At 71.5% G+C, this 375,013-nt stretch carries 347 protein-coding genes, 4 tRNA genes and 2 pseudogenes; 144 read left to right on the top strand and 209 right to left on the bottom strand.

Features of this window, described 5'->3' with window-relative positions:
* Nucleotides 1–511: 511 nt before the first annotated feature.
* Nucleotides 512–928: a hypothetical protein gene (locus ACIA8R_RS14820; protein WP_397038665.1), complete on the top strand. Its 417-nt coding sequence runs from the start codon at nt 512–514 to the stop codon at nt 926–928.
* Nucleotides 929–1,045: 117 nt separating this feature from the next.
* Nucleotides 1,046–1,240: a hypothetical protein gene (locus ACIA8R_RS14815; RefSeq protein WP_364104446.1), complete on the top strand. Its 195-nt coding sequence runs from the start codon at nt 1,046–1,048 to the stop codon at nt 1,238–1,240.
* Here the strand turns inward: ACIA8R_RS14815 and ACIA8R_RS14810 are convergent.
* The 4 genes from ACIA8R_RS14810 to ACIA8R_RS14795 all read right to left on the bottom strand — a co-directional run bounded on the left by ACIA8R_RS14810 (nt 1,228) and on the right by ACIA8R_RS14795 (nt 5,074).
* Entirely contained in the window at nt 1,228–1,899 is a 672-nt protein-coding gene (locus ACIA8R_RS14810) for a response regulator (protein ID WP_357708280.1), read from the bottom strand. The genes ACIA8R_RS14815 and ACIA8R_RS14810 overlap by 13 nt on opposite strands.
* Nucleotides 1,896–4,415 (bottom strand): DUF4118 domain-containing protein, encoded by a 2,520-nt coding sequence (locus tag ACIA8R_RS14805; RefSeq protein ID WP_397038662.1) that lies wholly within the window; start codon nt 4,413–4,415, stop codon nt 1,896–1,898. The genes ACIA8R_RS14810 and ACIA8R_RS14805 overlap by 4 nt, the downstream gene beginning before the upstream one ends.
* Before the next feature lie 9 nt (nt 4,416–4,424).
* Nucleotides 4,425–4,892, bottom strand: a complete 468-nt coding sequence (locus tag ACIA8R_RS14800; RefSeq protein ID WP_364104452.1) for a group II truncated hemoglobin — start codon at nt 4,890–4,892, stop codon at nt 4,425–4,427.
* Nucleotides 4,893–4,997: 105 nt separating this feature from the next.
* Nucleotides 4,998–5,074 (bottom strand) — tRNA-Met (locus ACIA8R_RS14795).
* Between the two features lie 337 nt (nt 5,075–5,411).
* Between ACIA8R_RS14795 and ACIA8R_RS14790 the strand changes: the two genes are divergently transcribed.
* Nucleotides 5,412–5,558 (top strand): hypothetical protein, encoded by a 147-nt coding sequence (locus ACIA8R_RS14790; RefSeq protein WP_397038660.1) that lies wholly within the window; start codon nt 5,412–5,414, stop codon nt 5,556–5,558.
* A gap of 42 nt (nt 5,559–5,600) precedes the next feature.
* On the opposite strand, the gene ACIA8R_RS14785 is transcribed toward ACIA8R_RS14790, so the two are convergent.
* The 5 genes from ACIA8R_RS14785 to ACIA8R_RS14765 all read right to left on the bottom strand — a co-directional run bounded on the left by ACIA8R_RS14785 (nt 5,601) and on the right by ACIA8R_RS14765 (nt 11,398).
* A tRNA-Met gene (locus tag ACIA8R_RS14785) sits at nt 5,601–5,677 on the bottom strand.
* A 57-nt stretch (nt 5,678–5,734) separates the two neighbouring features.
* A complete protein-coding gene (locus tag ACIA8R_RS14780) occupies nt 5,735–8,689 on the bottom strand; it encodes a UPF0182 family protein (protein ID WP_364104458.1) in 2,955 nt (984 codons plus the stop codon).
* A 129-nt stretch (nt 8,690–8,818) separates the two neighbouring features.
* Entirely contained in the window at nt 8,819–9,865 is a 1,047-nt protein-coding gene (locus ACIA8R_RS14775; protein WP_357708287.1) for a PDZ domain-containing protein, read from the bottom strand.
* A gap of 10 nt (nt 9,866–9,875) precedes the next feature.
* Nucleotides 9,876–10,301: a molybdenum cofactor biosynthesis protein MoaE gene (locus ACIA8R_RS14770; protein ID WP_357708288.1), complete on the bottom strand. Its 426-nt coding sequence runs from the start codon at nt 10,299–10,301 to the stop codon at nt 9,876–9,878.
* 23 nt (nt 10,302–10,324) lie between these two features.
* Nucleotides 10,325–11,398, bottom strand: coding sequence for an NAD-dependent epimerase/dehydratase family protein (locus tag ACIA8R_RS14765; protein ID WP_364104480.1), 1,074 nt, complete (start codon nt 11,396–11,398; stop codon nt 10,325–10,327).
* Between the two features lie 130 nt (nt 11,399–11,528).
* On the opposite strand from ACIA8R_RS14765, the gene ACIA8R_RS14760 reads away from it, so the two are divergent.
* The 3 genes from ACIA8R_RS14760 to ACIA8R_RS14750 are packed head-to-tail and all read left to right on the top strand — an operon-like array spanning nt 11,529 to nt 14,332.
* On the top strand, nt 11,529–12,758 hold the full coding sequence (locus tag ACIA8R_RS14760; protein ID WP_397038658.1) for a zinc-dependent metalloprotease: 1,230 nt from the start codon (nt 11,529–11,531) through the stop codon (nt 12,756–12,758).
* Nucleotides 12,755–13,315: an NUDIX hydrolase gene (locus ACIA8R_RS14755; RefSeq protein WP_364104466.1), complete on the top strand. Its 561-nt coding sequence runs from the start codon at nt 12,755–12,757 to the stop codon at nt 13,313–13,315. The genes ACIA8R_RS14760 and ACIA8R_RS14755 overlap by 4 nt, the downstream gene beginning before the upstream one ends.
* Before the next feature lie 30 nt (nt 13,316–13,345).
* The gene (locus tag ACIA8R_RS14750; RefSeq protein WP_364104469.1) at nt 13,346–14,332 is read left to right on the top strand and encodes an endonuclease/exonuclease/phosphatase family protein; all 987 of its coding nucleotides are present in this window, start codon (nt 13,346–13,348) and stop codon (nt 14,330–14,332) included.
* Nucleotides 14,333–14,339: 7 nt separating this feature from the next.
* Here the strand turns inward: ACIA8R_RS14750 and ACIA8R_RS14745 are convergent, their stop codons facing one another.
* The 3 genes from ACIA8R_RS14745 to ACIA8R_RS14735 form a co-directional block, all read right to left on the bottom strand.
* Nucleotides 14,340–14,924, bottom strand: a complete 585-nt coding sequence (locus ACIA8R_RS14745; RefSeq protein WP_364104472.1) for a hypothetical protein — start codon at nt 14,922–14,924, stop codon at nt 14,340–14,342.
* Nucleotides 14,921–15,436 carry a M48 family metallopeptidase gene (locus ACIA8R_RS14740; protein ID WP_357708293.1) on the bottom strand — a complete coding sequence of 172 codons (516 nt, stop codon included), beginning with the start codon at nt 15,434–15,436 and terminating at the stop codon, nt 14,921–14,923. Before ACIA8R_RS14740 ends, ACIA8R_RS14745 begins: the two co-directional genes overlap by 4 nt.
* Before the next feature lie 67 nt (nt 15,437–15,503).
* Nucleotides 15,504–16,286 carry an enoyl-CoA hydratase-related protein gene (locus ACIA8R_RS14735; RefSeq protein ID WP_357708295.1) on the bottom strand — a complete coding sequence of 261 codons (783 nt, stop codon included), beginning with the start codon at nt 16,284–16,286 and terminating at the stop codon, nt 15,504–15,506.
* A 386-nt stretch (nt 16,287–16,672) separates the two neighbouring features.
* On the opposite strand from ACIA8R_RS14735, the gene ACIA8R_RS14730 reads away from it, so the two are divergent.
* From ACIA8R_RS14730 to ACIA8R_RS14720, 3 genes are all read left to right on the top strand, one after another.
* Nucleotides 16,673–18,142, top strand: a complete 1,470-nt coding sequence (locus ACIA8R_RS14730; RefSeq protein ID WP_397038654.1) for a thiamine biosynthesis protein ThiF — start codon at nt 16,673–16,675, stop codon at nt 18,140–18,142.
* Nucleotides 18,143–18,205: 63 nt separating this feature from the next.
* Nucleotides 18,206–19,540 carry an AarF/UbiB family protein gene (locus ACIA8R_RS14725; protein ID WP_364102816.1) on the top strand — a complete coding sequence of 445 codons (1,335 nt, stop codon included), beginning with the start codon at nt 18,206–18,208 and terminating at the stop codon, nt 19,538–19,540.
* Nucleotides 19,541–19,808: 268 nt separating this feature from the next.
* Nucleotides 19,809–20,705: an aminoglycoside phosphotransferase family protein gene (locus ACIA8R_RS14720; RefSeq protein ID WP_357708297.1), complete on the top strand. Its 897-nt coding sequence runs from the start codon at nt 19,809–19,811 to the stop codon at nt 20,703–20,705.
* Between the two features lie 637 nt (nt 20,706–21,342).
* Here ACIA8R_RS14720 and ACIA8R_RS14715 read toward each other — a convergent pair.
* From ACIA8R_RS14715 to ACIA8R_RS14695, 5 genes are all read right to left on the bottom strand, one after another.
* On the bottom strand, nt 21,343–21,759 hold the full coding sequence (locus ACIA8R_RS14715) for a VOC family protein (RefSeq protein ID WP_357708299.1): 417 nt from the start codon (nt 21,757–21,759) through the stop codon (nt 21,343–21,345).
* 20 nt (nt 21,760–21,779) lie between these two features.
* Complete coding sequence (locus tag ACIA8R_RS14710; protein ID WP_352352820.1) at nt 21,780–22,223, bottom strand: helix-turn-helix transcriptional regulator; 444 nt, start codon at nt 22,221–22,223, stop codon at nt 21,780–21,782.
* A gap of 658 nt (nt 22,224–22,881) precedes the next feature.
* The gene (locus ACIA8R_RS14705; RefSeq protein WP_125636897.1) at nt 22,882–23,151 is read right to left on the bottom strand and encodes a WhiB family transcriptional regulator; all 270 of its coding nucleotides are present in this window, start codon (nt 23,149–23,151) and stop codon (nt 22,882–22,884) included.
* A gap of 547 nt (nt 23,152–23,698) precedes the next feature.
* Nucleotides 23,699–24,568, bottom strand: coding sequence for an acyl-CoA thioesterase II (locus tag ACIA8R_RS14700; protein WP_189652464.1), 870 nt, complete (start codon nt 24,566–24,568; stop codon nt 23,699–23,701).
* A 158-nt stretch (nt 24,569–24,726) separates the two neighbouring features.
* The gene (locus ACIA8R_RS14695) at nt 24,727–26,760 is read right to left on the bottom strand and encodes an ATP-dependent DNA helicase UvrD2 (RefSeq protein ID WP_397038685.1); all 2,034 of its coding nucleotides are present in this window, start codon (nt 26,758–26,760) and stop codon (nt 24,727–24,729) included.
* A 154-nt stretch (nt 26,761–26,914) separates the two neighbouring features.
* On the opposite strand from ACIA8R_RS14695, the gene ACIA8R_RS14690 reads away from it, so the two are divergent.
* Both ACIA8R_RS14690 and ACIA8R_RS14685 read left to right on the top strand, forming a co-directional pair.
* Nucleotides 26,915–27,811, top strand: a complete 897-nt coding sequence (locus ACIA8R_RS14690; protein WP_357708301.1) for an alpha/beta hydrolase — start codon at nt 26,915–26,917, stop codon at nt 27,809–27,811.
* A gap of 84 nt (nt 27,812–27,895) precedes the next feature.
* Nucleotides 27,896–28,144, top strand: a complete 249-nt coding sequence (locus tag ACIA8R_RS14685) for a mycoredoxin (protein WP_357708302.1) — start codon at nt 27,896–27,898, stop codon at nt 28,142–28,144.
* Here the strand turns inward: ACIA8R_RS14685 and nudC are convergent, their stop codons facing one another.
* Nucleotides 28,145–29,119 (bottom strand): NAD(+) diphosphatase, encoded by a 975-nt coding sequence (gene nudC / locus ACIA8R_RS14680; RefSeq protein WP_357708303.1) that lies wholly within the window; start codon nt 29,117–29,119, stop codon nt 28,145–28,147.
* A 146-nt stretch (nt 29,120–29,265) separates the two neighbouring features.
* On the opposite strand from nudC, the gene ACIA8R_RS14675 reads away from it, so the two are divergent.
* From ACIA8R_RS14675 to ACIA8R_RS14660, 4 genes are read left to right on the top strand one after another with little or no spacing between them, the layout of a single operon-like run.
* On the top strand, nt 29,266–30,399 hold the full coding sequence (locus tag ACIA8R_RS14675) for a siderophore biosynthesis protein (RefSeq protein WP_364102759.1): 1,134 nt from the start codon (nt 29,266–29,268) through the stop codon (nt 30,397–30,399).
* Nucleotides 30,396–31,859, top strand: a complete 1,464-nt coding sequence (locus ACIA8R_RS14670) for an IucA/IucC family protein (RefSeq protein ID WP_397038650.1) — start codon at nt 30,396–30,398, stop codon at nt 31,857–31,859. Before ACIA8R_RS14675 ends, ACIA8R_RS14670 begins: the two co-directional genes overlap by 4 nt.
* Nucleotides 31,860–33,434, top strand: coding sequence for an IucA/IucC family protein (locus tag ACIA8R_RS14665; RefSeq protein ID WP_397038649.1), 1,575 nt, complete (start codon nt 31,860–31,862; stop codon nt 33,432–33,434). It begins immediately after the preceding gene.
* Nucleotides 33,431–34,528, top strand: a complete 1,098-nt coding sequence (locus tag ACIA8R_RS14660; protein ID WP_397038647.1) for a type III PLP-dependent enzyme — start codon at nt 33,431–33,433, stop codon at nt 34,526–34,528. Before ACIA8R_RS14665 ends, ACIA8R_RS14660 begins: the two co-directional genes overlap by 4 nt.
* Here ACIA8R_RS14660 and ACIA8R_RS14655 read toward each other — a convergent pair.
* Nucleotides 34,517–37,789: an ATP-dependent DNA helicase gene (locus ACIA8R_RS14655; protein WP_364102771.1), complete on the bottom strand. Its 3,273-nt coding sequence runs from the start codon at nt 37,787–37,789 to the stop codon at nt 34,517–34,519. The genes ACIA8R_RS14660 and ACIA8R_RS14655 overlap by 12 nt on opposite strands.
* Nucleotides 37,783–40,950, bottom strand: coding sequence for an ATP-dependent helicase (locus tag ACIA8R_RS14650; RefSeq protein WP_397038683.1), 3,168 nt, complete (start codon nt 40,948–40,950; stop codon nt 37,783–37,785). The genes ACIA8R_RS14655 and ACIA8R_RS14650 overlap by 7 nt, the downstream gene beginning before the upstream one ends.
* Before the next feature lie 264 nt (nt 40,951–41,214).
* Between ACIA8R_RS14650 and ACIA8R_RS14645 the strand changes: the two genes are divergently transcribed.
* Nucleotides 41,215–41,814, top strand: coding sequence for an NUDIX hydrolase (locus tag ACIA8R_RS14645; RefSeq protein WP_397038645.1), 600 nt, complete (start codon nt 41,215–41,217; stop codon nt 41,812–41,814).
* Between the two features lie 7 nt (nt 41,815–41,821).
* On the opposite strand, the gene ACIA8R_RS14640 is transcribed toward ACIA8R_RS14645, so the two are convergent.
* The 9 genes from ACIA8R_RS14640 to ACIA8R_RS14600 form a co-directional block, all read right to left on the bottom strand.
* Nucleotides 41,822–44,674: a CDP-glycerol glycerophosphotransferase family protein gene (locus ACIA8R_RS14640; protein ID WP_397038643.1), complete on the bottom strand. Its 2,853-nt coding sequence runs from the start codon at nt 44,672–44,674 to the stop codon at nt 41,822–41,824.
* A 101-nt stretch (nt 44,675–44,775) separates the two neighbouring features.
* Nucleotides 44,776–45,090, bottom strand: coding sequence for an MGMT family protein (locus tag ACIA8R_RS14635; protein ID WP_357708314.1), 315 nt, complete (start codon nt 45,088–45,090; stop codon nt 44,776–44,778).
* The gene (locus ACIA8R_RS14630) at nt 45,078–45,437 is read right to left on the bottom strand and encodes a hypothetical protein (RefSeq protein WP_357708315.1); all 360 of its coding nucleotides are present in this window, start codon (nt 45,435–45,437) and stop codon (nt 45,078–45,080) included. Before ACIA8R_RS14630 ends, ACIA8R_RS14635 begins: the two co-directional genes overlap by 13 nt.
* Nucleotides 45,438–45,493: 56 nt before the next feature.
* Nucleotides 45,494–46,663: a S8 family serine peptidase gene (locus ACIA8R_RS14625; RefSeq protein ID WP_397038640.1), complete on the bottom strand. Its 1,170-nt coding sequence runs from the start codon at nt 46,661–46,663 to the stop codon at nt 45,494–45,496.
* Complete coding sequence (locus ACIA8R_RS14620; protein ID WP_357708317.1) at nt 46,639–47,439, bottom strand: hypothetical protein; 801 nt, start codon at nt 47,437–47,439, stop codon at nt 46,639–46,641. The genes ACIA8R_RS14625 and ACIA8R_RS14620 overlap by 25 nt, the downstream gene beginning before the upstream one ends.
* Before the next feature lie 158 nt (nt 47,440–47,597).
* Nucleotides 47,598–48,818 (bottom strand): S8 family serine peptidase, encoded by a 1,221-nt coding sequence (locus ACIA8R_RS14615; RefSeq protein WP_364102783.1) that lies wholly within the window; start codon nt 48,816–48,818, stop codon nt 47,598–47,600.
* Nucleotides 48,812–49,534 (bottom strand): hypothetical protein, encoded by a 723-nt coding sequence (locus ACIA8R_RS14610; protein ID WP_397038638.1) that lies wholly within the window; start codon nt 49,532–49,534, stop codon nt 48,812–48,814. The genes ACIA8R_RS14615 and ACIA8R_RS14610 overlap by 7 nt, the downstream gene beginning before the upstream one ends.
* 46 nt (nt 49,535–49,580) lie before the next feature.
* Complete coding sequence (gene moeZ, locus ACIA8R_RS14605; RefSeq protein ID WP_397038636.1) at nt 49,581–50,762, bottom strand: adenylyltransferase/sulfurtransferase MoeZ; 1,182 nt, start codon at nt 50,760–50,762, stop codon at nt 49,581–49,583.
* Between the two features lie 43 nt (nt 50,763–50,805).
* Nucleotides 50,806–51,711 carry an alpha/beta hydrolase gene (locus ACIA8R_RS14600; RefSeq protein ID WP_357708322.1) on the bottom strand — a complete coding sequence of 302 codons (906 nt, stop codon included), beginning with the start codon at nt 51,709–51,711 and terminating at the stop codon, nt 50,806–50,808.
* A 776-nt stretch (nt 51,712–52,487) separates the two neighbouring features.
* Between ACIA8R_RS14600 and ACIA8R_RS14595 the strand changes: the two genes are divergently transcribed.
* Nucleotides 52,488–52,889, top strand: coding sequence for a hypothetical protein (locus ACIA8R_RS14595; protein WP_397038634.1), 402 nt, complete (start codon nt 52,488–52,490; stop codon nt 52,887–52,889).
* 446 nt (nt 52,890–53,335) lie between these two features.
* The gene (locus ACIA8R_RS14590; RefSeq protein WP_357708324.1) at nt 53,336–53,746 is read left to right on the top strand and encodes a hypothetical protein; all 411 of its coding nucleotides are present in this window, start codon (nt 53,336–53,338) and stop codon (nt 53,744–53,746) included.
* A 359-nt stretch (nt 53,747–54,105) separates the two neighbouring features.
* Here ACIA8R_RS14590 and ACIA8R_RS14585 read toward each other — a convergent pair whose 3' ends face one another.
* The 3 genes from ACIA8R_RS14585 to ACIA8R_RS14575 all read right to left on the bottom strand — a co-directional run bounded on the left by ACIA8R_RS14585 (nt 54,106) and on the right by ACIA8R_RS14575 (nt 57,579).
* Entirely contained in the window at nt 54,106–54,432 is a 327-nt protein-coding gene (locus ACIA8R_RS14585; RefSeq protein WP_357708325.1) for a hypothetical protein, read from the bottom strand.
* Between the two features lie 369 nt (nt 54,433–54,801).
* Nucleotides 54,802–55,185: a hypothetical protein gene (locus ACIA8R_RS14580; protein WP_397038632.1), complete on the bottom strand. Its 384-nt coding sequence runs from the start codon at nt 55,183–55,185 to the stop codon at nt 54,802–54,804.
* 1,467 nt (nt 55,186–56,652) lie between these two features.
* Nucleotides 56,653–57,579 carry a Ku protein gene (locus ACIA8R_RS14575; protein WP_397038630.1) on the bottom strand — a complete coding sequence of 309 codons (927 nt, stop codon included), beginning with the start codon at nt 57,577–57,579 and terminating at the stop codon, nt 56,653–56,655.
* Between the two features lie 81 nt (nt 57,580–57,660).
* On the opposite strand from ACIA8R_RS14575, the gene ligD (ACIA8R_RS14570) reads away from it, so the two are divergent.
* The 5 genes from ligD (ACIA8R_RS14570) to ACIA8R_RS14550 all read left to right on the top strand — a co-directional run bounded on the left by ligD (ACIA8R_RS14570) (nt 57,661) and on the right by ACIA8R_RS14550 (nt 60,721).
* On the top strand, nt 57,661–58,542 hold the full coding sequence (ligD, locus tag ACIA8R_RS14570) for a non-homologous end-joining DNA ligase (RefSeq protein ID WP_397038628.1): 882 nt from the start codon (nt 57,661–57,663) through the stop codon (nt 58,540–58,542).
* Nucleotides 58,539–59,414, top strand: a complete 876-nt coding sequence (gene ligD, locus ACIA8R_RS14565; protein WP_397038626.1) for a non-homologous end-joining DNA ligase — start codon at nt 58,539–58,541, stop codon at nt 59,412–59,414. The genes ligD (ACIA8R_RS14570) and ligD (ACIA8R_RS14565) overlap by 4 nt, the downstream gene beginning before the upstream one ends.
* A gap of 33 nt (nt 59,415–59,447) precedes the next feature.
* Nucleotides 59,448–59,669: a hypothetical protein gene (locus tag ACIA8R_RS14560; RefSeq protein ID WP_364102808.1), complete on the top strand. Its 222-nt coding sequence runs from the start codon at nt 59,448–59,450 to the stop codon at nt 59,667–59,669.
* 109 nt (nt 59,670–59,778) lie between these two features.
* Nucleotides 59,779–60,399, top strand: a complete 621-nt coding sequence (locus ACIA8R_RS14555; protein WP_352319259.1) for a TetR/AcrR family transcriptional regulator — start codon at nt 59,779–59,781, stop codon at nt 60,397–60,399.
* Nucleotides 60,400–60,490: 91 nt separating this feature from the next.
* Nucleotides 60,491–60,721 (top strand): DUF3107 domain-containing protein, encoded by a 231-nt coding sequence (locus tag ACIA8R_RS14550; protein ID WP_357708335.1) that lies wholly within the window; start codon nt 60,491–60,493, stop codon nt 60,719–60,721.
* 770 nt (nt 60,722–61,491) lie between these two features.
* On the opposite strand, the gene ACIA8R_RS14545 is transcribed toward ACIA8R_RS14550, so the two are convergent.
* Nucleotides 61,492–62,145 carry a ferritin-like fold-containing protein gene (locus ACIA8R_RS14545; RefSeq protein WP_397038623.1) on the bottom strand — a complete coding sequence of 218 codons (654 nt, stop codon included), beginning with the start codon at nt 62,143–62,145 and terminating at the stop codon, nt 61,492–61,494.
* Between the two features lie 350 nt (nt 62,146–62,495).
* Here ACIA8R_RS14545 and ACIA8R_RS14540 point away from each other — a divergent pair, with 350 nt between their 5' ends.
* Nucleotides 62,496–64,343, top strand: coding sequence for a DEAD/DEAH box helicase (locus ACIA8R_RS14540; RefSeq protein ID WP_397038621.1), 1,848 nt, complete (start codon nt 62,496–62,498; stop codon nt 64,341–64,343).
* 74 nt (nt 64,344–64,417) lie between these two features.
* On the opposite strand, the gene ACIA8R_RS14535 is transcribed toward ACIA8R_RS14540, so the two are convergent.
* A complete protein-coding gene (locus ACIA8R_RS14535) occupies nt 64,418–64,984 on the bottom strand; it encodes a GNAT family N-acetyltransferase (protein ID WP_364098791.1) in 567 nt (188 codons plus the stop codon).
* An 82-nt stretch (nt 64,985–65,066) separates the two neighbouring features.
* On the opposite strand from ACIA8R_RS14535, the gene ACIA8R_RS14530 reads away from it, so the two are divergent.
* A complete protein-coding gene (locus ACIA8R_RS14530) occupies nt 65,067–65,957 on the top strand; it encodes an alpha/beta hydrolase (RefSeq protein WP_364098788.1) in 891 nt (296 codons plus the stop codon).
* Between the two features lie 13 nt (nt 65,958–65,970).
* The gene (locus tag ACIA8R_RS14525) at nt 65,971–66,933 is read left to right on the top strand and encodes an oxygenase MpaB family protein (RefSeq protein WP_397038618.1); all 963 of its coding nucleotides are present in this window, start codon (nt 65,971–65,973) and stop codon (nt 66,931–66,933) included.
* On the opposite strand, the gene ACIA8R_RS14520 is transcribed toward ACIA8R_RS14525, so the two are convergent.
* From ACIA8R_RS14520 to ACIA8R_RS14505, 4 genes are all read right to left on the bottom strand, one after another.
* The gene (locus ACIA8R_RS14520) at nt 66,885–67,808 is read right to left on the bottom strand and encodes a RecB family exonuclease (protein WP_397038616.1); all 924 of its coding nucleotides are present in this window, start codon (nt 67,806–67,808) and stop codon (nt 66,885–66,887) included. The two genes, ACIA8R_RS14525 and ACIA8R_RS14520, sit on opposite strands and share 49 nt — an antisense overlap.
* Nucleotides 67,809–68,528 carry an MBL fold metallo-hydrolase gene (locus ACIA8R_RS14515; RefSeq protein WP_397038614.1) on the bottom strand — a complete coding sequence of 240 codons (720 nt, stop codon included), beginning with the start codon at nt 68,526–68,528 and terminating at the stop codon, nt 67,809–67,811. It lies immediately after the preceding gene.
* An 11-nt stretch (nt 68,529–68,539) separates the two neighbouring features.
* A complete protein-coding gene (locus ACIA8R_RS14510; RefSeq protein WP_357704315.1) occupies nt 68,540–69,154 on the bottom strand; it encodes a MarC family protein in 615 nt (204 codons plus the stop codon).
* 110 nt (nt 69,155–69,264) lie between these two features.
* Nucleotides 69,265–69,891 carry a DUF6758 family protein gene (locus ACIA8R_RS14505; RefSeq protein ID WP_357704313.1) on the bottom strand — a complete coding sequence of 209 codons (627 nt, stop codon included), beginning with the start codon at nt 69,889–69,891 and terminating at the stop codon, nt 69,265–69,267.
* A 74-nt stretch (nt 69,892–69,965) separates the two neighbouring features.
* On the opposite strand from ACIA8R_RS14505, the gene ACIA8R_RS14500 reads away from it, so the two are divergent.
* Entirely contained in the window at nt 69,966–70,367 is a 402-nt protein-coding gene (locus tag ACIA8R_RS14500) for an NUDIX hydrolase (RefSeq protein WP_357704311.1), read from the top strand.
* Here ACIA8R_RS14500 and ACIA8R_RS14495 read toward each other — a convergent pair.
* Both ACIA8R_RS14495 and ACIA8R_RS14490 read right to left on the bottom strand, forming a co-directional pair.
* Nucleotides 70,351–73,140, bottom strand: a complete 2,790-nt coding sequence (locus ACIA8R_RS14495) for a hypothetical protein (protein ID WP_397038611.1) — start codon at nt 73,138–73,140, stop codon at nt 70,351–70,353. The genes ACIA8R_RS14500 and ACIA8R_RS14495 overlap by 17 nt on opposite strands.
* Before the next feature lie 443 nt (nt 73,141–73,583).
* A complete protein-coding gene (locus ACIA8R_RS14490) occupies nt 73,584–74,510 on the bottom strand; it encodes a lysostaphin resistance A-like protein (protein ID WP_397038609.1) in 927 nt (308 codons plus the stop codon).
* 181 nt (nt 74,511–74,691) lie between these two features.
* Between ACIA8R_RS14490 and ACIA8R_RS14485 the strand changes: the two genes are divergently transcribed.
* Nucleotides 74,692–75,378, top strand: a complete 687-nt coding sequence (locus tag ACIA8R_RS14485; protein WP_397038607.1) for a hypothetical protein — start codon at nt 74,692–74,694, stop codon at nt 75,376–75,378.
* The gene (locus tag ACIA8R_RS14480) at nt 75,375–75,920 is read left to right on the top strand and encodes a DUF6529 family protein (protein ID WP_364098764.1); all 546 of its coding nucleotides are present in this window, start codon (nt 75,375–75,377) and stop codon (nt 75,918–75,920) included. The genes ACIA8R_RS14485 and ACIA8R_RS14480 overlap by 4 nt, the downstream gene beginning before the upstream one ends.
* Here ACIA8R_RS14480 and ACIA8R_RS14475 read toward each other — a convergent pair.
* From ACIA8R_RS14475 to ACIA8R_RS14455, 5 genes are read right to left on the bottom strand one after another with little or no spacing between them, the layout of a single operon-like run.
* Nucleotides 75,910–76,842 (bottom strand): CoA ester lyase, encoded by a 933-nt coding sequence (locus ACIA8R_RS14475; protein ID WP_357704301.1) that lies wholly within the window; start codon nt 76,840–76,842, stop codon nt 75,910–75,912. The genes ACIA8R_RS14480 and ACIA8R_RS14475 overlap by 11 nt on opposite strands.
* Before the next feature lie 60 nt (nt 76,843–76,902).
* Complete coding sequence (locus ACIA8R_RS14470) at nt 76,903–77,499, bottom strand: sulfite oxidase-like oxidoreductase (RefSeq protein WP_357704334.1); 597 nt, start codon at nt 77,497–77,499, stop codon at nt 76,903–76,905.
* 2 nt (nt 77,500–77,501) lie between these two features.
* Nucleotides 77,502–77,771, bottom strand: a complete 270-nt coding sequence (locus ACIA8R_RS14465) for a DUF6510 family protein (protein ID WP_364098760.1) — start codon at nt 77,769–77,771, stop codon at nt 77,502–77,504.
* Between the two features lie 10 nt (nt 77,772–77,781).
* A complete protein-coding gene (locus ACIA8R_RS14460; RefSeq protein ID WP_357704297.1) occupies nt 77,782–78,507 on the bottom strand; it encodes a ferredoxin reductase in 726 nt (241 codons plus the stop codon).
* Nucleotides 78,477–79,088 (bottom strand): molybdopterin-dependent oxidoreductase, encoded by a 612-nt coding sequence (locus ACIA8R_RS14455; RefSeq protein WP_397038604.1) that lies wholly within the window; start codon nt 79,086–79,088, stop codon nt 78,477–78,479. The genes ACIA8R_RS14460 and ACIA8R_RS14455 overlap by 31 nt, the downstream gene beginning before the upstream one ends.
* Before the next feature lie 160 nt (nt 79,089–79,248).
* Between ACIA8R_RS14455 and ACIA8R_RS14450 the strand changes: the two genes are divergently transcribed.
* The 4 genes from ACIA8R_RS14450 to ACIA8R_RS14435 all read left to right on the top strand — a co-directional run bounded on the left by ACIA8R_RS14450 (nt 79,249) and on the right by ACIA8R_RS14435 (nt 83,752).
* Nucleotides 79,249–80,523 (top strand): DUF3696 domain-containing protein, encoded by a 1,275-nt coding sequence (locus ACIA8R_RS14450; RefSeq protein WP_364098754.1) that lies wholly within the window; start codon nt 79,249–79,251, stop codon nt 80,521–80,523.
* Nucleotides 80,513–81,478, top strand: a complete 966-nt coding sequence (locus tag ACIA8R_RS14445) for a hypothetical protein (RefSeq protein ID WP_364098751.1) — start codon at nt 80,513–80,515, stop codon at nt 81,476–81,478. The genes ACIA8R_RS14450 and ACIA8R_RS14445 overlap by 11 nt, the downstream gene beginning before the upstream one ends.
* Nucleotides 81,479–81,487: 9 nt before the next feature.
* On the top strand, nt 81,488–83,221 hold the full coding sequence (locus ACIA8R_RS14440; protein ID WP_397038601.1) for a DUF262 domain-containing protein: 1,734 nt from the start codon (nt 81,488–81,490) through the stop codon (nt 83,219–83,221).
* Between the two features lie 162 nt (nt 83,222–83,383).
* Nucleotides 83,384–83,752, top strand: a complete 369-nt coding sequence (locus ACIA8R_RS14435) for a hypothetical protein (protein ID WP_357704288.1) — start codon at nt 83,384–83,386, stop codon at nt 83,750–83,752.
* Nucleotides 83,753–83,768: 16 nt separating this feature from the next.
* Here the strand turns inward: ACIA8R_RS14435 and ACIA8R_RS14430 are convergent, their stop codons facing one another.
* Nucleotides 83,769–84,719 carry an EamA family transporter gene (locus ACIA8R_RS14430; RefSeq protein WP_397038599.1) on the bottom strand — a complete coding sequence of 317 codons (951 nt, stop codon included), beginning with the start codon at nt 84,717–84,719 and terminating at the stop codon, nt 83,769–83,771.
* A gap of 98 nt (nt 84,720–84,817) precedes the next feature.
* Here ACIA8R_RS14430 and ACIA8R_RS14425 point away from each other — a divergent pair, with 98 nt between their 5' ends.
* Both ACIA8R_RS14425 and ACIA8R_RS14420 read left to right on the top strand, forming a co-directional pair.
* The gene (locus ACIA8R_RS14425; protein WP_397038597.1) at nt 84,818–86,026 is read left to right on the top strand and encodes a magnesium transporter MgtE N-terminal domain-containing protein; all 1,209 of its coding nucleotides are present in this window, start codon (nt 84,818–84,820) and stop codon (nt 86,024–86,026) included.
* The gene (locus ACIA8R_RS14420) at nt 86,016–86,483 is read left to right on the top strand and encodes a DUF1003 domain-containing protein (RefSeq protein WP_397038595.1); all 468 of its coding nucleotides are present in this window, start codon (nt 86,016–86,018) and stop codon (nt 86,481–86,483) included. The genes ACIA8R_RS14425 and ACIA8R_RS14420 overlap by 11 nt, the downstream gene beginning before the upstream one ends.
* On the opposite strand, the gene ACIA8R_RS14415 is transcribed toward ACIA8R_RS14420, so the two are convergent.
* A complete protein-coding gene (locus ACIA8R_RS14415; RefSeq protein WP_397038593.1) occupies nt 86,467–86,928 on the bottom strand; it encodes a MarR family winged helix-turn-helix transcriptional regulator in 462 nt (153 codons plus the stop codon). The two genes, ACIA8R_RS14420 and ACIA8R_RS14415, sit on opposite strands and share 17 nt — an antisense overlap.
* A 171-nt stretch (nt 86,929–87,099) precedes the next feature.
* On the opposite strand from ACIA8R_RS14415, the gene ACIA8R_RS14410 reads away from it, so the two are divergent.
* Nucleotides 87,100–88,239, top strand: coding sequence for an Mrp/NBP35 family ATP-binding protein (locus ACIA8R_RS14410; RefSeq protein WP_357704280.1), 1,140 nt, complete (start codon nt 87,100–87,102; stop codon nt 88,237–88,239).
* A gap of 65 nt (nt 88,240–88,304) precedes the next feature.
* On the opposite strand, the gene ACIA8R_RS14405 is transcribed toward ACIA8R_RS14410, so the two are convergent.
* The 4 genes from ACIA8R_RS14405 to sigE all read right to left on the bottom strand — a co-directional run bounded on the left by ACIA8R_RS14405 (nt 88,305) and on the right by sigE (nt 91,746).
* Nucleotides 88,305–88,670: a sec-independent translocase gene (locus ACIA8R_RS14405; RefSeq protein ID WP_357704278.1), complete on the bottom strand. Its 366-nt coding sequence runs from the start codon at nt 88,668–88,670 to the stop codon at nt 88,305–88,307.
* 87 nt (nt 88,671–88,757) lie between these two features.
* A complete protein-coding gene (locus tag ACIA8R_RS14400; RefSeq protein WP_397038590.1) occupies nt 88,758–90,431 on the bottom strand; it encodes a trypsin-like peptidase domain-containing protein in 1,674 nt (557 codons plus the stop codon).
* 156 nt (nt 90,432–90,587) lie between these two features.
* Nucleotides 90,588–91,112 carry an anti-sigma factor gene (locus ACIA8R_RS14395; protein WP_364098731.1) on the bottom strand — a complete coding sequence of 175 codons (525 nt, stop codon included), beginning with the start codon at nt 91,110–91,112 and terminating at the stop codon, nt 90,588–90,590.
* 1 nt (nt 91,113) lies between these two features.
* Entirely contained in the window at nt 91,114–91,746 is a 633-nt protein-coding gene (gene sigE / locus ACIA8R_RS14390) for an RNA polymerase sigma factor SigE (protein ID WP_352325382.1), read from the bottom strand.
* Between the two features lie 161 nt (nt 91,747–91,907).
* Here sigE and ACIA8R_RS14385 point away from each other — a divergent pair, with 161 nt between their 5' ends.
* Nucleotides 91,908–92,546 carry an O-methyltransferase gene (locus ACIA8R_RS14385; protein WP_357704270.1) on the top strand — a complete coding sequence of 213 codons (639 nt, stop codon included), beginning with the start codon at nt 91,908–91,910 and terminating at the stop codon, nt 92,544–92,546.
* On the opposite strand, the gene ACIA8R_RS14380 is transcribed toward ACIA8R_RS14385, so the two are convergent.
* The gene (locus ACIA8R_RS14380) at nt 92,540–93,958 is read right to left on the bottom strand and encodes a leucyl aminopeptidase (protein ID WP_357704268.1); all 1,419 of its coding nucleotides are present in this window, start codon (nt 93,956–93,958) and stop codon (nt 92,540–92,542) included. The two genes, ACIA8R_RS14385 and ACIA8R_RS14380, sit on opposite strands and share 7 nt — an antisense overlap.
* A gap of 75 nt (nt 93,959–94,033) precedes the next feature.
* Complete coding sequence (locus ACIA8R_RS14375) at nt 94,034–94,201, bottom strand: DUF3117 domain-containing protein (RefSeq protein WP_020545024.1); 168 nt, start codon at nt 94,199–94,201, stop codon at nt 94,034–94,036.
* Between the two features lie 159 nt (nt 94,202–94,360).
* Between ACIA8R_RS14375 and ACIA8R_RS14370 the strand changes: the two genes are divergently transcribed.
* Nucleotides 94,361–95,158 (top strand): PaaX family transcriptional regulator C-terminal domain-containing protein, encoded by a 798-nt coding sequence (locus ACIA8R_RS14370; RefSeq protein ID WP_364098726.1) that lies wholly within the window; start codon nt 94,361–94,363, stop codon nt 95,156–95,158.
* Between the two features lie 11 nt (nt 95,159–95,169).
* Complete coding sequence (locus ACIA8R_RS14365) at nt 95,170–95,931, top strand: enoyl-CoA hydratase-related protein (RefSeq protein ID WP_397038681.1); 762 nt, start codon at nt 95,170–95,172, stop codon at nt 95,929–95,931.
* A gap of 67 nt (nt 95,932–95,998) precedes the next feature.
* Here ACIA8R_RS14365 and ACIA8R_RS14360 read toward each other — a convergent pair whose 3' ends face one another.
* The 6 genes from ACIA8R_RS14360 to ACIA8R_RS14335 form a co-directional block, all read right to left on the bottom strand.
* Nucleotides 95,999–96,544: a DNA-3-methyladenine glycosylase I gene (locus ACIA8R_RS14360; protein WP_357704264.1), complete on the bottom strand. Its 546-nt coding sequence runs from the start codon at nt 96,542–96,544 to the stop codon at nt 95,999–96,001.
* A complete protein-coding gene (locus ACIA8R_RS14355) occupies nt 96,541–97,176 on the bottom strand; it encodes a hypothetical protein (protein ID WP_397038586.1) in 636 nt (211 codons plus the stop codon). Before ACIA8R_RS14355 ends, ACIA8R_RS14360 begins: the two co-directional genes overlap by 4 nt.
* A gap of 72 nt (nt 97,177–97,248) precedes the next feature.
* Nucleotides 97,249–97,833, bottom strand: a complete 585-nt coding sequence (locus ACIA8R_RS14350; RefSeq protein ID WP_364098720.1) for a TIGR00730 family Rossman fold protein — start codon at nt 97,831–97,833, stop codon at nt 97,249–97,251.
* 11 nt (nt 97,834–97,844) lie between these two features.
* Nucleotides 97,845–98,645 carry a TIGR00730 family Rossman fold protein gene (locus tag ACIA8R_RS14345; protein WP_364098717.1) on the bottom strand — a complete coding sequence of 267 codons (801 nt, stop codon included), beginning with the start codon at nt 98,643–98,645 and terminating at the stop codon, nt 97,845–97,847.
* A 238-nt stretch (nt 98,646–98,883) separates the two neighbouring features.
* Nucleotides 98,884–99,939 (bottom strand): succinyl-diaminopimelate desuccinylase, encoded by a 1,056-nt coding sequence (dapE, locus tag ACIA8R_RS14340; RefSeq protein WP_397038583.1) that lies wholly within the window; start codon nt 99,937–99,939, stop codon nt 98,884–98,886.
* Nucleotides 99,939–100,757, bottom strand: coding sequence for a 2,3,4,5-tetrahydropyridine-2,6-dicarboxylate N-succinyltransferase (locus tag ACIA8R_RS14335; RefSeq protein WP_357704255.1), 819 nt, complete (start codon nt 100,755–100,757; stop codon nt 99,939–99,941). Before ACIA8R_RS14335 ends, dapE begins: the two co-directional genes overlap by 1 nt.
* Here ACIA8R_RS14335 and ACIA8R_RS14330 point away from each other — a divergent pair.
* The gene (locus ACIA8R_RS14330) at nt 100,756–101,613 is read left to right on the top strand and encodes a hypothetical protein (RefSeq protein ID WP_364098711.1); all 858 of its coding nucleotides are present in this window, start codon (nt 100,756–100,758) and stop codon (nt 101,611–101,613) included. The two genes, ACIA8R_RS14335 and ACIA8R_RS14330, sit on opposite strands and share 2 nt — an antisense overlap.
* A gap of 18 nt (nt 101,614–101,631) precedes the next feature.
* Here ACIA8R_RS14330 and ACIA8R_RS14325 read toward each other — a convergent pair whose 3' ends face one another.
* From ACIA8R_RS14325 to fdxA, 3 genes are all read right to left on the bottom strand, one after another.
* Nucleotides 101,632–102,303 (bottom strand): DUF4178 domain-containing protein, encoded by a 672-nt coding sequence (locus tag ACIA8R_RS14325; protein ID WP_357704251.1) that lies wholly within the window; start codon nt 102,301–102,303, stop codon nt 101,632–101,634.
* A 76-nt stretch (nt 102,304–102,379) separates the two neighbouring features.
* Complete coding sequence (dapC, locus tag ACIA8R_RS14320) at nt 102,380–103,450, bottom strand: succinyldiaminopimelate transaminase (RefSeq protein WP_397038580.1); 1,071 nt, start codon at nt 103,448–103,450, stop codon at nt 102,380–102,382.
* A 94-nt stretch (nt 103,451–103,544) separates the two neighbouring features.
* Nucleotides 103,545–103,871, bottom strand: coding sequence for a ferredoxin (gene fdxA, locus ACIA8R_RS14315; RefSeq protein ID WP_106240826.1), 327 nt, complete (start codon nt 103,869–103,871; stop codon nt 103,545–103,547).
* Nucleotides 103,872–103,977: 106 nt separating this feature from the next.
* On the opposite strand from fdxA, the gene ACIA8R_RS14310 reads away from it, so the two are divergent.
* From ACIA8R_RS14310 to ACIA8R_RS14270, 9 genes are all read left to right on the top strand, one after another.
* On the top strand, nt 103,978–104,208 hold the full coding sequence (locus ACIA8R_RS14310; RefSeq protein WP_364098706.1) for a hypothetical protein: 231 nt from the start codon (nt 103,978–103,980) through the stop codon (nt 104,206–104,208).
* Between the two features lie 17 nt (nt 104,209–104,225).
* Nucleotides 104,226–105,299: an ABC transporter substrate-binding protein gene (locus tag ACIA8R_RS14305; protein ID WP_357704245.1), complete on the top strand. Its 1,074-nt coding sequence runs from the start codon at nt 104,226–104,228 to the stop codon at nt 105,297–105,299.
* Between the two features lie 101 nt (nt 105,300–105,400).
* A complete protein-coding gene (locus ACIA8R_RS14300) occupies nt 105,401–106,177 on the top strand; it encodes a methyltransferase domain-containing protein (RefSeq protein ID WP_357704243.1) in 777 nt (258 codons plus the stop codon).
* Between the two features lie 226 nt (nt 106,178–106,403).
* Nucleotides 106,404–108,542, top strand: coding sequence for a hypothetical protein (locus ACIA8R_RS14295; RefSeq protein WP_397038577.1), 2,139 nt, complete (start codon nt 106,404–106,406; stop codon nt 108,540–108,542).
* Nucleotides 108,543–108,548: 6 nt separating this feature from the next.
* Nucleotides 108,549–110,369 carry a UvrD-helicase domain-containing protein gene (locus ACIA8R_RS14290; RefSeq protein ID WP_357704239.1) on the top strand — a complete coding sequence of 607 codons (1,821 nt, stop codon included), beginning with the start codon at nt 108,549–108,551 and terminating at the stop codon, nt 110,367–110,369.
* A gap of 48 nt (nt 110,370–110,417) precedes the next feature.
* Entirely contained in the window at nt 110,418–112,262 is a 1,845-nt protein-coding gene (locus ACIA8R_RS14285; RefSeq protein ID WP_397038574.1) for a sigma factor-like helix-turn-helix DNA-binding protein, read from the top strand.
* 16 nt (nt 112,263–112,278) lie between these two features.
* Nucleotides 112,279–113,565, top strand: a complete 1,287-nt coding sequence (locus ACIA8R_RS14280) for a cysteine--tRNA ligase (RefSeq protein ID WP_364098693.1) — start codon at nt 112,279–112,281, stop codon at nt 113,563–113,565.
* Nucleotides 113,566–113,684: 119 nt separating this feature from the next.
* Nucleotides 113,685–116,171 carry a penicillin acylase family protein gene (locus ACIA8R_RS14275; RefSeq protein ID WP_364098690.1) on the top strand — a complete coding sequence of 829 codons (2,487 nt, stop codon included), beginning with the start codon at nt 113,685–113,687 and terminating at the stop codon, nt 116,169–116,171.
* Between the two features lie 249 nt (nt 116,172–116,420).
* Nucleotides 116,421–117,272, top strand: a complete 852-nt coding sequence (locus tag ACIA8R_RS14270; RefSeq protein ID WP_397038571.1) for a hypothetical protein — start codon at nt 116,421–116,423, stop codon at nt 117,270–117,272.
* Between the two features lie 15 nt (nt 117,273–117,287).
* Here ACIA8R_RS14270 and ACIA8R_RS14265 read toward each other — a convergent pair whose 3' ends face one another.
* Nucleotides 117,288–117,713: a hypothetical protein gene (locus ACIA8R_RS14265; protein WP_364098684.1), complete on the bottom strand. Its 426-nt coding sequence runs from the start codon at nt 117,711–117,713 to the stop codon at nt 117,288–117,290.
* A 321-nt stretch (nt 117,714–118,034) separates the two neighbouring features.
* Between ACIA8R_RS14265 and ACIA8R_RS14260 the strand changes: the two genes are divergently transcribed.
* Nucleotides 118,035–118,772, top strand: a complete 738-nt coding sequence (locus tag ACIA8R_RS14260; RefSeq protein ID WP_397038569.1) for a hypothetical protein — start codon at nt 118,035–118,037, stop codon at nt 118,770–118,772.
* Between the two features lie 422 nt (nt 118,773–119,194).
* Nucleotides 119,195–119,647 carry a hypothetical protein gene (locus ACIA8R_RS14255; protein ID WP_364098679.1) on the top strand — a complete coding sequence of 151 codons (453 nt, stop codon included), beginning with the start codon at nt 119,195–119,197 and terminating at the stop codon, nt 119,645–119,647.
* Between the two features lie 221 nt (nt 119,648–119,868).
* On the opposite strand, the gene ACIA8R_RS14250 is transcribed toward ACIA8R_RS14255, so the two are convergent.
* The 3 genes from ACIA8R_RS14250 to mshB are packed head-to-tail and all read right to left on the bottom strand — an operon-like array spanning nt 119,869 to nt 121,741.
* The gene (locus tag ACIA8R_RS14250) at nt 119,869–120,363 is read right to left on the bottom strand and encodes a flavin reductase family protein (RefSeq protein ID WP_397038567.1); all 495 of its coding nucleotides are present in this window, start codon (nt 120,361–120,363) and stop codon (nt 119,869–119,871) included.
* 17 nt (nt 120,364–120,380) lie between these two features.
* The gene (locus ACIA8R_RS14245) at nt 120,381–120,800 is read right to left on the bottom strand and encodes a DUF6113 family protein (RefSeq protein ID WP_357704219.1); all 420 of its coding nucleotides are present in this window, start codon (nt 120,798–120,800) and stop codon (nt 120,381–120,383) included.
* 11 nt (nt 120,801–120,811) lie between these two features.
* The gene (gene mshB, locus ACIA8R_RS14240; RefSeq protein WP_357704217.1) at nt 120,812–121,741 is read right to left on the bottom strand and encodes an N-acetyl-1-D-myo-inositol-2-amino-2-deoxy-alpha-D-glucopyranoside deacetylase; all 930 of its coding nucleotides are present in this window, start codon (nt 121,739–121,741) and stop codon (nt 120,812–120,814) included.
* A gap of 44 nt (nt 121,742–121,785) precedes the next feature.
* On the opposite strand from mshB, the gene ACIA8R_RS14235 reads away from it, so the two are divergent.
* On the top strand, nt 121,786–123,852 hold the full coding sequence (locus tag ACIA8R_RS14235) for a DPP IV N-terminal domain-containing protein (RefSeq protein WP_397038564.1): 2,067 nt from the start codon (nt 121,786–121,788) through the stop codon (nt 123,850–123,852).
* On the opposite strand, the gene ACIA8R_RS14230 is transcribed toward ACIA8R_RS14235, so the two are convergent.
* Genes ACIA8R_RS14230 through ACIA8R_RS14215 form a run of 4 tightly spaced genes read right to left on the bottom strand, consistent with a single transcriptional unit; the run spans nt 123,849 to nt 129,437 of the window.
* Nucleotides 123,849–124,712 (bottom strand): hypothetical protein, encoded by an 864-nt coding sequence (locus tag ACIA8R_RS14230; RefSeq protein WP_364098670.1) that lies wholly within the window; start codon nt 124,710–124,712, stop codon nt 123,849–123,851. The genes ACIA8R_RS14235 and ACIA8R_RS14230 overlap by 4 nt on opposite strands.
* Nucleotides 124,713–124,739: 27 nt before the next feature.
* On the bottom strand, nt 124,740–126,515 hold the full coding sequence (locus ACIA8R_RS14225) for an ABC transporter ATP-binding protein (protein WP_397038561.1): 1,776 nt from the start codon (nt 126,513–126,515) through the stop codon (nt 124,740–124,742).
* A gap of 2 nt (nt 126,516–126,517) precedes the next feature.
* On the bottom strand, nt 126,518–128,206 hold the full coding sequence (locus tag ACIA8R_RS14220) for an ABC transporter ATP-binding protein (RefSeq protein ID WP_397038559.1): 1,689 nt from the start codon (nt 128,204–128,206) through the stop codon (nt 126,518–126,520).
* Nucleotides 128,207–128,261: 55 nt separating this feature from the next.
* A complete protein-coding gene (locus tag ACIA8R_RS14215) occupies nt 128,262–129,437 on the bottom strand; it encodes an MFS transporter (protein WP_357704207.1) in 1,176 nt (391 codons plus the stop codon).
* 45 nt (nt 129,438–129,482) lie between these two features.
* Between ACIA8R_RS14215 and ACIA8R_RS14210 the strand changes: the two genes are divergently transcribed.
* The 5 genes from ACIA8R_RS14210 to ACIA8R_RS14190 are packed head-to-tail and all read left to right on the top strand — an operon-like array spanning nt 129,483 to nt 136,493.
* Nucleotides 129,483–132,995 (top strand): nitrate reductase subunit alpha, encoded by a 3,513-nt coding sequence (locus ACIA8R_RS14210; protein WP_397038556.1) that lies wholly within the window; start codon nt 129,483–129,485, stop codon nt 132,993–132,995.
* Nucleotides 132,995–134,596: a nitrate reductase subunit beta gene (narH, locus tag ACIA8R_RS14205; protein WP_364098655.1), complete on the top strand. Its 1,602-nt coding sequence runs from the start codon at nt 132,995–132,997 to the stop codon at nt 134,594–134,596. Before ACIA8R_RS14210 ends, narH begins: the two co-directional genes overlap by 1 nt.
* Nucleotides 134,593–135,147 (top strand): nitrate reductase molybdenum cofactor assembly chaperone, encoded by a 555-nt coding sequence (gene narJ / locus ACIA8R_RS14200; protein ID WP_357704201.1) that lies wholly within the window; start codon nt 134,593–134,595, stop codon nt 135,145–135,147. The genes narH and narJ overlap by 4 nt, the downstream gene beginning before the upstream one ends.
* A complete protein-coding gene (gene narI, locus ACIA8R_RS14195) occupies nt 135,144–135,824 on the top strand; it encodes a respiratory nitrate reductase subunit gamma (RefSeq protein WP_364098650.1) in 681 nt (226 codons plus the stop codon). Before narJ ends, narI begins: the two co-directional genes overlap by 4 nt.
* 48 nt (nt 135,825–135,872) lie before the next feature.
* Nucleotides 135,873–136,493 carry a phosphotransferase gene (locus tag ACIA8R_RS14190; protein ID WP_357704197.1) on the top strand — a complete coding sequence of 207 codons (621 nt, stop codon included), beginning with the start codon at nt 135,873–135,875 and terminating at the stop codon, nt 136,491–136,493.
* 53 nt (nt 136,494–136,546) lie between these two features.
* On the opposite strand, the gene ACIA8R_RS14185 is transcribed toward ACIA8R_RS14190, so the two are convergent.
* Both ACIA8R_RS14185 and ACIA8R_RS14180 read right to left on the bottom strand, forming a co-directional pair.
* A complete protein-coding gene (locus ACIA8R_RS14185) occupies nt 136,547–136,966 on the bottom strand; it encodes a spore-associated protein A (RefSeq protein WP_364098644.1) in 420 nt (139 codons plus the stop codon).
* Nucleotides 136,967–137,125: 159 nt separating this feature from the next.
* Nucleotides 137,126–137,806, bottom strand: coding sequence for a phosphotransferase (locus tag ACIA8R_RS14180; RefSeq protein ID WP_397038553.1), 681 nt, complete (start codon nt 137,804–137,806; stop codon nt 137,126–137,128).
* Between the two features lie 69 nt (nt 137,807–137,875).
* Between ACIA8R_RS14180 and ACIA8R_RS14175 the strand changes: the two genes are divergently transcribed.
* The 6 genes from ACIA8R_RS14175 (at nt 137,876) to ACIA8R_RS14150 (ending at nt 142,596) form a co-directional block, all read left to right on the top strand.
* A complete protein-coding gene (locus tag ACIA8R_RS14175; protein WP_357704192.1) occupies nt 137,876–138,262 on the top strand; it encodes a VOC family protein in 387 nt (128 codons plus the stop codon).
* 114 nt (nt 138,263–138,376) lie between these two features.
* A complete protein-coding gene (locus ACIA8R_RS14170; RefSeq protein WP_397038551.1) occupies nt 138,377–139,531 on the top strand; it encodes an RtcB family protein in 1,155 nt (384 codons plus the stop codon).
* 169 nt (nt 139,532–139,700) lie between these two features.
* The gene (locus tag ACIA8R_RS14165) at nt 139,701–140,006 is read left to right on the top strand and encodes a hypothetical protein (RefSeq protein WP_397038549.1); all 306 of its coding nucleotides are present in this window, start codon (nt 139,701–139,703) and stop codon (nt 140,004–140,006) included.
* A gap of 22 nt (nt 140,007–140,028) precedes the next feature.
* Nucleotides 140,029–140,748 (top strand): Crp/Fnr family transcriptional regulator, encoded by a 720-nt coding sequence (locus tag ACIA8R_RS14160; protein ID WP_397038547.1) that lies wholly within the window; start codon nt 140,029–140,031, stop codon nt 140,746–140,748.
* A gap of 31 nt (nt 140,749–140,779) precedes the next feature.
* A complete protein-coding gene (locus tag ACIA8R_RS14155) occupies nt 140,780–141,505 on the top strand; it encodes a Crp/Fnr family transcriptional regulator (protein ID WP_357704184.1) in 726 nt (241 codons plus the stop codon).
* Between the two features lie 146 nt (nt 141,506–141,651).
* Nucleotides 141,652–142,596, top strand: coding sequence for an anti-sigma factor RsbA family regulatory protein (locus tag ACIA8R_RS14150; protein WP_397038545.1), 945 nt, complete (start codon nt 141,652–141,654; stop codon nt 142,594–142,596).
* 11 nt (nt 142,597–142,607) lie between these two features.
* On the opposite strand, the gene ACIA8R_RS14145 is transcribed toward ACIA8R_RS14150, so the two are convergent.
* From ACIA8R_RS14145 to ACIA8R_RS14125, 5 genes are all read right to left on the bottom strand, one after another.
* Nucleotides 142,608–143,768, bottom strand: coding sequence for a CU044_5270 family protein (locus ACIA8R_RS14145; protein ID WP_364098627.1), 1,161 nt, complete (start codon nt 143,766–143,768; stop codon nt 142,608–142,610).
* Nucleotides 143,765–144,295: an RNA polymerase sigma factor gene (locus ACIA8R_RS14140; protein WP_364098624.1), complete on the bottom strand. Its 531-nt coding sequence runs from the start codon at nt 144,293–144,295 to the stop codon at nt 143,765–143,767. Before ACIA8R_RS14140 ends, ACIA8R_RS14145 begins: the two co-directional genes overlap by 4 nt.
* 138 nt (nt 144,296–144,433) lie before the next feature.
* Nucleotides 144,434–145,174 (bottom strand): succinate dehydrogenase/fumarate reductase iron-sulfur subunit, encoded by a 741-nt coding sequence (locus tag ACIA8R_RS14135; RefSeq protein WP_357704176.1) that lies wholly within the window; start codon nt 145,172–145,174, stop codon nt 144,434–144,436.
* The gene (locus tag ACIA8R_RS14130) at nt 145,171–147,096 is read right to left on the bottom strand and encodes a fumarate reductase/succinate dehydrogenase flavoprotein subunit (RefSeq protein ID WP_364098620.1); all 1,926 of its coding nucleotides are present in this window, start codon (nt 147,094–147,096) and stop codon (nt 145,171–145,173) included. The genes ACIA8R_RS14135 and ACIA8R_RS14130 overlap by 4 nt, the downstream gene beginning before the upstream one ends.
* A complete protein-coding gene (locus tag ACIA8R_RS14125) occupies nt 147,093–147,851 on the bottom strand; it encodes a succinate dehydrogenase cytochrome b subunit (protein WP_357704173.1) in 759 nt (252 codons plus the stop codon). Before ACIA8R_RS14125 ends, ACIA8R_RS14130 begins: the two co-directional genes overlap by 4 nt.
* 132 nt (nt 147,852–147,983) lie before the next feature.
* Between ACIA8R_RS14125 and ACIA8R_RS14120 the strand changes: the two genes are divergently transcribed.
* The 7 genes from ACIA8R_RS14120 to ACIA8R_RS14090 all read left to right on the top strand — a co-directional run bounded on the left by ACIA8R_RS14120 (nt 147,984) and on the right by ACIA8R_RS14090 (nt 155,299).
* Nucleotides 147,984–148,913, top strand: a complete 930-nt coding sequence (locus ACIA8R_RS14120; RefSeq protein WP_357704171.1) for a LysR family transcriptional regulator — start codon at nt 147,984–147,986, stop codon at nt 148,911–148,913.
* 35 nt (nt 148,914–148,948) lie between these two features.
* Nucleotides 148,949–150,085, top strand: a complete 1,137-nt coding sequence (locus ACIA8R_RS14115; protein ID WP_357704169.1) for a fused response regulator/phosphatase — start codon at nt 148,949–148,951, stop codon at nt 150,083–150,085.
* Nucleotides 150,082–151,224: an ATP-binding protein gene (locus tag ACIA8R_RS14110; RefSeq protein ID WP_397038541.1), complete on the top strand. Its 1,143-nt coding sequence runs from the start codon at nt 150,082–150,084 to the stop codon at nt 151,222–151,224. The genes ACIA8R_RS14115 and ACIA8R_RS14110 overlap by 4 nt, the downstream gene beginning before the upstream one ends.
* Nucleotides 151,221–151,670, top strand: a complete 450-nt coding sequence (locus ACIA8R_RS14105) for a response regulator (protein ID WP_364098612.1) — start codon at nt 151,221–151,223, stop codon at nt 151,668–151,670. Before ACIA8R_RS14110 ends, ACIA8R_RS14105 begins: the two co-directional genes overlap by 4 nt.
* 194 nt (nt 151,671–151,864) lie before the next feature.
* Nucleotides 151,865–152,650 carry a hypothetical protein gene (locus ACIA8R_RS14100; protein WP_364098609.1) on the top strand — a complete coding sequence of 262 codons (786 nt, stop codon included), beginning with the start codon at nt 151,865–151,867 and terminating at the stop codon, nt 152,648–152,650.
* Between the two features lie 13 nt (nt 152,651–152,663).
* Nucleotides 152,664–154,550 carry a fumarate reductase/succinate dehydrogenase flavoprotein subunit gene (locus ACIA8R_RS14095; RefSeq protein WP_357704161.1) on the top strand — a complete coding sequence of 629 codons (1,887 nt, stop codon included), beginning with the start codon at nt 152,664–152,666 and terminating at the stop codon, nt 154,548–154,550.
* Nucleotides 154,547–155,299, top strand: coding sequence for a succinate dehydrogenase/fumarate reductase iron-sulfur subunit (locus tag ACIA8R_RS14090; protein WP_352324162.1), 753 nt, complete (start codon nt 154,547–154,549; stop codon nt 155,297–155,299). The genes ACIA8R_RS14095 and ACIA8R_RS14090 overlap by 4 nt, the downstream gene beginning before the upstream one ends.
* 57 nt (nt 155,300–155,356) lie before the next feature.
* Here the strand turns inward: ACIA8R_RS14090 and ACIA8R_RS14085 are convergent, their stop codons facing one another.
* The 11 genes from ACIA8R_RS14085 to ACIA8R_RS14035 form a co-directional block, all read right to left on the bottom strand.
* The gene (locus tag ACIA8R_RS14085) at nt 155,357–156,748 is read right to left on the bottom strand and encodes a hypothetical protein (RefSeq protein ID WP_397038538.1); all 1,392 of its coding nucleotides are present in this window, start codon (nt 156,746–156,748) and stop codon (nt 155,357–155,359) included.
* Between the two features lie 74 nt (nt 156,749–156,822).
* A complete protein-coding gene (locus ACIA8R_RS14080) occupies nt 156,823–159,042 on the bottom strand; it encodes a hypothetical protein (RefSeq protein ID WP_397038536.1) in 2,220 nt (739 codons plus the stop codon).
* A gap of 63 nt (nt 159,043–159,105) precedes the next feature.
* Nucleotides 159,106–159,498 carry a (deoxy)nucleoside triphosphate pyrophosphohydrolase gene (locus tag ACIA8R_RS14075; protein ID WP_357704155.1) on the bottom strand — a complete coding sequence of 131 codons (393 nt, stop codon included), beginning with the start codon at nt 159,496–159,498 and terminating at the stop codon, nt 159,106–159,108.
* A 13-nt stretch (nt 159,499–159,511) separates the two neighbouring features.
* Nucleotides 159,512–160,609: a bifunctional lytic transglycosylase/C40 family peptidase gene (locus tag ACIA8R_RS14070; protein WP_357704153.1), complete on the bottom strand. Its 1,098-nt coding sequence runs from the start codon at nt 160,607–160,609 to the stop codon at nt 159,512–159,514.
* A gap of 2 nt (nt 160,610–160,611) precedes the next feature.
* Entirely contained in the window at nt 160,612–161,235 is a 624-nt protein-coding gene (locus tag ACIA8R_RS14065; RefSeq protein ID WP_357704151.1) for a hypothetical protein, read from the bottom strand.
* 2 nt (nt 161,236–161,237) lie between these two features.
* Nucleotides 161,238–163,592, bottom strand: coding sequence for a type IV secretion system protein (locus ACIA8R_RS14060; protein WP_397038533.1), 2,355 nt, complete (start codon nt 163,590–163,592; stop codon nt 161,238–161,240).
* Nucleotides 163,589–166,066, bottom strand: coding sequence for an ATP-binding protein (locus ACIA8R_RS14055; protein ID WP_364098597.1), 2,478 nt, complete (start codon nt 166,064–166,066; stop codon nt 163,589–163,591). The genes ACIA8R_RS14060 and ACIA8R_RS14055 overlap by 4 nt, the downstream gene beginning before the upstream one ends.
* A gap of 47 nt (nt 166,067–166,113) precedes the next feature.
* Nucleotides 166,114–169,056, bottom strand: a complete 2,943-nt coding sequence (locus tag ACIA8R_RS14050) for a TcpE family conjugal transfer membrane protein (protein WP_397038531.1) — start codon at nt 169,054–169,056, stop codon at nt 166,114–166,116.
* A 55-nt stretch (nt 169,057–169,111) separates the two neighbouring features.
* On the bottom strand, nt 169,112–169,357 hold the full coding sequence (locus ACIA8R_RS14045; protein ID WP_352325464.1) for a hypothetical protein: 246 nt from the start codon (nt 169,355–169,357) through the stop codon (nt 169,112–169,114).
* An 81-nt stretch (nt 169,358–169,438) separates the two neighbouring features.
* Nucleotides 169,439–170,191: a conjugal transfer protein gene (locus tag ACIA8R_RS14040; protein WP_357704143.1), complete on the bottom strand. Its 753-nt coding sequence runs from the start codon at nt 170,189–170,191 to the stop codon at nt 169,439–169,441.
* A 623-nt stretch (nt 170,192–170,814) separates the two neighbouring features.
* Complete coding sequence (locus tag ACIA8R_RS14035; protein ID WP_364098588.1) at nt 170,815–171,114, bottom strand: hypothetical protein; 300 nt, start codon at nt 171,112–171,114, stop codon at nt 170,815–170,817.
* A 197-nt stretch (nt 171,115–171,311) separates the two neighbouring features.
* Between ACIA8R_RS14035 and ACIA8R_RS14030 the strand changes: the two genes are divergently transcribed.
* The gene (locus ACIA8R_RS14030; protein WP_364098585.1) at nt 171,312–171,608 is read left to right on the top strand and encodes a hypothetical protein; all 297 of its coding nucleotides are present in this window, start codon (nt 171,312–171,314) and stop codon (nt 171,606–171,608) included.
* A 6-nt stretch (nt 171,609–171,614) separates the two neighbouring features.
* On the opposite strand, the gene ychF is transcribed toward ACIA8R_RS14030, so the two are convergent.
* Together ychF and ACIA8R_RS14020 are read right to left on the bottom strand one after the other, a co-directional pair.
* Entirely contained in the window at nt 171,615–172,691 is a 1,077-nt protein-coding gene (ychF, locus tag ACIA8R_RS14025; protein ID WP_364098582.1) for a redox-regulated ATPase YchF, read from the bottom strand.
* An 11-nt stretch (nt 172,692–172,702) separates the two neighbouring features.
* On the bottom strand, nt 172,703–173,428 hold the full coding sequence (locus ACIA8R_RS14020; RefSeq protein WP_397038528.1) for a hypothetical protein: 726 nt from the start codon (nt 173,426–173,428) through the stop codon (nt 172,703–172,705).
* Between the two features lie 95 nt (nt 173,429–173,523).
* Between ACIA8R_RS14020 and ACIA8R_RS14015 the strand changes: the two genes are divergently transcribed.
* A complete protein-coding gene (locus ACIA8R_RS14015; protein ID WP_397038526.1) occupies nt 173,524–174,780 on the top strand; it encodes a DNA recombination protein RmuC in 1,257 nt (418 codons plus the stop codon).
* Nucleotides 174,781–174,794: 14 nt separating this feature from the next.
* Complete coding sequence (locus ACIA8R_RS14010; RefSeq protein ID WP_357704133.1) at nt 174,795–175,304, top strand: DUF6542 domain-containing protein; 510 nt, start codon at nt 174,795–174,797, stop codon at nt 175,302–175,304.
* Here ACIA8R_RS14010 and ACIA8R_RS14005 read toward each other — a convergent pair.
* On the bottom strand, nt 175,301–176,266 hold the full coding sequence (locus tag ACIA8R_RS14005) for a 4-hydroxy-3-methylbut-2-enyl diphosphate reductase (RefSeq protein ID WP_357704131.1): 966 nt from the start codon (nt 176,264–176,266) through the stop codon (nt 175,301–175,303). The two genes, ACIA8R_RS14010 and ACIA8R_RS14005, sit on opposite strands and share 4 nt — an antisense overlap.
* Before the next feature lie 100 nt (nt 176,267–176,366).
* Between ACIA8R_RS14005 and ACIA8R_RS14000 the strand changes: the two genes are divergently transcribed.
* Complete coding sequence (locus ACIA8R_RS14000) at nt 176,367–177,479, top strand: hypothetical protein (RefSeq protein ID WP_397038523.1); 1,113 nt, start codon at nt 176,367–176,369, stop codon at nt 177,477–177,479.
* Between the two features lie 26 nt (nt 177,480–177,505).
* Complete coding sequence (gene xseA, locus ACIA8R_RS13995; protein WP_397038521.1) at nt 177,506–178,708, top strand: exodeoxyribonuclease VII large subunit; 1,203 nt, start codon at nt 177,506–177,508, stop codon at nt 178,706–178,708.
* Here xseA and ACIA8R_RS13990 read toward each other — a convergent pair.
* On the bottom strand, nt 178,705–179,310 hold the full coding sequence (locus ACIA8R_RS13990; RefSeq protein ID WP_357704123.1) for a helix-turn-helix domain-containing protein: 606 nt from the start codon (nt 179,308–179,310) through the stop codon (nt 178,705–178,707). The genes xseA and ACIA8R_RS13990 overlap by 4 nt on opposite strands.
* An 83-nt stretch (nt 179,311–179,393) precedes the next feature.
* On the opposite strand from ACIA8R_RS13990, the gene ACIA8R_RS13985 reads away from it, so the two are divergent.
* A complete protein-coding gene (locus tag ACIA8R_RS13985; protein ID WP_397038518.1) occupies nt 179,394–179,807 on the top strand; it encodes a nitroreductase family deazaflavin-dependent oxidoreductase in 414 nt (137 codons plus the stop codon).
* Nucleotides 179,808–179,824: 17 nt separating this feature from the next.
* On the opposite strand, the gene ACIA8R_RS13980 is transcribed toward ACIA8R_RS13985, so the two are convergent.
* The 3 genes from ACIA8R_RS13980 to ACIA8R_RS13970 are packed head-to-tail and all read right to left on the bottom strand — an operon-like array spanning nt 179,825 to nt 181,239.
* Nucleotides 179,825–180,052 carry an exodeoxyribonuclease VII small subunit gene (locus tag ACIA8R_RS13980; RefSeq protein WP_125636712.1) on the bottom strand — a complete coding sequence of 76 codons (228 nt, stop codon included), beginning with the start codon at nt 180,050–180,052 and terminating at the stop codon, nt 179,825–179,827.
* A gap of 36 nt (nt 180,053–180,088) precedes the next feature.
* Nucleotides 180,089–180,619 carry a DUF4245 domain-containing protein gene (locus ACIA8R_RS13975; RefSeq protein WP_357704119.1) on the bottom strand — a complete coding sequence of 177 codons (531 nt, stop codon included), beginning with the start codon at nt 180,617–180,619 and terminating at the stop codon, nt 180,089–180,091.
* Nucleotides 180,620–180,630: 11 nt separating this feature from the next.
* A complete protein-coding gene (locus tag ACIA8R_RS13970) occupies nt 180,631–181,239 on the bottom strand; it encodes a TetR/AcrR family transcriptional regulator (protein WP_357704117.1) in 609 nt (202 codons plus the stop codon).
* Nucleotides 181,240–181,486: 247 nt separating this feature from the next.
* Between ACIA8R_RS13970 and glpX the strand changes: the two genes are divergently transcribed.
* Nucleotides 181,487–182,521, top strand: coding sequence for a class II fructose-bisphosphatase (glpX, locus tag ACIA8R_RS13965; RefSeq protein WP_364098562.1), 1,035 nt, complete (start codon nt 181,487–181,489; stop codon nt 182,519–182,521).
* Between the two features lie 6 nt (nt 182,522–182,527).
* On the opposite strand, the gene ACIA8R_RS13960 is transcribed toward glpX, so the two are convergent.
* The gene (locus ACIA8R_RS13960; protein ID WP_357704113.1) at nt 182,528–183,178 is read right to left on the bottom strand and encodes a DUF1707 domain-containing protein; all 651 of its coding nucleotides are present in this window, start codon (nt 183,176–183,178) and stop codon (nt 182,528–182,530) included.
* Nucleotides 183,179–183,447: 269 nt separating this feature from the next.
* Here ACIA8R_RS13960 and ACIA8R_RS13955 point away from each other — a divergent pair, with 269 nt between their 5' ends.
* Nucleotides 183,448–184,110, top strand: coding sequence for a DUF998 domain-containing protein (locus tag ACIA8R_RS13955; RefSeq protein ID WP_357704111.1), 663 nt, complete (start codon nt 183,448–183,450; stop codon nt 184,108–184,110).
* On the opposite strand, the gene ACIA8R_RS13950 is transcribed toward ACIA8R_RS13955, so the two are convergent.
* Nucleotides 184,085–184,678, bottom strand: coding sequence for a TetR/AcrR family transcriptional regulator (locus ACIA8R_RS13950; protein ID WP_357704109.1), 594 nt, complete (start codon nt 184,676–184,678; stop codon nt 184,085–184,087). The two genes, ACIA8R_RS13955 and ACIA8R_RS13950, sit on opposite strands and share 26 nt — an antisense overlap.
* Nucleotides 184,679–184,771: 93 nt before the next feature.
* On the opposite strand from ACIA8R_RS13950, the gene ACIA8R_RS13945 reads away from it, so the two are divergent.
* Nucleotides 184,772–185,938, top strand: a complete 1,167-nt coding sequence (locus ACIA8R_RS13945) for an MFS transporter (RefSeq protein ID WP_397038514.1) — start codon at nt 184,772–184,774, stop codon at nt 185,936–185,938.
* Nucleotides 185,939–185,948: 10 nt separating this feature from the next.
* Here the strand turns inward: ACIA8R_RS13945 and ACIA8R_RS13940 are convergent, their stop codons facing one another.
* Together ACIA8R_RS13940 and ACIA8R_RS13935 are read right to left on the bottom strand one after the other, a co-directional pair.
* Nucleotides 185,949–186,887 (bottom strand): Gfo/Idh/MocA family oxidoreductase, encoded by a 939-nt coding sequence (locus ACIA8R_RS13940; RefSeq protein WP_397038512.1) that lies wholly within the window; start codon nt 186,885–186,887, stop codon nt 185,949–185,951.
* Between the two features lie 26 nt (nt 186,888–186,913).
* Nucleotides 186,914–188,290 (bottom strand): PLP-dependent aminotransferase family protein, encoded by a 1,377-nt coding sequence (locus tag ACIA8R_RS13935; RefSeq protein WP_397038510.1) that lies wholly within the window; start codon nt 188,288–188,290, stop codon nt 186,914–186,916.
* A gap of 68 nt (nt 188,291–188,358) precedes the next feature.
* Here ACIA8R_RS13935 and ACIA8R_RS13930 point away from each other — a divergent pair, with 68 nt between their 5' ends.
* Together ACIA8R_RS13930 and ACIA8R_RS13925 are read left to right on the top strand one after the other, a co-directional pair.
* On the top strand, nt 188,359–189,225 hold the full coding sequence (locus ACIA8R_RS13930; RefSeq protein WP_357704101.1) for a DMT family transporter: 867 nt from the start codon (nt 188,359–188,361) through the stop codon (nt 189,223–189,225).
* A 31-nt stretch (nt 189,226–189,256) separates the two neighbouring features.
* A complete protein-coding gene (locus ACIA8R_RS13925; protein ID WP_397038508.1) occupies nt 189,257–190,906 on the top strand; it encodes a fumarate hydratase in 1,650 nt (549 codons plus the stop codon).
* Between the two features lie 94 nt (nt 190,907–191,000).
* Here the strand turns inward: ACIA8R_RS13925 and ACIA8R_RS13920 are convergent, their stop codons facing one another.
* A complete protein-coding gene (locus ACIA8R_RS13920) occupies nt 191,001–191,189 on the bottom strand; it encodes a DUF5999 family protein (RefSeq protein ID WP_352327892.1) in 189 nt (62 codons plus the stop codon).
* A gap of 465 nt (nt 191,190–191,654) precedes the next feature.
* On the bottom strand, nt 191,655–192,323 hold the full coding sequence (locus tag ACIA8R_RS13915) for a CHAP domain-containing protein (protein ID WP_397038506.1): 669 nt from the start codon (nt 192,321–192,323) through the stop codon (nt 191,655–191,657).
* A 341-nt stretch (nt 192,324–192,664) separates the two neighbouring features.
* Here ACIA8R_RS13915 and ACIA8R_RS13910 point away from each other — a divergent pair, with 341 nt between their 5' ends.
* The 9 genes from ACIA8R_RS13910 to ACIA8R_RS13870 all read left to right on the top strand — a co-directional run bounded on the left by ACIA8R_RS13910 (nt 192,665) and on the right by ACIA8R_RS13870 (nt 203,778).
* A complete protein-coding gene (locus ACIA8R_RS13910) occupies nt 192,665–193,273 on the top strand; it encodes a superoxide dismutase (protein WP_364097511.1) in 609 nt (202 codons plus the stop codon).
* A gap of 70 nt (nt 193,274–193,343) precedes the next feature.
* Complete coding sequence (locus ACIA8R_RS13905) at nt 193,344–194,453, top strand: protein kinase (RefSeq protein WP_397038504.1); 1,110 nt, start codon at nt 193,344–193,346, stop codon at nt 194,451–194,453.
* Nucleotides 194,454–194,488: 35 nt separating this feature from the next.
* Nucleotides 194,489–196,087 (top strand): protein kinase, encoded by a 1,599-nt coding sequence (locus tag ACIA8R_RS13900; protein ID WP_397038502.1) that lies wholly within the window; start codon nt 194,489–194,491, stop codon nt 196,085–196,087.
* Between the two features lie 97 nt (nt 196,088–196,184).
* Nucleotides 196,185–197,582, top strand: a complete 1,398-nt coding sequence (locus ACIA8R_RS13895) for a class II fumarate hydratase (RefSeq protein WP_364097520.1) — start codon at nt 196,185–196,187, stop codon at nt 197,580–197,582.
* A 75-nt stretch (nt 197,583–197,657) separates the two neighbouring features.
* On the top strand, nt 197,658–198,410 hold the full coding sequence (locus ACIA8R_RS13890) for a 3-hydroxybutyrate dehydrogenase (RefSeq protein ID WP_364097523.1): 753 nt from the start codon (nt 197,658–197,660) through the stop codon (nt 198,408–198,410).
* On the top strand, nt 198,410–200,323 hold the full coding sequence (locus ACIA8R_RS13885) for a GAF domain-containing protein (protein WP_357704085.1): 1,914 nt from the start codon (nt 198,410–198,412) through the stop codon (nt 200,321–200,323). The genes ACIA8R_RS13890 and ACIA8R_RS13885 overlap by 1 nt, the downstream gene beginning before the upstream one ends.
* A gap of 31 nt (nt 200,324–200,354) precedes the next feature.
* Entirely contained in the window at nt 200,355–201,629 is a 1,275-nt protein-coding gene (locus ACIA8R_RS13880; RefSeq protein WP_364097529.1) for an MFS transporter, read from the top strand.
* The gene (locus ACIA8R_RS13875; protein ID WP_364097532.1) at nt 201,626–202,627 is read left to right on the top strand and encodes an alpha/beta hydrolase; all 1,002 of its coding nucleotides are present in this window, start codon (nt 201,626–201,628) and stop codon (nt 202,625–202,627) included. The genes ACIA8R_RS13880 and ACIA8R_RS13875 overlap by 4 nt, the downstream gene beginning before the upstream one ends.
* Nucleotides 202,627–203,778, top strand: a complete 1,152-nt coding sequence (locus tag ACIA8R_RS13870) for a tannase/feruloyl esterase family alpha/beta hydrolase (RefSeq protein WP_364097535.1) — start codon at nt 202,627–202,629, stop codon at nt 203,776–203,778. Before ACIA8R_RS13875 ends, ACIA8R_RS13870 begins: the two co-directional genes overlap by 1 nt.
* Here ACIA8R_RS13870 and ACIA8R_RS13865 read toward each other — a convergent pair.
* Nucleotides 203,768–205,768, bottom strand: a complete 2,001-nt coding sequence (locus ACIA8R_RS13865; RefSeq protein ID WP_397038499.1) for a glycosyltransferase family 2 protein — start codon at nt 205,766–205,768, stop codon at nt 203,768–203,770. The two genes, ACIA8R_RS13870 and ACIA8R_RS13865, sit on opposite strands and share 11 nt — an antisense overlap.
* A 71-nt stretch (nt 205,769–205,839) precedes the next feature.
* Nucleotides 205,840–206,439, bottom strand: coding sequence for a lytic transglycosylase domain-containing protein (locus ACIA8R_RS13860; RefSeq protein WP_357704326.1), 600 nt, complete (start codon nt 206,437–206,439; stop codon nt 205,840–205,842).
* Between the two features lie 377 nt (nt 206,440–206,816).
* Here ACIA8R_RS13860 and ACIA8R_RS13855 point away from each other — a divergent pair, with 377 nt between their 5' ends.
* The 3 genes from ACIA8R_RS13855 to ACIA8R_RS13845 are packed head-to-tail and all read left to right on the top strand — an operon-like array spanning nt 206,817 to nt 209,424.
* A complete protein-coding gene (locus ACIA8R_RS13855) occupies nt 206,817–207,491 on the top strand; it encodes a response regulator transcription factor (protein ID WP_125636689.1) in 675 nt (224 codons plus the stop codon).
* Nucleotides 207,488–208,903, top strand: a complete 1,416-nt coding sequence (locus tag ACIA8R_RS13850; protein WP_364097542.1) for a HAMP domain-containing sensor histidine kinase — start codon at nt 207,488–207,490, stop codon at nt 208,901–208,903. Before ACIA8R_RS13855 ends, ACIA8R_RS13850 begins: the two co-directional genes overlap by 4 nt.
* Nucleotides 208,900–209,424 (top strand): hypothetical protein, encoded by a 525-nt coding sequence (locus ACIA8R_RS13845; protein WP_364097545.1) that lies wholly within the window; start codon nt 208,900–208,902, stop codon nt 209,422–209,424. Before ACIA8R_RS13850 ends, ACIA8R_RS13845 begins: the two co-directional genes overlap by 4 nt.
* 12 nt (nt 209,425–209,436) lie before the next feature.
* Here the strand turns inward: ACIA8R_RS13845 and ACIA8R_RS13840 are convergent, their stop codons facing one another.
* From ACIA8R_RS13840 to ACIA8R_RS13780, 13 genes are all read right to left on the bottom strand, one after another.
* On the bottom strand, nt 209,437–210,756 hold the full coding sequence (locus ACIA8R_RS13840; RefSeq protein ID WP_357704071.1) for a PhoH family protein: 1,320 nt from the start codon (nt 210,754–210,756) through the stop codon (nt 209,437–209,439).
* Between the two features lie 207 nt (nt 210,757–210,963).
* Entirely contained in the window at nt 210,964–211,725 is a 762-nt protein-coding gene (locus tag ACIA8R_RS13835) for an isoprenyl transferase (protein WP_357704070.1), read from the bottom strand.
* A gap of 55 nt (nt 211,726–211,780) precedes the next feature.
* A complete protein-coding gene (locus tag ACIA8R_RS13830; protein WP_357704068.1) occupies nt 211,781–212,329 on the bottom strand; it encodes a hypothetical protein in 549 nt (182 codons plus the stop codon).
* 25 nt (nt 212,330–212,354) lie between these two features.
* Nucleotides 212,355–213,182 (bottom strand): amidohydrolase family protein, encoded by an 828-nt coding sequence (locus tag ACIA8R_RS13825; protein ID WP_397038496.1) that lies wholly within the window; start codon nt 213,180–213,182, stop codon nt 212,355–212,357.
* A gap of 27 nt (nt 213,183–213,209) precedes the next feature.
* Entirely contained in the window at nt 213,210–214,088 is an 879-nt protein-coding gene (locus tag ACIA8R_RS13820; RefSeq protein ID WP_397038494.1) for a hypothetical protein, read from the bottom strand.
* A gap of 35 nt (nt 214,089–214,123) precedes the next feature.
* On the bottom strand, nt 214,124–214,477 hold the full coding sequence (locus ACIA8R_RS13815; RefSeq protein ID WP_397038492.1) for a hypothetical protein: 354 nt from the start codon (nt 214,475–214,477) through the stop codon (nt 214,124–214,126).
* Entirely contained in the window at nt 214,470–215,315 is an 846-nt protein-coding gene (locus ACIA8R_RS13810) for a DUF692 domain-containing protein (RefSeq protein ID WP_397038490.1), read from the bottom strand. The genes ACIA8R_RS13815 and ACIA8R_RS13810 overlap by 8 nt, the downstream gene beginning before the upstream one ends.
* A gap of 1 nt (nt 215,316) precedes the next feature.
* The gene (locus ACIA8R_RS13805; RefSeq protein WP_397038489.1) at nt 215,317–216,261 is read right to left on the bottom strand and encodes a TIGR04222 domain-containing membrane protein; all 945 of its coding nucleotides are present in this window, start codon (nt 216,259–216,261) and stop codon (nt 215,317–215,319) included.
* A 130-nt stretch (nt 216,262–216,391) separates the two neighbouring features.
* On the bottom strand, nt 216,392–218,185 hold the full coding sequence (locus ACIA8R_RS13800) for a phosphoenolpyruvate carboxykinase (GTP) (RefSeq protein ID WP_397038487.1): 1,794 nt from the start codon (nt 218,183–218,185) through the stop codon (nt 216,392–216,394).
* Between the two features lie 249 nt (nt 218,186–218,434).
* Nucleotides 218,435–218,956, bottom strand: a complete 522-nt coding sequence (locus ACIA8R_RS13795) for a hypothetical protein (protein ID WP_357704054.1) — start codon at nt 218,954–218,956, stop codon at nt 218,435–218,437.
* Nucleotides 218,957–219,024: 68 nt separating this feature from the next.
* Entirely contained in the window at nt 219,025–220,191 is a 1,167-nt protein-coding gene (locus ACIA8R_RS13790) for a C40 family peptidase (protein WP_357704052.1), read from the bottom strand.
* 86 nt (nt 220,192–220,277) lie between these two features.
* The gene (gene greA, locus ACIA8R_RS13785) at nt 220,278–220,778 is read right to left on the bottom strand and encodes a transcription elongation factor GreA (RefSeq protein WP_352323258.1); all 501 of its coding nucleotides are present in this window, start codon (nt 220,776–220,778) and stop codon (nt 220,278–220,280) included.
* A 108-nt stretch (nt 220,779–220,886) separates the two neighbouring features.
* Nucleotides 220,887–221,309 carry a DUF4307 domain-containing protein gene (locus ACIA8R_RS13780; protein WP_357704049.1) on the bottom strand — a complete coding sequence of 141 codons (423 nt, stop codon included), beginning with the start codon at nt 221,307–221,309 and terminating at the stop codon, nt 220,887–220,889.
* Between the two features lie 147 nt (nt 221,310–221,456).
* Between ACIA8R_RS13780 and mca the strand changes: the two genes are divergently transcribed.
* From mca to ACIA8R_RS13765, 3 genes are read left to right on the top strand one after another with little or no spacing between them, the layout of a single operon-like run.
* Nucleotides 221,457–222,341, top strand: coding sequence for a mycothiol conjugate amidase Mca (gene mca / locus ACIA8R_RS13775; RefSeq protein ID WP_364097568.1), 885 nt, complete (start codon nt 221,457–221,459; stop codon nt 222,339–222,341).
* 34 nt (nt 222,342–222,375) lie between these two features.
* The gene (locus tag ACIA8R_RS13770) at nt 222,376–222,537 is read left to right on the top strand and encodes a hypothetical protein (protein ID WP_352323255.1); all 162 of its coding nucleotides are present in this window, start codon (nt 222,376–222,378) and stop codon (nt 222,535–222,537) included.
* Complete coding sequence (locus tag ACIA8R_RS13765; protein ID WP_357704045.1) at nt 222,538–222,831, top strand: GNAT family N-acetyltransferase; 294 nt, start codon at nt 222,538–222,540, stop codon at nt 222,829–222,831.
* On the opposite strand, the gene ACIA8R_RS13760 is transcribed toward ACIA8R_RS13765, so the two are convergent.
* Nucleotides 222,817–223,968: a hypothetical protein gene (locus ACIA8R_RS13760; protein WP_357704043.1), complete on the bottom strand. Its 1,152-nt coding sequence runs from the start codon at nt 223,966–223,968 to the stop codon at nt 222,817–222,819. The two genes, ACIA8R_RS13765 and ACIA8R_RS13760, sit on opposite strands and share 15 nt — an antisense overlap.
* A 92-nt stretch (nt 223,969–224,060) precedes the next feature.
* Between ACIA8R_RS13760 and ACIA8R_RS13755 the strand changes: the two genes are divergently transcribed.
* On the top strand, nt 224,061–226,028 hold the full coding sequence (locus ACIA8R_RS13755) for a thioredoxin domain-containing protein (protein WP_397038483.1): 1,968 nt from the start codon (nt 224,061–224,063) through the stop codon (nt 226,026–226,028).
* On the opposite strand, the gene ACIA8R_RS13750 is transcribed toward ACIA8R_RS13755, so the two are convergent.
* Entirely contained in the window at nt 226,014–228,083 is a 2,070-nt protein-coding gene (locus ACIA8R_RS13750) for a transglycosylase domain-containing protein (RefSeq protein ID WP_397038481.1), read from the bottom strand. The two genes, ACIA8R_RS13755 and ACIA8R_RS13750, sit on opposite strands and share 15 nt — an antisense overlap.
* 217 nt (nt 228,084–228,300) lie before the next feature.
* Complete coding sequence (locus tag ACIA8R_RS13745) at nt 228,301–228,780, bottom strand: Lrp/AsnC family transcriptional regulator (RefSeq protein ID WP_357704037.1); 480 nt, start codon at nt 228,778–228,780, stop codon at nt 228,301–228,303.
* Nucleotides 228,781–228,910: 130 nt separating this feature from the next.
* On the opposite strand from ACIA8R_RS13745, the gene hppD reads away from it, so the two are divergent.
* The 4 genes from hppD (at nt 228,911) to ACIA8R_RS13725 (ending at nt 232,834) form a co-directional block, all read left to right on the top strand.
* Nucleotides 228,911–229,993 carry a 4-hydroxyphenylpyruvate dioxygenase gene (gene hppD, locus ACIA8R_RS13740; RefSeq protein ID WP_357704035.1) on the top strand — a complete coding sequence of 361 codons (1,083 nt, stop codon included), beginning with the start codon at nt 228,911–228,913 and terminating at the stop codon, nt 229,991–229,993.
* Nucleotides 229,994–230,179: 186 nt separating this feature from the next.
* Nucleotides 230,180–231,586: a M1 family metallopeptidase gene (locus tag ACIA8R_RS13735; RefSeq protein ID WP_364097581.1), complete on the top strand. Its 1,407-nt coding sequence runs from the start codon at nt 230,180–230,182 to the stop codon at nt 231,584–231,586.
* Between the two features lie 73 nt (nt 231,587–231,659).
* Complete coding sequence (locus ACIA8R_RS13730; protein WP_357704031.1) at nt 231,660–232,205, top strand: sigma-70 family RNA polymerase sigma factor; 546 nt, start codon at nt 231,660–231,662, stop codon at nt 232,203–232,205.
* On the top strand, nt 232,202–232,834 hold the full coding sequence (locus ACIA8R_RS13725) for a hypothetical protein (RefSeq protein ID WP_397038477.1): 633 nt from the start codon (nt 232,202–232,204) through the stop codon (nt 232,832–232,834). Before ACIA8R_RS13730 ends, ACIA8R_RS13725 begins: the two co-directional genes overlap by 4 nt.
* A gap of 167 nt (nt 232,835–233,001) precedes the next feature.
* Here the strand turns inward: ACIA8R_RS13725 and ACIA8R_RS13720 are convergent, their stop codons facing one another.
* Nucleotides 233,002–233,976: an ROK family protein gene (locus ACIA8R_RS13720; protein WP_397038475.1), complete on the bottom strand. Its 975-nt coding sequence runs from the start codon at nt 233,974–233,976 to the stop codon at nt 233,002–233,004.
* On the bottom strand, nt 233,973–235,154 hold the full coding sequence (locus tag ACIA8R_RS13715; protein WP_397038679.1) for an FIST N-terminal domain-containing protein: 1,182 nt from the start codon (nt 235,152–235,154) through the stop codon (nt 233,973–233,975). The genes ACIA8R_RS13720 and ACIA8R_RS13715 overlap by 4 nt, the downstream gene beginning before the upstream one ends.
* A 172-nt stretch (nt 235,155–235,326) precedes the next feature.
* Between ACIA8R_RS13715 and ACIA8R_RS13710 the strand changes: the two genes are divergently transcribed.
* From ACIA8R_RS13710 to ACIA8R_RS13700, 3 genes are all read left to right on the top strand, one after another.
* A complete protein-coding gene (locus tag ACIA8R_RS13710) occupies nt 235,327–236,718 on the top strand; it encodes a sigma 54-interacting transcriptional regulator (RefSeq protein WP_364097586.1) in 1,392 nt (463 codons plus the stop codon).
* A 62-nt stretch (nt 236,719–236,780) separates the two neighbouring features.
* Nucleotides 236,781–237,539 (top strand): hypothetical protein, encoded by a 759-nt coding sequence (locus ACIA8R_RS13705; protein WP_364097589.1) that lies wholly within the window; start codon nt 236,781–236,783, stop codon nt 237,537–237,539.
* Between the two features lie 37 nt (nt 237,540–237,576).
* The gene (locus ACIA8R_RS13700; protein WP_397038678.1) at nt 237,577–239,544 is read left to right on the top strand and encodes a VWA domain-containing protein; all 1,968 of its coding nucleotides are present in this window, start codon (nt 237,577–237,579) and stop codon (nt 239,542–239,544) included.
* On the opposite strand, the gene ACIA8R_RS13695 is transcribed toward ACIA8R_RS13700, so the two are convergent.
* Both ACIA8R_RS13695 and ACIA8R_RS13690 read right to left on the bottom strand, forming a co-directional pair.
* Nucleotides 239,476–240,147, bottom strand: a complete 672-nt coding sequence (locus ACIA8R_RS13695) for a hypothetical protein (RefSeq protein ID WP_397038472.1) — start codon at nt 240,145–240,147, stop codon at nt 239,476–239,478. The genes ACIA8R_RS13700 and ACIA8R_RS13695 overlap by 69 nt on opposite strands.
* A gap of 192 nt (nt 240,148–240,339) precedes the next feature.
* Nucleotides 240,340–240,762, bottom strand: a complete 423-nt coding sequence (locus tag ACIA8R_RS13690; RefSeq protein ID WP_357708773.1) for a DUF6292 family protein — start codon at nt 240,760–240,762, stop codon at nt 240,340–240,342.
* 139 nt (nt 240,763–240,901) lie between these two features.
* Between ACIA8R_RS13690 and ACIA8R_RS13685 the strand changes: the two genes are divergently transcribed.
* Together ACIA8R_RS13685 and ACIA8R_RS13680 are read left to right on the top strand one after the other, a co-directional pair.
* The gene (locus ACIA8R_RS13685; RefSeq protein WP_357708775.1) at nt 240,902–241,027 is read left to right on the top strand and encodes a hypothetical protein; all 126 of its coding nucleotides are present in this window, start codon (nt 240,902–240,904) and stop codon (nt 241,025–241,027) included.
* A gap of 10 nt (nt 241,028–241,037) precedes the next feature.
* Nucleotides 241,038–241,469 (top strand): DUF2269 family protein, encoded by a 432-nt coding sequence (locus ACIA8R_RS13680; RefSeq protein ID WP_357708777.1) that lies wholly within the window; start codon nt 241,038–241,040, stop codon nt 241,467–241,469.
* Between the two features lie 19 nt (nt 241,470–241,488).
* Here the strand turns inward: ACIA8R_RS13680 and ACIA8R_RS13675 are convergent, their stop codons facing one another.
* Together ACIA8R_RS13675 and ACIA8R_RS13670 are read right to left on the bottom strand one after the other, a co-directional pair.
* The gene (locus tag ACIA8R_RS13675) at nt 241,489–242,628 is read right to left on the bottom strand and encodes a cystathionine gamma-synthase (RefSeq protein WP_397038469.1); all 1,140 of its coding nucleotides are present in this window, start codon (nt 242,626–242,628) and stop codon (nt 241,489–241,491) included.
* A 121-nt stretch (nt 242,629–242,749) separates the two neighbouring features.
* Nucleotides 242,750–242,959, bottom strand: a complete 210-nt coding sequence (locus ACIA8R_RS13670) for a hypothetical protein (protein WP_357708783.1) — start codon at nt 242,957–242,959, stop codon at nt 242,750–242,752.
* Between the two features lie 193 nt (nt 242,960–243,152).
* Between ACIA8R_RS13670 and ACIA8R_RS13665 the strand changes: the two are divergent.
* Nucleotides 243,153–243,815 (top strand): annotated as a pseudogene (locus ACIA8R_RS13665) (histidine kinase dimerization/phosphoacceptor domain-containing protein); the annotation flags it as partial.
* 276 nt (nt 243,816–244,091) lie between these two features.
* On the opposite strand, the gene ACIA8R_RS13660 reads toward ACIA8R_RS13665, so the two are convergent.
* A complete protein-coding gene (locus ACIA8R_RS13660) occupies nt 244,092–247,307 on the bottom strand; it encodes a BTAD domain-containing putative transcriptional regulator (protein ID WP_397038467.1) in 3,216 nt (1,071 codons plus the stop codon).
* Nucleotides 247,308–247,379: 72 nt separating this feature from the next.
* Here ACIA8R_RS13660 and ACIA8R_RS13655 point away from each other — a divergent pair, with 72 nt between their 5' ends.
* Nucleotides 247,380–248,228, top strand: coding sequence for an NAD(P)-dependent oxidoreductase (locus tag ACIA8R_RS13655; protein WP_397038465.1), 849 nt, complete (start codon nt 247,380–247,382; stop codon nt 248,226–248,228).
* Here the strand turns inward: ACIA8R_RS13655 and ACIA8R_RS13650 are convergent, their stop codons facing one another.
* Nucleotides 248,229–249,599, bottom strand: a complete 1,371-nt coding sequence (locus ACIA8R_RS13650; protein ID WP_357708791.1) for a cystathionine beta-synthase — start codon at nt 249,597–249,599, stop codon at nt 248,229–248,231. It lies immediately after the preceding gene.
* 126 nt (nt 249,600–249,725) lie between these two features.
* Here ACIA8R_RS13650 and ACIA8R_RS13645 point away from each other — a divergent pair, with 126 nt between their 5' ends.
* From ACIA8R_RS13645 to ACIA8R_RS13635, 3 genes are all read left to right on the top strand, one after another.
* Nucleotides 249,726–250,709, top strand: a complete 984-nt coding sequence (locus ACIA8R_RS13645) for an SGNH/GDSL hydrolase family protein (RefSeq protein WP_357708793.1) — start codon at nt 249,726–249,728, stop codon at nt 250,707–250,709.
* 147 nt (nt 250,710–250,856) lie between these two features.
* The gene (locus ACIA8R_RS13640; protein ID WP_364097610.1) at nt 250,857–252,185 is read left to right on the top strand and encodes a PQQ-binding-like beta-propeller repeat protein; all 1,329 of its coding nucleotides are present in this window, start codon (nt 250,857–250,859) and stop codon (nt 252,183–252,185) included.
* A gap of 74 nt (nt 252,186–252,259) precedes the next feature.
* Nucleotides 252,260–253,477: an acetyl-CoA C-acetyltransferase gene (locus ACIA8R_RS13635; protein WP_357708798.1), complete on the top strand. Its 1,218-nt coding sequence runs from the start codon at nt 252,260–252,262 to the stop codon at nt 253,475–253,477.
* A 63-nt stretch (nt 253,478–253,540) separates the two neighbouring features.
* On the opposite strand, the gene ACIA8R_RS13630 is transcribed toward ACIA8R_RS13635, so the two are convergent.
* The 20 genes and pseudogenes from ACIA8R_RS13630 to ACIA8R_RS13535 form a co-directional block, all read right to left on the bottom strand.
* Complete coding sequence (locus ACIA8R_RS13630; RefSeq protein ID WP_357708800.1) at nt 253,541–253,948, bottom strand: PPOX class F420-dependent oxidoreductase; 408 nt, start codon at nt 253,946–253,948, stop codon at nt 253,541–253,543.
* A 55-nt stretch (nt 253,949–254,003) separates the two neighbouring features.
* Nucleotides 254,004–254,237, bottom strand: a complete 234-nt coding sequence (locus ACIA8R_RS13625; RefSeq protein ID WP_357708803.1) for a DUF4287 domain-containing protein — start codon at nt 254,235–254,237, stop codon at nt 254,004–254,006.
* Nucleotides 254,238–254,395: 158 nt separating this feature from the next.
* Nucleotides 254,396–255,187 carry a Bax inhibitor-1/YccA family protein gene (locus ACIA8R_RS13620; protein ID WP_397038462.1) on the bottom strand — a complete coding sequence of 264 codons (792 nt, stop codon included), beginning with the start codon at nt 255,185–255,187 and terminating at the stop codon, nt 254,396–254,398.
* Nucleotides 255,188–255,553: 366 nt separating this feature from the next.
* Nucleotides 255,554–255,629, bottom strand: a tRNA-Leu gene (locus tag ACIA8R_RS13615).
* 49 nt (nt 255,630–255,678) lie between these two features.
* Complete coding sequence (locus tag ACIA8R_RS13610; protein WP_397038460.1) at nt 255,679–256,203, bottom strand: peptide deformylase; 525 nt, start codon at nt 256,201–256,203, stop codon at nt 255,679–255,681.
* Complete coding sequence (locus tag ACIA8R_RS13605; RefSeq protein WP_357708812.1) at nt 256,200–256,712, bottom strand: ACT domain-containing protein; 513 nt, start codon at nt 256,710–256,712, stop codon at nt 256,200–256,202. The genes ACIA8R_RS13610 and ACIA8R_RS13605 overlap by 4 nt, the downstream gene beginning before the upstream one ends.
* Nucleotides 256,713–256,792: 80 nt before the next feature.
* Nucleotides 256,793–258,109, bottom strand: a complete 1,317-nt coding sequence (locus ACIA8R_RS13600) for an NAD(P)/FAD-dependent oxidoreductase (RefSeq protein WP_357708814.1) — start codon at nt 258,107–258,109, stop codon at nt 256,793–256,795.
* A 95-nt stretch (nt 258,110–258,204) separates the two neighbouring features.
* Nucleotides 258,205–258,999, bottom strand: coding sequence for a uracil-DNA glycosylase (locus ACIA8R_RS13595; protein ID WP_357708817.1), 795 nt, complete (start codon nt 258,997–258,999; stop codon nt 258,205–258,207).
* An 18-nt stretch (nt 259,000–259,017) separates the two neighbouring features.
* A complete protein-coding gene (locus ACIA8R_RS13590) occupies nt 259,018–259,944 on the bottom strand; it encodes a hypothetical protein (protein WP_397038457.1) in 927 nt (308 codons plus the stop codon).
* The gene (locus ACIA8R_RS13585) at nt 259,941–260,267 is read right to left on the bottom strand and encodes a PadR family transcriptional regulator (RefSeq protein WP_357708822.1); all 327 of its coding nucleotides are present in this window, start codon (nt 260,265–260,267) and stop codon (nt 259,941–259,943) included. The genes ACIA8R_RS13590 and ACIA8R_RS13585 overlap by 4 nt, the downstream gene beginning before the upstream one ends.
* A gap of 88 nt (nt 260,268–260,355) precedes the next feature.
* Nucleotides 260,356–261,777, bottom strand: a complete 1,422-nt coding sequence (locus ACIA8R_RS13580) for a hypothetical protein (RefSeq protein WP_364097623.1) — start codon at nt 261,775–261,777, stop codon at nt 260,356–260,358.
* A gap of 187 nt (nt 261,778–261,964) precedes the next feature.
* Nucleotides 261,965–262,912, bottom strand: coding sequence for an exopolyphosphatase (locus tag ACIA8R_RS13575; RefSeq protein ID WP_397038455.1), 948 nt, complete (start codon nt 262,910–262,912; stop codon nt 261,965–261,967).
* Nucleotides 262,903–263,391, bottom strand: coding sequence for a DUF501 domain-containing protein (locus ACIA8R_RS13570; RefSeq protein WP_364097629.1), 489 nt, complete (start codon nt 263,389–263,391; stop codon nt 262,903–262,905). Before ACIA8R_RS13570 ends, ACIA8R_RS13575 begins: the two co-directional genes overlap by 10 nt.
* The gene (locus ACIA8R_RS13565; protein WP_357708832.1) at nt 263,381–263,791 is read right to left on the bottom strand and encodes a septum formation initiator family protein; all 411 of its coding nucleotides are present in this window, start codon (nt 263,789–263,791) and stop codon (nt 263,381–263,383) included. The genes ACIA8R_RS13570 and ACIA8R_RS13565 overlap by 11 nt, the downstream gene beginning before the upstream one ends.
* A 71-nt stretch (nt 263,792–263,862) precedes the next feature.
* Nucleotides 263,863–265,140 (bottom strand): phosphopyruvate hydratase, encoded by a 1,278-nt coding sequence (gene eno / locus ACIA8R_RS13560; RefSeq protein WP_357708834.1) that lies wholly within the window; start codon nt 265,138–265,140, stop codon nt 263,863–263,865.
* 206 nt (nt 265,141–265,346) lie between these two features.
* Nucleotides 265,347–267,221 carry a WD40 repeat domain-containing serine/threonine protein kinase gene (locus ACIA8R_RS13555; RefSeq protein WP_397038452.1) on the bottom strand — a complete coding sequence of 625 codons (1,875 nt, stop codon included), beginning with the start codon at nt 267,219–267,221 and terminating at the stop codon, nt 265,347–265,349.
* A 75-nt stretch (nt 267,222–267,296) separates the two neighbouring features.
* Entirely contained in the window at nt 267,297–268,232 is a 936-nt protein-coding gene (locus tag ACIA8R_RS13550; RefSeq protein WP_357708840.1) for a MazG family protein, read from the bottom strand.
* A gap of 4 nt (nt 268,233–268,236) precedes the next feature.
* A pseudogene (locus ACIA8R_RS13545) lies at nt 268,237–268,836 on the bottom strand (SurA N-terminal domain-containing protein); the annotation flags it as partial.
* A 23-nt stretch (nt 268,837–268,859) separates the two neighbouring features.
* A complete protein-coding gene (gene mfd, locus ACIA8R_RS13540; RefSeq protein ID WP_397038450.1) occupies nt 268,860–272,360 on the bottom strand; it encodes a transcription-repair coupling factor in 3,501 nt (1,166 codons plus the stop codon).
* Nucleotides 272,361–272,435: 75 nt separating this feature from the next.
* Entirely contained in the window at nt 272,436–272,807 is a 372-nt protein-coding gene (locus ACIA8R_RS13535; RefSeq protein ID WP_357708844.1) for a signal peptidase I, read from the bottom strand.
* A 62-nt stretch (nt 272,808–272,869) separates the two neighbouring features.
* Here ACIA8R_RS13535 and ACIA8R_RS13530 point away from each other — a divergent pair, with 62 nt between their 5' ends.
* From ACIA8R_RS13530 to ACIA8R_RS13520, 3 genes are read left to right on the top strand one after another with little or no spacing between them, the layout of a single operon-like run.
* Nucleotides 272,870–273,589: a methyltransferase domain-containing protein gene (locus ACIA8R_RS13530; RefSeq protein WP_357708846.1), complete on the top strand. Its 720-nt coding sequence runs from the start codon at nt 272,870–272,872 to the stop codon at nt 273,587–273,589.
* Between the two features lie 59 nt (nt 273,590–273,648).
* Nucleotides 273,649–274,875 (top strand): adenylyl-sulfate kinase, encoded by a 1,227-nt coding sequence (gene cysC / locus ACIA8R_RS13525; RefSeq protein WP_397038448.1) that lies wholly within the window; start codon nt 273,649–273,651, stop codon nt 274,873–274,875.
* Nucleotides 274,863–275,765, top strand: a complete 903-nt coding sequence (locus tag ACIA8R_RS13520) for a sulfite exporter TauE/SafE family protein (RefSeq protein ID WP_397038446.1) — start codon at nt 274,863–274,865, stop codon at nt 275,763–275,765. The genes cysC and ACIA8R_RS13520 overlap by 13 nt, the downstream gene beginning before the upstream one ends.
* Before the next feature lie 11 nt (nt 275,766–275,776).
* Here ACIA8R_RS13520 and ACIA8R_RS13515 read toward each other — a convergent pair whose 3' ends face one another.
* Nucleotides 275,777–276,796 (bottom strand): hypothetical protein, encoded by a 1,020-nt coding sequence (locus ACIA8R_RS13515; RefSeq protein WP_357708853.1) that lies wholly within the window; start codon nt 276,794–276,796, stop codon nt 275,777–275,779.
* 356 nt (nt 276,797–277,152) lie between these two features.
* Between ACIA8R_RS13515 and ACIA8R_RS13510 the strand changes: the two genes are divergently transcribed.
* The 6 genes from ACIA8R_RS13510 to ACIA8R_RS13485 are packed head-to-tail and all read left to right on the top strand — an operon-like array spanning nt 277,153 to nt 283,603.
* On the top strand, nt 277,153–278,469 hold the full coding sequence (locus ACIA8R_RS13510; protein ID WP_397038444.1) for a Wzz/FepE/Etk N-terminal domain-containing protein: 1,317 nt from the start codon (nt 277,153–277,155) through the stop codon (nt 278,467–278,469).
* The gene (locus ACIA8R_RS13505; protein WP_397038442.1) at nt 278,466–279,731 is read left to right on the top strand and encodes a hypothetical protein; all 1,266 of its coding nucleotides are present in this window, start codon (nt 278,466–278,468) and stop codon (nt 279,729–279,731) included. The genes ACIA8R_RS13510 and ACIA8R_RS13505 overlap by 4 nt, the downstream gene beginning before the upstream one ends.
* Entirely contained in the window at nt 279,728–280,624 is an 897-nt protein-coding gene (locus ACIA8R_RS13500; protein ID WP_364097651.1) for a hypothetical protein, read from the top strand. Before ACIA8R_RS13505 ends, ACIA8R_RS13500 begins: the two co-directional genes overlap by 4 nt.
* Entirely contained in the window at nt 280,621–281,475 is an 855-nt protein-coding gene (locus ACIA8R_RS13495) for a sulfotransferase domain-containing protein (protein WP_397038440.1), read from the top strand. Before ACIA8R_RS13500 ends, ACIA8R_RS13495 begins: the two co-directional genes overlap by 4 nt.
* Nucleotides 281,463–282,716, top strand: coding sequence for a lipopolysaccharide biosynthesis protein (locus ACIA8R_RS13490; protein ID WP_397038438.1), 1,254 nt, complete (start codon nt 281,463–281,465; stop codon nt 282,714–282,716). Before ACIA8R_RS13495 ends, ACIA8R_RS13490 begins: the two co-directional genes overlap by 13 nt.
* On the top strand, nt 282,713–283,603 hold the full coding sequence (locus tag ACIA8R_RS13485) for a sulfotransferase (protein WP_397038436.1): 891 nt from the start codon (nt 282,713–282,715) through the stop codon (nt 283,601–283,603). The genes ACIA8R_RS13490 and ACIA8R_RS13485 overlap by 4 nt, the downstream gene beginning before the upstream one ends.
* Here the strand turns inward: ACIA8R_RS13485 and ACIA8R_RS13480 are convergent.
* From ACIA8R_RS13480 to ACIA8R_RS13425, 12 genes are all read right to left on the bottom strand, one after another.
* The gene (locus ACIA8R_RS13480; protein ID WP_397038434.1) at nt 283,593–284,639 is read right to left on the bottom strand and encodes a WecB/TagA/CpsF family glycosyltransferase; all 1,047 of its coding nucleotides are present in this window, start codon (nt 284,637–284,639) and stop codon (nt 283,593–283,595) included. The genes ACIA8R_RS13485 and ACIA8R_RS13480 overlap by 11 nt on opposite strands.
* Nucleotides 284,636–285,541 carry a glycosyltransferase family 2 protein gene (locus ACIA8R_RS13475; protein ID WP_397038432.1) on the bottom strand — a complete coding sequence of 302 codons (906 nt, stop codon included), beginning with the start codon at nt 285,539–285,541 and terminating at the stop codon, nt 284,636–284,638. Before ACIA8R_RS13475 ends, ACIA8R_RS13480 begins: the two co-directional genes overlap by 4 nt.
* Nucleotides 285,538–286,437 carry a sulfotransferase gene (locus ACIA8R_RS13470; protein ID WP_364097668.1) on the bottom strand — a complete coding sequence of 300 codons (900 nt, stop codon included), beginning with the start codon at nt 286,435–286,437 and terminating at the stop codon, nt 285,538–285,540. Before ACIA8R_RS13470 ends, ACIA8R_RS13475 begins: the two co-directional genes overlap by 4 nt.
* Before the next feature lie 141 nt (nt 286,438–286,578).
* Complete coding sequence (cysN, locus tag ACIA8R_RS13465) at nt 286,579–287,841, bottom strand: sulfate adenylyltransferase subunit CysN (protein ID WP_357710106.1); 1,263 nt, start codon at nt 287,839–287,841, stop codon at nt 286,579–286,581.
* Entirely contained in the window at nt 287,841–288,755 is a 915-nt protein-coding gene (gene cysD, locus ACIA8R_RS13460; protein ID WP_357710103.1) for a sulfate adenylyltransferase subunit CysD, read from the bottom strand. The genes cysN and cysD overlap by 1 nt, the downstream gene beginning before the upstream one ends.
* A gap of 18 nt (nt 288,756–288,773) precedes the next feature.
* Nucleotides 288,774–289,538, bottom strand: a complete 765-nt coding sequence (locus tag ACIA8R_RS13455; RefSeq protein WP_357710100.1) for a 3'(2'),5'-bisphosphate nucleotidase CysQ — start codon at nt 289,536–289,538, stop codon at nt 288,774–288,776.
* On the bottom strand, nt 289,538–290,914 hold the full coding sequence (locus ACIA8R_RS13450) for a sugar transferase (RefSeq protein WP_364097730.1): 1,377 nt from the start codon (nt 290,912–290,914) through the stop codon (nt 289,538–289,540). The genes ACIA8R_RS13455 and ACIA8R_RS13450 overlap by 1 nt, the downstream gene beginning before the upstream one ends.
* Before the next feature lie 227 nt (nt 290,915–291,141).
* A complete protein-coding gene (gene pth, locus ACIA8R_RS13445; protein ID WP_352321980.1) occupies nt 291,142–291,726 on the bottom strand; it encodes an aminoacyl-tRNA hydrolase in 585 nt (194 codons plus the stop codon).
* 59 nt (nt 291,727–291,785) lie between these two features.
* On the bottom strand, nt 291,786–292,415 hold the full coding sequence (locus ACIA8R_RS13440) for a 50S ribosomal protein L25/general stress protein Ctc (RefSeq protein ID WP_357710094.1): 630 nt from the start codon (nt 292,413–292,415) through the stop codon (nt 291,786–291,788).
* Between the two features lie 97 nt (nt 292,416–292,512).
* Nucleotides 292,513–293,490 carry a ribose-phosphate diphosphokinase gene (locus ACIA8R_RS13435; RefSeq protein WP_125636621.1) on the bottom strand — a complete coding sequence of 326 codons (978 nt, stop codon included), beginning with the start codon at nt 293,488–293,490 and terminating at the stop codon, nt 292,513–292,515.
* Nucleotides 293,487–294,938, bottom strand: a complete 1,452-nt coding sequence (gene glmU, locus ACIA8R_RS13430; RefSeq protein WP_357710091.1) for a bifunctional UDP-N-acetylglucosamine diphosphorylase/glucosamine-1-phosphate N-acetyltransferase GlmU — start codon at nt 294,936–294,938, stop codon at nt 293,487–293,489. The genes ACIA8R_RS13435 and glmU overlap by 4 nt, the downstream gene beginning before the upstream one ends.
* 136 nt (nt 294,939–295,074) lie before the next feature.
* Nucleotides 295,075–295,146: transfer RNA gene (locus tag ACIA8R_RS13425), tRNA-Gln, on the bottom strand.
* A gap of 305 nt (nt 295,147–295,451) precedes the next feature.
* Here ACIA8R_RS13425 and ACIA8R_RS13420 point away from each other — a divergent pair.
* The 4 genes from ACIA8R_RS13420 to ACIA8R_RS13405 are packed head-to-tail and all read left to right on the top strand — an operon-like array spanning nt 295,452 to nt 300,274.
* Nucleotides 295,452–296,390, top strand: a complete 939-nt coding sequence (locus ACIA8R_RS13420; protein WP_364097680.1) for an acyl-CoA desaturase — start codon at nt 295,452–295,454, stop codon at nt 296,388–296,390.
* A 52-nt stretch (nt 296,391–296,442) separates the two neighbouring features.
* The gene (locus ACIA8R_RS13415) at nt 296,443–297,336 is read left to right on the top strand and encodes a TetR family transcriptional regulator (protein WP_397038428.1); all 894 of its coding nucleotides are present in this window, start codon (nt 296,443–296,445) and stop codon (nt 297,334–297,336) included.
* Nucleotides 297,337–297,390: 54 nt separating this feature from the next.
* On the top strand, nt 297,391–299,451 hold the full coding sequence (locus ACIA8R_RS13410; protein WP_397038426.1) for an RNA degradosome polyphosphate kinase: 2,061 nt from the start codon (nt 297,391–297,393) through the stop codon (nt 299,449–299,451).
* Nucleotides 299,444–300,274 carry an NUDIX domain-containing protein gene (locus ACIA8R_RS13405; RefSeq protein WP_397038424.1) on the top strand — a complete coding sequence of 277 codons (831 nt, stop codon included), beginning with the start codon at nt 299,444–299,446 and terminating at the stop codon, nt 300,272–300,274. Before ACIA8R_RS13410 ends, ACIA8R_RS13405 begins: the two co-directional genes overlap by 8 nt.
* 4 nt (nt 300,275–300,278) lie before the next feature.
* Here ACIA8R_RS13405 and ACIA8R_RS13400 read toward each other — a convergent pair whose 3' ends face one another.
* From ACIA8R_RS13400 to ACIA8R_RS13385, 4 genes are read right to left on the bottom strand one after another with little or no spacing between them, the layout of a single operon-like run.
* The gene (locus ACIA8R_RS13400; protein WP_397038422.1) at nt 300,279–301,454 is read right to left on the bottom strand and encodes a cytochrome P450; all 1,176 of its coding nucleotides are present in this window, start codon (nt 301,452–301,454) and stop codon (nt 300,279–300,281) included.
* Complete coding sequence (locus ACIA8R_RS13395; RefSeq protein ID WP_397038420.1) at nt 301,451–302,926, bottom strand: CHAD domain-containing protein; 1,476 nt, start codon at nt 302,924–302,926, stop codon at nt 301,451–301,453. The genes ACIA8R_RS13400 and ACIA8R_RS13395 overlap by 4 nt, the downstream gene beginning before the upstream one ends.
* A 52-nt stretch (nt 302,927–302,978) precedes the next feature.
* Nucleotides 302,979–303,329 (bottom strand): VOC family protein, encoded by a 351-nt coding sequence (locus ACIA8R_RS13390; protein ID WP_397038418.1) that lies wholly within the window; start codon nt 303,327–303,329, stop codon nt 302,979–302,981.
* A complete protein-coding gene (locus tag ACIA8R_RS13385) occupies nt 303,326–304,096 on the bottom strand; it encodes a trans-aconitate 2-methyltransferase (protein ID WP_364097695.1) in 771 nt (256 codons plus the stop codon). The genes ACIA8R_RS13390 and ACIA8R_RS13385 overlap by 4 nt, the downstream gene beginning before the upstream one ends.
* A 56-nt stretch (nt 304,097–304,152) precedes the next feature.
* Here ACIA8R_RS13385 and ACIA8R_RS13380 point away from each other — a divergent pair, with 56 nt between their 5' ends.
* A complete protein-coding gene (locus ACIA8R_RS13380; protein ID WP_357710067.1) occupies nt 304,153–304,656 on the top strand; it encodes a MarR family transcriptional regulator in 504 nt (167 codons plus the stop codon).
* A 37-nt stretch (nt 304,657–304,693) separates the two neighbouring features.
* On the opposite strand, the gene ACIA8R_RS13375 is transcribed toward ACIA8R_RS13380, so the two are convergent.
* The 4 genes from ACIA8R_RS13375 to rsmA form a co-directional block, all read right to left on the bottom strand.
* Nucleotides 304,694–306,511 (bottom strand): ABC-F family ATP-binding cassette domain-containing protein, encoded by a 1,818-nt coding sequence (locus tag ACIA8R_RS13375; protein WP_364097698.1) that lies wholly within the window; start codon nt 306,509–306,511, stop codon nt 304,694–304,696.
* A 151-nt stretch (nt 306,512–306,662) separates the two neighbouring features.
* Nucleotides 306,663–307,565 (bottom strand): 4-(cytidine 5'-diphospho)-2-C-methyl-D-erythritol kinase, encoded by a 903-nt coding sequence (locus ACIA8R_RS13370; RefSeq protein ID WP_357710061.1) that lies wholly within the window; start codon nt 307,563–307,565, stop codon nt 306,663–306,665.
* 352 nt (nt 307,566–307,917) lie between these two features.
* Nucleotides 307,918–308,550, bottom strand: coding sequence for an NlpC/P60 family protein (locus ACIA8R_RS13365; RefSeq protein WP_397038415.1), 633 nt, complete (start codon nt 308,548–308,550; stop codon nt 307,918–307,920).
* 210 nt (nt 308,551–308,760) lie between these two features.
* Nucleotides 308,761–309,621: a 16S rRNA (adenine(1518)-N(6)/adenine(1519)-N(6))-dimethyltransferase RsmA gene (rsmA, locus tag ACIA8R_RS13360; RefSeq protein WP_364097704.1), complete on the bottom strand. Its 861-nt coding sequence runs from the start codon at nt 309,619–309,621 to the stop codon at nt 308,761–308,763.
* A gap of 47 nt (nt 309,622–309,668) precedes the next feature.
* On the opposite strand from rsmA, the gene ACIA8R_RS13355 reads away from it, so the two are divergent.
* Together ACIA8R_RS13355 and ACIA8R_RS13350 are read left to right on the top strand one after the other, a co-directional pair.
* Entirely contained in the window at nt 309,669–311,735 is a 2,067-nt protein-coding gene (locus ACIA8R_RS13355; protein ID WP_397038413.1) for a protein kinase, read from the top strand.
* Nucleotides 311,732–312,943 carry an FG-GAP-like repeat-containing protein gene (locus ACIA8R_RS13350; RefSeq protein ID WP_397038411.1) on the top strand — a complete coding sequence of 404 codons (1,212 nt, stop codon included), beginning with the start codon at nt 311,732–311,734 and terminating at the stop codon, nt 312,941–312,943. The genes ACIA8R_RS13355 and ACIA8R_RS13350 overlap by 4 nt, the downstream gene beginning before the upstream one ends.
* 20 nt (nt 312,944–312,963) lie before the next feature.
* On the opposite strand, the gene ACIA8R_RS13345 is transcribed toward ACIA8R_RS13350, so the two are convergent.
* Together ACIA8R_RS13345 and ACIA8R_RS13340 are read right to left on the bottom strand one after the other, a co-directional pair.
* Nucleotides 312,964–313,809 (bottom strand): ubiquitin-like domain-containing protein, encoded by an 846-nt coding sequence (locus ACIA8R_RS13345; protein ID WP_397038409.1) that lies wholly within the window; start codon nt 313,807–313,809, stop codon nt 312,964–312,966.
* A 146-nt stretch (nt 313,810–313,955) separates the two neighbouring features.
* A complete protein-coding gene (locus ACIA8R_RS13340) occupies nt 313,956–314,810 on the bottom strand; it encodes a TatD family hydrolase (RefSeq protein ID WP_364097713.1) in 855 nt (284 codons plus the stop codon).
* A gap of 18 nt (nt 314,811–314,828) precedes the next feature.
* On the opposite strand from ACIA8R_RS13340, the gene ACIA8R_RS13335 reads away from it, so the two are divergent.
* Both ACIA8R_RS13335 and ACIA8R_RS13330 read left to right on the top strand, forming a co-directional pair.
* On the top strand, nt 314,829–318,020 hold the full coding sequence (locus ACIA8R_RS13335) for an ATP-binding protein (protein ID WP_397038407.1): 3,192 nt from the start codon (nt 314,829–314,831) through the stop codon (nt 318,018–318,020).
* A 68-nt stretch (nt 318,021–318,088) separates the two neighbouring features.
* Nucleotides 318,089–319,318: an FAD-dependent monooxygenase gene (locus ACIA8R_RS13330; protein ID WP_397038405.1), complete on the top strand. Its 1,230-nt coding sequence runs from the start codon at nt 318,089–318,091 to the stop codon at nt 319,316–319,318.
* Here the strand turns inward: ACIA8R_RS13330 and metG are convergent.
* Nucleotides 319,263–321,044, bottom strand: coding sequence for a methionine--tRNA ligase (metG, locus tag ACIA8R_RS13325; protein ID WP_357710035.1), 1,782 nt, complete (start codon nt 321,042–321,044; stop codon nt 319,263–319,265). The genes ACIA8R_RS13330 and metG overlap by 56 nt on opposite strands.
* A 119-nt stretch (nt 321,045–321,163) precedes the next feature.
* On the bottom strand, nt 321,164–322,384 hold the full coding sequence (locus ACIA8R_RS13320) for a glycosyltransferase (RefSeq protein WP_357710032.1): 1,221 nt from the start codon (nt 322,382–322,384) through the stop codon (nt 321,164–321,166).
* A gap of 172 nt (nt 322,385–322,556) precedes the next feature.
* Here ACIA8R_RS13320 and ACIA8R_RS13315 point away from each other — a divergent pair, with 172 nt between their 5' ends.
* Nucleotides 322,557–324,032, top strand: coding sequence for a hypothetical protein (locus ACIA8R_RS13315; protein ID WP_364097723.1), 1,476 nt, complete (start codon nt 322,557–322,559; stop codon nt 324,030–324,032).
* Here ACIA8R_RS13315 and ACIA8R_RS13310 read toward each other — a convergent pair.
* Nucleotides 323,968–325,545, bottom strand: a complete 1,578-nt coding sequence (locus tag ACIA8R_RS13310) for a dolichyl-phosphate-mannose--protein mannosyltransferase (RefSeq protein WP_397038402.1) — start codon at nt 325,543–325,545, stop codon at nt 323,968–323,970. The genes ACIA8R_RS13315 and ACIA8R_RS13310 overlap by 65 nt on opposite strands.
* A 5-nt stretch (nt 325,546–325,550) precedes the next feature.
* Entirely contained in the window at nt 325,551–326,414 is an 864-nt protein-coding gene (gene rsmI, locus ACIA8R_RS13305; protein WP_364104818.1) for a 16S rRNA (cytidine(1402)-2'-O)-methyltransferase, read from the bottom strand.
* Nucleotides 326,415–326,472: 58 nt separating this feature from the next.
* Here rsmI and ACIA8R_RS13300 point away from each other — a divergent pair, with 58 nt between their 5' ends.
* Together ACIA8R_RS13300 and ACIA8R_RS13295 are read left to right on the top strand one after the other, a co-directional pair.
* Nucleotides 326,473–328,104 (top strand): dolichyl-phosphate-mannose--protein mannosyltransferase, encoded by a 1,632-nt coding sequence (locus tag ACIA8R_RS13300; RefSeq protein WP_397038400.1) that lies wholly within the window; start codon nt 326,473–326,475, stop codon nt 328,102–328,104.
* A 112-nt stretch (nt 328,105–328,216) separates the two neighbouring features.
* Complete coding sequence (locus ACIA8R_RS13295) at nt 328,217–329,416, top strand: hypothetical protein (RefSeq protein ID WP_357696085.1); 1,200 nt, start codon at nt 328,217–328,219, stop codon at nt 329,414–329,416.
* On the opposite strand, the gene ACIA8R_RS13290 is transcribed toward ACIA8R_RS13295, so the two are convergent.
* Nucleotides 329,403–329,801, bottom strand: a complete 399-nt coding sequence (locus ACIA8R_RS13290; RefSeq protein ID WP_357696087.1) for a MerR family transcriptional regulator — start codon at nt 329,799–329,801, stop codon at nt 329,403–329,405. The two genes, ACIA8R_RS13295 and ACIA8R_RS13290, sit on opposite strands and share 14 nt — an antisense overlap.
* 92 nt (nt 329,802–329,893) lie before the next feature.
* Here ACIA8R_RS13290 and ACIA8R_RS13285 point away from each other — a divergent pair, with 92 nt between their 5' ends.
* Nucleotides 329,894–330,835 carry a DUF5996 family protein gene (locus tag ACIA8R_RS13285; protein ID WP_397038397.1) on the top strand — a complete coding sequence of 314 codons (942 nt, stop codon included), beginning with the start codon at nt 329,894–329,896 and terminating at the stop codon, nt 330,833–330,835.
* A 214-nt stretch (nt 330,836–331,049) separates the two neighbouring features.
* On the opposite strand, the gene ACIA8R_RS13280 is transcribed toward ACIA8R_RS13285, so the two are convergent.
* Together ACIA8R_RS13280 and ACIA8R_RS13275 are read right to left on the bottom strand one after the other, a co-directional pair.
* Nucleotides 331,050–332,462 carry an MDR family MFS transporter gene (locus ACIA8R_RS13280; RefSeq protein ID WP_397038395.1) on the bottom strand — a complete coding sequence of 471 codons (1,413 nt, stop codon included), beginning with the start codon at nt 332,460–332,462 and terminating at the stop codon, nt 331,050–331,052.
* Nucleotides 332,459–333,154: a TetR/AcrR family transcriptional regulator gene (locus ACIA8R_RS13275; protein WP_397038393.1), complete on the bottom strand. Its 696-nt coding sequence runs from the start codon at nt 333,152–333,154 to the stop codon at nt 332,459–332,461. Before ACIA8R_RS13275 ends, ACIA8R_RS13280 begins: the two co-directional genes overlap by 4 nt.
* Before the next feature lie 70 nt (nt 333,155–333,224).
* Between ACIA8R_RS13275 and ACIA8R_RS13270 the strand changes: the two genes are divergently transcribed.
* Nucleotides 333,225–334,010 (top strand): alpha/beta fold hydrolase, encoded by a 786-nt coding sequence (locus ACIA8R_RS13270; protein WP_364101706.1) that lies wholly within the window; start codon nt 333,225–333,227, stop codon nt 334,008–334,010.
* On the opposite strand, the gene ACIA8R_RS13265 is transcribed toward ACIA8R_RS13270, so the two are convergent.
* Complete coding sequence (locus ACIA8R_RS13265; RefSeq protein WP_357696097.1) at nt 333,919–334,926, bottom strand: YafY family protein; 1,008 nt, start codon at nt 334,924–334,926, stop codon at nt 333,919–333,921. The genes ACIA8R_RS13270 and ACIA8R_RS13265 overlap by 92 nt on opposite strands.
* A gap of 87 nt (nt 334,927–335,013) precedes the next feature.
* On the opposite strand from ACIA8R_RS13265, the gene ACIA8R_RS13260 reads away from it, so the two are divergent.
* Entirely contained in the window at nt 335,014–335,496 is a 483-nt protein-coding gene (locus tag ACIA8R_RS13260; RefSeq protein WP_397038391.1) for a VOC family protein, read from the top strand.
* Here ACIA8R_RS13260 and ACIA8R_RS13255 read toward each other — a convergent pair.
* Nucleotides 335,447–335,866 carry a DUF5360 family protein gene (locus ACIA8R_RS13255; RefSeq protein ID WP_357696101.1) on the bottom strand — a complete coding sequence of 140 codons (420 nt, stop codon included), beginning with the start codon at nt 335,864–335,866 and terminating at the stop codon, nt 335,447–335,449. The two genes, ACIA8R_RS13260 and ACIA8R_RS13255, sit on opposite strands and share 50 nt — an antisense overlap.
* Nucleotides 335,850–336,398 (bottom strand): TetR/AcrR family transcriptional regulator, encoded by a 549-nt coding sequence (locus ACIA8R_RS13250; protein ID WP_397038389.1) that lies wholly within the window; start codon nt 336,396–336,398, stop codon nt 335,850–335,852. Before ACIA8R_RS13250 ends, ACIA8R_RS13255 begins: the two co-directional genes overlap by 17 nt.
* A 96-nt stretch (nt 336,399–336,494) precedes the next feature.
* Between ACIA8R_RS13250 and ACIA8R_RS13245 the strand changes: the two genes are divergently transcribed.
* On the top strand, nt 336,495–337,136 hold the full coding sequence (locus tag ACIA8R_RS13245) for a maleylpyruvate isomerase N-terminal domain-containing protein (RefSeq protein ID WP_397038387.1): 642 nt from the start codon (nt 336,495–336,497) through the stop codon (nt 337,134–337,136).
* A 12-nt stretch (nt 337,137–337,148) separates the two neighbouring features.
* Here ACIA8R_RS13245 and ACIA8R_RS13240 read toward each other — a convergent pair whose 3' ends face one another.
* Both ACIA8R_RS13240 and ACIA8R_RS13235 read right to left on the bottom strand, forming a co-directional pair.
* Entirely contained in the window at nt 337,149–337,595 is a 447-nt protein-coding gene (locus ACIA8R_RS13240; RefSeq protein ID WP_357696107.1) for a pyridoxamine 5'-phosphate oxidase family protein, read from the bottom strand.
* 13 nt (nt 337,596–337,608) lie between these two features.
* Complete coding sequence (locus ACIA8R_RS13235) at nt 337,609–337,992, bottom strand: MerR family transcriptional regulator (protein WP_364101691.1); 384 nt, start codon at nt 337,990–337,992, stop codon at nt 337,609–337,611.
* A 72-nt stretch (nt 337,993–338,064) separates the two neighbouring features.
* On the opposite strand from ACIA8R_RS13235, the gene ACIA8R_RS13230 reads away from it, so the two are divergent.
* Complete coding sequence (locus tag ACIA8R_RS13230; protein ID WP_364101688.1) at nt 338,065–338,724, top strand: SDR family NAD(P)-dependent oxidoreductase; 660 nt, start codon at nt 338,065–338,067, stop codon at nt 338,722–338,724.
* 4 nt (nt 338,725–338,728) lie between these two features.
* On the opposite strand, the gene ACIA8R_RS13225 is transcribed toward ACIA8R_RS13230, so the two are convergent.
* The 18 genes from ACIA8R_RS13225 to ACIA8R_RS13140 form a co-directional block, all read right to left on the bottom strand.
* Nucleotides 338,729–339,898, bottom strand: a complete 1,170-nt coding sequence (locus ACIA8R_RS13225; protein ID WP_397038384.1) for a WD40 repeat domain-containing protein — start codon at nt 339,896–339,898, stop codon at nt 338,729–338,731.
* Nucleotides 339,899–339,922: 24 nt separating this feature from the next.
* Nucleotides 339,923–340,351, bottom strand: coding sequence for a carboxymuconolactone decarboxylase family protein (locus ACIA8R_RS13220; RefSeq protein WP_357696656.1), 429 nt, complete (start codon nt 340,349–340,351; stop codon nt 339,923–339,925).
* A complete protein-coding gene (locus tag ACIA8R_RS13215) occupies nt 340,351–341,148 on the bottom strand; it encodes a methyltransferase domain-containing protein (RefSeq protein WP_364101683.1) in 798 nt (265 codons plus the stop codon). Before ACIA8R_RS13215 ends, ACIA8R_RS13220 begins: the two co-directional genes overlap by 1 nt.
* Entirely contained in the window at nt 341,145–342,806 is a 1,662-nt protein-coding gene (locus ACIA8R_RS13210; RefSeq protein WP_397038382.1) for a class I adenylate-forming enzyme family protein, read from the bottom strand. The genes ACIA8R_RS13215 and ACIA8R_RS13210 overlap by 4 nt, the downstream gene beginning before the upstream one ends.
* Nucleotides 342,807–344,534, bottom strand: coding sequence for a CoA transferase (locus ACIA8R_RS13205; RefSeq protein WP_397038380.1), 1,728 nt, complete (start codon nt 344,532–344,534; stop codon nt 342,807–342,809).
* Nucleotides 344,531–346,138, bottom strand: coding sequence for a class I adenylate-forming enzyme family protein (locus ACIA8R_RS13200; RefSeq protein ID WP_364101674.1), 1,608 nt, complete (start codon nt 346,136–346,138; stop codon nt 344,531–344,533). Before ACIA8R_RS13200 ends, ACIA8R_RS13205 begins: the two co-directional genes overlap by 4 nt.
* A 172-nt stretch (nt 346,139–346,310) precedes the next feature.
* Nucleotides 346,311–347,588, bottom strand: a complete 1,278-nt coding sequence (locus tag ACIA8R_RS13195; protein ID WP_397038378.1) for a protoporphyrinogen/coproporphyrinogen oxidase — start codon at nt 347,586–347,588, stop codon at nt 346,311–346,313.
* Nucleotides 347,585–348,511 (bottom strand): UbiA family prenyltransferase, encoded by a 927-nt coding sequence (locus ACIA8R_RS13190; protein ID WP_397038376.1) that lies wholly within the window; start codon nt 348,509–348,511, stop codon nt 347,585–347,587. The genes ACIA8R_RS13195 and ACIA8R_RS13190 overlap by 4 nt, the downstream gene beginning before the upstream one ends.
* Nucleotides 348,508–349,647: a DegT/DnrJ/EryC1/StrS family aminotransferase gene (locus ACIA8R_RS13185; RefSeq protein ID WP_397038374.1), complete on the bottom strand. Its 1,140-nt coding sequence runs from the start codon at nt 349,645–349,647 to the stop codon at nt 348,508–348,510. Before ACIA8R_RS13185 ends, ACIA8R_RS13190 begins: the two co-directional genes overlap by 4 nt.
* The gene (locus ACIA8R_RS13180; protein ID WP_397038372.1) at nt 349,644–350,846 is read right to left on the bottom strand and encodes a DegT/DnrJ/EryC1/StrS family aminotransferase; all 1,203 of its coding nucleotides are present in this window, start codon (nt 350,844–350,846) and stop codon (nt 349,644–349,646) included. The genes ACIA8R_RS13185 and ACIA8R_RS13180 overlap by 4 nt, the downstream gene beginning before the upstream one ends.
* A 168-nt stretch (nt 350,847–351,014) precedes the next feature.
* A complete protein-coding gene (locus tag ACIA8R_RS13175) occupies nt 351,015–351,542 on the bottom strand; it encodes an EF-hand domain-containing protein (RefSeq protein WP_357696130.1) in 528 nt (175 codons plus the stop codon).
* A 172-nt stretch (nt 351,543–351,714) separates the two neighbouring features.
* A complete protein-coding gene (locus tag ACIA8R_RS13170; protein WP_357696132.1) occupies nt 351,715–352,173 on the bottom strand; it encodes a DUF6917 domain-containing protein in 459 nt (152 codons plus the stop codon).
* Nucleotides 352,170–353,090, bottom strand: coding sequence for a Gfo/Idh/MocA family oxidoreductase (locus tag ACIA8R_RS13165; RefSeq protein ID WP_364101659.1), 921 nt, complete (start codon nt 353,088–353,090; stop codon nt 352,170–352,172). Before ACIA8R_RS13165 ends, ACIA8R_RS13170 begins: the two co-directional genes overlap by 4 nt.
* Nucleotides 353,087–354,265, bottom strand: a complete 1,179-nt coding sequence (locus tag ACIA8R_RS13160) for an Ldh family oxidoreductase (protein ID WP_397038369.1) — start codon at nt 354,263–354,265, stop codon at nt 353,087–353,089. Before ACIA8R_RS13160 ends, ACIA8R_RS13165 begins: the two co-directional genes overlap by 4 nt.
* Entirely contained in the window at nt 354,262–355,548 is a 1,287-nt protein-coding gene (locus ACIA8R_RS13155; protein WP_364101655.1) for a M20/M25/M40 family metallo-hydrolase, read from the bottom strand. Before ACIA8R_RS13155 ends, ACIA8R_RS13160 begins: the two co-directional genes overlap by 4 nt.
* Nucleotides 355,538–356,383 (bottom strand): sugar phosphate isomerase/epimerase family protein, encoded by an 846-nt coding sequence (locus tag ACIA8R_RS13150; protein ID WP_397038367.1) that lies wholly within the window; start codon nt 356,381–356,383, stop codon nt 355,538–355,540. The genes ACIA8R_RS13155 and ACIA8R_RS13150 overlap by 11 nt, the downstream gene beginning before the upstream one ends.
* Nucleotides 356,367–357,386: an oxidoreductase gene (locus ACIA8R_RS13145; protein WP_357696141.1), complete on the bottom strand. Its 1,020-nt coding sequence runs from the start codon at nt 357,384–357,386 to the stop codon at nt 356,367–356,369. Before ACIA8R_RS13145 ends, ACIA8R_RS13150 begins: the two co-directional genes overlap by 17 nt.
* A 158-nt stretch (nt 357,387–357,544) precedes the next feature.
* A complete protein-coding gene (locus ACIA8R_RS13140; RefSeq protein WP_364101651.1) occupies nt 357,545–358,417 on the bottom strand; it encodes an alpha/beta hydrolase in 873 nt (290 codons plus the stop codon).
* A gap of 78 nt (nt 358,418–358,495) precedes the next feature.
* Between ACIA8R_RS13140 and ACIA8R_RS13135 the strand changes: the two genes are divergently transcribed.
* Together ACIA8R_RS13135 and ACIA8R_RS13130 are read left to right on the top strand one after the other, a co-directional pair.
* Nucleotides 358,496–360,430 carry a BTAD domain-containing putative transcriptional regulator gene (locus ACIA8R_RS13135; RefSeq protein WP_397038364.1) on the top strand — a complete coding sequence of 645 codons (1,935 nt, stop codon included), beginning with the start codon at nt 358,496–358,498 and terminating at the stop codon, nt 360,428–360,430.
* 61 nt (nt 360,431–360,491) lie between these two features.
* A complete protein-coding gene (locus ACIA8R_RS13130; RefSeq protein WP_364101645.1) occupies nt 360,492–360,929 on the top strand; it encodes a PaaI family thioesterase in 438 nt (145 codons plus the stop codon).
* A 25-nt stretch (nt 360,930–360,954) separates the two neighbouring features.
* Here the strand turns inward: ACIA8R_RS13130 and ACIA8R_RS13125 are convergent, their stop codons facing one another.
* The 6 genes from ACIA8R_RS13125 to ACIA8R_RS13100 form a co-directional block, all read right to left on the bottom strand.
* Complete coding sequence (locus ACIA8R_RS13125) at nt 360,955–361,449, bottom strand: hypothetical protein (RefSeq protein ID WP_397038362.1); 495 nt, start codon at nt 361,447–361,449, stop codon at nt 360,955–360,957.
* 52 nt (nt 361,450–361,501) lie between these two features.
* Nucleotides 361,502–362,836, bottom strand: coding sequence for an SMI1/KNR4 family protein (locus ACIA8R_RS13120; RefSeq protein ID WP_397038360.1), 1,335 nt, complete (start codon nt 362,834–362,836; stop codon nt 361,502–361,504).
* A gap of 144 nt (nt 362,837–362,980) precedes the next feature.
* Nucleotides 362,981–363,949: a hypothetical protein gene (locus ACIA8R_RS13115; protein WP_397038358.1), complete on the bottom strand. Its 969-nt coding sequence runs from the start codon at nt 363,947–363,949 to the stop codon at nt 362,981–362,983.
* A complete protein-coding gene (locus tag ACIA8R_RS13110) occupies nt 363,946–364,923 on the bottom strand; it encodes an MvdC/MvdD family ATP grasp protein (protein WP_397038356.1) in 978 nt (325 codons plus the stop codon). Before ACIA8R_RS13110 ends, ACIA8R_RS13115 begins: the two co-directional genes overlap by 4 nt.
* Nucleotides 364,924–364,986: 63 nt before the next feature.
* A complete protein-coding gene (locus tag ACIA8R_RS13105) occupies nt 364,987–365,139 on the bottom strand; it encodes a hypothetical protein (RefSeq protein ID WP_357696154.1) in 153 nt (50 codons plus the stop codon).
* Between the two features lie 140 nt (nt 365,140–365,279).
* Entirely contained in the window at nt 365,280–365,999 is a 720-nt protein-coding gene (locus ACIA8R_RS13100) for an aspartate/glutamate racemase family protein (RefSeq protein WP_397038354.1), read from the bottom strand.
* A 111-nt stretch (nt 366,000–366,110) separates the two neighbouring features.
* Here ACIA8R_RS13100 and ACIA8R_RS13095 point away from each other — a divergent pair, with 111 nt between their 5' ends.
* Complete coding sequence (locus ACIA8R_RS13095; RefSeq protein WP_364101628.1) at nt 366,111–367,151, top strand: AsnC family transcriptional regulator; 1,041 nt, start codon at nt 366,111–366,113, stop codon at nt 367,149–367,151.
* Here the strand turns inward: ACIA8R_RS13095 and ACIA8R_RS13090 are convergent, their stop codons facing one another.
* Nucleotides 367,152–368,327 carry an amidase gene (locus tag ACIA8R_RS13090; protein WP_397038352.1) on the bottom strand — a complete coding sequence of 392 codons (1,176 nt, stop codon included), beginning with the start codon at nt 368,325–368,327 and terminating at the stop codon, nt 367,152–367,154.
* 110 nt (nt 368,328–368,437) lie between these two features.
* Entirely contained in the window at nt 368,438–369,313 is an 876-nt protein-coding gene (locus ACIA8R_RS13085; RefSeq protein ID WP_357696162.1) for a LysR family transcriptional regulator, read from the bottom strand.
* A gap of 117 nt (nt 369,314–369,430) precedes the next feature.
* On the opposite strand from ACIA8R_RS13085, the gene ACIA8R_RS13080 reads away from it, so the two are divergent.
* Genes ACIA8R_RS13080 through ACIA8R_RS13065 form a run of 4 tightly spaced genes read left to right on the top strand, consistent with a single transcriptional unit; the run spans nt 369,431 to nt 373,654 of the window.
* Nucleotides 369,431–370,993 (top strand): amidohydrolase, encoded by a 1,563-nt coding sequence (locus tag ACIA8R_RS13080; RefSeq protein WP_397038350.1) that lies wholly within the window; start codon nt 369,431–369,433, stop codon nt 370,991–370,993.
* Between the two features lie 14 nt (nt 370,994–371,007).
* Entirely contained in the window at nt 371,008–371,967 is a 960-nt protein-coding gene (locus ACIA8R_RS13075) for an ABC transporter substrate-binding protein (protein ID WP_364101622.1), read from the top strand.
* 2 nt (nt 371,968–371,969) lie between these two features.
* The gene (locus ACIA8R_RS13070; protein ID WP_364101619.1) at nt 371,970–372,878 is read left to right on the top strand and encodes an amino acid ABC transporter permease; all 909 of its coding nucleotides are present in this window, start codon (nt 371,970–371,972) and stop codon (nt 372,876–372,878) included.
* A 29-nt stretch (nt 372,879–372,907) separates the two neighbouring features.
* Nucleotides 372,908–373,654 (top strand): amino acid ABC transporter ATP-binding protein, encoded by a 747-nt coding sequence (locus tag ACIA8R_RS13065; RefSeq protein ID WP_397038675.1) that lies wholly within the window; start codon nt 372,908–372,910, stop codon nt 373,652–373,654.
* A gap of 40 nt (nt 373,655–373,694) precedes the next feature.
* On the opposite strand, the gene ACIA8R_RS13060 is transcribed toward ACIA8R_RS13065, so the two are convergent.
* Nucleotides 373,695–374,963 carry a hypothetical protein gene (locus ACIA8R_RS13060; RefSeq protein WP_397038348.1) on the bottom strand — a complete coding sequence of 423 codons (1,269 nt, stop codon included), beginning with the start codon at nt 374,961–374,963 and terminating at the stop codon, nt 373,695–373,697.
* Between the last annotated feature and the right edge of the window lie 50 nt (nt 374,964–375,013).

Genomic DNA, 375,013 nt, shown 5'->3' with positions numbered 1-375,013 from the left:
TTGAGTTCTCAAGAAACGGACGCGTACTTCCTCACCAGAACCCGTTCCCGGATCCTCGTTCAGAGGCGTTCATTTCGTCTTGCGTTCTTTCGTTGTGTCTTAATTCTTTCAGCCGTTCAAGTCTCTGTCAAATTGACCGGACTTGCTCGACCTGCGGTAATTAAGTCGCGCCCCGCTTCCGGGACAACCCCTCTAACTTACCAGCTCATTCAGACCGCTCTGAACCGTCTTGAATGAACCAGAGGAAGTGGGATTTGCCGGGCTTCTCTTGAGGCTCTTGCGAGCCCCTCGGCCGCCCTGCGCGAAGCAACTCTAGCAGTCTCCCGCGCCTACTTCGCGCCACACAGGTAATCGTAGGGTCCTTCCCTGGCCACAAGATCGTCAAACCTAGGTCATCCGGGGGCATGTCCGCCCGTACGACACCCGGAGTCAAGCCGTCAGCAAGTCATCCGCAATCGCCCCTCGGTACGAAGGTATCCACGAGCAGACTGCGCTCTCGGAGGTGCCCGCCATGACCCGCTCGGAGTTCGACGACATCCGTGCCTTCCTCGCCGACCCGGCGACTCATGCGGGAGACCTCCTGCGAATCGCCCGAACCCTGATCGAAGACCTCGAACACGCACGTGTGCGCGAGGCCGTCCTGCGTACCCATTACCTGCGGCTGCTCACGGCGGCGCAGGCGACGGTGGCGGCCGACATGGTCGGCGCGCCCGACCCGCTCGCCTTCCTCACCCGCGAGCTGGCCGAACGCGGCCAGCTGCCCGCGGACGAGGAGGACGTTCAGCGCATCCTGGCCGACGCGCGTACGGCCGAGGCGCTGCTCGCCTGCCTGCACGAGGAGCAGCAGCCGCAACAGCCGCCGGTCGTGCGGGTGCGCGGGATGCGACTGCGGCGGTGCGTCGGGGCGCACCGGACGCTCCCCCGCTGAGCCGGCGGTCCCCCACAACCGATCGTTCTGGGCTGTTCCACCCGGTACGGCAGGCTTCGACCGGATGAGGACTGTGGCCATACCCGGCCTTGGCTACCCGGCTGTAACACTGCACTTATGTGGCAACGGGGGCTGAACTGGTCGGCAATCATCCTGGTCGGGATATTTGGTCTGATGTGGATCGGTGTTGTGATCTATGCAGATCAGACGTCTTCGGTGTGGGTGCGTGCCGCTCAGGTGCTGTTCGGAATCCTGTTGTTCGGGTGGGCTGTGCTCAAGGCGATCGTCATGGTCAGGGATCAGGAGGGCTGAAACCGGTACCCCATGCCGGGTTCGGTCAGCAGGTGCACCGGGTGGGCGGGGTCGCGTTCGAGCTTGCGGCGCAGTTGGGCCATGTACTGACGCAGGTAGTGCGTCTCTTTCAGGTAGTTGGCGCCCCACACCTCGGTCAGCAGCTGCCGCTGGCTGATCAGTTTGCCGGGATTGCGGAGCAGGATCTCCAGGAAGTGCCATTCCGTCGGAGTCAGCCGTACGCCGCCTGAGATCGTCTTGTCGGCGAGGTCGATCACGTGGTCGCCGAGCCGCACCGTCGCGGGTTCCTCTTCGTGCTGGTTCGTGCGGCGGGTCACCGCGCGGATGCGGGCCAGCAGCTCGTCGATGCCGAACGGTTTGGTGACGTAGTCGTCGGCGCCGGCGTCGAGTGCGTCCACCTTGTCCGTGCTGTCGGTACGTCCCGACAACACGATGATCGGGACCTTGGTCCAGCCCCGCAGCCCCTCGATGACCTCGACCCCGTCGAGGTCGGGCAGTCCGAGGTCGAGGACGACCAGGTCGGGATGCCAGTCGGCGGCCTGGCGCAGCGCCGACGCGCCGTCGGGGGCGACCGCGACCTCATAGTGCCTGGCCGCCAGGTTGATGCGCAGGGCACGCAGGATCTGGGGCTCATCATCGACGACGAGCACACGGGTCACGGGGCCCTCCTCAGTGAGACGGTCATGGTGAGCCCTCCTCCGGGGGTGTCCTCAAGGAGGAGCGTGCCGCCCATCGCCTCGGTGAGGCCGCGCGAGAGTGCGAGACCGAGGCCCACGCCGGTGTGGTTGTCGCGGTCGCCGAGTCGTTGGAAGGGCAGGAACACCCTTTCATGTGCTTCTGGGGGGATTCCTGGCCCCCTGTCGATGATGCGCATCTCGACGTGTTCGCCGTGCCAGCTCGCGGTGACGAGCACGGGCTCGCCTTCGGGGCTGTAGCGGACGGCGTTGGCCATCAGGTTGACCAGGACGCGTTCGAGCAGGGCCGGGTCGGCCTGGAACTCCGGCAGGTCGACCGGAAGGTCCCCTTTGACGCGGTCGCGCAGCGGGCCGAGGTCGTCGATGGCGCGGGGCAGCACGTCCTCGACGGCGACGGGTCGCAGGGTGACGCCCAGGACGCCGGCCTGGAGGCGGCTCATGTCGAGCAGGTTCGAGACGAGCCGGTTCAGTTTGATCAGGGACTCGTGGGCGGTGGCCAGCAGTTCGGCGCGGTCTCCGTCGGACCAGGCGATGTCGGTGTTGCGCAGGCTCTCCACGGAGGCCATGGCGGAGGCGAGCGGGGTGCGCAGGTCGTGGCCGACGGCGGCGAGCAGCGCGGTGCGCATGCGGTCGGCCTCGGCCAGCGGTTCGGCGCGCTCGGCCGCCTCGCGCAGCCGTTCCTGGCGCAGGGCGACGGCGGCCTCGGCGGCGAACGCCTCCAGGACGCGGCGGTCGCTGGCGTCGAGCAGCCGGCCGCGGGTCGCGAGCACCAGCCGGTCGTCAATGGTGACGACGCCGCGCCCGCCGTCCGCAGCAGTGGCGGGCGGGGCGGTGATCGGGGGGCCGCCGGACGTGGCGACGATGCGCCAGTCCCCCGGCGGGTCGTCCCGTTCGAGCAGGGTGACCGCGGTCAGTCCGAACGTCTCGCGCAACCGTCCGAGCAACGAAGCGAGCGCCGACTCCCCGCGCAGGACGTGTCCGGCCAGCGTGGAGAGCACCTCGGCGTCCGCTCTCGAACGGACCGCCTCCCTGCGGCGCCGGGCGGCCACGTCCACGACCGTGCTGACCATGGCGGCGACCAGGACGAAGATGGCCAAGGAGAGCACGTTCTCCGGCTCGGAGATGGTCAGGGTGTGCACCGGCGGCGTGAAGAACCAGTTGAGCAGGCCGAACGCGAGCACCGCCGCCGTGAGCGCCGGCCACATCCCGCCCACCAGCGCGACGCCGACGACCAGCAGCAGGAAGAGCAGGATCTCGCTGGGCAGGCTCAGGTCCAGCGGCGCGATCACGCCGGTGAGCGACGGCATCGCGACCAGGGTCAGCGCCCAGCCGGACAACCTTCGCGTACGCGTCAACGCGCCCCTGGACGGCGGCCGGCCGGAGCCCTTCCTGATGGCTTCGTGCGGGACCATGTGCACGTCGATCGAGCCGGACAGCGTGGTCGTCGTCATGCCCACGCCTCGGGTGAACAGCTGCGCGAGCCGTCCCCGCCGGGAGGCGCCGAGGACGAGCTGCGAGGCGTTCACGCCGTCGGCGAACTCGATCAGCGCACGCGGGATGTCGTCGCCGACCACCTGGTGGTAGGTGCCGCCGAGGTCCTCGACGAGTTTGCGCTGGCGTACCAGGTTGGCGGGATCGCTCCCGGTGGACAGGGTGTCGGCCCGGGTCACGTGCACGGCGAGGAGGTCGGCGCCCTTGGTCCTGGCCGTGATGCGGGCGGCGCGGCGGACGAGGGTGTCGCCCTCGGGGCCGCCGGTGAGGGCGACGACCACGCGTTCGCGGGCCTCCCAGGTACCCGCGATGTCGTGGTCGGCCCGGTACGCGGTGAGTTGCCGGTCTACCCGGTCCGCCACCCAGAGCAGGGCGAGCTCCCGCAGGGCGGACAGGTTGCCGACGCGGAAGTAGTTGGCGAGGGCGGCGTCGACGCGTTCGGGCGGGTAGACGTTGCCGTGCGCGAGCCGTCGGCGCAGGGCCTCGGGTGACATGTCGACGAGTTCGAGCCGTTCGGCCCGCCGTACGAGGTCGTCGGGGACCGTCTCGCGCTGCGGCAGGCCGGTGATCTGCTCGACCACGTCGCGCAGGGACTCCAGGTGCTGGATGTTGAGCGTGGAGACGACGTCGATGCCGGCGTCCAGGATGTCCTGGACGTCCTGCCAGCGTTTGGCGTGTCGGGAGCCGGGCGCGTTGGTGTGGGCCAGCTCGTCGACCAGCACGACCTTGGGGCGGCGGGCGATGACCGCGTCGGCGTCGAGCTCGGTGAACGTGGCGCCGCGATGGGGAAGGGTGCGTCCCGGCACGATCTCCAGGCCGTCGAGCAGGCGGGCGACCTGGTCGCGGCCGTAGGTCTCGACATGGCCCACGACCACGTCACGGCCACGCTCCTTGGCCCGTCGCGCCTCGCCGAGCATGGCGTACGTCTTGCCGACGCCGGGCGCCGCGCCCAGGTAGACCCGCAGTCGCCCGCGCGACGTGCTTCCCATTCCTCCAGGTTACGGCTGGTATGGCGGAGCGACTCCCCAACCCCAGTGCGGAACCGGGGCCTCCGGTGGCGGGGTCGCGCCGGGCTGGGAGTTGTGCACGGCCAGCCGGGTGCCCCACTCGATGTAGCCGGCGAACGCGGCCCTGAACTCGGGGTCGTCGGGCAGGCCGACCTCGTCGGCGGCGTCCATGAGGAGGTTCACCCAGCGGCGGCGCTGCGGCTCGGTGATCGCCCGGCCCAGGTGGTGGGCGAGCATGTGGGAGTATCCGCCGCGTTCGTGGGTGTACCGGTCGGGGCCGCCGAAGACCTCGCTGAGCCACATGGCAACGTATTTGGGATGGTCGGCGTCCATGTGGGCGAACAGCGGACCGATGAGGTCGTCCTTCAGGACGGTCCGGTAGAACGTCACGGTCAGCCGTTCGAACGCCTCGGTTCCGCCCGCCCACTCGTAGATGGTCGGAACGTCTTTTTCCGTCATGTAATCATGTAATCAGGACAGAGGTCGTACGACAAGCCTGAGCACGATCTAGGGTCGAAAACGACGAAGTCCCTGGTCGCCGTGTGGCGACCAGGGACTTCGGCTTGGTAGCGGGGACAGGATTTGAACCTGCGACCTCTGGGTTATGAGCCCAGCGAGCTACCGAACTGCTCCACCCCGCGTCGGTGTGTTGTTATCAACTATACCGCCCTTTCGGAGTCCCTCGACCCGGTCGGCCTTGTCCGGGCGCGTCGGCGGCGTGATCATGGGCCTCATGCTGCTGAAACCTCTCCCGGCACGCCGCTCTCTTCCGCGTCGCAGGATTCCCCTCGTGGCGGTGCCCGTGGCGGTGGCTCTGCTCGTCATGGTGCCGATGTGGGGCAACGACCTCCGCTTGGCGGACATGGAGAATCGGGTTCTCGCCCATCCGCTACCGCCTGGCACCTCCTTCAACGCCTCCGGGGCGCAGGGGTCGGTGGGGGTGCAGGTGACCACTGTGACTTCCTCGTCAGGTTCTCGTTGCTCACCAGCCTGCCCGAGGCCGAGCTCACGAGCTACTACGACAAGGCGGGCGGCCGGGTGTACTTCAGCGACGGCGATCCCGCGGCCGCCGTGGTCGAGTTCCTGGAGACGGACGACGCCGGATGGGATCTGCGGTGCCGGTGAAAAAGCAACGAGGTCCTGGCCGTCGGCCAGGACCTCGAATCTTGGTAGCGGGGGCAGGATTTGAACCTGCGACCTCTGGGTTATGAGCCCAGCGAGCTACCGAACTGCTCCACCCCGCGTCGTTGTCTTGCTTCTCAAGCCTATCGGTGACGCGGGGTGGGCGCAAACCGAATGGGCTAGGTCGCGCCTCCGGCCTGTGTGCCCGACGGTGTAGGCGTCGGCGTGGACGTTGCCGGCGGTGAGGCCGACGGTGACGCCGAGGGAGAGGCCGACGGGGAGGCCGAGGGCGACGGGGTCGCCGCCGGCTGGACGTTGGCGCTCTCGATCTGCTTCAGCGCCTCCTGCAGCCGCTTCTGCGCCTTGCCGTACTCGTCCCAGTTCGGGGGGTTGGCCTGGAGGGCCTTCTGGGCGTCCTCGTAGGCCTTCTGGGCGTTGGAGATGGCGGTGTTCATCGCCGACGTGTTCGTCTGGTTGGGCGTGTTCTGCTGCGGCTGGGTGTTCTGCTGTTGCTGCTCGCCGCCGAACACCTGCTCCAGCGCCTGGTCGAGAGTGTCACCCGAGCCGACCTTGTTGCCGAACGCCACCAGCACCCGCCGCAGGATCGGGTACGGCTCCTGGCCGGTGCCCGCCTTGGTCTGCACGTAGACGGGCTCGATGTAGATCAGCCCGTTCGCGTACGGCAGGGTCAGCAGGTTGCCGTACCTGACGTTGGCCTGGCCGAGGCCGAGGGGGCCCAGCTCGCCCGAGAACTTGTTCTGGAAGTTGTTCTGGGCCTGACCGGGGCCGGGGACCGTGGTGTTGGACGGCATGCGCAGGATGCGCAGCTTGCCGTAGTCCTTGCCGACCGTGGAGCCCGCCGCCATGAACGCCGCCAGGTTGGGGCCTTCTCTGGGGACGAAGGTCGTGGTCAGCGAGAACGACGGCTCGGACTCGTCAGGCATCGTCGCCGTCAGGTAATACGGCGGCTGCTTGACCGACTGGTTGCCCTGCGACGGGTCGCTGGGGATGTTCCAGAAGTCCTGGGCGCTGTAGAAGGCGGCCGCGTTGGTGACGTGGTAGCGCGACAGCATGTAGCGCTGGACCTTGAACAGGTCTTCCGGGTAGCGGACGTGCGCCTGGAGTTCGGGGCTCATCTGCGAGGCGGGCTTGATCGTGCCGGGGAAGGCGTTGGACCACGTCTTCAGCACCGGGTCGTTGCCGTCCCAGGCGTAGAGCGTGACCGTGCCGTCGTAGGCGTCGACCGTGGCCTTGACCGAGTTGCGGATGTAGTTGATCTCGTCCTGCGGCTGCTGGGCGACCACGCGACGGTCGGTGGCCAGGTCGCGGGTCATGTCGCCGAGGCTCTCGCTCTGCGAGTACGGGTACGCGTTGGACGTGGTGTACCCGTCGATGATCCAGGTGATCCGGCCGTCGACGATCGCCGGGTAGGCGTTCCCGTCGAGGGTCAGGAACGGCGCGACCTTCTCCACCCGCTCCCGCGGGTTGCGCACGTAGAGGATCTTGGAGTTCTCGTTGATGTCACCCGACAGCAGGATGTTCATCTCGCCGTACTTGGCGGCGTAGACCAGCCGGCTGAGTGCCGAGCCGATCGGCACGCCGCCCTTGCCGGTGTAGGTCGTGTTCTGCTGGCCCGTCTGGCCGCCGGAGACCGGGTAGTCGAGCTCCTGTGGCTTGCCGGGGTTGCCGCCGGCGATGACGTACTCGGTGGAGCCGGGATTCTCACCGAAGTAGACGCGCGACTCCTTGAGCCCGGTCGCGGCGGCGAGGTCGCCGGTGACCGGCATGTCCTTGCTGTCGTAGGCGGGCAGGCCGCCCGCGTCGACCTGGTTGCCCGGCGCGGAGACGAAGCCGTAGCCGTGGGTGTAGACCAGCGCGCGGTTGATCCAGTTGTTCTGGGGCGCGGGCGGGCCGAGCAGCTCGCGGACGCCGACCACGTGGTCGACCAGCTTGCCGTCCTTGCCCGGGTAGCGGTCGACGTCGAGCTGGTCGGGGAAGCCGTAGAAGCCGCGGATGCGCTGGGTCTGCTCGAACGTGGACGACACCAGCGCCGGGTCGAGCAGGCGTACGCCGGTCACCGACTCGTCGCCGCCGGCGCTGACCTTGGTCGGGTCGGCCTGGGCGTTGTAGTCGATCACTTCGGCGTTCTGCACGTCGTAGGCTGATCGGGTGGCTTGGATGTTCCGGTCGATGTAGAGGGCTTCCTTGCCCTGCTGGTTGGGCTTGACCTGGAACTGCTCGACCAGCGCCGGGTAGACGCCGCCGATCAGGATCGCCGAGAGCACGAGCAGGCCGAACGAGACGCCGGGCAGCATGCCGCCGGGGCGCACGACACCGGCGAAGAACAGCACGGCACAGATCAGCGCGATGATCGCGAGGATGTTCTTGGCCGGGAGCACGGCGTTGACGTCGGTGTAGGACGCGCCGTGCACGTAGCCCCGGTCGGAGAAGACCAGACCGAACCGGTCGATGTAGTAGGCGACGGCCTTGAGCAGGACGAACACGCCGAGCAGCACGGAAAGGTGGATCCGCGCGGCCTTGGAGGCGTGCACGCCCGGCGACTGCAGCCGGAAGCCGCCGTAGAGGTAGTGGGTGATCGTGGCCAGGACGATCGAGATGATCACGGCGGTGAACAGGAAGTTCAGCACCATCCTGATGAACGGGTAATCGAACATGAAGAAGGAGATGTCCATGCCGAACATCTCGTCCTTCTTGTCGAACGTGGCCCCGTTCACGAACTGCAGCCACGTCTTCCACTGCCCCGCGAACGAGGAGCCGGAGAAGAGCGCGAGCAGGCCCATGCCGACGATGAAGATCAGCTTGCGGTGGGGGTCGAGCGCCATGCGATAGCGGTCGGCTCCGCTGCCGCCGCCGAACACGGCGGGGCCGAACATCGGCCGGGTGCGGAAGGCCAGCAGCATGTTGCCGCCCACGATGCCGACCATGAGCACCGCTCCGACGAGGAACAGCACGATCTCGGTCAGCAGCACCCCGGAGAAGACCGACGTGTAGTTGGTCGCGTCAAACCACAGGTAGTCGGTATAAATCCCAGAAAAAAGAAAAAACAGGGCCACGATCGCGACCAGCGCGATGGCCACAGGCAGAAGCAGCCGCGGCCGGCGTGGCAAGCGCATCGCCCTGCCGGCCCCTGGGGTCCGGAAGCTCAAGGCCAACCCCTCGTCGTGATGAAGAAACGGTCCGTGTCTGGCAACTTACACCGCAGCGCCAGCCGTACGGCTAACGCACGGCGCTCGCCGGAAGTTTCATCCGGCCTCACAAGCGGGCACATTGCCCTTTCCGGTGCGCAGCGCGTCGAGCGCGAGCACCGCGTCGTGCAACGTGTCGGCCTTGACCAGGCGCAAGCCGTCGGGGACGGCCTTCATGGCCTCGGCGCAGTTGTCGGCGGGGGTGAGGAAGACGGTCGCGCCCGAGTCGCGGGCCCCCACCATCTTCTGGGCGATGCCGCCGATGGGCCCCACCTGGCCCTCGGTGTCGATGGTGCCGGTGCCGGCGATGCGCTTGCCCCCGGTGATCTCGCCCGGGGTCAGCTTGTCGAGTATGCCGAGCGAGAACATCAGCCCGGCGCTCGGCCCGCCGACGTCGCCCACGTTGATCTCGACGTCGAAGGGGAACTTGAACTTCTCCTGCATGAGCACGCCGACGAGGGGCTTGCCGTCCTTGCTGGCGATCGGCTGGAGGGAGACGTCGAGCTTCTGGCTACCCCGGGTCACGTTGAAGGTCACGGTCTCGCCCGGCTTGTGGGCCTTGACGGTGTCTCCGACGAGCTGGGAGTCGGTGGCCGGCTTGCCGTCGACCGAGTTGATCTGGTCGCCCTTCTGCAGCTTGCCGTCGGCGGGCTTGCCCTTCTCGGTGGACAGGACCGTGACGACCCGCTCGTAGGGGATCTTGAGCTCGTTGAGCGCGGCGGCCTTGGCCGAGTCTTGGGAGTTGGTCATCTCGACCGCGTTCTCCTCGTCGACCTTCTTCGCGTCGCGGCCGGGCGGGAAGATGGTCTCCTGCGGGACCACCGCGACGGTCGGGTCGATCCAGCCGCGCAACGCGGTCAGCAGGTCGATCTGGGCGGCCGGGCCACCCTGGTAGGCCACCGTGACCAGGCTCAGCGCGCCGCTGGTCGGATAGGTCTGCCGACCGCTGATCGAGATCACCGGCTTCTTGTCGATCTCGCCGATGGTGTTCTCTGTGGGGCCGGGACTCAGCACGACGTACGGCACCGGCCGGAACGCGCCCACGACGCCCAGCGCGAGCACGAAGAAGCCCGCGAGCAGCAGGGTGAGGACGCGTCGTGACATGGTGATGAGCTTATTCGCAGGCGCCGACCCACTCGGTCTCGCCATCGGCGAACACCTGATGTTTCCAGATGGGGACCTCTGACTTGAGGTCGTCGATGAGCCTGCGCGAGGCCTTGAACGCCTCGTCACGGTGTGGCGAGGCCACGGCGACGATCACCGCCGTGTCGCCGAGCCCCAGGTCGCCGACCCGGTGGACGGCGGCGATCGCGGTGACGGGGAAGTCGGCCGCGACCTTCTCGGCGACCCGGCGCAGCTCGTCGGGCGCCGAGGGGTGGGCCGAGTAGGAGAGCCGGGTCACGGGCTTGCCATGGTCCTGTTCGCGCACCGTGCCGATGAAGATCGCGGTGCCGCCGGCCGCGTGGTCTTCCACCGCGGCCAGCACCTCGTCCACGGACAACGGGGTGTCACGAATGCCGAGCAACCGGATGACGTCCACGGAAAGAGCCTAACCTCACGCTCCTACTGGCGACGCTTTTTGCGCACCTGTCGGACGATCGCCGCGGTGCCGATGACGGCGACCGTGGCGCCGGCCGCGGTGAGCGTGGCCTCCTTGACCGGCAGCCGCCTGCCGACCACGGTGGTCCTGTTCTCGCGGAGTTCGAGGAGCTGCCGGAAGGCGGCGTCGTTGGTCCACGTGGGTTTCCAGCCCGCCTCGCGCAGCGCCGAGCAGTCGACGACCCACGGATAGACGACGTAGTGCAGGTCGGTGGCGGGGGCCGGGGTGATGCCGAGCCGGTGCAGGCGCTGCGCGGTGCCGAACGTGAGCCCCGCCGGCAGCTCGAACCGCCGGATTCCGGACAGCTCCTCGACCTGCTCCTGCTCCAGCCAGCCGTCGGAGCCCACGGCCACCACGCCGGTGACGACCCCCTTGGCGGCCAGTTCCAGCGCCGAGATCAGGTCGTCGATGTGGCAGAACTGCCAATGCGGGTTGCAGCCCTTGACCGTGAGCAGCCTCGGCGACTCGAAGTGCCGGGTGATGACCGTGTCGACACCCGGGCCGACGACCGCCGCCGGGCGCAGCACCGTGACGTCCAGGCCCGGGTGGCTGCGCAGCGACCTGCGGACCAGCGACTCGATCTCCAGGTAGTCGCCCACGACGCCGGTGTCGGGCTCGGCGGCCACCGGGGAGTCCTCCGGCAGGGGGACCTCGTTGTCGGGCGCGGCGCCGTAGACCATGGCACTGGTGACCAGGATCACCCGCCGCACGCGGGCGGCGGCGCAGGCGGTGAGCACCGTTTGCGCCGCTCTGAGGTTGTACGCGCGCCGCGCCCCGGGCTCGGAGTCGACGGCGTAGTCACCGGCCAGATGGACCAGGACGTCGATGTCGGAGATCCGGTTCGCCAAGAGCGGATCCCGTACGTCGATCACTCTCCACGTGGCTTCCTGAACGTCGCCGCGCTCCTCGTCGATGGCCACCACTCTGCGGAAATCCGCGGAGGATACGAGCCTCACGAGCAACTCGCGGCCGATGCCGGAGGCCGCGCCGGTGACGGCGACGACGGGTTGGCGCGGGCGTTTCGAGGTAGGCACCAGGTCCTCACTTTGCACTGATCCGCCGTAGGACGACTAACGTGGCGGATGTGGACTCCTCCATCCTGCACGAGGTAGAGCGGTGACTGACCTGCCAGGTCGCGAAAACGACCCTAACGAGAACCCGTTCGCCATGTTCGGCAACCCTGAGCAAATGGCTCAGGCGATGCGCCAGTTCGCCGACATGTTGTCGGCGCCTCAGGGTTCAGGCCCTGTCAACTGGGACATGGCCAAGAACATCGCACGACACGCCGTGGTCGCCCAAGGCGATCCGAGCGTCATGGAAGGCGAGCGCCGCCAGATCGTCGAGGCGCTGAGCCTGGCCGACCTGTGGCTGAACGAGGCGACGACACTGCCGAGCGGCGTGTCCAACCCGCAGGCCTGGAGCCGGTCCGAGTGGATCGAGAACACGGTCCCGGTCTGGCGGAAGCTTTGCGAGCCCGTTGCCGAACGCATGGTCGAGACCATGGGCGGCGCGCTCGGCGGCTCCGGGCTGCCGCCCGAGGCCCAGCAGATGGCCGGGCCGCTGATGGGCATGCTCAAGCAGATGGGCGGCATGATGGTCGGTCAGCAGATCGGCCAGGCGCTCGGCTCGCTGGCGCGCGAGGTCATCGGCACGACCGACATCGGGCTGCCGCTGTCCGGCACGGCGGCGCTGCTGCCCGGCGGCATCGCCTCCTTCAGCGAGGGCCTTGAGATCCCCGCCGACGAGATCAGGCTCTATCTGGCGTTGCGCGAGGCCGCGCATCACCGGCTGTTCCAGCACGTCCCGTGGCTGCGCTCGCACCTGCTCGGGGCCGTCGAGGAATACGCCAAGGGCATCACCGTGGACACCTCCGCGCTGGAGGAGCAGATCCGCGGGCTCGACATCAACAATCCCGAGGCGATCCAGGAGGCGCTGAGCGGCGGCGGCCTGCTCAAGCCCGAGGAGACCGAGCGGCAGAAGGCCGCCCTGGCCCGTCTGGAGACGATGCTCGCCCTGGTCGAGGGGTGGGTGGCCACGGTGGTCGACCGCGCCGCCGACGGCAAGCTGCCCTCGGCCGTCGCGCTGGCCGAGACCGTACGCAGACGCCGGGCGACCGGCGGGCCCGCGGAGCTGACGTTCGGCACGCTGGTCGGGCTGGAGCTGCGGCCCCGGCGGCTGCGCGAGGCGGCGGCGCTGTGGCGCGCGCTGGAGACCGAGCGCGGCGTCGACGGCCGCGACGCCCTGTGGGGCCACCCCGACCTCATGCCGACGGCCGAGGACCTCGACGACCCCGACGCGTTCGTCCGCGGCGAGGCGGCCTGGGACATCTCCCAGCTGGAGGCCAAGCCCGACAACGAGAACGGCGGCGAGGACGGCGACCAGGACGGCGGCCGGTGACCCTGCACGACGACGCGGTGGCGGTGCTGTCCTCGTGGACCGCGCCGACCTCCGGGGAGGAGGCGCTGCGCGCCGAGTTCCTCGGCCATCTGCGGACGTACGACGACGCCATGTGGCGCGCGTGCGCGCCCGGCCACCTGACGGCCACGACCGCCGTGCTCAGTCACGACGGCGCCCAGGTGCTGCTCACGCTGCACCCGAAGGCCGGGCGCTGGCTGCCCATGGGCGGCCACTGCGAGGACTTCGACGCCACGCTTGAGGCGGTGGCGCTGCGCGAGGCCACCGAAGAGTCGGGAATCTCCGGACTTGAGCTGCTGCCCGGGCCGCTGGCCGTGGACAAGCACGAGGTCTGGTGCCACCCGCCGCGCAGCTGGCACCTCGACGTCGAGTACGCGGCCGTGGCCCCTCCCGGCGCCGAGGCCGTCATGAGCGACGAATCGCTCGACCTGCGCTGGTTCCCCGTCGACGAGATCCCCGAACCGACCGACGAGGCCACGCGCCGGCTGGCCGCACGCGGACGCGCCGCTCTCGGCTCGCGCTCCCGTTCGCTGGGCTAGAGTCCTTCGCATCGTTCCAAGGGGGACCGCGTGGAGACTTCCGCCGTTGGCGGCACGATCGTGACGCCTGGCCGCAAGCCGCGCAAGCTGCCCGGCAACGTCCTGACCTGGCTGGCCGTGACACCCTTCGCGGCCTGGGCCGTGGCCCGGGTGGCCGGGCTGGAACGAGGTTCGCTGCCCACGCAGCTCATGACCGCGACGCCGTACGCGGCGGCCGGGTCCCTGGTCCCCCTCCTGATCGCCGCGGTCGGGCGCAAGCGGGCCGCGACGGCCGTCGCGCTGCTCACCACGACCGCGCTCGGGTTCAGCGTCCTGCCCCGCGCGCTGGGCACGGCCGAGGCCACGACCGGCAGGCCGTTCAAGGTCATGACCATCAACATGCTGTTCGGCAGGGCCGACGCGCAGGTGATCGTGAATCTGGTCCGCGAGTTCCGGCCCGACGTGCTGAGCACGCAGGAGCTGACGCCGGCCGCCGTGGCCGACATGGACGCGGCGGGCCTTAAGGGGCTCATGCCTCACCGCGTACTTGAGGACGAATGGGACGCCGGCGGAAGCGGCCTCTACTCCAGGCATCCGCTCCAGCCGCTCCCGGACCTGGTCCCACCCGTGGGGCACAAGATGCCCGCCGCCATGGTGTCGCTGCCGGGCGGGAAGCCGATCGAGTTCGTGGACGTCCACCCCTACCCGCCGCTCGGCCCCAACGTGGTCAACTGGAACGAGGCGCTCTCCAAGCTGCCTTCCGCCAGCCGCGAAACCGTGCGGATCCTCGCCGGCGACTTCAACGCCTCGCTCGATCACGCCTCACTGCGCAGGCTGCTGGCCCGGGGGTACAAGGACGCGGCCGATCAGGTGGGCGCGGGGCTGATCCCCACGTGGCCGGCCAACAAGCGGGTGCCGCCGATCATCACCATCGACCACGTGCTGGTGGACGAGCGGGTGGGGGTCAGGGAGGTCAGCGTGCGCGACGTGCCGGGCACCGATCACCGGGCCGTGCTGGCCGAGCTCACCGTGCCCTGAGGCGTGGTCAGCGGCTCGTGATCAGGGCGCGGGTGTTGTCCCAGCCTTCGAGACCGGGGTCGAGGCGTTCGACGTCGTCGAGGGTGCGCAGCCGATGCCAGCCCGAGATGGTGGCGACCCTGCGCGGGCCCGGCGCCTGGGCGCGGAGGGTGGCGACGACGTCGGGATCGTCGAGGTCGGGGTCGGCCCAGCCGGGAAGCGGGAGCGAGCAGGCCAGCGCCACCGCGCCGCCGCCCGCCGCCGGGCAGACCGTGATCTCGGCCCGGCCCAGCTCCCTGAACAGCTTGCCGACCAGCAGCGAAGGCAGGTCGGGCGCGTCGGCGTTGATCACGGCGGCCTGGTCGCCGGACAGCCGGCCGAGAACCGCGCGCAGCGGCTCGTCCTCCGCGATCGTGACGATCTCCGTGCCGGGCCAGACGATGTCGTCGAGGCCGGGGACTGCGGTGATCAGGACCGGGGTCACGAACTCCAGGCCGGCGACCATCTCGTAGGTGTCCTCGGCCACGGCCTCCAGGAACTGCCGTGGATCGACGCCGGGGGGCGCCGCTTCGGCCATGTGGCCGCGTACCAGGACGGCGACGATGCGCGTCAACACTCCTCCGGTGCCGTGGGGGCCGCCGCGGAGAATCCTTCGAGGAAGCCGCGTGCCCGCTCCGCCTTCGGATACTGTTCTACCAGCGCCCAGAACCTGGGGCCATGGCTCGGCACGATCAGGTGCGCGAGCTCATGGATGATGACGTAGTTGATGACCCACTCGGGCAGGCCCTTGAGCCGGGTCGAGATCCTGATCGTCCCGTTCTCCGGGGTGCAGGAGCCCCAGCGGTGCTGCTGGTTGTCGACCCATCGGACGCTCACGGGGTCGGGCCGGCCGTCGAGGTACTTCACCGACAGTTCCCTCGCCCGTTCGAGCAGGGCCTCGTCGGTCGGCCTTCTTCGTTCTTCCTTGGCGGCCAGCCGGTCGAGCATCCGGCTCACCCATTCATCCGCGTCTTCGCCGCTCAGCCAGGCTGGCAGGAGCACGATCGTCTTGTCGCCGTCGCGGTAGGCGGAGACCGTACGCCGGCGACGAGAACTGCGACGGACCTCGACTGTCTCGGGGGGCACATAAGCACGTTAGCCGAGACTGACGAAATTCCACAGAGGGTGGACGTTGTTTCTGCTGGTCAGATGATTAAGAGCCGGTGAATTTGGGCATGCGCCTTTCCCGATGCGCCGACAGGCCCTCCAGCAGGTCCGATGATGCCATGGTCACGGGCTGGGCCAAGGATTCCCACCTCAGGGCGGCTTCCAGGTCTTGATGGTCTTGGTTCAGCGCGACCTTTGTGAGGCGGGTGGCAACTGGAGCCATCTCTGCGATCTTCTTGGCGATGACCGAAACCTCGTCGAGAAGGTCATTCTTCGGGAAAGATTGATTTACCAAGCCTTTATCTGCCGCTTCCGTACCCGTAAGCGCGCGGCCGGTCAGGAGCATCTCCCGGGCCAGTCCGGCGCCGCCTCTTCTGGGCAGCAGATAGGTGGCGGCCATGCCCGGATGCAGGCCGAGCCGGGTGAAGGGGGCCAGCAGTTTCGCGTCGTCGGCGGCGTAGACGAGGTCGCAGGCCAGGGCCACGCACAGGCCCGCGCCGACGGCCGGGCCGTTGACGGCGGCGACGGTCGGGACCTCCAGACCGGCGATCATGAGCCAGGTGCGGTAGAAGGCCAGCATGCGGTCGCGCAGCGGCGGCACGGCCTCGGCGCCCCGCTCGCCGATCCACGACAGATCGCCGCCGGAGGAGAACGCGCTGCCCGCGCCGGTGACGACGACACAGCGCAGGTCACGATCGGCGGCCAGGGTGGTCATGGTTTCGCGCCATTCGGCCGTCATCGTGTCGGTCATGGCGTTGCGCAGGTCTGGGCGGTTGAGGGTGAGGAAGACGACTCCGTCGTCTTGGCGGTCGACCAAGAGCTCGCTCATGCGGCGAAGCGTAACGCCCTGCGGCGGCCGGATGCGGTTCGCGGCCGCCGCAGGGCGTTGGATGCGGTCCCCCGGCCACCCCGGGGCGTTGGATGCGGAGCCCGGCCGCCGCAGGGCATTGGATCCGGTCCCCCGGCCACCGCAAGGCGCTGGATGCGGAGCCCGGCCGCCGCAGGGCATTGGATCCGGTCCCCCGGCCACCGCAAGGCGCTGGATGCGGAGCCTGGCCGTCGGCGGCCGGGTGCGGTTTCGGGCGGGCGCTGCGTTCTACGGGGTGGCGGGTTTTCCACAGGGCAGGCGGCGCGGTCGGAGGTTGTCCACAGGCCGCGCGGAAGCGGCTCGGGATCTTGGTCGGACGTGCGAACCTTCCGGCCATGAGGCCACGTGTGAAGCCGGCCCTCCGGCGCATCCTCCGCGACGAGCACACCTTGCAGTACGGCGTGCATCCCCTCCGGGCCATCACGCTGACCGGCCTGACGAGATCGGTGCGTCAATGGATCGAGGGGCTCGACGGCACCCGCGACCTGCGGCGGGTGCTGCGCGACGCGGCGGCGGCCGGTCTCGACGAGCCGTGTGCTCAGGCTTTGCTCGACTACCTTGCCACGCGGGGCGCCCTTCACGACGCCGGTCCGTTCCCTGAGCCGCTGCGGGAGCTCTCCCTCGCCGAGAGAGATCGGCTGAAACCGGACCTCGACGCGCTCGACCTCGCCTCCAACGGCCCCGAGGGCGGCGTCGAGCTGCTGCGACGCCGCCGGGAGGCCAAGGTCCGGGTCTACGGGGCCGGGCGCGTGGGGGCGCAGATCGTTGCCCTGCTGGCGGCGGGTGGGGTGGGCGACATCCGGGTGATCGATCCCGGGCCGGTCCGTCCGGGTGACATCACGCCGGGGGGCCTGACGTGGGCCGAGGTAGGGCTGTCACGGGAGGAGGGCGCGGCGGCGGTCGCCAGACGGCTCCTCGCTCCCCCGCCGAAGAACGCCGCTGCCACTGCCGCTCCCGGTCCCGGGGCCGGGTCTGGGGCCGGGGTCGGGGCCGGGGCCGGGGCCGGGGCCGGGGCCGGGGCCGGGGGCCGGGCACGAAGTCGCACCTCGTCCTCACAGCCAACGGTTCGGAGCGCGGCGCCGTCCGGTGGGGGCCGACCTGTGCGCAAGGTTCCTGCGCCGTCCGGGGATGTCGGCGGCCAGCCCAGGCGGCCGGGTATCGCGGCGGCCGGCACCGCCGCTGCTCGGCCGATGCGTTCGGACGGCGCGTCACCTCGTACCGGCGGCGCGCGTGTCTCTCCTGCTGGGCCGCCCTCGCCGGGGGTGGAGGAGCGCGGCGTGCCTGAGGTGGGTCAGGATGTCGTCCCGTCCTCGAACGTCCTGGCCGGCGCTCCTCATCTGGGGGACGGGACCGCGCGTCCCGATCTCGTCGTCCTGGCGCCCGTCGGGCCTCTTGACGGGGTGCTGGTCAACGAGCTGGCCGACTTCGGCATCCCGCATCTGCTGGCGTCGGCCTTCGAGGGGCACGGGTCCGTCGGCCCGCTGGTGCTTCCGGGGGAGACGACGTGCCTGCACTGTCTCGACCTGACGCGCCGGGATCACGACCCCGCCTGGCCGATCGTCACCGCCCGGCTGGGGGGCTATCCACCCGGGGAGATCGCCTGCGGCACGGCTCTCGCCACGCTCGTCGCGGCCGCGGCGACCGGCCATGCGCTTGCTCATCTCGAAGGCCGCGCGTCCTCTGTGACGAACGGCACAATGGACGTAATGCCTGATTGGTGCTGGAAAACGCGGTCGTGGAGCAGTCATCCGCAATGTCGTTGTATGCGAAACAATCCTTATTCGCTAACAATGGACATGTCACCTACCAGCGACTGACGTGCTCAGGGGACGACCACGAAGGGGGGAAGCGGCATCTCGGGAGAGGTTCCGCGCATGAGTGTGAGCGATCTTCCGCGCCGGGCAGTCACCCGCTCTGCCAAGTTGGCCACCCTTCCGCTCGGGTTCGCCGGGCGGGCCGCCCTAGGCCTGGGCAAGCGCATCGGCGGCAAATCAGCAGAAATCGTGGCCCAGGAGGTTCAGCAGCGTACTGCCGAACAGATCTTCAAGGTGCTCGGCGAGCTCAAGGGCGGGGCGATGAAGCTCGGGCAGGCATTGTCGATCTTCGAGGCGGCGCTTCCGCCGGAGATCGTCGGCCCCTACCGGGCGACCTTGACGAAACTCCAGGACGCCGCCCCTCCGCTTCCGGTCGCCACCGTCCACAAGGTGCTCACCGAGCAGCTGGGGGACGATTGGCGCAAGCACTTCCTCTCGTTCGACGACCGGCCCACGGCCGCCGCCTCGATCGGCCAGGTGCACAAGGCCGTCTGGAACGACGGGCGCGAGGTGGCCGTCAAGATCCAGTACCCGGGGGCGGGCAAGGCGCTGCTCGGCGACTTCACCCAGCTGGCCCGGCTGGGCAAGATGTTCGGGGCGCTGCTGCCGGGCCTTGACATGAAGGCGCTGCTGGCCGAGCTGCGCGAGCGGATCGCCGAGGAGCTCGACTACCTTCGCGAGGCCGAGGCCCAGCACGCCTTCGCGCTGGAGTTCAACGGCGATCCCGACTTCCACGTCCCTGACGTGGTGGCGGCCAACGAGATGGTGCTGGTCAGCGAGTGGATGGACGGCACTCCCCTGTCGCGGGTGATCTCCGAGGGCAGCAAGGAGGAGCGTGATCATGCGGGGCTGCTGTTCGTCCGGTTCCTGTTCTGCTCCCCCGCCCGGGTCGGCATGCTGCACGCCGATCCTCATCCGGGTAACTTCCGCGTCCTGGCCAACGGCAAGCTCGGCGTCCTCGACTTCGGCGCGGTCAACCGTCTGCCTGAGGGGTATCCGAAGGTCTTCGGGCAGCTCACGCGCATCTTCAACCAGGGCGACATGGGCACGGTGATGACGGGTCTGCGCGAGGAGGGCTTCATCCGCGAGGACATCGACATCGATGCCGACGCCCTGCGTGGTTTCCTGGCACCGTACGTGGAGCCGACGGCGGTGGAGGAGTTCACCTTCAGCCGGGAGTGGCTGCAGGCCCAGGCCGCCAGCGTCGCGGATCTCCGGCCGACGAACGTGGTCCGCCAGCTCAACCTGCCGCCGTCGTACGTGCTCATCCACCGGGTGCATGCGGCCGGCGTCGGCGTCCTCTGCCAGCTGGGCACGACGGCCCGCTTCCGTGACGAGGTGATCCGCTGGGTCCCGGGCTTCGCCGACGACCCGAACGACGAGGCTCTGGCGATCGGCTGACCTGGACGGCGCTCTCGGTCTGGGGAGAGTGGGGTGCTCTGTTGGGTGGAGTGTGCTTCGAAGGACTCCGACCGGCCGTCTTGCTGGGGCCTGTTGGGGATTCGTCAACGAACCGACGCACCGCCGGGCAGGAGTTCGTGGAGCACTTCGACGGTCGTCGGGGCGAGCCCGGCTCCTGCGGCATGCACGTGACCCTTGCCGACTTGCACATGTCTGCTTCTCCTGAGCGAGAGCCGGTCCGCCTGACGCCTCGGTACTGTGACTTCGCATGACCGACACCGAGATCGAGATCACCGCAGATCTGGTCCGCGACTTGCTGCAGGAGCAACATCCAGACCTTGCGGGGCTGGCCATCCGCGAGGTGGTGGGCGGTTGGGGCAACCAGATGTGGCGCCTCGGCGACGAGTTGGTCGTGCGCATGCAGCGCATGGACCCCACCCCGGAGCTCCAGCTCAACGAGCGGCGGTGGTTGCCCGTACTGGCCCCGCGCCTGCCGCTCCCGGTGCCGAACCCGGTACGGTTCGGCGAACCGTCCGAGCGCTTCCCCAAGCACTGGACCGTGATGACGTGGGTTCCCGGCGAGCCGCTGGACCACGGCTCGATCAGCCGCGGCGCCCACGCGGCCGACACACTGGCGGACTTCCTCAAGGCACTCCATGTGGAGGCGCCCGCCGAGGCGCCGATCAGTACGGACCTCGGCGCCCATCCCAGGGACTGCACGGACGGCTTCGAGAACTTCCTCCAGGCCGTTGCCCTCGACGACATCGCTGCCGACGTCCGGGCCGTCTGGGCCGACGCCGTTGCGGCCCACGCGTGGGAGGGGCCGCCGGTGTGGGTGCATGGCGACCTTCATCCCGCGAACGTCGTCGTCTCGGACGGAACGCTCTCGGGCGTCATCGACTTCGGTGCCATGTTCGCCGGTGATCCGGCGTGGGATCTCGCCGCCGCATGGGTGCTGCTGCCCGCGGGCACGGCCTCACGGTTCTTCGACAGGTACGGGCGTGCGGACGAGGCGGCGATCCGGCGCGCCCGCGGGCTGGCCGCCATGAAGAGCCTCTTCCTGGTGCTCATGGGACAGAACGGAGATCGGGGTCTTCCCGGCGGCAAGCCGCACTGGGGACCTGCGGGCCGGGCGGCACTTGATCGTGTTCTGAAGGGCGTTTGACACGCACACTTCTGGGACTTGTCCGAGATCTTGGTCGAGGGCCATGCGGCAGCCCATCTTCGTGGGGTTCGCCGGTCACCGCGCGTGGCGGCATGCCCAGGTCCACGGCAGACCGTCTGTGATCGGCCGTTCAGGTCTGTTCGTGCGGCCTCCGTCACCACCAGGCACCCAAATGCCGCTCTGCGCGGAAGCAGCAACCGCGCAGGAACTCGTCATGACGCTCAGGCGCCCGGGTGGTCGACGGGGGCCATCGCCTCCGGACGTCCTCGCTCCGGGACCAGTGGCGTCAAGGTGGCCGCCGGGCTTCGGAGCCTGAGCCCCTGGACGATGCATGGCGCGCACGACGCCTGGTGACCTACGCGGCATCGTCCCTTCGGATAAGGATCATGTCGCCATCGTGTCATGGGCAGGGAGAGGGTGGCCGTTCGTCTGGGCTCGGCTGGTCCTTGTGAGGTCCGTACGGGTTGGGGCGCGGAGGTGGCGGATCCCCTTGAGACGCCGTCTCTGGATGCTTGGTCTCAGGCGGAGCCTCGGAAGGGTGTTGCGCGCGGCGAGGCCATCGCTGGGGTGACGTTCCTGCACGTGGGTCAGGGGACGACCCCAAGGAAGCGACCGGGGCGACGGCGACGAGTGCGGGTCAGGGGTGGCGTTCCTGGATGCGGATCAGGTTGCCGGAAGGATCGCGTACGGCGCAGTCGCGAACGCCGTACGGCTGGTCCATCGGTTCCTGGACGATCTCGGCGCCGTTGGCCTTCAGTCGTTGGAACGTGGCGTCGAGGTCGGTGGTGGCGAGGTTCACGCCGGCGAAGGTGCCTTTGGCCATCATCTCGGTGATGGTGCGGCGTTCGTCGTCGGTGATGCCGTAGCCGTTCGCGACCGGTGGTTGCAGGACGATGGAGGTGTCCGGCTGCCCGGCCGGGCCGACCGTGAGCCAGCGCATCCCCTTGTAGCCGACGTCGTTGCGGACCTCGAAGCCGAGGACGTCGCGGTAGAAGGTCAGGGAGGCTTCCGGGTCGGTCTGTGGGAGGAAGCTGGAGTGGATGGTGATGTCCATGGAAGTCACGCTAATTGGGGTCAGGTAAGCGCGGTCTCTCGGTTCCTGATGGGTCTGGTCACCTGTTTGGCCACGCACGACGGCATGCCCGCGGTCGCGCTCGCCGCGCGGCGGCGGTAGACGCTGGGGGGTACGCCGACCAGTTCGGCGAAGCGGGTGCTGAAGCTGCCCAGCGAGGAACAGCCGACCGCGAAACAGACCTCGGTGACGCTCATGTCACCGCGGCGCAGGAGCGCCATCGCGCGTTCGATGCGGCGGGTCATCAGGTAGCCGTACGGGGCCTCGCCGTACGCGCGGCGGAACTCGCGGCTCAGGTGGCCGGCCGACATGTTCACGCCGCGGGCCAGGGCCTCGACGTCGAGCGGTTGGGCGTAGTCGCGGTCGATGCGGTCGCGGACGCGGCGCAGCAGGGCGAGGTCACGCAGGTGCTGCGCTTCGGCGGGTCTGCTGGTCACATGCGCCATCGTACGTCGCTCGGAGGGCGGGACGCGCCGCAGGACTCCCAGCTCACAGCGGGCCCGTGCCCCTTCAGCTCCGCACAAGGGCAATGGGGCCCCCAAAGCCGGAAGGCCCGGTTGCCGCCCCTCAAGAAGGCCGCCCAACGGGATCACAAACGCGCCAAGGCCCTGGGTTGCGGATCGGGGTGAAGCCCGGCGGCCAGACGGCGCGTGACGGAGGCCGGTACAGAGAGGCGCTCGGAAGAACCACCCCCGACCTCATGGCGCGTGACAGAGGCGGAGGTCTTGAAGGAATCGCCCTGCACCGGCGCGTGACGGAGGTCGGTGCAGAAGCAGTCACATGGAAAGAGCCGGGCGCTGGGTGCGCCCGGCTCTTCTGGTGCAGGTGAAGATCAGGAGATCCTGCGCCGGCGGCAGGACCTCCGCGATCACATCTGCTGACCCAGCGCCCTTCGCAAGCGGTCGTTGGCCCGCTTGACCTCGCGTCGCGCCCGCTGTACGCGGCTTACGCGCAGGATGAGACGCTGCTCCTCCGCCTCTCGGTGGAGAGTTTGTATTCGGTCGTTCACCAAGTCATGAAACAGATACGGCACGGCCAGGCTCCTGGTGGAAGAAGTGTTCATCGGTGTTCTGGTTCTTTCTTGTTCGTAGGGCCGGAAGGTGGTCAGGCAGCGACCGGGTGCTTGCGGGGACGCCCGCGCGGACGCTTGCGGGGAACAACCGTTCCCCTGAGGATCAGTTCGCCGCCCCAGACTCCCCAGGGCTCCTCGCGCTCCAGCGCGCGGGCCAGGCAGGCCTGCTGGATCGGGCAGCCGCCACAGAGAGCCTTGGCGAACTCGACGTCCTCGGGTGACTCTGCGAACCACAGGTCAGGGTCGGTACGACAGGGGATCTTGGCTTCGTCGATCAGGTCCATGATCGTCTTCGCCCCCATCTGCTTCTCCTTTTGATCGAGCTTTTTGATCTTGGTCGGGCACCTCGGAGGTGGTCGGGGATCGCGGAAAAACAAAGAGGCCGCGGATCCTGTGTGCGGATCCGCGGCCTGGGGGCTGCTATGTGCCGGTCAGGTTATGACCGGAGCATCCCTCCAGGGTTGCGGACCGCACAGTCCACCCTTGGTGAGCTGGTTGGTCGGGGCAGCGATACCTGCGCCATAGACAGGAACGCCTTGCGGAGCGGCGACACCCGCGTGAGCCCTCGCGCGGAAGGCGGGGGCCTGGATACGGGCAGACTTCTCCTGCCGCAGCTTGGCCGGCCCATCGGCGAGCCTCACCGAGTCACGGCGTGCGGAAGCGAGCCACTGCGTGGCCGACATCTTGATGCTCATCACCGGGGCTCACCTCCACTCATTTGATCGTCGGAAACAGGAGTGTCCGACTCGCTTGTCCATGACCCTAAACCGGGAAGCCGGGAAGGGGCAACATATTTTCTACCTGCGATTTTGTGACACAACCACGGTGTCACAACCCGCTGTGACGCGACTACTTCGCCACGCGGATCATCGCCTCCTGGACGACGGAGACCACCAGCTCGCCCGACGCGGTGAACATCTCGCCGCGCGCCAGGCCCCGGGCGCCCGCCGACCAGGGGGCCTCCTGGGCGTACAGGAGCCAGTCGTCGGCCCGGAACGGGCGGTGGAACCACATCGCGTGGTCGAGGGACGCGCCGATGACGTTCGAGGCTCCCCAGGCCATCCCGTGGGCCAGCAGGATCGTGTCCACGAGGGTGAAGTCGGAGGCGTAGGCGGCCAGGACGACGTGCAGCAGCGGGTCGTCCGGCAGATCGGCGTCGTAGCGGAACCACACGTTGGTCTGGGCGCTGCGCAGCTCAGGGTTCAGGTGCGCCTCCCACGTCAGCGGCGAGACGTAGCGGGCGTCCACGGGCCGCGGGCGCGAGAGCCATTCCCGCAGCTCGGGGTGGTCGCCCAGCACCTCCGACATCCTGTTCTGGAACGTCGGCAACGTCTCGGGGGCGGGCACGACCGGCGCCACCGAAGCCTGGTGCTCCACGCCCTCCTCGAAGATGTGGAACGAGGCCGACATCGTGAAGATCGCCTTGCCGTGCTGGACGGCGACGATCCGGCGGGTGGTGAACGACCGGCCGTCGCGCAGGCGCTCGACGTTGTAGACGATGGGGATGGACGGGTCGCCCGGCCTGATGAAGTAGGCGTGCAGCGAGTGGACGTGCCGGTCCTTGGGGACGGTGCGGCCGGCCGCCACGAGGGCCTGCGCGGCCACCTGACCGCCGAAGACGCGCTGGATGCGCTCCTCCGGGCTTCTGCCCCGGAAGATGTCCAGCTCGATCTGCTCAAGGTCGAGCAGGTCGAGCAGCTCCTTCAGCGCCTCGTTCACAGGGCCCCCTCACAGACGAACATTCCACGGACAAGTCTGACGTGCCCCGCCTGTTCCCCCAAACCCGCCCTGCCTTGCCGGAAAACCGCCTGGCCATCGTTTCGGCCGGTGGCGAAGGACGTCACACGCGTGAGGGGCCCGGCCGTACGTGAGGGATCTCACCCGCAACACAGGCCGAGGACGGCCTCGCCGTAGCGGTCGACCTTGACCCGGCCGATGCCGGCGATCGACAGCAGCTCCTGCTCGGTGGCCGGCGCGCGTTCGGCGATGGCCTGGAGGGTGACGTCGGTGAAGACGACGTACGGCGGGATCTTGGCCTCCTTGGCGGTGGCCGTGCGCCAGACCTTGAGGCGTTCGAGCAGGGCCTCGTCGTAGTCGGCCGGGCAGGTCGCGCAGCGGCCGAGCTTCTGCTCGGCGGCGGCCACCAGCGTCTTGGCGCAGACCCGGCAGCTCACCGGCGCGGCGACCTGGCGGCGTTCGCCGGCCGGGGTGCTCATGCGGGGCGGCGTCGAGGCGCGGCCGGTGAGCCCGTCGAGGAAGCGGGAAGGGCGGCGGCTCTTGCGCCCGCCGGGCGCGCGGGCCAGCGCCCAGGACAGCGACAGGTGCTCGCGGGCGCGGGTGACGCCGACGTAGAGCAGGCGGCGCTCCTCCTCGATCTGCTCGGGGGTCTCGGCGTAGATGATCGGCAGCATGCCGTCGGTGACGCCGACGAGGAAGACCGCGTCCCACTCCAGGCCCTTGGCGGCGTGCAGCGAGGCGAGCGTGACGCCCTCCACCGGCGGCGCGTGCTGCTCGGAGGCGCGGCGTTCCAGCTCGGCGACGAAAGCGGGCAGGTCGGCGCCGTCGGCGGCCATGTCCTCGGCCAGGTCGGCCAGCGCCTTCAGCGACTCCCACTTCTCCCTGGCCTTGCCGCCGCCGGGAGGGGAGGGGGTCAGTCCGACCCCGGCCAGGATGTGGTGCACCTCCGAGGCCAGCGGCTCGCCCGCGGCCGACCGGGCGGCGCCGCGCAGCAGCACGACCGCCTGCCGCACCTCCGGACGCTCGAAGAAACGCTCGGCGCCGCGCAGCACGTACGGGATCTCGGCCTTGGACAGGGCCTCCTCGTAGGACTCCGACTGGGAGTTGACCCGGAACAGCACGGCGATCTCGCGCGAGGGCACGCCCTTGTCCATCAGCTTCCTGATCGCCCGCGCGACGCCCGCGGCCTCGGCCGGCTCGTCGTCGTAGTCGGAGAAGACCGGTTTGGGGCCGTCGGGGCGCTGGGCGATGAGTTCGAGGCGGTTGGGGGTCTTCGACTTGGCGATCACCAGGTTGGCCAGGTTCACCACCTGCGGGGTGGAACGGTAGTCGCGGACCAGCCTGATGACGGCGGCCCCCGGGTGCTCGACGGCGAAGTTGGTGAGGTAGCGGGGGCTGGCGCCGGTGAACGAATAGATGGTCTGGTTGGGGTCGCCGACCACGCAGATGTCGTCGCGGCCGCCGAGCCAGGTGTCGAGCAGGAGCTTCTGGAGCGGGTTGACGTCCTGGAACTCGTCCACGACGAAGTAGCGGTACTGCTGGCGGATCTGGGCCGCGACCTCCTGGTGCTCGGTCATCACGGCCGCGGTCAGTTCGAGGATGGTCTCGAAGTCGACCAGGTGGCGTTCGCGGCGGATGCGTTCGTACGCCTCGTAGAGCCGGGCCACCTCCTCCGGGGAGCCGGGCGGCGTGCGGTGGTGCTTGGCGGCGGCGGCCACGTAGTCTTCCGGGCCGACCTGGGAGACCTTGGCCCATTCGACTTCGGCCGCGATGTCCCGCAGCTCGGACCGGTCGGGATTTTTCCGGATCTGGCGGCAGGCTTCGACCAGCACCGGCAACTTCGACTCGATGACCGAAGGGGCCTCGCCGCCGATCACCCGGGGCCAGAAGTAGGTGAGCTGGCGCAACGCGGCCGCGTGGAACGTCCGGGCCTGGACGCCCGGCGCCCCCAACGCCCGCAGCCGCTGCCGCAACTCCCCCGCCGCCCGGGTGGTGAACGTCACCGCGAGCACGCTCGGCGCGTCGACCACTCCGGTGCGCACCGCGTGGGCGATGCGATGGGTGATCGCCCTCGTCTTGCCCGTGCCGGCGCCGGCCAGCACGCACACGGGGCCGCGCACGGCCTCGGCGACCTCCCGCTGCTCCGGGTCGAGGCCGCTCAGGACGTCATCCACGCTGTTCACCCGATCTTCCTCCCCGCAAGTGGCGCCGAAGCACTTTATTCTGGCAACATGCGGCCCGACGTATGTTCATAGTCACCGAGATGCAAAGGAATGGTCTCTTCCCCCACAATGGGGCCGACCATGCTGCATGGGGGAAAGGAAGGCCGTGCGAACAGCGGTTACGGTGAGCGCGCTCGCGCTCGCTGCGGTGGCGCTCACACCTGCCGTCGCGTTCGCGACCGAGCCGCCCGTGCCCGTGGTGACCAACCCCACAGACCCCGACGGTCTCGGCGGGCTGGCCACGGAGACCCTTTCCTACGGCTCCCAGCGTCATCAGGACATGGACGTCTGGTGGACGCCCGACGGCCAGAAGCGCCCCGGCGTCTTCCTGATCCACGGCGGCTGGTGGTCGAGCGGCGACAAGAAGTACATGAAGGAGATCACCCGCAGCTACGCCGACCTCGGGTACACGGTCTTCAACCTCAACTACCGCCTCTCCGGCGAGGCCGCCTGGCCGGCGCAGCGCACCGACGCGCTGGCCGCCATCGCCCTGGCACGCAAGCAGGCCGACCGCTGGGCCTTCGACGCGAGCAAGTACGTCGTCGTCGGCTTCTCGGCGGGCGGGCACATCGCCGCCTCGGTCGGCACGTACGGCAACGGCATCGCCGGGCTGAAGGGCGTGGTCGGGCTGTCGCCGATCATCTCGCCGCTGCGCGCGTACGCCGACGGCGAGAAGACCGCCGACCACGACAAGCGCAAGCTGCGCGAGGCCGCGATCCGGCTGGCCGGCGGCTGCGAGCCCAAGGGCAAGTGCTCGCGCGTGTGGGCGAGCATGGAGGTGGCCTGGCACGCCAGCGCCAAGGACGCCCCGATCCTCACCGTGCACTCCGAGGACGAGTTCGTGCCGCCGACGCAGAGCCAGCTGCTCAAGCAGATGCTCGGTCAGGTGGGCGTGCCGATGACGATCATCACGGCGCCGGGCACCAATCACAGCGCTCCTCTCTACCGGGAACCGGGCGTGGCCGAGCGGGTGCAGGCGTGGATCGCCGAGCGCATCGGCTAGAGCGCCTCGGGTAGGGATTAAGCGGACGCCTCCACGTTGTTGCACGGAGCGCCTGATTTCCTGACCTTGGAGGGACAACCCGACATGGCGCTCACGGTCTACAGCACTACCTGGTGCGGCCCCTGCAAGCGGCTCAAATCGCAACTCGCCCGCGAGGGCATCGCGTTCGACGAGGTCGACATCGAGCGCGACCCGGCCGCCGCCGAATTCGTCATGAGCGTCAACAACGGCAACCAGACCGTTCCGACCGTGGTGATCGAGACCGCCCACGGCCGGGTCGTCCGGACCAACCCCTCCGCTCGGGAGGTCAAGGCCCTGCTCGGCGCGGCCTGATCACCAGTCGCCGATGAGCTCGCCGCCGTACCACGTCTCGATCAGGCGGCGGGCTATCGACACCGGGGGCGGCAGGCGCACCTCGCCCGACCGCAGGGCGGCCACCAGCTCCTCCCGGCTGAACCAGCGCGCCTCGGCGATCTCGTCGGCGTCGGGGATCAGCGCGGTCGTGGTGGCGTCGGCGAAGAAGCCGAGCATGAGGCTGCGTGGGAACGGCCACGGCTGGCTGCCCAGGTAGCGCGGGTTGACGACGTTGACGCCGACCTCTTCGGCGACCTCGCGGACCACCGCGTACTCCAGGGACTCGCCCGGCTCCACGAAGCCCGCCAGGATCGACAGCCGCCCCTCGGGCCACTGCGGGCCGCGGGCCAGCAGGCAGCGGTCGTCCTCGTCCCTGATCAGCATGATGACCGCCGGGTCGACGCGCGGGAAGTGCTGGCTGGCGTCTTCCGGGCACACCCGGACGTGGCCGCCGGCCTGCACCGCCGTGCGGGCGCCGCAGCGCGGGCAGAACTGGTGGGTGGCGTGCCAGGCCTCCAGCGCCACCGCGTGGACCAGCAGGCCCGCGTCGCGGTCGCCGAGCAGGCCGCCCACCTGGCGCAGCCCCGCCGGCACCGGACGGCCCTCGGGCGTGTCGGACAGGCTCATCGGCATCGTCACCCGGCCGTTGAGGTCGCCGGCCGGCGTGCCGGGCAGCGGCGCGGACACCGCGAAGTAGACCGTGCCGCCCTCGACGCCGAGCAGGTAACGCTCGCCCGGCGGCGCGTCGGCGGGGGTGTAGAGCACCGCGTGCACCTCGTCCCCGGACCGCCGCACCAGAGTGTGGCCGTTGTCGATCACCAGCACCCTGGTCCCGGGGTCAGCCCACGCCTTCTCCAGCCATCGATCGTCGGCGCGCAGCGCCGACGATCTGTCGATGGTCCCCCGTGCCAGGAGCAGTGGGCCGATGAGTTGCTCTTCCGCGGTCTTTTCCACTGGCCGCCCCTCCCCAAGTTCCTTGTCATCCTATGACCTCGCGGTTAGCCGCCGATTAGGCTGTGCGGGCCCCGGAACGATCATCGACAGGCTAGGATCGTCGAGTTAGGTTAGCCTTACCTGATTCTTCCTCGGGGGTGCCTTAGTTGCGGCTCTACCTGACCGCCCTCAAGCCGACGGACTCGGTGACGTACGGCTTCCTGCCCGCCGCGCGGGCCCTCGGGTGCGAGGTGATCGTGCTGACCGACCGGCCCGAGCGGCATCCCGGCTCCGTACGCTGCGACGTCCGCGACCCGCGGGCCCTGATCGACGCGGTCGAGCACCTGGGCAGACCCGACGCGATCTTCTCCAACTCCGATCACCTCCAGGCGGAGACCGCTCTCGCGGCGTCGTACTTCGGGCTTCCGGGCAAGGACTGGCGGGCCTGCCTGGCCGCCAAGAACAAGTTCCTGATGCGACGGGGGCTGCTGGAGGCCGGCGTCGAGGCCGTGCGTACCGTGCGGCTCGCGCCCGCCGACCCGGCGCCCGAGCGCCTGCCCTGTCCCGTGGTGCTGAAACCGCGCGAAGGGGTGGCCAGCGAGGACGTCGTACTGGTCGAGGACGACCTCCCCCGCGCCGTGGCCGAGGCCAGACGGCGGCGTCCGGGCGAGACGCTGGTCGTGGAGGAGTACCTCGAAGGTCCGCTGCGGACCCTGGAGACCCTCGGGGACGGCTCCGCGACGCGGGTGCTGGGCGGGTTCGCGACCACGCTGGGCGCGCTGCCGCACTTCGTGGAGGAGCGGCTCGACTGGGCGCCCGACGCCGACGCGCACGTGCTCGCCGCGCTGCGGGCCCTCGGCGTGGGCTTCGGCGCCTGCCACACCGAGTACGTCCTGACGGCCGCCGGGCCCCGGATCGTCGAGGTGAACTACCGGGCGATCGGCGACCACTGCGACTTCCTGCTGGCCGACGTGCTGGGCGTGCCGCTGTTCGAGTGGATCCTGCGCACCCATCTCGGGGAGCCGGTGCCCGGGCCGCCGCCTTCGTCCCGGCACGGCTGCGCGGTCAGCGTGGTCGCCGACCGGCCGGGCGTCGTCCGGGAGGCGCCGCCGCAGGAGGACGTCGAGGACGGCGGCGTACGGCTGTGGCACCGGCCGCTGCGGGCGATCGGGGACGTCGTTGAGCTGACCCACACGAACCGGGACTACCTGGGCGTCATCCGGGCCGTGGGACCGGACCGGGCCCGCGTGGACGCCGCCGTCGAGCGGTACCGGGCGGCCCGGCCGTGGGTGGTCGGGTGAGGTCGCGGGAGGCGTACCTGGCCGCCCGGGTGCTGGACGCGCTGGTCCGCGAGGACTACGGCGGGCTGGCCGCCCGTCTCGACCGGACCAGGGCCGGGGCCGGGCTGCTGCTGGCCGACGGGCGGTGGGTCCGGCTGGTCCCGGGATCGCCGTTCCAGGACTTCGTGGTGGCGCCGGACGAGCGGCTGGGGCTGGAGCAGGTGCTGGAGACGCTCGTGGAGGTGGCCGACCCGGCCGACGCCGAGGGGGTGGCGGCCTTCTTCGACGAGTGCCTGACCGCCCTGTCCGCGCTGGAGCTGCACGACGCGCACGCCGAGGAGGTGCTGCGGCGCGGGCCGTCGTACGAGTCGCTGGCGGCGTTCGCCGACCATCCCGTCTATCCCACCTCGCGGGCCAGGATCGGCGCCTCGGACCGGGACCTGCTGGCGTACGCGCCGGAGTTCGCGCCCTCGTTCGCGTTGCGGTGGGCGGTCGTCCCGCACGCGGCGACGGGCCTGCCGGCGGACGTGCCGCGGCCGACGGGCGAGGGCGTGCTGTTCCCGGTGCACCCGATGGCCGTCGAGGAGGTGGCGAAGATCGACGGGGTACGGGTGCTGGCCGAGGAGGCGGTCACCGTACGGCCCACCCTGTCCATGCGGACCGTCGAGGTGGGGCCGCGTACGCACCTCAAGCTGCCGCTGCCGGTGAGCACGCTCGGCGTGCGCAACCGGCGCTCGATCAGGCCGGGCACGCTGGAGGACGGCGCCAGGGCCGAGCTGCTGCTGCGCCGGCTGGCCGATCCCGGCGTGCTGCTGGCCGACGAGCAGACCCACGCGCACGCGGGCCACGAGTATCTGGCGTGGATGGTCAGGCGGCTGCCGGCGGGCACGATCGTGCCGGTCGCGGCGCTGTCGGTGCCCGGCGTGCTGGACGGGCTCGGGCCGGACGTGCTGCCCCGCTACCTGCGCCTGCTGCTGCGCTGGAACGTGCGGCTGTTCGTCCGGTACGGCGTCGCGCTGGAGGCCCACCAGCAGAACCTGGCCCTCGTCCTGCGGGACGGCGACCTGCGGCTGCTGGTCAAGGACAACGACGGCCTGCTGGCCTCGCCGGCCAGGCTGGCGGCGGCCGGGATCGAGGTGCCCGACTTCTCCGACGGTCGCATGCTCACCGACGACCCGCATGCGCTGGCCGACGTGTTCGTCACGATCACGCTGCACCTGGCCGCGGCGGCGGTGGCGTTCGCGGTGCTGCCGCCGGCGCGGGCGGCGGCCCTGGTGCGCGACACGCTCGCCGCGGCGCTGGACGAGCACGGCGACCACCCCATGGCCCGGCTCCTGCGCGCCAGGACGCTCGGCGCGGCCAGGCTCACCGGCAAGTCCATGGTCACCGCCGGGACGCTCGTGGCCAAGGAGCGGTCCGGGGCGCGGGACGTGAACAAGTTCTACGGCATCAGCGGGCCCAACTACCTGAGGAGAGCGTGAATGGACGTCCTGGCCATCGGGACGCCGGCCGAGGAGGCGACGCTGGCGGCCCTGCTGCGGTGCTGCGTGCGCGAGGTGGCCGGGCCCAGGGGGCTGGTCTGGCCGGCGCCGCCGTACGTGCTGCTGCGGGTGGCCGGGACGCTGCTGCGCGCCCGTACCCACGGCGGGGCCGCGCTGCGCCTGGACGGCCCGCCCGAACGCCTGGAGGGCGGCTCCTGGCGGCCGCTGACGGTCACCGAGCTCGTCCGGCTGGCCGAAGCCGACCTGGCCGACCGGCAGGACGAGCACGCGCGCCAAGGGCTGGGAGCCGGTCCGGCGCACCTCCCCGTCGAACCCAACGGCGAGTTCGCCGGCCAGGTGGCCGCCAGCCGGGACGCCATCGCGGCGATCCTGGCGGCCAGGCCGGCGGCCGAGCCGCCCGCGGATCCCTGGCTGGCCTCGGAGCAGGCGCTCGTGTACGGCCACCCCTTCCATCCCACCCCCAAGGCCCGCGACGGCGCCGACTGGCTGCGCTACGCGCCCGAGGCCCACGCCGCCTTCCCCCTCCGGCTCCTCGCGGTACGCCACGACGCGCTCGCTGAGGAAGGCGACCTGACGGCCCTCGACGCGCTGGGACCGGCGGCCGGGGGCTACCGGCTGCTGCCCGCCCATCCGTGGCAGCTCGCCCTGCTGCGTCCCGCGTACGGCCCCGAGCTGGTCGATCTGGGGCCGGGGCCGGTCGCGGTGCCGACCTCGTCGGTCCGGACGGTGTACGTCCCGGACGCGGAGGTGTGCCTGAAGTTCTCCCTGGACGTGCGGATCACGAACTGCGTACGCAAGAACGCCTGGTACGAGCTGGCCGGAGCCGTCGAGCTCACCTCCCGGCTGGCCCCGGTCCTGGCCGAGGTGGCCACGCGTCACCCGGCCGCCCGCTGGCTCCCCGAGCCCGGCTACCGCACGGCACTCGGGCAGCGCGAGGGCCTGGGCGTGATCGTCAGGGCGAGCCCGTGGACCGTCTGCGACCCCGGCGTCACCCCGGTGCTCGCCGCCGCCCTCGCCCTGGACGCCGCCCCCGCGGACCCCCTGGCCTGGTGGACGGCGTACGTGTCGGCGGTCGCGCTCCCGGTCCTGGACCTGTACTTCACCCACGGCGTCGTCCTGGAGCCTCACCTTCAGAACGTGCTCGTCGGCCTGGACGCCGCCGGGACGCCCGTCCAGGCGATCTTCCGCGACCTGGAGGGCGTCAAGCTCGTCGCGGGCCGCCACGACCTCGGCGGACTGCACCCGGCCGTGGCCTCCGCCCTCACCCACGACCCGGCGCGCGGCTGGGCCCGCGTCGTCTACTGCCTGTTCGTCAACCACCTCACCGAGATCGCCGCCACCCTGGCGGGCCACGACGACGGGCTGCTGCGGGCGTTGTGGCGGGCCGCCCGCGACCTGCTCGACCGGCAGGCCGCCGAGCTCGGTCGGCCGCTCCCGCTGCGCGACCTGCTGGCCGGGGCGCCGCTGCCCGCCAAGGCGAACCTGCGGGTGCGGTGGGCCAGGGCGGCCGACCGCGGTGCCGGTTACGTCCCGATCGCGAACCCGCTCGCGTGAACGGCGTCCTGGAGCGCGAGCCCGCTCGCCCGGACCGCGTCCTGGAGGCCGCGGCCCGGCTGCCCGCGCTGCCCGCCTACCTCTACGACCTGCCCGCGCTCGACGAACACGCCGCGTCGGTGCGCGCGGCGCTGGGCGAGGTCGAGCTGTTCTACGCGGTCAAGGCCAATCCCGACGCCGAGCTGCTGCGGGTGCTGTCAGCGCACGTGGACGGGTTCGAGGTGTCGTCGGCGGGCGAGCACGCGCATGTCTCGGCGCTGTTCCCGGGCGCGCGGCTGGCGCTCGGCGGGCCCGGCAAGACCGACGCCGAGCTGCGGCTGCCGCACCACCGGCTGCACGTGGAGTCGCCGTACGAGCTGCGCCGTCTGCTGGCGACCGGGCTGGAGGCGGACGTGCTGCTGCGGGCCAACCCGGACCTGCCGGTCGAGGGGGCCGCGCTGACGATGAGCGGGCCGTTCGGCATGGACGAGGCGGGCCTGGCCGAGTGCCTGCCGCTGTTCACCGACCGGGTACGGCTGCGCGGCCTGCACGCCCACCTGGCCAGCGGACTGGCCGCCGCCCAGCTCCTCCGGCTGGCCGAGGCCCTGCTGGAGACCGGGCATCCAGAGGTGAACCTGGGCGGGGGGATGGCGGTGTCGTACACGTCGGGCGAGCGGTTCGACTGGGCGGCGTACGGCGAGGGGCTGGCCGCGCTGCGGGCCGGGCGGCGGCTGCGCGTCGAGCCGGGCCGGTCGCTCACCGCCTACTGCGGCCACTACGTCACCGAGGTCGTGGACGTGAAGCGGGTGCGCGGGCGGGCGTACGCGATCGTCCTGGGCGGGACGCACCACCTGCGCACGCCGGTGACCAAGGGCCACGACCAGCCGTTCACGATCCTGCCCACGGGCGGCCGCGGGCCGGGGGTCGCCGACGAGCCCGTGACGTTCGTGGGCCAGCTCTGCACCCCCAAGGACGTCTTCGCCCGGGACGTCGTGACCTCGGTGCGGGTGGGGGACAGGGTGGTGTTCGGCATGGCCGGGGCCTACGCCTGGAACATCTCCCACCACGACTTCCTCATGCACCCCGAGCCCGCCTTCCACCACCTAGGACTCTGAGACCGGCTCCGCCGCCGGGACCGCCTCGATGAGCGCGACCAGCCCGGCGGCGTCGAGCAGGTTCACCGGCCGCACGGTCGTGTTGGCCCGGACGTAGTGGAAGGCCGCGCCCACCTTCTCCAGCGGCACCCCGGCCAGGTGCGACCACGCCAGCCGGTACGCGGCCAGCTGCACCGACGCCGTCCGGGCCGCCTTGCCCCTGGGCGGGACGCCGGTCTTCCAGTCGACCACCTCGTAACCGCCGTCGGGCAGCTCGAACACGGCGTCCATCCGCCCGCGCACCAGCCGGTCGGCGATCATGGTCTCGAACGGCACCTCCAGGTCGACCGGCCGCCGGTCGGCCCACTCGCTCTCCTCGAACCGCTCCTGCAGCTCGGCCAGCCGCACGTCGGCCTCCTCCAGCTCGTCCAGCGGGTCGAGGTCGAAGTCGTCGATCAGCCGCTGCTGGTCCCAGCGGCCCTCCAGCCACTTGTGGAACGACGTGCCCCGGCGGGCCAGCGGCGCCGGCTTGCGCGGCACCGGGCGGCGGATCCTGCGGGCCAGCTCGCGGGGGTCGGTGGCCAGCGTGACCAGCGACGACACCGTCAGCTTGGCCGGCAGCTCGACGGTGGTGGCCGGTCTGCGCCGGTTCAGCTCGCGCTCGCGCAGCAGCAGGTCGGTGTCGCGCTCCCAGGCGCGCAGGCGTTCCTCCTCGAACGGGCGCAGCGGCTCGTCGTCGTCCTCGCCCAGGTTGCCGGCCAGGGCGTCCTCGACCAGCCGGGCCCCGTCGAGCACCGACTCGTAGCGCAGGCCCTCGGGGGTGACCGGCCAGACGGCCTCGGCGGGCTCGGCGAGCAGCGGGTTCGTGGCGCCCTCGGCGAGGTCGCCCGCCCAGTAGGACACCCGGTCGGCCGTGTCGCGGATCTCCAGCAGGAACTCCGACGGCTCCAGCGGCTTGGTGGCGGTGCCCCAGCGGTAGCCGGAGGCGATGAGGTGGTAGTGGGCCCGGGTGACGGCCACGTACGCCAGCCGCCGCTCCTCCATCAGGTCGCGCTCGCGGCACTGCTCGTCGAACGCGGCCAGCTCCTCCTTGCTCAGCCCGCCCAGCCGGGGCAGGTCGGCGGCGTCGCCGCGCAGCGGGTAGGGCAGTTTGCGCGGGTTGTCGGTCCAGCGGCTGTTCATCACCGGCGTGGCCGGGAACACGCTGCCCGTCGCGATCGTGCCCTTCGAGCTGACGAGCTGCGACAGGCCGGGCACGACCACGATCGGCCACTCCAGCCCCTTGGACGCGTGGACGGTCATCAGCTTGACGCTGTTGCTCTCACCCACCCGGCCGGCCTCCAGCCCGAACTCCTCGCTCTCGGCCGCCTGGAGATAGGCCAGGAACGCGCCCAGCGTCGGGTCCTCGGCGTCGCCGGCGAACCTGGCGGCCGCGTCGATGAAGGCGTCGAGGTCGGCCCGCGCGGCGAACGCCGAGACCGTGCCGCTGCGGGCGGCCACCTCGATGTCCAGGCCGAGCCTGCGTTCGACCTCGGTGACCAGGTCGGGCAGCGGCTGGGCGGTGTGGCCGCGCAGCTGGCGCAACTCCTGGGCGAGCGCGACCAGCCGCGTACGGGCCAGCGGAGAGAACGACTCCAGCCACTCGGGCCGGTCGGGCAGCTCGTCGAGCGCGTCGACCAGGCTGCCGCGCTCCTCGGCCAGGTCGGCCACCACCTGGTCGAGCGGGTCGTCGGCGCGGTGGCTCTCGCTCAGCTCGCGGGCCAGCTCCCTGGCGTGCTCCCCCAGCACCCGCAGGTCGGCCGGGCCCACCCGCCAACGCGGCCCGGCCATCAGTCTGGCCAGCGCGTCGCCGGCGGTCGCGTCGTAGAGCACCCGCAGGGTCGCCACGATGTCGTTGACCTCGGGCACGGTCAGCAGGCCGCCGAGCCCGACCACCTCGACCGGGATGTCGCGGTCTTCGAGCGCCTTGCGCAGCGCGGGGAACTGCGAGCGCTTGCGGGCCAGGATCGCGACGTCCTGGGGCTGGACGGCGAGCGTCTTCTTGCGCTCCCGTTCGCCCCAGGGCAGGCCGTCGGGCGCGGTCTCCTGGCCGAGGATCCTGGCCACGCCGTCGGCGATCCACTTCGCCTCGTCCTCGGCGGTCTCGTGGAAGGCGCAGGTGACGCGGCCCCGATCGACCCGGTTGGGCCCCGGCACCAGCACGGGGACCTCGCGGGCCTCCATGCGCAGCGGGAGCTGGACGCGGGCGGCGACGTCGAGCACCCGGTCGCCATTGCGGAAGCTGACGCTGAGCTGGCGGACCGGCGCCTGCTCACCGGCGCCGGTGCGGAAGTCGCGGGGGAAGCGGCGCAGGTTGCCCGCCGAGGCGCCGCGCCAGCCGTAGATGGACTGGCAGGGGTCGCCGACGGCGGTGACCGGATGGCCGCCGCCGTAGAGCGAGCGCAGCAGGACGAGCTGGGCGTGGCTGGTGTCCTGGTACTCGTCGAGCAGGACCACGGAGTAGCGGGACCGTTCGATCTCGCCCACTTCCTTGTGGTTGGCGGCGATCCGGGCGGCCAGCGACATCTGGTCGCCGTAGTCGATGACCTCGCGGCGGCGCTTGAGCCGTTCGTACGCCTCCACCAGCGGCAGCAGCTGCTCCCTGGCCGCCTGCACGCCGACCGGCTTGCGCTGGGCCAGGGTCGTACGGCCCGGCAGCGCGCCCAGCCGGGCCTCCAGCCACTCCCCCATCCGCCGTACGTCGGCCGCGGTGCGCAGGTGCTCCGACAGCTCGCCGGCGAGTTCGAGCAGGGCGGCGGTGACCGAGGGCGGGCCCAGCTCGATCTTGTCCATCGGCCCGTCGTACAGGGCCACCACCCGCGAGGCGAGCTGCCACGACACCGCCGGGGTGACCAGGCGCATGGTGGGTTCGAGCGCCTCGCGCAGGGCGTGGTCGGTGACCAGCCGGGCGGCGTAGGCGTGGTAGGTGGAGACGGTCGGCTCGTTGTCGAGCGCGCCGGGCGCGACCAGGCCCGCCTCGGCGAGCCCGGTCAGGCGCTCCCTGACCCGGACGGCCAGCTCGGCCGCCGCCTTGCGGGTGAACGTCAGCCCCAGCACGTTCTCCGGTTTGACCAGGCCGTTGGCCACCAGCCAGACCACCCGCCCGGCCATCGTCTCGCTCTTGCCCGAGCCCGCGCCGGCCATGACGACCATCGGTTCGAGCGGCGCCTCGATGACCGCGGCCTGCTCGCTCGTCGGCGGCAGGATGCCGAGCTTGTCGGCCAGTTCGACCGGGTTCAGCACACCTGGCCCCCGTTGTCGTTGACCGGGCAGCTCGCCCGCGCCGCGCACGTGCGGCAGCCGTCGTTCACCTTGGCCTGGAAGAACGGGCCCGACATGCCCGTGGCGACCGTGTCGACCAGGTCGGCGGCCCAGCCGGGGTTCCTGTCGTCGGCCAGCGCGCCCTGCCGCTGCTCGGTGGCGGCGTTCTTGCCGGCCGCCTTGCCGAGCTGGACCAGCGCGGCACCGCCGGGCTCGGTCATGCCGTGCCGGGCGAACGCGCCGAGCAGCGCGGCGAGCTGGTAGACGCCGAGCTGCGGATGACGGTCGAGCTCGCCGGCCTTGGGCTTCGAGCCGCCCGTCTTCAGGTCGATGATCACCGCCCGGCCGTCGTCGTCGCGCTCGACCCGGTCGACCCGGCCCTTGATCTGCACGCCCTCGGAGACCATCGCGACGAACGACTCCTCGATGGCGACCAGCTCGCGCGGGTTGTCCTTCTGCCAGCGCAGGAACTTGCCGATCATCTGCTCGGCGACCTGGCGCTGCTTGCGGTTGTACCAGACGCCGCCGAAGTCGAGCTCGTTCCAGACCTGGTCGAGCCGCTCGCTCAGCACGTCCTCGCCGGGCAGGTCGGTGGCGGCCAGCATGGCCAGCGCGTGGATGACGTTGCCGAGGCCCTGGGCGGTGCTGGTGCCCGCGGCGCCGACCGCCGTCTCCAGCAGCCAGCGCAGGCCGCACTTGGTGAAGCTCTCGACCGCGGACGGGGAGATGTTGACGATGTCGTCCGGCCAGCTCAGCGGGCGGTCGTCGGTGATGGGGGTGAGGGCGTACCAGTCGTTGGGGTGGGCGCCCTGGACCCCGGCTGCGGCCAGGCGGGCGAGCTGCCGCGCGGCGCGCCGCCGGACCTTGGCCGGTCTGGTGGGGTCGGTCACCGCGCTGCGCAGGTCGGCCACCAGCGCCGACATGGTCAGCCAGCGCGCCCGGTCGTCGACCGTCGCCGACTCGACCTCGCCCGGCATCAGCTCCGACAGGAACCGGGAGGGCCGCTCGTCGGTGTCCTCGCCGCCGACCGCCGTGACCACCAGCCGCCGCCTGGCCCGCGTGGCGGCGACGTAGAACAGCCGGCGCTCCTCGGCCAGCAGCTTGGAGGCCAGCGACGCGGCGCTCGGCTCGGCCCCCTCGACCACCTCCACCAGGTCGTCGGCGCCCAGCAGCGACCCGCGCAGCCGCAGGTCGGGCCAGACCCCCTCCTGGACGCCCGCCACGACCACGATGTCCCATTCGAGGCCCTTGGACCGGTGGGCCGTCAGCACCCGTACGGCGTCGCCGTCGGGCGCGCGGTCGGCCAGCGTGTCGCCCGGGATCTCCTGGGCGGCCAGGTTGTCGAGGAACACCTCGGGGCCCGCCTTGGGCATGCGGTCGACGAACTTGGCGGCGTGGTCGAACAGCGCCACCACCGCGTCGAGGTCGCGGTCGGCCTGCGCGCCGCGGGAGCCGCCGGACAGGCTCTGCTCGGACCAGCGCCGGCCCAGGCCGCTGGCGTGCCACACGGCCCACAGGAGGTCTTCCGCGGTGCCCTCCTCCGCGGCGGCCTCGCGGGCGGCGGCGAGCAGCTTGGCGACGCGTTCGGCGGGGACGGCGACGTGCGGCTCGACCCGGGTGAGCTCCCGGACGTCCTGGAGGGCCGCCACCAGCAGCTCGCCGGACGATCGAGCCTCGGCAGGCTCCTCGCCGGTCTCCTCGGCGGCCACGGCCTCGTTCTCGGCTATCTTGAGCGCCCGGCGCAGGCGGCGTACGCCGATCATGTCCGTGCCGCCGAGCGGGCCCGTCAGCAGCTCCTCGGCCACCCCCTCGTCGAGCTGCGCCGGGTCGAGCGCCACCCGCAACATCGTGAGCAGCGGCCGCACCCCCGGCTCCTGGGCGATCGGCACCTCGTCACCGGCGATCATCGTCGGCACCCCGGCGTTGACCAGCGCCCGCCGCAGCAGCGGCACCTGGCGCTTGGCCGAACGCACCAGCACCGCCATGCGCTTCCAGGGCACCCCCTCGATCAGGTGCGCCCGCCGCAGCGTGTCGGCGACGATCGCGGCCTCCTGGCTGGTGCTGTCGGCCAGCAGGACGCGCACGTCGCCGAGGTCGGCGTCGGCAGTCGGGACCAGGTCACGGTGGCCGTGCCGCTGGTCGTGGTCGGGAGCCGGGGCGATCGGCAGGCGGGCGGCGACCCGGCGGGACGCCTCCAGCAGGTCGGCCCCGCTCCGGCGGCAGACGCGCAGCGCCAGCACCGGCGCCTCGCGCCCGTCGAGCGTCCTGAACCGCTCGGGGAACTTCATGATCCCGTGGACGTCGGCGCCCCGGAACCCGTAGATCGACTGGTCGGGGTCGCCCACCGCGACGAGGTCGCGCCCGTCGCCGGCGAGCTGGCCGAGCAGGTGCTCCTGTGCCGGGTCGGTGTCCTGGTACTCGTCCACGAACAGCACGTCGTGGGCGGCCCGCTCGCGCTCGCGCACCTCGGGCCTGGTCAGCAGCGCCGAGGCGGCCCCGATCAGCTCGGCGTAGTCGTAGGTCTCCTCGGGGTCGAGGTCGAAGCGGTCCTGGTAGCGCCCGTAGAAGCGGCCGGTGGCGATCCAGTCGCTCCTGCCGTGCCGCCGGCCGAGCGCGACCAGCCGCTCGGCGTCGAGGCCGCGCTCGGCGGCCCTGGACAGGAAGTCGCGCACCTCCTCGGCGAAGCCGCGCGTCTTGAGCGCCTCGCGCAGCGACGGCGGCCAGTCGAGCGCGCCGGTCTCCAGCTCGCCGTGGAGCAGCCGCCGGATCTCCAGAAGCTGCTCGGGGCCGGTCAGCAGGCGCGGCGGCGCCTTGCCCTCCAGCACGGACTCGCGGCGCAGGAGCGCGTAGGCGTAGGAGTGGAAGGTCAGCGCCAGGGGCGAGCGGGTGGTGCGCCGCAGCCGGCCGGTGACGCGCTGGCGCAGCTCCTCGGCGGCCTTGCGGCTGAAGGTCAGGATGAGCACCCGCTCGGGGTCGACCCCGCGCCGTTCGATACGCTCGACCACGCTCTCGACGATCGTCGTCGTCTTGCCCGTGCCGGGCCCCGCGAGGACGAGGAGCGGGCCGCTCCGGTGCTCGACCACGGCACGCTGGTGTTCATCCAGCGCAGGAGGCCCAACAGGGCTCCCGCTGCCACGCCGCACCAACCGCCAGGTCTGACCACTCACAGCACTAGATTCCACCAGACCACAGGGACAGATCGTGCCGTCTTGCCCGGCCTCCCCCGCGATCCGCCCACCGTATCGAGGCAAATATCCGAATATCGTGCGACACGCCGGGGCCGGGGTTTCGCCGTGAGCGTCCCGCCGCCTCGGACGATGCAACGATCAGCACGATTGCCCCACACACGCAGCGTTGTCTCTTGTAACGTTGGGTTGATACCCGTGCCTCTGCTGGGGGTTGGTCACATGCGCTGGCAGGTCCACTCCGAAACGTCGCTCTACGCCGACCAGTGGCTGGACATCCGGATCGCGGATGTGGAGCTGCCCGACGGGCGGCACCTCGATCACCGGCTCGTCCGCACCGCACCGGGCGCGGGCGCGGTCGTCACCGACGAGCAGGACCGGGTGCTGCTGATCTGGCGCCACCGCTTCATCACCGACAGCTGGGGCTGGGAGGTCCCGCTCGGCCAGGTCGACGAGGGCGAGATGCCGATGGTGGCCGCCGCCCGCGAGGTCGAGGAGGAGACCGGCTGGCGTCCGGGGCCGCTGCGCCCGCTGATGTCCGTCCAGCCCACCAACGGCTTCACCGACAGCCTCAACCACATCTACCGGGCCGACTCGGCCACCCACATCGGCCCGCCCAGCGACCCGTGGGAGGCCGAGCGGATCGAGTGGGTGCACCTGTCGGGCATCCGCCGCCTGGTCGAGGCCGGCGAGATCGTGTGCGCCACGACCCTGTCAGCGCTGCTCTACCTGCTCGTTGAGCACCTTCCCGCCCCGCCGCCCCCCTTCGGGTACGACGCCGGCAAGCCCTTCATGCTCTCGGACCTGCCGATCGACCTCTGAGCCGCCCTCAGGAGAACAGGTGGTCGACCACGCGGGCCGTCGCCTTGCCGTCGTCCTTGGGCGCGAACGTGGCCCGGAAGGCGTCGTAGCGGTCGGCGTGCGCGGCGGCCACCTCGTCGATGGAGCGCAGCGCGTCGATCACCTCGGCCGACGTCGGCAGCACCGGGCCGGGCGCCTGTTCGGGCAGGTCGAGGTAGAGCCCCCGCTTGGAGGAGTACTTCGCCAGGTCGTAGCCGTAGAAGACGATCGGCCGACCGGTGGCGGCGAAGTCGAACATGACCGAGGAGTAGTCGGTCACGAGGACGTCGGTCACCAGCAGCAGATCCGCCATGTCCGGATAAGTCGTGACGTCGTGAGCGATGTCGGGGACGGCGGGCATGGCCTGCATCGGGTGGGCGCGTACCAGGATCTCGTGGTCGGCGCCCAGGGCCTCGCGGGCCTTGGCCAGGTCGAGCTTGACCATGGCGTTCTTGCGGTCGTAGTCGCGCCAGGTCGGCGCGTAGAGCACCACCCGCTTGCCCTCGACCAGCCCGAGCCGCTCGCGGACGGCGGCGGCCCTGGCCTCGCGCTCGGGCGAGTTGAGCACGTCGTTCCTGGGCAGGCCGCTCTCCAGGATCTCGCCCTTGTAGCCGAAGGCCCTGCGCAGCACGGTGGTGGCCCACGGCGACTGCGACAGCAGCACGTCCCAGCCGCGCACCTCGGCCGCCTGCCGGTGCCAGATCGGCGGCCGGGGGTCGCGGGCCATGTGCGGCTGGTCGTTGCCGATGCGCTTGGCCGGGGTGCCGTGCCAGGTCTGCAGCACGACCTGGTCCTCGCGGGCGCGGAACCAGGCGGGCAGGAACGAGTTGGTGACGATGTGGCTGGAGCGGGCCAGCGCGGCGTGGTGCTCGCGGCTGCCCGCCCGCACGGCCCGCGCGCCGCCCGGCGGCACGAACGCGGCGTCCTTGACGATCCAGATGTGCTCGCGGTCGTCGCCCCTGCGCAGCCGCTCCTCGTAGATGGCGCGCACGCTGTCGGCGTAGAGCCGGCCGTCGTTGACGACGTAGACGGTCGCGTCGTGCAGCGGCTCGGTGCGCTGGGCCGGGTAGAAGACGCGGCGCAGCACGTGGGTGCCGGCCACGCCCCGCTCGTCGTTGGGACGCTCCTCCTCGACCGTGATCACCGGCACGTCGAACCGGGTGGAGATCATCCGGTACGCCCGGCCGTCGGCCGTACGCGGCTCCTCGTCGAGCCCCGGCAGGGCGGCGTGGTCCATCCGGAACGGCACGATCTCGCCCGACGGGTGCCGGAAGGACATGTTCCAGCTGCCCGCCGCCAGCGGCACGGACTCGCCGAAGCGGTCCATGGACGAGGGCGTCACGCGTACGGAGAAGTCGTCGCCCGACCGCTCCATGGGCAGCGAGTACATCAGCCCCGACCGGTGGCGCAGCGTCAGCACCCGGGGGCCGGGCGCGTCGGGGTAGTTGCCGCGCAGGACCAGCGTGGAGCCCTCCCAGACCGCGGAGGTGATCACGGGCCGGATGCGGTGGGCGGAGACCACGACACGGTCGCGCCGGTCGCCGAGCACGGTGATCTCCCGGTCGCCCACCGGGGTGCGCGTCTCGACCAGGTCGGCGAGCATGACGGAGGCCGCCGGATCGCCCTTGGGCTCGACCCAGAGACGCCGCCCGTCCTTCTCCTGGAGCAGGGCGGGCACGGCCAGCCCGATCAGCACCTCGGTGCCGCCGCCGGACGGCGTGAAGTCGGCCGCGATGCGGTGGCCGCCCAGCCTGGCGTGGCCCTTGGTCACGCTGCGGCCGGGCAGGAAGATCTTGAGTTCGAGGCGTTCGTCCTGGACGGACACGCCGGTGAGCTCGGCCCTGTTGGGCTGGAGCACGACCTGGAGCGCGCGGTCGGACGTCCAGACCGGACGGACCCACCAGCCGGGCCGCAGCTTGAGCCCGGCCGGGCGCTCGGGCCTGCCGATGGCCGAGCCGCGCAGCAGGCCGATCGCCCGCGCGCCACGGCTCCAGAAGACGATCTCGGCCCGCCAGGTCGTCGCGTCGGGCACCCCCGGACGGTGGCGCAACCGCCGCCGCACCGCGTGCACCATGCCGCGCACGGCCCCGCGCCAGCGCAGCGGCCAGGGGCTCAGCTCGGCGGTGAAGCCGGACCAGTCGTAGTTGCAGCCGGGCTCGCGGGCCCCGTGGGTGGCCTCGGGCGCGAGCACCCGCTTGGTGCGCATGCGGATCGGCGGCAGCCAGCGCGGCCCGCGCAGCACCACGGTCGCCCAGTTGAACCTGCGGCTCCGGACGGACAGCCCGGCCAGGTAGGCGAAACCGGTGACGCGCAGTTTGCCGTCGACCCACACGATGTCGTCGATGTGGGTCACCGGCACCATGTCGGCGCGGCGCAGCCGGTAGAGGTCGGGCGGCAGCTCGTCGCGGAGGGGCAGGTCGGCGTACCAGCTCAGGCCCTTGCGGATGCGCTTGGACGGCTCGGCGGCCGCGGTGACGACCTTGACCAGCGTCTCGCCGTCGATCAGCTCGTCGTCGGGACGGTGCTCGATCAGGTGGCAGATGACGCGGCGGGCGACGGGCAGGTCGCGCTTGACCTCCGCGGACACGCCGGCCAGGTAGGGGCGGATCAGGGTGAGCAGCTCGCGGCGCCGCGCCGGGCCGCGCTTGACCGCGAGGTCGATGCGCGACCCCAGGGGCCCGCTGAGCAGCTCGGTGTCGAACGCCGCGTCGCGGCCGCCGGGCCCGGCGGCACGCATGACCGCCTCAAGAGGCTCGCCACGATCGCAGAGATCCTGGACAGCCTTGAGGCGGTCGGCGAGCGTGTCGCCGCTGTGGCGCTGGGCTGTGACGCCGGTGGCCATCGTGGAGGCACCGCCTTTCGGGCCTGTCAGTGTTCAGCCCATGGTAATGGGAGTCACATGTCACAGAATCGCCTCAACAGCGAAACCGCAGGTCAGACCCCTTACTGAAAATCCGCTGAACGCCCGTCCCAGCGGGCCCGCCTCATGTCGACGCGTTCGCCGCGCAGCGGGGTGCCCTCCTCCTGCCAGTGGGCCAGGCATCGTCGCAGGTGGTCGGGGGCGGCGCCGCTGCCGTCGGCGTGCACGACCCGCCACCACGGGACGCCGCCGCCCAAGGTGGACATCACCTTGCCCACCTGGCGGGGGCCGCCCTCGCCCAGGTATTCGGCGATGTCGCCGTAGGCCATGACCTTGCCGGGCGGGATGCGCTCGACCAGGTCGAGCACCCGCTCGGCGAAGGGGTTCAGGGGGTCCATGCGGCCGGGCCCGCGTCGATGATCTCCTCGAACTTGCCGATCTCCATCACCGTCCCGCCGGACAGTACCTCGATCACGCCGTCGCGCAGCGCGTAGACCTCGCCGTCCTCGCCCACCAGGCGGGCGCCGAGTGCGGCCGACAGCCGCAGGAGCTGGGCCACCTGCCAGTCGGAGCCGGGCTCGCCCACGACCTGGCCCTGCCAGCGCGCCACCGCGTGCCGGCCGCCGTCGTGGCCGGCCACGATCTCCTCAGATCCGCGCAGCTCGAAACCGGCCGGCGCGATGGCCTTCGCGAGCTCCGCGAAGGCGAGTGGCGACTCGCGCACCACCCGCAGCTCGTATCCCATGACGCGCGACCATAGCGGATCTTTACCCTCCACGCGGACGAAGTACGAGCGGTTCATCACTCCTTGCGCTGATTGAGAACGATGATCGCCCCGCAGAACGTCACCAGCGCGACCAGGACACCGCCTCCGTACAGCCACAACCGCCACGGATCGGCCCCGGGACGGCTGGGCACCGGGGAGTCCTCGCCCCGGCCGAAATGGTCCTTGCCGGAGGCCGCGACGCTGCGCTGCTGCCCGGCCAGGCGCTCGGCGGCGTTGAGCGCGGCCCCCGCGTCCACCACGCCGAACCCGGTGTTGTCGTCGTAGCCCGCGGCCGGACGGCCCCGCGCGCTGGAGGCCAGCGCCTGGGCCACCTGCTCGGGCGGCAGGGCGGGGTAGCGCGACTTGATCAGCGCGGCCACGCCGGCCACGAGCGCGGCGGCCGAGCTGGTGCCGTCGGACAGCTCGTAGCCGCTGGGCCGCTTGACCACGGGCACCTGCACGCCCGGCGCGCCGACGAGGACCGACAGGTTGTCGCTGCTGAACGTGGCCTTCCTGCCCTGCCTGTCGGTCGCGGCGACGCCGATCACGCCCGAGTAGCCGGCCGGGAAGCTCCAGAACGAGGTGCCCTTCTCCTTGGCGTACGGCGTCTGGCCGTCGTTGCCCACGGCGGCCACCAGCACGACGCCCTTGCTCAGCGCGTACGACACCGCCTCCCGCTCGGACCTGACCGGGCCGTAGGAGCCGATCGACATGCTGACCACCTGGACGCCGTGGTTGGCCGCGTACCGCAGGGCGCGGGCCAGCGAGCTCTCGGGCGACAGGGCGTCCGTGGGCGGGAGCAGGTCGAAGTCCGGCTCGTCGTCGGTGACCAGGGGCAGCGACAGGATGCGCGACTCGGGCGCGACGCCGATCAGCCCGTCGTCGGCGCCGGAACCGGCGATCAGCGCGGCCATGGCGGTGCCGTGCCGCCCCGGGCGCACCTCGCGGGCCACCGCGCCCGAGCTCATGTCGGGCCCGGTCGTCACCCGGTCCTTCAGCTCCTTGATCCCGGTGTCCACCGCGCTGTCCACGACGGCGACCGTGACGCCCTTGCCCTTGGTCACGTTCCACGCCTGCTCGACGTTGAGCGCGTCCAGCACCCATTGCTGCTGGTCCCTGACCGGGGCGGCCGTGGGCCCGAGGAGGACGAGCAGCGTGGCCGTGAGCGCCCGTACGGCGGTCAGCACACGTTCCCCTGGGTGCACGGCGGGACCTTGGGGGGATCCGCCAGGAAGTAGGCGATCTGGTTGCCGACGGACTTGGCCGCCGGCCAGAGCTCACTGTGCAGGATCTCCTCCGGGGGGATGGCGGCCCTGGTGCGCCCGTCGGCGTACCCGGCGGTGGAGAAGACGATGTACGGCCCGGCGCCCACCCAGCCGGTGCGCTGGCGCTGCTCGGTGCCGAAACGTTCGGTCACGGTGCCGGGGAAGGCCACGGGCAGCACGCCCACCCGGTCGTCCTGGCCCAGTTGCTCGCTCGCCGACACCCTGGACTCCTCGTCCTTCAGCACGGCCACGCCGACGGTGATGACGAAGGTGGAGGTCTGGTCGACGTACGTGGCGCGCAGCATCGTGACGCACCCGTGGCTGTCGAGGACCCCGGCGACGGAAGCGTCCACGCCCTTGCCGCACTCGGTCTCGGGGGCGATGCCGACCCGTCTGGCGTACTGCTGGGCGCGGTCGAGCCCGAGGTACTTGACCTCCTCGGGGAAGACGCCCGTGGCCGGCCACGCCTGCCAGCGCCTGGCGATCTCCTCCTGCTTGTACTGGTTCTGCTCGGCCGGGGTCAGCGGGCGCGAGCGCGTCTCGTTGAGCAGGCCGATCGTGCCCAGCAGCACCACGACGGCAGACACGGCCACGATGGCGCCGACCAGCACGACGAAGATGCGCCGAAAGCGCATGCCCTGCTGGAGGGCCGCCAGCTCGGCGCGTTCCTTGGCCGCGGTGCGCGTACGGGAGTTCGCCGCCGGCCAGGCACGCACACGTGACCGGCGGCCGGTCGACGCCCCGAGCGGGTTGCTCCCTCCCGGTGTGGCCTCGCCGGCGCGCGGTAGCCCTGAGGTCGACCTACGTGCCTTCACCACCCTGGCCTCGCTCCCGCGTTCGGTCGGTGTCTATTTCGTCCCCGTTAGGCGGCGGATCATGCGTCGTGTGCGTCGTGGTCGCGTCGTACGCGTCTGACCAGGAAGAATATGACTCCCAGCGACGCGAGCGCCCCGGCCGCGGCCCCGGCGGAGACGGCCGCGTAGATCGTCACGCGGCGGCGGTCCCTGGTGGTGACCTTGATGGGCCCGGCGGGGCCGCCCGCCAGAGGCTTGGCCGGGTCCTGGGCCTGCGGGCCGGTCGCGGTCTCGGTGTGCGTGGCCAGGCGGGCGGCCTCGGCCAGGGCTCTGCGGGCGTTGACGACGCCGAAGCCGGTGCCGGTGTCGTAACCGCCGGGCGGCCGGTCGTCGGCGCTGTCGGCGAGCGCTTGGACGACCAGCGGCGACGACATCTGCGGAAACTTCGCCTTGATGAGGGCGGCCACCCCCGAGACGAGCGCGGTCGCCTGCGAGGTGCCCCGGCCCACCCAGTACTCGTCGCCGGGCCCCGCGCCCATGATGTCCACGCCCGGCGCGGCCACCAGCACCGAGGAGTTCCAGTTGGAGAACGTCGCCCGGCGCAGCCGCCGGTCGGTGGCCCCCACCGACACCACGCCGGGGAAGGACGCCGGGTAGGAGTAGGGCGCGAAGTCCCCGCCGGTCTTCCTGTCGCCGTCGTTGCCGGCCGCGGCCACCAGCACGACGCCCCGGGAGATGGCGTACCGGATGGCGGACCGTTCCTCCTTGGTCGCGAGCTCCTTGGAGATCGACATGTTGATGACGTCCGCGCCCTCGTCGACCGCGTAGCGGATGCCCCTGGCCACGACGTCCTCGAAGCGCTCGGCCGAGTTGAACTCCCTGAACCCCGGCTCCTCGTCCTCCAGGATGACGCGTACCGACAGGATTCCGGCCTCCGGCGCGACGCCGATGACGCCCTGCCTTCCGCCGGGCCCGTGGCCGTGCCCGGCGATCAGGGAGGCCATGTACGTGCCGTGCAGCCGCCGTGGCGCGACCCCCGGCGGGTTCGCGCCCTCGGTGAGGTCGCGGCCCACGGTCACCGAGCCGGCCAGGTCGCGGTGGGCCGGATCGACCCCGGAGTCGAGCACGGCCACGGTGACCCCCGCGCCCTTGCTGGTCCGCCAGGCCGCGGGCAGGTCGAGCGTCTCGATGACCGCCCGCTGGCCCCCGCGCACGTCGTCGTCGGCGAAGGCGGGCAGGACGGCGGGGGTTGCGGAGACCACCACCCCGGCCAGCGCCGTCGCCGCGCCGCGCCTCAGCACCGCCACTCCTCGGCCGCGCAGTCGGGCATCCTGGGGGTGCTCAGGTCGAGCAGCACGCGTTCGGACAGCTCGGTGGCGAAGGCGAAGATGGCCGGTCGTGACTCGCCGGCCGTGCTCGCGGGCCGGCCGTCCACCTGGCCCGCCGTGGTCAGCACCACGTACGGCCCCGCCTGCCGCACCGACCCGGCCTGCCGCATGGACGACGTGAACCGTTCGGCGACCGTGCCCCTGAAGGCCAGCGGCCGCACCCCTGGCACGGGCTTGCCGTTGTCGGCGAACACGCTCCTGGCCCGGACGGCGCGCGACTCGTCGGGCAGCGCGACCACGCCGACGGTGACGAGCACCCCGCGCAGCGCGTCGATGTAGGTGGCCCGCAGCACGCCTCTGCATCCCGCCTCGCGCAACGTCCTGACCGCCTTCACGTCGAGGGACTCCGCGCCGCAGCCGGTGTGCGGCGAGATGCCGATGCGCTCGGCCCGTTCCTGCCCGCCCTGCTCGGCCGCGTACGGCAGGGCCGCAGGGAAGACGCGCCCGGCGGGCCAGGCGCGCCAGCGTTCGGCGACCTCCCGCGTGGCGGCGGCCCGCAGCTCGGACGCGCTCGGCCCGCGGGTCAGCTCGGTGCCCGCCGCGCTCCCGGCCACCCCGGCGGCCACCGCGCAGACCAGGGTCAGCGCGGAGGACACCACCAGAGTGGGCCAGGGGCGGGCGTGGTTCACGACACCGACCTTAAGCGCCTCGGCGGACGGTTCCCCGGAAAACGCCTCAGTAGCTGGGCAGGCTGGGGTCGACGGTCTTGACCCAGCTCAGCACCCCGCCGCCGACGTGCACCGCGTCGGAGAAGCCCGCGTTCTTGACGATCGCGAGCGCCTCGGCCGAGCGGGCGCCCGACTTGCAGTGGAGCACGATGCGCTTGTCCTGGGGCAGCTTCTCCAGGGCAGAGCCGTTGAGGAACTCGCCCTTGGGGATCAGCGTGGCGCCCGGGATGGAGACGATCTCGTACTCGTTGATCTCGCGGACGTCGACCACGTAGATGTTGTCGCCCTTGTCCATCATGGACTTGAGCTCCTGCGCGGTGATCGTGGAGCCGCTGGCGGCCTGCGCGGCCTCGTCGGAGATCGCGCCGCAGAACGCCTCGTAGTCCTCGAGCAGCTCGGTGACCGTCGGGTTCTTGCCGCACAGCACGCACTCGGGGTCCTTGCGGACCTTGACGTCCCGGTACTTCATCTCCAGGGCGTCGTAGATCATCAGCCGGCCGACCAGCGAGTCGCCGATGCCCGTCAGCAGCTTGATGGCCTCGTTGACCTGGATCGAGCCGATCGACGCGCACAGCACGCCGAGCACGCCGCCCTCGGCGCACGACGGCACCATGCCGGGAGGCGGGGGCTCGGGGTAGAGGCAGCGGTAGCAGGGCCCGTGCTCGGCCCAGAACACGCTGGCCTGACCGTCGAAGCGGTAGATCGAACCCCACACGTACGGCTTGCCGAGCAGCACGGCGGCGTCGTTCACCATGTAGCGGGTGGCGAAGTTGTCCGTGCCGTCGACGATGAGGTCGTAGGCGGAGAAGATCTCCATGACGTTCTCGGTGGTCAGGGCCGCGTTGTGGACGACGACCTCGACCAGCGGGTTGATCTCGCGGACCGACGCCGCGGCGCTCTCGGCCTTCGGCCTGCCCACGTCGGACTGGCCGTGGATGATCTGGCGCTGCAGGTTGGACTCATCGACGACGTCGAAGTCGATGATGCCGAGGGTGCCGACACCCGCCGCCGCCAGGTACATCAGGGCGGGCGAGCCCAGGCCGCCGGCGCCCACGCACAGCACCTTGGCGTTCTTCAGCCGCTTCTGCCCGGCCATCCCGACATCGGGGATGATCAGGTGGCGCGAGTAGCGGCGCACTTCGTCTACGGTCAGCTCTGTGGCCGGCTCGACCAGCGGTGGCAACGACACGTTCTACGCTCCCGTTTCAGGGGGTCACATCTCTAGCTGAAACCTACTCGGCGAGTGGGGCATTCCCCAATCTCGTCTCACCGATCAGACGGCGTGCCTCCGCGGCCACCACTCGCGGCATCTCCATCATCGCCACGTGGCCCGCCGTCGGCAACAGCACGAGCCTGACCTGCCGGAACGTACGGGCCGCCTTCGCCGCCATGGCCGGGCGCACCAGACGGTCGTGCCGGCCGTGGACGATGAGGGTCGGCGCCTCGACCTTGGCCGCCTGACGCCACAGGGTGTCCTCGCCCCGCCGGAAGTACTCGGCCACGATGCCCCTCGCCGAACCGATCATGGCCTCGCCCGCGTACGGGACGTCGTCGCGCCGGCGCAGCTCCTCGACGGCGTCGGCCAGGCGGACGGGGTGCACGGCGTTCATGTTCGCCCAGACCATGGCGAAGGAGGCGTTGATGCGCTGCTCGGCGGGGAGCAGGCGCAGCTTGCCCGCGACCCACTCGCCCACCCTGGGCACGGCGGCGGCGGCCACGCGGACCGGGCCGTACCTGGGGAGCAGGTCGGGCAGGGCGGGCGAGACCAGCGTGAGCGAGCGGACCAGGTCGGGCCGGGACGCGGCGACCCGTACCGCGACCGCGCCGCCCAGCGAGTTGCCGAACAGGTGGGCCGGGCCGGTGTGCTCCAGCAGTCCGATCACCGCGGCGGCATGGCCGGCCACGGTGTAGTCGCCGTCCTCCGGCGCCGGTGAGAAGCCCGCGCCGGGCAGGTCGAGGGCGTGGCCGGTGACGGTGTCCTTGAGCTCGTCCATGAGGTCGGTCCAGTTGGTGGCCGAGCCCGCCAGCCCGTGGACGAACACCGCCTGCTCGGCGGGGCCGTCTTCGGGGGTGGATCGCACGTACACCGAGCCGATCATGCGTCCCGGCCAGTGAGGGATCGGCTCCGCCGCTGTCATTACGTCCTCCTCGTCGCTCTTCCACGATAACCAGCGCGCTCAGGCGGGCTCTGCATTCCGTGACTATCAGAGCATCGATGGACATACAGGACGCAAGGGGGTGTCATGCCCCTCCAGCCGCATCGGTGGGCACGTCCGCGCGGGCGGACATGTGGGACCAGCCCCGAAATTTCCGCTCATAGAGATCTAATGGATCTCTTGGCAGCTTAAGTGTGCGGCAAAAGCTGTCTGTCACCGTTTACCGGGGTCAGTACGGGTAAGCATCAGAAGCGGATACAGTGCGCGACTCACCGGACACTCTCCGTCAGCTATCGGAAGGTCGCGGCCACTGGAATTCCATCGGGGAAGCGTCACAGCGTTCCCCGAACGATCCCGACGACAGCATCGTCCCGCTTTTCTCATGTCCGGCGCATCGGTGTGCCGCGGCGAGCATTTTCAGCGAGCCGTCAATACACGCATGGCCGCCGCCTTCCGGCGCGCATGGCCATGCCGTCATTCCATGAGAAAAGCGCGGGCGGTGCTGCCGGAACCCGATGTGATGGGCACTCCGTCATATGTACATAATCGGACATATCATGGCATTTCATTCGATAGAGCTGTAATGCAAGCAATAAGATTGCTAATGCATAGCAAAATAGGGCCACTCCTGTTTGTTGTAGCTCTGTCCCGGAAATGACATTTCACGGATGGCTCATCAGCTAGTCGTTCAAGACCTGTTTCCGGGTCTCTCGGGAACGTCGAGAACGGGGCAACCAATCCTTTAGGGGGAAAACGCAATGCCCAAGCTCAAAAGTGTTATCGCAGGTCTCGCCGTCAGCACCGCGCTGACCGGCGGCGTGGTCAGCCTGGGCGCGACGACCACCGCCAACGCGAGCACCGCCAACAACGTCACCAGCCCGACGACCCTCAGCTGGGGCGATGGGGACGGCCACGGCTGGTGGCACCGTCGCCACCACCGCTGCAACAGGAACCGCCACGGCTGGGGCGGCGGCTGGGGCGGCGGCGGCTGGGGCTGGGGCGGCGGCGGCTGGGGTGGCGGCTGGCGCCGGCACCGCGGCGGCGGCGTCTGCGTCAAGATCTTCAACGAGAACACGAACGACAACGTCGAGACGAGAACCAACAACGAGCTGCGTGAGAACCGCGAGAACCGCGAGAACCGCTGGAACCGCGAGAACTGATCGCTCGGAGATGGCGCCCGTGATCCATGGATGGTCGCTCTTCACGGCGAAGTGAATTCGACCGGCGAGTACTGGGCTCCCAGGAAGTGACCGCACCCGGACATTGCGGGGCCGCCTGAGATCCCTTTCTCTTCTGTCACCGCGGCAATTCCCGGTGAGGGCTCCACTGGCATTCTGCCGGTGGAGCCCTCACTGCGTTTTCCCTCAAATGCGCGCTCCGCCCACCCCCTCGCCCTACCGGGTCCGAAATGTCCGATTATGCACCATGATGCGCCATAGTGTCGGACAAGAGAGGGCAATGTCCGTTTGTGGGGTATTCGGTGGGATATATCCCTAACATGGATGTTCGCTAGCGGGCATCCACGCCGCTCCAACAGAAATCCAGAAGGCTCGGATTTCGCGGAGCGACGAGTACGGGGCAATCAATCCTTTTAGGGGGAAACACAATGCCCAAGCTCAAAAGTGTTATCGCAGGGCTCGCCATGGGCACCGCGCTGACCGGCGGTGTGGTCAGCGTAGGCGCGGCGACCACCGCCACCGGGGCCAACGCCGCCAGCGTCACCGGCTCGGCCACCGCGGCCACCCTCGCCGGCTGCTTCCGGGAGACCCGGTGCGGCTGGGGCGGCTGGGGCCGCAGCTGGGGCAACCGCTGGGGTGGCGGCTGCCACCGCCGCTGCGGCGGCGGCTGGGGCTGGGGACGCGGCGGCGGCTGGGGCTGGGGACGCGGCGCCGGCTGGGGCTGGCGTCGTAACAACACCCCCCGGGTCCGCGTCGTCATCCACAACACGAACCACAACAGCAACCACAACAACAACAACGTGCAGCGGCACGACGACCGCGAGCACAACGACAACTAGGCGGGAGGTCTCACCCGGTGAGAGCCCGCTCAGCGAGAGCCTCGCCTGAGAAGTGAGACCACGCCGACACGGAGGAGTGCCCGCATCCGGCCGATCCCGCTCTCGACGGAGAGCGGGGATCACCCCCCGGATGCGGGCACTCACCTTGTCTCCCGCCCTCCCCCGCCCTCCAGACGCCCCCAAGGGCCTGCCCTACAGGATGCGTCACCCGGTCCCGAGACCGTACGGACAAGAAGGTGAGACGAGTGAGTGCCCGCACTCCCTGCCGAGAGCTCGTTCTCAAGAGGAACGAGGGTTCGGCGGAATGCGGGCACTCAGTTGCGCGATCGTGGTTCGCGCCCCGGATTCAGAGCCTCTGGTCAGCGCCAGTCACGCTCGACGTCGTCGTCAGCGCGAACCTGCTGACGAGCGTCACGCGCGAGCACGTCGTGGTTCCGGTTCCGGTTGACGATGATGATGCGGATCCGAGGGAGCCGGTGGCGACGCCAGTTGTTGCGCCAGCCCCAGCCGCCGCCGCACCAGGAGCGACGGAAGCAGCCGGACAGAGTGGTGGTGGTCGCCGCGGCGGTGACGTTGGTGGCGGCTTCGGCGCTGGTGGCCGTGGTCGCCGCACCGAGGGCGATCATTCCGCCGCTCAGCGCCGTGCTCATGGCGAGGCCTGCGATAACACTTTTGAACTTGGGCATTGCGTTTCCCCCTAATGGTTTGGATGCCCCGTTGATCGACGCTTCCGGATTCCCAGGAAACGACGTGGACGGTATGGCTTGCCTTGCCTGCCATCCATGACCTTGATATATCCCCATGTATGGCCAGCAAACCGCAATTGTCCACTTTTGCCGGTAGGCACAGATTTGCATGGTAAGTCGCGCTGGAAATGCAGGTGAGGGCTTCCCGGCCGATGCCGATGAAGCCCTCACCAGAATTTCCGAAGGGACGGAGAGAACGATTCCTCCAGCGCGCCGGCCGCGATTCAGACCGTTGTCCGAGCCCGGTACCCGGTGGTCGAATTCAGCGCGGCGCCGCCTTCATGAGGACGACGGTTCCCTCCCCGTTCGTCAGCCCCAGTCGTCGCGGTCGTGGTCGTGGTCGTGGTCGCGGTGGCGGACGAGAGGCCTCACGTCCTCCCGCTCCGTCACCCGGTTACGGTTGAAGTTGCGGTTGTGGATGCTGACCTTCACCTTGCCGACGCGGTTGCCGTTGCGGCGCCAGCCCCAGCCGCCACCGCCCCAGTTACCCCAGCCACCGCCGCCGCCCCAGCCCCAGCCGCCGCACCGCGACCTGCGGAAGCAGCCGGCCTGGAAGCTGGTGGACGTGACGACACCGGCGCTGGTGGCGGCGTCGGCACTGGTCATGGTGGTCGCCGCACCCAGCGCGACGACACCGCCGCTCATGGCCGTGCTGACGGCGAGGCCTGCGAGAATACTCTTGAGCTTGGGCATTGCGTTTCCCCCTAAAGGATTGGTTGCCCCGTTCTCAACGCTCCCCGGTTGTCAGGGAACTGCCCTTGGACGACCTGTGATGAGCCATCCGTGAAATGTCATTTCCTGGACGCGGGCATGGCAACACAGAACCGCCGCCTTTTTGCTATGCATTAACAGCCTTATTGCTTGCATTAAACAATTATTGACTGATATGCCATGATATGTCCGAATCTATCATGATCACTGGAGACGGGTCGGCCGAGCGGAGTCTGAGGGGATCCGGAAAACCGACACCCCTCTCCAGCGGCGAGGCCCGGCCGATTCGCGGCGGGCAATTGGTGCCACTTATTGCGATATGAAGATAATGTCCGCTTTATGGCTAATGAGCGTTATGTGAGCCCGAGACGCTGTGCCCACCTCCCCACCAACACGCCCGCAAGCCGTAGAACCCCAAGACCGTAGAACCCGCAGGGCCGTAGATGCGGGAGCCCAGAACCCGCAGGGGCGTAGAACCCGCAAGGCCGCAGAACCCGCAGGGGCGTAGAACCCGCTGGGTCGTAGAAGCTTCAAGGCCGCAGAACCCGCTGGGTCGTAGAAGCTTCAAGGCCGCAGAACCCGCTGGGTCGTAGAAGCTTCAAGGCCGTAGAACCCGCTGGGTTGTAGAAGCTACAGAGGCGTAGAAGCTGGGAAGCCGTAGAGCCCGCAGGCCGTAGATGCCAGGGGGCGGTGGGGGCAGCCGAGGTCAGGAACTCGTCAGCACGTCAGCCCTGGAGCACTCGGCCCCCTTCCAGCGGCGCAGGTCGTCGCCGCGCCGGTGGTGGCCGCTTCCTTCGCTGTCGCGATCTCCGTCGCCCTCCGCAACCCCACGGACAGGCGGGCGTCCACCACAGCGCGAGCTGACGCTGCACACGAAGGTGGGAATCGCGCGCGAGGGCGGGATCGCACACGAGGGCGGGGATCGCCATCGGTCCGCCCTACTCCCCGCCTCCTCTCCCAACCAGGCCGACAGGCCCCCTCGTCGGCCGGCACCTCAACTGGCGGGTGACCCTCGCCGCCGTCGCCGTGCTCACCGCCACCACCGCCCGGGTTCTATATGCCGCTTCTGACGCCGCACACGGCCTCCGGCCGGCTCGCCTCGGCCGTTGCCGGCTCCCCCAGCGGGCAAGCGCCATGTGTTCGCCGGATGGGCCCCCTGCTTGCCAGCCGCTCTGCCGCTCATTGAGGGTGATCTCCGTCTTCGGCTCCCGAGGCCACCGAGCAGACGACGTCGGCGGGTTCACCCATGAGACGGTGCCGCCCGTACCCATGAGACGGTGCCGCCCTTACGGAATTGGGCAGCCGGTCACCCGACGCGGCCCCACGCCCTCGCCGACGGGTCTGCCGACCGCGCCGATCCTCACGGTGGTCGGGCGGATGTGCCCATGGTGAGTCGGGGGCGTACTGGCAAGGGGCCTGCAGGCGTACTCGCGGTGGGCCGACGGCTGGTCAGGCGGACTTGCGGGCCTTGCGCTTGGGTGGGGCCTTCTCCTCTTCCTTGGCCTCCTTGGACTCCTTGGACTCTTTGGCCTCTTTGGTCTCTTTGGCCTCCTTGGAGGACTTGCCGCCCGCCGCCTTCTTCGGTTTGGCCGGTTCCCCGGTCCGCTCCCGCTTCGCCGCCTCGACGCTGGCGCGCAGGGCCGCCATGAGGTCCACCGCCGGCCCCGCCTCTTCCTCCTCAGGCGCCGCCACGACCTCCTTGCCCGCCACCTTCGCCTCGATCACCTGCTGCAACGCCTCGCGGTACGTGTCGTGGTACTCGCTCGGGTCGAAGTCCGACTCCATCGTGGTGATCAGCGACTCGGCCATCTTGAGCTCCTGCGCCCGGACCTCGATGTCCTCCTCCAGGAACTCGAAGTCGGGGGCGCGGATCTCGTCCGGCCACAACATGGTCTCCAGGACGAACACCCCGTCCCGTACGCGCAGGGTGGCCAGCGACTCCCGCTGCCGCAGCGCCACCTTGACCACGGCCACCTGCCCCGAGCTCTCCAGGGCGTTCCGCAACAGCACGTACGGCTTCGCGCCCTGGGCGTCGGGCTCCAGGTAGTACGACTTGGCGAAGTAGATGGGGTCGATCTGCTCGGCCGGGGTGAACTGGAGGACGTCGATCCTGCGCGACGTGCTCAGCGGCAGGTCCTCGAAGTCCTCGTCGGTGAGCACCACCATCTCGCCCGAGGCCAGCTCGTACCCTTTGGCGATGTCCGCGTACGGGACCTCCTCGCCGTCGACGGTGCACACGCGCTTGTAGCGGATCCTGCCGCCGTCCTCCCGGTGGACCTGGTGGAAGCTGACGTCTTTCTGCTCGGTCGCCGAGTACAGCTTCACCGGGATGGTGACCAGCCCGAAGGAGATCGCGCCCTTCCAGATGCTGCGCATGGGCACTCCTCAGCAGTAGCGGGCTCACCATATGGGCACATACCCGTCATGGGGCAAGGAATGCCATACCCGGTTGAACCAATGCTGGCCGTACCTGGGGAACTACCCTCCGATCGTGACCGGTACGGCCTGGAGGTCAAGTGGGACGGCATCCGCGCGCTCGTACACCTCACCGACGGACTGAGGGTGACCGGACGGCACGGCGTGGAGTACACCCGGCGATACCCCGAAATTTCGGGGTTCGGGGTTAAGAACGCCGTCATCGACGGCGAAGTCGTGGCCCTGGACCAGCGAGGCAGGCCCAGTTTCGTCCGGCTCCAGCATCGTATGCACCTGACCGATCCCGAATCGGCCGTGCTGGAGCTCTACCCCGTCACGTACATGCCCTTCGACCTGCTCTGCCTGGACGGCAGGCCGCTGTTCGACCTGCCGTACCGCGACCGGCGCGCGCTCCTCGACGAGCTGGACATCGGGGCGCCGCCATATTTCCCGGGGGACTCCGACCTGCTCACCGCCACGCGGGAGCAGGGCCTTGAGGGCGTGGTGGCCAAGCGTCTCGACTCGCCGTACCGGCCGGGCGTGCGCTCGCCGTGGTGGATCAAGGTCAAGCACCTCAGCACGAGGGACGTCGTGATCGGCGGCTGGAAACCCGGCAAAGGCCGCAGGGCGAACGGGATCGGCTCGCTCGTCATGGGCGTCTTCACCGGTGAAGGGCTGACGTACGTCGGCCACGTGGGAACCGGGTTCACCGACGCCATCCTGGACGACCTCCACCAGGCGCTCCAACCTCTGGAGATCCCGCGCAGCCCCTTCACGAACGCGGTCCCGTGGAGAAATCGGTGGGTTAGGCCCGATCTCGTCGGGGAGGTGGGCTACACGATGTGGACCGACGAGCTGCGGCTGAGACATCCGGTCTGGCGCGGACTGCGTGCCGACAAGGTCCCCGCGGAGGTGACGTTGTGAAGAAGGTGCCGGTCAGGGTCGACGGGCGCGAGCTGACGCTGAGCAACCTGGACAAGGTGCTCTACCCGGAGATCGGCTTCACCAAGGCCGAGGTCATCGACTACTACAGCCGCGTGGCCCCCGTCCTGCTGCCGCACCTCGCGGGCCGGCCCCTGACCGTCAAGCGTTACCCGAACGGCGTCACCGGACAGTTCTTCTTCGAGAAGAACGCGCCCGAGCACACCCCCGACTGGGTCAGGAAGGTCAACCTGCCCGCCCCCGGCAGCACCAAGAACCGCGGGACCATCGACTTCGCCGTGGTCGAGGACCTGCCGACGCTCGCCTACTACGCCAACCTGGCCGCGCTGGAGCTGCACGTGCCGCAGTGGCGCGTGGACGATGACGGCACGGCGCTGCCGCCCGACACGCTCGTGTTCGACCTGGACCCGGGCGCGCCGGCGACCATCGTGGAGTGCTGCCGCGTGGCGCTCATGCTGCGCGAGCTGCTGAAGGACGAAGGGCTCACCGCCAGGCCCAAGACCAGCGGCAACAAGGGCATGCAGCTCTACGCCGACTGGGACTGCCGCGAGGAGCCCTCCGCGTACGCCAAGAGGCTGGCCCAGACCCTGGAGAAGGAGCACCCGAAGGAGATCGTCAGCGTCATGGCCAAGAAGGCCAGGCCGGGCAAGGTGTTCATCGACTGGAGCCAGAACAATCCGTCCAAGACCACCGTGGCGCCGTACTCGCTGCGGGCCAGGGAGCGGCCGACGGTCTCGACGCCGCTGCTGTGGAAGGAGGTCGAGGGCTGTGAACACCCCGATGACCTGGTGTTCACCGCGCCTGACGTACTCGCCAGAGTGGAGAAGCACGGCGACCTTTTCGGCCGGGCGTAGTCTGGACCCGTCCACACCAAGAGGGGGACCGAGATGTCGGAAATGGACACCCGCGGGGACGAGAATGTCTACGACGAGGAGGAAGAAGAAGAGGAATTGTCGCCGGAGACGCCCGAGGCCGACGCCGCCGAGCAGCATCGCGAGGTCCGGCAGGAGGCCGGCGGGGCGCGCCGCGAGGTCCCGCTCGACGCCGACCCCGCCGACGCCGCCGACCAGGACCGCGTCGTCGACTATGACGACGACGACTACCGCTGAGCCACGGGCCACCCGCCAGACCGAGCGTGTATGACGATGACCACCGAGGTGTCGACCGGCCGCACGTAGGATGTCGGCACAGTTCGCTGAGAGACCAATGGAGACCCGCGTGACCGCAACCCCGGACGCGAAGCCCCGGGGCACCCGGCTGCCCCGACTGGCCCGACGCCGGCAACTGCTGAGCGCCGCGCAGGAAGTTTTCGTGGAGAACGGCTACCACGCGGCCGCCATGGACGAGATCGCCGATCGGGCCGGTGTCAGCAAGCCGGTGCTCTACCAGCACTTCCCCGGCAAGCTGGAGCTCTACCTCGCGCTGCTCGACCTGCACGTCGACGACATGGTCAACCGGTGCCGCGAGGCCCTGGCCTCCACCCACGAGAACAAGCTGCGGGTGCAGGCCACGTTCAGCGCGTTCTTCGACTTCGTCTCCACGCAGGGGGAGGCGTTCCGGCTCGTCTTCGAGTCCGACCTGCGCAACGTCGCGCCCGTGCGCCAGCGGGTGGAGCGGTCCCTCCAGGAGTGCGCCGAGATGGTCAGCGCGGTCATCCAGGAGGACACCGGCTGCACCAGCGACGAGGCCCACCTGCTCGGCGTCGGCCTGGTCGGCATGGCCGAGGTGAGCGCCCGCTACTGGGTCACCGCGCAGGGCTCGATCCCCAAGGACGCGGCCGAGCAGCTCATGGCGCGGCTTGCCTGGCGGGGGATCAGCGGTTTTCCGCGTACGGCATAACCCGTTCGCTGGGCGCGATCATTCACCGTCTCCGGGCTTCGGAGCGGCGACGATGGGACTGAGCGCTAGCCCAGTCGACTAGGGAGCCACGATGGAAGTCAAGATCGGCGTACGCTCCGTACACCGCGAACTCGTTGTCGAGACCGACCTCTCCGCCGAGCAGGTCGAAGAAGAGATCAGGAACGCGCTGTCGGTCGATCGCGGCGTGTTCGCCATCACCGACGTCAAGGGCCGGCGCGTGGTCGTGCCGGTGGCCTCGTTGGGGTTCATCGAGATCGGTGAGGACGAGTCCAGGCCGGTCGGCTTCGGCGGCACCCTCTAACCCACCCACCAGGGGTACGGCCAACCGCCGTACCCCTCACGAGGCCCACGGCACACCTCACCACGCCCCACCAGGCCCAGGGCTCCCGCGCACCACAGCGCAGGGGGCCCATCCCCTCACGAAGGCCCAGGGCTCCCGCATCCCAGGGAACCCAGCGACCTCACGAGCCACACCCCCTGCCCTGCGTATGGGCACCACTCCGGCGCCACGGTCAGGCGTGCCGGGCTCCGACGGGCCGGAGGTCTGACGTGGCGGCGGTCTGATGTGACGGGTCAGGGGCGCCGAGGCCAGGTGAGCCGAGGTCAGGGGTGGCCGGGGTGGTCGCGTGGGTCCGTGAGCCGGCAGCCTCGGGCGGGACGGCGCCGGTCGGCGTCATCCCGTTTCGGCTCGCCCGTCGGACACTCAGCGCTCCCCCTCCGCAACACAGCGCGCGAGGTCCAGCGATTCGGCCCACATCTCGTCAAGGAACTGCCGTAGCGGCGCGAGGCCCTCATGTCTGGCACGTTACATCCCTTTTGTACCCTCGCCCCCCTCCACGACCAGACCGGCATCTTCAACATCTGCAAGCCGTACCGAAATGCTCGACGCCCCGGCCCGCGAGCAGCTCCCGCCGGGTGACCAGCTTGAGCATCGCCCGCCCCCTCGATCCCGTACGGCGGGCGGTCCGGCCCCCGAACTCCTCGCCCCCGCGCCAAGCACGTCATCGACCTCCACCATCGCGGCGGCTCCCTCCCCGGACGCCACAAGCTCTCGTGAGCGTCGATGGGGAGCTAGATGCCGAGTGCGGCCATCCGCTTGTTGTGCGCCTCCGTCAGGGTCGCGAAGAGGCGTGAGATGTCGGCCGCCTCCCCGCCGGCCGCCTTGGCCGACTCCACCAGCAGCATCGCCAGCTCCGGCCGCGCCGCCGCCACCTGCTGCCCCTGGCTGAGCGCCTCGCCGACGAGCCGCCGGGCCCACAGCGCCAGCCGTCCGCCCGCCGTGGGATCGGCCTCGATCCCCGCCCTGACCCGCTCGACGGCGAACTGCGACCGCGCCTCGTCGACCAGCACCTCGTCCACCAGCTTGCCGATCGACGGTTCCAGGTGCCGGGCGGCCTCGCGGTAGAAGTCGAGCGCGATCCCGTCCCCCACGTACGTCTTGACCAGGGCCTGCAGCCAATCGGCCGGCCGGGTCTGGGCGTGCCAGGCGTCCAGGGCCGTCACGAAGGGCGTCATCGCCTGCTCCGGACCGGCCCCCAGCTCGGCCAGGCGGTCGCGCAGCAGGCGGAAGTGGGCGTACTCGGCCGCGGCCAGCTCGCTGAGCGCGGCACGGTCGGCGAGCGAGGGCGCCAGGGTGGTGGCGTCCTCGGTCATCCGGGCGTACGCGCTGAGTTCCGCGTAAGCTAGAACACCGAGCAGGTCGACGACTCCAGGAGACTCCTTCATGGGGGCAGCGTACTTCGCTGAATCTTCGGGAACATAAGCGAGCTCGGCCAGCGTTGTGGTATCGAGTACACTGCTCTGTGAAAGTGCGACCGCACTGTGTTAGTTCGGGGGATTCCCCCGATAACCCCCGATTCCCCGGGTGCGCGGTCGCGATGACGCGAGAGGGCTGGCTCTACCGCGAGGACCCACGTAACGGGGGCTGTTTTTCCGCCCGTCGGTCCCGGCAGGCCCGCCTTCATTTGAGACTGAGGCAGGCCACGCTGACGACTTTCCGAGACCTCGGAGTCACACCAGAAATCGCCGATGCCCTCGAGACCGAGGGTATCGTCACACCGTTCCCCATCCAGGAGATGGCGCTACCGCTCGCCCTGAGCGGCCAGGACCTCATCGGCCAGGCGCGCACGGGTACGGGCAAGACCTACGCGTTCGGCATCGCGATGCTCCAGAGCATCGGCAAGCCGCGCAAGAACCGCAAGAAGCCCCGCGGGCTGGTCGTCGTGCCGACCCGTGAGCTGGCCGTCCAGGTCAGCGAAGACCTGGTCACCGCGGCCGGCAAGCTCGGCTCGCGGGTCCTGACCGTCTACGGCGGCCGGGCGTACGAGCCGCAGATCGAGGCGCTCAAGGCCGGGGTCGACGTCATCGTCGGCACCCCGGGCCGTCTGCTCGACCTGGTCAAGCAGAAGCACCTCGACCTCAGCCAGGTCACGTCCCTCGTGCTCGACGAGGCCGACCGGATGATGGACCTGGGCTTCATGCCCGACATCGAGCGGATCTTCAAGCTGATCCCCGCGGAGCGGCAGACGATGTTGTTCTCGGCCACCATGCCGGGCGAGATCGTCTCGCTGTCCCGCAAATACCTCAACCGTCCCACCCACGTACGCGCGGAGATGGAGAGCGGCGAGGGCGAGGCCACCCCGCAGGTGCGTCAGATCGTCTGGCGCGCCCACCGGATGGACAAGATCGAGATCGTCGCCCGGCTGCTCCAGGCCGAGGGCCGCGGGCTCACCATGGTCTTCTGCGAGACCAAGCGGGCCTGCGACATGGTCGCCGAGCAGCTCGACACGCGTGGTTTCGCGGTCGCGGCCGTCCACGGCGACCTCGGTCAGGGCCAGCGCGAGCAGGCGCTGCGGGCCTTCCGGGCGGGCAAGATCGACGTGCTGGTGGCCACCGACGTGGCGGCCCGCGGCATCGACATCGACGACGTCACCCACGTGGTCAACTACGACTGCCCCTCCGACGACAAGACCTACGTGCACCGCATCGGCCGTACCGGCCGGGCCGGGCGCACGGGCATCTCGGTCACCTTCGTGGAGTGGGAGGAGCTGACCCGCTGGAAGATGATCAACCAGATGCTCGGCCTCGACTTCGCCGAGCCGGAGGAGACCTACTCCACCTCACCGCACGTCTACACCGAGCTGAACATCCCCGCGGGCACCAAGGGCGTCCTGCCGCACGCCAGCCGTTCGCGCGCGGGGCTGTCGGCCGAGCGCATCGAGGACCTCGGTGAGACCGGCCGGGCCCGGACCCGCGGCGGCAACCGCCGTCGCGAGGAGCGGGAAGAGCGCGAGGAGCGCCCGGCCCGCGCCACGCGCCAGCGTCGCCGCACCCGCGGCGGCAGAGAGCTGGCCGAAACCGCACCCGAGACGCCGGAGGTCGAGATCGTGGCCGCCAAGACGGAGGAGACTCCCGCCATCTTCACGCCCGACGAGGTCCAGGCCGCAGAGCCGAAGCGCACGCGCGTCCGCAGCAGGGGGGCCGCGTCGTCGGCCATCGAGCAGGCGCTGACCGAGACGCCGGAGACCCCGGCGAAGCGGACCCGCTCCCGCAGGGCCGACCAGGCCGAGGCCCCCGACACGCGTTCCCGCGAGAAGGCCGCCGAGGCGCCCTCCAGGCGCCGTGCGGCCGAGGCCGCGCCCGAGCCGGTCGCCGAGCCGGTCGTGGAGCCGGTCGTGGAGCCGGTGAGGGCGCCGGTCGTGGAGTCCGTGCCGGAGCCCAGCTTCCTGGCCACGCCTCCGCCGCCGGTCCGCCAGGAGCCGGAGCGGATCATCCCGCCGAGCCCGTTCGCGGTGATCTTCCAGTCGCCCGACCTGGCCACGGACGACGACGACATCGCGCCGTCCGCGGCGACCGAGCGCAAGCAGCAGCGCCGCCAGTCCCGTGGCGGTGGCGGCGGCGGCAACCGCCGCCGCGCCGGCTAGCGACAACATCGAGAAGGCGCGCGTCCCGTTCGCGGGGCGCGCGCCTTCTCGTCTGTACGGATGGTTGTACGGGCCTATGCCAGGCCCAGCCGCATGACCGGACGCGTCGGCGACCGGCGTCCGGTCTCCTTGAAGCCGGCGTCCTCGAAGAGCGAGAGCCAGCCGTGGTAGAGCTCACTGGCCTGGAGGCTCCTGCCGGAGTCCGTGGGGTATCCCTCGACCGCCCGCGCCCCCTGCTCGGCCGCGTACGAGACCGCGCCGGCCAGCAGGGCGGCGGTGACCCCCTGGCCGCGTCCGGCGCGGGTCACGTAGAAGCAGGTCACCGACCACACACCGGTCTCCTCCGGGTCGGCGGGCTTGGTGACGGGCGAGCGGACGAGCCGTACGTGCTCCTCACGCGGCCCCACGGCGCACCAGCCGACAGGTGTGCCCTCCAGGTAGGCCAGGACCCCTGGAGCCGCCCCAGGGCCCTCCACGAGCCCCTGGAGGCGGTCACGGCGCTCAGCGGCCTCCATGGCCCGGAATTGCGCCCCGCCCACCCTGAACCACATGCACCAGCAGTCGGCGCAGGCACCACGCGGCCCGAAGACGGTGAGCACGTCCGCCCACGAGGTCGCCGGGCGGACATCGAGATCACGCATAGCTCACAACTCCCCAGAACTCGCATCAGCGTAGTCCGTTTGCCGGTGTCGAGGCGCTGACCTCTGGGTATTGTTGCCCCACGTGAGTACGCCGCGATTCCTCGACCTGCCGCCCGGTGTGACGCCGCAGAAGCTCGAAACGCCCCAGGGTGCGTTCGCGGCTCTGGAGGCGCTTCCGGTCAGCGGAGTGGTCGAGCGCTGGCCCGCCCTCCTGGTCCCCGGCCTGACCGGCAGCAAGGAGGACTTCATCGCGGTCCTGATGACCCTGGCGCAGTCCGGCCGCCGGGTGGTGGCCGTCGACCTGCGCGGCCAGTACGAGACCCCGGGCCCCGACGACCCCGCCGCCTACACCTGCGCCGCCCTGGGGGCCGACGTCGACCTGCTCGCCCAGGCCATCGGCGGCGGCGACCCCGTCCACCTGGTGGGCCACTCCTTCGGCGGACTGGTCGCGCGCGAGGCCGTGATCGACGGGCGCACCCGGTTCGCCTCGTTCACGCTGATGAGCTCCGGCCCCGCGGCCATCGAGGGCAGGCGGGCGCGCAACGGCCGGGAGATCATGGAGGAGATCCCGTCCCAGGGGCTCGAACACCTCTGGCACCACCGGATGGAGCCCGAGGCGCTGGCCGCCGACGTCTCCGACGAGATCATGGCGTTCCTGCGCAAGCGGCTGCTGACCAACTCCCCCACGGGCCTGGCCCAGATGGCCGAGCAGGTCCTGCACATGCACGACCGCACCGACGAGCTGCGTCAGATCGAGATCCCCACCCTGGTCCTCTACGGCGAGCACGACGACGGCTGGTCGCCCGAGACCCAGTCGGAGACGGCCGCCCGGCTCGGCGCCGAGTGCGTGGTCGTACCCGGCGCGGTCCACTCCCCCGCCGTCGAGGCGCCGGAGACGACGGCCGCGGCGCTGGTCAGGTTCTGGAACGCGGCCGAGAAGCACTATTTGGACACAAGGTCCAATGTGATGTAATCATGCACCTGCTATGACGGACGAACTCGTCGTCCAGGCGCCTCGGAGCGCGACCTGGCAGGTGCATCTCGACCGCTCGATGTGGGTGGGCGGCGTACGCGGCCTCATGTTGCAGGCGTTGCATCCCCTGGCCATGCTCGGCGTCTGGCAGAACTCCAACTTCCAGGACGACCCGTTCGGCCGCCTGCGACGCACCGCCGACTTCGTGGGCCGGGTGACGTTCGGCAGCCCGGCGGAGGCCGACGAGATCGGCCGGCGGGTGCGCGGCATCCACAGGGCGCTGCGCATCACCGATCCGCTCACCGGGCGCACGCACCGGGTCGACGATCCCGAGCTGCTGCTGTGGGTCCACTGCGCGGAGGTGTCGTCGTACCTGGAGGTGGCCAGGCGCGGCGGGCTCGGGCTGAACGAGCGGCAGGCCGACCGCTACCTGCGCGAGCAGCGCAGGAGCGCCTCCTACGTCGGGCTGCACCCGGAGGACGTCCCCGGCTCGTGCGCCGAGATGGACGCCTACTTCAAGCAGGTCCGGCCCGCCCTGCGGGTCACCGAGGAGGCGGCGGCGACCGTGCGGTTCCTGCTGTGGCCCCGGCTGCCGAAGGAGCTGCGCAGGTTGTCGCCGGGCAAACCGGCCTACTTCCCCTTCGGCGCGCTCTGCTACTACACGCTCCCCGAATGGGCCCGCCGCATGTACGGCGTCCTGCCCGAGGTGCCCCCGGCGGCGGTCAGCGCGGCGCTGAGGGCCTTCCGGCTGGGCATGAACGCGCTGCCCGAGCCGGTGCACGACCGGGCGTTCATGCCGTCCACGCGGGCGATGCTGGCCGGCGCGCGGGCCCGGCTCGGCGCGGCCGGCTACGACGTGAGCAAGGGGCTCAAGGGCCTGACCGACCCCCGCCGCTGGCCGGCGACGGGGACGGACGTTCCCGGGGGTCAGTCGGCGAGGCCGTCCCAGGGATTGCGGTCGGATCCGGCGGTCTGACCCTCGGGGCAGTGGCGGCGGAAGTCGCACCACGAGCAGATCGGGCCAGGGCTGGGCGCGAACACCGTGTCGAGCTCGGCGGGAACCCGGGCCGGGCCGACGACGGGACGCTCTCCAGCCCCCCGCCCGGCCGCCGAGGCGGGCCGCTTGGCCGAGGTGGGGGCGCCCATGACGGCGCGGTAGCGGTCGTCGGCGGCGGCGGCCTCGACCCCGATCTCCTCGGCGCGGCGCAGGTGCCGGCCCAGCGACTCGTCGGTGTGGCGCCACTCGACGACCTCGCCGGTGGGCAGGTGGTGCAGCTCGACCGCCCGGCACGGCGTGCGCATCATCGTGGAGGCCGCGATCGCGTACGTGGCCAGGGCGAGGGACGAGCGGGCGTCGTCCTGGGTCAGCGGGCGGCGGCCGGTCTTGTAGTCGACCACGACCAGCTCGTCGCCGCGCCGGTCGAGCCGGTCGATGCGCCCGGACAGCGCGATCACCTTGGTACGGGTGGCGACCGTGCGCTCGACGCCGACCGGGTCGTCGGCCGGATCTAAGGTCGTGACATATCCGGACACGAGGTCGCGGGCCCGGCTCAGCCACTCCCCCGACTGCTCGGCGTCCCTGAAGCCCTCGGTGATCCACCCGTTCGTGAGCAGGACGGCGGCCGTCAGCGGCGTGCGCCGCTCGTACGGCTCACGCCACCACGCCGCCAGCGCGTTGTGCACGCTGGCGCCGACGCTGTTGTGCGCCCAGGCGGGCCCCTTGGAGGGCTGCGGCCGGTCCAGGTAGGTGAACCGGTAGCGGCGGCGGCAGTCGAGCCAGGTGTTCAACCGCGACGGCGTGCACGCGTAGAGCCGCCGCGGCATCCCGTCCAGCGGAAGCTGGTCGTACACCTATTCGTCGCCGGGGCCGAGCTTGATGCCGGAGATCCTGGTGCCGTCGGTCAGCGGGCCCTCGTCGTCGCGGGCGGCGGCCGGGTCGCGGGTCAGCGAGCCCGACACCCAGTCGTCGAAGTGCGGCTCAAGGTCGCCGACGGTGACCTCGTCGCCGTGGTTGGCCAGCACCCGCGTGTCGGCCGGGAGCGTGAACAGCCGGCCGCCGATCGAGGTGAGCTGGTCGGCCAGCGCCGGGTATTCTCCGCCGAGCTTGCCCGGCCCGTCGGCCTGCAGGGCCTTGCCGGTGAAGACGGCCCCGAGCGCCTCGCAGTAGAGCGAGATGCCGCCGGGCGAGACCCCGGGCGTCTCCATGACGTCGAGCTGGACGTCGGCGACGCCGAAGACGCCGTCGTCCTCCATGTCGATGTCGGGCCAGGTCTCCCGCCAGGTCTCCCGCCACAGCGGCTTGTCCTTGGGGTGCAGGGCGACGACCGCCTCGTCTCTGCTGGCCACCTCGATGGCCGCGCCGACGTGGTCGGGCAGGCCCGCGGTGCAGATGACGGCCAGCACCTCACGCTCGCCCACCTGCTCGAGGATCTTCTCGGCGTCACGCGCCGCGTCGATGACGATGACTTCGTCGTCGTCACCGATGATCCAGGTGTTGTTCTCGACCTTGTGCTCGGTGCCGTCGATGTCGACGACGCCCTCGGTCACCACTCGCTCGATACGCGCTGTCACGCTTCCGAACTTTAGCCCGTCTGCATGAGAGCGCGAATCGCGTTGATGATGAGTTGCACCGCGAGCGCCGAGAGCAGCAGGCCGGCGATCCTGGTGACCAGCTCCACGCCGTTCTCCTTGATGACCCGGATGATGCTGACCGAGAAGCGCATGAACAGCCACAGCAGGATGTGCACGGCCGCGATGGCCAGCATCAGCGCGGCCAGCCCGTCGGCGCGTCCCTCGGCCTGCTGGGCGAAGACGATGGTCGCCACGATCGCGCCTGGCCCGGCCAGCAGCGGCGTGCCGAGCGGGACCAGGGCCACGTTCACGTTCGAGCGCACGGTGTCGGTACGCGGCTCGGCCGCGCCGCGCAGCAGTTCCAGGGCCACCAGCAGGAGCAGCAGCCCGCCCGCGATCTGCATGGCGGGCACCTCGACGTGCAGGTACGACAGGATGGCCCGTCCGAACACCGCGAACACCACCACCAGGCAGAACGCCGTCACCGCGGCCTGCCAGGCGATGCGCCTGCGCTCGGCGGGGGTGCGGCCGAAGGTATAGGCGAGGAAGAGCGGGATCACGCCCGGCGGGTCCATGATCACGAACATCGTCACGAACGCCTCGACGAAGAACCTGACCCCGGACACCGCTCCCCCAACCGGCCGCCCGGGGGAGGCGATCCTTGTGCTCAGCCCTGCACTCAGCCCTGCGCTCGACTCTGTGCTCCAGACCGTGCTCAGCCCTGCACTGCGCCCGCTCAGTCTTCCAGCCGCGGCGAGAAGCCGCCGAACGGCACCTCGAAGTCGCGGTCGCGGGCGTCCTGGAGGGACAGCTCGGCCATCGCGATCATGCAGCCGGCCTCGGCGGGCCAGGCGATGGTCCACAACCAGTTGCCGAGCGCCTCACCGGCGTAGACGGCGCGGTCGTCGATGCCGCCCAGGCACCACATCGCCGTGGGATGCCCCATCACCTCGATCTTGGCGTTGGGCGGCCCGGAGTCGAACCCCTCACCGGGATCGGGCCCGTCGAGCCCCGCGAACGTCGCGCCGAGCCCCACGCCCGGCTCCTCGGCGATGACCAGCAGGTCGGCCGGCCCCTCGATCGGCGAGGGCCCGCTGAGCGCGACGACGCTGGCCCGCGAGCCGGTACGTTCGTCGCCGGCCTCACCGAACCCGGTCACCGTCCAGCCGGGCGGCAATGGCCAGGGCAGCCACACGGGCACCACCGAGCGTTTCCGCATGGCCTCCAGCGATTCGCCCGTAGGCGCTCTCGGAGGCTGGTACGGCAGGACATCGCCGTGTGTGTCGCAATGGAACACACCGGACAGGCCGCTCGACCCGTGAAGCGGGCCGAAGCACCTTGGACAGGTAGGAGCCGCTCTCACAGCTACCCACGGTGCTTCCTCCGGCACGGCCGCGTCAAGACCGGCATCTGTTATCCCGTCGTAATCTTGGCCATGTGCGCGTAAATTGTGTCGGCGCGATCATTTTCGACGCCTCTGACCGGCTTCTTCTCGTCCGGCGCGGCCGTCCGCCGGGCAAGGGCCTGTGGTCGCTGCCCGGCGGGCGGCTGGAGCCCGGCGAGACCGACGCGGAGGGCGTGCGCCGCGAGGTCATGGAGGAGACCGGGCTGCGCGTCGCGGTGGGCCGCCTGGCGGGCGCGGTGGAGCGTCCCGGGCCGGGCGGCGTCACGTACGTGATCCGCGACTACCTGGCCACCTCGGACGGCGGCGTGCCCGTCGCCGGTGACGACGCCGCCGACGTGCGGTGGTGCGCCCCCGGTGAGCTGGCGCTGCTCCCGCTCACCGAAGGGCTGCTCGGCTGCCTGACCGACTGGGACGTGCTCACCGGTCCACGGTGAGGCTGGAGGTCCACAGGATCAGGTGGTCGGTGTCGTACGTCGTGGACCTGCCGAGCGCCACCACCTCCGTGCCGCTGACCGCCACCGCCGTCAGGGCCTGCATGCCGGGGCCGGCGAGCCGGTCCCTGGTCAGGGACATGCGGTTCCACGACAGGCCGTCCTGGGACACCCAGGCCGCGCTGTCGCCCTCACCAGGCGTGCCGTGCCAGCCGACCGCCACCAGGCCCTGGTCGGCCGCGGCCAGGTCGTGCACCGCCGCCGCCTGGTCGGCGGGCAGCCACGCCGTCGTCCAGCTCTCGCCGTCGTCGTCGGACACGGCGGAGAAGGCGCGGCGTGAGCCGTTCGTCACGGCCGTACCGATGGCGACGAGCTTGTCGTGGTACGTCGTGACCTGCCGCAGCCCGGCCGACGTGGCGTCCGGCGGGGTGAGGCGCTTGCGGGCGGTCCAGTTCACGCCGTCGTCGGAGAACCAGACCACGCTGCTCTCCCGGTCGCCGGATCCGGACCCGCCGACCGCGACGTACCCGCCCTGGGTCGCGATCACGTCGTGGACGCGTACGCCCGAGCCGCCCTGGGGCAGCTTCTTGGACCGGGTGAACTTGCGCAGGTCGGGCGTGAACCACATGGCGGCGGCCGCCGAGCCCGCCTGGTCGTGGGACTCGCCGGCCAGCACGTAGCCCTTCTTGCCCGCCGCGACGGCGTGGGTGTCCAGGTAGGGCTGGTCGCGGTCGCGGGCCAGGTCGCCGGAGACCGGCACGCGCCGCCAGGTCTCGCCGTCCTCGGAGGTGACGAGCAGGGGATCGGTGACGGCCAGGTTCGTCTGGGTGCTGCCGGCCGCCAGCCAGCCGCGCCCGCCGTGGGCGACGTCCTCCAGGATCTGCCTGCCGGGGCCGCCGAGGCTCATCGACTTCCAGCGCTGCCAGTTCCTGATCGTCCACAGGCCGGCGTCGCCCGAGGCGGAGCCGACCGCGACGTACCGGCCGCCGGCGGCGGCCAGCCTGGTGGTCTCGCGCGAGACCCTGGTCAGCCCCTCCACCTGGCCGAGCTGGACGCGGGAGGCGGCGCCGCGCGGCGGCGCGGTCATCAGCACGAGCTGGTTGTCGACATCGGAGGCGGCCTGGTCGCCGCCGGCGAACAGGGTTCCGCCGTCGGAGATCGTGAACCCGCGCAGCGTGGCGCCCGACAGGTCGCCGAGGTCGGCCCGCTTGGCCCAACCGCGCCCGTCGGCGCTGGTCAGGACCGAGTACTTGCCCAAGGTGGCCTGGTAGATCGCGGCCACGCCGGACCGGTAGGAGACCAGCGACTCCACCCCCGGGCTCTCGCCGCTCAGGCCGCCGATGGAACCGCATTGCGACCACTGGGCGCCGGTGGGCGAGCAGTAGACGCGGACGTCGCCGTCGACCGTACGCTGCCTGGTCGGCACCAGGACGAACCGTTCGGGCAGCACGGCCACCGTGCCCGTACGCGGCTCGGCCTCGGGGAGCTGGAAGCCGGTCGCCTGCCACCGGCCGCCGCCGTCGGAGGAGCGCAGCACCCGCGAGCCGCCCCCGTCGGCCGGGCGGCCGACGGCCACGACCGTGTCGCCCTTGGCGACGACCGCCCTGAGCTCCTGGACGTCCAGCCCCCTGGTCTCCACACGCTCCCAGGACCGGCCGTCGGACGAGCGCCAGGCCGCCGGGCCGGGGCCGCCCTCGCCCGCCGTGGCGCCGACGGCGACGAAGCCCGAGGCCGTCCTGGCGATGTCGTGGACCTGGTCGCCGGGCCGGAACGCGGCCATGCCGGCCGGGTCGACGGTCGTCCAGCTGAAGCCGTCGGTGCTGGTCCACAGGCCGCGCTCGCCGGACGGGCCGTCGCCGCCGCTGGCCAGCCACCGTCCGTCGCCGCCGACCACGCGCTGGACGGTGGGCGTGGAGGCGCCGCTCACCTGGCCGAGCTGCCAGTGCCGGCCCGCGTCGGGCGAGAACAGGAAGAGCGGGCGCGGGGTCGGGCTGGTGGTGTCGCTGCCGACCGCGACCACCGCGCGGCCGACGGAGACCAGGTCGTTGAGCTTCTGGTCGGTGCCGACGCCGGCGGCGGGGACGGTGAAGAGGTCGTCCCCCGAACGGCCGGTGCCGGCCTCCAGGCGCAGCCCTGTGGGGTCGGTGTCGCTCCAGCGCCATACGAGCACCCCGGCGGCCACCAGGAGCGCCAGGGCCATGGTGAGGGCGATCGGGGCCGCTCTGCTGCCCCGGTGCACGGGGCTGGACCTGCGTACGGCGGCGGGGGCAGGGCCTCTGTGGTGCCTGCCGCCGGCCCCGCCGGGACGCGGCGGGCCGGTGGCGACCAGGAGGTCGGGTCTGGTGGGACGCCCGCCGGGAGGGCGGCCGACCCGCCTGACCTCGGGATCGTCCTGCCCGGCCACGTCGGATGCGGGTTCGGGGACCTCGGACTGCGGAGCTGGCTCTTCCGCAGCGGGTTCGGGGGCCTCGTCGGCGGGGAGCGGCAGGTGGTACGGCGGCTCGCGGTGGGGTCTGACGGGGGCGGTGCTCTCCCCCGGCTCCTCGGCGGGCGGCTCCTCGGCGGGCGGCTCCTCGGCGGGCGGGGACGGCGGCTCGGCGGGCGGCTCCTGGCGCGGCGGACCGCCGGCGACGAGCTTGTCCGGGCGGTTGACCACGCGCCGAGGACGGCGGCGCGGCTCGACCTCGGGCTCGGCCGTCGGCGAGCTGTAGGGCCTGCGCCCCTTGGGCGGCTCCTGCGGGGATTCCTCCGGGATCGGGGACGCGAACGGCGGCATGCCCCAAGGGGAGGTCAGGGGTAAGCCCCGGGCCCGATCGTCGGTGGGACCGGGCGGGGAGTGGCGGATCCTGGGCTCCTCGGCAGAGGGGGGCTCCGAGGCGTCCTCAGGACGCGGGTCGTCGTCGTCCGGCGGTCGCCGTGGCGGATCGCTGGGGCCGGAGGCCACGCGCCGCACCTCCTAGTCGAACTCGTCGTACAGGTGGAACCCGTCTAATCGGACCTGGTCAACCGGGTTGCGCGGGAGAAACGGTGAGTGGACGGGCCGTTTGTGGCGGACCGTTCCACAAATCCTGTCCCACCTTATGCGCCTATTTTCTACCCAGTCCCACCAAAACGATCACCTCCGTGACACCCTCGCCTGGCCCACAGGAACCAGACCAGCATGCCTGAGCCGGATTGGCGAGACCTCTCTAGCGAGATTTCCCGCACCTCTCGCCTGATTTATCCAGAAATAGCACTGACTGACCGCTTTTTGGATATATACAACACACCAATCGCATACACCCCGAGCTGCACCACCGTTCCCGACAACGCCTGCCACGGGATCGCCGTCTTGCCCTGGTCCAGCGCGTCCTGGAGGCTGCCCGAGGCGGCGCTGAGCCCGAAGGCCAGCATGTTGTTGATCACGTGCAGGGCGATCGGCGCCTCCAGCCCCCCGGTCCGTACGGCCAGCCAGCCCATCACCGCCCCGAAGGCGAACACGTCGAGCAGCCCCACCCACGAATAACCGTGCAGGGACGCGAACAACAACGACCCGAGAACGATCGCCCACACCGGATTCCGCACGTGCACCCCGACCGCCTGGACGAACCAGCCGCGGAAGATGTACTCCTCGGTCGCCGCCTGGAACGGCACCAGCAGCACGATCACCACGAGGGCAGGCAGGAACCGCCCCCAGCCGACCCAGCCGAACAGGTCGGAGTACTCCTCGCCGGACAACGACAGGGCCGTGACCTGCGCGATCTGCCCCAGCACCAGGGCGAGCACGGCCAGGCCGAGACAGCGCAGCAGCCACGACCAGCGCAGCCGTCCCGCGACCGACGACAACGTGCCCGGCCGGCGGCGCTGGACGAGCGCGGCCGTACCGAAGACGAGGGGCAGCACGGCCGCGATCGACAGCAGCACCATGACCAGCCCGAACACCGGATCGCCGAAGATCTGCCCGGGGTCGGTCGGCACGGGCAGGCCGAGGATCCACTCGATCGCCTTGCCCACGAGCAGCACGCCGGTGCCGATGACGAAGAACCCGAGGCCGACGACGATCGTGCCGACGACGGCCCGCCACGGCTCGTTCGCCGGAGTGCGGGCGAGATGGTCGTAACGCGCACCCTGCGGCGTCGGCAGGAACCAGGACCGCTGGTGCGGCACGGGCGGCGGCGCATAAGGATAGACGGGCGGCCCAGGCGGCTGACTGCCATATGGCGAATTCGGTCCAGGGTTCTCCTGCATCCATACATTCTGTCTGCCGGGTGAGCATTAGTTCACAGACGGCTCACCTCTTTGGGCGGATGCTCGGATTCATACGGCATTCCGACCCTGGGAGCAGTCCATGTCAAGGCTGGGACCTTTCATCACCCTGGCGGCGGGCGCAGTCCTCGCCGCGGGGCTGGGTGTCGCCAGCATCACCGCGACACCGGCGCCCGACACCGCAGCCGCCGCCGCGCCGACCCCGCCCCCGCCCCCGCCCCTCAGCTCGTCCCCGACTTCGTCGCCGTCGCCCTCGCGGACGGAGGCCGAGAAGATCCCCAAGGCCGACTACGGCGGGTACGTCAAGGGCAACGGCGGCCTGATAGCGATCTCCGTCCGCGACGGCACGGCCGTCGGCTACTTCTGCGACGGCAAGGCCGAAGCCTGGTTCAAGGGCGGCGAGGCCGGCGGCAGGGTCGTGCTGAAGGGCCCGGGCACGGCCCGCGTGACGGCCACGCTCGGCGGCGGACGGGCCAGGGGCAGCCTGACCGTCGGCGGCGCCAGGTGGAGCTTCAGCGCGCCCGCGGTGGTCCGGCCGTCCGGGCTGTACCGGGCGACCGCGCAGGTCAGAGGTGCCAGGCTGCGGGCCGGCTGGATCCGCGTCCCGCGTCCGGGCGGCGGCTACGACCAGGTCGGCGCCGCGTTCGTGGGCCAGGACCAGGTGCGGATCCCCCCGCTGGACGCCGGGCGGCCGACCACCCCCGTGACCGTCGCCGGCGCCACGGTCCGTCCGCAGGACGTCGACGACTTCATCGAGGAGATGCAATGACCGCCATCCAGCAGCCGTCGCACCGCACGGCCGCCGTGCTCCTGGTCCCGCTGCTGGCCGGCGGCCTGGTGGCGGTGGCGCTCGGCGTCTACGGCCGGGCGCACACGCCCACCGGGTTCGCGGTCGGCCCGGCCGGGTTCTCCGGCGCGCTGCCGATGAAGGCGTGGCTGACGACGGGGGCGTTCGCGCTGGCGGTCGTCCAGGTGGTCTCGGCGCTGTCGATGTGGGGCAGGCTCGGCGTCGAGATCCCGGCCGGCGTCCACCGCTGGTCGGGGCGGCTCGCGTTCCTCCTGACGATCCCCGTCGCCTTCCACTGCCTGTACGCCCTGGGCCTCCAGTACGACGTGCCGCGCGTGCTGGCCCACTCGCTGCTCGGCTGCTTCTTCTACGGCCTGTTCACGGCGAAGATGCTGGCGCTGCCCAGGCGCGGCGCACCGGGCTGGACGCTGCCCGTGCTCGGCGGCCTGGCGTTCACGGCGCTGATCGGGCTCTGGCTGACCTCGTCGTTCTGGTTCTTCACGGCGGTCGGCGTCAAGGTGTGAACGACTTCGTCCTGCTCAGACCGGCCGCCCGGCCCTTGGCGGCCACGACGAGCGCCATCTTGCGGGACGCCTCGTCGATCATCTCGTCGCCCAGCATGACCGCGCCGCGCCGCTCCACGGTGGTGTAGTGCTCGTACGCCTCCAGGATCAGCTCGGCGTGGTCGTAGTCCTCCTGGCTGGGCGAGAACACCTCGTTGGCCGCCTCCACCTGCAAGGGGTGCAGCACCCACTTGCCGTCGAACCCGAGGGCGGCGGCCCGGCGGGCGACCCTCCGGTAGCCCTCGACGTCCTTGATCTGGAGGTAGGGGCCGTCGATCACCTGGAGGTCGTGCATCCTGGCGGCCATCAGCAGGCGCATGAGGATGTAGTGGTAGGCGTCGCCCTCGTCGTAGCCGGGCGGCTGCTCGCCGACCACGAGGGTGCGCATGTTGATCGAGGCCATGAAGTCGGCCGGCCCGAACACCAGAGCCTCCAGCCTTCTGGACGACCCGGCGATGGCGTCGACGTTGACCAGGCCGCGGGCGTTCTCGATCTGGGCCTCGATGCCGATGCGGCCGACCTCGTAGCCCATCGACCGCTCGATCTGGGTCAGCAGGGTGTCGAGCCAGACGACCTCGGTCGGGTCCTGGACCTTGGGCAGGATCAGGCAGTCGAGGAACTCCCCCGCGCCCTCCACGACCTCGATGACGTCCCGGTACGTCCACATCGTGGTGAGGTCGTTGACCCTGACCACGCGGGTCTTGCCGGTCCAGTCGCCCTCGCGCAGCGCGGTCACGACGTTCTTGCGGGCCTCGTCCTTGGCCAGGGGCGCGACGGAGTCCTCAAGGTCGAGGAAGACCTCGTCGGCGGGCAGGGTCTGGGCCTTCTCCAGGAAGCGGGGGTTGCTGCCCGGCACGGAGAGCACGGAACGACGTGAGCGCATGCGCCCACGCTAACGGCTGCGGGGGCGCCTCCGGCAGGCGTCCCCCGTCTATGGGGACGATCAGCTGTTCCAGTAGCGCTGCTCGCGCCACGGGTCGCCGTAGTTGTGGTAGCCGGCCCGTTCCCAGAAGCCGGGCCGGTCGCGGTCGAGCAGGCGCAGGCCCTTCACCCACTTGGCGGACTTCCAGAAGTACAGGTGCGGGACCAGCAGGCGGGCCGGGCCGCCGTGCTCGGCGGGCAGCGGGTCGCCGTCGAAGGTGTGGGCGATCCACGCCTTTCCGTCGCGCAGGTCCGCCAGCGGCAGGTTGGTGGTGTAGCCGCCGTGGCAGTACGCCTCCGCGAATTCCGCCCCGGTGTCCACGTCGTCGAGCAGGACGTCGAGCGACACGCCCTGCCAGTCGGTGTCGAACTTCGACCAGCCGGTGACGCAGTGGATGTCGGTGTGCGGGGCGCTCTGGGGCAGGTCCAGCAGCTCGTCCCAGGTCCAGGTGCGTTCCCGGCCGGCCTCGGTGACCAGGGTGAACGTCCAGTCCGCGGTGTCGAGGCGGGGCGTCGGGCCCGCCGACAGGACGGGGAAGCCGGTCGTGAGGTACTGGCCGGGCGGCAGCCGGTCGTCGTGCCCGCCACGCCCCTTGAAGCCCTTGGAGACGACGGCCACGGTCACCGCCCTCCCTGCACGGACGTCTCCAGCATGCTCAGGCCCGGCATCGCGGCCATCATCCGGCCCGGCGCCTCCACCAGGGTCATGAGCACGTTGTCGCAGTTCGGGCAGCGCAGCACGGTGCCGGGGGCGGGGCCGTACACGGTGGCCTCCCCCAGCGGGCCGTTCATGCCGCACTGCGCGCAGACGCCCTGGGCCGCCGTCATGTCCCGGCCGAAGAACTGGGCCAGCGGGCCTGCCGCCGCGTTGCCGTCCACGGGTTGTTGCATGGTGTCTCTCCTAGCCGTACCGCTCGGTGCGGACGTCGGTGGGCGGGTAGCCCAGGGCGGTGAGGATCTCGGCGACGTGCTCGACGAACGCGGTCGGGCCGCAGACGTAGGCCAGCGGCTCGTGCGCGGGCGGCCAGGCCAGCCGGGCCAGTTGCGAGCGGTCCACGCGGCCCACGGGCTCGGGCCAGTCCGTCGGGGCCGAGCGGGTGTAGACGAAGCTCACCTCGCCGTCGGCGGACTCCAGCTCGTCGCGGTAGATCACCTGGCCGGGGTCGCGCACGGAGTAGATCAGCCGTACCGGGGTGCCGTCGCCCAGCCGGGCGCGGTGACGCAGCATCGAGCGCAGCGGCACCACGCCGGACCCGCCCGCGACCAGCAGCAGCGGCCGCCGGTCCGGCGCCGGCTCCCACACGAAGTAGCCGCCGATCGGGCCGCGCACCTCCACCTGGTCACCGGCCTCGGCCACGTCCACCAGGTACGGCGACACCTCGCCGCCCGCCACCCTGGCCACGGTGAGCGCGGGCCGCTCGCCAGGCGCGCCGGCCAGCGAGTACGCCCGGGTCGCCTGGTAGCCGTCGTCGGCCGTCAGCCGCACGTCCACGTGCTGACCGGCGCGGTGTCCCGGCCAGCCGGGCACGTCGAGCAGCAGCGTACGCGTCTGGTCGGTCTCCGGGACGACCTCGGCGATCGTGGCCGGCTGCCAGGTCAGTCGTCGTAGTACCGCTGTTCCCGCCATGGATCCCCGAAGTTGTGATAGCCGGACCGCTCCCAGAAGCCGGGGCGGTCCTCGTCCATGAGCCACAGCTCGTGGATCCACTTGGCGCTCTTCCACAGGTAGTGGGCGGGCACCAGCATCCGTACCGGGCCGCCGTGCTCGGGCGGGATCGGCGCGCCCTCGTAGGCGTAGACCAGCCACGCCCTGCCGTCCACGATCTCCTCGACCGGCAGGTTGGTCGCGTAGCCGCCGTAGCTGACGGCCAGCGCGTACCCCGCCGCCCGGTCGGCCCCGGTCAGCAGCCGGTCGAGGGACACGCCCGTCCAGGTGGTGTCGAGCTTGCTCCAGTGGGTGACGCAGTGGATGTCCACGGTGAACTGCTCGGCGGGCAGCGACAGCAGGTCCGTCCACGTCCAGGTGGGCTCGCCCGCGCCGCCCCTGACGGTGAACGACCACCGCTCGGTCCGGATGTGCTGCGTCGCCCCCGCCGTGAGCACCGGGAACCCCTCCGCCAGATACTGCCCCGGCGGCACCCGCCCGGCCAGCTCCGGCCGCGGCCGCCGGAAGTGCTTTCCGGCGAAGCCGCGCGAGACGATCCCCATGAATATGGTTCTCCCCGTCCCGGCGTCCACCGGAGACCATGAAAAGGCAGCGAGTATGCCAAGGGTCGACTACGGAAGGCGCCGATCGCACTGTCAGCACAGAAGGGCGGACTCGTGAAGAATGCCGCGTCCGCAACTCTGTTCAGGCTAAGGTTGCGCCATGGCCCTGCTGCGCATGGCGGTCGAGAACTATCGTTGCTTCAAGGAGCGGCAGGAAATCGACCTCGCTCCCATCACGGTGGTACTTGGCAAAAACAATTCCGGCAAAAGCGCGATAACACGTCTCCCACTCCTGCTTCAGACCGGAATTCACACCACCTCGTCTCTCCCTCTTGACCTTGACGCCCTCGGCGACGATCCGCCCGACTATCTGGACCTGGTCCATGGCCGTAACGTGCACCGCGCTCTACGTCTGGAGTTCGTGGCCGGTCGGGCGAAGAGGTCGGTCGAGGTGAAGGCGAAGATCCAGAACATTGCGGAGCGGCAGATCCAGTTCGTCAGCGAACTGGACGTCGTCGACGGACGCCATCACCTGCGGTTGGAGTGGCTCGCCAGCGACCCTGGCCAGTCCTACGTGATGACCCTGGACAACGAGCCGTCGGTGGAGGTGGCGGTGGAATGGCGTGGCCTCGTCCCGGTCCTGACAAGTGCCCCCGACCCGAACCGTCCCTCAGGACACTGGTTCAACGACCTCAGGTACGACGTTCCTCGGTGTTTCGACGGCATCCGGTATCTGAGCGCCTACAGGCAGCGTCCCTCCCGGTTGACGCGCCTGCCGTCACGACACGCCGACGATGTCGGCTCAGCGGGTGAGCACGCGGCCGGCATGCTGGTGAACGACCACGTTCGCGGCGACCGCGTACTCCTTGATCAGGTCAATCGTCTGATCGGGGACAACCTGGAGGGCTGGCGGCTGGAGATCGAGCCACAGGGGCGCCTCTACTCGATCAATCTCCGCTCCCTGGCCACTCCGGATCTCAGTGTCAATCTTCTCGACTCAGGCACCGGGGTCGCACAGGTCTTGCCGCTGCTCGTACAGCGGGCGTACGAGATGGTCCACAAGGAAGCAGGCCAGCGGCGGACTCTTCATGTGATCGAGGAGCCCGAACTCCACCTGCACCCAGCCTTCCACGCACTCCTGGCGGACCTTTTCATCGCGGGCGCCCGGCAGGGCACGGGCGGTCTTCTCATCGAGACCCACAGCGAGACCATGTTGCTCAGGCTGCGTCGCCGCATCGCGGAAGGACAGATATCGCCACGCGACGTGGCGGTGTACTTCGTGCACCACGGGGCGGGGTCCTCTAGGGTGCGGCGCATTGAGATCGATGACTTCGGCAATCTGGACTATTGGCCTGCGGGAGTCTTCTCCGAGGATTTCGAGGAGACGAAGAAGCTGGCCGAGGCGCAGTTCACCCGCGGGAACAATGAAGATTGAGCTGACCAGCGAGGCGTTCACGGACGAGGCCTTCGAGCTGATCATCGAGCTGATGCGGCATTTCATCGAGAGCCGCCATGACTGGGTGGTCGCGCCGGAGCAGCTCGGCCACGTCAATGCCTATTTCCGGCAGTACGCGCCGAAGAAGGCCCAGGCATACGCGCTCATGGCAGAGAAGGGCATGGTCAGCCAGGCCTGGGCCGGCAGTACGGCCAGCCCCTCCCGAACCGTGCGCATCAGCGGTGAGAGTCTTTCCGATCACGTTTCGGACCTCGGTAGACCGGCACGGTTCGTCGTGGAGAACCAAGAGGGTGACAGGGCGTTCATTCTGGCCCTCGCCTACGTCTTCGGCACCGATGAGATCGTCAAGGCTTGGACGAAGAACTGGTTGGAGTTCGTCCAAGGGGGCGGCAGCGGCGAGGTGCCCAAGGTCGTCAAGACCGAAGGCGAAGCCTTTCGCCGCGTCAAGCGCGTGGCTTTCCTGCTGGACAGCGACCGGTTGACGCCCGAAGAGCCTTCCAGGCATCAGGGCGCGCTGGCGAGGCTGGCCGAGTTAGGGGTGACGGGGCACATTCTGCGCTTCCGCGAGGCCGAGAACTACCTGCCCAACGGAGTCTTAGCCGCTGTTCGCGCCTCCCAGCCGGAACTCACAGCCAAGATCGACTGTTTGAAGGCCCTGTCCGTCGAGCAGCGAGGATACTTCGACTTCAAGAACGGCTTCTGGGACCGGAGGCTGGAATGTGCGCGCGTGCCCGAGGTTCAGGCGGAACTCTTCCACTCACTGCCCGACCGCGTGCGGGTGGGCCTGCGACACGGCTTCGGCGAAGGACTTACGCTGATCCTCGAGCAGGAGGCCAAGGCGGGCAAGCTCAAGAGGTCTGATTTCGACGCCCTCGGCCCCGACGTGTGCGAGGAACTGCAATCGCTGCTCGCACTGGTACGGGACATCATCTAGGAACGAGACATGGTTGGCAGGCAAGACGAACACGGACTGGACGGCCCCCCGGAGTACCCGGCGGCCACCGACGAGATCGGCGTACGCCCCGACGTCAATCTGCTGGAGACCCTCCTCGACCACGTCCGCAAGGGCGAACTACGCATTCCCAAATTCCAGCGCCCCTTCGTCTGGCGGCCCGACCAGATGCTCGACCTGTTCGACAGCATCGAACGTGGCTATCCCATCGGCAGCATGTTGCTCTGGGAAACGTCGGCGGAACTGGAGAGCCTCAGCATAGTCGGCGACTTGATGATTCCTGATGTGTCACCGGGCAGGAGCGTCACGTACATCCTCGACGGCCACCAGCGCCTGTCCACGCTGTACGCGACTCTTTACAGGCATGACACGGCGTACTCGAGCGATTCGGGCGACTGGATCTGGCACGTCTATCGGGTGCTCGGTCAGGGCGACAGCCGGATCAACCGGTACGTGCATTGGAAGAAGCCGGGGCCGCCGCCGGCGAACTACCTCCCTGTTCGTTCGGTGCTCAGAACCCTTGACTTTCTCGCCTACGCTCGCGACCTGGCCAAGAGCATCGGCGACGGCGCCTATTTCGACGAGTTGATCGAGGAAGCCGAGCAGGTCGCCCAGCGCATCAAGTCGTACAAGGTGTCGGTGGTGACGCTTCTGGGTGGAAGCCTCGCTCAGGCAGTCGAGGTCTTCTCACGGGTCAACAGCAAGGGCCAGTCCATGAGCCCTGACCAAATGGTGTCGGCTCTGACCTACAAGGGGCAAGGCGAGGAGAGTCTGGCCAACAGCATCGCAGCCATCCTCGACGGCGTCGCGGCCGAAGGTTTCGGCGAGATCAACTCGACCATCGGCTTCCGTGCGCTGCTGGCCGTCGCCGGCGAGGAAGAGGTGACCGGCGCGCATTGGGATGTCCTGGCGAGGCGCATGGAAGGAAAGGTCTCGCAGGCGGTCCAGGACACCGACGTGGCGTTGTCCCGGGCGGTGGAATTTCTTCGCGGCGACATCGGGGTTCCGCTCGCTCGGCTGATTCCGTACAACAACCAGCTGATGTTGCTCACTCTCTTTTTCCATCTGCGCCCCGATCCGTCCGACGAACAGATCGAGGTGCTCATCAGGTGGTTCTGGATCACCTCGTGGGCGGGGCACTTCGCGAGCGTGAACTCGACGACCAGCAGACAGTCCATCCAGGACATGCGCGCGTTCGCCACCGGACGAAAAAGGCTCCGTGACTTCGAGGGCGGGCAGGGCATGTTCGACTTCGCCGATCAAAGGGCCCGGCCGTATCCGGAGAGATTCGACCTACGCAGTGCGCGAGTGCGCGCCTATCTCCTCTGGGAGCTGAAGGAGTTCCCTCTGCGGAAGTCCACGGACGGGCAGTCCTATCAAGTTGTGGACACGATCCGTCGCCTCGACACGGCGGCATTTCGCAGGGTCTCCGGCAAGACCGGATTGGCCAACGGCTCGAATCCGGCGAACCGTGTGATCCTCGAGGTCGACTCCGGTGTCACGGCACGGGCCTATCTTCTGAGCATGCTCGATGTGTCATCGTCCGAGCACGGCGACCTCGGCGTGTCGCAGGAGGCGTACGCACGGCTGTCGGCCGGCGACGACGACGCCTTCATCGACCTTCGTGCGGCCGAGCTGGCCCGTCGCGAACGGTCGTTCATCGATTCCATCGGCGCCGTGCCACCGCCCGCGTTCGCGGCCGACGCCGAGATCGACACCGAATGACGGGCGTGTCGGCCCGACGGTTCCAGCCGTGAATGCCTGAACGTTTCGGGTCCGGCCCAGCAGGCTCGCGAAACCCCAAGGTCGCGGGCTGACGATGGGCCGGTCCCGACCGTCAACGCATGCACTTCCGCCACGTACGCCTGCGAGGGTTACAGTCTGAGCGTGAGCGACGACATCGCGGCCATTGAGGAGGGCGCCAAGAAGTCCGGCATCCTCTGGCTCACCCTCGACCGCCCGCGCCTGGCCTGGCACGCCTGGCACGACGGCGCCATCTACCTCGTGACCGGCGGCGGCGAGCAGGACCTGCCGGGGCTCGGCGCGCTGGACCGGGTGCGCGTGACGCTGCGCAGCAAGGACAACGGCGCGCGGCTGGTGGAGTTCGACGCGGCGGTCTCGGTGGTCGATCAGGCCGCGGCGGCCGACGCCGTGGCGGTGCTGGCCAAGGAGCGGCTCAACGCCCCCGACAGCGAGCACCTGCCCGAGCGCTGGGCCCGCGACTCCACCGTCCTGCGCCTCACCCCGGAACGCTGACCCGGGAACGCCGGGTTCAGACCTGGGCGGTGACCTCGACGGGCCGGTCCGGGACGGGGTCGGGCTGGGCGCCCGCGGTGGCCGTCTGGGCCAGCAGCGCGCCACTGAGCACGATCAGCCCGCCGACGATCTGGAACACCCCCAGCGTCTCGCCGACCAGCGCCCACGCGACCACCGCGCCGCCGATGACCTCCAGCGAGGCGACCGTCGCGCCCACCGCCGCCGACAGCCGCTTCACCATGTTCATGCTCAGGATGTACGCCAGCGCCGTCGCCACCAGCACCAGCCACAGGTACGCCCCCAGCACCGGCAGCGTCGTGCCGCCCTGCGGGGCGACGGAGAGGGTGAAGGCCTCCCAGGGGATGTTCCAGGGCTGCGCGAACGGGACCAGCACGACGGCCGAGCCGATCATGCCCCAGGTGACCAGGCCGAGCAGGTCGATGTCGGGGCCCATGCTGTCGCCCATCAGGAAGTACCCGGCGCAGCACGCCCCGGCCAGCAGCCCGAGGAGCAGGCCGAACGCGTCCAGCCGCATGCCCTGCCACGCCTCGACGACGATCGCCAGGCCGGCGAACGCGATCACCGCGCCCACGTACGCGGCCTTGGCCAGGCGGACCTTGCGGACGAGCCTGACCCAGGCCACCACCATCACCGGGGCCATGAACTCCAGCAGCAGCGCGATCCCCACCGGCAGCCGGGTGATCGCGACGAAGTAGAGCGACTGCACGCCCGCCACGGCCATCACGATGTACAGCCCGAGGAACGGCAGCCGGGCGCGCGGGATGCGCAGCGCCCGCGGCTTGACCACCACGAGCACCGCGACCAGCAGCAGCCCGGCGCCCGCCATCCGCGTCCAGACGGCCTCGACCGGCGCCAGCCCGGCGGTGATGAGGTACTTGGCCATCGGCCCGGAGAACGCGAAACAACACGACGACACGAATGCCAGTGCGAGCCCCGTCAGCCTCATGGTTCACCTCTACGTGCAGTAATCAGCGTTAAATGCGTTTGATACTGACATGCCAGGCAACCGGGGCGCAACGGCGTCTCACTGTTAGCCTGGCCCACGTGAAGATCTTCGTGGCCCGGCTGGCGGGGACCCCCGTCTTCGACCCCACGGGCGATCAGATCGGCCGGGTGCGCGACGTCGTGGTGGGCCTGCGCCTCACCGGGAATCCCCAGGTCCACGGGATGGTCGTCGAGGTGCAGCCGCGCCGCCGGGTGTTCCTGCCGATCACCCGCGTGCGCCGCATCGAGGCGGGCGCGGTCGTCTTCACCGGACGGCTGAACATGCGCAGGTTCGAGCAGCGCGCCACCGAGACCCTGGTCATCGGCGAGATGCTCGACCTGTCCGTGAGCGTCGGCGACGAGCCCATGACCGTCTACGACGTCGCCATGGAGGAGCCTCTGCCCTCCCGCTGGGAGATCACCAAGGTCGCGCTCTTCAAGGGCCGCCGGCGCGAGCCCAGGACGGTCGACTGGAACGAGGTGTCCGGCTTCGACACCCTGCAGAAGGACCAGGGCGCGGCCGGCCTGATCGCCGCGTTCGAGTCGCTGCGCGCCGCCGACATGGCCAGCGCCCTGCACGAGCTGCCCAGCAAGCGGCGCATCGAGATCGCCCGCGAGCTCGCCGACGACCGCCTGGCCGACGTGCTGGAGGAGCTGCCGCCCGACGACCAGATCGGCATCCTCGGCACCCTCGAACCCGAGCGGGCCGCCGACATCCTGGAGGAGATGAGCCCCGACGACGCCGCCGACCTGCTGCACGACCTGCCCGAGGACCAGGCGGCCAGGCTGCTGGCGCTCATGGAGCCCGGCGAGGCGGCCCCGGTGCGGCGGCTGCTGACCTACGCCGACGACACCGCGGGCGGCGTGATGACCAGCGAACCGGTCATCCTGCCGCCCAACGCGACGGTGGCCGAGGCGCTGGCCCACATCCGCCAGCAGGACCTGCCGCCCGCCGTCGCCGCCCAGGTCTACGTGACCAGGCCGCCCACCGAGACGCCGACCGGCACGTACCTGGGGGTCTCGCACTTCCAGCGGCTGCTGCGCGAGCCGCCCTCGACGCTGCTCGGCCGCGTGCTCGACCCCTCGCTCGACCCGATCAGGCCCGACTTCACCCTGCGCCAGGTCCACGCCTTCCTCGCCAACTACAACCTGGTCGCCGCGCCGGTCGTGGACGAGCTGGGCAGGCTGGTCGGCGCGGTGACCGTCGACGACGTCCTCGACCACCTGCTTCCCGACGACTGGCGCGAGGGGGACCACCGTGACCATTGACCGGCTCGACCAGCCTCGGGCGCTGCGCCGATCGCTGCGCCCGCACTACGACCCCGAGGCGTTCGGCCGCCTGTCCGAGCGCATCGCCCGCTTCCTCGGCACGGCCCGGTTCATCGTCTACATGACGGTGTTCGTGGCGATCTGGGTGATCTGGAACGTCGCCGCCCCTCCGGCGCTCAAGTGGGACCCGTACCCGTTCATCTTCCTCACGCTGATGTTGTCGCTCCAGGCCAGCTACGCCGCGCCGCTCATCCTGCTCGCCCAGAACCGCCAGGACGACCGCGACCGCATCCAGTACGAGCAGGACCGCGAGTCCGCCGACCGCAACCAGGCCGAGATCGAGTACCTCACCCGCGAGATCGCCGGCCTGCGCCTGGCCCTGAACGAGGTCGCCACCCGCGACTACCTGCGCGCCGAGCTCGGCCGGCTGCTGGAGGAGCTCAACAAGCGTCACTGACGTCGAGCCGGGCCAGCAGCGCCCGCACCTCGCCGACGTCGCCCCCGCCCAGCAGGTCGAGGAACTGGCTCTTGACCCCGCGCAGGTAGGTGGGCGTGGCCTCGGCCAGCCGCGCGGCCCCCGGCTCGGTCAGCACCGCGAACAGCCCGCGGGCGTCGTCGGAGCACGCCTCCCGGCCGACCAGCCCGTGCCGCTGCAACCGGTCGATCAGCCGGGTCAGCCCGCTGCGCGTGAGCAGGACGCGGTCGGCCAGGTCGTTCATCCGCAGCCGCCGCCCCGGCGCCTCGGCGAGCTGCGCCAGCACCTCGTACGACGCCAGCGGCAACCCGTGGGCCACGAGCAGCTCGGACTCCAGGCGGCGGGCGATGCGCACCTGGGCCCGCTGCAACATCCGCCAGACCGCCAGTTCCTCGGCGGTGAGCCCCTCGTCGCGCAGAAGAGTCACGCAGTAACCTTAGACGTTGTTGCACAGACATCTAACAGCCACCCAAACAGCGCGGATTAACTCAGCGGCTCCCCGGGTTCATACCATGGAGGGGCATTTCCGCTGGCTCCCAGCGCCTGTCACACATAGACCGACTAAGGAGGGACGGCACTCCCTCGTGCCGAGACTTCGATGGCACCAACCCAGGAACAGGTGACGGCCGCCCTCGCCACCGTCATCGACCCCGAGATCCGTCGCCCGATCACGGACCTAGACATGGTCAAGAACATCGAGATCGCCCCCGACGGCGCGGTCCGGGTGGGCGTCTACCTCACCGTGTCAGGCTGTCCGATGAAGGACACCATCACCCGCGACGTGAAGACGGCGGTCGGCAAGGTCGGCGGCGTGACGGACGTCCAGATCGAGCTCGACGTCATGAGCACCGAGCAGCGCAAGACCCTCCAGACCAAGCTGAGGGGCGACCGGGGGCCGGAGAAGGAGATCCCCTTCAACCAGCCCGGCTCGCTGACCCGCGTCTTCGCCGTCGCGAGCGGCAAGGGCGGCGTGGGCAAGTCGTCGGTCACCGTCAACCTGGCCGCCGCGATGGCCTCCAGCGGCCTCAAGGTCGGCATCGTCGACGCCGACATCTACGGTCACAGCATCCCTCGCATGCTGGGCGCCGCCGAGCGGCCCACCAAGGTCGAGGACATGATCATGCCGCCGTCGGCGCATGACATCAAGGTCATCTCGGTCGGCATGTTCAAGCCCGAGGGCAACACGCCGGTCGTGTGGCGCGGGCCGATGCTCGACCGGGCGCTCCACCAGTTCCTGGCCGACGTCTACTGGGGCGACCTCGACGTCCTGCTGCTCGACCTGCCGCCGGGCACCGGCGACATCGCCATCTCGGTGGCGCAGCGGCTGCCGTCGGCGGAGATCCTGGTGGTGACCACGCCGCAGCAGGCCGCCGCCGAGGTGGCCGAGCGGGCCGGTTCGATCGCCGCCCAGACCCACCAGCAGATCGCCGGCGTCATCGAGAACATGTCGTGGCTGCCCTGCCCCCACTGCGACGAGCGGGTGGCCGTGTTCGGCGAGGGCGGCGGCCAGACCGTCGCCGACGCCCTGACCCGTACGCTGGGCGCCCGCGTCCCGCTGCTCGGCCAGGTGCCGATCGACCTGCGCCTGCGCGAGGGCGGCGACGAGGGCAAGCCGCTGGTGCTGACCGACCCCGACTCGCCCGCCGCCGCGGAGCTGCGGAAGATCGCCGCCGGTCTGAGCAAGCGCTCCTCCAGCATCAAGGGCATGCAGCTCGGCCTCTCGCCCAACCGCTCCTGACCCAGAACGCCGGCGGGCCCGCTCAGCGAAAGCTGAACGGGCCCGTCCCGCGTCTGCAGGGTGTGTCAGGTGGCCTCGGAGTCGTAGGGGGGCAACTCGCCAACGGCGAGCTCCGACGGCGGCTCAGGCGCGTCGTAGGCCCCCACACCGGCCGGCTCCAGGTCTTTGGACCGGCCGTTCCAGTCGTCCTCAAGGTCGTCGAGAAGGTGCTTGCGGACGAAGTTCTTCGGGTTGAGGTCGGCGGGGTCGAAGTTCTGGAACTCCGGCCCGAGACCCGCCCTCAGGTCGTCGCGCGCGTTGTTGGCCATGCGCCGCAGGTTGCGCAGTGTCTTGCCCGCCTGCGAGGCGGCCTGCGGCAACTTGTCAGGACCGAAGACCAGGAGCGCGATGACGATCAGCGCTCCGACCTCCATCCACCCGAGTCCGAACACCGTACGCTCCTACCCGCAGTCCACAATCCTCTCCACAGACTAAGGGCTCCAGCCCGTGGCCGGACCGTCCCCCCTGGGTCATATCACTCAGGACGGGGTGGGGGCCGGCAGGTCGTCGGCGACGATGGTGAGGGTGGCGGTGCGCTCCTGGCCGGCACGCTGGTACTTGACGGTGAGCTTGGCGCCCGGCGCCTTGCTGCGGATCAGGGCGATCAGCTCGTTGCCGTCCTGCAACGCCAGCCCGTCGACCTCCAGGATGACGTCGCCCGCCTTCAGCCCGGCCTTGTCGGCGGGACCGTTGGCGTCGACCGGCTGGCGGCCCTCGGCGGGCTCGGAGGCGATGCGCACGCCCTGGCCCTTGTAGTCCTTGTCCAGCACGATCCCGATCTTCGGACGCTTGGCCTTGCCCGTGGTGATCAGTTCCTCGGCCACGCGCCGCGTCTGGTTCACCGGGATCGCGAAGCCCAGGCCGATGCTGCCGCTCTGGCTGTTCACCGAACGGCTGAGGGTGGCGATGGCGGAGTTCACCCCGACCACCTCGCCCCGGCCGTTCACCAGCGGGCCGCCGGAGTTGCCGGGGTTGATGGCGGCGTCGGTCTGGATGGCGCTGATGTAGGCGGGCTCCTCGGTGGCGGCGCCCGTCTCGTCGCCGGCGATGACCGGACGGTTGAGCGAGCTGACGATGCCCGTGGTGACCGTGCCGCTGAGGCCGAGCGGCGAGCCGATGGCGATCACCGGGTCGCCCACCACGACCTGGTCGGAGTTGCCGAGGGTGATCTCCGGCGTGCCAAAGGTCTCCTCGGGCTTGACCACGGCCAGGTCGGAGCCGGGGTCGCGGCCGACGATGCGGCCCGCGGTGGTCTTGCGGTTATTGAACATGATCTTGATCTCGCCGCCCTTGGCGGCCATGGCGACCACGTGGTTGTTGGTCACCACGTAGCCGTTCTTGATCAGGAACCCGGAGCCGGAGGCGCCCTCGGTGTTGGCACCGTTGCCCACCTCCAGCGAGACGACGCTCGGCAGCACCCGCGCGGCCACGCCGGCCACCGAGTCGGGCGCCCTGTTGGTCGCGCCCGTCGGGGCGGGGCCGAGGCTGTAGGAGGGGTCGGTGCCGCTGCTGCCCGACCTGGTCAGCAGGTACGTTCCAAGGCTGCCGAGCACGGAGGCGACCAGGGCGATGGCCACGGCGATCGCGATCAGCGCGCCGGGGTTGAGCCCGCGCCTGGGCAGCGCGCCCGCGCCGGGCCCGGCCGGCGGCGGCGCCCATCCCGGGCCCATGCCCAGGGCCTGACGAGGCGGCGGCGGCTGGTGACCGCCGTACGCGCCCATGAAGGGTGGCGGTTGCATCGGCCGCGGCCCGGTTTCGGCCGGCCCGAAGGACGGGTTCTCGTAGACCCGCGTGCCGCCGGGGCTCTCGAACCCGCGCGGCCCGCCGGGACTCTCGAAGGACGGCCCCTCGTAGGCCCGCGTGCCCCCCTCATAGGGCGGCACACCCTCGGAGCGACCCGACGGCTCGTACGGCGGCACGCCCTCGGAGCGGCCCGACGGCTCGTACGGCGGCACGCCCGCGCTCTCGGAGCGGCCCGACGGGTCGCCCCAGGACGCGCCGAACGAGGCGGGCGGGTCCGACCGCGGCTCGGTCGGCTCGGCCTGCTCGGCCCGCTCGCCCGGCTCGTCGGCGGGCAGGAACTCCGGCCGCCCCTGTGGTTCGGGGAAGTCCGACGTCGTGCGTCCTTCGCCCGAACGCGTCTCGTCGGTCATCTACGTCTCACCACTCCTTGCTCGGCCGCCGCAATCTTCGCTCTTGCGGCATACGAGGGTCATAAAAGGCTTTGTTTGCGACAAATCCCGAACCCAGATCGTATGCCCCAAGCATCGTCGACTACGCCACCCGAGTATTCCAGGCGAGCCCCCGGTTCAGGGCGTGGCGGTGGGCGGCGCGCTGGTGGCCGGCGACTGCTGGACCCGCCAGAGCTCGACCGGCGGCGACGGGGTGTGGCTCCCCGTGCCCGAGACCGCGAAGAACGTGCCGAGCGCCACGGCGGCGGACACCATGCCCACCGCGACGTAGGCCCCGCGCCGCCTACCGCCCCGACCAGGGCCCGAGGCCCCACCGGTGGCGTCCCTGCGCGGGCGGTTGTCCAGGGGCGCGATGCTGTGGGGCCCAGGAATGGGCACTCCCCCGAACGTACGGGTAGGGAAAGGGCGCTCCCTCGGCGGCAGCGGCCCACCGGGCTCCGCCATGCGCAGCAGCGACATGGTCAGATCGGCCGGCATCGCCGGGCCGTCGAGCGACCGCAGGCGCGACTTCAGCGCCCGCATCGACTCGACCTCGCGCCGGCAGTCAGCACAGAAGGTCAGGTGGGCGAGCGCGCGATCGCGCTCGGTGTGGTTCAGCTCTCCGTCCACGAGCGCGGAAACGCGCTCTCCAAGATGAGCCATATCAGACTTCCTCCCCACTGATCACGGTCGGGGGGAGTTGGGTAGTACGGGGGGCCCGATGGTCGAGCGCCTCCCGCAACTGCGCCCGGCCACGGTGAATACGGCTTCGGACCGTCCCCAGCTTGACGCCGAGCGTGGCCGCGATCTCCTCGTAGGACAGACCCTCGATGTCACACAGCACGATCGCGGCCCGGAACTCGGGGGCGAGCGCGTCGAGGGCGGCTTGGATATCGGGCTCCAGGTGGGCGTCGTCGAACGCCTGCGCCGGCGACGGCTCACGGCCGCGCAGCCGCTCGGCGGCGTCGTCGGCCAGCCCCTCGAACCGGATGCGCTGCTTGCGCCGCGCCATGTCGAGGAACAGGTTCGTCGTGATCCGGTGCAGCCATCCCTCGAACGTGCCGGGGGTGTAGCTCGACAGCGACCTGAAGACCCTGACGAAGACCTCCTGCGTGAGGTCCTCGGCATCGTGGACATTGCCGGTAAGCCGGTACGCCAGCCGGTACACACGTGCGGAGTGAGTCCGCACCACTTCCTCCCATGTGGGAGGCGTCCAATCAGACGACACGGGAGTATCCGCCTGGTGGTCGCTTTCGTCCACCAGCACTCCTCTCTCTGGGACCACCGCTACCGTCATAGTGCCTGGTTTCGTCCCTTCGTGCGCACTGCCTGCCTTCCGGACCGGCAAAGCCCGTTTAAACCTGCAACGCCTTCGGACCGTCCTGAGTTCCCGTCCCGGCGTGACTCCCCTAGGCTGCGATCGGTGACCAATCGCACGAAAGCGGGGGGAGGAGGCCGATGACCAGTCCAGCGGAGGCCACTCTGGCCTATGCGGAGCAGTTCCATCACGAGGACGAGCTCCTGCACGCGGCGCGTCAGCGCGGGCTGGAGATGGGTGCGGTGCCCATCCTTCCCGGGGGCGGGGCCGCGCTCTGCTTCCTCGCCACCGTCGTCAACGCCAAGTCGGTCGTCGAGATCGGCACCGGCTGCGGCGTCTCGGGGCTGTGGCTGCTGCGCGGCATGCGTGGCGACGGCACGCTGACCAGCGTCGACGTCGAGCCCGAGCACCAGCGGCTGGCCCGGCAGGCGTTCGCGGAGGCGGGCTTCTCCGGCGGGCGGGTGCGGCTGATCTCGGGCCGGGCGCTCGACGTGCTGCCCCGGCTGTCCGACGGCGGCTACGACATGGTCTTCGCCGACGGCGCCAAGCAGGAGTACGTCGACTACCTCGCCGAGGCGGTCCGCCTGCTGCGCGTGGGCGGCGTGGTGGCCTTCGACAACGCGCTGTGGCACGACCGGGTCGCCGACCCCACGCGGCGCGACCCCGACACGGTCTCGCTGCGCGAGCTCGGCAAACTGGTGCAGGGCGACGACCGGCTGCGCTCGGTGCTGATGCCTCTGGGCGACGGCCTGCTGGCCGCCGTCAAGATCGCTCAGTAGCCCCGGGTCAGCCACTCCAGCAACACGCGCACGCCGAACCCGGTCGCGCCCTTGGTCAGGACGCCCTCGTCGACCGTGCTGCGGCCGACCCCGGCGATGTCGAGGTGCGCCCACGGACGCTTGCCCGCGAACTCCCGCAGGAACAGCGCCGCCGTGATCGAACCCGCGCCGTAGCGGGACCCGCTCTCGACGTTGGCCAGGTCGGCGATCGACGAGTCGAGGGCCGGGGCGTAGTCGTCGATCAGCGGCATGCGCCAGAGCCGGTCGTCGCTGGCCTGCCCGGCCGCCACGAGCTGGGCGGCCAGGTCTTCGTCGGAGGCGTAGACGGCGCCGACGTTCCGGCCGAGGGCCACCGAGATGGCCCCGGTCAGGGTGGCGATGTCCACGACCGCGTCGGGGTCGAGCTCGGCGTCGGCGTAGGCCAGGGCGTCGGCCAGCACGAGCCGGCCCTCGGCGTCGGTGTTCAGCACCTCGACCGTGCGGCCGCCGTAGTGCCTGATGACGTCGCTGGGACGCTGGGCGGTGCCGGACGGCATGTTCTCGGCGGCGGCGATCAGGCCCGTCACGCGTACGGGGGCGCCCAGCCTGGCCAGCGCGGCGAGCACGGCGATCACCACCGCGCCGCCCGCCATGTCGGTCTTCTGGGTCTTCATGTTCTCGGTCGGCTTGAGCGACAGGCCGCCCGAGTCGAACGTGATGCCCTTGCCCACCAGCACGACGTGCCGCTCGGCCGGCTGCTCGGGGACGTAGGAGAGCTGGATGAGCCGGGGCGGCCGGACCGAGCCGCGCCCGACGGCCAGGATGCCGCCGAACCCCTCGGCCTGGAGCTGCTCCTCGTCCCACACCCGCACCGGCAGGCCCTGCTCGGCGGCGCGCTCGGCGAGCCAGGCGGGATGCTTGACCGAGGAGGGCATGTTGGCCAGGTCGCGGGCCAGCGCGACGGCCTCCGCCACGACCCCGGCCCGCCGGACCTGCTCCTCGTCGGCGCCGGCGAGCTCGATCGCCCGCACGCCCTTCCTGCCCTCTTTGCCGATCTTGAAGGTGTACCCGGCCAGCAGCGCGGCCTCGGCGAACGCCGCGACATCGCCCTCGGGCGGCACCACGGTCAGCGTGTCGCGGCCCTTGACCTTGCGCGCCAGCGCGGCACCCGCCCTGCGCAGTGCCCGTGGCGAGCCGTCGCCCACGCCGTAGAGCAGGACGCGCCCGACCCCGCCGGCCCGTGCCACCGGCACCTCGACGATCTCGCCCGCCTCTCCCTTGGCCTCGTAGTGGGCCAGCAGGCCGGCGACCGGCAGGTGCAGCTCGGCGTGGGGCTCGACCGCGGGGCGCAGGTCGGAGGCGTAGGGCACGGCCAGCAGCTCGGCACCCTCAGGGACCTCGGCGACCGCGGCGGCGGTGGTCTCGATGGGCACGGAACCCTCCAAACGTCGGCGACCCTGGCGCCGGACTTACGCCAGGGTCGGAGGATCAGGTTGTCTCGGGAGCTCTCAGCCGACGACGTTCTTCAACGCCTCGCCGAGCGCCTTTGCCTCGTCGGCGGAGATCTCCACGACGAGCCGGCCGCCACCTTCGAGAGGGACCCGCATGACTATGCCGCGCCCTTCCTTGGTGACCTCGAGCGGACCATCGCCGGTCCGCGGCTTCATCGCCGCCATGCGTGCATCCCTTCCTGCCTTGGGCTCCCGCGGCCCGCGATTTCCGACCGCCCGAGGGGGTGGTCGGCGCATTCACGTCTTCTGTGATGTCCTATTCTCCCGCATCGAGAGCCCTCATGGGTAACGATCTCCTCCCAGAATGCGTTGTCGAGGCTGGCGATGGCGTCCAAACTGGACTTCGTGCACGCTCGCGCCGCTCTCTTCGACCTGTACGGAGACCACCTGCGCTCGCGCGGCGGACAGGCGACCGTGGCCGCGCTCGTACGGCTCATGAAGCCCCTGGAAATAGCGGCTCCGGCCGTCCGGACGGCGGTCTCGCGGATGGTCCGGCAGGGCTGGCTGCGGCCTCTGCGGCTGCCTCAGGGAGCCGGGTACGGCCTCACCCCGAAGTGTGTCAGGCGCCTGGACGAGGCAGCGCTGAGAATTTACCGATCAGGGACACTCGTCTGGCACGGCCGCTGGCACGTGATCGTCTTGGAGCCGGTCAGGGAGCGCCAGCGCCGCGAGCGGATCAGGGCCGACCTCACCTTCCTCGGCTACGCCTGCCTGTCGGAGACGACGTGGATCGGGCCGCGCTCCTCCATCGAGCTGGACAACCTGCTGGAGGGCGAGGGCGTGCGGGCCGACCGGTTCGACGCGGCGCTGGAGGGCGACCCGCGCGAGCTGGTGGCGCGGGCCTGGGATCTGCGGGCCATCGGCGAGGCGTACGAGCACTGGCATGCCGAAGCTGTCACGCTGATCAGCGCGCTGCCCGGGGACGCCCCTCCCGACCGGGTGTTCGCCACCAGGAGCAGACTCGTGCACGGTTGGCGTAACTTCCTGTTCCAGGACCCCGGGCTGCCGGCCGAGCTGTTGCCTCCGGGCTGGCCGGGCGAGAAGGCCCGCACGTTCTTCGAGCAGGAGGCCACCAGGCTGCTGCCCGCAGCCGCCGCGTTCGTCGACAGGGAGCTCATGTGATCCGTTACGACATGGCCGACGCCGTCGCCACCGTCACCCTCGACCGGCCGGAGTCGATGAACTCACTCACGGCCGAGACCAAGGCCGCGCTGCTGGAGGCGGTGCGCAGGGCGGCGGCCGACCCCGAGGTCAGGGCGGTGCTGCTCACCGGCTCGGGCCGGGCCTTCTGCGCCGGCCAGGACCTGCGCGAGCACGCCGACAACCTGGCCGCCGGCCGCGGCCTGGCCGACACCGTGCGCGAGCACTACAACCCGATCGTCGAGCTGATCGCGACCATGCCCAAACCGGTCGTGGCGGCGGTCAACGGCGTCGCGGCAGGCGCGGGCGCGGCCCTGGCCTTCGCCTGCGACCTGCGGATCGCCTCCGACAAGGCCAAGTTCGCGCTGGCGTTCGCGGGCATCGGGCTGGCCCCCGACTCCGGCGCGTCCTGGACGTTGCAGCGCCTGGTCGGCCGGGGCCGCGCGGCCGAGCTGCTGCTGCTCGGCGAGCCGATCGACGCGGCCACCGCGCTCGGCCTGGGCCTGGTCACCCGCGTGGTCCCCGCCGACGACCTGCCGAAGACCGCCCACGAGCTGGCCGTACGCCTGGCCGCCGGGCCGACCGCGGCCTACGCCGCCACGAAGCGCGCGCTGGCCCACTCCGCCACGCACGCGCTGGCCGACTCCCTGGCGCTGGAGGCCGATCTCCAGGACGCGTGCGTGGCCACCCAGGACCACCAGGACGCCACCCGCGCCTTCCTGGCCAAGGAGCGGCCGGTGTTCAGGGGCCGCTGAGACTCCCTGAGAGGCGCGCGGGCAGGCGGCCGGTCAGCCGGGGCGTCATGGGACGGTCTGGTGCTGCTCAGCGGGCCAGGCAGCCCTCGATGTGGTCGTTGACCAACCCGATCGCCTGCATCAGCGCGTACGCGGTGGTCGGGCCGACGAACTTGAACCCGTGCCTGCGCAGTTCCTTGGCCAGGGCCTTGGAGCCAGGGGTGATCGCGGGCACGTCGGCCATCGTCCGGGGCACCGGCGAGTCGGGGTCGGCGAAGCGCCACACCAGCTCCGACAGGCCCTCGGGCAGGTCGAGCGCGGCCCTGGCGTTGCCGATCACGGCCTCGATCTTGGCCCGGTTGCGGACGATGCCGGGGTCGCCGAGCAGCCGTTCGACGTCGTGCTCGGTGTAGGCGGCCACCTTCACGGTGGAGAAGCCGTCGAAGGCGGCGCGGAAGTTCTCCCGTTTGCGCAGGATCGTCAGCCACGACAGGCCCGACTGGAACGCCTCCAGCGCCACACGTTCGAAGACCTCGTCGTCGCCCTTGACCGGGCGGCCCCACTCCTCGTCGTGGTAGGTGATGTACAGCGGGTCGGCCATGCCCGGCCAGGTGCAGCGGATGAGCTCGGTCACGGGCGCTCGTCCTTGTCTTCGTCCTTGCTCAGCGTGGCGGGCACGGACTTGTCGTCGTCCTGCTCGGACTCGTCCTTCTCGGACTCGTCCTTCTCGGACTCGTCCTTCTCGGGCTCGTCGTGCTCGGGCTCGTCCTTCTTCTCCGGGACGCGCCACTCCGGCTCCTCGGACGGGTCGCGCAGCTCCGGCTCGCCCTCCCACTCCACCGACGCGCCGCTCGACGTGACCGGGTCGCCGGACTCCGGCAGCTCCCTGGGCATGGTCGGCGCCTCCGGCTCGTGGTCGGTGCGCAGCCCGGCCCCCGGCGCGGCGTAGATCTCCTGGCGCGCGTGCAGCCGACTGGACAGCAGCTCCGACACCCGCTGCTCCAGCACGGCGATCCTGGTGTCGCGGGCGCTGATGGCCTGGGCGGCCCGGCGCAGGGTCTCGTCGACGCTCTGCGTGTGGTAGCCGACCAGGTTGACCGGCAGTTGGAGCGCCATGAAGTCGACCGCCGTGAGCTGTCCGGCCTCGGGCAGGTCGAGCGGCGGGACGTCCGGCGGGAACTCGGTCAGCTCCCCGCCTCTGCCGAGGGAGACCAGGACCACGCAGGCCAGGATGGCGATCGCGGCGATGGCGAGTATGACCAGCACATTGGCATCGTACTCATATGGTGGAGCGCGTTCAGCGATCTACCACAAGTGTGGGTAATCGGGGCACGCTGGTCAGCCGGTGGCCTCCCCCAGCTCGGCGATGCTCGGACGGACCGGCTGGGGACGCGCTTCGAGGTGCGCGAACGCCTCCTCGACCGTGGTGGTCCAGGAGATCGCGTCGAAGACGTCGGCCCGGGTGAAGCCCTCGGCGTGCATGCCGGAGACGAGCTGCCGCAGCGGCTCGTACAGGCCCCAGGGGTCGAGGATGACCAGGGGACGGTCGTGGATGCCGAGCACCCGCGCCGTCCAGATCTCGAACAGCTCCTCCAGGGTGCCGATGCCGCCGGGCAGCACGAGGAAGGCGTCGGAGCGGGCGTCCATGACGCCCTTGCGCTCGCGCATCCCGGCGGTGACGATCAGCTCGTCGGAGTCGGTGTCGGCCACCTCGACGTCCACCAGCACCTGCGGGATCACGCCGACCGTGACCCCGCCTGCGGCACGGGCGGCGGAGGTGACCGCGCCCATGCACGAGACCGTGGCGCCGCCGCTCACCAGCGTGTGGCCACGCCTGGCGAGCTCGGCGCCCACCTCCGCGGCCAGGTCGACGTACTTCCTGTCGATGCGGAGGCTGGAGGCGCAGAAGACGCAGATGTTCACGGGCCGACAGCCTATTGCGGCTCCGCGGTCTGGGCGGCGGCGGCCTCCAGCTCCTCCTCCCGGTGGCGGGAGCGGGCCCTGTCGGAGTCGGCGATGATCCGCACGGCCTCGTCGGGGTCGTCGGTGACGGAGATCAGGTCGAGGTCCTGGGCGGCGATCTTGCCGGTGCCGAGCAGGGTGCTCTTGATCCAGTCGAGCAGGCCGCCCCAGAACTCCGAGCCCATCAGCACGACCGGGAACGAGGTGACCTTGTGGGTCTGGACCAGCGTCAGCGCCTCGAAGAGCTCGTCGAGCGTGCCGAAGCCGCCGGGCAGGGCGATGAAGCCGCGCGAGTACTTGACGAACATCGTCTTGCGCACGAAGAAGTAGCGGAACTCGATGCCGAGGTCGACGTAGTCGTTCATGCTCTGCTCGAACGGCAGCTCGATGCCGAGCCCGACCGAGACCGCGCCCTCGACCTCGGAGGCGCCCCGGTTGGCCGCCTCCATGACGCCCGGCCCGCCGCCCGTGATCACCGCGTAGCCGGACTCGGCCAGCGCCCGGCCGAGCCGCCGGCCCATCTGGTATTCGGGGGTGCCCTCGGGGGTGCGGGCCGAGCCGAAGACCGTGATCGCCGCGGGCAGCTCGGCGAGCTGGCCGAACCCCTCCACGAACTCGGCCTGGATGCGCAGCACCCGCCACGGGTCCATGTGCACCCAGTCGGACGGGCCCTGCCGGTCGAGCAGCCGCTGGTCGTGGGTGGAGCTGGGGACGAGACTCCCGCGCACGACCGCCTGCCCCTGACGGCGTTCGGCTCGTTGCTTGTGTTCCATGCTGGTCACGCTAGTCCTCTCCGTACCGGCCCGCGGCGTCGTTCTCGCCTCCGGCCGCGCCCCCCGAAGAGCGCACTTCGAGGATGAACGCCCAGGTCGAAGGCCAGATGAAGGCGCCGAAAAAAACTTGGGAAAAGCAGGGAACCGAATTTCGACCCCCCTGCGTCTAACTGCCGAGGGTGCTGCTCGGGACTGAAAGTGGCTTTCCCCGCCAAATGGCCGGCGAGGAAAGCCACTTTCATTTGGTCAGCCAGTTCAGCAGGGCCCGCTCGCTCTCGACGATCTTCGGCAGCGACACGTACTCGCCCTGCTGGTGTGCCAGGTTGGGGTCGCCGGGACCGTAGTTCACGGCCGGGACGCCGAGCGCGGAGAAGCGGGAGACGTCCGTCCAGCCCAGTTTGGCGCGCGGCGTGCCGCCGACGGCGGCGGTGAAGGCGGCGGCCACGGGATGCGTCAGGCCCGGCCTGGCCCCGGGCGCCGCGTCGAGGAAGCTGACCCGGTAGCCCTCGAACACCTCGCGCACGTGCTGCTCGGCCTGCTCGATCGTCAGGTCGGGGGCGAAGCGGTAGTTGACCGTGACCACGCACTCGTCGGGGATGACGTTGCCCGCCACGCCGCCGCGCACCGCGACCGCGTTGAGCCCCTCGTGGTATTCCAGCCCGTCGACCGTCGGCAGCCGCGCCTCGTAGGCGTTGAGCCTGGCCAGCACCGGCTCGATGCCGTGGACGGCGTTGACGCCGAACCACGACCGCGCGCTGTGGGCGCGCTTGCCGGTGACGGTGACGTCGGCGCGCAGGGTGCCCTGGCAGCCGCCCTCGATCACGCCGTCGGTCGGCTCCATCAGCACCGCGAAGTCGGCCGCCAGCCACTCGGGGTGATCCCTGGCGACCCTGGTCAGGCCGTTGCGCTCGGCCTCGATCTCCTCGCAGTCGTAGAAGACGTACGTCACGTCGCGGTTGGGGGCCGGGACGGTGGCCGCCAGCCGCAGCGCGACCGCCACGCCCGCCTTCATGTCGGAGGTGCCGCAGCCGTAGAGCAGGTCGCCCTCCACCCGGCTGGGCAGGTTGGCCGCGACCGGGACCGTGTCGAGGTGGCCCGCGATCAGCACCCGCTCGGCCCGGCCCAGGTTCGTGCGGGCGACGACGGTCTCGCCGGAGCGGTCGACCGTCAGGTGCGGCAGCGCGGTGAGCGCCTGCTCGACCGCGTCGGCCAGGGCCTTCTCGCCGCCGCTCACCGACTCGATGTCCACGATCGCGGCGGTCAGCGCGCGTACGTCCTGTGTCAGGTCCAGCATCAGGTGTTCACTCCATGTTCGCGCAGCACCTCGTTGAGTGCCGCCTTGTCGTGCCGCTGCTCGGGCTCCAGACGCTTGATCACCAGCACGCACGGCAGCCCGAACGTGCCGCCGGGGAACTCCTTCTGCCGGGTGCCGCCGACCGCCACGCACCAGTCGGGCACCCTGCCCCGGGCCAGCTCCTCGCCCGTCTGCACGTCGATCACGGGGATCGTGCCGGACAGGATCGTGCCCGCGCCGATCACCGCGCCGCGGCCCACCCGCGCGCCTTCGACGATCATCGAGCGGCTGCCGATGAACGCGTCGTCCTCCACGACGACCGGCACCGCGCCGGGCGGCTCCAGGACGCCGCCGATGCCCACTCCGCCCGACAGGTGCACGTTCTTGCCGATCTGGGCGCATGAGCCCACCGTGGCCCACGTGTCGACCATGGTCCCCGAGTCCACGTACGCGCCGATGTTCGTGAACGACGGCATCAGCACCACCCCCGGCGCCAGGTACGAGCCCCAGCGCGCGATGGCTCCCGGCACCACCCGCACACCCTCGAAGGACGTCTTGAGCGGCACCCTGTCGTGGTGCTGGAAGTCGCCCACCTGGGAACGTGCCATGCCCAGCAGCCGGAAGCTGAGCAGGATGGCGCGCTTGGCCCGCTCGTCGACCACCACCTCGCCGCCCACCAGGCGCGCGACCCTCGCCTCGCCCTTGTCCAGCAGGTCGACGGCGCCGACCACCTCGATGCGCGCCTCCACGTCGGCCGGGGACAGCTCCGCGCGTCGTTCCCACAGCTCGTCCACCACCGGGGACATCACGTGACTCATGGCCACGGAGCTTATCCGGCCAGGTAGGTTCTTCAGGGTGCGCCTGCGCTTCTCCCGTGGAGTCCTGACCATAGCGATCATCGTCGTGATCCTCGCCGTCGGCGTCTCCGTGGGGCTCTACCTCCTGCTCAGGCGGGCCACGCCGCTGGTCCTCCCGGAGGCGTACTGCATGGTGCGCACCCCCGAGGGCGTTCTGACCCTCGATCCGGAGCAGGCGCAGGTCTCGGCCACCATCGCCGCCGTCGCGGCCCGCCGCCGCCTGCCCGAGCGGGCCGTCGTGATCGCGTACGGCACCGCGCTGCAGGAGTCGAAGCTGCGCAACCTCAACTGGGGCGACCGCGACTCGGTGGGCGTGTTCCAGCAGCGCGAGTCGCAGGGCTGGGGGCGCAAGAAGCAGCTCATGGACCCCGTCTACGCCAGCAACAAGTTCTTCGCCGCGCTGGTCAAGGTCAAGAACTACCGCAAGCTGCCGCTGGCCGAGGCGGCCCAGGAGGTGCAGCGCTCGGCGGGCGGCTACGCGTACGCGCAGCACGAGCAGGACGCCAAGCTCCTGGCCGCCGCCTTCACCGGCCGGGTGCCCAAGGCCGTCCACTGCTGGTACCCGCCGGCCAAGAAGACGCCCGCGCCGCAGGCCAGGACGGCCGAGGCGCGCAAGCAGCTCGCCAGGGCGCTCGGCGACACGGCGATCACGACGAAGAAGCGGGGCTGGCTGGTGGCGTCCTGGTCGGTGGCCTACGCGGAGAAGTACCAGTTGCGGCGCGTCGGCTACAGCGGCGCGACCTGGGTCAACGACGTCGACGCGGACGGCTGGAAGCAGGGCGGCAAGGCCGGCGACGGGGAGGTCGAGCTGTCGTGACCTCCCGTCACGGGGACGTCAGGTGGCGCGGGTGACGATGGTGATCGAGCCCGGCGGCAGGGGCTGGGCGTAGCTGGCGCTCCAGGGGTGGCCCTGGATGCGCTCGAAGGAGAGCAGGCGGCCGTCGGAGGCGTGGTAGTCGGCGAAGTCGAGCAGGCCGCGTTCGGGGTTGCCGGTCTCGCCCTCGCCCCTGAAGGCCGCGGTGCCGCGCTGCACCGGGAAGAACTCGACGCCCTCCATGATCAGCATGCTCTTCGCCGGGACCATGCCCTGCGTGGGCACCTCGGTCCAGAGCAGCACCTCAAGGTGGGACGCCTCGCCCGCGGTCTTGCCCTCGCGCACCTCGACCGAGAGCCACAGGCGGCGGCGGGCGACGTCGCGCAGCAGGTACTCGATCCACTGGTGGCCCTGCCAGGAGACGTACATCGCGCCGAGCACGCGGTAGGGGGTGCCGTGCACCTCGATCCGGTCGGCGACCTGAATGGTGCGAGGGTCGGCGTAGTCGGTGCCGGCATGCCCGGGGGCCTCGACCGGCGCCGGCAGCGGGGTCTCGACCGGGGCGACCTCGACCGGCGGCGGCGCGCTCGCCCGGCCCCTCCTGTCCTGCCGCATGGTGGCCAGGAACGCCCCCAGCAGCAACAGGACGGTGGCGATGCTCAGCCCGAGTACGACCATGGAGGTCATGCTCATCGAATAGCTCGCTCCACTCGCGGTCTGTCTCGGCAGACGCCTTTTTCAATTTGTCCGTGCGCTACGACGGGCGATCCTACTGGAGGCGGCGCACGGCCGCACTGATGCGTTCGTCGGTCGCGGTGACCGCGACGCGGATGTGCCGTTCACCAGCCGATCCGTAGAAGTCTCCCGGCGCGACCAAAATCCCGATTTCGGAAAGCTTACTCACTTGATCCCAGGCGTTCTGCCCATTCGACGCCCATAGGTACAGACCGGCGGTCGAATGGTCGATCGTCCACCCCGCCCGCTCCAGCGCGGGACGCAACGCGGCGCGCCGGGCCGCGTACAGCTCGCGCTGGCGTTCGGCGTGCGTGTCGTCGCCGAGCGCGACCGTCATCGCGTCCTGGACGGGCTTCGGCATGAGCATGCCGGCGTGCTTGCGGGTCTCCAGCAGCCGCTTGACCAGGACGGGGTCGCCCGTCACGAACCCCGCCCGGTAGCCGGCCAGGTTGGAGCGCTTGGAGAGCGAGTGGACGGCGAGCAGCCCCTCGTGGGAGCCCCCGCAGACGTCGGGATGGAGGATGGAGACCGGCCGCTCTTCCCAGCCGAGCTCGATGTAGCACTCGTCGGAGGCCACGACCGTGCCGCGCTCGCGCGCCCAGGAGACCACCTTGCGCAGGTGCTCGGCGGGCAGCACGCGCCCGGTCGGGTTGCCCGGGGAGTTGATCCACAGCAGGTCGACGTGTTCGGGGCCGACCGACAGGGTGCTGTCGGAGGCGGTGGCGGTCGCGCCGGCGAGCCGGGCGCCCACGTCGTAGGTGGGGTAGGCCAGCTCGGGGAAGACCACCCGCCGGGCGCCCAGATAGGTGGGCAGCCAGGCGACGAACTCCTTGGAGCCGATCAGCGGGAGCACGTCCTGCTGGTCGACGGTGACGCCGTGGCGGCGACGCAGCCAGCCCGCGGCGGCCTCGCGCAGGGCCGGCGTGCCGTGGGTCAGCGGGTAGCCGGGGCTGTTCGCCGACTCGCGCAGAGCCTGCTGGACGGCCTCGGGCACCGGGTCGACGGGCGTGCCGACCGAGAGGTCGACGATGCCGTCGGAGTGCGCGAGGGCGCGTTCCTTGTACGGTTCGAGCCGGTCCCAGGGGAAGTCGGGCAGCTTGTTCACGGTTCTCCAGGGTCGCTCGTGGCCGTACACGCCTGTCGCGCACGCGGGCGCACGGGGCCCGCCCGATGTGGACGGCCCCGGCGCACGCGACTCGCTAGTGGTCCTCGCCCTGCGGCGGCAGCGCGGCCACCACCGGGTGGTCCTTCTCGATCTTGCCGACCTTCGAGGCGCCTCCGGGCGAGCCGAGGTCCTCGAAGAAGTCCACGTTCGCCTTGTAGAAGTCCTTCCACTGCTCGGGAAGGTCGTCCTCGTAGAAGATGGCCTCGACGGGGCACACAGGCTCGCACGCGCCGCAGTCCACGCACTCGTCGGGGTGGATGTAAAGCATGCGCTCGCCCTCGTAGATGCAATCGACGGGGCACTCCTCGATGCACGCCTTGTCCAGGACGTCCACGCAAGGCTGCGCGATGACGTAGGTCACCTCGAGCTCCTTTTTCTCCGCACCATGGCACCGACTCTGACCGCGGTTTGCTACGCCCTAGTATTGCCGTGCTTGCCAGCTGGCCGAAACGGAGGGTGGCAAACTCATGGCCGCACGCCTCGTCGTCGCGATCACAACTCAGGACATAGGCGCACGGATCACCACGCGCAGACGGGTTCCCGGAGGCTTCCGGGACGCTGTGGGCGTACTCGAATCGTGGACCGGCGGCGTGTTGCGCGTTCGCAAGCGGGACGGCACTTTGGTGGACATCGACGAGGAATCGCTGGTCGCGGCCAAGGTCGTTCCGGTCGCGCCTCCTCGACCTCAGGCGAAGTAACGGTAAGTATTCATTGTGTGACCGTTCGTATCTGCGCCGCCGTAGCAGCCATTCTCGCCAGCGCCGGATGCGGCGCGTCAACGTCCCAGTCCACGTCCGCGGGGGCCAAGGACCTGCCGCCGCTCAACGTCCGGGCCGTCTCGCTGAAGCAGGGCTTCGGCACGATGGAACGCCTGGCCGAGGCCGCCAAGCACGAGGGCCAGCTCACCGTGATCGCCCTGCCGCACGACTGGGTGAACTACGGCGAGATCCTCGACACCTTCTCCGACAAGTACGGCATCAAGGTCAACGAGCTGGAGCCGGGCGCGAGCAGCAAGCGTGAGCTCGACGCCGCCGCCCAGCTCAAGCCGGACGTGTTCGATCTCACCCTGGACATGGCCGTCTACGGGGCCGACCAGTTCGCGCCGTACAAGGTGACGGGCTGGCAGGACCTGCCCGACCACGTCAAGGACCCCAAGGGCGCCTGGTACGGCGCCTACGGCAGCTACATGTCCATCGGCTACGACCCGCGCGAGGTCAAGGCCCCGGCCTCCTTCGCCGACCTGCTCAAGCCCGGCTACCGCGTCGCGCTCGACGGCGACCCGCTGCGTTCGGCGGCGGCGTTCGGCGGCGTGATGGCCGCGTCCATGAAGGCCGGGTCCGCGCCGGACGCCCGGCAGGGGGTGGACCTGTTCGCCAAGCTCAAGCAGGCCGGGCAGCTCGTCGAACCGGCCAAGGCGAACGTGATCATCGACTGGGACCACCTCAACGCGACCCGCAGCGCCGACCACGCCGACTCCTGGGAGGTGACGATCCCGCGGGACGCGCCGTTCGGCGGGTACCACGTCCAGGCGATCAGCAAGACCGCTCCGCATCCGGCCGCCGCGCGGCTTTGGCAGGAGTTCCTGTTCTCCGACGAGGGCCAGAACCTGCTCCAGAAGGGCTACGCCCGTCCGGCGCGCGGCGAGGCCATGCTCATGAAGGGCAAGCTCGACGCCGAGCAGGCCGCCCGGCTGCCCAAGGCCGCCGGGCCTCCCGTGCTCATGACGATCCCGCAGACGGACGCGGCAAAGGCGTACCTCAAGCGGGAATGGAGCAAGAGCGTGGGATGAGTCCGTTGTGACTTGATATGTCGTAGAGGCGATCAGGCTCTAAAGTGAACGGACAGCACGGCCACGGGGGCCCGATGTCTGACGAATGTGAGCTGATCGTCTTGCGATACGACGCACCGAGCTTGGAGCGGTGGAACAGTCGCGCCTACGACAGCAGCTTCGGGTACGTCTCCACCCAGGGCGCGCCGCTGGTCGACCTGCTCGACCCGCAGCCCGGGGAGCGCGTGCTCGACCTCGGGTGCGGCACCGGGGTGCTGACCGCGCAGATCGCCTTCAGGGGCGCGGACGTCCTGGGCATCGACGGTTCCGCCGCGATGATCGAGAAGGCGCTGGCCCAGTACCCGGGGATCGACTTCATCATCGGCGACGGCCACGACTTCACCGTGGTCGACCCGTACGACGCCGTCTTCTCCAACGCGGCGCTCCACTGGATGAGCCGCGACCCCGCCACCGTGATCGCCAACGTCCGCGAGGCGCTGAAGCCGGGCGGCCGGTTCGTCGCGGAGATGGGCGGCGCGGGCAACTGCGCGGAGCTGACCGCCGCGATGCTGACCGCCTGGCGCGAGTACGGCCTACGCGAGCCCGATTTGCCCTGGTATTTCCCCACGCCCGCCGAGTACGCGCGACGGCTGGAGCAGGAGGGCTTCGTGGTCCGGCTGCTGGAGTACTTCGACCGGCCGACCCCGCTCGACGAGTGCCCCGGCGGGGCCGCCGACTGGGTGCGCATGTTCGCCTCGTCCGTGCTCGAAGGGCTGCCGCCGGAGATCGTGGAGCCCCTGCTGGGGCGGGTCAACGAGCTGGCCGCGCCCGCGCTGCGCAGGGAGACGGGCTGGATGGCCGACTACGTGCGTCTACGCTTTGCCGCTGTTCGGCGCTGATGCGTAGTGCATGATGCGTAGGGCTGTTTTGCCGGACTATGGTCTGTTCCGTGGGCGGCGAGATGTTGGCTGCGCCGCTCCGGCGGCGTGAGGGGCTGGTGAACGGAACGGGATGAACTTCTGCCTGAGCGACCTCGTTCCACCTTTGAGGTGGAGCGACGCGTCGACGATCACGCTACTGACCGGGCAACCGGATCTGCCGGACGCGTGGTGGCGAAGCCTGCCCATGCCGCTGGTGCTCACGGCCATCGGCCCGGAGTCGCTGGGCGAGCTGCTGACGGAGATCGCGCTGGAGCACTGGCCGGCCGCCGCCGTCGGTGACGTCCTGCCGGCTCTGCACGTCCTGGACCCGGACGAGGCCGACGAACCCGCCGTCGCCATCGCGCTCGACCGCGCCGGGTCGTGGGTGGGGCTGCTCTCGCTGACCGGGCGGGAGCTGGTGGACCAGCCGTTCATCCAGGCTCGGCCGGTGCTCAACACGCTGTTCGGGGCGGTGCTCGTACGGCTCGCGCATCCGTACGCGGGTGGGCGACAGGTGGAGGCGCACGTACCGGCGGGGCTGGTGGCTCCGGCCTCCGCGGAGGCGGACCTTCCCCGGACGCCCGCGCCGCACGGCGCCGAGCACCCCGCCCCGGAGCCTGCGATTGCCGAGGCCGCGCTTCATGAGGGCCCGTTCGGCGAGGACGCGCCCGAGGAGGGCGTGGCTGCCGCGGGCCTGGCTGACGAGGGGGCCGCTGACGAGGGTGCGGGGCGCGACGGTGAGCCGGTGCTCGACGCCGACTCCGAGCCGGTCGTCGAGGAGGGGCTTCGGCCCGTACCAGAGCCCGTGCTCGACGCCGCCGATGAGCCCGCGCCCGAGCCCGCCGCCGAGGAGGCGTCCGCGCTGGAGGCGGCGCTGGAGGCCGAGGGCGTCGGCGGCGAGCCGGAGTCCGCGCCCGAGCCGGTGGAGGTGACCGCGCCGGACGATCACGACGAACGGCCCGAGCCCGCCGACCGCCCTGAGGTCCTTGAGGCTTCGGTGGGAGAGGAGCCGGCCCAGGCCGCGGCGCCCGCCGACCACCTGGAGGTCCCTGAGGCTTCGGTGGAGGAGGGGCCCGCCGAGGCCGCGGAGCCCGAGGTCCCCGCCGACCACCCGGAGGTCCCTGAAGCCCTGGTGGAGGAGGAGCCGGCCCAGGCCGCGACGCCCGCCGACCACCTGGAGGTCCCTGAGGCCCTGGTGGAAGTGGAGCCCGCCGAGGTCGCGGAGCCTGAGGCTCACGGCGAGGACGCCGTGGCGGACTCCCAGGGTGAGGCCGATGGGTCGGATGGGCAGGAGCTGCCCGAGCTGATCGAGGCCGCGTTCGCCGGGCTCGATGACAAGAGCTGGGCCGTGGCGCAGAACCGGGTCTTCACCGACGAGCCCTCGGCGGTCGACCAGCTCGCCAAGCTGTTCGCCGTCCCCCCGGCCGACATCTCCGCCACCGAGCAGGAACTGCGCGTCCGCCTCGACCACTGGCTGGCCAGCGAGGAGGCCGCGCCGTACCGCGCCCACCTGGACGAGCTGCGCAGGACGCTGGGCCCGGCCGCCCCCAAGGAGCAGCTGATCGGCGCGGCCGACTGGCACGCCAGGGAGATCCGCGCGCTGGAGGTCCCGGCCTGGCAGTTCGTGCTGGCGACGCTGCCCGCGCAGACCGCCCAGCCCCGCCCGCCGGCGGAGTTCCAGCAACCGCACTCGGCGTTCGGCTCGATGCAGCCGCCACCTCCCCTGCCGCCGCCCCCGCCCCCGCCCGGCCCGCCGCAGTTCCAGGCGTTCACGCCGGCCCCGCCGCCGCCCGTGGAGGCCAACGGCGGGGAGCAGAACAAGCCGTACCAGCCGCTCAAGGACGTCTCCCAGACCAGGCGCTGCTTCCGCCAGCCGGACGGACGCTGGTGGCTGCGGATCGACGTGACCGCCGAGCAGCTCGCCGGCGGCGAGTGTGCCCTCCCGACGGGCTTCGCGGCCTACCTGGGCCTGTCCCCCGGCGAGAGCAGGGCGGTCAGGAGCGCGGCAGGCGAGCTGACCATGACCTGGCACGGCAGGCCGGTGCTGGAGTCCATCGAGCGCCTGCTCGTGGACGTCGGCGCCAAGGAGGGCGGGCACCTGTTCCTCACGCTGTCGGACGAGGGCGTGCTGCGGGCCCGTCACCTGCCGGTCGCCGCCCAGAACGCCGAGAACATCACCAAGGCGCTGCGCCTGGTCGGCTACACGGCGCCGGGCGGCACCCGGGACCAGGCGGCCAGGGTGATCGCGACGAGGATCGGCCTGACCGGCCCCGTCGGGCTGCCGGACCTGCTCACCAGGCTCCGCGAACGCGGCGACCGCGACCTGCTCGCCCTCTTGGACTGACCGCCCGTGCCGCGGCTCGCGATCGGCCCTGACTTCCCAGGGGAGCTCGGCGCACTGGCTCAGCCGGTGCGCAGGGACGCCGTGGTCGCGCTGCGCCGTTTCCTGCTGAACGTGTCCGGAGCCCCGCATCCCGAGCGGGTGCGGGGCTGCCGGGACGCGAAGGTCGCGACGCTGCGCCTGGCCGACGGGCATCGCGGCGTGGTGGTCCGGCAGCGTGACGTCTACTGGCTGCTGTCCGTACGTCCCGACCCCGAGGCCTGGTCGTACGCCCAGCGGCACCGGTACGGCGTCAACCCGGTGATCGGCGTCGTCGAGGAGTGGGACGCCGAGACCCTGGAACGGGTCGAGCCCGCCTTACGCAGGTCGGCCCGCCCGTCGCGGCTGTTCGAGCAGATATGCGACGGCGACCTGCTCGCGCTCGGCATCGACGTGCACGCGCTGCCCCTGGTCAGGCTGATCTCCACCGAGGCCGACGTGGCCGCGCTCGAACCGCTGCTGCCGCCCACGCAGCACGCGCCGCTGGCCGTGCTGGCCCGGGGCGGCACGCTGTCGGAGGCGTGGCGGGAGCTGGACAACTGGCGCGCCCGGGACGAGGAGCCCGGCGCGATCGACCCCGACGACCTGCACGCGGCGCTGCTGCGCAGCCCGGACCGCGCGGTGTTCGCGGCCGACAAGGTGGAGCTCGACCGGGTGCTCGGGGCCCCGGACTGGTGCACGTTCCTGCATCCGACGCAGCACCGGCTGGCCAGGACCGGACGGTACGAGCAGCCGGTGCTGGTCGTGGGCGGCGCGGGCACCGGCAAGACGATCATCGCCCTGCACCGGGCGGCCTATCTGGCGGCGCGCGGCAGCGGGCCGGTGCTGCTGGTGACGTTCTCGCAGGGGCTGGCCGAGGAGCTGTCCGGCCGGCTGGACGTGCTGATCGACGACGAGAGCGTGCGCAAGCGCGTCGAGGTGGACAACGCCGAGCGCCTGGCCATGCGGATCGTCACCGACGCGGAGGGACGCCGTCCTCCCCTGGTCGGCCCGGGGGCCCGGTCGCTGGCCCAGCTCACCGACGAGGCGATCAGGCTGCTGTCGATCACGACCGGCGACCTGCTGGACGACGTGGAACCGGGGCGCAAGCCGTACCGGCACATCGTGGTGGACGAGGCGCAGGACATCAGCCCGGCGCAGTGGCGGCTGCTGCGGGCGGCGGCGCCGCACGCGCACGACGACCTCTTCGTGGTGGGCGACCCGCACCAGCGGGTGACCGACACGCGGGTGGCGCTCGGCGCGGTGGGCATCCCGGCCGTCCAGCACGACCTGCGCATCTCCTACCGGCTGCCGCAGGAGATCCTGTCCTACGTGGTCCGGCTGCGCGGCGGCGGCCCGGCGAACGGCCTGGTCAAGGGCGTGGCCGAGCTGTACGGCTACCGCGCCACGCACAACGGCCGGCGGCCGGTGATCCGGTCCTACGACACGCCCGAGTCCGAACTGGCCGGGCTGCGCACCACGGTCGGCGGCTGGCTGGCGGACGGCGTGCCGGAGGGCGAGATCGCCGTCGGCGCGCGCACCCCCACGCTGGCCCGCGCCGCCCGCGAGGCCCTGGACGGGCTGGACGTGCGTGTGGCGACCTTCCAGCATCTCAAGGGGCTGGAGTTCGACCGGGTGGCACTCGTCGGCGTGGCGGAGGGCGTGGTGCCCGGGTCGCTGCCCGAGGAGCCCGCCGCGCGGGCCCGAGCGCTGCAACGCGAGCGGAGCATACTGTTCGTCGCCTGCACACGGGCCCGAACGATGCTCTATATCTCGCATTCCGGAAGGGGGAGCCCATTTCTGTCCCCCTGATCACATAGTCTGAACTGCGGATATCTTCCCTTTGCCGGTTGGACCTCAATGAACCTCAGCCTGAGCGACCTCGCGCCACCCCTGCGCTGGACCTCCCCTGGTCAGATCGCGCCGATCGTGGAGGAGCCCCAGCTGCCCGAGGCCTGGTGGCAGGCGATCCCCCTCGACCGCGCGTGCGCGATCGTCGGGACGCAGGCCGTGGCGGGTCACCTGGCCGATCTGGCCGTGGCCTGCTGGGGGCACCTGCTGCTCGGCGACATCCTGCCGCTGCTGCGTTTCAGCGACCCCGCCGAGGCCGAGCGCACGCCGGAGTCGCTGGGCAAGGACGTGGTGCAGAAGCTGTTCAGCGGTGTGTTCGAGCGGCTGCTCGAACCCGCGCCCGCCGCCGTGCCCGCCCCGTCCGGGCCCGACAAGCCCCTGCCCGAGCTGATCGACGCGGTGTTCGCGGCCCTCGACGAGCGGCAGCGCGCCATCGCCCGCGACCGGCTCTACGCGGCGCAGCGCGCCACGCTCGACGAGCTGGCGCAGCGCTTCTCGGTCACGCGCGAGCGGATCAGGCAGATCGAGCGTGACCTGCGCGACCATGTGGAGGCGTGGCTGGGCTCGCCGGAGGCGGCGGCGCTGGTGGCGCACGTGGCGTGGCTGAGGGGCAGGCTGGGGTCCGCGGTCCCGGCCGACGACCTCGCGGCCGCCGTCCCGTGGCACCGCGGCGACCTGCGCACGCTGGGCATCCCCGCGTGGCGGTTCGTCCGTACGCTGCTGACCGGCTACGAGCAGGCCGACGGATGGCTGGTCTCCGGCGGGGCCGACGAGCTGCGGGAGAAGACGCGGCAGCTCTTCGCCGACGGGCCGCGTCCGCTCGGCGAGGCGGTGTCCATGGTGGCCCAGCTCGGCGTCCGTGAAGACGTCGCCGAGCGGTGGATCCTGGCCGTGCCGCAGCTTCGCGTGCTGGGCCGGCACGTGGTGCCCTGGCCGCGCAGCATCAACGAGAAGGCCGAGGCGGTGCTGGCGGTGGCGGGCACGCCGCTGGCGCCCGAGGAGATCCAGGAACGCATCGGCGAGGACTACAGCCTGGTCGGCATCCGCAACCAGCTCACCGCCGACGAGCGCTTCCGCCGGGTGGACCGGAACAAGTACGGGCTGACCAGGTGGGGCGGCGACGAGTACCTGGGCATCAGGGAGATGATCGCCAGGGAGATCGAGCGGGCCGGCGGCGAGGCCTCGGTGAGCACGATCGTGACGAACCTGACCTCCCGCTACGACGTGAGCGAGAGCTCGGTGCGCGCCTACTCGGGCGGCCCGGGGTTCGAGCGCACGCAGCGGGGCTGGATCAGGGTGGCCGGCACGTCGCCCACCGGGGAGTCGGAGCCGTACCAGCCGCGCAAGGACGTCTCCGAGACGCGGCGCAGCTTCCGCTCCCGCGACGGCCGCTGGTGGCACCGCGTGGACGTCAACGCCGAGCACCTGCGCGGTTCGGGCTCGCCCCTGCCGACGGGGTTCGCCGCCTACCTGGGCATGGCTCCCGGCGGTTCGCTGACCGCCTCGACGCCGTCGGGCGACGTGGTGATCAGCTGGCACAACCAGCCGACCATGGGGTCGATCCGCAACGTGCTGGCCGACTTCAAGGCGAGCGAGGGCGACCACGTGTTCCTGACCGTCTCCGACGGCGGCGAGCTGCTGACCCGCTACCTGCCCGCGGCCGCCGTGGCGATGCCGCCGCTGAACCGGGCGCTCTACCTCATCGGCTACACCGCTCCGGTGCACTCGGAGATGGAGGGCCTGCGGCTGATCGGGGCCCGCATCGGCATGCCCGACACGGCCACCCGCGAGGAGGTGCTGGCCAGGCTCCGCGAGCGCGGGGACAGGGACATCCTCGGCTTCCTCGGCGGGTGAGGGCTAGGCTCGGGTGATGTTGCGGATCCACGACACCCGGGCCAGGCAGGTCGAGGAGCTCGCGGGCGGGCGGGCGGTGCGCATGTACACGTGCGGGCCGGCGCCCGGCCGCCGCGCCCATCTGGGCGACCTGCGCACGTACGTGCTGTCCGACCTGGTCAGGAGGGTGCTGGAGCGGCGGCGTACGCGGGTCGTGGCGTGCCGCAACGTCACCGACCTCTGGCCGCTCGCCGGGGAAGGTCCTGGGCCTGACCTGGTCCGCCGCCACGAGGACGACTTCAGGAGCGACACGGCCGCGCTCAACCTCCGGCCGCCGGAGCACAGCCCGCGTTCCAGCGAGACCGTCGACGCGATGATCGAGCTGATCGTCAGGCTCGTCGAGCGGGGGCACGCGTACGCGGCGCCGGACGGCTCGGTGAACTTCGACGTACGGACGTTCCCGACGTACGGGGAGATCTCTGGCAAGCGTCTGGACGACGTCAAGCCCGGCGAGCCGTCCGGCTGGGCCCTGTGGCTACCCGCAGACGACGACCAGGGCCGGGACGCACCCTGGGGGCGTGGCCTGCCCGGCCCGCACGTGGAGTGCTCGGCCATGTCGCTGCGCCACCTCGGCGAACGGATCGACCTCCACCTCGGCGACGCCGGCCTGCGCTTCCCGCACCACGAGGACGTACGCGCCCAGTCGGACGCGGCGACCGGCCACGAGGTGGTGCGCCACTGGGTGCACGGCGGGAGCCTGCTGTTCGACGGGCGCGAGCCGGCCGGGTCCACGGGGAACGTGGTGCTGCTGCCGGACGTGGTGGCGGCCGGGCTCGACCCGCTGGCGGCGCGCCTGGCGTTCCTGGAGCACCACTACCGGCAGCGGCTCGACCTCACCTGGGACGTCCTACGGGCCGCCGACCGCACGGTCCGGCGGTGGCGGGCGCGGGTGGCCGAGTGGTCGGAGTCGCCCAGCGCGCCCATGGCCTCCTCGTACGCCGAGCGCGTCGAGTCCGCCTTCGACGACGACCTGGACACCCCGGCGGCGCTGCGGATCCTGCGGGAGCTGGAGCGGGACGAGTCGGTGGCGCCCGGGTCGAAGTTCGAGACGTTCCTGCACCTGGACCAGGTGCTGGCGCTCGACCTGTCCACGGAGATCGGCAAGCCCCGGGGGCTGCCCGCCGGGGCCGGTGAGCTGCTGGAGCGGCGCGACCGCGCGCTGGAGGCGAACGACTGGGCGGCGGCCGACCTGCTGCGGGACGAGCTGGCCGAGCTGGGGGTCCGCGTCACCGACACGCCCGAGGGGCAGAGCTGGGCCCTCTGATCGGGAGCAACTCCGCCCAAGGCGCTCCGACCACCTGAATCGGCCGGAGCAGTGAGCCGGTACTGCCAGACTTGTTCCAGTTCGGCAAGATGGAGGTATCGGTGAGACCCTTTGCGTGGATGCCGTGGCCTTTGCGGTGGTTCGCCCGGGTGTTGACCGTGCTTCTCGCGCTGGCGATCGTGCTGGCCGGGGTCCTGGTGTACACCGTACGGAAATCATTCCCACAGCTGGACGGGACGCTGCGGTTGCCCGGCCTAACCGGCAAAGTAGAGATTTATCGCGATAAATCGGGGATTCCGCACATCTACGCCGACACTTCGGCGGACCTGTTCATGGCGCAGGGTTTCGTCCACGCCCAGGACCGGTTCTTCGAGATGGACTTCCGCCGCCACACCACCGCCGGACGCCTCTCCGAGCTGTTCGGCAAGGCCACGCTCGGCAACGACAAGGCGCTGCGGACCATGGGCTGGCGCAGGGTGGCCGAGCAGGAGCTGCCCGGCCTCGACCGGCAGACCCAGGACTTCCTGGCCGCGTACGCCAAGGGCGTGAACGCCTGGCTGGACGCCAACCCCAACGCCTCCGACCGCAGCCTCGAATACTCGGTGCTCAAGCTGCAGAACGGCGACTACCGGCCGGAGAAGTGGACCGCGGTCGACTCCGTCGCCTGGCTCAAGGCCATGGCCTGGGACCTGCGTTCCAACATGGAGGACGAGATCGACCGCGCCCTGGCGCTGACCAAGCTGCCCAAGGAGCGCGTCGACCAGCTCTACCCCGGCTACCCGTACGACCGGCACGCCCCGATCGTCGGCGAGGGCGCGCTCTCCCAGGGCCGCTACGACCAGCGGGCCGAGCCGCAGACCGGCGGCGTGCGCGCGCTCTCCCAGGCCGCCGCGACGCTGGACGCCGTGCCGAGCACGATGAGCAGCGAGGAGCGCGAGGGCATCGGGTCCAACTCCTGGGTGGTCTCCGGCCGGCACACCACCGGCGGCAAGCCGCTGCTGGCCAACGACCCGCACCTGTCGCCGCAGATGCCGTCCGTCTGGTACCAGGCCGGGCTGCACTGCAGGACGCTGTCCGCGAAGTGCCCGTACGACGTCACCGGGTTCACCTTCTCCGGCGTGCCCGGCGTGATCATCGGGCACAACGACAAGATCTCGTGGGGGTTCACGAACCTCGGTCCCGACGTGGCCGACCTCTTCCTGGAGAAGGTGGACGGCGACACGTACCTGTACAAGGGCGAGCAGGTCAAGCTGGAGACCAGGCAGGAGCAGATCAAGGTGGCGGGCGGCGACCCCGTCACGATCACCGTGAAGAGCACCCGGCACGGTCCGCTGATCAACGAGGTGATGGAGGACGCCCGGCCCAGCGGCGAGGCGAACGCCGTGGCGCTCCAATGGACCGCGCTCACCCCCGGCAGGACCGTGGACGCGATCTTCGCGCTCAACAAGGCGGGCGACTGGCCCGAGTTCCGGTCGGCGGCGGCGCTGTTCGAGGTGCCGTCCCAGAACCTGATCTACGCCGACACCAGCGGCAAGATCGGCTACCAGGCGCCCGGGCGCATCCCCGTACGGGAGAAGGGCGACGGCACCTGGCCGGTGCCCGGCTGGACGGGCGAGTACGACTGGAAGGCCGAGCCCATCCCCTACGACCAGCTCCCCACGCTGGAGGACCCGGCCGACGGGTTCATCGTCACGGCCAACAACGCCGTCATCGACCCCCGCCGCTACAAGCCGCTGCTGACCAAGGACTGGTCCTACGGCTACCGCTCCCAGCGCATCCGCGAGCTCGTCGAGAACGCGATCGCGAAGGGCAAGATCGACGCCGGGACGATGTCGGACATCCAGCAGGACACCTCCAACGAGTTCGCCGAGACGCTGGTGCCCGCGCTGCTGCAGGTGGACCTGGCCGGGTCCGCCCGCCAGGCCCGCGAGCTGCTCCGGAACTGGGACCACTCCCAGGGGCTCGACTCCGCGCCCGCCGCCTACTACAACGCGGTGTGGCGGCACCTGCTCATGCTCACGTTCGACGACGACCTTCCCGAGCAGGTGTGGCCCGCCGGCGGCGACCGCTGGTACGACGTCGTCGCCAACCTCCTCACCGCCCCCGAGGACCCCTTCTGGGACGACGTGACCACCAAGAACCTCACCGAGACCCGCGACGACATGCTGCGGCAGGCGATGGCCTCGGCGTACCAGGAGCTGTCCGAGCTGTTCGGCACGGACGTCAAGTCCTGGAAGTGGGGCGATCTGCACCAGCTCGAACTGGTCAACGGCACGCTCGGCACCTCGGGCCTCGCGCCGGTGGAGGCGCTGTTCAACCGCGGCCCGTTCGCCGTCCCGGGCAACAAGGACGCGGTGAACGCGACCGGGTGGAACGTGCAGAAGGGGTACGGGGTCACCGCGGTGCCGTCGATGCGCATGGTCGTGGACCTGTCGGACCTGGACAAGTCCCGCTGGATCAACCTGACGGGCGCCTCGGGACACGCCTTCCACGACAACTACTGGGACCAGGCCGAATCCTGGGCCCGAGGCGACCTCCTCCCGATGTACTCCAAGCCCGAGTCCGTCAAGAACGCCGCCACCCACACCCTCACCCTCACCCCCTGACCCACCGCGCCGGCCCCCGCCCCGGGGCCGGCACCCATTTCCCGCCCGAGTTCCGCGAGCCGCGCCTCCCGACCGCGACTTCCGGGCGGCGGGACCGAAACCCTGGGCCGCGCCTGAGTGTCGGCACCCCGCTCGTGCGTCCGGGGGCGCGCGTTCCGGTCGGCGCGTCCGATGTACGACCGTGGTTGTAGTCGAAGGCCAGACCGTGGTCCGACGCGCAGGCGAACCCGCCGCTGTCAGCATGGCCGCATGACTCGCCTCCGGTACTCCGATCGCCTCTGGTACTCCGTCGGGGTCTTCCTCCTGCTCGTGGGCCTGGCACACCTGGGCGTGCTCGTCGTGGCGGGCGGTCCGTGGGAGGGGGCCGTGTCGTGGCGCAAGCCGTTCACGTTCGGGGTGTCGTTCGGGTTGAGCGTGCTGACCCTGACCTGGGTGTCCCAGTGGTTACGGCTGCGCGCCCGTCCCCTCGTCCTCGGGGCGTTCGCGGTGGCCTCCACGGTCGAGGTGGCCCTGATCACCCTTCAGGCGTGGCGCGGGGTGCCGTCCCACTTCAACATGGAGACCCCCCTCGACACGGCCATCGCCCGCACGCTGGCCGCGTTCGGCGTCACGCTCATCGTCATCGCGATCACCATGACGATCGCCGCCTTCCGCCCGGCTCCGGCGGTCGCCCCGAGCACCCGGCTGGCCGTGCGGGCCGGTTTCGCCACGCTGCTGGCGTCCATGGTGTTCGGCGGAATCATGATCGCCCGTGGCGTGGTCGAGGTGGTGACGGGCAACCAGCAGCTCGCCTACACGGTGGCCACCGCGCTCAAACCGGCCCACGCCGTGCTCATGCACGGGGTGCTCCTCCTGCCGGCCCTGTCCTGGCTGCTGTCCCGCACGCTCCCGTCCGAGGGCGCGCGGCTGAGGGCCGTACGCCTGGCCACCTGGGCGTACGTCGCGGTGGCCGCGCTGGTGTCCGGCCTGGCCGTGGCCGGGGTCGCGGTCGTGGGGCCGTCCACGGCGTCGGTGTCGTCCGCCGGCGCGATCTCGGGTCTCGCCATCGTCGCGATCGCCCTGGGCCGGCTCAGACCCGGCCTCCCCCAGGAGAAGCTTTGAGGACGCGGGAATGGGTCAGCCGTTATGCCGTCGCGCCCTCCGCCACCACACGGGGGCACGCGGGTATCCACCGTCGTCGAGGTCGGCCAGCCGCTCGAACACGTTGTACGACGCCTGATGCCCGCACACGACGACCGACATCAGCATGGCCAGCATGTAGAGCGGGAGCATCGGCAGCCCGACGCAGCAGGCCCACTGGGTGGCGTGCCGTCCTTCGTGCCGGATGAGCCGGTCGTCCAGCCAGTTGTGCCTGGTCAGGACGACGTTCCCCACCGTGAACGCGCCCGCGACGGGGAAGCGGTAGCGGTAGCCGAAGGCGAGGATGAGCCCGTCGGGGCCGGGTTGGCGGGCCGCGCCGCCGACGATCGAGATCAGTAGGCCGAGCGGGGTGGCGAGGTTCAGATAGTTCACCACCCGCCGGAACCGATAGCGCCTGTTCATGCGTCTCAGTCTTGACCAATCTTGACAAGTCGGAATAATGATCTGCGTCCTGAAATCTCCCACAAGAGCAGGATTATGAGATTTTCCATCCTGGGCGCGCTGCTCGGCACCGTTGCACTGGCCGGAGCCGGCGGAGTCGCGATCACCCAGACATCAGCCACCGATCCCCTACGATCCACCGATTCTCCCTCCGGCGCGCAGGTGGCGTTACCCGTCGCCGCGACCCCGACGGCAACACCGACGGCGACACCCACGGCGACGCCCACGGTCGGGGATTACACCGCCACGACGAAGGTGGTCAAGAAGAAGGGCGTCTCGTACTTGAATGTATCCGTCAAGTACGAGGGTGCGGCCCGCTTCACCGTGAAGCAGAAGGTGTGCAGGAGCAAGTCCTGCAAGAGCGCCACCGCCCAGGTCCCCGTCACCACCGGGGCCGGGGCGACCACGAAGAAGCTGGGCAAGGGCACGTACAAGGCGAGGGGCAAGCCGGCCGTCAAGGTCCAGCCGCTGCCCTGGCCGACCCGCACCGTGACGGTCTCACCGACCGCCACGGCCGCGCCGAGCGCGACGGCGACCGTGACGTCCACGGTGACCGAGCAGGCGACGGTGACCGCCACGGTCACCCAGCCCGGTCCCACCGTGACCGTGCCCGGCCCGACGGTGACCGTGCCGGGGCCGACCGAGACGGTGACGTTCACCTGTCAGCCTGCCCCGCCGACGGACACCCTCCCGCCCCCCGAACCGCCGACCGCCACGCCGTCGACCTCGGTCTCGGAGACCCCGGAGATGCCGGAGGCGCAGGCCCAGGCCGCCCCACCGGCGACCGACACCCCGACCCCGACCCCCACCCCGACGCCGACGCCGACGCCGGACGTCCCGACCGACAACCCGACAAACGTGCCGACCGACGTACCGACGGACGTCCCCACGGGCGCACCGACGGACTTCCCGACGTGCGCGCCGCCGACGGACCTCCCCTCCGAGACCCCGACCGCGACCTCGTCGGACACCGGCTCTCCCACCGACACCCCCACGCCGCCGGAGACCCCCGCCCAGTAACCGACCGACACCACGCTTCACCCCGGGCCAGGCACAAACGCCTGGCCCGGCCCCATGTCCACCCCCGGACCGTGACCAGGAAGCCCGCCCGTGCGCCAGCCCGTCGCCCCGGCAGGTCCCGCCCACGGTGGCGGACCGGTGATGACGTGCCGGGCACGGGCCACCGACGGTGACGGCGACCTCGGTGTCAGGCGGGTGCCGGTGGCGTCCGGACCGGTGCAGTTACGGTGACGCCCGGGCCGGTGCGGATACGGTGGCGTCCGGGCCGGTGCGGATACGGTGGCGTCCGGGCCGACGACAGTGGCGGACAGTGACGGCTCCCTGGGCGGCCCGCCTTGGCGGGGTGTGTCTCACAGATCAGGGCCGAGCGGCGCTCCTGCGGGGACGTCGCCCGCCCTTTCCTTGAGCTCGACGAAGATCGCGTGGGTCTCGGTGTCGCCGATGTTCCGCCCGGCGTGCTCCTGGGCGCCGAGCCACCGGGCCTGCCCCGCCTCCAGGGCCAGCTCGACCTGCTGCCCGACCCCGTGGCCCGGCTGGACCTGGTGATGGCCGCCTTCACGCAGCTCACCCTCGACTGGGAACCGCAGTTGCGCACCTCGCTGCGGCTGTCCCTGCAACCCGGTGCCGCCCAGCCGCACCTGCGCGGCGGCCGCGCCATCGGCTGGATCGAGGACGCCCTGGCCCCGCTCCGCGACACCCACCCCGGCCTGGACGTCCACCGCCTGGCCGTGGCGATCCGCTCGGCCACCGGCATCGAGTCGCTGGTCTGGCTCACCGACATCGCCGGGCTCACCCACCGGCAGGCGGCCGACACCATGCGCCGGTCGGCGCGGGCCCTCCTGTCCGCCGCCCTCGACGAGCACACCCACCCTTGACGGGACAGACGCGTTGACCGCGACGCCCCGCCCTGACCGAAGCGACCCGCCCTTGCCCGGCACGGGCCTCCGCACCACGCGAGCCTCCGCACCACGCGCGCCGCCGCCCGCGGGATCAGGCGCCGCGGGATCACGCGGGGCCGTGGGGTCAGACGGGGGCCGTGGGGGCAGGCGGGGCCGTGGGGTCAGGCGGGGCCGTGGGGTCAGGCGGGGCCGTGGGGTCAGAGGTTCTTGTAGCGGCCGTCGTGGTACAGCAGCGGAGGCCCGTCCGCCGGGGTGCCGAGGGCCGTCACCCGGCCGAGCACGATCGAGTGGTCCCCGCCGTCGTACACCGCCGTCGTGGCGACCTCCACCGTGGCCAGGGCGCCCGTGAACAGTGCCACCCCCGAGTCCCCGCGATGGTGCTCCCACCGGGACAGTTGCCCGTTCAGCGGACGGCCGCGATGGGCGAAGAAGCGGGAGACGTCCTCCATGGAGGCGTGCAGCACCGACACCCCCCACACCCCGGCCTCGACCACCGCGTCGTGGAAACGGGCCACCTTCTCGGCGCAGAACAGCACGAGCAGGGGATCGAGGGACACCGACGTGAAGGAGTTGACGGTCATCGCGTGGTCCACGCCGTCGAGCCGGGTCGTGACGATCGCGACTCCCGTGGCGAAGCGGCCGACGACCTTACGGTAGTTTCCCGGGTCCACATGCCGCTCTATGGAATGCACGACGTTACTTTATGCCTCTACGTCGGATTCTTTGGAGGTGGGTATCCCCGCAACAACCACGATCCCCCACCCGATGAGGGCGAGAACATGAACGCCACCACGAGAGCCAGCAATCCGCCATACAGGTAGACATACCCCGCAGCCCCCTGGGAGATCACCAGATCCCCGGCGCTGAGCTGGAGCGTGAACGGCATCGTGACCAGCAGCCAGCCGAGCCCGGTCGCGAACGCCGCCAGCTTCGTCCGCATGAGCCTGCCCGCCCCCAGCGGGATCAGGAACAGCGCCAGCACCCACCCGATCGCCGCCCACGGCACGGCGCCGTGCTGGTCCTGGGCGTGCGTAAACCCGCCCACGACCCCGAGCACGACACCCAGCACGAACAGCATGCCGTACGCCGCCCCGCCCAGCGCCGACTCCGTCTGGCTGCGATGCTCCATGGGCAACGAGGTTAGTGGATGCCCGCGAAGAGATCGTTCTCGCGGTTGTGCGGCTCGCCGAGCCCCCCGGCGTCGACGGGCGGTCCTGGCACCGGCCGACCGGGCACGCCGATGGCCAGGACGAAGTGCTCCACGCCGAGCACCTCCTGCCCGATGTTGTTGGACAGGGCGTACCACGGGCCGTCCACGGTGATCTGGGTGGCGTGGGCGCGCATGGCCTCCCGCTTGTTGCCGACCCAGGGGCGGGCGTCGATCTCGGTGGTGATGTCCTCGTCGGGGCTGCCGAAGGGCACGTCGTCGACGTCCTCGACGAGGAAGCCGTTGCCCGAGTCGCGCATCGCCTCGGCCGTGCGCCGCATGACGGACCTGGGCACGGCCGTGTGGTAGAACTTCGCGATCTGCCACGGCTCGTCCTGGCGCGGGGCCGGACGGCCACCCGGGACGTAGTCGGGCTTGGCGGCCAGCTCGAAGGCGCGGCGGGCCACCCGGTGGGCCTGGATGTGGTCGGGATGGCCGTAGAAGCCGTTGGCGTCGTACGTCACCAGCACCTGCGGGCGCACCTCGCGGATGACCTTGACCAGCTCGCCGGCCGCGTCGTCGAGGTCGGCCTGCCAGAAGGCGTTCGGCCGGTCGTTGGAGGCGACGCCCATCATGCCGGAGTCGCGCCAGCGGCCCGGCGTGCCGAGGAAGCGATGGTCCTCGACGCCGAGCGCCTGGCAGGCGGCCGCCAGCTCGCCGATCCGGTACGGCCCGAGCAGGTCGTCGCGGTCGGCCGCCAGGTGGGCGAGGTCGGCGGGAATGACCTCGCCCTCCTCTCCGAGCGTGCAGGTCACCAGCGTGACGTGGGCGCCTTCCGCGACGTATTTGGCCATGGTCGCGCCGGTGCCGATCGACTCGTCATCCGGATGGGCGTGCACGAGCAGCAGGCGTCGATCAGTCATAGTCATGAGCGTAACAATGGCTGGATACTGGCAGGATTGAGCCCATGAGTGAGAGCTTCCCGCGACTGTCGGCAAGGACCCGCCGGTTCACCCTGGGAGTGCCCAGGGGGTTCACGATCTCGCCCGACGGCGGACGAGTGGTCTTCCTGCGCACGAAATCCGGCACCGACCCGGTCACCTGCCTGTGGGAGCTCGACACCGAAACCCACGTCGAACGCCTGGTGGTCGACCCCCGTACCCTCCACGCCGACGACGAGGACCTGCCGCCGGAGGAGCGCGCGCGGCGCGAGCGCAGCCGTGAGGCCGCGGGCGGCGTGGTGGCCTACGGCCCCGACACGGCGCTGACCAGGGCGGCCTTCGCCCTGTCCGGCGGGCTCTACGTCGTCGAGCTGGCGAGCGGCGAGACCCGCAGGCTGGAGACGCCGGGCGCGGTCGTCGACCCCCGGCTGTCCCCCGACGGGCGGCAGGTCGCCTACGTCACCGGCGGCGCGCTGTACGTCCAGGACCTCGCCTCGGGGCGCGGCCAGGTGCTCGCCACGCCGGAGTCGCCGACCGTCACCTACGGCCTGGCCGAGTTCATCGCCGCCGAGGAGATGGACCGGATGCGCGGCTACTGGTGGTCCCCGTCGGGCGACGCGCTGCTGGTCGAGCGGGCCGACGAGGAGCCGGTCGACACCTGGTACATCGCCGACCCGGCCAACCCCTCGCGTCCGGCCGTCGCCCAGCGCTACCCGGCGGCGGGCACACCCAACGCCCGCACCGAGCTGTTCGTGCTCGGGCTCGACGGGTCGCGGGTGGCGGTGCCGTACGAGGAGGAGTACCTGACGACGGCCGCCTGGGACGACCACGCGCTGTCGATCGTGACGATGACGCGCGACCAGAAGACGTTGCGGCTGTTCTCCGTCGACCCGGCGACCGGCCGGTCCACGCCGGTCCGCGAGGACACCGACCCGGCCTGGGTCGACATCGTGACCGGCGTGCCCGCCCACCTCGACGACGGCTCGCTGGTCTGGGTGGCCACGTCCGAGGGCGGGCACCGGCTGTTCGTCGGCGACCGCGCGGTCACGCCGCCCACTCTCCAGGTGCGCTCGGTGCTCGACGTCGACCACGACAGCGTGCTGTTCAGCGCGAGCGGCGGCGACCCGACCGACGTCCATCTGTGGACCTGGGACGGTCACTCGCTGCTGCCGGTCTCGACCCGTTCCGGGGTGTTCTCGGGGCGGATGTCCGGCGGCGTCGGCGTGCTGTCGGAGCAGAGCCTCGACGCCGAGGGCGTCTCGACCACGGTGGTGCGGCGCGACGGCATGGCGGTCCCGATCCCGTCGTACGCCGAGCGTCCCGGGCTCGACCTGCGGGTGTCGCTGGGGCGTTCGGGCCGCCGGGAGCTGGCCACGGCCGTGGTGCTGCCGTCCTGGTACGAGCAGGGCTCGGGCAGGCTGCCGGTCCTGATGGACCCCTACGGCGGCCCGCACGCCCAGCGGGTGCTCAACCGGCGCGGCGCGTTCCTGGAGAGCCAGTGGTTCGCCGAGCAGGGCTTCGCCGTGATCGTGGCCGACGGGCGCGGCACGCCGGGCCGCGGTCCCGCGTTCGAGCGGGCGGTGCTGGGCGACCTGGCGACCCCGGCCCTTGAGGACCAGATCGACGCCCTGCAGGGCGTGGCCGAGCAGTACCCCGACGACCTCGACCTGTCGAGGGTGGCCATCCGCGGCTGGTCGTTCGGCGGCTTCCTGGCCGCGCTCGCCGTGCTGCGGCGTCCCGACGTGTTCCACGCGGCGGTGGCCGGCGCGCCGGTGACCGACTGGCGGCTCTACGACACCTGCTACACCGAGCGCTACCTGGGCCACCCCGACGAGCAGCCCGAGGTCTACGACAACTCCTCGCTGTTCGCCGACGCGCCCAAGCTCGAACGCCCGCTGCTGCTGGTCCACGGCCTGGCCGACGACAACGTGGTGGCCGCCCACACGCTGCGCCTGTCCTCGGCCCTGCTCGCGGCCGGTCGCCAGCACAGCGTGCTGCCGCTCTCGGGCGTGACGCACATGACGCCCCAGGAGGTCGTCGCCGAGAACCTGCTCCTGCTCCAGGTCGACTTCCTGAAGAAGGCGCTGGGCTAGGCGGCCCGGAGGGCGTCGAGCAGCCTCGACGCCCCCAGGCCGATCAGCACGACCATCCCCATGACCAGCATGAACACCCACACAGGGGCGCCGAGGTAGGCGAGCAGGCCCTGCGCGACGGCCAGGATCAGCACGCCGAGCACGGTGCCCGCGACGCCGGCGCGCTCGCCGTACGGGCTGGTGCCTCCGAGGAGGACGGCGGCGAGCGCGAACACGGTGCTGTAGAGCCCCTGGCTGCCGGGGGTCGCCGCGCCGAGGCGCAGCAGCAGCGCGATGCCGCCCGCGGCGGCGAGCATGCTCGACCCGGCGAGCCCGAGCACCGCGCCGGGCCAGCCGGCGCCCAGGTCCTTGCGCACCTCCTGCCGGGTCCACAGCAGGCCGCCGGCGATCGAGACGACCGCGAACACGGCGAACCCGAGCGGGCCGGGATAGAGCGCGGCGGTCTCCAGGGGGATCGTCCCGCCGCCGAGCAGCGCGACGACCAGGGCCTCGCACACGACGGCGGCCCCGAGCGTGACGGCCCAGGCCGGGGCGGACAACACCATCGTGAACACGCTCATGGCGACCCCCGCGAGCCCGGCGAGCACGAGCGCAAGCAGCATCGCCAGCGGCAGCGGCACCCCGGCGGTCGCCGTGGACGCCACGAAGGCGCCGCTCGCGGCGGCGACCGCGCCCACGGCGAGGTTGGGCGTGCCGGTGCGCAGCGACAGGCCGAACCCCATGACGATCAGTCCGAGCTGCCCGGTCTGGGCGAGGACGTCGAGGACGAGCTCACTGCGCGTGGTGATCAGGACCAGCGCCAGGCCCAGGACGGCGAGGAGTCCGAGCACGCCTTCCCAGGCGCGCTGCCAGGTGCTCACTCCGACGATGCTGACAGCGCCGGACGATCACCGCAACCCCCCGGGCGTCGCCTGAGGGGCGGCGGGGGTGCCGTGCCAGCTCGCCCACAGGGCCGCGTACGAGCCGCCCTCGGCGACCAGCTCGTCGTGCGGGCCCAGCTCGATGATCCGGCCGTCCTCCACGACGGCCACCCGGTCGGCGTCGTGCGCGGTGTACAGCCGGTGGGCGATGGCGATCACCGTACGGCCCTCCAGGACGGCCGCCAGCGAGCGTTCCAGGTTCCGCGCGGCCCGCGGGTCGATCAGCGAGGTGGCCTCGTCGAGCACCAGCGTGTGCGGGTCGGCGAGGACCAGCCGCGCCAGGGCGAGCTGCTGGGCCTGGGCGGGCGGCACGGCCGTGCCGCCGGACCCGACCTCGGTCTCCAGCCCTTCGGGCAGGCCGTCCACCCAGTCGAGCGCGTCGACCGCGGCCAGCGCCGCGCGCACCGCCGCGTCGTCCGCGTCGGGGCGGGCGATCAGCAGGTTGTCGCGGACGGTGCCCTTGAAGACGTGGTGCTCCTGGGTGACCAGCGCGACGTGCCCGCGCAGGTCGTCGAGCGGCAGGTCGACCAGCGGCACGCCGCCCACGCTGACCTCGCCGGTACGCGGCCCGTGGATGCCGGCCAGCAGCCGTCCGAGGGTGGACTTGCCCGCCCCGGACGGGCCGACCATGGCCAGCCGCTCGCCCTGCTCGACGGTCAGCGACACGCCGTGCAGCACGTCGCGGCCCTCGCGGTAGGCGTACCGGACGTCGTCGGCCTTCAGCAGCTCGCCGGCCGGGCGGGCGGCGGAGGGCTCGCGGTCGTCGGGCACGTTGGCCACGCCGAGCAGCCGGGCCATGGCCGCGCCGCCCACCTGGAGCTCGTCGATCCACATGAGGAACCGGTCGAGCGGGTCGATGAGCTGCTGGGCGTAGACGACGGCGGCGGTGACCTGCTGGAGCGTCACCCAGCCGTTGGTGTAGAACAGGCCGCCGACCAGCAGCGTCGAGACCACCGGGATCACGTAGCCCAGCTCGACGGCGGGGAACCAGATCGTCCGCAGGCCGAGGGTGTACCGCTCGGCGGCGTAGGAGCGGCCGATGTCGCCGTCGGTGCGCCGGCGACGGCGTTCCTGCAGGCCCAGCGCCTCCACGGCCCTGGCGCCCTCGACGGTCTCGGCCAGCCCTTCGGTCATGTCGGCGTACGCGGCGTTCTCGCGCAGGTAGCCGTCGCGCGCCCGCTTCAGGTACCAGCGGGTCGCGAACCAGATCAGCGGGCCGGCGACGAGCATCGGCAGCATGAGCAGCGGGCTGACCAGCACCAGCGCGCCCACGGTGATCACGAAGGTGACCAGCGCGATGAGCGTCTCGGGCACGGCGTGCCGGACGGTCCTGGACAGGGAGTCGACGTCGCGGGACGTGCGGGTGATCAGGTCGCCCGCGCCGGCCCGCTCGACCGTGGACAGCGGCAGGCCGAGCACCCGGTCGACGAACTCCTCGCGCAGCTCGGCCAGCACCTTCTCGCCCAGCCTGGCCGAGGCCAGCACGGCGAAGCGGATCAGCAGGCCCTGGAGGAAGAGGAACGCGCCGATGACGACGGCCACGAGCAGCCCGTTGACCTCGCCGCCGTCCTGGACGGTCTGGACCAGGCTGCCGAGCTGCCACGGCACGACGAGCCCGGCGACGGCGGCCAGGCCGTGCAGGGCCAGCGCGACGGTGAGCTGGCGCGGGTACTTCAGCGTCAGCCTGCGCGCGTAGGCGCGTACCTGTTTCCGGTCGGCGACCGGCAGGATCTCGCGGGCCATGGTCAGCCCTCCCCTCGGGTCACGGTCGCGGCGTATTCGGGTGAGGCGTCCAGCAGGTGCCGGTGTGTGCCCTCGGCCAGCACCCGGCCGTCGGCCACGTAGATCACGTGGTCGGCCCGGTCGAGCACCAGCGGGCTGGTCGTGCAGATCATGGTGGTGCGGCCCGCGCGCGCCTTGGCCAGCCGCTCGGCGATGCGGGCCTCGCTGTGGGCGTCGACGGCGCTGGTGGGCTCGACCAGGATGAGCACCTCGGGGTCGGCGACCAGGGCCCGCACCAGGCGCAGCCGCTGCTGCTGTCCGCCGGAGAACTCGCGGCCGGCCTCGGACACCAGGGCGTCGAGGCCGTCGGGCAGCGCCTCGACGATGTCCTCGGCGCAGGCGGCGTACAGGGCCTGGCGCACGTCGTCGTCGGAGGCGGCGTCGCGGACGTCGAGCTCGGCCCTGAGCCTGCCGGTGAACAGGCGGGCGTCGTTGCCGGCGACCAGGATGCGCGAGCGGATCTCGGCCATGGGCAGCGTGGCCAGCTCGACGGCGCCGAAGGTCACGTCGCCGGGCGCGTACCGGCCGAGCCGGTCGGCGATGGCGGCGGCCTCCTCGGGGGCGGCGGCCGCGACGGCGGTGAGCATGCCGGGCTGGAGGGTGACGCCGCTGTAGGAGTCGCGCAGCACGCCGCCGGCGCTGGTCTCGGTGCCGCCGGCGACCTCGGGCTCGATCGACAGGATGCGGATGACGCGGCGGGCCGCGACGTGGCCCTTGGTGAGCTTGTCAGCGGCCTCGGTCAAGGTGCGTAGCGGCCCGATCAGGAAGGCGGCGTAGCCGTAGAGCGCGACGAGGTCGCCGGTGCTGATCTCGCCGCCGACCGCGAACGTGGCGCCGATGCCGGTGACGACCGCGACGAGCAGGCCGGGCAGCAGGATCTGGGCGCCTTCGAGCAGCGACTCGACCCGGGCCACGCCGACCCCGGCGTGGCGCACGCGCTGGGACTCCTCGCCGTAGCGGCCGGCGAACACCTGCTCGCCGCCGATGCCGCGGAGCACCCGCAGGCCGGCCACGATGTCGGCGGCCCTGGTGGACAGGTCGCCGGTCAGCTCGCGCTGCCGCTTCTGCCGCCGGTGCAGCGGCTTGAGCAGCGGCGAGACGGCGACCGCCATGAGCGGCACGCCGAACAGCACGAGCAGCCCGAGCGGCACGGAGGTCGTGAGCAGGATCACGGTGACCGCGACGATGGCCACGACCGAGCCGGTGCCGCGCAGCAGGATGTCCATGGAGCTGCCGATGTGGGCGATGTCGGAGTTGCCGACGCTGACGACCTCGCCGGTCGAGACCTTCTTGGGCAGCGTCGCCCCGAGCCTGGCGGCCTGCCGCGCGGTCACCTGGACGGTGCGGTAGGCCGCCGACAACCAGTTGAACACCGCCATCCGGTGCCGCATGATCCCGGTGAACGCCTGGAGCAGGCCGAGCCCGAGCAGGATCGACGCCCAGGTCAGCAGCGCCCTCGTGTCCTTGGCCGTGACCGCGTCGATGCCCTTGCCGAGCACCGCGGGCACGAGCGCCTGCACCAGCCACCACAGGGTGGCGAAGCCGATGCCCGTCAGCAGGGCACGCGCCTGGCGCCGCGCGTTCCACCACAGGTAGCGGAGTGGGCTGCGGATGTCGGGCACGCCGGGATCGGCCTCAGGAAGGGAGCGCATAGCCTGACAAGGTTGACAAGCCATTGCCCGGCCCGGCAAACGGTTTTTCGCCAGGCTAACGCTCGGGCACGTGCCTGAAGGCGCGCACGGTGTAGAGCAGCGCGACCAGGGCGGTCAGCGCGAGCAGCAGGTAGCCGACCGTGTACGACCCGGATGCGCCGTAGACGGCCCCCATCACCAGCGGCGGGAAGTAGCCGCCGAGCCCGCCGGCCGCGCCCACCAGGCCGGTCACCGTCCCCACCTTCGACGCCTCGACCAGCTTGGCCACGAGGGCGAAGACGCCGCCCGTGCCGAGGCCGAGGAAGCCGGCGATGAGCACGAAGCACGCCCCGGCGGGCACCTCGGCGGGCGGCCGGAACGACAGCGCGACCGCCATCACGACGGTCCCGGCCAGCGAGATGAGCAGCACCTTGACCGGCCCGATCCGGTCGGACAGGGTGCCGCCGGCGGGCCGGGCGGCGACGGCGGCGATCGAGAACCCGGCCGCGCGCAGCCCGGCGCCGGTCTGGGCGAAGTGGTAGACGTTCTGGAGCAGGGTGGGCAGGTAGGTCGAGAACGCCACGAAGCCGCCGAAGGTGACGGCGTACAGGAAGGCGCACTGCCAGGTGGCCCTGATCTTCGTGGCCTCGCGCATCCGGGGCAGGGCCGGGGCGGTGGCGGGCGACCAGGCGGGGGAGTCGCGGCTGCCGCCGATCATGATCACGCCCATCAGGGCGAGCACCGCGGCCATGAGCAGGTGCGTCGGGAACCGGCCGAAGTCCTCGACCAGGCGAGGGGTGAAGAACGACGACAGCGCGGTCCCGCCCATGCCGGCGCCGAACACGCCGGTGGCGAAGCCTCTGCGCGCGGGCTCGTACCAGGCGTTGACGAACGGGATACCGATGGCGAACGACGTGCCGGGGATGCCCAGGAGGAACCCCCAGAACAGCAGCCACCCGTACGAACTGGACAGGCCCACGAGAAGGACGGGCACGATCGACACGAAGCAGATGATCGCGAACATCCGCCGCCCGCCGAGCCGGTCGGCCAGCACGCCCACGGGGATGCGGCCGAGCGAGCCGACCAGCACCGGGATCGCGACCAGCAGCGAGGTCTGTGTCGGGGAAAGGTGCAGTTGCCTGCTGTAACTGCCGGACAGGGGACCGATGAGGTTCCAGGCCCAGAACGTCACGGCGAAGGCCGCCGTGGCCAGCGCCAGGTTCCGCACCTGACCTTTACGAAGCACAGCCATATACCCTGTGTAACAGAGAGTCACTTTCTGTGATGAAGTGGGGGTATGAGTGCCGAGGATCTCCTGCTGAAGACCGGCCGGTTCCTCCGCAGATCGGCCACCAGCGGCGACCTGCGGACCCTCTACCTGAAGGGGGGCACGGAAGGCGACGCCTTCTACCGCGACCGGTGGAGCCACGACAAGGTGGTCCGCTCGACGCACGGCGTGAACTGCACGGGCTCGTGCTCGTGGAAGGTGTTCGTCAAGGACGGCATCATCACCTGGGAGACGCAGGAGACCGACTACCCCGGCGTGGGCCCCGACCGGCCCGAGTACGAGCCGCGCGGCTGCCCGCGAGGGGCGGCCTTCTCCTGGTACACCTACTCGCCGACCCGGATCCGCTACCCGTACGCGCGGGGCGTGCTGGTCCAGCTCTACCTGGAGGCCAGGGAGCGGCTGGGCGACCCGGTCGCCGCCTGGGCCGAGGTCACCACCGACCCGGACAAGAGGGCGGCCTACCAGGGCGCCCGGGGCAAGGGCGGTCTCGTCCGCGTCACCTGGGACCTGGCCGTCGAGATGGTGGCGGCGGCGCACGTGCACACCATCCAGGCGTACGGGCCCGACCGGGTGGCGGGGTTCTCCCCCATTCCGGCGATGTCGATGGTCTCGCACGCCGTCGGGTCCCGGTTCGTGTCGCTGATCGGCGGCACGATGCTCTCCTTCTACGACTGGTACGCCGACCTGCCGGTGGCCTCCCCGCAGGTGTTCGGCGACCAGACCGACGTCCCGGAGTCGGCCGACTGGTGGGATGCCGCGTACCTGATGATGTGGGGCTCCAACGTCCCGGTCACCCGCACGCCGGACGCCCACTGGATGGCCGAGGCGCGCTACCGGGGCCAGAAGGTCGTGGTGGTCTCCCCCGACTACAGCGACGCGGCCAAGTTCGCCGACGAGTTCCTGAGCGTGCGTCCCGGCACGGACGGCGCCCTGGCCATGGCCATGGGGCACGTGCTGCTGAAGGAGTTCTTCGTCGACCGCCAGGTCCCCTACTTCACCGACTACGTCAAGCGCTTCACCGACCTGCCCTTCCTCGTCACGCTGCGCGAGCACGAGGACGCGTACGTGCCGGACAAGTTCCTCACGGCCAAGGACCTGGGCTCGGCGGAGGAGGCGGCCGAGTGGAAGACCGTGCTCATGGGCGGGTCCGGCGAGCCGGTGGTCCCCAACGGCTCGGTCGGCTTCCGCTGGACCGACTCCGGCGAGGGCCGCTGGAACCTCGACCTGGACACCGACCCGAAGCTCACCCTGTACGGCGGCGAGTCGGCCCAGCTCCTGCTGCCGCGCTTCGACGGCGAGGGCGCCCTGCGCAGGGGCGTGCCGGTCGCCCGCGTCGCCGGACGGCTGGTGACGACGGTGTTCGACCTGCTCCTGGCCCAGTACGGCGTCCCCAGGCCCGGCCTGCCCGGCCTCTGGCCCGGCGGGTACGACGACGCGGAGCAGCCGTGCACGCCCGGCTGGCAGGAGCCGGTCACCGGCGTCCCGGCCGAGCGGGTGGTCAAGATCACCCGTGAGTTCGCCAGGACGGCCGAGACCACCCGCGGCCGATGCATGATCATCATGGGTGCGGGCGCCACGCAGTGGTTCCACGGCGACACGATCTACCGGGCGTTCCTGTCGCTGTTGCTGCTGACCGGCTGCCAGGGGCGCAACGGCGGCGGCTGGGCCCACTACGTCGGCCAGGAGAAGTGCCGCCCGCAGAGCGGCTGGGCGGTGCTGGCCGGCGCGCTCGACTGGTCGCGGCCGCCCCGGCAGGCGCCCGGCACGCCGTACTGGTACCTGCACACCGACCAGTGGCGTTACGACCGGTTCGACGCGGGCGCCCTGACCTCGCCGCTCGGGCCCGGCGCCTTCCGCGGCAGGCACACGGCCGACCTGGTGGCCGAGGCCGTGCGCAACGGCTGGATGCCCATGTCGCCCGCCTTCGACCGCAACCCGCTGGAGCTGGGCGAGCACGAGGACCCCGTCGCGTACACGCTGGAGGAGCTGCGGCAGGGCAGACTCAGGCACGCCGCCGACGACCCGGACGACCCGGCCAACTGGCCGCGGGTGCTGACCCTGTGGCGGTCGAACCTGCTCGGCTCGTCGGCCAAGGGCAACGAGTACTTCCTGCACCACCTGCTGGGCGCCACGTCCAACCTGGAGCACCCGGACGAGGAGGCGCCGAGGGGCAAGCTGGACCTGCTGCTCACGCTCGACTTCCGGATGACCTCCTCGACGATCTACTCCGACGTCGTGCTGCCCGCCGCCACCTGGTACGAGAAGTACGACCTGTCCTCCACGGACATGCACCCGTTCGTGCACGCCTTCAACCCGGCCATCTCGCCACCCTGGGAGACCAGGACGGACTTCGCGGCCTTCCACGCCATCGCCAGGGCCTTCAGCGCGCTGGCCAAGGAGCGGCTGGGGGTGCGCAAGGACGTCGTGGTGGTCCCGTACCAGCACGACACGCCGGGCGAGACCGCGCAGCCCGGCGGGCGCGCGTCCGGCACGCCGGAGCCGACGCTGAAGGTGGTCGAGCGCGACTACGGCGCGGTCGCGGAGAAGCTGGCCGCGCTCGGCCCGCTCACCGAGAAGCTGGGCCTCCAGGTCAAGGGCGTCACGTTCACGCCGGACGAGGAGGTCGCCTGGCTCGGCCAGCGCTGCGGCCTGGTGCCGCGCGGCGTCGCCAAGGGCCGGCCGGAGCTGGACACCGACGCCAAGGCGTGCGAGACGATCCTCGCGCTGTCGGGCGTGAGCAACGGCAGGCTGGCCGCCCAGGGCTTCCGCCAGCTCGCCCGGCGCACCGGCGGCAACTTCGACGACCTCGTGGACGAGGGCCACCGCATCGTCTTCGCCGACACCCAGGCGCGGCCCACGCACGTCGCGGCCAGCCCGGAGTGGTCCGGCAAGGAGGCGCACGACCGCCGCTACTCGCCGTTCACGATCAACGTCGAGAACGGCAAGCCCTGGCACACGCTCACCGGCCGCATGCACTTCTTCCTCGACCACGACTGGATGCACGAGTACGGCGAGGCCCTGCCGATCTACCGCCCGCCGCTGGACATGGCCGAGCTCTTCGGCGAGAGCGCCACCCTGCGCTACCTGACCCCGCACTCCAAGTGGTCGATCCACTCCGAGTACCAGGACAACCTGCTCATGCTGTCGCTGTCGCGCGGCGGCCCGACCATCTGGATGTCCACCGAGGACGCGACCCGGCTCGGCATCGCCGACAACGACTGGATCGAGGCGGTCAACCGCAACGGCGTCGTCGTGGCCAGGGCCATCGTGTCCCACCGGATGCCGAAGGGCACGGTGTACATGTTCCACGCCCAGGACCGGCTGATCGACGTGCCGAAGTCGGAGGAGACCGGCCGCCGCGGCGGCATCCACAACGCGCTGACCAGGGTCCTGATCAAGCCCACGCACATGATCGGCGGCTACGCCCAGCTCTCGTACGCCTTCAACTACTTCGGCCCCACGGGCAACCAGCGGGACGAGGTCACCACCATTCGCCGCAGGTCGCAGGAGGTGCGCTACTGATGAAGATCATGGCTCAGATCGCCATGGTGATGAACCTGGACAAGTGCATCGGGTGTCACACCTGTTCCGTCACCTGCAAACAGACCTGGACCAACCGTCCCGGCGTCGAGTACGTCTGGTTCAACAACGTCGAGACCCGCCCCGGCCAGGGTTACCCCCGCCGGTACGAGGACCAGGAACGCTGGCGGGGCGGCTGGAAGCTCGACCGCAGGGGCCGGCTGACGCTCCGCGCCGGAGGACGGTTCCGCAAGCTGGCGAACATCTTCGCCAACCCGCTCATGCCCTCCATCCAGGACTACTACGAGCCCTGGACCTACGACTACGAGAACCTGACCCGCTCCCCGCTCTCCGACGACGTCCCGGTCGCGCCGCCGAGGTCGCTGATCAGCAACGAGCCCATGAAGATCCGCTGGAGCGCGAACTGGGACGACAACCTGGGCGGCGACCCGTCCCCCGACCCGGTGCTGGGGAAGCTGTCGGAGCAGGTCAGGCTGGAGTTCGAGCAGGCGTACATGTTCTACCTGCCGCGCATCTGCGAGCACTGCCTGAACCCGTCGTGCGTGGCCTCCTGCCCGTCGGGGGCCATGTACAAACGGGCCGAGGACGGGATCGTCCTGGTGGACCAGGACAGCTGCCGGGGCTGGCGGATGTGCGTGACGGGGTGCCCGTACAAGAAGGTGTACTTCAACCACCGGACCGGCAAGGCCGAGAAGTGCACGTTCTGCTACCCGCGGGTCGAGGTGGGGCTGCCGACGGTGTGCTCGGAGACCTGCGTGGGCCGCCTGCGCTACCTCGGGGTCCTGCTGTACGACGCCGACCGGGTGAGCGAGGCCGCCTCGGTGCCGGACGAGCGCGACCTGTACGAGGCCCAGCTCGGCGTCTTCGTGGACCCCGACGACCCGGCCGTGGCCACGTCGGGGCTGCCCGCCGACTGGATCGAGGCGGCCCGCAGGTCCCCCGTGTACGACCTGATCACGAAATATCGCATAGCGCTCCCCCTGCACCCGGAGTACCGGACGCTGCCGATGGTCTGGTACGTCCCGCCGCTCTCCCCCGTCGTGGACGCCCTGGCGAACACCGGGCACGACGGCGAGGACGCCGACAACCTGTTCGCCGCCATCGAGTCGCTGCGCATCCCCGTGGCGTACCTGGCCGAGCTGTTCTCGGCGGGCGATCCCGTACCGGTGACGGCCTCGCTGCGCCGTCTGGCCGCGATGCGCTCGTACATGCGCGGGGTCAACCTGGGCCAGGAGCCGGTCCTGCCGGACACCGGCCTGACCGAGGACGACATCAAGGCCATGTACCGCCTGCTGGCCCTGGCCAAGTACGACGAGCGGTACGTCATCCCGACCGCGTACGGCAACGTGCCCGGCGTGGTCGAGGAGGCCGGATGCAGCCTCGACTACTACGGCGGCCCCGGCATGCAGGCCCCCTTCGGGGAGGCGTCGGGCAAGCCGCTCCCGGTCTCCGTCGAGTCCTTCCACGGCCTCAAGGACCGCCAGACCAGCGACGAGATCACCCACGACCGGGTGAACCTCCTCAACTGGGACGGCCGGGGCAGGCCGGCAGGGCTCTTCCCGCCGAAAAAGGGAAAATCATGAACAAGGCCGTGATCTGGCAGGCCGCCGCCCACCTGCTCGCCTATCCCGACGAACGTTTCCACCGCCGCCTCCCGCTGATCAGGGAGGCCGCCGAACCGCACTTCGCGGCGTTCCTGGCGCGGATCGCGGACATGGAGGCGGGCGACCTGGCCGCCCACTACGTCGAGACGTTCGACCTGCACCGGCGCTGCTGCCTTTACCTGACCTACTACACCGACGGTGACACCCGCCGCCGCGGCGCGTCTCTGGCCGCGCTCAAGCAGCGTTACCGCGTGGCCGGGTGGGAGCTGATGGAGGACGAGCTGCCCGACTTCCTGCCGGTCGTGCTGGAGTTCGCGGCGCTCGACCCGTCCGGCGTGGCGGTGCTGAGGGAGCATCGCATCGGGCTTGAGCTGCTGCTGTCCGCCCTGACCGGGCTGGGCTCGCCGTACACGGAGGTGATCGGGGTGGTCTGCGCGGCGCTGCCGCCGCTCACGTCCGCCGAACGCGCCGCCGCGCAACGCCTGGCCGCAGGGGGGCCGCCGGCCGAGACCGTGGGAGGCTACCGGTGAGCTGGGGCGAGAGCATGCTCTGGACGGTCACGCCGTACGTCACCCTGGTCATCTTCATCGGCGGGCTGATCTGGCGGTACAAGTACGACAAGTTCGGCTGGACCACCCGGTCGTCGCAGCTCTACGAGAGCCCGCTGCTCCGCGTGGCCAGCCCGGTGTTCCACTACGGCCTGATCTTCGTGATCATCGGGCACGTCACCGGCCTGCTCGTCCCGATCTCCTGGACGGACGCGGTCGGCGTGTCGAACGAGGCGTACCACGCCAACGCCCTGATCTGGGGCGGCCTGGCCGGGCTGGCCACGCTGGTGGCGCTGGTCCTGCTGGTCTACCGCCGCCGTACGAACGGGCCCGTCTTCCTGGCCACGACGAAGAACGACAAGACCATGTACGTGGTGCTCGCCGCGGCCATCATCGCGGGCGTGGTGACGACGGTGGCGGGGTTCGTGCCGAGCGAGGTGAGCTACCGGACGACGGTCGCCCCCTGGTTCCGCGGCATCTTCGCCCTCAACCCGGACACCGCGGCGATGGGGCACGCGAGCATCCTTTACAAGGTGCACACCGTGATCGGGATGGCGTTGTTCGTGCTTTTCCCGTTCAGCCGCCTCGTGCACGCCCTTTCGGCGCCGATCACCTATTTGTTCCGCCCTTACATCGTGTATCGGGCCCGGTCCCGATAGCGCGCCGCACCGCCCGGAACGGGGGCGGGTGCGCCAGAATCGTTGGCTGTGGAGCACGGGTACACCAACAGCACGGTCGGCGACGGCGCTCTGGTCGTCAAGTGTTACCAGGGCCCGGAGGCCGCCTTCAGGCTGGGCACGGAGAGCAGGTACCTGCGCCGCCTGCGCGGCCGGCTGCCGGTCCCGCGGGTCCACCAGATCACCGCCACGAGCCTGACCACGCGCTTCGTGGCCGGCGTCCACGGCCAGGACCTCCTGGACGAGGGCCGCGCCGCCGAGGTGCTGGCCGAGTGCGGCCGGGTCCTCGCCCGCATCCACCGCCTCGGCATCGTGCACGGCGACTACGGGCCCCAGAACCTGCTGTTCGACCCCGCCACGTTCGAGACCACCGCGATCCTCGACTGGGAGTGGGCCCATCCGGGACGGCCGGTGGAGGACCTCGCGTGGTGCGAGTGGATCGTCCGCAGCCACCACCCCGAGCACGTGTCCCTGCTGCCGCGCTTCTTCGACGCCTACGGCGGCCCGGTGCCGGCGTGGACCGAGCGGCAGGCGTCGATGGTGGCGCGCTGCCGCGACCTGCTGGAGTTCTGCGGGCGGTGGGAGCCGGGCGGGGGCGGCGAGAAGCTGTGGAGGGAACGCCTCGACCTCACGGCCGCCTGGAGCGCCTGACGCCCCCCCCGGTGCCCGAGCCCCGGGGGCCGAGGCTCGGACGTCCTGACGGATCAGCCGCAGTGGCTCCAGCCGCTGGTCCACACGTACGGCGACTCGTCCCAGGCGCCGCCCCACTTGACGCAGGTGTTGCTGGCGGACAGGATCACCGGTCCCGCGTACGACTTGAACTCACCGGCGTCGGACTTGGTCGCGCCGCCCTGCACGCTCAGCGTCGCCCGCATCCACCGCGTGTACGGCGTCTTGTTGACCGTCACGACGCAGTTCTTGCCGGTGCCGGAGTTGTAGGACAGGTAGATCGTGCCCAGCGCCGTGCTGCCGGACTTGAACGGGTGCGAGTCGATGACGCGGAACCCGGACCCGCACACGCCGGCCGGGTCCACGGCGGCGGTGGCGGCCTGGGCGGGCAGGACGCTCGCCAGCCCGCAGGCGAGCACACCCGCGGTGAGGAGCGTCTTGGTGATCGTGCGCATGTTCATCCTTACTGTCGCTCTTGATCGTCCGTCAGCTTCGCGCAGCAAGTGATCAACAAAGCGAACAGCAGGCGAACAACACACAAATGCGATTTCGGCTCCCCCGTAATCCACGGCCTTCCCGGCCCGGCCAGGGACGACCGCGCAGGTACGGCGGGGTCACCCCAGAGCGGCGGCGAGCCGCGTGATCTCGCCCACAGCCGCGCCGAGCCCGGCGATCTCCGCCGCGCTGAGCGTCGGGTTGGCCTCCCGCCTGGCCCTGGCCGCCGCCAGATGCTCCTCCCCCGGCAGGGCGTCGCCGAGCCCGGCCAGCAACCCGCCCAGGACGGCGTGCGCCACGTCCGCGATCCCGGTCTCCGGCCGCACCGCGACCTCGGCCAGGATCACCGCGGACATCGCGCGGTCGAGCGCGGGCGGCCCCTCCTCGGCGTTGGCCCAGTCGATCACCATCGGCCCCCGGGACGTCAGCATGACGTTGTCGGGATGCAGGTCGAGATGGAGCACCCGGTGCCCGGGATCGGCCGCCGTCCGCGCCGGGATCTCGTGCAGCCCGCGCAGCAGCCGCGCGAGGATCGTCCCCGCCTCCCGGGGCTCCATCCGGCCGGCCAGCACGGCGTGCAGCATCGTGGGCCCGGCCAGGCGTTCCATCACCAGGTCGGCCGGCCCGTGACCGCCCGGGTACACCCGCGGGACGGGATAGCCGCGGGCCGCCACGTGGGCCATGACCTCCGCCTCCCGGCGGCTGTCCACCGGGAACCGGTTGCGCCGCAGCACCCGGCCGTCCCCGAGTGCGTACACGTCCGCGGTGCGGCCCGTTCCCAGCAGCTCGCCGATCTCCATCAGGCCCCTTCTTGTGGTGTCGGAGAAGTGTCGCGCGACATGCGCCCCGCATTGGGGCAGGATCCCACCATGGTGTCGGTATTGCAGAACGTCGCGATCGACTGCGCGGATCCGTACGAGCTGGCCAGGTTCTGGAGCGAGGTGACCGGCTGCCCCGTGCACCCGGAGGACCGTCCGGGGGACGAGGAGACCCGGGTGATGCTGCGGGAGGGCCCGATCCTGCACTTCAACAAGGTGCCGGAGCCGAAGGCGGTCAAGAACCGGCTGCACCTGTGCCTGCGTCCCGACTCCACGCGTGACGAGGAGGTGGCACGCCTGGTGCACCGGGGGGCCACCCTGATCGCCGACCTCCGCGAGCCGGACGGCACGGGCTGGGCGGTGCTCGCCGACCCCGAGGGCAACGAGTTCTGCGTCCTGCGCAGCGCCGCCGACCGCGCCGCCGCCGCCCACCCATAGGCGGATCCCGCGCACGGGGGCAGGCGCCCATAAATGCCGCATTAGATAAAATGAGTGGGAATTCCTCCCTGGTCCAGTCAAACTGATCACCAACCAGCGAGGAGATCTGAATTCATGCCGAACCAGCCCGCACCGAATTTGCTGTCGTGGGCCAGCGAGATCGACGAAGGCGCGATCATGCAGGCCGCACGTACCGCCCGCCTGCCATTCGTCTCCGGCCACGTCGCTCTCATGCCTGACGCACATGTCGGTATCGGCGCGACGGTCGGCTCGGTGATTCCCACGGAGAATGCCATCATTCCCGCCGCCGTCGGCGTGGACATCGGCTGCGGCATGGTGGCCACGGAAACGACGCTCACGGCCTCGGACCTTCCCGACACCCTGGCCGCCCTGATGCCGATGGTGGAGCGCCGCATCCCCGCCGGGGTCGGCAAGGGCCACGAGGACCCGTCGATCGACCGTACGCTGAGCGACCTCGGCGTCCCCTACACCGACCTCAACCCGAAGCAGACCAGGAAGGTGGCCGAGCAGTTCGGCACCCTCGGCTCCGGCAACCACTTCGTGGAGGTCTGCCTCGACGAGCGCGACCACGTCTGGACGGTCCTGCACTCGGGTTCGCGCGGCATCGGCAACCAGCTCGCCCAGATGCACATCACGGGCGCCAAGAAGCTGATGAGGAAGCAGGCCGTCGGCCTGGAGGACCCGGACCTCGCGTACCTCGTCCAGAGCACGCCGGAGTTCACCGCGTACATCGAGGACATGCTGTGGGCCCAGCACTACGCCATGGCCTCGCGTGCCCGCATGGACAAGGTGCTGATCGACGCCCTGTTCAGGGTCGTCGGGACGGGCCGGCGCGTCCGCACGATCAACTGCCACCACAACTTCACCCAGCAGGAGACCCACTACGGCAAGTCCCTGTGGATCACCCGCAAGGGGGCCATCAAGGCCGACACCGGCGACGAGGGCGTGATCCCTGGCTCGATGGGCACCCGCTCCTACATCGTGCGCGGCCGGGGGAACACGGAGTCGTACAACTCCTGCTCCCACGGTGCGGGACGCCGCATGTCGCGCACGAAGGCGAAGCGGGAGTTGTCGGCCCGCTCGCTGACCGAGGCGATGAAGGGCCGCACCTGGAACGCGGACCGCGCCGCCGCCCTGGTGGACGAGCACCCTGAGGCGTACAAGCCGATCGACCAGGTGATGGCCGACCAGAAGGACCTGGTCGAGGTTCAGCACACCTTGCGCCAGATCTTCAACTACAAGGGCTGACCGGGGATGTCCCGCCCGCGGGGCATCCCCTGCGTCACCGCTGTTCTCCCAGCTCCCGGAGCGACACTGACAGCATGTCGAATTGCACTCACGGTGAGTCGCCTGAAGGGCAACGTCGTCCCCCGAGGGAGGCGATGGTTGGGGTGGACCCCGACAGAGGAGCAGCGACATGGTCAGGCGAAGAGCGGACCGGGAGCCACCGACCGAACTGACCGCCGGCGCGGTCGGCATCATCGTGGTGGGTTTCGCCACCCAAACAGGCCCATTGCACGCCACCTGGGTCGCACAAGGAGCTGCCGGGACGATCTCCCTGATCCTCCTCCTTCTCACCGCCCTCGCCCTGCTGGGAACGCTGGCCGCCTGGACGACGGCTAAGTACAGTTCCGTTGCGAGGGCGATGTATCCGCGGCTCGCCATGACGGGAATCCTCCTGTTCGTGGCCTGGCTGTTCGCGGCGACCGCGTTGCCGGGCTGATCCACGACCGCTAGGAATGGTGATGCAGCCACCTCCAGACGCAGGCGGCCCCTCCGCCTCCTCCTTCGCCTTCTGGGAATCCCTGCAGCCGGAGGATCGGGATCACCTTGAGGCCGTCGGCCACCTCCGGCGTTTCCAGGCGGGCAGCATCCTCATGCGCAGCGGCGATCCCGCCGAGGAGGTGCTGGTCGTGCGGAAGGGCGTCGTGCGGATCTACATCGCCGACGCCGAGGGGCACGAGGTGATGATCAACGTCCTGGGAGTCGGCGCGGTCGTCGGCTCGTTCGAGGCCGTGGAGCAGGACGGCCGGATCGCGACGGCACAGGCGATCAACGACGTCGTCGCGCTGTCGCTGACCATTGAGCAGTTCGTCGGATTCCTGAACTCCCACACAGAGGGCTGGGCCCTCATGTGCAAGATCCTGGTCGGGCACATTCGACAGTCGAACCGCGCGCGACTGGCCTATCGCGTGCTCGACGCGCGCCAGCGACTGGCGCTTTCCATTCTCGACAACCTCGACGCCCTACAGAATTACTACGACGAGAGCCCCGAGGAGAAGAACACCCTCCCCTTCAGCCAGAACGAGTTGGCGGGCATCATCGGAGCAAGCCTTTCCACCGTCGCCCACATACTCGCCGGCTGGCGCAAGCGCGGGATAGTCAGGACTCGCAAGAACTCCTTGGTCGTCGACGACACGCTTGCCCTCCGCAAGATAGCCGGGAATCCCAAGTGGATGGGATGACCCGCGCGGCATTCGATCAGCGGGAGCGGACGTGAACCGATACGACTATCTGGCCCACATCCTCGACTCGGACCGAACAGATCCGGGAGCCGTCTTCTGGACCGCGCTCACCCCGGACGAGCAGCAAGCCCTCGCCGACCTCAGCCAGGAGCAGCTCTTCCACCGCGACGAGCCGCTCATGAGAATCGGGGAGCCCCCGATCTGCGTGATGGTCATCCAGTCCGGCTTCGCGAAGGTGCTGTATTCCGACGCCGAACGCACCGACTGCCTGGTCACCGTCATCGGACCGGGAAACCTGGTGGGAGAGTTCGAGGCCATCGACGGAGGGCGGCGCAGGGCCACCATCGTCGCGCTCGACGAGACCCGGGTCTACCGGCTGAGCACCAGGAAGTTCCTGGACTTCATCGAGGAGCACCGGCACGCCGACCTGATACTCAAGCAGTCGCTCATCTCCAGGTTCAGGGAGGTCAACCGGATGCCGCTGTCCATGGCGTCGCGCAAGCCCTCCCAGCGGCTCGCGCTGCTCCTGCTCGACCTGCTCTCGCGCTACGGCACCGACGGCCCCGAAGGGCGCTGCGTGACGGTGCCGCTGACCCAGGAGGAGATCGCCAACTGGGTCGGGGTCAACCGCCAGATCGTCAACAAGCTCCTCGGCTCGTGGCGAAGCGAGGGCATCCTCCGTGTGGCCCTACGTCAGGTGACGGTGCTCGATGCCGATCGCCTGCTTCAGCAGGCGTACCGGCGGTCCATTGGCTAGGGTGACCGACATACGCCCTGTATGCGCGCACCCGGGAGATATACCGTTGAGTACGGCCCGACCCCTCCGACTGCTTGTGGCGGCCTCGTGCGGCAGGCCGAAGGCGTGTCCATGAGCGGTCCCGTCGCCGAGAGAACGGGTCGCACATGATCGCCGTCGCCGACCAGCCGGACGAGCACCCGCTGGTCCACCAGGCGCTCGTCTACTCCAGCGACGCCGGTTTCCTGGCGGTGGCCGTCCCCTTCTGCCGCGACGGGCTGGCCGCGCGGGAGAAGGTGCTCGCGGTGACCACCGCCGCCAACATCGCCCTGCTCACGCGGGCCCTCGGCGACGACGCCGGCGGGGTCGAGTTCGTCGAGACCGGCGGCTGGTACGACGCCCCGGGCCGCACCCTGGCCGCCTACGGCCGCTACCTGGACGGCAACCCCCGGGTCAGGGTCATCGGCGAGCCTGTCTGGCACGGCCGCACGCCGCTGGAGGAGACCGAGTGGACCCGGTACGAGTCCGCGGTCAACGCCGCGTTCGCCGCCCGGTCCGCCTGGATGGTCTGCGCCTTCGACGAGCGCGCGGTGCCGGACCGGGTCGTCGCCGGCGCCCGGCGTACCCACCCTGGGCTGCTGACCGGCGACGGCCCCCGTGCCAGCCCGGACTACGTCGAGCCCGGGTCCTTCACCTGCGCCGCCGATCACGACCCGCTCCCGCCGCCGCCTCCCGGGGCGGCCGCGCTGCGCTTCGACGGCGACCTGCACCGCGTGCGCCGGCACGTACGGGCGACCGCCGAACGGCTCGGCCTGTCCCGCGCCCTGACCGACCGCCTGCTGCTGACCGTCAACGAGGTCGCCGCCAACGCCGTCGAGCACGGCGGCGGACACGGCGACCTCGCGATCTGGACCGACGGGAACGCCGTCGTGTGCGACGTGACCGACCCGGGGAAGCTGACGGCCGTCCTGCCCGGCTACCTGCCGCCCGCCCCGACCGCCCTGCGCGGGCACGGCCTGTGGGTGGTCCGCCAGCTCTGCGACCTGCTGGAGGTGCGTTCCGGCCCCTCCGGGACCCGGTTCCGCCTGCACCTGAACCTGCTTCCCGGCTGAGCGGGCCCTTCTCAGCGCTTGGGGCCGGCGTCCGTCCAGCCGGACTCCAGGACGGCCTCGGAGCTCGACACCGTGCCCGGCTCCAGGACCGCCATCGCGCCGCGCGGCTCGACCACGATGCTCTCGGTGCCCAGTGCCCGCCCGGTGGCCTCGTCGAAGATCAGGCGGCTCTCCCGCACGCCGGTCCTCTTGTCGTTCGCCCGCAGGGCCGCGGCCGTCCCGGTACGTCCCTCGGCGTCGGTGACGTTCTCGATGACCTTCACCGAGTCCAGCCCGGCCAGCATGCGGAAGGCGGCGCCGCGCACCTGCGGGGTCACCGGCATGTCGACGATCAGCCCGACGCTGACCGCGAACAGCCAGTCGTCGGAGGACATCTTCACGCTGGACGACTCGGTCGAGTGCCCGGTGTAGGAGTCGAGCAGCCACTTCTTCAGCTTCGCCGGCTCGTCCGGCAGGCCGCGCAGGTCCTTCATCGTGACGTTGCGGCCCAGCCAGAAGACCTTGTCGCCGTCCACCAGGGAGCTGTGCGAGGTCGCGGGCTTGCCGGAGGCGGTCGACAGGCGCATCGGGGCCACCTTCTTCATCGGCACGACCACGTCGATCTCGCCGGGTGACCCGGCCTGCTCCCAGGCCAGCCGGTCGGCCTCGCCGGCGGGCTCCGCGCCGAGCCGCTGCTGACGGCTCCACTGGTCGCCGCCGGTCGCACGCGGCGTCCACTCGTCGTTGCGCTGCCGGTCCACGACCAGGTAGCCGCCCTTGACGGCGGGGTAGACGTACCTGCTCACCGACGAGGTGTACCACCAGTCGCCGGTGCCGTCGGGCTGCCGGTCGGCCTTCTCCGCGGCGGCCAGCAGCACCTCCCTGGCCGACAGCGTGACCTTGCGCGGCGTCGCGGACGCGCTCTCCCCGGCCTGCGGAACCTGGCCGTCGGCCTGCGGAGCCTGCCCGCCGGGCTGCGGCGCCGCGTTCCCCGCCACCACGACGGCTACCGCCGTCGCCCCCGCCGCGAGGGCCGCGAGCCCCCACACCGGACGCACGACCGCGCGCCGCCGCCGGGGCCGCCGGGCGCCCGACATGGCGCGCGAGAGCTCGGCGGCCCTGGTGCGCTCGTCCACCGGCCGGTCGCCGAGGTGCGCGGGCCGGGCGGCCCGGAGTTCGTCCATCGGGTTCATGACCACTCCTCGCTGAGGTTGCGCACGTAGGGACGGGACGGTTCGGACGATTCCATGGCCCGGGCGAGGCGCTTGCGGGCCCGGTGCAGCCGTACGCGGAAGGCCGCCGAGGAACAGCCGACGACCCGGGCGCCCTCCTTGGGCGTCAGCCCGTGCCAGGCGACCAGCATGAGCACCTCCCGGTCGTCCTCGTGCAGCTCGGCCAGCGCCCGCAGCACGCCCAGGCGCTCGGTCACCTGCTCGGCCACGTCCGGACGGCCGTCCTCGGTCCAGGTGCCCAGCTCGGCGGCCAGCGCGTCCCTGCGCGCCTGTGAGCGGGCGTCGTCGCGCAGGAGGTTGCGCGCCACGCCGAGCAGCCACGGCAGCGGCGGCTCGGGCACGTCGTCCAGCCGCCGCCAGGCGATGGCGAACGTCTCGCTCACCACCTCGTCGGCCACCTGTCGGCCCGCACGACTGACCACGTAGGCCCACACCCGTTGTCGGCATTCGTCGTACATGCCGGTGAAACGGTGGGAATCATCCGTCACCGCGCAGCCCCTTCGTCCCTGGTGCGTTCTTCTGACACCGGGAAGTGGTGCGAGCACCCCTGTTGTTACAGCTCGCCTAGAAATCGCAGAAGCCCCGCCCCGGTGCGTACCGGGACGGGGCCTGCTCGACGACCTGGCCTACTTGGCGTTGGCCTTGAGGTAGTCGCTGTTCATCTGGGCGATCGTGTCCAGCGGGATGCCCTTGGGGCACACCGCCGTGCACTCGCCGGTGTTCGTGCAGCCGCCGAAGCCCTCGGCGTCCATCTGGTCCACCATGGCCTTGGCGCGGACCAGGCGCTCGGGCTGGCCCTGGGGCAGCAGGCTGAGGTGAGTGATCTTGGCGGCGGTGAACAGGGAGGCCGAGCCGTTCGGGCAGGCGGCCACACAGGCGCCGCAGCCGATGCAGGTCGCGGCGTCGAACGCGGCGTCGGCGTCCTCCTTGCGCACCGGGACGCTGTGCGCGTCCGGGGCCGAGCCGGCCGGGACCGAGACGAAGCCGCCCGCCTGGATGATGCGGTCGAACGCGCTGCGGTCCACGACCAGGTCCTTCACCACCGGGAACGGCGCGGCGCGCCACGGCTCGATGGTGATCTCGGCGCCGTCCTCGAAGTGACGCATGTGGAGCTGGCACGTCGTCGTGGCACGCTGCTCGCCGTGCGCCACGCCGTTGATGACCATGCCGCACATGCCGCAGATGCCCTCGCGGCAGTCGTGGTCGAAGGCGATCGGGTCGTCGCCCTCCACGATCAGCCGCTCGTTCAGCACGTCCAGCATCTCCAGGAAGGACATGTCCGGGGACACGTCCTCCACCCGGTACGTCACCATGCGTCCGGCGTCCGAGGCGCCGTTCTGACGCCAGACCTTGAGGGTCAGGTTCACTTGTAGCTCCGCTGGGTCATCTTGACGTACTCGTATTCGAGCGCTTCCTTGTGCAGCACCGTCTCGCCGGAGGGCGTGCGCTCCCAGGCCGAGACGTGCGCGAAGTGCTCGTCGTCGCGCAGGGCCTCGCCGTCGGGGTCCTGCGACTCGGCGCGGAAGTGGCCGCCGCAGGACTCGGTGCGGACGAGGGCGTCCAGGCACATCAGCTCGGCCAGGTCGAAGAAGTCGGCGACGCGGCCGGCCTTCTCCAGCACCTGGTTCAGCTCCTCGGCGGTGCCGGACACCTTGACGTTCTTCCAGAACTCCTCGCGCAGCTCGGGGATGCGCTCCAGGGCCTTGCGCAGCGACTCCTCGGTGCGCTCCATGCCGCAGTAGTCCCACATGAGCTTGCCCAGCTCGCGGTGGAAGGAGTCGGGGGTGCGGGTGCCGTTCACCGACATCAGGCGGTCGATCCTGGTCCGGACCTTGATCTCCGCCTCGGCCACGGCCTCCTCGTCCACCTCGCCGTACGGGCCGTTGGCCAGGTAGTCGCCGATCGTGGTCGGGAGCACGAAGTAGCCGTCGGCCAGGCCCTGCATCAGCGCCGAGGCGCCGAGCCGGTTGGCGCCGTGGTCGGAGAAGTTGGCCTCGCCGATCACGAACAGGCCGGGGATCGTGGACTGCAGGTCGTAGTCCACCCACAGGCCGCCCATCGTGTAGTGGACCGCGGGGTAGATGCGCATCGGCACGTCGTACGGGTTCTCGCCGGTGATGCGCTCGTACATCTCGAAGAGGTTGCCGTACTTCTTCTCCACCGCGTCGCGGCCGAGCCGGTTGATGGCGTCGCGGAAGTCGAGGTAGACGCCGAGCCCGCCGGGGCCGACGCCGCGGCCCTCGTCGCAGACGTTCTTGGCGGCGCGGGAGGCGATGTCACGCGGGACGAGGTTGCCGAAGGCGGGGTAGATGCGCTCCAGGTAGTAGTCGCGCTCCTCCTCCGGGATGTCGCCGGGGGCCCGGTCGTCGTCCTTGCGCAGCGGCACCCACACGCGGCCGTCGTTGCGCAGCGACTCCGACATCAGCGTCAGCTTCGACTGGTACTCGCCGGAGACCGGGATGCAGGTCGGGTGGATCTGCGTGTAGCACGGGTTCGCGAAGTACGCGCCGCGCTCGTGCGCCCGCCAGATGGCCGTCGTGTTGCAGCCCTTGGCGTTCGTGGACAGGAAGAAGACGTTGCCGTAACCGCCGGTGGCCAGCACCACGGCGTCGGCGAGGTGCCGTTCGATCTCGCCGGTCACCATGTCGCGCACGATGACGCCGCGCGCCCGGCCGTCGGAGACGATCAGGTCGAGCATCTCGTGGCGGGTGTGCATCTCCACGGTCCCGGCCGCGATCTGCCGCTCCAGCGCCTGGTACGCGCCCAGCAGGAGCTGCTGACCCGTCTGGCCGCGGGCGTAGAAGGTACGGGAGACCTGGGCGCCGCCGAAGGAGCGCGTGTCCAGCAGGCCGCCGTACTCGCGGGCGAACGGCACGCCCTGGGCCACGGCCTGGTCGATGATGTTCACCGAGACCTGGGCCAGGCGGTAGACGTTCGACTCGCGGGCGCGGAAGTCGCCGCCCTTGACCGTGTCGTAGAAGAGCCGGTAGATCGAGTCGCCGTCGCCGCGGTAGTTCTTGGCGGCGTTGATGCCGCCCTGGGCGGCGATGGAGTGGGCGCGCCGGGGCGTGTCCTGGTAGCAGAACGACTTGACGTTGTAGCCCAGCTCGCCCAGGGTCGCCGCGGCCGAGCCGCCCGCCAGGCCGGTGCCGACGACGATCACGTTGAGCTTGCGCTTGTTGGCCGGGTTGACCAGCTTGGCGCTGAACTTCCGCTTCTCCCACCGCTCCTCGATGGGACCGGCGGGAGCCTTGGCGTCCCGGATCTCCGAGCCTTCGGTGTACTTCACTTCACAACTCCGAACGTGATGGCGAGGGGCGGGGCCAGGAAGCCGACCACCAGGACCGCCGAGACCAGGGCGGCCGTCAGGCGCAGGCCGCGGTAGCGGTTGCGGTTGGCCCAGCCCAGCGTCTGGAAGGCGCTCCAGATGCCGTGCCGCAGGTGCAGGCCGACCATGACGACGGCCACGAGGTAGATGAGGGTCACCCACCAGCGGGAGGCGTCGAAGCCGGCGATCATGCGGTCGGCGGGCGCGGAGTCGAAGCCCTTGGGGTTCACGACGCCGAAGGTGAGGTCGAGCAGGTGCCAGACCAGGAACAGCAGGATCGTCAGGCCGCCGAACCGCATGATGTGCGTGGCGTAGCCGTTGGCCTGCGACTTCTTGGCCACGTACTTGACCGGCCGGGCCTTGGCCGCCTTGCGCGACAGCGAGATCGCGGCCCACATGTGCAGCACGACCGAGACGACGAGCCCGATCTCCAGGATCGTCAGCACCGTCCGGTACGGCGCGATGGGCTCGAAGAGCGTGCGCAGCGCGTCGGCGTACTCGTTGAACGAGTCCTTGCCGAGGAAGATCTTGAGGTTGCCGAGCATGTGCAGGACGAGGAAGGACACCATCACGGCGCCCGTGACGGCCATGACGACTTTCTTGCCGTTCGACGAGCTCAGGAACCGGCTCGGCTTCTTGGACGTCGGTGCGGGTGAGGCACCCTTGGGGGCGTTAACAGGCGCGGTGGCGGCGCCGCGCTCTATCGTGGCAGTCACGTTTGAACGCTAGGTATCCAGCAATGATCCGTCCAAGTCATCGCGGATCTGGTTTCCATAGCTTCCGGCTATGATGCTTGGTTTATACGGTCGGCATAAGGAAAAATGCTCGGCCGGTGCGAGGAAAATCACATGCAGTTGCAGCAGCTCGCCTACTTCGTCGCGGTCGCGGAGACCAGGCACTTCACCCAGGCGGCCGAGCGCATGCGGGTCGCCCAGCCCTCGCTCAGCAAGCAGATCAAGGCTCTGGAGAGCGAGCTCGGCGCGCCGCTGTTCTCCCGCGCGCGCGGGAACGTCACGCTGACGGCCGCGGGCGAGGCGCTGCTGCCCCTGGCCCGCCGCATGCTGGCCGACGCCGACACCGCCCGGCAGGAGGTGGCCGAGCTGGCGGGGCTGCGCCGCGGCCGGGTACGGCTGGGGGCCACGCCGTCGTTGTGCGCGGGCCTGCTGGCCGACGCGCTGGCGCGTTTCCACCAGGCGTACCCGGGGGTGGAGCTGCTGGTGGAGGAGGGCGGGTCGCGTGACCTGGTCAGGGCGCTGGCCAGGGGGCAGCTCGACCTGTCGCTGATCATCATGCCGCTGCAGAGCGACGACCCCTCGCTGGTGACCGAGGAGATCCTGCGGGAGAACCTGGTCGTGGTCGCGCCCTCGCACGAGCGGGCCCGGGGGCCGTACCTGCGGATAGAGGACCTGCGCGGCCGGCAGATGGTGATGTTCAGGCGTGGCTACGACCTGCGCGAGGCCACCCTCGCCGCCTGCCGCCAGGCCGGGTTCGAGCCCAGGTTCTCGGTGCAGGGCGGCGAGATGGACGCGGTGCTGCGGTTCGTCGAGGCGGGGCTCGGCGTGGCCGTGGTGCCGTCGATGGTGCTCGACGGGCGTCCTGGGCTGTCCGGCACGCCGCTCGCGCCGCCCGGCCTGAGCCGGACGATCGCCCTGGCCCACCGCAAGGACGTCGAGCCGACCAGGGCGGCGCAGGCGTTCCGGGAGACCCTGCTCTCCTTCGTGGTCGAGGCCGGCCAGGAAGGCACGCTTCCGCAAGGGGTCGAACTCATCGCAGAATGAGCAGCAACAGCCCGACTCCCCCGGGAAAGGCGTGTGTGACGGCAAACCTCGACGAGCCGCTGACACTGCTCCTCATCGAAGACGACGACGGCGACGCCTTCCTGGTCGAAGAGCTGCTCAACCAGGCCGTGGCGCCACCGACGATCTTCTGGGCGCGCAGCCTCCAGGAGGCCAGGGCCAAGCTCGACCCGACGATCCAGTGCGTGCTCGTCGACCTCACGCTGCCCGACGCCAGCAGGCTCGAAGCGCTGGAGGAGGTGCTCGCGCTGGCCCCGCACGCGGCCGTGCTGGTCCTCACCGGCCTGCGGGACGTGCACGTCGGCGTGGCCGCCGTCCAGGCGGGCGCCCAGGACTACCTGGTCAAGCAGGACATCGACGCCCGCCTGCTGGCCAGGGCGATCAGGTACGCGATGGAGCGCAAGCGCGCCGACCTGACCCAGCTCAGGCTGTTCGAGGCCGAGCTGACCGCCAAGGAGAACGCCCGCCTGGAGAGCGGCCTGCTGCCCGTGCCCCTGCTGCGCACCGACGCCATCACCCACCAGATCCGCTACCTGCCGGGCGACCGGGGCACGCTGCTGGCCGGCGACTTCCTCGACATGGTCCAGACGCCCGACGGCGCGGTGCACGTCGTCGTGGGCGACGTCTGCGGACACGGGCCCGACGAGGCCGCGCTCGGCGTGGCGCTGCGCATCGCCTGGCGCACGCTGGTGCTGGCCGGGCAGACCGGCGACACGCTGCTGCGCACGATGGACGCCCTCCTGCGCGCCGAGCGCAAGGCGCCCGAGATCTTCACCACGCTGTGCATGGCGACGCTCACGCCCGACCTGCGCGACGCCCGGATGCGCGTGGTCGGGCACCCGCCGCCGGTGCTGGTCCGCGGGGGCGTGCCCGCGGCGGTGGACGGCACGCCCTCGGGTCCGCCGCTCGGCATCTTCCCCGACGCCGAGTGGGCGGTCATCGACGTGCCGCTGGGCGAGGAGTGGTCGATGCTGCTCTACACCGACGGCCTGATCGAGGCGGCCGTCGGCGAGCGCAAGGAGGCGCTCGGCGTCGAGGGCCTGGTCGGGCTGGTGCGCGAGCACGGCGCGATCGACCTCGACCGGCTGATCGCGCACGTCGGGAAGCCGAGCGACGACCTCGCGGTGGTCATGGTGTCGAGGAGACCGGGATGAGCATCCATCCGCTGCCGCCCCCGAAGCCGCCGACCGGGCTCGGCAGGCTGCCCGTGGCCCGCTGGTTCCTGGCCATCGGCGCGGTGGCCGGGTTCGCGTTCGCGTCCGGCGTGGTGGTCACCATGACGATGATCGCGCACGCGCGGGCCCTGAACCCGAGGCCCGAGGTGGCCGCCCAGCTCGACCGGCTCAACGTGGCGCTGATCGTGATGTTCGCGGTGCTGGCGGCGTGCGGGGCGGGCCTGGCGTTCGTCGTCCGGCACGCCGTGCTCAAGCCCGTCGCCCGGCTCACCGAGCAGGTCCGCACGGTCGCCGCCGGCGATTTCGACCACCGGCTCGGCGTCGACCGGCCGGCCGAGCTGAGCGAGCTGTCCAGCCACGTCGACTCCATGCGCCGCCGCATCGTCTCGGCCTGGCGCGAGGCCGCCGACCAGGCCGACGAGCTGCGCAGGTCCAACGGCGACCTGGAGCAGTTCGCCTACGTCGCCAGCCACGACCTCCAGGAGCCGCTGCGCAAGGTCGCCAGCTTCACCCAGATGCTGGAGCAGCGGTACGGCCCGCAACTGGACGACCGCGCCCGGCAGTACATCCACTACGCGGTCGACGGCGCCAAGCGCATGCAGCTCCTGATCAACGACCTGCTCGACTTCTCCCGGGTGGGCCGGGTGAACGGCGGGCGCGCGCCGACCGACTCGGGCCAGGCCCTGGGCCGAGCCCTGGAGAACCTGTCGGCCATGATCGAGGACACCGGCGCCACCGTCGTCCACGACGACCTGCCCATGGTCGAGGGCAACCGGCCGCAGCTCACCCAGCTCTTCCAGAACCTCGTCGAGAACGCGGTCAAGTTCCGCTCGCAGGAGCCGCCACGCGTGATCCTCACGGCCGAGCGGAAGGGCGACATGTGGGAGTTCAGCTGCTCCGACAACGGCATCGGCGTCGACCCCAAGTACGCCGACCGCATCTTCCTGATCTTCCAGCGGCTGCACCCTCGCGACGTGTACCCGGGGACCGGCATCGGCCTGGCGCTCTGCCGGAAGATCGTCGAGTACCACGGCGGGCAGCTCCGGCTCGACGACACACCGGCGGACCAGGGCGCGACGTTCCGCTGGACGCTTCCGGCGGCAGGAGACGACGCATGACCGACTGGCACCCGATCGACGTGCTCCTCGTGGAGGACGACCAGGGGGACATCCTGCTCACCAGGGAGGCGTTCGCCCTCAACAAGGTGCGCAACCGGCTCGACGTGGTCAACGACGGCGAGCAGGCGATGGCGTACCTGCGGCGGGAGGGCGCCTACGCCGGCGCGCCCCGGCCCGACCTGATCCTGCTCGACCTCAACCTGCCCCGGATGAACGGCCTGGAGGTGCTGCGCGAGATCAAGGCCGACGCCGCGCTGCGGACGATCCCGGTGGTGATCCTGACGACCTCGGAGGCGGAGGAGGACATCCTGCACAGCTACCGGTTGCACGCCAATGCTTATGTGTCGAAGCCGGTGGATTTCGAGCAATTTATCCGTGTTGTCCGGCAAATAGATGATTTTTTCGTGACCGTGGCGAAGCTCCCGACACCCGGCCGGCGGCCCTGACGCGCCTACGTGACAGGAATCACAGTGGGTCATCGAAAAAGTGAGTGACCCCGCTCACAAAATCCTATGCGGTCGTCGTAACGTATCCCCCACCAATACGCGCCCAGAGCGGTACCGCACCCGCCGTACGCGCGCCCAGTGAAACGACCCGGACCCCCTGTGTGCAGGGTCCGCGGGAGGTGGAGAGGTCCGCGATGACCCAGACGACGCCCGAAGCCCCGGTCAGAAGGCAACGCGCCCAGGTCAAGGTGCGCACGCTGCGCACCGACAGGTGGTGGCTGGTCCCGCTGCTGACTTTCCTCGGGCTCAGCTCGTTCCTTGTCTACGGCGTGTGGGCGATCATCGACGGCAGTTATTTCGTCGATCCGTACATCGCCCCGTTCGCCTCGCCCTGTCTGACCACGGCGTGCCCCGAGGGCGCGCGGCTGTTCGGGTGGGCGCCGATCGGCGACTGGTTCACCCTGCCGCCAGGGCTGCTCATCCTCGGCCTGCCGGGCGGGTTCCGGCTCACGTGCTACTACTACCGCAAGTCGTACTACCGGTCGTTCTGGCTGTCGCCGGCCGCGTGCGCCGTCCAGGAGCCGCACGGCAAGTACACCGGTGAGACCCGGTTCCCGCTGATCCTGCAGAACATCCACCGGTACTTCTTCTACGCCGCCATCGTGATCGGCCTCGTCCTGGCCTACGACGCCGTCCTGGCGCTCGTGCACAAGCCGCAGGGGCTCGGCACCTGGATCCTGGTCGTCAACGCCGTGCTGATCAACACGTACACGCTGTCGTGCCACTCGTGCCGGCACATCACCGCGGGCAGGCTCAACCACTTCTCCCGTCACCCGCTGCGCTACCGGGCCTGGACGTTCGTCTCCAAGCTCAACGCCAAGCACCAGCAGCTCGCCTGGGCCTCGATGTTCTCGGTCATGATCGCTGACTTCTACGTCCGCATGGTCGCCAAGGGCGTCATCGCCTTCCCGTTCGCATAAAGGACTTCTTCCAGTGGAAATCGAGCGTCACGAATACGACGTCGTCGTCATCGGTGCGGGCGGCGCCGGGCTACGGGCCGCCATCGAGGCCCGCCAGCAGGGCAAGCGCACGGCTATCGTCTGCAAGTCGCTGTTCGGCAAGGCCCACACCGTCATGGCCGAGGGCGGCGCGGCCGCCGCCATGGGGAACGTCAACTCCGACGACAACTGGATGGTGCACTTCCGTGACACCATGCGGGGCGGCAAGTTCCTCAACAACTGGCGCATGGCCGAGCTGCACGCCAAGGAGGCCCCCGACCGCGTCTGGGAGCTGGAGGCGTGGGGCGCGCTGTTCGACCGCACCAAGGACGGCAAGATCAGCCAGCGGAACTTCGGCGGTCACGAGTACCCGCGGCTCGCACACGTGGGCGACCGTACCGGCCTGGAGCTGATCCGCACCCTCCAGCAGCGGGTCGTCGCGCTGCAGCAGGAGGACTTCGAGACGCACGGCGACCACGAGGCCTACATCAAGGTCTTCGCCGAGTGCACGGTCACCCGCCTGCTCAAGGACGGCGACCGCATCTCCGGCGCGTTCGGCTACTGGCGCGAGACCGGCAACTTCCTGCTCTTCGACGCCCCCGCCGTGGTCCTGGCCACCGGCGGCATCGGCAAGTCGTACGTCGTCACCTCCAACTCCTGGGAGTACACCGGCGACGGCCACGCCCTGGCCCTGCTCGCCGGCGCCAACCTGATCAACATGGAGTTCATCCAGTTCCACCCCACCGGGATGGTCTGGCCGCCGTCCGTGCGCGGCATCCTCGTCACCGAGTCCGTCCGGGGCGACGGCGGCGTGCTGCGCAACTCCGAGGGCAAGCGCTTCATGTTCGACTACATCCCCGAGGTGTTCAAGGACAAGTACGCCACCACCGAGGAGGAGGGCGACCGCTGGTACAACGACCAGGCCAACAACCGGCGCCCGCCGGAGCTGCTGCCGCGTGACGAGGTGGCCCGCGCGATCAACTCCGAGGTCAAGGCCGGTCGCGGATCGCCCCAGGGCGGCGTCTTCCTCGACGTCTCGACCCGACTGCCGGCCGAGGAGATCAAGAAGCGGCTGCCGTCGATGCACCACCAGTTCAAGGAGCTGGCCGACGTCGACATCACCGCCGAGCCCATGCAGGTGGGCCCGACCTGCCACTACATCATGGGCGGCGTCGAGGTGGACGCCGACACCGGCGCGGCGGCCGTACCCGGGCTGTTCGCGGCGGGCGAGGTGTCCGGCGGCATGCACGGCTCCAACCGGCTGGGCGGCAACTCGCTGTCCGACCTGCTGGTGTTCGGGCGGCGCGCGGGCGCGGGCGCGTCGGCGTACGTCGACGGGCTCAAGGCCCGTCCCAAGGTCGCCCAGGAGCTCGTGGACGCGGCCCGCGAGGAGGCCCTGGCGCCCCTCCAGCGCGACGGCGAGAACCCGTACGAGGTGCACCACGAGCTCCAGCGGACCATGAACGAGCTGGTCGGCATCATCCGCAAGGCCGAAGAGGTCTCCGAGGCCATGGAGGTCGTGGAGAAGCTCAAGGAGCGCGTGCGCCAGGTCGGCGCGGCCGGCTCGCGGATCTACAACCCCGGCTGGCACCTGGCGATCGACCTGCGCAACATGGTGCTGGTCTCCGAGTGCGTGGCCCGCGCCGCCCTGCTGCGCGAGGAGAGCCGCGGCGGCCACACGCGCGACGACTTCCCCGGGATGAATCCGGAATGGCGCCGCAAGCTGCTCGTCTGCTCCACGGCGGACGGCGGCGACGTCCAGGTCGTGGAGAAGACCCAGCCGTCCATGCGCGACGACCTGATCACCCTGTTCGACCGGGACGAGCTGAAGAAGTACCTCACCGACGAAGAGATGGCCGAGTTCGACGGGATTGCCAAATGAGTTACAAGGCGAAGTTCAAGGTCTGGCGTGGTGAGGGCGGCGAGGGCAAGCTTGAGGACTTCACCGTCGAGGTGAACGAGGGCGAGGTCGTCCTCGACATCATCCACAGGCTCCAGGCGACGCAGGCCCCCGACCTGGCCGTGCGCTGGAACTGCAAGGCCGGCAAGTGCGGCTCGTGCAGCATGGAGATCAACGGCAAGCCGCGCCTGGGCTGCATGACCCGGATGTCCACCTTCTCCGAGGACGAGACCATCACGGTCACCCCGATGCGGACCTTCCCCGTCATCAAGGACCTGGTCACCGACGTGTCCTTCAACTACCAGAAGGCCCGCGAGATCCCCTCGTTCACGCCGCCCGCGGGCGTGCGTCCGGGCGAGTACCGCATGCAGCAGGTCGACGTCGAGCGCTCGCAGGAGTTCCGCAAGTGCATCGAGTGCTTCATGTGCAACAACGTCTGCCACGTGATCCGCGACCATGAGGAGAACAAGCCGGCCTTCGCCGGTCCGCGCTTCCTCATGCGGATCGCCGAGCTGGACATGCACCCGTACGACGTGGCCGACCGGCAGGAGTCCGCCCAGGAGGAGCACGGGCTCGGCTACTGCAACATCACCAAGTGCTGCACCGAGGTCTGCCCCGAGCACATCAAGATCACTGACAACGCGCTGATCCCGATGAAGGAGCGCGTGGCCGACCGGAAGTACGACCCGCTGGTCTGGCTGGGCAACAAGATCTTCAAGCGCGCCAAGTAGGCGAGCAAGCGGAAGCGGGGGCCGGATCCGTCCGGCCCCCGCTTCCGTCGTTCTCCGCTACTTGCGGCCCCAGCGCTTCTTCTTGTGCTTCGGGTCCGGAATCTCCTTGGTGGTGTCCTCCGGCTGCTGCGGCGGCAACGGCTGGACGACCGTCGCGGCGTCCCCCTCCGGCGGCAGGTACGGCGGCGGCTGGTACCCCTCGGACGGCCCCGGCTGCCGGGGCTGCACGGGCTGCTTCGGCTCGAACAGCGACGGGCCCTGCTGCCAGGGCTCGGAGTCGCCGCTCTCGGCCGCCGCGGCCGGGGCCAGCGGGAACTCGCGCTCATCCTCGTACGGCTTCCCGCCGCCCGGCGGGATGTCGGCCGGCGGCTGCTCGGCCGGGATCAGCGGCTCGAACGGGTCACGGTAGTCCTGGGTGGCCTGCGGCGGCTCGCTGTAGGAGTCGAACTCGTCCGGGTGCAGCACGACGGGCTCGGGGGCTGTCGCGGGCATGGTTGCGGGCATGGTTGCGGGCATGGTGGCGGGCACTGTCGGCTCCGGCTCGGGCGGGTAGCCGCCCTGGTGCCCGTACGGGTCGTGGTAGGCCGCCGGGTCGTGGTACGCCGGGCCGTAACCGGGCTGGCCGGTCGGGTAGGTCTGGATCGGGACGAAGCTGATGATCGGCGCGTACGCCGTGCCGCCCGGGTAGCCGGGGGCAGGGAAGGAGGCCGTGGCGTAACCGGGGCCCGCCGGGTAGCCGGGCGGCGGCGCGTCCGGACGGCCCATCGGGGAGCCCGCCGGAGGGCCCGCCTTGCGCACGGCCGCCGCGTGGGCCATGCGGCGCAGCCGTCCCTCGAAGATGAGCACCGCGAACAGCGCGAGCAGGACGAGCACCAGCGCCGGGATGCTGAGCTTCTGCGTCAGCGACTTCTGGTCGAACTCCGGCGCGGCCGCGCGCAACTCCAGCTGGCCCGAGTCCGTGGCCGGGGCGGTGTCGCTCGGCGGCGGCGGGACGGCCGCGGTGGGCGAGTCCGTCGGCGCGACGGACGGCATCTCGACGGTCGGCTCCGTCGACTGCTCCGTGGGCAGCGGCCCGGCCGTGGTCTGCGCGGTGGGCAGGGGCGCCAGCGGCTGCTGCGTCGTCTCCTGGACGGGCGGAGGTGTGGGCGCGGTGGTGGTCTTGGGCGGTTTCGGTGCCTTCGTGGTCTTCGTCGGGCCCGCGGTGACGGTGTGGGTGATCGTCGTCTCCGGAGCCTCCTCCGGGGTGGGCGTGCCCAACGTCGTCGTGACGGTGACCGTGGTCTGCGGATCGCAGGTCTCGCCCGCGTCGCACGGCTCCACCGCCGGGTCGAAGGCCGCGCGGCTGACGGAGGCGCTCGCGCTCTGACCGACGAACGGGGCCACACCGACACCCGTCAGCCCGAGCGCCAGGACGATCGCGGACACGGCCGTCGCTCGCGTGCGTGCCACCGGAGCCCTCCGCATAGTCCCGGAACCTTGGTCAAGGGAATACTAGTCGGGTCAAAGCAACAGTAAAGACGGAATTACCATACGTTTCGCGGCTTACGCCTGCGTTGGAGTCTCGGGACCAGCCACAGGGCTCCCAGCAGCACGCCGATCCCCCCGATGACCAGCGAGAAACCGCGAGGGCCGTCCAGAGGGCTGGCGTAGGCGACGGGACGAACAGGTTTCCGCGCCTCCACGACCTGCACCGGCCACGGCGCCCCGGCCGCCGACTCCGGCGCCAGGCTCACCACCCCCGGGCTCCCCCCACCGGCAACCGCCCCCGCCGGCACGCCCCCCGGCACCCCGCCGGCGGCCACACCCCCCGGCAGCGCCCCACCGGGCAGGCCCCCTGACACTCCACCGGCCACACCCCCGGGCATCACGCCACCGGGCAGGCTCTGATGCAGCGCCCCCGGCACCCCACCCGGCGCCAACCCCGCCGCCCCGGACAACCCTCCGTGCGCAGCCCCTCCGGCCAGACTCCCCAACGCCCCGGGCACACTCCCCGCCACACCACCGGACAGGCTCCCCGCCGCGCCACCTGGCAGGCTTCCCGCAACACCGCCAGGCGCGCTCCCCGCCGCGCCACCTGGCAGGCTGCGCGCCACGCCGCCGGGCAGGTTGCGCGCCATCAGGCCACCGGGGAGGGCTTGTTGCCCCGCCGTGCCGCTGCGCGTCTGGCCGGCCGCGCCGGGCACCTGCCCCACACCCCCCGCCCGCGGGAACGCCCCCAACGTCCCGCCCGTACCTCCGACTCGGGGAACCTGCGCTCCGGGCAACGCCCCTCGGACCCCGCCCACGCCACCTGCGCGCGGGGCCTGCATCGCACCCCCGGCTCTCACCCTGGGGAGCGCCCCCTGAGCTCCACCGACGGCTCCCAAGCCGGTGGCCCCTCCGGAAAGGCCGGGCCACCCCGCCGCCGCACCACCCGTGCCACCCGTGCCACCCACACCGAGCGCACCACCGGTGCCACCCGCGCCGGCGCCACCCGCACCCAGGAGGCCGCCTCGCGTCTTCCCTCCGGAACCTGCGAGCAACCCCGCAGCGCCACCCTGCTGCCCCCGTACGCCCGCCCACGGCCCGCCCTGCGCGCCGCCCGGCCGCCGCCCGTTGTGAGGGGCCGGAACGGGCACCGCCTGGCCGCTGATCGTGGCGGCCTCGCGCGGCATCTCCTCCCCCACCTGCATGGACGCGCTCCTGCTCATGGTGGTCAGCCCACCGGAGGGCGTCCGCATCCTGGCCACCGCCGCGAGCACCACCTCCTTGGCCCCCGCAGGCGCCTGGAAGATCACATCCAGCGCCCGTTCCCCGGAGACCGCCCCGAGGGCGCAGACCCGCGCGCCGGGCAGTGCACCGCCATCGGCAGTCGAACCCTCCCCACCGGCCAGGGCCCGCGCGGCCAGCATCCCAGCCGCCTCCCGCCCGCCGACCTGGGCCCCGCCCCGACCACCTTCAGCCCGTGCCCCCTCCTGACCACCTTCAGCCCGTGCCCCCTCCTGGCCACCTTCGGCCCGGGACACCCCCGAACCCCGCTCAGCCCAAGAGGCGCCCTGCCTGTCCTGAGCCCGAGGCGCTCCCTGACCGCCCTGGACCTGATGCGCTCCCAGCCCGCCCTGGGCGCGGGACGCGTCCTCAGGGCGGGGGACGCCCCGACCGTCCTCGGCGTGCGGCACCCCCTGCGCACCGCCGACCTGCGGCATCCCCTGCCCGGCCCCGACCGGCGGCGCGCCCTGAACCCCTGGCGCTCCCGGCCCCCACTGCGCCGCCTCCCGGTCGGCCCCCGTCTGCGGCGCGCTGTAACCGGCCTCCGCCCGCGTCAGGCGTCGGCCCGGCGCGGCCCGCCGCGCCTCCCGTCCGTCCGGGTACGCACCGGCCTCCGGGTCCGCCCCGTCTCCGGCGGCCCACGGCGCGGGCTCGCCGCCCGGAACCGGGAACGGCAGCGGATGAGCCCCCTCCCCACTGGAATCCTCGGCCCTGTCCACCCCACCGGCCGCCATCCGGGAAGCGCCGGAGGACGTCGGGCAGGACACCCCCGCCAGCGCCTCGACCGGGCTGGTGGCCACCGCGACCTTGGCCCCCTTGGCCATCCCGTTGAGCCGGACCCTGAAACGCTGGACGTCACCCGTCCTGATCCACTTCCCCATGCCCTCGGGGCCGCTCACGCGTTCGAGCACGAGCGTCACCCCCGCAGCCGCCACGGGCACGGAGGGCAGCGCCACCAGGATCAACGCTCCAGAAAGGATCCAGCCACGCCGCATCACTCCACTCCCCCACTGCGACAAATCACGTGTAGTAATCGTTATGTCACAGAGAGAGACGGTCTAATCCTGCCGCAGCAGACTCTCCACGGTCTTCATGATCGGCAGGTCGGCCCCGAGCCACTCCACGTCGTAGTACTCCCCCGGCCCCAGCCAGCGCAACGCCAGGTGCTCACGGGCCTCGGGCGTGCCGGAGGTGAGCGTGGCCAGCCAGACGCGCAGGACGTACCCCTCCGACAGCGCCCAGTCCTCGCCCACGCGCGCGCCCACCGTGATCTCCACGCCGAGCTCCTCCCGGCACTCCCGGACCAGCGCGTCGACCTCGCTCTCACCCGGGTCCACCTTGCCGCCGGGGAACTCCCAGCCCCCGGCCAGCGCGGCGGGCGCGGCCCGCTGCGCGGCCAGCACCTTGCCGCCCGGGGCGACGATCACCGCCGCCACCACGATCGTGCTCATGCGTTCGTCATCCTCACAGTGCGGGATTCTGCAGCTTCTTGAGCTGGTCGAGCACATCGGGGTTCTGCAGGGGGCGGGTGAAGCCCATCTTGTTGTCGCGCGCCTGGTAGCTCGTCACCTTGATCGGCCCGCACAGCGTGCACCGGGCCTCCAGCATCTTGCCCTCGGACACGACCAGCCCCACGTGACCGGGGTTGTCGGCCGACGAGCCCGGACCGGCGTTGAAGAACACCAGGTCCCCGGGCTGCTCGTCCCCCGCCGGCACCTTCACCCCGAACGGCCACTGCGTGAACGTCGTGCGCGGGATGCTCAGCCCGGCGGCCCGGTAGGCCGCGTAGATGACGCCCGAGCAGTCGAACGCGTCCGGCCCGGTGCCGCCCCACAGGTACGGCTTGCCGCGCTGCGCCAGCGCGAACTGGAGGATCTTGGCCACGATGTCGCTGGGCGCGGCCGCCACCAGGGGGTCGTCGCACTCCTCGGAGGCCTGCGGCGGCACCTCCACCGCACCCGACTTGGCGTACTTCCTGGCGATCTCCTCGACCTGGTCGACGTACCACCAGGCGCGGTTGTAGGTGAACAGGGCCCGCCGGACGTTCTCGGGCGCGCCGTTGCGCTTGAGCATCTTGGCGGCCCCGAGGATGGCGTCGGCGGGGTTGTAGACGTCGCCCACGCCGTCGCCGTCGCCGTCGGAGGCGTAGCCGTTGAACGTCGAGGACATCGGCACCTGCGCCTTGCCGCCCCACGTCGAGATCAGGAACTGCATCGGGCCGGCCGCGCCCGCGTAGTTGGTGCCGCTCTTGACGCCGGGCAGGTCGCTGCGGCCGTGGTCGGTCTCGCGCTTGCCCACGGCGGCCAGGATCGTCCACTGGACGCCGATCTTCTTGCCCCACTTCTTGTACAGGTCGAGGTAGTCACCCGGGATGTCGGCGGCGCCCGAGTCGGACACCTCCTGCACCTGGGTGCCGCCCTCGCAGTCGACCGAGCCCTCGCCACCGCCGTTCAGGAAGGACGGCATCGTGACCAGCAACATCGGCGAGATGATGATCGCAGCCAGGAGGAGGACCCCGGCGAGACCGAGCAGCAGCGCCAGGCGGGTGGGGGAGGACTTCACCGCTAGCTGTCCCCGTCCTGGCCTTCGGTGGCGGGCAGCACGTCGAAGATCCGCCAGTCGGCGCCGAGCTGGCTCACCGTGACCGCCAGGTCCTCGACGTCCTGCCTGCTGCCGCTCTTCGCGGTGACCTGCCTGGTCTCGGTCACGACGAAGACGATGGAGGTCTTCTCGATCTGCCTGATCTCCTTCAGTCGGGCCGTGGCCTGGGAGACGACCTGGTCGTCGCGGTTCTGCTGGACGGTGCCCGCCGAGGTGAGCGTCCGGGTGAGGATGTTGCCCAGCTCGGCGGTGGTGAACGTCTTGACCCTCGCCGCGTACGCGGCCGGCTCCTCGTCGTACCTGAAGGTGCCGTAGACGGCGGTGAAGCGCTCGGCGAGGTCCGCCGCCGCGGCGAGCTGCTCCTTCTTCATCGGCAGGTAGGAGTAGACGTCGAACGGCGCGTCGCTGGCCGTGGCCAGCGGCTTGCTGGGCGCCGAGGGCGCGGCCGCGGACGTCCTGCCCGTGGACGGGGCCTGCTCGGGCGGATCGTCCGAGCTCGGCCACATCGTGAGGTAGACGCCGACCGCGGCGATGACCACGACGATGGCGGCGAAGGCCAGCCCGCGCTTGTCACCGGACTGAGCCATGGTCAGTCCTTGCCGCTGTTGGGCTTGAGCCAGAACGGCACCGACGGATCGTCACCCGAGCCGCCGTTGCCGCCGCTGCGCAACCACAGCGGCGGCGCCTCGGACGAGCGGGACGACGACTCGTCCGACCCGAAGATCCTGGGCCCCGACGACGCGCCGGACGGCCGGGACGCCGACCCTCCGGACCTGGACCCGCCACCGTTCCTGGACCCGCCGCCGCCGCCGAAGAACCCGCCCCCGGACCCACCGGAACCGGACCCCGAACCGCCACCGCCGCCGAACAGCCCGCCACCGGAGCCACGCGTACGCGACCCCGAGGACCGCGAGCCGCCGCCCCCGCCGCCCCCGCCGGACCCGCCGAACCGGGAGCCGCGCGAACCGCCCGAGGAGCCGTTGCGCGAACCACCGGACGCGCCGCCCCGCGAGGCCCATCCGCCACCCGACCGGCCGCCGAACCAGCCACCGCCACCAGCGCCACCGCCGCCACCGCCGGAACCTCCGGCGGAGCCGCCACCTGCGGCCATGCCCCCGGACGGCGTGCCACCCGCGGCCGCCGCACCGGAGCCCGCTCCGCGGGCGCCGCTCGGCGCCGGGCCGCGCGTCCTGCCGGCCTGGCCGCCGAGGTTGAGCGGGGGCGCGGTGCCCCTGCGGGGTTCGAGCGGAGGCCGGGCCCCCGCCTTACCGCCCTGCTGGTCGGTGTCCAGCGGCGCGGCCGACACCGGCATCCGGGTGCCCGCCGAGACGCCCTCGCCCTCCTCGCCGCGCATGCGCGCCTGGGCGACCGCGGCGCCGGCCGCCGCGCCCGCGCCGCTGCCCGCGGCCGCCGCCCTGATGAGCGGCTCGGCCTTGCGCAGGCCCCACCGGCCGAGCTTGGCGCCGGCGACCGGCGGCAGCACGTTCGCGGCCCGCTCCAGCACGGGCGAGCTCGCGGCGTCGCCGAGCATGCGGGTGGCGACCGTGTGGCCGCTCAGGGACGCGAACAGATGCTGGAACGGACGCCGGTAGAAGAACACCGCGATCGTCAGCAGCGCCATGAACAGCACCTGCAGCCCCCAGGGCATGGCCGTGGAGATGATCAGGGCGTACCCGTAGACCAGGACGCTGAGGACGAGCGTCAGCACCGCCTGCCTGAGCAGCGTGCCGACGAGCATCTCCACCCAGCGCATGGCGATGATGCGCCCGCTGCCCGGATGGACGCCGACCAGCAGGAACACCGGCCCGAGTATCAGCAGCAGCAGGAAGCCCACCTTGAGCACCAGCAGCGAGACCGCCACCAGGAAGATCAGCAGCCCGGCCACCACCGCCGCGATGAGCGCGCCGACGGACACGCCGAGCCTGCTCGACCAGTCGCGGCCGGAGAAGACCGTGTAGCGGGAGTCGTTCTTGAGCAGCTCGGCGACCTTGGCGTACTCGGCCTGATGGGCGGCGATGTCGGGGGCGGGCTGGCCGGCCACGGCGGGGGCGATCGACTGGGTCTCCAGCATCTTGCGCCCGAAGTCGCGCACGATCGGCTGCTGCGGGTCGGCGGTGCCGAACATGCCCACCAGCCACGGCTTGCAGACCAGGGTGGACCACAGGGCGTCGGCGTTCTGATCGACGCCGGCGGTGCCGACCTGGCCGTAGCCGCCCGGTTTGATCTGCGGGTTCGTCTGGCCGGGTGGTGGCAGGCAGGACGCGCCGCCCGCGCCCGGCAGGCCGGAGAAGGCGGAGTTGACCACCTCGCCCGTCTTGTCCGTCACGACCTTGCCGAGCCCGGTGAAGTCGCCCGGCCGGCTGAAGAACCACACGGCCACGGTGACCGCGAGGACCATCCAGATCACGCCCTCGGCGGTGGTGGTGGCCCGCTTGCGGATCAGGCCGTACCAGGCGAGCCAGATCGCGCCGAGGATCACGATCGGCCGCAGGAACGGCCAGTACATGGCCTCGGACAGGTTCTGGACGATGTCGTCGACGACGTCCTTGATCGACTGGAGCGGCCCTTCCGTCGCGGCCGCCTGGTACGTCGTGATCGTCAGCCGGTCGATGGCCTTGGCCGCGGTGAAGACGCCGTTGGCCCACATGTTGCCCAGCACGGCGACGTAGTCGGAGCAGCCGAGCCCGTGGGTCTGCCAGAACTGGCCGGCCATGCCGAACTGGCCGTAGTTCGTCGTCGGGGCCTGGGCGCCGCCCGTGGGAGGCGGCGGCTGGATCATTCCGTCGGTGCCACCGCCGATCATCTCGGGGTTGAGGGGCCCCGACAGGTCACAGGGCGCCGCCGCGACGGGCGTGGAGAAACCGCCCACCACCAGCGGAACCACGAGAACGGCACTGACCAGCGCGAGAACCAGCGCCAGTCGTCGGGATAGTCGGATCTTCATGACCGCACCTCCTGCGCCCTGCCCACGCCCCCTCGAAGATCATCATGCCCGCCACCGTCTGGTTTGTCGTGTGTCGGGTTCGTGTCGAGCCAGCGGAGCAGTTCTTCGGAGATCAGGTCTACTCCGATGCGCCCGGCTCTGCCATCCAGATCACGGAATACGCATTCGCCGTTGCCGAGCGAGCGGAGCACGGCCTTGTGCTCCTCCGACGGCTCCACGCCGAGCAGCGACATGACGTGGTCCACCTCCACCCTTTCGGTGGAACGGAACGCGAACACCGAGGACAGACAGTTGGTCACCTGCTCGTTCAGCAGGTCTCCGGCGTTCTGGGACACCAGGACGAGCGCCGTGTTCCGGGACCGTCCCATGCGGCTGACCTCGGGCACGAGCTTGGCGCCCTCGGGCGTGGAGGTGATCGCCCACGCCTCGTCCAGGAAGATGGCCTTGGGAGCGCGGCGGTCGAGGCCGTTCATCAGCCTGCGGGCGAACTGCGAGACCAGGTAGAGCAGGGCCACCGAGAGCCGCTGCTCGTAGGAGTAGTCGTCCCTGGTCGTGGCCACGTCGGGGAGCGTCAGCCCGCCCAGGGTGAACACGGTGGTCCAGCCCTCGCTGTCGATCTGGTCGCCGCCCGAGGGGTCGAAGCAGAGCCGGGCCAGGTGCATCTCCGACATCGAACGCAGCACCGCGCCCAGGTTCTTGGACGCCGGGTCGTCGGCCCGCTCCAGGTAGTCGACCACCTTGCCCAGCGACGGGTCGGCCCCGTTGGAGACCGCGGCCACCGCCTGGATCATGGCCGACTCGCGCTCCTCCGACATGCGGGGCAGCAGCAGCCGCAGCGTCTCGGTCGCCATGGTCTTCTTCGCCGCGATGTCGTCGCCGAACGAGAACGGGTCGAGCAGCCCCGGCGCGGCCGAGCCCAGCGGGATCACCCTGGCCTTGCGCCCGCGCTTCTCCAGGAGCTGGACCAGCGACTCGGCGTCGCCCTTCGGGTCGATCACCGCGACCGTGACCCCGCGCAGCGCCATCTGGTAGATCATCAGCAGCGCGAGCGTGGTCTTGCCGCCGCCCGGCTCGCCGGTGATCGCGATGGCGGTCGGCCGGTTGCGGCTCGCGGCCAGCAGCGGGTCGAAGTGCACGATGCTGCGCGCCCGGCCGACCGTCTCCCCGATGTACGGCCCGAGCCAGCCCTCGCTGCCGTCGTCGAGCCGGTCGCCGAGGTCGACGGTGGCCGTGGCCATGCCGCCCGCGATCGTCCGCAGCGGCTGGCGCTGGGCGTAGGCGTTGACGCGCACCTTCTCGCCCGGCAGCGCCTCGCAGAACAGCGAGAACTGGTCGCCGGTCGAGTTCACCACGTCGATGCCCATGTCGCGGTAGTGCTCGACGACCGCCTCGACCCGCTGCACGCAGATGTCCTCCGTGGGGGCCGAGACGATCAGGCGGTGCCAGCCGTACACGAAGGGCAGTCGTTCCTTGGTGATGCCGTGTTCGAGCATGCGGGCCGCGTCGATCTGCTCGGCCAGCGCGATCGGCGCCTCCGCGCCCGCCTCGCGGATGTGGTGGTCCATGTCGCGGGCGTGGGCCAGCTTGCGCGCGACGTCCTTGGACGCCTTGACCGGCGGGATCAGCCGCATCCTGGACGAGATCTCCACCGGGAAGGGCAGCTGGTCGGCGAAGTGCATCCACGGCTCGCCGTCGGGGAACGGCATGAGGTCGGGGAAGCGGGCGAAGGACAGATGGGCCACGTACGAGTCGCCCTGCGGCTGCACGATCCGCAGCAACGACCTGCCGTTGTGGATCTCGCCCTCGACCAGCGACTCGATCTCGCCCTTGCCCCAGCGCCGCTTCGGGCTGGCCGAGGGCGGCGGGTCGCCGAGCGCTCCGGCGGCGGCGTGCTGGAACAGCCAGGCCACCTCGACGGACGTGGCGTGCCTGGCGTACAGGGCACTGGACGCCAGCGCCCTGCCTAGCCGTTCGGCCGACTCCGTCCAGCGGCCGATCTCGCTGTCCGGGACGTGGTCGTCCTCCATGCCGAGCGCCTTCTCGGTCTTCTGGTAGAAGCCGAGAAGCTGGGCCAGCACGCCGCTGCCGAGCTGCTTGCCGCGCGGCCCGAGGCGTACGCCCAGGAAGACCTCCTTCGACCAGAAATCCTTCGCCCAGACGTGCCGGTACATCTCCTCCAGGTAGTCGCGCCAGCCGGGCCCCTCGTCGGACGTGGCGTTGAGCGCCATCGCCCACTCGGCCGCCGGGTAGGTGCGGTGCGCGACCCGCAGGTGGACCTCGGCGTCGGGCATCCTGATCGCGGCCAGCGCGATCGTGACGTTGGTGGCCAGCGCCTCGCGTTCCTCCGGCGTGACGAACTCGTAGCTGACCGTCGGAAGCCGGAAGTACGCCCACGCGCAGGTGTCCGTGAGCAGGATGCGGTCGTCGAAGTACCGGACCGCGAGGCGCTGGTGCGCTCGGGACGCCCTGCTCATGCCGCCCCCTCGGCGCATGAACGGGCCAGACCTGCTCGCATGTTCACTTAACGCTCACCGATTCTCGTGCCCGGGGGGTCACTCGCCAACTCCTCTTCGCTCGGTCGGACGGCCTGTCCGTGTGCCTGTACCGCGAAGCCTGCGATCACGACGCCGGCGAGGGCGAGGTAGGCCCGCCGTCCGGCCGCGCGCAACTGACCGGGGTCGACGATCTCGGCGCCGCCGGGCGCCAGGCCGTCCTCCCACGGGACCCGGACGATGGCCCGGCACCTGCCTCTGGCCACCGCCTCCGCCTGCTCGACGTCGGCCATCGAACGCCTGCTGACGCCGTTGACGACCATCACCGCACGCCTGCGCAGCTCGCCGCACCCGTGCCCGTCCAGCCATTCGTACGTCATCGCCACCGCTTCCGCCGCCTCCTCGCTCGCCGGGACCACCAGCACGAGCTGGTCGGCGTACGGCAGGATGCGGGCCGCGAGCGCGGCGGCCGGGTCGATGACCGACAGCTTGTAGTGGCGGTCGAGCAACCGCATCGACTCGCCGAGACGGTGGTCGGAGAAGAAGCTGCGGTCGGCGAGGCGCTGCTCGGCGCCCGCGTCGGTGTCGGCCGAGATCACCTCCAGGCCGGAGGCGGTGCGGGTGGTGAAGCCGCGCATCTTCAGGTAGCCGCTGACCTGGTCGAGCCCGGACAGCAACGACGTCAGGGTCTCGGGCGTCTCCGGCTCGATCCTGCTGGTCAGGGTGGTGCCGCCGGTGTTGGCGTCGACGGCGACGATCCGGTCGTCGCGGTAGGTGGCGAAGGTGTGGCCGAGCATGAGCGCCGTCGTGGACTGGCCCGCACCGCCGGTGCAGCCGAGCACCACGATCCGCCGGCTCCCGCCGAACACGGCCCTGGCCCTGGCCTCGTCGATCTCGGACGCGTCGGTTCGTACGCCGCCTCCGCCCACCACGACCTGGGCGATCCTGCGCCATCCGCCGGAGTCCCGGCCGACGACGGACTCGACCCTGCGCACCCGTCCCTCGGCGGGCCTGCTCTCACCGGGCCTGGGAACCGGCACAGGCGCCACGAACTTTCCAGCCCTGTCCCCTGACCTCCCGCCGACGGGCCGCTGCCGCGCCGCCACCTCCCGCACAGGCTCGTCCCGGACGGGCTCGTCCTCGACCCGCTCGTCGCGGACCGGCTCGGCATGCACTCGCTCGACGGGCGCGGGCTCCTCGTCCAGGGCAGGCGCATCACCGACGTGGCCTACAGGGGCCTCCGCGCCGACGGCATCGTCCTCCCGAGCGGGGGCGTCGTCCGGCGCAAAGGCGTCGACCGGGGCGAGGGCGTCCACGTGAGAGGGGGCGTCCATGTGGGAGGGGGCGTCCGCCCGGGTGGTGCCGGGCTCTCCGTGGGATGCGTCCGCTTCGGCGGCGGTCTGCCCGGCGGGGGCATCGCCGCCGTCGCCGGCGGTACCGCCATCAGCGGGGGTGCCGCCTTCGGTGCCCGAAGGCCGTTCAGCGGGGGCGGCGTCGGACGCCGCGACGTCCGCGCCGGCGGCGGGACCGGTCTCCCCCGCGGGAGCGCCGTCGGAGGTGGCGGGGCGCTCGGCCTTGGGGATCTGGTCCTCAAGGCGGAGGGTCGGACCGGAGAGGGGCTTGGCGTCGGGGTCGACCGGCGGCCAGGAACGCTGCGCGCCCAGGATCACCGTGCCGGGCCCGCCTCGCGGCGGCTGCCCCTTCCTGTGCTGGTCGCGCGCGATCGCGTTCTCGTCCTCACGGCCCTCGCCCTCACGGTCCGCGCCTTCGGGACGCTCACCGGCACCCTGGCGGCGCTCGCCCGTGGCCGCACGGCGCTCGCTCACGTCGTCACGGCGCTCGTCCGTGGCAGCACGACGATCGCTCACGTCGTCACGGCGCTCGGCAACGCCGTGTCCGGATGTCTCCGGAGGGGCGTCGGCGCTGGCGGCGAGCCGGCGCAGCCGCCGCAGTGCCTCGGTGTCGATCGGCTTGCCGGACACGGGCCTGCGCCCTTCCGCCGCCCGGATCGGCACGACCGCCCCGTGACCGCCCTGTGCCTCGGCCGACGCCCTGTCCGCCTCGGCGTCCGTACGCTCGCCCGCCTGCGCCGCTTCGAGCCGCTCCTCGCGGACGGCGGCCGGCCCGTCACCGCGCCCGTCGCCATGCCCGTCACCGCGCCCATCACCGCGCCCGTCACCGCGCCCTGCGGCGTCGCGCTCAGGGGCCTCGCGTCCGCCCGCGTCGCGTTCGGAGCGGGCGTGACGGGGGCGGGCGGGGAGGGCGCCGCCGGTGAGCTCGCGGCTGGCCAGCTCTCCGGCGGCGACGTCGTGCTCGACCGGCGACGACGCCGGTCCGTTCTCATCCCCGGGCACCAGGACCAGCGGCACGTCCTGCCCGAAGGCGGGCGCGGCACGGCGGGCCTGCGGCGCCAGCGCGGGAGCCGTGCCCCGCCTGGTACGCGACCCCCACCCGGTACGGGCTTCCGCCACCGGCGCCTGCTGGGCGGCCGCCGCCGCGGCGGCCACGGCGGGACGCACCTGCCGCGGCCCGGTGATCCGCTGCCCCTCGCGCTTGCGCTGCGGCTGGCGGGCCTTGCGCGCCGCCTTCGCCTTGACCCGCACCGGAGTGGTACGCCACACGCGCCCGGAGAACGTGACCCCCTCGGGCTCGGACGTGGGCGCGAGCCGGTACCAGGCCTTGGGCTGGCCCAGGTAGCGGAGCTGGGACTCGAGAAGCTCGGTGAGCCGCTTCCCCTCGATGACGGGACGCGTGGACAACCACGTCACGATCCCCGGCGGGACCAGGAACAACACGTGCCACGGCATGGCCACCGGCACGCCCACCAGGATCAGCAGGAGGGACCACGGCACGAACACCCCGACGAACACGCCGATCCAGACGATGGGGAGCGGCATCGGGAGGCGAAGGTCGTAGAGCTTGTAGAGCCGCTTCTCGATGCGCCAGATGTTCGTATACGTGGGCAGGTCCACGCAGTCCTCCTCTCCACCCGCTCGTACATGACCGCCCTGGAGCGGTCTCAACCCTTTACTTGATGCCCAGCGCGCCCGCGATCGCCTTCGCGGTCACCTCGATGATGTTCGGAACGTAGAAGATCACTCCGATGGCCACAGCCAGGATGAGGAACTGGACGAAACGCGTGATCTCACGGGTGAAGAGGAAGAAGAGCGCGACCACGGAGACGACGACCAGGAACAACGGGGCGAAGAAGGCCCGCAGGAAGTTGGCGAGCCCTCCGGTGTCAATGCCGGTCGGCGACGGCGACGGCGACATTTCGATCAAGGTGAGCACTACGGTCTTCAACGTCACTTCTTGTCCTCCCGGGGGGTACCGAACAACAGCGCGGTCGTGCGTCTATCCAACGGCCCGACCAGCGCCGCGGATGTCGGCGACGTACCACTTGTCGCCCTGCTTCTCCACGGTGAGGCGGTAGGCCTGCTCCAGCCGCCCGCCGACGGCGGCCGGGTCGGTGGCACTGGGTGTGGCCGGAGCGTCGCCGTTGGGCACGATCCACACCACGACCGCCTGGATCTCTCGGGTGGCACCCCCCACAGGCACCACGATGTCCTTCAACTCCGCGAAGGTGAACGCGCTGCCGAAGCTCGGCAGCGTCTTCCCGGCGGCCACGTAACGCTGCAGCCCGGCGGTGTCGCCGGAGGCGTAGTCCTTGAAGAAGCCCTCCAGTTGCGGCTTGAGCTCGGCCGCCGCCGCGTCGTCGGCCTCCGGCTTCGCGACCTGCGGGAGGTCGGCGGGAGCCGGCGCGGGCAGGATCGCCGGGCGGCCCGAGATGACGAACCGCCTGCCGTTGTCGTCGCCGGAGTAGTAGATCGGGACCGACAGCATGAGCCGGCGCGGCCCGGACTGGAAGGCCACGCTCACCACGGCGTTCTGGGCGTCGGACGCCTCGATGTCGTACGGCTGGATCGCGACGGCGGCCATCTTGCCGAAGCCGTCCCACCACATCTGGGCGTCCATGCCCTCGGCCAGGAAGGCGGCCAGCTTCCTGGTCCTGCTGGCCGCGTCTTCCGGACTGAAATTCAGATAGACCCCCGCGAACTGGGCGGCGAAAGCCATGCCCTGGTCAGCGGGGAATCCCTTGTGCGCCACGACGGCGCCATTGGTCGTCGTGGGCTCTTGCTGGGTAAACCGCTCAAATGGGGCACGAATCCCATTCACCACGATAACCACAATAAGCGCCCAGAGAATGATGCGGCCGGCCCAAACCAGCCACCGTCCGCCGCCACCGGACCAGCCGCCCCGACGAGGCCTGCGCGAGGGCGGCGCGTCGAAGTCAGCCATGTCCGGGCGCGCGGAAAGCTCAGGCTCGCCAGCGATCCGAGGATCGTGCTGGACGGTAGACCTACGAGCCATCACGCCTCCGCTCGCGCCGATCCCCCCGGTTGGCGCGGTGTCGTCCGTTGCCGATCCCCATCATCCGCGGTGAAGTAGTCACCCTATCCGGTCCCGCCATTCTTCCAGGAAAGCCACGCCCATGCTGCAGGCATGACCGCCTTGACGGCAAACCGGATCCGTATGGCAGGACTCAGTGCCGCTTCCTGTCAGTTACCGGTGGAATCACCATTTGACCAGGCCAGACGCCTATTTCCGCCTAGCGTGGCGGACATGGATTGCTGTCCAAAACAGGCATAGATGCTCACGACCTGCGCATTTGGCATGAGAGGAGGACAGAGGGTGTTATGTGCCACTTCCGGGGGTACGACTCTCTCGACTCAGGCGGGCTCGGGGTCCTGGCCGGTGCGTGCCCGGCGACGGCTGTGCAGGTCGACGACCGTGGGCGACACCGCACGCTCCAGCGACCCCCGGAGGTCGGCCAGCATCGAGGCGGCGTCGCGCTCGCGCATGCGGCTGGCCAGCTCGTTGCGCTCGTCGACCTTCCTGCGCAGGTACGCCTCACGGTTGACGCGTAGCCCGTACATGAGCTCGACCCTGATCAGGGCCAGCTCCTCCTCCAGGCTGATGCCCGCGAGCGTGGGCGCCGGACGTCGCTTCCGGATGATGCGTCGGATCATGAGGGCCTCCCGAGTCAGCGTGAACGCCGTGACGATTCGACGCGTAGAGACCCAAAGTGGTTGACGCCTCAGTTGTCCCGGAATCACATAATCCCGGAAGGGCCTGCGAGTTCGTCATCCGGACGATGGGCTTTCGACGGCGATCCGCCGGTAACCTAGCGTAGCGAAAGTTAGCCCACCGTGATTGGACTGATGTGATGCGTCGCCTCGCCGCCGCCCTCCTGCCCGCCGCCGCACTCGCCGCGTTCGCCCTCACCGCCCCCTCCCCCGCCGCCGCCGCGCCCTCCTGGGTCACCGACAGCGAGTGCACGGGCGCGGGCGGCAAGGTCACCCCCGTCGGCCGCGGCAAGGCCGTGTGCCAGGGGGGCACGTACGCGAACGAGCTCATCCACTTCGACAACAAGAAGCCCGCCGGCAACAGCAACAGCGGCGGCGGGGGCGGCCTCCCGCTCAGCGGCGGCCCCGCGGCCCTGCTCGGCGGGCTTCTCGGATAGCGCGGATCAGACGTTGAAGCGGAACTCCACCACGTCGCCGTCGCGCATGACGTAGTCCTTGCCCTCGATGCGGGCCTTGCCCGCGGATCGGGCGCTGGCGATGGAGCCCACCTCGACGAGGTCGTCGAAGGAGACCACCTCGGCCTTGATGAAGCCGCGCTGGAAGTCGGTGTGGATCACGCCGGCCGCCTCGGGCGCCGTGGCGCCCTTGCGGATCGTCCAGGCCCTGGTCTCCTTCGGGCCGGCGGTCAGGTAGGTCTGCAGGCCCAGCGTCTCGAAGCCGACCCGGGCGAGCTGGCGCAGGCCCGACTCCTCCTGGCCGACCGACTGGAGCAGCTCCAGGGCCTCCTCCTCGTCGAGCTCGACCAGCTCGGACTCGATCTTGGCGTCGAGGAAGACGGCCTCGGCGGGGGCGACGAGGGCCGACAGCTGCTCCTTGAGCGCGGTGTCGGTCAGCTCGTCGGCGTCGAGGTTGAAGACGTAGAGGAAGGGCTTGGCGGTGAGCAGGTGGAGCTCGCGCAGCTCCTCCCGGTCGAGGCCGCTCTCGAAGACGGTCTTGCCGGTCTCCAGGACGGCCAGCGCGGCCTCGGCGGCCTCCAGCGCGGCCTTCTTGTCCTTGTTGTTGCGCGCCTCCTTCTGCAGGCGCGGGACGGCCTTCTCGACCGTCTGCAGGTCGGCCATGATCAACTCGGTGTTGATGGTCTCGATGTCCCGCTTGGGGGAGATCTCACCGTCGACGTGCGTGACGTCGGGGTCGCCGAAGACGCGGATGACCTGGCAGATCGCGTCGGTGTCGCGGATGTTGGCAAGGAACTGGTTGCCCCGGCCCTGCCCCTCGGATGCGCCCTTGACCAGGCCCGCGATGTCGACGAACTCGACCTTGGCGGGCAGGATGCGGGCCGAGCCGAAGATCTCGGCCAGCTTGGGCAGGCGGTCGTCGGGCACGCCCACGATCCCGACGTTGGGCTCGATGGTGGCGAACGGGTAGTTCGCGGCGAGTGCGTTGCCGGTCTTGGTCAGCGCGTTGAAAAGCGTGGACTTACCGACGTTGGGCAGGCCGACGATGCCGATGGAGAGGCTCACGGACAGCGAGTTTACTTGCTGAGCAGGTGCAGGCAGGTCACCGGACGGTACGTGCCGGGCGCCGCGCGCAGGTAACGCTGGGCGTCGGCCGGGCAGGCCGAGGGCGTGGTCTCGAAGGAGACGACCCGGGCCCAGGCGGCGGACGAGCCGCAGGCGGCCCTGGTCACCGCCGACCTGGCGACCACGTCGGCGGCCGGTCTGGCCACGCACGCGCCCTCGGCGAGCACCTGGCCACCGGGCCCCAGGCAGACGACGTCCGCTCCGCTTTCGAGCGTGTCGAGGGTGGTCGCGGGGCATTCGTGCGCGGACGAGGCGATCGCGACGGACCTGCCGTACCAGCCGGAGCCCGCGCACGGGCGCTCCCGGCCGTCGAGCGCCACGCAGTCGCCGGACCTGAGCACGCCGCCGCCACCGCCGGGTGCGCCGGCGTGCGGGGCCAGGAAGGACCGCACGCAGGCCGTGCGGCCCAGGCCGATGCGGAGCACGTCGTCGGTGTCGTCGGGGCAGTCGGCGGGCAGCGGCGGGTCGTGCGCGATGGCCAGCACCTCGATGTCGCCGCCGTTGCAGGCGATGAGCGCGTACCGCTCGGTCACGCAGGCGCCGGGCGTCCAGCGCAGGGTCGGACGGGAGGCCGCGGGCGCCTCGGGGCCGGGACCGGTGAACACGGCTCCGGCCAGGGCGATCAGGGCCACCGACACCGCGGACACGGCGACTGCGAGCCGCAGATCGGTAGCCATCTCAATACTGTGCGTGACGGATGAGTCGGCGCACAAGCGGATTCCGCAAGCGTGTCGGGAAGATCCAGACGCGATGTGCTGCAATCATCGTTGGAGTGGATGTCGTCTCGCTGCTCATCGGGCTCGCCCTCGGACTCCTCGTCGGCTTCCTGGTCGCCAGGACCCGCGCGGCGGTGCGGGTCGCCGAGGCCGACGCGCGGGCCAGGTCGGCCGCCGAGAAGCTGGTCTACGTCGAGGAACAGCTCGCCGAACGTTTCCAGGCCCTGTCCACGCGCGCCCTCGACGTCAACAACGTGCGCTTCCTCGAACTGGCCGAGACCCGGTTCTCGGCCAGCCGGGCCGAGGCCGCCGGTGACCTCGACCAGCGCAGGCAGGCCGTCGAGCACCTGGTCGAGCCGCTGAAGGACGCGCTCGCGCGGGTCGAGTCGCAGCTTCGCGACACCGAGGCCGGACAGCGGGCGGCGCGGGCGGAACTGGCCAAGCAGATGGAGTTCGTGCAGCAGAGCAACGAACAGCTGCGCTCGCAGACGACCGCGCTGGTCAGGGCCCTGCAGCGGCCCGAGGCCCGCGGACGGTGGGGGGAGCTGCAACTGCGCCGGGTGGCCGAGATCGCCGGGATGCAGCGCCACTGCGACTTCGAGGAGCAGGTCACCGAGGGCGCGATGCGTCCCGACATGGTGGTCAGGCTGGCCGGCGGCAAGAACATCGTGGTCGACTCCAAGGTCTCGCTCGCGGCCTACCTGGAGGCGGCGGAGGCGGGCGACGAGTCGCTGGCCACCGTCCGGCTCGACGCGCACGCCAGGCATGTGCGCGAGCACGTCGACCGGCTGGCGGCCAAGGCGTACTGGCAGGGGTTCAACCCGTCGCCGGAGTTCGTCGTGCTGTTCATCCCGGGCGAGGCGTTCCTCGCGCCCGCGCTCGAACGCGACCCGGCGCTGCTGGAGTACGCCATGGCGCGGCGGGTGCACATCGCCACGCCGACCACGCTGATCACGATGCTGCGCACCGCTCACTACGCCTGGCAGCAGGCCGCGCTGAGCGAGAACGCGCGGGCGGTGTTCGAGCTGGGCAAGGAGCTGTACGAGCGGCTGGCGTCCCTCGGCAGGAACGTGGAGTCGCTGGGCAGGGCGTTGACGCGGGCGGTGGAGGCGTACAACAAGTCGGTCGGTTCGCTCGAAAGCCGCGTCCTGGTCACCGCGCGCAAACTCAACGATCTGGGCGTCGTGGACGGCGATCTGGAGGCCCCGGAGATGCTCGAAGGGCTGCCGAGACCTCTGGCCTCGCCCGAACTGCTCGAAACCACGTCTCTCATTTCGCACTCGAACGGTAAGTTGGCAGGCGGGTCGCCGTAAACGGGGGTGGGAGAGTGGCAGAGAAGGGCAGGCGTTCCGGCGTCAGGCTGACCGCTCGCGGCGCCATCGCGCTCACTCTGGTCGCCACCTTGGCGGGCTATGTCCTGACCGCGGTGCTCGGCCTGTCCTACCTGGTGGGCGCCGCGTTCGTGGTGTCGTGCCTGCTCAGCGCGCTTCTGGTCAACAAGCGCGAGCTGCTGTCGCTGGTGGTCACGCCGCCGCTGGTGTTCTTCTGCGCGACGCTCTTCGTCGAGCTCGGGCGCGCGTTCGGCTCGGTGTCGATCGTGCAGTCGCTGGCCCTCGGCCTGTACGGCTCGCTGACCCGCGGCGCGCCCTGGCTGTTCGCCGGCTCCGCGGTCGTGCTGGCCGTGGCCTGGCGGCGCGGCCTGCGCGACAACGTGCGGGAGCTGCGCGAGGAGCTGAAGGCGGGCGCGGAGGTGCCGCGCCCGCGCCAGCCGTTCGTGCCCGAGCCGGAGGGCTACTTCGAGCCCAAGGTCTACGGCACCCCGCGCGGCGACGACTAGGACACGCGAAGGTCCTTGCGCAGCTCGTGCGGGAGCGCGAAGCGCATGCTCTCCTGCACCGACTCGACCTCGCGCACGTCGCCGAAGCCGTGGCCGGCCAGCCGTTCGAGCACCTCGTCGACCAGTTCCTCCGGGACCGAGGCGCCGCTGGTCAGGCCGACGGTGGTGACGCCTTCGAGCCATTCGTCCTGGATGAAGCCGGCGTTGTCCACCAGGTACGCGGCATCGGCGCCGTAGTCCTTGGCCACCTCGACCAGGCGCTTGGAGTTGGAGGAGTTCTCCGACCCGACCACGATCACGAGCTGGGCCTCGGCGGCGATCTCCTTCACCGCGACCTGCCGGTTCTGGGTGGCGTAGCAGATGTCGTCGCTCGGCGGGTCGAGCAGGGTGGGGAAGCGCTCCTTGAGGCGGGCGACCGTCTCGGTGGTCTCGTCGACCGACAGGGTGGTCTGCGACAGCCACACGAGCTTGTCGGGGTCCTTCACCTGCACCTTGCCGACCGAGTCGAGGCCGTCGACGAGCTGGATGTGGTCGGGGGCCTCGCCCGCGGTGCCCTCGACCTCTTCGTGGCCTTCGTGCCCGATGAGCAGGATGTCGTAGTCCTGGGCGGCGAACCGCTTGGCCTCGTTGTGCACCTTCGTGACCAGCGGGCAGGTGGCGTCGATGGTGCGCAGACCGCGCTCCCGGGCCTCCTCGTGCACGGCCGGCGAGACGCCGTGGGCCGAGAACACCACGATCTCGCCCTCGGGCACCTCGTCGGTCTCCTCGACGAAGATGGCGCCCCTGGCCTCCAGCGTCTTGACGACGTGGGTGTTGTGCACGATCTGCTTGCGGACGTAGACCGGCGCGCCGTACTGCTCCAGGGCTTTCTCGACCGCTACCACGGCTCGATCGACTCCGGCACAGTAGCCGCGCGGCTTGGCTACGAGTACTCGGCGGGAAGTGGGGGTCTGGGGCTCCATACTTCTTATGCTACGTGGAGCGGCCATCAGGGCTGCGCGTGCGTGGTCGCCCGCCGTTTGCCAGACTGGCCGTCCAATACTGACCTCCCAGGGAGACGTCATGTCCCTTAGCGACGTGATACGCAACATCGCCAGAACCGTTACCAACAAGGACGAACTCAAGGAGAAGGCCAAGGACCTGCCGCTGCTCGTCGTCCAGACCACGCTCAGCGCCGCCGGACAGGCGCTGCTGGTGGTGGACCGGATGAAGAACTCCATCAAGGGGCTGGGCTCGAAGGAGGAGCGCGAGGAGGAGAAGGAGTCGCTTCCCTCCGCCGCCGAGCAGGTCGCCGCTCCCCCGGCCGAGGACGAGAAGCCGGCGCGCAAGGAGCCGGTGATCTTCGCGCCGCGTCCCGAGGCCGCGCCCAACGGGTCGTCCAAGAGCAAGCCGGACCCGGTCATCTTCGCCCCCGCGGGCAAGACCGCCACCAAGACGGAGACCGAGCCGGAGACCGCGCCCAAGACCGAGACCGAGTCCAACGCCGGGCCCAAGACCGAGTCCAAGACCGAGACCAAGCCGGAAGCCGTCGCCGAGACGGAAGCCGCGCCCAAGGCGGAAGCCCCGGCCGAGACCGTGGTCGAGCCCGCCGTCGAGGCCGCTGCTGAGCCTGCCGCTGAGCCCGCCACTGAACCCGCCGTCGAAGCCGAGCCCGCGGTGGAGTCCAAGCCCGCCGCCGTGGCCGCGGTCGCCGAGCCCAAGGCCGCGGTCGAGGCCGAGGGCGCGCCTGAGGCCGCCGCCGCTGCCGAGGCCACCGAGAAGGGCGCCGCGAAGCCCGCCCGGGCCACCAAGGGCACGAAGACCGCCAAGAGCACGAAGGCCACCACGACCGCCAAGCCCGCGAAGGCGACCAAGGCCGCCAAGCCCGCCGCCGTCGCCCAGGAGCCCCAGGAGCCCGAGCCCGCCGCCGCGCCCCAGGAAGGCGTCCTCAAGGCCGCCGCTGAGGCCACCGAGCCGGCCGCCCACGCGGACGAGCCCAAGGTCGTCCCGGACGACCTGGCCGAGCCGCTGCCCGGCTACTCCGAGCTCACCGTGGCCTCCCTGCGGGCCAGGATGCGCGGAAAGTCCGCCGAGCAGATCGGCGACTACCTCGCCTACGAGCGCGCCACCCACGCCCGCGACGAGGTCGTGCGCATGTTCGAGAACCGGCTGGCCAAGCTGCGGGCCGGGGAATAGTCGCAGCGAACCCGTAGTCTTCCGCCATGACCTCGAAGACCACACCCGAGTCTCCGCTGCCGATCCGCACGGTCCTGCAGATGGTGGGCGGCTGGATCGGCAGGCTCGGCACGGTGTGGGTCGAGGGCCAGATCACCGATCTGAGCGCCCGCGGCGGCACGGTGTTCCTGACCCTGCGTGACCCGGTGGCCAACGTCTCGGCCCGGGTCACGGCTCCGCGCGGCGTCTACGAGGCCGCCGAGCCGCGCCCGTCCGACGGGGCGAGGGTCGTGGTGCACGTCAAGCCGGACTTCTGGGTCAACAAGGGCTCGTTCGCCTTCACGGCGATGGAGATCCGGCCCGTCGGCGTGGGCGAGCTGCTGGCCAGGCTGGAGCGGCTGCGCCGGCTGCTGGCCACCGAGGGGCTGTTCAACGCCGACAGGAAGCGGCGGCTGCCGTTCCTGCCGGGCACGATCGGGCTCGTCTGCGGGCGCGACTCGGCCGCCGAGCGCGACGTGCTGGAGAACGCCCGCCGCCGCTGGCCGGCCGTGCGGTTCAAGGTGGAGGAGGTGGCCGTCCAGGGGCCGTACGCGGTCGGGGAGGTCACCGAGGCGCTGCGCAAGCTGGACGCCGACCCCGAGGTCGAGGTGATCGTCGTGGCCCGCGGCGGCGGCTCGCTGGAGGACCTGCTGCCGTTCTCCGACGAGACCCTCGTGCGCGCGGTGGCCGCCTGCCGCACCCCCGTGGTCAGCGCGATCGGCCATGAGCAGGACAGCCCGCTGCTCGACCTGGTGGCCGACGTACGCGCCTCCACGCCCACCGACGCCGCCAAGAAGGTCGTCCCCGACGTGGGCGAGCAGCTCGCTCTGATCCGCCAGCTGCGCGACCGCGGGCGCCGGGTGCTCAACGGCTGGCTCGACCGCGAGATGTCGTGGCTGACGTCGGTGCGCTCGCGGCCCTCGCTGGCCGATCCGGTGCGCGAGCTCGAACGCCGGGCCGAGCAGGTCGACGCGCTGCGGGAGCGGGCCAGGCGCTCGCTGACCGGCTCGCTCGACCGGGCCGCCGACGACCTCACGCACCTGCGGGCCCGCCTGGTCGCGCTGTCCCCGGCGGCCACGCTGGAACGCGGCTACGCGATCGTGCAACATCCGTCGGGCGAGGTCGTACGCCTGGCCAAGGACGTGCCGCCGGGCACTTCGCTGACGATCCGGCTCAGCGACGACCGGCTCTCGGTCCGTACGGAGGACTAGGGCCCGCGCACGACGGCGGCGGCCAGGTCGGCGAGACCGGCCTTGACGCCCTCCACCGTCATGCCCCGCTCCTCCCGCTGGAACTTGATCAGCCAGGCGGTGACCGGCGCGAGCAGCGCGTCGGCCAGGTAGGCGACGTGGGCCCCCGGACGGACCTCGGCGAGCAGGCCCGCCAGGTGCACCTGATGCACCCGGTACGGCCCGCTGTAGCGCGCCTTGCCCGGCCCGTTCTCCAGCAGCAGGAACAGGTCCTGCTGCTCGACGATGCGGTCGACCAGCGCGTGCAGGAAGGCCGTGACCCGCTCGGCCGGCGGCGCGCCGGGCCCGAGCGGCGGCGGGCCGCTCAGGAACGCCGCCTGGAACCGCCGCTCCCGCTCGTCGATCAGCGCGAGGACGAGCCCCGCCCGGTCGCCGAAGCGCCGGTAGACGGTGCCCACCCCCACGCAGGCGGCCTTGGCCACCTCGTCGAGCGAGAGCTCGTCCGCGCCGCGTTCGGCGATCATCGTGGCGGCCACCTCGATGATCTTCCGGCGGTTGCGCGCGGCGTCGGCCCGCTCGGGCTGGGGTTGCCCGACGATGGGCAGCAGGTCACGTGCGCACACGCCTGGAGCATAACCCCGCTTGTCAGCGGAGAGCTCTCCGGTATTCTCCGAATCGGAGAACTCTCCGATTATGAGGAGCTGAGATGACCAATTCGTTCAACCAGCAGATCATCGACGAATTCCGGGCCAACGAGGGCCGGGTGGGCGGCCCGTTCGAGGGCGCGTCGCTGGTGCTGCTCACGACGACGGGCGCCAAGAGCGGCAACCGCACGACCACGCCGGTGATGTACCTGGCCGACGGCGACCGCTATGTGATCATCGCCTCCAACGCGGGCGCCGACAACCACCCGGCCTGGTACCACAACCTGCGCGCCAACCCCGCGGCTACCGCCGAGATCGGCACCGAGACGTTCGAGGTGAAGGCCGACTTCATCGAGGGCGACGAGCGTGACCGGCTCTACGCCCGCATGGTCGAGATCGCCCCCGGCTTCGCGGAGTACGAGGCCAAGACCAGCCGCCGCATCCCGGTGGTGGCGCTGAGCCGCACCGGCTCCTGACGGTTCGGGACGGCGGATCAGAAGGGGGCGTCGTCGGCGCCCGGCTCCGAGCGCCTGGCCATGGCGGCGGCGAGCTTGACCCGGGCGCCCTGGAGCCACTCCTCGCAGACGGCCGCGAGCTTCTCGCCGCGCTCCCAGAGCTCGATCGACTGCTCCAGGGTCAGCCCGCCCGTCTCCAGGCGGCGCACCACCTCGGTCAGCTCCTCGCGGGCCTGCTCGTACGAAGGTGTCTTCTCGTCTGCCACGGCAACCACCCTAGACGCCGCCGCGCCCGGCCCGGGTCATCCCTTGGCGCGCTGCTGGAGGAGCCCGGCCAGCTCGGTCAGCTCGGGCCAGTCGGCCGTGCCGGTGATCACGAGGGTGACGTCGGGGAGCACGCGTACGAGCGAGCGCTGGTTCTTGTCCTCGCGGAAGCGCTTCTCCCACGTGACCCCGCCGACCTGCTGGCTGCCGGACGGCTTGGCGATGCCGGTCATGCGGTTGGCGAACTCGGCGGCCGGCTTCTCGTCGCTCTGGGCGAACATGGCGTGCTGGCGCGCGGCGGTGGCGTAGCCGAGGTAGAGCACCTGGGCGCCGTTCTGGCCCTTGGCGATCCGGTTGCTGTTGGGCACCCAGCCCGCCGGGTCCTTCTGCGGGGACCACACCTGGTAGGGCACGCCGTGCCCGAAGTTGGCGACGGTGATGGAGTAGTCGAGCCGCGGGATGTGCTCCTCACGGCTCTGCGGAGCCACGAGCATGAAGAGCCCCACGCCCGCCATGCACACGAAGAGGGCTACCGCGTAGCCGTAGAAACCTTGGGTGAACCGTCGCACACTTGGCGAGGTTACCCGCTGGCGGGCGCGGTCGCCGAAGTGGCGGGCCTGATCTGGCCGATGATCGCGAGCACCTGGTCGACCATCGCGCGGTCGCCGGAGAAGACGATCTCGCTGACGGCCGCGGCCAGGGCGCCGGTGACCACGACGACGAGCGCGGGCTCGTCCTCGAACAGGGCGGCGTTGCGCTGGGCCCACGTGCGCAGCCGGTCGCGCATGACCACCTCGAAGCCGGGCGGGCCGTCGCCGCGCAGGAACAGGACGGCCAGCTCGCGCTCCTCCAGGCAGCCTTCGAGGTAGGCGCGGGCGGCGTCGAGGAACACCCGCATGGGGTCGCCCTCGCCGGCGGCGCGGGCCGTACGGGCGGCCTGCTTGGTGCGCTGGGCCTGCCGGGCCTGCCATTCCTCCCACAACGTGAGGTAGAGGTCGGCCTTGCCGGAGAAGTGATGGTAGAGGCTGCCCACGCTGGCGTCGGCCCTGGCGACGACGTCCGTCACGCCGGACTCGGCGAAGCCCTTGGAGACGAAGACCTCCCTCGCGGCGGCCAGCAGCGAGCTCCGCGTCGCAGCTCCCCGCTCGGACGTGCGCGGCTGGGTCACCGCGTGTTCCACTTCGCTCATTCGATCTCCTCCACGGCGGGGGCGCATGTCCATGGTGGAGGCGAGATCTTCGACGCGCACGCGATATGGCGCAAAATCCGTTCTCCGTCATGCGGGCACCCATATAGATATCCCTTTTCGCCGGTCCCTGACCATCACGCGGCGGCCCTCGTGCGGAGGAGCATGCAGGAGTGGGCAGATTATCCCCCTCTGACCGGGAATAGACCGGCAACTACGATCGAGAGTGTTCTCAACGAGGAGGCTCAGCATGTCCGATCAGACGTCGGTACCGGCAGCGCTCGCGACGGGCGAGCACGCCCCCGACCGCAACCTGGCGATGGAGCTGGTACGCGTGACGGAGGCGGCCGCCATGGCCGCGGCCCGCTGGGTGGGCCGCGGCGACAAGAACGGCGCCGACGGCGCGGCGGTCAACGCCATGCGCCAACTGATCAACACCGTGTCGATGAACGGCGTGGTGGTCATCGGGGAGGGCGAGAAGGACCACGCCCCGATGTTGTACAACGGCGAGCGCGTAGGCGACGGCAGCGGCCCCGACTGCGACGTGGCGGTGGACCCGATCGACGGGACCAGGCTGACGGCGCTCGGCATGCCGGACGCGGTGTCGGTGATCGCGGTGAGCGAGCGCGGCTCGATGTACGACCCGTCCGCGGTGTTCTACATGGAGAAGCTGGTCACCGGGCCGGAGGCGGCCGATGTGGTGAACATCGAGGCGTCGGTGGCCGACAACATCAACGCGGTGGCCAGGGCCAAGCACTGCTCGCCGTCCGACGTCACGGTGGTCGTGCTGGACCGGCCGCGGCACGAGAGGCTGGTCAAGGAGATCAGGGAGACGGGCGCGCGGATCAAGTTCATCGTGGACGGCGACGTGGCCGGCGCGATCATGGCGGCCCGCGCGGGCACCGGCATCGACCTGATGCTGGGCATCGGCGGCACGCCCGAGGGCATCGTGGCCGCGTGCGCGCTCAAGTGCCTGGGCGGCGTGATCCAGGGCCGGCTGTGGCCGCGGGACGACGCCGAGCGCGGCAAGGCCATCGACGCCGGGCACGACCTCAGCCAGGTGCTCACCACGAACGACCTGGTCAGGTCGGACGACGTGTTCTTCGCCGCGACCGGCATCACCCAGGGCGAGCTGATGCAGGGCGTGCGGTTCAGGTCGGGCGCGGCGGTGACCAGCTCGCTGGTGATGCGCGGCCGGTCGGGGACCATCAGGAAGATCGAGAGCGAGCACCAGCTGTGGAAGCTGCGCGCCTACAGCGCGATCAACTTCGACACGGCCGGCTGACCCTTCTCAGCGGCGGCGTTTGCGCTTGGGCGGTTCCTTGACCTTGACCTCGCCGGCGAAGTTCGTGGTGCGCACCTCGACCACGGGCCCGCCGGGCTCGGCCGGCTCCCTGGTCAGGCGGACGGTCTTGTCCTTGGTGACCCTGATCACCTCAAGGTCCTCCGGCACGTGGATCTCCAGGCCGCCGAAGACCAGGGTGGCGTTGATGACGATCCGGCTGTTCTGCAGGATCGCGTCGCGGAAGTCCAGCTTGGTCGTGCCGAACATGGCCGTGACGTCGAGCTCGGCGGGCACCACCCAGCGCCCGCCGCGCTGCTCCTTCTTGAAGATGGCCGACACCGGCCGGCCGTCGAGGTTGAGCGGCTGCTCCTCGGCCGGGAGCAGGTCCGCGGTGAGCCCGGCCAGGTCGCCGAGCGTGCGCGCGGAGTAGACGACGCCGAGCCGCTCCTCCAGCTCGACGAGGTCGAGCCGGCCGTCGGCGTGGGCGTCCTGGAGAACCTGCGCGATGCGTTCGCGGTCGGCGTCGGAGGCGCGCAGTTCGTGCGGCTGCGGCAGGCCGGGCGCGGACGACGCGCGCCGGGACGTCACGAACTCTTCGGCAAGCCGCTCTCCGACTTCCTGCAGCTTCGGCAACCACGATCCCGCGCGTTCGTTCACACTTCTGACGATATCCGGCGGCCCGGGTATTCGCTCGCCCAAGAGCGGACCAACAGGGCGCACATCCGCGAATCCGCCCGAGCAACGCGCCGCTCTCCCGGGCCTGCTCTCCGTTCGCGTCGGCGCGCCGGTCGAGCGGGTGGGGAGAGCGCGACGGTGGAGCGAACTGTGCACGTCAGCGCGCCGGTGGGCGCTACGCCGGAATCGTCCGGCGCGTTCCGCCGTTGATCCACGCGAAGGCTTCTGGCGGCCGATCCCGGGAGGCGGGCGTGCATCAACCGGCACGATGGGGGCTCGGCGCGGCGGGGGTGGGCATCTCCGTGATCGTGGGCCTGGAGCTGACCAGCCTCGCCGAGACGAACCCGTTCAGGCGCACGATCAGCGAGCACGGGCTCGGCCCCGGCGGGTGGATCTTCGGGCTCGCGGTGGGGCTGCTGGCGGCCGGGTCGGCGGCCATCGGCGTCTCGCTGGCGCGCAGACGCCTGGCCGGGGCGGTCGGCACGATCGCGCTCATGGGCTGGAGCGTCGGGCTGCTCCTGACGGCCGCGTTCCACAAGAACGACTGGGCGGTCGGCCCGAGCATGAGCGGCAGCATCCACCGGGTCGGCAGCTTCGTGGCCTTCCTGAGCCTGCCGCTGGCCGCCGTGATCATCGCCCGGCCCTGGCGGCACCGGGAGCGCCGCAGGTCGGCGGTGGTGGCGTTCGGGCTGGGGGTGTGCTCGGCGTTGTGGGTCGTGGGCATCGGCACGGCGATGGTCATCGGCGCCCGCCATGGGCTGCCGTGGTACCGGGTCATGCCCCTCGGCCTGGTCGAACGTGTGCTGGCCGGCACCGAGGTGGCCGCGTTGCTGGCCCTCGGGGTGTGGGCGGCCGGGCGGCTGGCGGAGACCGAGCCCGCCCAGGCGGTCAGGCGGGCCGTAGAGCGGCGATGAGGTCGTCCACGTAACCGCGGAAGACGGCCGCCATGTCCACCTGGTCGGGGTCGATCAGCCACTGGGTCTGGAGGCCGTCCATCATCGCGATCAGGCGGTCGGCGTGGGCCTCGGCGTCGAGGCCGGCCCGGAACTCACCGCGTTCGACGCCCGCGCGCAGCGCGGCGGCCACGTCGGCGCGCAGCCGCCGGTAGCGCCGCCTGGCCCACTCGTGGCCGGGGTGGCCGGGGGTCACCGCCTCGCCGCTGATCACCGAGAAGAGCTGGACGAGGCCCGGCACCCGCGCGTTGTGGTCGACGACGTCGGCCAGGGCGCGCAGGGCGTCGGCGCCGCCGTCGCGGCCGGTGCCGAACCTGCGCTGGTCGAGCTCGTCGCGGTAGTCGAGCACCGCGACGAGGAGACGGTCCTTGCTCCTGAAGTGGTGCAGCAGCCCGGCCTGGGAGAGCTCGACCCGCTCGGCGATGCGGGCCAGCGAGGCGCCGCGGTAGCCGTGCTCGGCGAACTCCAGGAGCGCGACCGCGAGAATGCGCTCCTTGCGCGCCTCGCCGGTCGCGTAGCCCCGCTTCACCCCGGCACCCTATCTGCTGCTGGCGTACGGCCCTGACCAGCCGCTAACCTGACTCCGCCTCACGTTTGATTCCCCCCCGATCAGGAGGCCGTCGTGCCGTCCCCGCGTGATCGCCAGGCCCGTACCGCCACGTTCGTCGTGTACGGCGTGCAGGGCCTCTCCTTCGCCACCGTGCTCGTCCAGGTGGCCAGCCTCCAGACCAAGCTGGAGCTCACCGACGGGGCGCTCACGCTCCTGTTGCTGATCGTGCCCGTCTTCGCCGGCGTGGGCAGCGTCGGCGCGGGGACGTTCGCCGCCCGGTACGGCAGCAAGCTGCTCCTGCGGGTCGCGCAGCCCGTGGTGGCGCTCGCCGTGGTGCTCACCGGCCTCGCGCCCTCGGTGCCGCTGGCCGTGCCCGCCCTGCTGCTGTTCGGCCTGGCGGTCGGCGCGGTGGACGCGGGCATGAACATGCAGGGCGTGGCCGTCGAACGCCGGTACGGCACCGCCGTGCTGAACGGCTTCCACAGCCTGTGGAGCGTCCTCAGCCTCGCGGGGGCCCTGTGGGCGGTGTTCGCGGCCGACCACCGGATCTCGCTGGCGGTCACGATGGCCGTCCCCATGGTCCTGGCGGTGGCCGGCTCGCTCTACGCCGGGCCGAAGCTGTGCACGATCAGCGAGGAGAAGGTCGAGAACGTCGTCGAGGCCCCGACCGGCAAGTTCCCCTGGCGGCCGATCATCCCGCTCTGCCTGGCCATGGGCTTCCTCTACATCGGCGACGCCGCGGTGTCGAACTTCGCGACCGTCTTCATGGGCAAGGCGCTGCTGGCCCAGGACAGCGTGGCGAAGCTGGCCTACAGCGTCTACCAGGGCGCGACCCTGGCCGTACGGCTCGGCGGCGACGTCGCGGTGCGCCGCTACGGCCCCGCGGCCATCGTCCGGCTCGGCGGCGCGCTGGCCACGCTGGGCTTCCTCGGCGTCGTGGTGGCCCCGAGCCAGCCGCTGGCGATCGTCGCGTTCGGGCTGACCGGGCTGGGGTTGTCGGTGGTGGCGCCACAGTCGTTCTCGGCGGCGGGCAAGCTGGACCCGGCGGGCACCGGGGTGGCCATCGCCCGGGTGAACCTCTTCAACTACGTGGGCTTCATCGTGGGGGCCGCGCTGATCGGCGGCCTCGCCGACGCCGTGGACTGGCGGGTGGCGTTCGTCGCGCCGCTGCTGCTGGCGGGCGTGATCATCGTGCTCGCGCCGGGCTTCGCGCCCAAGCGGGTCGTCGCGAAGGCGTGACGCCCCCGGGTCAGCCCCGCACCTCGGCCACCTGGACGGGACGGGACTCGCGCAGCGACAGGTCGGCGGCCTCGGCGACGTACAGGGCGGCCAGGGCGTCCTCGATCGGGCACAGGCCCTCGCCGCCGCGCAGGAAGGCGTCGATCTCGGCCGCGTACGCCGGGCCGAACCTGGCCACGAAGTCGGGCCAGGGCGGTCCGGGCGGTTGCAGGCCCTCGGAGCTGCGCAGCGGGGCACGCGGGCCGAGCCCGACCGCCTGGGTGCCCTTCGTGCCCGCCAGCTCCATGCGCACGTCGTAACCCGCGCCGTTGTAGCGGGAGCCCTGGAGGGTGACCAGCGTGCCGTCGTCGAGGGTGAGCAGGGCGGCGCTGTTGTCCACGTCGCCGGCCGCCCCGAAGAACGCCGCGCCCCGGTTCGCGCCGACGGCGTGGACGGAGACGACCTCGCGCCCGGTCACCCAGCGCATGACGTCGAAGTCGTGGATGTGGCAGTCGCGGAAGAGCCCGCCGGACAGCGGGACGTACTCGGCGGGCGGCGGCACCGGGTCGGCCGTGACCAGGTGGACGCGGTGCAGCTCCCCCAGCTCGCCGGCCCGCAGCGCCGCGCGGGCGGCCCGGTAGCCCGGGTCGAACCTGCGCTGGAACCCGATGCCCACCCGTCTGCCCGCGCTCGCCTCCAGCACCTTGAGCGTCTCGGCGACCGTGCTCGCCGCCGGCTTCTCGCAGAGGGCGGGGACGCCCAGCTCGCAGGCCCGGATCAGCAGCTCGGCGTGCGTGCCGGTCGGCGTGGCGATGACCACGGCGTCGGCGTCGAACGGGTCTCCGGGCCTGCCGTACGGCGACGTCCTGACCGGGTCGGCCACGATCAGCTCGTCGACCAGGGGGTGCGCGGCCAGGTTCGCGGCGTGGAAGGCGCCGATCCGGCCCAGGCCCAGCAGTCCGACCCGCATGCCGCCTCCAGTCACACGTTTCTTCCTCAGTCCATACTATGTCCGGACATACGGACTTTTAAGCCTCGGACGGCCTCCCCCGCCTGATGCACCGGCACCCGGGCGAACCCGAGCACGACCGCCGGAGGGCCGGGCGAGAACCGCATCGGCCCGACCGGCTCGGCGGACAGGCCGAGACTCTGGGCCGCGCGGACGACCCGGAGCTCGTCCCAGCCGTCCGGCAGGTCGAGGTAGACGTGCAGCCCGGCCTGGATGCCCCGGACGCGGATCTCCGGCAGTTCCTCGGCCAGCGCCCTGACCAGCGCGTCCCTGCGGCGGCGGTACTCCCTGCGCATGCGCCGCAGATGCTTGTCGTAGCCGCCCGTACGCAGGAAGCGGGCCAGCGCGTACTGCTCGATGACCGGCGAGCCCAGGTCCAGCTCGCTGCGGGCGCGGCGGATCGCGCCGGCCAGGTGGGCCGGGGCGGCGACCCAGCCGAGCCGCAGGCCGGGCGCGAGCGACTTGCTGACGCTGCCGGTGAGGATCACCCTGTCGGGGGCCAGCCCCTGCAGGCAGCCGACCGGGTCGCGGTCGTAGCGGAACTCGGCGTCGTAGTCGTCCTCCAGGATCATCCGGTCGCCCGCGCCGGCCCACTCCATGAGCGCGGCCCGCCTGGCCGGGGAGAGCACGACGCCCGTCGGGTACTGGTGCGCGGGCGTGACGAGCGCCGCCTCGCCCTTCATGTCACCCGCGACCAGGCCGTCACAACCCACGGGCACCGGCACCAGGCGGGCCCCGGCCCGTTCCAGCAGCGGGACCTGGCGCCGGCTCGTGGGGTCCTCGACGATCAGGCGCAGGCCCCCGCGCGGGGCCAGGACGTGCAGCGCCAGGCTCAGCCCCTGGGCCACGCCGCCCACGACGACCAGGTTGTCCGGGTGCACGTCGGCCGCCCTGACCCGCCGCAGGTAACCGGCCAGCTCCTCGCGCAGCTCGGGGACGCCCCCGGGGTCGCCGTAGTCGAGCGCTTCGGACGGCACGGTGGCCAGGACGTGCCGTACCGCCGCCAGCCAGCGCTCCCTGGGGAAGTGCCCGAGGTCGGGGGACGTGGCCCGGTGCCCGTGGTACGGCCCGTAGACCCCGCCGTCGGCCACCGGACCCGGCAGGGCGGACCGGACGGCGCCCAGCGCGGCCACCTCGGTCCCGGCCCCCACCCGCGAGACCAGGAACCCCTCGGCCACGAGCTGCTCGTACGCCTCCACCACCACGCCCCTGGAGACCTGGAGGTCGGCGGCGAGGTCACGGGTGGCGGGCAGGCGGGTGCCGGGCACGAGCCGCCCGAGGCGCACGCCTTCGCGCAGCTCAGCGGCGATCTGCCCGGCGATCCCTCCCTCATCCCGATTGATCTGGATGTGCAGGTCGGCCATATTGGTCCTGTCATATAGCGGGACATTGGACTGTTTGGACGAACCATTGTCTCCCTAACATCCTGCCCATGAGAAACGGAATCGCCGGAGCCGCCACAGCCATGTTCCTGGTGGGCACCCTGGCCGGGGTGTCCGGCCTGATCGGCTCCTACCCGGTGTACGGCGGCCAGGCCGTGCGCTACCTCGCGGCCGCCGTCATCCTGCTGGTCATCACCAGGGTGCTCGGCCTGCGGTTCGTCCGGCTGACCCGGCGCGAGACCCTGTACCTGGGCGGGCTGACCCTGCTCGGCCTGGTGATCTTCAACGTGTGCGTCGTCGAGTCCACCAAGGCCTCGGGACCGGCGCTGGTGGGCACCGTGCTCGGCACCGTGCCGCTGGCGCTCGCGCTGGCCGGGGGGCGTCCGGCGCCGCGGCTGCTGGCGGGCGCCGCGGTGGTGGTGGCCGGGGCGACGCTGGCGACCGGGCTCGGCAGCGGCAACCCGACCGGGCTGCTGTGGGCGCTCGGGGCGCTGGTGGGCGAGGTCAGCTTCTCCATGCTGGCCATCCCCCTGCTGCCGAAGCTGGGGGCGATCCGGGTCTCGGCGTACTCGACGGCGCTGGCCGTGCCCATGCTGGCGGTGATCGGCCTGGTCAAGGAGGGCACCGCCATGTTGCGGACGCCGACCGCGCCCGAGACGCTGGGCTTCTCGTACCTGGCGGTGGTGGTCACGGTCGGGGCCTTCTTCCTCTGGTACACCTCGCTGCCCAAGCTCGGCCCGGGGGCGGCCGGGTTGTTCGCCGGGCTCATCCCGGTCGGCGCGATCGTCACGGGGCTCGTGCTCGGCATCGCGACGCCCAGCGCCTACGACCTCGCGGGGGCCGGTCTGGTGATCGCGGGCATCCTGGTGGGGCTCACCGCGCGGCGCTCGCCGGAGCCCGTACCGGCCCCGGGATGACCAGTGAACGGGGGGCGTACCCTCTATGGACATGGACTTCGACTACACCGATCTGCTTCCCCTTGGCGCCGATGAGACCGAGTACCGGCTGATCACGTCGGAGGGGGTGCGGAAGGTCGAAGCGGCCGGGCGTACGTTCCTCGAAGTCGCCCCGGAGGCCCTGCGGCTGCTCACCGAGACCGCGGTCCACGACATCTCGCACTTCCTGCGCACGTCGCACCTGGCCCAGCTCCGCAAGATCGTCGACGACCCCGAGTCCAGCGGCAACGACCGGTTCGTCGCCCTCGACCTGCTGAAGAACGCCTCGATCTCGGCGGGCGGCGTGCTGCCGATGTGCCAGGACACCGGCACCGCCATCGTCATGGGCAAGCGCGGCCGCCACGTGCTGACCGACGGCCGCGACGCCGAGCACCTCTCGCGCGGCGTCTACGACGCCTACACCAAGCTCAACCTGCGCTACTCCCAGATGGCCCCGCTGACCATGTGGGAGGAGAAGAACACCGGCAACAACCTGCCCGCGCAGATCGAGCTCTACGCCGAGGACCCCCACGGCCACGCCGACGAGTACAAGCTGCTGTTCATGGCCAAGGGCGGCGGCTCGGCCAACAAGTCGTTCCTCTACCAGGAGACCAAGGCGGTGCTCAACGAGAAGCGCATGCTGGCCTTCCTGGAGGAGAAGATCCGCTCGCTGGGCACCGCGGCCTGCCCGCCGTACCACCTGGCCGTGGTGGTGGGCGGCACCTCCGCCGAGTTCGCGCTCAAGACCGCCAAGTACGCCAGCGCCCGCTACCTCGACTCCATCCCCACCGAGGGCTCGCCCTCCGGGCACGGGTTCCGCGACCTGGAGCTGGAGGCCAAGGTCTTCGAGCTGACGCAGAAGCTCGGCATCGGCGCGCAGTTCGGCGGCAAGTACTTCTGCCACGACGTCCGCGTGATCCGCCTGCCCCGGCACGGCGCGTCCTGCCCGGTGGCCATCGCGGTGTCGTGCTCGGCCGACCGCCAGGCGCTGGCGAAGATCACTGCCGAGGGCGTGTTCCTGGAGAAGCTGGAGACCGACCCGGCCCGCTTCCTGCCGGAGACCACCGACGAGCACCTGTCGGACGACGTCGTCCGGGTCGACCTCAACAGGCCGATGCCGGAGATCCTCGCCGAGCTGACCAAGTACCCGGTCAAGACGCGGCTCTCGCTCACCGGCCCGCTCGTCGTCGCCCGCGACATCGCGCACGCCAAGATCGCCGAGCTGCTCGACGAGGGCGGCGAGATGCCGCAGTACCTCAAGGACCACGCGGTCTACTACGCCGGCCCGGCCAAGACCCCCGAGGGCTACGCCTCCGGCTCGTTCGGCCCCACCACGGCCGGCCGCATGGACTCCTACGTCGAGCGCTTCCAGGCGGCGGGCGGCTCGATGGTCATGCTGGCCAAGGGCAACAGGTCCAAGCAGGTGACCGAGGCGTGCCAGAAGTACGGCGGCTTCTACCTGGGCTCCATCGGCGGCCCGGCCGCCCGGCTCGCCCAGGACTGCATCAGGAAGGTCGACGTGCTCGAATACCCCGAGCTGGGGATGGAGGCGGTGTGGAAGATCGAGGTCGAGGACTTCCCCGCCTTCATCGTCGTCGACGACAAGGGTGACGACTTCTTCACCGACCGCACCGGGCCGGTGCTGAGCATCGGGCGCAGGTAGGGCCCGAGCGCGTCGAAGGGTGCCGGGCGGGCGGTCACGCCCCTCGGCACCGGACGGCGGGGGGTTGCCCCCGGGCCTCGGGGCCCGCGGGCTCTCAGGCGGCGACGGGCGCTCTGTGGGGGGCGACGACGCTGCCGTCAGGCAGCAGCAGACCCGTGTCCTCGAACAGCACCACGCCGTTGCAGAGGAGGCTCCAGCCCTGGTCGGGGTGGGCCGAGATCACGTGCGAACGCTCACGGTCGGGCGAGTCCGCACTGGGGCATACGGGAAAGTGACTGCACATCATCGCGCACCTCTCAGATGGCGCTCCTGCTTCCTGATGATCAAAAGGGCAACTGTCGCCCCGACGGCGTGCGAAGGTCCAGTGCGGCCTTGACCGGCTTCCTCGGCCGGCGGCGAACCTGTGTCTGGCGCATCTCCATCACGTCCTTCAACTTCAGTCGTCAGTGGTGGAACTCCGGCGTGTTCACCCAGTCTCGTGACCGGCACCGACAGTTTCAGCCGCTTCTGGGTTGTCGCCTGCTCTCATGTCCCTAACCATGCCCCCGTCCCCTTTCGGCACCCTTACATCTTGCTGACGGCGTGCCGTGGTTCCTGTCAAACAGCCTGCCGTACGGAGGAAAGTGCCCTACTAGGCATCATGCACATTTATCGAGAAGTCGGGTGTGCCGAGCGTCACAGCCGCCGTGACGTGCGGTAATACAACAAAGCGCGCATCCCGGGCAGGAATGCGCGCCGTGTCGAGGTGTCAGGCGGCGTAGGACGGGTACCCGTAGCCGACGACCTGGGAGGTCGGGCGGACGCGCTCCTCCACCTTGCCGTTGCCGGTGTTGCCCTCGATCGTGGAGATCGTGCCGTCGCCGTTGTCCTTGACGACGAAGCCGACGTGCTGGATGTCGCTCAGGCTCTTGCTGCCGCTCCAGGAGAAGAAGACGACGGCGCCGGGCTTTGCCTCGGTGCCCCAGCGGCCGTTGGAGGCGAACCACTTGGCGTGCGAGACGGTGTAGGCGTCCCAGCCGACCTGCGGGCGGGCGCCGGTCTGCTCGCCGACCCAGGACACGAACATCGAGCACCAGGCGGCGTTCACGTAGTCCTGGCGGCTGCCGCCGTCACGGGCGACGGTCTCGGCGGCGCGGGGAGAGTCGGCGTACCACTTCTGGAACTTGGTGCCGCCGCCGTTGGCGTCCTCGGAGACGCCGACCTGGGCGCGGGCGGTGGCCAGGACCTGGGCGGCGGTGACGTTCACCCTGCCCTGCGCGGAACCCTGCGCGGCCGACTCCTGCGCGGCGGTCTTGGCGGCCCGGTGGGCGGTCTCGGCGCTGACGGCGGCAGTGGCGCCCAGCGCGGTCACGGCGATGGTCGCGCCGAGAGCGAGCTTGGCGATGTTGGACGTGGTCATCATGGCGTGCTTGGCCATCGGGGGGTGCTCCTTTGCTCACCGTCCGCGCATGAGGCACGGCGGGTCACAGGTGTGAATCCTGCGATGGGTGATGACGACAGATCTGCGGGGGCGCCTCGACACGGCTGCCCTGCCGTCGCGTACAAACAGGTACAACAGCGCCCTGACCTGGGTAATTCCCACCCCAAGAAATCCCCACAGGACGCCTGTGCGCGGGCGGCTCAGGCCGCCCGCGCACAAACTGGACCCAACTGACTCTCGCCACGATGCCCAAGGCGAGACCTAGGTCGCAAGTCTGATGCACTTGCGAACTACTTGCAATAGTGTCCTCCAGAGATCTACTTCGAGAGGACGGATCCATGGGCGACTACACCCTTCCCGACATGCCCTACGACTACGGCGCGCTGGAGCCCGCCATCACCGGCGAGATCCTGGAGCTGCACCACGCCAGGCACCACGCCGCCTACGTCAAGGGCGCCAACGACACCCTCGACCGCCTGGCCGAGGCCCGCGCGGACGGCGACTTCGGCAACCTGGTGGGCCTGGAGAAGACGTTCGCGTTCAACCTGTCAGGCCACGTCCTGCACTCGATCTTCTGGGAGAACCTCTCGCCCGACGGAGGCGACCGCCCCGACGGCGCGCTCAGGACCGCCATCGACGAGCATTTCGGCACGTTCGAGGCGTTCCAGAAGCAGCTCACCACGGCCACGGCGTCCGTCCAGGGCTCGGGGTGGGGCGTGCTGGCCTGGGAGCCGCTGAGCCGCAGGCTGGTGGTCGAGCAGATCTACGACCACCACGGGAACGTCGGAATGAACACCACGCCGCTTCTCGTGTTCGACGCGTGGGAGCACGCTTACTATCTGCAGTACCGCAACGTGCGTCCGGACTACGTCGAGAAACTGTGGGGCCTCGTCAACTGGGCGGATGTGGCCCGGAGGTTCGCTGACGTAACGAGTCAGGCGGGTTGACTTAAGTTCGCAACAATTTATCGGCCCCGCCTCTACTGGTCGGTTTACACAAATAGGTAAGCTGCCTGGCATGCGTGCGCCCTCCGGTTACCTTCTCGCCGCGCGCTATCGGCTCGTGGAGCCGGTTGGTCGCGGCGGCATGGGCACCGTTTGGCGGGCGCATGACGAGTTGCTCGACCGCGACGTGGCGGTGAAGGAAGTACGGCTGCCCACCGTCCTCGACGAGGAGCTGCGCGCCGAGTTGTGCGCCCGCACCGAGCGCGAGGGCAGGGCGACCGCGATGGTCGCCCATCCGTCGGTCATCACCGTCTTCGACGTCGTGACCGAGGACGACCGTCCCTGGATCGTGATGGAGCTGCTCCGGGCCAGGTCCCTGGAGCAGCTCATCCAGGAGCACGGACCGCTCCACCCGCGCCGGGCCGCCGAGATCGGCCGGCAGATCCTCGGCGCGCTGCGGGCCGTCCATGCCAAGGGCATCCTCCACCGCGACGTGAAGCCGAGCAACGTGCTGGTGACCGAGGACCGCGCGGTGCTCACCGACTTCGGACTGGCCGCGCTCGAAGGCGACGTCTCCATCACCCAGGCGGGCATCGTCCTCGGGTCGGCCGGTTACATCGCGCCCGAGCGGGTTCTCGGCTCCAAGGCGAGCCCCGCGGGCGATCTGTGGTCGCTCGGCGCGACCCTCTACACCGCCGTCGAGGGCCGGGGGCTGCACGGTCGCCGTACGGCCGCCGCCGCGCTGGCCGCGCTGACCAGTGGCGAGCCGATCCCGATGAGCAAGGCGGGCCCGCTGGCGCCCGTTCTCGACGCGTTGCTCCGGATCGATCCACAAACCCGGCTCGACTCCGTACGGGCCTCGCTCATGCTGGCCCGGGTGGCCGCGGGCGGCTCGGCGGAGGAGCCGCTGGCCCCGCGCCGTCCCGTACGCCCGGTGCCCATGAGCGCCTCACCCCCTTTCGCGCGCAGGCCCGCGCATCGCGGGCTGCACAGGGCGGAGGCCACCGCGGCCGCGCTGTCGGTCCCGCCGCCGCGCCAGGAGCGCAGGTCAGGTGAGGGGGTCCACCGGAGGCGGGTCGAACCGCGTCCAGCTCCGTCCACTTATGCCCGTTTCAAGTCGGCGGTGATAAAGTTGTTCCTTCCTCGGCGGTTCTGGCCAAGAGAACTTCGCAAGCGAGGGTAAAGCACTTCCCAAGCGAGAATCGATATCTTCTTCTCATGCCGGAACAGCAGACACGCCTGCTCGCGGAGCGCTACGAGCTCATCGCCCCGCTCGGCCGGGGCACGATGGGAACGGTGTGGCGCGCCCGCGACCGCGCGCTCGGGCGCGAGGTGGCGGTCAAAGAGATCCGCCAGGACCCGGGACTCACCGAGGACCAGCGGGCCGAGCTACGCGAGCGCATGGTGCGCGAAGGCCGCATCGCCTCGCGGATCAACCACCCGTCCGTCGCGGCCATCCATGACGTGCTCATCCAGGACGACAGCCCCTGGATCATCATGGAGCTCATCGAGGCCCGCTCGCTGGAGCAGGTGATCGAGGAGGAGGGGCCGCTGCCACCGCGGCTCGTCGCCGAGATCGGCGTCGACCTGCTGGGCGCGCTGCGCGCCGCGCACTCCCAGGGCATCACGCACCGCGACGTCAAGCCGGGCAACGTGCTCATCACCGAGAGCGGCCGGGTGGTGCTGACGGACTTCGGCATCGCCAAGGCCGAGGGCGACTCGCGGCTCACCAAGACGGGCATGGTGATCGGCTCGCCCGGCTACACGGCCCCGGAACGCGCCAGAGGCGAGTACACCGGGCCGGAGTCGGACATCTGGTCACTGGGGGCGACGCTGTACTTCGCGGTCGAGGGGCGGCCGGCGTACGAGCGGGCCACGATCGCCGAGACGCTGGCCGCACTGCTCAGCGAGAGCGCCGACCCGCCCACGCAGGCGGGGCAGCTCCGGCCGGTGCTGAACGGGCTGCTGAACAAGGACTACCGGCAGCGGCTCGGCGCCGCCAAGGCGGAGACCCTCATGCGGATGGTCGCCGACACGCCCACGAGCGAGATGCCCGCGCTCACGGCCGAAGACCTGATCGCGCAGGAGGCCGCGTTGCCCGACCCCTTCACCGGTTCCGGCCCTCGACGTCCCTCCGGGCCCCCACCCGGGGCCTCGGGCCCTCAGGGGCGCCCTTCCGGGGCGCCGGGGGCGTACGGGCCGGGCGCCACGCCCGGAGCGCCCACCTCGGGCCCGCAGCAGGCGCATCCCGTGGGGGCACGGCCTTCGCAGGGCGCTCGCCCGGCACAGCCGCCTCAGACCGGCGACGAGGAGGACTTCGACCCCGAGCGGACCGTCAGCGTCATGCGTCCCAAGGCGCCGTTCTCGCCGGGGCCCGAGCAGGGCGGTGGCCGTCCGCCGCAGCGCCCCGACGACGAGGGGACCGTCACCACCAGGCGCATCTCCGCCCCTCCCGGCGCTCCCGGCCAGCAGGTCTACCCGCCGACGCAGCAACCGCCGCGCCCGATGCCGCAGCAGGGCCCGGGACAGGGCGGACCGCAGCAGAGCGGGCCACAGCAGGGCCGACCTGGACAGAGTGGACCTGGACAGGGTGGACCTGGACAGGGTGGACAGGGACAGGGCCGCCCGGGGCAGCCCGTACCGCACCAGAGCGGCCCGCATCAGGGGCAGGGCCTCGGCACCGACCTGTTCGCCATCGCCGGGCAGCCCGAGAAGCCGCCCGCGGGCAACCGCAACGGCATGCTGGTGCTCATGGCCGTGGCCGCCGCCGCGGCGGTCGTGATCGCCGTCCTCATCGTGGCGCTCATCTCCAGCTGAACGCGCTCACCCCGGTACGCCGGCCCGCCCCCGCGCGGGACGGGCCGGCGCCCGGACTGCTCGGACTGATCGCACAGCCGTGGGACAGACTGGAGTCATGAGCGAGTTCAGAATCGAACATGACTCGATGGGCGAGGTCCGCGTGCCGGCGGGAGCGCGGTGGCGGGCCCAGACCCAGCGGGCGGTGGAGAACTTCCCGATCTCGGGGCGGCCGCTCGAACCGTCCCACATCGCCGCGCTGGGCCTGATCAAGGCGGTCGCCGCCGAGGTCAACGGCGAGCTGGGCGTGATCGACAAGGATCTGGCCGAGGCCGTCGCGCAGGCCGCCGCCGACGTGGCCGACAACGAGCACGACGCCCACTTCCCCATCGACGTCTTCCAGACCGGCTCCGGCACCTCGTCCAACATGAACGCCAACGAGGTGATCGCGACGCTGGCCGAGGAGCGGCTGGGTCGTCCCGTGCACCCCAATGACCATGTGAACGCCTCCCAGTCGTCCAACGACGTCTTCCCGACCTCGATCCACGTGGCGGCCGCGGTCGAGGTGACCTTCCACCTGCTGCCCTCGCTCACGCATCTGGCCGAGACGCTGCACGCCAAGGCGGCCGAGTTCGCGCAGGTGGTCAAGTCGGGCAGGACCCATCTGATGGACGCCACGCCGGTGACCCTGGGCCAGGAGTTCGGCGGGTACGCCGCCCAGGTCGACCACGGCGGCACCCGCGTCCGCACGGCGCTGAACCACGTCCTGGAGCTGCCCCTGGGCGGGACGGCGGTCGGCACGGGCATCAACACCCCGCCGGGCTTCGCGGAACGGGCGATCGCGAAGCTGGGCGAGGCGACCGGCATCCCCTTCCGCGAGGCCGCGGACCACTTCGAGGCCCAGGGCGCGCAGGACTCCATCGTGGAGCTGTCCGGGCAGCTCAAGGTGGTGGCCGTGTCGCTCAACAAGATCGCGAACGACCTGCGCTGGATGGGCTCCGGCCCGCGCGCCGGGCTCGGCGAGATCAACCTGCCGGACCTCCAGCCGGGCTCGTCCATCATGCCGGGCAAGGTCAATCCGGTGATCCCCGAGGCCACGGCCATGGTCGCGGCCCAGGTCATCGGCAACGACGCGGCGATCACCTTCGCCGGGGCCTCGGGCAGCTTCGAGCTGAACGTGCAGCTCCCGGTCATCGCCCGCAACATCCTGGAGTCGATCAGGCTGCTGGCGAACGTGTCCCGGCTGCTGGCCGACCGCTGCGTCGCCGGCATCACGGCCAACGTCGACCGGCTGCGCGAGTACGCCGAGTCCTCCCCCTCGATCGTCACCCCGCTCAACCGGCATGTCGGCTACGAGGAGGCGGCCAAGATAGCCAAGCAGGCGCTGGCCGAACGCAAGACCATCCGGGAGGTCGTCGTCGAACGCGGCCACGTGGCCGCCGGCACCCTGACCGAGGAGCAGCTCGACGCCGCGCTCGACGTGCTGTCCATGACCCGCCCGCCGACCGGGGAGTGATCCACATAGGCAGGCCCACATCTATGTCGCCCGCACCCATGCGTCCCGGCGCGGCGACCGCCTAGGGTTCGGAGTATGGCGAAGGAGCTGACTGGGCGGACCGCGCTGGTGACGGGGGCTGGGGGCGGCATCGGCGCCGCCTGCGCCCGGCGACTGGCCGCCGCGGGGGCCAAGGTGCTGGTGGTCGACAGGCAGGGCGAGGCGGCCGGGAAGGTGGCCGCGGAGGTCGGCGGGGTCGCGGTGGTGGCCGATCTGAGCGATCCGGCCTTCGCCGGGTCGCTGCCCGACGAGCCGGTGGACATCGTGGTGAACAACGCCGGGTTCCAGCACGTCGCGCCGGTCGAGGACTTCCCGCCGGAGGTGTTCTCCGCCATGATGCGGGTGATGGTGGAGGCTCCGTTCCTGATCGCGCGGCGGGTGCTGCCCGGCATGTACGCCCGGGGCTGGGGGCGGTTCGTGAACATGTCGTCGGTGCACGGGTTGCGGGCCTCGCCGTACAAGTCGGCGTACACGACGGCCAAGCACGCGCTGGAGGGGTTCTCCAAGGTCGTCGCGCTGGAGGGGGCGGCCCACGGGGTGACCTCCAACTGCGTGTGCCCGGCGTACGTGCGCACGGCGCTGGTCGAGACGCAGATCGACGACCAGGCCCGGGTGCACGGCATCGGCAGCGACGAGGTCGTCGAGAACATCATGCTCCAGCCTGCCGCGATCAAGCGGCTCATCGAGCCGGAGGAGGTCGCCGAACTGGTCGTCTACCTCTGCGGCCCCCACGGCTCCTTCATCACCGGCACCTCCCTCCCCGTAGACGGCGGCTGGACGGCCCACTAGTGAGCACCCCCTTTCTGGAGTTGTTGGCGCGGGAGGCGTCGGCCGTCGAGTTCGAGGGGCCGATCGTGGAGGCCAGGGCGCAGGGCGCCGATCCGGCCACGATCGAGGAGCTGGAGCAGGCCAAGGTCGAGGCGTTGAAGGTCAGGGCGCTGCTCAGGCGGCGGGCCAGGCGGGAGGCCGAGCTGTCGGCGCTCTACGACACGGCCGGTGACCTGGCCGCGCTGCGCGACCTCGACGCCGTGCTCGAAGCCATCGTCCACCGGGCCAGGCAGCTGCTGGCGACCGACATCGCGTACATGACGCTGCACGACCCCGAGCAGGGCGACACGTACATGCGGGTCACCGACGGGTCGATCTCGGCCAAGTTCAGGGCCCTCCGGCTGGCCATGGGCGCCGGGCTGGGCGGGCTGGTCGCGCAGACGGCCACCCCGTACGCGACCGCCGACTACTTCGCCGACGCCAGGTTCCGGCACAAGGGGCACATCGACGAGGCCGTCAAGGAGGAGGGCCTGGTCGCGATCCTCGGGGTGCCGCTGCGGCTGGGCCAGCGGGTGATCGGCGTGCTCATGGCGGCCAACCGCAGCGCCAGGCCCTTCCACCAGGAGGAGGTCTCGCTGCTGGCGAGCCTGGCCGCGCACGCCGCCGTCGCCATCGACAACGCCCGGCTGCTCCAGGAGACCAGGAACGCCCTGGAGGAGCTCTCGCAGGCCCACAGGACGGCAAGGGCGCACGGCGAGGCCGTCGAGCGGGCCGCGCTGGCCCATGACCGGATGACCTCGCTGGTGCTGCGGGGCGGCGGCATCGAGGACGTCGCCGCCGTGGTGACCGAGGTGCTCGGCGGTTCGCTGGCCGTGCTCGACGACCTGGGCCGGCCGATCACGGGCGACGTGGGCGAGCTGGACGCGGGGGTGTTCGAGGCGGCGCAGGCGTCCAGGGCGCTGGGACGTACCGTGCGCAGGGGCGACCTGCTGATCGCGTCGGTGGACGTCGGCGGCGAGCCGTTGTGCACGCTCATCCTGCGCAGCGACGACGCCGACGAACGCATCCTGGAACGGGCGGCGCTGGTGTGCGCGCTGCTGCTGCTGTTCAGGCGGAGCGTGGCCGAGGCCGAGGGCCGGGTCAGGGGCGAGCTGCTGGAGGACCTGATCTCGCGCCCGGACTCGCCCGGCCTGGCCGACCGGGCCCGGCGGCTCGGCGTGGACCTGCGGGCGCCGCACGTCGTGGTGGTGGCCAGGCACGGCGGCCAGCGGGAGCGGGCGGCGTTCTGGGCCTCCTCGCACGCCACGGTTCGGCACGGGCTGGCGGCGGGGCGCGGCGAGGAGGTGGTGCTGCTGCTGCCGGGCGTCGACGCGGGCGGCCTCGCCCAGCGGGTGGCGGCCGAGCTGAGCGCGTCCCTGCACAGCCCGGCGACGGCGGGCGCCTCCCCGGCCCGGCTCCCCGCCCCCTCCGCGGGAGAGGCGCCGGGAGACGGGACGGCGGGGGCGCGGGACGTCGCGGAGGCGTACCAGGAGGCGCGGCGGTGCGCCGAGGCGCTGATCGCGCTCGGCCGGGCCGGCGACGGCGCGAGCCCCGCCGAGCTGGGCTTCGTCGGCCTGCTCGTGGGCGACGGCCGCGACGTGCGCGGCTTCGTCGGCCGCGTGCTCGGCGCGGTGCTCGACTACGACGCCCGCCGGGGCACCGCGCTCGCCGACACCCTGTCGGCCTACTTCGGCACGGGCGGCTCGCCCTCCCGTACGGCCGAGGCCATGCACATCCACGTCAACACCGTCACGCAACGCCTCGACCGGATCGGCAGGCTGCTCGGCGACGGCTGGCTGGAGCCCGAACGCGCGCTGGAGATCCAGCTCGCGCTCCGCCTGCACAAGCTCGGCCACACATCCTCGCCACAGACTGTGGGTCCCGACCCCATATGAGTGACGCCGGTCACTCTTTACCGTGACCGGCATGGCAACTTCCATCAAGAGGATCGTCGCCGCGAGCCTGATCGGCACCACCATCGAGTGGTACGACTTCTTCCTGTACGGCTCGGCAGCCGCTCTCGTGTTCAACAAACTCTTCTTCCCCGAGTCCGACCCCCTGACCGGCACGCTGCTGTCGTTCCTCACCTACGCCGTGGGGTTCGTCGCCCGCCCGCTCGGCGGCCTGGTCTTCGGCCACTTCGGCGACCGGCTGGGCCGCAAGACCCTGCTGGTGGTCAGCCTGCTGATGATGGGCGCCGCCACGTTCCTGATCGGCTGCCTGCCGACGTACGCCACGCTCGGCTCGTCGGCGGCGCTGCTGCTGACCGCGCTCCGGCTCGTGCAGGGCTTCGCGCTCGGCGGCGAGTGGGGCGGCGCGGTGCTGATCGTGTCCGAGCACGGCGACACCGCCCGCCGCGGCTTCTGGGCCTCCTGGCCGCAGGCGGGCGCGCCCGGCGGGAACCTGCTGGCCACCGGCGTGCTGGCGGTGCTGGCCGCCTGGCAGTCCGACGAGGCGTTCCTGTCGTGGGGCTGGCGGGTCCCGTTCCTGCTGTCGGGCGTGCTGGTGATGGTCGGGTTGTGGATCCGGCTGACGATCAGCGAGTCGCCGGTGTTCCGGCAGGCCGAGCCGGAGCCGACCGCGCCGATCGTGGGCGTGCTGCGGCACCACTGGAAGGACGTGCTCACCGCCATCGGCGCCCGCCTGGCCGAGAACATCTCGTTCTACCTGCTGACCGTGTTCGTCATCACGTACGCGAAGAATGCCAAGATCGACAACTCGACGGTGCTGAGCGCGGTGCTGGTCGCCTCGGCGGTCCACTTCGTCACGATCCCGATGTGGGGCGCGCTGTCGGACCGGCTCGGCCGCCGCCCGATCTACCTGGCCGGAGCCGCCGGCATCGGCGTGTGGATCTTCGCCTTCTTCCCACTGGTGGACACCGGCAACTTCCTGGCGATCACCCTCGCGGTCACCGTCGGCCTGCTCTTCCACGGCATGATGTACGGCCCGCAGGCGGCCTTCTTCGCCGAGCTGTTCGGCACCAGGACGCGCTACACCGGCGTGTCGATCGGCGCCCAGCTGTCGGCCATCGTGGCCGGCGCGCTGGCCCCGCTCATCGCGGTGGCGCTGCTGAAGAGCTACTCCAGCAGTGTGCCCATCTCCGTCTACCTTGGCCTGGCGGCGGTGCTCACGCTGGTCGCCGTCTACACCGCCCGCGAGACCCAGGGACGCGACCTGGCCGAGAGGATGCACGTGCGATGAAGGTCACCACCCCCCGCCTCACGCAGCACGTCCTGACCGTCGAGGGCAGGACGTCCGGCGAGCCCGTGCTGTTCGTGCACGGCAACGTCTCCTCCGGCGCGTTCTGGCGCGACAGCATGGCCGCGCTGCCCGACGGCTACCGCCCGCTCGCCCCCGACCTGCGCGGCTTCGGCGACACCGACCCCCAGCCGGTGGACGCCACCCGGGGCCTGCGCGACTTCTCCGACGACCTGGTCGAGCTGGCCGAGGCGCTCGGGCTCGACGGCGTGCACCTGGTCGGCTGGAGCCTCGGCGGCGGCGTCGTCCTGCAGTTCCTGCGCGACCGTCCGGCGCTGGTCAGGAGCGTCACGCTGGTCAACCCGATCTCCCCGTACGGCTTCGGCGGCACCGAGGGCCCGGACGGCACGCTCACCCACCCCGACGGCGCGGGATCGGGAGCCGGGGCGGCGAACCCCGACTTCGTGGCCCGCCTGAAGGCCGGCGACCTGTCCGAGGAGTCCCCCACCTCCCCCCGCAACGTGCTGCGCTCCGGCTACGTCAAGCACCCGGAGATCCCCGACGAGGACTTCTACCTGCGGTCGATGCTCACCACCCGGGTCGACGAGGCCAACTACCCGGGCGACGCCGCCACCTCCCCCGCATGGCCGGGCGTGGCCCCCGGCAAGCAGGGGGTGCTCAACGCGTGCGCCCCCACCCACTTCCGCCTGGACGACCTGCACGAGATCGACTCCCGGCCGCCCGTTTTGTGGATCAGGGGCGCCGACGACGTGATCGTCTCCGACACCTCCCTGTTCGACCTGGCCCATCTGGGCGCGATCGGCGTCGTGCCCGGCTCCCCCGGCACGCCGGCCCAGCCGATGGTGACCCAGACGAGGGCGGTCCTCGACCGCTACGGCCGCTATCGCGAGGTCGTGCTGGACGACTGCGGCCACAGCCCGCACCTGGAGCGGCCCGCCGAGTTCCGCCGTCTGCTGGCCGAGCACCTGGAGGAGGCCTGATGTTGGTCGCCCTCACCCTCGTGGCGAGCCTGCTCACCGCCCCCGTCGCGCACGAGCTGACCGTGCCCGGGGCGGAGAAGCTGGTCAGCGCCGCCCTCGACGACCTCACCACGGCCGGCACCACGCCGACCGGCCACACCGACCCGGCCGACTGGGCCGGCCTGCACTCCAAGGCCACCGTCAACCCGACCGGCGTGCCCGGCACGCAGCTCGACGGCTACTTCCCCGACACCTCGACCGGCAACGCCACGCACGGCTGGAACCACGACTCCCAGTTCGTGATCAGGCTCCCCGACCGCTGGAACGGCGGCCTGGTCGTCAGCGGCACGCCGGGCAACCGGGAGCAGTACGCCAACGACTACACGATCTCCGACTGGGTCCTGTCCAAGGGCTACGCGTTCGCCGCCACCGACAAGGGCAACGTGGGCGTGACCTTCTACCAGGACGGCCGCCGCCCCGGCGACGCCATCGCCGAGTGGAACGACCGCGTCACCCAGCTCACCGTGGCCGCCAGGTCGGTCGTCCGGCAGCGGTACGGCCGCCCGCCCGCCCGTACGTTCATGGCCGGACTGTCCAACGGCGGTTACCTGGTCAGGTGGCAGCTGGAGAACCGCGCCTGGCTCTACGACGGCGGCGTGGACTGGGAGGGCACGCTCTTCCGGGTCAAGGGCGACAACCTGCTGAACTTCCTGCCGCCCGCGCTGAAGGCGTACCCCGACGAGGCGGGCGTGCGGGCGGCCGGGTTCGCGGCGGGGTCGGAGTTCCTGTGGCCCTTCCACCGGCAGTACTACTGGGAGCTCACCCAGCAGCTCTACCAGAAGGAGCTGGACCCGTCGTACACGGGCGCGCCGGCCGACTACGACTACGACGCGCGCAGGCCGTACGCCGCGATGGCCAGGATCGGGCTGACCGGCAGGATCACCAAGCCGCTGATCACGATCCACGGGACCCTCGACACGCTGCTGCCGATCTCCCGCGACTCCGACGTCTACGCCGAGATGGTGGGCCCGCGCCGCCCGTTCCGCTACCACCGGATCGAGGGCGGCAACCACCTCGACAGCCTCGTCGACGTCTACCCCGACCGGCTCAGGCCCATGCTCCCGGCCTTCAGGGACGCCTTCCAGGAGCTGGAGGACTGGGTCACTCCTTGAGGTAGCGATGCCTGCCCGCGCGCGCCCAGCGCACGATGTGCCGCGCCCCGGGCAGGCGCCTGCCGAGGCGGTGGAGCACGGTGTCGTGGCCCATGGGCGAGCGCCGCCGGGGTTCGACCGCGACGGCCGGGCGCGTCTCGACCCGGCCCCGGCGCACCTGGAGCCCGAACCGCAGCCCGGTCTCCTCGTCGGCCGAGCGCAGCGACGACAGCCAGGCGCCCGGACCGAGGTGGTCATCGCCCGAGATGTGCCGCTTGACCGGGATCTTGGCGACGAGCTGGCCGGCGAGCTTGCCCGGCACCCCGGCCTCGACCAGCGCGGGCGCGCACACCTCGCGTTCGCGGCGGCCGGTGCTGCGCAGCACCAGCTCCAGAGGCGGCCCGCCGCTCGGCGGCACGTACGGGACCGGCAGCACGACGTACACGTGACCGTCGAGCTGGCGGACGGTCACCCCCGGCGACACCAGCGCGATCGACTCCGAGAACGAGCGCGGCTCGACGGCGAGCCCCAGCTCCCCCTTGTCCGACCAGCACGGCACCACCAGCCGCATCCTGGGCCGCTGCGCCAGCACGCCCAGGCAGTTGAGCGGCCCCTCGGCCCGGCCGACCCGGCTCCTGGCCTGGTTGGCGCCGCTGAACATGCGGACGTGCACCTCCCACTGCCCCGGGCTGAGCGGGCGGCCCATCGCCGCGCTGGTCACGTCCAGCCGGGCCTCGCCCCTGATCTGCACGCGGACCCGGCGGCGGCCGTCGGGCCCGCGCTCGACGTGCTGGTTAATCGGCAGGAAGTGCACCACGCCGGTCCCGCTGTGCCGGATGTAGACGTCCACGCGGGCCCGCTCGACGTCGGAGGTGATGTCGGTGACGTCGTCGGACAGCAGCCTGGTGTCGATCGAACGCGGCGGGATCCAGTGCAGGCGCTCGCCGTCCACGCGGTACCGGTCGGGCAGTCCGTCGCCGGACATGACCTCCACGGTCAGGCCGAGCACCAGGATGTGGGCGTCCCAGCGCATCTCGGTGAGCTCGGCGCGCAGGCCCGCGCGCTTGGAGGAGTTGGCCAGCATGACGATCTGGTCCAGGCGTCCGCTCCTGACGAAGGCGGCCACCGCCCGCATCTGGACGGGCAGGTAGCGGTCGACCCGCTCGGGGAAGCGCTCGCCGATCAGCTCCTGGACGACCCGGAAATGCATGCCCCGGTCCACCGAGGAGTCGGCGAACCTGGCGGTCAGCAGCGGCCTGAGCACGGCGGAGCGGAACCAGTAGGCGTACATGCGGTCGCGCTGGCGGCCGGCGCCGACGTAGGTGTCGATGTCGGTGAGCAGCGTGCTCAGCCCGGCCACGATCACCCGGGGGTCCTCCTCGGCCGCCTCGGGCCGCGGTCCGAGCTGGCAGCAGACGTCCTCGGCCAGTACGGCGATCACCTTGGCGTGCAGGTACGCCCGCATCACGAACGCCTGCTCGGCCAGCCTGCCGCCGGGCATGGCGAAGCCCAGCTCGTGCTCCTCCAGGAAGGCCCGGCGGTAGAGCTGCTGGGGGACGAGCAGCGTCATGAGGCGCTCGCGCAGGATGTCGGCGCGGGCCGTGCTGCGCTCGAAGGCCACCATGGGTGGCCCGTAGTCGCGGGCCAGCCGGCCGATCAGCACGTCGGCGTCGGTCTCGACCGCGCGCTCGTGCATGCGGGCCAGGGCGTCGCGCGCCAGCCGGTCGGACTGGTCGAGGAAGTAGACGTAATCGCCCTCCGCCGTGGCCACGCCCATGTTGCGGCCCCGCGACGGCGACCCGGTGTGCGGCAGGTGCAGCACGCGGACGTTCTCGCGGAGATCGGCGATGGTGTCCAGGCGGGCCCCGATGCCGTCCGTGGAGCCGTCGTCCACGAAGATCACTTCGTAGTCGGCGGCCGGCAGCGTCTGCTCCAGCGCGGAGCGGATGCACGCGTCCGCGGTGTCACCCGGGTTGTGGACATTGATGATCACACTGACCTTCGCACCCATGCGGCCAGCGTGCGCCGCTCATACACGATCGGGTGAGACGGCTTGCCGATTACAGGAGGAAAGTTGACCTGTTAGTACCATCCTGTGGACTGTGAGTGGCCCCAGGCGCCGCAGGGCGTGCCGTAGCGGCCCTTGATGTAGCCGAGGCCCCACGCGATCTGGGTGGCGGCATTGGTCTGCCAGTCGCCGCCCGCGCTGGCCATCTTGCTGCCCGGCAGGGCCTGTGGGATGCCGTACGCGCCGGAGTAGCGGTTCATCGCCCGCTCGTTCCAGCCGCTCTCCTTCTGCCACAGCAGCTCCAGGCAGCCCCACTGGTCGGCGCCCCAGCCCTTGGCGGCGAGCAACGACTTGGCGACGGCCTTGTTGCTGCCGGGCGAGGGGTTGCTGCCCGGCGGGAAGTTCGCGGGCGGGAAGCCGTTGCCGCCCGGCGCCTTCTTGGGCACGACCCAGTTGAGCTTCTTGGTGCCGGTGCGGCCCTTCTTGAGCTGGTCGGCCCGGAACGCCTGCTCGGCGGCGTTCTTCAGGGCGTCGGTCTCGGGGTCGGGGGCGAACAGGTCGCCTCCGGCGAGCGCGCCCAGCTGCTCGGCCGTGAACGGGTCGACCGGCGGCCTGTTGGCATTGTCGACGGCGCGATAGGCGACGTAACCGCCACCGCCCACGACCACCACCAGCGACACGACCGTGACGGCGACGCGCTTGGGGGTGAAACGCGAAGGCCGGCGGCGCGCCGAGCGAAGGTCATCCTTCGGGGGGCGCTCACTCAACTGCGGACCGGGGCTCACGATCCATGAGCTTGCCCTGTCATGGGGGGTGGTCCGCAACCGGAACGCGGGATTCGGTTGACGTTCTCTTGGCCAACCAGCAGGTAACAACCTTTTTCACGAAAAATTGTGAGTTTCGTCACAGAGGTGGCGCGCCTCCCTTCGAGCGCCCGCACCGAAGGGAGGCCGCTTTCAGGGTTCCGCCCCATCTTCGGGATCTGATCCGGACCGGGTCACAGTTTGATGACACAACCCGGGTATAGGGGACATGGAATAATAATGTGCGCGTGGCCGGCATCCTCCTTGTAGAAGACGATCCCTCCGTCCGCACAGCTCTGGAGCTGGCGTTGACGCGGCAGGGACATTCCGTCACGTCCTATGCGACGGGCGAGGAGGCTCTGGACCACATCCGCGCCCGCCGCCCCGAGATCGCGATCCTCGACGTCATGCTCCCCGGCATCGACGGCGTGGAGGTCTGCCGCCGCATCCGCAAGCTCGACCAGCTCCCCGTCATCCTGCTCACCGCCCGCGGCGACGACCTGGACGTCGTGGTCGGCCTGGAGGCGGGAGCCGACGACTACGTGGTCAAGCCGGTCGAGCCGCGGGTGCTCGACGCCCGCATCCGGGCCATCCTGCGCCGGGCCGAGTCCGCCACCTCCGACCGCATCACCTTCGGCGACCTCGTGATCGACCGGGGGGCGCTCAAGGTCACGCTGGCCAGCAAGGAGATCCACCTGACGCCGACCGAGCTGCGGCTGCTGCTGGAGCTCGTCCGCCACCCCGGGCAGGTGCTCAACCGCCGCTACCTGCTGCGGGTCGTCTGGGACCACACGCACGTCGCCGACTCGCGGCTGGTGGACGCCTGCGTCCAGCGCGTCCGCGCCAAGATCGAGCCGAGGCCGGCCGAGCCCGTCTTCATCCACACCGTGCGCGGGTTCGGCTACCGGTTCAGCCCTCCGTGATCCCGCTGCCCACCGGGCTGCGGGCGCGCCTGGTCATCACGTTCACCCTCGTCGCGGTCACCGCGTCGGTGCTGGTCGCCACCATCGGCTTCGAGCTGGCCAAGACCGCGCTCGTGACCAGGGCCGAGACCACGTCGCTCGACCTGGTGACCCGGGAGCTCGGCCGGATCACCTTCCCGGTCGGCCAGCTCAGGCCGGGCGAGGCGGCGCCGTCCATGAAGGAGCTCGACCAGGTCGTCCGCACGCTGTCCAGCCCCGGCCGCAGCGTCCTGGTCGAGTACGGCAACCTGCTGTCCGCCGACGGCCCGATGACCATGAAGGACGTCCCCAACGAGCTGTACGGCCGGGCCAAGCAGAACGTCGTCACCCAGCGCAAGGTGATCGGCAACGAGCTGTGGCTCGTCGTCGGCGCCGAGGTCCACCGGTACGAGACCGGCACCGCCCCCGAGCCGACCGGGCTGCGCGCGTTCGTCTTCTTCCCGCTGCACGACGAGGAGAGCCAGCTCGCCACGCTGCGCAACACGCTCACCCAGGGCGGCGCGGTCATCGTGCTGATCGCGCTGGTGGTGGCGCTGCTGTCGGCCCGGCAGGTGCTGCTGCCCGTACGGCGGCTCAGCGCGGCCGCCCAGGCGCTCGGCCAGGGCCGGCTGGACACCCGCCTGCCGGTGCACGGCCAGGACGAGCTGGCCGAGCTGACCTCCAGGTTCAACGACGCCGCGGCGGCGCTGGAGCTGAGCGTGTCGGAGCTGCGCTCGCTGGAGGCCATGTCCCGCAGGTTCGTGGCCGACGTCTCGCACGAGCTGCGCACGCCGCTCACCGCCATGACGGCCGTGGCCGACATGCTCTCGGAGGAGGCCGGCCGGCTGCCCGACGCGCCCGCCGAGGCCGTACGGCTGGTGCTGCGCGAGATCGGCCGCCTGCGCGAGCTGGTCGAGCACCTGATCGAGGTCAGCAGGTTCGACGCCGGCACCGCGACGCTCAACGTGGAGCCCGTGAACGTCGCCGACGCCCTCCTCGACTGCCTGGAGGTGCGCGGCTGGAGCGACGAGGTGGAGGTGACCGCCTCGCAGGGGTTGACCGTCAACCTCGATCCGAGGAGGTTCGACGTCATCGTGGCCAACCTGGTCGGCAACGCGCTCAAGCACGGCCTGCCCCCGGTGGAGGTCACCGCGAGAGGCACCGAGAACGGCCTGGAGGTGAAGGTGCGCGATCATGGCAAGGGCATCCCCGCCGAGGCGCTGCCCCACGTCTTCGACAGGTTCTTCAAGGCGGGCGCGGGCCGGGCCCGCAGCCAGGGCAGCGGCCTCGGCCTGGCCATCGCCCGCGCCAACGTGCACCTGCACGGCGGCACGATCTCCGTACGGGCCCAGCAGCCGGGCACCCTGTTCACGGTCTGGCTGCCGCACCAATGAGAGCGCACCGGGCCCTGCCGGCCGTTCTCGCCCTGCTGGCCGCGGCCGCCTGCGGCATCTCGCCGACCGACGTCCAGACCAAGGGCGCCGCGCCCACCATCAAGCTGCCGCCGCCCTCGAAGACCATCTTCCTGATCAGGAACAAGGAGCTCACGCTCGAACCCGCCGACGTCGAGACCGACACCGTGGGGAGCCTGCTCGGCGCCCTGTTCGCCGCCTCCGACCGGCCGCTCGGCGACCGCACCACCGAGCTGCGCGGCCTGGAGTACGTCGGCATGAAGGACTCGCTCGACCCCGTCCAGCGCGACGAGAAGCAGCTCCCGCGCACGTCCACGCTGACCGTCTACTTCAAGGGCGACCGGCCGCTGAGCAGGCTCGGCAAGGCCCAGATCGTCTGCACCGCGCAGCAGGACGCCGCGCAGCAGGACGCCGCGTTCGAGCAGGTCAAGATCGTCCGGGAGAACGACGGCCGCCCCTCCAAGGCGGAGGGACGGCCGTACACCTGCGGCGAGCTCAAGTAGGCCCGCCGCGCCTCACATCGTGATGTCCTCCAGCATCTCCGTCACCAGGGCGGCGATCGGGGACCGCTCGGACCTGGTGAGCGTGACGTGCGCGAAGAGCGGGTGGCCCTTCAGCTTCTCCACCACCGCCACCACGCCGTCGTGCCGGCCGACCCGCAGGTTGTCGCGCTGGGCGACGTCGTGCGTGAGCACCACCCGGGAGTTGGCGCCGATCCGGCTCAGCACCGTGAGCAGCACCCCGCGCTCCAGCGACTGGGCCTCGTCCACGATCACGAACGCGTCGTGCAGCGACCGGCCGCGGATGTGCGTGAGCGGGAGCACCTCCAGCATGCCCCGGTCGAGCACCTCGTCGATCACCTCGGGCGAGGTGATCGCGCCGAGCGTGTCGTAGACCGCCTGCGCCCACGGGCCCATCTTCTCGCCCTCGGTGCCCGGCAGGTAGCCGAGCTCCTGGCCGCCGACGGCGTACAGGGGGCGGAAGACGACCACCTTGCGGTGCTGGCGGCGCTCCAGGACCGCCTCCAGACCGGCGCAGAGCGCCAGCGCCGACTTGCCGGTGCCGGCCCTGCCGCCCAGCGAGACGATCCCGATCTCGGGGTCCATCAGCAGGTCCAGCGCGATGCGCTGCTCGGCCGAGCGGCCGTGCAGGCCGAAGACCTCGCGGTCGCCGCGGACCAGGCGTACGGACTTGTCCGGCGCCACCCTGCCGAGCGCCGATCCCTTGGCCGACAGCAGCCGCAGGCCGGTGTGCGCCGGCAGTTCGCGGCCCTCCTCCAGGTCGGCCACGCCCTTGTCGAAGAGCGTCTCGACGTCCTCGGCCGTCACCTGCAGCTCGGCCATCCCGGTCCAGCCGGACTCGACGACCAGCTCGGCGCGGTACTCCTCGGCCACCAGGCCGATCGAGGCCGCCTTGACCCGCATGGGCAGGTCTTTGGAGACCAGGACGACGTCGCAGCCCTCGGCCGCGAGCGAGCGCGCGACGGTCAGGATGCGCGTGTCGTTGTCGCCCAGGCGGAACCCGACGGGCAGAATGGACGGATCGCTGTGGTTGAGCTCAACCCTGATCGTTCCATCCCCAGTCGGCATCGGCTCGTCGAGCCTGCCGTGCTGAACCCGCAGGTCGTCGAGGTAGCGCAGGGCTTTCCTCGCGAAGTAGCCGAGCTCGGGATGGTGCCGCTTACCTTCCAGCTCCGTGATGACCACGATGGGAAGGACGACGTCGTGCTCGGCGAAGCGCGTCAATGCCGCCGGGTCGGCCAGCAACACCGAGGTGTCGAGCACGTACGTGCGCTTGGCCGGCTGGTGAGTAGGGTTGCTCGAGGACACTGCCACACGTTCTCCCCCGGGCGCCCATAGGTGCGGGCACCCTGCAGACGAGGTGGGAACCGGACCGGACCCGCGTCCCCGACCGCAACCTGCCGGCGGAGCCGGACTCCGGCCCCCCTCAGCAGATTTCGGTGCAAAGGCGGGCCCTCTCCGGGATGCCCGGCCTGTGGCCGGACACTTCCAACGTTACGTCCTGGATACCCGAATGTCGCATCAAGAACCGTAACGCCGGTGTCTCGCAGCGTAATCGCGCAGCGCCCGCAGGAAATCGACCCTGCGGAAGTCCGGCCAGTAAGCCTCATGGAAGTAGAACTCTGAGTGAGCGCTCTGCCACAACATGAATCCGGACAGACGCTGCTCGCCCGACGTACGGATGAGGAGGTCCGGGTCGGGTTGGCCGCGAGTGTAGAGATGCTCCGCGATGTGTTCGACATCGAGGACCTCCACGAGGTCCTCGATGCTGGCGCCCTTACTCGCATGCTCCTGGAGGAGTGAGCGCACCGCATCGGCAATCTCACGTCTTCCTCCATACCCAACTGCAACGTTCACAATCAGGCCCGGACGGTGTGATGACGCTTCTTTTGCGTTTTTTAGGACATTGGCCGTCCGGGCCGGGAGGAGGTCCAGCGCGCCCACCGGGCTGATCCGCCAGCCCGCGTCCACGAGCTCCTGGACCACGTCCTCGATGATGTGCAGCAGCGGCTCCAGCTCCTCGCGCGGCCGGTTGAGGTTGTCGTTGGACAACATCCAGACGGTGACGACCTCGACGCCCGTCTCGCGGCACCAGCCGAGCAGCTCCGATATCTTGTCCGCGCCCTTGCGGTGGCCGGTGGCCACGTCGCGCATGCCCATGGCGCGCGCCCAGCGGCGGTTGCCGTCGATGATGACCCCGACATGCCGGGGAACGCTGTCCTTGGACAGCTTGGTCTCCAGCCTGTGTTCGTACAGCCGGTAGACCAGGTCGCGCAGGCCCACGGAGTGCCTCCCCAGCGGTGCTGTGCCTTTGGTCGAATGACCCAACAGGCAATTATCACCGCGTTTCGCCCGTGCCTGCTCCCGCAATCGGATTCCTGGCGAGATCTCTTCCGCCGAGGCACCCTTCGGCCTCATGGACCAGTTCACGGACAAACTCGGACAATTCAGCCGACGTCAGGACCGCCCGCATGCCCACGCCGGTGGCCCCCCACGCCTCGACGTAGGCCCGGCGGGTCAGCCGCCACTGGGCGGGCGCGGGCTGCCAGATGGGGATGGTGCGCAGCTGGCAGCGCAGCTCGCCGCCGCCCACCAGCCCCGACCGGGTGCGGTAGCGGAAGGAGAACAGCTCGCTCTCCGGCTCCTCGTCGGGGAAGCGGTCGTCGGGGTCGTTCCACCGCCTGGCCGCCCCCCTTCCCTGCCGCGCCTCGTCGACCCCGCGCGCCAGGCGCGCGAGCAGCCAGCCGCACCGCTCCCCCACGCTGCCGTACGGCGTGCCGTCGCGATGGAGCTCAAGGGTGATCTCGTACGGCGTGCCGACGGTGTCCGTGCACGCGACGGGCGTGACGGTCAGGTATGACCCATCGACACAGCGTAGTCCCCCCACGCCCTTCCCCGTTTCCGGCCCTAACTCAGCTAAACCCGTAGAAACCTCTGGCTGTGTCCCCGAGGACCAGGTCCCGATCGGTTCCGCCGAGCAGCGCGCCGGTGACCTCCCAGACCGTCCGGTAGTCGGCCGCCTGCAGGGCCACCGGCCAGTCGCTCCCGGCCATCAGGCGCTCCGGGCCGAACAGCTCGACGGCGTGCTCCACGTACGGCCGCAGGTCCTCCACCGTCCAGTTCTGGTGGTCGGCCTCGGTGACCAGGCCGGAGACCTTGGCGTACACGTTGGGGAAGCGGGCCGCGCGGGCCAGCCCACCGGCCCACGGCTCCCACTCGTGGTCCCTGATGCGCGGCTTGGACAGGTGGTCGACGACGATCCTCAGGGACGGATGCCGCCCGGCCAGCGTGACCACGTGGTCGAGGTGCCGGGGCAGGAGCGAGACCACGTCGAACGTCAGGCCGGCCGCCGCGAGCAGGCCGAGCGACTCCAGCACCTCGTCGCGGACCAGCCAGTCGGGGTCGGGCTCCTCGTGGATCAGGTGCCGGACGCCACGGAACTTCGCATTCCCGGCGTACCGGGCGATGGCCTCGGCGGCCTCGTCCGGGCGGAGCAGCGGGATCCATCCGACCACCGCGCCGACGAAGTCGTGGGCGTCGGCCAGGGCCAGCAGGGCGTCGGTCTCGGCGCAGGAGTCGGCGGCCTGCACCAGCACCGTACGGTCCACGCCGGCCCGCTCCAGCTCGGGAGCCAGGTCGTGCGGCGCGTAGGTCCGGTAGAGCACGCCCGCCTCGGGGGTGAGCCAGGGGTAGTCGCCGGCTTCGAGGTCCCAGAAATGCTGGTGCGCATCGACAATCACCCCCCAAACCTAGGATGTCTGGATATTTCAGAGCAAGGGGTGCCAGCCGTGCTCACGCCAGCCCGGCGGCTGGTGCCACTCCGTCCACCCGAAGCCGGTGACGCCGTCGTCGGACTCCAGCTCGCACATCGCCCTCGGGAACTCGGCCACCGCCCCCTCGGGCGACACCAGGGTCACCGGGGCGAACGCGACCGGCCGCACGGTCACCGCACGGCCGGGGAAGCTCAGCAGCGTCTCCGCCGGACGGTCGCCGTCGAACCGGGTGCCGGACGTGAAGCCCCCGGCATGCTCGATCTCGCCGCCGGGCGGCACCGTGAACGCCGGCCACGGCAGCGGCATGCCCAGGTTGACCTGCGTGCCGTGCAGGTGGGTGCCGTCGGCGAGGCGGCCGCTGCTCCACGTCCAGGAGATCGACCACCAGTCCCTGACGCCCCAGCTGTGGTCGCGTTCGCCGTGGCCGTGGAAGGGCCGGCCGTCGACCGTCCCGGTCACCTCGCAGGGGACCTCGTAACGGGGGGTGAGCTGGTAGCCGTACACGCCGCCGCGGGTCTGCCATTCGAGGTCGAGCGCCAGGTCCGGGGCGGTCAGGCGCAGCCGTGCGGTCCGGAGGGGGTCGGTCGCGGCCAGGTCCGCCTCGTAGGCGCCGGAGGCCATCGCCAGGCCGGTCGGCGGGGCCTCGTGGTCGGTGATCTCCACCAGGCCGCCGCCGCGCCGGACGAGCCGGACCCAGAACCAGGTGCGTTTCCAGTTCGGATAGAGCCCGATGCGGACGTATCCGCCCAGCTCGCCGTCGTCGGAGACGAAGTCGAGGTAGTAGGACTCGTTCCACAGCGGGTCGTCGCCCGGCTCGTGGAGCTGCTCGTCCTGCTCGCCGAGGGGCCAGTCGCCCATGTTGACGATCCGCACGCCGTACCGCCTCCCAAGCGCTTGCTACGAGCAGCTTAGCCGCGATCCCGGCGGAACAGGCGGCTCCACAGACGGGGTTTCCCGTCCGGCAGGAGACCGCGGGCGCGCAGCCAGGCGGCGAAGTCGTCGGCGTCGGCCCGGTAACCGGGCGGCGGGACGGCGCGGGCGGCCGCGTAGGCGGCGAACTCCGCGGCCAGGGCGGGCCCCGCGGCACGGGCGGCGTCCGGGCGGAGCCTGGCCACCACGCCGCGCCGCTTGGCCATCAGGGCGGCCGCCTGCACCCCGAGCCGTCCGGCGTCGAAGCCCTCGGGCGGGTCCGCCCCGGCCACCAGGCTCGCGACGACCCGGCCCTGGGCCTGCGCCAGCCGCGCCCGCGCCTGCTCACTCATCTCGTCCGCCCACGGGCTGCCCGGCCCGGACCGTCGCGGCCCGGATCCGCGCCAGCTCCCCGGCCAGCACGGCGTCGCTCGGGTAGTCGTCGTCCCACTCCAGCAGGACGCCGGGCGGCGCGGTCCGGGCGCACAGCTCGGCCAGCAGGTCCAGCACCGGCGGCGGCACGGCCGCGGCATGCGTGTCGTGCCAGATCCCGTGGTGCTCGTGACCGCCGGCCACGTGCACGTACGCCAGATGCGCCAGCGGCAGCGTGTCCAGCGCCTCCACGGCCGACAGTCCCAGGTTGACCTGGTTGGTGTACAGATTGGCCACGTCCACCAGCAGCCCGACCCCCGTACGTTCCACGACCTCGGCCAGGAACCGGGCCTCGGTCAGCTCGTCGTCCGGCCAGCCGAAGATCGCGGCCACGTTCTCCAGCGCCAGCGGCACGGGCAGCGCCTCCTGGGCCAGCCGCACGTTCTCCACGACGATCTCCAGCGACTCCCGCGTACGCGGCACGGGAAGCAGGTGCCCCGCCTCCACGCCGCCCCCGCGGACGAACGCCAGGTGCTCGCTGACCAGCGGCGCGTCCAGGGCCAGCGCGCAGGCCGCGAGACGGGCGAGCCGGTCCGGGTCCGGCCGCTCGGCGCCGCCGACGCCCAGCGAGACGCCATGCGGGATCACCGGCACGCCCCTGGCACGCAGCAGGCGCAGCGACTCGGGCAGGTCGCCGGGGTCGATGTTCTCGGCGACCACCTCGACGAACCCGACGCCCGCCAACCGTTCGACCGTCAGGTCGAGCTCCGGCCGCCAGCCGATGCCCACCCCCAGGTCCGGCACGCCCAGGTCCGGCATGTCAGCTCCCCCCGCCGCCGCAGCCGCCGCCTCCGCAGCCGCCGCCTCCGCAGCCGCTCCCGCCACCGCAGCCGCTCCCGCCGCCGCATCCCGGCGTGCCGCAACCACCGCCGTGCCCGCCGGGGCTCTGCGACTGGACGTGGCCGCCCGCGCCGCTGCGCCGCCGTCCGGGCAGCAGCGTCAGGTCGGGGGAACCGTTGATCGCCAGGGTCAGGTTGGCGTCGTTCAGCTCGCCGAGGCCGTACAGCGCGACGGCCACCGGGCCGCCGGACGTGCCCGGCGGGTGGTCCAGCTTGGCCCGGTCGAGCGCGGCCTGCCCGGAAGCGGTCAGGTCGGTCGGGAACGAGCGCCTGTGTCCGGCGATGGCGGTCGGCGCGACCACGACCGTCCCTGCCAGGACGCCGAGCGCGGCCAGCGGAAGCGCGGACGTGCCCTCGACGGCCACCGACAGCGCCTCCACGGCCGCCCCGGCGAGGGCCAGCACCGCCAGCACCCGTAACCGGACGATCAGCCGGTCGACCTGGGTGAAGGAGCCGGTGGGGTGGATCGCGCCGATCCTGCCCAGCCGGTGCCGGAGCTCGTCCAGGGTGGCGCTCTGGCTCACGCTGTGCCTGATCGTGCTGGCCCAGCCTCCGGGGGAGCGCTGGACCTCGTCCAGGACGGCGTCCTCGACCGGCTCGCCGGTGCTCCGGGCGCCGGCCACCTGGTGCACCCGTCCGTCGCGGGACACGCGTACGACCCCCGACGCGGCCAGCAGCCCGACGGCGGCCTCGGCGACGCGCCGCGAACCGCCCGCCATGAAGGCCAGCTCGTAGGGGCCGAGATCGCGCAGGCGGGGTTCGGAAGCCGCGCCCCGGATGGCGGCATGCTCACGCCGGACCGCCAGAACGGTGACGCCCGCCGTCACCGCCAGCGCCACCGCGAGGATGAGAAGGAACAGATCCATACGCCCTCCCCTCGTGCGACCCGTCGGGCCGCGTACCGGGAAGACGTATAAGGAAGGCATAAAGGTTCCGGGCGATCAGGACGCCCGCGCGCGGTGCGGCGGCCAGCACCGCCGCACCGCGGGCGCCCGCTCAGCCGAGCCGGTCGAGCAGGGCGTCGTACTCGTCCCACAACTGCTTCGGCAGGCGGTCGCCGAACTTCTCGAAGTGGGCCGGGATCAGGGCCGCCTCCTCGCGCCACACGTCGCGGTCGACCGACAGCAGCGTGCGCAGGTCCTCCTCGGCCAGGTCGAGGCCCTCGGTGTCGAGCTCGGCGGGCAGCAGGCCGATCGGCGTGGGGTTCGCCCCGGCCTCGCCGTTGAGGCGGTCGACGATCCACTTGAGCACGCGGCTGTTCTCGCCGAAGCCGGGCCAGATGAACCTGCCCTCGTCGTTCTTCCTGAACCAGTTGACGTAGTAGATGCGCGGCAGCTTCGCGCCCTTGACCCGGCCGATGTCGAGCCAGTGGCCGAAGTAGTCGCCCATGTTGTAGCCGCAGAACGGCAGCATGGCGAACGGGTCGTAGCGCAGCTCGCCCACCTTGCCCTCGGCCGCGGCGGTCTTCTCGGAGGCGACGTTGGCTCCGAGGAAGACGCCGTGCTCCCAGCTCAGCGACTCCGTGACCAGCGGCACGGCCGTGGCGCGGCGGCCGCCGAACAGGATCGCCGAGATGGGCACGCCCTTGGGGTCCTGCCACTCCGGTGCGATGGTCGGGCACTGGGAGGCGGGGGTGGTGAAGCGGGCGTTCGGGTGGGCGGCGGGCTCGTCGCTGTCGGGCGTCCAGGAGCGGCCCTTCCAGTCGGTCAGGTGCGCCGGAGGCTCCTCGGTGAGCCCCTCCCACCACACGTCCCCGTCGTCGGTCAGGGCGACGTTGGTGAAGATGCTGTTGCCCCAGAGGGTCTTGATCGCGTTGGCGTTGGTCACCTGGCCGGTGCCGGGCGCGACGCCGAAGAAGCCGGCCTCCGGGTTGATGGCGTGCAGGCGGCCGTCGTCGCCGAAGCGCATCCAGGCGATGTCGTCGCCGATCGTCTCGACCTTCCAGCCCGGGATCGTGGGCTGGAGCATGGCGAGGTTCGTCTTCCCGCACGCGCTCGGGAAGGCGGCCGCGACGTAGCGGGTCTCGCCGGTGGGCGGTGTGAGCTTGAGGATGAGCATGTGCTCGGCCAGCCAGCCCTCGTCGCGGGCCATGACGCTGGCGATGCGCAGCGCGTAGCACTTCTTGCCGAGCAGGGCGTTGCCGCCGTAGCCGGAGCCGTAGGACCAGATCTCGCGGGTCTCGGGGAAGTGGCTGATGTACTTGGTGGAGCTGCACGGCCAGGCCACGTCGGACTGCCCCGGCCGCAGCGGGGCGCCGACGGAGTGGACGGCCTTGACGAAGCCGCCCCGCTGCTCGATCAGGCGCAGGGCCCGTTCGCCCATGCGGGTCATGATCCGCATGGACACGGCCACGTACGCGGAGTCGGTGATCTCGACGCCGAGCTGCGAGATCTCGCCGCCGAGCGGGCCCATGCAGAACGGGACGACGTACATGGTGCGTCCGCGCATGCAGCCCGCGAAGAGCTCGGAGAAGGTCTTCCGCATCTGCGCTGGAGCGATCCAGTTGTTGGTCGGACCCGCGTCCTCCTCGCGCTCGGAGCAGATGTAGGTGCGGTCCTCGACCCGGGCCACGTCGCTGGGGTCGGACTTGGCGTAGAAGCTGTTCGGGCGCGCGGCGAGCCGGGTGAGCGTCCCCTGCTCGACGAGGAGGTTGGTCAGGCGCGTCCACTCCTCCTCCGAACCGTCGCACCACTCGATCCGGTCGGGCTGGGTCAGGGCTGCGATCTCGTTCACCCACGCGACCAATTCGCGATTGCTCGTCGGCGCGGGCACTTCCACGGAAACGGACACGACTGTGACTCCTCCACTCTCTCAGGGCCCAGACATCATTAACGACGAAGGCGCATGAAGGCCAATTGGCATAGACCTATTGGCGCGACCGTCGTCGCAGGCAGCGGCCCTGACGATCCGAGGAGCCTACCCAAGGCTCGGCGATTTAAAAGAGGAATTTCCGGGGGGTGGTCCAGGCCAATTCCGGTGGTCTAAACCAATTACCGCAGTGGTTTAGTCCAATTTCCCGAGCTGTTTACGCCGGTCTTCTCAGGAATTGACGTCGGGACCCGCGCTGCGCACTCTGTCGACATGCTGGAGCGCGTCGCGCAGCTCGGCCAGCCAGGCGTCGGTGTTCTTGCCGACCAGGCGGACGCACCAGGCCAGCGCGTCGCTGCGGCTCCTGGCCACGCCGGCGGCCACCAGCGTGTCGAGCACCTGACGCTCCGACTGACGCAGTCGCGTCATGACGGGGACGGAAAGTGTGGTGAACATCACAGTCTCTCCCCCGCACCGCACGCCCCAGGAGACCTTCTGGCGGAAGCGGCGCTCGGCCTCGCGGGCGATCTCGATGCGCCGCTCGCGGGTCTCCTCACGGAACCTGCGGGCCAGCCCTTCGATGAGGGCGAGCCGCTCGGCCTCGGGGGTGTCGGCGGGCGGATCGGGCAGCGTGCCGAGCACCGCGATCTCCTCGCGGTCGCGGACGATCTCGGGGGCCCCGGTGAACCACCCGTCGGGGAGCCGGCCGGTGAACCAGCCGCGGACCTGTGCGCCCATCTCATCTGTTGACATGTAATCACGATTACACAGTTGCGCGCGAAATGCACGAGCGGAACTCCGGGTTTCGCTCAAGGGTGGGCTCAGCGCACGCGGGCGGCCACGACCGGGCTGACCCGGACGACGCCGGCCAGGTTCCGCGTGCTCAGCGGGGAGATCTTGACGACGTCACCGGTGCGGGGCGCCTGCAGCACCTTCCCGTTGCCCCAGTAGATCGCCACATGCGAGATGTAGGCCGGGTTCGTCGGGTCGTTGCGCCAGAAGATCAGATCGCCGGGTTGCGCCTGGGCCAGCGGCACCTGCGGCCCGGCCACCCACTGCTGGTGCGTCACCCGCGGCATCCGTACGCCCGCCTGCCCGTACGCCCACTGCACCAGCCCCGAGCAGTCGAACGTGTTCGGCCCCTCGGCCCCCCACACGTACGGCCGGCCCAGCTTGGACACAGCGGCCTTCAGCGCCGCCGTGAGCTGCTCCACGGTCATGAACGACCCGGACGGCCAGCTCTTCGGGGTGTCGATCCTGGCCCGCGGCTGGACGGGGTTGACGGTGGCCACCTGCGTGCCCTTGGGCATCGCGGCGAGGATGGCCCTGCGTAACGCGTCGGAGTTCGTGCCGGGGGCGCTGACGATGAGCGCGTTGTCGCGCGGCAGGCGCAGCCGTCGCCCGGTCTCCTTGGACACGACCGCGTCGACCGCGCCGAACCCGGTGGTGGCGTACGCGCCGATCCGCAGCGGCCCGGCCGGCCCGCTCACACGGCTGTGCAGCGCGAGCCCGCCGTCGTTGCCGAGCACGAACGAGACCGCCACGTCGCCGGAGGCCACGTTCTGCCACAGGGCGTCGGAGGAGGCCGTCACCTTGGGGGTGTAGGCCCGGAACGTGGACGGGTTCACCGCGAGCGTCTGGACCCGCTTGCCGTCGAGCGAGATCGAGGCCGCGTCGGCCAGCTCAAGGGCCCGTACGCCGCGCAGCCTGGCGACCTTGCGCAGCAGTTCCTGGGTGAACGGCTTGCGGGTGAGCACGAAGAGGTTGGGTTTGCGCAGCTTGCCCAGCGGTGTCACCGGCTGGTCGGGACGGGCCTGGGCCATGAGCGTCTGCTTCGGAACCGGCCGCGCCCGCACCACCTCGGCCGGCGCGGCCTGCTCCTCGCCCGTCTGGACCAGCACCAGCACGTCGGTGGTCAGCACGGCCACCAGCATCACCACGATGAAGGGGATCAGCCTGGATAAGTCCCGCCGCTTCCGCGTCTTCACCAGAAAGCTGAGATCCTGCGCGATTCCGGACGAACGCGAAAACGCCGCCGGGCCGACGTGGGCCCGGCGGTCAGGATCTGCGGGGGTCAGTTGCCGATGTACGGCACAGCCTCAAGGATCTCGACGGTGTTCTGGCGGCCGTTGGGCATCGAGTACGTCGCCTTCTCACCGATCTTCTTGCCGTTGATCGCCGAGCCGAGGGGCGACTTGGGCGAGTAGACGTCGATCGGAGCGCCGCTCTCCTCACGAGAGGCGAGCAGGAAGGTGACCTCGTCGTCGTCGCCGACGAACCGGATCGTCACGGTCATGCCGGGGCCGACCACGCCTTCGGTCTTGGGGGCCTCGCCCACCTTGGCGTTGTCGAGGATCTGGCGGAGGTGGAAGATCCGGGCCTCCATCTTGCCCTGCTCGTCCTTGGCGGCGTGGTAGCCGCCGTTCTCCTTCAGGTCGCCCTCTTCACGGGCGGCTTCGATCTTCTTGGCGATGTCGACGCGCCCGGGGCCAGAGAGATATTCGTACTCCGCCTTCAGGCGGTCGTACGCCTCCTGCGTCAGCCATGTGACGTTCTCATCGCGAGAGTCGGCCACGGGTTCTCCTTGCTTGCCTAGGGGGCCCTGAGATCACTTGAGGTTGCGGATGGTTGAATTGCGAAAGGCTAACAACTCAACCGACCGGACGCTTCCCCAAATGTCTCACTATACGAGATTGCAGTACTGGATGTGGACGGTAGTGGCCTGACCGCTGGTGTCGAGGCTCTCCTTGAGCTGCTTACTACCCGCACCAGCCGGGATTCTTACTTCCTTGCTACCGACTTCCGCGTGGTAGACGTCCAGTGCCCTGATCCGGCAGACGGCCACTCTATCGTCGGGCTTGTAGACCTCGAAGGTGATCTCCGCGCGCCCGGGCGCGTCGATGCTGAACGACACGACCTGCGCCGGGGCCTCCGAGCCGCCGCCGGCCGTCATCGACCACATCACCCAGCCCCAGCCGCCGGCGACGATGGCCACCAGCACGCCGATCACGACATGCACGACCAGCCGGCCGCCTCTCCTGGGACGGTCGGGGAAGTCGTCGGGTGTGCCGAGAACGGGTCCGTTCCCGACATCTTCGGTGACCATGGCGGAATCTCCCTGCACTCCCTGAGCGTTATCCGAGACAATTGTCGCCCGCGGGGGGCGTGCCCTCGCGACCGCCCAGCAGAAACTAACCTCTCTGGACGAGTGACCGGTCCTCCACCGAGGAGACCCTGTGAGGAGAACGCGCCCGTGAGTGCACCCCTGAGGTTGATGGCAGTCCACGCCCACCCCGACGACGAGTCGAGCAAGGGCGCCGCCACGATGGCGCGTTACGTGCGCGAGGGCGTGGAAGTGCTGGTCTGTACCCTCACGGGCGGTGAGCGGGGTTCCGTGCTCAACCCGAAGATGGACCGGCCGGAGATCGTGGCCAACATCGGCGAGGTGCGCAAGGCCGAGATGGAGCGGGCCCGCGAGATCCTCGGGGTCCAGCAGCGTTTCATGGGCTTTGTCGACTCCGGCCTGCCGGAGAGCGAGGAGGAGGAGCTGCCCGAGGGCTGCTTCGCCGTGCAGAAGCTTGAGGACGCCTCGGCCCCGCTGGTGGCCGCCGTGCGCGAGTTCCGTCCGCACGTGATCATCACGTACGACGACGACGGCGGCTACCCGCACCCCGACCACATCATGACCAACAAGGTCTCCGTCGAGGCGTTCGAGGCGGCCGGCGACCCCGACCGCTACCCCGGCACCGGCGACCCGTGGCAGCCGATGAAGCTCTACTACCAGATGGGCTTCACCAAGGAGCGTTTCGAGGCGCTGCACGAGGCCATGACCGAGCGCGGGCTCGGCTCCCCGTACTCCGACTGGATCTCCCGCTGGGAGGACCGGCCCGCCAAGTGGCCGGTGACCACGCGCGTGCCGTGCGGCGAGTACTTCCAGATCCGCGACGAGGCCCTGCTCGCGCACGCCACCCAGGTCGACCCCGACGGCTTCTGGTTCGTCTGCCCGCGCGAGCTGCAGCAGGAGATCTGGCCGACCGAGGACTACCACCTGGCGCGCTCGCTCGTCGACACCGGGCTCCCCGAGGACGACCTGTTCGCCGGCATCCACGCCGAGGACGTCTCACCCGCCTGCCACTGAACGGACCATGGCAGGCTGGTGGCAGACTGAAGGTGTGACAGTTCTCGCAGCTGGTGATGTCAGTCCGGGTCTGCTCGGCTTCACCGTCGTCGCCCTCATCGGGCTGGCCCTCTACATCCTGATCAAGTCGATGAACAAGCAGATGTCGAAGATCCAGGTTCCGCACGAGGGCGACACGGACAAGAAAGCCGAATAGATGCCGATCGAAGTAGTCGACAACTCGTTGGAGTGCCGCTTCGAGGTGCTCGTCGACGGCAAGGTCGCCGGGTTCGCCGACTATCGACTGCTGCCCACCAAAATCGTCTTCACGCACACCGAGGTGCTGCCCGCCTACGAGGGCCAGGGCCTGGCGGGCAGGCTGGTCGAGTTCGCGTTGCGCGCGAGCGTCGACACCGGGCTGCGCATCGTGCCGCTGTGCCCCTACGTGGCCCGCTACATCGAGCGCCACCCCGAGTTCAAGGAGCACAGCGACCCGTCAGTCGCCGGGTGACCAGGCCCGTTCCAGCGCCTTGGGCAGGCCCCACCAGCCGAGCGGGGTCAGCACCTCGTCGGCGTCCACGATGCCCAGGTAGGTCCACAGGCTGACCACCGAGGCGAACAGGCCCTCGGTGGCGTCGAGGTCGTCGTCGTCCTGCTCGTCGGAGTCGATGTCGTCCGACTCGGCGATGAGCCTGGCCAGGCGTTCCGGCGAGGCCAGCACCCCCGGCCCCAGGCGGGCCAGCGCCGCCACGGCGGCCAGCCAGTCGGCGTGCTGGATCGCGCACAGGTTGGCCAGGGCGGTGTCCTCGTGGCTGAGCCGCCCTTCCAGGTCGGCGAACTCCTCCGGCACGTCGCCCTCCTCCGGCAGGTCGGAGATCGGCCCGGCCACGCCCGCCGCCACCGCCAGCCACAGCTCCCGGTCGTCGTCGGGCATCGGCCTGTCGTCGAACCCGGCGCAGGCCCTCAGCACGTTCGCGGGGTAGCCGGGCAGGCCCAGCAGCGTGCGCAGGCGCGCGGCGGCCAGCTCCAGCTCGACCAGGGGCAGCTCGGGGGCCTTGGGCAGCTCGCCGACGATGCGCCGCAGCTCCGACAGCGCGAAAGCCTCCTCCTCGTCGAGCGCGGCGAACAGCTCCTCGTCCTGCTCGTCACTCACCGCGAAGCCCGGCACCCGGCCGTCGGGCAGCGGCGTGGCCAGCCAGTGCTCCTGGAGCTCCTCGTACGCCCGGCGGGCGGCGTGGTCGCCCAGGGCCAGCGCGTCGGGGTCGACCTCGCCGGACTCGACGCGCTCCTCCAGGAAGGCGACCAGGCGCCCGAACATCTCGGTCGCGACGGGACCGCGCTCGTCCTCCTCGGGCCAGACGAAGTAGCTGGGCGTCATGAGGATCGGCTCGGTGCCGGTGGACTCGACCCAGCGCTGCACGTCGCCGACGGTGGCCACGCCCGCCTCGATGGAGCCGAGCGTCGCCTTGGCGGAGTCCCAGAACGGCTGCGAGAGCGGGTTGCCCGCCGACACCATGGCCCGTCGCAGGTCGGGCAGCGCCACGAGCGCCACGCCCGAGGGCACGGCCAGCAGCGCGCGGGCGACGTCCCTGCGCGTGACGGCGGCCGCCGGGCGGTCGGCGTGGGCGCAGACGTAGTCGATGTCCACGCCCGTAACCTACGCCGTCCGCCCGGCCGGAGTCAGCCGCAGGGGGTGGCGGGCCAGGCGCGAGGGGCGGTCTAGGGTGAGCGGGGGAGGTCATGATGAACCGGTTGAACGACGCCACGAGCCCGTACCTGCTGCAGCACGCGGGCAATCCCGTCGACTGGCACCCGTGGGGCGAGGAGGCGTTCGCCGAGGCCCGGCGCAGGGACGTGCCGCTGCTGATCAGCGTGGGCTACTCGGCCTGTCACTGGTGCCACGTGATGGCCCACGAGAGCTTCGAGGACGCCGAGACGGCCGCCCTGATGAACGAGCACTTCGTCAACGTCAAGGTCGACCGCGAGGAACGGCCCGACGTCGACGCCGTCTACATGACCGCCACCCAGGCCATGACGCAGCAGGGCGGCTGGCCGATGACGGTGTTCGCCACGCCCGACGGCCATCCGTTCTACTGCGGCACGTACTTCCCGCGCCCGCACTTCCGGCGCCTGCTGACCGAGATCCACCGCGTGTGGACCGGCGACAGGGAGTCGGTGCTGGCGCAGGGGGCCAAGGTGGTCGAGGCGCTCAACCAGAACACCGCGTTCCCGCGCGGCGCCACGCCCGAGGCGGAGACGCTGGAGCGGGCCGTCGCCAACCTGCGGGAGTCGTTCGACCCGGTCAACGGCGGGTTCGGCGGCGCGCCGAAGTTCCCGCCGTCGATGGCGCTGGAGTTCCTGCTGCGCTCCGGCGAGCGCGAGATGAGCGGCCGGACCTTGGAGTCCATGGCCCGCGGCGGCATCTACGACCAGCTCGGCGGCGGTTTCGCGCGGTACAGCGTCGACGCCGAATGGGTGGTCCCGCACTTCGAGAAGATGCTCTACGACAACGCCCTCCTGCTGCGGGTGTACACCCACTGGTGGAAGGCGGGCGGCGGCGACCTGGCCCGCCGGGTGGCGCTGGAGACGGCCGGCTGGATGCTGCGCGAGCTGCGTACGCCCGAGGGCGGCTTCGCCTCGGCCCTCGACGCCGACAGCGAGGGCGTGGAGGGCAAGTTCTACGTCTGGACGCCCGAGGAGCTGCGCGAGGTCCTCGGCGACGACGACGGGCGCTGGGCCGCCGCGCTCTTCGACGTCACCGGCACGTTCGAGCACGGCACGTCGGTGCTCCAGCTCCCGCGCGACCCCGAGGACCACGTCCGGTACGCCGGGGTGCGCGGCAGGCTGCTGGCGGCCAGGGAGCGGCGGGTGCGGCCGGGCCGCGACGACAAGGTCGTGGCCTCCTGGAACGGCCTGGCGATCGCGGCGCTCGCGGAGGCCGGCGTCGTGTTCGAACGCCCCGACCTGGTCGAGGCCGCCACGGCGGCGGCCGAGCTGCTCGAAGGCGTGCACACGGCCGACGGGCGGCTGCTGCGCACCTCGCGCGACGGGCGCGCGGGCGCCAACGCGGGCGTCCTTGAGGACTACGCGAACGTGGCGGAGGGGCTGATCTCCCTCTACGGCGTGACGGGCGTGACGAAATGGCTCCGACTGGCCGGCGCACTGCTCGACACGGTGCTCGACCGCTTCTCCGACGGCTCCGGCGGCTTCTACGACACCGCTGACGACGCCGAACGGCTCTTCCAGCGCCCGCAGGACCCCACGGACAACGCCACGCCCTCCGGCCAGTACGCGGCCGCGGGGGCCCTGCTCTCCTACGGCGCGCTGACCGGCTCTGCGAAGTACCGGGACGCCGCCGCGGCCGCCCTGGCCACGGTGTCGGTGCTGGCCGACCGGCACGCCAGGTTCGCCGGCTGGGGGCTGGCCGTGGCCCGCGCGGCGCTCGACGGGCCCGTGGAGGTCGCGGTCGTCGGCAGCCCCGCCGACCCGCGTACGGCCGCCCTGCACCGCGAGGCGCTGCTGGCCGACGTGCCGGGCCTGGTGGTCGCGCCCGGCGACGGCGAGGCCGGCGGGGAGCCCTTCCCCGCGCTGCTGGAGGGGCGCGGCCCGATCGGGGGCGCGCCGGCCGCCTACGTGTGCAGGGGGTTCGCCTGCCGGCTGCCGGTCACCACGGTCGAGGAGCTGCGGGCCGAGCTAGCCGACGCCTGACGGCCGGCTCAGGTTGTTGTCGCGCTGGGTGTCGCGGCCCTCGTCGGGCGTGCCGAGAGGCTGGTCGGAGGGCGCGGTGGGCGCGTCCTGGGGGCGTTCGTCCTGCCGGCCGCCGGTCCTGCCGTTGTCGCCGAAGCCCTCGTCGGTGGGGGCCTCGCTGACCCCCGGGTCGCCGAAGGGCTGGTCGGTGCTGCCGGGGCCGGGGCCGGGGCTGTCCCACTCGTTCTGGTCGGCGGGCGGCGAGGACGGGTGGTCGGGGACGTCGCGGCCGCGGTCGGGCGGCGAGTAGGAGGACTCGTAGCCGTACTGGGACGGCTCGGGGAACTCCTCGACGGGCTCGCCCGCCATGGCCTCGGTCATGAACGCCCGCCAGACCTGCGCGGGGAGCTGGCCGCCGAACTGCGTGCCGTAGCCGGGGATGGTGACGGTCTTGTCGTCGCTGCGGAACATGTTCACGGCGACGGCGAGCTGCGGGACGAAGCCGTTGAACCAGACGTTCTTGGAGTCGTCGGTGGTGCCGGTCTTGCCGGCGACCGGACGGTCGTAGAGGCGGGCGGCGGTGCCGGTGCCGTACTTGACGACCTGCTGCATCGCGTAGACGGTGTCGGCGGCGGCCTGCTCGCTCACCACCTTCGTGGCGGTGGGCTGGACCGACTTCTTCTCGCCCTTGCTGTCGGTCACCGACTTCACCACGTGGGCCTCCATGTGCACGCCCTTGTTGGCGAAGGTGGAGAACCCCGAGGCGTTCTGGACGGCGCTGACCGACGACACGCCGAGCGGGAACGTCGCGTACGCCTGCTGCCCCTGCAACTGCTCCTTGGGGATGCCCGCGGCCTCGGCCACGGCCGCGACCTTGTTCAGCCCGACCTTCTGGCCGAGGTCGACGAAGGCCGTGTTGACGGAGTTCTGGGTGGCGCTGACCAGGTTGATCTGGCCGTAGGAGCGGCCGCTGTCGTTGGGGATGGGCTTGTCGGCCGAGGCCACCCGCAGCGGCGAGTTGCCGTCGACCCTGGTGGACAGCTCGAAGCCGTTGTCGAGCGCGGCGGCCAGCGTGTACGGCTTGAACGTCGAGCCCGCCATCCGCTTGGCCGAGAACGCGTTGTCGTAGTCGCCGACCTGGTCGTGGCGGCCGCCGTAGAAGGCGACGACCTCGCCGGTGGCCGGGTCGACGGCGGCCAGCCCGGTGCGGACGCTCTTCGGCGTGGAGGCCGGGACCACGTCCTTGACCGCCTGCTCGGCCGCCGCCATGAGCTTCTTGTCGAACGTCGTGACGATCTTCAGGCCGCCGCTGTTGATGGTCTCGTCGGAGTAGCCGCGCCGGTTGAGCTCGGCGGTGACCTGGTCGAGCATGTACTGGCCCTGGCCCTTGAGCTCGAACGGCTTCTTGGGCGCCTTGAGCACCGGGAAGCGCTCGGCGGCCGCCTGCCGGCCCGACAGCGCGCCCGTCTGGCGCATGGCGTTGATCACGCCCTGCCACCGGGTGCGGGCCGCGTCGAGGTCGGTGCCCTCGGGGTCGGCGAACCGGCTGGGCTGCTGGATGACCGCCGCCAGGTACGCGCCCTCGGCGACGGTGAGCTTGTCGACGTCCTTGCCGAAGTAGGCGCGGGCGGCCGACTGGACGCCGTTGGCGCCGCGGCCGAAGTAGATCGTGTTGAGGTACTGCTCCAGGACCCAGTCCTTCGACTTGGACTGGTCGACCTTCATCGCGATGAGGATCTCTTTGAACTTGCGGGTGACCGAGCGCTCCTGGCTGAGGCCGCTGTAGTAGTTGCGCACGAGCTGCTGGGTGATCGTGGAGCCGCCCTGGAGCTGCTGGCCGGTGACGGTGGACCAGACGGCCCGCGCGGTGCCCTTGAGCGACACGCCGCCGTCGTTGTAGAACGAGCGGTTCTCGGCCGCGATGACCGCGTCGCGCACGTGCTTGGGCACCTTTGCCAGCTCGACGTTCCGGCGGTCGACGCCCTGCCTGGCGAGCACGGTCTTGCCGTCGCGGTAATAGATCACCGAGCCTTCGGCGGTGGCCGATTCCTGCGTGCTGTCGGGAATGGGAGTCATCGCCCAGGCAATAGCGAAAAGCCCGGCGAACACGGCGATTCCGGCGCCGAAAGAGATCAACACAATTCGGAGTACGCGCCGTTTCCGCATGCCTTTTCCACCACCGCCCCGCATCCGAGACCCCCCTTCGAGACACCCTCGCCCAACCCCCGCAAGCTGGGCGAATGTCAAGGGTAAACGATCGATAACGGTGCCTCGTCCCTAAGCGATGGTACGTCTAGCGTCCCCCGCGGCGTGGAACATCGGCGACCAAAGGCAGCACTCGGTAAGGAACCGGCGTGTCGAGTGCGATGATCGAAGAAGTCCTGAGGACGCCCTGAACATCCACGATTTGGTCGATGACGCGTTGCAGATCGGCATTCGTCCGCGCGACCACCCGGCACAGCAGGTCCGCGCCGCCGGTGATGGTGTGCACCTCCAGCACCTCGGGGATGTGGGCCAGCCGGTGGGCGACCGGGTCGTGCCCGGAGACCTGCCTGATCTCCATGGTGACGAACGCCGTCACGTCGTAGCCGAGCGCCACGGGCGACACGTCGGGCCCGAACCCGGTGATGACCCCCCTGCCCACCAGCCGGTCGAGCCGGGCCTGGACGGTGCCGCGGGCGACGCCCAGACGGCGTGAGCATTCGAGCACGCCCAGCCTGGGTTCGGCGGTCAGCAGGGAGATCAGACGGGCGTCCAGTTCATCGATCGTCATGCTGTACAAATTCTCCGACTCGGGCTAGGGGCGGGTGGACAGATTGTGCACTCGCACAAGTAACTGTTGCACAACTCGTCCAGCTAAATCGAGAGTTGTCGGTATGACTGATGTCTTTCCGGTTAACGGGATGGATGCCGTGGTGTTCGCCGTCGGCAACGCCCGGCAGGCCGCCCACTACTACTCGACCGCGTTCGGCATGCGACTGGTGGCCTACCGAGGGCCGGAGAACGGCAGCCGCGACGAGGTCGCCTACGTCCTGACCTCGGGCAGCGCCACTTTCGAGTTCAGGGCCTCGGTCCGGCCCGGCACGGACATGGCCAGGCACGTCGCCGAGCACGGCGACGGCGTGATCGACCTGGCCATCCAGGTGCCCGACGTGGAGGCCGGGTACGCCTACGCGGTCGCCCACGGCGCCACGGGCCTGGTGGAGCCGTACACGCTGGAGGACGAGCACGGCAAGGTGGTGATCGCGGCCATCGCCACCTACGGCGAGACGCGGCACACGCTCGTGGACAGGTCCAACTACGGGGGCGCGTACCTGCCCGGTTACGTGCCGGCCGAGCCGCTCGTCGCGCCGCCCGCGACGAAGACGGGACGCCTCTTCCAGGCGGTCGACCACTGCGTCGGCAACGTGGAGCTGGGCAAGATGGACGAGTGGGTGGAGTTCTACCGCAAGGTGATGGGCTTCACGAACATGGCCGAGTTCGTCGGCGACGACATCGCGACCGAGTACTCGGCGCTGATGTCCAAGGTCGTGGCCGACGGCACGCGGAAGGTCAAGTTCCCGCTGAACGAGCCGGCGATCAGCCGCAAGAAGTCGCAGATCGACGAGTACCTGGAGTTCTACGGCGGCCCCGGCGTGCAGCACATCGCCCTCGCCACCAACGACATCCTCACCACCGTCGACCACATGCGCGCGGCGGGCGTGCAGTTCCTCGACACGCCCGACTCCTACTACGACGACCCCGAGCTGCGCGAGCGCATCGGGCAGGTCAGGGCGCCGATCGAGGAGCTGAAGAAGCGCAAGATCCTGGTCGACCGGGACGAGGACGGCTACCTGCTGCAGATCTTCACCCAGCCGGTGCAGGACCGCCCCACGGTCTTCTTCGAGCTGATCGAGCGGCACGGCTCGCTCGGGTTCGGCAAGGGCAACTTCAAGGCCCTGTTCGAGGCGATCGAGCGCGAGCAGGAACGCAGGGGCAACCTTTAGTTTGTCCCGACTTAGTGGTGGTCATGTGGATTTTATGGGACCACCACCAGTTTCTGGGCTGATGAGGCGCCGGCGGCAGGCAGCCGCCGGCGCCTTCGCCTTGCCTCCCTCCACGGCGACGAGTCGTCGAGGACGCGTGACCCAGCGTAAGATTCCGGTCACGGGTTGAAAGGGGCGCGTTCACGTATGCGAATCAGAAGACGCGGGGCAGCCGTGCTGGTGGCCCTGATCAGCGTGCTCGCCTGCGCGCCCACCGACGAGCCGCCGCCGCACGCGGCCACCGGTCGGCACGCGGGCGCGCCGGGCATCGGCGACACCGACTTCCCCCAGGACGGCAACGGCGGCTACGACGTCGCCCACTACTCGCTGACCGTCGACTACACCCCGGCCGGCAAGCGGCTGGCCGGCCTGACGAAGATCCGCGCCAAGGCCACCCAGGACCTGTCGAGCTTCAACCTCGACCTCACCGGCCTCGACGTCGCCAAGGTCAAGGTCGACGGCACGCCCGCCCGCTTCTCCCGCAAGGGCGGCGAGCTGACCGTGACCCCGGCCGCGCCCCTCGTCGCCGGCTCGCCGTTCACCGCCGAGATCTCCTACTCGGGCGTCCCCACACCGGCCAAGGACACCGCCAACCTGGGCACGTACGGGTTCATCCCCACCGGCGACGGCGCGTTCGTGGCCTCCGAGCCCAACGGCTCCAAGACCTGGTTCCCCAGCAACGACCACCCCGCCGACAAGGCCACCTTCGACTTCACGGTCACCGTGCCCGCCGGCCTGACCGTCGTGGCCAACGGCGAGCAGAGCGCGGCGCCGTCCACCGCGGGCGGCCGCACCACCTTCCGGTGGAGCGAGCGGCACCCGATGGCCACCTACCTCGCCACGGCCACGATCGGCAGGTTCGAGGTGCGCCAGGGCCGCTCGCCGGGCGGCATCCCGACGTACGCGGCCGTCGACCCGAAGTTCAAGACCAGCCTCAACCACGTCTACGACGTCTCGGGCGAGATCACCGACTACTGGAGCACGGTCTTCGGCCCCTACCCGTTCTCCTCGACCGGCGCCGTGGTCGACGACTACTCGGCCGGCTACGCCCTGGAGAACCAGACCAAGCCCCTCTACGGCGGCTTCGACCCCGACGAGGGCATCATCGCCCACGAGCTGGCCCACCAGTGGTTCGGCGACAGCCTGACCATCAAGCGGTGGAAGGACCTGTGGCTCAACGAGGGGTTCGCGACGTACGCCGAGTGGCTGTGGTCGGAGCACCGGGGCAAGAAGACCGCCGACGCCACCTTCAAGGACTTCTACAACCGCGACGCCAAAGACCCGATGTGGGCCTACCCGCCGGGCCGGGCCAAGCCCGGTGACCTGTTCAACGAGTCGGTCTACACCCGCGGCGGCATGGCGCTGCACGCCCTGCGCAAGGCGGTCGGCGACCCGGTGTTCTTCAAGCTGCTCAAGACCTGGACCGCCGAACACCGCTACGGCAACGTCACCACGCGGCAGTTCGTCGACCTGGCCGAGCGGCTGTCCGGCAAGGACCTCGACCCGCTCTTCGACGCGTGGCTCTTCCAGCCGCGCCGCCCGACCCTCGCCTGACCTGCGCGGAAACGCTTTCCTTCGGCCGGTCCAAGTAAAGGTGTAAGGGCGAACGACGAAGGGAGCGAGGCCAGTGCGCCTCAACGAGGACCCGGTGGCCTTCGAGGCCTTCTATCGCCGCCATGTCGACGTCGTCATGCGGTTCGTGGTCCGGCGGGTGAGCGATCCTCATCTCGCCGCCGACCTGACCGCCGACGTCTTCCTGGCGGCCCTCGACTCGGCCCACACCTACGTGCCGGGCCGGGGCAGTCAGACCGCGTGGCTGTACGGCGTGGCCCGCAACGTGGTGTCGGCCCAGCTCCGCAGGTCGGCCCGGGAAGCGCGGGCGGCGGGCCGGATCGCGGGGCGGCGGCTGATGGACGACGACGACCTCGTCCGGATGGAGGAGCGGATCGACGCCGAGCGCGAGATGCGCGGCGCCCTGGAGGCCATGGCGGGCCTGCCGGAGGGCGAGCGCGCGGTGCTGGAGCTCGTGGCGATCGACCAGCTCACCGTCTCCGAGGCGGCCGCCGTTCTGGGCGTCAGGCAGGTGACCGCGCGGGTCCGCCTGCATCGGGCCAGACGTGCCCTTGAGAACGTCGCTTCGCCGTCGGCCGTGTACGTGGAGGGACAGGCATGAACACTTTCGAGGAGCGGTTGCTGAACGCGCTCAAGGAGGAGATGGCGACCGGGACGCAGCCCGTCGTGACGCCGGTCGTCCGGCGGCCCCGGTGGCGGCTCGTAGGGTTGACCGCCGCGGCGGGGGTCGCCGCAGTCGCCACCGTGGCGGCCACCGGCCTGTTCGGCGGAGGGCCCGCGTACGCGGTGACCGGGACGGCCGACGGCGGGGTGTCGGTGGAGATCAACGCCTTCCGGGACCCCGGCGGGCTGGCGTCCGAGCTGGCGGCGGCGGGGGTCAAGGCGGTGGTGGACTACCTGCCGTACGGCCAGACCTGCAAGGAGCCGCGCGGGCAGCGCGGGGGCGGCGAGGGGCGGTTCGAGACGAGCATCGGCAGGAGCGGCGACGGGATCTCCTTCCGGATCGCTAAGGGTCAGGTTCCGGCGGGGCAGACCTTGGTGCTGGCGGTCACCCTGGACAGCAGCGGGCCCGAGGCGCCTCCGATGTCCACCTCGCTGCAGATCGTCAAGGGCGCGGTGAGCCCCTGCGAGCCGGCCGCGATGCCCGTCCCGCCGGCAGGCGACCAGAACGACGGCCGCTCCGACACCCGTACGGACCCGGGCGACGGCGAGGGCACCCAGCAGGGCTGACCTCCGACGAGGACAGCCCGGCTCGGCCAGGGAACACGGGCAGGTCGCGGCCTTCGCACCCTTGGCTCGCGCCTGCCCGCCGGCCCTCCCGCGAAGTCAGTCGCGGGAGGGCCAATGGGCGCTCCCGGGGGTAAGGGGCGGGAGGGCCGATAGGCGCTCCCGAGGGCTCAGGGGCAGGAGGGCCAGTAGGTGCCGCCGGCCAGGAGGAGGGCGGCGGCGCCCACCAGGCCGGCTTCCTGGCCGAGGGCGGCGGGCATGACCTTGAGCCGGCGGGCGAAGCCCATCCGGGCGTGGTCGCGCAGGGCCTCCTCCAGGGGGCCGAACAGCGGCTCGCCGGCCTGGGACAGCCCGCCACCGATCGTCACCAGGTCCAGGTCGCACAGGTGGGTGGCGGAGGCGATGGCGATCCCGAGCGCGCGTCCGGCCCGTCGCATCGCCAGCAGGGCCACGGGGTCGCCGGCCAGCGCGTCGGCCGCCAGCGCCCGCCCGGTGACCGCCCGGTCCTCCTGGTACGCGCCCTCGCTGTCCGCGGGCGGGTCTTCCGCGTCCGGAGGGGCAGGGGTCCAGCCTTGGGAGAGGGCCCACGCGGTGAGGGCGGGGCCGCGGGCGACCGCCTCCAGGCAGCCGTGGCCGCCGCAGCCGCAGCGGGGGCCGCCGTCCGATTCGACCACGACGTGCCCGATGTGACCGGCGTTGCCCGTGCCGCCGTTGATCAGGCGCCCGTCCAGGATGAGGCCGCCGCCGACGCCGGTGGAGACCACCATGCCGAGCATGTCGGCGCTCCCCCGTCCGGCGCCCTGCCAGTGCTCGGCGATGGCCAGGCAGATGGCGTCGTTGTGGAGGCGTACCGGTAAGCCGGGGAAGCGGCCGGAGAGGCGGGCGCGCAGCGGGAAGCCGCGCCAGCCGGGCATGTTGAGCGGCGAGACCTCGCCGTCGGGCCAGGTCATCGGCCCTCCGCAGCCCACGCCCACCCCTTCGGCGCGGGCCGACAGGGGGTCGATGAGGGCCGTGAGGGTGTCCCACAGCGTCTCGGCGTCGGCGTTCTGGGGGGTGGCGGCGCGCCGGGAGGTGATCACGGTGCCGTCGTGGGCCACCAGCCCGGCGGCCATCTTGGTGCCGCCGACGTCGATCGCCAGGATCACGACAGCTCCGGCTCCGCGGCGCTGGAGAAGACCAGCACGGACGCCGTGAGCCCGTGCACGTGGTTGTGCCCGCCGACCGGCCCGACCTCGCCCGCGGCGAAGAAGCCCGCGACGCCGATGGGTCCCAGCGTGTCGCGCAGGGCGACCGGGTCGTGGTCGGCGGTGCCGAACATCGCCGAGCCCCGGCCGTTGCAGGAGAACAGCAGCGCGCCGTCCACCTTGCCCAGTTCCTCGCGGTGGGCGTCGAGCAGGTCGTACAGGTCCTCGTCGGCGGTGGCGGCGTCCCTGACCTGGAAGCGCACGGTACGGCCGATCTCCACGATGTCCCCGATGGCCACGGCCTCGCGTTCGGGGTCGATGCCGATGACGCCCCGGATGAGGAAGTCGCCGCGTTCGTGGCGTTCGGCGTACTCGTCCATGGCCACGCCGATCTGCAGCCCGGCGGCGACCAGTTCGCGGTCGTCCTCGTCCAGTTCGCTGACGATGTCCTCCAGCCGGGCCAGCGCGGGCTGTCCGGCCAGTTCGAGCAGCAGGTTCTCCTCCGAGGCCGTGACCACCATGCTGGGACCGATCGGACGGCAGCCCTGGCTGACCACCGTACTGATCTTGACCGGCCCGCTGAGCAGGACGCCGATCGCGCCCTCGGTGTAGATCTTGCCGTCCGCGAACAGCCGTACGGACCCGCGTCCCTGCAACCCGTTGGCCAGCCCGCCGATCAGCGGCAGCTCGCCGAGCACGTCGACCGAACGCTCCACGAACGCGTCGGTCGGGAAGGTGTACGGATCGGCCAGCAGGATCGCCACGTGGTCGTCCCCCGTGCGCTCGGGCAGCCCGACGACCACGAACCGGTCCTCGGCCGCCAGCGTCTCCAGCGCGAACGTGGTGAGCCTGGCCCCCTCCAGGGTGGCCGCCCACGCGCTCACCGCGGGCGTCAGCTCGACCCCCTGCCCGTCTCCGATCACTCCCGTGGCGCTGCAGCCGATCACGTGCGCCTCGGGCGCGAGTTTCATCGCCGCCTGGCCCGCTCTGGCGACGTCCTCGGGGTCCTCGCCGCAGATGAAGAAGCAGACCAGGTTCGCTTGCCCGCTGAGCCTCGACAGTGCCTGACCGACGGCGTTCTCCGCGGCCTCCACCAGGTCGGAACCCACGGCGAGGCCGTCGGCGAAGCGGCTTGTCATCAAGGCCACGCCTCTCGCCTCCCTCGACATGTCCATGTTCCCTAGGGCCGATTCTCCCCACTAAAGGGACAAGCACGCGTACGAACCGTCACGCAATAGGTCAAGATCCGAAATCTCCGCCAGATGCGAAACTCCCTGCCGCATTTCTCGCGGGGGACGTAGTCTCGTTCCCGTGCATCAGCCACGTATTCTCCGCGAGTTGCGAGAGAGCGGCCACGTTCATCGCAGCGTCAAAGCCGAGGTCCGGGAAAACCTGCTGGCCAGGCTGCGGGCCGGCGAGACCCGGTTCCCCGGCATAGTGGGCTTCGACGACACCGTTCTGCCACACCTGGAGCGGGCGCTGCTCGCCGGGCACGACCTGGTCCTGCTCGGTGAGCGCGGGCAGGGCAAGACGCGGCTCATCCGCACGATCACCGGCCTGCTCGACGAGTGGACCCCGGTGGTCGAGGGCTGCGAGATCAACGACCATCCGTACGCACCCGCCTGCACGCGCTGCAAGACCCTGGCGCGGGAACTGGGCGACGAGCTGCCGGTGGCGTGGAAGCACCGCGACGAACGTTACGGCGAGAAGCTCGCCACTCCCGACACCTCCGTCGGCGACCTCATCGGCGACGTCGACCCGATCAAGATCGCTGAGGGGCGCACCCTCGGCGACCCCGAGACCGTCCACTACGGTCTGGTCCCCCGTACCAACCGCGGCGTGTTCTCCGTCAACGAGCTGCCCGACCTGGCCGAGCGCATCCAGGTCTCGCTGCTCAACGTGCTGGAGGAACGCGACATCCAGGTGCGCGGCTACAACCTGCGCCTGCCGCTCGACATCCTGCTCATCGCCAGCGCGAACCCGGAGGACTACACCAACAGGGGCCGCATCATCACGCCGCTGAAGGACCGGTTCGGCGCGGAGATCCGCACCCACTACCCGCTCACGGTCGAGGACGAGCTCACGCTCATCCGCCAGGAGTCGGTGCCCGACATCGGGGCCGACGTGCCCGAGCACCTGGTCGAGGTGATCGCCAGGTTCACCCGGCTGGTCCGCGAGTCCACGGCCGTCGACGCCCGTTCCGGCGTGTCGGCGCGCTTCTCGATCGCCGCCGCCGAGACCGCCGCGGCCTCCGCCGTGCGCAGGTCCGCGATCAAGGGCGAGGACCAGGCCGTCACGCGCGTCTGCGACCTGGCCTGCGTCGTCCACAGCCTGCGCGGCAAGGTGGAGTTCGAGGTCAGCGAGGAGGGCAGGGAGACCGAGATCCTGGCCCACCTGCTGCGCCGGGCCACGGCCGAGACGTTCAGGAGCAGGCTGGGCGGCATGGACCTGTCCCCCATCACCGACAAGTTCGCCGAGGGCAACCAGGTGGAGTCCGGCGACATGGTGGCCGCGGCCGAGCTGCTGCACCAGATCGGCCCGGTCAGCGGCCTGGCCAAGGTCATGTCGAGGCTCGGCATGGGCGCCGGCGAGGAGTCCCCCGGGCACGCCGCGGCTGCTCTGGAGTTCGCCCTTGAAGGTCTTTACCTGATGCGGCGGCTGTCAAGGGAAGACCTCGACGGGGTCACGATCTACAGGACGTGAACAAACGGGCGGTTTCCCGCGTCGTAGTGTTTGGTTGATCACGACTCCGGGGGGAACCGCCCATGCGCCTGCTCATCCATGCCACCGCCGTCGGCCTCGTCCTGGGCGGCCTCGCGCTTCCTGCGCACGCGGCCACCGCCACGGCCACCGCCAAGCCCGTCTACGGCTACGCCTGGGCCGACGGCAAGGGCGCCCTGCGGATCGTGCCCATGAAGCCCGCCAAGGTCCGGCGCGGCGGCAACGTGCTCTACAAGCTGACCCCGGTCACGGGGGCCAAGGAGCTCAGGCTCGACTACACCCGCGCCGCCTACAGCCGGGTGACGACGGCCTGCGACCTGAAGGAGACCGAGGGGCGGGTCGCGCTCGACCGCGACGGGCTGGGCCGTACGGCGTGCAAGCCCGCCCAGCTCACCACAGGGTTCCTGGAGGGCGCGGTGCCGCTGCGCGTGGAGTACGAGGGCGGCAAGGCCGTCAAGGCGCAGGAGTTCCTGCTCGACGCCTGGCCGGAGCCGGTCACCGCGCGCGGCTCGATCACCCGGATCGACGACGCCACGCTCCTGTTCAGCACCGGCGGCAAGCAGATCAAGCTGGGCTACACGTACATGACGTCCTTCTACCGGGCCACGGCCCGCTGCGGCGACCGCTGGGTGTCCGGCAGGGCGTCCGGCGTCGACAAGCGCGGGCTCGGCAAGCTGCCCTGCGAGTCGACCGACCTCGCCAAGGCGCTCAAGGGGGCCGGGCGGGCCGTCCAGGCGCAGGTGAGTTATACGCCCGACGCGAACAGCGCGGTCGAGGTGTGGGAAGTGGCCAGGCGTCCGTAGACGGGCGGGGGCAAGTTGGGGTTAGCGTGGAAGCGTGATGGCCTTCCGCTACGGCGAATACCACGACGGCCCCGACCCCCTGGCCCCCCCTTATGACGTACGCGCGGCCCTCGACGAGATGGGCGACGCGATCCTGTCCGGTTCGACGCCGGTCCACGCGCTGCGCGACCTGCTCAAGCGGGGGCTGCCCGGCAGCCAGGACCGGCGGGGGCTCGACGACATGCTCAGGGAGGTCCGCAGGCGGCGCAGGGACCTGCGCGAGCGCGGGCGGCTCGACGGCACCCTCGAACGCGCGCGGGCGCTGCTGGACAAGGCGATCGGGCAGGAGCGGGCCGAGCTGTTCCCCGACCCGTCCGACGACGCGCGGCTGCGGGAGGCCGGGCTCGACGGGCTGCCCGAGGACACCGCGAGCGCCATCCAGGAGCTGAACACGTACGAGTGGCGTTCAGCGGCGGCGCGGCAGACGTTCGAGGAGCTGCGCGACCTGCTGCGGCGCGAGGTGCTCGACAGCCAGTTCAGGGGCCTGCGGGACGCGCTGGCCAATCCCGACCCCGAGGCCATGGCCCGCGTCCGGGAGATGATGTCCGACCTGAACGACATGCTGGACAGGGACACCAGAGGCGAGCACACCCAAGAAGACTTTGACGCCTTTATGGCGAAATATGGCGATTTGTTCCCAGAAAAGCCCCGGGACATCGAGGAGCTCGTCGACATCCTGGCCCGGCGGGCCGCCGCGACCCAGCGCATGCTGGCCTCGATGACCCCCCGCCAGCGCGAGGAGCTGTCCAACCTCATCAACCAGACGCTCGACCAGGCCGGCCTGTCCGACCAGATGCGCCGCCTCGGCGAGGCCCTCCACGCCCGCCGTCCCGACCTGGCCTGGAACGCGCCCGAGCGGCTGACCGGCGACGAGCCCCTCGCCATGGGCGACGCCGTCACGGCGCTGGAGGAGCTGGCCGACCTCACCCAGCTGGAGACCGCCCTGCGCCAGGACTACCCGGGCGCGCGGCTCGACGACATCGACGAGGCAGCCGTACGCCGGGCCCTGGGCCGGGCGGCGGTCGACGACCTGGAGGCGCTCAAGCGCATCGAACGCGAGCTGGAGGAGCAGGGCTACCTGCTGCGCCGCCGCGGCAAGCTGGAGCTGACCCCCAAGGCGGTCCGGCGGCTGGGCGAGACCGCGCTGCGGCGCGTGTTCTCCTCCCTCGACGCGGGCCGGCGCGGCGACCACGACCAGCACGACGCGGGCTCGGCCGGCGAGCTGACCGGCTCCACCCGGCCGTGGCGCTTCGGCGACGAGCAGCCGATCGACGTCGTCCGCACGCTGGTCAACGGCGTGCGCAGCGGCGGCGTGGCGACCGCCCCGCAGGACGGGCGGGCCCGGGTGCGGCTGTCCGTCGACGACTTCGAGGTCTCCGAGACCGAACGCCGCAGCGCCGCGGCGGTGTGCCTGCTGGTCGACCTGTCGTACTCGATGGCCCTGCGCGGCACGTGGGCCGCGGCCAAGCAGACGGCGCTGGCCCTCCAGGCACTGGTGGCCTCCAAATTCCCGCAGGACGCCGTGCAGATCATCGGCTTCTCCAACTACGCCAGGGTCCTGCAACCCGACGAGCTGGCCGGCCTCGACTGGGACATGGTCCAGGGCACCAACCTGCACCACGCCCTCCTCATCGCCGGCCGCCACCTCGACCGCCACCCCGACTTCGAGCCCGTGGTGCTGGTCGTCACCGACGGCGAGCCGACCGCCCACCTCATGCGCAACGGCAGGTCCGCCTTCGAGTGGCCGCCGTCGCACGAGACGCTGGAACTGACGCTGTCCGAGGTCGACAAGATGACGCGGCGGCGCGCGACCATCAACGTCTTCATGCTGGCGGCCGACGACCGGCTCAAGGAGTTCGTGGACGAGGTGGCCCGCAGGAACGGCGGCCGGGTGTTCTCACCGAGCGCGGACCGGCTCGGCGAATATGTCGTCAGCGACTTCCTCCGCCTCCGCCGCTCCCGCTGACTTCCGGAAAGAGAAGCTGAATTTCGTCAGGCGGAAGGATTCGGCAGGCAACATCGAACGCAGATGTTCACGCGCGGTGCGCACGTCCGGGGTGCGGTCCCATTTGGCTGTTGCAGTGAGGATCTCGGTGACGCGCGTGTTCACGCGGGCGCTGCTGACGAACGGTAGCGCGCGGGTGAGGCTGTGCATGTGATGCACGGCGAGCGCCGGTTTGTCCGCTCGCACCGCCGTCTGCGTCTGCCTCCCGAGAAATTGGGCCCGGAAGAGCGGAGACCACCGGGCCATGGCCTCCGCCGCCTCCCGCAGGAGACGATCGGCCTGGGCGTGGTGGCCCAGCCTGCTCAGCCCGATCGCGACGTCCCCGCCGAGAGCGGCCTCGGCGAACGGGCTCAGGCCGGACGTGCCCAGTGCGCGGTCGAGGGCTTCGCGGGCCTCCCTCTGGTTGCCGTTGACGCAGGCCAGGGCACGGCCGAGCCGCATGTGCAAGCTGGACAGGCGGCTCGGCGGAAGGTCCGGGATGCGCAGCTGGTACATCAGGTCGGACACCGCGCCCTGGAGCTCGTGGCCGGGAGAACCCCTCTCCAGCTGATCGACGTGCTTCACGTGCCCGATCGCGCGAGCCGCGAGAGGCACTCCGCCGAGTTCGTAGCCCCCCGCGCCAGGCTGTCGGACAGGGCGTGCACGTAGTCGGGATCGAGGTAGGGATGTAGCGCCTTTGGGCGGAGGCCCTTCCCCCAGGGTGAGCCTTGCGGCGTGCGGCGCCCTTCGGGCGGAGGCGCTTGCCCTTCCGGGGTGTCAGGCTTCGATCAGCCGGGCGTAGAAGTCGAGGGCGACGTCGAACCCGTCGCGGCAGTTGCGGTGCGACCGGTAACAGGGCCGCCAGGCCGAGCTGGCGCCCACCCCCGCCCGCGCGTCCACCAGAGCCTGCGGCACGCGCTCCGGCCGGGGCAGCAGCCCGTGGCCCAGGTAGCGGACGCCGGTCAGCTCGGTGTGCGCGCCCGCCGCACCGGCGACGAAGCGGCCGAGCCGCCAGCCGCTCTCCTCGTCCCACACCAGCGCGTGGTCGTCGGCGAGCTTGACGGTGGCGTCACGCGGATCGCACGGACCCTCCCACCAGTCGGCCACCTCGGCTCCGAGCAGGTCGACGACGCGCTCGACATAGCCGGCCGGCTGCTGCAGCCACTCGTCGGTGTACGGCTCGACGTGCCTGATGGCCACGGACGGCACCCCCTTGTGCCCTGAAGGTAAGAAAAAAGCGACGGTCACCAACCATACCCGTGGCGAACTTATTCCGTTGCACGTCCGTCTAGTCATTACGGACGATATTCACGTCGGACACGGGGAAGGAGGAGAGCCCATGATTGCCACGATCCTGCTGATCATCCTGATGGCCGTCGCGGTGGCGGCCACGGAGCTGATCATGCGTTGCTCCTCGCAGGTTAAAGAGAGTGTCGAGCCACCGACCGAGATCGTCGGGGACTAGTCTCAGGCGCATGTCCCTGCTTCTCTGGCTGCACATCGGCTTCGCCATCTTCACGATCGGCCCGCTGACCGCCGCGACGATGGCCGCTCCCCGGGCCATCCGCACCAACAACGTGCCCGTCCTGCGGAACATCCAGCGCACGACGAGGATCTACAGCCTCGCGTCCTTGGGCGTGCTGGTGTTCGGGGTGGCCGTGGGGATCGCCGTCGGGAACGGCGTGCTCGGCCTGTGGTACATGACGGCGTCGATGACGCTGTTCATCGTGGCGATCGTGCTGCTGGTCATCATCGATCGCGACCTGCGCACCGCCCTCCGCGCTCTTGAGAGCGAGAACACGGAGGACGACGCGAAGGTGCAGACCGGCCGGGTCGCGGCCATCAGCGGCCTGCTGGCCCTGATCTGGCTGGTGATCCTCTTCCTGATGGTCGTCCCGACGCCCTGACGGCCGGTGTCCTGACGCCCTAGCCGAGGGCCTGGGTGAGGTCGGCGAGCAGGTCGTCGACCGTCTCGATGCCGACCGACAGGCGCACCAGGTCGCTCGGCACCTCCAGGGGCGAGCCCGCCGCGGAGGCGTGCGTCATCCTGCCCGGGTGCTCGATGAGCGACTCGACGCCGCCCAGCGACTCGCCGAGCGTGAACAGCTTGGCCCGGTTGCACACCTCCACGGCCTCCGCCTCACCGCCCGCCACGCGGAAGGACACCATGCCGCCGAAGCGCCGCATCTGCTTGGCGGCGGCCTCGTGGCCGGCGTGCTCGGGCAGGCCCGGGTAGAGCACCTGGGTCACGCGCGGGTGCGCGAGCAGCAGGTCGACGACGCGTTCGGCGTTGTCGCAGTGGCGGTCCATGCGCACGCCGAGGGTCTTGAGCCCGCGCAGCGTCAGCCAGGCGTCGAACGGGCCGGCTACCGCGCCCATCGCGTTCTGGTGGTAGGTCAGCTCGTCGCCGAGGCCCTTCTCGCCCGCGATCAGCGCGCCGCCGACCACGTCGGAGTGGCCGCCGATGTACTTGGTGGTGGAGTGGACGACCACGTCGGCCCCGAGCGCCAGGGGCTGCTGCAGGTACGGCGACGCGAACGTGTTGTCCACGACCAGCAGCGCGCCGTTCCCGTGGGCGAGCTCAGCCAGGGCGGCGATGTCGGCGATGCCGAGCAGCGGGTTGGTGGGCGTCTCGACCCAGACGATCTTCGTCTTCTGCGTCATGGCCGACGCCACCGCGTCGAGGTCGTGCAGCGGCACCGGGTCGTAGTGCAGGCCCCAGCGCTCGTGCACCTTGGCGAACAGCCGGTACGTGCCCCCGTACGCGTCGTTGGGGATGATCACGTGGTCCTGCGGCTTGCACACCGTGCGCAGCAGGGTGTCCTCGGCGGCCAGGCCCGAGGCGAAGGCCAGCCCGCGCGCGCCGCCCTCCACGGCGGCCAGCGCCTCTTCCAGCGCCGTCCTCGTGGGGTTGGCCGAGCGGCTGTACTCGTATCCCGAACGCAGGCCGCCCACGCCGTCCTGCTTGTAGGTGGACGTGGCGTAGATCGGCGGCACGACCGCGCCGGTCAGCGGGTCGGGCTCCTGACCTGCGTGGATCGCCAGGGTCTCAAAACCGTTGGTCATAGGCCCCACGTTAACGGAAAGCGGCCCGCGATCCGTTCCCCAACGGACCGCGGGCCGAAGGCGGGGCCGTCCCCCGACTGCGCCCGCCCCGGGCCCGCGCGCCATGCCGCGCGGGCCACGTTCATGCGGCTCGGGCCGCCCTGGGCTCGCGTGCCGTCGCGGCCGTCGCGGCCGGGGCGCTGAGCCGTACGATCTCCACGTCGATGTGGCGGCCGCTGCCGCCCTCCGCGTCCTCCCCGTTGATGCGGGAGAGCAACACCGGGTCGGCCAGCGCGAGCAGCGCCGTGACGACCAGTCCCAACCCCAGCAGAACGAATCCGATGACCACCATGTCCTGTCCCCCTTCCGACGTGCTTCCAGCATCGCCGAGCGGCCTGCGCCGCCGCCTCCGCTGAAGGGCTGGTCCGCCGGCGACCGGGTCGGCCGATCGGTTGATACGAGTTGTCCGACTTCCGGCCTACTCTCGTGACGTGGGGGATTCGAAGGGCGTCGTGTACTGGGTCCGGCGGCTGAGCGAGATCGCGATGCTCGGCTGGCTCGGCCTGATGCTGATGCTCGACCTGGCCATCGCCGTCAGCACCGGGGGGCTGCAGTGGTTCGTACCGTTCTGCGGCGCGGCCGGGATCGCGGCGGTCGTCCTGCGCCGCCGCCACCGGCTTGAGGGCTTCTGCGCGCTGCTGGGGCTGTCCTTCGCCGTGTCGCTGGTCATCGCGTCGGTCGACGCGCTGGGCGCGCCCGGCATGGCCGAGACGGGGTCGCTGCTGGTCCTCCTCATCGGCGTGCTGCGGCACGTGGAGCCGGTACGGCGGGCGGCGGTGCTGGCGCTCGTGGGGCTGGCCGTGCTGATGGCCGAGTCGGCCAGGCGCGACTACCCCACCGCGGGGCTGGCGTTCGCGTTCCTGCTGTTCGCGGGGTGGTCGATGGCCGCGGGCATCGGCGGCTACCTACGGTTCCAGCAGGAGCGCCGTACCGAGGCGGTGCATTCCGTACGGCGGGCCGAACGCCTCGAACTGGCCAGGGAACTGCACGACCTGGTCGCCCACCACATCACCGGCATCGTCGTCCAGGCCCAGGCCGCCCGTACGGTCGCCGAGCACAAGCCCGAGGCGGTGCTGCCCGCGCTCGACGCGATCGCCTCGGCCGGGTCGGAGGCGCTGACCTCGATGCGGCGCATGGTGACCGTCCTGCGCACCGAGGACGAGGCGGACCGCAGGCCCGGCACGACGCTGGCCGACCTGCGGCTCCTGACCGAACGGTTCTCGGTCGAGGGGCCGAAGGTGGCGTTCGAGATCGGGTCGGGCATCGACGACCGCACGCTGCCGCCGGAGGTGATGACGACGCTGCACCGGGTCCTGCTGGAGTCGCTCACCAACGTGCGCAAGCACGCCACCCGGGCCGCCTGGGTGGAGGCCGATCTGCGGCGGTACGAGCGGGTCGTCGTGCTGCGGGTGCGGAACTTCGGCTCAACCGCGTCGGACCCGCGGGTGTCCCGGCTGGGCGGCGGGTTCGGGCTGGTCGGCATGGCCGAGCGGGTGGAGGCGCTGGGCGGCAGGCTCTACGCGGGCCCGTCCCCCGAGGGCCCCTGGGAAGTGATCGCCGAGTTCCCCCTCCCCTGACCCGAGAGGGGGCTCACCGAGGTCGAGTTGCCCTGAGCCGAGAGGGGCTTCTCCGAGGGAGAGCTCGCCCGCGGTGAAGGAGCGGGTGAAGTGGTCCTCGCCGAGGGCGGCGCGCAGGCGGGTGGTGATGCGGTCGACGTCGTGGCGTTCGCCGGCGGGCAGGGGCGCGCCGACGGCTCGCCGGATCGCCGCCGCCCGTCCCAGCTTCCCGGCCGCCTCCTCCAGCCGCTCCCCGCCCGCGATCGACAGCGCGCCCGCCAGCCCCTCCAGGGCCAGCGCGACGGCCCTCGGGTCGCCCGTCGCGCAGGCGTCCCCGTACCCCTCGTGATGGCGGGCCAGCGCGGTCCCGGCGTCGCCGCGCTGCTCGGCCACGAACCCCCACTCCGCCATGACGAACGCCGTCCCGGGCGTGCCGTCCACCTTCCGCAGCCAGTCGAGCGCCGACAGCAGGTACGACTCCGCCTCCTCGTACCGCCCCTGCCTGCGGGCGCTCATGGCCAGGCCGAGCAGCGCGTTCTCCTCCGCCGACCGGTACGACTGCGCCACCGCCAGCCGCAAGGCCCGCCCGTGGAAGTCGTCGGCCCGCTCGTAGTCGCCCGTGAGCAGCGCGAGCCGTCCGATCGCGGCCAGCTTGAACGACACGTCGAACCCCAGCCCCTCGGCCAGCCGCAGCGCCTCGTGCCGCAGCCGGGCCGCCCCCTCGTAGTCGCCGCGGATCTCGGCCACCCGGTCGAGGACGTCCATGGCCTCGACCTGCCCCCATTCGTCCCCCAGCTCCCGGAAGACGGCCAGGCCCCGCCCGCCGTCGCGTTCCATCGCCGCCAGGTCGCCGCGGCCCACCGCGAGCTTTCCCCGCAGGCACAGCGCCGCCGCCATCCCCCACCGGTCCCCCAGCTCCTCGTACGCCGCGAGCGCCCGCCCGACGGCGGCCCGGTGCGCCGCGTGGTCGCCGTACGCCCAGCGGGCGAAGCTCAGGAACCAGTCGGCCAGCGCGGCCCCCGTACGGTCGAGCGCGGCCCGGCGTACCGGCGGGGTGGGCTCGCCGAGCAGCAGCCCGATGCCGGCCAGCCAGACCGAGGCCAGGGCGGCGGCGCTCTCCTCGCCGCCCGCCGCCAGCGCCGCCTCGATCGACCTGCGGGCCTCGCGCAGCCTGCCGCGCAGGATCCAGTACCAGGCCAGCGCGTTGGCCAGGCGCAGGGCCTCGGGGCCGGACAGGGCCAGCCGCAGGTTGGCGCTCTCGGCGTCCAGCCGGTCCAGCCACTCGTGCTGGCGCGGGCCGCGCAGCTCGGCGCGGGCGGCCAGGCCGGTGTAGTGGCGGGCGTGCCGCTCGCGCAGCAGGTCGTGCTCGCCGGCCTCGCGCAGCCGTTCGAGGCAGTAGGCGGTCACCGACTCCAGCAGCCGGTAGCGTGGACCGCTCGCCACGACCACCAGCGACCGGTCCACGAGTTTGGCCAGCACGTCGAGCACGTCCACGCCGGGCTCGGCGCAGACCGCCTCGGCGGCCTCCAGCGTGCAGCCGTCGGCGTGCACGGCCAGCCGCCGCAGCACTGTGCGCTCCTCGGCCGACAGCAGCTCCCAGCTCCAGTCGATGGTGGCCCGCAGCGTGCGCTGCCGGGCCGGCGCGTCCCGCATCCCGGCGCTGAGCAGCCTGAACCTGTCGTCCAGCCGGGCGGCCAGCTCCTGTACGCCGAGCGCCCGCACCCGCGTCGCCGCCAGCTCCAGGGCCAGCGGGATGCCGTCGAGCCGCCGGCAGATGTCGGCCACGGCGGGGCCGGGCTCGACGTCCGCGCGGGCCGCGAAGAGCCGTACGGCGTCGGGCTCGGGCAGCGGGTGGACGACGCGGACCCGTTCGCCGGACACGCCCAGCGGCTCCTGGCTGGTGGCCAGCACGCGCAGGCCCGGCGCGGCCCGCAGCACCGCCGAGACGAACCCGGCGACCTGCTCGACCAGGTGCTCGCAGTTGTCCAGGACCAGCAGCGCGCTCCCGCCCGCCAGCACCCTGGCCAGCCTGGACGCCAGCGGCACGGAGTCGTCGTCGCGCACGCCCAGCACGGCCGCCACCGCCTCGGCCACGTCCGCGGCCCCGGCCAGCTCCACCAGCCACACACCGTCGGCGAACCCGTCGGCGAACCCGCCGGCGGAACCATCGGCGGAAGCGTCGGGGAAGGCCAGGCGGCGGGCGGCGGCGAGGGCGAGGCGGGTCTTGCCCACGCCGCCGGACCCGGTCAGGGTCACCAGCCGCGACTCCGCCAGCAGGCCGGCGACCTCGGCGAGGTCGCCGTCGCGGCCGATCAGCGCGGTGAGCGGCGCGGGCAGGTTGGTGCGCGGCCCGGGGTCGGCGGGCGGCGGGGCGGTCAGCGCGGGGTCGTGGCGCAGGATGGCCCGGTGCAGCGCGGCCAGCTCCGGCGAGGGGTCGAGCCCCAGCTCCTCGGCCAGCCTGACGCGCAGCTCCTCGTAACCGGCCAGCGCCTCGCTCTGCCTGCCGCCCCGGTACAGGGCCTTCATGTGCGAGGTGCGCAGCCGTTCGCGCAGCGGGTGCCGGGCGACCAGGTCGGCGAGGTCGACGTCCTGGCCGAGGGCGAGGCGTACCTCGGCCTGCTCCTCCAGGGCCGACAGGCGCAGCTCGGTCAGCCGGGTGATCTCGGCACGGGCGAACCCCTCGTCGGCGAAGTCGGCGTAGGCCGGACCCCGCCACAGCGCGAGGGCCTGCTCCAGCTCGCGGGCCCGCTCACGCGGGGCGGCCCCGCGGCGGCCCGCCAGCGCGCGGAAGCGGGCGGCGTCGGAGTCGTGGGCGGCCAGCCGGTAACCGGCCGGGCCGTGGACGATCACGGCGGGGTCGCCGAGCGCGCGGCGGAGCTGGGAGACGCGGGCCTGGAGGGTGCCGAGCGGGTTGCGGGTGGGCCGGTCGCCCCACAGGTCGTCGATCAGCCGGTCGGCGGAGACCGGACCGCCGCCGGCCGCCAGCAGGGCGGCGAGGAGCGCGCGGACCTTGGGCTCGGCGACGTGGACCTCCTCGCCGCCGGTCGAGACGGCCAGCGGGCCGAGCACCCCGAATCGCACCATGCAGAGCCTAACCCGTAGCCGGTCGTAAGGATTTCCGTAGCGCGGTGTCGCAGGCTCCCTGTCATGACTCAGGTGACAGTTGTGGGACTCGGCCCGATGGGGTCGAAGATGGCCGAGACGTTCCTCGGCGCGGGTTTCGACGTGGCCGTGTGGAACCGTACGGCGAGCAAGACCGAACCGCTGGTCGCCCGGGGAGCCCGGCGTGCGGCCTCGGCCGCGGACGGCGACCTGCTGGTGATCAGCCAGATCGCCTACCAGGCGATGTACGACAGCCTCGGCGAGGCCAGGCTCGACGGGAAGGTGCTGGTCAACCTCAGCTCGGGCACCCCCGAGGAGCTGCGCGCGGCGGCCCGCTGGGTGGCCGGACGCGGTGGCACGCTCATCACCGCCGGGATCATGGTCCCGCCCCCGGGCATCGGGCAGCCGGGCGCGTACTCCTTCTACAGCGGCCCGAAGGACGTGCTGGACCGGCACACCGCGACGCTCAGGGCACTCGGCGACGTCGTCCACGTCGGCGACGACGAGGGCCTGGCGATGATGTACTACCAGTCGCTGCTGCTGATCTTCTGGTCGAGCCTGACCAGCCAGATGCACGCCATGGCGATGCTGCGCACGGCCGGGGTCTCCCCGCTGGAGTTCCTGCCGTACGCGCGGGAGACCTTCACCCAGCTCGGCGGCGACGGCACGATGGGGTTCGCCAAGGTCCTGGCCGAGGAGTTCGCCGCCGGCGTCTACCCCGGCGAGCTGAACTCCCTGCACATGCAGGCCGTCGGCCTGGGCCACGTCGTGCACGCGCTGGCCGAGGCGGGGGTGGAGACCACGGTGCCGAACGCGCTGAAGCGGCTCTTCGAGCGCGCCGACGCCGAGGGACGGGGCCACGAGGGCCTCGGCACCGTGATCGAGTCGATCAGGAAACCCTGATCAGTGGTTGGCGAGGAAGGCGAGCAGGTCCTGCCGGGTGATCAGCCCGGCGGGCTTGCCGTCCTCCAGGACGACGGCCGCGTCGGCCTTCTCCAGCGCCTCGACCGCGCGCGCGACGGGTTCACCGCTGCCGATCGTGGGTAGCGGCGCCGACATGTGGTCGGAGATCGGGTCGTCGGAGGCGAGCCTGCCGTGGTAGAGAGCCTCCAGCAGGTCGCGCTCGACGATCGAGCCGACCACCTCGGCCGCCATGACCGGCGGCTCCTCCTTCATGACCGGGAGCTGCGACACCGAGTACTCGCGCATGATCGAGATGGCCGTGCCGACCGACTCGTGCGGGTGGGCGTGCACGAACTCCGGCAGGCCCGGTCCCTTGCGCGCCAGCACGTCGCCGACCAGACCCTCGTCCGAGCTGGTGGTCAGGAAGCCGTAGTCGGCCATCCAGTCGTCGTTGAAGATCTTCGACAGGTAGCCGCGGCCGCCGTCGGGCAGCAGCACGACCACCACGTCGTCGGGCCCGGCCTTGGCCGCCACCTGCAGCGCCGCCACCACGGCCATGCCGCACGAGCCGCCGACCAGCAGCCCTTCCTCGCGGGCCAGGCGGCGGGTCATGTTGAAGGAGTCCTTGTCGGACACCGCGATGATCTCGTCGCAGATCCCGGTGTCGTACGTGGCCGGCCAGATGTCCTCGCCCACGCCCTCCACCAGGTACGGACGGCCGGAGCCGCCGGAGTACACCGAGCCCTCGGGGTCGGCCCCGATGATCTTCACCCGGCCGTCGGAGACCTCCCTGAGGTAGCGGCCGGTGCCGCTGATCGTGCCGCCGGTGCCGATGCCCGCCACGAAGTGCGTGATCCGGCCGTCGGTCTGCTCCCACAGCTCGGGACCGGTGGAGTGGTAGTGGGAGTCGGGGTTGTTGACGTTGGAGTACTGGTCGGGCTTCCAGGCGTTGGGGATCTCGCGGGCCAGCCGGTCGGAGACCGAGTAGTACGACTCCGGGTGGTCGGGCGAGACGGCGGTCGGGCAGACCACGACCTCGGCCCCGTACGCGCGCAGCACCGCGATCTTGTCCTGGGCCACCTTGTCGGGCACCACGAACAGGCACCGGTAGCCCTTCTGCTGGGCCACGATGGCCAGGCCCACACCGGTGTTGCCGGACGTCGGCTCAACGATGACACCGCCCGGCCGCAGCGCGCCCGACGCCTCGGCGGCCTCGATCATGCGCAGCGCGATGCGGTCCTTGACCGAACCGCCGGGATTGAAGTATTCGACCTTGGCCAGCACCTGGGCGGAAATCCCCGCCGTGACCTTGTGCAGCCGGACGAGCGGAGTGTTCCCCATGAGATCGACCAGGGAATCGTAAACGCGCACCGAGGTGTTCACCTTCTTTGCCGAAGCTTGATCAGCTTGCCCGAGGCCGAGATCCATTGGGGGTGGCAGGCCCTCGGCTAGTTTTCAAGCAAACGCTACCGCCGAGTTCGACCGGGAGGACACTACGTGGTCTGGGCAGCAGGCATGGCACGCGCGGCCAGGAGGATCGCCATGGCGGCCGCGCTCGGAGGTGGCGGGCTGACGGCGCTCGGAGCCACGGCGTACGGCCTGCTGATCGCTGAGGGACTGCTCGCACGCAAGGCCATCGGCCGCCCTCACGGTCTGGACGGACCGCCCTCGGACGGCATCTACGGCGATTTCCACGGAATCCCCCTCAACATGGTCATGCTCGGCGATTCCACCTCGGTGGGCCTGGGCATGACCGATCCCAGCCACACCCCCGCCGTACTCCTGGCCAACGGCGTGGCGGCCGTGGCCGAGCGCCCGGTGCACCTGCTCGTCGCGGGCAAGTCCGGCGCCCCCTCCGCGGAGCTGCCCGAACAGGTGGACGCCGCCCTCGCCATGCGCCCGGACGTGGCGGTGATCTTCGTGGGCGCCAACGACATCATCACCCAGACGCCGCCGGCCGTCGCGGTGCGCCATCTGGCCAAGGCGGTGCGGCGGCTGCGCGAGGCGGGCGTCGAGGTGGTCGTCGGCACCTGCCCCGACCTGGGCACGGTGCGGCCCATCGCCCAGCCGCTGCGCTGGGTGACCCGCCGGTGGAGCCGTCAGCTCGCGGCGGCCCAGACCGTCGCCGTGGTGGACGCGGGCGGCCGGACGGTGGCGTTCGCCGACGTCCTGGGGCCGGAATTCGATACAAATCCGACAGAAATGTTCGGACCGGATCGTTTCCATCCATCTGACCGAGGTTACGCGCAGGCCGCTTACGCGGTGCTACCGTCGGTGTGCGCTGCGTTGGGGCTGTGGCCTGAGCCGCGGCCCGCGCGGGGCGAAGGACTGCAACCGATCTACCTTGCGGCGGCAACGGCCGCGGAGGAGCCCGGCACCGAGGTCAGCGCGACCCGGGTCGACGGGCGGGCGACGGGGCTCCACGGCAAGTGGGCCACGCTGTTCCGCCGGCGACTCGGCGAGACGCCCACCGACGCCTGAGCGCGCCCGGCGGACGACTCGACGCCCCCCACCGACGCGTGAACGTGCGTGGCGGGGGGCTTGACGACCCCTGATCCGGTCACCCTCCGAGCCCTAGCCGTCACTCCTCGTTCTCTTTGGAGTGAATTGTCTGTGCTCCGGCCCCTCATGAAACCTTCCCTGGCCCTCGCGGGGACCCTCGCCCTGACCGCCTGCTCCGGCAGCGACGCCGCCACGGCGAACTTCCCCTCCTGGCAGAACACCCAGGTCAACGCGGTCAGCCGGATCGTGTCCGCGGCCGGTGTGGTGACCACGACGTCCATGAAGCCCGACGGCACGCTGGAGACCGTGGCGCTCGGCCTCGACAACGGGCGGCGCCTGTGGGCGTACCCGGCGACCATGGCGGGCCGCCTGCCCGGCATGGGCGTCTCGGCCCCCGCGATCGTGGAGACGGCCAAGGGTCAGGGGGTGATCGTGGCGCTCGACCCGACCAGGAAGGGGCGCTGGAACGCCACCCTCATCGCCCGCGACGCCCGGTCCGGGGCGCAGAAGTGGACCCGGCCGATGCACTCCACGTTCGGGCCGCAGCGCTGCGGCCCGTACCTGTGCGTGTCGGAGCACACCGCCCTGGCCCACGCCCGCATGGTCGTGCTCGATCCCGCCACCGGCCGGGTGATGTGGAAGCTGCCCGGCATCTCCGAGGTCGAGTGGTCCGACCCGGCCCGGGTCCTGCTGCTGCGGATGGCCGCCAACCCCATGATCGAGTCGTACGACGTCAAGACCGGCAAGCTCCAGTGGCAGCAGCCGATCGAGCAGGCGCTCGGACCGGGCATCGACCTGTCGGGCGGGTGGGCGTTCGGCTCGACCGGCGACAACCTGGTCGGCTACGTCGCCCCCTACACCAACCCCCAGACGAAGAAGGTCTCCACCTTCGGCCTGTTCTCCATCCGGATCGGCGACGGCACGGTCAACTGGATGCGTCCCTCGGTCGTGCGCGTCTACCCGAGCGGCAGCCCCGGCTACGCGCCCGTCGTACGCCCGGTCGACCGCCAGGGCGCCTACGGCGGTTTCGCCAGGCTCGACTCCGAGACCGGCCGGGTGGTCGGCCAGATCACCGCCTCCGACGTCCCCGGCTCGGGCTGGTGGCTGGCCTTCCCCGACCGCATGGACAAGCTGGGCTTCCTCAAGCACGACGCCAAGGGCAGCGCCTTCGACCTGGTCTCGGGCAAGCCCGCACAGGTGGGCGAGGAGCGGGGCTGGTCCTTCTGCGTCACCGACCCCAAGCCGCTGCCGCTGCGCGGCCAGGCCCCCGGCTTCTACTCCACGGCCGCCGTCTGCGAGTACGACCTCGGCAGCGGCACCCGCGTCTCCCCCATGAGCGCCCCGCCCCCCTGGTTCACCGGCAGCCAGGACGGCTGGCGCCTGTGGCGCGACGAGAAGGGCGCCGTGCACGCCGTCAACGACCACACCGCCACCGCCCCCGGCATGTACGGCTGACGCGGGGCCCCGGGGTGCTTGCGAGGAGGACTGGAATATAGTTCTAATATCAGCGCCGGACACAAGGAGGGGCCATGCCCGAGGCAGTCATCGTCGCAACCGCGCGTTCCCCGATCGGACGAGCCTTCAAGGGGTCGCTCAAGGACATCCGTCCCGACGATCTGACCGTACAGATGATCCAGGCGGCGCTGGCCAAGGTGCCCCAGCTCGACCCGAACACGATCGACGACCTCATGCTCGGCTGCGGCCTGCCGGGCGGCGAGCAGGGCTTCAACATGGCCCGGGTGGTGGCGGTGCTGCTCGGGCTCGACACCGTGCCGGGCACGACCGTCACGCGTTACTGCTCCTCCTCGCTGCAGACGACGCGGATGGCCTTCCACGCGATCAAGGCGGGTGAGGGTGACGTGTTCGTCTCGGCCGGCGTCGAGACCGTCTCCCGGTTCGCCAAGGGCAACTCCGACTCGCTGCCCGACACCCACAACCCGCTCTTCCTCGACGCGCTGGGCCGCACCAAGCAGGCGGCCGAGGGCGGTCAGACCTGGCACGACCCGCGCGAGGACGGCGCCGTCCCCGACATCTACATCGCCATGGGGCAGACCGCCGAGAACCTGGCCCAGCTCAAGGGCGTCAGCCGCCGCGAGCAGGACGAGTTCGGCGTGCGCTCCCAGAACCTGGCCGAGAAGGCGCTTGCCGACGGGTTCTGGCAGAAGGACATCACCCCCGTCACCCTCCCCGACGGCACCGTGGTCGCCAAGGACGACGGCCCCCGGGCCGGCACCACGTACGAGGGGGTGGCCTCGCTGAAGCCGGTCTTCCGCCCCGACGGCACGGTCACCGCCGGCAACTGCTGCCCGCTCAACGACGGCGCGGCGGCCCTGGTCATCATGAGCGACGTCAAGGCGGCCGAGCTGGGCATCACGCCGCTGGCCCGGATCGTCAGCACCGGCGTCAGCGGGCTCTCGCCCGAGATCATGGGCCTGGGGCCGGTGGAGGCCTCGAAGCAGGCGCTGTCCCGGGCCGGGATGGCGATCGAGGACATCGACCTGGTGGAGATCAACGAGGCGTTCGCGGCGCAGGTGATCCCGTCGTACCAGGACCTCGGGATCGACCTCGACCGGCTCAACGTCAACGGCGGGGCCATCGCCGTGGGGCACCCGTTCGGGATGACCGGCGCGCGCATCACCTCGACGCTGATCAACAGCCTGCGTCACCACGACAAGAGCCTCGGTCTGGAGACCATGTGCGTGGGCGGCGGCCAGGGCATGGCGATGGTGCTGGAGCGCCTGTCCTAGATCGTGCCAGGCGGCCCTGTACCGGTCTCACGGCCGGTGCGGGGCCGTTTCGCGTGGTGCGGGTCAGCCCTGACGGTCCGGGCCCGCCTGGAGCGGGGTCACGCGGACGATGACGCGCCGATCGCGGACCATGGCCTCGCGGTAGCCGTCCCAGTCGGGGTGTTCGCCGGAGATGTCGCGGTAGTAGGCGACGAGCTGGTCCATCGCCTCCGGCAGGGAGACGATCTCGGCCGTCCCGTCGACCTGGAGCCACTGGCCGAAGAAGCCGTCGGCGAGCACGCAGAGGGAGACGCGGGGATCACGGCGGATGTTGTGCACCTTCATCGCCGTCTCGCGCGTGCTGACGACGATGCGACCGTCGGCCACGCCCGCCAGCACCGGCGACATCTGCGGGTGCCCTCCGCGACGGCTGGTCAGCAGGACTGCGTGGTGGTTGGTCTCGATGAAGCCGAGCGCCTTGTCCAGATCCATGTGTTCATGATGACGCGCCCGTGCGGCGAGCACGGGCGCGGGGTGGGGAAGAGCTCTAGATCGAGCCCATCCGGGTACGGCGGTGCCGCTCGTGCTCCAGCACGATCGCGGCGGCGTAGCCGTGGGTCAGCCCGTGCTCGTCGGCGAGCCAGTTGGCCCGCTCGTCACACCTCAGGAAGGACGGGCCGTTGTCGATGGCTTGGAACCACTCGGGGAGTTCGCGTCCCGTTATCGTGGGGACCCTTGCGATGAGCTTCGTCTGCGTCTCCGGTGAGTGGTTCAAGGACATGGGCACCTCCGCGGATTAAGGTCCTTTGCTCGACACTGCAACACCGCGCTGCGAATGGCAACCCCCAAGCCAGGCATCATTCTGTGACGGCAGGTAGATTTCCGGTCGCACAAAGAGAGGGCCCCGCCGTTACGGCGAGGCCCCCAGGAGGTGAACGATCAGTCGTCGCCGGTGAAATAGCTGATGAAGCGGAGCACCTCGAGGTAGATCCAGACCAGGCTCAGCGTGAGGCCGAACGCGCACTGCCAGGCGAACTTCTCCGGAGCGCCCTGGCGCACGCCCTGCTCGATCGAGTCGAAGTCGAGGAGCAGGAAGAAGCAGCCGACCAGGATCATGACGAGGCTGAAGATCCAGCCGATCGGGCTGTCGGTGCGCAGGCCGAGCCCGACGCCGTTGAAGATCCCGACGATCAGGTTGACCAGCACCAGCCCGACCACCGCGATGGCGGCCGCCATGCCGAACTTGACCAGCTTGGGCGTGACGCGTACGACCCGCAGCGAGTAGACGGTCAGCACCGCGCCGAAGGCGAAGGCCGTGCCGAGCACCGCCTGGAAGACGATGCCGCTGATGGCCCCCTCGAAGACCTGGCTGATCTTGCCCAGGAAGACGCCCTCGAAGACCGCGTAACCCAGGATGAGCGCCGGGTTGGTGCTCTGGGTGAACGAGGCGATCAGGCCGAGGATCAGGGCCACGACGGCGGCGCCGATGGCCAGCCCCGGGGGGACGTCGAGCACCCAGGTCGCGGCCGCGGCCACGACGAGCGCTCCGAGGGTGAGGAAGCCCCGGACCACGACGTCGTCGAGGGTCATCGCCCGGTGGGCGGGCGGGGCCGGGGGTGCGTACGACGGGGCGTCGTACATGTTCCGCAGGGTGTCGGGTGACGGGGCGGGGCCGGCCCATCCCGCGTGCTGCTGACGCGTCCTGCTGAAAACGGGGTTCTTGCTCTCCATCGCTGCCTCCTGTGGCGCCGAGCCTACGGGGCCTGGCGGCACCTAGGTCAACTCACGCTGAGATCGAAGTTCGTCGGGGGACTTCGGCAGCGAGGACAACGAACGTGGCCGGGCGGGAGTTCCCAAGGTCGCCGCGGCCGTCCCGGGGGCCGGCGGCCGGGCGGCTAGTAAGTCCGGCGCGGGCAATTGAAACAGTGTTCTGTTGGGTTTCGTGATGAAAACGGAATCTTCCCGACGCCTCACCACACCGGGTCTTCCCGGCAAACGAGAGGAAGCATTGTGTGACGGGTTGATAGCAGTAGTGAACCATCAGCCGCGACAAGATGCTTCACTCGGAGAAAACCCCAGGTCGGGGACACTTAAGAATGGTGCCCCCGGCGGGATTCGAACCCGCACTACAACCCTTTTAAGGGGTTTGCCTCTGCCATTGGGCTACGGGGGCGCCGCAATCATACGAAACGGACCATGCTTCCGAGGAGCACAACTTCGCATCAGGCGTCACAAGTGTGAAGTCTGCGGTGAAGTGATAGCGCCCCTGACACTCTGTCCAAGAAGAGTAGACCGTCCAGATGGTCCAGTTGGTGCTGAATGCAGCGGGCCTCGAACGCGTCCGCCTCGACGGTGACCGGCTCCCCTGTGCCCGGCAAATGCCCATGTACGGTGATACGCGTCGCGCGCCGTACGTCCGCGGTGAGCCCCGCGATGGACGCGCACCCCTCGCGCCCGCCGTCCCAATGGGAGGCACTCGTGAGGCGAGGGTTGACCAGGACGAGCTCACCGGCCCACGACCGGGCCCGGGGGTGGGCCCAGGCGTTGAAGGCGATCAGCCGCCAGCTCAGGCCGATCTGGGGGGCGGCCAGCCCGGTCATGGCGATCTCGCCGCGCAGGGTCGCGAGGAGGTCGGCGGCGGCCGTCACGGTCTCGGGGGCCGCCGGATCGACCGGCTCGGCCCTGGCCGACAGCGTCGGGTGGGGCGCGCCGAGCACCCGGCGCGGGGTGCCTCTGGCGCCCGTCACAGCAGGTCCGGCTCGACGGGACGGAAGGTGATCTCCGAGTCGAGCCCCGCCCCGACGGCCGCCAGCCGGCGCATGAGGGCCGCGACGTCGACGTCCTTGGGCAGCTCGACGTCGGCGATGAGCACGTAGAGGCGGCCGGTGAGCCGGGTGCTCATGCCGGTGATGTTGCCGCCGTCGGCGGCGAGCACGGCGCTGACGGCCGAGATGATGCCCGGCCGGTCGGGGCCGTGCACGGTCAGGACGTAGCCGTGGCCGCCGCCGTCGTCGCAGAAGTGCCGCCGCGCCTCGATCGCCGAGGCGGAGACCACCAGCTCGGGGGCGCACAGCCGCTTCGTCAGCTCGTCGGGTTCGAGATCGCCGGAGACCAGCAGCATCATCGCCACGTAACCGCCGAGCAGCGTCATGGTCGAGTCCTGGATGTTCGCGCCGCAGTCGGCCAGCGAACCGGTGACGGCGGCGATCACGCCGGGCCGGTCCACGCCGAGCACGGTCACCGCTGAGAGCCCCACCCGTGGTACCCCTTCCGCATTTAGTTCAGGGGTGCCGAAAACGCCCCGGCGATGTTCGCCGGGGCGCTGCCGTGCCTGGGCTAGCGGCGGGTCGTCGCCACCGCGGCCCTGAATCCGTCGCGCGGATGCTCCATCTCACCGAGTGAGATGGTCTCTCGCTTGAAGAACAGGGCCAGGGTCCAGTCGACGACGACACGGACCTTGCGGTTCAGCGTCGGCACCCGCGACAGATGGTAGGTGCGGTGCATGAACCACGCAGGGAAACCGCGCAGCTTCACGCCATAGACATTCGCGACGCCCTGATGCAGGCCCAACCCGGCGACCGATCCGACATACTTGTGCCGGTAATCGACCAGTTCCTCGCCACGCAGGTGACGGACGATGTTGTCGGCCAGCACCTTGGCCTGGCGCACGGCGTGCTGGGCGTTGGGGGCGCAGTACTGGCCCGGGTTCGTCACGTCGGGCACACCGGCCGCGTCGCCGGCGGCGAAGGCGTCGCGGGTGCCGGCGACGGTCAGGGCGGCGGTGGTCTTGATCCGGCCGCGCTCGTCCAGGGGCAGGTCGCTGTCGTTGACGACCGGGCTCGGCTTGACGCCCGCCGTCCACACCAGGGTCTCGGCGTCGAACTCGGTGCCGTCGCTGAGCACGACGTGGCCGCCCTCGCACGACTCCAGCCTGGTGTCCAGCTTGACCTCGATGCCGCGCTCGCGGAGCTGCTCCAGCGTCCACTTGCCCATCTCGGGGCCGACCTCGGGCAGCACCCGGTTCGTGGCCTCGACCAGGACCCAGCGCAGGTCGGCCGGGGTGATGTTGCGGTAGTAGCGGGTGGAGTCCTTGGCCATGTCCTCAAGCTCGGCCAGCGCCTCGACGCCCGCGAAGCCGGCCCCGACCACGACGAACGTGAGCGCCCTGCGCCGCACCTCGGGATCGACGGTCGACTCGGCCACGTCGAGCAGGTGCAGCACGCGGTTGCGCAGGGCGATGGCCTCGCCGACGGTCTTGAACCCGATCCCGATGTCGGTCAGCCCGGGGATCGGCAGCGTACGCGAGATGGACCCGGCGGCCATCACGATCAGGTCGTAGGCCACCTGACGCGGCTCGCCCTCGGCGGGCTGGAAGGTGACGACGCGCTCGGCGTGGTCGACCTTGGTGACCGTGCCGTTGAGAATGCGCACCTTGGGCAGGATCCGGCGCAGCGGGGCCACCATGTGCCTGGGCGAGAGGTTGCCCGCCGCCGCCTCCGGCAGGAACGGCTGGTAGGTCATGTAGGACTGGGGGTCGATGATCGTGATGCTCGCCTCGCCGCCGCGCAGCTCGCTGCGGAGCCGGCGCTGCAGCCGGAGCGCGGTGTACAGGCCGACGTAACCGCCGCCGACGATCAAAATGTGCTTGTTCATCCTGAGGCCCCATCCCTCGTGGAATGCTTGTGAAAGCATTCACAAGCTTACGTCGGGGTCTTCCGGAGAGTCCAACCCGGGGATGGTGGGACGCGTCACACCGCCAGCGACCTGGCCCGGAGGAAGACGTCGTCCAGCATCTGGGCGGTGACGCGGCCGGTGAAGGTGTTCTGCTGGCTCGGGTGGTAGCAGCCGATCAGGGTGACGGGGACGGAGTCGTACCGGACCTCGACCTCGACGCCGTGGCCGAACCGGGGCCGCACGCGCGGCAGCTCGTAGCCGGCGTCCTTGAGCGCGGGCCACATGGCCTGCCAGGCGAACCCGCCGAGCGCCACCACCGCCCGTACGCTCCCCGCCACCATCGCCACCTCGCGCGCCATCCACGGGAAGCAGGCGGCCTTCTCCTCGGGGGTGGGCTTGTTGGCCGGAGGCGCGCAGCGCACCGACGCCACGACCCGGGTGTCGATGAGCTCCTGGCCGTCGCCGGCGTACGTGCTGGTCTCCTTGGCCGCCAGGCCGCAGCGGTGGAGCGAGGCGAACAGCCAGTCGCCGCTGCGGTCGCCGGTGAAGATGCGGCCGGTCCTGTTGCCCCCGTGGGCCGCCGGCGCCAGGCCCACCAGCAGCACCTTCGGCCGCTCGGCCCCCCAACCCGGGACGGGACGGCCCCAGTACGTCTCGTCCGCGAACGCGCGCCGCCTCACGCGCGCCACCTCCTCGCGCCACTCCACCAGACGCGGGCAGGCGCGGCAGACGGACTGCTCGGCCGTGAGCTCCGCGAGGGTGCCGGCGGTGGAGGCGAGGCGACGCACGTCCGCGGGGTCGTGGGCCACCGGGGTGTCAGGGGTGGCGGGGTCGCCGGGCCAGCCGGTGCCGGGTGGTACGAAGCTCATGACACCGATGGTGCCCGATCATCCGGTCTTCTTCGGCGCGGGAGTGACGGTGGTCGGCGTGGGCGTAGGGGTGGGGGGTGCCGTGGAGGCCGTCGGGCACGCGCTGGGCGGGGCCGTGGGCATGCCGTTCTCCGCCATCAGCTCCTGCTCCTGGATCAGCGGCAGCGGGTAGCGGTTGAGCACCGGCTCCCCGCACGACCGGTCGACCCTGTAGCCGCGGCTCTCGGGGTCGAGCGTGATCGGCTTGCCGTCCTGGTCGTAGAGGTAGACGTCGGTCAGCGGGCTGCCGTCCTTGGCGTACGGCTTGATGTTGTAGATGTCGAGGCCGCCTCCGACGAGCATCACGTCGGCCGGCGCCGACATCATGACCGGCTGGTCGTCCCCGTCGGAGGCCGCCGCCATGCCGGCGAGCAGCGCCAGCCCCGCCAGCACGTTGACGCCCGTCGCCAGCAGCGCGACCAGGCGCCCCCCGCGGGCCCGGCCGAACCACACCGAGACCCATACGGCCACCGCCACGAGCGCCCACTCCGCCGGGTTCGCCGGGACGAGGCCGCCGCGCGCCGTGATCGCCAGCAGCAGCATGGCCAGCAGGTAGCCGCGCAGCACCCACCAGCCGGGCCGCAACTCCGGCAGGAAGGCCGCGAAGCTCCGGTACGGCTTGTGGCGCAGCAGCTCCGCGTGCGCCCGCGCCGCCCACACCCCCGGCCGCGGACGGCGCCTCTGACGGCTCTGGGGACGCCCTCCGTAGGCGGCCACCAGCTCCTCCGCGTACGCGGCGGGCGGCCCGAGCCGATCCTCCAGTGGCAGGTCCGACTCGGCCGCGATCTCGGCCAGATGGTCGTCGAGGTCCTCGATCAGCTCGTCCCGGTCGGGGTGACCGGCCAGGGCGTCGCGGACGGCCTGCGCGTACTGTTCCGGCGTGATCGGTGTGATCGGCGCGGTCATGCGTGCCCCTCCTTGAGCAGGGAATCCATGGTGGCCGCGAACGACGTCCACCGCTTGGCGGAGGCGGCGTACAGGGTACGGCCGACCTCGTTGAGCCCGTAGTACTTGCGGTGCGGGCCCTCGTCGGAGGCCACGACGTAGGAGTTGAGCGCGCCGGCCTTGAACAGGCGGCGCAGCGTGCCGTAGACGGAGGCGTCGCCCACGTCTTCCAGGCCCGCCTCCCTGAGCCTGCGCACGACGTCGTAGCCGTAGCCGTCGCGCTCGTCGAGCACGGCGAGGACGGCCAGGTCGAGCACGCCCTTGAGCAGTTGACTGCTATCCACGCAAAGAAGAGTACTGTGCAAAGCACAGTAGTGGCAACAAGAGAACCGGGCGGCTCCCCTGAGGGTGCCGCCCGGTCACATGATCAGCTTAGGCGTCGACCTTCGGGCAGGTCGCCGAGTAGTTGGCGACCCCCGACGAGGCGGCGTTCGGGCTGACGACGACGAGCTCGATGGTGCCCTTCGTCTCCTTGCTGTTGTGCGTGCCACCGACACCCCAGGTCACGGCGACGTCGCCGTTGACCTGACGCTCCAGGACGTTGACGTCCTTGACGCCGTTGACCACCCAGTAGTACTTGACGGTGGTGGGGCCGGTGCTGTGCAGAGTGGCCGAGAAGTCCACGCCGGGACCACGGTTGTCCGCGCACATGTCGTTGCGGTTACCGGTGACCGACACGGCCGACACGGACGCGGTGGGCTTGGGAGCCTCGCACGCCGCGTACGACTGCGTGATCGAGTCGTTGTTGTTCGGGCCGGTGACCGTCAGGGTGATCTTGCCACCCTTGGCGGCCTCGCCGGTCAGCGCCCGCTCGGGGAGCTCGACGGTCTTCGAGCCGCTGCCCGAGAAGTAGCTCTCGCCCTTGGCGACGGACTCGCCGTTGAGGGCCCAGGTCCACTGGACGCGCGCGGCGCCGGTCGCGTTGACGTTGGCGTGCGCGCCGACCTTGCAGCCGTTGTTGTTGGTGGCCGTCACCAGGTCGGTGGCCGACACCTTCGCAGCGGGAGCGGGGGTCGAGTCCTTGCACCACACCTTGTAGTAGGCGCGGTTGGAGCGGGCGCTGTCGGGGCCGACGATCTCAAGCTGCGCCCAGCCACGCTGGCTGTGACGCGGGGAGATGCCGAAGCCGACCTTGCGCTTGCTCGAGACCCTGACCTTGCCGTAGTCGACGACCTCGCCGTTCAGGATCCAGCGGTAGCGGACCCAGCTCGGGTGGTTGACGCTGATCAGACCGGTGAAGTCGATCTTGTCACCAGGGGTGCAGACGCCCTCGTAGGACGAGGGGTTCGCCCAGGCGCGCGCCGAGACCGACACGTCCTTGTCCGTACGGACATCACCGAGGTCGACACACGAGACCGAGAAGTAGCCCTTCTTGGACGTGACCTTCTTCGGACCGAGGACCTGGACGGCCTCCCAGCCCTTGACGTCACCCTTGAAGGTCACCGACTCCTTGACGGTGACCGACTTGGTGCCGTGGCCCTTGAGCTTGACAACCTGGACCTTGCCCTTGGACCCGTCACCGTGGAGCCAACGGTAGGCGAGCTCGGTCTTGCCCTTGACCGGGACCTTGATCTTGGCCGAGAAGTTGACCTTGACCGGGCAGGAACCCTGGTAGTCCTGGTCGGACGCCTTCGGCGCCGTGACCGACACCTTGGCGGACTTGGCCGCGGTGGCCGTGGTTGCCTTGCCGGCCGCGGACGAGGTCGCCGCCTGCGCGGGACTGGCTACCAGGCCCGCCGCCATGGCGGCCAGCACGGCGGCGGAGGCGCCGAACGCCGCCGCCTTACGTGCCAACCCAACAGACATCATGTGAGAGTGCTCCATTCCGTGAGGGAAAAGACGCGCTCGGGAACGGTCGCCACGCCGGCACCTTCCGTGCACAGCAAAATGGCAAAGCCCCCGTTTTGCGCCTTTACCTAATCACAATAGTGATTGCACACTCAACACGGGACATAGATCGGAAATGTCCGGATTTGGTGGTCTAGCCGGCGAGAGACCAGGCGATTCCGTCCAAGATGTCGTGTTCGCTGACGACGACCTGCGAAAACGCGAAACGGCGCACGATCCGGTCAAGAATAAGGGCACCGGCACCAATCACGTCAACACGTCCGGGATGCATCACCGGAACCCGGGCGCGATCACCATGGGTCATCGCGAGCAGCCGCCGCGTCACCTCGTGGACCTGTTCGGCGGAGATCCTGGAGTGATGGATACGCGTGGAGTCGTAGGCCGGCAGGTCGAGCGCGATGCCCGCGATCGTGGTCACCGACCCGGCCAGACCGACCAGCGTGTGCGCCCGCTCGACGGGCACCGCCTCCGCGACCCGGTCGAGGGCCGCCTCGATGTCGGCGACGACGGCCTCCAGCGCCGAAGCCGGCGGCGGGTCTCCGGCGTCACGCAGGTGGCGTTCGGTCAGGCGTACGCAGCCGATGTCCACCGACAGCGCGGCCTCGGCGTGCTCGGAGCCGACCACGAACTCCGTGGAACCGCCGCCGATGTCCACCACCAGGTACGGGGGCAGCGGGCCCTGCGGCAGCTCGGTCTCCGGCGAGATGCGCAGCAGGCCCCTGGTCGCCCCCGTGAACGACAGCTCGGCCTCCTCCGCCCCCGTCGCCACCTCGGGCGCCACGCCGAAGATCTCGCGGACGCCGTCGACGAACTCCTGCCGGTTGCCGGCGTCGCGGGTCGCGCTCGTGGCCACCACCCTGGTCGCGACCGCGCCGTGCCGGTCGATCAGCTCGCGGTAGGAACGCATCGCCTTGAACGTGCGCTCCAGCGCGTCGGGCGCCAGCATGCCGGTGCGGTCGACGCCCTGCCCCAGGCGGACGATCTCCATCCGCCGCTCGACGTCGTGCAGCACGTCGTCGCGGACGTCGGCGATGAGCAGGCGCACCGAGTTGGTGCCGCAGTCGATGGCCGCTACACGCATGGTCCGTCACTCCACCAGTCGGGGAGCGCGTCGAGCGCCTCCCTGCCGAACGGGTTGCTCCCCGGCACCGCCAGCTCGTGCGCGACCAGGGCGTGCAGGCACTTCACCCGCAGCGGCATGCCGCCGGTGCTCTGCATGTCGCGGGGCAGCGGCTCCATGCCCTCGTCGTGGGCCGCCTTGTCGCGCCTGGCGACGTAGTCGTCGTGGGCTGCCTGGTAGGCGGCCGCCAGGTCGGGGTCGGTCGCCAGCCTGGCCTGCATCTCGCGCATCAGGCCCGAGCCTTCGAGCGTGCCGATGGCCGAGGCGGCCTTGGGGCAGGTCAGGTAGTACAGGGTCGGGAACGGCGACCCGTCGGGCAGCCGCGGCGCGGTCTCCACCACGTCGGGGTTGCCGCACGGGCAGCGATGGGCCACCTCGCGCAGACCTCTGGGCGGACGGCCGAGCTGCCGCTGGACCGCCTCGACGTCGTCACTTTCCACTGCTGCTCTCCACCGCTCTGCGGCCCGTGCCCTTGTCGGCCGCCTCCACCGACTCCCACAGCGTCTGGTACCACGGGGGCACCTCGACGGGCTGCTTCACGGCCGTCTGCTCCTTGCCCTGGTCGGGCTCCATCACCACGTAGCACTTCTCGCCGGGGCCGCAGAAGTGCAGCCGCTCCTTGGCGGTGCGTTTGATCCAGTTGGGATCGTCGCTCTGTCTGTCGCGCGCCAGCAGGGTCTGCCGCTCGGCCTCGACCCTGGCCTTCTCCGCCTGCAGCTCGGCGATGCTGCGGCGCAGGCTGATGTACTCGCGCACAGGGTAGGCCAGGCTCATCGCGATCGCGCACACCACGACCGCGAGGATGGCGGCCCGCCCGGTCAGCTGCGGCCTCTTCGCCAATGCTGCACACCCCCTTCGACGTACGGCTCGCGGCCGTCAGACCTTCCCCGGCCGCGAGCCGTCAGTCGAAACTAGCGTCGGAACCGCGGAAAAGCCGCGCGACCCGCGTAGCGGGCGGCATCGTCGAGAAGCTCCTCGATGCGCAGCAACTGGTTGTACTTGGCCACGCGGTCGGACCGCGCCGGGGCGCCGGTCTTGATCTGGCCGCAGTTGACCGCCACCGCCAGGTCGGCGATCGTCGTGTCCTCGGTTTCGCCGGAACGGTGGCTCATCATGCACCGGTAGCCGTTGCGGTGGGCCAGGTCGACGGCGTCGAGTGTCTCCGACAGCGTGCCGATCTGGTTGACCTTGACCAGCAGGGCGTTGGCGGTGCCCTCGTCGATGCCGCGCGCCAGCCGCTCGGGGTTGGTGACGAACAGGTCGTCGCCGACGAGCTGGACCTTGTCGCCGAGAGCCTCGGTGATGGCCTTCCAGCCCGACCAGTCGTCCTCGTCGAGGGGGTCCTCGATGGACACGAGCGGGTAGTTGGCGACCAGGTCCTCGTAGAAGGCGATGAGCTCCTGCGCCGAGACGCCCTTGCCGTCGATCGTGTAGACGCCGTCCTTGTGGAACTCGGAGGCGGCCACGTCGAGGGCCAGCGCCACGTCTTCGCCCGGCACGTAGCCGGCCCGCTCGATCGCGACCAGGATCAGGTCGAGGGCGTCGCGGTTGGAGGGCAGGTTGGGGGCGAAGCCGCCCTCGTCGCCCAGGCCCGTCGCGTAGCCCTTCTCCTTCAGCACGCCCTTGAGCGCGTGGTAGACCTCGGTGCCCATGCGCACGGCCTCGCGGAACGTCTCCGCGCCGATCGGCGCGATCATGAACTCCTGGATGTCGACGTTGGTGTCGGCGTGCGCGCCACCGTTGAGGATGTTCATCATCGGGACGGGCAGCACGTGGGCGTTGGGGCCGCCGACGTAGCGGAACAGGGGCAGGTCGGCGCTGTCGGCCGCGGCCTTGGCGACGGCGAGCGAGACGCCCAGGATGGCGTTGGCGCCCAGCTTGGCCTTGTTGGGCGTGCGGTCGAGGTCGATCATGATCTGGTCGATGATGCGCTGGTCCTCGGCCTCGACCCCGTTGATCTCCTCGAAGATCTCGTCGGTCACCGCGAGCACGGCCTTCTCCACGCCCTTGCCGCCGTAGCGCTTGCCGCCGTCACGCAGCTCGACCGCCTCGAACTGGCCGGTGGACGCCCCGCTCGGCACGGCGGCCCGGCCGCTGCTGCCGTCGTCGAGCACGACCTCGACCTCGACCGTGGGGTTGCCCCGGGAGTCGAGGATCTCGCGAGCGTAAACGACCTCGATGGTAGCCACGGGTAGCGCTCCTTAAGCGAAAGGCAATATGCCATCAGAGCCTATCGGTACCCCGGTGCACCGGTACGGCACGGTCGCCCCCACGGCCCGGCCGCCGGAACGCGAGCTCGGGCCCGTCGCGGGTCAGCCGGTCTGAGCCCCGGCGCGGACCGGGCGGTCCGTCGCGGGTCAGCCGGTCTGAGCCCCGGGCGCGGGCCCGTCGTGGGTCAGCCGGTCGAGGACAGGCTCCAGGCCTGGAGGCGGCTGCCCGTCGCGACGACCAGGAGCCCGTCGCCCACCGCCAGCCCGGTGACCTTCCGGCCGGGCGCCAGGTCGCCCAGCCGCTCGCCGCGGTCGGCGTTCCACACGGTCACCCCGTCGCCGCCGCCGGCGATCATCCGGCGCCCGCCCGCGGCCGTGACGCCGACGTCCGCCGCGCCCGTGCTGAAGCCGCGCTCGAAGGCGCCGCTGTCCAGGTCGTACACGGCGGTCGAGCCGCCCGTGGTGACGGCGGCCCGGCCGTCGCCCAACGCGGCGACCGAACGCACCTCGCCCTTGCCGAGCAGCCCGGCGGGCGCCCCGACCAGGCCCCGGCCGGTGCCGACGAGGGCCTTGCCGGTGGACTCGTCCCAGGCCAGGGCGGTGACCGGGCCGGTCGCGAGGCGGTCGCTGGCGACGATGCGGTTGGAGGTCAGGTCGAGCGTCACGACCTGACCGTCGGGGCAGCCGATCACCACCGCGGGCTGCTTGCGCCACTGGCCGGACGCCAGCCGGGCCTCCGACCGGCACACCTGGTGCCACACGCCGGGGCGGGCGTCGCCGATGCGCCAGCGCCGCACGATTCCGTCCGTACCCGTCCAGACGGCGGTCTGCCTGCCGCCCACGGGGATCAGCACGAGGGAGCGCACCGGCGTGGGGCCCGCGTCCGGGAGCCGGTCCAGCGGCTCGCCGACGCGCGGGTCCCACACCTCGATCGACCTGCCGGACCTCTCGGCGTAGGCGACGACGGGCGCGCCCTTGTGGTGCCCGATGGCCATCGCCGCGACGTCCGCCCCGGACGCGGGCCCGAACTCGGGACCGAGCTCGACCCCGAACGCCGCAGACGCCCCGTTCTGCCCTTCGACGGCGGGAAGACCGGCGTTCCGCCAGAACATCCCGGCCCCCACGCCCAGGACGACGAGCACGCCCACCCCGGCCGCCGCCCACCGCATCCCCGGCCGCGCCTCGGAAGCCGCCGCCCGCACACCCCGCGGCTCATGCGGCGCCCTCCTGGGGGCGTGACCGCGCGGCGCCGCCGCCGTACGCCCCGCCAACCACGCCAGCACCTCGTCGGCCGACGGCCGCGCCCCCGCCTCCTTGGCCAGGCACGCGCGCAGCACGCCCCGCAGCGGCTCGGGCACCTCGCGCAGGTCGGGCTCGGCGTGCAGGATGCGGTTCATGACGGCGGGGATCGAGTCCCGGCCGAACAGCGGCTGCCCGGTGGCGGCGAACCCGACGGTGGACGCCCAGCTGAAGACGTCGGACGCGGACGTCGCGCTTTCCCCCGCGATCTGCTCCGGCGACATGTACCCGGGCGTGCCGACGACGCTGCTCGCGGTGGTGGAAAGGTCCATGTCCCTGGCGATGCCGAAGTCGATCACGCGGGGGCCGTCCTGGCCCATCAGCACGTTGCTCGGCTTGAGGTCGCGGTGGACGATGCCCGCCCCGTGGACGGCGGTCAGCGCCGTGATCGTGCCGACCGCCAGCCGTTCCAGCTCCGCGCCGGTCAGGGGGCCGCCGTCGAAGACCAGGTCGTGCAGGGACGGCCCGTCGATGAACTCGCTGACGATGTACGGCCGCCCCTCGGCCAGCCCGCTGCCGTAGATCCGGGCCGTACGCGACCCCGCCACCTTGGCCGCGGTCACGCTCTCGCGCAGGAACCGGCGGGTGGCCCGCTCGTCGCCCAGCAGCCGCGGATGCAGGACCTTGACGGCCGCGTGTCCGCCGTCGGCGTCGCGGCCCAGGAACACCGACCCCTGCCCGCCGTCGCCCAGCCGGCCGAGCAGGCGGTAGCCCGCCACCTCCCGCGGCTCCCCCGAGCGCAGCGGCCTCAGCTCCACCACCAGTCCCCCTCGGCTCGCCGGTTCAAGCCCCTCAGGATCCTGGCATTTGGCGACTTGTTCCGACAACCAGGGCGGTCAGGCGTTCGACTCCCACGCGCGTACGCGGTCGCGGTAGGCGCGGGCCGCGGCCCGCAGCTCGGCCTCGGGGTCCAGCCCGGCCTCCTGCGCCCGGCGTACGAGGTCGAACAGCTCCCGCGCCACGCCCTGGCCGATCGCCGACGCCAGCGCGTCGGGCGCGCCGGCCCGCTCGGCCCGGCGCAGCAGCTGGGCGGCCAGCGCGAGCGCGGGCTGACCCATGGGGACGCCGTCGAGCACCGACGACGACTCCTCGCCCTTGGCCGCCCGCTCGGCCGCCTTGATCGCCTCCCAGTTGTCGCTGACCTGGTCGGCGCTCTCCGCCCGCACCGACCCGAACACGTGCGGGTGCCGCCGGACGAGCTTCTCGACGATGCCGGCGGCCACGTCGTCCATGTCGAACGTCTCGGCCACGCGGGCGTGGAAGACCACCTGGAGCAGCAGGTCGCCGAGCTCCTCGCGGAGCGCCGCGTGGTCGCCCTGCTCGATCGTCTCCAGGACCTCGTACGCCTCCTCCAGCAGGTACGGCACCAGCGACTCGTGCGTCTGCTTGCGGTCCCACGGGCACTCGGTGCGCAGCCGGTCCATCACCGCGACCAGGTCGAGCACCCGCGAGCCGGGCAGGTCGTACGAACCGGGCACGACCTCGATGAGCGGCGGCTCGTCGAGCGCGATGGCCGCGCGCCCGATCGCGCGCATGAAGTCCTCGTCGTCACCGGCGAGCCAGACCACCCGCTCGCGCACCGCCCGCCTGGACAGCGCGACCGCGTCGGGCACGACGACCTCCGCCTCGACCCCGGCGGCGGCCAGATAAGGAAGCTGCGGGTGGGCGTCGGAGCCGGTCAGGACGGGCCCCGAGCGCAGCGCCTGCCAGGCCTGGTCGCTCAGCAGGCCCGGCGCGACCCTGGGCGAGGTGGTGACGACGATCAGCGGCATCGGGCTAGCCCTGCTGCGGCTGCTGCTGCGCCTGCTGGGAGGACTTGCCGAACCGGCCCGGGTCGACGAAGCCCTGCTGGGTGAACTCGCCGTAACGCGGGCTGTAGATCGGCTTGATGCTCGTCAGCTCCTTGACGAACTTCTCCTGGGCCGCCTGGTCCTGGGCGTTGCCGAGCTGGTTGCGCACCTTGACCGCGCCCAGCTCCGCACGCAGGTAGCCGCGCGCGTCGGCCGGGCTGACGCCCCTGGCGATGAGGTTGATCTCGGGCGACTGGTACTGGCCCGGGTCCTTGAGCGCGGCGTCGATCTCGCCCTCGCTGACCTGCACGTTGTGCTTGGCCGCGAGCTGCCTGAACGCGCTCTCGTTCGCCATCCGGTAGAGCACGAACTGGGTGACGGGCACCCCGAGCTGCTCGGCCGAGACGTTGGCGCGCTTGAGCGCGGTCTCGTACTCCTGAACGTTCCTGGTCAGGTCGCGGGCCGAGATGCGCTCGCTCCCGACCACGGCCGCTGCTCCGGCCTCCATGGGCGAAGAGCAGGCGGTCAGCGCGGCGAGTCCTACCGCGCCGGCGGCCACAGCCACTCGAATCGACTTCACATGCGTCCCTTTCCGAACAAAAACCGCGCTTAGCTTACCCGCGCGGGCTCAAGAAACATCGCCTCGACCAGGTCGCCGCACCATTTGAGCAGATCGAGGTCGCGCAACGGCTGCCCGCCCAGCGGCTTGGTCTTGGGAACCGGCACGAGCAGGGTCTCGGCCGCCTGCTTGTAGATGGCCTTCTTGTACAGCCGGTCGAGCCTGACCTGCTGCGACTCCCGCAGCCGCGCCGGGCCGAACTTGATGTTCTGCCCCTGCAGCGTGACGTCGGTGAGCCCGGCCGCCCGCGCCCTGATCCGGAAGCGGGCCACCTCCAGCAGGTTCTCCACCTCCACCGGCGGCTTGCCGTAGCGGTCGGTGAGCTCCTCGCGCACCTCGTCGATGTGGATCGGCGCGACGATGGCCGCGATCCGCTTGTACGCCTCCAGCCGCAGCCGCTCGGAGGTGACGTAGTCGTGCGGGATGTGGGCGTTGATGGGCAGTTCGACCTTGACGTCCTGCTGCTCCTCCTGGACCTCGGCCCCGGACAGCTTGGCCTTCTGCTCCTGCACGGCCTCGGACATCAGGCGCACGTAGAGGTCGAAGCCGACGCCCGCGATGAAGCCCGACTGCTCGGCGCCCAGCACGTTGCCCGCGCCGCGGATCTCCAGGTCCTTCATCGCGACGTACATGCCCGCGCCCATCTCGGTGTGCTGGGAGATGGTGGCCAGGCGCTCGTGGGCGGTCTCGGTCAGCGGCTTCTCGGGCGGGTAGAGGAAGTAGGCGTAACCGCGTTCCCTGCCTCGCCCGACCCGGCCCCTGAGCTGGTGGAGCTGCGACAGGCCGTAGTTGTCGGCCCGGTCGACGATGAGCGTGTTGGCGTTGGGCACGTCGAGGCCGGACTCGACGATCGTGGTGGAGACGAGCAGGTCGTACTCGCGTTCCCAGAAGCCGACCATGATCTTTTCGAGCTGGTGCTCGTTCATCTGGCCGTGGGCCACCGCGATGCGCGCCTCGGGGACCAGCTCGCGCAGCCGCGCCGCCACCCGGTTGATGGAGGCCACCCGGTTGTGCACGAAGAAGATCTGGCCGTCGCGCATCAGCTCGCGCCGGATCGCCGCCCCGATCTGCTTCTCCTCGTACGGCCCCACGAACGTGAGGATCGGATGCCGCTCCTCAGGCGGGGTGAGGATCGTGGACATCTCGCGGATGCCGGTCAGGCCCATCTCCAGCGTGCGCGGGATCGGCGTGGCCGACATGGCCAGCACGTCGACCTGCGTGCGCAGGTGCTTCATGGCCTCCTTGTGCTCGACGCCGAACCGCTGCTCCTCGTCGATGATGATCAGCCCGAGGTCCTTGAACCTGACCTCCGGGCTGAGCAGCCGGTGGGTGCCGATGACGACGTCGACCGCGCCCGACCTGAGCCCCTCCATCGTGCCCTTGACCTCGCCGTCGGTCTGGAAGCGCGAGATCGGCCTGATCGCGATGGGGAAGCTGGAGAAGCGCTCGGTGAAGGTGGACATGTGCTGCTGCACGAGCAGCGTGGTCGGCACCAGCACGGCCACCTGCTTGCCGTCCTGGACGGCCTTGAACGCCGCCCGCACCGCGATCTCGGTCTTGCCATAGCCGACGTCGCCGCAGATCAGCCGGTCCATCGGGACGCCGCGCTCCATGTCGCGCTTGACCTCGTCGATGGCTTCGAGCTGGTCGCCGGTCTCGGCGTAGGGGAAGGCGTCCTCCATCTCGCGCTGCCACGGCGTGTCGGCGCCGAAGGCGTGGCCCGGCGAGGCCATGCGGGCCGAGTAGAGCCTGATCAGCTCGCCGGCGATCTCCTTGACCGCCTTCTTGGCCCTGGACTTGGCCTTGGCCCAGTCGGCGCCGCCCATGCGGTTGAGCGTGGGCGCCTCGCCGCCGACGTAGCGGGTGACCTCGTCGAGCTGGTCGGTGGGCACGTAGAGGCGGTCGCCCTTGGCGTACTCGATGACCAGGTACTCGCGGGTCGCGCCCTGGACCGTGCGCTGGACCATCTCGACGTAGCGGCCGACGCCGTGCTGCTCGTGCACGACGTGGTCGCCGACCTTGAGCTGGAGCGGGTCGACCATGTTGCGGCGGCGCGAGGGCAGCCGGCGCATGTCCTTGGTGGACGCCTTCTGGCCCACCAGGTCGAGGTGGGTGAGCACGGCCAGGCGCGGCGTGATGAACCCGTGCTCGATCAGGCCGGTCGAGACGTGCACGACCTTGGGCTCGGGCGCCTTGTCCAGGTAACGCTGGAGCCTGGCGGGCACGTCGACGCCCTTGAGCAGCTCGACCATGCGCTCGGCCGGCCCGTGGCCCTCGCTGAGCAGCACGACCGCCTTGTCCTCGGCCAGCCAGCCCTTGATGTCGCCCAGCGCCTTGGCGGTGTCGCCCCGGTACGCCTCGGAGTCCTGCGCGTCGAGCTCGACGCCGTTGCCGAAGGGCGCCATCGTCCACCACGGCTGGCCCAGCGAGTCGGCGTGGCCGCGGATGTCCTCCAGCGTGCGGAAGGCCGCCGCGCCCAGGTCGATCGGCGCCTCGCCGCCGGCCGCCGCGTTGATCCAGGACGCCTCCAGGAACTCCTGCGAGGTGCGTACGAGCTCTTCGGCCCGGCCCCTGATGCGCTCGGGGTCGCACACGAACACCGCCGACCTGATCGGCAGGTGGTCGAGCAGCAGGTCCATCTCCCCCGCCAGCACCGGCGCGAACGCCTCCATGCCCTCGACCGGCAGGCCCTCGGCGAGCTGGTCGAGCACCTCGGCGAGCGCCGGGTGCTCCTGGGCCAGCTCCCGCGCCCGCGCCCTGACCTCGCCGGTCAGCAGCAGCTCGCGGCACGGCGGCGCGAACAGGCCGTCCTCGGCCGCCTCCAGCGAGCGCTGGTCGGCCACCTTGAACCAGCGGATCTCCTCGACGGTGTCGCCCCAGAACTCCAGCCGCAGCGGATGCTCCTCGGTGGGCGGGAACACGTCGAGCAGCCCGCCGCGCACGGCCACCTCGCCGCGCTTCTCCACCATGTCGACCCGGTGGTAACCGTTGGTGACCAGCCGCTCGACCACCGCGTCGAGGTCGGCGTCGTCGCCCGCCCTCAGCCTGATGGGCTCCAGGTCGCCGAGACCCTTGACGATCGGCTGGAGCAGCGCCCTGACCGGGGCGACCACCACGCCGAGCGGGCCGGCGGCGGTGTCGCCCTTGACCGGGTGCGCCAGCCTGCGCAGCACGGCCAGGCGCTGGCCCACGGTGTCGCTGCGCGGCGAGAGCCGCTCGTGCGGCAGCGTCTCCCAGGCCGGGAACACCGCGACCGAGCTGGGTTCGACGAGGCTGGTCAGCGCCGCCGCGAGGTCTTCGGCCTCACGCCCGGTGGCGGTGACGGCCAGCACGGTGCGCTGATCGTGCGCGGCCAGCGCGGCCACGCCGAACGGCCGCAGCGCCGAGGGCGCGATCAGTGAGACGTCGCCGCCCTCTTCGAGCGCGGCGGTCAGCTTCGGGTCGGCCCCGGCCCCCAGGGCAACAAGGTCAAGCAGTCCGGAAAGACTCATCAGATACGCCCACAGCCCCACGACGGCAACACAACTACCCCCGGCCGGGTAAGGTCGCGGGGGTCTCCACCCAGCCTACTCGGGGTGCGGCACCCGGTAACCGGGGACCGACGGCCAGCGTACGGTGAGCACCACCGACTCCTCCTCGGCGACCCACGAGTGGTCCACGCCCTTGCCCCACACCACATAGTCGCCGCGCTCGGCCAGCAGCACGCTGCGCCCCGGCAGCTCCACCCGGAACCGGCCGCTGATCAGGACGAGCAGGGCGGTGCGCTGCTCACCCCTGACCCACTGGGCACGCTCGTCGCCCGCCGGGTGCACACCCCACTTGATCTCGACTTCTTCACTGTGCCGTGGGTCGCCGAGGGGTTTGAAGTGACCGAGCAGCCAGCCGCGGTCGCCCGCGGCGTCGATGTCGGCGTTCCCCACGTAAACCTGCTCGTCCACGGGGCAGGACGCTAGCAGGGAAGTGCGTAACCGAGACCGCTCGATTGATTACTGTAGGTGACATGTCTGAGGTGCGATCAGTCGCCCAGCGAGGCGACATCTTCGGTCAACGGATCCGCGAGCACTGGGCCGGGCGGTTCAGCCGGCGGCTCGACCTGCTCGTCGCGGGGTGCGCCCACGACGAGCCGCTCGACGTGGAACCGCTGGAGGCCAGGGCCACGGGCGCCGACGAGGACCACCCGGTCATCAGAGACGTCGTGGAGGAGCGCGCCGACCTGGTGGCCTGGTCGCTCGGCGACCTGCGCTGCGTGCCGCTCCAGCACCGCGCCTACGACGTGATCCACCTGTCCTTCCTGCTCGAACGCGTCCAGCACGCCGAGCTGGTGTTCGACCGCCTGCTCCAGTCGCTGCGCCCGGGCGGCCTGGTGCTGCTGCGCATGCGCGACAGGAAGTCGGCCTACGGGGTGCTCGACCGGCTCACGCCGTCGTGGCTGCGGCGGCTGCTGTGGCGCGCGCTCGTCACCCCCGGCACGCCGGGTCCGCTGCCCGTCGTCTACGAGCCGCTGGCCTCCAGCGACGGCATGCACGCCTTCTGTCTCAGCCGCGGCCTGATGATCATCGACGACGAGCGCCGGATCAGCGGCCCGGCCCGCGCCGGCCGGCTCGGCTCCGCCGCCGTCAGGCTGGTCGACCGGCTGAGCGGCGGGCGCTACACCGCCTCCCACGACGAGATCACCATGGTGATCAGGAAGCCGCAACATCACTTCGCCCGCCTGCTCTAGCGACACGGCCCCATGAGTGAGTAGACTCCTTTCCTACCAATTCAATCGGAATAGTTGGGATGTCGGAAACCGTGGAGTGGACCCCGGACGCGCACGAGCTGGCCGACCTTGAGCTGCTGCTGTCCGGGGCGTTCGAGCCACTGACCGGCTTCCTGGGCCACGACGACGTGCACGCCGTGCACGAGCGCGGCACGCTCGCCGACGGCACTCCGTGGCCCGCGCCCGTCACCCTCCACCTTCCCGCCGAGGTCTCGCCCGGCGACGAGGTGCGGCTGCTCGACCCCGAGGGCCTGCCACTGGCCGTGCTCACCGTGGCCGCGCGCGAGGCCGACGGCCTGACCTCGGGCTCGCTCAAGGCGCTCGGCACGCCCGAGCACGGCCCGTTCGCCCGGCTGCGCCGCACTCCGGCCGAGGTCAGGGCCGAGCTCGGCGGCCGGCCCGCGCTGGCCGTCACCATGCGCGGGCCGCTCGACGACCTCACCGAGATCACCGCCACCGCCAAGGAGCTCGACGCGGTGATCGTGCTGCTCCCCCTCGCGTACGGCGAGGCGGGCCCCGGGATCGTCCGCGCCGCGCTCCGCGCCGGGGAACGCCTGCCCGAGGGCACCCTCGTGGTCCCCGTCCCGCTGGCGCCGCGGGCGGAGCCGGAGATCGACCTCGAACTGCGCGAGCACGTCGCCACCGCCTACGGCGCCACCGAGCACTACGCGGGCCCCGAGCCCGTCACGCTGCCCGGCCCGCCCCACCGCCGTGGCCTGGTCGTCTTCTTCACCGGCCTGTCCGGCTCGGGCAAGTCCACCATCGCCCGCGGCCTGCGCGACGCGCTGCTGGAGCTCGGCACCCGCACGGTCACCTACCTCGACGGCGACGTCGTGCGCCACCTGCTGTCCAAGGGCCTGACCTTCTCCAAGGCCGACCGCGACCTGAACATCCGGCGCATCGGCTTCGTCGCCGCCGAGACCGCCCGCCACGGCGGCCTGGCGATCTGCGCCCCCATCGCCCCCTACGCGGCCACCCGCGAGGAGGTGCGCGAGGGCGTCGAGTCCGTCGGGGCCGACTTCCTGCTCGTGCACGTCGCCACGCCGCTGGAGGAGTGCGAGCGGCGCGACCGCAAGGGCCTGTACGCCAAGGCCCGCGCCGGCCTGATCCCCGAGTTCACCGGCGTCTCCGACCCGTACGAGGAGCCGGACGACGCCGACCTGGTGATCGACACCACGCACATCTCGATCGAGGCGGCCGTCTCCCAGGTCCTGGGGGCGCTGCGGTCCGGAGGATGGGTACGTTGATCGACTTCGCGCTGGTAGCCGGGTCCTTCGTCGTCGCCGTCGTCGTCGGCCTGACCGGCATGGGCGGCGGGGCGCTGATGACCCCGATGATGATGTTGTTCTTCAACGTCCCGCCGCTGGCCGCGGTCTCCAGCGACCTGGTCGCCTCGGCGGTGATGAAGCCGGTCGGCAGCGTCGTCCACCTGCGGCGCGGCACGGTCAACCTGCGACTGGTGGGCTGGCTGTGCGCGGGGTCGGTGCCGGCCGCGTTCTGCGGGGTGTTCCTGGCCCGCGCGTTCGCCGTCACCGACGCGGTCAAGTACGCGCTGGGCGTGGCGCTGCTGCTGGCCGTCGCGGGCATGGCGGTCAAGGGCTGGCTCGGCGCGAGGGGCGGCTCGTCGAGCGCCCACGACATTGTCGTGCGCCCAATTCCGACCCTACTGGTCGGTACGATAGGCGGGCTCGTGGTGGGCATCTCGTCCGTGGGTTCAGGTTCGCTGATCATCGTGGCCCTGCTCGTGCTCTATCCGGCGCTCAAGGCCAACCAGCTCGTCGGCACCGATCTCGTGCAGGCCGTGCCTCTGGTCGCGTCGGCCGCGCTCGGCCACCTGCTGTTCGGCGACTTCAAGCTGGAGCTCACGCTCTCGCTGCTCGTCGGCTCGATCCCCGGCGTCTACCTCGGCGCGCGGATCTCCTCACGCGCTCCGGGCGGCCTGATCAGGGCCCTGCTGGCGATCGTGCTGCTCGCCTCCGCGCTCAAGCTCCTGGACGTCGGCAACGCCCTCACCGCCTGGCTCCTCGTCGCCGCCTGCGCGGTCACGTTCGCCGGCTGGCGACTGCGCGGCGGCCTGCTCACCCGGCGCGGCGACGCGAACGCGGCCGTCGGGCGGCCCCTGGAGGCACGGCGCTAGAAGGCGCGGCGTCAGGGCCGCGGCACGCGGGTCGAGCGGAAGTAGCGGTCGCGGGCGAGCTGGGTGAAGGCGCGGGCCGCACCCGGATCGGAGTCGAAGCTCGTGTTGCCGCGCGGCGCCCGCGGCGAGTCGAAGTACAGCAACGCCTTGATCTGCGGATACCGCTTGATCTGTCTCAGCACCGACTCGAAGAACCGCCGTTTGAAGGCCCGGTCGGCCGGCCGCTCGAACACCCCCCACTCGGCCACCATGACCGGCTTGCCGGGGAAGCGGGCCTGCATCCACCGGTAGAACCCCGGCCACTGCCCGTACTCCTTGCGGGTCTTGTTCACCAGCCCGTCGAAGTCGTGCACCCGGTCGTCGGCGTACGGGTCCATGGCCACCCAGTCCACCACGTCGTCGCCCGGATAGAGGTCCTCGAACCAGGGCTTGGCCGCCCAGTTGGGCGCCCCCATGTACGTCATGACCGTCACCGCGTTCTTCACCCCCTGCGCGCGCAGCCGGAGCACGACGTGCCGGTACATCGCCGCGTAGTCGGTGGCCTGCATGCCCGACCCCGAGCGGGCGTTCACGTCGTTCTCCGGCTCGTGGTGGAGGGTGAGGAAGAAACGTTCGGGGAAGGTGCGCCTGAGGTAGGCGGCCAGGCGGTCGATGCGGCGGTCGAGCGCGCCGTCGGCGATCTCGGCCCAGGTGCGGTCGAACGACGGCTTCCAGTTGATCATGAGCAGCCTGGGCCGGCCGGGGTCGCGGGCCAGTCCGATCTCCTGCGGGGTGGGGAACAGCTCGCTGCCGCGATGGTAGACGTGCAGCACGTCGGCGCCGGCGCCCATGCGGGACTCGGCCCCGCGCAGCGCCTCGGCCACGGGAGCGCCGGTGAAGACCTCGGGCGCCACGCCCCACCAGGCGCCGCAGGAGGGGATGAGCCTGGCGGTGACCGCGCAGGAGGGCGCGCCGGCCAGCTCGGCCGTGCTGGTGTCGACCCGGGCGGGCGCGCCCTCGGCCGTCGAGCAGGCGGCCGGGAGGGCGAGCACCGCGCAGATGATTGCGGTTTTCGTCGCGAAAGTCGCGAAATGAGAAAAGCCCCGAATCTGCAACGCCTTCCAACCCCCTTGTCGACGGACCCCGCCTGTCAAACCTGAACCTTGCCATGCCATTCCTCGAACTTCAGCCAGTGTGCTCGTCTGCCCAGCTCAAGGCACCTGTCCATCCACCCAGCTTTTTGCGAAATATCCTTTCAAAAGGGGGCATCTTGGCGGCCGTACCGGAAAAAATCTTCAGTATTCGACTTGGGTAATATCCGTCCGGCCTATAGTGGGCGCACACTGCGGCAAGTGACGCAGCGTTGCCCACTCGCGACAGCGCGCATCCCCTCCAGGAGACCGTCCCCATGAGCCCGTCGCCGGATCTCCAGGCGCGCCGCCCGCCGGGCGCCGACCTGGACGAGCACCTCTCGCTGCTGCGCAGGCGCTGGCTGCTCCTCGTCGGTTGCGTGGTGGTCGGCGGCACCGCCGGGCTCGCCCTGATGCGGGCCACACCGCCGGCCTACACCGCGATCACCCAGGTCCTGGTCACGTCCGTCGACGGCCAGGACCAGAGCAACCAGGTGAGCAACCGGCAGCGGGAGCCGCTCAACCTCGACACCGAGGCCCAGATCGCCCAGTCGGCGGTGGTCTCGGCCCGGGTCGCCCAGACTCTGCGGATCACCGCGCCCCGGCCGGTCGAGGTCTCCGTGCCGCCCAACTCCGCGGTGTTGTGGATCTCCGTGACCGACGCCGACCCCGTGGCCGCCGCCGCTCAGTCCCGGGCCTACGCCGACGCGTACCTGGCCAACAGGCGCGAGAGCGCGAAGGCCGCGATGGCCGAACGGCAGCAGGCGGTGCTGGCCAAGCTCAAGCAGGTCGACACGGGCCTCGACGCGGCCATCAAAGAGGTCGGCCGGCTGCCCAAGGGCAGCGCCGAGCACGCCATCGCCACCCAGCGCCAGAGCGTGCTCAACCGGCAGGCCGCCAGCCTGACGCTCAAGTACGACGCGCTGCGCACGATCGCGGTGACCCCCGGCTCGGTCATCAGCGAGGCGCTGCCGCCGACCCGGCCCAGCTCGCCCAGCCTGCCGCTCTTCCTCGGCACCGGCCTGATGGCCGGCCTGCTGCTCGGCGCGGCGGCGGCCTACACCCGCGACCGGCTCGACACCCGGCTGCGCACGGCCGCCGACGTCGAGCGGCTGACCGGGCTGCCCGTGCTGACCGACCTGTCGGCCTCCCGCGAGCACGGCGTGCTGCACGAGCTGGCCTGCGCCGTGGTCGCGGCCTGTCCGGGCCAGCGGCTGCTGATCCGGTCGCTGCCCCCCGACCTCTACGCCTCCTCGCTGGCCGAGCCGCTGGCCATCAGCGCGCCGCTGTCGGTGCTCGACGGTTCCGACGTCCGCGACCTGGCCAGGGCCGACGCGGCGCTGCTGCTGGTCGGGCTGGGCCGGGTCAGCGCGCCCGAGGTGACGGCGGCCGCCCGCCATCTGGAGCGGCACGACGTGCCGATCGTCGGCGTGGTGACGGCCACCGACGCGGTGCCGGAGTTCGTCCCGCTGCTGGAGCCGCGTACCCACACCTCGCTCGGCAAGCTCGTCGCCACCGGCGAGCTGGAGGTGAGCCTGGCGGCCGAGACCACGCCCATGCCGTCGTTCCACCACCGGCAACGCAAGCAGACGTGACAGGACCAGCCTGGCCGATCGCGGCGCTCCTGCTCGGCTACCCGGTCTGGTGGGCGCTGGGGTTCGGCGGTCTGTCGGTGATCGTGCTGGCCGCGCCGATGGCCGTGATCCTGTGGCGGCGCCGGCCGGTCCGGGTGCCCCACGGGTTCGGCCTGTGGCTGCTGCTGCTCGCCGGCTACCTGCTGAGCGCGATGATGCTGGACGAGCTGCCGCCCGGCACGTACGGCGAGTTCAGCTCCGGCCGCCTGATCGGCTGGGCCATGCGCCTGGCCCTGTACGTGTCCGTCCTGGTCATGGTGCTCTACCTGGGCAACCTGACCGAGCGCGAGCTGCCGCAACTGCGCCTGGTGCGCTGGCTCGGCGTGCTGTTCCTCACGACGGTCGCCGGCGGCCTGCTCGGCATGGTCTTCCCGCACTTCGGCTTCACCTCGCCGGTGGAGATGCTGCTGCCCGGCTGGATCAGCGAGAACTCCTTCGTCCAGAACCTCATCCATCCCACGGCCGCCCAGACCCAGAAGGTGCTCGGCTACTCCGCGCCCAGGCCGGAGGCGCCCTTCGAATGGGCCAACGCGTGGGGCAGCAACGCGTCGGTGCTGCTGATCTGGTTCGTCGTCGGGTGGTGGACGTACGGTGGGCGGGGACGCCGGGTGCTGGCGGTCCTGGTGATCGCGCTGGCCGCGGTCCCCGTCGTGTACTCGCTCAACCGCGGCCTGTGGATCGGGCTGGGGCTGGCGGTGGCGTACCTGATCGTGCGGGTGGCGGGCCGTACCAGGGTCGCGCTGTGCGGGGCGGTGGCCGCCGGGCTGGTGGTGTTCGCGCTCAGCCCGCTGGCCTCGGTGTTCGCCCAACGGCTGGACAAACCGCACTCCAACGACGTCAGGGCCTTCACCATGACCGCCACGGTCGCCGCGGCCCGTCACTCGCCGGTCATCGGCTACGGCAACACCCGCAACTCGCTCGGCAACCACCGCTCGATCACCACCGGCAAGACCCAGTGGTGCGCGGCCTGCGGGCACCCACCGCTCGGCAGCGACGGGCAGCTCTGGCTGCTGCTGATCACCCAGGGCTTCACCGGGGCCGTCCTCTACGTGGCCTTCTTCCTCGGCGCCATCCGCCGCCACTGGGCCGACCGCTCCCCGATCGGGCTGGCCGGGGTGCTGGTGATGGGTCTCGTGCTGCTCTACATGTTCGTCTACGACGGCCTGGTGACGCCGCTGAGCCTCTATCTCATCTCGTTCGCCCTGCTGTGGAGGAACGCATGAAGGACGCCTCCGCGCGGCTCGGATACCTCCGCGAGACCGTGCGCCTGCTGTATCCGGGCACCGGGTCGCCGCGGCCGTACTCGGTGCTGCCGCACCGGGTGCTGCCCCGGCGGCTGGCCCCGCGGCGCTGGTGGCACGTGGGGGGCGCGGTCACCGTGCCGGTCGAGGACTCCATCGCGGCCTACCTGGGCGAGGTGTTCGACGCGCCCGTGGAGACCGTACTCCACGTGCGTCCCGCGCTGCGGCCCAATCGCAAGCCCGTGCTGGAGGCCCGTACCGGGGGGCGGCTGCTGGCGTTCGTGAAGGTCGGTGACGGCCCGCTGGCCCGCGAGCTGGTCGGCCGCGAGGCGGCCGCGCTGCGCGGCCTGGCCGGGGCGCCGCTGAAGACCGTCGTCGTGCCCGACGTGCTGCACCACGGCGAGTGGCGCGGCCTGCCGGTGCTGGCGCTCTCGCCGCTGCCCGTACGGCGCGGCCGGGTGCCCCCGTCCCTGCTGCACGCCGCCGTCAAGGAGATCGCCGCCACCGGCGGCCCCTCGCCGGCCTGGCACGGCGACCTGTCCCCGTGGAACATCTGCCCGTCCGCCGACGGCCGGCTGCTCGTCTGGGACTGGGAGCGATACGAGACCGGCGTGCTCTACGGCCTCGACGCCGTACACCACTTCTTCCAGCGCGCGCTGCGCAGGATGGACCCGCCCACGGCGGCCCGCGCCTGCGTGGCCAGGGCGGCCCGCGAGCTGGCCCCGCTCGGCCTGTCGCCGGCGGAGGCCAAGCGCACGGCGCTGCGCTACCTCATCGCGCTGGCCGACCGGCACGCCGCCGACGGCCACCACCCGCTCGGGCCGCCCGAGACCTGGCTCAACCCGGCCGTCGACCACGAGGAGCTGCTGCCATGAGGACGATGAAGCGGCCGGTCCTGTCCATCTCGCGCCTGGCGGGCCGGTTCACGTCCAGCGCGCGGGTGTTGCCGTCGTTCCTCATCGTGGGGGCGCAGCGGTGCGGCACGACCTCGCTCTACCGGGCGCTGGCCCAGCACCCGCTGCTGCTCAAGCCCGTCCTGCACAAGGGCGTCCACTACTTCGACGTCGGCTACGACCGGCCGATGGCCTGGTACCAGGCGCACTTCCCGCTGCGGGCGGGCGCGGCGCTGCTCGCCCACCGGTACGGCGGCCGGGCCCACGCGTTCGAGTCGTCCCCCTACTACCTGTTCCATCCGCTGGCCGGGGAGCGGATCGCCGCCGACCTGCCCGGGGTCAAGCTGATCGTCCTGGTCCGCGACCCGGTCGCGCGGGCCTCCTCCGCCCACGCCCACGAGCTGGCCAGGGGCTTCGAGTCCGAGTCGCACTTCGAGTCCGCCCTGGAGCTGGAGGCCGAGCGGCTGGCCGGGGCGGAGGAGAGCCTGCGCGTGTCGCCGTTCGCCGAGCACCACTCCCACCGCCACCACGCGTACGTGGCCCGCGGCCGATACGCCGACCAGCTCGACCGCCTCGAACCGCTCTTCGGCCGCGACCGTCTCCTGGTGCTCGACAGCCACCGGTTCTTCGCCGAGCCCGAGACCGCCTACGACCGCGTCCTGGAGTTCCTGACGGTGCCGCACCTGGGCTATCCGGCCTTCGAGCGGCACAACGGCAGGCCGCTGCCCCGGCCGGTGCCCCGCGTGCTGGAGCAGGCGCTCAGGGACCATTTCGAGCCCTACGACGCGCGGCTGGCGCGCTGGCTGGGCGGTGAGCCGTCGTGGCGCCGGTGATGGTCCGGCGCGGGATCGCCGGGCTGACCGGGGCCGGGGTCAGCGCGCTGGCGCAGTTCCTGGTGGCCGTGGTGGTGACCAGGGCGTTCAGCCCTGCGCAGGCCGGGGCGTTCTTCAGCGTGACGGCCCTGGCCCTGATGGCGGCCGGCATCGCCAAGCTGGACGCCGGCAACGGGCTGGTGTACTTCATCGCGCGAGCCAAGACGTACGACTATCGCGGTATTTCTGGATATTTCCGGGCGGCCCTGGTGCCGTGCGGGCTCGCCGCCTGCGCGGCCGGCGTGCTGCTGGAACCGCGCATCGGGCTGCTGGCCTGGGCCCTGCCGGTCATCGTGCTCGGCGACGTCGCCCTGGCCGCCACCCGCGGGTTCGGCTCGATGCGGCCCACCGTGCTGCTGGACGGCGTGCTGCTGCCCGCCGCGCAGCTCGTGCTCGTCACCTGGGCGGCTCTCGCGCACGCGCCGCAATGGCTGCCGGCGGCCTGGGCGCTGCCCTTCCTGCCGCTGCTCGTCCTGGCCCTCGCCGGTCTGCGCGGACGGGCGCCGCGCACGCCGTACCTGCCGGGGACCGGGCGCGACCTGTGGCGGTACACCGCGCCGAGGTCCGTCGCCGGGGCCATCCAGGCCGTGTTCCAGCGGCTGGACATCGTGGTCGTCGCCTGGCTGGGCGGGCCGGCCCAGGCCGCCGTCTACACGGCCGCCACCCGGTTCCGGGTCGTCGGGCAGCTCGCCAACCAGGGGCTGGCGCAGGCCGTACAGGAGCGGCTGGTCCGGGCGCTGGCCGACGGCGAGCTGGGCCGGGCGCGCGAGCTGTACCAGGCCACCACGATCTGGCTGGTGCTGCTGACCTGGCCGGTGTGGCTGGGCTACGCCGTCCTCGCGCCGTGGCTGCTGCGCGTCTTCGGCCCCGCGTACGGCGCCGCCGCCCCCATCGCCCTCGTCCTGGCCGGGACGATGCTGGTGGCGACCGCCTGCGGCATGGTCGACGTCGTCCTGACCGCCGCCGGCCACACCCTGACCAGCCTGCTCAACCTCCTGGCCGCGATCACCTGCACGGTCACGCTCGACCTGGTCCTGATCCCCTCCCACGGCGCGTTCGGCGCGGTCGTCGGCTGGTCGGGCGGGGTGATCGTGAAGAACCTGCTCCCTTTGTGGCAGCTCCACCACCGCTACGGCCTGCGCCCGTTCGGCCGCCACACCCTGCCCGCCCTGCGCCCGCGCACCTGGGCGACGGCCGCGTGAACGCGCCCGTCCTGGTCACCGGCCTGCCGAGGAGCGGCACGAGCTGGGCCGGCAAGATGCTCACTGCCGGGGGCGGCCTGGTCTACGTCAACGAGCCGCTCAACCCGCAGCACCCGCCCGGCCGCTGCCCCGGCGTGCTGCGGGCCGAGGTCACTCACAGGTTCCAGTACATCTGCGACGACAACGCCGCCGACTTCCTGCCCGCCTTCCGCGACACGGTCGCCCTGCGCTACCACTGGCTGCCCGAGCTGCGCGCCAACCACTCCCCCTACGACCTGGCCCGCCTGGCGCGGTACGGCACGGCGTTCGCGTTCGGCCGCCTGACCGGGCGCCGGGCGCTGCTGGACGACCCGTTCGCGGTGTTGTCGGCCGGGTGGTTCGCCCGGCGGCTAGGCTGCGCGGTGATCGTCCTGGTGCGCGATCCGGTGTCGTTCGCGGCGAGCTGGCGGCGGCTCGGCTGGCGGTTCGACGTCCGCGACCTGCTGGGCCAGCCGCTCCTCGTCCGCGACCATCCCGGGCTGCTGGACCTGCGTCCGCTGCTCGGCTGCGCCGACGACCTGGCCACGACCGCCGCCCTGTGGCGGGCCGCCCGGTCGGTGCTGGCCGCCACGCCCGGTGTCCTGGTCACCTCGTACGAGTCCCTGGCCGAAGACCCGGTCACCGGCTTCAAGGCCCTGTACGCCCACGCGGGGCTGCCCTGGACGCCGTCCGCCGAACGCCGGATCGTCCGGGCCTGCACCATGCCGTCCCGCCGGTCGGCGGCCTTCGCCTGGTCGGGCCTGTCGCGTACGGCCTTCCGCCCGATGGACTCCCGTCACGCCGTGGCCACGGCGGCCCGCGGGCTCACCCCGCAGGAGGCGGCCCGCGTCCGGGCGCTCACCGCCTGAGCCTGGTCAGCAGGCAGCCGGCGAGCAGGCGTACCGCGAAGGGGAGGTCGTCCACGAGGTAGCGCCGCGCCAGCCGTCCGGGCTCGCTCATCAGCCGGAACGCCCACTCCAGCCCGGCCCGGCGCATCCAGTGCGGCGCCCGCTGGACCGTCCCGGCGGCGAAGGCGATGGCCGCCCCGCAGCCCACGAACCACGCCTCGGGCAGCTCCTCGCGCAGCTCCGCGATGAGCAGGTCCTGCCGGGGGAAGCCCAGCCCGACGAACACCAGGCGGGGACGCGCCGCGACCACCCTGCGCCGCACCCGCTCCCTCCCCTCGGCCGTGTCGTCGAAGCGGTACGGCGGTGCGTGCACCCCCGCCACCTTCAGCCCGGGACGGCAGCTCCTGAGCTCGTCGGCGGCCAGCTCGGCCACCCCCGGCGGCCCGCCGAGCAGGTAGACCGGCCAGCTCCGGGCCGCGGCCACCTCGCTGAGCGACCAGATCAGGTCGGCCCCGGTGACGCGCTCGGGCAGCGGGGTGCCGAGCAGCCTGGCCGCCCACACCAGCGGCATCCCGTCGGCCACCACGATGTCGGCCGAGCGCACGAGCTCCTGGAGGGCGGGGTCGCGGGCGACGGCCCGGCAGATGTCGACGTTGGGCGTCACGATGCGTCCGCCCCGGCCGGCCGCCGCCTCCGCGGCCACCCAGCGCACGACGTCGGCCTCGGAGACGACGTCCACGCCGACCCCGCCGACCTGCACCCGTTCCCTGACAGCGGCCGCCCCGCGACCGGCCGGGCCCCCGGAAGGCCGGGTGACCACGGAACCGGAACGCCGGGCCCTGCCGACACCGGCCTCGGGCCCCCGGCTCCGCGCGGACGCGGCTTCGGAGGCGTGGGTCCTGGCCGCCGCCGTCTCGGAGGCGTGGGGCCGCGCGGGTTCGGGAGCGTGGGTCCTGGCCGCCGCCGTGTCGGGGGTGGAGGGGTGGGTGGGGGTGGGTTTCGGGGTTGGGGGGCGTTGGGCGGGGACGGCCGGGGTGCGGGTTCTCGGCGGGGTCATATGCCGCGCCCCCGCCCGTGCAGCAGCCCGAGCACGGTCGCGGCCGGGACGAGCCCCGCGGCCACGGCGAGCGCGATCGGGGCGCGCGGCTCACCCGGCCGCGCCCCGAACGTCCGCAGCGCCCAGCGGACCGCCGCGCGCCGCCGCCCGAGTGCCGCGTGGGCGAAGGCGAGCTGGCCGTAGACGCGCGCCGCGCCGCGCCGGTCGGCGGCCAGCTCGGGGTGGCGGGCGAGCATCCAGTCGAGCCCCGCGATCCGGTCCGCCCAGCGGGCCGCGTAGTGGGAGGCGCCGCCCCACCGCACGCGGACGAGCGGCCGGTCGACGTGCGTGATCGGCCGCCGCCGGGCCGCGCGCAGGGCCAGGTCCCAGTCCTCGTTCTGGCCGCCGGGGGCGCTCTCGTCGGCCCACAGGGCCCCGCGGCGGAACAGGAACGTCGAGGAGTGGACCATCACCATGCGCGACCGTACGAGATCGGCCACGGTGACCGTGTCCGTGCCCGCGAGCCTGGTCACCCGGCGCCGCCCGTGCTCGACCTCGATGGCGCAGCTCGCGAACTCGCCACCGGCGGCGGCCAGCGCCCGCGCCTGGGCGGCGAGCTTGCCCGGCAGCCAGAGGTCGTCGTCGTCGCAGAAGGCGACGAGGTCGGTGTCGAGCGCCGCGATGCCGGTGTTGCGCGCCCCCGGAAGCCCAGGGGTACGGCTGTTCGCCAGGACGGGCACGCCCAGCGCCGGCAGCGGATCGCGGCGACCGGGCGCCCCGTCGGCGACCACGACCACGGCGAGCCGCCCCGGATACTCCTGGGCCAGCACGCCCGCCACGGCCCCACGCAGCAGCGCGGGCCGGTCGCCGCAGGTCGGGATCACCACGCCCACGGACGGCAGGACGGACGGCAGGACCGTCATGCGGCCACCTCCCGGTAGCCGTACCGGACGCGCAGCGGCCAGGTGAGCGCGGTGACCAGCCGCCGGTCGCGGACCGGCAGCCCCGAACGCCACGAGTCGTCGCACCGCAGCCGAACCCCGCCCACCTGGAAGCGCATCGGGTTGCCGGACGCGGTGTGCGCGGGCCCGAGCCGCGCCGTCGTGCCCTCCAGGAACGGCAGCCCGGGGACGTCGAGCCCGAGGAAGCCCGCCAGCGCGGTCAGCGTGGGCTCCGGGGCGGCGACCAGGTCTTCGTAGCGCACCCGGGTCACCAAAGCCCCCTGGCGGGCGAGGAGCTCAAGGCCGGCGTTCTGGGCCGTCCAGTGGAGTGCCGTGCGCAGCGGCCCCCAGCGGGTCATGGGACGCCCGTCCTCGGGCCGCTCGACGATCCTGCGCCAGGAGTGGGCCACCGCCCGCGGGTCCCGGACGACGTGCACGACGCGTACGTCCATCCCGGCCGCGACCAGGCAGTGGGCGAGCGAGGCGTGCTTGCTGGAGTCGATCACGGCGGGCGCGCCGGTCGCCTCGTAGATCCGCCGGTAGGCCCGCGCGTACTCGGCCAGGTCGGGATGGGCGATGCGCCCCATCCGGTGGGTGCGGTCGACCCGCTGCCGCAACGTGAGCATGCGCTCGGCCAGCGACGGCCGCCATCCGCCGAACGCCGTCCTGCCCACCTGCCGCCAGAAGTCGCAGGCGGCGAAGGCCGCGCCGCAACCGCACGGCTCCCCGGCCAGCACCCCCCTCGACCACAGGTGGACGACCTCGCCGAGCGCCACCACGTCGGGCAGCTCCGCGAGCAGCCGCTCCAGCAGAGTCGTGCCACTACGGCCGAGGCCCCCGAGGAAGATCACTCGGGTGGCGGATGCGCGGTCGGTCACAGGGGGAGGGCCTTCACGTCGCCGATACGGAACGCGACGACCCTAGCGCGGAGGGTAATCAGATGGTCAGGAAACCCCGCAAAGATCTACCGAGAAGGCGGACGGCCAGGCGGAGTGTCGCCGGGCCGTCCGAGAACGGGTTCAGCTGGCGTCGATGATCATCCCGGCGCCGACCGTGCCGTTGGTGGCCTCGTCCACGAGGATGAAGCCGCCGGTCAGGCGGTTGCGGGCGTAGTCGTCGACGAACAGCGGCTGGGTGACCCGCAGCGACACCCGGCCGATCTCGTTGAGGCCGAGCGCGGTGGCCTCCTCGTCGCGGTGCAGGGTGTTGACGTCGAGCCGGTAGTGCAGGTCGCGCACCAGCGCCCGCGCCGTACGGGTGGTGTGCTTGATCGTCAGCTTGGTGCGCGGGGCCAGCTTGAGGCCGTCGGCCATCCAGCAGACCATGGCCTCCAGCTCCTGGGCCGCGTGCGGCTGGTTGTTGGGCCTGGCGATCATGTCGCCACGCGAGATGTCGAGGTCGTCCTCGAAGCGCAGCGTGACCGACATGGGCGGGAACGCCTCCTCCACCGGCCCGTCGAACGTGTCGATCGAGGCGATGCGCGTGGTCAGCCCGGACGGCAGGTGCGTGACCTCGTCGCCCGGCTTGAGCACCCCGCCCGCGACCTGGCCCGCGTAGCCGCGGTAGTCGTGGAAGGCGTGGTCGGTGGCCTTCTGCGGACGGATCACGTACTGGACGGGGAAGCGCACGTCGACCAGGTTGCGGTCGGAGGCGATGTGCACGTTCTCCAGGTGGTGCAGCAGGGAGGTGCCGAGGTACCAGGGCATGTTCTCCGAGCGCGAGACGACGTTGTCGCCGTTGAGCGCGGAGATCGGGATGAACGTCAGGTCGGTCACGTTGAGCTTGGAGGCGAAGGAGGTGAACTCCTCCCGGATCTCCTCGAACCGCTCCTGCGAGTAGTCGACCAGGTCCATTTTGTTCACGGCCAGCACCAGGTGCGGCACCCGCAGCAGCGAGGTCAGGAACGCGTGCCGGCGCGACTGCTCCAGCACGCCCTTGCGCGCGTCGATGAGGATGATCGCCAGGTCGGCCGTGGAGGCCCCGGTGACCATGTTCCTGGTGTACTGGATGTGGCCGGGCGTGTCGGCGATGATGAACTTGCGCTTGGGCGTGGCGAAGTAGCGGTAGGCCACGTCGATCGTGATGCCCTGCTCGCGCTCGGCCCGCAGGCCGTCGGTCAGCAGCGACAGGTCGGTGTACTCGGTGCCGCGGTCGCGGGAGGTGCGCTCGACCGCTTCGAGCTGGTCCTCGAAGATGGCCTTGGAGTCGAAGAGCAACCGTCCGATGAGGGTGGACTTGCCGTCGTCGACGCTTCCCGCAGTGGCAAAGCGAAGAATGTCCATCAGAAGTAGCCCTCTCGCTTGCGGTCCTCCATGGCGGCCTCGGACGAGCGGTCGTCGGCCCTGGTGGCCCCGCGCTCGGTGATCCGGGTGGCCGCGATCTCCTCGATGATCTCCTCGACCGTGGCGGCCTTGGACTGCACGGCGCCGGTGCAGGTCATGTCGCCGACCGTGCGGTAGCGCACGACGGCCTCGAACAGCGGCTCGTCGTCGCCGCGCGACACGACGTCGGAGTCGGGCAGCAGCATGCCGTCGCGCTCGAACACCTTGCGGGTGTGCGAGAAGTAGATCGAGGGGATCTCGATGCCCTCGCGCCGGATGTAGTCCCAGATGTCGAGCTCGGTCCAGTTGGACAGCGGGAAGACCCGGATGTGCTCGCCCTTGCGGATGCGGGAGTTGTAGAGGTTCCACAGCTCGGGGCGCTGGTTCTTCGGGTCCCACTGGCCGAAGTCGTCGCGGAAGGAGAACACGCGCTCCTTGGCGCGGGCCTTCTCCTCGTCGCGCCTGGCTCCGCCGAACACGGCGTCGAACTCGTGCTCCTCGATCGCGTCGAGCAGCGTGGTGGTCTGCAGGCGGTTGCGCGAGGCGCGCCGCCCGGTCTCCTCCACCACCCGGCCGCTGTCGATCGACTCCTGCACGCTGGCCACGATCAGGCGCGCGCCCAGCTCCTCGGAACGGCGGTCACGGAACTCGATGACCTCGTCGAAGTTGTGCCCGGTGTCGACGTGCATCAGCGGGAAGGGGATGGCCGCGGGCCAGAACGCCTTCTCCGCGATGCGGAGCATGACGATCGAGTCCTTGCCGCCGGAGAAGAGCAGACACGGCCGCTCGAACTCCGCCGCCACCTCGCGCATGATGTGAATGGCCTCGGCCTCTAGTACGTCGAGCTGCGACGTCGTGTAGTCGCGCTGGAGCATGGGCGCTTCCTCCGGCGGTTAGCGATGCAGGTCCCGAATTCCGGCGAGCAGGGATGTCGCCAGCTCCGGTAGGGAAACCAGGATATCCGGTAGTGACGGGTCGGCTTGGTTGTAGGTCAGCTCCGAACCGTCGACGCGGCTGGCGAACGCCCCGGCGGCCTGCGCTACGGCGACGGGGGCCGCGGAGTCCCACTCGTACTGGCCGCCGGCGTGCACGTACGCCTCGACCTCGCCGGTGAGCACCGCGGAGATCTTCGCCCCCGCCGAGCCGATCGGCACCAGGTCGGCCCCCAGCAGGAAGGCCAGCTTCTGGACGAACTCCGGCGGCCGCGTACGGCTCACCGCGATGCGGAAGCGCCCCTTCTCGAACTCCGGCAGCGCGGGCGGCTCGGCGGTCGTCAGCGTACGGCCCTGCGCGGGCAGCGCCACGGCCCCCGCGGTCAGCTTGCCGCGCTCCCACAGCGCGACGTGCACCGCCCAGTCGCTCCGGCCCTCCTCGGCGAACTCGCGCGTGCCGTCGAGGGGATCGACGATCCACACGCGCTCGGCGCTCAGCCTGCGCGGGTCGAGCCGCTCCTCGCGGGTGGCCTCCTCGGACAGGACACTGTCACTGGGACGCAACCGCGCCAGCGCCTCCATGAGGAACACGTGCGCGGCCCGGTCGCCCTCCGCGCGCAGTGCGGCGGAGTCGCCGAACCCGGTGCGCTCGCGGACCCGCAGCAGCCTCTCACCCGCCTCTGTCGCCAGGTCGCCGGCTACGGCGTGGTCGTCGCGAATCGTCATCAATATGCTCCTTGCCCGCGGGCGACGGCCGACCAAGTCTTCCACAGGATCTGGAGGTCCAGCGTGAGGGACCAGTTCTCCACGTAACGCAGGTCGAGACGGACGGATTCCTCCCACGACAGGTCAGATCGCCCGCTCACTTGCCACAGCCCGGTCAGCCCCGGGCGCACCAGAAGCCTTCTGCGCACGTCGTCACCGTAGCGCGCCACCTCCTCCGGAAGCGGCGGGCGGGGGCCGACCAGCGACATGTGTCCGAGAAGCACGTTGATGAGCTGGGGCAGCTCGTCGAGGGAGTGGCGGCGCATCAGCGTGCCGAGCGGGGTCACCCGCGGATCGTTGCGGATCTTGAACAGCACCCCGTCGTGGTCGCTGACCAGGGTGATCTTCTGCTGCTCCGAGCCGCGCCGCATGGTACGGAACTTCAGAATCGTGAACGGCCTGCCACCCTTGCCCACCCTGACCTGCCGGAACAGCGCGGGCCCCGGGCTCGTGCCGCGGACGGCCACGGCCAGGGCCGCCAGCAACGGCGACAGCAGCACCAGCAGCGCGGCGGCGACGACGCGGTCGAAGACGTTCTTGACCAGTTGCCGGGCGCCGGTGAGTTCGGGGTGCTCGACGTGCAGCAACGGCAGCCCGGCGGCCGGCCGGATCATCGTGCGGGGGCCGGCGACGTCCATCAGGGCGGGGGCGACCACCAGCTCGGTGTGGGTGCGCTCCAGCCGCCAGGCCAGCCGGCGCAGCGCGTCGCCGTCCATCTCGGGGCAGGCCAGCACCGCCACGGTGTCGGCGCGCACCTGGTCGACGACCAGCGGCACGTCGCCGAAGTCGCCCGCGACGGGCACCTCGGTCAGCACCCCGGGCGGCTCGCCGTAGGGCAGGCAGGCGGCCACGACGTCCATGCCGTGGTGGCGTTCCCTGCGGAAGAGGTGGACCAGCTCGGCGATCGAGGCCGGGTGGCCGACCGCGACCACCCGGCGCATGCAGGCCCCGGCCGCCCTGCGCCGGTTGAGCGAGCGCCGCAGCAGGTAGCGGGCGACCAGGGTGAGCAGCGTGACCAGGGGCAGCGCGAGCACGACGTAACCGCGGGCGACGTCGGTCTTGGTCACGTACGAGCCGATCGCGGTGGCCGCGGTCAAGGCCACGCCGGCGTGCACGACGCGGCGGAACTCCTCGGAGCCGACGCCGATCATGCGGGGCTCGTAGGCCCGGTTGAGGGCGACCGCGCAGACCCACACCCACGGCAACGCCACGCTGACCAGCAGGTACGGCAGCACGTACGGGGTGAACCCGCCGAACCTGCCGCAGAAGGCGGCGGCGGACCCGATGCCCGCTCCGCACAGATCGCCCACGACGGCACGGAACCGGTAAGAACGCATCCACGCCGGAGTCACCGGGCTGACCCGCCACGAGAGGGCCTCGCCGGTCTTCACGGGCTCTCCTGCCTCACTCCGTGAGGCGGCCTCGGTCGCCAAATGCCGTCTTCCCCCGCTCCCGCCGCTGCTCAGGGCGGTGACGCGCCCCTGCGTGCCCGTTCCCGTACGGACAGTCACAGATGGTAGCCGCGTGTGCGCGGCGACAGGCGGTGAACGGTGCTATGCGGCGATCAGCGTGGAGGGCCGGAGATGTGCAGATCAGCCCGGTGGAAGTCGTTCTGGGTGGCTTCCAGGCCGCGGGCCATGAGCGACTCGACGACGTCGGCGCCCCGGTCGACGAGGAAGGGCAGATCCTTGCGCTCGACGGTGGCGAAGTCTCTGAGCACGAAGGTGGCCGGGTCCATGCGGCCGGGCGGCCGGCCGATGCCGAAGCGTACCCTCAGGTAGTCGCGGGTGCCGAGGACCTTGGTGATGGACTTGAGCCCGTTGTGGCCGTTGTCGCCGCCACCGAGCTTGGCGCGCAACGCGCCGTAGGGGACGTCGAGCTCGTCGTGGACGACGATCAGCCGGTCAGGGCCGATCTTGTAGAAGTCGGCGAGCGCCTTGACCGGCCCGCCCGACAGGTTCATGTACGTCAGGGGCTTGGCCAGCACAGCGGCCCGCGTCTCCAGCACCTCGGACCTGCTCTTGTGCGCCTTGAAGCGCCCGCCGGCCCGCGCGGCCAGCTCGTCGAGCACCATGAAGCCCGCGTTGTGCCTGTTACCCGCGTATTCGGGCCCCGGGTTGCCCAGTCCGACGATCAGCCAGCGGTCCATGTGCTCCCCTTGCAGCGGAACGGGGGCGGCCTCGCGCCACCCCCGTTCGCGGGACGTGCTTACTCGGCGGCGGCCTCGGCGGACTCGCCCTCGCCCTCGGCCTCGGCGGTCTCGCCCTCGACGGCCTCCGCGGCCTCGGCGGCGGGCTCCTCGGTCGGCTTGGCGATGACGTGGAGGACCACGACCTCGGGGTCGGCGGCCAGCGTGGCGCCCGACGGCAGCTTGAGCTGCGCGGCGGTGATCACGGTGCCGACCTCCATGCCCTCGACGTCGACCTCGACGCCGGTGGGGATGTGGGTGGCCTCGGCCTCGACGGCCACCGAGACGAGCTGCTGGTCGAGCAGGCCCTCGGAGTTGACGTCGCCGGTGGTGGTGACCGGGATCTCGACGGTGACCTTCTCGCCGCGCTTGACCAGGAGCAGGTCGACGTGCTCGACGAAGCCCTTGATCGGGTCGCGCTGCACGCCCTTGGGCAGGGCCAGCTCGTCGACGCCCTCACCCTGGAGGCGGATCAGCACGTTGGGCGTGCGGAGGGCGAGCAGCACCTCGTGACCGGGCAGGGTCAGGTGCTTGGGGTCGATGCCGTGCCCGTAGAGGACGGCGGGCACCTTGTCGGCGCGGCGGATCTTGCGGGCGGCGCCCTTGCCGAACACCGTGCGCGACTCGGCGGCGATACGTACTTCAGACATGACATCTCCTAGGGATGCAGAGATCGGATTGTGGCGCGCTCCCCCTCACCCGCCCTAGCGGAAGGCGTTACGAGCGCAACCCGTACAGCTTACTCGCTCAGGTGTCGCCCTCGAACAGGCTCGTGACGGAGCCGTCGGTGAAGACCTCGGTGACGGCGCGGGCGATCAGCGGGGCGATCGAGAGCACGGTCAGTTTGTCGAACCTCTTGGTCTCCGACAGCGGCAGCGTGTTGGTCACGATGACCTCGGAGATGCGGGAGTTCTTCAGCCGGTCGACGGCGGGGTCGGAGAAGACCGCGTGGGTGGCGGCGACGATCACGTTGGTGGCGCCCTGCTCGTAGAGGGCGTCGGCGGCCTTGCAGATCGTGCCGGCGGTGTCGATCATGTCGTCGATCAGCACGCAGGTGCGGCCGCTGACCTTGCCGACGACCTCGCTGACCTTCACGGAGTTGGCCACGTCGAGGTCGCGGCGCTTGTGGATGAAGGCCAGGGGCGTGCCGAGGGTGTCGGCCCAGCGCTCGGACAGGCGGACGCGGCCGGTGTCGGGCGAGACGACGGTCGTGTTCGCCAGGTCGAGCTTGTTCTTCAGGTAGCTCTCCAGGACCGGCATCGCGAACAGGTGATCGACGGGTCCGTCGAAGAAGCCCTGGATCTGCGAGGTGTGCAGGTCGATCGACATGAGCCGGTCGGCGCCCGCGGTCTTGAACAGGTCGGCCATCAGCCGGGCCGTGATGGGCTCGCGACCGCGGCCCTTCTTGTCCTGGCGGGCGTAGCCGAAGAACGGCATGACCACGGTGATGCGCTTGGCGGAGGCCCGCTTGAGCGCGTCGACCATGATGAGCTGTTCCATGATCCACTTGTTGATGGGACCGGTGTGGCTCTGGATCACGAACGCGTCGCAGCCGCGAACGGACTCAAGGTAGCGGGCGTAGATCTCGCCGTTGGCGAAGTCGATCAGTTTGGTGGGGGTGAGCGAGACGCCGACGTGCTCGGCAACCTCTTCGGCCAGCTCTGGATAGGCCCGGCCGGAGAAGAGCATGAGGTTCTTCTCGCCCGGCTGTTTGATGCTGGTCACTGTTCGTTCTCCTGCTGTGCTCGCTCGGCCAGCGCCCGTTCGGCGGCGGCGGCCGACTTCGTGCCCGCGCGCTTGCGCAAGACCCATTTCTCGATGTTGCGCTGTCGCGCCCTGGCCACGCCCATCGCCCCTGGGGGTACGTCGTTGACGATCACGGATCCGGCCGCGGTGTTGGCGCCGTCGCCGATCGTCACGGGAGCGATGAGCATGGTGTCGCAGCCGACGAACGCGCCGTCGCCCACGGTGGTGTGGTGTTTGTCGACCCCGTCGTAGTTGACGAAGACGGTGGAGGCGCCGATGTTGACGTCTTCCCCGATGGTGGCGTCGCCGGCGTAGGTGAGGTGGGGGACCTTGGAGCGCTCGCCGACCTTGGTGTTCTTCATCTCGACGAACGTGCCCGCCTTCGACCTGCGGCTGAGCACGGTGCCGGGGCGCAGGTAGGCGTAGGGGCCGACGTTGGCCTCCGGGCCGATCTCCGCGTTGTCGCAGACCGCGTTGCGCACGACGGCGCGCTCGCCGACGCGGGTGTCGGTCAGCGTGGTGGCCGGGCCGATCTCGGCGCCGGCGCCGACGACCGTGCGGCCGTGGAGCTGGGTGCCGGGGTGGATGACGGCGTCGGGCTCGATCTCGACGCCCACGTCGACCCACGTGGCGGCCGGGTCGATGACGGTGACGCCGGCGCGCATGTGCTCCTCCAGCAGCCGCCGGTTGAGCACCTTGCGGGCGAAGGCGAGCTGGACGCGGTCGTTGACGCCCTCGACCTCGACGTGGTCGGCGGCCACGCAGGCGCCGACCCGGTGGCCGTCGCCGCGCAGGATGCCGAGGACGTCGGTGAGGTACTCCTCGCCCTGGGCGTTGTCGGTGGACACGCGCTTGACGGCGTCGGCGAGCAGCAGGCCGTCGAAGGCGTAGATGCCGGAGTTCATCTCCTTGATCGCGCGCTGCTCGTCGTCGGCGTCCTTCTCCTCGACGATCTCCAGCACGGCGCCGGAGGGGTCGCGGATGATCCGGCCGTAGCCGGTCGGGTCGGGCACCTGGGCCGTCAGCACGGTGACCGCGTTGCCGTCGGCGGCGTGCTTGTCGAGCAGGGTGGCGAGGGTCTGGGCGCGCAGCAGCGGCACGTCGCCGTAGGTGACCAGGATCGTGCCGGCGATCGTGCCGACCTCTTCGAGCACGGTGCGGACGGCGTGGCCGGTGCCGCGCTGCTCACGCTGGACGACGGCGCGCGCGTCGGGGCTGGTGGCGGCCAGATGGCCGCCGACCTGTTCGAGCGCGTGGCCGATGACGACGATGAGCCGCTCGGGACCGAGGTCGCGGGCGGCGGCGAGCATGTGGTCGACCAGCGCGCGGCCGCACAGCTCGTGCAGGACTTTCGGGGTCTGGCTCTTCATCCGGGTGCCCTCGCCCGCGGCGAGGACGATGACGGCTGCCGGGCGCGGCACACTCACGGACTGAGGCTCCCTGTGACTGGACGGATCAGGGTCGTCGGCGCGGCTACCGCACCGCAACCCCCCCGACACCGTGAGGATACCTGCCCGCTTCGGAACTCTCTCGCGCGGGGAGCCGCTGGGATGACACTCAAGGCTCCCGGAAGAGGACTCGAACCCCTACAAAGTGGACCAAAACCACTTGTCCTGCCGATTAGACGATCCGGGATGGACCGGACACCGTGGCGTCCGACACACAGCCCCTACGATACCGAGCCCGCACGGGCGTATGCGCCCTCAATTCTCTCGCACATCTCCAGTGTCCGCGAATACCAGGGCCATGGACGGGTAGTCGGCGCGCTGCGCGCATAACAGAGCACCCCAAAAGCCGCAAGGTAGGAAACCCACTCACCTCGACGGACCGGCCGTCAGCAATGTGACATCCACAGCTTAGGGCTTCCTTACTTACGATGGCGTAGGTTACGGTGGCGTAGCCCGGACATTCGTCCTCATACATGTCGTTGGAGGTAGCCCATGACCGTTCTCGCCGAGCGTTCCTCCCCCACGCCGAAGCCCGACTTCGAACCCGACCCGAAATCCAAGGCAGAGCTCGTCACGTTCGGACTCGTGGTGGGTCTGCCCCTGATCGCGATCGCGGCGGCGGTTCCCCTGGCGTGGGGATGGGGACTCGGCTGGACGGACATCGTCATCGCCTTCGTCTTCTACGTCGTCTCCGGGCTCGGCGTCACCGTCGGGCTCCACCGCTACTTCACGCACGGCTCGTTCAAGGCCAAGCGGCCGCTGAAGATCGCGATGGGCATCGCGGGCAGCCTGTCGCTGGAGATGTCCGTGCTGGACTGGGTGGCCACGCACCGCAAGCACCACAAGTTCTCCGACAAGGAGGGCGACCCGCACTCGCCGTGGCGCTTCGGCCCCGGCTTCAAGTCGATGTCCAAGGGCCTGCTGTACGCCCACATGGGCTGGCTGTTCGAGAGCGAGCGCACCAACCGCGAGAAGTACGCCCCCGACCTGTGCAAGGACGAGGACATCCAGAAGCTGCACAAGTGGTTCCCCACGCTGGCCCTCGTCTCGGTCCTGCTGCCCGGCGTGCTCGGCCTGCTGCTGACCTGGTCCTGGCAGGGCGGCCTGACCGCGCTGTTCTGGGGCTCGCTGATCCGCATCGGCCTGCTGCACCACGTGACCTGGTCGATCAACTCGATCTGCCACGTCTTCGGCGAGGAGTCCTTCCAGACGCGCGACAAGTCGCGCAACGTCTGGTGGCTGGCCATCCCGTCGTTCGGCGAGTCCTGGCACAACCTGCACCACTCCGACCCCACCTGCGCCCGGCACGGCGCGCTCAAGGGCCAGATCGACCTCAGCGCCGGCCTGATCCGCCTGTTCGAACGGGCGGGCTGGGTGTACGACGTGCGCTGGCCGACGCCAGAACGCCTGGCGGCGAAGCGCATTGCCTGACGAGAATCAGCCGATGAACGGCCATTCGTCCGTGGCCGTCATTATGGAACCCGTGACCGAACCCCGATCTCGCAGGCGCATGTCCGGTAGAGAGCGCAGAGAGCAGCTGATCCTGATCAGCCGCACGCTGTTCGCCGAGAAGGGGTTCGACGGGACCTCCATAGAGGAGATAGCCGCCACCGCGCAGGTGTCGAAGCCTGTGGTGTACGAGCATTTCGGCGGCAAGGAAGGCGTCTACGCGGTCGTCGTCGACCGCGAGATGCAGAAGCTGCTCGGCATGATCACCTCGGCCCTCGCCGCCTCCCACTCCCTCATCAAGCTGGAGCGGGCCGCCCTGGCCCTGCTGCAGTACATCGAGGAGAGCAGCGAGGGCTTTCGCATCCTGGTGCGCGACTCGCACGCGGCCTCGGGCACGGGCACGTTCGCGAGCCTGATCAGCGAGATCGCCAGCCAGGTCGAGGACGTCCTGGCCGACGAGTTCGTGGAGCGCGGCTACGACCCCAAGCTCGCCCCGATGTACGCCCAGATGCTGGTCGGCATGGTCGCGCTGACCGGCCAATGGTGGCTGGACGTGCGCAAGCCGGGCCGCGAGGAGGTCGCCGCGCACCTGGTGAACCTGGCCTGGAACGGCCTGACCGGGCTGAACCCGAGCCCGGTCATCTCCGTGGCCACCCGCAACCAGGCCGCCGCCGCCAAGCCGCGCGTCAGCGACAAGGAGCTGCGCGACTTCGAGAAGGCGCGCGAGAAGGAGCTCAAGGAAGCGGAGAAGCTGCGCCAGCGTGAGCTGCGTGACGCGGAGAAGGCCAGGGTACGAGAACTGAAGGAGCGCGAGCGGGTGCTGAAGGAGGCGGAGAAGGCCCGCGAGCGCGAGGAGAAGATCCGTCAGCGGGAGGCCAGGCTCGCCGAGCGCGCCGCACGCCTGGAGCAGGCCGACCATCCGGAGTGAGTCGTTGCGGCTACGTTAACGTTCCGTTCAACCAATCGGGGCAATATAGGCCATATGTCCGCGGAACCGCTGCAACCGGGAAACGATCTGCCCCTGCCACAGGAGCGGTTCCTCAACCGTGAGGAAAGCTGGCTCCAGTTCAACGAGCGCGTACTCGAACTGGCCGAGGACCCGTCGCTCCCGCTGCTCGAACGGGTCCGCTTCCTGGCCATCTTCGCCAGCAACCTCGACGAGTTCTTCCGCGTACGGGTGGCCGGCCTGAAGCGGCGCATGGCCACCGGACTGCTGCTGCGCACCAAGAGCGGGCTCAAGCCGCGCGAGGAGCTGGCCAGGATCGCCACGATCGCCGACTCCCTGGCCAAGCGGCACGCCGCCGCCTTCCACGACCGGCTCTGCCCCCAGCTCGCGACCGAGGGCATCGAGATCGTCCGGTGGGACGACCTGGGCCGCGAGGAGCGTACGGAGCTGCGCAAGCTGTTCAGGGAGCGGATCAGGCCGGTGCTGACGCCGCTGGCGGTCGATCCGGCCCACCCGTTCCCCTACATCTCCGGGCTCAGCCTGAACCTGGCCGTGCTGGTGCGCAACCCCATCACCGACCACACCGTGTTCGCCCGGGTCAAGGTGCCCTCGCAGCTCCCCCGGTTCGTGCCGGCCTCCAAGGACCGGTTCGTGCCGCTGGAGGACGTCATCGCGGCGCACCTCGGGCAGCTCTTCAAGGGCATGGAGATCCTCCAGCACCACGTCTTCCGCGTCACCAGGAACGAGGACCTCGACGTCGACGAGGACGTCACCGAGAACCTCATGCAGGCGCTGGAGAAGGAGCTGCTCAGGCGGCGGTTCGGGCCGCCCGTGCGGCTGGAGGTCGAGGAGACGATCACGCCGGAGGTGCTGGCCCCGCTCGTCGAGGAGCTGGAGCTGGCCCCGCACGAGATCTACCGGCTGCCCGGCCCGCTCGACCTGACCGGCCTGCACGCCATCGCCGACCTCGACCGCGGCGAGCTGAGCTTCCGCCCGTTCGTGCCGGCCGAGGTGATCAACGCCGAGGACGACGTCTTCACCACCCTGCGCGAGCGCGACGTGCTGCTGCACCACCCGTACGACTCGTTCGCGACCAGCGTGCAGCGGTTCATCGAGGAGGCCGCGGCCGACCCCCGGGTGCTGGCGATCAAGCAGACCCTCTACCGGACCAGCGGCGAGTCGCCCATCGTGGACGCGCTGATCGACGCGGCCGAGGCGGGCAAGCAGGTCGTCGTGGTCGTGGAGATCAAGGCCCGCTTCGACGAGCACGCCAACATCTCCTGGGCCAGGAAGCTGGAGCGGGCCGGCTGCCACGTGGTCTACGGCGTGGTCGGTCTCAAGACCCACTGCAAGCTGGCCCTCGTCGTCCGCCAGGAGCCCTCGGGCGAGCTGCGCCGCTACTGCCACATCGGCACCGGCAACTACAACCCCAAGACGGCCCGCCAGTACGAGGACTTCGGCCTGCTCACCGCCGACCCGCTGGTGGGCGAGGACGTCACCGACCTGTTCATCCACCTGACCGGCTACTCCAACCACTCGGCGTACCGGAGGCTGCTGGTCGCGCCGCACTCGATGCGCAGCGGGCTGCTGGCCAGGATCGACCGGGAGATCGCCCACCAGCAGGCGGGCCGCCCGGCCCGGATCAGGATCAAGACGAACTCGCTGGTGGACGAGCCGATCATCGACGCGCTCTACCGGGCGTCCAGGGCGGGGGTGCCGGTGGACCTGTGGGTGCGCGGGATCTGCATCCTGCGCCCTGGAATCCCCAATTTGTCGGAAAATATCCGCGTAAGGTCGGTTTTGGGGCGCTTTCTTGAGCACTCCCGCGTGTACGAGTTCGGCCTCGGCAGGCGTCCCGAGGTGTGGATCGGCAGCGCCGACCTGATGCGCAGGAACCTCGACCGCCGGGTCGAGGCCCTGGTCAAGGTGACCTCCCAGCAGCACAAGGCGTACCTGATCGAGCTGATGGACCTGGCCATGGCCGACACCACGAACGCGTGGTGGCTCAACTCCGACGGCAACTGGATCCGTCACCACGGCGAGGACCTGCAGAGCCATCTCGTCAGCACCAGGCGTTGGAGGACCGTTGATGACTGACCTGCTCCGGGCCGCCGGAGCCGTCGTCTGGAGGGGCGAGGAGAGCAGCCCCGAGGTGGCGGTGATCCACCGCCCGCGCTACCGCGACTGGACCTTCCCCAAGGGCAAGCTGGAGAGCGGCGAGCACGTGATCGCCGCCGCCCTGCGCGAGGTCAACGAGGAGACCGGCCTGACGGTCGTCCTGGGCCGGGCCCTGCCCCCGATCCACTACCTCAGCGGCGGCCGGCTCAAGCGGGTCGACTACTGGACCGCGCGGGTCGCCTCCGACGCCGGCTTCGAGCCGGGCGAGGAGGTCGACGAGCTGCGCTGGCTGCCGCTGGACCAGGCCCGCGAGCTGCTGACCTACGAGTGGGACGCCGGGCTGCTGCGCGCCCTGAAGGCCGCGCCGCTGGCGACCGTGCCGCTGGTGCTCGTACGGCACGGCACGGCCGGGTCCAGGAGCGAGTGGGACGGCGACGACGCGCTGCGCCCGCTGGACGCGCACGGCGGCTCCCAGGCCGCCACCCTGGCCACCGCGCTGCCCGCCTACCGGCCCGAGCTGCTGGTCAGCTCGCCCAGCCGGCGGTGCGTCCAGACGCTGGAGCCGTACGGAACCCCGATCAGGACCGAGCCGCTGCTCAGCGAGGAGGGCCAGGACCCGCGCAAGACGCCGGACCTGGTCGGCGAGCTCGCCGTGCCCGCCGCCGTGTGCAGCCACGGAAAGGTCCTGCCGCACCTGATCCACGCGCTGAGCGGCAAGGACGTGCACCTGCGCAAGGGCGCGTTCGCGGTGCTGCACCGGCTGGACGGGCACGTCGTCGGCGTCGAGCGCTACGCGACCTGACGGCTCACCAGGTGACGGGCAGGCGGGCGAAGCCCTGGGTCAGCCTGCCCTCGTTGCGCGGCAGCTCGGCGAGCGGGACGGCCAGGCTCAGCCCGGGGAAACGCTGGAAGAGCCGGCCGAACACCGCCTCCAGCTCCACCCTGGCCAGGCTCGCGCCGACGCAGAAACGCGGGCCGTACCCGAAGGCGAGGTGCGGGTCGGTGGGCGGACGCCCGATGACGAAGGTGTCGGGATCGGGATAGACGCGCTCGTCCCGGTTCGCCGGGCCCGGGTTGAGCACGACGGCCTCGCCGCGGCGGATCGTGCGGCCGTCGATCTCGATGTCCTCGTGGGCGTACCTGGGCAGTCCGTGCAGGCTCGGCACGGCCATGCGCAGGATCTCCTCGACCGCGGCGGGCGCGAGCGCGGGGTCGGCCCGCAGCAGCGCGAGCTGGCCGGGGTTGGCCAGCAGCAGGAGCACGCCGTAGTCGATGCGGTTGACCGTGGTCTCGTGCCCGGCGAACAGCAGGCCGGCGGCCAGTTCGGCGATCTTGCCGTCGTCGTCCAGCTCGCCGGCCAGGTCCGACAGGACGTCCTCGGCCGGCTCGCGCCGCTTGCGCTCGATCAGCCCGGCCATGTACGCGCTCAGCTCCGCCCGCGCCGCCTGGCCGGCCGCCTCGTCCCGGAGGTCGGCCATGCCCGCGGACAGGCCGCTGAAGTACTCCCTGTCCTCGTACGGGACGCCGAGAAGCCGGCAGATGACCAGCACGGGCAGTGGGAAGGACAGCTCGGCGTGCAGGTCGGCCGGCGGCGTCAGCCCGGCCAGGTGGTCCAGCCGCTCCTCGACCAGAGAGCCGACGTGGCCGGCGAGCCTCCTCATCCGCCGGGCCGAGAAGGCGGGCGTGAACAGCTTGCGCAGGCGCTCGTGGTCGGCCTTCTCGGTGGCGACCTCGCCCTGCGGACCGCCGAGGAGGACGGAGTTCGACACGCGCGCCGCCCGCTCGGGCTCGGGGTGGGAACGTCCGAGCCGGCTGTCGGTGAACAGGCTGCGTGCCTGCTCGTAACCGGTGACCAGCCAGACCTCGTCGCCCACCGAGGTGCGCACCCGCGCGATGCCCTCCTTCTCCCGCAGCTCCCGGTAGGCCGCTGGGACTTCGAGAGGGTCGCTGCGCGCGAAGGGGATTGCCGGAAGGTTCGTCATAGAACCTTCTTAACCGCCTTCACGGTTTCCGCCCAGACTCTGGGGAAATCGGCCTGGGCACGTTCTGCCGTGTTGCGTTCGATCCCGATCAGCAGCCCGTACGTGAAGGTGTCCTCGCCCGCCTGCCGGGCGACCTCGGCCAGCTCGGCCAGCGTCTGCTGGGCGACCACGCCGTCCCGGTGTGCTCCCAGGATCTCCTGGACGTTCTCGGCCAGCTCGGCGAGCCTGGCCATGTCCTTGCCGAGGGTGGGTTCGAGCGCTTCGGCGGTGTAACGAGCGCGTTTGGCCGCCTTGCGGACGTCGTGCAGGGCGATCTCGCGGCGTTCGGCGTCCTCGACGGCCTGCGCGGCCTCGTACGCCCTGGTCACGCGGTCCCAGCCCGCGGAGGCCAGGGCGGTGAGCTTCTCCTTCGCCGGTCTGGCGGCGGCCTTGCCCAGGTCGGGGGTGGCGATCAGCGCGTCGAGGGCGTCCAGGAGGGTGTAGTAGCGGTCGCCGCTGAGTGCGTCCTTGATGCGCTCGTACGCCTCCTGCTCGCGTTCGTGCAGATCCGAGCCTAGACGGGTGCGGATGGGGCCGGTGACCAGCTCCGGGGCGAGGCCGGCCAGCTCTCCGGCGAACCTGGCCCTGGTCACCTCAAGGTCGCGGGCCTCGCCGAGGACCGTGCCGAGCCAGCGCAGCTCGTCCTGGATCGTCTTCGTACCGGTCACCACCGACTTGAACGCCTTGAGCGCGCTGCGCAGCCTGCGCGAGGCCACCCGCATCTGGTGGACGGCGTCCTCCTCGGCCCTGCGCACCCGTGGATCCTGGCCGAGGAGGGCGGCGACCTGGCTCGACAGGTAGTCGATGACGGTGTCGGCGGCCGTACCGGGCTCGGTGGCGACTCTGGCGGGCGGGGTGGGGTCGAGGAGCCGGGCGAGCTTGCTGGCGCTCCCGGCCGGGCTCGCCCCCGCCTTGCGCAGCCGCTTGCCGACCTTGGCCAGCAGGTCCCGCCGGTCCTCGGCCATGAGCTCGGCCTCGACCTCACGCCACCGCAGCACCTTGCCGTCCCGGTGGACGGTGCCCTTCACCCGGTCGTCGGCGATCTCGACCAGACCGGTACCGCCGTCGTGCAGCAGGGTGACGCTGCGACGGGTGTCGAGCTCCGCGACGACCTGAAGCTCCGCCCCCCTGGCATAGGCCCGGACGAGTTCGGCCAGCTCCGGCGGCACGATCTTGGTGCTGCGGGTGAGCGGGCACGTGATCTCCTGGCGCACGCCCTTGGCCTTGGGCAGCTTCAGGTGCCAGCCCGCGTCGTCGCCGCCGCGCCTGCGTCTGAGCGTGACGCCCCGCGCGGCCAGCCGCAGATCGGGCGTGTCGTAGTAGAGCGCCACGAGCTGATGGCTGCGCGGGCCCGTGACCTGGGCCAGGCCGCTCAGGTCCGGGATCGTGTAGTCGGATGGAACGTCGAACTTGTCCTCGATCTCGATGCCCACTGCACCTCACAAGTGTCCGATTTCGGCCCATGATGCCACCTGGAGGTGAACATCACACGGCTTGCAGGAGCTCGATGCGGTTGCCCACCGGGTCCGTGACGTAGATCCGGCGGTAGCCGGGGAACAGGTCGTCGGGCACGGCGTCGGGGATCTTCGCGGCGTACGCGTCGAGGTCCTCGACCAGGAAGGCCGGGTGGGCCTTGCGCGCGGGCCTGAAGTCGTCCTCGATGCCGACGTGGATCTCCACACCGTCGCCGCGGAACCAGGCGCCGCCGCGTCTGGCCAGCTCCGGGGGCTTGGGGACCTCGCGCAGCCCGAGCACGCCCTCGTAGAAGGCGCGCAGTTCGGGCTCGCTGCCTCGGGGCGCGGCGAGCTGGACATGGTGCAGGGCTGTGATCGTCATTTCTGGGCCACCACGAAGATCCGTCGGAAGGGGAAGGGGGTGCCGTAGCTCCTGGCCGGGTAGGCCTCGGCGAGCGGCCCGGCGAGGTCGGCCTTGAACTGCCGCTGCTCCTCCGGGCCGAGCCGGTCGAAGATCGGGCGCAGGGCCGTGCCGGAGACCCAGTCGAGCACCGGGTTCTCGCCCTGGAGCAGGTGCACGTACGTCGTCTCCCAGGCGTCCACCTGGCAGCCGCCGTCGTTGAGGAAGTCGAGATACCGGACCGGGTCGTCCACCGGGTTGCTTCTGTTGAGATCGCTGAGCCGGTCGGCCCAGGCGCGGGAGGCGCACAGCTCGCGGATGGCGACATGGCTCGGGGCGTCGAAGTTGCCGGGCACCTGGAAGGCCAGCCAGCCGCCGGGGGCCAGCTCCTCCAGCCAGTGTTCGAGCACGTCGTGGTGGGAGGGCACCCATTGCAGGACGGCGTTGGACACGATCACGTCCATCGGGCGGTCGGGGTGCCAGGTTTCGACGTCGGCCACGGCGAAGTGCACCGGGGTGTCGAGTTTGCGGGCCTTCGCGATCATCGCGGGCGAGGCGTCGAAGCCTTCGACGGTGGCCCCCGGCCAGCGTTCGGCGAGCATCACGGTCAGTTCGCCGCTGCCGCAGCCCGCGTCCACGACATAATCGGGAGCCACCGCACCGACTCTGGATATCAGCTCGATGAACGGCCGCGACCGCTCGTCGGCGTAGACGGCGTAGGTCACCGGGTCCCAGATATCTCTTGACATAGAGATAATTGATATCGAGAGAGATATCTCGATGTCAAGACAGTAGACTCTGTGTCATGACGCCACAGGATGACGAGGTCGACCGGCTGGTCGCGGCATGGCGGATCGAGCGGCCCGACCTCGACGTCGAGCCCCTCCAGGTCCTCTCCAGGGTGTCACGGCTGGCCAAACATCTCGACCGCGCCAGGCGGGCGGCGTTCGCCGAACATGATCTGGAGCCGTGGGAGTTCGACGTGCTCACCGCTTTGCGGCGGGCCGGGAAGCCGTACGAGCTGAGCCCCGGGGCCCTGCTACGGGCCACACTGGTCACGTCCGGGACGATGACCAACCGCATCGACCGGCTCGCCCAGGCCGGGCTGGTACGGCGGCGGCCCGACCCCGAGGATCGGCGCGGCGTGCTGGTGTCGCTGACGGAGACAGGGGTGGCCCAGGTGGACGCGGCGTTCGCCGGCCTGCTCCGCCGTGAGCGCGACCTGCTCTCCGGCCTCCAGCCCGCCGACCAGCGCTCCCTGGCCGCCCTCCTGCGCCTCCTCCTCGCCCCCTTCGACTCCCCCCAGTGAGCGCACTTCTCGGGGTGCCGCCTGGGCTGAGGTGAGGTCAGTCGCCGAGGCGGTCGGCCACTTCAAGCCATTCCGCCTCGACGGTGTCCTTCTGGGCCAGGACGTCACGTAGCTGGGCATCGAGGGAGCCCAGCTTGGCGTAGTCGCTGGCGGCCTCGGCCATGGCGGCGTGGAGGCGGGCCTCCTGGTCGCCGAGCTTGTCGAGCTGGCGTTCCAGGCGGTTGAGTTCCTTGCGGAGCTCGCGTTCCTCCTTGGCCGACAGCCCGGTCTCCGGCTGGGCGCCGGAGGCAGCCGCGGCAGGAGCCGCAGCGCCGGACGCCGGGGCAGGGGTGCTGCCGAGGCGGGCGGTCACGGCCGTGCCGGCGCTGCGGCGTTCGAGGTATTCGTCGACCCCGCCCGGCAGCAGCGCGAGCTTGCCGTCACCCAGCAGCGCCACGCACCGGTCGGTCACCCGCTCCAGGAAGTAGCGGTCGTGGCTGACCAGGATCAGCGTGCCCGGCCAGCCGTCCAGCAGGTCTTCGAGCTCGTTGAGCGTCTCGATGTCGAGGTCGTTGGTGGGCTCGTCGAGGAGCAGCACGTTGGGGTCGTCCATCAGCAGCCGCAGCAGCTGCAGCCGCCGCCGCTCGCCGCCGGACAGATCGCCGATGACCTTCCACTGCGCGTCGCCCTTGAACCCCAGGCGCTCCAGCAGCTGGGACGCCGTCCACTCCCGCTTGCCGAGCTGGAGGTACTTGCGGATCTCCTCCACCGACTCCAGCACCCGCCGCGACGGATCGAGCTCGGTCAGCTCCTGGGACAGGTGCGCCAGACGCACGGTCTTGCCCCGGATCAACCGGCCCGAGTCGGGCTGGACGCCGTCGGCGAGCAACCGCAGCACCGACGACTTGCCCGACCCGTTGACGCCGATCAGCCCGATCCGGTCGCCCGGCCCGAACTGCCACGTGCAGTGGTCGAGCACCAGCGGCCCCGCGCCGGGGCCGCCCGCGTGCAGGGTGACGTCATCGAGGTCGTAGACGGTCTTGCCGAGCCGGGCCGCGGCGAACCGCATCAGCTCGACGGTCTCCCGCGCCGGCGGCTCGTTCGCGATCAGAGCCTGCGCGGCGTCGATCCGGAACTTCGGCTTGGACGTGCGGGCGGGCGGACCGCGGCGCAGCCAGGCGATCTCCTTGCGCATGAGGTTCTGGCGGCGTTCCTCGGCGGCCTGGGCGATGCGCGCCCGCTCGGCCTTGGCCAGCACGTACGCGGCGTAACCGCCCTCGTAGCGCTCGACCCGGCCGTCGACCACCTCCCACGTGCGGGTGGAGACGGCGTCGAGGAACCAGCGGTCGTGGGTCACGACCAGCAGGGCGCTCTTCCGGGCCGCCAGGTGGGCGGCGAGCCAGGCGATGGCCTCGATGTCGAGATGGTTCGTGGGCTCGTCGAGCATGACCAGGTCGTGGTCCTCGATGAGCAGGCGGGCCAGCGCAGTACGCCTGCGCTCGCCGCCGGACAGCGCGGTGGCCTTGGCGCCGAGGTCGAGGTCGCCGATCAGGTTCGTGAGGATCTCGCGGACCTGCTGGTCGCCGGCCCATTCGTGCTCGGCCCTGTCCCCCAGGACGAGCTCGCTCACGGTGGCCTCGGGGTCGAGGGTGTCCTGCTGGGACAGGAACCCGACCCGCAGCCCGCGCGTGTGGGTGACCCGGCCGCTGTCGGGGCGCACGTCACCGGCGATGACCGAGATCAGGGTCGTCTTACCGCCCCCGTTGCGGCCGACGACGCCGATGCGCTCCCCGGCCTCGATGCCCAGGGAGACGTCGCTGAGGAGCGGCTTGGGGCCGTAGGCGTGGGAGACCGACTCAAGGTTGACCAGATTCATGACATGTCCAGGGTATCGGTCCGCCCAACCGCTTCCCGACGCCCAGGACGTCCCTTGATCGTCTGCGGGCCGGGGATTGCCGGACCTGATGCCCTCACGGGCGCACGGACCCGCCCCGGGCCCTTCGGGGCAGAGGGTCGGGGGCAGGGGGTTACAGCAGGGTGGCGCCGGTTACGGGGCCGTGGGCGGCGACCGTGGTGGTGGCGGCGCCGGTGGCGGTGAGGCTGTGGGCCAGGTCGCGGGCGTGGGTGGCGTCGATGGCCAGGAAGGCGCAGGTGGGGCCGGAGCCGGAGACGATCGCGCCCAGCGCGCCGTGCTGGCGTCCGGCGTCGAGGGTGGTGGCGAGCTCGGGGCGCAGGGCCAGGGCGGCGGCCTGGAGGTCGTTGCTCAGGTGGGCGCCCAGGGAGTACGCGTCGCCGGTGCCGAGGGCCTCGATGAGCGGGGCGTCGAGCTCGGGCCAGGGCACGCGGGCGTCGGAGGCCTCGCGCTGGCGGTCGCACTCCGCGTAGACCTTGGCGGTGGAGAGACCGCCGTCGGCCAGCGCGAACACCCAGTGGAACGTGCCGCCCGTGGGCAGCTCGCTGAGCTGCTCGCCGCGGCCGGTGCCGACCGCCGTGCCGCCGAGCAGCGAGAACGGCACGTCGCTGCCCAGGTCGCCGGCGATCTCCATGAGGTCCTCGAAGGGCAGGCCGAGCCCCCAGAGCTCGTTGCACGCCACGAGGGCGCCCGCCGCGTCGGCGCTGCCGCCCGCCATGCCGCCGGCGACCGGGATGGCCTTCTCGATGATCAGATCGGCGCCGTACGAGCGGCCCGCGTGCTTGGCGAGGGCGCGGGCGGCGCGGATGGCGAGGTTGTCGTCGTCGAGCGGCACCTGGTCGGACCACCTGCCGTTGACCGTGACGGTGATCGACTCGGCCTCCTTCGCGACCACCTCATCGAAGATCGACACTGCGTGGAAGACATTGACCAGGTCGTGGTAGCCATCTTCCCGGAGCGGGCCGACTGAAAGCTGCACGTTGACCTTCGCGGGCACACGTACGGTCACCGAACTCATCGATCTTCTGCCACTTTCATCGCTTGCCGGGGTCAAGGACACTCGATGTTATCGGGGTGGGGTGCGCTGACATGCGGTTCTCGGAATTCGACGTGTGAGATGGCCGACTGTGGACCACGCAGGGTGATCTTCGTCAGCCTTTCTGCCGTTCAGGCCCTCATACGGTGACATCGCCGCCTATTCTGCCTCGGTCTTCTTCTCGGGTCGCCGCCTTCCGATCGCTTCGGTGACGATGGTGGCCGGGCGCTCTGGAGTGGGTGGGGGACGTTGCGGGGGTTCGAGGTGGTGGGCCACCCGCCGTGACGGGCGTGGCGGGTGGCCGCTCGGTGAGGTCGTTGTGGTGACCTCGGTGTCAGGCGGGGCGGACGGTTCCTCGGTAGGCGGCCCGGTAGTAGGGGGAGCTCAGGAAGTTGGTTCTCCGGACCACGTCGCCTGTGCGAGGGGCGTGGATCATGAGGTCGCCGCCGAGGTAGAGCGCTACGTGGGTGGGGTCGCCGGTGCCGCCGAAGAACAGGAGGTCGCCCTTGCGCCTGGCGGCGAGGGGGACCCTGCGGCCCTGGCGGAACTGGGTGCCGGTGTAGTGGCCCAGCCTCACTCCGGCCTTGGCCCAGGCGTAGAGGGTGAGGCCGCTGCAGTCGAAGCCTCTCGTGTTCGCGCCGGTGCCCACTCCGACGGTGGGGCCTCTTGAGGAGCCGCCGCCCCAGGAGAACGAGACGCCGAGCTGCGTCAGGGCCGCGTCGGCTGCGACTTCGCCCTTGTGCCTCGGGCGCTTCCTGGGTTTCCTGGGCTTCGGTCTCTTGGGGTGGTGGGGGGCTGGGCACCCGGTGGTGGCGGTTGCTCCGGCGCCCGTCTCGGGGATCGTGAGGGTGGCCCGGAGGCATGGAGCCGGTGTGGCTCGGGCGAGGGTGGGGTGGGCGCCTGCGACGGCCAGCAGGCCGCCGGTGAGGACGATCGACAACCGGCCGGCGTGGCGGCGAGCGGTCATGAGTGGCTCCTTCGTCGTGATGAGGGACGGGAGCCAGGATCATGCGAGCGAGTGGGGGGTGGAGGGGCCGAACGGCGTTCTGTGGACGGGCGCTCGTCACGCGGCCGGGGTTGTGGACAACCGCGAAGACCCTGGAGGTCAGGGCTTCTGCCCGACCCAAGGCTTACGTTCGGCTCAGGGCTTACGTTCGGCTCAGGGCTTACGTTCGGCTCAGGGCTTCTGTTCGGCTATTCGGGCGAAGGATTCGATGGTGAGTTGTTCGCCTCGGGCCGACGGGTCCACGCCGGCGGCTCGTAGTGCCGTTTCGGCCTGGGACGGGCTGCCGGCCCAGGTGGCCAGAGCGGCCCTCAGGGTCTTGCGGCGCTGGGCGAAGGCGGCGTCCACGACGGCGAACACCTCTTCCCTGGTGGCCGTGGTGGCGGGAGGCTCGCGACGGACTAGGGAGACCAGGCCGGAATCGACGTTGGGGACGGGCCAGAAGACCGTACGGCCGACGGGGCCGGCACGGCGTACGTCGGCGTACCAGGCGGCCTTGACCGACGGGACGCCGTACACCTTGGAGCCGGGACCGGCGGCGAGGCGGTCGGCGACCTCCAGTTGCACCATGACCAGGCCCTTGCGCAGCGAGGGCAGCCTCTCCAGGAGGTGGAGCACCACGGGGACGGCCACGTTGTACGGCAGGTTGGCCACCAGGGCCGTGGGGGTGTGACCGGCGAGGTCGTCGAGGGTGATCCGCATGGCGTCGGCGTTGACCACCGTCAGCCGGTCGGACGGGCCGCGGTCGGCGACGGTGAGGGGCAGTTGGGTGGCCAGGACCGGGTCGATCTCGACGGCCACCACGTGCGCGGCCTCGGGCAGGAGCGCCAGGGTGAGCGAGCCGAGGCCGGGCCCGACCTCGATGACCACGTCGTCGGCCGACAGGTCGGCCACGCGGACGATGCGCCGGACGGTCCCCGCGTCGATCACGAAGTTCTGGCCTAGCTTTTTCGTGGGGCGCAGATCTAGCTTGTTCGCCAAAATACGTATTTCTGCAGGGCCCAACAGCCTCATCATCCAACCAGTCTCCCGCATCGAAGAACCTGCGATGGCGGATGGGGGAGACCTAAGGAGAGGATGGCGTGGAACAGGAAGGGACGTCCCTGATGGAGCCAACGGGCGCCGCGCCGCTCCGTCCCACCGATCTGCGGGAGATCGGGCCGTACCGGCTGCTCGGACGGCTCGGCGAAGGCGGCATGGGGACCGTCTTCCTCGCCAGGGCTCCGACGGGGCGGTTCGTCGCGGTCAAGGTGGTGAAGGCGGAGTTCGCCAATCAGGAGGGGTTCGCCGCCCGCTTCCACGCCGAGGTGGACAACGCGCGCCGGGTGGCGTCGTTCTGCACGGCCCAGGTGCTCGACAACGGCGACACCGGGGACGGGCGTCCGTACATGGTGACCGAGTACATCGCGGGCACGCCCCTTTCCGACCAGATCACGACCTTCGGGGCGCTCGACCCCGGGCCGCTGCACGGCGTGGCGCTGGGGGTCGCGGCGGCGCTGGCGGCGATCCATGTGGCCGGGCTCGTGCACCGGGATCTGAAGCCCGCCAACGTCATCCTGTCGCTGTCCGGGCCGCGGGTGATCGACTTCGGGATCGCCAGGGCCCTGGACAGGGAGACCGGGTTCACGCTCTCCGGCGAACTGCTCGGCAGCCCCGGGTGGTGGGCTCCTGAGCAGGTGCGCGGCGAGCTCGTGTCCCCGGCGGCCGACATTTTCGCCTGGGGGTGCCTGGTGGCGTACTCGGGGAACGGGCGGCATCCGTTCGGGCGGGGCGATCCCATCACGATGGCGACCCGCGTCCTGAACACGCCGCCCGATCTCGGCGCGCTTCCCGCGCCGCTCAACGAGCTGGTACGCCGGGCCACCGCCATGGATCCCGCGCAGCGGCCCACGGCTCAGGAGCTGCTGATAGCGCTGGTGGGCGGGAGCACGCCGGCGATCGCCGACAATCCGCCCACGCTGGTCGCCACCGAGATGCTGACCGACTGGGAGCCGCCGCGGAACGTCGTGGACGAGCCGGATGTCACGGCCACGTTCACGACCCCGCCGCCGAGCGACGCGACAGGCGCCCGAAGCCCCGCCCCTGGGGCCGGGCCGCGGTCGGGTTCCGGCTCCGGTTCTGGGACGGGGACGCGGCCGGGTTCTGGGGCGGGGTCGGGAGCGCCGTCAGGGGCGGGGGGCGGAGAGAGGGCAGGGCGGCCCAAGGTGCCGGGGGCGTTCGGTGCGGACGCGGCGCCCACCCCCCGGAGCGCTCCGGGGGCCGGGTTACCTGGGGGGCAGGCGTCCCTGGACGAGCTGGCGCGGCGCGAGGAGCAGGCCGCCCGCGACGAGCTGGCCCGCTGGGAGGCCCAGGCGCAGGCGCGCCGCCAGGAGCACGAGCGCCAGTTGGAGCAGGCCCGCCTGCTGGCGCGCAGGCAGGGGACCTCGGGCGAGCAACAGGCCCGTCCCCGGCCTGGCACCGAGCCCCACACCCGGGCCGAACCCCGGTCGGACACCGAACCCCGAACCCGCGCCGATCCCCGAACGGGCACAGAGCCCCGGACCCGCGCCGAACCCCGGACGGGTGCGGGTACGGATCCGGGTGTTCTGACGTATCCGCCCGACGAACCCGACACCCTGGGCGGCACTCGCACGAAGGGCACCCGCTGGCTGATCGCCGCCGCGGCGGCCGTCCTGGCGATCGTGGTCACCGTCACGGTCCTGATCGTGAACTCCAGCCGCAACTCCCCCGGCGTGGCCGCCTCCAACAGCCCCTCCAGAACCGTGACGAACCCGCGTACGGGCGACATGGGCCGCAGGTTCGCCCTGGGCGGGAACTTCGACGACCCGGTCGCGGTGGTGCCGGAGGCACCGACGTGCGGGCTGAAGGAGTTCGAGGGACGAACCACCACGAAGGGGCAGCTCTGCGTGGTCCACTGGACCATGATCAATCCAGGCGGCGAACGCCGTCCGCTCGGCCGTCCCGTCGTCACCATGGTCGACGACAAGGGCGGCGAGCACGTCCCCGCCCAGGTCGCGCTGCCCGCGGCCATCCAGCCGGGCGAGCGGGTGGACGGCGCCTTCGTGTTCGACCTGGCACCCTATCGCAGGCCCGCGAAGATGATCGCGACCATGCTGGAGAACGGCCGACAGATCGAGGTCGCCCTGTGAATCTCACCGGACCCGTCAGGACGGCCGTGGTGATGGCCGTCGTGCTCGCAGGCGTCCCGCTCCCGGTGCGGGCTTCCGCGCAGGCGGTGGCGTGCGCGGGAGCCGCCGACGTCGACGGTGACGGCGCGGACGACGTGGCCGTGGGCGACCCGTTCGGCGACGGCCAGAAGGGGTCGGTCCACCTGCTGTCGGGCGACAAGGTGACCCCTGTGGCCGTGCCGGGGCCGGTCAAGGGGGACGGGCTGGGCTGGTCCGTACGGCTGGCCGACGTCAACGGCGACGCCTGCGCCGACCTCCTGATCGGCGCCCCCTTCGCGGACGTGGACGGCGAGCAGGACGCGGGCAGCGTCTACGTCGTCTACGGCGGCAAGGCGGCGCCCCCGCAACGCCTGACCGCCCCGCAGCCGCAACGGTCCGCGCACTTCGGCTGGTCACTGGCGGCCAGGGGGAACCTGATGGTGATCGGCGCACCCTACGAGGACGACGGCCAGATCCAGGACGCCGGCGCGGTCTACGTACGCCAGGGCACGGGCGCGCTGCGCCGGATCAGCCAGGAGACCGTGGACGTGCGCGGCAACAGCGAGGTCGGCGACCAGTTCGGCTGGTCGCTGGCGATCGGCCCGAAGAACGGACTGGTCGTGGGCGTCCCGTACGAGAACGACGACGGCGCGGGACGGCAGGTCCAGTCCGGCAAGATCGACTCGGGCTCGGCGGTCTTCATCGACGACGTGCTGGCTCCCCGGATCGCGAGCCTGAAACTGGACTCCCCCACCAAGACCTCCGGCGACCGGTACGGCTACGCGGTCGCCTACGCCGAGGGCCACGGGTACGCGATCAGCGCCCCGGGCCCCGGTTACGTGCAGTTCCTCGACCCGGCGAAGAAACAGACGAGGATGGCGAAACAGGGCGGCAGGCAGGCGTTCGGCTTCTCGATGGCCGCCTCCTCCGACGGGAGGCTGGCCGTCGGAGCGCCCTACGGAGGCGGCGTCCAGGTGTTCTCGTGGCGGAACCCGGCCGACGACCGGAAGCTTCCGGGGGCGGAGGGGCTGTTCGGCTGGTCGGTGACGTTCAGCGGCAACAAGCTCTTCGTGGGCCAGCCGGACGGCCCGCCGTACGGGAAGGTCGCGGTGGCGCCGCGCAACGCCGACGACCTCCAGTCGCTGCAACCGCCCAAGGGCACCGACTTCGGAACCTCACTGGCGGGATGAGCGGCCCCCCTCCAAGCGCGTCAGCTGAACAGGTGATCGCCGCAGTTCGGCCACTGGGTCTGCCACCGTCCGCCGACCCGCTGGTAGAGAAGCTGCGCCCGGTAGGTCTGCTCCTCCTCCGGCCAGGCGCTCGGCAGCCCCACCCCGCCGACCGCCTGCCACATGGGCAGGCTGAACTGGTACATCCCGTAGTAGGGACCGTCGGGGTTGTACGCCAGGGGGTCGCCGCGCGCCACGCAGTTGGCCAGCGCCTGCCAGTCGAGCCTGGTCACCTCCCAGGGGATCTGTACGGCTCGCGGCGGCATGACCGTGATGACCGTCCCGTCCTTGGGGAAGCTGCCGAGCGGCGGTCGCACCATGGACCCGTGCCGGACGACGACGCGCTCCTGCCGGAGCACCTGCCGCACGGTGCGCGCGGTGGTGCGCGCGGCGAGCCGGGTGGTGCCCGTGACCACGTAGACCCTGCGCTCGGTGAACGCCGTGAGCGACATGCCCGACAGCGGCACCGGGCGGCCGGGCGGCGCGGACAGGCTGCCGGCCGCCGCCTCGACGTCGAGCTCGGCCAGGGCGTCCCGGACGTTCGTGGCGGTGACCAGGTGGGTCGTGGTGCGGCCGTCGAGGGTCAGCGTGATCGGGCGGGCGTGGCGTACCTCGATGGTGGAGCCGTCGGCGAGGTCGGCGCTCAGGTCGGGACGCACGACGTCGCCCAGCCCCACGGTCACGCCCGCGTCGGCGAGCACGTCCGCCACCTGCCCGGCGAAGCCGCGGACGGCGACCGGCGTGCCGTCGACGACCACGACGACGTCCTTGACCAGGTACGAGACCGCGACCAGCAGGCCGGCGGCCAGCGTACCGACGACGCACACCACCGGCGTCCACGGAGAACGCCAGGGGATCCGCGGACGCGGCGCACGCCTCCTGCCTCGCACGAACCACCTCCGGATACGGCCTGGGACCGCCCGAACGTTAGCGGCGGCGGCGCGCCCGCCTCCACCGCTTCACGCAAAGATGGTCACCACTCGCCGAAGACCGTGACTCCGTTCGTGCTGATCGCCTCGCACAACTCGTCCGGCTGGACACCCTTGACCTCGGCGAGGCAGCGCAGGGTGAGCGGGATGAGGTAGGGGGCGTTGGGCTTGCCCCGGTACGGGACCGGCGGCAGGTAGGGGGCGTCGGTCTCGACGAGCATGAGCTCCATGGGGGCGACGGCGGCGGCCTCACGCAGGTAGCCCGCGTTCTTGTAGGTGACGGGCCCGGAGAAGGACATGAAATATCCAGCCTCGGCGCACTTTTTCGCCATTTCGGCGTCGCCCGAGTAGCTGTGGAACACCACCTTGTCCGGCGCGCCCTGCTCGGCCAGCACCTTCAGGACGTCGTCGTGCGCGTCGCGGTCGTGGATGACCAGGGCCTTGCCGGTGCGCTTGGCGATCTCGATGTGGGCGCGGAAGCTCGCGTGCTGGTCGTCCTTGGCCGCCCAGTCGCGGAAGTAGTCGAGGCCGGTCTCCCCCACCGCGCGGACGTCGGCCTGCCGAGCGAGCGACTCGATCTCGGCCAGCACCTCGGGGGTCGCCTCGTGGGCCTCGTTGGGGTGGATGGCGACCCCGGCGTACACGCCTTCCTGCTCGGCCGCCACCTCGGCGTTCCACCGCGAGGAGGGCAGGTCGTACCCGATGGTGACGAGCCTGGTCACGCCGACCTCGCGCGCGTCGCGCAGGATGCTCCGTACGGTGGCCGACGCCGCCTGGGCGGCCTGGGCCACCGGGTCGCCCGAGGACGCCTGCCGGTTGCCCACCATGATGTCCAGGTGGCAGTGGCTGTCGAACACCGGTGCGGAAAGCGGCTCGGGCGCGGCGGGAATCTTGCTCACGGATCTAAAGTAGCCTCCATGCGCTTCGGCATTCTCGGCAGCACCCGGGCATGGGACGCGGCTGGCGTCGACGTACCCCTGGGTGGTCCGGCCAGGCGCGCGCTGCTGGCGTTGCTGCTCGTCCGTCCGGGCGAGATCGTCAGCCAGGACCGCCTCGTCGACCTCCTGTACGGCGACCGCTCGCCCAAGAACGCCCAGCACGCCCTGCACTCCCAGGTCTCCCGGCTGCGCGGCGACGGAATTCCGGTCGAGCTGACCGCCGCCGGCTACCGGCTGGCCGCGGACCCCGAGGACATCGACGCCGGTCGTTTCCTCCGCCTCGCCGACTCCGGTCGCGCCGCCCTCCTCGGTCACCAGGCCGCCGGCGCGGCGCGGGGGACGGACCGGGCGGAAGGCGTCCGGAGCGATCCGGTGCTGGCCGGGGGGCTGTTGCGGGAGGCGCTGGCCCTGTGGCGGGGGCCCGCGTTCGCCGACCTCGACCCCGTGCACGGCGCGCGGCTGGAGGAGCGCCGCCTGGCCGCGCTGGAGGACCGGATCGAGGCCGACCTGCGGTGCGGGGGCCACCGGGGCGTCGTCCCCGAGCTGGGCGAGCTGGTCGAGCGCCACCCGCTGCGCGAACGGCTGCGCGGCCAGCTCATGCGGGCGTTGCGCGCCGACGGCAGGCAGGCCGAGGCGCTGATGGTCTACGAGGAGACGCGGCGGCTGCTGGCCGAGGAACTGGGCGCCGACCCCTCCCCCGAGCTCGCCGCCCTCCACCAGTCCCTCCTCCGCGGAGACCTGCCCCCGCTCCCCGAATCACCCCCGGAGCCGGCGGCGAAGGCCGTGGCGGCGGAGCCGTTGCCGGGGCGGCTCACGAGCTTCGTCGGCCGCGACGGCGATCTGGCCGAGGTCGCGGCGCTGCTGTCCGCCGCCCGGCTGGTCACGCTGCTCGGCCCCGGCGGCGCGGGCAAGAGCCGGCTCGCGGTCGAGATCGCCAGGGGCCACCACGACGCCGTCCTGGTCGAGCTGGCCCCGCTCAGCCCGGGGGCCGACCTCGCGCGAGCGGTCCTCGCCGCGCTCGGCGTGCGCGACGGCGCGCTGCTGGGGGCCGCGACGCTGGGCGCGTCCGGGGAGCCGGATCCGCAGGCCCGTCTGGTGGCGGTGCTCGCCGACCGCCCGGTCCTGCTGGTGCTGGACAACTGCGAGCACGTCGTGGGCGAGGCCGCGGCCCTGGCCGAGCGGCTGCTGTCCGCGTGCCCGGCGTTGCGCGTGCTGGCCACGAGCCGCGAGCCGCTCGCGATCACCCCCGAACACCTGTGGCCGGTACGCCCCCTCGCCCCTTCCGACGCCCACACCCTCTTCACCGACCGGGCCAAGGCCGTACGCCCCGGTTTCGCCCCTGGTGAGCCGGTCGAACGCATCTGCGCCGCGCTCGACGGCCTCCCGCTGGCCATCGAGCTGGCGGCCGCCCGCATGCGTACGCACGAGGCCGATGAACTGGCCGAACGCCTCGCCGGTCAGGGCCGGTTCAGCCTGCGCGGCAGCCGTACCGCCGACGCCCGGCACCAGACGTTGCGCGCGGTCGTCGCGTGGAGCTGGGAGTTGCTCACCGAGCCCGAGCAGGCGTTGGCCATGCGCCTGACCGTCTTCTCCGGCGGGGCCACCGCGGCCGCCGCCGCGGCCGTCTGCGGCCTTCCCGAGCACCTGCTCGACTCGCTGGCCGACAAGTCGCTCCTGGAGGTGGCGGGCGGCCGCTACCGCATGCTGGAGACGATCCGGGCGTTCTGCGCCGACCGGCTCGGCGAGGAGGCCGCGCGCTACCGGGCGGCGCACGCCGCGTACTTCCTCGCGCTGGCCGAGGAGGGCGACCCCCGGCTGCGGGGCGCCGAGCAGCTGCCGTGGCTGGCCCGGTTCGCGGCCGACCACGACAACCTTCAGGCGGCGCTGCGCTGGACGGTGGAGCAGGGCGAGGTGGCGCTCGGGATGCGGCTGCTGGCCGCGCAGACGTTCTCGCTGTGGATGCGCGGCATGCGCGCGGTGCCGGCCAAGGCGGCGGCGGCCCTGCTGGAGGCGGCCGGTCCGCGGCCCGACCCCGCCCTGGGGGACGCGTACCTGCTGACCCTGCTCACCGCGGCGAGCGAGCGGCGCGAGCTGTGGGAGCGCCACAAGGGCGCCGCCGAGACGATGATCACGGCGGACGGCCTGCGCAACCCGATCGTCACGTGCCTGTGGCCGATGGTCACCTCGGCGGCGGTCGAGCCCGGCGCCACGATCGCGCTGATCAGGCGCGGCGAGCGCGGTACCGACGCGTGGGAGCGGGCCGCCACCCGGCTGATCTGGGCCTATCCGCGGATGGCCGCGGGCGAGTTCGCCCCCGCCGAGGAGGACCTGGAGAGGGCGCTCCAGGGCTTCCGCGGGCTCGGCGAGCGCTGGGGCTCGGCGATGACGCTCGACGCGCTGGCCTGGCTGGCCAGTACGACCGGCGACGAGGCCACCGCCCTGGCCCGCACCGAGGAGGCCATCGCGCTGGCCGAGCAGCTCGGCGCGGAGGAGGACCTGGCCGACCACTACTGCAACCGGGGCGACTACCGCATCCGGCACGACCTGGACGGCGCGCGGGCCGACTACGAGCGCGCGGCCGAGCTGGCCGGGCGTACGGGCGGCACGATCCTGCCCGCGGCCCTGCGCGGCCTGGGCGACGTGGCGGTACGCGAGGGCGACCTGGCACGGGCCCGCGAGCTCTACGAGGACGCCTTGCGGCGATCCGACCCGATCTGGGTGAAGACGTCCGGGAACATGGCCAGGCTGCTCGTCGGGCTCGGACGGCTGGCCGCGGCCGAGGGGGACGCGGCCGGGGCGCGGGCCTCCTACCTGCGGGCGGTGGAGAGCACGGTCACGTCCGGCGCGCTGTCGGAGAGCGTCAGGGCGATCGAGGCGCTGGCGGCGCTGGCCTGCGACGACGACCCGGCGGCGGCGGCCACGCTGCTCGGGGCCGCCATCGCGATCCGCGGCATCGACCTGCCCGAGGACGACGACGTCGCCGGGCTGTCGCGGCGGCTGCGCGAGGCGCTGGGCGAGCAGGCGTACGCGGGGGCGCGGCGCGCGGGCGCGCGGCTCTCGCACCGTGAGGCCCTGATGCTGGCCGGCGTCCCGGCGGAGGTGGTCGACGCCTCGCCCCTGCGCTCGATCGACGACTTCCCGCCGCTCGAACCCCCGACCGCCCTCCGGTGAGCGCGGCCGGGCGAGGCGGTGAGCGTGGGGTGAGGGGGCGGTGAGCGGGCCCCGGCAGGCTCTGGGGCATGGACATCCTGATCTCCGGCGCGAGCGTCGCCGGCCCCGCCCTGGCCCTCCTCCTCACCCGCTCCGGCCACCGCGTCACCGTCGTCGAACGCGCCCCCGCCCTGCGTGAGGGCGGCTACTCCGTCGACTTCCGCGGCGAGGCGCACATGGCCGTGCTGCGCGCGCTCGGCATCCTCGCCGACGTCGAACGCCTCCAGACCCACATGGGCGACATGTCGTACGTCAACGAGTCCGGCAGGAAGCTCGCCTCCGTGCCCGGCGACCTGTTCTCCGGCGACGTCGAGATCCTCCGCGGCGACCTGGCCCGCATCCTCTACGACGCCACCAAGGACCGCACCGAGTACGTCTTCGGCGACTCCATCACCTCCCTGGCCCAGGACGCGGACGGGGTGACGGTGACGTTCGAGCGGGGCGCGACGCGCCGGTTCGACCTCGTGGTGGGCGCGGACGGCCTGCACTCCAACGTGCGCTCGCTCGCCTTCGACGCGCCGGAGGCGGCCGTCACCAGCCACCTCGGGCTCTACTGCGCGGTGTTCACGCTCGACAACTACCTGGACCTCGACCACACCGGCCTGCTCTACAGCACGCCCGGCAAGACGGTCGGCCTCTACAGCGCCAGGAACAACACCGAGGCCAAGGCGATGTTCTACTTCGGCTCCCAGCCGCTGGAGCACGACCGCCGGGACGTGACCCGGCAGAAGGAGCTGCTGGCCGAGGCGTACCGAGGGGTCGGCTGGGAGACGCCCACGCTGTTGCGCAAGATGTGGGAGGCCGACGACTTCTACTTCGACTCGACCAGCCAGGTGCACCTGGACTCGTGGTCGCGCGGCCGGGTGGTGCTGATCGGCGACGCCGCCTGCTGCCCGTCGCCGCTGTCGGGCATGGGCACCGGCCTCGCGCTCGTCGGCGCCTATGTGCTGGCCGGCGAGCTGGCCGCGGCGGGCGGCGATCACCGCGCCGCGTTCGCCCGGTACGAGCAGGAGGTGCGCGGCTACGCGACCGGCTGCCAGAAGTCGGCCGTGGGCGTCAGCAAGTTCATGGTTCCGGAGAGCCGGCTGATGGCCTGGTTCATGAACCAGAACTACAAGATCATGCCGTATCTGCCATGGAAGGGCATGATGGCGAAGTCCGTCAGGAAGACGGCCTCCGCCATCACGCTCAAGGACTACGGCCTCAGTCGGCCAGCCGGCCAAGCTCCTCTTCGACGACCTTCTGGTCGAGCTTCTTGAACAGCGGCACGGGCGGCGCGAGCGGGGTGCCCGGCTTGATCGGCCGGTGCTCCCAGCGCGCCGCGCCGTCGTACTCGCCGGTGATGACGGGGTAGGGGGCGCCGCCGTCCTCGTCGACCTCGCGGATCTCCGGCATGCCCGACCAGACGCCCTCGCCGCCGAGCATCGCGAAGACCTTGTTGGACGAGCCCGGCAGGAACGGCGTGAGCATCGTCTTGGCGTCGTCGACGACCTGGAGCGCGACGTGCAGGATCGACTTCTGCCGCTCGGTGTCGTCCTTGAGCTTCCAGGGCTCCTGCTCGGCCAGGTACTTGTTGGCCTCGCGGACGACGTCGAACGCCTCGGTGATCGCGTTCTTGAACCGCGACCTGCCCAGCTCCGCGCCCACGGGGGCGAACGCGTTGCGCGAGCGCTCCAGCATGGCCCGGTCGGCGTCGGTCAGGTCGCCGGCCTCGGGCACGACGCCGAAGTTCTTCGACGCCATCGAGATCGACCGGTTGACCAGGTTGCCCCAGGCGGCGACGAGCTCGCCGTTGTTGCGGTTGACGAACTCCTGCCAGGTGAAGTCGGTGTCCTGGTTCTCGGGGCCGGCCACGGCGATGTAGTAGCGCAGGGCGTCGGCGTCGTAACGCGCCAGGAAGTCGCGTACGTAAATTACTACTTGCCTGGAGGAGGAGAACTTCTTGCCCTCCATCGTCAGGAACTCGCTGGAGACCACCTCGGACGGCACGTCGAGCGCGCCCAGCTCGCCGGGCGAGCCGCCGCGCGCGCCGATGCCGCTGTAGCCGAACAACATCGCCGGCCAGATCTCGGCGTGGAAGACGATGTTGTCCTTGCCCATGAAGTAGTAGCCGCGGGCGTCGGGGTTCTGCCACCACTGGCGCCAGGCGTCGGGGTCGCCGGAGCGCCTGGCCCACTCGATGGAGGCCGACAGGTAGCCGATGACCGCGTCGAACCACACGTAGAGGCGCTTGTTGGACTGGTCGCGCCACCCCTCCAGCGGGATCGGCACCCCCCAGTCGAGGTCGCGGCTGATCGCGCGGGGCTGGAGGTCACCCAGCAGGTTGAGCGCGAACTTCAGCACGTTGGGCCGCCACTCGCCCTGCTTGGACTGCAGGTAGGAGCCCAGGACCTCGGCGAAGGCCGGCAGGTCGAGCATGAAGTGCTCGGTCTCGACGAAGACGGGGGTCTCGCCGTTGATGCGGCTCTTGGGGTTGATGAGCTCGATCGGGTCGAGCTGGTTGCCGCAGTTGTCGCACTGGTCGCCGCGCGCGCCGTCGTAGCCGCAGATGGGGCAGGTGCCCTCGATGTAGCGGTCGGGCAGGGTACGGCCGGTCGAGGGTGAGATCGCGCCCATCGTGGTCTTGGGGAAGATGTAGCCGTTGTCGTAGAGACCCTTGAAGATCTGCTGCGTGACGGCGTAGTGGTTCTTCGTCGTGGTCCGGGTGAACAGGTCGTAGGAGAGCCCGAGACCGGTCAGGTCTTCGGCGATCACCCGGTTGTACCGGTCGGCCAGCTCGCGGGCGCTGACGCCCTCCTTGTCGGCCTGCACCTGGATCGGGGTGCCGTGCTCGTCGGTGCCGGACACCATCAGCACCTTGTTGCCCGCCATCCGCTGGTAGCGGCTGAAGACGTCGGACGGCACGCCGAAACCCGATACGTGCCCGATGTGGCGGGGGCCGTTAGCGTACGGCCACGCGACGGCGGTCAAGATGTGCTGGGACATGTCCTAAGCCTACGGGTCGCGGCCCTGCTCCTCGTCCAAACCCCCAACCCCCGCGCAAAAGGACGAGAGCCGGCGCCGGCACGTGGCCGGCGCCGGCTCTCACCGGGACGCGGAGGCCCCTAACGCTTGGACTCCTCCAGGGAGACCGCCTCGGCGGCCTCCTCCGCGGCCTTGGCGGCCACGTCGATCGAGCTCTCCTTGGTACGGCGGATGCCCAGGATGCTGATGAACAGCGAGGCGAAGATCGTCTGGAAGCTCATGACGAGCGCCGTGGCGGCCGGGACGACCATGCGCAGCGACTCGCGCGGGTCGAGCGCGCCGAAGCTGCGCACCTGCCAGTGGACCAGCGACATCACCAGGCCGACCAGACCGGCCAGCGCCAGCAGGCCGCCGACCACGAGGCCCTTCTCCAGCGTCACGATGTCGATGATCTTCCGGATCCGCGGCGACTCGGGCAGGAAGCCCTCCTCGGCCGCGTAGACCTTCGTGAACAGCGCGAACAACGCCGCCTGGAAGCCGATCACGACCAGCGCCGAGGACCCGACCAGGGTGTCGACGTCGAAGGCCAGCTCGCCGATCTCCACCGGCCCGAACGTCAGCGCCGTGCCCGCGACCAGGCCGAGGGCCATCAGGAACACGCCGGGGTAGAAGAACAGCCACTTGGGGCTGTACAGCAGCAGGAAGCGCAGGTGACGCCAGCCGTCGCGCCAGGAGCGCAGGTGCGGCGGGCGCGAACGGCCGTCGGGCGAGAGCGTGGTGGGCACCTCGCGCACGTCGAGACCGGAGAGCGTGGAGCGGACGACCATCTCCGAGGCGAACTCCATGCCGCCGGTCTGGAGGTGGAGGCGCAGGATCGAGTCACGGCGGAAGCCACGCAGACCGCAGTGGAAGTCGCCGATGGCGGACGGGAAGAACAGCCGGCCGACGAACGACAGCACCGGGTTGCCCAGGTAGCGGTGGAGCGGGGGCATGGCGCCCGGGGCGATGCCGCCCTTGAAACGGTTGCCCATCACGAGGTCGGCGCCGTCGCGAAGCTGCTCGACGAACGGGAGCAACGAGGTGAAGTCGTAGGAGTCGTCGGCGTCGCCCATGATCACGTACTTGCCGCGGGCGGCGCGGATGCCACCCATGAGGGCGTTGCCGTAGCCCTTCTCGTCGACGTGGACGACACGGGCCCCGGCATCACGAGCGAGCTGCTGCGAGCCGTCCGTGCTGCCGTTGTCGGCGATCAGGACTTCCCCTTCGATTCCGTGCTCCTCCATGCACGCCAATGCCTTGCGCACACAGACTTCCACGGTCTCCGCCTCGTTGAGGCAGGGCATGACCACCGTCAGTTCCACGTCTCAACCCTTCAGTAATAAGGCTCTTCCAGTGAACCATCATGCCCTGTGCCCGGCGTGCTCGGGTCAAGACCTAAAAACGACTGGCATTCTTTACAGCATGGTGAGCGTCGCGGAGATTACCCCTGTGGACCACTCCGCTCCTGGCCGGGCAGCTCGCGTGCTGTCCCTCGTGCGCCGTCATCGCGTGTTCGCCGTGGCCTTCGGCGTCGGTGCCGTGCTGCGGCTGATCACCATGCTCGGCTACGGCCCGGCCATGTGGTTCAACGACTCCTACGAGTACGTCAACGTGGCGCTGCACCCCAGGCCCCATCCGATCAGGCCCGACGGCTACAGCTTCTGGCTGATGCTGCTCAAGCCGTTCCACAGCTTCACGCTCGCCATCTTCACGCAACACCTGATGGGCCTGGCCGCGGCCGCGCTCATCTACGCCCTGCTGCGCTGCAAGTTCGCGCTGCCCAAGTGGGCGGCCACGCTGGCGGCGGCGCCGGTGCTGTTCGACGCCTACCAGATCCAGCTTGAGCAGATGGTCATGTCCGACACCCTGTTCACGCTGCTGGTCGTGGGCGTGGTGACGCTGGTGCTGTGGAAGCGGCGGCTGTCGTGGCGGGCCGGGATCGTGGTCGGGCTGCTGCTCGCGATGACCTGGCTGACCCGTTCGATCGGCATGCCGATCCTCGGGCTCGTGGTGCTCTATCTGATCGTCCAGCGCGCGGGGTGGCGGTCGATCGTGGCGGTGGTCGCGGCGTGCGCGCTTCCCGTCCTCACCTACATGGGCTGGTTTTCCACAAATTACGGCAAATTCGCCATGACCAACAGCGACGGGCTGATCCTCTACATGCGTACCGCGATCTTCGCCGACTGCGGCAAGATGAAGATCGACAAGTACAAGGAGGTCCAGCTCCTCCTGCTGTGCATCAACGACCCGGTCAACCAGCGCAAGGACTACGCCCAGTGGTACCTGTGGGGCCAGGGCAACGGCGACGGCACGGGCACCGGCGAGGTGCTCCACCGGTGGGGCATCAACAAGAAGTTCAGCGGCATCACCAACGACGCGGCCAGCGCGTTCGCCACGCGGGCGATCCTGTCCCAGCCGGGCGACTATCTGAAGGTGGTCGCGCGCGACTTCTTCCGTTCCTTCCACTGGGGACGGCCGCGCTTCCCCGACGAGTCGACGTACAACATGTACCAGTTCAGGCCGTATTACGAGGTGGACGACACCGGGCGGCCCAAGCGGCTGCCGAAGTGGTCCTCCTACGGGGGCGGCCACACCGACACCGACGCGTTCAGCTACGAGCAGGGCCCGCCCGAGACCAGGATCGTCCACCCGTGGGCGGACATCATGAGCGGCTACCAGAAGATCTTCTACCTGCGCGGCATCATGCTCGGCGGAATCATGCTGATCGGCCTGTACGGCATCGTCGTCCGCTGGCGCAGGTTCGGCGGCCCGGTGGCGCTGCCCTGGCTGGGGGCGTTCGGGCTGTTGCTGGCCCCGGCGGCGACGGCCGAGTTCGACTACCGCTACGTGCTCCCGGCCGTCCCGCTGGCCTGCGTCGCGGCGGCCATCACGCTGCGCAAGGGCGTCACTTGGGGGCGGCGGTCACCCAAGAGCGCATCAACATCCGAGCCCACCACTGTGTCTGCGTGAGCGTCTCGGCCGTGAGCACCGGCTGCAACCACCAGAAGTTGATCAGCACGATCATCGCGAACGCGCCCGCGAACGCCGCCCCGACGGCCCTGCGCGTGGGCGGCGCGTCCGCCGGGCCGAGCACGAGCCCGGCCATCAGCACCACCGCCAGCACCATGAACGGCACGACCGGGAGCATGTAGAACAGGTACATCGTGCGGTCGTCGGCCAGGGCGTAGTAGAACCAGGGCAGCCAGCCCATCGCGTACGCCAGCAGCACCGCCCCCGCCCGCCAGTCGCGCCTCCTGACGTACAGGACGACGGTCCCCGCCAGCGCGAGCAGCGCGCCGAACCACAGGGCCGGGGTGCCGACGCCGTGGATCGCCTGCGCGCAGGCCGAGGCCCCGCACGCCGACGGCGGCACGTCCGCCGGGTAGTAGAACGACACCGGGCGGAAGAGCAACGGCCATGTCCAGGGGTCGGACATGTACTGGTGATAGTCGCGCACCCCGCTGTGGAAGGTGAAGACCTGCCATTGGTAGTGGATCCAGGAGCGCATGGAGTCGAACAGGAAGAAGAAGGGGCCGGAGGAGGTGGCCTGGTCCCAGTTGCGGCCGTAGCCGTTGGCGGAGGCGAACCAGCCGGTCCAGGTGGCCATGTAGGCGAGGAAGGGGACGAGGGTGAAGGAGAGGGCTGCGTGGGGGAGGTCTTTGTTCCAGGCTCCGGCGTAGGGGCGTTTGAGTCCGATGGCGCGGCGGGCTCCGAAGTCCCACATGAGGGACATGATGGCGAAGGCGACGGCGAAGGCGAGTCCGGACCATTTGACGGACATGGCGAAGGCGAGGCAGACGCCGGCGGCCAGTCGCCAGGGGCGGGCTCCGAGCCAGGGGCCGTGGGGGGTGACGGGGGAGTTCTCGTACCAGGCCACGAGGCGTTCGCGGGCGCGGTCGCGGTCGACGACGAGGCAGGCGAACGCGGCCAGGACCCAGAACATGAGGAACACGTCGAGCAGCGCGGTGCGGGAGAGCACGTAGTGCAGGCCGTCGAGGGCGAGCAGCAGTCCGGCGAAGCAGCCGAGCAGGGTGGAGCGGGTCATCCGGCGCGCCACGCGGGCCAGGACGAGGATCGACAAGGTGCCGATCAACGCCGCGGCGAACCGCCAGCCGAACGGGTTGAGCCCGAACAGCCACTCACCGGCGCCGATCATCCACTTGCCCAGCGGCGGATGGGCGACGAACGACGCGCAGTCGGACGGCTCAGCACACTGGCGGAAGATGTCCAGATTCCCGGCGATGAGCCGCCGGTCGGCGACGGGGTTCTTGGCGTCGCCGAGCATCGCGCGCTCGACCCCGTACCTGAGCAGGGAGTAGGCGTCCTTGGCGTAGTAGGTCTCGTCGAAGACGACGGCCTTGGGCTCGCCGAGGCGGACGAACCGCAACAGGCCGCCGAAGAGGGCGACCAGGAGCGGGCCCGCCCAGCCTAAGAGCGGCCGCCCCTGGAACGGCGGGACCAGTCTCCGAGCCGTCTCCCCCATGTTGATCACCCTATGCGCTTGTGCACCAGGTCATACAGCTCCCGTCTCGGCACTCCCGCGCCCTTGGCCACGTCGGCGATGGCGGTCCTGCGCTGCTCGCCCTCGGCCACCCGGCGGTCGACCTCGGCGACCAGCTCGTCCATGTCGGGCTCGCCCGCACCGGGCACGCGGCCCGCGACGACCACGGTGATCTCGCCCTTGACGCCGCCCGCGGCCCACTCGGCCAGCTCGCCGAGGCCGCCGCGGCGCACCTCCTCGTACGTCTTGGTCAGCTCGCGGCAGACGGCCGCCGGGCGGTCGGCCCCGAACGCCTCGGCCATGGCGCCCAGCGACTCGGCCAGCCGGTGGGGAGCCTCGAAGAAGACCATCGTCCGTTCCTCGGCGGCCAGCGCGGACAGCCGCCGCGCCCGGTCGCCGGTCTTGCGCGGGGGGAAGCCCTCGAAGCAGAACCTGTCGCTGGCCAGCCCCGACACCGCGAGGGCCGTGGTGACGGCGCTCGGCCCCGGCAGCGCGGTCACCGTGATGCCCGCCTCGACCGCCAGGTGGGTGAGGCGGTAGCCGGGGTCGGACACCCCGGGCATCCCGGCGTCGGTGATGACCACGACCGTGCGGCCCTGTCTCAGCGCCTCGACGAGCTCCTGGGCACGGCCCGCCTCGTTCTGGTCGTAGTAGGACACCACCCGGCCGCTGATCTCCACGCCCAGCTCGGTGGCGAGCCTGCGCAGCCGTCTGGTGTCCTCGGCGGCCACCACGTCGGCCCCGGCGAGCACCTCCCGCAGCCGCGGCGAGACATCACCCGCCTGGCCAATGGGCGCTCCGGCCAGCACCAACCTGCCTTCTTCAGTCACCAGACCATTGTGGCAGGGCATACCAATTAGACCGTGATTCTTGCAGTACCTAACGGCTTGGGGCCCGTACGATGTCCGAATGGCGGTGACCGATTCCCCGTACCAGGCCTACGACAACCCGGAGGTCGGCGAGAGTCATTCGCAGACGCGGTCCCTGCGTGACCGGGTGATCCCCCCCATGCGCGGCAGCGTCCTGTGGGGGTGGGTCGGCCCGCTGCTCATCACGCTCTTCGGCGGGATCCTGCGCTTCGTCAATCTGGGCCACCCCCGGGCCGTGGTCTTCGACGAGACCTACTACATGAAGGACGCCTTCTCCCTGATCAACTGGGGCGTCGAGCGCGTCACGATCAAGGACGCGGACAAGGCGATCCTGGCCGGGAAGACCGACATCTGGCAGTCGTGCACGCAGGAGACGCTCGACAAGTGCGCCTCGTACGTGGTGCACCCTCCGCTGGGCAAGTGGATGATCGGCGCCGGTGAGTGGCTGTTCGGGCTCAACCCGTTCGGCTGGCGGTTCGCCGCGGCGTTGATCGGCACCTTGTCGATCCTTGTCCTGGCCCGCGTGGCGCGCCGGATGACCCGCTCCACCCTGCTCGGCTGCTTCGCCGGACTGCTGCTCGCCCTCGACGGCCTGCACTACGTGCTCTCCCGCACCGCGCTGCTCGACGTGTTCCTCATGTTCTGGGTCCTGGCCGCGTTCGCCTGCCTCGTCGTCGACCGCGACCGCGCCCGCGAACGCCTCGTGGCCTGGTACGAGAACTCCCCTGTCACCCCCCACGGCCCCTGGCTCGGAGCCCGCCCCTGGCGACTGGCCGCCGGCGTCTGCCTCGCCTTCGCCATGTCCGTCAAATGGTCCGGACTCGCCTTCGCCGTCGCCTTCGCCATCATGTCCCTCATGTGGGACTTCGGAGCCCGCCGCGCCATCGGACTCAAACGCCCCTACGCCGGAGCCTGGAACAAAGACCTCCCCCACGCAGCCCTCTCCTTCACCCTCGTCCCCTTCCTCGCCTACATGGCCACCTGGACCGGCTGGTTCGCCTCCGCCAACGGCTACGGCCGCAACTGGGACCAGGCCACCTCCTCCGGCCCCTTCTTCTTCCTGTTCGACTCCATGCGCTCCTGGATCCACTACCAATGGCAGGTCTTCTCGTTCCACAACGGGCTGGAGACCTCTCATCCGTACATGTCGGAGCCGTGGCAGTGGCCGCTGCTGCTGCGTCCGGTGGCCTTCTTCTACGAGGGCAAGCAGAACGTGTGCGGGGCCAAGGACTGCTCGGAGGCGGTGCTCGGCGTGGGCACGCCGGTCATCTGGTTCGGCGCGCTGGCCGCGCTGGTGGCCCTGATCGCCTGGTACGTCTCCTCGCGCGACTGGCGGGCGGGGGCGGTGCTGCTGGCGTACGCGATGGGCTGGCTGCCCTGGTTCTACTTCGCCATCTCCGAGAACCGTACGATGTTCCTGTTCTACGCGATCCCCATGGTGCCGTTCATGATCCTGGCGCTGACGTTGTGCGCCGGGTTGCTGATCGGGCCCGCCACGCCGACGGCCGCCGGAGCCATGCCGATGCGCCGCACCTTGGGCGCCGCGGTGGTCGGCGCGTACGCTCTGCTGGCACTGATCAATTTCTGGTGGTTGCACCCGATCTTGTCCGCAGAGGTGATCCCGTACACCGAATGGAAGGCCCGGATGTTGTTCGACAAACGGTGGATCTGACCCGCTCACTGTAGGTAAACATCGGTTTCGTAGGGTAGTCGCTGTGCAAGACCCAATACGCACCGCATTCGGTCATCGTCAGGGCTGGGTGCGATACGGCAAACTTCGAGGCATGAGTGCACCGGATGTCACCGCCCTTCTCGCCGAGTTGGAGCGATCTCAGCCGGACCTGGCCGAGGAGGCCAGGACCGCCGTCGAATGGTTGACGGGTGGGGAGCCGCTGGAGACGGTGACCCAGCTCGACGTCTGCGAGTTCCTCTGGTACACGCTTCCGATCAAGGTGGGCCCGCTCCGGCCCGGAGGCGACCACGAACGACTGTCCCGCTCGCTCGGGCGACTGCTGCAACTGGGCGGCATGGAACGTTACGCCGCCCTGTGCGTGTCGCCCACGACCGTCCAGATCCTGCGCACCTACGCCCAGGAGGGCGAGGACGCCGGCACCAGCGCCTACCAGAAGGCCCTTGAGGCCACGGGCGTGCTCCCGCCCGACGTTCCCGAGCTGCAATGGAGCATGATCATGGGCCCGGAGGAGCTGGGCGCGCACGTGGCCTGCTCGGCGGCGCTGGAGCTGGCGATCGTCGCCGGCGACGACCTCGACCGCACCGCCCTCACCCGTCGCTGGCTCACCGAGCCCCGCGCCGAGCTGGGCGGCGACAGCTGGCTCAACCGCGTGCACGGCGAACGGCTCAACCGCTGGGTGCTCGGGCGCGGCCCGGCCCGGCGGGAGCTGGCCCAGCCGTTCGAGGTGCGCCTGTACGCGCCGGTGACGCCGCAGCCGCTGCCCGCCCTGCGCAAGCTGCTGTCCCTGGCCGCCTCCGAGGGCAGCCTGCCGCTCCGGCTGGCCCCCTCGCCGCCGGCGCTGCGGCTGCGCGAGCTGGCCGAGCGCGAGCTCGGCGCGATCAGCCGCGACGGCGCCCGGCTGGCCATCACCGACTACGGCCGTCACCTGCTGGGCTCGCCGGAGGCCATGTGGGAGGCGGTCACCCGGCTGCTGCTGGCCAGAGGCGAGCACGAGTTCGAGGTCTCGGCCCGCGAGGCCGCGCTCATGCTGCTGGCCGACGGCGTCCTGATGTCACCCGCCGAGCTGCGCGAACGGGTGGCCGAGGTGGTGGGCGGCGAGGGCTGGCACCCGGCCACGACCCTCGACGACGTCGCCGCGCCGGTCGCCGACCTGGTCTCCCAGCTCACCGCGCTGGGCCTGGCCTTCAGCGACGACCTGGCCGTGCGGATGGCCAGGCCCGGCCAGTACGCGGCCCTCTCCGCGCTGCGCGCCCACGCCCTGCGCCCGCGCAAGTACGTCAGCTCTGGCTGACGGCCTTCACGGCGCGCTTGAACTCGGGGCACTCGACCAGCGGGTCGTGCTCGCACACGGCCGCGTGACGCAGGCTGTCACGCAGCCGGGTGAGCTGCTGCACCCGCTGGTCGACCTCGCGCTCCTTGGCGGCCATGCGCTCGCGCAGCCGCGTGTCCGCGGGCCTGGCCCGCAGGAACTCGGCGATCTCCGACAGCGTGAAACCGGCGTCGCGGGCACAGGTGATCAGCGCCAGCCGGTCGAGCGTCTCGGGCAGGTAGACGCGGCGCAGGCCGTTGCGCCCCTCGGCCTCGATGAGCCCCTTGCGCTCGTAGAAGCGCAGCGCGGACGCGGCCAGCCCGGTACGCCTGGCCACCTCGCCAATGTCGATCAACGTGTCCCGCATGCCCCGGCTCCTCGACTTGAACCACCCTTCAAGCCGGATATTAGCGGAGCCCCTCCGACGAGTGATTACGCAGCGTAGTTACGATAGAGGACATGGAGCTCTTTCCGGCCATGCCACTCGAAGAGTGGGCCGACACCAAGGAGACCTTCCACCGCTTCGCGCAGATCGTCGGGAAAATCCGTCTGACGGTGAGTAACCGGCGCAACCACTGGTGGCAGGTGCCGTTCCATCTGACCGGGCGTGGCCTGACGACGCGTCCCATGGGCGGGCTCGGCGAGCAGCCGCTGTTCTGCGTGGACTTCGACCTCGTCCGCCACCGCCTGCTGATCGACGTCCTCGACGGCCGCAGCGCCGAGTTCAGCCTGATCGGGCTGTCGGTGGCCACCTTCCAGTCCCGGCTCTTCCAGACGCTGGCCGACCTGGGCATCCGGCCGGAGATCTGGGCGGTGCCCTACGACCTGGAGGACGAGACGCCGTTCGCCGAGGACACCCGGCACGCGCACTACGACCCGATCCTGATCAACCGCTACTGGCGGATCCTGTCGCAGGTGGCCCAACTGCTCGACCGGTTCGCCGCGGACTTCGGCGGCAAGGTCAGCCCGGTGCATCACTTCTGGCACACGTTCGACATCGCGGTCACCCTCTTCACCGGCCGCCCGGCCGAAGTGTCGGAGGAAGCCGACCCCGTCACGCGCGAGGCGTACAGCCGGGAGGTGATCAGCGCGGGGTTCTGGTTCGGCGACAAGGAACGGCCCTGGCCGGCGTTCTACTCCTACACCGCGCCCGAGCCCAAGGGCCTGGAACGGGAGCCGCTGCAACCCGGCCAGGCCGAGTGGCTGCCCGCGCGCGGCAGCCATCTGGCCGTGCTGCGCTACGACGACGTGCGGGCCATGGGCGACCCGGTGGCGAGCGTGCTGGAGTTCCTGCAGAGCGCCTACCAGGCCGGGGCCAAGCTGACCCACCTGGACACCGAGGAGGTGGCCTGCCCTGGCGGCGTCACCGATCCGTACTACGTCAAGAACCGTCCGGCGTAGGAGACGCGAAAGCCCGCCCTCCGGGGAGGGCGGGCTTCCACGTGTGCGTGTACCGGTGTGCAGGTCGCCTCTCGGCGAAAGGCACAACGCGGCTCCAGCCGAACGGTAGTCCGCGAAGGCAATAGGTGAGGCCCGGGGACACTGGACACACCGGCCACGGTTTATGTAACGGGGGTCCCTGCCGGAACATTCCCCGCGTTTCCCCGATTTCCTCTCAAACTCTGGCGGGCTGCCTCGCCGGGAGCCCGGTCTCGCGGACCAGCAGCAGGGCGGCGACCGCCAGCAGGCCCGCGACGCCCCCGGTCCAGGCGACGGTGGAGCCCACGGCCGCCGCGGTGACGTGCCCGCCGACGAACGACTGGGCGCAGGCCAGCCCGAAGGAGCCGCCGAGCTGCTTGGACAGCGCCGAACCCGCCGTCGCCGTGCCCATGTCGGCCTGAGGGACGCTGCTCTGGGTGGCGATGGTGAGCCCGCCCATCGCCGGGCCCGTACCGAGCCCCACGAGCAGCAGCCAGAACCCGACCAGGAACGGCGAGGTGCCAGGACCCAGCAGGGCGAAGGCGAGCGTGCCGGCCGTCACCAGCGCGGCCCCGGTCAGCAGCACCGGCCTCGTCTGCCCGGAACGCAGCACGAGGACCGCCGTCAGCCGGTTCCCGACGATCATGCCGACCAGCATCGGGAGCAGCAGCAGGCCGGAGACCATGGCCGACAAGCCGCGTACGTGCTGAAGATGGAGCGGCAGCAGGACGCCCGCGGGCAGCCCCGCCACCTGGAAGAAGAACCCTCCGGCGAGCAGCGCCGCGTACGTGCGGCGGCGCATCAGCCGTGGCGGCAGCACCGGCGTGTCGGCCCGCCGCTCGACGGGGACGAGCGCGACCAGCAGCGCCAGCCCGCCGAGCAGCGAGCCGAGCACCGCCGGGTCGGTCCAGCCCCGGCCGGTGTTGCCCTTGAGGCTCAGGCCGATCAGCACCAGCGACAGGCCCGCGGTGAGCAGGGCGATCCCGGCCGCGTCGAGCCTGCCGGAGGTGCGCGGCGGACGCCGGCCGGGCAGGAGCAGCGCGATCAGCGTGGCCGCGACCGCGCCGACGGGCAGGTTGACCAGGAACGCCCAGCGCCAGCTCGCGTGGTCGGCGAGCAGGCCGCCGACCAGGGGGCCGCCGACCATGCCGACGATCATCATGGCGGCCAGCAGGGTCTGCATGCGGATCAGGCCCTCGGCCCGGTGGGGCGGATGGAGGTCGCGGATCAGCGCCATGCCCAGGGTGAGCAGGGCGCCCGCGCCGATCCCCTGGACGGCCCGGCTGACGATCAGGATCTCCATCGAGCCGGCGAGTCCGCAGGCCAGCGAGCCGGCCAGGAAGATCGCGACCCCGGAGAGGAGGAGGCGGCGGCGGCCGTACAGGTCGGAGAAGCGGCCGTAGACGGGGACGCTCACGGAGGAGGTGAGCAGGTAGGCGGTGATCAGCCAGACGTACCAGGAGGTGGTGCCGCCGACCTGCTCGACGATGCGCGGGAGCGCGGTGCCGATGACGGTGCCGTCGAGCATGCCCAGGAAGGCGCAGCCCAGTAAGGCGAAGGTGACCGCGGTGCGGCTGCGGGGCGCCAGGTCCTCGTAGAGGTCGGTCAAGGACGTTCGCCGCCCGTGAGCGCGCCGTTCAGGAACAGGTCGACCAGCTCCGCCGAGCCGAGCGGGGACGGGCCGCGGCCGGCCGCCATCACCATGAACTGGAACGCGTCGGCCAGGTGTTCGGGGGCCAGCCTGAGCCGGTCGCGCTCGGGCTCGAACAGCCCGGCCAGAGCCTCACGCGACGCCGCCATCGACTCCTCCCGCCCGGACGCGGGCCGCCCTTCCGCACCGCCTGACGCGCCGGGCCGCTCGCCTTCGCCCTGGCCAGAGCCGGGCCGCTCGCCTTCGCCGTGGCTAGAGGCGGGGCCAGGGGCGGGGGCGGGGCGGCGCAGGCCGCCCGTGGTGGCGAGGGCGCCCGCCACCGCGCCCATCCTGGCCAGGTAGCCGCGCAGCGCCTCGGCCGCCTCCAGCAGCCGTTCGGCCAGCGGCAGGTCGAGGGAGATCGCGGACACGTGGGCGAGGGTGTCGTCGGGGCGCAGCGCCTCCGCCATGCAGGCGGCCAGCAGCGCCTCCTTGTCGCCGAAGGCGCGGAAGATCGTGCCCTCGCCTATGCCCGCCGCGCGGGCGACCTGGGCGGTGGTCACGGAGGTGCCGTACTCGACCACCAGCGGGAGGGCGGCCTTCACGATCATCTCGCGGCGTCGTTCGGGGCTCATCGCCGGCGCTCGCCGCCGGCTCGTCTCGTTCGCCATGCCTTCGACGGTACGGAGTGAGTACTCACTCCGTCAAGGGCACCAGCGCCGCCATGGCACCATCGAAGGCGTGCCTTTCGCCATGACGACGGGCGGCGTCAAGCTGTCCTACCAGGTCCGCGGCAGTGGCCCCGCGCTCGTGCTGCTCCAGGGCCAGGCCAACAACCACCGCTGGTGGGACCCGGTCCGCGACGACTTCGACCGCGCCCACCGCACGATCACCTTCGACTACCGCGGCACCGGCGACAGCGACAAGCCCGACGAGCCGTACACCACGCGCGGGTTCGCGGAAGACGTGCTGGCCGTGCTCGACGACCTCGGCGTCAGCCGCGCCGACGTCTACGGCACGTCGATGGGCGGCCGGGTGGCCCAGTGGCTGGCCGCCGACCATCCCGGCCGCGTGGGGGCGCTCGTGCTCGGCTGCACCTCCCCCGGCGGCGTCCACGGCCTGGAACGCGGCGACGACGTGCGCAGATCGCTGGCGCAACCCGACCGGGCCGCCGCCGGGCGGGCGCTGCTGGAGCTGATGTACACGCCGGGCTGGCTGGCCACGCATCCCGGGCCGTACCGCACGGTGGGCGATCCCGGCATGCCCGCCCACGCCCGCCGCCGCCATCTGGCCGCCAGCGCCGGGCACGACGCCTGGGCCGTCCTGCCCGCCATCGCCGCTCCGACGCTGGTCGTGCACGGCACCGACGACGTGTTCAACCCCGCCGCCAACGCCCCGCTGCTGGCCGGGCGCATCCCCGGGGCGGAGCTCCGGCTCATCGAGGGGGCCCGGCACGCCTACTTCGAGGAGTTCCGCGAGGTGGCGAGCCCGCTGGTGCTGGAGTTCCTGGCGCGCTCGCGCGGGTGAGACGGGCGGCCAGTCCGCGCAGGTGGGCGACGAGCTCGGGCGGCTCGTGCACCTCGAACTCGCAGCCGAGCGTGATCAGCCGGAAGGCCAGCCAGTCCAGGGTGTCGGCGGAGGCGCGCAGGAGGCAGGTGCGCCCGTCCAGCGGGGTGACCTCGCCGGGGACGGCCCTGGCGACGTCCTCGGCGGGCGCGTGCAGGGTCACGACCGCCCCGTACGTGGGGGCGCCCGAGTAGAGCTTGGCGGCGACGTACGCGGCGGGGTCCTCCGGCTCGGTCGTGGTGATCCGGGCGCCCGTGGCCCGTACGTCGTCGATGCGATCGACGCGGAAGAGGCGCCGGTCGTCCCGGTCGTGGTCGTGGGCCAGCAGGTACCAGCGCCGGCCGGCGGCCACCAGGCGGTGCGGGTCCACGAGCCGGGCGCTCTCGGCGCCGTCGGCGGCCAGGTAGCGGAAGCGCACCCGTTCGCGATTGGCGACGGCCATGGCCAGCGCGGTGAGCCGGCCGGGATCGACGTCGAACCCCTCCACGCCGGGAAGCGGAACGGTCGCGGCGCCGAGCGAGGCCACCCGGTGGCGCAGCCGGGACGGCAGCACCTGCTCCAGCTTGGCCAGCGCGCGTACCGACGCCTCCTCGATGCCCTGCACGGGATGCCGGGCGGCGGTGACCAGGCCGACGGCGATCGCGACGGCCTCCTCGTCGTCCAGCAGCAGGGGCGGCATGGCCGTGCCCGCGACCAGCCGGTAGCCGCCGTCGGCCCCCATGGTGGCCACCACCGGGTAGCCGAGGTCGCGCAGCCGCTCGACGTCGCGCCGGACGGTACGGCGGCTGACCCCGAGCCGCTCGGCCAGTTCGCCGCCCGGCCATTCGCGCGGGGTCTGGAGCAGCGAGAGCAGGTTCAGCAACCGCAGGGACGTCATGCGTCCAAGAATGCCGTCGATGTAGGACAGGAACCGACCTACTGACCTCCTACCGTCTTCTCGACGCACCGATCGAGGAGGAACCTCATGACCGTCAACCCCGTCCCCGAGGGCTACACCAGCGTGACGCCGTGGATCATCTCGCGTGACACGGCAGGGCTGATCGACTGGCTCAAGGCCGCCTTCGACGCCGTGGAGCTGGGCCGGATGGCCGGCCCGGACGGCGAGGTCCAGCACGCCGAGGTGCGGATCGGCGACGCCGTGGTGATGATGTTCGACGCCCGGCCCGAATGGCCCGCGACCCCCGCTTTCCTCCGCCTGTTCGTGCCCGACGCCGAGGCCGTCCACCGCCGGGCGGTCGAGGCGGGCGGCACGTCCGTCACCGACGTGACGCACCTGTTCTTCGGCGACCTGGTCGGCCGGGTACGCGACCCCTGGGGCAACCTGTGGTGGATCCAGACCCACGTCGAGGACGTCTCCGCCGAGGAGGCGCAGCGCCGCCTGACCGACCCCGAGTTCGTCAAGGCGATGGAATACGTCCAGAGTGCGGACTTCTTCCCCGGGCGGTGAGCGCGGCGATGGCCGGGAGCGGGAAGAGCAGCAGGTAGAGGTTGGGGATCCACCAGGCGAGCGAGAAGTCGCCGCGCAGCGTCCAGAACGCGATCGCCATCAGCCCCGAGGCCATCGTCAGCACCAGCGAGACCAGCATCAACGGCTCGCCCGCGGGCCGGCCGCGACGCAGGAGCCACAGGCTGGTCAGGCCCGTGGCACTGGCCAGGAGGTCGATCCAGAGGAACGACCAGTTCCAGTCGACCATCAGCGGATCGGCATAGTCGGCGAAGGCCCACTCGGGCGGGATCAGGCCGAGGCCGGTGACCGTGAAGTAGGCCACGAAGCAGAGATCCGTCAGCAGCATCAACGCCTTAGTCGCGCGCAGCACGGTCGATGGCCTCCATCAGGTAGCGGCGAGTGGGTTCGTGCAGGTCGGGGCCGGGTTCGCTGAGGCCGAGCAGGCGGGCGGCCCACCATCCGTCCACGGCCAGCCGGACGGCGGTCGCGGCGGCCGGGTCGATGCCGTCGTCGGCCAGCCGGGTCTGCCAGGCCGCGAACCGCTCGCGCAGCGGCTCCAGCCCGGCCGGATCGACCAGCACGCCCGCCAGGAGCGCGGCGGTGACCCGGTCGGCCGGCGCGGACGCGGTGTGCCGTTCGGGGATCGTGGCCCGTACGTAGGCCCGCAGGAAGTCGCCCGGCCGGCCGCCCGCCGTCGCCAGCGCCGCGTCGAAGGCGTCGGTCAGCCGCGCGACCATGGCGCCGACCAGGGCCTGCTTGGTCGGGAAGTGGTAGAACAGGCCGCCTTTGGAGACGCCGGCCCGCCGGGCGACCGCCTCCAGCGTCAGGGACTCCGCCCCTTCCGTCAGCAGCACGTCGGCGGCGGCGTCGAGCAGCCGCTCCTTGGAACTCGGTCGTGGCATGACCGTTAATATACCGGCTGACCGGTACAGTTTCGAGTGTTGGATCTCGCGCATAACCACCTCCGGAATCCGAACCCGGCTGATCGGAGTGAGCCCATGGATCATGTCGCGCAGTTCAACAGGGAGGTCCGGGCGTTCGAGGCGGTCGCGCGGCGGGCGACCTCGTCGGGCGGCGCGCCCCTCGTGCCGTCGTGTCCCGGGTGGTCGGTCGCCGACCTGGTCATCCATCTGGGCGCGGTGCACCGGCACGTGCACGCGGTCGTCCGTGACCGCCTCCCCGGGCTGCCCGACCCGGGCGACCTCGCCGTCCTGGGGCTGCCCGCGGACATCGGCGACTGGCCGCACCCCGACCGCGCCCCCAACACCGGGCCGGTGCCCCCGGCCGTGCTCGACTGGTTCGCCGAGGGCGCCTCGCTGCTGGGGGCGCGGTTCGCCGCCGACGCCGTCACCCAGGTCTTCGAGGTGATGGCCCCCGCGCGCCGGTCCTGGACACAGGCCCCGCCCGGCACGGGCGAGCGCTACCTGTTCCGGCAGACGGACGGGCCGGGGACGTGGGCGGTGTGCTTCGACGGCGACGACGTCCGGCTCACCGGCGGCTCCGCGGGGGCCGTCGAGCTGGCCGGGACGGCCTCCGACCTGCTGCTGCACCTGTGGCGGCGGCTGCCCGCCGACCGGCTGGACGTGCGGGGCGACCGGGCCCTGCTCGACCGCTACTTCACGCTCGTCCCACCGGTGTGACCTGCGCCGGCCTCACGCCTCCTGGTCGAGCCGCTCGACGACGACCCCGCCCGGGTGCAGGGGCAGGCGCCGGCCGGACATGCGGTCCAACGGCAGCCGCACGAGCACCGGGTCGGCCAGCTCCGGCCAGGGCGCGCCGGTCAGCCGTTCCAGCCGCCCGGCCTCGTCCCGATCCCGGACGACCTCCGCGACCCCGGTCACCAGCACGCTCCACCCGGCCCGCATCGCCGGCTCCATGTCGTCGATCTCGAACGCCATCGGCACGTGATGCTCGATCGCCTCCAGGATGCGGCCCGGCGGGATCCTGAACACGACGGTGTCGGCGTCGAGCGTGAAGTTCACCGGCAGGACGATGATCGTGCCGCCCGGCCGCGCCCACGCCACCCGCCCCACGGGAACCGAGGACAACAAGGCCAGGCACTCCTCGCGATCCATCGTCCGGATGGCACCCAAATCCATGCCGTCCATCCTCTCACCTGGGCGAACGCCTCCTCTGGAGAGGCTCGCGGGCGGTGGCGAGCATCGAGTCGAGCGCCTTCTGCGAGGCGGCCAGGCGGCTGATCTCGCCGCTGATGCGGGCGCGCTCGCGGTTGAGGTTGTCCATCATCTCGGGGCAGGACGAGGGCACCATGTGGTCGCCGTCGTCGTGGACGCAGTGCAGCACCCGGGTGATGACCGACGTGGGCAGACCGGCTTCGAGCAGCGCGCGGATGTGGCGCACCTCCGCGACGTCCGTCTCGGCGTACTCGCGGTAGCCGTTCGGCAGGCGCAGCGGTTTGAGCAGGCCCTGGTCCTCGTAGTAGCGCAGCAGCCTGCGGCTCACTCCGGTCTGCCGGGCGAGATCGCCGATTCGCATGGGAACCTCCGGATTGACCTTCACATGGATGTGACCCTTTATCGTGCCCATTGTCGCCAATGCAGATGGGAGATGAAGGTGTCCGGAGCAGTGATCATCGGGGCGGGGCCGGGGATCGGGCAGGCGGTGGCGCGCCGGTTCGCCGCCGAGGGGTTGCCGGTCGGCCTGGTCGCGCGGAGCGCGCGGACCGTGGAGGCCGCGGCGGCGGCCCTGTCCACGTACGGCGTGCCGGTCGCCACGGCGGTGGCCGACAGCACCGACGAGGACGCGTTGCGCGCCGCGCTCGACAAGGCGGCGGCCGAACTGGGCCCGCCCGACGTCGTGGTCTACAACGCCGCGATCATCCAGGCCGACCGGCCGGGTGAGCTGACGGCGCGGGCCCAGCTCGACGCGTACGCGGTCAACGTCGTCGGCGCGCTCACCGCCGCCGCCCACGTGGCGCCGGGGATGGCGCGGCGCGGCGGCGGCACGTTCATCGTCACGGGCGGCATGCCGTCCCCCAAGCCGACGTACGTGAGCCTGTCACTGGGCAAGGCCGGCGTGCGGACCCTGGTGACGCTGCTCGACCAGGAGTACGGCGCGGACGGCGTCCACGTGGCCAGCGTCACCGTGGCCGGAGCGGTCGCCCCGGGCACCGACTTCGACCCCGACGACATCGCCGAGCACTACTGGCGCCTGCACACCCAGCCCCGCGCCCAGTGGGAACACGAGGCCCAGCACCTCGGCGCCTGACCCCTCACCAGGCGACGACCGGCGACCCGCCCTCGCCCGAGCGCTTCCCCGCGTCGATCCCCACGGACGTGGTGGACCCGTCGGCGAGGTCGACCCGGTGCGCCCGCCATCCGTACGTGTACAGCAGTTGCCCGCCGGTCCCGTCGACGCTGAAGTTGAGGCCCGCCGAGGCCCCCCGCGGCAGGGTCAGCCGCGCCACCACCTGTGGCCGCCCACCCTCCACCGGGACCCGCTCGACGTCGTGACCGGTGGAGTAGAGCAATGCGTCCCCGTCCGGGGTGAAGGCCACCGACTCGGGGATCCACACCGCCCTGTCCGGCGTGACCGGCCGCGACGCGGCGACCAGATCGGAGCCCTCGTTCCCCAGGTCGAGCACGCTGACGCCCCCTGGGAGCCTCGCCGTGGCCAGCCGCCGCCCGTCCGGGGCCCAGGCCAGGCCCATGACGTGGGTGTTCTCGCGGGTGACCCAGTCGCGCCGCCGCCCGGTGGCCAGTTCGAGGACCGCCACCTTGGTCCCGCCGCCGATGAGCGTGACGGTGTAGGCGAGCCTGGTGGCGTCCTGGCTGAGCGCCATCGCGGTCACCTGGTCGGGCTCGGGTTCCAGGGCGGGCACGAGCTCCGGCTCGCCGGGCCGTCCCCTCTCGTCGAGACGGATGCGGAAGAGCCGCAGGGGCGTGTCCTGCCCCGTCCATCCGGCCAGCACGAACGTGCGGTTGTCGGGGGCGGCGGCGACGAGGTGCCAGGAGGAGCGCACCCCGGGCGGCAGCGGCACGGCCGCCACGAAGGCGCCCGTCACGGCGTCGTTCACGGCGGGCGGCACCGGCGTGGCGTGCGCCGTCTTGGACGAGTCCGCGAAGGAGAAGATCGGCGTCCTGGCGGTGACGAAGAAGCGCGGCGGCCCGGTCGCCGTCAGGCGCTTGCCCGTCGCCATGGGCTCGGCCAGGGAGGTCGCCGGGACCAACGGCGGCGGCCGGAAGGACGACGGCGAGGGGGTCGACCCCGGCGACGTCGGGGAACCCGTGTCCACGAGGGGCATCGCCGGCGCCAGGCTGGACGACGGGGGCGCGGACGGGGCGTTCACCAGGGACACCCGCCGGGTCGCCGGGTCGGCGCAGGCGCCGGTCAGCGTGAGCACGATCAGGCCCGCTAAGGCCACCTCCGTACGGGATCGCATGTTCCGATCGTGCCACAGCGGCCGCTACCCGGCAGGCGGACCGGCGGCGATCGCCACCCGGTTCCAGACGTTGATGGCGGCGATCGTCCACAGCAGGTGGGCCAGCCGGGTCTCGTCGAAGTGCTCGCGGGCCGCGTCGAACACCTCCTCCGGCACCCCCGCCTCGTCGATCCTGGTCATCGACTCGGTGAGCGCCAGCGCCGCGCGTTCGGGCCCGGTGAACAGGGTGCTGTCGCGCCAGAGGGCGAGGGTGCGCAGGCGTTCCTCGTCCTCGCCCGCCTCCAGGGCGCGGCGGGTGTGCATGCCGAGGCAGACCGTGCAGCCGTTGAGCTGCGAGGCGCGCACCCGGACGAGCTCGGCGAGCGCCGGATCCAGCTCCCGGCTCGCGGCGGCGTCGAAGCGGGCCATCGCGGAGTGCACGCCGGGCGTGGCACCGTACAGGTCGATGCGCATCACGACGCCTCCAGGGGGCGGCGGCCCTGCACGGAGTAGATCACGCACGACGTGGCGCGGAAGTCCGGATGGGCCAGCAGGGCGCGCACGTCGGCGAGCTGCCGGTCGGTCAGGCCCTCCTCGGCGAACCGGTCGCGCAGGTGCCTGGTGTGGTGGGCGACCAGCCGCGCCCCCGGCGAGCGCGCGTCCCACAGCTCGACCCGGGGCCTGGGGTCGACGCCGGTCAGCCCGGCCCGCCGCATCGCGTCCGCCGCGTGACGTCCCCAGGCGACGTCCACCCCGGCGCGCGTCATCACGCGGATCTTGGCCCGCATGAACGTGTCGTAGAGCTCGGCCGCGCCCGGTCCGGGCATCAGCAGCCCCGGGCCGTACGTGATGTCGAACTCGTCGAGCTGCAGCACGCCGCCCGGCCTGAGCGCGCGCACCAGCCGGTCGAGCACGGCCAGCCGCTCGGGCAGGAGCAGCAGCACCAGCCGCGCGTGCACCACGTCGAACGCGCCCTCCGGCAGCGGGTCGCGGACGATGTCGTGCCGGACCACCTCCAGCCCGGGGGCGATGGGCTCGAAGGCGGGCTCGATGTCGGTGGCCAGCACGCTCCCGGCGGACCCGACGCGACGGGCCAGCCACTCGGCCACGCTGCCGCCGCCCGCGCCCACCTCCAGGCACCGCATGCCGGGGCCGACGCCCGCTTCGGCCAGGCGTTCCAGGGTCATCGGGTCATAAGCCTGCTCCAGGCACCGGTGCTGCTCGGCGACGTGGTCGCGGCGGTCGCCGAACATGTAGGCCGTCCGGCTCATCGGCTGCTCCTCATCGGGCTGCGGGGGACGGGCACCGCCGACTGCGCGGCCAGGCGGGCGAGGGTGGCGGCGCACACCTTGCCGGTCGGGCCGAGCGGCAGTTCGGGCAGCCAGAGGAAGCGTTCGGGGAGCTTGCGCCGGTCCAGCCCGCGTTCCTCGCGCAGGTAGACGATCAGCTCGGCCGGGGACGGCGGTCTCGCGCCCGGCCGGGGCGACACGCAGGCGCACATGCGCTCCCCCAGGTCGTCGTCCGGCACCGGGACGCAGAAGGCGTCGGCGACGTCGGGATGGGCGCTGAGCTCGCGTTCGACCTCGGCCGGGGAGATGCTGAGGCCGCCGCGCATCACAACGCGCTTGATCCGGTCGAGCACCCAGAGCGTGCCGTCGGGGTCGAGACGGCCCAGGTCGCCGGTGCGCACCCAGCCGCCGGGGGCGCGGTAGCGGTCGTCCAGGTCGGGGGCGGCGACGTAGCACAGGGGGGTCATCGGGCCCAGCGCCCAGATCTCGCCCGCCTCGCCCGGCGGCGCCGGATGCCCTTCGGCGTCCCGGATCGTGATCTCGGCCACGGCCGGGTCCGGGGTTCCGGCCAGGCCGGGGGCCCACCGGTCCGGGGTGCGGCCGGTGTGGCAGTTGACGCCGTCGGTGGAGCCGTACACGTTGACCAGCGGCACGCCGAAGCGGCGGGCGCACGCCTGCCTGGCCTCGCCGTGCAGGGGCTGGGCGCTGGTGACGACGCGGCGCAGCGACGACAGGTCGGCCTCGGCGGCCGAGTCGGCCATGCGGCTCAACATCGTCGGGACGCCGTACAGGTGGGTGGGGCGGTGCCGCTCGACGGCGCGCAACGCGTCGGCGGCGTCGAAGCGGGCGCGCAGGACGAGGGTGCCGCCGTGGCGGGCCAGCAGGACGGAGGTGCCGCAGGAGCCGTACGAGGAGGCCAGGGAGACCAGCAGCAGGTTGCGGGTGGGCCCGTCCTCGCCCAGCACGGCCCGCAGGTAGGCGCCCCGGCCGCCGGCCATGGCGTTGTGGGAGTAGGCGACCATCTTCGGCTCGGACTCGGTGCCGGAGGAGAGCAGGATGCGGGCGGGCCACTCGGCGGGCGGGCACGCGGGCCGCCACGCGCGCACGTCCTGCTCGTCCACCTGGTCGAGCGAGCGGGTGCCCGGCGTGGGCGCGCCGAACGTCCACGTCTGCTCCAGGTACGGCAGCCCGGCCCGCAGCCCCAGGGCCAGCTCGGGCACGGTGATCAGCGCGGCCGCCCGGGAGCGGTTCAGCAGGCTCGTGATGTCGCGCTGCCCCCGCGTGTGCGGGATCGGCAGGGCCACCGCGCCGACGGCGGCCACCGCCAGTTCGGCCACCACCGCGTCGCGCCCGTTGGGCAGCAGGACGGCGACGATGTCGGCCGGCCCACGCCCGGCGGCGGTCAGGGCGGCGGCGGCCCGGCGCACGCGGGCGTCCAGGGCGGCGAAGTCGAGCGAGCCGGTCTCGTCGGCGACCGCCTCACGCTCCGGCGTCCGCCGTACGTGCCGGCTGAACAGGCTGTACAGGTCCAGGTCGGGGCACAGGCCGCGGGCGGTCCATTCCGCGCGCACGCTCCTGGGTACGCGGTCGGCCAGGACGATCCCGTTGGCGGACGTCCAGGGCAGGGGGTCGGTACGCATTCAGAGGGCCTCCTCGTGTCGGTGGGCTGGCACGAAAGTCCAGGGGGCACGGCTGTAGGCGGCTTGGGGGGTGCGGTCGAGCACGCCGTCGAAGGCGGGGTCGTCGGCCATGGCGGCCAGATCCGTCACGGGGGTGACCCGCGGACCGGCCGGAGCCCTCCCCGGCGGGGTGGCGCGCAGGAGGCGGGCCGCGTCGATGAGCGCCGTGGCCGCGCGCACCCCGGCGCCGCTGCGGGCACGGGCCACCAGGGCGGCGACGACGGCCTCGGCGCTGATGAGCGCGCCCAGCACGTCGGTGAGCGTCATCAGGGACGGCGCGGGCCGCTCGCCTGGTCCGGCCAGCAGCGCCGCCACCCCGCTGTACGCCTGCACCAGGTAGTCGGTGCCCATGGGCTGCGGCGGAGGCAGCGCCTCGGCCCAACCCCCGGCCTGCGCGTACACCAGGGACGGCCGGACGGGCGCGAGGTCCTCGTGGTCCAGCCCGTACGCGCCGGCCCGTCCGGGGGGCCAGTTGTGCAGGAACACGTGCGCGCAGGCGATCAGGCGTACGGCGGCCCGGCGGCCCGCGCCGGACTTGAGGTCGGCTTCGAGGGCACGTTTGCCCCGGTTGAGCGCGAGGAACCGGGCCGAGGTCGGCCCCGCCATCGGCGGCACGCCGCGCAGCGGGTCCCCGCCGGGCGGCTCCAGCCGTACGACGTCCGCGCCGAGCAGCCCGAGCACGTGCCCGGCGAGCGGCCCCTGCACCCGGTTGGTGGACTCCACGACGAGCAGCCCGGCCAGCGGGCCCCGGGCGTCCCGCGCGAGCGGCGGCAACCCGGACGGTTCCCCTGCGACGCCGGTCAGCTCGCGCAGCCGCCACGGGGAGGCGGGCGAGGGCGCCAGCGGCGCGTCCGCGTCCCGGACGGGGAGCACGCTGACCCCGGCCTCCGCCGCGGCCGCCACGACGTCCCGGTACCGGGCGGCGGCGGCGGTCTCGCCCAGCGCCGGCGGCAACGTGCAGGTCGCCGTCGCGAACCGCTGCTGGAACGGCGGCCAGCCCGCCGCCACGGCCTTCGGCTCGGCGTCCAGCGCGGCCCAGAACAGCCGCCAGCGCTCCGCGTCGAACGTCTCGATCTCGAACGGCACCCCGTCCGCCGACCGGAACGGCGGCACCCGCCCCTCCCCCGAGCACGCCGTGCGCCCCGGCGTACCGAGGACGGGCGGGTCGGATCGCTCGCAGGTGGCGACGGCGATGTACTGGGTGAGCGCGAGCAGCGCCGCCTGCGCGACGGACGTGCGCGCCGCCAGGGCGGGCCCGCCGCGCAGCAGCGCGAGCAGGACCGCCGTGAGCGCCTGGGCGGTGAGCACCCCCGCGCACACCGACGCGTAGTCCAGCCGCAGCGCCCGTGGCCCGCCGGTGGCCCGCCCGTGCACGTGGGCGATCCCGCAGGCCGCCTGCACGTCGCGCTCGCCCGCCATCGGCACGCCCACCGGCCCCGACCAGCCGATCCCGCACTCCGGCAGCGCCTCCCCCGGCATGCCGAACGGAGCGGACGCGACCCCCAGCCACCCGGCGGGGGCCCCGGCCGGCGGCGGCGCGTCGTCGAACCGGACCTCGCAGCCCAGCGCGTACAACCGCTGGACGGCCACCCGCAGCGCGACCGACTCGCCCCGTGCCCGCACGACCACCCCCGCCAGCGGCCAGGCGGCCACGTCCCGCTCGCCGGCGGCCCGCGGCCCCGGCGTCACGTCCAACGCCCTGTGCCGTACGTGTCCGGGGTCTCGCCCAGCAGTTCGCGCAGCGCCGTCCTGCGGACCTTGCCCGTACCGGTGCGGGGGACCTGATCCCAGGTGATCACCACGGGGTCGGCCAGCTCGGGCAGGTCGGCGACGGCCCGCCGCCACGCGTCGCGGTCGAGCGTGCCGTCCTCGGTGACCACGACCGGCACGGAAGGCCGCCCGGGAACGCCCAGGATCACGCACTCCAGCACGCCGGGCAGCCGGTCGTCGATCACGTCCTCCAGCTCGACGCAGCTCACGCCCGGGATCGTGTCGGTCTCCCGGTCCACGAACCGCACCCGCCCGGTACGGCCGATCGCCCCCAGGTCGCCGGTGTGCCACCACTGTCCGAGCCGCTTGCCCAGCCAGCGTTCCTGCTCCCCGACGTACCCCAGGCACAGGGCCTTGGTCCGGCAGACCACCAGGCCGCTCGCGCCGCGCGGCACCGGACGCAGCGTCTCGCGGTCCACCACCCGCAGCCGGGTGCGCGTGGGCACCGGGCGTCCGAGGTCGCGCGTGGTCGGGTGCCGGGTGTCGCCGTCGGCCAGGGACCTGCGGGTGAGCAGGCGGAAGGTCAGCGGCCCGGTCTCGCTCTGCCCCCAGCCCTGCATCCACACCGGCCGCCGGTGCCGGGTGGCGTCCAGGAAGGCTCGTACGGTCGGCGGGTGCATGGCGTCGAACGTGCTGACGAACAGGCGTACCCGCGCGAACGGGCCGCCGTCGCCGAGCGTCCGCCGCTGCCATCGCACGTACGTGGCCGGCAGCGCCTCCAGCGTCGTGGGCCGGTGGCGGGCCAGGAACGGGCCGGCCTCGTCCCAGCCGGGGGCGGAGACGGCCAGCAGCTTGGCGGGGCCCAGCCACAACACGCTCGCGGTCCAGGCCAGCGCCCGCCCGTGGGCGAAGGACATGGCGCCGGCCACGACGTCGTCGGGTCGGCTGCCCAGCACCGGCCACCGGTGGGCCTCGAACCCGGCCAGGCGGCGCAGCAGCGTACGGGTGGAGTGCACGACGAGCTTGGGCACGCCGGTCGTTCCCGAGGTGTGCATGACGGCCAGCGGGTCGTCCAGCGCGGGCCGGTGCACCGGCGGCACGGCCCAGCCGCGGACGTCGTCCAGGGACAGCAGCCCCTCCGCCGGGCCGTCGACGACCAGGACGCGGGGCGCCTGCCAGGCCACGCCGGGCAGGGCGGCGAGGGCGGAGTCGGTGACGAGGAGCGCGGGCTCCAGCCGTTTCAGCAGGATCTCCAGCACGTCGGGCGCCAGGTGCGCGGACAGGGTGGCGGGCACCGCCCCGATGCGCGCGGCGGCGCAGGACAGCAGCACGTAGTCCCAGTGGTTGCGCTTGACGATGGCGACCCGGTTGCCGCGGCGCGCGCCGGCGGCGGCCAGCCAGCCGGCGGCCTCCCGGACCAGCTCCGCCAGGTCCGAGATTTCGAGATCGGTGCCGAGATGGGGGGCGATGTCCAGGGGGCGGCTCAGATGCACGCCGGTCCTGCGCCCGCGCTCGGCGAGGTCGTCGAAAAGGGTGCCCAACTCGATGGGCCGGGTGAAGAAGGCCATCTGCATTCTCTCCATGCGCGTACGTCCATGACAGGCGGCGTCTTGACGGGCGGGCGCCGATGACGGGCGGTGTCTGTGGCGGGCGGTTGTCTGTGGCGAGCGGTTGTCCGTGACGAGCGGTGTCTGTGGCGGGCGGTGTCTGTGGCGGGCGGTGTCTGTGGCGGGCGGTGTCTGTGGCGGGCGGTGTCTATGACAGGCGGGCGAGCACCCGAGCGGCGGCCCGTTCCGCCGCGGCGACCGCGCCCTCGCTGCACGGCCACAGGGAGACCCAGTCGCCCGCGTAGTCGACCGCCGATCCCGGACGCCCCTCGAACGCCGTCCGCAACGCCAGCGCGCGCGGCGTCGCCTCCGGCAGCCCGTACGGGAACCGGTGCACGTGGAAGCGGGCCACCCGGCAGGCCAGGCCGGGGACGAACCGTTCGGCGCGCCCGACGAGCTGGTCGGCGATCTTCTCGTCGCTCTCGCCCATCAGCGCGGCGGTGCCCCGCGGCGAGGTGATGAGCGAGATCAACCCGGTGCCGGCGGGAGCGCGGCCGGGGTGCTTGTGATGGTCCACGGTGATCACGTTGAGCACGGGGTCCTCGACCGCGGGCACCAGCGTGGCGAACCCGCGCCAGCCCGGCGCCGCCGGCCGGGAGAGCACGAGACTGAGCCGGAGCATGGGCGCGTACGTGCACGCCTCCAGGTACGCGCGCTCCTCCGGCGGGGCGCCGGGGTGCAGGCGGGCCGCCACCGGCGCGGGAACGGCCAGGACCGCCGCCCGCGCGGTCACGCTCCCCCGCGGCGAGTCCAGCCGCACCCCACCCGGGCACGTGACCACGCCCGTCACCTCGTGCCCGGTGACCACGTCGAGCCCGGCGGCGAGGACCCGGGCCAGGGTGTCCATGCCGTCGCGGTAGGTGTGCCAGGTGTTCGTGCTCCCGGCGGTCGTCAGGTGCTCGGCGAACACGGCGGCGGACGAGCGCCCGGCGTCCCAGCCGAAGAACCCGGCGACCAGCGGCTCGATGAGGAATCCGCGCAGGTCGGGATGGTATTTCCGGATCAGGTCGGCGACGGTGGCGGCGGGGTCGGGGCGGTGGCGGGCCAGGCGGAGCAGGAGGCGCGCCAGGTCGAGCCGGGCGCGCGGCGGCAGGCCCGCGCCGGTGAGCAGCCCGAGCGGGCGGCCCACGTGCGGGTGGACCCGCCCGTCCCGCCACACGCCGACGGCGTCGCGCACCCTCGGCACGGCCGCCGCGTCGAGACCGACCGCCTTGATCAGCCGCCAGGTGGCCGGATAGCCGTCGGCCGACGGCAACATCTCGGCGCCGGTGTCGATCAGGCAGCCGCGCGCCCGCAGGGTGCGCATCCGCCCGCCCACCTCCTCGGCCGCCTCCAGGACGCGGACCGCGAACCCGGCCCGGTCCAGCGCGTACGCGGTCGCGAGGCCCGCCGGCCCGGCCCCCACCACCGCGACGTCCACGTTCATGCCAGGACCAGGTTGGCCAGGATCAGCACGCCGACGGTGACCCGGTGGGTGCGGATCGCCACGCGCCGGGCCCGCAGGACGTCCCCGCGGACGAACCCGATCACGAGCTGCGCCACGCGAAGGGAGACCAGCGGCACGAGCACGCCCAGGAACCACCCGGGCGCGACCCCGGCGGCCACCGCCCATCCGACCACCAGGCTCTCGGCCGCGGTCACCGCGGTGACGAAGGCCGCGTTGACCCGCGGGGACGTCCGGGCCGCGACGGTGAACCGCCCGGCCTCCCGGTCCCCCCGGGCGTCGTTGGTGTTGGAGTACAGACCGAAGATCATCGGCCCGAGGCCGAACAGCACCGCCTGCACCGCCACGAACCCGCCGGCCTGCCCCGTCAGCAGCCCGTACGGCACCAGCACCCACCCCACGCCGAGCCCGACGAGGAACAGCTCCTGGAACCCCCGGTAGCTGAGCTTGAGCCCCCACGAGTACTGCACGGCCGCGACCACGCACGCCGCCGCCGTCACGACCACCCACGCGGGCCGGTACGGGGCGGCGGCCACCACCGCGGCCCAGAGCACGACGCTGATCGCGGTGGCCGTCCAGGCGAACCGCAGCGCCTGCGGCTCGGTGAGCGTGCCGGCGACCAGCGGTTTGCGGGCCAGCCTGCGCCGGGCCGCGTCGGAGGAGTAGTTGGCCGCGTCGCTGCCGTCGCGGTGGCCGGTGATGTCGTCGAACCCGACCATCGCGGCCACCACGACCGCCTCGGCGATGAGCACGGCCAGCAGCAGGCCGACCGGGTACGGCTGCCACCGCCCGGCCGCCGGCAGCAGCGACCACACCAGCGGCAGGCCCAGGTAGTAGTCGTAGATGTCGAGCTTGGCCAGCCGCGCGTAGGGCCCGAGGCCGCGGGTGACCACCTGGTCGGTCATGGGTTCTCCTGCGGGGAGCCGTGGGCGAAGGCGCAGACCGCGTCGGCGATCCGTTCGACCTCGGCGTCGGCGAGCCGCGGGTGCAGCGGCAGCGACAGGTTGCGCCGGGCGGCCGACTCGGCCACCGGCCAGGACGCGCCGGGCGGCGCGAACCGGGCGAAGGCCGGCTGGGCGGGCAGCGGGCGCGGGTAGTAGACGTGGGTCGCGATGTCGCGGGCGGCCAGGTGGGCCGCCAGCGCGTCCCGGCGCTCGGTGAGCACGGTGTAGACGTAGTGGAACCGCCCGTCCCCTCCGACGGGCGGTGCCACGATCCCGCGTTCCACCAGGGGCGCGAAACGGCGGGAGTAATAGGAGGCGATCTCGGCCCGGCGCGACAGGCGGTCGTCCAGGCCGGTGAGCCGGTGGAGCTGGAAGGCCGCCATCACCTCGTCGAAGCGGCTGTTGTAGCCGACGCGGTGGTGGTGGAAGCGCCGCGCGGCGTCCTGCCCGTGGTTGCGCAGCACCCGTACGTGCGCCGCCAGCGCCGGGTCGTCGGTGATCACCACGCCGCCCTCCCCCGGCATGCCGAACGTCTTGACCTGCACGAACGAGTAGACGCCCGCGTCCCCCCACCGCCCGGCCGGCCGCCCGCCCAGCGTGCCGCCCTGGGCCAGCGCGGAGTCCTCGACCAGCCGCAGGCCGTGCCGGTCGGCCAGGTCGCGGAAGCGCGGCATGTCGGCCATCACGGAGAACATGTGGGCGGGCATCACCGCCTTGGTGCGCACGGTGACCAGCGACTCAGCCGCGGCGGGGTCGGCGGTCAGCGTCACGGGGTCGATGTCGGCGAAGACCGGCCGCGCTCCGGCGCCGACGACGGTGGCGGCCAGCGGGGCGCAGCCGAAGGCGGGCACCACGACCTCGTCGCCGGGGCCCACGTCCATGGCGGCGAGCAGCAGGGTGAGCGCGGAGGTGCCGCTGGAGCAGGCCACGACGTCGGCCGCGCCGAGCCGGCCGCGCAGCTCGCGTTCCAGGCGGGCGGTGTGCTCGCCCAGGATGAACTTCTGGGCGTCGCCGGTGCCGACGGCGTAGACCGTCCTGAGCAGGGTCGCGCGGTCGTCCTCGAAGAGGTCGGCGGCGAAGAAGGGCACCCGGCTCATGCGCGCCGTCCTCGGTAGAAGCCCGCGATCTCGTCGCACACCCGGTCGGCCTCGGCGTCGGACAGATCGGGGTAGAGCGGCAGGGCGAGCGCGCGCTCGCAGGCCGCCTCCGCCCTCGGGAAGTCGCCCCGGACGTGGCCGAGGTGGGAGAAGCAGGGCTGCAGGTGCAGTGGGAGCGGGTAGTAGATCTCGGTGCCGATGCCCGCGGCGGCCAGGTGCGCCGCCAGGGCGTCGCGGGACTCAACCTCGACGAGGTAGACGTAGCAGACCCGGTTGCCGCCCGGGTGCGGCGGCACCGCGCCCGGCACGGCCAGCACGCCGGGCAGGTCGCGCAGCCGGACGTCGTAGCGGGTGGCCAGCTCGGACCTGCGGGCGATGTCGGCGTCGAGCCTGGCGAGCTTGGCCAGCAGGACGGCGGCCTGGAGGTCGTCCATCTTGCTGTTGCAGCCGGGCAGGACGGTGGGGTTGGCGATGCCCGGGAAGTGGTCGAGGGTGCGGCCGCCGCGGCCGTGGTGGCGCAGCGCCCGCGCGGTGTCGGCGATGTCGTCGTCGTCGGTGAGCAGCGCTCCGGCGTCGCCGATGGCCCCGAGGGTCTTGGAGGGGAAGAACGACAGGACGCCGCCCGCCCCGACGAGCCCGGCGTGCGTGCCGTCGAGGCGCATGCCGATGGCCTCGGCGCTGTCCTCCAGCACGGTCAGGCCGCGCCGCCGGGCCACCTCGCACACGCCCCGCAGGTCGGCCAGGCGGTCGAACAGATGCGCCGGCATGACCATGCGGGTGCGCGGCCCGGCCACGGCGTCGACGGAGGCCGGGTCGACGCCGTGGCCGCGCTCCTCGATGTCGGCGAAGACCGGCACGCCGCCGGCCAGCACGACGGAACTGGCGGTGGCGATGAAGCTGTAGGCGGGCACCACGACCTCGTCACCGGGACGCAGACCGGCCGCGCGCAGCAGCAGCACCAGCGCGTCGGTGCCGGAGTTGACGCCGACGACGTGCGTGGCGCCGGTCCACAGGGCGAGCCGTCGTTCGAGCTCGGCGACCTTCGCGCCGTGGGAGAACTTGCCGCGGTCCAGCACGTCGACGCAGCCGGTGCGGATCTCCTTCCACAGCCGGTCGAACGTCGCCGCCTGGGAGAAGAAGGGGATGGGAGCGGCGGCGCGGGGCGGCGATCCCCCGGGCGGAGAGAGTGTTGTCTCCAAGGTTCCCGTCCTGGTGCGGTGGTGGGCGGGGCCGCCCGGGGATGCGGCCCCGGACGGCCCCCTTCGGGCGGAGCCGCCCGGGGACACACGGCCCCCGGACGGCCCTCTCGGCAGAGCCGCCCCGGAGACAGCGGCTCTGGGCGACCCTTCGGCCTGCTCCGGCCTAGGTCACCTGCCGAGCAGAGGGATGTCGTTCTTGCCGAGGTGGTAGTCGCGGACGGCGTCGACCAGCTCGGAGACGGACAGTCTGCCGGTGCCGTCGGTGTCCATCTGCCGGAACGCCTCGTCGGCGACGTGGCCGTCGAGGCCGATGGCCGAGAACCACTTGGCCATCTCGGAGGAGTCGACCTCCCCGTCGTCGTCGCGGTCGAGGACGTTGACGATCGCCTGGATGGTCGGGCGCACGACCTGGGCGAAGCCGGCGTCGCCGCGGCTGATGATCTCCTGTTCGGCAGCCCGGACGAACTGCTCCTGGTTGAGCCTGGACGCGCCCACCGCCCCGGCGAGGTGGTCGAACATGGCCAGGTACGCCTGCTTCAGCTGCTGCGCCTGTGGCGTCCCCTGCACGCCCAGGCCCTCGATGATGCCGTCGGCCTCGTTCTCGAAGTCGGAGCGCTCGATCGCGCCGGAGCCGTCGTTGTCCCAGAGGCGGAAGCGCTCTTCCAGCCGGCTGGTCGTCTTGGTGCCCGCAGCCATTGTCTGTCCTTTCGTGACACGCGCCCGCCCGCCGTCGTGGGGATCATCGGGGGGAGGGACGCGACCTCTAGTGGGAGTCCGAAACGAGCGATTCCCACTACTGTGCGCAATCAACAGATTACCCTGTGTGACTATTGGTAAACCAGAGGTCACGGAAAGTAATCGAAACTCTCTAGAGCAGCGGCCAGCGGAACACCCGGGCCCCACCCTCCTCAGGGTCGCCGGGCAGGGGCTGGCTGAACACCAGCGGCTCGCCCGGCATGAGGCCCAGCTCGCGGCCGGTGGCCGCGGGGTCGGCATGGATCAGCACGTTGTAGTGGTTGGGCAGGTGGCAGCCGTCGAAGCCGAGCAGCACCCCGACCCGGCGTCCGCCGATCCACACCTCGTCGCCGCGGTCCAGCACGCCGGCCGCGACGATCTCGGCGAACCCCAGGAAGGCGACCCGGTCGATCCTGGCCCCCGCGTCGGTCTCGGTGTGGTCGGTGGCCACCAGCTCGTGCACCTCGCCGGCGCGCACGCACCGGCTGGCGTGCGGTTCGAGCAGCATGCCGCGGTCCTGCCTGCGGTGCACCAGCACCTTCAGCAGCGTGCCGGTGACCGCGGTCTTGGGGCCGTCCTCGTCGGGGTTCACGCGGCCCCCCGTCCGGCGCCGGCCTTCTCCAGGCGGTAGACGTCCTCGACGAAGCGCAGGGCGGGCAGGCCGCCCTCGCCGTCGGGGGTGCCGTAGCGCACGCAGCGTTCGAACGCGGCCAGCACGCCCTCGTACTCGTGCCACAGGGAGTTCTTGAAGCCCGCGTGGCCGGCCAGCATGTCGGCGTACAGGGCGCGGCCGTCGGCCAGGCGCAGCTCCAGGTCCTTGCGCTCGCCCGGGTAGGACCAGTCGAGCAGGATCCGGGCGCGGGCCGCGCCCGCGCGCAGCTCGACGTCCGCCTGCCGGTCGACCCCCGCGGCGTCCCGGTCGACGTGCGCGGAGACGACGTGCGCCGGGCCGAGCAGCAGGTCGACCAGGTCGAACGCGTTGGGCCCGTTGTCGGCGACGCAGCCGCCGCCGCAGCGCCGTGCGTCCAGGTACCAGGAGTCGCCGCCCGCGTGGTCCTCGATGCGTTCCAGGTAGCGCACGGTCAGCTCCTCGACGCGGGCGCCCGCGCACGCGGCGCGCAGCCGTCCGACGGCGGAGTTGTAGCGGCGGTGGAAGGCGGTGAACAGCGGCACGTCCGAGCCGGTGGCCAGGTCCGTGAGCCGCCTGCCCTGCGCGGCGTCGAGGGCGAGCGGCTTCTCCACGCAGACCGGGATCCGCCGCGCCAGCGCGTCGGCGCAGACCCGGGCGTGCAGGTCGTTGGGGACGGTGACCACGACGGCGTCGGGCCGTTCCTCGTCGAGCAGCCGCAGATGGTCGCGGTAGGCGGGGACGCGGTGACCCTCCAGGGCGCGCGGGTCGGTGTCGCAGACCGCGACCAGCCGCAGGCCGGGCGAGGCGTGCAGGGCCGCCAGGTAGAACCGCGAGATCACGCCGAGCCCGATGACGGCGACCCGCAGCCGGGCGCTCACCGCTCCACCACCAGGGCGGGGGCGTCGAGTCCGGTGGCGGCGGCGAGGGCGGCCAGCTCGTCGTACAGGTCGGCGCCGAGCGGGACGCCCGAGCGCCGGTGCTCCTCGGCCCGGCGATGCTCGTGCCAGCCGGGATAGCTCACCGGCAGGCCGGAGCCGGCGGGCGGGCAGCCGAGCAACGCGCCGAACAGCGTGGCCGCGTCGCCCTCCAGGCCCTCGCGCAGCACCCCCGGCGCGATCGCCAGGGCAAGGAAGCCGATGTCGTCGTCGCGCCCGCTCGGGCCGCCGTCGCCGTCGTACGCGTCGGGGTGGGCGCCGAGGCCCGCGCCCGGCACCAGCGCGGCCAGCACCTCGACCGCCACCCCCAGCCCGAAGCCCTTATACTGCCCCGCCTCGCCGCCGAGCCAGAGCAGGTGAGCCCGTCCCTCGTCGAAGGCCGCGGCGTCGGTCACGGGAGCGCCGTCCTCGTCGGCCAGCACCCCTTCGGGCAGCTCGTCGCCGTGCCGCGCGGCCTGCCTGACCCGTCCGGTGGGCATGGCGGTGGTGCTCATGTCCAGCACGAACGGCGGATGCCCGCCGGCGGGGGCGGCGACGCTGATCGGGTTGGTGCCCAGCATCGCCACCGCGCCCCCCGGCGGTCTGGCGATGCGCTGGCGGCCGCAGTTGCTGGCGATGACGCCGACCATGCCGTACTCGACCGCGCGCAGCGCGTGGTGGCCGGCGCAGCCCAGGTGGGTGCCCCCGCGTACGGAGACCAGGCCGACGCCGTACGTCGAGGCCCGCCCGGCGGCGATCTCCATGGCCAGGCCGGCGGCCCACAGGCCCAGCGCGCGGCCGGCGTCGAGGAGCACGGCCGCGCCCCGGTCGGCCAGCACGGACGGCTCGGCCAGCGGGTCGACCCGCCCCTCGTCGAACAGCGGCAGGTAGAGCCGGGTCAGGTTGGCCAGCCCGTGGGAGGTCATGCCGACGAGGTCGCCGTAACACAGTGCGGCGGCGGCCTCGCGGGCGCGTTCGGGGGCCAGGCCGCGGGTGGTGAACACGGCGGCGACGAAGTCCAGCAGGTCGTCGTGGCGCACCCGTACGGCCGCCCGCTCCTGTCGCGGTGCGGCCCTCGGGACCGGCGGGTACGGATGCGCGGGCGGTGCGTCCGTCGCGGGTGAGGCAGTGGGGTTCATGCTCCTCGTCCAATCCTGTCGTCGGTGAAGGCGATCATCAGGCGGGCCACGGCGGCGGCGAACCCGGCGAGTTCGTCGGCCCGCGCGAACTCCCCTTCGGCATGGGCGTTGTTGCCGGCCAGGTCGCCCGGCCCCAGGACGACCGTGCAGGCGTCCTCGACGCCCGCCATCCAGATGGCGTCGCAGGTGAACGCCGGCTCGCCGGCGGGCCAGGGCGGGATCCCGGCCCGGTCTCGCAGGAGCGCGTGCCCCCACGCGTCGCGGTCGTCGAGCACGGGCAGGCCGCGCTTGCGCCACTCCAGCCGGGTGACGGCCCTGGCGTCGCGGGCGGTCCTGGCGAACAGGGCGGTGCCGCCGAAGGCCGCCGTGAAGGCCGCGAGGCCGTCGTCCAGGGCGCGGGTGAGGTCCTGTTCCAGGCGCCGTCCGGTGGCGGGGGTGGCGTAGGGCAGGTTGAGCAGGAGGGAGCCGCGGCCGTACACCTGGTTGTGGCGGGTGCCGGTGTGCAGGCCCGCCACACACACGGTGTCCGGGTCGAGCGCCCTGGCCAGGTGCTGGGCCAGGAAGCCGAGCAGGACCGTGGCGTTGTGCCCGGCGGCCGGCCGGTCGTCCACGGCGTGCTCGCCGTCCACCACGATCCGGGCGGTGGCGGCGGCCGTGCTGCGCGGCAGGAACCGTACGCCTGTGGGCTCGCAGAAGACGTTGAGCCGCCCGACGTAGCCGCGTTCGACGAGCGGGCGGGTGCCGAGCACGCCCATGGCCCCGCCCTCCTCGCCCGCCACGGCCTGGATCAGCACGCCGACCTCGCGCCCGATGGCCGGCCGGCGGGCGCGCGCCGCCCGCAGCCCGGCCAGCAGCGCGACGGCCGGGCCCTTGGCGTCGATCGCGCCGCGGCCGTGGAACCGCTCGCCGTCGAACCTGGCCGCCTGAAGGCCGGCGACCGTGTCGAGATGCACGTTGAACATCACCGTGCGGGACGTCGGCAGGCCGGGGCCCAGCCGGAGCACCAGGCTGGGCTGGGCGTCCAGGAAGCCGGGCAGGTCCAGGGCCTCGCGCACGGGCGCGGGGACGTCGGCGCGGTGCAGCTCGGCCGGGCGCACGCAGGTGTGCCGTACGGTGCGGAAACCGAGCGGCGCGGCGGCCCGCGCGTACTCGTCCTGGGCCTGGCGCAGCCGCGGGCGCGGACCGGCCGGCCCGGTCTCCAGCGGGCCCGCCGTGGGCAGCCGCAGCAGCCTCAGCAGCAGGTCGCGCTCCGCCGCGTCGAGGGGCACGGCGTCAACGTCCATCGACCTGCCCCACCAGCCGTTCCAGCGCCCGCCCGTACCGGACGAACGCGGCCTGGTCGCCGCGGCCCGGGTCGTCGAGGTGGGGGCGCAGCCGCAGGTGCGGCTCGATGGACAGGGCGCCGGTGTAGCCGTGGGCGGACAGCAGGCGCAGGCACTCGGCGACGCCCGCGCGTCCCTCGCCGGGCAGCACGTAGACGACCTCGCCGCTGGGGCCGGTGACGGCGTCCTTGACGTGGACGTGCGCGACGTACGGGACGACCTCCCGCAACATCGGGGCCGCCGGGTAGCCGTGGGCGACGCCGTTGCCGATGTCGAACAGCAGCCGCAGCGCCGGGCTGCCGATCCCGGTCACCAGGTCCAGCATGCGGTCGGCGCGGTCGCCCGCCCAGCCGGCGCAGTTCTCGTGGACCAGCAGCAGGCCGGCGTCCTCGGCCCGGCGGGCCAGCTCGCGCAGCCGGTCGCGGACCCGCCGCCCCCACTCGGGCTCGGCCAGCCCGCCCGAGGGGAAGGACATGATCCGCACCAGCCGCGTCCCCAGCGCCGGGCAGCGGCGTGCCAGCACGTCGAGCTCGGCGAGGTCGAGCGCGAAGTCGCCGGTCACGGGCCGCGACCAGTCGCCGATCTTCGAGGCGACCGCGACGACCTCGGCCCGCGCATCGCGCAGCCGCCGCGCCGCGCGCAGGAACGCCGCCTCGCCGAGCCCGGCCACCGGCACGCCGTCGATCGTGCGCAGCTCCAGCCGGTTCCAGCCCAGCTCCCCCACGGCGGCCAGCTGGCCGTCGAGGTCGGGGGCGGCCTCGTCGCCGATGCCGGCCAGCTCAGGTGGTGCCTGCACGCGGCGCCTCCTCAGGCCCGGGCTCGTGCGCCGCGCACAGGTGCTTGGCCTCGGTGAGCAGCCGCACGGCGTCGACCTGGACGGGCAGCGCGCCGGGCGAGCAGCGGGCGCGGGCGTAGCGCCGGTAGGCGGCCAGCAGGAAGGCGGGCAGGGCGTCGTCGGCGAACACCGAACGGCGCTCGCCCTCGGCCGTGGCCACCCTGAGCTGGGCGGTGTGGTCGGCGTCGCTGCACGGGTAGTGGCCGGTGAGCGTGCCCCGCTCGAAGTGCAGAGTGATGCGCCGCTCCCGTACGGGTGAGGTCAGGTCGGAGTCGATCTCCGTGCGCACGCCGGAATAGTGGTCGAGCCGCAGCCTGGCCCGTCCGAGCCGGGGCAGGCGGTGGCGTTCGGTGACCATGTCCTCCCAGGACGCCTCGGAGATCCGGGCGCCGCCGGCCAGGCTGAGCACCACGGCGAGCGCGTGCGGCACCTCGATGTCGAAGGCCGTGGTGGCGTCGGGACGCGCGGCGCTCCGGGTGAACCTGGGCTTGTTCTGCACGACCCGGATCTGCCTCAGCGGGCCGAACTCCTCGGCGTGCATCGCCGCCCGGAGCCGGCCGGTGAGCGTGCTGTCGAGCCAGTGGGTGGCGACCGTGAGGTCGAGGTTCCAGCGCCGGCGCACCCGGGCCACGGCCGCCAGCCCGACCAGGTCGAGCGCGAGCGGCTTCTCCACGATGAACTTGCGGTAGCCGAGCGGCGCCAGCCGGGCCAGCATCCCGGCTCTGACGTGCGGCGGAGTGCACAGGTGCACGACGGTCCGGTCGGGGGGCGCGAGCGCGGCGGCCTCCTCGGGCGACCCGGCCGGCACGGCTCCCCGTACGCCGCCGGGCGGCAGGAGGGGGTCGAGGACGACGACCGGGCCGGGCGCCAGCAGCCCCGGGGCCGCCTCGCGCACCTTGGCCAGGGAGGGCAGATGCAGCCCTGCGCCGGATCTGCCCATCCCGACGATGAATGCGTGCAACATGCTGGAGAGCGCCTCTACTCCGTCGCGTGCTCGGCTTTCCGGCCCGTACTTTTCTCACTGGAAGGACGACCTCATTTGGCGCTGCCATTGTCGAATAACTTACCGTGACATGTCAATTACTTTAAGTTACGACGACCGGCTCTGACCAGCACGACCGGCTACCGGGACACGAGGTCGCGCAGCGCCCGCGCGATCTCGGCGGGAGACTCCTCGGCCATGAAATGTCCGCAGGTGACCGTGTCGTGCCGCAGGTCGGGTGCCCAGGCCCGCCACAGCGCCGCGGCGTCGTAGCCCAGGGCGGCGCCCCAGTCCTGCTGGAGCACGGTCACCGGCATGCGCAGCCGGTTGCCCGCCGCCAGGTCGGCGCGGTCGTGCTCGACGTCGATCCCGGCCGAGGCCCGGCAGTCGGCCACGATCGACGGGACGGCGGCCCGGCATGCGTCTAGGTACACGGCCCGTACCTCGGCCGGGACGGCCGCCGGGTCGTTGATCCACAGGTCGAGGAAGTGGCCGAAGAAGGCGTCCGGGCTCGCGCCGATGAGCTGCTCGGGCAGGCCGGGCGGCTGGGCCATGAGGTAGAGGTGGAAGCCGACGGCGGCGGTGACGCCGCGCATGACGTCCCACATGTCGAGGGTCGGCAGCACGTCGAGGCAGGCCAGGTGGGTGATCGCGGCCGGGTGGTCGAGGCCGGCGCGGAAGGCGACCAGGGCGCCGCGGTCGTGCCCGGCCAGGGCGAAGCGCTCGTGACCGAGCGCCCCGGCCAGGGCCACGACGTCGGCGGCCATGGTCCGCTTGGAGTAGACGGACGGGCCGGTCTCGGCCGGTTTGTCGCTGGCGCCGTAACCGCGCAGGTCGGGGCAGATGACGGTATGGTCGGCGGCGAGGTCGGCGGCGACGTGCCGCCACATCAGGTGGGTCTGCGGGAAGCCGTGCAGCAGGACGATCGGGCTGCCCGAGCCGCCGACGGCCGCGTGGATCGTGACGCCGTCGGCGACGGCGACACGGCGGTGGTCGAATCCGGGGATGTTCATGATGGTGCCCTCCTTCGTGGGTGACCGGGTCGGTTCCCAGCGTGCCGGGGGCGGATGAGCATCCGGTGAGCAGAAAGGATGGGGGGCGTGTTCGGGGTGCTGGGGCCCGTGGTGGCCTGGGACGACGAGGGCGAGCCGATCCCGCTGAAGGGGCCGCGGCATCGCGCCGTGCTGGCCCGCCTGATCGTCGCCCGGCGCCGCGTCGTCCCGGTGACGCGGCTGGTCGAGGACCTGTGGGACGATCCGCCGCCGGACGCGGTGGGCGCGGTGCGCACGTTCGTGGCCGCCCTGCGCCGGGCGCTCGAACCCGGACGCCCCCCGCGCGCCCCCGCCCGGCTGCTGGTCACCGAGGGCCCCGGGTACGCCCTGCGCGCCGCCCCCGACGCCGTGGACGCCTGGCGCTTCGAGCAGGCCGTGACCGGCGGCCCCCCGGAACCGGCCCGGCTGGAGGAGGCGCTCGGCTGGTGGCGCGGCCCCGCCTACGCCGAGTTCGCCGACGAGGACTGGGCGCGCGCCGAACGTGCCCGCCTGACCGAGCTGCGGCTGCACGCCGTCGAACGCCGGGCCGAGGCGCAACTGGCACTGGGCCGGGCCGCGGAGGCGGTCCCCGACCTGGACTCGCACGTCGCCGAGCACCCCTGGCGCGAGGACGCCTGGCGGCTGCTCGCCCTCGCCCTCTACCGCACCGGGCGCCAGGGGGACGCGCTGGCCGTGCTGCGCCGGGCGCGGACGCTCCTCGTCGAGCAGCTCGGCGTGGACCCCGGGCCCCGGCTGCGCCGCCTGGAGTCGGACATCCTGCACCAGGACCGCGGGCTCGCGGCCCCCGCCGACGCCACGGCCCGGGTGTGGGCGCAGGCGGCCGAGGCGTACGACCGCACGGTGGGGGCCGGGGCCCGGGCGCGGCTGGAGTCGACGGTCGGCCTGCTGCGCAACCTCGCGGTGACCGGGGGCGGCGGCCTGGAGGCGGCGCGCGGGCATCGTACGGCGGCCATCGAGGCGGCCGAGGAACTGGGCGATCCGGAGCTGACGGCCCGGGTGATCGGCACCTACGACGTGCCGGCCGTCTGGACCCGGTCGGACGACCCCGAGCAGGCGTCCCAGGTCGTCGCCGCGGCCGAACGCGCCCTGGACGCCCTGCCGCCCGGCGCCCCCGAGGCGGCGCGGGCGCGGCTGCTGGCCACGATCGCCGTCGAGTCGCGCGGCACCCGTTCGGCCCGGGGACGGCGGGCCGCCGCCGAGGCCGAGCGGATCGCCCGCCGCCTGGACGACCCGGCGCTGCTGGCGTTCGCGCTCAACGGGGTGTTCATGCAGGCGTTCGAGCGGGCGGGGCTGGCCCCCTACCGGGACGGGATCGGGGCCGAGCTGGTCGCCTTGTCGTCGCGGCACGGGCTGGTCACGTTCGAGGTGCTGGGGCATCTCGTCCGCGTCCAGGCGCGCGGGGCGCTCGGCGACTTCGGGACCGCCGACCGGCACGCGGACGCCGCCGACCGGCTGGCGGAACGGAACGAGCTGCCGCTGGTCAGCGTGTTCACCGAGTGGTACCGGGTGTTGCGGGGGGCGGCCTCCGGGCGGGTTCCCGCGGCCGAGGAGGAGGCGGCCTACCGGGTGGCCGCCGCGCGGCTGGACGACGTCGGGATGCCGGGGTTGCGACAGGGGCTGCTGCCGCTGGCGCTGCTGTCCGTACGGGTGCGGCACGGCCTGCCCGTCCTCGGCGGGGAACCCGTGGAGTGGGGGCCGTACGAGCCGTGGGTGCGGCCCCTCGTCCTGCTGGACGAGGGGCGGGGCGCCCAGGCTGCCGAGGCGGTCGGCCTGGTCCCGGAGCCGCCCCGGGACCTGCTGTTCGAGGCCATGTGGTGCCTGGTCGCGCGGGCCGCGGTCGCGGTCGGCGACCGGCGGACGGCGGCCCGCGCCCGCGAGGCCCTCACCCCCGCCGCGGCGGAGCTGGCCGGAGCCGGCAGCGGCCTGATCACGCTGGGCCCGGTCGCCGACTTCCTCACCGCCCTCGGCACCTGATTTCCTGCCTCACCACGCCATGGCCGCCGGTCTGTCGGTGGCGGGCTGTTCAATGGAAGGCATGACGGCGGACGCGGGCAGGCGTGGGATGTTCTGGGACATGCTGGCGGGCAAGGTTCCGCCGCCGCCCGCGGCGGCGCTGCTCGGCTGGGAGCTCGTCGAGGTCGATCCGGAGGCGGGCACGATCGAGGTGGCGTTCCAGGCAGGCGAGCGGTTCGCCAACCCGGTCGGCGTGGTTCAGGGCGGCTTCCTGGCCGCGATGCTCGACGACACGATGGGGCCCGCGCTGGTGGCGACGCTGCCGGAGGATCAGTTCGCGCTGACCCTCGACCTGCAGGTGCAGTTCCTGCGTCCCGCGCGGCCCGGGCGGCTCGTCGGGCGGGGGCGCGTGGTCAGGCGCGGCAAGGACGTGTGCTTCCTCGCCGGCGAGCTCCTCGACCCCGACGGCAGGACCGTCGCCACGGCGACCGCGACGGCCATGGTCCGGACGACGGGCTGACGGGGTCTTCGTGTCCGGCCGGGCGTCACCCGGCGAGCGGCCAGGTGACGGCGTAGAGCGCGAGGGCGACGCCGGCGGTGACGAACCGGACGGCGCGCGGCAGGTGCGGCATGGTCGTCCAGGCCGCCGCGGGGAAGGCGATCACGCCGCTGAGGAGGATGAGGTAGAAGCCGATGACGAAGTCGGCCGGCATGAGCAGCAGCGCCACCTGCCAGATGGCCACCAGGTACAGCGCGGCCATCAGGGCGGCCTGCCACGCCGGCCGTACGCGGAGCAGGTGGAGCAGCGGCCAGGCGGCGACCAGCGCGACCCACCGGCCGTACTCCCAGGTCAGGAAGAGGTAGCCGATGCAGCCGGTGTACTCGCCGCAGTAGCGCGCCTCCACCGAGGGGATGAGGTTCGGCATCAGGACGGCCCACGCGACGAGGGCGACGGTGAGGACGATCCCCGCCGCGCCGGCCAGGACCAGCCTTCTGGCCACGCTCCGCGCGGAGGGTGCGACGGCCTGGGGGGCGATCATCCTCGCATCGTGACACCCGGGCACGGCGCTGTCGACGGGTGCGGCGGGCGGGTCAGGGGACGTCCCACTCCAGTTGGCCGGCGACCGCCTTCGGCTTCATGTAGCCGATCGTTCCGCCGGTCTCCAGGGCGTCGGCGGTCGCCTTCAGCAGGGCGTGGTACGAGCGGATGCGGATGCCGCCGGGGACGAAGCTCATGCTGCCCTCCTGGTCGGTCTCGCCGACGTCACGGCGTACGGAGTCGATCACGAGGCTGTCGCCCGAGCCGTCGGAGGCGATGGGGATCATGCGTCCGTCCCACCATTCGTCGCGGGGGTCGTCCGTGTCGTCGGTGGCGTCGATCCCGCACAGGACGCGCCAGTGGTCGCGGATCTCCCGGATGCTCTCGTTCCGGTTGCCCAGGAAGCCGAAGGGCCAGGTGCCCTCGGTGATGGCGGAACCGTTGTGGCGCAGCAGCGAGGCCCGCAGGTCGTCGGGGAACGACAGGCCCGTCTGCGCCTCGGCGACCGCGATGGTCGTGGCCTTTCCCGGGGCGCCGAGCGTGCGGTAGCTCTTGGGGGCGTTGGCCTTGAGCCACGTCTCGATCCGCCGCCACTGCCGGTCGACCGCGCGGGTCACCTTGGGGTCGATCTCGCGTACGTGCGGCTCGGCCGGCCGTGGACGGCAGTCGGCGTCGACCATCTCCTGGACGGAAGGCGGTTCCTGGGGTTCGGCGGGCTGCTGGTCGGCGGGCGCCGGCTCGGCGGCCTGGTCCCACCAGGTGTCCGGCTCCGAACCGCTTTCCACCGCCAGGTCGAGGTCCGTCACGCAGCGGACGCCGGCGTTCGCGTAGGCCGGGGCGCAGGGCACATTCTCGACCTCGGTCGCGGGGTCTCCTCCCTTGGAGAACACCGCCGACTCCAGGGCCTGCGCGGCCCCGGCCAGCACGACGATCGCCAGGCCCACCATGGCCCACCGGTTCAGGCGCCGCCGGGTGGCGCCGTCGAGGGGCGTCCTGTCGGCGAAGAAGGCGGCGAGGGCGGGGTTGTCGAAGAAGGTGGCCGATCTGGTGGCAAAGCGCTCGACGTCCGCCTTCGTCGGCGTCCCGAGGATGGGGGCGGGCGGCCACGGCGACGGCGCGCTCCCGGCGCCCGTCTCAGAGCCAGGCCGCGACGAACCGGGCCGCTCAGTGCCCGGCCCCTCAGTGCCCGGCCCCTCAGTGCCTGACCGCCCAGAGCCTGGCCGCCCAGAGCCCGGCTGTTCGGGAACCGGCCGGGCGGAGTCCGGCCGGTTCGCCGGCGGCGGTTCCGGTGTTCGGGAGCGGCGGACGAGCACGATCGCCGCCACCGCCGCGGTCACCGCCACGGCCGCCGCCGAAAGCGCCCACCATAAGCCCCGAGATGTGATCATCCGCCGCACGTGCGGCACAGTATCGGAAGGCACCGACACGTCCCGATGAATCACACCAACTGGCCGAATCCCGCCAAGACGAGCGCCGGACGCCTCTGAATCACACCAACCGGACGAACCCCGCCAAGAGGAGCGCCGGACGCGTCAGAGCCAGTGCCAGGTGATGTGCGCCTCGCGGGCGGCGTCGGTCACCCATTCGTCGAAGGCGGCCTCGCCGGCGGCCTTCAGGGTGGCCGCGTCCGCGACGGCCTCCTGTCGTTCGAGGACCTGGCCGGTCAGGAAGCCCTCCTCGAAGGGGACCGGACCGGCGGCGCCACCGGCCGGCACGTCCCGCAGCGGTTCGGGCAGCTCGCCCGCCAACGTCCGGGTCCTGGTCAGCCGCAGGTCCCACCGTCCGGCCAGGGAACCGTCGAGCTCGGCGGCCTCGACCGGGGCGTCCGACAGCACCCAGGCCGCCCGTACCTGGGCGAACCGGTCACGATGGCGGTCCAGGTACGCGGGAGCCAGCTCGGCCCGCATCCGGCCGCGGAACCGCTGGTCCTTGGCGGTCATGGTCATGTGCTCGTGGAACGCCTCGGCGGTCATGCCCATCCGGTCCAGCCACTCCAGCATCGCGTCGTGCCCGAGCAGGCCGCGCCGCCTGCGGAACCCGTCCGCGGCCGCCTGGACCTCCTCCAGGCCGACGTCCTCCTGTTCGGCGGCGTTCCGCAGCACGCAGAACCGGACCAGTTCCTCCTGCGACGACAGCCCGGGACGCGTCAGCGAACGCAGCATGAGCATCGCCTCGGACGCCGACACGTGCGTCCCGTCCACGGTCAGCACGTAACCGGCGGCCCAATGGGTCGAATGGTCCACCAGCCAGGACGTGCCGTCCTCGGCCTGCACGGCGAGCATGATGGTGCCGCCCGACGGGTGGTCGATCAGCAGGTCGTAGTCGACGACCGGCGAGCCGGGACGCGGGCTGGTCACGAGCTGGGCGCCGAGCCGCGGGTGCGCCTGGGCCCAGGCCGCGGCGGTGCGGCGGGCCTCCTCCACGGCAGAACGCCGGCGGGCCAGCCCGCGCAGCAGGTTCACGCCGCTTTCGAGGGCCGGGCCGAGGGAGAGCTGAGTCATTGCGCGTCCGTTTCTCCGGCCGTGAGCCAGTCGGCGATGGCGTCGCTGATGGGCAGGCCGGTCAGGTCTTCGATCCAGGCCCACTGGCCGTTGGGGTTGATCTCCAGGAAGACGTACTGGCCGTCGGGGGTGAGGATGAGGTCGATCGCCCCGAACGACACACCCAGCGCGGCGACCAGGTCCACGCAGCGGCGGGCGACGTCGCCGGGCAACCGGTGCACGCTGTGGCGGGCGCGGGCGAAGTCGTAGTGACGCCAGTCGTCGCGGGTGCGCGGCGAGTCCTGGGAGGCGATCTCGGCGGTGAACACCTGCCGTCCGACCACGGTGGCCCGCAGCTCCACCGCCTTGGGCACGTACGGCTGCAGGATGACCGGTTCGTGGACCATGCGCCCCCGGCCGCCGAGCGACCGCCGGTTCACGACGGTCGTGTAGACGGCGTGCGCGCCGCCGTCGATCGCGAAATTGGTGTGCTCCATCGCCTTGGCGATCAGCCGCCCGCCCGCGTTCTCGTAGGCGGGCACCAGCTCGGACGGGTCGTTGGTGACCACGGTCCGCGGCACGTCGAACCCCAGCCGCCTGGCCAGGGCCAGGTGGACCAGCTTGTTGTGCGCCCTGCGCAGCACCGGCTGGCGGGCCGGCAGCCAGCGCGCGTCCAGCAGGTCCCAGAAGCCTTCCGTGAACCACTCCGACAGCTCCGCCCCCCGCTCGCGGAGGTCGTCGGCGGTGACGTCGTCGGCGGCGCGCGGGCGTCCGGGACGCCGGGTCCAGACGGCCGTCGTCGTGGAGAGGTCGAAGACCTGCCCGTCCCTGGTCAGGACCAGCTCTTCCCCGTCCGCGCCGAACCGGACGGTGAGCCGGGCGGCGGACGGGTACTCGCCCGGGTCCCACCACAGGACGTCCGCGCCCCGGGCCTTCAGTTTGGGCAGGACGAGGTCCACGGTCGCGTCGCCGGGCTCGCTCAGAATCAGTAGCACGTGTCCCCCCAGCCGCGTGGGAGGAGGGCAAGCCCCCTCCCACGCGGCCGCGAATCGTCTCTATCAGTAGTCGGAGACCCAGTCGGTGGGCGGGTTGCCGTTGGTGCCGTAGCAGCGCTGAGGACGCATGCCACCCGCGACGAGGCCGAGATCGACCTCCTCGATCACCGCCAGTTCGTCACCCAGATCGTCCAGACTCACGATCTTCTTGCTCATGGTCGTCACCTCCTTTCACAGTGAGCTGCGAGCCCCCCGGCTCGCGGACGTGCGAACACGTCCTCAGCTCATGTGCCAAGCCCACCATCCGGGGTTTGAAGGCGACTTGGATGTGACTTGAGAGGCAGGAGTGACCGGCGTCAGGCCCCCCGGGCCAGCGCCACGCGGACGACTTCGCGGGCCAGCAGGCGGGCGGGGTCCACGACGGGGACCGGGACCGTGGCCGGGTCCAGGGCGAGCACCACCTCGGTGCACGCGGCCACCACGCGCTCCGCGCCGCGGGCGGCCATCGAGCGGGCCTGCGCCGCCAGCGCCTCGGCGTGCTCGCGGCCGGCGCGGCCGCCCTTGACGGCGGCGATGGCGTCCATGACCTCGCGCTGGCCGGGCTCGTCCGGCTCGACCGGGGTGATGCCGTGCCGGCGCAGCGCGGGGCCGTACAGGTCGGCGCGGAGCGTGCCGGTGGTGGCCACCAGCCCGGCGGCGCGGACGCCGTCGGCGGCGAGGGCGGCGGCGGTGACCTCGACGATGCTGACCAGCTCCAGCCCGGCCTCCTCGGCCAGGCGCGGCACGAACGCGTGCGCGGTGTTGCACGGCACGGCCAGCACCTCGCACCCGGCCCGGCTCAGCGCCCCGATGCCGTGCCGCAGTTGCGGGGTCGGGTCCTCACCGTGCCCGAGCAGGCTCGTCGACCGGTCGGGGACGCGGGGATCGCCCCAGATGACGACCGGCACGTGCTCCTGGTCGCCGGTGGCGCCGGTCGCGGCGGTCTCCTCCACGAGCTTGCCGTAGAAGTCGACGGTGGCGGCGGGGCCCATGCCGCCCAGCACGCCGACCATCCTGGCCCGGCCGAGCGCGGTCATCCGTGGGGCCTCCCTTTCCTGTGGCTTCCTCCGACGGCGGTCGGGCCCAGGATCGCGGTATAGGGTGTGCCGACCTCTGGAACGCAGTAATCAGACATCAAGGGGGGATCAGTGCAGGATTCCGGCGCCGAGCCGCCGTCGTTGCTGGCCGAGTCCGACCTTGAGCTCATCGACGCGCTGCAGATCAGCCCGCGGGCGAGCTGGGTGGAGGTGGGGGCGGCCGTCGGCGCCGACCCGGTGACGGCGGCCCGGCGCTGGCAGCGGCTCACGAGCACCGGCGAGGCCTGGACCTCGGCCGCCCTCGGCCCGCGCCAGATGCACGCGCTGAGCATGGCGTTCCTGGAGATCGACTGCGCGGCGGGCGCGGCGGCCGACGTCGCGGCGGCGCTGGCGCGCGAGCGCCACCTGATCACCGTGCAGCACGTGGCCGCCGGGCACGACCTGTTCGTGATCGCGGTGGCCCCGTCGCTGCCGGCCCTGGCCGACCACGTGCTCACGGCGCTGCCCCGGGTGCCGGGCGTGGCCAAGGTCCGCACGCACGTCGCCACGCGGGTGTTCGAGGCGTCGTGCCGGTGGCGGCTGCGGGTGCTGCCGCCGCGCGCCGCCGCCGCGCTGGCCAGGCGGCCGGCCGCGCCGGAGTCGGCCAAGGAGATGGACGAGATCGACCGGCGGCTGTTCACCGCCCTGCTCGCCGACGGCCGGGCGCCCTACGCCGAGCTGGCCAGGGCGGTGGGCACGTCCGAGCGCACGGTGCAGCGCCGGCTGACCAGGCTGGTGGCCACGGGCGACCTCGACTTCCGCTGCGACCTGGCGCGTTCGCACGCGGGCTGGCACTCGGCCGCGCTGCTGTGGCTGCGGATGCCCGACGCGCTGCTGGAGGAGACCGGCCGCGCGCTGCTCGGCTGGCCGGAGACGCGTACGTGCGCGGCGCTGGCCGGGCCGCGCAACATGCTGCTCACGGTGGGCCTGCACGGCGTGGCCGACCTGCATCCGCTGGTGGTGCGGCTGGAGGAGCGCTTCCCGCACGTGAACGTGGCCGACCGGCAGATCGTGCTGCGCCAGTCGAAGCTGTACGGGCGGCTGCTCGACCCGTACGGCCGGTGCGCCGAGGTCGTCCCGGTGGACCCGTGGAGCCTTCCGCGGGCCGCGTGATCAGCGGGGCGCGGGGACCGTCCCGCCGCGGGACTCCCTGCACATGCCCGCGCGCAGCACGGCGGCCTCGCTCGTGGCGACGAGCTGCAGGTCGCCGACGGCCAGGGCGGGCAGGCCGAGCGCCGACACCGTGGCGGTGATCCGGCCGACCTCGCCGCGTACGCGTGCCTCGTCGCAGCCGACCCGGGGCGCGGGGGCGCCGAGCGTCGGCATGACCAGCAGGTCGATCCCGGCCGTGTCCGCCGCGAACGCGGCCCGCAGCGCCGCCAGCCGCTCGACGGCCCGCCGGTGCTCCTCGTGGCCGATGCCGCCGGCGGCCGCCAGCTTGGCGCGTACCCCGGGGCTGTAGCGGGCGGCGCACTCGGGGAAGGTGCCCTCGTGCGTCCGGCGCGCCTGCGCACTCACGATCGTCCAGTACGGTTCCAGCACCTCGGCGGGCAGGGCCACCTCGCGCAGCCGCGCGCCCAGCTCGGCGAAGTCCCCGGCCTGCCCGCAGCCCTCGGCGACGCCCACGACCAGCCCGGCCAGCGAGTCGGGCGGCTCGACGACCTCGCCGGTCAGCGCCTGCCAGACCCGGGCGCAGTCGGCGACCGAGGTGGTCATCGGGCCGACCACGTCGAAGGCCGGCGCGAGCGGCGCCACCCCGGCGGCGGGCACGGCCCCCGAGCGCGGGCGCAGGCCCACCACGCCGCAGCAGGCCGCGGGCATGCGCACCGAGCCGCCGGTGTCGGTGCCGAGCCCGAACCGGGCGATCCCGGCCGCGAGCGCCGCGGCGGTGCCGCCGCTCGAACCGCCGGGGGTCAGGTGCGGGTGGCGCGGGTTGCGCACGTCTCCCCAGTGCGGGTTCTCGCTGGTCACGCCCCAGGCGAACTCGTGCTGGTTGGCCTTGCCGACCAGCAGCGCGCCGGCCTCGTCCAGCAGTTCGACGCAGCGGGCGTCGGCCAGGGCCGGTTCGGCGCCGTACAGGGCGGAGCCTCGGGTGGTGGGCAGGCCGGCCACGTCGATCATGTCCTTGACCACGTACGTCCAGTTCCGCAGCGGCCCGTCCGGCGTGGGACGGACGTCGCGCCCGAGCCGGTCGAGCACGGGCTCGGGACCGGCCTCGATGAGGATGTCGTGCCCGCTGTGGAGGCGGATTGCCTCGGCGGACTGGGCGATCGCCGCCTCGCGTTCCACGGTGGAAGATCTCCTTAACCTTGCGCGGGCACGGCGACGCCAGGTGGTCGCGGCCCGGGGGTGATCCGGCACATGCTGGCAGATCGGCCCTGGCCGCGTCGAGAGGCGGGTCAGACGGTCAGCGCGTCCAGGAGCCACTGGAGGCGGGCGGTCTCCCGGTCGGGATGGACCAGCGTGAAGATACTGCGGCTGATGTTGAGCCATGGCACGTCGACCACCACGACGTCCTCGCCGTGGCCGCGCAGTGCGAGGTCGGGGATGAGGGCCGCGCCCACGCCCGCGCCGATCAGCGACAGAGTGATCTTGAAGTCGTCGGAGTGGCAGACCACGCGCGGGTGCAGGGACCAGTGGGCGAACAGGGCCTCGAAGAGCGTGGCGTCGCTGCTGGCCGGATGGTGCATGATCCACGGCAGGTCGACGAGCTGCTCGGCCCGGTACGGCGACAGGTCCGGCCAGAGCCTGGGCAGGACGAGCTTGTACCGGTCCTCGGCGATCCACCGCCTGTTCAGCACCGACGGCCACGACAGCCCGGTGTTGCCCACCTGGTAGACCACGGCGGCGTCCATCTCGCCGCCGCTGCCCAGACGGGCGATGAGCTGGGACGACTCGGCGACCGACAGCCGGATCCCGGCCCGGTCCTCTGGTTCCATCTCCCGCAGGACCCCGGCCAGCACGTCGGTGAAGCTGGGGAACAGCCCGAGACGGATCTGCGGCTCGCTGTTGCGGTGCACCGCCTGGACGGTGGCCACCATGCGCTCGATGTCGGCGAGCACCGTCTCGGCCTGCCTGGCCAGCACCTCCGCCGCGCTGGTCGGCAGCACGCTGTGCGCGAAGCGGTCGAACAGCCGCACGCCGGTCTCGCGTTCCAGCGCGGCCATCTGCTGGGAGACGGCCGAAGAGGTGTATCCGAGACGATTCGCCGCGGCCGCGAACGACCCCAGACGCACTACCTCACCCAGTGTGCGCAGATGTTCTGGCTTGAGCATAAGCGTTCCTTGCCCTCAGCGCTGCTAAATGTCGTGTTTATATCGCTTCCTACTTCTTTCTGCCACTTCTACAGTGAGCCGCACCACCCCACCCGAAACCCCTGAGAGATCCATGACATGCGCGTATACCGCAACGCCACCATTCGCACCGGCACCAACGGCGCCCCCGCCGCCCAGGCCATGGCCGTGGACGGCGAGCTGATCGTCGCCGTCGGGAACGAGGCCGACGTGCGTGCGGCGGCGGGCTCGGGAGCCGAGCTGGTGGACCTCGAAGGCGCCGCCGTCCTGCCCGGCCTGTACGACGCCCACACCCACACGGCCCAGTACGCCCAGAGCCTCGGCGCGGTCGACCTGCGCGACGTGCGCTCCCTGGACGAGGCCCTGGCCAAGGTGGCCGAGCACGCGGCGACCCTGCGGCCGGGCGCGTGGCTGTTCGGCGGCCGGTGGAACAGCAACATCTGGAACCCGCCCGTCCAGCCCGACTGCAAGGCCCTCGACTCGGTCTGCCCCGACCTGCCCGTGGCGCTGCCCAACGTCGACGGCCACACCGTCTGGGCCAACTCCGCCGCGCTGCGGATGGCCGGGATCGACGCCTCCACCCCCGACCCGGTCGGCGGCGAGATCGTCCGGGACGAGTACGGGGAGCCCACCGGCATCCTGCGCGAGTCCGCGTCCTATCCGCTGCGCGCCCTCATGGTCTCCGGCGACCTGCGCGACCTGCTGCGCGCCGGCCAGGAGGAGCTGCTGTCGTTCGGGCTGACCAGCGTGCACGACATCGACGGCGAGGACTGCCGGGCCGCCTACCTGGAGCTGCGCGACTCCGGCGAGCTGAAGATCCGCGTGCACAAGGCGATCCCCACGGTCGCCCTGGACGCCGCCATCGCCGAGGGACGCCGTACCGGCCAGGGCGACGACTGGGTCCGCACCGGCCCGGTCAAGGTGTTCAGCGACGGCGCGCTGGGCTCGCACACCTGCCACATGCACGAGGCGTTCGCCGGTGAGCACGACAACACCGGCATCGCGGTCACCCCGTACGAGGACCTCGTACGGATCTTCAGCAAGGCGGCGGCGGCCGGCATCGCGGTCGCCACGCACGCCATCGGCGACCGCGCCAACCGGCTGGTCCTCGACGCCTACGAGGCGATCGGGACCACCGCCGGCCTGCGGCACCGCATCGAGCACGCCCAGCACCTGCGGCCCCAGGACCTGACCAGGATGGCCAGGCTGGGCGTCGTCGCCTCGATGCAGCCGGTTCACTGCACCACCGACATCGCCCTGGTGGACTCGCTGCTCGCCGGCCACGACCTGGCCTCCTACGCCTGGCGAGGCATGCTCAACGCCGGGGTCGCGCTGGCCTTCGGCTCCGACGCGCCGGTGGAGAGCCCCGACCCGTGGGCCGCCCTCTACGCCGCGGTCACCCGTACCAGGCAGGACGGCACGCCCGCCGGCGGCTGGCAGCCGGAACAGCGGCTGAGCATGGCCGAGGCGATCACCGCACACACCCTCGGCGCCGCGTACGCGGCCGGCGAGCAGGACCGCAAGGGCGTGCTCGCGCCCGGCATGCTCGCCGACTTCATCGCCGTGGACACCGACCCGTACCTGGAACCGCCGGAGGCGGTGCTGCGCACCCAGGTCCTCACCACCGTCGTCGGCGGCGAAGTCCGCTGGCAGCGATCCTGAAGGAGCACCCCCTCGTGAACATCCGCACCATCTCCGCCCTCGCCGCCGGCGCGCTGCTGGCCGCCACCACCGCCTGCGGCGCCCAGTCCCTGGACGGCGGCGGCGACGCCGCCCCCGCGGACGGCGGCACGGCGGCGGTCACGCTCGACCAGGCTCCCACCGAGGAGAAGGCGGCCGACGTGATCAACGCCATCACCCCGGACAAGGACCTGGCCGCCAAGGCGCCCGCCCGCCTGAAGACGCAGGGGCTGAAGGTCGTCACGTCCGTCGGCTACCCGCCCATGGAGGTGTACGCGAGCGACGGCAAGACGGCGATCGGCTTCGACCCGGCGCTGGCCAGGGCCATCGCCAGGAAGCTCGGCGCCAAGGTGACCATCTCCGACGAGGAGTTCAACTCCCAGATCCCCGGCGTGCTCACCGGCCGCTACGACTTCGTCATCTCCTCGATGAGCGACACGCCGGAGCGGCAGAAGCAGGTCACGTTCGTGGACTACGTGCAGGCCGGCGCCGGTCTGCTGGTCAAGAAGGGCAACCCGGCCAAGATCAACGGCCCGGCCGACGTGTGCGGCAAGACGGTCTCCGTCGTCGACAACGGCTCGTCCATGGAGCTGGCCGAGCAGTACGACGCCGACTGCAAGAAGGACGGCAAGCCGGCCGTCAACATCCTGAAGTTCCCCGGCGACCAGGAGGCCCTGATCCAGCTCACCGGCGGCCGGGCCCAGGCCACCATCACCGACTACGTCGTGGCCGCCAGCAAGGCCGCCGACCCCAAGCTGGACGTCGAGGCGATGGCCCTGGAGGGCACCGAGAGCCCGTGGGGCATCGGCATGAAGCCGGACGACAAGGAGCTCGTCGAGTCGGTGAAGGGCGCCCTGGACTCCCTCATCGCCGGCGGCGAGTACGCGAACCTGCTGAAGGCGTGGAACCTGGACAAGCTGGCCGTCCAGTCCGCTGTCGTCAACGGCGGTAAGTGACCATGCGCACGGAACCCTTCACCGGGCCGTCCGGGGAGCACATCCCGGTCGCCAGGGCGCGGCACTGGGGACGCCTGGCGGCCGCGGCCGTCGTGACGGCGATCGCCGGCTGGCTGGTCTACCTGGTCGTGGTGAACCCGCGCCTCGACTGGGGCAAGGTCGCCGAGTACCTGTTCAACGACCGCATCCTCGCCGGGATCTGGGTCACCATCGAGATCTCGGTGCTGGCGACCGTGCTGGGGCTGGTGCTCGGCGTCGTCGTGGCGATCATGCGGCTGTCGCACAACCCGGTGCTCAGCGGGCTGGCCACGCTCTACATCTGGTTCTTCCGCGGCACGCCGGTGCTGGTGCAGCTCATCTTCTGGTACAACCTGGCCTTCCTGTTCCCCGAGCTGGTGCTCAAGGTGCCGTTCACCACGATCGGCGTCAAGTGGGACACCAACCTGGTGATGACCGGTTTCACCTCGGCCATGCTGGGGCTCGGGCTGAACCTGGCGGCGTACTTCGCCGAGACCGTACGGGCCGGGATCCAGGCCGTCGACCACGGCCAGACCGAGGCCGCGTACGCGCTGGGCATGACGCCGGCCAAGCGGATGCGCGTGATCGTGCTGCCGCAGGCGCTGCGCATCATCATCCCGCCCACCGGCAACGAGTTCATCTCCATGCTGAAGACCACGTCCCTGGTCTACGTGGTGGCCGGGCACGACCTGATGACCAACGCCAGCCAGATCTACAAGGCCAACAACCTGATCATGGAGCTGCTCATCGTGGCGAGCCTGTGGTACATGCTCATGACCGCCGTGGCGACCTTCCTCCAGGGCCGGCTGGAACGCCGGTTCGGCTCCGAGGCCGTACGGCTGGTCCGCGGCGGCGGGCTGGCGGCCCGGATCCTGCCCAAGGCGGCGGCGTGAAGCCCGTCGTGCACGCCACGGGCGTGCGCATGGGCTACGGCGACACGCAGGTGCTCAACGGCGTGGACTTCACCGTCGCGCCCGGCGAGGTGAGCTGCGTGATCGGGCCGTCGGGATCGGGCAAGTCGACCTTCCTGCGCTGCGTCAACGGGCTGGAGCAGGTGCTCGGCGGCAGCCTGCGGGTGCTCGACGAGGAGGTCGGTCACAGCCTGCGCGAGGGACGCTACCGGCCGTGGACGCCCAAGGAGTTCGCCGTCTTCCGCCAGCGGATCGGCATGGTGTTCCAGCGGTTCAACCTGTTCGCCCACCAGAGCGCGCTGGAGAACGTGGCCTGCGCCCCCGTCCACGTGCTCGGCGTCCCGGCGGATCGGGCCCGGGTGACCGCCATGGAACACCTGGACCGCGTCGGCCTGGCCGCGCACGCCCACAAGCGGCCCCACCAGCTCTCCGGCGGCCAGCAGCAGCGGGTCGCCATCGCCAGGGCCCTGGCGATGAGCCCGGAGCTGATGCTGTTCGACGAGCCCACGTCCGCGCTGGACCCCGAGCTGGTGGACGAGGTGCTGGAGGTCATGCGCGGCCTGGCCGCCGACGGCATGACGATGGTCGTGGTCACCCACGAGATCGCCTTCGCCAGGGAGGTCGGCGACCGGCTGGCCTTCTTCGCCGACGGGGTCGTGGTGGAGAGCGGCCCGCCGGCCGAACTGCTGGCCAACCCGGGGCACGAGCGGACCAAGGCGTTCCTGTCCAGCGTCCTGAGCTCGGACAACCGCTCCTGACGACGGCCCGGCAGCCCGACCGCGGCTGCCGGGCCTCCGATCAACGTGCGCTGAACCGCAGGAAACCGGCCGTCTGTGTCGTGGCGGCGATCAGGGAGCCGGCGATCAGCGCCAGCCACAGGCCGTTCAGCCCCCACGCCTGCGCCGCCGGGCCCGCCACGGCGGCGAGCACGCCGTTGCCGAGCACGGCCGACCCCAGCGTCCAGGACGACCGCCGGAGCGCCGTCAGACCGGCGGACATCACGATCGCGCAGTGGTCGGCCAGGGCGTAGACCACCGACAACGGCACCAGGCCGACGGCGACGGCGAGCACGGCGGCGTCCGAGGTGAACAGCCCGAGCACCGCCTCCCCCAGGAGGACCAGCACGAGCCCGCCCGCCAGCACGCCGGCGGCGCCGATCGTCAGGGCCGCCCGGTTCAGCCGACGGGCCTCGCCGGGGAGGACGGCCCGGGCGATCTCCGGCGTCGCGGCCTGCGCGACCGCGACGGCGGCCAGCCCGAGCAACCCGTGCAGCGACAGCAGGACGGCGTGGGCCGCCGCCCCCTGGGCCCCCGTCCGCGCGGCGGCGTAGGTCACCCCGCCCAGGACCGCGAACTTGACGACGAGCGTGGCCGACATCGGCAGGCCCACCCTGGCCATCCGCAGGATCTCCCGGGGACGGGGGCGTCCCGGCCACGGCGACCGTCCGCGCAGCTCGGGCAGACGCAGCAGGAGCGTGTTGGACACGGCGACGGCCACGGCGGTGGACGCCAGCAGCGCGACACCGCTGCCCTGAACCCCCATCCGCGGCACCAGGACGAGATGCAGCACGATGTTCGCAGCCGTGCTCGACAGGCCGGACCTGAGCACCAGCCGGCTGCGTCCCAGCGCGACCAGCATGCCGCCGGCGCCGCTGCCCGCGGCGTACAGCAGCACCTGAGCCGCCATCAGCGGCGGCAACGCGCCGAACTCGGCCGCCACCTCGCCGGGCGCCCCACCGATCCGCGCGATCATCGGGACCCCGAGCATGACGCCCGCGCCGGCCGCGCCGAGTCCGAGAGTGAGCCAGCGCGCGTCCTTCAGGACGGCCAGCGCCTCGCCCGGACGGTCCCGGCAGGCGGCGACGAACGGCGCCATCCCCCGCAGCCCGCCCGACACCGCGGCCGTGACCGGGGTGAGCACCGCGTTGACGAGGGCGAACGCCGCCAGTTGCGCGGTGGCCTGGCGTCCGAGTAGGGCGGTGCCGACGAGCTGGGCGACGACGCCGGCACTCATGGACAGGTAGAGCGGAACGGCGGCGGCGAGAAGCGCACGATGTGGGGAGGGCATGAAAGGCAAGATCCCGGGGGCGCCTGCCCGCCGGGATGCATGATCATTAT

It is taken from the genome of Nonomuraea sp. NPDC051191 (genome assembly GCF_044455665.1).
Taxonomy (GTDB): domain Bacteria; phylum Actinomycetota; class Actinomycetes; order Streptosporangiales; family Streptosporangiaceae; genus Nonomuraea.
This window is presented reverse-complemented; position numbering and strand designations above follow the sequence as displayed.

Bases quoted from the DNA above. Each gene is read 5' to 3' on its own strand.
- ACIA8R_RS13510 (WP_397038444.1), top strand. From the start codon at position 277,153: ATGAGCCCGTCGCCGGATCTCCAGGCGCGCCGCCCGCCGGGCGCCGAC.
- ACIA8R_RS14020 (WP_397038528.1), bottom strand. From the start codon at position 173,428: ATGGCTACCGATCTGCGGCTCGCAGTCGCCGTGTCCGCGGTGTCGGTG.
- ACIA8R_RS13705 (WP_364097589.1), top strand. From the start codon at position 236,781: ATGCGCCTGCTCATCCATGCCACCGCCGTCGGCCTCGTCCTGGGCGGC.
- ACIA8R_RS13810 (WP_397038490.1), bottom strand. From the start codon at position 215,315: ATGCCGGACCTGGGCGTGCCGGACCTGGGGGTGGGCATCGGCTGGCGG.
- ACIA8R_RS13135 (WP_397038364.1), top strand. From the start codon at position 358,496: ATGGGGGGCGTGTTCGGGGTGCTGGGGCCCGTGGTGGCCTGGGACGAC.
- ACIA8R_RS13925 (WP_397038508.1), top strand. From the start codon at position 189,257: ATGGACTTCGACTACACCGATCTGCTTCCCCTTGGCGCCGATGAGACC.
- ACIA8R_RS13660 (WP_397038467.1), bottom strand. From the start codon at position 247,307: ATGGTGCGATTCGGGGTGCTCGGCCCGCTGGCCGTCTCGACCGGCGGC.
- ACIA8R_RS14760 (WP_397038658.1), top strand. From the start codon at position 11,529: ATGTTCGGCAACCCTGAGCAAATGGCTCAGGCGATGCGCCAGTTCGCC.
- ACIA8R_RS14235 (WP_397038564.1), top strand. From the start codon at position 121,786: ATGAGTGAGAGCTTCCCGCGACTGTCGGCAAGGACCCGCCGGTTCACC.
- ACIA8R_RS13190 (WP_397038376.1), bottom strand. From the start codon at position 348,511: ATGACCGACCAGGTGGTCACCCGCGGCCTCGGGCCCTACGCGCGGCTG.
- ACIA8R_RS13370 (WP_357710061.1), bottom strand. From the start codon at position 307,565: ATGAGTTCGGTGACCGTACGTGTGCCCGCGAAGGTCAACGTGCAGCTT.
- ACIA8R_RS13590 (WP_397038457.1), bottom strand. From the start codon at position 259,944: ATGACCGCGCCGATCACACCGATCACGCCGGAACAGTACGCGCAGGCC.
- ACIA8R_RS13260 (WP_397038391.1), top strand. From the start codon at position 335,014: ATGACCGTCAACCCCGTCCCCGAGGGCTACACCAGCGTGACGCCGTGG.
- ACIA8R_RS14460 (WP_357704297.1), bottom strand. From the start codon at position 78,507: ATGGCGGGAACAGCGGTACTACGACGACTGACCTGGCAGCCGGCCACG.
- ACIA8R_RS13620 (WP_397038462.1), bottom strand. From the start codon at position 255,187: ATGGAGAGCAAGAACCCCGTTTTCAGCAGGACGCGTCAGCAGCACGCG.
- ACIA8R_RS14000 (WP_397038523.1), top strand. From the start codon at position 176,367: ATGTCCCTTAGCGACGTGATACGCAACATCGCCAGAACCGTTACCAAC.
- ACIA8R_RS14270 (WP_397038571.1), top strand. From the start codon at position 116,421: ATGACTCGCCTCCGGTACTCCGATCGCCTCTGGTACTCCGTCGGGGTC.
- ACIA8R_RS14715 (WP_357708299.1), bottom strand. From the start codon at position 21,759: ATGGACATCACCATCCACTCCAGCTTCCTCCCACAGACCGACCCGGAA.
- ACIA8R_RS14275 (WP_364098690.1), top strand. From the start codon at position 113,685: ATGCCGTGGCCTTTGCGGTGGTTCGCCCGGGTGTTGACCGTGCTTCTC.
- ACIA8R_RS14215 (WP_357704207.1), bottom strand. From the start codon at position 129,437: ATGGCTGTGCTTCGTAAAGGTCAGGTGCGGAACCTGGCGCTGGCCACG.
- ACIA8R_RS13140 (WP_364101651.1), bottom strand. From the start codon at position 358,417: ATGAACATCCCCGGATTCGACCACCGCCGTGTCGCCGTCGCCGACGGC.
- ACIA8R_RS14775 (WP_357708287.1), bottom strand. From the start codon at position 9,865: ATGTCACGACGCGTCCTCACCCTGCTGCTCGCGGGCTTCTTCGTGCTC.
- ACIA8R_RS14375 (WP_020545024.1), bottom strand. From the start codon at position 94,201: ATGGCGGCGATGAAGCCGCGGACCGGCGATGGTCCGCTCGAGGTCACC.
- ACIA8R_RS13400 (WP_397038422.1), bottom strand. From the start codon at position 301,454: ATGACGAACCTTCCGGCAATCCCCTTCGCGCGCAGCGACCCTCTCGAA.
- ACIA8R_RS13070 (WP_364101619.1), top strand. From the start codon at position 371,970: ATGCGCACGGAACCCTTCACCGGGCCGTCCGGGGAGCACATCCCGGTC.
- ACIA8R_RS13160 (WP_397038369.1), bottom strand. From the start codon at position 354,265: ATGAACCCCACTGCCTCACCCGCGACGGACGCACCGCCCGCGCATCCG.
- ACIA8R_RS14170 (WP_397038551.1), top strand. From the start codon at position 138,377: ATGCCGAACCAGCCCGCACCGAATTTGCTGTCGTGGGCCAGCGAGATC.
- ACIA8R_RS13100 (WP_397038354.1), bottom strand. From the start codon at position 365,999: ATGACCGCGCTCGGCCGGGCCAGGATGGTCGGCGTGCTGGGCGGCATG.
- ACIA8R_RS14440 (WP_397038601.1), top strand. From the start codon at position 81,488: ATGGTTGGCAGGCAAGACGAACACGGACTGGACGGCCCCCCGGAGTAC.
- ACIA8R_RS14630 (WP_357708315.1), bottom strand. From the start codon at position 45,437: ATGGGATACGAGCTGCGGGTGGTGCGCGAGTCGCCACTCGCCTTCGCG.
- ACIA8R_RS13675 (WP_397038469.1), bottom strand. From the start codon at position 242,628: ATGACCAACGGTTTTGAGACCCTGGCGATCCACGCAGGTCAGGAGCCC.
- ACIA8R_RS14475 (WP_357704301.1), bottom strand. From the start codon at position 76,842: ATGCGCTCACGTCGTTCCGTGCTCTCCGTGCCGGGCAGCAACCCCCGC.
- ACIA8R_RS13250 (WP_397038389.1), bottom strand. From the start codon at position 336,398: ATGCCACGACCGAGTTCCAAGGAGCGGCTGCTCGACGCCGCCGCCGAC.
- ACIA8R_RS13335 (WP_397038407.1), top strand. From the start codon at position 314,829: ATGCGCTTCGGCATTCTCGGCAGCACCCGGGCATGGGACGCGGCTGGC.
- ACIA8R_RS14330 (WP_364098711.1), top strand. From the start codon at position 100,756: ATGGCCACGGAGCTTATCCGGCCAGGTAGGTTCTTCAGGGTGCGCCTG.
- ACIA8R_RS14600 (WP_357708322.1), bottom strand. From the start codon at position 51,711: ATGACAGCGGCGGAGCCGATCCCTCACTGGCCGGGACGCATGATCGGC.
- ACIA8R_RS14685 (WP_357708302.1), top strand. From the start codon at position 27,896: ATGGCGCTCACGGTCTACAGCACTACCTGGTGCGGCCCCTGCAAGCGG.
- ACIA8R_RS13500 (WP_364097651.1), top strand. From the start codon at position 279,728: ATGAAGGACGCCTCCGCGCGGCTCGGATACCTCCGCGAGACCGTGCGC.
- dapE (WP_397038583.1), bottom strand. From the start codon at position 99,939: ATGCTGGACCTGACACAGGACGTACGCGCGCTGACCGCCGCGATCGTG.
- ACIA8R_RS14665 (WP_397038649.1), top strand. From the start codon at position 31,860: ATGGACGTCCTGGCCATCGGGACGCCGGCCGAGGAGGCGACGCTGGCG.
- ACIA8R_RS13275 (WP_397038393.1), bottom strand. From the start codon at position 333,154: ATGGCGAACGAGACGAGCCGGCGGCGAGCGCCGGCGATGAGCCCCGAA.
- ACIA8R_RS13220 (WP_357696656.1), bottom strand. From the start codon at position 340,351: ATGCGCATCGACCTGTACGGTGCCACGCCCGGCGTGCACTCCGCGATG.
- ACIA8R_RS14540 (WP_397038621.1), top strand. From the start codon at position 62,496: ATGGCGCTACCGCTCGCCCTGAGCGGCCAGGACCTCATCGGCCAGGCG.
- ACIA8R_RS13420 (WP_364097680.1), top strand. From the start codon at position 295,452: ATGACCGTTCTCGCCGAGCGTTCCTCCCCCACGCCGAAGCCCGACTTC.
- ACIA8R_RS13185 (WP_397038374.1), bottom strand. From the start codon at position 349,647: ATGAGCCGGGTGCCCTTCTTCGCCGCCGACCTCTTCGAGGACGACCGC.
- ACIA8R_RS14705 (WP_125636897.1), bottom strand. From the start codon at position 23,151: ATGGGGGCGAAGACGATCATGGACCTGATCGACGAAGCCAAGATCCCC.
- ACIA8R_RS14335 (WP_357704255.1), bottom strand. From the start codon at position 100,757: ATGAGTCACGTGATGTCCCCGGTGGTGGACGAGCTGTGGGAACGACGC.
- ACIA8R_RS14280 (WP_364098693.1), top strand. From the start codon at position 112,279: ATGTTGCGGATCCACGACACCCGGGCCAGGCAGGTCGAGGAGCTCGCG.
- ACIA8R_RS13310 (WP_397038402.1), bottom strand. From the start codon at position 325,545: ATGGGGGAGACGGCTCGGAGACTGGTCCCGCCGTTCCAGGGGCGGCCG.
- ACIA8R_RS13930 (WP_357704101.1), top strand. From the start codon at position 188,359: ATGAGAAACGGAATCGCCGGAGCCGCCACAGCCATGTTCCTGGTGGGC.
- ACIA8R_RS13715 (WP_397038679.1), bottom strand. From the start codon at position 235,154: ATGACAAGCCGCTTCGCCGACGGCCTCGCCGTGGGTTCCGACCTGGTG.
- ACIA8R_RS14780 (WP_364104458.1), bottom strand. From the start codon at position 8,689: ATGCGCTTGCCACGCCGGCCGCGGCTGCTTCTGCCTGTGGCCATCGCG.
- ACIA8R_RS13890 (WP_364097523.1), top strand. From the start codon at position 197,658: ATGGCGAAGGAGCTGACTGGGCGGACCGCGCTGGTGACGGGGGCTGGG.
- ACIA8R_RS13630 (WP_357708800.1), bottom strand. From the start codon at position 253,948: ATGGATCTGGACAAGGCGCTCGGCTTCATCGAGACCAACCACCACGCA.
- ACIA8R_RS14400 (WP_397038590.1), bottom strand. From the start codon at position 90,431: ATGACCGACGAGACGCGTTCGGGCGAAGGACGCACGACGTCGGACTTC.
- metG (WP_357710035.1), bottom strand. From the start codon at position 321,044: ATGTCCCAGCACATCTTGACCGCCGTCGCGTGGCCGTACGCTAACGGC.
- ACIA8R_RS14385 (WP_357704270.1), top strand. From the start codon at position 91,908: ATGACCAGTCCAGCGGAGGCCACTCTGGCCTATGCGGAGCAGTTCCAT.
- ACIA8R_RS14710 (WP_352352820.1), bottom strand. From the start codon at position 22,223: ATGGCGCATGTGACCAGCAGACCCGCCGAAGCGCAGCACCTGCGTGAC.
- ACIA8R_RS13330 (WP_397038405.1), top strand. From the start codon at position 318,089: ATGGACATCCTGATCTCCGGCGCGAGCGTCGCCGGCCCCGCCCTGGCC.
- sigE (WP_352325382.1), bottom strand. From the start codon at position 91,746: ATGACGGTAGCGGTGGTCCCAGAGAGAGGAGTGCTGGTGGACGAAAGC.
- ACIA8R_RS13455 (WP_357710100.1), bottom strand. From the start codon at position 289,538: ATGACGATTCGCGACGACCACGCCGTAGCCGGCGACCTGGCGACAGAG.
- ACIA8R_RS14220 (WP_397038559.1), bottom strand. From the start codon at position 128,206: ATGCGCTCCCTTCCTGAGGCCGATCCCGGCGTGCCCGACATCCGCAGC.
- ACIA8R_RS14720 (WP_357708297.1), top strand. From the start codon at position 19,809: ATGACCGACACCGAGATCGAGATCACCGCAGATCTGGTCCGCGACTTG.
- ACIA8R_RS13495 (WP_397038440.1), top strand. From the start codon at position 280,621: ATGAGGACGATGAAGCGGCCGGTCCTGTCCATCTCGCGCCTGGCGGGC.
- ACIA8R_RS13670 (WP_357708783.1), bottom strand. From the start codon at position 242,959: ATGGTGGTCATCGGATTCGTTCTGCTGGGGTTGGGACTGGTCGTCACG.
- ACIA8R_RS13085 (WP_357696162.1), bottom strand. From the start codon at position 369,313: ATGCTCAAGCCAGAACATCTGCGCACACTGGGTGAGGTAGTGCGTCTG.
- ACIA8R_RS13895 (WP_364097520.1), top strand. From the start codon at position 196,185: ATGAGCGAGTTCAGAATCGAACATGACTCGATGGGCGAGGTCCGCGTG.
- ACIA8R_RS14245 (WP_357704219.1), bottom strand. From the start codon at position 120,800: ATGGAGCATCGCAGCCAGACGGAGTCGGCGCTGGGCGGGGCGGCGTAC.
- ACIA8R_RS14035 (WP_364098588.1), bottom strand. From the start codon at position 171,114: ATGATCCGACGCATCATCCGGAAGCGACGTCCGGCGCCCACGCTCGCG.
- ACIA8R_RS14445 (WP_364098751.1), top strand. From the start codon at position 80,513: ATGAAGATTGAGCTGACCAGCGAGGCGTTCACGGACGAGGCCTTCGAG.
- ACIA8R_RS13805 (WP_397038489.1), bottom strand. From the start codon at position 216,261: ATGGATCTGTTCCTTCTCATCCTCGCGGTGGCGCTGGCGGTGACGGCG.
- ACIA8R_RS13365 (WP_397038415.1), bottom strand. From the start codon at position 308,550: ATGACCGCTCGCCGCCACGCCGGCCGGTTGTCGATCGTCCTCACCGGC.
- xseA (WP_397038521.1), top strand. From the start codon at position 177,506: ATGACCTCGAAGACCACACCCGAGTCTCCGCTGCCGATCCGCACGGTC.
- ACIA8R_RS14465 (WP_364098760.1), bottom strand. From the start codon at position 77,771: ATGCAACAACCCGTGGACGGCAACGCGGCGGCAGGCCCGCTGGCCCAG.
- ACIA8R_RS14560 (WP_364102808.1), top strand. From the start codon at position 59,448: ATGTCGGAAATGGACACCCGCGGGGACGAGAATGTCTACGACGAGGAG.
- ACIA8R_RS13750 (WP_397038481.1), bottom strand. From the start codon at position 228,083: ATGACTCCCATTCCCGACAGCACGCAGGAATCGGCCACCGCCGAAGGC.
- ACIA8R_RS13245 (WP_397038387.1), top strand. From the start codon at position 336,495: ATGGATCATGTCGCGCAGTTCAACAGGGAGGTCCGGGCGTTCGAGGCG.
- ACIA8R_RS13410 (WP_397038426.1), top strand. From the start codon at position 297,391: ATGTCCGCGGAACCGCTGCAACCGGGAAACGATCTGCCCCTGCCACAG.
- ACIA8R_RS14285 (WP_397038574.1), top strand. From the start codon at position 110,418: ATGAACCTCAGCCTGAGCGACCTCGCGCCACCCCTGCGCTGGACCTCC.
- ACIA8R_RS13175 (WP_357696130.1), bottom strand. From the start codon at position 351,542: ATGGCTGCGGGCACCAAGACGACCAGCCGGCTGGAAGAGCGCTTCCGC.
- ACIA8R_RS13225 (WP_397038384.1), bottom strand. From the start codon at position 339,898: ATGCGATCCCGTACGGAGGTGGCCTTAGCGGGCCTGATCGTGCTCACG.
- ACIA8R_RS13390 (WP_397038418.1), bottom strand. From the start codon at position 303,329: ATGACGATCACAGCCCTGCACCATGTCCAGCTCGCCGCGCCCCGAGGC.
- ACIA8R_RS14580 (WP_397038632.1), bottom strand. From the start codon at position 55,185: ATGCCCAAGCTCAAGAGTATTCTCGCAGGCCTCGCCGTCAGCACGGCC.
- cysN (WP_357710106.1), bottom strand. From the start codon at position 287,841: ATGGACATTCTTCGCTTTGCCACTGCGGGAAGCGTCGACGACGGCAAG.
- ACIA8R_RS14550 (WP_357708335.1), top strand. From the start codon at position 60,491: ATGGAAGTCAAGATCGGCGTACGCTCCGTACACCGCGAACTCGTTGTC.
- ACIA8R_RS13865 (WP_397038499.1), bottom strand. From the start codon at position 205,768: ATGGGTGCGAAGGTCAGTGTGATCATCAATGTCCACAACCCGGGTGAC.
- ACIA8R_RS14325 (WP_357704251.1), bottom strand. From the start codon at position 102,303: ATGAGCATGACCTCCATGGTCGTACTCGGGCTGAGCATCGCCACCGTC.
- ACIA8R_RS13685 (WP_357708775.1), top strand. From the start codon at position 240,902: ATGATTGCCACGATCCTGCTGATCATCCTGATGGCCGTCGCGGTGGCG.
- ACIA8R_RS13080 (WP_397038350.1), top strand. From the start codon at position 369,431: ATGCGCGTATACCGCAACGCCACCATTCGCACCGGCACCAACGGCGCC.
- ACIA8R_RS14045 (WP_352325464.1), bottom strand. From the start codon at position 169,357: ATGTCGCCGTCGCCGTCGCCGACCGGCATTGACACCGGAGGGCTCGCC.
- ACIA8R_RS13405 (WP_397038424.1), top strand. From the start codon at position 299,444: ATGACTGACCTGCTCCGGGCCGCCGGAGCCGTCGTCTGGAGGGGCGAG.
- mshB (WP_357704217.1), bottom strand. From the start codon at position 121,741: ATGACTGATCGACGCCTGCTGCTCGTGCACGCCCATCCGGATGACGAG.
- ACIA8R_RS14575 (WP_397038630.1), bottom strand. From the start codon at position 57,579: ATGCGCAGCATCTGGAAGGGCGCGATCTCCTTCGGGCTGGTCACCATC.
- hppD (WP_357704035.1), top strand. From the start codon at position 228,911: ATGGATGCCGTGGTGTTCGCCGTCGGCAACGCCCGGCAGGCCGCCCAC.
- ACIA8R_RS14065 (WP_357704151.1), bottom strand. From the start codon at position 161,235: ATGGCTCAGTCCGGTGACAAGCGCGGGCTGGCCTTCGCCGCCATCGTC.
- ACIA8R_RS13575 (WP_397038455.1), bottom strand. From the start codon at position 262,912: ATGCGTGTAGCGGCCATCGACTGCGGCACCAACTCGGTGCGCCTGCTC.
- ACIA8R_RS13115 (WP_397038358.1), bottom strand. From the start codon at position 363,949: ATGACTCAGCTCTCCCTCGGCCCGGCCCTCGAAAGCGGCGTGAACCTG.
- ACIA8R_RS14535 (WP_364098791.1), bottom strand. From the start codon at position 64,984: ATGCGTGATCTCGATGTCCGCCCGGCGACCTCGTGGGCGGACGTGCTC.
- ACIA8R_RS13870 (WP_364097535.1), top strand. From the start codon at position 202,627: ATGTTGGTCGCCCTCACCCTCGTGGCGAGCCTGCTCACCGCCCCCGTC.
- ACIA8R_RS13285 (WP_397038397.1), top strand. From the start codon at position 329,894: ATGGAGCTCTTTCCGGCCATGCCACTCGAAGAGTGGGCCGACACCAAG.
- ACIA8R_RS14410 (WP_357704280.1), top strand. From the start codon at position 87,100: ATGGCACCAACCCAGGAACAGGTGACGGCCGCCCTCGCCACCGTCATC.
- ACIA8R_RS14005 (WP_357704131.1), bottom strand. From the start codon at position 176,266: ATGGAGCCCCAGACCCCCACTTCCCGCCGAGTACTCGTAGCCAAGCCG.
- ACIA8R_RS14210 (WP_397038556.1), top strand. From the start codon at position 129,483: ATGAGTGCCGAGGATCTCCTGCTGAAGACCGGCCGGTTCCTCCGCAGA.
- pth (WP_352321980.1), bottom strand. From the start codon at position 291,726: ATGGACCGCTGGCTGATCGTCGGACTGGGCAACCCGGGGCCCGAATAC.
- ACIA8R_RS14455 (WP_397038604.1), bottom strand. From the start codon at position 79,088: ATGGGGATCGTCTCGCGCGGCTTCGCCGGAAAGCACTTCCGGCGGCCG.
- ACIA8R_RS14075 (WP_357704155.1), bottom strand. From the start codon at position 159,498: ATGAGCACGATCGTGGTGGCGGCGGTGATCGTCGCCCCGGGCGGCAAG.
- ACIA8R_RS13235 (WP_364101691.1), bottom strand. From the start codon at position 337,992: ATGCGAATCGGCGATCTCGCCCGGCAGACCGGAGTGAGCCGCAGGCTG.
- cysD (WP_357710103.1), bottom strand. From the start codon at position 288,755: ATGCTCCAGCGCGACTACACGACGTCGCAGCTCGACGTACTAGAGGCC.
- ACIA8R_RS13295 (WP_357696085.1), top strand. From the start codon at position 328,217: ATGAGTGCACCGGATGTCACCGCCCTTCTCGCCGAGTTGGAGCGATCT.
- ligD (WP_397038628.1), top strand. From the start codon at position 57,661: ATGCTGGCCGTACCTGGGGAACTACCCTCCGATCGTGACCGGTACGGC.
- ACIA8R_RS14060 (WP_397038533.1), bottom strand. From the start codon at position 163,592: ATGAAGATCCGACTATCCCGACGACTGGCGCTGGTTCTCGCGCTGGTC.
- ACIA8R_RS13880 (WP_364097529.1), top strand. From the start codon at position 200,355: ATGGCAACTTCCATCAAGAGGATCGTCGCCGCGAGCCTGATCGGCACC.
- ACIA8R_RS13640 (WP_364097610.1), top strand. From the start codon at position 250,857: ATGAAACCTTCCCTGGCCCTCGCGGGGACCCTCGCCCTGACCGCCTGC.
- ACIA8R_RS14370 (WP_364098726.1), top strand. From the start codon at position 94,361: ATGGCGTCCAAACTGGACTTCGTGCACGCTCGCGCCGCTCTCTTCGAC.
- ACIA8R_RS14145 (WP_364098627.1), bottom strand. From the start codon at position 143,768: ATGAACCCGATGGACGAACTCCGGGCCGCCCGGCCCGCGCACCTCGGC.
- ACIA8R_RS13940 (WP_397038512.1), bottom strand. From the start codon at position 186,887: ATGCGGGTCGGACTGCTGGGCCTGGGCCGGATCGGCGCCTTCCACGCC.
- ACIA8R_RS14800 (WP_364104452.1), bottom strand. From the start codon at position 4,892: ATGACGGAAAAAGACGTTCCGACCATCTACGAGTGGGCGGGCGGAACC.
- ACIA8R_RS13780 (WP_357704049.1), bottom strand. From the start codon at position 221,309: ATGGTCACCGAAGATGTCGGGAACGGACCCGTTCTCGGCACACCCGAC.
- cysC (WP_397038448.1), top strand. From the start codon at position 273,649: ATGTCGGAAACCGTGGAGTGGACCCCGGACGCGCACGAGCTGGCCGAC.
- ACIA8R_RS14395 (WP_364098731.1), bottom strand. From the start codon at position 91,112: ATGGCTCATCTTGGAGAGCGCGTTTCCGCGCTCGTGGACGGAGAGCTG.
- ACIA8R_RS14525 (WP_397038618.1), top strand. From the start codon at position 65,971: ATGACGGACGAACTCGTCGTCCAGGCGCCTCGGAGCGCGACCTGGCAG.
- ACIA8R_RS13130 (WP_364101645.1), top strand. From the start codon at position 360,492: ATGACGGCGGACGCGGGCAGGCGTGGGATGTTCTGGGACATGCTGGCG.
- ACIA8R_RS14120 (WP_357704171.1), top strand. From the start codon at position 147,984: ATGCAGTTGCAGCAGCTCGCCTACTTCGTCGCGGTCGCGGAGACCAGG.
- ACIA8R_RS13265 (WP_357696097.1), bottom strand. From the start codon at position 334,926: ATGACGTCCCTGCGGTTGCTGAACCTGCTCTCGCTGCTCCAGACCCCG.
- ACIA8R_RS13290 (WP_357696087.1), bottom strand. From the start codon at position 329,801: ATGCGGGACACGTTGATCGACATTGGCGAGGTGGCCAGGCGTACCGGG.
- rsmI (WP_364104818.1), bottom strand. From the start codon at position 326,414: ATGCCCTGCCACAATGGTCTGGTGACTGAAGAAGGCAGGTTGGTGCTG.
- ACIA8R_RS13600 (WP_357708814.1), bottom strand. From the start codon at position 258,109: ATGAACAAGCACATTTTGATCGTCGGCGGCGGTTACGTCGGCCTGTAC.
- ACIA8R_RS14805 (WP_397038662.1), bottom strand. From the start codon at position 4,415: ATGGGAAGCACGTCGCGCGGGCGACTGCGGGTCTACCTGGGCGCGGCG.
- ACIA8R_RS13910 (WP_364097511.1), top strand. From the start codon at position 192,665: ATGGGCGACTACACCCTTCCCGACATGCCCTACGACTACGGCGCGCTG.
- ACIA8R_RS14100 (WP_364098609.1), top strand. From the start codon at position 151,865: ATGACCCAGACGACGCCCGAAGCCCCGGTCAGAAGGCAACGCGCCCAG.
- ACIA8R_RS14815 (WP_364104446.1), top strand. From the start codon at position 1,046: ATGTGGCAACGGGGGCTGAACTGGTCGGCAATCATCCTGGTCGGGATA.
- ACIA8R_RS13550 (WP_357708840.1), bottom strand. From the start codon at position 268,232: ATGCCGCTGATCGTCGTCACCACCTCGCCCAGGGTCGCGCCGGGCCTG.
- ACIA8R_RS14055 (WP_364098597.1), bottom strand. From the start codon at position 166,066: ATGAGCAGGGCGTCCCGAGCGCACCAGCGCCTCGCGGTCCGGTACTTC.
- ACIA8R_RS13735 (WP_364097581.1), top strand. From the start codon at position 230,180: ATGCGAATCAGAAGACGCGGGGCAGCCGTGCTGGTGGCCCTGATCAGC.
- ACIA8R_RS13935 (WP_397038510.1), bottom strand. From the start codon at position 188,290: ATGGCCGACCTGCACATCCAGATCAATCGGGATGAGGGAGGGATCGCC.
- ACIA8R_RS13215 (WP_364101683.1), bottom strand. From the start codon at position 341,148: ATGAGCCGGACGGCCTACATGTTCGGCGACCGCCGCGACCACGTCGCC.
- ACIA8R_RS13105 (WP_357696154.1), bottom strand. From the start codon at position 365,139: ATGAGCAAGAAGATCGTGAGTCTGGACGATCTGGGTGACGAACTGGCG.
- ACIA8R_RS13200 (WP_364101674.1), bottom strand. From the start codon at position 346,138: ATGGAGAGAATGCAGATGGCCTTCTTCACCCGGCCCATCGAGTTGGGC.
- ACIA8R_RS14175 (WP_357704192.1), top strand. From the start codon at position 137,876: ATGGTGTCGGTATTGCAGAACGTCGCGATCGACTGCGCGGATCCGTAC.
- ACIA8R_RS14450 (WP_364098754.1), top strand. From the start codon at position 79,249: ATGGCCCTGCTGCGCATGGCGGTCGAGAACTATCGTTGCTTCAAGGAG.
- ACIA8R_RS13815 (WP_397038492.1), bottom strand. From the start codon at position 214,477: ATGAGTGAGCAGGCGCGGGCGCGGCTGGCGCAGGCCCAGGGCCGGGTC.
- ACIA8R_RS13480 (WP_397038434.1), bottom strand. From the start codon at position 284,639: ATGACCCCGCCGAGAACCCGCACCCCGGCCGTCCCCGCCCAACGCCCC.
- ACIA8R_RS13765 (WP_357704045.1), top strand. From the start codon at position 222,538: ATGCCGATCGAAGTAGTCGACAACTCGTTGGAGTGCCGCTTCGAGGTG.
- ACIA8R_RS14105 (WP_364098612.1), top strand. From the start codon at position 151,221: ATGACCGACTGGCACCCGATCGACGTGCTCCTCGTGGAGGACGACCAG.
- ACIA8R_RS13920 (WP_352327892.1), bottom strand. From the start codon at position 191,189: ATGTGCAGTCACTTTCCCGTATGCCCCAGTGCGGACTCGCCCGACCGT.
- ACIA8R_RS13915 (WP_397038506.1), bottom strand. From the start codon at position 192,323: ATGGCCAAGCACGCCATGATGACCACGTCCAACATCGCCAAGCTCGCT.
- ACIA8R_RS13700 (WP_397038678.1), top strand. From the start codon at position 237,577: ATGGCCTTCCGCTACGGCGAATACCACGACGGCCCCGACCCCCTGGCC.
- ACIA8R_RS14110 (WP_397038541.1), top strand. From the start codon at position 150,082: ATGAGCATCCATCCGCTGCCGCCCCCGAAGCCGCCGACCGGGCTCGGC.
- ACIA8R_RS13210 (WP_397038382.1), bottom strand. From the start codon at position 342,806: ATGCGTACCGACCCCCTGCCCTGGACGTCCGCCAACGGGATCGTCCTG.
- ACIA8R_RS14545 (WP_397038623.1), bottom strand. From the start codon at position 62,145: ATGAAGGAGTCTCCTGGAGTCGTCGACCTGCTCGGTGTTCTAGCTTAC.
- ACIA8R_RS13375 (WP_364097698.1), bottom strand. From the start codon at position 306,511: ATGAATCTGGTCAACCTTGAGTCGGTCTCCCACGCCTACGGCCCCAAG.
- ACIA8R_RS14595 (WP_397038634.1), top strand. From the start codon at position 52,488: ATGCCCAAGCTCAAAAGTGTTATCGCAGGTCTCGCCGTCAGCACCGCG.
- ACIA8R_RS13065 (WP_397038675.1), top strand. From the start codon at position 372,908: ATGGGCTACGGCGACACGCAGGTGCTCAACGGCGTGGACTTCACCGTC.
- ACIA8R_RS14345 (WP_364098717.1), bottom strand. From the start codon at position 98,645: ATGGAACACAAGCAACGAGCCGAACGCCGTCAGGGGCAGGCGGTCGTG.
- ACIA8R_RS13745 (WP_357704037.1), bottom strand. From the start codon at position 228,780: ATGACGATCGATGAACTGGACGCCCGTCTGATCTCCCTGCTGACCGCC.
- ACIA8R_RS13725 (WP_397038477.1), top strand. From the start codon at position 232,202: ATGAACACTTTCGAGGAGCGGTTGCTGAACGCGCTCAAGGAGGAGATG.
- ACIA8R_RS14265 (WP_364098684.1), bottom strand. From the start codon at position 117,713: ATGAACAGGCGCTATCGGTTCCGGCGGGTGGTGAACTATCTGAACCTC.
- ACIA8R_RS13440 (WP_357710094.1), bottom strand. From the start codon at position 292,415: ATGTCTGAAGTACGTATCGCCGCCGAGTCGCGCACGGTGTTCGGCAAG.
- ACIA8R_RS14150 (WP_397038545.1), top strand. From the start codon at position 141,652: ATGATCGCCGTCGCCGACCAGCCGGACGAGCACCCGCTGGTCCACCAG.
- ACIA8R_RS13475 (WP_397038432.1), bottom strand. From the start codon at position 285,541: ATGACGGTCCTGCCGTCCGTCCTGCCGTCCGTGGGCGTGGTGATCCCG.
- ACIA8R_RS13845 (WP_364097545.1), top strand. From the start codon at position 208,900: ATGAGAGCGCACCGGGCCCTGCCGGCCGTTCTCGCCCTGCTGGCCGCG.
- ACIA8R_RS13380 (WP_357710067.1), top strand. From the start codon at position 304,153: ATGACGCCACAGGATGACGAGGTCGACCGGCTGGTCGCGGCATGGCGG.
- ACIA8R_RS13240 (WP_357696107.1), bottom strand. From the start codon at position 337,595: ATGGATTTGGGTGCCATCCGGACGATGGATCGCGAGGAGTGCCTGGCC.
- ACIA8R_RS13385 (WP_364097695.1), bottom strand. From the start codon at position 304,096: ATGTCAAGAGATATCTGGGACCCGGTGACCTACGCCGTCTACGCCGAC.
- ACIA8R_RS14030 (WP_364098585.1), top strand. From the start codon at position 171,312: ATGCGTCGCCTCGCCGCCGCCCTCCTGCCCGCCGCCGCACTCGCCGCG.
- ACIA8R_RS13635 (WP_357708798.1), top strand. From the start codon at position 252,260: ATGCCCGAGGCAGTCATCGTCGCAACCGCGCGTTCCCCGATCGGACGA.
- glpX (WP_364098562.1), top strand. From the start codon at position 181,487: ATGTCCGATCAGACGTCGGTACCGGCAGCGCTCGCGACGGGCGAGCAC.
- ACIA8R_RS14485 (WP_397038607.1), top strand. From the start codon at position 74,692: ATGTCAAGGCTGGGACCTTTCATCACCCTGGCGGCGGGCGCAGTCCTC.
- ACIA8R_RS14160 (WP_397038547.1), top strand. From the start codon at position 140,029: ATGCAGCCACCTCCAGACGCAGGCGGCCCCTCCGCCTCCTCCTTCGCC.
- narJ (WP_357704201.1), top strand. From the start codon at position 134,593: ATGAACAAGGCCGTGATCTGGCAGGCCGCCGCCCACCTGCTCGCCTAT.
- ACIA8R_RS14820 (WP_397038665.1), top strand. From the start codon at position 512: ATGACCCGCTCGGAGTTCGACGACATCCGTGCCTTCCTCGCCGACCCG.
- ACIA8R_RS14080 (WP_397038536.1), bottom strand. From the start codon at position 159,042: ATGCGGCGTGGCTGGATCCTTTCTGGAGCGTTGATCCTGGTGGCGCTG.
- ACIA8R_RS13145 (WP_357696141.1), bottom strand. From the start codon at position 357,386: ATGTTGCACGCATTCATCGTCGGGATGGGCAGATCCGGCGCAGGGCTG.
- ACIA8R_RS14645 (WP_397038645.1), top strand. From the start codon at position 41,215: ATGCGCTGGCAGGTCCACTCCGAAACGTCGCTCTACGCCGACCAGTGG.
- ACIA8R_RS14295 (WP_397038577.1), top strand. From the start codon at position 106,404: ATGCCGCTGGTGCTCACGGCCATCGGCCCGGAGTCGCTGGGCGAGCTG.
- narH (WP_364098655.1), top strand. From the start codon at position 132,995: ATGAAGATCATGGCTCAGATCGCCATGGTGATGAACCTGGACAAGTGC.
- ACIA8R_RS13875 (WP_364097532.1), top strand. From the start codon at position 201,626: ATGAAGGTCACCACCCCCCGCCTCACGCAGCACGTCCTGACCGTCGAG.
- ACIA8R_RS14585 (WP_357708325.1), bottom strand. From the start codon at position 54,432: ATGCCCAAGTTCAAAAGTGTTATCGCAGGCCTCGCCATGAGCACGGCG.
- rsmA (WP_364097704.1), bottom strand. From the start codon at position 309,621: ATGCGGGAGACTGGTTGGATGATGAGGCTGTTGGGCCCTGCAGAAATA.
- ACIA8R_RS13625 (WP_357708803.1), bottom strand. From the start codon at position 254,237: ATGTCCTTGAACCACTCACCGGAGACGCAGACGAAGCTCATCGCAAGG.
- ACIA8R_RS13155 (WP_364101655.1), bottom strand. From the start codon at position 355,548: ATGGACGTTGACGCCGTGCCCCTCGACGCGGCGGAGCGCGACCTGCTG.
- ACIA8R_RS13120 (WP_397038360.1), bottom strand. From the start codon at position 362,836: ATGATCACATCTCGGGGCTTATGGTGGGCGCTTTCGGCGGCGGCCGTG.
- ACIA8R_RS14430 (WP_397038599.1), bottom strand. From the start codon at position 84,719: ATGAGGCTGACGGGGCTCGCACTGGCATTCGTGTCGTCGTGTTGTTTC.
- ACIA8R_RS13450 (WP_364097730.1), bottom strand. From the start codon at position 290,914: ATGCGTTCTTACCGGTTCCGTGCCGTCGTGGGCGATCTGTGCGGAGCG.
- ACIA8R_RS14185 (WP_364098644.1), bottom strand. From the start codon at position 136,966: ATGCGCACGATCACCAAGACGCTCCTCACCGCGGGTGTGCTCGCCTGC.
- ACIA8R_RS13795 (WP_357704054.1), bottom strand. From the start codon at position 218,956: ATGTCAACAGATGAGATGGGCGCACAGGTCCGCGGCTGGTTCACCGGC.
- ACIA8R_RS14165 (WP_397038549.1), top strand. From the start codon at position 139,701: ATGGTCAGGCGAAGAGCGGACCGGGAGCCACCGACCGAACTGACCGCC.
- ACIA8R_RS13060 (WP_397038348.1), bottom strand. From the start codon at position 374,963: ATGCCCTCCCCACATCGTGCGCTTCTCGCCGCCGCCGTTCCGCTCTAC.
- ACIA8R_RS14640 (WP_397038643.1), bottom strand. From the start codon at position 44,674: ATGGCCACCGGCGTCACAGCCCAGCGCCACAGCGGCGACACGCTCGCC.
- ACIA8R_RS13125 (WP_397038362.1), bottom strand. From the start codon at position 361,449: ATGATCGCCCCCCAGGCCGTCGCACCCTCCGCGCGGAGCGTGGCCAGA.
- ACIA8R_RS14225 (WP_397038561.1), bottom strand. From the start codon at position 126,515: ATGGCCCGCGAGATCCTGCCGGTCGCCGACCGGAAACAGGTACGCGCC.
- ACIA8R_RS13905 (WP_397038504.1), top strand. From the start codon at position 193,344: ATGCGTGCGCCCTCCGGTTACCTTCTCGCCGCGCGCTATCGGCTCGTG.
- ACIA8R_RS13970 (WP_357704117.1), bottom strand. From the start codon at position 181,239: ATGAGCGAAGTGGAACACGCGGTGACCCAGCCGCGCACGTCCGAGCGG.
- ACIA8R_RS14635 (WP_357708314.1), bottom strand. From the start codon at position 45,090: ATGGACCCCCTGAACCCCTTCGCCGAGCGGGTGCTCGACCTGGTCGAG.
- ACIA8R_RS13900 (WP_397038502.1), top strand. From the start codon at position 194,489: ATGCCGGAACAGCAGACACGCCTGCTCGCGGAGCGCTACGAGCTCATC.
- ACIA8R_RS14090 (WP_352324162.1), top strand. From the start codon at position 154,547: ATGAGTTACAAGGCGAAGTTCAAGGTCTGGCGTGGTGAGGGCGGCGAG.
- mfd (WP_397038450.1), bottom strand. From the start codon at position 272,360: ATGAGTCTTTCCGGACTGCTTGACCTTGTTGCCCTGGGGGCCGGGGCC.
- ACIA8R_RS13195 (WP_397038378.1), bottom strand. From the start codon at position 347,588: ATGAACGTGGACGTCGCGGTGGTGGGGGCCGGGCCGGCGGGCCTCGCG.
- ACIA8R_RS13300 (WP_397038400.1), top strand. From the start codon at position 326,473: ATGGCGGTGACCGATTCCCCGTACCAGGCCTACGACAACCCGGAGGTC.
- ACIA8R_RS13755 (WP_397038483.1), top strand. From the start codon at position 224,061: ATGATGAACCGGTTGAACGACGCCACGAGCCCGTACCTGCTGCAGCAC.
- ACIA8R_RS14735 (WP_357708295.1), bottom strand. From the start codon at position 16,286: ATGAGCGAGCTCTTGGTCGACCGCCAAGACGACGGAGTCGTCTTCCTC.
- ACIA8R_RS14495 (WP_397038611.1), bottom strand. From the start codon at position 73,140: ATGCCGCCGTTCGCGTCCCCGATCCCGGAGGAATCCCCGCAGGAGCCG.
- ACIA8R_RS13520 (WP_397038446.1), top strand. From the start codon at position 274,863: ATGGGTACGTTGATCGACTTCGCGCTGGTAGCCGGGTCCTTCGTCGTC.
- ACIA8R_RS13680 (WP_357708777.1), top strand. From the start codon at position 241,038: ATGTCCCTGCTTCTCTGGCTGCACATCGGCTTCGCCATCTTCACGATC.
- ACIA8R_RS13230 (WP_364101688.1), top strand. From the start codon at position 338,065: ATGAAGGTGTCCGGAGCAGTGATCATCGGGGCGGGGCCGGGGATCGGG.
- ACIA8R_RS14310 (WP_364098706.1), top strand. From the start codon at position 103,978: ATGGCCGCACGCCTCGTCGTCGCGATCACAACTCAGGACATAGGCGCA.
- ACIA8R_RS13595 (WP_357708817.1), bottom strand. From the start codon at position 258,999: ATGAGCTTCGTACCACCCGGCACCGGCTGGCCCGGCGACCCCGCCACC.
- ACIA8R_RS14180 (WP_397038553.1), bottom strand. From the start codon at position 137,806: ATGGAGATCGGCGAGCTGCTGGGAACGGGCCGCACCGCGGACGTGTAC.
- ACIA8R_RS14365 (WP_397038681.1), top strand. From the start codon at position 95,170: ATGGCCGACGCCGTCGCCACCGTCACCCTCGACCGGCCGGAGTCGATG.
- ACIA8R_RS14480 (WP_364098764.1), top strand. From the start codon at position 75,375: ATGACCGCCATCCAGCAGCCGTCGCACCGCACGGCCGCCGTGCTCCTG.
- ACIA8R_RS13530 (WP_357708846.1), top strand. From the start codon at position 272,870: ATGTCTGAGGTGCGATCAGTCGCCCAGCGAGGCGACATCTTCGGTCAA.
- ACIA8R_RS13985 (WP_397038518.1), top strand. From the start codon at position 179,394: ATGACCAATTCGTTCAACCAGCAGATCATCGACGAATTCCGGGCCAAC.
- ACIA8R_RS14590 (WP_357708324.1), top strand. From the start codon at position 53,336: ATGCCCAAGCTCAAAAGTGTTATCGCAGGGCTCGCCATGGGCACCGCG.